Source organism: Kribbella voronezhensis (assembly GCF_004365175.1).
Taxonomy (GTDB): domain Bacteria; phylum Actinomycetota; class Actinomycetes; order Propionibacteriales; family Kribbellaceae; genus Kribbella; species Kribbella voronezhensis.
Window position 1 is genome coordinate 2230339 of record NZ_SOCE01000001.1, and the last position, 461373, is coordinate 2691711.

Consider the following 461373-nt stretch of genomic DNA (forward strand, 5'->3'; position numbering starts at 1 on the left):
GCGGGTCGCGACGTCCGTGGTACTGGCTTCCACCGGGTATGCCACGGCGGAGCAGATCGCCTGGTGTGCACCGCAACTCGCCGCCATCGAAGAGGATCCGGCGTGGCAGGGCGGTGACTACTACGGGACCGGAACAGCTCCCACCTCAGGACTCGGCATCGCCCGGCAGATCGCGCACATCACCTACCGGTCGGAGTACGAACTCGCCAGCCGCTTCGGGCGCAAACCCCAAGGAGACGGCCGCTTCGCCGTCGAGTCGTACCTCGACCACCACGCCACGAAGCTCGTCAATCGCTTCGACGCGGGCTCGTACGCCGTCCTGACGCGCGCGATGAATTCGCACGACATCGGCCGGGACCGCGGCGGTCTTCGCCAGGCGCTGGAGAATCTGACCGGCCGCCTGGTGATCGCGGCCGTCGACTCGGACCGGCTCTATCCGGCGCGCCTGTCCGCCGAACTCGTCGAGGCCCGTCCGGACGCCGGCCCGCTGCACCTGATCAAGTCCCCGTACGGCCACGACGGCTTCCTGATCGAACTCGAGCAGGTCGGCGCGCTGATCGCAGACACGCTCGGCTCGTGATCAGGGCTGGCTGGTGCGAGCCAGGCCCTGGATGGCGTAGCTGTGTTCGAGTTGGCTGCCGAACGCCTTCCAGTGGGCCGCGACCTTGGCGAAGCCGGCCGCTGCCGTCGTACGGTCGCCGCGGTGCTCTGCCAGCAGGCTCTCTGCTGTCTTCACCGAGTACTCCCACATCGGCAACAGCGGCACCAGCCGGGCGGTCAGCGCGGCGGCGATGTCGGGCTCGTCGACCGCCAGAGCAGCGCGGACATAAGCAGGCAGCCGCGCAGCGAACTCGTGGCTGCCGGTCAGCTCTTCCAGCTCCAGCAGCCGCTGGATCACTTCGCGGACACCCGCGCGGTCCCCGGCCGCGGCTCGCGCCGTGGCGACCGGTGCGCCCGAGATCGCCACGAGATCGGGCCAGCCGACCTTGATCGCCAGCTGGTACGCCTCTTCCGCGGCTTCCCGGGCGCCCTCCTGGCCGAGCTCCAACTGGGCCCGGGCCAGCGCCGCGAGCACCTCGATCCGGCGCAGCAGGATGAACGCCGGGCCCGGATGATCCAGTTGCTCCCGGCAACCACTGACGACCTCCGCCAGTTCACCGGTCTCGACCATCAACTCCAGCACCATGCACGTGATCTGCTGATCGAGTTCCACCAGCCTGCGCCGGTCGGTGTATTCGCGAGCCTCCCGCAGCGAGTCGAGCGCCGCTACCGGACCTTCGATCTGCCAGACGACGAAACCGTAGTTGAGCCAGGTGACGGCGGTGTCGCGCGCCTGACCCAGCTCCTGGAGGGCGGCCAGCGCGTGCTTGATGTCGACCAGTCCGCCGGTGTCTCCGTTGGCGATCCGGGACAGCCCGAGCGCCTCCAGCGCGCGGTACGGCACGGCGTACCCGTGCTCGGACGCCATCGCCAGGGAGCGGGTCGCCGCGGCGAAGGCGTCGTCGCGCCGGCCCGCGACCGACAGGATGCTCGCCTGCCCGGCCAGCGCACCGACCAGGTCCTCGCTCGGCCCGAGGGCTTCGAGCATCGCGACCACCCGGTTGATCGTGTCCAGCCGCTCGGCCATGTTGTTCATCGGATAGGTGGACATCCGCAACGCCCGGGCCATTCCGACCACGTTGCCTGCGGCATCGAATCCGGCGGCGGCCTCGCGGAACGCGGCCAGCGCGTCGTCGAGCCGCCCGGACAGGAAGGCGGCCCAGCCCCAGCGGGACAGCACCTCCGGCCGCTCCGGATCGTCCACCGGGGTCAGCGCGAGAGCCTGGTCGAGCAGCCTGAGCGCGTCGGCGGTGTCCACGTTCATCGCCAGCTCGGCGGCCAACTGGTCGTAGCGCCTGGCCCGCGGTGACAACTCCTCGATCACCCGGTCGTCGCCGACGGCCCGGGACAGCTCGAGCGCGGTCTCCAGATGATGGGCGATGGTGTTGGTCGCCTCGGCCTGCCGGGTCGCGCACTGTGCTTCCAGCCAGTCCGCCGCAGCGATGTGCCGCGCCGCCCGCTCCGCTCGCGGCACCTGGTTGTAGGCGACATCGCGGGTCAGCGCATGCCAGAAGGTGTACTCGTGCTGGCCACCCATCGACGACTGCCGGACCGGCCGCACCAACTCCTTCCGCGCCAGCTCCTGCAACGCCTGTACGACGTCCGCCGCGTCGCGGTGGCTGAGGACGGCGACGGCCTCGGCCCAGAAGACCCGGCCGATCACGGCCGCGTTCGCCAACAGTGCTTTGCGATCCGGCTCCAGCGTGTCCAGGCGGGCGGCGATGATCGAACTGATTCCCGACGGCAGGTCGACGGTGGCGTGGCCCGAGCCGGAGTCCTTCACCATCCGCGCGAGTTCCTCGGCGTACAAGGGGTTTCCGTCAGCGCGCTGGACCAGTTCGGCCTTGGTGTCCGGCGGCACGGCGCCGTCGGTGAGCAGGCGGGTCATCAGCTGGTCGGTCTCGCTGCCGGACAACGGGGAGAGACCGATCGTCAGGGCGTTCTGGAGTCCGCGGGTCCAGCGGGGGCCGCGTTCCAGCAACTCGGGCCGCGCGGTGATGACGACCAGCAGCGGGAGGCCGGTGACCCAGTCGACGAGGTGGTCGACGAAGTGCAGCAGGGCGTCCTTGGCCCAGTGCAGGTCTTCCAGCACGATCACCGTCGGGGCGTGCTCCGCGAATCCCTCGATCAGTTGACGCCAGGCGGCGAACGACTCCTCCTGCGTCACCGAGCCGGTCGGCACACTGCCGGTCTCGGCGCCGACCAGCGGCCGGACCCTGGCTCGCAACCAGGACCGGTCCGCGCCTTCGGGCAGGATCGCCTCCAGCTTCTCGGCGGCCGCCGTCGGCGGATCGGTGTCGAGGATGCCGGCCTGCGCCTTGAAGATCTCCGCGATCGGCCAGAACGGGCCCTCGCCGTACGGCAGGCAGCGGCCTTCGCGCCACGTCACCAGTTCGTCGCGCCGGTCCAGTTCGGCACCGAGCTCGGCGACCAGCCGGGACTTGCCGATCCCTGGTTCGCCCAGCAGGGTGACGAACTGGGGTGCGCGTTCCGCGACGGCCTTGTCGAACGAGGTCCGGAGCAGGGTGAGATCACGCTGCCGCCCGACCAGCGGCGTACTGAGGTCACGGATCACGTCCGCGCCGAAGCGGGCCCGCGGCTTGCCTGCCTGCCATCGGCTGAGGGGGTGGCTGAGTCCCTTGACTGCAACGGGTTCCAGCGGTTCGTAGGCGAAGACCCGGCTGGTCGCCGCGTAGGTACCCGCGCCGACCACGACCGTGCCGACGGGCGCCGAGGTCTGCAACCGGGCGGCCCCGTTGACGACCAGACCGGTCACGAACGGCTCGCCGAGCTCGGGTCTGGCGCCCAGCTCGACCAGCGCCTCGCCGGTGTCGATCCCGATCCGGACTTCGAGCGTTCCCGTCGCGGCCAGGGCGTCCAGAATCGCCAGAGCGGCCCGGACGGCCCGCTCGGCGTCGTCCTCGCGGGAGCGTGGAGCGCCGAAGACCGCCAGGATCGCGTCCCCGGCGAACTTCTCGACCGTGCCGCCGAAGCGCTCGACGGTGTCGCGCAGCAACTGGTGGTAGGGCAGCAGCCAGCGCCGGACGTCCTCGGGGTCCGCGGACTCCGAGGCGGCCGTGAAACCGACCAGGTCGCAGAACAGCACCGAGACGACCTTGCGCTCCGTGACGGAGGCCATTGGTTGCCCCGGGCTACTCTCGGGCCTGACGCTCAGGCCCTTTGGGCGGCCTCGAGCGAGCGGATCCGTCCGCACAGCGCCTTGAGCAACGTCTGCGCGACGTCCGGGTTCTCCTTCACCACCGGGGCGAACGCCAGCGACGACAGGGCGAACGTGGTCAGCCCGTCGGGACCGGCCACCACGGACGCCGAGCGCGGCTGCCCGTCCAGCAGGGAGATCTCGCCGAAGTAGTCCCCCACGCCCAGCGCGGGCCGCGCCTCGCCGTTGACGGTCACCTCGGCCGAGCCTTCCAGCACGACCTGCAGGCCGTTGTCGTCGCCGCCCTGCTGCACCACCGACGCACCGGCCGGCGTCGTCAGGGTCGTGCCGCGGCCGATCAGGTCGGTCAGCGTTTCGGCCGGCAGCCCCTCGAAGAGGTCGATCTTCGCCAGGAACCGCGGCAGGGACTCGTAACTCATGCGGATCGCACCCCTCGATCAGAGCCCGTCGGCGACGAGCTGTAGTGGCTGGGGCACAACATACAGCCGCCCGGGAGCGCCAGCCAGAATATTGCGCCCGATGCGAAATTCCCTGCCTGGCACCGGCCCGGAGCCGTATCGTCGCGGCCATGGGAGACCCGGTCGCGGACAACTACGACGAGCTGCCGTTGTGGTCGGCGCCCTTCGGGCAGCTGATCCTCGAGCACGTGCCGCTGCGCCGCGGCCAGACGATCGTGGACCTCGGCGCCGGCACCGGCTTCCTGACCGTCGAACTGGCCCAGCGCAGCGCGGCGGCCCGGGTGATCGCGGTCGATCCGTGGGCCGAGGCGATGGAGGTACTGCGGCGCAAGGTCGACTACCTCGGCTTGACCAACGTCGAGCTGGTGACCGCGGACGCCTCGGCGCTCGACCTCCCGGACTCCTCGGTCGACGTCGTCGTCTCCAACCTGGGCGTCAACAACTTCGACAACGCCGCCGCGGTCCTCACCGAGTGCCATCGCGTACTCCGGCCAGGTGGTCGCCTGCTGCTCAGTACCAACCTGGTCGGGCACATGGCCGAGTTCTACGACGCCTTCCGCTCGGTGTACGACGGGAAGGCCCTGGACGACCACATCGCGCATCGAGCCGACGTCGACGGCACGCTCGAGCTGTTGCAGCGGGCAGGCTTCACCGCGAGCGTCGTGGCCAGCACCGAGTTCCGGATGCGCTTCGCCGACGGTACGGCGTTGCTGAACCACTACTTCATCAAGCTGGGCTTCCTCGACGGCTGGCTCGCGATCGCCGGCCAGGAAGTCCTCGACGCCGTCGAACAGGAACTCAACCGGCGTGGTGAGGTCTCGCTCACCGTGCCGGCCGCGTGTTTCGACGCCGTCAAAGGCTGATCAGCCCTTCGGCCAGGCTTCCCAGGCGGAGGCGAACATCTCGTCGACGGTGTGGATGTTCTTCCACTCCAGGTCCCGGGCGGCCAGCTCGCCGGAGGCGACCACGCGCGACGGGTCGCCAGGACGGCGCGGGCCCTCGGTGGGGGTGAAGTCGATGCCGGTGACCCGGCGGGCCGCATCCATGATCTGGCGGACCGACGTACCGGTGCCGCTGCCCAGGTTGTAGACCGGCTCGAGGGTCTTGCCCGAGTCCAGCGCCCGCGCCGCGGCGACGTGGGCCCGGGCCAGGTCGGACACGTGCACGTAGTCCTTGATCGAGGTGCCGTCCGGGGTCGGGTGGCCGGCGTGGAGCTCCGGCGTCTTTCCCTGCGTCAGCATGTTGCAGACGATCGGGAAGAGGTTGTACGGGCTCGCGTCGTACACCTTCGGGTCGCCGGAGCCGACCACGTTGAAGTAGCGCAGCGAGGTGTGGTTCAGCGGCACCGCCTTGGCCTGGTCCGCGAGCAGCCATTCGCCGATCAGCTTCGTCTCGCCGTACGGGCTCTGCGGGTCCGGCGGCGTCTGCTCGGTGACGACCTCGTCCTTCGGGGTGCCGTAGACGCCCGCGCTGGAGGAGAAGACGATGTTGCGGACGTCGGTCTCGGCCATCGCGGTCAGCAGGGTGACCATCGCGGTGACGTTCTGGGTATAGGTGTGCATCGGCTTCTCGACCGACACCCCGGCGTACTTGTAGCCCGCCAGGTGCACGACTCCGCTGACCCCCTCGAGCGCCTTACGCGTCGCGTCGGCGTCGAGCAGGTTCGCCTCGACGAACGGGACGCCCTCCACCAGGAACTCGGCCTTCCCGCTGGACAGGTCGTCGATCACGACGACGTCGATCCCGTCCGCGCGGAACGCCCGCACCACATGCGATCCGATGTACCCGGCACCACCAGTCACGAGCCATGTCATGCCCGGCATCCTCTCATCCACGGTCCATCCGGCTGCCGGGCAGTAGCATCCGGGGATGATCGGACTCGTTCTCGCCGCCGGAGCCGGGCGCCGCCTGCGCCCCTACACCGACACGCTGCCCAAGGCCCTGGTGCCCATCGACGCGGAGACCAGCGTGCTCGACCTGACGCTGGCCAACTTCGCCGAGGTCGGGCTGACCGACGTCGCGATCGTCGTCGGGTACGCCGCGCAGGCGATCGCGGACCGCCGGAAGGACATGGAGAGCCGGTACGGCGTGACGCTCGAACTCGTCCACAACGACAAGGCGGAGGAGTGGAACAACGCCTACTCGCTGTGGTGTGCCCGTGACCTGTTCGGCCAGGGCATGGTGCTCGCGAACGGCGACACCGTGCACCCGGTCTCGGTCGAGCACACGCTGCTCGAGGCCCGCGGCGGCGACCAGCAGATCATCCTCGCCCTCGACACCGTGAAGTCGCTGGCGGACGAGGAGATGAAGGTGATCTGGTCCGAGGCCAACGGCGTCGAGCGGATCACCAAGCTGATGGAGCCGGCGGAGGCGACCGGCGAGTACATCGGGCTCACCCTGATCGAGCCGTCCGCGGCCGAGGACCTCGCGGATGCTTTGAAAACCACCTGGGAGCGCGACCCGAACCTGTATTACGAGGACGGCTACCAGGAACTGGCGAACCGCGGCCGCCGCATCGACGTGGCCCCGATCGGCAAGGTCGACTGGGTCGAGATCGACAACCACGAGGACCTGGCCCGGGCGCGGGAGATCGTATGCCCCTCCTAGCCCGGATGGTCACCGCGCCGCTGGTCGTCGACGTACGCCGCGGTGCTCTCGCCGAGCTGGGCACGATCCTGGCCGACCAGCGGATCTCCACCTCCGGGCGGGTCGCGATCGCGGTCGGCTCGACGTACGGACCGACCGTGCAGAAGACGTTCGCGGACGGCCTGGCCGGCGCCGACTGGTACTCCGTCGAGGGCGGCACCATCAACGCGGCGATCCGGCTGGTCGAGCAGGTCCGGACCAAGCGGTACGACGCGATCGTCGGCGTCGGCGGCGGGACCGTGCTGGACGTGACGAAGTTCGCGGCCGCACGGCTCGGGCTGCCGATGGTCGCGGTCGCCACCAACCTGGCGCACGACGGGATCGCCTCGCCGATCAGCACCCTGGACAACGACGCCGGCCGCGGCTCGTACGGCGTACCGGCGCCGCTGGCCGTCCTCGTCGACCTCGACCTGGTCGGCCAGGCGCCCGAGCGCTCGGTGCGGTCCGGGATCGGCGAGATCCTGTCGAACCTGTCCGCGATCGCCGACTGGGAAGCGGCCCATCGCCGGCACGGTGAGGAGATCGACGGCCTCGCGGTGTCGCTCGCCCGGACCTCGGCACAGGCAGTGCTGAACCATCCGGGCAACGTCGCGGACGACGACTTCCTGGCCACCCTGGCCGAAGGCCTGGTGCTGTCCGGCATCTCGATGGTGGTCGCCGGTACGTCGCGGCCGTCGTCGGGCGCGTGCCACGAGATCTCGCACTCGATCGACCTGCTGCATGCTTCGCGGCGCGGCTACCACGGGGAGCAGGTGGGCCTGGGGGCTGCGTTCGCCTGGTTCCTGCGGGGCGATCCGGATCGGTTCCATGCGACGGTGGATTGCCTTGCCAGGCACGCGTTGCCGGTGCGGCCGTCGGACCTCGGCTTCTCGCTGGCGGAGTTCACCGCGATCGTCGAGTACGCGCCGCAGACCCGGCCTGGGCGGATCACGATCCTCGAGGAGTCCGCGTTGACGACGGACGGCATCGCCGAACAGGTGGCCGCCTTCGACGACCAGGTCCTCGCCCGGATCAGCCCGGACGGATCGCTGACACCCGAGGGCGTCGCGCTCGACTGACTGGTGGTCCGTGTGGCGAGCGGTGAGGATAGGTAGTCGTGAGCCCTCATCTGGACTGGCCGGACTGCCGGAACGTGCGCGACCTCGGCGGCCTGCCGACGGACGACGGGGGTCGGATCCGCCCGGGCGTGCTGATTCGCGCCGACAGCCTGCAGTACTTGTCGCCCGCCGGCGTCGACGCCGTACGACGCGCCGGAGTGAGCCGGATCGTGGATCTGCGCTCCCCGGCGGAGGTCGGCGAGTCGCCGACGCCGTTCAGCCAGGACGAACTCGGATACGGAGTACCGGTTCAGGATCCGGCCGAACCCGGGGACGGCCTGGACACCATCGTGAAGGTCTGCATCGACATGCTCGACCGGCGCCCGGAGCGGTTCGCCGAAGCGGTCCTGGCGATCGCCGAGGCGCCGCCGGGTGCGGTCGTGGTGCATTGCCATGGCGGCAAGGACCGCACAGGGATGGTTGTCGCGCTCGCGCTGAGCGTCGCCGGCGTACCGGTGGAGGAGATCGTTGCCGACTACTTCCTCACGAAAGAACGGCTCGCGTCAGCGATGGCCGAGCAGCTCGCCGCCGAACCGGACGAGTCGCTGCACGCGGAGTTGCTCGAGTTCCGCGACACCCGGGCCGAGTCGATCGTGGCGATCCTGGATCACCTCGACTCGGCGTACGGAGGACCCGTCGGCTACCTGCTGCACGGCGGCCTCAGCAGCGCCCGACTCGACGTACTGCGCAGGCGGCTGACCGCCTGATCCGGGCCCCGGAACTACCCGCGTTTCCTTCGTCACCGTGTGAAACTGGTGACAGTGAGTGCCGGTTGCGACGCGCCTGAAACGGTTCAGGGGGCTCCGATGTCATATTCACGCCCCGAGCCCAGTAGATTGGCCCGCATGTCAACCGCCGCTGAGTCGGCCAAGACCGCAGAACTCGCGGCCATGGCTGAGCGTTATGGGTTGTCCAGGAGCTCGGCACGACCGTCGCTCCGGACCTACCTGATCGAACTGTGGGGCCGTCGTCAGTTCATCGTGAGTTACGCCCGCGCGCGGACCTATGCGGTCTACGCCGGCGCCCGGCTCGGATCGATCTGGCAGGTCCTCACCCCGCTGCTCAATGCCGGGGTGTACTACCTCGCGTTCGGCGTGCTGCTCGGGACCAAGAACGGGATCGAGAACTACGCGTCGTTCCTGATCTGCGGCATGTTCGTGTTCAGCTACACGCAGCGCTCGATGACCGAGGGTTCGCGGGCGATCTCGGCGAACATGTCGCTGATCCGCACGCTGCACTTCCCGCGCGCGACGCTGCCACTGGCGTACGTGGTGAACGAGCTGAACCAGATGTTCCTGTCGATGGGCATCCTGTTCCTGATGGTCGGCTTCTCCACCGGACCCAACTGGCACTGGCTGCTGCTGATCCCGGCGCTGTTCCTGCAGACGCTGTTCAACATCGGCGCCACCTTGGTCTTCGCCCGGCTCGGCGCGTTCCTGACCGACATCAGCCAGCTGCTGCCGTTCATCACCCGCACCTGGTTGTACGCGTCCGGTATCTTCTTCTCGATCCCGGCCAAGCTCGAGGGCCTGCACGCCCCCGGCTGGGTGATCCAGGTGCTGTCGCTGAACCCGATCTCGGCGTACATCGACATCGCCCGCCGCGCGGTGCTGGAAGAGCACGTGAAGAACCAGCTCCCGCACGCGTGGGAGATCTCGATCATCTGGGCCGGGATCTCGCTGGTCGGCGGATTCATCTACTTCTGGCGTGCGGAGGACAGGTATGGCCGTGGCTGAGACGGCAGCTCCGAAGGCGACGGCGTACGCCGCCGCGTCGGATGCTGTCCCGACGGTGATCGCCGACAACGTCAACATCATCTACAAGGTCACCGCGTCCGGTGGCAAGGGCACCGCCGCGAGCGCGTTCCGGCGGATCCTGAAGCGCCAGGACCGGCCCACCATCCGCGAGGTGCACGCGGTCAAGAACGTCAGCTTCACGGCGTACAAGGGCGACGCGATCGGCCTGATCGGCCGCAACGGCTCCGGCAAGTCCACCCTGCTGCGCGCCATCGCCGGCCTGCTGCCGCCCGCCTCGGGCGCCATCTACACCGGCGGCCAGCCGTCGCTGCTCGGCGTCAACGCCGCGATGATGAACGACCTCACCGGCGACCGCAACGTCGTCCTGGGCTGCCTGGCGATGGGCATGACGCTGGCCGAGATCGAGGAACGCTACGACGACATCGTCGAGTTCTCCGGCATCGGCGACTTCATCGACCTGCCGATGTCGACGTACTCCTCCGGCATGTCCGCCCGGCTCAAGTTCGCGATCGCCTCGGCCAAGACCCACGACATCCTGCTCGTCGACGAGGCCCTGGCCACCGGCGACGCCGAGTTCCGGGTGCGCTCCGAGAAGAAGATCAAGGAACTCCGCTCCTCGGCCGGCTGCGTCTTCCTGGTCAGCCACAGCCTCGACGTCGTCCTCGACACCTGCAACCGCGCCATCTGGCTCGACAAGGGCGTCCTGCGCATGGACGGCGACGTCAAGGAAGTAGTAGAGGCCTACAACCAAGAAGCCACCGGCAAGCGCTGAACCACCCCGCAAGCGCCGCCCAGCCCACTCGCGGCTGGGCGGTTTTTGCTTGTACTACGGGAAAAACGGCCGCACCATTCCCCTAGGCACCCTGGCTCGGCGCCACGAAGGCGCTGGTGCAGCGAGTCGGCAAGGTGGTCAGGAATCAAGAAGCGTCAGGTGACGGTGCGCGCCTAGCGTTGTCGGTATGAACCTCACCGAGATTTCCATCGCGTCCATCACCCTCGAATCCCCCGACCCGATGGCCGCAGAGGCCTTCTACGCCAAGGCGTTCGGGCTGGGCGACCGGATCCGCGTCCGTGCCACCGATGCGCCCACGAGCGGCTTCCGGGCGTACACGTTGTCGCTCGTGGTCTCCCAGCCGTCGACCGTCGACAGCCTGCTCGGGAGCGCCGTCGACGCGGGCGCGACCGTCGTCAAACCCGCCAAGAAGAACCTCTGGGGGTACGGCGGCGTCGTACAGGCCCCCGACGGCTCGCTCTGGAAGGTCGCTACGTCGGCCAAGAAGGACACCGGCCCGGCGACCCGCGAGGTCGACGACATCGTGCTGCTGATCGGCTCCGAGGATGTTGCCGCCAGCAAGCAGTTCTACCTCGAGCACGGGCTCAGCGTCGCGCGGAGCTTCGGCCGCAAGTACGTCGAGTTCGCCGCGCCCCCGAAGGGCATCAAGCTGGCCCTCTACGGTCGCAGCGCCCTCGCCAAGGACGCCGGCGTCCCCGCGGACGGCACCGGCTCCCACCGCCTCGCGATCACCAGCGACGCAGCCTTCACCGACCCGGACGGCTTCACCTGGGAAGCGGCCTCGAACTGAGCACCTACTGTGGGCTCAGCGGTGCCGGTCGAGGAAGGCCGTGAGTTCCGCGACGTACTGCGCGCGGTTGTCGCGGTGCACCGAATGGCCGGCACCAGCAATCTGTACCGCGCGGAACTCGCCGGCCGCCGCTCGAGCGCAGCGCTCGGCGTACTCGGTGGAGATCAGCGAGCCGCGCTCGGTGTCCCCGTGGATCAGCAGTACCGGGCACGTGATCGCGGCCAGCAGGTCGGTCAGCGGGGACGGCGGCTGAAACGGTAGCTCGAACAGGTGCGCGTTGACCTGAGGCTTCGACACGGCCCACGGTTCGAGCTCGTCCTCGGGCCAGCCGGGGTCCTCGGCTCGGCCCCGCGCGATCCGAGCCGGCAGATCGAGCGCCCGGAGGTCAGCAAGCCACCTCGGCACGGTTCCCGGTTCCTCGTCGTGATGTTCGTTCTTCTGGCCGGCAGGCCGCTCTCCGGTCGGCGGGTCCTCCAACACAACGGCACGAACCAGGTCCGGCCTCGACGCGGCCAGGTAGGCGGCCGACATCGCGCCCATCGAATGGCCGACCACGACCACCCCGCCGTCGCGCGGCTGCCCCGACAACACGAGCGCGGCATCGCCACTCTGCCCGTCATAGCCGACCGGCTCCTCGGGAAGCCCGGACTCCCCGTGCCCCCGCGCATCGATCGCAAGCGCCCGAACCCCAGGCATCGCCGTCAGTAACGGCACCCAGCACTGCGCCGAATCGGAAAACCCATGCAGAAAGGCAACGTCAGCCACCGCCTCATCCGTCCGGTACCACGCCAACTGTCCCGTCCGACCGCGCACACCAAACATGCTTGCGGACACTAGCGCACCCACCCGACCTCCCGCGGACCTGCTCAGCACTCGGCCATGTACGACAGGCCGGTCCGGCTGAGCGGCTCAGGTTTTGACACCTTGGCGGCGTCTCCCGGGCATGAGATCGGATGCTGCTGAGAGTCCGGTCTGCCGGGGTTTGTCACCGCGCGCCGGCTGGCTCGATACGGACACGCCGCGAAGCGACCTGAGTCCCACCGCTCTGGTGCCCAGCACGTCAGTTCGAGCCGCGACGAAGGAGCGGCGATCCGGAGCGGGTGGGTCAAGCGGCCGACGCAGGAGCGGCGCGGAGCGGGTTCCTGCGTCGGCGTAGTACTAAGCAGTGCCGGGGTTGGTGAGAGCTGGTCCGGCGGGGCGTTCTTGGAGGCCGATGATGAAGCCGAGTCCCCAGGAGACGTGCATGGTGGCGCAGACCAGGGGCAGCCAGAAGAGGGCCTTCCAGGGCAGGTAGCGGCCTTCCATGGCCGATCCCGCCAGTAGCAGCAACGCGTAGCCGAGCGGCGCGAGGAAGCCGAGGTCGAGCCAGCTCACACCGGTTGCCAGGCCGATGATGCCCAGGATGGTCCCGACCGCCAGCAGACCGACGGCGACCGGTGGCGCCAGGTAGCGCTTGTTGGCGGTCTCCGGGTGCCGGCGGATCACCTCGCGGCGCCACTGGCCGGTGTGGAAGAACTGTTTCGCCACCGCGGCCAGTGACGAGCGCGGCCGATAAGTCACCGACAGATCCGGGCTGAACCAGATCAGTCCGCCCGTCTTGCGGATCCGGTAGTTGAGCTCCCAGTCCTGGGCCCGGTGCATCGACTCGTCGAAGCCCCCGACCCGCTCCAGCGCCGTACGCCGGAAGACGCCGAGGTACACCGTGTCCGCGGGGCCCGCCTTGCCGCCCTGGTGGAAGGTGGAGGCTCCCAGACCTAGCCGCGAGCGGTACGCGCACGCCACCGCCATCTCGAACGACGTCCGCCCTTCGGCCGCCATCACGCCACCGACGTTGTCGGCCCCGCTCTCGGTGAGCACCTCGACCGCCCGGGTGATGTACCCCTGGGTCAGGACGCCGTGCCCGTCGACCCGTACGACGATGTCGTGGCGGGCGTGCGAGATCCCCGTGTTCAGCCCGGCCGGGGTCTTGCCGGTCGGGTTGGGCACGATCGTGATGCGTTTGTCGGCGTCGGCCAGCCGGTCGGCGATCTCCTGGGTCCGGTCCTTGCTCGGACCGATCGCCAGTACCACCTCCAGCTCGCCGGGATACTCCTGGTCGAGGACGCGGCCGACCGCTTCCTCGAGGTGACGTTCCTCGTTCAGGACCGGCATCACGACGGACACCGGGGGCCAGTGGGACAAAGCCATGGTCAGGTCAGGCCTTACAGATCGATGCGACGTCGTCGACGTCGGTGCTGGGTTTGGACGGGCTGCCGGTGGGTTTGCCGGAGGTAGCGGGTTTGGTTGGTGCCTTACTCGGAGTGTTCGACTTCTTACCGTTGCCGTCCGAGGCCGCCTTGTCCAGCGCTTCGGACTTACTGATCGCTTCGGCGACCTTCGTACGGACCAGCGCGAAGTCCGGATCGCCGGTGTGGATCAGCGGCGGGACCGGCGAGAAGCTTGACACCGGCAGCTTCTTGGAGTCCAGCGCGAGGTCGGTGAACGTCCCGAGCTCGCCGGCCGGGATGTTCGTCTGGACCACCTCTTTGCTGGCCGAGGCGATGGCCTGGAACTTCGTCAGCACCTTCTGCGGCGACAACTGGTTCAGCATCGCGGTCATCACGCATTTCTGCCGGGTCATCCGTTCGTAGTCACTGGCCCCCGCCCGGGACCGCGCGAACCACATGGCATGGTACCCGTCCAGGTGCTGGTTGCGCCCCGGCTGGATGTAGCCCTTGATCGGCCCGCCGATGCCGCCGATCGGGACCTTCTTGCCGACGTCGACGGTGATCCCGCCGACCGCGTCGAGCAGGTGCTGGAATCCGGCGATGTCGATCAGCACGTAGTAGTTGACCTTCATCCCGGTGATTCCCTCGACCGCCTGCGAGGTGGCCAGCAGGCCGGGCTCCTTGACGCCCGGGAAGAACTGCTTGTGGCCCATCGCCCAGGTGTAGACACCGTTGAGGTAGCAGTCGTGGCCGCAGTTCTTCCACTCGAACCCGTGCGGGAACTGCTTGGCCATCTCGGTGCCGGCCGGGAACGGGATCTTCGCCATGTTCCGCGGCAGGCCGATCAGGACGGTCCGGCCGGTCTCGGCGTCCACCGAGGCCATCGTGATGCTGTCCGGCCTGGTGCCGATCCGGTCCGCGCCCGAGTCGCCGCCGAGCAGCAGCACGTTGTAGCGGCCCTTGTCGGCCTTCGACTTCTGGCCGTTGCCGAACACGCTCGCGACGAAATCACGCTGCGCCGACACGATCGTGCTGCCGTAGATCAGCACACTCATCACCAGCACGACCAGTACGCCGTCGACGATGCTCGCGGTCAGCCGGTGGTTGCGTTCCAGCGTGAGCGGCCGGCCGAGCCGATAGGCGTCCACGAACAACGCGGCCCAGCCGATCGCCAGCAGGATCAGCAGGATCTGCACGAGCCGAAGCGTCTTCGGGGAGACCAGCAGGTTGATCGTGCCGGACCGCCAGACCAGCGACAGCAGCACCAGGAAGACGATGATCGCGACGATGCCGAAGATCACCCGCCAGGCCCAGCGCCCGGCCCGCTTGCTGCCGGCCGCGATCTGAGCGGAGCCGGGCAGCACCAGGGTCATCAGCAGCAACGTCAACGCGCGTTTGAACCGCACCGGTTCGGCGAGGTTGCGCAGGTCAGGCTTCTCCTGCGGCATGTCGTCCTTCCGTTCTCCGTACGGCGCGGCTGCCGATCCTCGACCGGGACGGCCCCCGTAGCCGCACGTCGCGCGCCGTTCAGTATGGCCATGGCCGGACGGTCGCCGAAATCAGGCGCGCCGCCCTGCCTCTCGTACCCACCGGACATCAGTACGACGTACCGGCGGCCGGCATGGTTCGAGGCGGGCGGATCCAGGAACGAAGGGTAACAGTCTCACCACGCACCGCAGGCGCCACCCTGGGGCCAGGCCTTCGCGCAGGTAAACCCCTGCATGCGCCCTACCAACGGCGAATTTCATCAGTCTGTGATGGTTCGGAGTACCGGAAGTCCGATACGAAGAGTCCTAAGGCGACTACGCCCTGCTTGCATCGCCCAAGTGCGAGCTCCGTCGTGAGGACAGGAAACCGCCCATGAGACTGTTCCGTTCCGTTGCCGCGACCACCGTCGCGGTCAGCGCCTTGCTGCTCGGCGGCAGCCAGGCCTACGCCCTCGAGGCCGGGGCTGCCACCGCAGCCCCTGCAGCGTCCCAGGTCGCCGCACCAGGTACCGACTTCACCGGTATCGCGGCCCTCAGCAACTGCTCTGCCTCCCTCGTCCGGTACGCCGAGTCGCTGTCCACCGACAAGGCGCTCGTGCTCACCAACGGCCACTGCTACGAGAACGGCTTCCTGAGCCCCGGCCAGGTGCTGCTGAACCGGTCCTCCAGCCGCCAGATCACCTTGCTGCGGCCGAGTTCCAGCAACGCCGGCACTGTCCGCGCGAGCCGGATCCTCTACGGCACGATGACCAAGACCGACGTCATCCTGTACGAGGTGAACGAGAGCTACGCCTCGATCAAGTCCCGGCTGAACGTCACCCCGCTCACCCTGGCCAAGCAGGCCCCGGCCGACGGCGCCGGCATGGCCGTCGTCTCCGGCTACTGGAAGCGGATCTACACCTGCTCGGTGCAGGCCACCATCCCGACCCTGCGCGAGGGCAACTGGACCTGGAAAAACTCGATCAAGTACCAGCAGCCGGGCTGCGAGACCATCGGCGGCACCTCGGGATCGCCGATCGTCAGCACCAGCACCGGTGAGGTGATCGGGATCAACAACACCGGCAACGAGGACGGCGAGCGCTGCACGGTGAACAACCCCTGCGAGGTCGATGCAGGAGGCAACGTCACGGTCGACCAGGGCGCGGCGTACGGCCAGCAGACCTGGTGGTTCTACACCTGCCTGACCTCGTCCCGCACGATCGACCTGAACAAGACCGGTTGCCAACTGGTGAAGCCGGCCACCCGCACCACCCGTAACTGACCGACGATCCACGGACGGCGACCACCACCTCGGTCGCCGTCCGTGGCGTCGACACCACGGTAAGTACTGAGCTTGTCCACAGAAAACCCTGCTGGGGTGATGCCCGACACACCCGATCGGGTAACGTCCCCGCCCATGGCAGTCGACTCCTCCACGCCCCGCCAAGTAGCCCCTGACAGCTGGCAGCATCCGCTGGGGGTGAAGCCTCGCCTGGTCGCGGCCAGCGCGCTGATGCTCTTCCTCGAGCTCGCGCTGATCCGCTGGACCGGCTCCAACGTCGTGCACCTGAGCTACTTCTCGAACTTCGTGCTGCTCGGCTCGTTCCTCGGCATCGGGATCGGCATCCTGCGCTCCGGCCGGGCGAAGCGGCTGCCGTACTACTCCCCCGTCATGCTCGGCCTGCTGGTGGCCGTGATCGCGTGGAAGCCGGTGACGGTCAACCGCGGCACCTCCTCCAGCGTCATCTACTTCACCAGCCTGAACACCACCGGCCCGCCCACCTGGGTGATCCTGCCGATCATCTTCGTCGCGGCGGCCGTCGTGCTGGCCGGACCGGCCGAGCTGGTCGGCCGGTGCTTCGCCGACCTGCCGCGCCTCACGGCGTACCGGTTCGACCTGATCGGCAGCCTGGTCGGCATCGTCGCCTTCACCGCGCTGTCGTTCCTGGGCGCGCCGCCGATCTGGTGGGGCCTGATCGTCACGGCGATGTTCGTGGCGCTGATGGTGCCGAGGCCTCGTGGTCAGCAGAAGCTGACCGCGATCGCGCTCAGTGGTGCGCTGGTGCTCGCGCCGCTGCTGGTGATGGTGGGCGTGCTCTTCCACGAGTCGACGCGCCCGGAGAACAGCTGGTCGCCGTACTACAAGGTGCAGACCGCGGGCTACGAGTGGAAGGGTGTCCCGCTGCTCACGATCACGGTGAACGGCGTACCGCACCAGCAGGCGATCCCGGCCGACGCGCGGCTGCAGTGGGAACCGCAGTACGGCCTGCCGTACGAGCGGGCGAACGTCGGCAAGACGCCGGGGAACGTGCTCATCATCGGCGCGGGCTCCGGCTCGGACGTGGCGATCGCGCTGAAGAAGGGCGCGAAGCACGTGGACGCGGTCGAGATCGACCCGCGGATCCGCGACATCGGCAAGGCGAAGAACCCCGATCACCCGTACCAGGACCCGCGGGTGTCCTCGCACATCGACGACGGCCGGGCCTTCCTGTCCCGGACCGACAAGAAGTACGACCTGATCCTGCTGGCGCTGCCGGACTCGCTGACGCTGGTGAACGGCGCGAGCTCGCTGCGGCTGGAGAGCTACCTGTTCACCCAGCAGGCCTTCGAGTCCGCCAAGGACCACCTGAACCCGGGTGGCGCCTTCGCGATGTACAACTACTACCGCGAGACCTGGCTGATCGACCGGCTGGCTTCGACGGCCGAGAAGGCCTTCGGGCACAAGCCGTGTGTGGACAAGGTCGGCGACGGCCTGCAGCAGGCGGTCGTGACCGTGGGGCTGACCGATGCTGACCAGACCTGCGCGGCCGCGTGGCCCGGGCCGAGCGCGATCACGCCGCCGCCGGCCACCGACAACCGGCCGTTCCTGTACCTGTTCACCGACCGCATCCCGTCGCTGTACCTCGTCACGCTCGGGCTGGTGCTGCTGGCCGGCCTGATCGGCGTCGGCATCGCGGGCGGCGGTTCGTCGTACCGGCGGATGCGGCCGTACACCGACCTGTTCCTGCTCGGCGCCGGCTTCATGTTGCTGGAGACCAAGAGCATCACCGGGTTCGCGCTGCTGTTCGGTACGACGTGGGTGGTCAACGCGATCGTGTTCGCCGGCGTGCTGCTCGCCGTACTGGCCGCCGTCGAGGTCACCAGACGGTTCAAGACCCCACCGATCAAGGTGATGTTCGTCGTGCTGTTCGCGGGTCTGCTGCTGAGCTGGATCTTCCCGGACAGCTGGCTGCTCTCGATGCCGGTCGGGTTGCGGGCGCTGGTCGCGGTGGTGATCGCGTTCACCCCGATCTTCGCCGCGAACGTGATCTTCGCGAAGCGGTTCACCGACACCGCGGACGGTACGGCGAGCTTCGGCGCCAACCTGCTCGGCGCGATGCTGGGCGGCTGCCTGGAGTACGCCGGCCTGCTGATCGGCTTCCACGGCCTGCTGATCATCGCCGCGGCCCTCTATCTCGGCGCGTTCCTGTTGCGCCCGAAGAACGGCAAGGTCCTGGGCGCGGCGACCTGACCCAGCGATGACCTGGAAAACCGGACCGGCTCGAGCCGGTCCGGTTTTCCTGTCACGGTACGCCGATGAGCCGCAGGCCGGCCGCTGTCGCAGCCGCGGCGACGATCACCAGCACGAACGGAACGTTGCGCCAGGCAAGCACTCCGCCGACGAGAACCCCGGCCGGCCGGGCGATCCCCGCCGCACCGTGCCCGGCCGTCAACGCGGCCGTCGCCACCAACGCGGCCAGCAGCACCACGGCCGCGGCCGACATCACCTTCTCCGCGCGCTCCGGCAACTCGAATCGCGTCCGCAGCAACGGCCCCGCGATCCGCAACGAAAAGGTGCCCACGGCAAGTATCAGTACCGCGACCAGCAGCAGACCTGGATTCGTCATCGGACGACCTCCTGCTCAACCGGCTGCTGAACGCGATAGAAAACCAACCCCACAAGGGCAAACAGGACCGGCAGACCGGCCGGAAGAAGCGGAGTCGCAGCAAGCGCGACCACAACGCCGGCCAAGGCCGCAGTACGCGTCGCTTTGTCTCGTAGCGACGGCAGCACCAGAGCGAGCAGTACCGCGGGGAAGGCCGCGTCCAGCCCGAACACGTCCGTGTCGGTGATCACCGAGCCGAGCCGCGCGCCGGCGAAGACACCGAGATTCCAGCAGACGAAGATGCCGATGCCACACACCCAGTACGCCGCCCGCTTGCGCCTCAGGTCGTCCTGCCCGAGGGCGAAGGCAACGTTCTCGTCGGTCATCAGGTGACTGCCCGGGAGCTTCTTCCAGCCCCCGCCGATCACGTCACTGACCGCCAGCCCGAAAGCGACGTGGCGGCTGTTCACCAGCAGACCCGCAATGGTGGCAGCGATCGGGCTACCGCCCGCGGCGACGATGCCGACGAACAGGAACTGCGACGCGCCGGCGAACACGACCAGCGAAAGCAGCACGGGCACCCACACCTGGAGTCCGCCACCGACGCTGATCGCGCCGTACGAAAGGCCGACGACGCCGTCGGCCAGGCAGACCAGCGCGATGTCGCGGGCCAGCGGTTTGCCGAGATCCTCCCGGAGGGTTCGCCATATCGAACGCATGGGTTTTATGATGAACAGTCAGCGACTTGTTCGTCAAGTCGAACGGTTGGACCGATGGAGCGAACACTGATGGACGGCAAAGCACCACTGGAGGTGATCGCGTCCTCGCTACGCCGCGAGCGGGCGCGGACCGGCCTCTCGCTCACCGAGGTGGCGAAGCGGGCGGGGGTCGCCAAGTCGACGCTGTCCCAGCTGGAGTCCGGCACCGGCAACCCGAGCGTGGAGACGCTGTGGGCGCTCTGCGTCGCGCTCGACATCCAGTTCGGCCAACTGGTCGACCCGCCGAAGCCGCGCGTGCAGGTGATCCGGGCCGACGAAGGGCCGGCCGTCTACACCGAACACGGCGACTACAGCGCGACCCTGGTCGCCTCCTGCCCGCCCAACACGCGGCGCGACGTCTACCGGATCGTGGTCGCCCCGGGACCGGGCCGGAACTCCGACCCGCACATGCCCGGCGTAGTGGAGCACGTCGTACTCAGCACCGGCCGGGCCCTCGTTGGCCCGACCGACGAGCCGGTGGAACTCCACCCGGGTGACTACATCGCCTACCCGGGCGACCTTCCGCACACCTTCCAGGCGTTGGAGCCCGGCACTACCGCGGTACTGCTGTCGGAATACTCCTGATCGTCAGGGCTTGCGGCCGATGCCGCCCGCGATGCACTCCTCGATCTGGCTGAGCGGCGTGACGCGAGGGCCGTCCGGCCACCATTCGTCGCAGAGCACCAGGCCGGGAGGGACCATTTCCAGGTCGTTGAACATCGCCTGGATCTGGTCGTAGGGACGGAACAGGCCCGAGCCCATCGGGCTGTGGGTGAACCTCTCCTCCAGCGCCCGAGCGGTCTTGGCGTGCTCGGGGGTCTGCGGGTCGAGGAAGTGCGAGATCACGACGTACGAGCCGGGGGCCAGGGCGTCGATGTACTTCTGCATCAGCTCCGGGCCGTCGTCGCCCAGGTAGTGGTGCATGGTGCCGTTCTGGATCAGCGCGATCGGCTGGGAGAAGTCCAGGAACTCCCGCACCTCCGGCAGCCCGAGGACGGCCTCGGGGTCGAAGATGTCGGCGCTGACGAACAGTGTGTTCTCGTTCTCCTCCAGCAGTGCGCGGCCGTGCGCGAGGACCACCGGGTCGTTGTCGATGTACAGCACCTTCGCGTCGGCCTGCAGCCGCTGGACCACCTGGTGGGTGTTCTCCGCGGTGGGCAGGCCGGAGCCACAGTCGAGGTACTGCTTGATCCCGGCCTGGCCGGCCAGGAACCGGCACGCGCGGATCAGGAAGTTGCGGTTCGACCAGGCGAGGTCGGTCACCTGCGGGGCCACGGTGGCCACCTGACGCAGTACCTCGCGGTCGATTTCGAAGTTGTCCTTGCCACCCAGAAACGCGTCGTACACGCGGGCGATGCTGGCCCTGGTGGTGTCGACGCCGACAGGCGCGGAGCTGGGGGCCTTGGAAACGTCGGGCATCGGCGACCTTCGTTCTTGATGGGGTGGTCTGTAGGTGCCTGACCTTACTAGCAGTCGCGGCGGGTTTCACGCGCTGTGCGCGCGCCTGTCCGAGCCGGATCCGGCAATCTCGTGAAATGATCCTCCGGCGGGCACACGAACAGCTGGAGAGACTCCGTGACAGAGCAAGATGCGTACGGCGGGCCCACCGCCCTGCGGATCATGCTGGGCGCACATCTGCGCCGGCTGCGCGAGGACGCCGGGATCAGCCGGGCCGATGCCGGCTGGGCGATCCGCGGCTCCGAATCCAAGATCAGCCGGCTCGAGCTCGGCCGGGTCGGCTTCAAGGTCCGCGACGTCGACGACCTGCTGACGCTGTACAAACTCGACGACGCCGACGAGCGCGAGCGGCTGCTGGAACTGGCCCAGCAGGCGAACAACCCGGGCTGGTGGCAACGCTGGGACGACCTGACGCCGACCTGGTTCCACTCCTATCTCGGGCTCGAGATGGCAGCCGAGCTGATCCGTACCTTCGAGCTCCAGTTCGTGCCCGGACTGCTGCAGACACCTGACTACGCACGGGCCGTGGTGCAACTCGGCCGCGACCGCCCGCTGCCCGAGGTCGAGGTCGAGCGCCTGGTCGCGCTACGCACCGGTCGCCAGCAGGTGCTGACGCGGAAGCGGTCCGTGCGCCTGTGGGCAGTGATCGACGAAGCCGTACTCCGGCGCCCGATCGGCGGCCGGGAGGTGTTCCGCGCGCAACTGGAGTATCTGATCGAGGTGTCCCAGTGGCACAACGTGACGCTGCAGATCATCCCGTTCGACCGCGGCGGCTACACGGCCACCGGCGGCGCGTTCAGCATCCTGCGGTTCGGCGAGATGGACCTGCCCGACGTCGTCTACATCGAGCACCTCACCAGCGCCGTCTACCTGGACAAGCGCGAGGACCTCGACGAGTACGCCGTCACGATGGACTCCCTGGCGATCACGGCCCTCCGCCCCCGCCACACCGAAGAACTCCTCCGCACGGCCATCAAGGCTCTCACCTGACCCTCACTGCGCCGGATTGGTCGCCTTGCCGTCCAGCCAGAGGGTGTCGGAGGGATCGCTGTGGGTCCCGCCGGAGTTCACGTGCTTGGCGCTGATCTTCGGGCCGTTCTTCAGCACGTGGAACAAGGCCATCGCGTGTCCGCGGCCGAGGTCGTAGTCCGCCTTCAGCCAGTCGGCCACCGCACCGGCCTTGGTCTGCGGCGTCGCCAGCCCTTTCGCCTCGGCGATCTCCAGCAACTGCCGCGGCGTCAGCCCGGTCTTCTCCTCGATCTTGTCCAGGTAGGCCTGAAAAGACATCTCGCACCCCTTCTCGTCAGCGACGGCCTCCCCGCCACTACCCCAGCGTCGAACCACCCGCGCGCGAATCGACACCGGGGAAGATTTGTGGGGCGCTTGGTGTTGATTGGGCAGACAGAGAGGATGCGCGATGAAGGTACGACGTTCGTTGAAGGCGCTGAAGTCGAAGCGGGGCGCGCAGGTGGTCCGCCGCGGCCGGCGCGTGTACGTGATCAACCGGCTGGACCCCCGCCAGAAGGCTCGCCAGGGCTGATGACATCACTCGCCTTCGTTACCTGCAAGGGCGCGAGGGCGAGTCAGATGCCTCAGGCAAGTTTTTCGGCAGTTCGCAGTTGCGCACCCGGGCCGGGGCGGAGGGCGACCTCGCGCGGGGACGGCTCGTGGCCGGCGGCACATCGCAGTACGACGCTGATCTTCGCACCGCAGTCGCCGCGGTGCTCGGGGACGATCGGCGGGCCGTCGTCCTGTTGCAGGTACTGGTCGCCCCACTGGACCAGGGCGACGAGCACGGGGTAGAGATCGAGGCCGGCCTGGGTGAGGCGGTATTCGTACCGCTCGCGCTGGCCGGCCACCCGGTACGGCTCGCGCCGCAGCAGACCGCGGTCGATCAGTGCGGCCAGCCGGTCGGTCAGCACCTGGCGCGGGATCTCCGCCCGCGCCCTGATGTCCTCGAACCGGCGCACTCCGACGAAGACCTCGCGCAGCACGTGGAACATCCACTTCTCACCCAGGATCTCCATCGTCCGGGAGATCGTGCAGTTCTCCGTGGACCACCGCATCGCCTCGGGCACGACCTGTTCCTGGATCATGCTCCGAGGATAAGTCTCCTTGACAGACTCAGCCAAGTCGGGCGACCCTGAATCCGTGAATCAGACTCAGATACCGCGGATCCGCACCGCCGGCGAGGCGGACCTGGACGACCTGGCGGCCATGCTGACCGGACTGACGGACTTCAGCCTCTACATGCGCTTCCAGACCGCGGTCGGCCGCCCGCCCCGCGATTCACTCGTACTACGGCTGCTCCGGCCGGCCGGCTGCGCCTGGGTGGCGACCCGCGACGACGCCGTCGTCGGCCATGCGATGTGGGCCTGGGCCGCCAACGACACAGAGCCGACCGCCGAACTCGCCGTCGTGATCAGCGAACCGGAGCAGAACCGTGGTCTGGGGCTTCGGATGCTCACCATCGCGGCCGGTCATGCCTTCGACACCGGAGCGACCCGGTTCCTGTTCGTGGTCAGCGCCGCCAACGACCGGGTGGCCCGGATGATCCGGCGTCGCTGGCCGGCCGCAGCGGTCGAGCGCGACGGTGCCCTGCTGAACTTCGTCGTACCGGCGGTCGCTCAGTTCCCGCCGGCCAGGGCCTCGCAGATGGACCAGGCTTCTCCACGAAGCAGGGCGGCGGTGTCTGCGGGCAAGCCCTTCACCGGGGCCTCGATACCGACAGGATCCTCGGCCAGCAAGGAGATCAGGAAGACGCAGGCGGCGAGGTAGCTGCCGGCGAGGGCCGGGTGACTGCCGTCCTTGTCGTGCAGGAGCGGCTCGTCGTTGGTCCGGAGAAAGCGTTCCCAGACCATTCCGACGGGCACGAGGGTGGCGCCGACCTCCGCGGCGATACCGGCATACGCCGTCGTGATCGGTTGTTGCGCACCGTGCAGGCGAGCCCAGGTCATGTACAGCGCGGTCCGGGCCCCCGCTTCCTCGACAGCTGCGTGGAAGTCCCGGACACTGTCGTGCATTCGGGCGGGATTCTTGCCCGGCAAGGTGCTCTGCTCCTGCAGTACGACCGTGTCGAACCCGCCCTCCGCGATCGCGGTCAGTGCCTTCCCCGCGTTCAGATGCTGGCGCAGCGACGCTCCCCCGGCCGAGATCAGCCGGTGCTCCACCACCACGCCGCGCTCCTTCGCCAGAGCGGCGAGGAGCCCGGGCAGGTTGTTCCTGCTGGTGAAACTGTTCCCGACAAAGAGAATCCGCACCCGCCCGACGGTACTACCGGCTCGGCCCGTCACCCTTCGGACCAGCGCGGCACCCGGAAGTTCGCCGGTGGATCAGAAGACCTCGATGCTGACGGGGTGGACCGGCCAGGAGAAAGCGATGGTGGCGGAGTTGAGGGCGCCCGGGGTGTGCTCGACGACACGACCGGTGAGCGCGAATTCGGCGAGTTGACGGCCCCCGAGATACGTGGCGCCGAGCTCTCCCACCGGGATCGTCAGGTCGGCCGGGTCGTCCGTCCGGGCGCACCGGGCCGTCGTGCCGTCGGCGGTGAGCCGGTACCGGCCGGCGTTGGCCGGGATCAGTTCGTCGGTCACCTCGATCACCAGGTCCACCGCCGCGGCGTACCGGCGCTGTTCGAGGGCGCGCGGCACATCGGTCACCCGCAGCCAGAGCGACTCGCCCAGCCGTCGGCCCATGGCGGTCGGGGTGGTGACGAGTTGCAGGAGTGGCTCGTCGAGGGCGGCGTACCCGTAGGCGAGGGTCGCGGCCAGATCCATGGTCAGCAAGTAGCTCCACAACGCCTTGTACGCCGTGGGTTCGAGCGCGACCAGCTCCTCCAGCCGCACCTCATTGGTGGGGCCGGCTGCCTGCCAGTTCATCTTGCCGCGCCACAGGGCGTAACCGTCGATCGCACCGGTCTCGTCCCGGTGCACGAGGATCTGGCGCGCGGTCCGGCCGCCTCGATCCTCCTTCTTGTCCTCCAGGTGCCTCTGCCACTTCAGCTCGGAGCGGCCGGACACGCCCGGTCGCCGCTCCTGCAGCGCGCGCAGGAGCGGCGGCAGTTCCTTGTACGCCTCGTCCACGGTCAGCTCGCCGAGCTCCCCGGGACGCGTTGGTACGACGGGCGGTCCGACCCGGTGCAGGTCGATCTCGTACGAGACTCCCCGCGTGGCGGCGCCGTACCCGAACCGCCCGTAGATGCCCGGCTCGCTGGCCCACAGGACCGCGATCGCCTCCGGCACCTCGCGCAACTGGCGGCCGATCAACGCCGACATCACGCCGCGCCTGCGGTGCGTCGCCCGCACACCGACGCCGGTGACATGCGCGGCCGGCACCACTGCTCCGGGCACGGACAGATCCCGCGTCAGCGCCTTGGTCGTTCCGACGATCTCCTCGCCGTCGGTCGCCACCAGCGCCCGCTCGGGCTCGAACAGCCGCTTGCCAAGCTCGTCGTCGCCGGACGGATCGAACATCATCGCGGTACCGAACACCGCCGACATTGCCTCGTAGTCCTCGGCCACACCCACCCGAACAGCGATCTCTGTCATGGCCGCATCCTCACACGCGCCTCCGACCCGCGGCCAACCACTTGACCAGCCCGGTGGGCGACATCCCGCAACGCCCGATCACCGCCGGTCAACTGGTCGAGGTGACCCGCAGTTGCTCGACCGCGGCGGCGATGCGCGCCCTGTCGTAGCTGTTCATCGGATTGGTGGCGCCGTGAGCGTGCCGGATCACGTTGTCCGCATCGACGAGGATGCTGCCCGACTGCTGCATCGAGCCGAACAGCTTCCTGACCAGACCGATCGCCTCGTGCGGGCTGCCGCGCCGACCGGTCACGACCCGGAACGGGATCTTGCCCTTGGCCTTCCACCGAGCGGCCTCCTCGCGGTCCTCGGGCACCGCGACCATGATCTGTACGCCGGCGCCGGCGTACTCGTCGGCCTTCTTGATCAGCTTCCGGACGTGCAGGTTGCACACCGGACAAGACGCGGACCGCAGGAAGTACACGAGCACCCCCCGACGGCCGGGCTCAGCGACGAGGTCAGCGAGCGTCACTCGCTGTCCCTCGGTGTCTTCAAGCTCCAGCAATGGCGCGGCAGAACCGATTTCGAGCATGAGATCTCCCCTCACAGGTCGTCAGAACACGTCTGGTTCGCGCAGAGCGGCGTGTACCGCGCGGCGCGCCCGGTGCAGCTGGGATTTCATCGCCGCCAGGCTGAGCCCCAGCGCGTCGGCGACCGATCGGCCGGGGTAGCCCTGGACATCGCGCATGATCAGCACGCGGCGTTGCACGTCGGGGAGGGCGCCGATCGCGGCGGCCACGCGGTCGGCGTCGAGCCGGCGAAGTACGTCGTCCTCCACGGAGTCGGCGCCCGACGGGTCGATCGCCTCGGGTCGCCGGTTGCGCAGCAGCCGCAGACACTCGTTGCGGACGATCCGGAACATCCAGGACGCCAGCGCGGCGGAAGCCCGCAGCGAGCCGACCTTGCGGAACAGGATGATCAGCGCTTCCTGAGCGGCATCCTCGGCGTCCTGGGGTGACGCGCACAGCGAGCGGGCGAAGCGCATCACATGCGGATGCGCGCTGTAGACCACAGCGCTGATCGACTCGACGTCGCCCTGCTGCGCCGCAGCGATCAGCTGGTCGGTGACCCAGGAGTCGTCGGCGCGTGGTTGGTGATCCCTCATTTTGATCTGCACCTACACAAGAGGCTCGACCAGGCCGAAAGGATTCACCGGCCGCCGGAAAAGCAGCGGTGGATCAGCGAACGGCGGGGAGGTCGCCGGTGTTGTCGGCGTCGTCCGTGGCGTGCTCGTGCTCGGCTTCGTCGAGCGCGAGCTCTTCCTTGAAGACGAACTTCCGGTAGGACCAGAAGCGGAACAGGGTGCCGAGGCCGAGGCCGATCACGTTGGCGGAGATGTTGTCGGCCAGCGCGTTGTGCAGGTCGAGCACGTAGCGGGAGAAGCCGAGGCAGCCGGCGGCGATCAGCAGGCCGATGCCGTTCAGTACGAAGAAGAGCACGTACTCGCGGTGCAGGCCGGTGCGCTCGCGGTGCCGCCAGGTCCAGTGCCGGTTGCCCAGGTAGGTGGCGATGGTGGCCGCGGTGACCGAGATGACCTTCGCGGTCAGCGGCTTGTGGTGCAGCATGCCGTCGCCCGGCGTACCGAAGATGAGCGGGTTGTCGAAGACCAGCCAGTTGTAGATCGGCAGGTCCACGAGCATGCCCAGCAGTCCGACCAAGCCGAACTTGGCCACTTCGTGCACCAGATGCTCGACCTGGCGATACAGCGTGGTGACGATTTTCAACGGACCGGAATGCTCTCTGTGAACGCGGGGCGCGGCTGAACAGCTTCTCACGGTACCTGCCGATCGGGCCCCCGCCGAAATCCGGGCAGCCCGGCGCCGCCCAGCGTCACAGTCGCCAGGTCAGCACATTAGGCTCCGGCGTGTGAAGTTCGAGCGTAAAGACCTGCCGGCTGGTACCCCCGTCGTCGGCATGATCGGTGGCGGACAGCTGGCCCGGATGACGCAGGAGACGGCCGTCGCGCTGGGCATCCAACTGCGCGTGCTCGCGGAGGGCCCGACGGTCTCGGCCGCCCAGGCCGTCGCCGACGCGCCCGTCGGCGACTACCGCGACCCTGAGACCGTACGCCGGTTCGCCGCCGAGGCCGACGTGGTCACCTTCGACCACGAGCACGTCCCGACCGAGCTCCTGCACGAGCTGGAAGCCGCCGGGATCGCAGTGCGCCCCGGTCCGGACGCCCTCGTGCACGCCCAGGACAAAGCGGTGATGCGGCAGCGGTTGGACGCCTTCGACGCGCCCGCGCCGGCGCACCAGGTGGTCGCGAGCCGGGACGACATCGCCGACTTCGCCAAACGGATCGGTGGCTTCCCGATCATCCTGAAGACGACCCGCGGCGGGTACGACGGCAAGGGTGTCTGGGTCGCCGAGAGCGCCGAGGACCCGGTCGTCGACGAGGCGTTCGCGGCGAACGTGCCGATCCTGGCCGAGGAGAAGGTCGACTTCGTCCGCGAGCTGTCCGCGATCGTCGCCCGCTCCCCCCACGGGCAGGCGGTCGCCTACCCGATCGTCGAATCCGTGCAGGAGAACGGGATCTGTGTCGAGGTGACCGCCCCGGCTCCCGGCCTCGCCCCGGACAAGGCGGCGCAGGCCCAGCAGACCGCGCTGCGGATCGCCAAGGAGCTCGGCGTGGTCGGGATCCTCGCGGTCGAGATGTTCGAGGCCCGCGACGGCCGCCTGCTGGTCAACGAACTGGCGATGCGCCCGCACAACACCGGGCACTGGTCGATCGACGGCGCGGTGACCTCGCAGTTCGAGAACCACCTGCGCGCAGTACTGGATCTGCCGCTCGGATCGCCGGCTGCGCGAGCGCCGTACACGGTGATGGTGAACGTGCTGGGCGGTGACGACGAGAGCACAGCGGACATGCATTACGGGCTCCTCCACTGCCTGGCGAGGGATCCGGGGCTGAAAGTGCACCTCTACGGCAAGTCCGTGAAGCCGGGGCGCAAGGTCGGCCATGTCACGGCGTACGGCGACGACCTGGACGACGTCCGCGAGCGCGCCCGGCACGCGGCGGCGTACCTGACCGGCACCATCGACGAATAGGGGCCAGCAATGAGCGTGGGAATCGTGATGGGGTCGGACTCGGACTGGCCGACGATGAAGGCCGCCGCCGAGGTGTGCGTCGAGTTCGACGTGCCGTTCGAGGCGGACGTGATCTCAGCGCACCGGATGCCGGTGGAGATGATCGACTACGGCCGTTCGGCGCACGAGCGGGGCCTGAAGGTGCTGATCGCGGGAGCCGGTGGCGCCGCGCATCTGCCCGGCATGCTCGCCTCGGTCACCCCGCTGCCGGTGATCGGCGTACCGGTGCCGTTGAAGTACCTCGACGGGATGGATTCGCTGCTGTCGATCGTGCAGATGCCGGCCGGCGTACCGGTCGCGACCGTCTCGATCGGGAACGCGCGCAACGCGGGGCTGCTCGCGGTCCGGATCCTGGCGGCGTACGACGAGAAGCTGCGGGAGCGGATGAGCGCTTTCCAGGCTGATCTCGCGGATATGGCAAAGGCGAAGGGGCACACTGTCCGTGAAGGCGCGGCAGAGCTGCGTAAATCCTGAACCCGGGCGGTTTCCACAGGCTGCGAGCGGGTAGCCGTGTGATCCACCCGAATGTCGTCTAAGGTCGTCGATCGTGACTCCGCCCGCAGAACCGGACACACAGCGCATCCCGGTCCGCTACTGGATCTGGCTCTTCGGCGCCGCTGTGTCCCTCCTCGGCGATCTGACGATCACTTTCGCGATCGGATGGTCCGCCAGCCAGCACGGCGGCCGCGTCGCCGGGCTCGTGCTTCTCCTGGCCGCGGCGCCGCGCGCAGCCCTGCTGCTGGTCGGCGGGGCGATCGGCGACCGGTTCGGCGCGGGGCGAGTGTTGCTGGTCAGCTGTACGGCGATGTTCGCGATCACCACCGCGCTGGTGCCGATCACGATCGCCATCGGGGAGCCGGTCGCGCTGCTGTTCACCGCGGCGCTGGTGATCGGTGTGATCGACGCGTTCTTCCTGCCGTCGTCGCGCTCGATGCCGAGGCTGCTGGTCCCGCCGGAGCAGGTGCCGCGCGCGCTGGCCAGCTTTCAGGTGACCGGCGTGATCTTCGCGGTTACCGGTACGGCGGTCGGCGGCCTGCTGGTGAACTGGGCCGGACTGACCTCGGCGGCCGGATTCGACGCGCTGACGTTCATCGTGATGATCGTCGTGCTGCTGTCCCTGCGGGATGCCATCACGGTGCCGAGGCGGGTCACGACCGGGATGCTGCGCTCGATCTCGGACGGCGTGAGGACGGCCTTCGGGCGGCCGCTGACCAGGGCCCTGCTGATCATGATGACGATGGCGGCCGGGCTGTTGATGCCGTTGGACGTCCTGCTGCTGCCGCTGCTGGCCCGCGACCATCACTGGAACGCCGCGACGGCCGGCCTGCTGGTCGCCAGCCGGAGTCTCGGGGTCGGCATGATCGCGCTGCGGATCCTGGCCAAGGGCGCCTTCCCGCGGCCGGGCATGGTGGCCGCGTTCGGGCTGCTGATCGCCGGCGCCGGACTGCTCGGGTTGTCGTCCCTGCACCCGCTGCCGCTGGTGATCGCCGCCGGCGTGGTCAGCGGCGTCGGGGTGGGCACCTTCACCGGTCACGTCCTGCCGCTGCTGATGAACTCGGTGGAGCGCGAGTACCAGTCGCGCCTGCAATCCGTCGTACTGCTGTGTCAGAGCATCGCGCTCGTCGTGATGAACCCGGTCCTCGGCTCGTTCGCCGACCTGAACGGAGTCGGTATCACCGGCGTCTGCCTCGGCATCTCCGTCGCCTCGGCCCTGATCGGCCTCGGTGCACTCACCCGGCCGGTACTACGGAACGCGACCGTCGCCTGACGCGAGACAGCCGCAAGCCCTTTCGTTCCAGGGCTTGCGGCTGTCTTCGGATTTGCGTCGTTACGGGCGGCCGGGTGCGCGGTAGGTCCAGCCCGCGTCCCGCCACTTCTGGGCGTCCAACGACAGCCTGGCGTCCACGATCACCGGGTGCGCCACCGCACCGCGCAGGGCGGCCGGGTCGAGTTCGCGGAACTCCGGCCACTCGGTCAGGTGCAGGACCAGGTGCGCGCCCTCGCAGGCTTCCGCCGCGGACGAGGCGTACCGCAGGGTGGGCCGCACCCGGCGCGCGTTCTCCATCGCTTCGGGGTCGAAGACGGTGACGGTCGCGCCGTGCAACTGGATCCGCCCGGCCACGTCGAGTGCAGGCGAGTCCCGTACGTCGTCGGTGCCCGCCTTGAACGCCGCCCCCAGCACAGTGACGTTGCGTCCGACCCACTCGGCGCCGAGGAGCTCGTGGGTGACGTCCACGACCCGGGCCCGCCGGTGCTGGTTGATGTCGTCGACCTCGCGGAGCAGCGTGATGACTTCCTCCACGCCGAGCTCACCGGCGCGCGCCATGAACGCGCGCAGGTCCTTCGGCAGGCAGCCGCCGCCGTACCCGGGCCCGGCGTTGAGCATGCCGCGGCCGATCCGCTTGTCGTGGCCGAGGGCGTCGGCGAGCTGAGTGACGTCGGCGCCGGTCGCGTCGCACATCTCGGCGAGCGCGTTGATGAACGAGATCTTCGTGGCCAGGAAGGCGTTCGCGCCGCCCTTGACCAGCTCGGCGGTCGGCAGGTTGCAGACGACGACCGGCGTACCCTCGTCGATCGGCGCCGCGAACACCTGCCGCAGCGTCGCTTCCGCGGCCGGCGACTGTACGCCGAACACGAGGCGATCCGGGTGCAGCGTGTCGTCGACACCGTGCGCCTCGCGCAGGAACTCCGGCTGCCAGGCGATCTCGACGCCCTCACCGGCCGGCGACTCACTGTGGAACCGCTTCTCGACCAGCTTCGACGTGCCGACCGGCACGGTGGACCGGCCGACCACCAGGCAGGGCCGGGTGAGCAGCGGCGCCAGCATGTCGACCACGGAGTTCACCTGGGCCAGATCGGCGGCGTCGCTGCCCTCCTGCTGCGGCGTACCCACGCAGATGAAGTGCACGTCGGCCCAGTCGGCCACCTGGCGGTAGTCGTTGGTGAACCGCAGCCTGCCGGAGTCCGTGTGCTGCTTCAGCAGCGGATCCAGACCCGGCTCGTAGAGCGGGGCCTTGCCGTCGTTCAGCAGCTTCAGCCGGTGCTCGTCGATCTCGACCCCGATCACGTCGAAACCGAACTCGGCCATCCCCGCGGCCGTGTTGGCGCCGAGGTAGTTGGTCCCGATCACCGAGATCCGCAGCGGTCGCTCGCTGGTGGTGGGCGTGCCTTCAGTCATGCGGGCGACTCTACCGACCACAATTGCCGGTCCATGACCGGCTCATGGCCAAGCGTTTGCATCTGGTGCGCTTTTGATCACTTTCCGGGTCCGGTGGATCGCCCGGGCGGAGGTTTCGTCGTAGATTGTGACTCGTGAGTAACTCATTCGAGCTGTACGCGCTGTCCGAGGAGCACCAGGCGATCCGGGCCGCCGTTCGCGATGTCTGCGACGCCAAGGTGGCCCCGCACGCCGGTGACGTGGACGAACTCGCCGAGTTCCCGAAGGCGTCGTACGACGCACTCAAGGCGTCCGACTTCCACGCTCCGCACATCCCCGAGCAGTACGGCGGGGCCGGGGCGGACGCGCTCGCCACCGTCATCGTGATCGAGGAGGTGGCCCGCGCCTGCGCCTCCACCTCGCTGATCCCGGCGGTGAACAAGCTCGGCTCGCTGCCGCTGCTGCTGTCCGCCTCGGACGAGGTGAAGGACCGGTACCTGCCGCCGGTAGCCGCCGGCGACGCGATGTTCTCGTACTGCCTGTCGGAGCCCGAAGCCGGTTCCGACGCGGTGTCGATGAAGACGCGCGCGGTCGCCGATGGCTCGGACTTCGTGCTCAACGGCGTGAAGCGCTGGATCACCAACGCCGGGGTGAGCGACTACTACACGGTCTTCGCGGTGACCGACCCGGACGCGCGGTCGAAGGGCATCAGTGCCTTCGTCGTGGAGAAGTCCGACGACGGAGTGTCCTTCGGCGCCCCGGAGAAGAAGCTCGGGATCAAGGGCTCACCGACCCGCGAGGTGTACTTCGACAACGTCCGCATCCCGGCGTCCCGGATGATCGGCGCCCCGGGCACCGGCTTCGCTACTGCGATGGCGACGCTCGACCACACCCGCGTGACGATCGCCGCCCAGGCGCTCGGTATCGCCCAGGGCGCGCTCGACTACGCGCTCGGTTACGTCAAGGAGCGCAAGCAGTTCGGCAAGGCACTGGCCGAGTTCCAGGGCCTGCAGTTCATGCTCGCCGACATGGGCATGAAGATCGAGGCCGCCCGCCAACTCACGTACGCCGCCGCGGCCCGCTCCGAGCGCAACGACAGCGACCTCACGTACTTCGGCGCCGCCGCCAAGTGCTTCGCCTCCGACGTCGCCATGGCCGTAACCACCGACGCCGTCCAACTCCTCGGCGGCTACGGCTACACCCACGACTACCCGGTCGAACGCATGATGCGCGACGCCAAGATCACCCAGATCTACGAAGGCACCAACCAGGTCCAACGCATCGTCATGGCCCGCCAACTCCTCAAGGGCCTCAGCTAAAACCCCTTGTACTAAGGGGCAAACTCTCCACGCAGCTCCTCCGTCGCCGCTCCCACCCACCCTGAACCGCGGCTCCTCCGTCGCAGCTCCCGGTGGGGAGCGTCGCCTGTGCGCTGCGGGCTCCTGGGCCCGCCTGACACGCACGATCTACCGACTGCCGTCTTGGTGCTGTCGGCAACGATGCCGTTCCGGTGCCGCGGGATGTCGTAAATCGGCGCTGCCGATCTCCGCCAGCGACAACTCTTCCGCCGGCCAGGGGGCGTGCTCAAACTCAGAGCACCCGAACGCCGACGCGGCCGCTACGTCCCGGACGCAACCGGCGTACACAGGTCGGCCGATCGTCGACCCCGCCCCCAAGGAGCAGTTGTGAAACGACCCAGAACCAGTTTGATCGCCACCGGCGGTCTTCTCGCCGCTGGGCTGGTGATGACGCCTTTCTTCGCCGCCCACGCCGACCAGACATCTCCCGGCGCCGTCGCCCACGACCCGAGCTCCTTGGCGGCCGACGAGCAGGCGCACGCGCCGGCGAGTGCCTCCGCGCTTGGCCTGACATCGGGCGAGAAGCTGACCGTCAAAGCGGTCATCGAGGACGCGGACGGCGGCACGCACGTGCGGTACCAGCGCACGCTCGACGGGCTGCGCGTCATCGGTGGTGATCTGGTCACCCACAAGGACGCGAAGGGCGCTGTCACCGGCGTCACCTACAACCTCGGCCGCAAGACCGTCACCCCCGCGTCGCGGACTCCGAAGATCTCCAAGGCCGCGGCCCAGGCCAAGGGTCTCGCCGCGGCACAGGCGACCAAGAACGAGACGTCCGCCGGGAACGAGTTGGTCGTCCTCGTCACCGACCAGGGTCCCAAGCTGGCGTACGACGTCCTGACCACCGGCATCCGTGCCAACCAGGTTCCGACCCGGCTGCACACCTACGTCGACGCCGGCACGGGCGCCGTGCTCCTGACCGACGACGAGATCAAGACCGGCACCGGCGACGGCATCTTCGTCGGCAACGTCACCATCAACACCAGCGCCAAGTCGGGCGGCGGTTTCGAGATGAGGGACGCGCTCGGCCATACGGCCACCGACGTGCACAACCAGGGCGATCCCAACACGGGTGAAGGCCCGGACGGTGACCTCTTCACCGACGCCGACGACAAGTGGGGGACCGGGGCTCAGTCCGACCGTGCGTCCGCCGCCGTCGACGCGCTCTACGGCGCGCAGAAGACGTTCGACTACTACAAGACCCAGCTCGGCCGGAACGGGATCTGGAACGACGGCCGCGGGGCCCGCTCACGCGTTCACTTCGCCAACGCGATGGTGAACGCGTTCTGGGACGGCACGCAGATGTCGTACGGCGACGGCGCGAACAACGCTGCTCCGCTCACCGAGCTGGACGTCGCCGGGCACGAGATGAGCCACGGTGTCACCGAGAACACCGCTGGACTGGTCTACAGCGGTGAAGCCGGCGGACTCAACGAGGCGACCTCCGACATCTTCGGTACGGCGATCGAGTTCTACGTGAACAACCCCAACGACGTACCGGACTACTTCATCGGTGAAGAGATCGACATCCACGGCAACGGCTCGCCGCTGCGGTACATGGACAAGCCGAGCAAGGACGGCGCGTCGAAGGACTGCTGGTCCTCGACGCTCGGCTCCCTCGACCCGCACTACTCCTCGGGTCCGCTCAACCACTGGTTCTTCCTGCTCTCCGAGGGTTCGGGTGCCAAGACGGTCAACGGGGTCAGCTACAACTCGCCCACCTGTTCCGGCGCCGCGGCCGTGACCGGCATCGGTCACGCCAAGGCCGAGAAGATCTGGTACCGCACGCTGGCGACCTACCTCACGTCGTCGAGCAAGTACTCCAACGCCCGGACCGGCGCGATCAAGTCCGCCAAGGACCTCTACGGCCAGGGCTCGGCAGAGTGCCTGGCGGTCGAAAAGGCGTTCACGGCCATCGCCGTCGCGGCCACGACCGAGACGTGTGGCACGACCAACCCGGACCCCGGCTCCCCGACGGTCACCAACCCCGGCGCGCAGACGAGCACCGTAGGGACCGCTGACACGCTGCAACTCGCAGCGACGGGCGGCACCACGCCGTACTCATGGTCGGCGACCGGTCTCCCCGCGGGCCTCACGGTCAACGCCTCGACGGGGCTGATCTCCGGTACCCCGACCGCCGCGGCCACCTCCACGGTGACGGCGAAGGTCACTGACGCCGCGGGCAAGACGGCCGCCGTCTCCTTCTCGTGGGTCGTCTCCGGCGGCGGAGGCGGTGGCGCCTGCAACGGCGCGCTCAACTACAGCGGCACCCTCACCGCGGGCGGCACCAAGACATTCGCCGCTTTCAGCGACAGCGACGCGGGCCAGCTCAAGGTCTGCCTCGACGGGCCGACCGGCAGCGACTTCGATGTCTACCTGCAGAAGCAGTCCGGCTTGTCCTGGGTGACGGTTGCCCAAGGCATCAGCCCGAACCCGGACGAGTCGTTCACCTACAACAACACGGCGGGCACCTACCGCCTCGTGGTGAAGGCCGACTCCGGATCGGGTGCGTTCACGGCTTCCGTGTCGGAGTGATCGCAAACCTGGAAGGACCAGCCTGAGCAATGGCACCTCCTCGAGCGCTTCGGGCTCGAGGAGGTGCTGCTGTACCGACTCAGATCCAGCCCCGCCGGCTCGCCTGAATGGCCAGCTGGAATCGGCTGTGAGCGCCGAGCACCTCTTCGAGCCGAGCGATCCGCCGGCCCACCGTGCGGGCGCTCACGCCCAGGTCGCGGGCGATCGCCTCATCGGTGAGGCCGGCTGCCAGGTAGGACAGCAGCTGCTGCTCGTCGGAAGCCGGACCACCCAACGCGTCGACCACCTGAGACTCCGGTGACAGCGGCACACCCATCTGCCAGAAGACGTCGAAGAGGGCGACCAGGGAGTCGAGCAGACCGGACTCGTGGACGATGACGAGTGACCGCCGGGCCCCTTTCTGGCCCGGAACCGACAACAGCGCACGCTTGTCGTCGAACAGCATGAGGTTGAGCGGGACCTGGGCGAAGACGCGTGCCTGCTCGCCCACCGCGATGCACTGATGAACTGCGGCAAGCCCTTCGAAGTCCTCCAGCACCGAGACGCCATAGAGCCCGCGTGCCCGGACGCCGCGTTCCATGGCCGCGAAGAATCCGACCGCCACGCCGGGCCGCGGGATCTCCATCCCGGTCCGGGCCTTCCGCGGCGAGACGGGGCCGATGCACAAACCGTCGACGGTCGAGGCCGTGTCATCCATCAGCTTGGCCTCGACCACCGCGCACCGCGCCTCGTCCGTGATGACCTCCACAAAACTCGAGCGGTCGCCGGCTTCGCTCCAGATGTCGGCAAAAACCGAGGCGAGCTGGCGAGTTGCGTCAGCAGCCTTCGCATGCTCGGCCGCCACCTGCTCCAACGGAATCCGCGGCGGGACCGCCTCGATCTCCCCGCAACTCACTTCGAGTAGTCCGATGGCAGCCAGCGCCTGCACCTCGTCCGCAGCGGCGGCGTAGTCGATACCGGCACGCTCGGCCAGGACCTCCAGGCTCGCCCTCCCGCCCTCGACGGCCGCACGATAAAGCGGCTCCGCGACAGCCGAGAGAATGGGTGCTGAGGGCAATTTCATCTCGTCGTCTTACCACTTCCTGCGCCCACTACGCGAGCACCGGAACACCTGACCCCCAGGGAGCTCACCTTGCAGTCACCACTCCCACACGTGCCGTAGCCCTAGGTTCCACGGAGCTATCCATCGGCGGTCTTGGCCGGTGGGGCCTGGGTGACGCGCTGGCCGGTGTCTGATTGCCAGTAGAGGACTGAGCGGCCGGAGCGGCGGCGTTCGAGTAGGCCGGCGGCGGTCAGGACGTGGAGGTGCTCGGAGACGGTGGACAGGGACAGACCGGTTGCCGCGACGAGTGCCGTCGTACTGATCGGGTCGGTGGCGGCGGTGAGGATGCGGGCGCGGTTGCGGCCGAGCAGTTCGACCAGTGGTTCGGCCAGGACGGTGGTTCCGGCGAAGATGCCGGTGACGGGATAGGTCAGCGCGAACCGGTCCGGCAGCCGCCAGCTGACGCTGACTCGCTGGGTGTGGGTGGCGATGAACATCAGCGAACGCCCACGGACATCGGTGACCGGATAGTCCCAGCGGTTCACCTGGATGCGTCCGTCACCGAGCCACTGCACATCGGGACCAAGCCCTCGCAGTACGCCGGACCACCCCTGCTCGCTGAGTCGCGACGTCCGGGACACGATGTCGGCTTGGAGCATCCGCTTGCGGCGCGGCCAGTCCGGCTCGACCGTGTGCGTCCAGACCCAGGTCAGGAGCTCTGCCGCCCTCGCGGCCAGAGCGCTCTCCGACTCCAGAATCGCGGGCAACTGCGAGCGGACCACGCGCAGATCTGCCCGGATCTCTTCGTCGTCGAGCGCCAGTAGAGCGTCGAGTTCATCGGCCAGCCGAGCGTCCGGATCGAGCGGCAGGCTGGTCAGGAAGTCAGCGGTCCAGCTTCGGCCGAAAGCGCTGTCCAGTAAGGCCGCCCAGACCGGCTCGGCGGCGAGCCGCTCTTCGAACGCCGGCCGGTGGATGTCCTTCCAGGCGCGGAACCAGGGCTCGACGGGTCGCAGCAGCAGCTTCAGCGCGGACACGGTCTCGGTGAGCTCGGACGTGGCGAAGCGCGCGGTCGCCAGGGTGTCGGCGTCGACAAGGAACTCGGACAATGGTTTCGCCTCCACCCGAAACTGTAGGAGGTCGCCGGACCACGACCGAAGCTCCTGATATGAGTTCCTGTACCGCGCCGGCCGCTTCCGTCCCGACCTACCGGCAGCTCTTCGCGAACGCCGAGTTCCGTGGTCTGTGGGCCGGAAGCGCACTCGGCAACGCCTCCTCGACCATGACCAGTCTGACGCTCGCCTTGATGGTGAACGCGGCGACCGGGTCGGCACTGCTCGCCGCGCTCGTTATGTTCGGGCCGTCGCTCGCGCAGGTGCTCGGCGTCTCGACCCTGATGTCGGCCGCCGACACCGCCCAGCCGCGCCGGATCCTCGTCGTCCTCGCACTGCTGTCGACGACCGCGGTCGCCGCGCAGGCCGCCTTCCAGCTCCCCGCCGCCGCGCGCCTCGGGCTCGCTCTCCTCGTCGCCTACGGGCTGTCGATCGGCTCCGGCGTCCGCTGGGGGCTGCTGAACGACGTCGTCACCCACGACCAGTTCGTGCTCGGCCGTTCGGCGATGAACCTCTCGGTCGGCGCCATGCAGATCGCCGGCTTCGGCGTCGCCGGACTGTTGCTCCAGGCAATGAGTCCCGCTATGGTGCTCTGGCTGGCCGCCGGCTTCTCGGCGCTCGCGATCCCGGTGCTCCGATTCGGTCTCAGCGACCGCGCGCCGCGGCGCGCAGCTCGCACCAGCCTCGCCGAGACCTGGCTCGGCAATCGCCGGCTGCTGGGCGAGCGCCGGACCAGGCCCCTGCTGCTCGCGCTCACCATCCCGAACGGTCTCGTCGTCGGATGTGAAGCACTCTTCGTGCCGTACGCCGGTGCCGGTGCCGGCTGGCTTCTGGCTGCCGGAGCGGCAGGCATGATGTCCGGCGACCTGGTCATCGGCCGCTTCCTCAACCGCGCCCAGCGCCGGGTGGCAGCGCGCTGGCTCCGCTTCGTACTGGCGGTTCCCTTTCTCGCCTTCGTCACCGACCTACCGCTCGGCGTACTGGCCGCGCTGGTCGCCCTCGGCAGCTGCGGGTACGCCGCCTCGCTCGCTCAGCAGGAGGTGCTCGTCGAGCTCACTCCCCCGGAGCTGCGCGGGCAGGTCCTCGGCATCGAGTCCGCCCTGCGCATGACGACCTTCGGCCTCTGCGCGATCGCCGCCGGCACCCTCGCCGACCTCACCTCACCCGCGCCCGCCATCACCACCTTCGCCGCCGCATCCCTGCTGGCGTCGGTAGCACTCACAATTCCACTGACCCGCATCATGACGTGAGCGAGGACGGTCAGCGGCGGTCGTTGTCTTCGGAGTTGAAGAGGGTCTGGGCGTCCGGCTCGGGCGCCGGGGCGGGGTCGCGGCGGCGCTGCAGGTGCTCGGGCGGGGCTTCGTCGTCGAGGATGCCGTCGCCGGGTTTGCCTTCGGGGCCGCCGAAGAGAAGGTCGGACATCTGCAGGTGCATGTGCTCGACGTGCGGAACGTCGGGGAGGATCACCTGGCCGCGCTCGCCGGCCGACTCGATCTGCAGGGTGCCGCAACCGAGGATCCGGTCGATCAGGCCGTGCTCGTAGGAGACGTCGTTGATCCGCATCAGCGGGATGTCCCGGCCGGTCCGGGTGAGGATGCCGTGCCGGGTGATGAGGCGCCGGTTGGTCAGCGTGTAGGTCGAGAACAACCAGTTCAGGAACGGTTTCGCCGCGAACCCGAGCAGGATCAGCAGGCCGGCCACCCCGATCGCGATCCGGGCCGCGGTCTGCATGCTGCCGTCCGGCACGATCGCGGCCAGGAAGCCACCGCCGGCCGCCACCACCAGGAGCAGGAACACCGGGAAGATCAGCGCCTTCCAGTGCGTCCGGGTGCTGACGACGATGTACTCGTCCTCACCCAACAACTTCGCCGAGATCGCCATACCCCCAGTCTCACAGTTCTCGGGCTCGCTGTCGCCGGTCGACACGAGGCGCGGCCGGCCGCGGTACCGGCCCAGCCGCGGGCGGAACCGGTCCGACACGGTGATTGAAGACTTCACAAAATGCATACAGTCCGCCAAGATGCGCGAGGGGGATGCGTCACCGATCTGGGGGGCTCGACGACTTAGGAGCCGTGATGGGCATCTTGTCGGTACTCGACCGGGAGCACACGGTCGCGCCACCGGGGTACAGCCGCTGGCTGATCCCCCCGGCCGCGCTGGCGGTGCACCTGTGCATCGGCCAGGCATACGCGACGAGCGTCTACAAGACCTCGCTGGTCAAACACTTCGACGCCAGCCAGACCGCGATCGGGGTGATCTTCAGTATCGCGATCGTGATGCTCGGCCTGTCCGCCGCCGTCGGCGGCACCTGGGTCGAGCGCAACGGCCCCCGCAAGGCGATGTTCACCTCGGCCTGCTTCTGGGCCGCCGGCTTCGGAGTCGGCGCCCTCGGCATCGGGACCGGTCAGCTCTGGCTGGTCTACCTCGGGTACGGCGTGATCGGCGGCATCGGCCTCGGGATCGGCTACATCTCGCCGGTGTCGACGCTGATCAAGTGGTTCCCGGACCGCCCGGGTCTGGCGACCGGCCTGGCGATCATGGGCTTCGGCGGCGGCGCGCTCGTCGCCAGCCCGCTGTCGCGCCAACTGCTCGGCCTGTACGACGACAACTACGACCCCGGCAACTCCGCGTCGGTCGCGGGCGGACATGCCCTCGTCGCGTTGTTCCTCACCCTCGGGATCGGCTACTTCCTGGTGATGATGTTCGGCGTGGTGAACATCCGGGTCCCCGCCGACGGCTGGAAGCCGGACGGCTTCGACCCGTCGACGGTGCAGGCGAAAACCCTGGTCACCACCGCGAACGTGTCAGCGGCGAACGCGATCAGGACCCCGCAGTTCTGGCTGCTCTGGATCGTGCTGGCCTGCAATGTGACGGCAGGGATCGGCATCCTCGAGCAGGCCAGTCCGATGATCCAGGACTTCTTCCGCGGTGCCGACGGCAGGTCCACCGTCGCGGTCGCGGCCGCGTCCGGCTTCGTCGGCCTGCTGTCGATCTTCAACATGGGTGGACGATTCGCCTGGTCGACGACCTCGGACCTCATCGGCCGCAAGCCGATCTACGCGATGTACCTCGGCGTCGGCATCGTGCTCTACGCGCTGCTCGCGACCGTCGGCCACAACAACACGGCGATCTTCGTCCTGCTCGCGGCGGTCATCATCTCCTTCTACGGCGGCGGCTTCGCGACCGTCCCGGCGTACCTGCGCGACCTGTTCGGTGGCTATCAGGTCGGCGCGATCCACGGCCGGCTGCTGACGGCCTGGTCGGTCGCCGGTGTCGCCGGGCCCCTGATCGTGAACGGGTTCCTCGATCGCGAAGGCAAACCGGGCACCCTGACCGCTTCGGCGTACCGGCCTGCCTTGTTCACGATGGTCGGGGTGCTGGCGGTCGGGTTCGTCGCCAACCTGCTGATCCGGCCGGTCGCGGACCGGTACCACGAGAAGACCGCCGGCGTGGAAGCCAAGGAGGCAGCGCAATGAATCAGACCCCTCGCCTGGTCGTCTCCTGGCTGCTGGTCGCCGTCCTGCTCGGTTACGGCATCATCGAAACCTTGATCACCGCGGCCAAGATCTTCACCGAGTAAGCCTCAGGTGGGTCACATCGCCGGCGGCCAGTTGATGCGGGCCGTCGGCGGTGAGGACCACCAGCCGGCCGTCGGAGTCCAGATCCGAGGCCACACCCTCCAGGAACGTGCCGTCGGGCAACTCCACCCGGACCGATTGCCCGAAGGTGGCCGACAGCTCGCGGTAGTCCGGCAGGATCGTCTCCGGATCCCCCGCTGCGTCGACCCAGGTCTCGTAGCGACCAGCCAGCTCCCGCAGGACCGCGGCCATCACAGTGGCCCGGTCTGTCGTCGCCGCACCTTCCAAGGCCAGCGAGGTCGCGACGTCCGTCGGCCGCTCGTCCGCTCTGAGCGTCACGTTCAGCCCCATGCCCACCACCGCGGCAGGCCCGTCGGGCGTGTCCACCCGCTCGAGGAGAATCCCAGCGAGCTTCCGGTCATCGACCTGTACGTCGTTGGGCCACTTCACCTTCGCCGGGATCTCCCCGACCCGCCGTACGGCGGCCGCGACGGCCAGGGGAACCAGGAGACCCAGCCAAGGCCAGCGACCGGCCGGGACAGCCGCAGGACGCAGCAAAGCCGACATCAGCAGCGCAGAGCGCGGCGGAGTCGTCCACGTCCGACCCAGTCGCCCTCTACCGGACGACTGGTACTCCGCTGCCACTACCAGCCCCTCAGCCGCCCCGGAGCGGGCTGCTTGAGCCACGACGGCATTGGTGGACTCCGTTTCGGCCAGTACGTCGATACGCGTCCACAGTGAGCCAGGCCGCACCAGGCGCCCCTGCAGGAACCGTGCGTCCAGCGGCGGCCTCTCCAGATCGCCGAACATCAGCCGGTGTTCTGCAGGCCGGCGGCAACGCCCGACACGGTCAGCAGCAGCAACCGCCTGGTCCTGACGATCTGCTGCTCGTCCAGCGAGTCGTCGGTCCGCAGCGTTCGGAGTGCCCGCAACTGCAGGTAGCTCAGCGCATCGACGTACGGGTTGCGTAGCTCGACAGCACGGCCGAGGACCCGGCGTCCAGCGAGCAGCCGGTCGCCGCCGAGCACCTTGAGCACCCACTCGGTGGTCAGTTCGTGCTCGTCCAGCATCAGCTTGCTCAGGTCCGCCCGGTCACCGAGCTCCAGGTAGCGCCCGAGGATGCGCCGGTCTGTCTTCGCCAGCGACATCTCCGCGTTCTCCAGCATCACCTGGAACAGCGGCCAGTTCTTGTTCGCGTCCTGCAGTACTGCGACGTCACCGACCGCGGACAGGGCCGAACCCAACCCGTACCAGCCCGGTGCGTTCACCCGGGCCTGCGACCAGGCGAACACCCACGGGATCGCCCGCAGGTCCTCCAGCGAGGACACCGCCACGCCACGTCGCGCCGGACGCGAACCCAGCGGCAGCTGCCCGAGCTCCTCCAGCGGAGTCACCCGCCCGAACCACTCCGCAAAGCCAGGCGCCTTCACCAGCCGGTGGTACGCCGTACGCGCAGCCTCGTCGAGCGTCTTCTCCACCACGGCGAACCGGTCCGCAGCCGCCAGAGCGCGCTCCTCGATGGCAGGAGTCGACGCCAGCAGCGTCGCGGCGGTCACCTGCTCTATGTGGCGCTGGGCGATCGCGGCGTTGCCGTAGCGAGCCGGGATCGCTTCGCCCTGCTCGGTGAGCTTGAACCGGCCGGCGACCGACCCCGGCGCCTGCGCGAGCACAGCGCGGTTCGCGGGGCCGCCGCCACGTCCCAGGGCCCCACCGCGGCCGTGGAAGAGGGTGAGCCGGATCGCGTTGCGCTGGGCCCAGGCGGTGATCCGCGCCTGCGCGTCGTACAGGGCGAGGGTGGCCGAGACCGGGCCGACGTCCTTGGCGGAGTCGGAGTAGCCGAGCATCACCTCGAAGCGGCGGTCGTTCGCGGTGAGGCGGTGCCGGACCCGGGTGAGCTGGATCGCGTTGTCCAGCACCTCCACGGAGTTCTGCAGGTCCTCACCGGTCTCGAACAGCGGTACGACGTCCAGCTCGATCGGCCGGCCGTCCATCGCGGCGTCGGCCAGCTCGTAGACAGCGGCGAGATCGCCCGCGTTGCGGGTGAAGGACACGACGTACCGACGGCAGGCCTCTGGGCCGAAGCGCTGCTGGATCTGGCCGATCACCCGCAGCGTGGCCAGCACCTCTTCGGTCTGATCGGACAGCTCGCCACCGCTCAGCACCTCTTCCAACGCCTTGGCGTGGACGGAGGAGTGCTGCCGTACCTCCAGCTCGGCCAGGTGGAACCCGAACGAGCTCACCTGCCAGATCAGCTGCTGCAGCTGCCCGTACGCCTGACGCGGCGCCCCTGCTGACACGAGGGAGTCCTGCAGCACCTTCAGCTCGTGCAGGAAGTCGCCAGCGCGCGGGTAGCCGAAGTCGGCGTCCCTCGCCCGGGTCGCTGCCAGCCGACGTGCAGCGAGCAGCAGCAGCTGGCGGTGCGGCTCCGAAGGCGATCTGGTCTCGATGTCCGCGATCAGTGCGGGGTTGACCGCGCGGGCATCCTCCAGGATCCGCCGCACTGGCGCCGACGGCGGCGTGGTCGACGAGTCGAGGGTGAGCGCACGGCCGAGCTCGTCGGTGGCCCGCTCGAGCGCCCGGAGTACGTGATCGGCCTGGATCTGCATGGCTTCGCGGGTGATCGCGGCGGTGACGTTCGGATTGCCGTCGCGGTCGCCGCCGATCCAGGAGCCGAGCCGGACGAACGGCGCGACCACGGGTTGCCGGATGCCGGCCTCGTCACCGGCCAGCGCGTCGTCCAGCCGCCGGTAGACGTTGCCCACGACATCGAACAGCGTCTCCTCGAAGACGGCCATCGCCGACCGGACCTCGTCGAGCGGAGTGGGCCGGCTGGTCCGCAGCTGCGAAGTACGCCAGAGGATGTCGACCTGCTCGACCAGGCGCCGCTGGTTCTCGGACAGCTCGCTGTCGCCGGCCCGCGGGTCGCTCCGCTCCTCCAGCAACGAGGAGATGCGCCGGATGGTGGCCAGTACGGCGCGACGCCGGGCCTCCGTCGGGTGAGCGGTCAGTACCGGGCGGAACTCCAGCCCGTTGAGCAGGGCACGAGCCTGCTGCTCGCCGCTGTCCCGGGAGATCTGCTCGACCGCCTGGGCCAGCTCCGACACGGCCGGCGCGTCCGAGGAGCGGTCGCGCTCACGTAGTACGCGAGCGCGGTGCAGTTCCTCGCTGAGGTTCGTCAGGTGGAAGTAGCAGGTGAACGCGCGAGCCACGTCCTCGGCACGCTCGTGCGGCCAGGAGGCGACCAGGTTCTCGGCCGCCTCGCCGTCGCCGGCGATGGTGAGCTCCCGGAGCTTCTCCACGTCGTCGAGCAGCGGCTGGCCGGCGTACTCGACCAGGACGCGGCCGAGGATCTCGCCGAGCAGGCGCACGTCGGCGCGCAGCTCCTCGGGGACTTCGAAACGTGCGCGGGTACGGGTGCGGGCGTTCGCCTGACTGCCGGTCTCGGTCACGTTCGCCCACGATATCTGGGCGGGCGGTCTCTTGCCGCCTGGTCCGCACAGTGGGCGCGGATCGTCACACCGCGTTCACATGACGCGACAGTAATCACCCTAGACCCGGCCGAAGCCGCCGGCGACGATCCGGGACACCGTCCTGGCCAGCTCCTCGGGGGTGCGGTCGGTGCCGTCGACGACCAGCATCCGGGCGCAGCTCTCGGTCATCGACGCCAGCATCTCGGCCAGCACCGGCAGGTTCGCGTCCGGATCGGTGACCCCGGGCAACGACTTCAGCAAGGTGAGGCGAAGGCCCTCGACCAGGAACGCCCGGGCCGCCCGGACCCGGTTGGACACCACCGGGGCCGCACCGTACTGCGCGCCGAAGACGATCCGCCACGACTGGGGCGACTTCGCCACCGACCGCAGGAACGCGGTCAGGCCTTCGAGCACGTGCTCCTCCGGCGTACCGACGGCCGGATCGGCCGGGAGCGCGGCGACGATCGAGGTCACCAGGTGCTGCTCCTCGCGAGCCAGCAGAGCGAGCAGTAGTTCGTCGCGGTTGGCGAAGGAGTCGTAGACCACCGGCTTCGTCACTCCGGCGGCGTCCGCCACCGACTGCATCGTCGTACCGGCGTAGCCGCGCTCGGAGAAGACCTCCAGGGCGGCGTCCAGGATCATCGGCCGGCGGCGCTCCGGGCCGAGGTGCGCGGCCCGGCGGCGCGGGGAGTCCGCGACCGGTTCTTCGGGGCTGACCACTTGACAAAGCTACCAGGTCGTAGGAAATTCCTACGGTCTGGTAGGAACTCGCCCGGCCGGTCCGGAACGGGTTTCCCGATCACCGCCGGGGAGGTTCGGGTGGCCGAAGGTGGCACTGCTCGGTGGCTGGAGGCGAGTGATCTCGCCGCCCTCGAGCCGGGTGAGCTGGCCCGGCTGGTCGACCGGACCTCGGAGCGGGAGCTCCGGCATCGACTCATCGGGGGTGTGCGAGAGGTCGCGTTGCGCGAGATCTTCCGCCGGATGCCGGAGTACCTCCGGCCGGCCCGGGCGACCGGGTGCGAGGCCGTCATCGCCTGGCAGATCACCGGGGCCGGCGACGGCGGCGTCGACGAGTACCTGATCCGCGTGCACGACGGGCGCTGCGACGTACTCGACGGGCGCGCCGCCCAGCCCGAGATCTCGGTGCGGACCGATCCGGCGACGCTGCTGAAGATCGTCACCGGCAACGAGGACCCGGTCACCGCCGTCCTCAAACAACGCCTCTCGGTCCGCGGCGACCTGGCCCTGGCCGCCCGGCTGACCAAACTCTTCGCCGCGGGCCCGCACTGAGACCTGCGTCCCGCCGGGCCGGCGTACTGCGCAGTAACGTTGCGGTAGACGTCACAGCACACGAACCGGCTCCAGGAAGTTAGGCTGCCCGCTTATGGGAGAGACCGTGAACATCCACACCACCGCCGGGAAGCTCGCGGACCTGGAGCACCGGCTGGACGAGGCCGTGCACGCCGGTTCGGAGCGCGCGGTGGAGAAACAGCACGCCCGGGGCAAGAAGACCGCCCGGGAGCGGATCGCGCTGCTGCTGGACGAGGGCTCCTTCTCCGAACTGGACGAGTTCGCCCGCCACCGGTCCACCGCCTTCGGCCTGGACGCCAACCGCCCGTACGGCGACGGCGTGGTGACCGGCTTCGGCACCATCGACGGCCGCCAGGTGTGCGTGTTCGCGCAGGATTTCACCGTCTTCGGCGGCAGCCTCGGTGAGGTGTTCGGCGAGAAGATCGTCAAGGTGATGGACCTGGCGATGAAGATCGGCTGCCCGCTGATCGGCATCAACGACTCCGGCGGCGCGCGGATCCAGGAAGGCGTGGTGAGCCTCGGCCTGTACGGCGAGATCTTCCGCCGCAACGTCCGTGCTTCCGGAGTGATCCCACAGATCTCCTTGATCATGGGGCCGTGCGCGGGCGGCGCTGTCTACTCCCCGGCCGTGACCGACTTCACCGTGATGGTCGACGAGTCGTCGTACATGTTCATCACCGGCCCGGACGTGATCAAGACCGTCACCGGTGAGGACGTCAGCCAGGAAGACCTCGGCGGCGCCCGGACGCACAACACCAAGTCGGGCAACGCGCACTACCTCGGCAGCGACGAGGAGGACGCGATCGACTGGGTGAAGGCCCTGGTCGCGCACCTGCCGCAGAACAACCTGGAGGACCCGCCGGCGTACGACTTCGCGGCGGACCTCGAGGTGAGCGAGAGCGACGCCGCGCTGGACACGCTGATCCCGGACTCGCCGAACCAGCCGTACGACATGCACACGGTGATCGAGGCCGTGGTGGACGACGGCGACTTCCTCGAAGTCCAAGCGCTGTTCGCCCCGAACATGCTGGTCGGCTTCGGCCGGGTCGAGGGCCGCCCGGTCGGCGTGGTCGCGAACCAGCCGATGCAGTTCGCCGGCACCCTGGACATCGACGCGTCGGAGAAGGCGGCCCGGTTCGTCCGCACCTGCGACGCGTTCAACGTGCCGATCCTGACCTTCGTCGACGTACCGGGCTTCCTGCCCGGCACCGACCAGGAGTGGAACGGCATCATCCGCCGCGGCGCCAAGCTGATCTACGCCTACGCCGAGGCGACCGTCCCGATGATCACCGTGATCACCCGCAAGGCGTACGGCGGCGCGTACGACGTGATGGGCTCCAAGCACCTCGGCGCGGACATCAACCTGGCCTGGCCGACCGCCCAGATCGCGGTGATGGGCGCCCAGGGCGCGGTCAACATCCTGCACCGGCGCGAACTCGCGGCGACGGAGGACGTGGAGACCCGGCGGCAGCAGTTGATCACGGAGTACGAGGACCATCTCGCCAACCCCTACATCGCGGCCGAGCGCGGCTACATCGACGCCGTCGTGAAGCCCAGCGAGACCCGCTCCGAGATCATCCGCGCCCTCCGGCTCCTCCGCACCAAGCGCGACACCCTCCCGCCGAAGAAGCACGGCAACATCCCGCTGTGATCGGAGCCTTGGAAATGACTGATCCCGTACTCCGTGTCGTCAAGGGCGACCCGAGTCCCGAGGAACTGGCCGCCCTCATCGCCGTCGTCACCGCTCGCGCCACCGCACCGGCGGCCGCGCCCGACACCACCCGCGCGAGCAACTGGGCCACCTACTGGCGCAACGCCCGCTCCCCCTTCCGCCCTGGCCCCGGCAGGTGGCGCGCAAGCGCTCATCCGTAAACACTGGTCCCATGGCCAAATACGAGGTCAACGACGCGGCGGTCGAGCATGCCCGGAAGTTGATCGAAGCCCGGCAGTACGTGCTCGACAGCGACTGGGGCGAGGTGCAGCCGCACGCCGACGACCAGAACGCCTTTCTGGACAAGCATTCCTGGGCCGAGTACGCCGCCTGGCACCTCGGCCTCACCGACGGCGCCAACGACGAGACGAAGGCCCGCTACGCCTTCGTCTTCGGCGACTTCCGCCGCATCCACCGCACGGCGCTGATCGCCTCCGTCTACCGAGCCTCAGAATGGCGCCACAAAAAGGTGGAACTGGCCGCCCACGACCTACTCCAACTCCTGGACGCCAAAGCCGGCATCACCTGAGCGAGCGACGGAAGCGGACCAGCGGGTAGGTGGCCGGGGGCACCGTTCCCTTGGTGGGACCGGGGAAGGTGGTGGCGCCGTCGAGGGTCAGGCCGTACTGCGTGGCGCGGGCGATCAGGTGGGGCAGCGCGTCCTGGATTCGGCGGTCGGCCGGGGTTCGGCCGGAGGCGTAGCGGCTGGACTCCGTCTTCTCCGTGGTGGTGACGAAGACGCCGCCAGGCCGGAGTACGCGGGCCACCTCGGCCAGCACCGGGTCGCTGTCCTCCAGCAGGTGGAGGAGCCAGACGGCGACGATCGCGTCGCAGCGGCGGTCGCCGAAAGGCAGGCGGCCGGCGTCGGCTACGGCGACGTGGCCGGGCAGGCGCACCTTCGCGTGCCGCAACATGGCGGTCGACAGGTCGACGCCGTGCACGAGGTTGCCGAGAGCAACCAGTTCGGCAGCGACGATTCCGGTGCCGACGGCAAGTTCCACGACGCGGCCACCGCCCGGGAGCAGCGAGTGGACGGCAGCGGCGGCCGCCTGAGCTCGCTCGGTACCGCCGCGCGTCTCGTCGTACCGGGCTGCCTCGGCCTCGTCGTACTCGAACGGTGGGGGCGTCTGCCACAGGGCCGGCCAGGGGATGCCGACCTCGGCCAACATCCTTCGCAGCAAGGGCAAAGAGACACCGACGACGTTGTGGTAGTCGCCCTCGATACCGGTGACGAACGGTCCGCCGAGCCCGTCGACGGTGAACGAGCCGGCCACCACCAGCGGCTCGCCCGTCGCCACGTACGCGTCGATCTCGTCGTCGGTGAGGTCGGCGAAATGCACCGTGGTGGAGGCGAGCTCGCGCAGTTCGTGCCGCGTGGTGGTGTCGAACAGACAGTGCCCGGTGTGCAGGATCCCGGATCGTCCGCGCATCGCGCGAAGCCGCTCGCGCGCGACCTCCGCCGTACCGGGTTTGCCGTAGCCGACGCCGTCGATCTCGAGCACCGAGTCGCAACCGAGCACGGTCGCGTGGTCGTCCAGGTTGGCGACGACAGCGCGCGCCTTCAACGTCGCCAGGGTCCGCGCCAGCTCACCCGGCGATTCGGCCGTGACGTTGTCCTCGTCGACCCCGGAGACGATCACCTCGGGCTCGACGCCGGCGTCGCGCAGGGTCTGCAACCGCGCCGGCGACGCCGACGCGAGGATGAACCGCGGCCTTTGCTTGCCCGCGGCAACAGCACTCTCAGCAGCTTCCACAGTCGAGTCCACCGCCGTGCTCACAGCCGGGCGAGTGCGCGGCGCAGCGGGTCCAGGCCGATCGAGCCCAGATTCAGCGCCTCCGAGTGGAAGGTTCGCAGGTCGAACGACGACCCCGCCCGCGCCTTGGCCTCCTCGCGAGCCTGCAGCCAGATCCGCTCGCCGACCTTGTACGACGGCGCCTGGCCGGGCCAGCCGAGGTACCGGTTGAGCTCCGCCCGCAGGAACTCCGTCTCCATCCGCGAGTACGCCCGGAGGAACTCGAACCCGAGCTCGGCGTTCCAGGTCTCCCCCGGCCGGAACCCGAGCGGGTTGTCGCGCGGGATCTGGAGTTCCAGGTGCATGCCGATGTCGACGATGACCCGGGCGGCCCGGAAGCCCTGCGCGTCGAGCATGCCGAGCCGGGCGCCGGGCTCTTCGAGATACCCGAGCTCCTCCATCAGCCGTTCGGCGTACAGGGCCCAGCCCTCGCCGTGACCGGAGACCCAGCAGCCGATGCGCTGCCAGCGGTTCAGCTGGTCGCTGCGGAGCATGGTCTGCGCGACCTGGAGGTGATGCCCGGGGACGCCTTCGTGGTACACGGTGGTGACCTCGCGCCAGGTGGCGAAGTCCTCCACACCGGCCGGCACGGCCCACCACATCCGGCCCGGCCGGGTGGTCAGGTCCTCGCTCGGCGCGGTGTAGTAGATCGACCCGTCCGAGGTCGGCGCGATCATGCACTCGATCCGCTGGATCGAGTCGGGGATGTCGAAGTGGGTCCCGGCGAGCTCCCGGACGGCGGTGTCGGCGAGCTGCTGCATCCAGTCGCGGAACGCTTCCTTGCCGTGGATCTTGCGGGCCGGGTCGTTGTCGAGCAGCGCGGCGACGGCCTCGATGCTGCGGTCGCCGTTGTTCAGCGAGGCGGCGATCGTCTGCATCTCGCCCTCGATCCGGGCCAGCTCCTGCCAGCCCCAGGCGTAGGTCTCCTCCAGATCGACGGCAGCACCGAGGTGGTTGCGGGAGGCAAGCTCGTACCGCTCGCGGCCGGCCGCGTCCCGGGCCGGGGCCTGCGGAGCGAGGTCGGTCCGCAGCCATTCACCGAATCCCTCGTACGCCTTGCGCGCGGCCGCCGCGGCAGCCTCGACGGTCGCCTTGATCGCGCCGTCCGGTGCCTTCGCCGCGAACCCGGCGAAGAAGTCCTCACCGTCCGCACCCGCCCAGCTGGCGATCCGGTTGGCCAGGTCGTTCACCTGGCGAACGGCCGACACCCGGCCGGCGGCAGCCTGCTGACTCACGGAGTCGCGGAACCCGTCCAGCGCCGTACCGACCTGGTTGAGCCGGATCGCGATGATCTCCCAGTCGTGCTCGGTCGCCGTCGGCATCAGGTCGAACACCTGCCGCACCTCGGCCGGGATCGACGCGATCGCGTTCAGCTCGTACTGCGGTACGCCCGCCTCGTACGTCTCCAGCTCGAGCCGGAGCCGCTCCAGGAACGCGTCCTTGGCGACCTCCTCGCGCGGCGTACCGGGCTGGACCGCCTCGGCCGCGGCGATGGACCGCCGATTGAGCTCGATCAGCGCCTCGAACCCGGCCGGCGAGTAGTCCGGCAGCCGGTGGTCGTGGCCCTCGATCCCCATGAACGTGGCCGAGGTCGGCGAGAGCTCGACGTAGTCCTCCAGATACCGCTCGGAGATCTGGTCGATCGGACTGGTCGATGTGGTTGCATCCGTCACCCGGCCGACCCTACCCGCGCATCCGGGCAACCTCGAACCTATTCGTACTCCAGCCCGTCCGGCGCGGCCTGGCGCCAGGAGTCGAACAGGATGTCCCGCAGTTCGCTCTCGTCCTCCAGCGCGCCCAGCCGGGCCCGCACCCAGCTCGACCCCGCCTCGTGCGGCGGCACCCAGAACTTCTCCGGCTCCGCCGCGATCAACTCCGCCCGCTCCAGCCGCGGACACTTCACCGCGAACGAGGTCTGGTCGTCCGGCACCGTCACGAACATCCGCCCCGCGACATCGAACGTCGGATGCCCCCACCGCTGCTTCTCCACCGTCCGCGGAAACGACAAGGCGATCCGCCGCACATCCTCCGCATCAAGCACCCCCCAACCTTAGTCAGCCCCCTCCCCCAAAAAGCTGACCGAAGGCGAGGCTGTCCTGCTCGGCCTCGACTTCGGTCAGCTGCTCGGACTGTGTCAGCGCCGGCGGCCGGGCAGAGCTACCGCGGCTACCACCGCACCGACGGCGACGATGGCGGCTCCTACCCAGACGGCGGGGACGAGGCCGTGGACGTACTGGGTGGGTGATTCGTAGGAGCCGGCGGAGGCGAAGACCGAGGCGAGTACGGCGACGCCCATCGCGACGCCGACCTCGCGGATGGTGTTGTTGGTGCCTGAGGCAACACCGCGGTCCGCCTCGGCGGCGCTGTGCATCACCACGCTCGAAGCCGGTGCGAAGGTGAGGCCCATCCCGACACCGGCGAGCACGAACGGTACGACGAACGAGCTGAAGCCGACCTCGGTGCTGGTGATCAAGGCGATCCAGCCCAGCGCGGTGGCAAGGAACACCTGACCGGTCGCGATCAGCACCCGAGCACCCACCCGGTCGACGATCAGGCCGGCCAGCGGTGCGACGACCATCGGCGCCATCGTCCACGGCAGCGTGCGGATGCCCGACTGCAGCGGCGTGTAGCCCTGCACCACCTGGAAGAACTGGGCCAGCAGGAACACCGAACCGAACACACCGGCAGAGAAGGTGAACAGCGTCAGGTTGATGACGCTGAAGGACCGCGACCTGAACAACCGCAGCGGCAGCATCGGCGTGGCAGTCCGGCTCTCCCAGACCAGGAAGGCGACCAGTAGCGCGACCCCACCGATCAGCGCGGTCAGGATCCGGCCGGAGGTCCAGTCGTCGTCAGCACCGTGCACAACGCCCCAGACGATGCTCAGCACGCTCGCCGCGGACAGCACCAGACCAACCAGGTCGAGCCGGCGACTTCCACCGAACGACTCCTGCAGCACCTTCGCCGCGAACGGCAGGACCAGGACACCGATCGGCACGTTCAGCCAGAAGATCCACTGCCAGTTGAGTCCGTCCACCACGGCTCCGCCGACCACCGGCCCGACAGCGACACCGAGCCCCGAGATCCCGCCCCAGATCCCGATCGCCGCGCTCCGCTGCCGAGCCGGTACGGCGGCCGCCAGCAACGTGAGCGACAGCGGCATCACCGCGGCTGCCCCGACCCCCTGGATCGCCCGCGCCCCGATCAGCATCCACGGCTCGGTAGCGATCGCGCAGGCCGCCGAGGCGAGCGTGAACAGCCCGATCCCGAAGATGAACATCCGCCGCCGGCCGATCCGGTCGCCGATCGCCGAAGCGGTCAGCAGCAGCGCGGCGAACGACAGCGTGTAGGCGTTGATGAACCACTGCAGGTCCGCCAGCGACGCGCCCAGCTCGGTCTTGATCACCGGCAGCGCGTTCGTCACCACCAGGTTGTCCAGCGTGACCATGAACATCGGAATCCCCACCACGGCCAGCACGGTGGCCAGGGAACGCCGTACCACCGGCGCCTCCAGCCCGGGATCGAGGGCGGTCGAAGTCATCGGAGTCTCCCTTGTTGTTATTCACTGATAACTACGTTTCTCACAAGGTATGCATTGACTGATAACATGTCAAGGAGAATCCGAGGAGGGCTCATGACGAAGAACCGCCTGACCGCCGCCGAGCGTGGCGAGGAGGTCCTGCAGGCGGCCGTGACCGCGTTCGGCGCGGCCGGCTACCAGGGCACGAAGACCGACGAGATCGCCCGGCTGGCCGGCGTCTCCCAGCCGTACGTGATCCGCTTGTTCGGCACCAAGCAGCAGCTCTTCCTGGATTCGTGCAACCGGGTCTGCGACCGGATCGAACAGACCTTCCGGGAGGCGGCAGCGCAACGGCCGGACCTGGAGAGCCTCGGTGGCGCCTACGAGAAGCTGATGGCCGAGCGCGAACTGCTCGTCCTGCTGCTGCACGGGTTCGCGGCCAGCGTCGAGCCGGAGATCGGCGCGGTCGTCCGGCAGCGTTTCGGCGGCATCCACCAACTGGTCCGCGACCTGACCGGCGCCTCGGCCGAGGACACCCGGCAGTTCCTCGCCACCGGCATGTTGCTCACCGTGCTGACCGCGATGCAGGTCGCCGGGCCGGATCGCATCCCGCTCCCCTGGGCCGAGGAGCTACTGATGACGATGAAGATCCATCAACCGCCGGAGACCGACTGACCGGCGGCGAACCAGACCGCCGCGGTCGCGGCCGCCAGCGCCGCGACCGTCACCAGCAGCGACCCCGGCACCTCGGCGCCCCGCACCACGGCCGCCGCGATCGCGACGACGGGACCCAGCAGTCCCGCGATCATTGCCGGCAGCAACCATCGCCGGAGTGCGCGCCGGCTCACCTTCCCGTACGACGGGATCTGCGCGGCGAACGCCGACGCCAGATGCACCGCCAGTAAGGCGATCCCGGTGACCACTACACCGAATCCCACTTCGCTGGGAGCACGCATCATCCAGCCACCGGCCACGACGACCAGGAACAGGGCCGCTGCCGTCGAGTCCGGCAACCAGATGCAGACCAGCAACAACGGCACGCCGAGCAGCGGAACCAGATCCAGCTGATCCCACGACTGCACGGTCGGTACGACGAGCGCCACCGTCCCGGCGATCGCGATCACCAGTCGGGACAGCACGGACGCCAGGCCGGATGCCCGGAGCTGCGCCAGCCAGTTGGTGATCCTGTCCGCAAGAGTCATGAGCGCATCCTCGGCGCCGAGGCCAGCCGGCTGGCATCCCGCAGTACTTCGTCCAGGGTTCCTGCGCCGCGCCAGCCCACGGTCGGTACGCCGAGGTCGCCGAGCCGGTCGAGTTCGGAACGGCGCTCCAGCAGGCGCAGCCGCCAAGCCAGCGGCCAGTTCTTCGTGTCGTGGCGCTCCGGGTCGAGCACGTCGGCGACGTCAGGCGGCAGCGTGTCGACGGCGATCACCGTGCAGCCCGAGTGGACCAGCGTCACGATGTAGCCGAGCATCGACTGCCGGAGCAGCGGACTCAGCACCAGCACGAGGCTGTCGGACCGAACGCGGTGCCTGCGCGCCAACTGCTCCTCGTCCTGCTGCCTACCCTTGCGGTCGGCATGCACCAGCACGTCGAGGATCCGTCGCAAGTGAGCGCGCCCGCTGCCGGCCCGCACGCCGCGCACCGCGGTACCGGTGTCGATCAGCCGGACCCGGTCGCCATGGCGCAGGTAGTGCTCGGCGATCGAAGCCGCTGCCCGTACGCCGGTGTCCAGGCTGCTCGACCGGCCGTCGATCCCCTCGCTGATGCCGACCTCACCACCGGTGTCCAGCAGGATGACCACCTCGGTGTCCCGGTCCGACCAGGTCGAGGTGACGTGCAGTTCGCGGGTTCGCGCGGAGACGGACCAGTTGATGCGACGCAGCCGGTCGCCGGTGCGGAACGGGCGGACTCCGGCGAGCTCGGTGCCTTCGCCTGGGCGCCGCGAGCGATGGAGGCCGACGAGCCCGGCAGGGCGTGGTACGGAATCGACTGCCTCGAACCCCTCGCGCAGCGGCAACGTACTGATGTTCAGCGGCTCGGCGGACGGCACGCGGAACCGGTAGCCGCCGAGAACCGAGGTGGCGATCACCTGCGGACGTTCGAGCGACCGGAGCCCCCAGCGTTCGGACCGTACGCCGACCTCCAGCGTCACCGCCCCGTCCGCGACCGGCTCCGCGACCGCCGCGTACACCGGGTCGTAGCGGAACCAGCGACTCCGGGGAAGCGCCGCGACGATCAAGTCGATGTCCGGGTCGAGCGGGCTGTCGACCCGCAGGCGGTACGTCGTGGCTTGCCCCTCGAACAACACGTCCGCGTCGACCTCGGTGTGGAGATCTGGCTGCGCACTGGGCCGGAAGAAGCGTCCCCAGACAGCCACTAAGGCCAGCGGGAGGCCGAGCACGGCCGCATCCGGACGGCGAGCAAGCACGGCCACCACGAGCAACCCGGCCGACACTCCGACCGCCCGGACCTGCGCATGCGTCGGTCGCCAAGTCATAGCGCCGCCTCACTCACCCTGATCACTGCCGCGTGCTGGCGACAGTCGGTGGCGCCGCGACTGAGCCGAGCACTGTACGAACCACAGTTGCGCCGGTCACCTCATGCAGCCACAGCTCGGGCCGGACCGTGACCCGGTGTGCCAGCGCAGGAATGGCGACTGCCTTGACGTCCTCGGGTACTACGTAGTCCCGGCCCTGGATGACCGCGTAGGCGCGGGCCGTGAGAAGGAGCGCCAGGGAGCCACGCGGCGAAGCACCGACCAGCACCTGCGAGTCACGACGAGTCGCGGCAGCCAGCTCTACGCAGTACCGGCCTACTGTGTCGTCGACAGTCACGGTCTCGACTGCCTGCTGGGCGGCGCGCAGTCCGGCTGCGTCGGTGACTGCCTCGACCGTCTGGTCCTCGGTGCGGCGGCTCATCCGGCGCTGCAGTACCTCCCACTCCTCGGCGGCGCTGGGGTAGCCGAAGCCGATCCGGAGCATGAAGCGGTCGAGCTGGGCTTCCGGTAGCGGGTAGGTGCCCTCGTACTCGACCGGGTTCGCGGTGGCCAGCACGTGGAACGGCACCGGCAAGGGGAAGGTCCGGCCCTCCACCGTGACCTGGTGCTCCTGCATGGACTCCAGCAGCGCTGCCTGGGTCTTCGGTGGCGTCCGGTTGATCTCGTCGGCCAGCAGGAGTCCGGTGAAGATCGGACCCGGTCGGAACACGAACTCGGAGTCGCGCTGGTCGTAGACGAACCCACCGGTGACGTCGGACGGCAACAGGTCGGGAGTGAACTGCACCCGGCGGAACTCCAGCCCGAGCGCCTGCGCGAACGACCTGGCCGCCAGCGTCTTCGCCAGCCCCGGATAGTCCTCCAGCAGCACGTGGCCGCCGGCCAGGATGCCGGCGAGTACCAGCTCCAATGCCTCGCCCTTGCCGACCACCGCCTCGCCGACGCGGTCCAGCACCTTCCGGCTCAGTGCCGAGACCTCCGCCAGGCCGAGCCCCAGTTCGTGATCAGTCACGGTTCCTCACAGCTTCTCGATGGTCTGTACGGCCTGTTCGATCTCCACGAACGACGCGGTCCGTGGCTCGGTCCCGGTGATCAGCGTCCACACCTGGTCGCCGAGGAGCGCCCGGGCCTGGTCCGGTTCCAGCTCCGGATCGATCCCGTGCCGGTGCACGAGCCGGCTCGTGGTCAGCTCCAGCAGCATCGGCCTGATCCGCCGGACGAAGATCTGCGATCCCTCGCCGGCCCGTCGCTCCCGATCGGACTCCTGCACCCAGGTGGCCAGGAACTGCGTCCGGTTGTCGCTGTTGCGCGAAGCCCTGGACTCGGCGAACTTCTCGTCCTGCCGCGACGGCCACGAGGTTTCCAGCACCTGCGGCGCGACGAGTCGCACTGCCAGCGACAAGAAGCCGACCGACAGCCCTGCGCCGACGAACCACAGCGCCCTCGGCTGCGTTCCGGCCAGGCCGAAGCCGGCGATCGCCAGCAGACTGGCGATGACCGCGATGCCGACGTGCTGCACCAGGATCTTCCTCATCGCGCGGCCTCTTCTTCGAGAGCTCTTGCCCTGGCAGCAGCCCGCGCAGCCCGGGCCGCCATCGCGGCCGACAGCTCGTCGCGGAGGCGGATCAGCGCAGCGCGCGCCTGATTCCTGGCGTCCTCGCTCGAGCCGTGCGTGGAGTACCTCGCCTCGCGGTACAGCTGAGCCAGCCGCAGCAACTCCGGCTCCGAGATCCCACCGACACCGAGCACCCGGACGGTGAACTCGGCCGGCGTCTCCGAGGCGGCCCGTGCGACTCCGGCCGAGGCGGCCGCGTCCTCCAGTGCTACCCAACACGCGATCACTGCGTCAGTCGCAGTACCGGAGTCGACCGCGGCGAGACCCGAGTCGACCGCCTCGGCCAAGCGGTCGACCTTCATCCGCTCCCAGTCGGCGTCTTCCCGCTCGCCCTCTGGCAGCTCGACCTTGCGCAGCATGCGGTAGAGCAACCTGGCGAGGAACAGCACGACCAAGGTGACGAAGGTGTAGAACAGCGCCTGCCAGAGCGCCTTCACCCAGTCCGGGATCTTCACCGGCTTGACCGGCTTCTGCGAGGGCGGCGGAACGGCAGGCGTCGGCGCCGTCACCTCCGAAGTCGACGTGATCGTCGGCAGCGGCCGCGGCGACGAGCTGAGCGTGCTCTCACTCACCGGCCGCACACTGCCGCCCGCCGAAGCCAGTACGACGAGCGCAACCGCCGCCACGCCGAGCAGCACCACGGCAACCACTGCCGCGGTGCCACGACGTCTCGGCTGCATCCGGGAAGAGTAGCCGCTGCTCGGGGGCGCTCTCAGAAGCCCGTGTCGAGCCAGGGAAGGCGGTTGCCCAGGAAGGCGGCCGAGCTGGCCCGAAGCGCTCCCGCCGTACGCTCCTCGACCAAGCCTGCAGCTCCGAGCAGCGCCAGCGACGGCCTACCGAGGTACACCGAGCCCAGCTCCCGTACGCCGAGGCGCAAGTCTGCTGCGCGGTCCGTCTTCTCGCAGCTCGCACCGCCCGGACCACCCGTGAGGTGCCAGGCTCCCGCGTTCCAGGGCAGGAAGTCGTCCTCGACTTCCAGTACTACGTCGATGTCGCTCGCATACGTCCGTCCCGCGAGGGCACGGCCGACATCGGCGAGCCGGACCCAGTGCCCGTCTCTTGTGGTCGCACTGGGAGCCCGCGGGTCCACCAGCAGCGACAGCAGCGGGTCGTCGCTCGGCAGCAGTTCGCAGTACGTCTGGCTGAGCAGGTCCTGGTCGAGCAGGAACCGCCACAGCGCCACGTGGGAGGCCAGGTCCTTCGCGTGCACCCGGATCACGTCGACGAAATTCTTGTCGGCCCGCTTGGTCCGGTAGTGCGCGTACCCCGTGGTCTCACCGTCGCGCGAGGCCAGCACGCAGCGGATCGGCGACGCGTTGCGGCTGTCGGTGACGACGGTCTCGCCGATCACGTGCGTCTTCCACCGGTCGTCGAACTGGAACATGCCCGGCCGCTCGAGCGCCTGGGCGTTGTGGATCTCCGTGCAGATGTCGAGCGACTCGACCGGATCGGCGTACGAGACGCGGACGTCGTCGGCGCCTTCGACAGGACGCAGCGCGCGAGCCACCTTCGGCACCGTCACCTCTTGGTGGTCCGATCCCAGCCCGTACCCGAACCGCCCGTAGATGACCGGCTCACTCGCGGTCAACGCCGCGACAGGCTCGGCCCCGTTCTCGTACAACTCGGTCAGCTGCCGGCGCATCAGATCCCGCAGGACGCCCCGGCGGCGATGGGTCGGCAGCACCCCGACCATGCTCACTCCCGCGACCGGTAGCCGCGCACCCGGAACGGTCATGTCGAACGAGAACGCGCAGGTATGCCCGACGACCTCCTTCTCCTCCGTCGCGACGATGCTCCGCGCCGGCTCCCAGATCTTCCGCTCGGCCTCCAGTTGCGCCTCGTTCCACGGCGCCGCGAACGCCAGATTCACCAGCGGCAGAAGCTCCGCCCAGCCACCCTCGAACCGCCCGATCTCAATACCCATACCTCTTGCCTACCAGACCGACAGTCCCCTCGCGCGGGAGTTTCGCCGGGATGCGGGCGAATCGGCAGGCACCGGGCGACGGCGCCCGCGACGCCCCGGTGCCTGCCTTCGCCTACCCGCGGTAGGCGCCTCGACGGGTGTTCAGAGGGTGATCGACCAGTTGGTCAGCGTTCCGGTGTCGCCGGGGCCGTTGTCGCCGATCCGGAGGGTCCAGGTGCCGACTGCGTTCTCGGTGCCGGTCGGGGTGACGTCGTAGGTCTTGCTGGCAGGCAGCGGGTGGCACGTCGTACCGCCGTACCGTTGCAGGTAGTACCAGCGGCCGCTGGGTGAGACCAGACTGATGTTGAGGTCTTCCAGGCAGCTGTGGTTGCCCTCGACCGTCACCTTCATCGGGCTGGCGGCGCGACCAGTGGCGGTGGAGCGGACCGTGCTGACCGTCGTCTGGAAGTCGCGGATCGGGTAGTCCGTTCCGTTGCTGAAGGTCCGTCCACCGGGATCGCCACCACCCGGCTGGGTCCGCGCAGTCACCGCCGCGCCGGCTGGAGATTTGTTGCCTGCAGCATCCTTCGCCTGAATGGTGAAGGAATAGCTCGTGTCAGCGGCAAGCCCGCCGATCGTCGCAGCCGTGCCGGCCACCGAGGCGGCAAGCGTGGTTCCGTTGTAGACGTCGTACCCCGTGACGCCGACGTTGTCGGTCGAGGCGTCCCAAGCCAGCGAGACACTGTTGGCCGTCGTACCGGTCGAGCGCGGGTTCGCCGGAACGGTGGGCGCTTCGGTGTCACCGGGAGTGCCGCCGCCGGTCAGCAGCGTCAGGTTCCACTTGGCCAGCGCCTCGTTGACCGGCTGGAAGATCGAGTTGCCCGGGTCGTTGGCGGCACAACTGCTGTTGCCACCCGAGTGGACGCCGACAGCCTTGTCGCCGCGGAGCCACGCACCGCCCGAGTCACCGCCCTCCGAGCAGGCGTTGGTCGTCGACAGCCCGTCGATCACCACACTGCCGTAGTCGATCGTCTGATTCACCGCCGTGACCGTGCCGCACTCCCAGTTGGGCGCGGTGTTGCCCGAGTGGCACACCGCGTCCCCGACGATCGCGTCAGCCGAACCGGTTACCGTGACGGCCGGCTGCCCCCAGGTGTTCACCGCGGGCGAGATCGTCCAGCCGGCCTCGGTCACGTCGACAACACCCATGTCACCCTCGCGGGTATTGATGCTGTGCGTGCCACCGACGTTCGACGTACCGAGCTTGTTGGTCTGACCGCTCGCCCCGTACGCCGCCTGGTTCGCGTCGTTCGTACAGTGCCCCGCGGTCACGAAGTGCTTGCCACCTTGCGCATCCGTCGCGGGGAAGGCGACCGAACAGTTGCTCTCACTCCCCGGCCACCACGGATCCCCCGGGTTCACTTCGCCGGACTGTTGCTGGAGCTGCGTGGTCACCGTGACCACCTGTACGCCCTCGCCGAGTCCGCGGATGGCTCCGTACGCGCCGCGCTGCTGGAACGAAGCCCTGGCCCGCACCACGACCTTGTTGCTGACCGGGTCGATCCCCCAACTCTGCAAACCGGTACGGCGTTCCGCCCGGGCGAGCTTGTCGACCTTCGCCAGCAACAGCTGCAGGTCGGTCAGGCTGCGCTTCACCAGCTTCGGAGTGGCGCCGGACTGCCGGACCTGGGCTGCCTCCTGCTCGTTGACCACGGCAACCATCAGCTTGCCGTTCTCGATCCAGCGGCCGGCCTGGGCCGAATCCGGCGCCAACCTTTCCGAGATGCGATGCAGCGCGTCCTGCTGGGAAAGGGCTGGAGGCGACGGCTGCGCCGCGAGCGCCGCACCACCGAGGGGGGTTAGGCAGGCGATGGTCGCAACGACCGCGGCTCCACCGATCGTCGCGACGGGCCTTCTGCGCCAGAACATCATGGTTCTCCTTGTATTCCTAGAGAAAGCAGGGGGTGAAGCGACCCTAGGAACGAATGCGGGAGACCGAAATCAGTTGCTCGCCTTTCACAGTTAAGTTGCCGCGGTCAACAGTTCACTTCTGCCAGTCCCAGCGGAATCCGTACCGGCCGGGGCCGAAATTCAGCGCGACCCCGTGCACCGACTCGGCCGGCTCCACCGCCACGGCGATCTCGTCGGCCTCGTCCAACTGGGAATACCGCTCACAACCGCCCGGCAGCCGGGCCGGATCGAAGCAGATCTCCAGCACGAACTCGCGCACCGGCAACCGGAACTTCCGCTCGTAGTTGCCCGCCGGCGGACAGGGCTCGGAATTCACCAGTTCGTGCTCGGTGATCACGGTTTCGCCCTTGCGCAGCGGCCGGTCGAACAGCAACTCGGCGACCAGGAGCCCGTCGGCGGGCCGCAGTACGGTCCGGCCCAGGTGACAGTGCCGGAGCGGATTGATGGTCGGCAGCGGGCGATCGTGCTCGTCCAGGTGCATGATCACGACCCAGCGATCCGGACCGTCCGCCTCGGCCCGCAGGACCTGCCGGGAGTGGTACGACTGCTCGCCCCCGTCAGCGCCGACCGACACCCGGTCGTGCTGGCTGATCCTGGTCAGCCGCTCGTCCCACTTGATGTCGACCTCACTGACCGCCGCCTCCACCGCGTCGGGCTGCGGCCAGAAGGCAGCCACGTCGGGCGAGACGGGCACGGTGCTCAACCATCGACCGCGGCGCCGCGGCGGTCCCAGCGAGGCGAGCAAGGTTCCGGCCGGCAACTCCAGCACGCCTTCCAGCAGTTCGACCGCCGCCATCGATTCGCGCCGCTCCGGCCGTGAGCGCCCCGACTGCCAATAGCTGAGCGTCGCGAGGCTGACCGAGACTCCCTGTGCCCGCAGCCGATCGCGGATCCGTTCCAGGCCCAGGCCGCGCGCCCGGATCGCCGCGCGCAGAACTGCCGCGAACTCGCTGTCGGCCTGTTCCAAGGGCTCCGGCATAGTCCGCACAGTAGTGAGCACGCTGAGCGCGGGGAAGGCATCAGCGCCTTAACTGTTAACTGATGCGCCACTGCGCCCCGACTGGACTGATGAAAATGATTTTCATATACTCGGAGCATGGCCGCCCAGCGCAAGACCCCGTTGACCCTGCTCGTCGGGCTTTCGACAACCCTTCGCGACCCCGTCCTGGCCTCGATGATCGACGCCGGCACGGTCGCCATCGTGGTGGGTCAGGACGAGCTGACCACGCGCGGAGTCCTGTCGTGGCAGGTGAGTGACGCCTCCGGACCGATCGACGCCGGGGAGTTCACGGTCGACGACGACTGTGGCTCGTGCCAGTTGATCGAATCGCTGCTCCCCCTGCTGGAGACCCTGATCGCACGCGAGCACTGGCAACACGTAGTACTGGCTGCTCCGCCTGCGATGGAAGCGCGGTCGTTGGCGACTGCGCTGGTGGCGACGCTGCCGGAGGTGGCTGTCGACACAGTCACCTGCGTGGTCGACGCGGTGCTCCTGGTGGCGCAGTTGTCGGGCGACGAGTTGCTGGCCGAGCGCGGTCTCGCCCTTGGCCTGCCCGACCGGCGGAACGTGGCCGAGGTGACCGCGCGGCAGATCGAGTACGCCGATGTCTGCGTGCTCGCGAACGCTCACCGCGCGGCGACTCCCGAACGCCTGCACAACCTCCTGCTGCACCTCAATCCACGTACGACCGTGGTCGACGCGGATCCAGCCGGGGTGCCGACGCAGGCGGTCGCCAGGACGGAACGGTTCGACTTCGCGGCGGCCGAGGCCTGGGCGGGTGACCTCGCGGCTCAGGATCGCCTGCAGCCGAGCGGCGACGGAGTCACGACCGTGCTCTGGCGCTCGACCCGGCCGCTGCACCCGGCTCGCTTGAACGACGCGCTCGAGAACATCGTCGACGGCGTCGTCCGCAGCCGCGGCGTGATGTGGCTGGCGAACCGTCCGACCCAGCGCGTCCGCTGGGAATCAGCCGGCTACAGCGCTTCCCTCGGCACGCTCGGCGAATGGGCCGACACCGAGCACCTCGCCGAGTGCACCGTCGTCGCCACCGGCGTCGGCCTCGATCCTGCCCGACTCCAGTCCGTCCTCGACGCCTGTCTCCTCACCGAGTTGGAGCTCGCTTCACTCGACTGGCAAACCCTCGACGACCCTTTCGCCGGTGTGCTACCCGATCAGCGGTAGCCGGGAAGCGTGGTCGCCGAGCATCTCCAGGTCCTGGTCGTCGAGCGGTAGGCGACCCGTTGCCTTGAGCACATAGGTCGTGGTGTCCCAGGCGATCACGTCCCAGGCCTCCGGTCCGAACAAGCCGTCGAGGGTTCGCGCCGTCACCTGCAAAGCCTCGGGGTCCGGCTCGGGAGCGTCCGGCAGTTCGAGGGTCAGGTCGAGATGGTGGATGGTCGCCTCCGTCACCAGCGTCGCCACGAAGTCGCCGATCCGCAGTACGTGCCCCTGCGTCTGGACCAGGTGATGCTTGTCGGCCGAGGCCACCGCGGCAGCCCGTACGGCGGCTTCGGACACCTCGCGCCAATGTCCGACGAGGCTCCGGGAGGGATTCTTGTACGCCGATGCGACCACCTGGACGAAGCTCGGATCCGACCCGGAGCCGGCCGGGAAGTCCTTCCAGTAGCTGACGAAATCGCGATCGGGCTCGCTCGTCGAGGGCGACGCGAACGCGGTCAGTGCCCGCTCGGCGTCGTACAGGAGATGGACGAGCAACGGCCCGACCGCCATCTGCTCGCAGCGCGTCGGCCGGGCGAAGTCCTCATCCGCCAACCCCTGCACGGTTTCCGTCAGTCGTCCGTACGTCCGGCCCAAAGTCGCAGCCAGCCGCAACGGCAGTGCCCCTCGCTCCGGCGCCCTCATACGACGAACGTAGACCCCTGGCCACGCCAAAGCCAAGTGAGCTCAGACCGGGGGTACGCCGTGGCGGCGGGTGGAGAAGTGGCGGTCCTTGGTCTGGGCGGCGGCCAGCCGGGCGATCAGCTCGTTGCGGAGGTTCTCCGGTTCGACGATCGCGTCGATCACCAGGTCGGCCGCGAGCCGGAGGATGTCGATGTCGGTCTCGTACTCCTCGCGCAGCTTGGAGACGTACTCGACCCGCTCGCCGGAGTCCGCGATCTCCTGGATCTTGTTGTAGTACACGGCATTGATCGCCGCCTCCGGGCCCATCACCGCGATCTTTGCCGTCGGCAACGCGATACAGGCGTCCGGCGAGAAGCCCGGCCCGCACATCGCGTAAAGCCCCGCACCATAAGCCTTCCGGACGATCACCGACACCGTCGGCACGGTCGCCTCGGACACCGCGGTGATCATCTTCGCGCCGTGCCGGATGATCCCGGCCCGCTCGACCTCGGAGCCGATCATGAAGCCCGGTACGTCGCAGAGGTAGACGAGCGGCACGTTGAACGCGTCGCACAGCCAGATGAACCGGGCCGCCTTGTCCGCGGAGTCGACGAACAGCACACCGCCCTTGACGGCCGGCTGGTTCGCCACGATGCCGACGACCTGCCCCGCGAGCAGCCCGAACCCGGTCACCAGCTCCGGCGCGTACGCCGGTTTGAGCTCGAAGAACGTGTCCGAGTCGAGCAGCGCGTCGATCACGTCGTGGATGTCGAAGCCGACGCTCTCCTCGACCGGCACCAGGTCCCGGGTGAAGGGACGGCCCGCCTCCGACGCGTCGTACGACGGCGGCCGGTGCTGCCACGATCCGGGCAGGTAGGAGAAGTACTGCTTGGCCAGCTCGATCGCCTCGGTGTCGTCGGCCGCGAGCAGGTCGCCGCAGCCGGACACCGTGGTGTGCATCCGGGCGCCGCCCATCTCCTCCAGCGTCACCTTCTCGCCGACCACCATCTCGGCCATCCGCGGCGAACCGAGGTACATGGACGCGTTGCCGTCGACCATGATGACCAGGTCGCAGAAGGCCGGGATGTACGCGCCACCCGCGGCCGACGGGCCGAACAGGCAGCAGATCTGCGGCACCTTGCCGGACAGCGCGACCTGGTTGTGGAAGATCCGGCCCGCACCACGTCGACCAGGGAAGAGGTCGACCTGGTCGGTGATCCGGGCGCCGGCGGAGTCGATCAGCCAGAAGATCGGCAGCTCGTCGCGCAGCGCGACCTCGGTGATCCGGACGATCTTCTCGACCGTCCGGGCACCCCAGGAACCAGCCTTGACGGTCGGGTCGTTGGCCACCAGCAACGCCGGCCGGCCGTCGACCAGCGCCCGGCCGGTGACCACGCCGTCCGCGGGCAGGCCCGGGTTCAGCGCGTTCGCCAACTGGGCGTCCTCGACGAAGCTGCCCTCGTCGACGAGCGCGGCGATCCGGTCCCGCACGTACAGCTTGTTCTGCGAGGCCAGCTTGGCCGCCGCCTTCTCCGGCGGAGCCAGCGTCGCCTCGCGAGCGACCTTGACCTCGGTCCAGTGATCCCTCATGCGGCCTCCCTAGTCAGACAGAGTCTGTCACTCGACCGGGAGGCCGAGGCCCCGGGCGATCAGCATCCGCTGGACTTCGGACGTGCCTTCGCCGATCTCCAGGATCTTCGCGTCCCGGTAGAACCGGGTCACCGGGTACTCCTCCATGAAGCCGTAGCCGCCGAACACCTGCGTGGCGATCCGGGTCGCGGTCACCGCGGACTCGGTCGCGTAAAGCTTCGCGACGGCCGCCGCCTGCTTGAACTCCTTCATCGGCGCGCCCGCGTCCTTCAGCGCCGCCGCCCGGTAGACGAGCAACTCGGCCGCGTCGGCCATCACCTTGAGATCGGAGATCTGGAAGGCGACGCCCTGCTTCTGGCCGATCGGTACGCCGAACGTCTTCCGCTCGCCGGCGTACTGGACCGACATCTCCAGGCAGGCCTTGATACAGCCGAGCGCCACCGCGCCGATCGCGACCCGGCCGTCGTCGAGCGTCGCGAGGAACTGCCCGAACCCCTTGCCGCGTTCGCCGAGCAGATTCGCGGCCGGCACCCGGCAGCCGCTGAACGACAGCGGATGGGTGTCCGACGCATGCCAGCCGAGCTTGTCGTACGCCGCCTCCGCCACGAACCCTGGCGTACCGGTCGGGACGATGATCGTGGAGATCTCGGGCCTGCCGTCGGCCTTCTCACCGGTCCGCGCGGTGACCGTGACGAGCGACGTGATCGAGGAGCCGGAGTTGGTGATGAACTGCTTCGACCCGTCGATGACCCACTCGTCACCGTCCAGTACTGCGCGGGTCTTGGTCGCTCCCGCGTCGGAACCCGACTCCGGCTCGGTCAGCCCGAACCCGGCCAGCCGCCGGCCGGCGACCAGGTCCGGCAGCCACTCGTCCTTCTGCGCGTCGGTGCCGAAGGTGAGGATCGGGTTGATGCCGAGCCCGACCGCCGCCTCGAGCGTGATCCCCATCGACTGGTCGACCTTGGAGATCTCCTCGATCGCCACGCAGAGGCTGGTGAAGTCGCCGCCCGAGCCGCCGTACTGCTCCGGGGCGGTCAGCCCGAACAGGCCGAGCGCACCCATCTTCTGGACCACCTCGGTCGGGAAGTAGTGCTTGCGGTCCCACTCCGCGGCGTGCGGGGCGATCTCGGCCTGGGCGAAGTCGCGCACGCTGTGGCGGAACTCGCGGTGCTCTTCGGACAGCTCGTACGACATGCCTCTCCCCTTTTGGATCACCCGGTGATTGACGCTTACGTAAACGTAAAGCATGATCGGGTGTGTGCACAATGAGCCGGTGACTCTCGAAGCTCAGACGTGGTCGATCGCCGAACTGGCCGCCGAGTACGACGTCACCCTGCGCACGATCCGCTTCTACGAGGACCGCGGCCTGCTCAACCCCGAGCGCCGCGGCACGGTCCGCGTCTACCACCCCCGCGACCGGGTCCGGCTCGGCCTGATCCTGCGCGGCAAGCGGCTCGGCTTCAGCCTCGACGAGATCGCCACCATCGTCGACATGTACGACGCCGAGCCGGGTGAGGAAGGCCAGTTGGTCTACCTGCTCAACCAGATCGGCACCCGGCGCGCCGAGCTCGAGCAACGCCGGCGCGACATCGACGAAACCCTGCGCGAACTCGCCGAGGTCGAAAGGCGCTGCCAGACCGACCTGCAGGCTCTGCGCGGCCGGTGAGGGCGACACGCCGTACGGAGGTCGAAGGCACGCCCGATCACGAGTACTGCGTGGGCTGGTGACGCGCTAGTATTGGCGCAGCACCAAGCGTTGGCAACATCCCCCTGGCGACGTCGGCCGTCCAGTGGTGGCTTGTTCGTGGTTGGCCGGCGCTGACGGCCGGTAGCGTGTGGCCGTCGGTTCGAGACGACGACCGCCTCGGTTTCCGGCTCGTTGATTGCTCGCAGAAGCGGTGGGGCTCAGCTGCGTTGCCGAGAGGCCAGTACTGCGGCCCTTCCAGCGGCGGGGTCGTCGCGTGTGGTGCTGCCGTTCCGCCATGGCGAACGTGTCATGGCCCTGCAGAGGAGATTCTTTGGCCCGTCAAGGCCAGCGCCAGTCCGGCGCTACCGGTACTGCATCCCGACGTCGGCGTCGCGGCCGTAGTACCGACTCCGACGGCCTCATCCCGGTGCTGGCCAAAGCCGTCCGGGAGGTCGAGGCCGCCGTCGAGCGCGGCAACGTGCGCCCCTCGGTCCGCACGAAGTTCCAGGTGGTCGCCCTGCTGGTGCGCGAGGAGCGCGCCCGGGTGAACGCCGACACGACCTCCGGCGACGCCTACCGCGACGAGCAGCTCCGGCGCCTGGACGGCGTCGCGACGATCCTCGCGAAGTCGGCCGCCCGCGACACCTCGCTGCTCGTGCTGCTCGCCGAGGACGCGGTGATGTCCCCCGCGGCCGTGACGCTCAAGCGCGAGATGCAGATCGCCGCCGGTGAGGAGCCGCCCGCCGAAGAGCCCGCGCCCGCCGAGCCGACGGAAACCGCCGCACCCGTACGCCGGGTCGTCCCGCAGTCGGTCGTCCAGCGGCAGCTCGCCAACCCCTTCCTCGCTCCCGACTTCTCGGCCGCCCCGCCGCCGAAGCCGAAGGCGCGCCGGCTGGCCGGGTGGGAGTTGATCACCCCACTGCTCAAGTCCTTCGAGTACGCCGCCGCCTCGGCGAGCAAGGCGCTGCCCGAGCCCGGCTTCGTGCGGCTCAGTCCCGGTCTCGAATTGATGCGGCACCAGGGGCAACTGGTCGCCGCGGCCGCTGCAGGTCATCGGACGTTCCTGCTGGCCGACGAGCCCGGTCTGGGCAAGACGGCTCAGGCACTGCTGGCTGCCCATGCCGCTGACGCTTACCCGCTGCTGGTCGTCGTACCGAACGTCGTCAAGACCAACTGGGCCCGCGAAGCAGCCATCTGGACGCCGCAGAAGAAGGCCACCGTGATCCACGGCGACGGCGACACGATCGACGGCTTCGCCGACATCGTCGTCGTCAACTACGAGGTGCTCGACCGGCACGTCGGCTGGCTCGGCGACCTCGGCTTCCGCGGCATGGTCGTCGACGAGGCGCACTTCATCAAGAACAAGAAGTCCCAGCGCTCGCGGAACGTGCTCCAGCTGTCCGAGCGGATCCGCAGCAGGACCGCGCGGCCGCTGCTGATGGCGCTCACCGGGACGCCGCTGATCAACGACATCGAGGACTTCACCGCGATCTGGCAGTTCCTCGGCTGGATCGACGAGAAAGGTCCGGGCGGCATCCTGATGGAGGCGCTCGAAGAGACCGGCCTGACGCCGGCCGATCCCGGTTTCTACGCCGCGGCCCGGGCCTGCGTGATCAACCAGGGGATCGTCCGGCGACGCAAGGTCGACGTGGCTGCTGACATCCCCGCTCGTCGTATCGCCGACCTGCCCGTCGAACTCGACGGCGCTGTCGGCCACTCGATCCGGCAGGCCGAGCGCGAACTCGCCGACCGCCTCGTCGCGCGGTACGAGACCGCTCTCGCGACCCGCAACTCCGGCGCCGTCGTCGACGGCATCGACCACGACCTCGTCCGCCAGGTCGCGGGCTGGGAACGGGCCGACAAGGACGCGGCGAAGACCGGCGAGAACGTGTTCAGCCTGCTCAACCGGATCGGCAACGCCAAGGCCGGCCTGGCCGCCGACTACGCCGCCCAACTCGCGCACAACGTCGGCAAGGTCGTCTTCTTCGCCCGGCACATCGAGGTGATGGACGTCGCCGAGCGGATCTTCACCGAACGCGGCATCCGCTACGCCTCCATCCGCGGCGACCAGACGTCGCGCAAACGGCAACAGAACATCGATGCCTTCGTCAACGACCCCGAGGTCTCGATCGTCGTCTGCTCACTGCTCACCGCCGGCGTCGGCCTGAACCTCCAGGTCGCCTCCAACGTCGTCCTCGCCGAACTCTCCTGGACCAACGCCGAGCAGACCCAGGCGATCGACCGCGTCCACCGCATCGGCCAGGAAGAGCCGGTCACCGCCTGGCGCATCATCGCCGCCCAAACCATCGACACCAGAATCGCCGACCTCATCGACGCCAAGGCCGGCCTGGCCGCCCGAGCCCTCGACGGCTCGGACGAAGAAGTGGCGTCGTCAGCCGACTTCCAACTAGAAGCCCTAGCAGCCCTCCTCACCAACGCCCTCACCAACAAGTAGTACGCCCGCATCGCCCCTCCTACGACGGCGCTCGACCCACCCACCCCGAGACGCGACTCCTCCGTCGCCGCTGAAGCTCGCGGGCATCCGCCTCGTTGCGGTGCTAGGTGCCCGACGCGTGTCGGCCCTTCTCACGTGGAGCGCGTCGCGTGTCCGATGGGGTGTCGGCCGTTTCGCCGGAAAGAAGTTTGCATATAGAGATGAGAAGTTTCCACCTACCGAACTCGACCGAGCCGGGCTCCGGGTAAGACGCCGTTCCTTCTCCGGTCCTCCTCTTCCTACTCACCGGCCGGCTGGAGAAATTCAACGTGACCTAGGGCTGTGAGTCGTCCTTAGTTGGTGGGAGGAATAGGAAGCCCAGCGCGATCCCGAGTAGGCAAGGTAATCCGTGGTTGTCGTGGAGGGCGGAGCCACAGGTAGCTCATCAACTGACCGAACAACCCGCACCCGAAGTACAGGAGCAGCCACCGGCGGAAATCCCTCACTTCTTAGGAGGAAGAACTATGTAGTTAGCGTCGCCTACTGTGAAGAAGTGCGTATTTAGCAACTCACTGCCACGAACTATCGCCGAGAGTCGTCGCGTTGGGACTGCGTCACCGGCCGACGGTACCGACGCCAGTGCGCGCGTGAGCGAGTGCGGCGTCGTAGCGGGTTAGGGCTAGGGCGGCTAGGCGGGGGTCGGGGCCGAGGGGGGTGCTGACGGGGTGGTTTCCGCTGAGGCGGCGGATGTGGTCGGCGAAGGCGCCGGGGGCGAGGAGGTAGGTGGCTACGGCGGTGCGGGTGGGGGTGCGGGCGAGGACCGCGGGGAGGCGTTCGCCGGCGCCGGAGACGTAGCCGACCTCGACCGGGCGGTCGATGCGCTCGGCGAGGAGGGCGGCGGTGGCCGAGCAGTCGAGGAGCGCGCGGCGGTTCGAGGAACCGGCCGCCGCGAGTACGACGTGGTCGATGGCGCTGAGATCGCCGAGGCGGTCGGCGAGGATGTCGGCCAGGACGGGGTCGGGGCCGAGGGCGGCCGCGGCGGTCACCTGGTCTGCATGGCGCGACGCCTGGCCGAGAATGTCGACGGCAACGTGGTAGCCGCTGCTGAGCAGGAGCGGTACGACGACCGCCTGGTTGCTATCGGCAACAACTCGGTCGACCAGTGAAGGAAGAGCCGGCGTGTCGACGTCCACAAAGCCCAACGAGATCGGCACCTCAGGCCGAATCCGCCCCATCTCCCGGACCAACGCGTGCACTGTACGGATACCACGAGGATCGGCCGTCCCATGCGCGGCGGCGATCAGATCAGGAGTGCTGGTCATGTCGTCATCCCCACTGGTTCGACGGCCAAGCGATAGCCGCGGCGTACTACGGTTCGCACCAACTCAGGCCGGCCAACCGCAGTACGGAGTCTGTTGACCGTCACCTCGACGGCGTGGACGTCCTCCGCACCAGGCAGCACCGCCAGCAGGTCCGGGCGCGACACCACATCGCCACCAGCCGCAACCAGAGCAGCCAGTACTGCGCGGGGCCCGGGTCCCAGCGGCAGCACTTCGCCGTCCAGCACCGCTGCGCCGCCGCGGATCACCAATTGCCCAAAGGCCGTCTCGATCGATCGAGCGTTGTCGTCGGTCAGCCGATCGGTCACGATCCGGATCAGCGCACCGAGCCGGTACCGGTCCGGCACCAGCGGTTCCAGCCCCAACGCCTGGAACGGCGCAGCTGTCACCGGCCCGACACAGGCATTGAGCACCCGCCCGGTCCGAAGCGCTGTCACCAACGCGTCGTACTGCCCGGCTAGGACAGCAGCATCCAGCAACGCCTGCGCACCAGGCGCCGACGTGTGGACGACGGCATCGACCGCGCCGGCGCAGATCTGCCCGATCACCCGCTCCACCGCGGCCGGATCAGGCGCCGGCCCCCATCGATAGACCTCGAGCCCGCGCACCGACGCGCCCGCCGACCGCAACGCATCCATCAGCGCCGGGTCCGACAACCCGTGCAACTGCACGACAATCTTGCGCCCGGAAACCCCCTGGTCCCGCAGCCATTCGACGACCTCGGCCGTCGTCTCCGATCGAGCGGACCAGTGCTCCACCAACCCAGCCGCGCGGATCGCCCCGCGCGCCTTGGGCCCACGCGCAAGCAGGCGCGACTGCTCCAGCGTGCTCAGCAGATCCGCTGCCAACCCTGCGGTGTCTGCCGCCTCGACCCAGCCGCGAAACCCGACCGCGGTCGTGACCACCACATCGTCCGGCGGGTTCGCGATCACCCGCCGGGTCGCCTCGATCAGCGTCTGGTCGTCCGGCGCCGGCACGATCTGCAGGGTCGGCGCGTGCAGCACCTTCGCACCGCGCCGTTCGAACGAGGCGATCAGGTCGTCGGCCCGGCGATGAGCGGTCACCGCGAGGGTGCAACCGCTCAGCGGGCCCGGCCTATTCTTCACCGGCACTCACCAGCACCTGTCCGTCGACGACCTGTACCTCGTACGCCGGGATGGTGACGTCCGGATCGTCCAGGCACTGGCCGGTGCGCAGGTCGTACACCTGCTTGAACATCGGCGACGCTACGGTCGGTACGTCGCCGCGGCTGCCCACGATGCCGCGGGACATCACGTTGGCGCCGCTGACCGGATCGTGGTTGTCCAGGGCGTACACCGCGCCGTCGTGGGTCCGGAACAGCGCGATCTGCCGCTCCCCGATCAGCGCGGCGACCCCGCGTTCGGGCAGCAACACGTCATAGGAGCAGACCGCCACGGCGGTGAGGGTGTTCATCGGCGTACCTCCAGTCGGGGGCCGGCCAGCAGGACCGGCTCCATCTGTCCGCGTTCTGCCGGCGTGGCCGGCCGCGGCTGGTTGCGTTCGACCACGTAGCGCAGGTCGGCGTCGGGTTGGTCGGGGGCGTTCACGAACGAGACGAACCGGGCCAGCTTCTCCGGGTCCTGCAAGGTCGCCTGCCATTCGTCGACGTAGGAGTCGATGTGGCTGGCCATCGCCGCGTCGAGGTCGGCCGCGATGCCGAGGCTGTCGTTCAGCACGACGTCGCGGACGTGGTCCAGCCCGCCCTCGATCTCGTTCACCCAGACAGCGGTCCGCTGCAGCCGGTCGCCGGTGCGGATGTAGTACATCAGGAACCGGTCGATTGCCTGTAGCAACTGGTCGTCGGACAGGTCGGACGCGAGCAGTTGCGCGTGCCGCGGCGTCATGCCGCCGTTGCCGCCGACGTACAGGTTCCAGCCGTTCTCGGTGGCGATCACGCCGACGTCCTTGCCGCGCGCCTCGGCACACTCCCGGGCACACCCGGAGACGCCCAGCTTGAGCTTGTGCGGCGACCGCAACCCGCGGTACCGCAACTCCAGTGCGATCGCCATCCCGACGGAGTCCTGGACGCCGTACCGGCACCAGGTGGAGCCGACACAGGACTTCACGGTTCGCAACGATTTGCCGTAGGCGTGCCCCGATTCGAAGCCGGCGTCGACCAAACGCTTCCAGATCGCAGGCAACTGCTCGATCCGGGCTCCGAACAGGTCGACCCGCTGGCCGCCGGTGATCTTCGTGTACAGCCCGAAGTCCCGGGCCACCTCGCCGATCGCGATCAAGCCCTCCGGCGTCACCTCGCCGCCGGGGATCCGCGGCACGACGGAGTACGTGCCGTCCTTCTGGATGTTGGCCATCACGTGGTCGTTGGTGTCCTGCAGGGTGGCGCGTTCGCCGTCCAGCACGTGCCCGGCGGGGTCGAGGCTGGCCAGGATGGAGGCCACCACCGGCTTGCAGATGTCGCAGCCGCGACCGGTGCCGTGCCGCTCGACGATCTCGCTGAACGTCCGCAGCCCGGTCACCCGGACGACGTCGAACAGCTCCGCGCGGGACAACGCGAAGTGCTCGCAGAGCGCCTTGCTGACCTCGACACCGGCCGCGGCCAGTTCGGAGTTCAGCAGGTTCTTCACGATCGGCAGGCAGGAGCCACAGCTGGTGCCGGCTTTGGTCTTGCCACACAGCGATTTGAGGTCCCCGCAGCCCTCCTCGCGAACCGCGCACCGGATCGTGCCGGCCGAGACGTTGTTGCAGGAGCAGACCGGCGCATCGTCCGGAAGCTCCATCTGCACCGGCTGCGAACCCTCCGGCAGCAGGTACGACGCGGGGTCGGCACCCAGTTGCCGCCCGACCATCGGGCGCAGCCCGGAGTACGCCGATGCGTCGCCCACCAGGATCCCGCCGAGCAGCGTCCGCGCGTCGTCGGAGAGGACGAGCTTCTTGTAGACGCCCGCGACCGGGTCGGCGTACACGATGTCGAGCGCACCCTCGGTCGCGCCGAACGCGTCGCCGAAGCTGGCGACGTCGACGCCGAGCAGCTTCAGCTTGGTCGACGAGTCGGCACCTGGGAAGGTCGCCGCGCCGCCGAGCAACTGGTCCGCGACGATCTCGGCCATCGCGTAGCCCGGGGCGACCAGACCCCACACCCGGCCCTCGATGCAGGCCACTTCGCCGATCGCCCAGACGCCCGGTACCGAGGTCCGGCAGGTGTCGTCGACCACGACGCCGCCGCGTTCGCCGATCTCCAGGCCGCTCGCGCGTCCGAGTTCGTCGCGCGGCCGGACACCGGTCGCGAAGACCACCACGTCGGCCGGCAGATCGGGGCCGTCGGCAACGGCCATCGCCTTGGCAGCGCCTTGCGACGTCGTCTTCACCCGGGTCGTCTGGGTCGAGGTCAGCACCTCGATATCGAGATCGCGGATCAGCCGCGCGAGCGCGCTGCCGCCGCCTTCGTCGACCTGCAACGCCATCAGCCTGGGCGCGAACTCGACCACCTTCGTCTTCGCACCCAGCGCCCGCAGCGCACCTGCCGCCTCGAGGCCGAGCAGACCACCACCGACCACGACCCCGTTGACATCCTTGCCCTCGGCCCGCAGCCGTTCGACGTACACGCGCAGAGCGGCGACGTCGTCGACGGTGCGGTAGACGAAGCAGCCGTTCACGTCGCTGTTCTTGATCGGCGGCACGAACGCGTAGGAGCCGGTGGCAAGTACCAGTTCGTCGTACGCGATCACCTCGTCGCGCGAGGTCCGGACCGTCTTGGCCTCGACGTCCATCGCGGTCACGGTGACGCCCTTGCGCAACGTGACGGCCGGGTCGTCCCAGAGCTCGGGGTCGCCCAGGGAGAGGTCCTGCGGGTCACGGCCGGAGAAATACGAGGTCAGAGCCACCCGGTCGTACGGCATCCGCGGCTCTTCGGCGAGCACGGTGATCCGCCAGTCCACGGCGGTGTCCCGGGAGCGCAACGCCTCCACCAGCCGGTGCGCGACCATGCCGCCACCAACGATCACCAAGTGCCGGGCCTTGTTCAGCTCTGTCATGGTTGCCCTCCTGGTCGGGACGGGTTCGCTCTCGCCGCGCCGGAGCCGGTCGAGAAGGTTGCCGACAGCCCCCGTACAGCTGCCGCACCCGGTGGTCGCTCTGGTCTTCGCCGCGATGCCGGCCACGCTGTCGGCACCCGCCTGCCAGGCCGCCTCGATGGCAGCCCGCGTCACGCCGTTGCACCGGCAGACGGTCAGTTGTCGCTTCTTCGGGGTTTCGGGGGCCGCGAACAACAGATCGGCGGCGACCTGCGTACGCCGGTCCGCCAGCAGCACCAACTCGGCCGCCACCTCCGGCGCCCCGACCACCACAGCGGACCGCACCACGCCTTCGTGGATCACCGCCCGCACGAATCGCTTGTCGTCGTCCAGCTGGACGACCTCTCCACCAGGGGCTTCGCTCCCGAGCACGAGCACGTCCAGCCCACCGGCGGTCAGCCGGATGACCTCATCGCCCGGACCCGGCTCCACTTCTTCGGCTGCCAGGTGGCGCGCAAGGATCTCCGCCTGGTCCCAGGCGCCGGCGACCGTTCCGGTCGTTCGCCCTTCGCACTCCGCGCAGTCGCCGATCGCATGCACGTCAGGATCAACCGGAGTAGTGAACGTGTGGTCGACGACGATCCCGCCGGTCGACCCGATCGGAAGCCCGGCGGCCGCAGCGACCGCCGCTCGCGGTTCGACCCCGCAGGCCGCGATCAGCAACTCACCGAAGACAACCCCGCCGCCGGCCAGCTGGGCGGACCGGAAGCTGCCGTCCCGTACCTCGGTGCTCGCGATCGTCGTGTTCAGCAGCACCTCGACACCGAGGTGGCGAACGGCCCTGGTGATCCGTCGGCCGGCTGTCGCCCGGATCGTCTTGTCCAGCAGGGATTCACCGTCGTGGATCAGGGTGACCGCAACCCCACGTTCGCGCAGGGCGCAGGCCGTCTCCACGCCGAGTATCCCGCCGCCGAGGATCACCGCCCGGCGTACGTGCTCAGCAGCCCGCACGATCGCGATCGCGTCGTCGGCGGTCCGCAGCGTCCGGAAACCGTTGAGCGCCGGCGGCTCGACCGGCTCGGCACCCGTCGCGAACACGAGCCGGTCGTAAGGAATCCGCTGGCCATCTTCGGCGATCACGACCTTCGCTGCGCGATCGACCGCCACAGCCGTGACCGGATTCGCTTTGTCCACCACGGGTTCCGCCGCGCGACCCGCGACGTACTCGGTGAGCCGGCCGCGGTTGTAGAAGCCCTCGTCGCCGAGCAGCTGTACGTCGTACCGGCCGTCGAGGAGCTGGGCGAGCCGGGTGCCCGCCATCCCCGCGCCGATGATCACCACTCGTTCGGTCATGCCGGAATCCCCTTTGCGGACAGGGACGCGGCGGCCAGCTCGACCGCGCAAGCCTTGAACTCGGGCATCTTCGAGACCGGGTCCAGCGCATCGTTGGTCAGCTCGTTCACGCTGCCCTCGCCACCGAAGTGGAACGGCACGAACACCGTGTCCGGCCGTACGTCGGTCGTCACGCGCGCCGGGAGCACCATCGAGCCCCGCGCCGTCGTCAAACGCACCGGCCGGCCGTCCGAGACCCCCAGTTGCGCGGCGACCCGCGGGTGGATCTCGGCGAACACCTCCGGCTCGGCCTCGGCGAGCTCGACCACGCGGCGGGTCTGCGCGCCACTCTGATAGTGCTGCAGAAGGCGGCCCGTCACCAGGTAGAGCGGCGCTTCACCACGGAGGTCGTCGGCTACCGGCCGATGGTCGACCGCGATCACCCGCGCCCGGCCGTCCGGCGTACCGAAGCGGTCGGCGAACAGCCGTGGTGTGCCCGGGTGGCTCTCCTCCGGGCAGGGCCAGAACAGCGCTTCGTCGGCGTCCAGCCTCGCCCAGCTGATCCCGGCGTAGTCCGCGATGCCGCCCGCGCTGGCGAGGCGAAGCTCCTCGAAGACCTCGGCCGGATCGGTGGAGAACGGAGTCGCCGGGCGCAGCCGCTCGGCCAGTCCTGCGAAGATCGCCAGGTCGCTGCGCACCTCACCAGGCGGCGTCACGGCCGCCCTGCGTCGCAGTACGCGTCCCTCCAGCGACGTCATCGTGCCGTCCTCCTCGGCCCACTGCGTGACCGGGAAGACCACATCGGCGATCAGGGCGGTTTCCGACGGGACCACGTCCGCGACGACGAGCAGGTCCAGCGCGGCGAGGTGCTCCCGCACTGAGGCGAGCCGTGGCGCAGACACCAGCAGGTTGCTGCCGTGGACCAGGAGCGCCCGCGGGCCTTCCGGCGTACCGAGGGCGTTGATCAGCTCGACAGCACTCCGGCCCGGGCCCGGCAGGTCGTCCGGGTCCACTCCCCACACACCGGCCACGTGGGCGCGTGCGGCCGGGTCCGCGATGCTGCGGTAGCCCGGTAGTTGGTCCGCCTTCTGACCGTGCTCGCGGCCGCCTTGGCCGTTCCCCTGGCCGGTGATGCAGCCGTAGCCGCTGCCTAGCCGCCCAGGCAGGCCTAGCGCGAGAGCCAGGTTGATGCAGGCGGTGACGGTGTCAGTGCCCTTGCTGTGCTGCTCTGCGCCACGCCCGGTGAGGATGAATGCCCCAGCACCACCATGTACGGGCGCAGCTGCCGCCAGGAGGCGCGCCGCCTGCCGGATGGTGACAGCCGGTACGCCGGTCACGCGCTCGGCGCGCTCCGGCCACCAGCCGGCCGTGGACCGGAACAAGCCGTCAGGGTCGTCAGTCCGTTCCTGCAGGTACGCGGTGTCTGCCAGTCCCTCCTGCAGCACCACGTGCGTCAGCGAGAGCACCAGGGCCAGGTCAGTGCCCGGCGTGGGCTGCAGGTGTACGCCGGCGCCTTCGTCCACCAGCCCGGCCGTCGCAGTACGGCGTGGGTCGACAACGAGCAGGCCACCAGCGGCCCGAGCCGCGTCCAAGTGCGCGACGGCGGGCGGCATTGTTTCGGCAATGTTGCTGCCGACCAGCAAAATCGCGCCGGCGCCGCCGAGATCGGTCAGCGGGAAGGGCAGACCACGGTCGATGCCGAAGGCACGGTTCGTCGCAGCTGCCGCGGACGACATACAGAAGCGGCCGTTGTAGTCCACGTTCGACGTCCGCAGCGTGACCCGGGCGAACTTGCCGAGCGCGTAGGCCTTCTCATTGGTGAGGCCGCCACCGCCGAACACGGCCACCGCGTCATCGCCGTACGCCGTCTGCAGCGAGCGGATGCGGTCGGCAACGAAGTCGAGCGCCTCGTCCCAGCTCGTCTCCACCAGGTCGCCGGCGGCGTTGCGGACCAGCGGCTTCGTCAGGCGGTCCGGCACCGTGAGCACCTCGGGTGCCGTCCAGCCCTTGCGGCACAGTCCGCCCCGGTTGGTCGGGAACTCGCGAGGTTGCACGGCCACTGCACCCGGCCTCTCGACCGGGTGCAGAGTCGTCGCGCACTGCAGGGCGCAGTACGGGCAGTGAGTGTCTACAGCGGTCACACGCGCTCCTGGCTGAGCGGGCCACCCCGACGCAGGTAGCAGAAGTACGTGAGGGCCAGGCAGACCACGTAGAAGCCGCAGAAGCTGTACAGAGCCGGTACCAGCGAGCCGTAGTGCCCGGTGGACATCGCGAAGCCGCGCGGTACGAAGAAGCCGCCGTACGCGCCGATGGCCGAGGCGATCCCGATACAGGCCGCCGCCTCGCGCCGGGCCCGGACCGGCTCCGGCTTGCCGTCCAGATCCAGCGTCGTCTGCCGGAAGACCGCCGGAATCATCCGGTACGTCGAGCCGTTGCCGGCGCCGCTGGCGACGAACAGCACCAGGAAGCTGAGCAGGAACCAGGTGAAGCTGCCGGAGTGCAGTGCGGCGATCGCTGACAGGATGCCGACGCCCATCACCACGAACGCCGTCACCGTCACCTTGGCGCCGCCGATCCGGTCGGCCAGCTTGCCGCCGAAGGGCCGCGAGACCGAGCCGACCAGCGCACCGAGGAAGGCGATGTGCGCCACCGTGATGTGCGGGAAGGTCGTCTTGATCAGCAGCGGGAAGGCCGCCGAGAACCCGATGAACGAGCCGAAGGTGCCGATGTAGAGGAAGGAGATCACCCAGGTGTGCGGCCGCTTCGCCGCCGCGATCGAGGCGCGGAACGACGAGGTCGCGGCGGACAGGTTGTCCATCACCCGCCAGGCCAGCACAGCGGCGAGCACGATCAGCGGCAGCCACATCAGCCCCGCGCGGTTCAGCGTCAGGCCCGCGCCGGCGACGATCATGATCGGCACCAGCAGCTGGACCACGGCCACCCCGAGGTTGCCGCCGGCCGCGTTCAGCCCGAGCGCGAAGCCCTTGTCCCGCTCGGGGAAGAAGAAGGAGATGTTCGTCATACTGCTGGCGAAGTTGCCGCCGCCGACGCCCGCGGTGGCCGCGACCAGGGCCATCAGCCAGAACGGGGTGTCCGGCCGGCTGACGAAGAACGCCAGCCCGGAGGTCGGGACCAGCAGCAGCAACGCGGACACGATCGTCCAGTTGCGGCCGCCGAACTTCGGTACGGCGAACGTGTAGGGCAGCCGCAGCGTGGCGCCGACCAGGCTCGGCAGCGCGACCAGCCAGAACATCTGGTCGGTGCTGTAACCGAAGCCGGCGGCCGGCAGCGACACCACCACGATGCTCCACAGCTGCCAGACCGAGAAGCCCAGGAACTCGGCGAAGATCGACGGCCACAGGTTGCGGCGAGCCACCCGGCGGCCCTTCGCCGCCCAGAACTCGGCGTCCTCCGGGTCCCAGACGTCGATCCAGCGGCCCCGGCGGGGCGCTTCGACCGTGCCCACCGCCCCGGTCACCTCGCGCGGGGTTGCGACCCCAGGTCGAGCCTCGAGCGTCATCGTTCGTCTCCGATCATCCGACCTGTCTGATTAGCTCAAGAAGCTATGACCGGGGTGTTTCCGAGCGGTCATCTCGTTGTTACGCCGTCGAAACGGCTCCCGCACACCGCCCACGGGCCGGTGAGAGAAGTGGCGGCGGCCCGGGTCGGCGGCGACCGGGTGACCGCTGCACGATGCTGTCGGAGCGAGTGGGTACTGTGCCGTCAACCGAGGGATAGGGGACGAGGGTGCGGAACAACCGGCGCTGGGCGTGGCGGGCGGGGATCGCGGCGGTGCTGATCGGCTGGCTGCTGCTGGGCGCGATCGGCGGGCCGACGGTCGGACGGCTGAGCGAGGTGCAGGAGAACGACAACGCGAACTTCCTGCCGAAACAGGCCGAGTCCACGCTGGTCAACAACGAGTCGGCCAAGTTCATCGACTCCAAGGCCCTGCCGTACTTCGTCCTGATCGAGCGCGACAGCGGCATCACCCCCGCCGACCTGGCGAAGGCGAACGCTTTCCTCGCCAAGGTGCCGTCGCTCGACCTCGGTGACGGCAAGACGATCGGTGAGTACCTGTCCGCGCCGGCCAGGACGATCATCCCGTCGGCCGACAAGAAGGCGCTGCTGATCACCCTCGAGCTGAACAGCGACCGCCTCACCGAGGTGGTCAAGTCGGGCGAGACCGCGCTGTTCGCGGTGGCCGACGAGATGCGCGGCGAGATCAAGCAGTCGCTCACGCCGACCGGGCTGAAGGTCTACGTGACCGGTCCGGGTGGGGTGTTCGCCGACTTCGTCACCGCCTTCGGCGGGATCGACGGGATCCTGCTCGGCGTCGCGCTCGCCGTCGTGTTCGTGATCCTGCTGATCGTCTACCGCAGCCCCGTGCTGCCGATCGCCGTCCTGCTGACCGCGGTGTTCGGACTAGCCCTGGCGGCGTCGGTGGTCTATCCGCTGGCCAAGAACAACGTGATCGAGCTGAACGGCCAGAGTCAGGGCATCCTGTTCATCCTCGTCGTGGGCGCCGCGACCGACTACTCGCTGCTGCTCGTCTCGCGGTACAAGGAAGAGCTGCACGACTACGAGAGCAAGTACGAGGCGATGCGGGTCGCCTGGCGGGCTTCGATCGAGCCGATCGCCGCCAGCGCGGCGACGGTGATCCTCGGCCTGCTCTGCCTGCTGCTGTCCCAGCTCGGCAGCACCAAGGGCCTCGGCCCGGTCGGCGCCATCGGCATCGCCGGCGCCCTGGTCTCCGCGATGACCTTCCTGCCCGCGATCCTGCTCGCCTTCGGCCGCCGGATCTTCTGGCCGGCCATCCCCCGGGTCGACCACGTGCACGCCAAGGACCAGGTCGGCGGCCGCAAGCTATGGGGTCGCGTCTCCGGCCTGGTCGGCCGCAGCCCGCGCAAGGTCTGGGCGGTCTCCGCACTCGCCCTGATCGCCTGCGGCGCCTTCCTGCCGACCTTCAAGGCGCAGGGCATCTCGCAGGAGGACCTGTTCCTGAACAAGGTCGAGTCCGTCACCGGCCAGGAAGAGCTGGCCAAGCACTTCGACGCCGGCGCCGGTACGCCGGTCCAGATCCTCACCAGCGAGGACCAGGCCGCCAGGGTCGTCGAAACGGCGATGAAGGTCGACGGGGTCGCGTCCGCGTCCGCCTCGACCGCACCGGGCGTGCCGCCGAAGATCGTGGCGGGCAAGGTGCTGGTGCAGGCGACGCTCAAGGTCCCGGCCGACTCCCCCGACGCGACCAAGGTGGTCAAGCACCTGCGCACCGAGCTGGACCAGGTCAGCCCGGACGTCCTGGTCGGCGGCAACACCGCGATCAACCTCGACGTGATGGACGCGAGCAACCGCGACCTCAAGGTGATCATCCCGGCCATCCTCGCGGTGATCTTCGTGGTCCTGATGCTGCTGCTGCGCTCCGTCGTCGCGGCGATCCTGCTGGTGGTCTGCAACGTGCTCTCGTTCGGCGCGACCGTCGGGATCAGCGCGCTGGTGTTCAACCACGTCTTCGACTTCCCCGGCGCCGACGCGTCGATCCCGCTCTACGCGTTCGTCTTCCTGGTTGCCCTGGGCATCGACTACTCGATCTTCCTGATGACCCGGGTCCGGGAGGAGTCGATCGAGCAGGGCACCCGGCCGGGCATCCTGACCGGACTGGCCGTCACCGGCGGCGTGATCACCTCCGCCGGTGTCGTCCTGGCAGCCACCTTCTCCGCGCTCGGCGTCGTACCGATCCTGTTCCTGGCGCAGATCGCGTTCATGGTCGGCTTCGGCGTCCTGCTCGACACCACCATCGTCCGCTCCTTGCTCGTCCCCGCCCTCTCCTACGACATCGGCCGGACGATCTGGTGGCCGAGCAAACTGGCCAAGGCCGACCAGCCCGACTAGCCGGGGCGTGCGGCCGCGAGCGCGGCCAGTTCGGTGCGGTTGGCTACGTTGAGTTTGGCGTAGACGTGCGCGAGGTGGGTTTTGACGGTGCCGCGGCTCATGTAGAGCCGGGCGCCGATCTCGGGGTTGCTGAGGCCTTCGACGGCCAGGGCGACCACCTCGCGTTCGGTGGGGGTGAGGCTGGGCCAGCCGGTGGACGGGCGGCCACGGGAGCCGCGCGTACGGCGTACGTAGGCGACCGCTTCGTCGAGGCTCAGTTCGGCCAGCCGGGTGGTGTCGAGGGGGCGGTTGGTGTGCTCGGCCAACGCGGTCAGCGCTGTCAGGCTGTCCGGCCAGTAGAGGCGTAGGCCGTGGTCGACGCGGAGGGTCAGCGCCTCGTGGAACAGCTCGGCCGCCTTGTCCGGATCGGTCTCCATCGCCAGGTAGCCCTGCTGCTCCAGCGCGTCCGCCAACGGCCGCGGCAGGATGAAACGCCGGCTGAGCCGCACCGCCCGGTCGAGCACGGCCGCCGATTCGTCGGCGCGGCCGGCACCGCGCAGCGCCGCCCCGAGCGCGGGAAGCATCATCGCCGGGATGTAGGTCTCGGCGATCGGGCCGTCGGTCGGGGTGTCCTGCCGTAGCCAGTCGATCGCCGACTCGAACTCACCGGCGCGCAACCGCAGTTCCCCCATCGCATACCCCAGGCCGGGCACCACTGCTTCGGCCTCCGCGACGAGCCGGACGAACGGCTCCAGCAACTCCAGCCCGGCGTCGATCCGTCCGCTCCTCGCGAGCAGCATCGCCAGCTGAGCTCGCGCCATCCCGACCCGATGGAAGTCTCCCAGCGGTTCGGCGACCGCCAGGGTCTGCTCGGCGGTGGCGATCGCGGGCAGCAGTTCGCCGGTCGCCGCCTGGCTGCCCGAGAGCAGCGTGAGCACGCTCGCTGCGATGCCGCGCTCGCCTCGCGCCAGCAGGCCGGCCGCGGCGAGTTCCAGCAGCGGACGTGCCTCTTCGTGGCGATCCCACATCACCAGCAGCTGGCACCGCAGCGCGAGGTTGGCGTCCCGTGCGCTGTCGTCGCCGATCGACTCGGCCAGACCGACACCTTCACCGGCGAGATCCCAGGCCGGCTGGAGGTCGCTGAAGATCTTGCCGACAGCAACCATCGCGAGACAGCGTGCGCGGAGCCGGTCGTCGCCGAGCTCGGTAGCGAGCTCGAGGCCGCGCTCGGCAGCGTCGAACTCGAACGGACTGGCGGTGTCAGCCACCGTCGCATACCCGTACAACAATCTTGCCTGCAGCAACGACCTGTCGTTCGGCGCACAGCCGATCGCCTGCCGCAGGTATCCGATCCCTTCCGGTCCGGTGGCCCCGAGATTCCACAACCACGGCAGAGCCGCGGCCAACCGTCTCCCTCGTTCCGTACGCCGGTCGTCGGTGAGCCCGTGTTCCAGGGCGGCCCGGTAGTTGTCGCGGTCCGGTTCGATCACGGCACGCCAAGCGTCCCGGTTCTCATCGAGCAGCGGCTCGGCCTCCTCGGCCACGCCCAGGAAGTGGCTCAGGTGGAGATCCCGCACCTGCTCCAGCTCACCGCTCTCGGCGAGCCGCGTACCGGCGTACTCGCGGATCGTCTCCAGCAGCCGGTACCGCTCCTCCTCCGCGACCACGAGCGACTTGTCCACCAACCGTCCGAGCGTCTCCAGGACGGCGGGGTCCTCGCAGACGGCCTGGGTCGCAGCGAGCGTGAACCCACCTGCGAACACCGCGAGCCGCCGGAACACCTTCCGCTCGCCTTCGTCCAGCAGGTCGTAGCTCCAGTCGATCGACGCCGCCAACGTCTGCTGCCGAGCCGCGACTCCCCGCGTGTTCCGCACCAGCAGTCCGAAGCGGTCGTCCAACCCCGCCTCGATCTGCCGCGGCGTCAGCGTCCGGAGCCAGGAAGCCGCCAACTCGATCGCCAGCGGGATCCCGTCCAGCCGTCGGCAGATCGACCGGATCGCCTCCGCGTCGGCCTCGTCAGCCACGAACGCATCGCCGGCCCGCTCGACGAACAACTCCGGCCCTTCGCTGACCGTCAGCGGCGGCACCCGGCGGACGACCTCGCCCGGAATGTCCAGTGGCTCCCGGCTGGTCGTCAGCACGGTGATCTCCGGACACGAGCTCTGCAGCGCGATCACGAGTTCGGCGACCGGATCGAGCAGATGCTCGCAGTTGTCCAAGCAGAGCAGCAGTTTCCGGTCCCGCAACTGCCCGGCCAGCAAGCGCACGTCACCGACCGGTACGCCGATGGTCGAGGCCACCAGCTCGGCCAACAACCCGCCGTCGGTCACCGCCGCGAGGTCGATCCACCAGACCCCGTCCGGCCACCGTTGCGCCGACCCGGCTGCCACCTGGGCCGCCAGCCGGGTCTTACCGGTCCCACCCGGACCGCTCAAGGTCATCAGCCGGCTCGACGCCAGTTGCGTCGCGATCGCCCCCAGCTCGGCCCGCCGCCCGACGAACGAGGTGAACATCACCGGCAGATTGTTGGCCGTTCCCGCCAGCGAGCGAGGGGCATCCAGCACACCGTCCGGCAGGGCGAACAACCGCTCGCCGGCGCCCAGATCCCGAAGCCGGTGGACACCGAGATCTACCGGATCGTGAACGGCCTCGGCGGCCAGCGAGGTCAGCAGGGTCTGGCCGGGATTGGCGACCTCGTTCACCTGCTCGGCATGGCGGACCGCTGCAGGCTGCGCTCCGCCGGTGTGGATGGCGATCCGCAGCAGTCGCCCGGCCGGAATCGCGGCTGCCTGCTCACGCAATACGTGAGCTGCAGCGATCGCGGTCGAGGGGGCGTCGAACAACACGACCGGCCACGCGGCGTTCCGTAGTACGAGCCTTTTGTCCGGGAGGGCGTCGGCCAGTTCCGCCAGCCGCACGTACGCCGGTGCGGTGACCGCGCCCGCGTCCGGCGCGTACGACACCACCAGCGCCGTCACAGTCCCGTCCACACCGAGGAGTGTGCCAGCCGGCAGGTCAGCCCTCGCCCAAACCGGCCGTCCGGGCGCGGATGATGGCTTCGGCGCGGCCCGCCACCTGGAGCTTGGCGAAGATGTTGGTGATGTGGTTGCCGACCGTCGCGGGCGCGAGCCCGAGCCGGCCGGCGATCGCGGCATTGCCGAGCCCGGAGGCGATCAGGTCGAGGACCTCCCGCTCGCGCGGCGTGAGTTCCGGGAACGCGGGCTGATCCGGCCTCGGCCCGGACAGGTACGACAGTGCCCGCCGCGCGACGCCGGGTCCGAAGATCGCCTCCCCCGCGCTGACCGCGGCGATCGCGCGGATCACGTTGTCCGGCGCGGCTCCCTTCAGCACGTAGCCGCGCGCCCCGGCCCGCATCGCCGCGAACACCGACTCGTCGTCGTCGAACATGGTCAGCATCAGCACCGCCACCTCCGGCGCGGCCTTCGCGATCTCCCGGGTCGCCTCGATGCCGGTCAGATCCGGCATCTGGATGTCCATCACGAGGACATCGGGGCGCAGTGTCACCGCCGCCCGGACGGCCTCGGCGCCGGTCGCCGCCGTACCGACCAACTCGTAGCCGTGGTGCGCCGAGAGCAGTGCGCCCAGCCCCTCCCGGACGATGCCGTGATCGTCCGCGACCACGATCCGCACGTTCATCGACGAGCCCCCTCCGCCAGCGGTAGTACGACGTCCACCGTGCACCCGGCCGGGCCGTACCAGATCTCGCACTGCCCACCGAGCTCGGCCGCCCGCTCCTTCATCGAGGTGAGCCCGATGCCCGGCTGCCACCCGGACTCCGCACTCACGCCGTTGTCGCAGACGCCCAGCCGCAGTACGTCCGTCTCGACAGTAAGCCGTACGGCGGCGGCCGTCGCGCTGGAGTGCCGGATCACGTTGGTGAGCGCCTCGGTGGCGATCCGGTAGGTGGCCACCTCGACCGCGGCGGGTAACTCGGCCAGGGTCAGCGGGGCATCGACCGTCACGCTCAACGCGGTCCCGTCGGCGCGGTGGGTCGCCATCGCGGCGTACTCGCGCAGCGCCCCGAGCAGACCGAGCCCGTCGAGCGCCGGCGGCCGCAGTGCGTAGACGAGCCGGCGGATCTCCTCGATCGCGCCGATCGTCTGGTCGCGCAGGTCCGCGAGCAGCACCGCACTCCGCTCCGGCTCGGTCTCGATCAGCCGGCGGGCCGCGTCCGCGTTCAGCACCACGGCCGTCAGTACCGGACCCAGCCCGTCGTGCAGATCGCGCCGCATCCGTCGCCGCTCCTCCTCCCGGCCGGTGATGATCCGTTCCCTGGAGTCCCGCAACTCGTCGGCCAGCCCGCGAGCCTGTACGGCGACCGCCAACGGGGCCGCGAGCAACGTCAGCACCTGCTCGTCGGCCTGGTCCAGACTCGACTCGCCGTACCGCAAACCGATCACGAGTTCACCGAGCCGGTCCTGCCCCGACCGCAGCTCGATGGCGTGCCGGGCCGCCGGCAGTTCGCCGTACGTCGCCAATTCGTTGCCATCGACAATGATCACGGCTGCCGGGAACCGCATCACCCGGCACAGCGCCGCCAGTACGCCGGTCAGCCCGCCGGCTGCGCCGATCTGCGCCCCGACCTCGGCGATCGCGCGGACCGGGTCCTTGCGGGCACCGTAGAAGGCCCGGTGGATCAGACGCTGGAGCCAGACCCTGGCGGGGTTGAAGGCCAGCGCGATCACCAGCGTGGCGACCACCGAGGAGTTGAGCGACACCTCCCGGCGTACGGTCCGGTCGAGCAGCGCGATCAAGCCGATGTAGCCCGCCACGACACCGCTGGTCAGCAACAGATAGAGGACGGATCGCGAGACCGCCAGGCGGATGTCGAGCAATTGGTACCGCAGGACGGCGATCGCGATCGCCAGCGGGATCAGCAGGATCGGCAGTACGCCGAACAGCAGCGACTCCGAGCCGGAGAGGTTCTCCAGTCCGAAGCAGGCAACGATGATGAGGAGAGCGAGCAACAACCAGAGGATCTGCCGGCGGATCTGCTCCGCGCCACGGCGGTAGCGCAGTACGAGCGCCACCAGAGCGGCGAGAAAGCTGATCACCAGGCCGACGCCACCAATGGCGCCGAGGGCCTCGAGTCGGTCGAGGTCCGACCGGGCCGGGTACCCCGGGATGCCGATCTCCGCGGTGAGGCCGCCCAGCGGATCCAGCACCGCGGCGGCAGTCCAGATCAGGGCGTTGACCACCAGGCCGACCACCAGCCATCGCCAGCGGCGGCTCGGCAACCTTCCGTCCGGGAACAGCACCAGCGACAACGGGATGAAGAACGCTAGCGCCGGACTCCAGCCGGCGTTGGTGATCGTCGCGAACACCCGCCAAGCAACGGTTGGTTCCCCCAGCCAGGCCAGGATGCTCAGACCGGTCGCTGTCGAGCCGTAGAAGCAACCCCCGAGCAACAACGACCAGCCGACCAAGTTCCGCGGGCGGTAGTAGGCGATCGGCCACCCGGCCAACGCGAGCGCCAAGCCGATGGCAGCGTTCGAGACCACGAACAGGTCGGCGAGGCGGGCCCAGCTCAAATCGGAGGCCGCCGAAGCCACCACAGTGCCGGCGACCTCGACCAGCGCGACCGCCAACAGCACCGACGCCGCAGTACGGAGATCCCCCGTACGGCGCCTGCCGGTGCTGATCGCCTCCCTCATCTGCTCATCATCAGCCCGGCGACCCACGATCGCGTAGGGGCGCACCCCTGGATCACCCAGGAAGGTTTCTCCCGTCAGCCATGGGCCGCGCACCTGCCGGTCGGGGGCGACCGCGGCCGACGCTGATCCGGACACCATCGCTTTCCTGCTCGAGGAGCCGGCCATGTCCGATACCACAGTGAAGACCAAGACCAAGGCAGTGCGCGACGTCCGGGGATTCTGGCGAGTGCTTCTCGCCGTGGCCGCACCGTTGCCGATGCTGTTCATGGGCCTGTACTACCTGCTCAGCCCCGTCGACGGGGACGCGCCTTTTGCGACCACGCTCGCCGCCGTCACCGCGGATCCGGGGCGCTTCCAGCTGATGCAGTGGCTGCAGGTGCCGTTCTTCCTGCTGATTCCGGCGATGTTCGCGGCAGCCTGGGCAGCACGGCGTACGGCGCCCCGGCTGGCCACCGCCGGCGGACTGCTCGCGGTGGGCGGGATCAGCGCCGGGTTCTTCCTGCTGCCAGGGGTGGTCGGACCGGAGTACCTGGTCGTCCACGACGGACTGGATGCCGCGACGATGGCGAAGTTCGCGGACGCGGCGGAGAAGCAACCGACCGAGATGATCGGCGGACTGCTGTTCATCCTCGCCATCACCTTCGGCCTGCTGCTGCTCGGGATCGCGTTGTGGCGCAGCCGGGTCGCGCCGGCCTGGATGGGGATCGCGCTGGCCGTCGGTGGTTTCACCCACCCCTTCATGCCCGGTCACATCGCCGCCGGCGCCGGTCTGATCGTCGCCGCGATCGGTTTCGCCGGAGCGTCGATCGCCTTGCTGCGCAGCTCGAACGACGCCTTCGACCTACCACCACTCGGCTACTGAGCCGGACCCGCTCGGCGGTCCGAGCTGGAGAGTCACTCCAGCTCGGCCGCCTTGTGCAGCAGCACCGAGCGTTCGCGCTGGTTCGGGCACAACCGGGCGGCCAACTCCAGCTCGGCCCGCGCCTCGGATCGCCGTCCGAGCCGGACCAGGAGCTCCCCGCGGACCGTCGGAAGCAGATGCGAACCGGGCAGTCGGTCCAGGGCAACCAGCTCGTCGACGATCGCCAGCGCCTGCGCCGGACCTGAGGCCATCGCGACGGCGACGGCCCGGTTGAGCTCGACCACGGGCGAGGGCGCGACCCGGCCGAGCGCCTCGTAGAGCACCACGATCCGGTCCCAGTCGGTGGCCTCGACCGAAGGCGCCGTCGCGTGGGCTGCGGCGATCGCGGCTTGCAGTCCGTAGGGTCCGAGGCCGCGACTCGAGGCTTTGACCAGCGACGCCAGTCCACGGCGGATCGCCGAGTGGTCCCATCGTCGCCGGTCCTGGTCCTCGAGCAGGACCGCCGAACCGTCCGGTGCGGTCCGGGCCGGGAAGCGCGCGGCCGTCAGCTCGCACAACGCCAACAGGCCGTGCACCTCCGGTTCGTCCGGCTGCAGCGCGGCCAGGGTGCGGGCCAGCCGGATCGCCTCGTAGGCAACATCGGGACGCAGCAGCCGGTCACCCGAGGTCGCCGTCGAGCCCTCGGTGAAGATCACGTAGAGGACGCTGAGTACGCCGCCCAGCCGGTCCCGGCGCTCACCGGCCGCCGGCAGCTCGAACGGCACCCCGGCCGCCGCGATCGTCTTCTTCGCGCGGGTGATGCGGGCCTGCACGGTCGGCACCGAAACCAGGAACGCGCGGGCGATCTCCTCGGTGGACAGACCGCCCACCACGCGCAGCGTCAGCGCCACCCGCGCCTCGGGCGAGAGCACCGGGTGGCAGCTGATGAACATCAGCGCCAGGATGTCGTCGTCGATCCGGTCGGGGTCGACGTCCTCGTTGACCACCGGATCGACCGCCAGCAAGGCGTGCCGGTCCTTCAGCGCGGCTCGCCGGCGGATCGCGTCGATGGCGCGTCGCCGGGCCGTGGCCATCAGCCAGCCGGCCGGACTGTCCGGAGCCGCGAGCGGCCACGCCACCAGCGCCTCGGCCACCGCCTCCTGGGCCGCCTCCTCGGCCAGCCCGAAGTCACCGGTGAAGCGGGTCAGCGCGGCAACGATCCGCGCCGACTCGATCCGCCAGACGGCTTCGACCTCGGCCGGTCCCATCAGCCCCGGCCGCTGCTCTCGCTCGCGGTCCCGGCCGGCTCCGCGGTCTCCGGCGGGCGCTCGTCGTCGCCGGCCACCCGCCGGATCTCGACCTTGGACCCGGTCACCGCGGGCATCCGCTGGGCCCACTCGACCGCCTCCTGCTTCGAGGCGACGTCCAGCAGGAAGTAGCCGCCGAACAGTTCCTTGGTCTCGCCGTACGGCCCGTCGGTGACCACCGGGGTCTGGCCGCTGAAGTCGACCACCACGCTCTGATCCGGCTCGTCCAGCCCGGCGGCCTCGACGAAGACACCGGCCTTCACCAGGTCCTCGATGTACTTGTACGTCGAGGCCGCCAGCTCCTCGAATCCGCTCCGGACGGCAGCGTTCGACTCGTCGGTCCCCCGCATGATCAGCATGTACTTCGGCATCGTGGTCTCCTCATCCGGCGGGGCCGGCTCTCGGCCTCGCACCCCCTGGTCGAACGAGCGGCCCGCGGATCGACACGGCGGCGGAGAATCTTCGGCCGTTCGCGGACGCCCTGCCGATCATCGTCGCAGCTCCGCCCGCGGCGGCATCGTCGCACTCCTGCCCGCGGCGGCCACGCGGACACGGGCGTCGGGTCGCCTGCGTGGCGGCGGTTCGCTAGGGTCCGAAGCGGGGGTCGACCGGGAGCGAGGAGCCCATGGCAGACACCAGATCAACGGATCACAGCAGTTCAGCTCGCGAAAGCTTCAACCTGCCGACCAAGAACCTGCCCGCACCGCAGGTCCGGGACCTGCCCGAACCGCCGAGCCAGACCTGGCGGATCGTCGGACCGGGCATGGTCGGCGCCGGCGTCGGGCTGGCGTCCGGCGAGTTCATCCTCTGGCCCTACATCTCGTCCCAGGTGGGCCTGGTCTTTCTCTGGGGCGCCGTCGTCGGCGTCGTCGTCCAGTGGTTCCTGAACATGGAGATCGAGCGGTACACGCTGGCCACCGGCGAGACGGCGCTGACCGGCTTCAACCGGTTCGGCAAGCACTGGGGCCTGTTCTTCGCGATCATGACGTACTTCGCGAACCTCTGGCCGGGCTGGGCGACCAGTTCCGCCTCGATGCTCACCTACCTGTTCGGCGCGGGCGACCCGCGCTGGATCGCGATCGGCATCCTGCTGGTGATCGGCGCGATCCTGACACTGGCGCCGGTGGTCTACGTGATGCTCGAGCGGCTGATCTTCGTCAAGATCGCGGCCGTCGCGCTGCTGGTCGTCCTGGCGCTGATCTTCGCGATCCGCGGCAAGACCTACAGCGCCCTCGGCGATGCCGTCACCCAGCCGCAGTTCCCGGTCGACCAGCTCGGCTTCGCCTTGATGATGGGCGCGATCGCGTACGCCGGAGCCGGCGGCGGGCAGAACCTGTGCCAGAGCAACTGGATCCGGGACAAGGGCTTCGGGATGGGCGTCCACGTCCCGCGACTGACCTCACCGGTGACCGGCGAGGAGGAGGCGGACCCGACGGCGAACGGCTACACCTTCCCGCCCGACCAGGCGAACCTGGCCCGCTGGCGGCGCTGGTGGAAGTTCGCGAACCTCGAACAGGCGATGACGTTCGTCGGGATCACCGTGGTGACGATCATCTTCACCTCGATGCTGGCGCACGCCACCTTGTTCGGGAATCCCGCGGTGCAGAACAAGATCAGCTTCCTCAAGATCGAGGGCGTCACCCTGCAGTCCCTGGTGGGCGGCTGGTTCGGCTACCTGTTCTGGGCGATCGGCGCGTTCTCGCTGTTCGCGGCGGCGGCCGGGATCGTCGACTACACCTCCCGACTGGCCTCGGACATGATCAAGTCGCGCTACCTGCGCACCTCGAAGGTGACCGAGTCCAAGCTCTACTTCTGGCTGGTCTGGGGACTCGTTGCCTTCGGCATCCTGGTGCTGCTGGCCGGGCTGACCCAGCCGCTGGTACTGCTGGTGATCTCGGCGTGCACCGCGGGCACGATGATGTTCGTGTACTCCGGCCTGCTCTGGTGGATGAACTCGCGCGCGCTGCCGCGATCGATCCGGATCACCCCGCTGCGCACCGCCGTGATGCTGTTCGGCTTCCTCGCCTTCGGCGCCCTGGCCGTCTTCACGATCATCGACCAGGTCAAGAGCAACTTCTGATCGAGAGGAGCGGAGCGGTGGTGGGCCCGTCCGCCCGCCACCGCTCTGCCGTCCTTCACCAGGTCACGGTGCTCTGAACGCCACCTGGTTGTTGACCGCGTCGAAGGCGTCCTTGGCCACTACCTGGGTCGCCTTGACCTGTCCGTACCAAACCGTGCCGCCGACGTTCGACTGACTCGCGGCGAAGGTCAGCATCTGCTGAACCGTCAGGGCAGCGGATCCGCCGAAGGCGGCACTCGTGTTCTCGTAGCTGCCCGCGCAACTGGCGGCCCCGCCCGATCCGTCGATCATCTTGCAGATCTTCGTCAGGTCGATCTTCACGGCACCGATCGGAGCGGGCGCCTTGATCTGGTTGCCCCCCAGCGCCGGATTGCTGAAGTAGACGTCGAGCGCGGTGGCCAGCATCTGCGGCTTCAGCATCGCGTTACAGGTGCTGCCCGAGCAGTTGGCGGCCTTGATCACGTTCGTGACGTAGGTGCCGACCGCGGCGCAGGTGGCCGTCGAGCTGAGATCCTGGAACGGCGCGTACTGGCGCAACCAGGTGCCGGAGTTGCAGACCGTCCCGGTCTTCGCCCCGCCGGTGATGATGCCCTGGCCGTTCTTGTTCTGCCAGAAGCCGATCGTGAGCGCACCGGTCTTGGCCGGCCCGCACACCGTGACCCGGGCACTGGCCGATCCGGTCGTCCCGGTCGTGTTGGTGGTGAAGGTCGCGGTGTTGTCGTAGGCAACGCAGTCGTACGCCGGTACGGCGATGACCCGGCTGTAGTTGAAGCTCGTCGGGTTGGCATCGCCGGCACAAACCGCGCCGAGGGCCCCTGCGTAGGTATCGGTGACGTTGACGCAGTTGTCGATCAAGGTCTGCGCGAAGGCGATGTCACTGAAGACGAAGTCGGCGTTGCCGGCCGCCAGCGCGCCGTCGGGATCCACCGCCTGCTCCGGCCAGGTGGCCGTCGCGGTGTTGTCCAGCCGGCCTTGCGGAGTCGCCGAGAGGTCGCAGCTGTAGGCGTAGAAATTGTCGCCTGAGGCAACGGTCAGGTTGGTGGCCGAGCCGGCATTGACGGTGCAGACCGTTCCGTCAGACAGGACGTCGGTCACACCGACCCCGCTGACCGATCCGGCGTTGGGGTTGAAGACGTCGATCGCGCCAGTCACGTGCACGTTGCTGTTGACCCCGGCGTCATGGCCCACAGTCACCGTGTAGTTGAAGGTCGCGGACCCGCCGATCTGCTCGACCCTGGTCTTGTCGACGCTCTTGCCGATCGTCCAGCCGTACGTCGTGTCGTAGGAACCGGCGGCGTCCTTCGTGACGATGAGATCGCCGGCGCTGGTCGCACCCGCCTGCACCTTGAACGCGTCGTACTTGCAGTCGCTCGGCAGCACCGGGCTCGCGGAGACCTTGCAGACGGCAAGGATGTAGACGCCACCAGGGTTGGTGGTGTCGTCGTACGGGAACAGCTGGACCTCGTTGCCGGAGAAACCGTGGCTGCCGGCGTACGCGATGGTGCCGTTGGTGATGCTGAAGGTCCGGTTGGTGGCGGCGTCGCCACCCGGCTCGTCGGAGAGATTCGCCGTACCGCCGTCGTTGGGATCGAGTTGTCCGCCCGGTACCAGGACCGCGAAGAAGTACGTTCCGTCGCCGAGTGCGGCCGCGTTCGGTAGGCCGCTCAGCCAGACGTCTTCCTTGCTGCTGTACAGATTGCAGTTGACGGCGTCGGGCGGTCCGTTGAGACAGCCGCCGTTGCCGGACGGCGCGGTCACGTTGGTCGTGCTGGAGATCGCGTGCGTGACGGCGGCCGGAGCGGCGGTCGACGCGTTCGCGCCGACCAGGAACGGCACCGCCACCAAGGCGCCGATCACGGTGACCCGGCCGATCGCCCGCAGGAACGCAGGCAGAACTGGATGAGACATGACGGAATTTCCCCCCGTGGAAAATGAAAACATCCGCCGCTGACCACTCTGCGTAGCTCAGTCGACGGTCAGCTCGACTGTGCGCTGCGTAACCGGCGCTGTCAAGAGCCTTGAGATCCCTTGCCCACAAGGGATCTCAGCGAACCCCCGGAGAGACCGAACCAGCGACCGAGCGGACACACGCAGTGACCGATTACGTCACGTAGCGGCGGCGTCGTACGGCTCGGGGCCGCCGTTGACCGTGGTGAAGAGGGAGTAGAGGGAGGTGGTGGCGGTGAGGAAGAGGCGGTTGCGCTTGGCGCCGCCGAAGCAGAGGTTGGCGACGGTCTCGGGGACCAGGAGTTTGCCGAGCAGGCTGCCGTCGGGGTGGTAGACGTGCACCCCGTCCGCCGCCGCGCCCCAGATCCGGCCCTGGTTGTCGAGCCGGATGCCGTCGAACGCGCCGTTCCCGCACTCGGCGAACAACTCGCCGCCGGACAGCGAGTCGCCGGAGACCGTGAAGACGCGGATGGTCGCCTCCTCGGTGTCGGTGACGTAGAGCAGGCTGCCGTCGTTGGAGAAGGCCAGCCCGTTCGGCCGGTTGAAGTCGTCGGCGACGACCGTCAGCACACCGTCCGGTGAGATTCGGTAGACATGGCAACCACCTGTCTCGATCTCACCGGAGAAACCCTCGTAGTCGCTGTCGATCCCGTACGCCGGGTCGGTGAACCAGATCGATCCGTCCGCCCGGGCAACCACGTCGTTCGGGCTGTTCAGCCGGTGGCCGTCGTGCCGGTCGGCCAGGACCCGGATCGATCCGTCGTGCTCGGTTCGGGTCACCCGGCGGTTCCCGTGCTCGCAACTGACCAGCCGGCCCTCGGCATCGAGCGTGTGCCCGTTGGTGTTGCCGGCCGGATGCCGGTACTCCGAAACCTGGTACGACGTCTCGTCCCAGCGCAGGATCCGGTCGCTCGGGATGTCACTGAACAGCACGTACCGCCCCGCCGGTGAGTACACCGGTCCTTCCAGCCAGCGCCCGCCGGTCCACAACCGCTCGAGCCGGCTGTCACCGCGGATCCCGGCGAACCGGTCGTCCAGCTTCTCCCAGACCGCGGGAACACTTCCGGCCAACGGCTCGAGCAAGGTCATCCGCTACTCCTCCGACGATCAGGACCGACGTTGTCACCGGTGATCGTACGGCTGCGGCGCCCCGTCCGTCGTGAGCAGCCACGAGTAGACCGACGTGGTCGCGGTGACGAACAACCGGTTCCGCTTCGGTCCGCCGAAGCACAGGTTCGACACCACGTCCGGGAACAGCACCTTGCCGAGCAGCGTGCCGTCCGGATCGAAGCAGTGCACACCGTCGTGGGCCGCCGCCCAGATCCGGCCCACCGCGTCCAGCCGGATCCCGTCGAACATCCCGGCCTCGCAGGGCGCGAACACCTCGCCACCACTCAGCCGCCCGTCGTCCTTCACGTCGAACCGGCGGATGTGCCGCTCCGGAGTGTCGACGACATACAACTGGGACTCGTCGAGCGAGAAGGCCAGCCCGTTCGGCCGGACGAAGTCGTCGGCGACCACGGTCAGCTCACCGTCCGGCGAGATCCGGTAGACGTGGCAACCATCGATCTCCTGCTCCGCCGCACGACCCTCGTAGTTGGAGGTGATCCCGTACGGCGGGTCGGTGAACCAGATCGAGCCGTCCCGCTTCACCACCACGTCGTTCGGGCTGTTCAGCTGTTGGCCGTCCAGGTGCGAGGCGAGCACGGTGATCGAACCGTCGAACTCGGTCCGGGTGACCCGGCGATGGCCTTGCTCACAACTGATCAGCCGGCCCTGACCGTCCAGCGTGTGGCCGTTGCTGTTGCCGGCCGGCTGACGGAAGACCGTCACGTCGCCGGAGACTTCGTCCCAGCGCAGCACCCGGTCGTTCGGGATGTCGCTGAACAACAAGCACCGCCAGGCCGGTGAGTAGACGGGCCCTTCGAGCCACCGGCCCCCGTCGTACAGGCACTCCAGGTACTCGTCGCCGCGCGCCACCTCGCCGAACCGCTTGTCGAGTTGTTCGAACTGAACCTTCATTCGTTCTGCTAGAGTCGTCATTCACCAGATGATATTCAGTCAAAGGCCAAGATGACCATAGATGAGATAGATCGCCGTCTTCTCGCCGAACTGCAGAAAGACGCGACCCAGTCGTACGCCGCGCTCGGGCAGGCCGTCGGACTCTCCGCCGGAGCCGCTCACGAGCGGGTCCGCAAGCTCAAGGCGGCCGGCGTGATCCGCCGGACCACGATCGAGGTCGATCCGGCCGCACTCGGCACGGGCGTACTGGCTTACGTGTTGCTCGACACCGACGCCTGGATGGGTGACGACTCGACCCGGCAGGCGCTGCGCGACATCACCGCCGTCGAGGAGGCGCACATCATCGCCGGGCCTGCCTCGGTGCTCGTCAAGGTGCGAACCACCAGCACCGAAGCGCTGCAGGCCACCCTGCGCGCGCTCCATCAGGTGGACGGTGTGACCAGCACTCAGACAGTCGTCGTGCTGGAGTCGTTCTTCGAGCGGCCGCCGACGGTGATGTGATCAACAACCTGTCACTGGAGAAGCTGACTTCACCCTAGACTCGGGCTCGCCGAAGGGAGTTCAGCTGTGTCTGACAGCAAGCGCATCACCAAGGTACTGGTCGCGAACCGGGGCGAGATCGCCGTCCGGGTGGTCCGTGCCGCCGCCGACGCCGGCCTGGGCAGTGTCGCCGTGTACGCCGACCCCGACCGGGACGCGCTGTTCGTCCGGCTCGCCGACGAGGCCTACTCGCTGGACGGTGCGACCCCGGCGGACTCCTACCTGAACATCGCCAAGATCCTCGACGTCGCGGCCCGCTCCGGCGCGGACGCGGTGCACCCCGGCTACGGCTTCCTGGCCGAGAACGCCGAGTTCGCCCAGGCCGTCATCGACGCCGGGCTGATCTGGATCGGCCCGCCGCCGGCCGCGATCGACTCGCTCGGCGACAAGGTGAAGGCCCGGCACATCGCCGAGAAGGTCGGCGCCCCGCAGGTCCCCGGTACGCCGAACCCGGTCGCCGACGCGGACGAGGTGGTCGCCTTCGCCACGGAGTACGGACTGCCGATCGCGATCAAGGCGGCGTACGGCGGTGGTGGGCGCGGGATGAAGGTCGCGCGCACCATGGAAGAGGTGCCCGAGCTGTTCGAGTCCGCGACCCGCGAGGCGATCAGCGCCTTCGGTCGCGGCGAGTGCTTCGTGGAGCGGTACCTGGACAAGCCGCGGCACGTCGAGACCCAGTGCCTGGCCGATGCCCATGGCAACGTCGTGGTGATCTCCACCCGCGACTGCTCGCTGCAGCGCCGGTACCAGAAGCTCGTCGAGGAAGCGCCCGCGCCGTTCATCACGCCGGAGCAGCGGGAGATCCTCTACACGTCGTCCAAGGCGATCCTGCGCGAGGCCGGCTACGTCGGCGCCGGGACCTGCGAGTTCCTGATCGGCCAGGACGGCCTGATCTCGTTCCTCGAGGTGAACACCCGGCTTCAGGTCGAGCACCCGGTCAGCGAAGAGGTCACCGGCATCGACCTGGTCCGCGAGATGTTCCGGATCGCCGACGGCGAGGAGCTCGGGTACGACGACCCGGAGATCTCCGGGCACTCGATCGAGTTCCGGATCAACGCCGAGGACCCGGGCCGCGGCTTCCTGCCCGCCCCGGGCACCCTGACCCGGTGGCACGCGCCGTCCGGCCCGGGCATCCGGCTCGACGGCGGCTACGACCAGGGTGAGACCGTGCCCGGCGCGTTCGACTCGCTGGTGGCGAAGCTGATCGTGTCCGGCCGGGACCGGACCCAGGCGCTGGAGCGGTCCCGCCGCGCACTGAAGGAGTTCGTCGTCGGTGGGATGCCGAGCGCGATTCCGTTCCACGCGGCCGTGGTCAGCGACCCGGCGTTCACCGGTGCCGACGGCTTCAAGGTGCACACCCGCTGGATCGAGACCGAGTTCGACAACCAGATCCCGCCGTACGACGGGGTCGCCGAGGGCGCCGAGCCGGACGAGCGGGAGAAGGTCACCGTCGAGGTCGGCGGCAAGCGGCTCGAGGTGGTCCTGCCGGCCGGTCTCGGCGCATCCGCCGCGGCCTCCGGTACGGCGAAGAAGAAGCCGGCCAAGCGCTCCGGTGGCAGCAGCAAGGGCGGCGCCACGTCGGGCGACTCGCTGACCTCGCCGATGCAGGGCACCATCGTCAAGATCGCCGTCGAGGAGGGCGCGACCGTCGCCGCGGGCGACCTGATCGTCGTCCTCGAGGCGATGAAGATGGAGCAGCCGCTGAACGCGCACAAGGCGGGCACCGTGACCGGCCTGTCCGCCGAGGTCGGCGCGACGGTGGCCGCCGGCGCCGCGATCTGCGAGATCAAGGACTGACAACTTCTCGGCGCCCACACAGCGAGTTCTCAGGGAAACGCTGTAAGTTCCCCCCAGGATTGCCGCGCTCGGTTCGGTGAGGGAGAACTCTGCATGTCCAAGAAGACCCATCAGCAGCAGCTCGCACAGCGCAAGGCGCAGCGTCAGGCCGAGCGTGATGCCGAACGCCGTCGCCAGCGGCGGATGCTGACTGTGACGATCACGGCCATCGTCGCCGTGGTCGTCGTGATCGTCGGTCTCTTCGTGGCCCTGGGCACCAACGACAAGGACACTCCGGCCGCCGGCGACACGCCGTCGCCGTCGTCGACCGCCCCCTCGGCACCGGGGGCGGAGAACAAGCCGAAGTCGATCCCGACCGCGCTGGCCGCCGCTCCCCAGCGGACCACGCCGCTCGCCTCCGAGGTCGACTGCAGCTACAAGAAGTCGACCGAACCGGCCAGCAAGCCGGTGAACGCGCCCGCCAACGGCAAGGTCAAGGCCAGCGGTACGTCGAAGGTCACGCTCGGCACCTCGATCGGCGACCTGCACCTCAAGCTGGACAGCGCGCTGGCTCCTTGCACGGTGAAGAGCTTCCTCAACCTGGTCGGCCAGAAGTACTTCGACAACACCAAGTGCCACCGGCTCACCGTCGGCGCCGGCCTTCAGGTGCTGCAGTGCGGCGACCCGTCCGGCAGCGGCTCCGGCGGCCCGGGCTACAGCTTCAACGACGAGGTCTACCCGCAACTGAAGTACGGCCGCGGCATCCTGGCGATGGCGAACGCCGGCCCGAACACCAACGGCAGTCAGTTCTTCATCGTGTACGGCGATGCGTCGGCGCTCACCCCGGCGTACACGGCGTTCGGCACCGTCGACGAGGCCGGGCTCAAGGCGATCGACAAGGTCGCGAACGCCGGTGTCGTTCCTTCTCCGCAGGGCGGCCCGACCGACGGCGCGCCGTACACCCCGGTGGAGATCAAGAGCGCTACCGCGGCAGCCTGAGCTGCCTGACGGCAAGCGGCCCGCCCCCTTCCGGGAGCGGGCCGCTTGTGCGTTGCGGGGTCAGGCGAGTTCGTCGTACCGCGAACGGGGCCAGGCCAGCAGTGCGTCGATCTGGACCATGGCCGACTGCTCGAGCAGCAGGACCGGTCCGTCGGCGAAGTGGAACAGGCCGGTGGCCGGGTCGCGGACCTCCTTCCAGGCGCGCTCGGTGTACGCCTGCATGGTGGCCTTGTAGCTCGGGTCGTGCGAGATCGAGTCGAGGATCAGCAGGTTCTTGAAGTAGATCGAGTTGAACCTCGTCGGCTGCTTCCAGAGCCGGTCCTCGGCGCCGTAGAACGCGAGCGACGCCTTCGCGAGCGACTTGGCGTCATCGAGGTACTTGCGGTCGTGGGTCGCCTTGTAGAGCAGGGCTCCGGCGCCGAGCATGACGCCCTGGTTGTAGCTCCACTGGGTCTTCTCGACGTTACCGGCGAGGTCGATGTGGTCGTAGTACAGGCCGTTCGGTGCCAGCATGCACTGCTGGGCCCACGCGTACATCCGCTTCGCCTCGGTCAGGTAGGACTTGTCCCTGGTGAGCAGGTAGAGGTGAGCGCCGAGTTCGGCACCGGGGCCGTTGGAGATGGTGTTGCGGTCCTGGCTCCAGGGCGCCTGGGTCCAGTAGACGCCGCCCGCGCACGGGTGCGTCGGGTCGGTGTCCCAGCCGTGCACGACGAGCGCGAAGATCTCCTTCGCCCGGTTCAGCGACGAGCGGTCACCAGTCCGCTGGTAGTGCTGGATCAGGTTGAGGCCGATCCACTCGTTGTCGTCGTAGAACTTGTCGCCACCACCGCCCAGCGGCGGGCGGACGTAGGAGTCGTAGCCCTTGGGCGTGGTGGTGTCGTTCCAGTACGGCTGATACCCGGCCAGCCTGCGCTCGGCCTCCGCCGACGCCTTGCGGCCCGCGCCCGGGATACCGGCCAGGTCCTCGGCGGCGACCGCGGCCTGCGAGTACGGCCAGACGTAGGAGTAGGCGTTCTGCTGGGTGTTCGGGTACTCCTCCAGCAACAGGTTGTGGCCGGCCTCGAAGTACTTGGTCAGGGCCTGGTACGACGCCGCGGCCCGGGCGGCCGGGTTAGGCAAGTGACCGGCCGTCTCGGTCGCGGCCGGGCCGTTGGTGACGGCCGCACCGGCTGCAGGGGCGTGCAGCGCAGCGAGCATCGAGACCGCCAGTACCCCACCGGCGATCCTCATGGTTGATATACCAAATTTCCTGCGCATCGACTTGCTCCTCCTGGGCGGCTGCGGTTGACATCGATGTCACGTTCTAACCGGCGCAGGGATTCGGCGTCAATGCTTCAGCGTCAGCGGGTTTCCTGATCGCTTGATATATCAAGAGCGCTCGCCGGCGCCGGCACGAAGCTGAACCAGGCCGACCGGAGCCGCAGTCTCGACCGGAGCTGATCGCCGGTCATCGCCTTCTTCTGGCCGTTGACGCCGACGGCCTCGACCCGCAGCACCCGGCCGCCGCCGGGACCGACGCCGGTCCGCGCCGTCACCTTGAGACTGCGCAGGACGCCGACGCCGAAGGCCGCCTGGACCTGCGAGGTCGGCCTGGTGACCGTCCAGCTCGCGTTCGGGTTCCGGTTGCCCGGGTAGGCGTCCCAGGTGTCCACCTTCTGCACCTGGTACGCCAGGTCGCCGGGAGTGGTCGCGCCGCCGTTCGACGAGGAGAACTCCGCGATGATCGGCACACTCTTGTAGAGCCGGATCTGACCGGCGGTCGCCGCGATCGCGGCGTTGGTCGAGGACTCCTCCGAGTTGTAGCCGCCGTACACCTGGCAGAGGATCGTGTCGCACAGGTCGTAGGCACGCTCCGTCGAGCGCCTCCGGTGGTAGACCGCATAGGTGCGCGCGGCAACCGCTTGGGCTTGCAGAGCCGCCGGACGCCAGGTGTACAAGGCTTCCCGCGGTACGACGCCGCGCAGGTAGGTCTCCAGCGACAGCACGTTGACCGTGTCGAGATGGGGCCCGCTGGTGTCGATCGCACGGAGGATGCCGCGATAGCGGGCCTGGCTGCCGCTCGGCAGGATGAGCGCGGTGACCGCCGGCCCCTCGAACTGCGCCATCCCCTTCATCGTCCGCCACAGCGTCCAGACCCGCTTCTTCGAGTCGAACGAGCTCACCTTGGTGCCGCTGTCACCGGACGGATCGATCGACCACTGGTTCCTGGTCGATGCCTTGGGCAACGTGTAGAGCTTGCCGGCTTTCAGATCGCGCACCTTGAGATTGTCGGTGGCAACTACCCGGACCCCGTCGGTGGTGTCGGCCGTGAGCCGGATCCGGACGTTCCCGGTGGCCTTGCCGACCGCCGTACCGGGGTAGTAGAAGTCCAGGATCTGCTTGACCGACTTGCCCGCGATGGCAGCGCCCTGGGCACCGTACTGCGACATGCCGCGGCCGTGCCCGAAGCCCCGGCCACTGATCGTCGTGGTCGCCTGGGTCTCAGCTGGATCGGCTTCGCGGGCGACGGCAAGACCGGTGGGCAGAGTCGCGGCGACAAGAACAATCAGAACAGCGCGCTTCATGTGACGTAGACCTTCTGGGTGCGGAAGCTGAGGGTGAGCCGGCCGTGCTGGAACTTCTGCTGTACGCCGCCGGCGACCCGGAACGGTTCGGAGATCGGCAGGCCGAGGCGCGACCGGTCCGCGCCGAGAGCCCCGTACTTGCGGGAGATCAGGCCGTTCACGGCATGCATGCCGGTGCGCGGGGACCAGTAGATCGCGCCGTACTGGAAGTTCTGCGCCCGGCTGCCGGCGGGCTTGCCGTTGCGCTGTTCCGCTGTCGGCATGCCGAGCAGGCCGTCCGGTCCATAGGCGCGGAAGCGGCCGCGGAACCCTCCCTGGACGCTGTGCGCGCCGGTCGCGGGCGACCAGTAGAGATCCCGTGCGCCGAAGTACGTGGCGCGGCCGGTGCGGGTCGGGTGTTCACCCCAGAACGGCTGACCGATCCTGCGGTAGCCGCCCAGTTGCTGGGCGAACCGGTAGATCTCCGTCGACACACTACGGCCCATCAACACGTCGGCTCGTTGCTTCAGCCAACCGAGTTGCGAGTAGAGGTTGTTGCCCGGGCACGCGGTCGCCTTGGTGTCGCGGTGGCCGGAGACCGTGTGCAGTCTGCTGCCGCCCAGCACAACGGTGGCCTGCGGCGAGCGGTAGTTCGCATCGAGTTTCCAGGCGATCACCCGGGCCGTTGCCTCCAGCATCGATGCGGTCGGCTTCGCGTTCTCGAAGTTGCCGATCAGCGAGACACCGAAGGAGTTGGCGTTGAACGCGCCGGTGTGCGCGCCGAGGACGGGCAGCTGCGTACCGCCGTACCGGCCTTCGAAGATGCGGCCGAAGCGGTCGACGAGGAAGTTGTAGCCGAGGTCGCACCAGCCGCGGCTGCGCACGTGGTAGGCGTACATCGCGCGGATCATCGCCGGGACCTGTGCCCGCGTGTAGTTGTTGCGATCGGCCGTGTGGTGAACGAACGCCGCCTGCACGGTGCTGGTGTACTTCGGTCGCACGCAGGCCGCTCCGTTGTGGCTGCGCAACCGCTCGTCGGCTCCCCAGCCACGCCGGCCGATGACTGCGGGCGCCGGGTACGGCGCGGTCGCGTCGGTCCGGGTGGCAGCCAGGCTGCTCGGCAGATTCGCGTCGGCAGTGAGGGTGCCGGGCCGGATGAGCACGATCTTCGCGTCGTCGATCGTCGTCCCGTCCTTTGTGGTCAGGGACGCGTCGATGCCGTTCGCGTCGCCGACCCAGATCGGATCGGTGCCGGAGCGTTCCTGTCCTTCGGGGACGGCGGGATCGGGCCCGTGCTCGTCCTCGACCGGGAGCTGTTCCCAGTCCGACCACACGCCGTTGCGCTGGACCCGGATCTTGGCAACGACCTGGCTCGAATCCGGCCGGCTCGGCCAGGTGACCCCGACCATGCCGAAGGGCTTCGTCGCGCCGGCGGACGTAGTACCGAAGCCCTGCCGCAGTGGCAGTTCCTGGTACGACGGGTCGGTGGCTTCGGGTGCCGGGCCGGTTCTGGGTAAGGCCTGCGAATGGTTGGGCACGAACAGCGCCAGACCTGTCACCACGGTCACCGCGAGTCGGGTTGTTCTCATCTGTCACCCCTGTGCTCGGGCAGCGTGATCGATTATGTGCACACGGTGACGGGAATCCCTGGCATTGTGCTCACTCTGCGTGGCGGCACCTTTCGGGGCGATTGGGCCGTCCCGGTAGGCTCGACGCAACACCTGTCGAGGAAGGCTGTCATGGAATTCATCCTGCTGATCGCGGTGATCGTGATCGCCGCGCTGGCCTATCGCTCCTACCGCCGCACGCAACTGGAGACGAAGAAGCGCGACGAGATCTCGTCGGCCGAGCTCGAGTCGGTCAAGCGCACCGCCGACGAGGACATCACCAAGTTCGGCGAGGAGTTGCAGGACCTCGACCTGGACATGGTCGGCAAGGATCTCGGCGACGGCGCCCGGCAGGACTACCAGCGCGCGCTGGACTCCTACGAGTCGGCCAAGCAGGCGGTCGGCCAGGTCACCCAGGCCGAGCAGATCAAGCACGTGATCGAGATCCTCGAGGACGGCCGGTACGCGATGGCGTGCGTCCGCGCCCGGGTGAACGGCGAACCGCTGCCGCAGCGGCGCCCCTCCTGCTTCTTCAACCCGCAGCACGGCCCCTCCGTCGCGGATGTCACCTGGGCCCCGCCCGGCGGTGCACCGCGTGAGGTCCCGGCCTGCGCGGCCGACGTCGAGCGGGTCCGCGCCGGTGCCGAGCCGGACGTCCGCAAGGTCATGGTCGGCCCGCAACGGGTGCCGTACTGGGAGGCCGGACCGGCGTACTCGCCTTACGCCCAAGGCATGTTCGGCGGTCTGGGTGGCGTGATGACCGGAATGTTCATCGGCACCATGCTCGGCGGGATGTTCGCCGGCGGTGGCTACGGCGACTACGCCGGCGGCGGGTTCGACGGCGGCGGCTTCGACGGTGGCGGAGACGGCGGTGGGTACGACGGCGGCGACGGCGGTGGTGACGGTGGGGACTTCGACTTCAGCCAGGACTCCGGCGGCGACTTCGGCGGCGGCGACTCCGGTGGCTGGGACTTCGGTGGCGGCGACGGCGGCGGCTTCGACGGCGGCGGCTTCGACTTCTGATCCCCACCCTTTGGACCTCCGAGCGCTCAGCGCCCGGGGGTCCTTCGCTGTCGGGACGCAGCGGAAGGTGGTTGGGACGGCGCGGGCGGCGTAGCGTCGGCAGGGTGCATGAGCTCGCCATTGCGGAGAGCGTGGTGGACGCCGTCCTCGACAAGGTCGGGGACGGGCCGGTGGCGGCCGTGCGGCTGGAGATCGGGCGGTTGTCCGGGGTGGTGACGGATTCGATCAGGTTCTGTTTCGAGGTGGTGGCGAACGGGACCGGGTTGCAGGACGCACGGCTGGACATCGACGAGCCGACCGGCCGGGCGTACTGTCGCAACTGCGGTGACGAGTTCGAACTCGACGACCCGATCATGCTGTGCCCGTGTGGCAGTGCCGATCTCGAAGTGCTCAGTGGCCAGCAGCTGAGAATCATCTCGGTGGAGGTGGCCTGACATGTGCACCACCTGCGGCTGCGGCCGGCCCGACGGAACCGGCACCCGGCTGACCGTCGTACCCGATCATCACCATGAGGACCACGACCACGACGCCGGACATGGGCACGGCCACGACGGCGAGCACGAGGCCGGGCACGGGCACGGGCATGGGCACGGCGCCGAGCAGGTGATCGCCGGGCCGGAGACGCGGACCGTCCTGCTGGAGCAGGAGATTCTGGCCAAGAACGACGGGCTGGCGGCGGCCAACCGGCACCGCCTCACCGAGCGCGGGATCAGCGCGGTGAACCTGATGAGTTCACCGGGCTCCGGGAAGACCACCGTGCTCGAACACACCATCTCCGCGATCGGCGATCGGCGGAAGACGTTCGTGATCGAAGGCGATCAGGAGACCCTGTACGACGCCGAGCGGATCCGCGCGACCGGAACCGAGGTGGTGCAGATCAACACCGGCGCCGGCTGTCACCTGGACGCGCAGATGATGAGCTCGGGCCTGGCCGAACTCGCTCCCCCGGACGGCTCGCTGGTGTTCGTGGAGAACGTCGGCAACCTGGTCTGCCCCGCGTTGTTCGACCTCGGCGAAGCGGCCCGGGTGGTGATCATCTCGGTGACCGAGGGCGCCGACAAGCCGGCCAAGTACCCGTACATGTTCCGCACCGCCGATCTCGTCCTGCTGAACAAGATCGACCTGCTCCCGTACGTCGATTTCGACGTGGAGCTGTGCCTGAACCTGATCGCCCGGATCAAACCCGACGCGAAGATTCTCCAACTCTCCGCGACCAAGGGCGACGGCATGGAAGCCTGGTACGACTGGCTCGCCGAACTCTAGCGCGTCGGCGAAGGCTCAGTTCGTCAGCGCGTCGTGCAACTTCGTGATGACCGGCGCCTTCGGACGAGTACCGAGCGCCAGGAGGACGGCCGCCGCCAGCGCGAGCCACAGGTAGGCGTTGCCGGCGAGCTGTTCGAGCAGGTTCCAGGACAGTTCCTGGTTGTCGCCACGCGGCGGCCACCAGATCGGCCCGAGCAGGAACAGGCCGAACCAGGTCGCCGACACCACTATCGGATGGCGCCGTCCCACGGTCGTTGCCGTCAGCAAGGAGATGCCGAGCGGCAGGCACCAGACCCAGTGGTGGCTCCAGGAAACCGGCGAGCACAGCAGGCCGATCAACGCGCAGACCGACACCGAGGCGAGCTGTTCGCCACGCAACCACAGCACGCGGGTCAGCCAGAGTCCGCCGACGACGGTCAGCAGTACGACGACCTGCCAGAGCCGGCCGCCACCCGCCAGGTCACCGGTGACGCGAATCAGAAACCCGTTCCACGACTGGTTCCCGGAGTACGCCAGGCCGCCGATCCGCCCGGTGTCCGACACCATGTGCGTCCAGTAGTTCAAAGCTGTCCGCGGCGCGAGCAGAAAGCCGATCAGCACCGTCGCGAGGAACGCGGCCGACGCGTGCGCGAGCGCTCGCCACTGCTTCGTGACGAGGAGCAGTCCGAAGAACACCAACGGCGTCAGCTTGATCCCGGCGGCCAGCCCGATCCAGAGGCCGCGGCGCTTCGCCACGAGGACGTCGTACAGGACGATCGCGCAGAGGATCAGGTTGATCTGGCCGTAGGAGAGCGTCTCGCGCACCGGTTCGAGCAGCATGGAGGCGGCCACCAGGGCGACCAGAGCCGCCGGGTGAGGGCGGCCGAAGTACTTGCGGAGGACGTCGAGGTGGTTCCGCAGGCTCATCCGCCAGATGGCGAACAGGGCGATCAAGGAGACCGCGATCGATCCGCCGTACGCGAGTGGCCAGGGCAGCAGCGACACGGGCACCATCACGAGGCCGCCGAACAGCGGGTAGGTGAAGGGCATCGAGATGTAGCGCAGCCGCGCCTCGTACAAGGTGGACGGGTCGGCCAGGATCGCCGCGCCGCCGAGGCGGTACACCTTGAGGTCGGCGCCGGTGTGCCTCCATACGAACGGCAGCAGCAGGCCGACCAGCACACAGACACCGGCCGCGAACCACCAAGGTCGCTTTGCCGGAGTCCCCAGGAACCCGGTTGTCACCGACCAAGCCTGGCAGCCGAAGGGGCCGCAACCGGTCTATGCCGCTGGCAGCTTCCGGCCATTGGCCGCATGTACCGTCTGTGACGGTATTTCACGGTGCGCAACAGCCAGCAGTACTACGGCCGCCAGCGCTCCGATGAGGTAGGCGTTGCCGAGGAGCTGCTGACCAAAAGTCCAGGTCAGCTCGCGATTGTCGTGATTCGGCGGCCACCAGATGGGTGCCACGGTGAACAGACCGAACCACAGGACGCCGACGACTACTCGCCAGCGACCGTGGACGACTCGCACCAGCGACACGCCGAGCGGCAGGGCCCAGACCCAGTGGTGGCTCCAGGAGACGGGTGAGCAGAGCAGGCCGACCAGCGCGCAGATCGAGACCGCGGCCAGCCGGTCGCCGCGCAACCACAGCAGCCGGGAGAACCACAGCCCGCCGAGCACAGTCAGCACGACCAGCGCCAGCCAGACCAGGCCGCCACCGTCGAGATCGCCCGTCAACCTGACCAGGAAGGCATTCCAGGACTGGTTACTGCTGAACGCGAGCCCGCCGATCCGGGTGGTGTCGGAGACGAGCGAAGTCCAGTACTCCGTGGCCGAGTGCGGCGAGATCAGGAAGCCGAGGAGAACCGTGGCCGCGAACGACCCCGCGGCGTACAGCAGGGCCTTCCACTGCCGGGTGAACACGAGCAAGCCGAGGAAGACCAGTGGCGTCAGCTTGACCCCGGCCGCGATGCCGATCCAGACCCCGCGACGGGAGTGCTCGAGATCGAGTACGTCGTACAGGATCAGTGCGCAGAGCATCAGGTTGACCTGGCCGAAGCCGAGCGTCTCGCGGACCGGCTCGAGCAGCAGGGATCCCGCGACGACGGCCAACAGGAGCGCCGACGGGATACCGCGTCCCAGCGACAGGCGCCAGACGAAGACGAGGCTGACCACCGTTCCAACCGTCCACACGGTGGTCGCGACGGGCCAGGGCAGCAACGCGAACGGGACCATCACGACAGCGGCGAACGGCGGATACGTGAACGGCAAGCCGGCCAGCCGTACGTCGTACAGGCTCGACGGATCGTCCAAGAGAGCCCGGCCGCCGAGCCGGTACACCTTCAGATCGACCAGCGAGTGCTGCCACAACAGCGGCAGAACGATGCCTGCGGCAACACAGACCGCAAGGGCCACCGCCCACATCACTTTGCTCCGCACACCAGGAATCCTGGCACGGCGTGGAGGGCACCGCGCCAGGAGCCTTGCTCAGCTGGGGTTCAGCAGATGCGTGGCAGTTGTTCTCCGATCGGGGTGTCGACGACGCGGGTGGCGCCGAAAGCGGTCTTGGTGACGACCATGCCGGGGTGGTCGGGGACGCATTCGCCGATGACGGCGGCGTCGGCGCCCAGCGGGTGGGCGCGCATGGTGGCGAGCAGTTCGTCGGCCTGGTCCCGGGCGACGATCGCGAGGAGTTTGCCCTCGTTCGCGACGTACAGCGGGTCGAGGCCGAGGAACGAGCAGGCGTTGGCGACCGTTTCGGGGATCGGGAGATTGCGTTCGGTCAGTTCGATACCGACGCCGGCCGCCTTGGCGATCTCGTTGAGCGAGGTGGCGACGCCGCCGCGGGTCGGGTCGCGCAGGACGTGCAGGTCGGGAGTGGTGTCGAGCATCGCGGCGACCAGGCCGTTCAGCGGCGCACAGTCGGAGACGACCTCGGTGCCGAACGAGATGCCTTCACGGACGCTCATGATCGCGATGCCGTGCACCCCGATCATGCCGCTGATGATCACCACGTCTCCTGCCGCGGCGCGCTGCGGACGGATGTCGACGCCGTCCCGGACCAGTCCGATCCCGGCGGTGTTGATGTAGACGCCGTCGCCGTGACCGGTGTCGACGACCTTGGTGTCACCGGTCGCGACGATCACACCGGCCAGCTCGGCCGCCGTACCGAGGTCCTTCGCGATCCTGCCGACGACGGAGAGCTCGACGCCTTCCTCGAGGATGAAGCCGCAGGACAGGTACGCCGGCTGGGCGCCGGACATCGCCAGGTCGTTGACCGTGCCGTTGACCGCGAGATCGCCGATGCTGCCGCCGGGGAAGAACAACGGCTGGACGACGAACGAGTCGGTGGAGAACGCCAGGTGGGCACCGCCGAGGGTGACCACGGCCGAATCCGTCAACCCCGCCAGCAACGGATTCGAGAACGCGGGCACGAACAGGTGCTCGATCAGTTCCGCCGACATCTGTCCGCCGCCCCCGTGCCCCATCACCACGGTCGGGTGGTCACGAAGCGGCAGCGGACAGGTCCACCCGTCGAAGCTCGGCGGGTCGGGCATCGCTGGATCCGGAAGCATCACCTGCTCAGCCAACAGAACTCACCTCCTTGTTCTCAGCCGAGGTTGCCGACGACGCGGCCGGGGTCTGCAGGCGGCGGTAGAGGTAGTAGGCGGCGCAGGCGCCTTCGGAGGAGACCATGGTGGCGCCCAGCGGGTTGCGCGGAGTGCAGAGCGTGCCGAAGGCCTCGCACTCGTGGGGTTTGATGTGCCCCTGGAGGACTTCGCCGCTGCGGCAGACGGTGGATTCGAGCGTCTTGATGTCGCGGACCTGGAACCTGTACTCCGCGTCGTACTCCCGGTAGCGCTCGGACAGCCGCCAGCCGCTCTGCGGGATCATCCCGATTCCCCGCCAGGCCCGGTCGGTGCTCTCGAACACGTCGGCCAGCATCGCCTTCGCCGCCGGGTTGCCCTCGTCGCGGACCGCCCGCCGATACGCGTTCTCCAGCGTGTGTTCGCCGTTCTCCAACTGGATCACCGTGCGCAGGATCCCGGCCAGGATGTCCAGTGGCTCGAACCCGGTCACCACGATCGGCACTTTGTACTTCTCGGTCAGCTCCGGGTACTCCTCGACGCCCATCACGCTGCACACGTGCCCGGCGGCCAGGAACGCCTGTACCCGGCAGTTCGGCGACTGCATGATCGCCTCGATCGCCGGCGGCACCCGGACGTGCGAGACCAGCAGGCTGAAGTTCTCGATGCCCAGCTTCTTGGCCTGGTACACGGTCATCGCGTTCGGCGGCGCGGTCGTCTCGAACCCGATCCCGAAGAACACCACCTGCTTGTCCGGGTTCTCCCGGGCCAGGTTGAGCGCGTCCAGCGGCGAGTACACCACCCGCACGTCCCCGCCCTCGCTCTTGATCCGGAACAGGTCACGCCCACTTCCCGGAACGCGCAGCATGTCACCGAAGGAGCAGAAGATGACACCGGGCTGGGAGGCGATCTCCAGCGCCTTGTCGATGATCTCCAGCGGCGTCACGCAGACCGGGCAGCCCGGCCCGTGGATCATCTCGACACCGTCGGGGAGCAACTGGTCGATCCCGTGCCGCACGATCGTGTGGGTCTGACCACCGCAGACCTCCATCATCGCCCACGGCCTGGTGACGGTCGCGTGGATCTGGTCGACCAGCCGCTTGGCCAGCTCCGGATCACTGAACTCCGCGAGATATTTCATGCCAACTCCTCCTTCGGCAGCTCGGTGCCCGGCGGCCGGCGTTCCCCGGCCTGCTGTGCGGCGATCCCCCAGTGGTCGCCGAACTCCTCCTCGAGCGCGCCCAGCGACCGATACAGCGCCAGTGACTGCATCGCCGACTCCTCGTCCAGCCGCTGCAGCGCGAAACCGACGTGCACGATCGTGTACTCACCGACCTGCAGGTCGGGCAGATACGCCAGGCAGACGTCCTTGATCACCCCGCCGAAATCGACCTTGCCCATCCGGGTGTCGTCCTCGTCGCGGATCTCCACCACTCGTCCCGGGACCGCTAGACACATGCTGTTTGCTCCTTCCGTGCCGGGACGCGGGCCGCGACGGCCAGCTGCCCGAGTGCGAGTCCTGCATCGGTAGGCGGCACCCGGCGCGGCCGCAACACCTCGAAACCGGCCGCCGACAACGCCCTGGTGCTTGCCGAGAGCAACAACCGGTTGGCGAACACCCCGCCGGACAGCGCGACCGTGTCCGGCCCGGACGCGGCCCTGACCTGCTCGGCGGTCGTCACCATCACGTCCGCGACCGCCTGATGGAACCGGGCCCCGATCACACCGGCCGCGACACCGTCGAGAACATCCCGTACCACGGCCGCGAGGACCGGCTCCGGATCGATCATCCCGGCCCCGACCGCGAACTCGTACCCGTGCTCGCCGGGATGGTCGACGGCCAGCCCTTCCAGCTCGATCGCCGCCTGCGCCTCGTAGCCGACCCGATGACACACCCCGGCCAGCGACGACACCGCGTCGAACAACCGCCCCATACTCGAGGTCGGCGCACAGGCGACATCCCGCTCCAACTGCACCCGCAGCAACTCCTGCTCGGTACACGCCTTCACGGCCGGCAGTCGCGCATCCCAGGGCAGCCCAGCCGCCACCAGATGCGACAACGCCATCCGGCAGGGATTCAGTACGCCGGCATCCCCACCCGGCAACTGCACATAGCTCAGATGCGTATACCGCTCGAAACCCTCGTAGTCCGCAAGCAGCACCTCGCCGCCCCAGACCGCCCCGTCATCGCCGTACCCGGTGCCGTCGAAAGCGAAGCCGATCACCCGCCCACCGTCGTACGCGTGCTCGGCCAGCACCGAGGCGATGTGCGCATGGTGATGCTGTACGCCGACCACCGGCCGCCCCTCAGCATGCGATTCCGCCCACTGCCGAGACCGGTACGACGGATGCTTGTCGGTCACCAGCACCTCGGGCCGTACGCCGGTCAACTCCTCCAAGTGCTGCTCAGCGCGCTCGAAGGCCCGCAGTGTCGACAAGTCGTCCATGTCACCGACATGCGCCGAAAGCCAGGCGTACCGGTCGTCGCCCAGGCAGAAGGTGTTCTTCAGGTCTCCACCGACCGCCAGCGCGGGCCGGACCGGCAGCGGCAAGGCGATCGGGAACGGTGCATAACCCCGGGACCGGCGGATCGGCAGCTCGATCCCGTCGACCATCCGCACCACCGAGTCGTCGCAGGGCACGTGGATCGGCCGGTCGTGCCCGAGCCAGGCATCCGCCAACGGTGCAAGGCGATCACGAGCCTCCTCGTCCGAGGTCACGATCGGCTCGCCGGACAGGTTGCCGCTGGTCAGCACCAGCACACAGGCACCCGGCTGGTCGAACAGCAACCGGTGCAACGGCGTGTACGGCAGCATGATGCCGACATCCGGGTTGCCCGGGGCAACTTGTTCGGCCAGGCAGGTTCCCGGCCGACGGCGAGCCAGTACGATCGGCCGGCGATGATCGGTGAGCAGCCGGACCTCGTCCTCGTCGAGGTAAGCGAGCCGCCGCGCGGTATCGAGATCCGCGGCCATCACCGCGAAGGGTTTGTCGCCACGGTCCTTGCGCTTGCGCAGAGTCTCGACCGCGGCCGGGTCGGACGCGTCGCAGGCGAGGTGGAAACCGCCGAGCCCTTTCACCGCGAGGATCGAGCCGGCCTCGAGCAATTCGTGCGCACCGGCCAACGCATCCTCGTCGTACCGCGGTTCCTCGCCGGGCGCGGTCAGTTCGAGTCGCGGGCCGCAGTTCGGGCAGGCGATCGGCTGGGCGTGGAAACGGCGGTCGGCCGGATCGGCGTACTCGTGGGCGCACTCCGGGCACAGGTCGAACGAAGCCATCGTGGTGGCCGGCCGGTCGTAGGGCAGGCCGGTGATGATCGTGAACCGCGGTCCGCAGTTGGTACAGGTGATGAACGGATGGCGGTACCGGCGGTCGCCGGGGTCGGCGAACTCGGCCAGGCAGTCGTTGCAGGTGGCAACATCCGGCGACACCAGGGTCCGGCCGGGGCCGGTCGCGGAGTCCCGGATCACGAACGCCGTGCCGCCGATCACCGGCAGCGCGGTCGACAGCACTCGGTCGACCACGGCCAGCGGCGGCGCGTCCGCGTCCAACCGCGCCGTGAAGGAGGCGACAGCAGGTCCCGCACCCTCGACTTCGACGACGACGCCGGAGGAGGTGTTCGCCACTTGACCGGAGAGCCCGAGTTCGCGGGCGAGGGCATAGACGAACGGACGGAAACCGACGCCTTGAACAGCCCCGGACACGGTGATGCGGGCGCGGATGCGGGAAACCTGGTCGGTCGTGACACCCACCGCCTGTAGTGAAATTGTCAGGTTGACGTTTCTACCAGGCCGCTCGCAATGGCGAATTCGGTCATCAACGGATTCTTTTCGCAGCCTAGACCTCACCCGTCGACCACACCAGTGCGGTCGCCGGGCAATTACTGGTGACAAATTCAACCAGCAGGCGGCCGGCCGAAGACGGCGTGCACGCGGCGCAGGTCGCGCAACCGCGGCTCGGTGTCGCCGCGCAGCCAGCGACTGATGGTCCGGACCGAGACCCCGATCCGGCGGGCGGCCGCCTCCTGGGAGAGCCCCTGCCGGCTGAGCACCGCGGTCAGCCACGCGGCGAACGGCTCGTCACCGACCCGGGGCGGGATCGTCCTGCGCCCGGCACCGTGCAGCACCTCGACTTCCAGCCCGGCAGGGAAGATCCGCACGGTGACGTCGAAGACGCCGTCGTCCGGTCCGGCCGCCGCCAGGATCGCGGCGGTGATGGCGTCGTACAGCGCGCCGCCCTCGGCGGGCTCTAGGCCCATCGGCTCCAGCGCCTCGCGGACGAACAGCTCGGCGTCCGGCAGCGAGCCCGGTCGCGCCGGGAAGGTGTGCGAGACGACGACCACCGGCGACACGAACAGACCGGCGTCGTCGCCCGGCAGGGGAATGTCGGACGGCGGCACATTTCCAGCTTAGGCTTACCTAATCGCAGAAGATATCCGTCCTGAATTCGGGGAATCCCGGATTTCCGGAACCGGACATTAATACCCGACACAAGTGTCTGTCCCGGTGCGGGATCGGGACGTACTGTCCGAGAAGAACTCCCTTAGGAGGTTCGGACACCCATGTCGATGACCCTGGAACCGGAACAGGCGCAGGACGCGGCCGACGAGGGTGTCGTGCACATCCTCTGGATGAACGGTGGACTCAGCTGCGACGGGGACTCGGTCGCGCTCACCGCCGCGACCCAGCCCAGTATCGAGGAGATCGTCCTCGGCGCGTTGCCGGGACTGCCGAAGATCGCGGTGCACTGGCCGCTGATCGATTTCGAGTGCGGCCCGGAGACCGGCGCCGACAACTTCATCGAGTGGTGGCACAAGGCCGACCGCGGTGAGCTCGAACCGTTCGTGCTGGTGGTGGAGGGCTCGATCCCGAACGAGGCGATCAAGTCCGAGGGCTACTGGGCGGGTTTCGGCAACAACCCGGCGACCGGGCAGCCGATGAAGACGTCGGAGTGGCTGGACCGGCTGGCCCCCAAGGCGACCGCGGTCGTTGCCGTCGGCACCTGCGCGGCGTACGGCGGGATTCACGCGATGGCCGGGAACCCGACCGGCGCGATGGGTGTTCCGGACTACCTCGGCTGGAGCTGGAAGTCGAAGGCGGGCCTGCCGATCGTCTGTGTGCCGGGCTGCCCGATCCATCCGGACAACCTGTCGGAGACGCTGGTGTACCTGCTGTACCAGGTGGCCGGCCAGGCGCCGATGATCCCGCTCGACGCCGAACTGCGACCGCAATGGCTGTTCGGTGCCACCGTGCACGAAGGCTGCGACCGGGCCGGGTACTACGAACAGGGCGACTTCGCCAAGGAGTACGGCTCGCCGAAGTGCCTGGTGAAGCTGGGTTGCTGGGGACCGGTGGTGAACTGCAACGTGCCCAAGCGGGGCTGGATCAACGGGGTCGGCGGCTGTCCCAACGTGGGCGGCATCTGCATCGCCTGCACGATGCCGGGCTTCCCGGACAAGTTCATGCCGTTCATGGACGAACCACCGGGCAGCAGGGTCTCGGTGGCCGCGAGCACCGTCTACGGCACGGTCATCCGGCGGCTGCGCAGAATCACCCAGAACACCGCGAACAAAGAACCCAAATGGCGGCACAAAGGATCCACCCTGACGACCGGCTACGAAAAGGTGATCCAGCCATGACCACGACTGATCCGAAGGTAGAACAGCACCTGACCCCCGAGGCCGGCGCGGACTCCGACGTCGTCGAGATGGCCTGGGACCCGATCACCCGGATCGTCGGCAGCCTCGGCATCTACGCCAAGGTGAACTTCAAGAACAAGACGGTCGAGGAATGCCACAGCACCTCGTCGATCTTCCGCGGCTACAGCATCTTCATGAAGGGCAAGGACCCGCGCGACGCGCACTTCATCACCAGCCGGATCTGCGGCATCTGCGGCGACAACCACGCGACCTGCTCGGTCTACGCGCAGAACATGGCGTACGGCGTGGCGCCGCCGCACCTCGGGGAGTGGATCGTCAATCTCGGCGAGGCCGCGGAGTACATGTTCGACCACAACATCTTCCAGGAGAACCTGGTCGGGGTGGACTACTGCGAGCGGATGGTCAAGGAGACCAACCCCGGCGTGCTGGAACTGGCGAACCGGACCGAGGCGCCGCACGCCGGCGACCACGGCTACCGGACCATCGGCGACATCATGCGCTCGCTGAACCCGCTCGAAGGCGACTTCTACCGCGAGGCGCTGCACGTCAGCCGGTACACCCGGGAGATGTTCTGCCTGATGGAGGGCCGCCACGTCCACCCGTCGACGCTCTACCCGGGCGGCGTCGGCACGGTCGCGACGATCCAGTTGTTCACCGACTACCTGACCCGGCTGATGCGCTACATCGAGTTCATGAAGAAGGTCGTGCCCTTGCACGACGACCTGTTCGACTTCTTCTACGAGGCGCTGCCCGGCTACGAGCACGTCGGCGAGCGGCGCATCCTGCTCGGCTGCTGGGGCAGTCTGCAGGACCCGGCGATCTGCGACTTCGACTACAAGACGATGAATGCCTGGGGCAAGCGGATGTTCGTCACCCCCGGCGTGGTGGTCGACGGCAAGCTGGTCACCAACAACCTGGTCGACATCAACCTCGGCCTGCGGATCCTGCTCGGCAGCTCGTTCTACGACGACTGGGCCGACGGCAGCCACGAGAAGTTCGTCGACAAGGACCCGCTGGGCAACCCGATCGACGTGCGGCACCCCTGGAACCAGCACACGATCCCGAAGCCGCAGAAGCGCGACTTCGCGAACGCGTACAGCTGGACGATGTCGCCACGCTGGTTCGACGGCAAGGATCACCTGGCACTCGACACCGGCGGCGGCCCGATCGCGCGGCTCTGGTCGACGGCGCTGTCCGGACTCGTCAACACCGACTACGTCCAGGCCACCGGCCACAGCGTGAAGATCCAGCTCCCCCGGACCGCGCTCAAGCCGGCCACGGAGTACGAGTGGAAGATCCCGCGGTGGAGCAACGCACTCGAGCGGAACCGGGCCCGGACCTACTTCCAGGCGTACGCCGCGGCGCTGGCGCTGCACTTCTGCGAGAAGGCGATGGCCGAGGTCAGGGCCGGCCGGACCGAGACCTGGACCCCGTTCAAGGTGCCCGACAATGCGATCTCGTGCGGCTTCACCGAGGCGGTCCGGGGCGTCCTGTCGCACCACATGGTGATCCGCGACGGCAAGATCGCGAACTATCACCCGTATCCGCCGACCCCGTGGAACGGCAGCGTCCGGGACTCCTACGGAACACCGGGCCCCTACGAGGACGCCGTACAGAACACGCCGATCTTCGAGGAGAACCCGCCGGACCGGTTCAAGGGCATCGACATCATGCGGGCCGTGCGCAGCTTCGACCCGTGTCTGCCCTGCGGGGTGCACATGTACGTCGGCAACGGGCGGGAGAAAACGCATCTCCATTCGCCCACGCTCGCGGTGAAGCCCTACTGAGATGGAGCGTCGCGACGCGCAGGCGCTGAGCGAACGGATCGACGTGCTGCTGGACGAGGTTCAGCGGCGCGCCGAGCCCGAGGTCAGCGAGAAGGTCGAGGAGCTGGTCCGCGCCGTGCTGTCCCTGCACGGCGCGGGTCTCGAACAGCTGCTGGCGCGGCTGGACGAGAACCAGGTCCGCGACCTGCTGACCGATGACCTGGTCACCGGGATGCTGCTCCTGCACGACCTGCATCCCGACGACGTGGCCACCAGGATTCAAGGGGCGCTGGACAGCGTCCGGCCCTATCTGGGCTCGCACGCAGGCGGCATCGACTATCTCGGGATCGATGACGACGGGATCGTGCATCTGCGGTTGCAGGGCAGCTGCGAAGGCTGCCCGGGATCGACCGCGACCGTCCGGCTGACCGTCGAGAACGCCGTCCTCGATGCCGCTCCCGAAGCCGTCGCGGTCGACGTCGAAGGGATGGTCGCCGCCGAGAAGCAGACGTTGCTGACGATCGAGCCGTACCGCGGCAGCCAGGACAGCGAGGGCTGGCACCGGGTCGAGCTGGTGACCGCCTCCGGGCAACTGCAGAAGCTGGTGGTTGCCGACCTGGAGCTGCTGATCGCGAACCTCGACGGCACCTTCGTTGCCTATCGCAACAACTGCCCCGTCTGCTCGTCCCCTTTGCAGCACGGCACGCTGACCGGCGACGAGCTCAGCTGTCCCCGCTGCACCGCCCGGTACGACGTACGCCTGGCCGGCCGGGCGCTCGCACCGGGCGGAGCGCCTGGCCTCGAAGCGCTGCCGCTGTTGCGCGACGGCACCGGCTGGAAGGTCGCGATCCCGGGAAGGCAACCGGCGTGAGACCTTCGTCGACGCTCCGCGCACTGGCGCGAGACAAGCCGCTCCCGCGTCGGGTGACCACCCCCGGCGCGGGTGCCTCGCTGGACGCGGGTTCGGTGGATCCGGTTGCGGTCCTGCGCGGCTTCACCGGCGGGGTTCGCCGGCAACTCTCACCAGGCGAGCAATGCGAGATGTGCGCGGTTCCGATCGGGCCGCAGCACCCGCACATCGCCGACGTACCGGATCACCGTCTGCTGTGCACCTGCCGGCCGTGCTACCTGCTCTTCAACGTGGAGGCGGCCTCACGCGGCCACTATCGCGCGGTACCGGAGAACTACCGCTACAACCGGGACTTCTCGATGACCTCGGCGCAGTGGGAGGCGCTGGGGATCCCGGTCAACCTGGCGTTCATGTTCCACCAGACGGATCAGGACCGGCACGTCGCGTTCTATCCGAGTCCCGGTGGTGCCACCGAGTCACTTCTCGACCTGGCCAGCTGGGACGAGGTGGTCGCCGCGGATCCGGTCCTGGGCGCGCTGATCCCGGACGTCGAGGCCGTGCTGTTGCGCCGGCTGGACGACGGGTTCGAGTGCTACCTGGTCCCGATCGACTCCTGCTACGAGTTGGTCGGGCTCGTCCGCCAGTACTGGGAGGGGTTCGCCGGCGGCGAGGAGGTCTGGGGACGGATCGACGAGTTCTTCGCCACGGTGAGGGAGCGGTGCCGTGGTTGACCTCGACTTCACCTGCACGGGCGCGGACGCCGACCGGTACGCCGCGACGCCGACCGTGCTGCTGCACCTGCGCGTCACCGAAACCACCGGTACGCCGGTGCACGCGCTCGCGTTGCGCTGCCAGATCCGGATCGAACCGATCCGGCGGCGCTACGACGACGCCGAAGGCGACGCGCTCGCGGACCTCTTCGGCGACCGGGCCCGCTGGGGCGAGACGCTGAAGCCGCTGCAACTCGCCTTCGTCACCCAGATGGTGCCCGGTTTCACCGGCTCGACCGAAGTGGATCTGCACCTGCCGTGCAGCTACGACTTCGACGTCGCCGCGCACAAGTACCTCTACGCGCTCCGCGACGGCGGGGCGCCGCTGCTGCTGTTGTTCAACGGCACGATCTTCACCGGCAAGCCCGGAACGCTCTCGGTCACTCCGGTGGCGTGGCAGAAGGAGACGTCGTACGCGTTGCCCGTGCCGGTCTGGCGCCAGGCGATGGACCAGCACTTCCCGGGCGCCGCGTGGTTGCGGTTGCGGCGCGACACCTTCGACAAGCTCTACGACTACCGCGCGAAAGAGGCCTTGCCGGGCTGGGACGACGCGATCGAACGACTGCTGAAGGAGAAGCTCGAATGACGTCCTCCTTCGACGACGTCCAGCAGATCGCGGATGCGCTGCTGTTCGAGGGCTACGTGCTCTACCCCTACCGGGCGTCGGACGGGAAGAACCGGGTGCGCTGGCAGTTCGGCGTGCTGATGCCGCCTGCCTACGGACTCGTCGACCCGTCCGAACGGACCTGGTCACAGACCGATTGCCTGCTCGACGGCGGCGAGGCCGTCCTCACGGTGCGAATCCGCTTCCTGCAGGCGCAACGGCGGACCGTGCTGGATGCCCTCGGCAACGAGGTGGATTCGTTGCGGACGGACGAGGCGTCGTATGTGTCGTGGGACGAGGCGGTCGAGCGGCAGGTCGACGTCTCGGTGGATCTGCAAGAACTGCCGTGTGAGAAGGCGTTCGAGGTCCCCGGCGGCGTCGTCGAGGAAACCGTCGGTGAGCTCGGGACCCTGCGGCGGACCCGGCAGCCGCTCACCGGAGTACTTGCCCTGAGCAAAGAGGAGCTACCCGGCCCGTACGGCGTGAACCGGCTGCGGTTGCGGCTGGAGAATCGAAGCCCCGGCGAGGACACCGACCGCGTGGACGCGTTGCGGCAGGCGTTGATCGCGCATCACCTGCTGGTCGCTGCCGACGGCGCCCGGTTCATCTCGCTGCTCGAACCGCCCGAGTGGGCCACCGGCTACGCGGCCGGCTGCGAGAACCTGGGGATCTTCCCGGTCCTGGCCGGTGACGTGGTGCTGTCGTCGCCGATCATCCTCTACGACCACCCGCGGATCGCGCCGGAGTCGCAGGGCGAGATGTTCGACGCGACGGAGATCGACGAGATCCTCAGCCTGCGGACGATGACGCTGACCGAGGAGGAGAAACGTGAGGTCCGTGGTACCGATCCACGCGCCGCGGCGATGCTGGACCGGGTCGACGCGATGCCGCAGGAGATCCTGGACCGGCTGCACGGCACAGTTCGCTATCTTCGCGCCGTCACCGCCGCTCCCGAACCGCCCCCGGCCGACGCGCCCTGGTGGGATCCCGGCAACGACGCCTCGGTATCCCCCGAGACCGACACGGTGATGGTCGGCGAGGTTGCCGTCGGCAACGGAGTTCGGGTGCGGCTGCGGCCCGGCGTACGGCGGGCCGACGCGCAGGACATGTTCCTGGCCGACCGGCTCGGGACCGTGGTCGCGGTGTTGTCGGACGTGGACGGCGAGACCCATGTCGCGGTCGCTCTCGACGGTGAGGAGGGCGAGGTGCAACGGTCGCACGGCCGGTACCTCTACTTCAGCCCGGACGAGCTCGAGCCACTGGTGGTTGCGCGATGAGGATCCTGGTGGCGGGGCTGGGCAACGTGTTCTGCAGCGACGACGCCTTCGGGGTCTCCGTGGTGGAGCAACTCGCCGGCCAGGAGTGGCCCGAAGGTGTCGAAGTACGGGACTTCGGCATCCGCGGCATCCATCTGGCCTACCAACTGCTCGAACCGTACGACCTGGTCGTGCTGATCGACGCCGTGCACCGCGACGGTCCCCCGGGCACGCTGTACGTCGTCGAGGCCGAGCCGGCGGCCGAACCCGGTCCCGAGGTGAGCATGGACGCCCACGATCTGGCTCCCGACGCCGTGCTCTCGCTTGTTCCGCGACTTGGTGGGACCTTGGGAACGGTGGTCGTGGTCGGCTGCGAACCAGCCGAGACGGGGACCGGGCTCGGACTCACCCCGGCCGTCGAGGCAGCGGTCGGAACCGCCGCCCAACTGGTGACCGACCTGGTCACCGGTCACGCCACCGCACCGGCCGAGGCGCCGGTGGGGGCGACAGAAGGGAAGCCGTGATGCGCTGGATCGTCCTCGGAGTCGTCGTCGTAGTGGTCGTCGGACTGGGCTGGGGTGCCGTTCCGGATGCCGTCCGGTACGTCCGGCTGAGGAACATGTAGCGGCCTATGTGTCTTGGCATCCCGGGACGCATCGTCGCCACCACCCCAGGCCTCGACCTCGGTCAGGTCGAGGTGGCCGGTGTGGTGCGCGAGATCAACCTCGCGCTGCTCGACGGGCCGTTCGTACCGGGCGAGTACATCTTGATCCACAGCGGCTTCGCGCTCGAACGGATGAGCCCTGAGCGCGCCGCCGACGCGCTGGCGTTCTTCGGCGGCGAGTGATGACGGCCGGCCCGGTCCTGTTCGCCCGGTACGCCCTCGCCCCGAACCGACTCGGCTACTGCGGCCCCACGGACAGCGCGGCCCTGCTGGCCAACGGTGCGCGGGCCGGCGCTGGAGCGCGCCACCTGGGACCGACCGCGGCCGACGGCGAGGCGATGGCCGTACTCCGGGAGCTGGCCCGCCAATTCGAGGGGGCCTGGCCTTACCTGGAGTTGATCGCCCGTGCGACCGGCATTCGTGACCCGCTCGACACGCGAGTTGTTGAGGCGTACTGGGTGGGGAATCCCCTGCTGGAGGACGTGGGTACGCCGTTCACGGCAGGTGGCAGGCCACACCACAGCTACCAGGTGTTCTCCGTCTACCCCTGGGCCGGGCTGCTCGGCGACGAACGCAGTACCGGCCAGGCGTTGCACGTACTCGATCAGTGCCGGATCCGGTGGGGGCGAGTCGTCGCCGACACCGGTGACCAGGTCGTCGTGCAGTCCCGGCCGCTCACCTGGAACGGCCGCGTCCTTGCGTTGGGCGCGGCTCGCGAGGAGACAGTGATCAGGTCGGCCGACGGCATCGACCTGCTCGGTCGCCTGCGGGCCGGCGACTGGGTTTCTCTGCACTGGCAATGGATCTGCGACCGGCTCGACCTCGCCCGGCTGACCGCGTTGCGCGACTACTCGGCGTACCACCTCGGCATTGCCAACGACCGTCTCACCTTGGTCTAGCCGAGCGGGCCGGTACGTCGGGGCCGAGGATCCAGTTGCCGGTCCGGATCGGGGGCAGCTGAGGATGGGCGACGTCCGGGTGATCCGGCTCCCAGTGGCTCGCCTGGTCGGTGAGGCCGAGCAGGTAGGTGACGGTGCAGTCCAGCGCCGCGGCGAGCTCCGGCAGCCGGACGACGTCGACGCCGGCACCGTGCTCGAAGCTGCTCAGGGTCTTGTTGGTGGTGCGGATCCCCTGGCGGCCCAGCCTGGTCACGACCTGCTTCTGGGTCAGCCCCAGCTGCAGCCGGCGGGCCCGCAACCGGTGCGAGACGATCAGGTGCCGATCGACCGACAGGTCGTCGGTGTCACTGAACATCCGGACTCCTCCCGTCCCTGCCACCATCCTCCGCGGGGCGTTGGTCCGTCAATCGTCAGCGGTCCATCTCGGCCAGCGCGTGCACGGTGTAGCGGGCGAAGTTGAACACCGGCGCCCGGCCGAGCAGCCGCTCGAACTCCTCGTGGGAGTCGACGTCGTAGATCCAGGCGCCGCCGTGCGAGCCGACGACGTGGTACCGCGAGAGCACCTTGCCCTCGCGCTGCAGGCGTTCGCCGTACTCCGGCATGGAGCCCACCGCGCGCGCCATCTCCGGCGAGAGCAAACTGAGCTCCATCTGCCAGATCACCAGGAACTTCATCTGGTCAGGATCGCAGATGAAGCCTTCGGGCGGCTTCGGCGATCGAGCCGGAGACCGAGGGGTAGACGGTGAAGGACTGGGCCATCTGGTCGACGGTGAGGCGGGCGCCGACGGCCAGGGAGATCGGGTGGATGAGTTCGCTGGCGCGGGGCGCGACCACCACGCCGCCGACGACGATGCCGGTGTTGGGCAGGCAGAAGAGCTTGACGAAGCCGTCCCGGACGCCCTGCATCTTGGCCCGGGCGTTGTCGGCGAGCGGCACCTTGACGACCATCGCCGTACTGCCACCGGCGTCCAGTGCGGCCTGGGTCAGGCCCACGGTGGCGATCTCGGGCGCGGTGAAGACGTTCGACGAGACGGTCGACTGGTTCAGCGGGGCCACCGCGTCGCCGAGCGCGTGCGACATCGCGATCCGGCCCTGCATCGCGGCGACCGAGGCGAGCATCAGTACGCCGGTGCAGTCGCCCGCCGCGTACACCCCGCGGGCCGACGTCCGGGAGACCCGGTCGACGGTGATGAAGCCGCCGTCGCCGAGCGACACGCCCGACTCGACGAGCCCCATGTCCTCGGTGTTCGGCAGCGAACCGACCGCGAGCAGCGCGTGCGAGCCCTCGACCGTCCGGCCGTCGGTGAGCGTGACGACGACGCCGTCGCCCTGCCGGCGGACCGACTCGGCCCGGGACTTGCCGAGCACCGTCATCCCGCGCCGCTTGAAGACGTCCTCGAGCACGGCGGCCGCGTCCTGGTCCTCCCCGGGCAGCACCCGGTCCCGCGAGGAAACCAGCACCACGTCGCTGCCGAGCGCGTCGTACGCGCTGGCGAACTCGGCGCCGGTGACACCTGACCCGACAACGATCAGCCGCTCGGGCAGTTCCTCGAGCTCGTAGACCTGCTCCCAGGTCAGGATCCGCTCGCCGTCGGGCTCGGAACCCTTGAGAATGCGCGGCCTTGCCCCGGTGGCGATCAGCACGACATCGGCGTCCAGCCGCTCGTCACCGACGACGACCGTCTCCGGGCCGTCGAGCCGGCCGCGGCCGTGGATCACCCGGACCTTGTCGTCGGCCAGCCGGCGGCTGATCCCCTCGGACTGAGCCGTCGCCAGCGCCTTGACCCGCTTGTTGACGACGGAGAGATCGACACGCACGGAGTTGGCCGGGTCGTCGTCGCCGTCCTCGAGCCGTACGCCGAGCTGGCCCGCTTCCTCGACCTCGGTCATCACCTCCGCGGTGGCGATCAAGGTCTTGCTCGGAACGCAGTCCGTGAGCACGCACGACCCGCCGATCCCGTCGGAGTCGACGACTGTCACCTCCGCCCCTAATTGGGCGGCCGCACTCGCCGCTTCGTACCCGCCAGGACCGCCACCGATGATCACAACTCGCGCCACGAGACGCCATTGTTCCGTATCCTGTGATCTCGTGACCCTGTACGCCGCGTTTGCGTCGAATCTGGACCCGAATCTGATGGCCGAGCGGTGCCCGTTCTCGCCCCTGCGCGGGACCGGGTGGATCGTCGGCTGGCGCCTCACCTTCGGTGGCGAGGAGCTCGGCTGGGAGGGCTCGATGGCGACCGTCGTCGAGGACCCGGCCGATCCGACGAACCAGGTGTTCGTCGCGCTCTACGACATCCACCCCAAGGACGTCGAGCGGCTGGACGAGTGGGAATGGATCGACCAGGGCGTCTACCGCAAGATCCAGGTCCGGGTGCAGACCCTGGACGGCGAGCAACTGGCCTGGATGTACGTCCTCAACGCCTACGAGGGCGGCCTGCCGTCCGCCCGCTACCTCGGCATCCTCGCCGAGGCCGCCGAAGCCGCCGGGGCCCCCGACGACTACGTCGCAGACCTCCGCGCCCGGCCTTGCCAGTCCTCGGGACACTAGCTCTCCGCGCTGTATCTTGCGGTGGTGACCGTCAATGATGATGTTCGTGCCGCCGCCGAAGCCTGGTTGAGCGAAGACCCCGACCCTGACACCCGCGCTGAGCTGCAGGAGTTGCTCGACGCAGGTGCCGACGAGGAGCTGGCCGACAGGTTCAGCGGGACGCTGGAGTTCGGTACCGCGGGGCTGCGCGGCGCCGTGGGTGCGGGGCCCAACCGGATGAACAGAGTCGTCGTGATTCGCGCCGCTGCCGGGCTGTGCGCCTACTTGAAGGCGAACGGGCTCACCGACGGTCCGGTGCTGATCGGGTACGACGCGCGGCACAAGTCGGACATCTTCGCGCAGGACACCGCCGCGGTGGTCCGCGGCGCCGGGCTGGACGCAGTACTGCTGGACCGCCCGACTCCGACGCCGGTCGTCGCGTTCGGGATCAGGCATCTCAAGGCCGTCGCCGGTGTCGTCGTGACGGCGTCGCACAATCCGCCGCAGGACAACGGCTACAAGGTGTACCTCGGCGACGGCTCCCAGATCGTGCCACCGGCCGACAGCGAGATCGCCGCCGCCATCGACGCGGTCGGCCCGCTGGCTTCCGTACCGCGGGGTGACGACTGGCAGACGGCCGGGGACGACCTGCTCGGCGCTTACCTGGATCGCATCGCGACCTTGGTTCCCGCGGACGCCCCGCGCGATCTGGACGTCGCCTACACCCCGCTGCACGGGGTCGGCCGGGCTCTGGTCGAGCAGGCGGTGGCGCGCGCAGGGTTCGCAGTACCGGCGATTGTTGCTTCACAGGCTGATCCGGATCCGGACTTCCCGACCGTCTCCTTCCCCAACCCCGAGGAGCCGGGCGCGATCGACGCCGCGCTGGACCTGGCCCGCGCCGAAGGATCCGACATCGCTGTCGCGAACGACCCCGACGCGGATCGCTGCGCGGTCGCCGTACCGGATCCTGCCGCGGCTGGTGGGTGGCGGATGCTGCGGGGGGACGAACTCGGTGGACTGCTCGGCGAGTTCCTGCTGTCGTCCTCGCCGGACGGCGTGGCCGCGTGCTCGATCGTCTCGTCGTCTCTGCTGAGCAAGATCGCGGCGGCGTACGGCGTGCGGTACGCCGACACGCTCACCGGGTTCAAGTGGATCGGGCGCGTTCCCGACCTGGTCTTCGGCTACGAAGAGGCCCTCGGGTACTGCGTGGATCCGTCGGCCGTGAAGGACAAGGACGGCATTTCGACGCTGATCCGGGTGCTGCAACTCGCGGCGCGGGCGAAGGCCGACGGGCGAACCCTGCTCGATCTGCTGGACGACCTGGCGAAGAAGTACGGGCTGCACGCGACGGACCAACTGTCCGCGCGGGTGGAGGACCTGAGCCTGATCTCGGCCGCGATGGACCGGTTGCGGGCGACTCCCCCGACCTCGCTCGGCGGGCACGCGGTCGAGCAGGTCGACGATCTGAACACCGCCTCCGAGACACTGCCGGCCACGGACGGCCTGCGGTACCACCTGTCCGAGGGCGCGCGCGTCGTCGTCCGCCCGTCCGGCACCGAGCCGAAACTCAAGTGCTACCTGGAAGTCGTCATCCCGGTCGAAGGCGACAACGTCGCAGCAGCTCGCGCACAGGCCGCAGCGGAGCTGTCGGCGATCAAGCGGGACCTCGCGGGGGCTGCCGGCATTTAGCCGCCTCAACCACAACTGCGAGCTTGCTCGCGTGCCCGGCCCGGCTCCTCGCCCGCGTCTGCGCGGTGGGCGAGTGGCAGGTCTGTCTCTGGCTGGGAACGCGAGCAAGCTCGCAGTTGTGGATCAGCTGGTCAGCGAACTGCTGCTGCGGCTTCGGCCTGCTCGGCGCGCAGCGAGCTCTGCAGCGAGGAGTGCAGGATCCGCAGGGTGCTGGTCGACTGCATCAGCGCCTCGCGCTCGTCCGGGTTCCGGTTCGCCAGGTGAGTGATCTCGTTGATGCTCGCCTCGATCCGGCCGATCCGGTCGGCGACCGTGCCCTCACCGCTGCTGGCCCGCCGCACCGCCTCGGACGTGATCGTCCAGACGTCCTCGCGGTCGTTGGTCCGCCGGGACAGGTCGACCATCTGGCCGAGCGCGGCCAGATCGCTGTCCACCTGGTTCCGCTCGACCGGTTTGGTCAGTCCCGCGGTGGCCTTGCGCAGCCGGGTGACATGCGCGGACAGCTCGGACCAGCTGCAGGTACCACTCTTGATCTTGTCCAGCACCCGGGTGTACTCGGTGTTGAACTCGTCGTAGTTCACGATCCCTTGACTCCTGCCGTTCGTCGTTCGACACAAGACTGTAAGGCGTGCGGACCCGAAACACGGTAACCACACGATCGCAGATCGTGTACGTGTCGGCAAAACGCGAAGGCGCCCGGAATGCAGAACGCATTCCGGGCGCCTCGGGTTACACAGCTGGTCGGGGAACCTGTGCAGTGTTACCGAACTGCATCAGACTCCTTGCCGCCCAGGTCAGGCGATGCGGGTGCCGGGTGCCGACCAGGTCCGGCAACTGCCGGCGTGCTGGCCCTTGCCGTCGCCACTCCAGCCGGCCAGCGACCAGAAGTTGTGGTTGGTCCACGAGCCGTGGTCGCGCGGGTAGCCCGGCATGTCACCGGAGTGCGAGATCACGTAGCGCCACTGGGTGTACAGGCCGCCCGACATCGGGTACGCCTTCCGGTTCGCGCCGATGTAGGCCGAGCCGAGGCAGGAGGCCTGCAGCTCACGGCGACGGCTCTCGGCCAGGGCCGCGTCGCCGGTCATGTGCTGCTGGCGCCACCACGACGCGGTCAGGATGCTGGTCATCGACTGCACGTGGTGCCCGTACTCGTGCGCGATCGTGTTGGTCGCGTACGCGACGGCGAACGTCGGGTTCTGCGCGTAGTAGTTGACGATCTGGCGCCACGGGATGTAGATCGTGCCGCCACCCGCGGAGCAGTAGAACGAAGTCGGTCCGGTGACCGAGCCGCAGGCGGTGTTGATCGTGTTGTAGCCGTGCACGACCAGGCCGGGCTTGACGTCGTACCGACCGCCGGCCCGCCAGATCACCGGACGCCAGGCGGCGTACAGGCAGCGCACGAGTTCCTGCTCGAAGTACCGGACCCGGTACTCGGTGTTCAGCGTGACGTTCGGGCGCTTGCAGCCCGAGGCCGGGATGTACGGCGTGCTGTAGAGGCGGTTGTTGACGACCGCGTTGCGCGAACTGGTGGCGTTCCAGCCCGAGGTCGTTTCGATGCCCCGGGTCCCGGAGGTCGTCGGCGGCTTGACCGCGGCGCCCGGGATCGGGATCGGCTGCTCGGTCACGCCGGCCGGGGCGGCCTGCGCGCTCGGGACGGCGAGGGCCGCGCAACCGGCCATGGCGATCACGCCGACCAGTCCGCGCAGTTTCTTGCTGGAGAGGTTGTACATGCGCTCCACTCTCGAGTACTTGGGGGACTTACGGCCCCAATCTTGGATCACCGAAAGGTTCACCGGGGACGGACACGGGCTCGGACGCAGCTGTTCGGGCCGAAGTTCCCGTCACATCGAGAGTTTCCGCCCCAGAAACTCCAGGTGGTCAGGAAGCATGCGGCGCCAGTAACCAGCCGTGTGCAGCCCGGCCTCCATCCCGCCCTCGGCCGGCACCTCGGCCCGGAACTGCTCCGTCGCGGCCGCGAACGGATCATCACGCCCACAGTCGACCCGTACGGCGACCCCCGCGAGATCCGCCGCACGGCCGAAGAGCTGGTGTGCCTCGAAGTCGGCAGGACCGTCGTACGAGCCCGGTGCGGTGTCCTTCGCGTGACGCCAGAGGGCCGGGCTCATCGCGGCCGCCGCGACCACCCTGGGAGCTTTGACATCGGCGGCCAGCAGCAGAGCCCCGAAGCCACCCATCGACCAGCCGAGTACGCCGTACCGGCTGGTCAGCAGTCCGTGTTTCGCCAACAGGGGAAGGAATTCCTGGGTCAGCATCCGCTGCGGATCGTCACCGCTCGCGCGGGGATGCCAGTAGTTGTCGGCGCCCCCGTCGACGGTCGCGAGCGCGAACGGCGGAAGCCCGGCGGACACTGCGGCAGCGAGCTGGCGGTCGATGCCGAGGTCGTTGATCGCTGAGGTGTGATCGCCGCCGCGACCGTGCAGGACGAGCGCGACCGGCAGTCTCGCCGGCCGCTGATCGGGGTAGATGATCGACCAGCCGACCGTCGTACGGCGTGCTGCCGACTCGAAGCTGCCGGACACTACCCGACCCGGCGCCACGTCGGGGATCGTCCCGTCCTTGCCGGTCAGGCCCAGTACTTCGTGCGCCCGGGCCCGGCCTGGGATCACGCCGGCTTCGACCAGTCCCGTCGTACCGGCGAGTGCGCCGACTCCGGCGATCGCCGTGACCAGGAAGGTACGGCGGTTCAGCGGAAAAACTCCCCGAGCAGGGCGACCAGCGCGAGGACGGCGATGATCGACAGTTCGGGCCGGGCCCAGGTGGTGACGACCTCACCCTCGGCCGTCGGTCCGTACTGCTGCATGTGGCTCTCGATCCGGTCGACCACGAAGTCCGCGCGCGAGATCGAGCTGTCCGCCTTGAGCTTGCGGCCCCCGACCCGCTGCTTGCGCATGTCCCGCATCACCAACTGGACGCCGGGGCAGCGGATCTTGCCGAGCTCGGTGTGCACCCGGAGGATGTCGGTCACGTCGACGTCGGTGATCTTGTTCCACGGGACCTGGTGGTCGCGGAAATGGTTGCGGATCGTCAAGGCCTCGGGCGACAGGTTGATCGACGGCCGCACCAGCCCGGTGTATGCCAGCACCATCAGGATCCCGATCAGCCCGGCGACCATCAGCCCACCCGCGGTCCGCCACTCCAACACGATGTCGAGGAGCCCGAGCACGCCGATCCCCATCACCACCACACCGGTGATCCGGTTGGAGGTCGACAGGTACTGCTCGTTCACACTGGTCTTGGACTTCACCGGGACAAGGTAACCGCCCACCCCGACCCGAACCAGAATTCACCGGACACCTCACATACCAGTTAGGCCACGACGACCACGCACAGCAACCACCCGCACACGCCGGTCGGTCACGCGCCGAGGTCGAGGTTGAAGAGGTGCTTGGCGTTCCGGAGTGACTCGTCGACCGCCGCGAGGGCGTGCGGACGAACGTCGCGTTCGTACTCCGGCAGCGAGCCGTCGGCCAAAGCCTCGGTCAAGCGGGCCGCATCCCACAGCGCAGTGTTCGCACCGGCGCCGGCTGACGGCAGCATCGGGTGGACGGCGTCGCCCAGCAGGGTGATCCTTCCCGTCGGCCAGGAAGCGATCTCCGTACAGGTGCGCAAGGTGATCGGGAAGGCCGCGCTCGGATCGGCCGCCGCAACGAGCTCGCCGATCGCCGGGTGCCAATCGGCCACGTGCTTGGCCACCACACCCCACAGGTCACCGGGTGCCATGCCGAACAGTTCCTCGTCGGAGTGGCCGAGTTGCGCCTGCGTCCCGGTCATCACCGCCATCAGGTAGTCGCCGTACTCCTCCGGGGGCGTCCGGAACAGCACCGGCGCGAAGGCCGCACCCGGTCCCTGTCCGTCCGTGACGAAGCAGAATCCGCGCAGGAACGCATCTGGCGCGACACCCCGTACTGCGGGGGTCACCGGGATCTTGCCGTAGATACAGCGGATCCCGCTGTCGATCACCTCGAAGTCGGGCACGAGCTGTGCCCGGACCCGCGAGCCGACTCCATCAGCACCCACGAGGACATCGGCGGTCTCTGTGCTCCCGTCCGCGAAAGTCAGCTGGACGCGCCCGGCGGCCGTCTCGGCGTACGACGTGAACTGTTTGCCGAAGACGAGCACGTCGTCGAGCCCGGTCATCAGCGCCCGGCGGAACGCGTACCGGTCGATCGCACTGACCGTGTCCGGCCCGGCGCCCGGGTAGACCTGCTCGAAGGTCGGCGTCAGCGAGGTGTCGAACCCGGCCACCAGATCGCCCGGATGCGTCGCGGTCTCGATCACCCGGCGACGGACAACCTCCGGCAGTACGGCAGCCAGTGCCTGCTCGCCCACCTCACTGATGTGGATCCGGTAACCCTGCTTGCGAAAGCGCGCCGACGCGTCGCGCTCGTAGACCCGCACGTCGATGCCCGCCTGCTTCAACCCCTGGGCCAGCGCCAGCCCACCGACACCGGCTCCGATGATCGCCACCTGCATCTCTTCGCTCCTTATCATCCGTTTGGATAATTAAGTTAGCACGATGGTTGACGCCATCACTAGAGTTGACCGCATGCACAGATCGCCAGCTCCCGGCGAACGCCAGCGCGACGCCGAGCGGACCAGACAGCAACTGATGGACGCGGCAGTGATCGAGTTCGCCGCGCACGGTTTCGGCGGCGCCCGAGTGAGCGAGATCGCCACCCGAGCCGGCGTCAACAAACAGCTGATCTCGTACTACTTCGGCGGCAAACTCGGCCTCTACCAGGCCATCAGCGCCCGCTGGCGCGCCGGGGAGCAAACCGTCACCGAAAGCGCGTCCACCCTGCCGGAAATCGTCGCCGCCTACGCCCGTGCCAGCCTCGCCCAACCCGACCTGGCCCGCCTCCTCATCCGCCAGGGCGTGGACCAGGAGGCGGTAGAAGCGGACCGGGAGGCCCAGACCGCCCGCTTCCAGGCGATGCTCACCGACTTCCGATCCCGCCAGAAACAAGGCGAACTCGCCGCTGATCTCGACCCGGCGTACGTCGGCCTGGCGCTGTTCGCTCTGTCGGCCGCGCCGGTGACTTTCCCGCAGATAGCCCAGGCGCTCGGACTTGATCCTTCCGCACCAGACTTCGCAGACGAGTACGCGGAACAGCTCTCGCGAATCGTCGGCCGCTTGTCCGACCGCTGACTCGGCCGACTTCCATGGTCGGCGGGAAATTCCGGTGCATTGCTGAACTGCGAGCCCTAGATTGCGTGGGGTGACCGACGCGCCCTCCGACCTCGCGCAACTCGGCGCACCGATCGGGCCGATGATCCGCGTCCACGGCGGGTTCGCCAACCGGCTGTACCGGCTCGACACCGACCGGGGCTCGTTCGCGGTAAAGGAGTTGAACCTCGCCGATCGCCGGTCGACCTACCACGTCGAGGACGTGTTCAGGTTCGAGCGGGCGGCCTTCGCTGCCGGAATCCCGATGCCGGAACCGGTCTGGGCTGGTCAGCACCTGCTCGTCCACCGTTGGGTCGAGGGCGAAAAGCTGCCCGAAGCGCCGGTGCCGGCGGCGTACGGGTTCGAGATCGGTGAGATCCTCGCGCGCCTCCACGCGCTCGACGTCGACCGGCCGCGCGGGTCGAGCGAGGACCCGGTGGCGCGGGACTGGCCCGAGCTCGCCGAGCGAGCCGTGGCGACCGGACAGCCGTGGGCCGACGAACTCGCCTCCCAGGTCGAGACCTTCCTCGCGATCGCCCACTTCGTCGACACCTGCGAACGGCCGGGCCCCGTCGTGCTGACCCACCGGGATATCCAGCCGTGGAACCTGCTGGTTCGACACGGTCGGCCCGTGGTACTCGACTGGGAGCTCTCGGGGATGCTCGACCTGTCCGGCGAACTGGGCTCAACCGCACTGAGCCTGGCGAAGGGACCTGGTTTCGACGACATCGAGCCGACGATCTTCCGCTCGGTCCTCGACGGATATGTCGCCGGAGGCGGAACGCTGCCGCCGCCGGGCCCGAGCTGGTTCGTCTACCTGATCGGCGGCTGGCTCGGCTTCACAAGATGGAACATCCTCCGCTGCCTCGCAGGCGTCGAAGCGCCCACCGGCCCGGACCTCGCCCTGTCTCACGAGTCGGCACAGGGCGGCTTGCGCGGGCTTCCCGACCTGTTCAACCGCCTCCCGCAACTCGAGGCGCTGCTTTCCTGACAACACCCCGCTTCGGCAGCCCACGGAGGAGGCGCGGGAGGGGTCGGCGTACGGGGTGTTCTCGGTGCGGGAGAGGCGAAAAATCGCAGTAGAGTGGGGTGGGTGACCACTACCGACACTGGCGTCGACAGTCTTGCCGACGTGACCTCGTCCGAGGATCGGCTGCGCCGGTTCCTGCTGGGCCTGCCGGGCGTCGACCAGGTCGGCGCCGAGGCGCGGGCCGCCACGTTGGGAACCAGGTCGATCAAGACCACCGCCAAGGCGTACGCGCTGGATCTGGCGATCCAGATGATCGATCTGACCACGCTGGAAGGTCAGGACACTCCCGGCAAGGTGCGAGCCCTGTGCGCGAAGGCGAAACGGCCCGATCCGGCCGACCCGACCGCGCCGCAGGTGGCCGCGGTCTGTGTGTATCCGGACCTGGTGGCGACCGCGAAGTTCGAGCTCAAGGGCACCGGCATCAACGTGGCCAGTGTCGCAACCGCCTTCCCCAGCGGCCGTTCCAGCCTGGCGATCAAGATCCAGGACACCAAGGACGCGGTCGCGGCCGGCGCCGACGAGGTCGACATGGTGATCGACCGGGGTGCGTTCCTGTCCGGCCGGTACGGGCTGGTCTTCGACGAGATCGCCGCGATCCGCGAGGCGGCCGGCGACGCGCACCTGAAGGTGATCCTGGAGACCGGCGAGCTGGTCACCTACGACAACGTACGGCGTGCCTCGTGGCTGGCGATGCTCGCGGGTGCGGACTTCATCAAGACTTCGACGGGCAAGGTCTCCCCCGCCGCGACGCTTCCGGTGACCCTGGTGATGCTGGAAGCCGTGCGCGACTACCACGAGGCGACCGGTCTGCACATCGGTGTGAAGCCGGCCGGCGGGATCCGGACGGCGAAGGACGCGATCAAGTACCTGGTCACCGTCAACGAGACGGCCGGCCCCGACTGGCTGGACCCGGAGCTGTTCCGCTTCGGCGCCTCCAGTCTGCTGAACGACCTGCTGATGCAACGCACCAAGCTGGCCACCGGGAACTACCCCGGCCCCGACTATTTCACGCTGGACTGAGGGCATGAGCAGATTCGAGTACGCACCCGCGCCGGAGTCGCGCGCGATCGTCGACATCAAGTCGTCGTACGGATTGTTCATCAACGGCGCCTTCACCGAGGCGACCGACGGCAAGCCGTTCAAGACGGTCAGCCCCGCCTCGGAGGAGGTGCTGGCGGAGGTCAGCGAGGCCGGTCCGGCCGACGTCGACAAGGCGGTGCGGGCGGCCCGCAAGGCCTACGACAAGGTGTGGGGCCCGATGCCGGGTCGCGACCGCGCGAAGTACCTGTACCGCATCGCCCGGCTGATCCAGGAGCGGTCGCGGGAGCTGGCCGTGCTGGAGTCGCTCGACAACGGCAAGCCGATCCGCGAGTCGCGTGACGTCGACCTGCCGTTGGTGGCGGCGCACTTCTTCTACTACGCGGGCTGGGCGGACAAGCTCGAGTACGCCGGCGCCGGCGAGAACCCGCGGCCGCTCGGGGTCGCCGCGCAGGTGATCCCGTGGAACTTCCCGCTGATGATGCTGGCCTGGAAGATCGCCCCGGCGCTCGCGGCCGGCAACACCGTCGTCCTGAAGCCGGCCGAGACGACGCCGCTGACCGCGCTCGCGTTCGCGGAGATCTGCCAGCAGGCCGACCTCCCGCCGGGCGTGGTGAACATCATCACCGGTGCCGGCCGCACCGGTCAGGCGCTGGTCGAGCACGAGGGCGTCGACAAGGTCGCGTTCACCGGGTCGACCGCGGTCGGCCGCGCGATCGCGAAGGCGGTCGCGGGCACGGACAAGAAGGTGACCCTGGAGCTCGGCGGCAAGGCGGCGAACATCGTCTTCGAGGACGCGCCGATCGACCAGACCGTCGAGGGCATCGTCAACGGCATCTTCTTCAACCAGGGCCACGTCTGCTGCGCCGGGTCGCGGCTGCTGGTCCAGGAGAGCGTGTACGACGAGGTGCTGGCGCGGCTCAAGCGCCGGATGGGCACCCTGCGCGTCGGCGACCCGCTGGACAAGAACACCGACATCGGCGCGATCAACTCCGCCGAGCAGCTGGCCCGGATCCGCGAGCTGTCCCAGGTCGGTGAGGACGAGGGCTCGGAGCGCTGGTCGCCCGAGTGCGAGCTGCCCACCCAGGGTTTCTGGTTCCCGCCTACCGTCTTCACCGGCGTCTCCCAGGCGCACCGGATCGCCCGCGAGGAGATCTTCGGCCCGGTGCTGTCGGTGCTCACCTTCCGCACCCCGCAAGAGGCGGTCGAGAAGGCGAACAACACCCCGTTCGGCCTGTCCGCCGGGGTGTGGACCGACAAGGGTTCCCGGATCCTGTGGATGGCGAACCAGTTGCGCGCCGGCGTCGTCTGGGCGAACACGTTCAACCGCTTCGACCCGACCTCGCCGTTCGGCGGCTACAAGGAGTCGGGCTACGGTCGCGAGGGCGGCCGTCATGGTCTGGAGGCCTACCTTGCCCACTAAAGACGGCGCCCGGCTGGATGTGCGCAAGACCTACAAGCTGTACGTCGGCGGCGCCTTCCCGCGCAGCGAATCGGGCCGTTCGTACGTCGTGAACGATGCCAAGGGCAAGTTTCTCGCGAACGCCTCGCAGGCTTCCCGCAAGGACGCCCGGGACGCGGTCGTCGCGGCCCGCAAGGCGTTCGGTGGCTGGTCGGCGAAGACCGCCTACAACCGCGGCCAGGTGCTGTACCGGATCGCCGAGGTGATGGAGGGCCGGCACGAGCAGTTCAGCGCCGAGGTCGCCGCCTCCGAGGGCCTGTCGATCGGCAAGGCCCGCGCGCTCGTCGACGCCTCGATCGACCGCTGGGTCTGGTACGCCGGGTGGGCCGACAAGCTGGCCCAGGTGGTCGGCTCGAGCAACCCGGTCGCCGGGCCGTACTTCGACTTCTCGTTGCCCGAGGCAACTGGTGTCGTCGCGCTGCTCGCGCCGCAGGACTCCAGTCTGCTCGGCCTGACCAGCGTGATCGCCCCCGCGATCGTGTCCGGCAACACCGCTGTCGTGGTGACCTCGTTCGAGCGCCCGTTGCCGGCGGTGACGCTGGGCGAGGTGATGGCGACGTCCGACGTACCGGGTGGGGTGGTCAACATCCTCACCGGGTCCGCGTCGGAGATCGGGCCGTGGCTGGCGGCGCACCTCGATGTCAACGCGATCGATCTCGCCGGCGTGCAGGATCACGACGAGGCGACCACGCTCGAGGCCGCTGCCGCGGAGAACCTCAAGCGGGTACGCCGTCCCGCCGACGAGGACTGGACCGAGTCGCCAGGGTTGTCCCGGCTGACGCAGTACCTCGAACTGAAGACGGTCTGGCACCCGATCGGGATCTGAACCGCACCGCGGGGGCGCCGAAACCGGATGGCCGGTGACGGCGCCCTTCGCATACCGTGACGCCATGCTGTTCGCTGCGAAACCCAAGCCTGGCGACAAGGTCGCGATCGTGTCCGCGTCCGGCGGGCTGCCGGAGATCTTCCCGGCGCCGTACGAGCTCGGCCTCGAGCGGCTGCGCGGTTTCGGGCTGGAGCCGGTGGAGTATCCGACGACGCGGAAGCTCCGCTCGACGCCGCAGGAGCGGGCCGCGGATCTGCACGCGGCCTGGTCGGATCCGTCGATCCGCGCCGTGATCGCGTCGATCGGCGGCGACGACCAGCTGACGGTGCTGAAGCACCTCGATCCGGCCGTCCTCCGCGCCGACCCGAAGCCGTTCTTCGGCTACAGCGACAACACGAACCTGCTCAATTTCCTTTACACGCAAGGGATTCCGGCCTTCCACGGCGGCAGCGTGATGGTCGAGTTCGGCCGCAGCGGCAGCATGCATCCCGACAGCGAGCGCTCGCTGCGGGCCGCGCTCTTCAGCTCCGGCGACTTCGAGCTCGCCCCCGGCGCGGGCTGGACCGACCGCAACCTCGACTGGGGCAGTCCTGAGTTCGGCACGCCCGAGCCCGAGCTGTTCCCGGCCACCGACTGGACCTGGTACGGCGAATCGCCAGTGACCGGAAAGCTCTGGGGAGGCTGCCTGGAGATCCTCGACTGGCAGCTCGCCGCGAACCGCTGGATGCTCCCGGTCGAGCAGTACTCGGGCATCCTTTTCCTCGAGACCAGCGAGGAGATGCCGGCCGCCGAAACGGTCTACCGGATCCTGCGGAACTTCGGCGAACGCGGCCTGCTCGAACGTTTCCAGGCCGTTCTCTGGGGCCGCCCCAAAGCATGGGCCTTGGGCAACGAACTCCCACGTCCCGACAGCGACACCTATGTCGAGAACCAGTACGCCGCCGCCCGCCGCGCGCTCTCGGAGTACAACCCGGACGCTTTGCTCGTCACCGGCCTCGACATCGGCCACACCGACCCGCAGTTCGTCCTCCCGTACGGCGGCCACGCCCAGCTCGACCCGGCGAACCGCCGCATCACCGTCACGTACTGACTACGCCTCCGGTCGCGTCAGGTAGCGCGGATGTCGGTGTGGGTGAGCGGCGTGTTGGGATCGGGATAGCAGGCGACCGCGGACTTGATCGTGACGAACTTCCACTTGATGGTCGCCTGCAGGTTGAGCCCGGGGTTGTCGAAACTGCTGCCCTGCAACCTGGTCTCGATCGCGCCGGACCGGCCCGCCCGCAGCTTCACGATCAACCTCGGCAACTGGTAACCGGCCCCACCGGGGATCGGCCCGGACACCTTGATCGTGACGACGCCGTTGGCCGCCTCCACGGTCGGCGTCGACCCGAGTCCTGACCCTCCGGTCAGAGTCGCACCGACATAGCTGGAGTTGGCCGGCACCGGCACCCGCAGCGACAGGTCGCGGACCTCCTTCACCTTGAAGCCCTTGACCTCCCCAGGCAACGAGCCGGCATTCGCCTCGACGACGATGTCGAACACCGCACCGGGCTGCACCACCGCCGGCGCCGACGCGCCGACTCCTTGCCGCAGCGAGAAGTGCTGATGCCCGAACTTGGTGTCCGCCTGGCAGGTATAGCTGAGCGCGGCCGGCCCAGCGACGGCCGAACCAGCAAGGAGAGAAAGCGCCGAACCGAGCACCACTGACTTCCACAGCTGATTGCTTAGCGTGGTCATATGACTACATTAAGCGATCAATGACCTCATCGGACAGTGAGGTGTTGGGCGACTTCTTTGCGGGCCTGGTGGATGCGGGCTTTGACGGTGCCGAGGGGGACGGACAGTTCGGCGGCGATCTCGGCATAGCTGAGGGCGCCGAGGTCCCGCAGTACGAGGGGCTGGACGAGCTGGGGATGGTTGGACTCGAGCGCTTCGAGAGCCTCCAGCAGGTCCAGCCGGGAGCCTGCGATCACCGAGGTGGTTCGCGGGTCGACCGACTCGGGCAGCACCTCGGCCGACTGCTCGACCGAGCGCCGCTTCAGCGACCGGTAGGTCTGGCGGGCACAGTTGGTCGCCACCACGGTCAGCCAGCCGGCGAAGCTGCCGGTCCCGCGGAACGTGTGGATCTTGGTCGCCACCGTCATCAGGGTGTCCTGGACGGCTTCCTCGGCGTCTTCACGATGCGGCAGGAACTTGGCCACCCGGCGCTGCACCTGCGGCCGGACCTCCTGCAGGATCTGGGCCAGCGCGGCCTCGTCACCGCCCGCCGCCCGAACGGCAAGACCTTCCAGTTCCTCGTTCATACTCCCCCAGCGGCCCCGTGCTCGTGGTCATCCTGCCCGGTGTTCGCCTTGATCCTCTCCGTCACCGACAATAGCCGGAATGGATGTCATCGGACGTTACCGGCTGCAGTCGAAGATCGGCGCGGGTGCTTTCGCCACGGTCTGGCGCGGGTACGACGACGATCTCGACATCGACGTGGCGGTCAAGGTGCTGGCCGAGAACTGGGCCTCGCGCAGCGACGTCCGCGAGCGGTTCCTGGCCGAAGCGCGGCTGATGCGCCGGATCGCCAGCGACCGGGTGGTCCGGGTGTTCGACCTCGGCCAACTGCCCGACGGCCGGCCGTACTTCGTGATGGACCACATCGGCGGCGGCAGCCTGGCCGACATCATCAAGCAGGGTCCGATCGCAGCCGCGGACGCCCTCTGGTGGGGTGCCGATCTGGCCAGGGCCGTGGCAGCGCTGCACGAAGAGGGTGTCGTCCATCGCGACATCACCCCGGCGAACCTGCTGCTCCGCCCGACCCGCGCGGACCAGACCGGCGGCGGAACCCACCGGATCGTGCTGGCCGACCTCGGCCTGGCGAAACGCATCGCGGAGGCGTCCGGGCTCACCCAGGCCGTCGGCACCCCGTCGTACATGGCGCCGGAGCAGGGCCGGGAGTCAGGTGGCTTCGACGAGCGCGCCGATGTGTACGCGATCGGAGCGGTGACGTATGCGCTGCTGACCGGGCGACCGCCGTACGTCGTGTCGTCGATCACCGACGTACTGAATCGCGACCCCGACGCCGACCCGCCGAGCCTGCGACCGTGGCTGGGCGACTCCGTCGGCGAGATCGACGCCATTCTCGCCCGGACCCTGGCCTACCGGGTCGGCGAGCGGTGGCAGCGGGCCGACTCGCTGGCCGAGCGGCTGGAAGCAGAGGCATACCGGGTGGAGCAGGAGACCCCGGCGCCTGCGGTCCTCGCGACCGGGGAAGGGACGACGACGGCCCCTGTGGGCAGACCTCGCCGGCGCCGGTTGCCGATCCTGGTGATGCTGCCCGTCCTGCTCGTACTCGCGGGTGCCGGCGGCTGGTTCCTCTCCGGCCGGTGAGCTACCGGCGTTCTAGAGGTACGGACGCTTCGCGCGGTCGCGTTCGTGACGCAGGTACAGACCTGCCGCGGTGGAGACACTGCTGAACAGCCAGACCGCGACTCCGGCGTCGTCGGCGACCCCGATGATCGGCAGCAGGTCCGGCAGGACGTCGATCGGCGACACCAGGTAGAGCAGGGCGAACAGCCACAACGCCAGCCTGCTCTTCGGCAGCCCGGGATAGGCGCCACTTCGGGCCGCCCGGACCAACCGCGGCAACGCCTGAGCGCGCTCGATGACGTTCCCGACCGGCTCCGGCTCACCCCGGGCAGCCCGCCGACGCCGGCCGACCACCCGGCGTACGACGCCGAGCCCGGCGACCGCCGCACCCAGGACCAGCAGCACGACACCGATACCGACGGGCGATGCGCCGACGACATCGCCGTGCCGGAAGATGAGCGTCGCCAGTCCCATCACCGCCAGGAACCCACCGAAAACCACCATCCATCGACTGTAATGCCGCGCGGCAGTACGCGCCGGGTTACTCCGGTTGCGCGGCGAGGTGGAGATGGTGGGCCAGTGCCTTCACGGCATGGCCGGGTCGGCGGGTGGCGTAGCAGAGCAGGTGCTGCCGAGTGGCCCACGGATCGCGGAGCGGCCGGACCGCCAGCGGCGCGGTCCCTGGGTCCCCGGTGCGGCTTGGCGAATCGACGGTGCGACGGGGAACGATCGCCAGGCCGGCGCCGGCGGTCGCGAGGGCGATGACCGTGTGAAGATTCGGCGCGAGTGTCCGGTAGCGCGGGACCGGGGCGTGCGGACCGAGTGCCTTGTCGATCCAGCGCCGCAGCGCCGTCGACGGGTGCAGGCCGACCATCGGATGCTCGGCGGCCTCGGCGTACGTCATCGCCGTACGGTCCGCGAGGATCCCGTCAGCCGGCCCGATCACCACGAGCGAGTCGTCGGCCAGGAACTCGGTGCGCAGCTCGGTCGGTTGCTCGTCGACGACGACACCGAGGTCAGCGTTGCCTTCGGCAAGCATTCGGAGACTCTGCGGCGTGCGTTGCTCGGACACCGTCACGTCGTACTCCGGATACTCACGCAGGAACGACGCAAGAGCCTGCGGTACTACGCGGTGCAGGCCGGATGTTCCCGCCACGATCACCAGAGGCTTCGTTCGAGGCGCGGTGTAGCTCGCGACGGCGCTGTCGAGTTGCGCTGTCTGTGCCAGTACTTCGCGTGCATGGCGAGCCAGCGTCGCGCCGGCGGGTGTCGGCCGGACTCCGCGCCGCTCGCGGATCAGCAGCGGTACACCCGCGTGACCTTCGAGCGCTCTGACCCGCGCACTCGCCGAAGGCAGACTCAGATGCGCGAGAGCGGCACCGGCCGTGATCGAGCCCTCTGCAACGATATGCACGAACAGCCGCAGATCATCCAGGTCGTAACGCATATCTTCAGCCTACGTCTGCGCCTAAGGCTGACTACGCCAATCGCGCATTGTGAAGGCCGATCTACATCCGCGATCCTCGAAGGCGTGGCTCCTTTGCTGATCGTGCTGCTCGCCGGTCTCGTGTCCGGCGCGCTGAATTCGGTCGGCGGCGGCGGTAGCTTCGTCGCGTTCCCGGTGCTGGTAGCGGCCGGGCTCGCACCGGTCACGGCCAACGCCGCCACCACGGTCGCACTGCTGCCCGGTGCAGTCGCCAGCCTTTGGGTCTACCGCCGCGAACTCCAACCACTCGCCGGGATCTCCACCCACACCCTGACCGTGACCAGCATCGTCGGCGGCGGGCTCGGCGCAGTACTCCTGCTCGCTCTTCCTTCCAGCTCCTTCGACGCTGTTGTCCCGTGGTTGCTGGCGTTCGCCACGCTCATGCTCGCCTTCGGCCGCCGGATCGCCACCCTCCTGAAGTCCGGAACACTCAGCCTGCCCGCGATCCTCGGCGGGCAGTTCGTTCTCGCCTTGTACGGCGGGTACTTCGGCGGCGCGGTCGGCCTGATGATGGTCGCCTTCTGGAGCATCGGCCTCGGGCTGGACCCGGCAGCCGGCAACCCGCCCCGGGTGGCCCAACTCGCGGCCGTCTACTGCACCGCCGCGGTCATCTTCCTGTTCGCCTCCGATGTCGCGGATCGCCCGAGCACCCTCGCAGCCCTGATCACCGGCGCGGTGGCCGGCGGCTTCAGCGGCGCCACGATCGCGCGGCGGCTGCCTCCTCCCGCACTCCGTGCGCTGGTGCTCACGTCGGCGGTCACGATGACCGCCGTCTACTTCGCCAAGGCCTCGCGATGAAGCCGGCCGTCGCCCGGATCGCCTTGTCCTACGAGGCTTGCGAGCTGTCCGAACTCGCCCGGCGCGCCGTGCCGACAAACCGCAGTACGACGGAAGCCGTCGCCGACGCGGGCCGGATCCTTCAAGCAGCGCAACGCTTCCTCGCCGTCACCGTCCTCGCCGCCGAAGCCGACGGCCTCGACTGGCCGACAATCGCCCACCTCCTCGCATCCACCGACCCCGATCGCTCCACCTGGCGAACAACTCTCCTCAGCAACCCCCACGAAGCCGCCGAGGACCTCGACGACTGGGTCCTCCGCCACGCCGAGGAAGACCCCGGCCCAACCCCAGTCTCCGGCGCACTGCACACCTCGAAGTAGACAGCTAAGGTCGCCTGGCCCACGCCGCCGCAGCACGGGGTGCTCCGCTGCGGACAAGCGCACTTGAGGAAGCAGCACACGGTCGCGATCGGCCCAGCTTGCAGGAAGCAGAGCAGGTTCACCGCCATGCCGTTTGCCGTGAACTTGGTCCCCCCATGCCCCAGCTCATCCAGCCTCCACCGGAGTTCAACGCCGAACGCCTGCTACGCCGAGCCCAACGTTGATTGACTGTTGTCGCGGCTACTGTTTATTGTTGTTGTGACAACAGACGCGAGTGTGGGAGGCGAGATGTACGAGGTTCGGGAGGAAGCGGTGATTGTGGGGGAACTGGCGGCGGTGTGGGCGGTGGTGACGGAGGTGGGGCGGTGGCCGGAGTGGGATCCGCATGAGGATCAGGCTCGGTTGGACGGGGAGTTCGTGGTGGGGACGACGGGGTGGGTCAAGCAGAAGGGGAATCCGGCGGCGGTGTTCACGTTGACCGAGGTGGTGCCGGAGCGGCGGTGGGCCAGTGAGTGCAAGCTGCCGGGCGGGAAGTTGTGGGGGTCGAATGACTACGAAGCCCTGCCGGGTGGGCGGATCCGGTGCACGCGGACCGTGCGGGTGACCGGGCCGCTGGTGCCGTTGTTCCGCTTTCATTTCGGTCGCAAGATGCGACGCGACTTCTTCCGTACTTGGTCGGCCCTCGAACAGCGTGCTAAGCAGGGCGCGTGATCGAAGAGTCGGGACCGATGCTGTCGCCAGGGTTCTGGCTGCACCACGCGGCCCTTGCCTGGCGCGCGGAGCTCGACCAGCGGCTGCGGACGATCGGTCTGACGCCCACGCAGTTCATGCTGCTCGCTTCGGCCGGTTGGCTCGAGCACACGCAGGGGGCGCCGACACAGCAGCAGGTCGCGGCACAAGCCGGCGCCGACCGAATGATGACGTCGAAGGTGGTCAAAACCCTGCTGGAAGCCGAACTGCTCAGCCGCGAGGTCGATCCGGACGACTCCCGCGCCTACCGGCTACGCCTCACCACCAAGGGCCGCAAACTCACCCGCCAGGCCACGGAGATCGCCCGCACCCTGGACACGGAGTACTTCGGCGACGCCCCCGAAGCACTCCGCAAAACCTTCCGCCAAATCGCCAACCGCCGCAGCACCTGACGTTCGGCGTACCGACGGACAGGATGTCCGGCAGCGGTCGCGCCCAACTGCGGCGGCGTTGCCTTCCCTTTGGGCGACAAGTCCTGTCCGTCGGTACGGCGATCGGGCTGTCAGCGTTTGGCGGGCCAGTCTCTGGGGGTGGCGAGGAGGGGGCGGGTGCCGGCGAGGACGGCGGCGTAGAGGGTGCGGATCTGGGTTGCCTCGTTGTCGGTGAGGATGGAGGGCTCGGGCTTGCTGACCGCGGTCTCCCAAGTGGGTGGGGTGTCGGCGCCGGAGAGCGCCCAGGCGGCCTGGCGGGCTGCGCCGAGGGCGACGTACTCGGCGGGCTCGGGCAGCACGACGGGTGCACCGAGCAGAGCAGGAGCGAGAGCCTGTACTGCGCGGGAGCGGGCCGCTCCGCCGAGCAGCAGCACCCGCTCGACCGGGAGACCCTGGGCACGCAAGGCATCGACCGCGTCGGCCAGGCCGCAGAGCATGCCTTCGACGGCGGCGCGGGCCATCGTCGACGGTTGCGCGGTCGCACGGGTCAGGCCGTAGATCAGCCCGGTCGAGTGCGGCAGGTCCGGGGTCCGCTCGCCATCCAGATAGGGCAGCATCACGAGCCCGCCGCTCCCCGAAGATCCCAGCGCCGCCTCGTCCAGAGCGGCCAGGTCCATCCCGAGCAAGGTAGCGGTCGCGGACATCACGCGGGCAGCGTTCAAGGTGCAGACGAGCGGCAAATAGCCCCCGGTTGCATCGGCGAACCCGGCGACGAATCCACTCGGGTCGGCCGTCGACGAGGCACTGGTCGCGAACGCAGTACCGGAGGTTCCCAGTGAGACCGCCACGTCGCCGGGCTGCAGCTCCAGCCCCAGCGCGGCGGCCATGTTGTCACCCGTGCCGGCAGCCAGCGCCGCACCCGAGGCGGTGTGACCGACGATCTCCGCAGGACCCGCGACGCGCGGCAGCGAGAGTGAACGGCCGAAGGCGAGCTCGACCAGATCCGGCCGGTACGAGTTGGTGATCGGCGACCACCACCCGGTCCCGGACGCGTCACCGCGGTCGGTCGTCAGGTCCTCGATCCCACCACGGTCAGCGGCCAGCCGGTGGGTCAGCCAGTCGTGCGGCAGCGCCACCGCCGCAGCCCGCGCGGCCGCCTCGGGAGCAGCACCCCGAACCCACCGCAGCTTGGTGACAGTGAACGAAGACACCGGCACAGATCCCACCGCCGCGGCCCACGCCTCCGGCCCGCCCAGCTCCGAGACGAGCTCCAGCGTCGCGTCCGCCGAGCTCGTGTCGTTCCACAAGACCGCCGGGTGAACGACCTCACCGGCCGGGTCGAGCAGCACCATGCCGTGCTGCTGCCCACCGACCGAGATCGCGGAGACCCCGTCGAGCAGCCCGTCGGATGCCGACTGCCAGGCGGCCCACCACTCCGCAGGGTCGACCTGGGTGGCGTCGGGATGCGGTGCCCGCCCTTCGCGCAGCACCTCCCCGGTCGCCGCGTCGCACACCACGACCTTGGTCGCCTGGGTGGAACAGTCCACACCGGCAACCAACCTGGGTTCGGTCATCAACTAAGTCCTCTCGAGGGCGGCGAGTTGCCGTAGTACATCGCGGGCCAGATCGGTCGTGGTCACCAGGGTGCTGACCAGGCCGGCCCGCACCGCGGAGATCACCGCGGGAGCACGGTGGACGCCGGCGGCCAGCGCCACCCGTTCGGCCGGGCGGCGCAACTGGTCGGCCGAGACGGCGATGATCATCTGCTCCAACGGTGACTCGACCAGTTTGCCGTCCGCGGTGAAAAGATGCCCACTGACCTCGGCCACCGCGCCGCCGGCCACCCCTTCGTCGCGGATCTCCTCCGAGACCGCGTCCCAGACGGTGGAACAGCCCGTCCGCCAGGCGCCGATCGCGACCACCGAGATGTCCAGCCGGTCGGCCAGCGCCAACGTGTCCGCGATCCCGGGCTGCCGGCGCAACGCGGCCACGGCGGCAATGTCGTCGACGACGAGCGGAGCGTGTACCGCGTGCGCCGTGCCGCCGGCCAGGGCGGCCGCGCGACGAGCCAGATCCATCGTGCTGCCGCCACCGGCCGGCGAGTGCAGCGAACCCGCCATCTGCACGACCGTGCAGGCGGGCAACGCGTCGAAGTGGTCGACCATCGCGTCGACGGCCCGGCTCCAGGTCAGGCCGAGCAGATCACCGTCATGGACCAGCGGCGCAACCGTCCGGGCGGCCGCCTCCGCCACCTGGTCGCGAATCTGCTCCGGCGATCCCGACGTGTGGGTGACCACGCACCGCGGTACGCCGAGTTTCTCGGCGAGCTGATCGGCCAGGGCCCGGTCGATCGGGCTGGGGCTCTTGATCTGGATCTGCACGATCCCGCGGGCCCGGGCGTCCTCGAGCAGCCGGGCGACCTTGAACCGGCTCAGGTCCAGGTCCTTGGCGATATCCACCTTGGACGTGTTGTCCAGGTAGTAGCGACGGGCGACGTCCGCGAGCAGTTCGTCGTCTTCGTCGCCTTCGCCGAGCACCTGTCCCCGGTTGTTCACCGTCACCCCTGCCCCCAATCCGTGTCCGTCCGGCACCGTAGCCGTTTCAGGGATCTGCCGCGACCAGTCTTGCGCAGTGGTCACCCGAGACCCAGGCAGCGGTCATCCGGTCAGCGCTTCGAGTGTCGCTCGCGCTCCTCGTTCGTGCAGCGAGGCGAGGGCCGCCGTGTACGCCTGGACGAACCGCTCGTCGTCGACCAGGTCACCGAACAGGTCCCGGTCGGAGACGAAGAGCAACGGATCGTCGCGGTTGTGCTGCGCCCGCTCGACCAGCTTGTCGCGCAGCCGGTCCACCACCTCGATCGGTTCGCCCTGCTCGTCGGTGCCCTCGGCGTACCGGGCCCAGGACGCCACCACCAGCGCGGATCGCGTGATCTCGCGCCCGGCAGCCAACTGCTCGCGGATCACCGGCACCAGCCACTTCGGGATTCGGTCCGAGCTCTCAGCGCAGAGCCGCGCGAGCGTGTCGCGGACCTCCGGGTTGGCGAACCGCTCGATCAGCTCCCGCTTGTACCCGTCGAGGTGGACACCGGGCACAGGCGGCAGCGTCGGCGCACCCTCGAAGTCCATGTAGCCGAGCAGGAAGTCGACGAACAGCTTGTCCTGGCAGACCTCGTGCGCGTACCGGTAGCCGGCCAGATAGCCGAGGTAGCAGAGCGCCTGGTGGCTGGCGTTCAGCAGCCGCAGCTTCATCAGCTCGTACGGCTCGACGTCGGCCACCAACTGCACACCGACCTCCTCGTACGGCGGCCGCTCGCCTCCGAAGTCGTCCTCGAGCACCCACTGCGTGAACGGCTCGCAGACCACCGGCCAGCCGTCCTCGACCCCGAACTTCTCCGCGAGCGCCGCCTTGTCCTCGTCGGTGGTGACCGGCGTGATCCTGTCCACCATCGAGTTCGGGAAGCGCACCTCGCGCTCGATCCAGTCCGCCAGCTCCGGGTCCTTCAACCGGGCGAAGCTGGTGAGCATCTTGCGGGCGACGTGCCCGTTGCCCGGGATGTTGTCGCACGACATCACCGTGAAGGGCGGCACACCCGCCGTACGCCGGCGGGCCAGCGCCTCGATCACGAAACCGAACACGCTCACCGGCGTCGCGCCCGCCGCCAGGTCCGCGGTGAGGCCGGGATCGGAGGCGTCGAGCTCCCCGGTCACCTGGTTCACGTGGTACCCGCCCTCGGTGATGGTCAGCGAGACGATCCGGGTGGCCGGGTCCGTCATCCGCGCGAGCACCGCCTCGGGGTCGTCCGGTGCGAACAGGTAGTCCACGATCGACCCGATCACCCGCGGTTCCAGGGCACCGTCGGGGTACTTGACCACCAGCGTGTAGAGGCCGTCCTGCGCCTCCAGCACGTCGGCCATCCGGCGGTCCTGCGGCAGTACGCCGATGCCGCAGATCCCCCAGTCGAGCGCCTTGCCGTCGTTCATCAGCCGATCGAGGTACATCGCCTGATGGGCCCGGTGGAACCCGCCGACCCCGAAGTGCACGATGCCGGGGCGGACCGCCGTACGGTCGTACTGCGGTACGCCGACCTCGTTGCCGAGGGCACCTATCGTTGCCGTTCCCAACTGGGTCACTTGACCGCCCCGAGCGACAGGCCCTGGACCAGCTTGTCCTGGGCAGCGAATCCCGCGATCAGCACCGGCAGCGACACCACCAGCGAGGCGGCGCAGACCTTCGCCAGGAACAGGCCCTGGCTGGTGACGAACCCGGTCAGGAAGACCGGCGCGGTCTGTGCCACGGTACCCGTCAGCACGCGGGCGAAAAGCAGTTCGTTCCAGCTGAAGATGAAGCAGATCAGCGCCGCGGACGCGATCCCCGGCGTCACCACCGGCGCGACCACCGAACGCAGCGTCCTGGTCAGCCCGGCGCCGTCGACCGAGGCCGCCTCGAGGATCTCCACCGGCACCTCGGCCAGGAAGCTGCGCAGCATCCAGACCGCGATCGGCAGGTTCATCGAGGTGTACAGCACGATCAGCAGCCAGATGTTGTCCAGCAGCCCGGCGAACTGGGCGAACAGGTAGATCGGCAGCAGCCCCGCCACCACCGGCAGCATCTTGGTGGACAGGAAGAAGAACATCACGTCCGTCCACTTCTTCACCGGCTTGATGGACAGCGCGTACGCCGCCGGGAAGGCGAGCAGGATGACCAGCACCGTCGACAGGATGCTCGCGGTCAGCGAGTTCGCGATCGACGGCCACGGGCCGGAGTCGAAGAACGACCGGAAGCCGTCCAGCGTCAGCGGCGCGGCCAGGTCCGGCGGGTTCTTCGCCGCGTCGGTCTCGGCGTGGAAAGAAGTCAGCACCATCCACAGCACCGGCAGCACGAACAGCAGCCCGACCACCCAGGCCAGTCCGCTCAAAGCCCAGCCGCCACCGCGATTCCTCTTCCCGGTGACCATCATTACCTGGCCAGTCATCGTCCCTCCTCCTTGAACAGCGTGGACACCGAGCGCAGGGCGAAGGTCGCGATGACGATCGTGCCGATCACCACGATGACGCCGGCGGCCGAGGCCCGGCCGTAGTCGTGAGCGGTGTAGAAGGTCTGGTAGATCGTGTATGGCAGGTTCGCCGTACCGAGGCCGCCCGAGGTGATCGTGAAGACGGCGTCGAAGTTCTGCACCACGTAGATCGAGCCGAGCAGCGCGCTCAGTTCGAGGTACTGCCGAAGGTGCGGCAGCGTCATGTAGCGGAAGATGTCCCACTTGCTCGCGCCGTCGATCCCGGCCGCCTCGATCACGTCGAGCGGGCGGCTCTGCAACCCGGCCAGCAGGATCAGCATCATGAACGGCGTCCACTGCCAGACCAGTGCGAAGATCACCGACCACAACGGCTGGTTGCTGATCCAGTCCGGCTGCGGCGCGTTGTCGCCGAAGATCCACTTGAGTACGCCGTTGAACAGCCCGTACTCCGGGTTGTACAACGCGTGCTTCCAGAGCAGCGCGGCGGCCACCGGTACCACCAGGAACGGCGTGATCATCATCGTCCGGACCGCACCGCGGCCACGGAACCGCCGGTCCAGCAGCAGCGCGATCGCCAGCCCGAGCAGCAGGCTGATCAGCACCACTCCCGCGGTCAGCAGGATCGTCACCCAGATCGCGTGCCGGGTGTTCACGTCGGTGAGGACGCGGCGGAAGTTGTCGATCCCGGCGAACCCGCGCTCGTCGGGGTAGTAGGCGTTCCAGTTCATGAACGAGGCGATGATCGTGACCACGAACGGCAACTGGGTGACGATGATCATGAAGACCAGCGCGGGCATCAGCGGCGCCCGCCTGGCCCAGTCGCCGGTACGGCGCATCAGCGTGCCGCTCGAGCCGGGCGGGACCGCGGCGTGCCGGCCCGGGCGGACCTCGGTGTCTACAGACATGACGGTTCCCTCACTTCGCTTCTCGGGACCGGTACCGGTCGGCCACGTCGTCGGCGAGCGTCTGCCCGCGTTTCAGCGCCTTCTCGACGCTCATCCGGCCCGCGATCGCCGAACTGACGTCCTGGCTGACCTGGGTGCCGAGATCCGGGAACTCCGGGATGTCGACGAACTGGATCCCGATCGCCGGCCGCTTCTGCACACCGGGGTTGGTCGGGTCGGCGGTCTCGATCGCCTGCTTGGTCGGCTGCGCGAACGCCGCCGCCTCCTTCAGGTACTCCGGGTTCGCGTACGTCGAGGCGCGCTTGCCGGCCGGGACGCGGGACCAGCCGAGCTTCTGGCCGACGAGTTCCTCGTACTGCTTGCTCGAGGCCCAGGAGATGAACTTCCAGGCGTTGTCCTTCTTCTTGCTGGCTTCCTGGATGCTCCACGACCAGGTGTACAACCAGCCCGAGCTGTCGGTCTTCACCACGGGCGCGAGGGCGTAGCCGATCTTGCCCTTGACCGGCGAGTTCGGCGCTTCGAGCGAACCGGCCGCGGACGTCGCGTCGTACCACATCGCGACATTGCCCTGGACGAGATTGTTGAGGCATTCGGTGAAGCCGGCCTGCGGGGCGCCGAGCTCGCCGTGCGCGCGGACCAGGTCGACGTAGAACTTGGTCGCCTCGGTGAACTCCGGCGCGTTCACCTGTGCTTTCCAGTCATCGGTGAACCAGGTGCCGCCGAAGGTGTTCACCACCGTGGTCAGCGGCGCGAAGAGCTGGCCCCAGCCGGGCTGGCCACGCAGGCAGATGCCGCGCATGCCGGGCTGGGCGTTGTCGACCTTGGCCGCGATGTCGGCGACCTGCTGCCACGTCGGCTTGGCCGGCATCTCGATGCCCTTCGCCGCGAGGACATCCTTGCGGTACATCAGGAACGACGACTCGCCGTAGAACGGTTCGCCGTAGATCTTGCCGTCGGCGCCGGTGAGCGACTGCGTCATCGGCTTCAGCACGTCGTCCTGGTTGAACGACGAGTCCTTGGCGATGTAGTCCGACAACGGCGCGATCCACTTGCTGGTCGCGTAGATCGGGATCTCGAAGTTGCTCAGCGAGGCGACGTCGTACTGGCCGGCCTGGCTGGAGAACTCCTGGCTGATCTTGTCCCGGACGTCGTTCTCCGGGAGCACGGTGTAGTTGACCTTGATCCCGGTCTGTTTGGTGAAGTTGTCCGCGGTCAGCTTCTGCAGATCCACCATCTGCGGGTTGTTCACCATCAGCACGTTGACGGCGTCGGCCCCGCCCGCACCGCCGCCCCCACCACCCCAGCCCGCGCAGCCGCCCACCGCACTCACCAGGAGCACCGCGACGACCACACCCCCGATCCGCTTCCGCTGTGCCACCACGAGTTGCTCCTTCGCCGTCGACATCGCTATCCGGCCCTGCCTCACTCGCTCACATGAGCATCCCGCCGCTCATTAGGTGAGTGAACCGGTCGCGGAAGCAAGGTGTCAAGAGCTCACAACACATCCGAGCATGACGATGCACAATTGAGCGCACGCTCGAGCAGGTGTTAACGAGTGGGCGGTACGGCGTGCGGGTGCGGCGGCATCAGTGGTCGCGTTGGGCTTCCTCGACGCCCTCGCGGTAGGACTCCTCCAGCTTTCGTACCCAGAACGGGACGAAGACCGCGGGGCCTGTCACCCAGACCGCTTCTTCGGAAGTCAGGGACGACGACAGTGAGATCACGAAGGAGAGTGCGGTCAGGGCGATCAGCAGGAGCCAGCCCATCGTGATGAACCAGGGTCCGTCGCCTTCGACCAACGGTTGCCGGGTCACCACGGCAGTCAGGAACAGCAGCGCCGCCGCGGCAGCAACCACCACGAGGCCGGCCGGCGCGACGGAGACACCGTCCACCCAGAGCCGGTCCATCGTGACGAGGCGCACCGTCTGGACGACCAGCAGCAGCGCCATCCCGGCGTACACGAGAACGCCGCCCACCGTCAGCCGCACCGCCCACCCCCGCCGCTCGGTCCCGCCCGCATATCGCACCGGACAGACGCAGCGTTACGCCGATCGGCTCCCGCTGCTGCTTTATGCATCCGGGCGCCGATGGCGGAGAATGACGCGGGTGAGTGCGCGTGTGGTGTTGCTGGCGGGACCTTCGGGGACCGGCAAGTCCCATCTGGCGGAGTTGACCGGGTTGCCCGTGGTGCGGCTGGACGACTTCTACCGCGACGGTGACGACGAGGCGATGCCGCGTTCGCCGCTCGGGATCGTCGACTGGGACCACCCTGGTTCGTGGGACGGCGAGCGAGCGGTCGCTGCCCTGGAGACACTCTGTACGACGGGTAGCGCGGACATGCCGATCTACGACATCTCCGCCGACGGCACGGTCGGGCACCGGCCGGTCTCGACCGAGGGCTCGCCGCTGGTGATTGCCGAGGGCATCTTCGCGGACCAGATCGTCGGCCCGCTGCAGGATCGCGGGCTACTGGCGGCAGCGATCTGCGTCCGGCACCACCGCCTGGTCACCTTCGCTCGTCGCTTCCAGCGAGACCTCCGCGAACACCGCAAGCCCCCGTTCACCCTGCTCCGCCGGGGACTCCTGCTGCTCCGCGACGACCCCCGCGTCGTACGCCGCTGCCTCGACGCCGGCTGCGAACCCCTGAGCCCCAAAGCCGCCCGCCGCCGCATCACCGAATTGCTCGCCACCGCCAACCGCTGACGGCCCACGCCTCGGTCCACGCGGATCCTTGATCGGCTGGATTATGACGGCGGCGCTGAGGACCAGCGCGCCCCCGGCCAGTTGGACGGCGCCGAGGGAATCGTGGAAGACGAGGGCCGCCAGGGCGACCGTGACCACCGGTTCCAGCGTCGACAGGATCGAGGCCGTCGACGGACCGACGCGGGCGACTCCGGCGAAGAACAAGACGATTGCCGCCACCGTGCTGACCACAGCGATGGCCGAGACCCATCCCCAACCAGCGGCATCGAAGTCAAGGTTGGGCCCGCCCCGAACCGCACTGACCACTGCGAAGGTTCCGGCCGCTCCGGTGCAAACGAGTGCGGCCAGCGCCAGCGGCGGGATCGCGGGACCGAGCCGGTCTCCCACCAGGATGTAGACCGTGTACGCGATGGCCGCACCGAAGCCCATCGCCGTACCCAGAGCATCAAGCCCGCCCGCCGCGGCCGCGCCGAGGACCAGGACCGTGCCGGCCGAGGCGACCAGCAGCGCGACGACCCGGCGTACCGATGCTCGCTCGCGGCCGAGGGCGATCGCTCCGAGCATCACCAGGGTCGGGTAGGCGTACAGGATCAACGCGAGCAAGGACGCGTCCATCCGCTCGAGCGCGCCGAAGAACAGGCCGGCCTGGGTCGCGTAGCCGATCCCGCCCATCGCGAGCGCGCCGGCGATCGAGCGTCGCGGCAGGTTCCGCAGCGCGCCGGTCGCGCGGGCGACGACGAGCAGCAGCACGGCCGCGATCACGAAGCGCAGCAGGAGGAGATCGGCGACGTCGACCCGGGCGTCGTACGCGTACTTCCCGAAGATCGCCATCGCGCCGAAACAGGCGGCGGACAAGAGGCAGAGGAGGGCACCCACGCACCGATGCTGACACCGCCGACTGTTCACGTCCATCTGCTCTTCATGCATGGAATTGGGTAGCATCTGTGAACGATGCTCGATCTCCGGCGCTTGCGCCTCCTGCGCGAACTCGACGCCCGCGGTACCGTCCACGGCGCCGCCCGCGCGCTCGGCTACACCCCGAGCGCGATCTCGCAGCAGCTCGCGGTCCTCGAGCGCGAGGCGGGCGCCAAACTGCTCGAACGCAGCGGCCGGAACGTCCGACTCACCGATGCGGGTCAGGTCCTGGTCCGGCACGCGGCCGTGCTGCTCGACGGGATGGAGGCGGCCGAGGCCGAGGTGGCCGCCATCGCCGCGGGGCACCCGGCGGGCGTTGTCCGGGTGTCGGCTTTCCAGTCCGCCTTCCTGCGGATCGTGGCGCCCGCGGTCGCCGCACTGGCCGAGAGCCATCCCGGCATCCGGATCGAGGTGACCGAGGCCGAGGTCGAGGAGGCTGTGCCCGCGCTTCGCCTACGGCAGCTCGACGCGCTGGTCGGCGACGAGTACTCCGGCCGGCCGCGACCCGTGCACGACGACCTGACCCGCGAGCCGCTGGTCCGTGAGCAGGTGCGCCTGGTCCTGCCCGAAACGCATCCGTTGGCGGCGGGTGAGCGAGTACGGATGGCAGAACTGTCCGGCGCTCGCTGGGCCGCCTGCCAACCGGGCACCGGCCACCGCGAGATGCAGATCCGCGCCTGCCGCGAACTCGGCGGCTTCGAACCCGACCTGCGCTACGCCTCCGACGACTTCCTGATCCTCGTCGAAATGGTCCGTACTACGGGCGCCTGCGCGCTCCTGCCCGATCTGGTCCTCGGCTACGGCGTACCAGGTGTCGCCGTCCGTTCCCTGGCCGAGGGCGATCTCACCCGCGAGGTCTTCCTGCTGACCCGGGCAACCCGGACACCTGCTGTGGAAGCCGTCGCCGCGGCCCTGCATACCGCCGCGTAGCACCTGCTGCAGTCGTTGTATTCGTCTGGCGTTCACCTTCGTCTGGTCCGATCGAGACTCGGGATCCCTGACAGGCGGAGGAATTGTGAGGCGTGCTGCTCCCGGCGTCGCCGTAGTACTGAGTGCACTGGTCGTGGCCGGATGCGGGAACACCGCCGGTGCCGCGACGACCGATGGACCCGAGGCGGCCGCGATTGCCGCGGCACCATCCGCTGCTCCGGCGCCCCAACGTGCGACGAACGGGCTCGCCGGGTTGATCGTCGTACCGGCCGGTTCTCTGGCCGGCGACCCGGCGGATCCGAGCGAGCGGAGTGGGCCGTTCAGCCGGGAGTCCTATCTGGACACGTTGTCGGCGGCACCGGCCAAGGACCGCGCGTTGCTGCTGAACGCCCACTTCACCGAGGGCTACCGGACGTACCGGACCAGTGCGGATCGCAAGAAGCACATCACGGTGCAGATCTTCCGCGTCGGCTCCAGAGCTCAGGCCGACATCCTGCAACGTGGGTTCTGGGCACAGGAGCCGCACGATCGCCCGTTCGCCGTGCCAGGAGTTCCGGACGCGTTGGCCGACGGGAGGATCGTCGTCTCCACCGCGGTCGGCCGCTCCGAGGCGATCGCCGAGACCAGCTTCGTCGTCGGCACCCTCGTCACCGAGATCACGATCACTCAGACCGGCGAGCTGACCGCCGGCCTCACCCCCGACACCGCCCTCGCCGCCACCATCACGAAGCAGCAGAAGCAATCCCAGACCCGCAAAGCCGGCTAACGCGCCACCACAGGAGGGGCGCCGAGGCCCATCCCGCCCGGCGATCAGGCAGTGATGCGGTCGATCACCAGCGGCGTCGGCTCGTAGCGTCCGTCCGCTGAGATCTGTACTGCGTCGGCGAGCGACTCGAGTGCGCGGTCGAAGCGGCTCGTGTCGTCCGCATGCAGGGTGAGCAGCGGTTGTCCCTCGGTCACCGAATCACCTGGTTTCGCGTGCAACTCGACTCCGGCGACCGCGGAGACCGGGTCTTCCTTGCGAGCGCGGCCCGCGCCGAGCCGCCAGGCGGCGACTCCGACCGCCAGCGCGTCCATCGCCGTCAGTACGCCGGTGGAGGACGCCTTCACGACGTGCTGCTCCGGCGCCACCGGGAGCTCGGCCGAGGGGTCGCCGCCTTGGGCCGAGATCATCCGGTTCCAGGCGTCCATCGCCGTACCGTCGCGAAGTTTCTCCGCGGGATCGACGTCGGTCACGCCGGCGGCAGCCAGCATCTCGGTCGCCAGGGCGATGGTCAGTTCGACCACGTCGGCCGGTCCGCCACCGGTCAGCACCTCGACGGATTCCCTGACCTCCAAGGCGTTTCCGGCCGTCAGCCCGAGCGGCGTCGACATGTCGGTCAGCAGCGCGACCGTCTTCACCCCGGCATCGGTGCCCAGCGCAACCATCGTCTCGGCCAGCTCGCGGGCGTTCGCGACGTCCTTCATGAACGCGCCCGAGCCGACCTTCACGTCGAGCACCAGCGCACCGGTGCCCTCGGCAATCTTCTTGCTCATGATCGAGCTGGCGATCAACGGGATCGCCTCGACCGTACCGGTCACGTCGCGGAGCGCGTACAGCTTCTTGTCCGCCGGGGCCAGCCCGTCGCCGGCCGCGCAGATCACCGCGCCGACGTCCTCGAGCTGGCTCATCATTTCCTCGTTCGACAGCGCCGCACGCCAACCCGGGATCGACTCCAGCTTGTCCAGAGTGCCGCCGGTGTGACCGAGGCCGCGCCCGGAGAGCTGCGGTACGGCGACTCCGCACGCTGCGACCAGGGGCGCGAGTGGCAGCGTGATCTTGTCGCCGACGCCGCCGGTGGAGTGCTTGTCCGCGGTCGGCCGGGACAGCTTGGCGAAGTCCATCCGCTCGCCGGAGGCGATCATCGCGTTGGTCCAGCGGGCGATCTCGCGCCGGTTCATGCCGTTCAGAAGAATGGCCATCGCCAGCGACGACATCTGCTCGTCGGCGACGTCACCCTTGGTGTAGGCGTCGATCACCCAGTCGATCTGCCCGTCGCTGAGCTCACCTTTGTCCCGCTTGGTCCGGATCACGTCGACGGCGTCGAAGCCTGCCACTTACTCCCCCATTCGTTCCGGCCCGAACGCGTCGGGCAGTAGTTCGCTCATCGGCCGGCTTCCGCCGTCGGTCTCGATCCGCAGCGTCGGGCCGCCGTGCTCGTACAGCAACTGGCGGCAACGCCCGCACGGCGTCAGCAGTTCGCCGTTGTGGTCCACACAGGTGAACGCCACCAGCCGCCCACCACCGGTCCGGTGCAACTCGGACACCAGCCCACACTCGGCACACAACGTCAGCCCGTACGACGCGTTCTCAACGTTGCACCCAGCAACAATCCGCCCGTCGTCGACCACCGCCGCGGCCCCCACCGGGAACCCGGAGTACGGCGCGTACGCCCGCCCCATCGCCTCGACAGCAACAGCTCGCAGGGCCGGCCAGTCGATCTCTGGACCGGCGCTCTCGGCCGCGGCTGAGTTATTCGGTGACGTAGGGCTCACCGTCCGCCTTGGGGGCTCTCACCCTGCCGACCAGGCCCGCGACGGCGATCACGGTGGCCAGGTAAGGGGCCATCAGCAACAGTTGACCGGGGATCGGGGTCTGGATGATCTGCAACTGCGACTGCAACTGGGTCGCGAAGCCGAAGAACAACGCCGCCACCATCGCGCCGATCGGGTGCCAGCGGCCCATGATCAGCGCGGCCAGGGCGATGAACCCGTTGCCCGCGGTCATCTCCTTGGCGAAGGACCCGGCGTACCCGACGGTGAAGAAAGAACCACCGAGACCGGCGAGCACACCGGCCCACAGCACCGCGGAGTACCGGACGCGCTTCACTCTGATGCCGACGGTGTCCGCCGCCTTCGGGTGCTCACCGACGGCCCGGACCCGAAGACCCCAGCGCGTCTGGAAGAGCACGAAGGTGACCACCGCGACCGCGAGGTAGGTGAGGTAGACAAGCACCGTCTGGTTGAACAGGATCGGCCCGAAGAACGGGATGTCGCCGAGCAGCGGGATCTTCACCGCCGACAGCACGGTCGGCGTGTTCAGCTTCGCCGCGTCCTCCTGCAGGAACTGGTCGAAGAGATACCCGGTGATGCCGGAGGCGAACACCACCAGCACGACGCCGAGGACGACCTGGTTGACCAGGTACTTGATCGAGAACACCGCCAGCAGCGCGGCCAGCAGCACACCGGTCACCGCCGCCGCGATCAGCGCCGCGGCCGCGTTGTGTGTAGTACTGGAGACGACCGCGGCAGTGAAGGCCCCGACCAGGAACTGGCCCTCGATCGCGATGTTGATGACACCGGCGCGCTCACACATCACGCCCGCCAGCGCACCCAGGATCAGCGGCGTGGCGAAGTTCAGCGTGCCCTGGAACTGGTTCGCCAGCGGGAACGTCTTGCCCGCCGCGGCCCAGCACAGGAACGCCCCGATGAAGCAGATGCCCAGTACGGCGGCCAGCCAGGCGGCGTACTTCTGCGGGATCCTGCGCAGCACATACGCCACCGCGGCGGCCAGCCCGAGGATGCCGAGGAAGATGCCCACCGGCTGTGCGGGGAGGTGCAGCAGGTTGTTCTCCAGGTCGCCCGAGGTGAGCTGGAAGGTCGCCTTGCCGCCCTTGGTGCCGATCGCCAGACCGAGCCCGATCAGGGCGAAGACCACCATCAGGCCGCCGACCCGCAACCGGCGGGTCCGCTCGGCCGGCGCCTCGATGGCCGCCGGGGCCGGGACCTTGACGGTGTCGGCCGTCGTCGTCGACTCGCTCATCCGTTCCAGCCTTTCGCGAGGACCGTGCCGGCGCCGCGTTCCTTGGGCAGGAACCGGAAGACCGAGCGAACCAGGGCCGGCGCGGCCACGAACAGCACGATCACGGCCTGCAGGACAGTGGTCAGTGTCAGCGGGGTCTGGGTCTCCAGCTGCATCTGCAGGCCACCGGCGTTCAGCGCGCCGAAGAGCAGACCCGCCAGCACCGTACCGAGCGGCGTACCGCGACCGAGCAGCGCCACCGTGATGGCGTCGAACCCGACCGAGGCGGCCACACCGTCGGTGAGCGGCAGGTCGGTGCCGAGCACCTGCTGGGTTCCGGCCAGGCCCGCCAGGGCTCCGGCGACCAGCATGGCGATGAAGTAGGCCTTGCCGACGCTCATCCCCGCAGTACGGGAGGCGTCCGCGTTCGCGCCGACCGCGCGCAGTTCGAAGCCGATCGTCGAACGGTTCAGCAGCCACCAGACGAAGGCGGCGGCCAGCAGGGCGAGCAGGAAGCCGACGTGCAACCGGGTGCTGCCGAACTGCGGGTACTGCGCGTTCGCGTCCACGATCGGGCTGATCGGGTCCGTCCGGCCCGGACGCCGGAAGGTCGTTGTCGTGAGCAACCACTGGAGCAGGTAGATCGCGACGTAGTTGAGCATGATCGTGACGATCACCTCGTGGGCACCGGTGCGGGCCTTCAGCAGGCCGACCACGCCGCCCCAGATCGCCCCGCCGATCAAGCCGGCGATCACCGCGATGATCAGGTGCAGGCCCGGCGGCAGGTGCCAGGCGAACCCGACCCAGGCGGCCAGGATGGCGCCGATGATCAACTGGCCCTGGGCGCCGATGTTGAACAGCCCGGTGCGGAACGCGAGGGACACCGCGAGGCCACCGCAGATCAGCGGCGTCGCCTGGGTGAGCGACTCGGTGATCGGGGTGACTCCGCCGATCGCGCCGAGCGCGAGCGCCTTGTACGCCTCGCCGACCGCGCTGAAGGCGGCCGAGAAGGTGTCCATCGGCGCGGCGCCGAAGTACGCGACCGCGGCCTTCACCTGTTCGTCGCCGATGATGATCAGGATCGCGCCGACGACCAGCGCCAGCACGATCGCGCTCAGCGAGACCAGGCCCTGGATCGCCCAGCCGGGCAATCCGGACCGTTGCGGCTCCTTGGCCGGTACCGGCGCGGCCTTCTCCGGCTCGGTGGTTGTGTCAGTGCTCATCTAGATGGTTCCCAACGTGGTGGGGTTCTCGATCGCGGCTTCGTGGGCCTCGGTCCGGGAGGCTCCGGCCATCATCAGGCCGAGCTCGTCGCGGGGCGTGTCGGACGGTACGACGCCGACCACCTTGCCGCGGTACATCACCGCGACCCGGTCGGACAGCGCGGCGATCTCGTCCAGTTCGGTGGACACGATCAGGACCGCGGTGCCGTTGTCGCGCTCCTGCACGATCCGCTCGTGCAGGAACTCGATGGAGCCGACGTCCACACCGCGGGTCGGCTGCGAGGCGACCAGCAGCTTCAGCGGCCGGGACAGCTCGCGGGCCAGCACCACCTTCTGCTGGTTGCCGCCGGACAGCGACGAGACCGGCAGATCGATGCTCTGGGTGCGGATGTCGAACTCCTCGACCCGCTGCTCGCCGTTCTTGGCGATCTCGTCGGTGTGCAGCATCAGGCCGTCGCCGAACGGCGCCCGGCGGAACAGGTCGAGTACCAGGTTCTCGGCGACCGTGAACGGTCCGACGAACCCGTCCCGGCCGCGGTCCTCGGGCACGTACCCGATGCCGGCGTCGAGCCGGTGCCTGGTGGACACCCCGGTCAGGTCCTTGCCGTCCAGCGAAACGCTGCCGGCCGCGATCGGGGTGAGGCCGAGCAGCGCCTCGGCGAGCTCGGTCTGGCCGTTGCCCTGGACCCCGGCCACGGCGAGGATCTCGCCCGCCCGGACCTCCAGGTCGACACCGTCGACGGCGGTGAACCCGCGCTCGTCGATCACCGTCAGGCCCTTGATCTGCAGCACCGGCTCGCCCGGCTGGGCCGGTTGCTTGTCCACCACCAGGTCGACCGCGCGGCCGACCATCATCTGCGCCAGGCCTTCCTCGGTCTCGCTCGGGTCGGCCTGGCCGACCACCTTGCCGCGGCGGATCACGGTGATCTTGTCCGCGATCGCCTTGACCTCTTTGAGCTTGTGGGTGATGAAGACGATCGAGGTGCCGTTCTCCTTCAGCCGCCGCATCACCGTGATCAGCTCGTCGATCTCGGCCGGGGTGAGCACCGCGGTCGGCTCGTCCAGGATCAGCACCTTGGCGTCGTTGGTCAGCGCCTTGATGATCTCCACCCGCTGCTGGACGCCGACCGGGATGTCCTCGACCAGCGCCTCGGGGTTCACCTCGAACCCGTACCGCTCGGACAGCTCGGTGACCAGCGCGTGCGCCTTCTTGCGGTCCAGGATGCCGCCGGGGAAGGTGTTCTCCCGGCCGAGCATGATGTTCTCCGCGACGGTGAACACCGGCACCAGCATGAAGTGCTGGTGCACCATCCCGATGCCGTGCTCGATCGCGTCGCTCGGCGAGCCGATCACGACCTTCTCGCCGTCGATCACGATCTCACCGGAGTCGGGCTGCAGCAGCCCGTAGAGCATGTTCATCAGGGTGCTCTTGCCGGCCCCGTTCTCGCCGAGCAGGCAGTGGATCTCACCGGGCTCGATGACGAGATCGATGTGGTCGTTGGCGACCAGCGAGCCGAAGCTCTTGGTCAGCCCCGAGAGCTCGAGATGCATGCCGCGGCCTTCCTCTCAGACGGCGAGCCAGGAAGCCGCCCCGGTCGGGGCTACTTCCTGGCTCGCACCGTACTACGTGCTGACGCTGTCGATCAGGACGCGGCCGGCTGCGCCTTGGACGCGATGGTGATCTTGCCGGAGATGATGTCGGCCTTGATCTGGTCCAGCTCGGTCTTCACCTCGGCCGGAACCTTGCCGTCGAACTCGTGGAAGGGAGCCAGCGAGGTGCCGCCGTTCTCCAGCGTGCCGACGAACTGCTTGCTGTCGTACTTGTTGTCGACCACGGAGGTGACGGCGTCCTGGACGGCGACGTCCATGCCCTTGTTCACCGAGCTGATCAACACCGAGCAGTACTCCGCGGCGCTCACGCAGCCGTCGGTGTCGACCCAGATCGCGTTGACCTTGCCGTTGCTGGCCTTGGCCGCCTGCAGGCCGCCCAGACCCGACGGGCCGGCCACCGGGAAGATGATGTCCGCGCCCTGGGTGATCAGGTTCTGGCCGGTGTTCTGGCCCTTCGCCTTGTCCTCGAAGTCACCGGTGAACAGACCGGTCTGCTTCGCGTCGTCCCAGCCCAGCACCTGGACGTTCTTGCTCTTCTGCTTGTTGTAGTACCGCACGCCCTCGGCGAAGCCGTCCATGTAGATCGTCACCGGCGGGATCTTGATGCCGCCGAAGGTGCCGACCTTGCCGGTCTTGGTCATCGCCGCGGCCAGGTAACCGCCCTGGAAGGCGGCCTGCGCGGTGTTGAACAGCAGCGGCTTGACGTTCGCGATCGGCTTGGCCGGGGCCGAGTCGACGATGGCGAACTTGATGTCCGGGTTCGCGTTCGCGGCCTTGTCGGTGGCGTCCTCGAGCTTGAAGCCGACGGCAACGATCACCTTGCACTTGGCGTTGACCATCGCGGTCATGTTGGTCGGGTAGTCGTTGTCCGACTTCGACTCCGCCTTGACCTCGGTCAGGCCCTTGGCCTTGATGGCAGCCTGGAAACCCTCGTACGAGGTCTGGTTGAACGACTTGTCGTCGAAGCCACCCGAGTCCGAGACCATGCAGGCCTTGAAGTCCTTGTTGGCGCTGCCGCCGGACGCGTTGTCAGTCGGCTTGCTGCCACAAGCGGCGACGGCGAGCGTCAATGCGCTCACGATCGCCAGTCCCCGCACGTACTTCTTCACCGGAGGTCTCCTTCGTCGACCAGAAATATCTGCCCCGGCACGCCTTCCCCAGCGTGCCGCATCCGCAGACTATAGGGGCCAGCGGAGCCTTCTTTGAACGGCGCGAGGGCCTCGATACCGGAAAGTGACCGGCGCGCGAAGCATTGTGACGTAACTCCTGCGGTATGGCTACCGTCTGCTCGATCCAGGTCACGCACCGATGAATTCCCGCCTCCGGGCCCGCGGTTTGCTCACTGTCAGTTCCGGTCACGATCCGTGACAACGGCCGGGTCCGGCCCGGTCGGGTGCCGATCGGATGACAGAATCGCCGGATGACGACTGCGGGACAGCTGCTGGTGGCGGACTCGAAAGCGCGGGTGGACGAGGTTCGCGACGAGGCACTCGCCCTCCGCCGCGACCTGCACGCGCACCCCGAGCTCGGCTGGAACGAGGTCCGCACGACCGAAGTACTGCGTCAGCGGCTGACCGAGGCGGGTCTGTCCCCGCAGGTACTGCCGACCGGGACGGGGCTGATCTGCGACATCGGCTCCGGCGACTCCTGTATCGCGCTCCGGGCCGATATCGACGCACTGCCCGTGCCGGACGCCGTGGTGGCCCCGCACCGGTCGACCGTCGACGGTGTCGCGCACGCGTGCGGGCACGACGTACACACCGCTGCCCTGGTCGGAGCCGGTCTGGTTCTCGCGGGGATGGCTCGGGACGGTCTGCTCGATCGGCGGGTGCGGCTGATCTTTCAGCCGGCCGAGGAGGTGATGCCGGGCGGCGCGCTCGGGGTGATCGCGGCGGGCGGACTGGACGGCGTACGGCGTATTTACGGGTTGCACTGTGACCCGCGGCTGGACGTCGGGCAGGTCGGGTTGCGGGTTGGTGCGCTCACTGCTGCGGCTGACCGGATTCTGGTTCGGCTCACTGGGCCTGGTGGGCATACCTCGCGGCCGCATCTGACGGCCGATCTCGTCTACGCCCTGGCCACGCTGGTGACCGAACTCCCGGCCGCGTTGTCGCGGCGGGTCGATCCGCGGGCCGGGATGTCGCTGGTCTGGGGTCGAATCACGTCTGGCTCCGCGGCGAATGCGATCCCCGCGCGCGGTGAGGCGGAGGGCACCTTGCGCTGCCTCGATGTGAACGCGTGGCGGCTCGCCGAGGAGCTGATCCCGACGCTGGCGGCGCAACTGGCCGCGCCATTCGGCGTGGAGGTGGACACCGAGGTCACCCACGGAGTGCCGCCGGTGATGAACGACCCGGCTGCCATCGAGGTGTTCCGTACTGCGGTAGGCCACACGCTCGGCCCCGCCGCCGTCGCCCCGACCGACCAGAGCCTCGGCGGCGAAGACTTCGCCTGGTACCTGGAACACGTTCCCGGCGCCATGGCCCGCCTCGGCGTCCGCCCACCCGGCTCGGACACAGCAGCCGACCTCCACACCCCCGGCTTCAACCCATCAGAGGACGCCATCACCCTGGGCACCTCAGTCCTGGTCGCCGCCGCCCTCCTGGACTGAAACTCGTTCAGAAGGTGTCGGCGGCTCACGTAGTACGGGTCAGAAGGTGTCGGCCGGGACGTAGACGCCCCAGACATCGCGGAGGGCGTTGCTGACCTCGCCGACGGTGGCGCGGGCCTTGAGGGCTTCCTTCATCGGGTAGAGGCAGTTGTCGGTGCCGCGCGCGGCCGCCTGTAGATCCGCGAGGGCCTTGTCGACAGCAGCCTGATCGCGCTCGGCACGAAGCTTGGCGAGTCGCGCCACCTGCTGCGCCTCGATCGCCGGGTCGACCCGCAGCGGCTCGTACGGTTCCTCCTCGGCGACCTTGTACTTGTTCAACCCGACGACGACCCGCTCCGCCGAGTCGATCTGCTGCGCGATCCGGTACGCCGACCGCTCGATCTCCTGCTTCTGGAACCCCTTCTCGATCGCCGCGACGGCCCCGCCGTATTCCTCCACCTGGTCCATCAGCTCCCGCGCGGCCGCCTCGACCTCGTCGGTGAGCGACTCCACGACGTACGAGCCGGCGAACGGATCGACGGTCGCGGTGATGTCGGTCTCGTACGCGAGCACCTGCTGGGTCCGCAGCGCGAGCCGGGCCGCCTTCTCGGTCGGCAGCGCGATCGCCTCGTCGTAGGAGTTGGTGTGCAGCGACTGGGTGCCGCCGAGCACCGCGGCGAGACCCTGGATCGCGACGCGGACCAGGTTCACCTCGGGCTGCTGCGCGGTCAGCTGAACGCCGGCCGTCTGGGTGTGGAAGCGGAGCATCAGCGACTTCGGGTTCTTCGCGCCGAACTCGTCGCGCATCACCTGCGCCCAGATCCGCCGGGCCGCGCGGAACTTCGCGACCTCCTCCAGCAGCGTCGTCCGGGAGACGAAGAAGAAGCTCAGCCGTGGTGCGAAGTCGTCGACGTCGAGACCGGCCGCGATCGCGGCGCGAACGTATTCGATGCCGTCGGCAAGGGTGAACGCGATCTCCTGCGCGGGCGTCGCGCCGGCCTCGGCCATGTGGTAGCCGGAGATCGAGATCGTGTTCCAGCGCGGCAACTCGGTCCGGCAGTACGCGAAGATGTCGCTGATCAGCCGGAGCGACTCCTTCGGCGGATAGATGTAGGTGCCGCGGGCGATGTACTCCTTGAGTACGTCGTTCTGGATCGTGCCGGTCAGCTTGTCGCCGCTGACGCCCTGCTCCTCGGCCACGAGTTGGTAGAGCAGCAACAGCACCGAGCCCGGCGCGTTGATCGTCATCGAGGTGGAGACCTGGTCCAGCGGGATCCGGTCGAACAGGATCCGCATGTCGTCGATCGAGTCGATCGCGACCCCGACCTTGCCGACCTCACCGTGCGCGATCTCGGCGTCGGAGTCGTACCCCATCTGGGTCGGCAGGTCGAACGCGACGGACAGTCCCATCGTCCCCGCGTCGATCAACTGGTGGTACCGCTGGTTCGACTCGGCGGCCGTCCCGAACCCGGCGTACTGCCGCATCGTCCAGGGCCGCTCGGTGTACATGGTCGGGTAGACCCCGCGCGTGAACGGGTACTGCCCCGGCGTACCCAACTTCTCCGCCGGGTCGAATCCCGCAAGCTTGTCGGGACCGTAAACAGGCTCGAAGTCCCACCCCGACTCGGTCTGGTGGCTCATCCACCCACCGTAGGCCCGACCACCCACCCACTGGTATCCATCCCCCAGGTGACATCCAGCACCCTCTGTGACCCGAGTCTCTCCCTGCGCTCCATCAGCCGGCGTACCGACGGACCGGAGGTGTGCCGTCGGCGGGGTTTCAGTTGCGCTTGGGACGGCGGCGCCTCCAGCTGAGCTGGCTGATACCTCCTGTCCGTCGGTACATCCGCCGACTGGGTGTTGCCAGGGGATCTGCGGGGTGTTGCTGGAGTGTCGCTGAGGGTTCATGTGGGGGCGGGAACCTTCGGGGGTGCGCATAGTGATGGTTGCCGAGTGCTTCCTGCCGCAGATCAATGGCGTGGCGAACACAGCTCGCCACGTCGCCGACCGGCTGCTTGCCCGTGGGCATCAGTTGCTGATCATTACCGCCGGTCCTGGTCCTGAGACCTACAACGGCGTCCGGGTACTGCGGGCCCGTAGCTTCGGGATTCCTGGATACAAGGAGATTCCGGTCGGGCTGCCCGATCCCGCGATCGAGCGGGCGATGGCCGAGTTCAGGCCCGACCTGGTTCATCTGGCGGCTCCGTTCGCGCTTGGGGCGTACGGGCTGCGGAGTGCGCGGCGGCTCGGGTTGCCGACGGTCGCGGTGTTCCAGACCGACCTGGCCGGCTTCGCCCGGCAGTACCCGTGGTTCGCCAAGGCCGATCGTGGCTGCTGGGCCTGGATCCGCAGGATCCACTCGCGCTGCGATCGCACCCTCGCACCGTCGTCGTCCGCGGTCGCCCAGCTCGTCCAGGAAGGCGTACCGCGCGTCCATCACTGGGGTCGCGGTGTCAATCTCGACCTGTTCGATCCGGCCCACCGAAACGATGCCTGGCGCAAGGAGATCGCCCCGGACGGCAAACCGATCGTCGGGTACGTCGGCCGGCTGGCCGCGGAGAAGAAGGTGAAGCGCCTCGCGGAGCTGAGCGAACTCGACTGCCACGTGGTGATCGCCGGCGACGGCCCGGATCGCGCCTCCCTGGAAGCCACGTTGCCCAAAGCAACCTTCCTCGGGATGCGCCGCGGCAGTGACCTCGCCTCGATCTTCGCGAGCCTGGACCTGTTCGTGCACACCGGCGAGCACGAGACCTTCTGCCAGACGATCCAGGAGGCGCAGGCCTCCGGCGTCGCCACCGTCGGTCCGGCCGCGGGCGGCCCCCTGGATCTGATCCGCCCAGGCGAGACCGGTCTGCTCTTCGAACCAGGCAAACCCGGCTCGCTCCGCCACGCAGTCGCACACCTACTGGACAACCCGGACGCCCGTACGACGATGGCAGCGGCCGGCCGTCGCCGGGTCCAGACACGCACTTGGCCCGCCGTCGTCGACGACCTGGTCGACCGGCACTACGCCGAAGTACTGGCCGAGGTCGCGGCCGTCCGGCGGGCCGCATGACGTTGCGGATCGCACAGCTGGCGAACTTCGTCGGCCCGACCTCCGGCGGGATGCGGACCGCGATCGAGCACCTGGGCCGCGGGTACTGCGAGGCCGGTGCCGACCGCATCCTGATCACGCCCGGTGAGCGCGACAGCGAGACGGACACCGAGGTCGGCACGATCGTCCGGATCAAGGCACCGAAAGTCGGCGGCGGCTACCGCTTGATCACCGAGCCGTGGAAGGTGATCGAGGCGCTGGAGCGGTTCGGGCCGACCACCGTCGAGATCTCGGACAAGTCCACTTTGTTGCCGGTGGCAAGGTGGGCCCGCCGTCAGGGCATCGGCTCGGTCCTGTTCAGCCACGAGCGGCTGGACGCGATGCTGTCGCTCAGGACCGCGAGACCGGGATGGAAAGGCGGGGAACGAACCCACTACCGCCAGCTCGGGATCGCGTCCGGCGTGGGTGCGCTCTACAAGCTGCTGAGCCGCACGTACGACGCTGTGGTGGTCACCTCTCGCTATGCGGCGGCCGAGTTCGACGAGGTGACCACACCGCTGATTCGCATCCCGCTCGGCGTGGACCTCGACACGTTCCACCCCTCGCGTGGTGCGCCCAAAGACGACGGGATCCTCAAGCTCGTCCACGCCGGCAGGTTGTCGCGCGAGAAGAGCCCGCACCTGGCCGTCGCCACGGCGGTCGAGTTGCACCGACGCGGCGTACCGCTGCGGATGGACGTCTACGGCTCAGGACCGCACCTCGACGAGTTGCTCGCGATCGCGGGAACCGCCCCGATCTTCTTCCACGGGTACGTCGACGGCCGGGTCACCCTGGCGCGCCACCTCGCCGAGGCCGACGTGGCCTTGTCGGTCTGCCCGGGAGAAACGTTCGGGCTCGCCGTACTGGAGGCGCTGGCCGCCGGTACGCCGGTGGTCACGGCGAGCACCGGTGGAGCAAGGGAGTTGGTCGACTCGACTTGCGGTCGATGGGCCCCCGCCAACGCCGGGGCGCTGGCGGACGCGGTACTGGATCTCGTTCAGCAGCCAGGTCGTCGAGCTGCGGCCCGGAGGCGGGCCGAGCTCTACGACTGGGACAGCTGCGTGCGGCACATGCTCAACCTGCACACGCGATTGAGGATGCGCGCCGCGGCTTAGGTCAGGTGGTCGAAGTCGCCGCGGGCCCAGGCGGCGTGGCGGTCGGCGGAGCGGCGTACGACGGTGCGTGCGTCGGCAGGGATCGACGCGCCGAAGTTGCCGTAGAGGCGGTCGTAGGAGAACACGTCGAGCGCCTTCGCGACCCGGTCGACGACCGCGCCGGACAGCGGGATCCGGTTCGGGTAGCTGCGCATGAAGCTGACCGACGTACGGTCCGGGTTCGCGAAGATGGTGTCCCCGGCAAGGATCACTCCCTTGCCCTCGGCACCTTCTGCCCAGTGCACCACCGCGCTGCCCGGGAAGTGCCCGCCCGGCTGGATCAGCGTGACGCCGGGCAGCAGGTCGAGCGTGCCCGACCAGGTCTTGATCACCGGGTCCTGCCGGGCGACCCACTCGGCATCGGCCTCGGACACATAGACCGGTACGCCGCCGAGCCGGCGACTCCACTCGACCTGTACGCCGTACATGTGCGGGTGGCTCGCGATGATCGCCTTCACCTCACCGAGCGCGCGGACCTGCTCGACCGCGTCGTCGTCCAGGTAGCCGATCGGGTCCCAGAGCAAATTGCCCTCGGCGGTCTGGACGAGCATCGACTGCTGGCCGATCCCGGCGCTCGGGGTCGACGTCACGCCGTACAGGCCGGGCTCGACGGCCTTCACCTCGACCTTGTAGCCGGCCGCGGACAGCTCCTCGAGCGTCGTCCAGTGCTGGCCGTCGGCGGGCACCCACTGTCGTTCGTCGGCGCAGATCGCGCACACCTCGACCTGCTCGGAGTGCTCGACCGCGCAGGTCTCACAGATCCAGAAACTCACTTTCGTCCCCTCTTCTCCCGGCGCTCGCCGGGCCATGTCGTCGCCGGTTCCACCCTAGGTCCGGCAGGGTCCCCCGATCTGGTCCACCGCGGACCGGTCCCGGCGGGCCACTTCATCCTCCGAGTTCAAGCGCGGTTGAGATCAACAGCCGCGTCGTACCGGTCCCATCACTCCTGGTCACCAGCGCGTCGGCAGGTCTCAGAGAGCGATGTCACACGTGAGCGTGCCTGAACCGGCGCAGCGCAGCGATAGCATCAAGAACGGCCTGGTTTCCTGCCGGGCCGAGCCGACCGCGGCCCCTTTGCCACCCCGGCCTCCTCGCCCCGGCGTCGAGGCTGCTCTGGACGCCCCGGAGTCGCCGTGGTCCCCGGCTCTGGTCTGTCGTCCGATCGGAGGATCGGTTTGCCCAGCAAACCGCGCATCATTCCCCCCGGCACGCTGTATCGCGGCCACGAAGGCATGTGGTCGTGGGTGGCGCACCGGATTACCGGGGTCGGGATCTTCTTCTTCCTCCTGGTCCACGTGCTCGACACCGCGCTGGTCCGGGTCTCCCCGGAGGCCTACAACGAGGTGATCGGGACGTACAAGAACCCGGTCGTCGGCCTGATGGAGGTCGGCCTGGTCGGGGCCATCCTGTTCCACGCCTTCAACGGCATCCGGCTGATCCTGGTGGACTTCTGGGCCAAGGGCCCGCGGCACCAGCGCAAGCTGATGATCGGTGTCGGGATCATCTGGGTCGTGTTGTTCGTGCCGTTCGTGATCCGGCACCTGAGCCACGTCTTCGGAGGCTGAGATGTCCGACATCGCCGCACCGCGTTCGTCCACCCGCTCCCGCTCGCTCAAGGGCGGCGGCCGCAACCGCTCCGGCCAGACCAACTTCGAGCTCTACAGCTGGCTGTTCATGCGGCTGTCCGGGCTCGCCCTGGTCGTGCTGGTGCTCGGCCACCTGTTCACCAACCTGATGCTCGGCGGCGGGATCACCGCGCTGGACTTCGGGTTCGTGGCCGGCAAGTGGGCCAACCCGCTCTGGCAGGTCTGGGACCTGCTGATGCTCTGGCTGGCCATGCTGCACGGCAGCAACGGGATGCGCACGATCATCAACGACTACGCCGAGAAGGACCAGACCAGGTTCTGGCTGAAGGCCCTGCTGATCACCGCGGCGATCGTGATCGTCGTCCTCGGCACCCTGGTCATCTTCACCTTCGATCCCTGCCTGGACCCCAGCTCCACGCTGTCGGTCTGCAAGTAAGGAACCTCTGAATATGCAGCGGCATCAGTACGACGTGGTCATCGTCGGCGCGGGTGGAGCGGGTATGCGCGCCGCCTTGGAGTCCAGCAAGCGCACGCGGACCGCGGTACTCACCAAGCTCTACCCGACCAGGTCGCACACCGGCGCGGCCCAGGGCGGCATGTGCGCCGCGCTGGCCAACGTCGAGGAGGACAACTGGGAGTGGCACACCTTCGACACGGTCAAGGGTGGTGACTTCCTGGTCGACCAGGACGCGGCCGAGGTGATGTGCCGCGAGGCGGTCGACGCCGTGCTGGACCTGGAGAAGATGGGCCTGCCGTTCAACCGGACGGCCGAGGGCAAGATCGACCAGCGCTTCTTCGGTGGGCACACCCGCAACCACGGCGAGGCCGTCGTACGCCGGTCCTGCTTCGCCGCGGACCGGACCGGCCACATGATCCTGCAGACGCTGTACCAGCAGTGCATCAAGCAGAACGTGGAGTTCTTCAACGAGTTCTACGTACTCGATCTGCTGATGGTCGGCGGTCGCGCCACCGGTGTCGTCGCCTACGAACTGGCCACCGGCGAATTGCACATCTTCTCGGCCAAGTCGATCGTGTTCGCCTCCGGCGGCTTCGGGAAGGTCTTCCGGACCACCTCGAACGCGCACACGCTGACCGGCGACGGGATGGGCATCGTCTGGCGCAAGGGCCTGCCGCTGGAGGACATGGAGTTCTTCCAGTTCCACCCGACCGGGCTGGCCGGCCTCGGCGTACTGCTGTCGGAGGCCGCCCGCGGTGAGGGCGGAATCCTGCGCAACAAGGACAACGAGCGGTTCATGGAGCGGTACGCGCCGACCGTCAAGGACCTCGCGCCGCGAGACATGGTCGCCCGGGCGATGGCGAACGAGGTCCGCGAGGGCCGTGGCTGTGGTCCCGACGGCGCGTACGTGATGCTCGACCTGACCCACCTGGAGCCCGCGCACATCGACGCGAAGCTGCCGGACATCACCGAGTTCGCGCGAACGTATCTGGGCGTGGAGCCTTACACGGAACAGATTCCGGTGTTCCCGACCGCCCACTACGCGATGGGCGGCATCCCGACCAACATCCAGGGCGAGGCACTGGCCAACAACGAGGACGTCATCCCCGGCCTGTACGCCGCGGGCGAGGTCGCGTGCGTCTCCGTGCACGGAGCGAACCGGCTCGGCACGAACTCGCTGCTCGACATCAACGTGTTCGGGCGGCGCGCGGGGATCGCGGCCGCGGAGTACGCGGCCGGGGTCGACTTCGAAGAGCTGCCGGCCGAGCCCGAAGCGTTCGTGGTCGAGCTGATCGAGGGCATGCGCAACGCCACCGGTGACGAGCGGGTGGCGGCGATCCGGACCGACCTGCAGGCGACGATGGACATCAACGCGCAGGTCTACCGGACCGAGGGCTCGCTGAAGCAGGCGCTCACCGATATCGAGGGCCTGAAGCAACGATTCGCCCGGGTTTCGGTGCAGGACAAGGGCAAGCGGTTCAACACCGACCTGCTGGAGGCCGTCGAGCTGGGCTTCCTGCTCGACCTGGCCGAAGTACTGGTGGTCTCCGCCCTTGCCCGCAAGGAGTCCCGTGGTGGGCACTTCCGCGAGGACTACGACAAGCGGGACGACGTGAACTTCATGCGGCACACGATGGCCTACCGGTCGGTCGATGCCGAGGGCAACATCAATATCCGGCTGGACTACAAGCCGGTTGTCCAGACTCGCTACAAGCCGATGGAGCGGAAGTACTGATGGATGTCAAGGTCAAGATCCTTCGGTACAACCCCGAGGTCGCTCCGGACGCCGAGTGGAAGACGTACTCCGTCACCCTGCTGCCCGGCGACCGGGTGCTGGACGCTCTGCACAAGATCAAGTGGGAGCAGGACGGCACGCTGACGTTCCGGCGGTCCTGCGCGCACGGTGTCTGCGGCTCGGACGCGATGCGGATCAACGGCCGCAACCGGCTGGCCTGCAAGACGCTGATCAAGGACCTGAACCCGGAGAAGGAGATCACCGTCGAGCCCATCAAGGGCCTGCCGGTGCTCAAGGACCTGGTCGTCGACATGGAGCCGTTCTTCGACGCGTACCGCTCGATCATGCCGTTCCTGGTCACCAGCGGCCACGAGCCGACCCGCGAGCGGATCCAGTCGCAGGCCGACCGGGAGCGCTTCGACGACACCACCAAGTGCATCCTCTGCGCCGCCTGCACGACGTCCTGCCCGGTGTTCTGGTCCGACGGCCAGTACTTCGGCCCGCAGGCCATCGTCGGCGCGCACCGGTTCATCTTCGACAGCCGCGACGAGGGCACCGAACAGCGCCTGGAGATCCTGAACGACAAAGAAGGCGTCTGGCGCTGCCGCACCACCTTCAACTGCACCGAGGCCTGCCCCCGAGGCATCGAGGTCACCAAGGCCATCCAGGAAGTTAAACGAGCCCTGATCTTCCGCCGGGTCTGAGCTCAGGTCTACGGCTTCGCTCAGGGGTGCATCTTCGCGCCCTTGAGCACCTTGTCGACGGCGTTCTTCGGGCCGTAGAGGGCTAGTCCTACCAGGTCGAGCTCGGCCTGTGGGACGGCCCGTACGGCGGCCCGGTTGTCCCGGTCGTTGCCGGTGGCAAAGAGATCCTGGGTGAACACGGAGTGCGGGATCTCCCGGCTCAGCGCTCGCCCGTGAGCGGTCGCCATGAACTCCTTGGACCCCTCGAAGACGAGCACAGGTTGCCGGAACATCGGCAGGTACGCCGTACCGTCCGCGTCCTCGTTGGGCTCCCCGATCGTCTCCGGTTTCCTCGCCGCGATCCCACTCACCAGAAACGCCGTCACATTCAACCGCTGCCAGGACGCCAGATCGTCCCTCAGCAACACCACAATCTTCGTATCGAACCGAATCGGCTCTGTCTCGTTCTCCACACCCCCGACTCTCCCGCGACCCCGCGGCGTGGGTCTTGTACGTTCCTGACGTCTTCAGAGGGTTCGCGTGGCGCATACTGACGGCCATGGACTGGACGAAGGAGGCCCGCGGCCGACTGCTGGCCACGGCGTACGTGGTGGGTTTCGTGACTTGGCTGATCGGCGTCCTCTGGATCTTGTACAACCAGTTCACGGACGGTTCGACCGCGCGAATGACGGTCGGCTTCGTCTTGTTCGCGATCGGCCAAGCACTGATCGTGGCCGTCGCTTTCGTCTTCCGGCGACAGTTCCCGGTGAAATCCCCCTTCAAGCTGGCCTGGAATCACCTGGCCCTCGGCCTGGAACTCCCGGCGGCGGTACGCCTGCTGCTCGCCCGCTAGGTCTGCCTCAGCAGTAGGGCGGGTTGGTGGTGACGGCCGTGGCTACGCGGAGGAAGAGGTTGAAGAGGCGGTAGAGGTCAGGCATCGAGCCAGTCACCTCGACGGTCCGGTCGTCTCGCTTACCGACACCGGGAATCGCCGGCAGGTGGGACGCAACCGATGCGGACTGCCAGCGCACCGCGAGCTGGTGCGATTCGCCGACGCTGCTGCCCCGGTGTGGCTCGGCAGAGATGCCGGCTGATCGCAGTCTGGCGAGAGCTTGCTGGGTGGCGGACTCGATCGCGGCGCGGGCCTCGGCGACCGGGACCAACTGGGCAGCGAAGCGGTCCTTGGCGTATTTGACCGGGACTGTGGCGACCGACGGGTCCCAAGCGGTCAGCTCGGCACAGGCAGCGTCGTCGCCAGTCAGGAGTACCACCGGTACGCCGTACGCGGCCGCCGTCGCGTGGAGCAACGCGATCTCGCCGACCGGGCGGTCGTCGAGCCAGATGTCCTCGATCTCGTGCCCCATGAAGCTGTGGCTCAGGACGCCGAGCATGCCGGCCCGCGCGTGGAATCCGATGCAGAGCGCAGCGTCGTACTCCGCGGTCAGGCCCTCCATCATTCCCATCGGCTTCGGCCGGCCTTTGATCAGTACGGCGCGTTGGTCGAGCAGGTCGGGCAGCAGGTTCCGCATCGGGCCGTGGGCGTCGTTGACGAGCACCTCTGACGCCCCGGCCGCGAAGGCACCGCGGACGGCCGCGTTCACGTCCTCGGTCATCATCACCCGGCCGCGTTCGTAGTCCCGCCCGGGTGGCTGGACGTCCTCCGCGTCGACCAGCCCGGTGATGCCTTCCATGTCCGCGCTGATGTAGACCTTCACCGGAGCAGCGTATGTTCTGAAGGGTGAGCGGAAGTGCACAGGTACATGCCTGGCGGCCGGAACTGGACGGCGTCGTCGAAGTACTGCACGCCTACTTCCCCTCGCACGCGTACCCGAGCCACACGCACGACGCCTGGACCGTACTGATCGTCGACGAAGGCGTCGTACGGTACGACCTGGACCACCGCGAGCACGGCCTGGCCCAGGCCCAGGTTTCGCTGCTACCGCCGAACGTGCCCCACGACGGCCGCTCAGTACGCCCCGAAGGCTTCCGCAAGCGGGTGCTCTACCTGGAGCCCTCACGACTCGGCACCGACCTCATCGGCGCGGCCGTCGACCGACCGGAGTACGTGGATCCCGTACTACGTCAGCGCATCCACCAACTGCACGAAGTACTGACCAACGGCCAGGAAGCGCTCGAATCCGAAAGCCGCCTGGCCCTGATCGAGGAGCGCCTCCAGCAACACCTCCGCCGCCAGGTGACCGCCCCGCCGGACCGCCGCGACCCAGGAGTCGCCAGCCGCCTACGAGAACTCCTGGACGGCCACCTCCCCACCGGCATCACCCTCGACGAGGCAGCGCTCTTGGTGCACGCGCACCCGACCCACCTGGTTCGCGCTTTCACCCGCGAGTACGGCATGCCCCCACACCGCTACCTCACCGGCCGACGCGTCGACCTGGCCCGCCGCTACCTGCTGGAAGGCCGGCCGCCCTCCGAAGTCGCAACCCTGGCAGGCTTCTACGACCAGTCCCACCTGACCCGCCACTTCCGCAAGATGCTCGGCGTCTCACCAGGCCAGTTCGTCAGACCTTGACGCGCGTACTACGGGTCGCCTTGTACGCCCGGTAACCCCACGTCCCCAGCACAGCAGCGATCACCAGATTCACGATGATCAACACGGTGTGCGCCACGTAGTACCCGGTAGGCCGCCCTTCGGTGCCCGCCAGATTCTTGATGAACGTCACGTACGTGACCACATTCCAAACCGCGATCCCGATCAACACCAGGGCATGCTTCCGCTCAAGTTTCACCCCGCCAGGCTACGCAGTACCACGCAACGGGGCGGCCGCACCTCACTCGGCCGCCCCGACGAGGGCCGAACCCTCCACGTGCCCACGAGACTCCTGCCTCCGCCCCACCCCAGCAACCCTTCCCCACCTACTCGCGGGTCACCACAAGGGTTTCCCCGCATTCCCCCCACGCCGCCGCCTCAAAGCCACAGGTTCAGGTAACCCATCGAGCCACTCCTCGGCCGGCTGATCCGAGGGGCTCAGTACTGGACGAGGGGTGGTGGCCGGAGGAATGTGGGCTGGAGACCAAAGGAGGTTGTCATGAGGAGGTTCGTGACTGGGGGAATCGTTGTCGCAGGATTGCTGGGGGTGATGCCTGGGACGGCGTCGGCCGGGGTCGCCGGAGGGCATTGCCCGCCACCGGTGAGCGGGTACATCCGCTGGGATGTGACGACAGAGCCCTATCAGGCCGACAACAACGTCGATGAGCAGGGCAACAACAACGGCGTCGCCTGCGCCCTGCCGACGAAGAAGACGTTCGAACTGGACGGCGTCGTCTACACCATCTACAACTTCATCGACGACGCAGGCGCAGTCCCCCACTGACCAAACAGGAGCCCACGGAAGGTCTGGCTGCTCGCGTCTCCGCAGCACACGGGGAGACCTTCCGGCTTTGCCGGGCTGAGTTCGGTCACGTACTTCGGACCTGCTGGCCCGCGGCGCCGCCGGGCGAACGCCGGTGTCGCGATCACCGATGCGGGAATGAGCCGCGAGCGCCTGTCAGATGCTGACCAGCCGGGCGCCTGCATCGGATTCGATGACTGTGCCGGTGAGGTTCGGGTTGGTTGCGGCCAGGACGACCGCTTCGGCGATGTGGGATGCCTTCGCAACCTGCCGGGCAGGCAGGTTGCTGGCGGCGTGGTCGAAGTAGGCGACCCGATCCGCTTCGGGCATGCCTTCCCACCAAGGGGTATCGACAAGGCCCGGTGACACCGCGTTGACTCGCCGTGGCGCAAGCTCCACCGCCAGGGGTTTCACGAGGGCTTCGACCGCTGCGTTGAGGGCGCCGATCCCCGCAGTACCGGCCATCCCTGCTCGGGCCGTGATGGCGCCGACGAGGGTGATCGATGCCTGGGGCGCCAAGAAGGGCAGGACGGCCTGCAGGGTCGTCACGTGTGCCCAGAACTTAGCCTCGAAGGCTCGCCGCAGCATCGTCAGGTCCAGGTCGGCGAATGCGCCTACCCCTTCCGAGCCACTGACTGTCACCACGAGAACGTCGACGCGACCGAGCGTCGAAGCCAGTGCGGTGATCGCAGCTTTGTCGCCGGCATCTGCTTGGTGAGTCATCAGCCCTGGCACCTCGCCGGCCGCCTTGGACAGTCTCTCGGCGCCCCTGCCCACAATGTGCACCGTGTAGTTCCGGACGGCCAACTGCCGCGCCGTCTCCAACCCGATTCCGGAGGACCCGCCGACGACCAGCGCCGTCCTGCCATCAACTGCATGCATCACGATCTTCAATTCAATACGAGACGGTTCGTAATGTTTACCGTATGCTGCTGCCCATGGAAAGGCAAAGGGCTTCTCGAGGCCGGACCCGTAGCGAGGTCAGTCGGCAGGCGGTCCTGGCGGCCGCGATTCAGATCATCGGAATCGATGGGTACGCCGCGTTGTCGATCGAGCGGATCGCCCGCGAATCCGGGGTCGGCAAGCAGACGGTCTACCGCTGGTGGCCGACCAAGGCCGATGTCGTCATGGAGGCGCTGCTGCACAAGGTCGAGGTGCACATCCCGATCCCCGACACGGGTGCCCTGGAGTCGGACCTGCGACAGTTTCTGACGACATCCCTTCAGTTGGGGCGGATGCCGCAAGTGGCGGAACTGCTCCGTGCGCTGGCCGCCGAGGCCCAGCTGAATCCGGCCTTCGCCGAGCGGTTTCGCGCCACCTTCGTCGACCATCGGCGTGCGGCTCTCACGACGATCCTGACCCGCGACGACGGCCGCAGGCCCGCACCCGTTCGGACCAGCACCTTGGTGGACGTCGTCTTCGGCGTCATCTGGTACCGATTGCTGATCCTGCCCACCGAGTTCGACGACGACCTCGTCACCGAGCTGATCACCCTCCTCACTCAAGCAGGCGCCCGATGACCAAACCGCTCGTGGATCGAACGATCCTGATCACCGGCGCCACGGACGGTCTCGGTCGCGGCCTGGCGCACGATCTCGCCCGGCGCGGCGCGCAGCTGATCCTGCACGGCCGCCGACCGGATGCCCTGGCCCAACTCGCCGACGAGCTCCGAAGTTCTGGTGCCACCGTCCACCCCGTGCTGGCGGACTTCGCCGAGCTCGACGACGTACGGGCAGCGGCCGACGACCTCATCGGAAGGCAGCTCGGCATCGAAGTTCTCATCAACAACGCCGGCATCGGCGCCGGTGCGCCCGCGCCCGTCACGCGGGCCACGACCACGGCAGGGCATGAGCTGCGATTCGCGGTGAACTACCTCGCTCCGGCGCTGCTGACTGCCCGGCTGCTCCCTGTACTTCGTACCCGGCCAGGCGCACGCATCATCAACGTGGCGTCGGCCGGCCAACAGGCGCTGGACTTCACCGATCTGATGCTGACCCGCCAGTACTCCGGGATGCGCGCCTATTGCCAGAGCAAGTTGGCGCTGATCATGTTCGGCTTCGATCTCGCCGACCGCTTCCCGGCCGACCAGCTCACCGTCAACAGCCTGCACCCGGGGAGCTACATGCCCACCAAGATGGTGCTGAACTTCGTGGGACACAGCATCGACACCCTCGAAACCGGCATCAACGCCACCAGCAGACTCGCCCATGATCCAGCGCTCGCCACGGTCACCGGCGCCTACTTCGACATCAAGCGCCTGGCCAAAGCCGATCCACAGGCCTACGACCCCACCGCCCGCACCCACCTCCGTCACCTCACCGAACAACTCCTCGGCGAACCCATCTGCGCATAACTCCCAGCTCGACCTGAGCGGCGTCCCTGCAGAATTCTCCAACACAACTCGGTCCCTTACGCCGAAAGTGACAGTGAGAAAGATCCGAGTCTCGAAGAGAGCCCTAACCTACGCGAATCGACTTCGTCCGACCTCGTACGAATGAGGGAAAGTCAGGAGTTGGCCAGCGCAGAATTGCAGTTGACTATTTGGCGCGGTCCGCCGCACTGTCGAGCGTTTGAGTCAATGTCACGGATTGTGCTCGACCCCTGGACGCCGTCGGGATAACCGCCGTACCGTCTGACCGGTTGGGGGGAACACCATGAGGAATTGTCATTCCTGTGGCGCGGCCAACCGGGCAAGCGCCACCTATTGCGGCACGTGCGGAGTAGTACTGCCGACCGCAGAACTAAATCTGGCAACGATGCCACCATCGGATGCCACCCGTTATCTGTGTGCGGCGGTCCAGCTGGACAGCAGACTGGCAAAGCAGGTCGTTCGCGATGTTCTGGACGAGAAATACAAGGCTCCGCCGTCGTCGCCTGACGTCGACCTGGTGCCGGTAGTTTTGCACGCCATCGAGGCTCAGAAACGGCAATTCGTCCGCGATCTCCTGCTGACGCTCCTGCTTTTCGTCGGGGCATGGGCCCTTTACACGGCGCGGCCACTCGTCTTCGTAGTGGCAACCGCGCTCTGCTGGGTGGCCGTCTTCGGCGAGACGCTGGTAGCGACGTACGGCGTGGTCGCGCACGAGTTGCATCCGGCGCGGTTCAAGCCTGACGCGATGTCGCGGCCATACGATGCCGAGCAACGCGCGCGACTCGTCAAGATCGCCGAGGCTCGACAAGGAAACGTCAGCGTCTACAGCGCTTATAGGCCCTTCGTCGGCAGTGGGAAGCTCGTCGACGCCTGGTCCGTCGTTCTCGACACCGACCAGGCAGCAGAGGAGGATCAAGAGGTCGAGAGCTTCACGGCGCTGGAGGTCCACGACTTCGTCCGTGACCAGTTGCGCGACCTGCGGACCGGCACAGTCACGATGACCGACCGCGTCTTCGTCGACGGTCGAGACATCCGCGACGACATCCGGTTCCTGCCGGAGCAGGTTGGGGCGCCGGTGACGGCCGTCGATACCGCGCTGCTGCGCAGCCTGACTATCGAGTCCGAGGACAGGGCGCGTCCGTACCTGTGCATCGAGGTCAGCGGTTGGCAGGGGCAACTGGTTCATTCGACCTTCTTGCGCTTCGTCGTGACGCCTCATGAACTGTTCATCGAGGTCAGCCACTTTGTGCTCACCCCGGTACGAGACGAGTTCCAGGAGGTCGACAGGCTGCTGCCGGAACCGACCGCCGGTCAGGCACTACGGATCGGCGGGCGAGCGCTGCGGCGGACGCCAGGCCACTTGTTCCGGGCACCCATCGCGACGGTCGTCCGCCTGTTCGGCTCGGCGACTCAGGAGCACCAACGGACCAGGCAGAAGCGCGAGATCCTCAACGCGCTCCGGTTCGACCACGGCGCTCCGGCCAGCCCGCGCGAGACCGTCAGCGATCGGTGGTACCAGCGGTACTTCCAGCAGCTCGACCACGACTGGTACACGAAGGTGATCGACAAGCGGCTGTTCCAGTCGCTCACCGAGTTCCTCGAGTCCAAGGGGATCGACATCGGCGAGCTGACCCAACGCCAGACGGTGATCCAGAACTCCGGCGTATGGGTCGCGGGCGGCGGCTCCGTCACCGCGGGCAGCATCGCCGCTGGTACCGGGGCCCGTGCGACTTCCATGATCTCCAAGGTCGCCAACGCGGCCAGGCAAGGCGTCAACGAAGTAGTGGGAAGGAACTGATGAAGAACTACGGGATCAGCGTCACGGGCGGGAAGGTCGAGGCCGGGGCGATGGCGGCCGGCGACAACGCGACCGCAACGAACATCTCGGCGGCGTCGGACTCACTCACCGACGCCCGCGCCGAGATGGCGGACCTCCTCGAGCTGCTGCGCGCCGTCCCGGAGCTGCCTGAGCAGACCGTTGCGATGGCCGAGCTGGCTGATCGTGAACTAGGAAAGGAAGAACCTGACAAGAGCTCGGTACTACGTCTGCTGGAACTGATCGCTTCCGGAGCCACGTCGATCGCCTCGATCGGCGGCGCGGTAACCGCAGTCCAGCACGCGGTCAGCGCGATCCTGTAACTGTCCGGGGGGACTGATGTCTGTCTACTGCACCGCCTGCGGCACCCGCCGCACGGAGTCGGCCAAATACTGCACCCACTGCGAAGCCGGCTTCGAAGAAGCCCACCCCACCCGTGCTACCGAAGCCCCGACCAGCTACGGACAGGGCTGGTACGTCAGCGCCACCGTGGTGCTCGCCGTCGTCGTAACACTCGCAATCATCGGCCTGAACGCCCTGATCGTGCACTCCGTGAACGGCAAGCTTGAAGACTCCGCCGCCCACTCTCGCATCTTCGGGTCCAAGCTCGACTCCAATGGCTACATCGTTCCCGCCGAGAGCAACCCCACTTCCGAGGAAGGCCCGACGTGGACGCCCTCGCCAACGGAGGAGGAGACGACCGAGCCGACCTTTGAGCCCACCTTGGACCCCACGCCGACTCAAGAGCCGACGCTGGGCAACGACCTGGTGTCCATCACCCCTGAAGCCGCACGAGACCCCGCCGCGTCCGCCGTCGTCGAACTGCTCACCACCTACTACAGAGCCATCAACGAACACGACTATCCGACGTACGAGGCCCAGCAAACCCGCGCAGCACAAGCCCTACTGACCCGCAGCGATTTCGCCACGGGCTTCCGCTCCACTGTCAACTCCGAAGTGGTCGTCCAAGCCCTCACGCCGACAGCCGACGGCCGCCTCCTGGCCAGCGTCACATTCACCAGCAGTCAAGACGCAGCAGACGGACCCAAGGGTCAAACCTGCACCCACTGGGCAGTAGGCAAGTTCCTCAAGGGTCGATCCCCGACCTTGCTGATAGACAAGGCTCCTAAGGGCTACAAGGCCACATTCGACCCCTGCTGACCCCAGTAGATCGCCGACCGTGCCGTGAACATGCAAGGCCCGCCCCGGTCATGTGGTCATTTCGGGCGCCGGGCAACTGGCACCCGGAACACGACTCCGCCACATCGCGCTGACGAGCGAGGCGCCCGTGCCATCCAGCCTCAAACGGTCCCCCTGGCCTGAAGCCCCCACCTCCCGTGAATGTTCGATGGTGCGCGAGTCGTCGACCATCAGCCGGTAAGCCGACCTCAGCCACCGCGGGGTTTCAGCGCGCGACGGAGGAGCGCGCGTTTGGGGTGGGTGGGAGCCAGACGCCGTAGGACGCGACGTAGGAGCGACCGTAGGCGGCGGCGTGGGGTAGACGGCCTCAGCGTGGGGCGAGGTCCGGGCCGTTGCGGTCTACGGTGCGGAGGAGTTGGGTGCGGTTGGCTACGCCGAAGCGGCGGTACAGCCGCGTGAGTTGGGATTCGACCGCTTTGACGCTCAGGTAGAGAGCGGCGGCGATCTCGCGGTTGGTGGAGCCGTCTCGGACCATGGCGACGATTTGTTGTTCGTTGTCGGTGAGTTCCGATGGTTGGCGGCTGCGGCTGGGGACGTCGAGGCGGGCGAGTTCGGTTTCGGCGACCTCGCGCCATGCGGGCGCGCCGTACGCCTCGAATTGCTCGATCGCGTCCAGGAAGGCGGTGCGGGCCACCGAGCGGCGGCGGGCCTGGCGGGCGACGCGGCCTCGGGTGAGTTCGCAGCGGGCGATGTCGAGGGGGTAGACGCGGTCGCCGGCTGTGGCGACGGTCTTCTCCAGCAGGTCGAGGGCTGCGGCTGGGTCGCCCTGCTTGGCGATCAGCAAGGCTTCGGAGCGGGCCAGGCCGATCAGGATCACGCCGCGATCGAGGGTCTCCGCGCGCCGGCGGATCTCGGAGATCAGCCGGGCCGCATCGTCGAGGCGTCCGGCAGCGACCAGCGCCTCGGCGTAGTCGGCGTGCCACGGGATCACCGCCGGGTCGTACGGCATCGCTCCTTCGCCGCAGTCGGCGATCGCGTCGAAGGCCTCGACCGCTCGTTGCGGGTCACCAGCCAGTACGGCGACCTGCCCCATCCCCGCGAGCGCCGGGCCGATCCATTCGTCGTTGCCGACCACCCGGACGCCTTCGAGCGATGCCTCGGCCAGCTCGCGCGCCATCGTCGCTGTGCCGCCGGCCCATTCGGCGCGGCCGGCGATGACCAGGCCGACCTCCGGCTCGTCGCCGATGTCCTGCATCAACTGGTAGCACTCGTGGCCCGCGGCCAGCGCCTGCGCGCCGTGCCCGCTGCGTTCGTAGATCGCGGTGGCGGAGATCAGCGCCGAGGCGAGCCAGCGGACAGCACCACCCGCTCGTACCTCGTCCACCAGCGCGGTGATCGCTGTGATCGCCTCTTGGTTGTGACCGCGGAACAGCTCCCGCATGGCCGCCATCTGCCGAGCGCCCAGCACTGTCTTCGTCAACGGCAGGCCGACCGACAGCTCGGCCGCCTGCTCCAGCAGCTCGTCCGAGGTCTGCTCACCTCCGGCAGCGATCTGCACGGAGCTCAAGGCGCTCAGAGCGTCCACGACCGCCTCGGTGTCACCACAAGCGCGAGCAAGCTGCTCAGCTACTTGGGCGTCCTCCCGCGCCTCGTCGAAGCGCCGGTCGAAGTACGCACTCGTACTACGAGCAATCCGCACCCGCGCCTCAAGTCGATCGTTACCGGCCGCAGCCTCGAACGCCTGAGCGAGCAACTCGATCCGCTGCTCCCGCACCGGCCAAGCGGCGTCCACCAGGAGCAACAGCGCGGTCACCTTGGTCTCCGGCCTGCTGGCAGCCTGTACTGCGAGTCGCGCCATCTCCGCCGATTCCACCAGGTGCCCGGCAGCGGCGGCATCGTCTGCAGCCCGCGTGAGTCGCCGGGCCCTCTCGTCCTGGAGGGTCGGCGGCGTACGTTCGGCAGCCAGTCGCCACAGCGTCGCAGCCGCTCCAAGGGCACCACGAGCGCCGGCGACCGCTGCCGCCGCTTCTATGGTGCTCGCGAGGTCCGCGTTGGCCTCCTGCGTCGCCAGAGCCCGGTGGGTCGCGTTCTCCACCGGCTCGTCGACCACAGCGGCCAGTCGCGCGTGGGCCTGGCGTCGCGCGGCGGACGTCGCCTCGGCGTATACGAACTCGCGCAGCAGTGGGTGAGCAAAGCGCAGGCGCTGCTCCGAGACGTCGATCAGCCCGAGGTCCTCCGCTTCGGCGAGCTCGACGTCGACAGAGCGGCACAGTGACTGGCTCAGCTGAGTCGTGGTCGGTCGCGGCGAGGACGCGGCGTGCAGCAGTACTTCGTGGGTCGCGGGGCTGAGGTCGGCGAGCCGGTCACCGAGGAGGGTCTTGAGGCGGCTCGACACCGGCAGCGGGTCGTTCGGCGAGACGCCCTGCGGGTGGCGCAGTACGGCGCGGCCAAGCTCCAGAGCCATGAACGGGTTGCCGGCGCTGGCGGTGAAGATCCGGCGAGCCGTACGGACCGGCAGCGGGCTGGACAGACGCTGGCGAAGGAGGGACAGTACGTCGGCCTCGACCAGCGGCGGGACCTCCAGCTGCAGCACGGGCTCCGGGCACGCCTCGGCCATCGTCGGCAGATCGCCGTCGGCCACCTGCTCCGTAGCGAGCATGTGCACGCCTTCGGTCAGCCGGCGCGCGCAGAAGGTCAGCACCTCGAGGCTGGACGGGTCGACCCACTGGATGTCGTCCACGACGAGCAGGACCGGCCCTGAGGCCGCCAGGCGCCGCAGTACGTGCAGGACGGCCAGCCGGACGGCCAGCTCGTCCCGGACCGTGTCCGGAGCACTGGCCTTGAGCAGTGCCACCTCCAGCGGCTGCCGCAGGTGATCGGGCAGCACCTGCCAGGCGAGCTCGAGCTGGTTGGACAGGAGATCGAGGAGGGTGACATACGGCAGGGCGGCTTCGCTCTGCGACGGGGCGGCGCTGAGGATGCGGCAGCCGGCTCTGGTGCGCTCGGCGACCAGTGCGCGGCCTACTGCGGACTTCCCGATCCCGGTAGGTCCGTAGAGCAGCACGGAGCCACTGGTCTCGAGCTGCTTCTTCGCACGCTCGACCAGTCCGGCGCGCCCGACCAGCTCGTCGTCAGTCATCGATCAACATTCTCCCCGAAGGATTACATTCGCCGACATCACAGTCGAGTGCCAGTGGACACGGCGAGTGTCACATATAGAGACGCACCAGCCATCCTCCCGTTACCTATCTGTTCCTGCGTGCTGAAGCTCACAGGTGCGCGGCGTACCGGCGTGTCGCCCGGCATCGCGCCGAAAACCGCAGCCGCACCGCTGGGAGACCCGCTCACACGACCGCCCGGGCCGGCACCGAGAACGGCAGCGGCCCGGGCGGGTTGCGAAGGGCTCAGATCGACTCGAGGTCGCGTTCGATCGCGGCCAGTTCCTCCTCGGAGCCCTGGACCTTGGGACCGGTGAACCATTTCCGGGCCGAGGCGAGCCACCAGATGCCGGCGAAGCCGAGCACGACCAGGACGGCGATCGGGGTGTAGTTGAAAGTGCTCGCACTGACCGGGCTGACCTGCGGCAGCATGAACAGGATCGTGATGAAGACGACCCAGACGATCGCGATCACGCCGATCGGCTTGCTCCACCGGCCGAGGTGCCACGGCCCCCGCACGAAGCGATCACCCTGGAGCAGCCGCAGCAGGGTCGGGATCACGTAGGCGATGTAGAGCCCGATCACCGCGATCGACGTGACCGCGGCGTACGCCGTCGCGTTCCACAGGTACGGCAGGCCGAGCAGGAACGCGCCGACCGCGGCGAGCCAGATCGCATTGGTTGGCGTCCGGGTCTTCGGGTTGATCTTGTGCCAAAAGGACGACGCCGGCAGCGCGCCGTCGCGGGAGAACGCGTAGATCATCCGCGAGTTCGCCGTCACCGACGACATGCCGCAGAACAACTGCGCGCCGACCACGACCAGCAGCAGGATCTTGCCCAGCGACGAGCCGACCGCGTCGATGAAGATCTGCGCGGGCGGTACGGCGGTGTCGCTGTTGAGCGCGCCGTCGTAGCTCTGGATCGCGAAGGTCAGGCCGATCAGCAGCACCCAGCCGGCCACCAGCGAGACGATGATCGACATCACGATCCCGCGCGGGCCGGAGCGGGCCGCGTCGTGCGTCTCCTCGGTCATGTGCGCGGACGCGTCGTACCCGGTGAAGGTGTACTGCGCGAGCAGCAGCCCGAGCATCGCGACGTAGAAGGTGGAACCCCAGCCGGTGTTGTTCACGAAGTGCCCGAACACGAACCCGGCCGACTGGTGATGGTCGGGCACGAAGGCCAGTACGACGACGATGAACGCCACCCCGACGATGTGCCACCACACGCTGACATCGTTGAGCTTGGCAACGAGTTTCACGCCGACCGAGTTCAGCAGCGCGTGCACCAGCAGGATCAGGCCGAACAGCAGGATCGTGTGTCCCGGCGTCGCGGAGAAGCCGAACTGCAGGTCCAGCAGGGCGTTCAGGAAGAACGCCGCGCCGAAGTCGATCCCGGCGGTCACCGCCACCTGGCCGAGGAAGTTGAACCAGCCGGTGAACCACGACCAGGCCGCACCGTTCGACGGCGCCAGCTTGGCGGACCAGTAGTACAGGCCGCCCGCGGTCGGGAAGCTGGAGCAGACCTCGGCCATCGCGAGGCCAACCAGCAAGGTCATGATGCCGACGACCGGCCAGCCCCAGACGATCATCACCGGACCGCCGGTGTTCAGGCCGAAGCCGTACAGGGTCAGGCAGCCGGACAGGATCGAGATGATGGTGAAGGAGACGGCGAAGTTCGAGAACCCGGACATCGTCCGGGACAACTCCTGCGCATACCCCAGCTGATGCAGGCGTTTCTCGTCCTCACTCAGCGCGGTACTGCCCGTGCTCACTTCGGTCTTGTCGTTGCTCACGAGGGCCTCCTCGGTACTACTACTGGCGGAGTGGCGGCGCAATCGAACCAATGGTCTTCAGGCAGACCTTTAGGCCCCATTGAGACACCTGGCCCAGACCGTGTCAAGCAATCAGGTCAAGAATCCGCGCAGCAGAGCGGCCGTGCCGGAGAGGTGTTCCTGCATGGTTGAGCGCGCGGCCTCCGGGTCGCCGGCGAGGATGGCCTCGACGATGGCCTCGTGCTGGTGGTTGGAGTGCTCCAGGTTGACCGCCAGCAAGGGGATCGCGTCGAGGAGTTCGTTGAGGCGCATCCGTACGTCGGCCGTGGCGGAGGTCAGCGACGGTGAGCCGCTGACCTCCGCGATCGCCAGGTGGAGGCGCGAGTCCATCCGGCGGTAGTCGCCCAGCGATGCCGAGGAGGTTTCGGCGAGGCAGTGGCGAAGGTGGTCGGCCTCGGCTTCGGTGAGTTCACGCGCAGCGGCTGCTTCGGCGGCTCCGGTTTCGAGGGCGGCACGCAGTACGAGGGCGTCCTCCACTCCGGCACCCAGCTCGCGGCTGAGCTGCTTCGCGCTCACCCGGCGGGGTTTGGGAAGGTGCTCGTTGACGAAGGTTCCGCCGTACCGGCCGCGGCGGGATTCGACGTAGCCGGCTTCGGTGAGCGCGCGGATCGCTTCCCGCAGGGTGACCCGGCTGACGTTCAGCCGGGCGGCCAGGTCGCGTTCGGAGGGCAGCCGCTCGCCGGGCGCGACGACGCCCAGCTTGATTGCCTGCAGCAACCGTTCGACCGTCTCCTCGAACGGGTTGCCGGCGCGCACCGGGCGGAACAGTGCTTCGTCCGCCCGGCTACCGGGTTCCGCGACCGTCACAGCTCACCTTCTCCCCGTCGATAACGCCACTGCCCTTTCTTGCTTCAAAAACCCCTTAATTCTAAAGCGGAGTCACATAGGCGCCCGAGATGCCTCCGTCGACCAGGAAGGTGTTGGCGGTGATGAAGGACGAGTCGTCGCTGGCCAGGAACGCGACCGCGGCGGCGATCTCCTCCGGTTCGCCGAAGCGGCCCATCGGGACGTGCACCAGTCTGCGGTTGGCGCGCTCTTCGTCCTTGGCGAACAACTCCTTCAGCAGGGGGGTGTTCACCGGACCCGGGCAGAGCGCGTTGACGCGGATGCCCTGCCGCGCGAACTCGACACCGAGTTCGCGGCTCATCGCGAGGACGCCGCCCTTCGACGCGGAGTACGAGATCTGTGACGTCGCCGCGCCCATCACCGCGACGAACGAAGCCGTGTTGATGATGGAGCCCTTGTTCTGGCGCTGCATGTACGGGATGACGTGCTTGCAGCACAGGTACACCGAGGTGAGGTTGACCTCCTGTACCTTGCGCCAGGCGTCCAGACCGGTGTCCAGGATCGAGGCGTCCTCGGGCGGGGAGATGCCCGCGTTGTTGAAGGCGATGTCGACACTGCCGAACGTGTCGTAAGCCTGCTTGAAGAGGTTCTCCACCTCGGCGTCGCTGGTGACGTCCGTCGGCACGAACAGCCCGCCCACCTCGTCGGCGGCGGCCTTGCCCGCGGCCGGGTCGAGGTCGCCGACGACAACCTTGGCGCCCTCGGCCGCGAGCCGCCGTACGCTGGCCAGGCCGATCCCGCTGGCGCCGCCGGTCACCACCGCCACGCGACCTTCCAGGCGGCTCGCTTTCACGTCACTCATCGGTCAGTCCTCCCGTTTCAGGCTTCAGAGATGAAGATGTTCTTGGTCTCGGTGAACGCGTCGAGCGCGTCCGGTCCGAGCTCACGGCCGAGCCCGGACTGTTTGTAGCCGCCGAACGGCGTCGAGTACCGCACCGAGGAGTGCGAGTTGATCGACAGGTTGCCCGCCTCGACGCCACGGCCGACCCGGAGCGCCCGCCCGACGTCCCGGGTCCAGATCGACCCCGACAGCCCGTACTGCGAATCGTTGGCGATCCGGATCGCGTCGGCCTCGTCCTCGAACGGGATCACTGCCACCACCGGCCCGAAGATCTCTTCCTGGGCCACGCGATCACCCGGTGCCGCCGTCAGAACCGTGGGCGGGAACCAGTACCCGGGACCGCTCGGCGCGCTGCCCCGGAAGGCGACGGCAGCGTCGTCGGGCACGTAGCTCGAGACCCGCTCCAGTTGCTTGGCCGAGATCAGCGGGCCCATCTCGGTCGCCGGATCGCCGGGATCGCCGACCTTGACGCCCTGCACGGCCGGCTCGAACAGCTCCATGAACTTGCCGTACGCCGTGCGCTCGACCAGGATCCTCGAGCGCGCACAGCAGTCCTGGCCGGCGTTGTCGAAGACGCCGTACGGGGCCTGCGCGGCGGCCTTCGCCAAGTCCGAATCGGCGAAGACGATGTTCGCGGACTTGCCGCCGAGTTCCAGGGTCACGCGTTTCACCTGGTCCGCACAGCCGGCCATGATCTGCTTGCCGACCCCGGTCGACCCGGTGAAGACGACCTTCCGTACCGCGGGATGTGTGACGAACCGCTGTCCCACAACAGTTCCCGCGCCCGGCACGATCTCCAGCACACCCGGTGGAATCCCCGCCTCCAAGGCCAGTTCTCCCAGCCGGATGGCGGTCAACGGGGTCAGCTCGGCGGGCTTCAGGACGACGGTGTTGCCGGCCGCCAGCGCCGGGGCGAATCCCCAGCCCGCGATCGGCATCGGGAAGTTCCACGGCACGATGATGCCGACCACGCCGAGAGGTTCCGCGAAGGTGAGATCGATGCCGCCGGCAACGGGAATCTGCTTGCCGAACAGGCGTTCCGGTGCCGCCGAGTAGTAGGAAAGTACGTCGCGGACGTTGCCCGCTTCCCAGCGTGCGTTGGAGATCGTGTGACCGGCGTTCTCGACCTCCAGGGCCGCAAGGATCTCCAGGTCGGCGTCGACCGCGTCGGCGAACCGGCGCAACAGCCTGCCCCGGTCGGCCGGCGACACGGCCCGCCACCCGGCGTACGCCGCGGCGGCTCTCTCGATCGCCGCATCGGCCTGCTCCAGCGAGGCGAGCTCGATCGTCCGGACCACCTTCTCCGTGGCGGGGTTGATCACGTCGTACGTCACCGGGACGCTCTCCTTTTCTTGCCTTCAGCAACCAAAGCGGTGAACAGCCGGAGGTCTTCGGGATTCTCCTCGGGGTGCCATTGCACGCCGAGGGCGAACTCGCGGCCGTCGACCTCGGCGGCTTCGACCGTTCCGTCTCCTGCCCGGGCTGTGACCTTCAGCGCCGGGGCGACAACGCCAAGGGCTTGATGGTGGTAGCAGTGAACGGTGGTCTGCTCGCCGAACAGCCTGCCGGTCAGCGAGTCCGGCTCGACCTTCACCTGGGTCTGACCGAAGACGGCGGGCGACGGACGGTGCTCGTCATGCGCGACCACATCCGGCAGGTGCTGCTGGAGGGTCCCGCCGAGGGTGACGTTGAGCATCTGGAGGCCACGGCAGATCGCGAGCAGCGGCAGGTCGAGGTCGAGTGCCGCCTTGATCAGGACGGCCTCGTGCTCGTCGCGGCCCGGGCGGGTGTCGAGCGTCTCGGGGTGCGGCTGCGCGTCGTACGAGCCCGGATCCACGTCGCAGCCGCCGGCGATGACGAGGCCGTCGAGGAGTTCCAGGACGGTCGGATCGGTGCCGACGGGCGGGAGCAGGAGGGGTACGCCGCCTGCCGCGGTGACGGCGTCGAGGTAGACGCGGGGAAGCAGAGCCGCTTCGCGTTCCCAGACGCCCCAGACGGTCGGCTCGAGGTAGGTGGTGATACCGATCCGCGGCCGAACCGGCTCCTTCCTTCCCTTTCCGTCAGAGTCGTTCGAAGCCACGGGTCAGCTCCCAGTCGGTGACGGCCGCGTCGTACGCGTCGAGTTCGACCCGCGCGGCATTCGTGTAGTGGTCCACCATCTCGTCGCCGAACGCCTCCCGGGCGATCTTCGACCCGGCGAACAAGGCGGCCGCCTCGCGCAACGTGGTCGGCACGTGCGGCTTGTCGGAGTCGTAGGCGTTGCCCTCGAAGCTCGGTTCCAGTTCGAGCTCGTTCTCGATGCCGTGCAGGCCTGCCGCGATGAGGGCCGCCACCGCGAGGTACGGGTTCACGTCGCCACCGGGGAGACGGTTCTCCACGCGGAGGGACTCGCCGTGGCCGACCACCCTGAGGGCGCAGGTGCGGTTGTCAAGTCCCCAGGCGACCGCGGTCGGCGCGAAGCTGCCGGGGACGAACCGCTTGTACGAGTTGATGTTCGGGGCGAGCAGGTAGGTGAGCTCCGGCAGGCAGGCGAGCTGGCCGGCGATGAAGTGCTCCATCAGCTGAGAGAACCCGTGCTCGTGGTCGCCCGCCAGGACGGCCTTCCCGGCGGTGGAGCGGAAGCTCAGGTGGATGTGGCACGAGTTGCCCTCACGTTCGTCGTACTTCGCCATGAACGTGAGGCTCTTGCCGTGCTTGGCCGCGATCTCCTTCGACCCGGTCTTGTAGATCGAGTGGTTGTCGCAGGTGGCCAGCGCCTCGTCGTACCGGAACGCGATCTCCTGCTGGCCGAGATTGCACTCGCCCTTGGCGGACTCGACGTACAGGCCGGCGCCCTCCATCGAGTTGCGGATGTCTCGCAGCAGCGGTTCGATGCGGGAGGTGCCGAGCAGGGAGTAGTCGACGTTGTACTGGTTGGCCGGGTCGAGACCGCGGTACCGCTTGTTCCAGGCGGCTTCGAACGTGTCGTTGAAGACGATGAACTCGAGCTCGGTGCCGACGTACGCCTTCAGATCCAGCTCGGCGAGCCGATCGAGTTGCGCCTTGAGGATCTGGCGCGGGGAGGCGGGCATCGGCGTGCCGTCGAGCCACTGGACGTCGCAGAGCACGAGCGCCGTGCCTTCCAGCCAAGGGAGGAGGCGGAGCGTGGCGAGGTCGGGCGCCATCAGCAGGTCGCCGTACCCGCGCTCCCAAGAGGACATCTCGTAGCCGCCGACCGTGTTCATGTCGACGTCGACCGCGAGCAGGTAGTTGCAGCCCTCGGTGCCGTGCCGGAGTACTTCCTCCAGAAAGTACCGCGCTCCACACCGCTTGCCCTGCAACCGCCCCTGCATATCCGTGATCGCGACCAGCACCGTATCGACGCGCCCCTGCCCCACCAGGTCCCGAAGCGCCTGCAAACTCAACATCCCACGATCAGCAGCCACTATCGCTCCCGGTACATTCTATTGGTCTACGGCCAGTCCATTAACCCCCATCGTAGGCAGCGGGTGCACGGCGCTGTCAATCAGTGAGGGTTTGACGGGCCCGCCTCCGGTCATTTGCCTCGGCTTGTCGGCGCTTGGCTGGAAGCAAATTTGCAGATAGCGATGGAAAGTTTCCATCTAGCGACGGTGGGCCCGCTCGACAGAGCTTCCGAGCGGACTCGAAGCCTCGAGCGTTCGATTGCTGAGTTGGTGCGGCGGAGCGGGTGGGTCGAGCGGCCGACGGAGGCGGCGCGAAGCGGGTCGGCGTACGCGGGGCGGTGGGGCTGCGTGTGACTGGTGGACCGGGGGGCGTCTAGAGTGCGGCCGATGCGTGTCCTCCTGACGGCCTGCGTGACCACTGCACTGGTGGTCTCAGGTCCGCTGGCTGCGGGCGCCGTCGGGCGGGCTCGGGAGAGTCCGGTCGGGGGTGCGCAGCTGACTACGGAGCCGACGGTTGTCGCACAAGGAGCGACGCCGCCGGCGGTGCACGCGTCTGCCTTCTTGATTGCCGACCTGGACACCGGTGCGGTGCTGGCGGCCAAGGCGCCGCATGCGAAGCTGCGGCCGGCGAGCACGCTCAAGACGCTCACCGCGCTGGTCCTGCTCCCCCGGCTCACCAAGACCGATCAGGTGGTCGGCACGGACCAGGACGCGGGGATCGAGGGCAGCAAGGTCGGGGTGTACCCCGGCTGCCGGTACACGGTCGACCTGCTGTTCCAGGGCATGTTCCTGGCCTCCGGGAACGACGCGGTGCACGCCTTGGCGACGCACGACCAGGGCGGAGTCCCGGCGACGATCGACCGGATGAACAAGCTGGCCTCCCAGATCGGCGCGCTCGACACGCATGTGACGGACCCGACCGGCCTGGACGCGGACGGGCAGCTCTCGTCGGCGTACGACCTGGCTCTGTTCGCCCGGGCGGGCCTGGAGCGGGAGGACTTCGCCCGGTACGCGTCGACGAAGTACACGAACTTCCCGCTGGTCAAGAAGCCGGGCACCTACCAGGTCGCGAACCAGAATCATCTGCTGTTCACCTACGACGGTGCGCTCGGGGTGAAGACCGGCTACACGACGCTGGCCCGCAACACGTTCATCGGTGCGGCCCGGCGTGGCGGTCACCGGATCGTGGTGACGATGATGAACTCACCGCACGGCATCACCGAGGAGGCGTCGAACCTGCTCGACTGGGCCTTCAAGAACTACACCGTGCTCACTCCGGTCGGCACCCTGATCAAGCCGGTCACCACGGAGTCGAAGACGGGCGGCGGGCCGAACGTGTCGAAGAAGTCGTCGACCCGTACGCCGCTCCCCAAGCGCAGCCGGACAATCCTGGAGCACGGCCAGGCAGTCCAGTCTCTCGCGTTCCGCGTGCCCGTCTGGTTCTACGCGGCACCCCCGATGCTCCTGCTGCCGCTCTTCCTCCGCCGCCCCCGCGCCCTCAAAGCCCAGGCCCGCCGCCTCAAAGCCCGCCGCCACTAGTACGCCACCGCGCCACCCGTGCTCCGGTACGCCGCCGCTGCGCGACCCGCACGCCGCGGCGCCGCCGGTACGCCCCCAACGCCGCTCCACCGCCCCGTACGCCGACGGTAGGCGCGGCCAACCGCAGTCCGAGTCAGCGGCGCACTGAGCGTGCCGCTCTGGCCAACTGCACTGCCAAGGCCGTCGCAGTGGCTCCCAGCACCGCACCGGCCGCGACTGCGACCGTGTCGGCCTTCTTCTCCGGGATCGGGACCACCTTGAACTTCTTCCCGGGCGGCCCCGGCAGATACCCGTCGTCCTCAGGCTCGAAGCCATCCGTACGCCGCCACTCCGGCACCGACGATTCGCGCTCGAACGGCATCGCCGCCCTCGCCGCTTCCTCGGCCTCGCCCGTGTGCCACCGGTAGTCCAGCGTGGCTTCCTTGGTCCACGCAGCGATCAGCATGATCACCCGTGTCATCAGGTAGATCCACACCAGCAGCGCCAGCGGCAGAGCCAGCGTCCCGTACGCCGCGTTGTTGCCGATCACGTTCTTGACGTACCCGTTGCCCAGCTTCTGCGCCAGGTAGAACAGGATCCCACCGGCGACAGCGGCGATCATCGCGACCTTGCGCGGCAGGATGATCCGCGGCAGCGCGGTCTGCAGATACAGGAAGAGCAGCGCGCCCGCGCCGATCCCGACGACGATGCTGATCACGTCGAGACCCCAGTTCGCGAACCAGGTCCCTTCCAGGCCGGTCCAGTCGATGATCTTCTTCGACAGCCCGGTCAGCACCGACGAGGCACCGGTCGCGACCAGGCCGATCAGGCCGAGCCCGATCAGCGCCCCGAGATCCACGCCCTTGAGCTTGATCGCGTTCCCGGGCTGGTCGTCGAGTTCGTGCATCGAGCGGATCGAGGCCCGGAGCGAGTCGATCCAGCCCAGGCCGGTGAGCAACAGCGAGACACCCGAGATCAGGCCGATCGTGCCCGCGTTGTTGATCAGCGAGTCCAGGTCGATCTGGTCACCGATGCCGGGCAGGTTCGTCTTCAGCGCGTCCTTGAGATTGCTGACCGCGGACTTGTTCAGCAGCCGGCCGGTGACGGCCGCCGCCAGCACGATCAGCGGGAACATCGACAGGAAGGCGAAGAAGCTGGTCGCGCCCGCGAGCCGGTTGCCGCGCCGGTCGCCGTACCGCTTCCAGGCCCGCCACAGCTGCGTGCGGCTGAAGCGTGCCCAGACCGCCTTGGCTCGTTGCTTGATGCCCATGGTTCTCCCGTACCCCGTGACGAGGGATTCAGCCTGCCAGCGGGAACCCGCGTTGTGGCCGCCACACGCCGTCGGCCCCGTGTTCGTACCGGCCGAACTCGGTGACGTCGAAGGCACAGTCGTACGCCGACAGCGCGTCGTACGCGCGATCCAGGGCGTCCTTGTCCAGGTCGTGGGCCACCGTGACGTGCGGGTGGTACGGGAAGCGCAGGTCGACCGCGAGCGGCCCCGAGCGCACCTGCGACTGGAGCAGCTCGCAGGACGAGATCCCCTCGACCAGTGGGACGAACACCACCGGCGAGATCGGCCGGAAGGTCGCCGTACCGCGGAGCCGGATCCGGAAACTCGGGAACCGGGCCGCCACCTCGAGCAGGTGGTCGTCGATCTCGGCCAGGTCGGCGTCGGCCACCTCGGTCGGCGGCAGCAGCGTCACGTGGGTCGGGATCGACGAGGCCATCGGATCGCCGAACTCGGCCCGGTACTTCTGCAGTTCCGTGCCGTAGGGTTCCACGATCGGGATCGCGACCCCGATTGTCGCCATCCGGCGCCTACCGGCCCGGCCGGGAGGCGCCACCGGCGAACGGGACGAAGCCGAGCCGGTCGTAGACCCGCTCCAGGGTCGGCTCCGTCACCGCGCGGGCGCGCTCGGCCCCGGCGGTCAGGATCGCGTCGAGCTGCGCGGGGTCGTCGAGGTAGCCGAGCGTCTTCTCCCGGAACGGGGTGACGAACTCGACCACCACGTCGGCCAGGTCCTTCTTGAAGTCGCCGTAGCCGCGCCCGGCGTACTCGTCCTCGAGCTCGCTGATCTTGCGGCCACTGAGCGCGGAGTAGATGGTCAGCAGGTTCGCCACGCCGGCCTTGTTCTCCGGGTCGAACACGACGTCGCGGCCGGAGTCGGTGACCGCGCTGCGGATCTTCTTCGCGCTGACCTTCGGGTCGTCCAGCAGGTCGATGATGCCGGCCGGCGACGAGGACGACTTGCTCATCTTCGACGTCGGGTCCTGCAGGTCGGCGATCTTCGCCGTCTCCTTGACGATGTACGGCTCGGGGATCCGGAACGTCTTGCCGAAGCGGTGGTTGAACCGCTGGGCCAGGTCCCGGGTCAGCTCCAGGTGCTGGCGCTGGTCCTCACCGACCGGGACGCGGTCGGCCTGGTAGACGAGGATGTCCGCGGCCTGCAGGATCGGGTACGTGAACAGGCCGACCGTGGCCCGGTCGGCGCCGCCCTTGGCGGACTTGTCCTTGAACTGGGTCATCCGGCTGGCCTCACCGAACCCGGTGATGCAGCCCAGCACCCAGCTCAACTGCGAGTGCTCGGGCACCTGGGACTGGACGAACAGGGTGGAGCGCTCGGGATCGATCCCGGCGGCCAGCAGTTGCGCGACGGACCTGCGGGTGCGCTGCCGCAGAACCTTCGGGTCGTACTCGACGGTGATCGCGTGCAGGTCCACCACGCAGTAGAACGCGTCGTGGTCGTCCTGCAGCGCTACCCACTGGCGGACCGCGCCGAGGTAGTTGCCGAAATGGAAGGAATCGGCGGTCGGCTGGATTCCGGACAGAACGCGCGGGCGGCGGGCCGGCGCTTCCGTCGCAGGGGTGTCGTCGGGGACGGCTGCTGACATACCCCCGATTCTGCCAGCGCCCCGGGTCCGCTCCACACCGGGGCGGTTCGCAGCCGGTCATAGGGTGGAAACTATGAGTTCACCCGAGGCGATCGTCCTTCCCGGCGGCCAGTTCGGACCGCACAGTCCGCTGCCCATGTACGCCGCCTGTGCCGCCGAGCAGCGAGGCGCCACGATCCGGCCGATCTCGTGGAGCGACCCCGACCGCCCACTCACGCTGACACCGGACGAACGAGGGCCGTGGGTCCTCGACCAGCTCGCGCGAGCGGTTCCCGACGTACCGGCCGGCGCGTTGCTGATCGCGAAGTCGCTGGGGACGCATGCGGCGAGCGTCGCGGCTGAGCGGAGCCTGCCGGCTGTGTGGTTGACACCGGTGTTGACCAGTTCGTTCGTGGTCGACGCGCTGCGGCGAGCGAGCGCGCCGTTCCTGCTGGTCGGCGGTACTGCGGACCAGTTGTGGGACTCCACGCTCGCCCGGGAACTCACGCCGTACGTGCTGGAGGTCGAGGGGGCCGACCACGGGATGTTCGTCCCCGGCCGGCTCGCCGCGTCCGCCGCGGTACTCGGGCAGACGGCGACAGCCGTCGAGGACTTCCTGGACGAGGTGGTCTGGCCTTAGCTGGTGGCTGGGTTGCCGTCGAGCGCGGCGGTCAACTTCGGGACCAGGGTGTCGAGGACGATCGGGAGGCTGAGGACCGAGACGAAGCTGACGGCGCCGTACAGGGGGTCGTCGTAGTTCTCCTCGATGTAGATCTGGCGGCCCTGCTTGCTGACGGCCAGGTTCTTCAGCAGCGCGTCGTTCTTCAGCTTCGCCAGGCCGCCCTTCTCCGGGAACCAGATCAGCGCGCCGACATCGAGCAGCGACACCTTCTCGCCGCTGATGCTGGCGCCGAACTTGTCGCCGATCGCCTTGTCCACATCGGTCGGCCAACTGAAGCCGAGGTCGGTCAGCAGCCGCGATCGCGGATCCTGGCGACCGTAGATGAAGTAGCCCTGGTACGCCGAGGTCATCAGCGCCGTCTTCCCCTTGAACTCCGGGTGTTCGGCCCGCACCTTGGCGAAGCGGTCCTCGACCCCGTTGACCAGGTCGTCGGCCTGCTTCGGCTTCCCGACGGCCTTGCCGACCGTCCGGGTGAGGTCCTGCCAGCTGACCCCGTAGTCCGGCGCACCGGGGAGCTGCGCCACGGTCGGCGCGATCGCGGTGAGCTTCTGGTAATCGTCGGCCGTGATGCCGGCGTACAGGCCGATGATGAGGTCCGGCTGCAGTGCGGCGATCTTCTCGAACTGCAGACCGTCCTTGTCGCTCAGCACCTGCGGTACCGCGCCGTTGCCGAGCTTCGCCTTCGCCCACGGGAACAGGGCGCCGGGCTTGTCGCCGAACCACTCGGTGGTGGCGACCGGCGTGATCCCGAGCGCCAGCAGCGCGTCCTGCTCGACGAGGCCGACCAGCACGATCCGTTTCGGCGCCGCCTTGATGACGGTGTCGCCGTACTTGTTCTTGATCGTCACCGGGAAGGCGCCGGCTTCGGAGGTCGTCTGGGGCGTCGCGGCGACGTCTTTCTGGTCGGTCCCGCCACAGGCGGTCAGGACCAGCATCGGCAGGGCGACCAGCAGCGCGAGCGGCCGGAGGATGGAACGCATAGAGAGACCTCACAGTCGGAAGTTAGGTATACCTAACCTAACTCATGCCGATCAGTCCCGGTGGTACTTGGTCACCCCGTGGTCCTGTTTCACCTTGTCCGCCGCGGCCTGGATCCGCGCCGTCCACTCGTCCGCCCGGATGCCGCCGGCAAGGAATTGCCCGGTTGCCTCCCCGGCCGTCCTGCCGAGTTCGGGGTACCAGTCGGCGAAGTACCAGGTGATGACCTGATCCCCCGCGGCGGTGAGCAGATCCCGCGCGGAGCGGAGCGCCGTACCGATCTCCAGCCCGTCAGCAGCACCTCGTACTACGGTCAACTGGTTGCTCTCCGCGGTCACCTGCGCGGCGACCTCCTCGGACAGCATCGCCCGGAGGTAGTCGAAACCACCCTCGGGGTTCTTGGCCTTCACCGGTACGACGAACGGCGCGGTGGGTGCAACGTGCAGGCCGCGCGGCAGGGCCGCCGAGGTGTCCAGCGGCGGGATCCCGAACACGCTCAGCCCGAAGTTGGCCGGGATCACCGGCTTCATCTCGTTCTCCAGCCAGTTCCCGCACGGCAGCAGGCCGGCCTTCGACTTCATCAACAGCGTCTGGGAAGCGAGGTGATCCAGCTCGGTGGTGCCCTTCGCGAGCAGGCCGCGCCGGGCCAGCTCGCCGAACGCGGTGATCGCCCGGGTGACGCTCTCGTCCTTCCAGGCGCCGTCCTCGAGGTTGTCGATCCGCTTGACGACGTCGTGGCCGCCGGTCTTGGCCGCGAGGGTGAGGACCGCCTCGAACACGTAGTACGGATGGACGCCCGCGTAGGCGAACGGGCCGACGCCGGCCGCTTTCATCTCGGTGCCCAGGGCAAGCAGTTCGGGCCAGGTCGTGGGGACGTCCCAGTTCTTCTGCTGGAACAGCAGGGCCGAGTACCAGAAGCCGTAGACGGTCGCGATGTAGTTGAGGGCGCGCAACGTCCCGTCGTACCGGCCGGCGTCGAGCAGGCCTGGCAGGAAGGCGTCCTGAATCGTCGCGTTCTCGTCGCTCCAGGAAGGTGCCTTCAGCAACTCCTCGAGGTTCTCGAGCTGGTTCTCCGCGACCAGGTGACCGGTCGGCAGCGCCTTCGGGCCGACGTTCAACACAACATCTGGCGGACTCCCCGCGGCGAACCGGGATTCCAGCAGGTCCTTCAGTTGCTTGGTCGGCGTACTCGTCACCACCGCCTTCGCATACTTCTTCCGGTACGCCGCGGCGCCGTAGCCACCCCAGTCCTCCGCGACCACCAGTTCGAGCGGCTTCGTCTCGTCGACCCCGAACGGATTTCCGGCGGACCGCACCGGCCCCGCCACGGGCTTCTCCGAAGAACACCCGGCCGCCAGGGCAGCCACCAAGGCTGCTTGCAACACGGTTCGGCGTCTGAGCACGAACGCAGACTAGCCCCCGCCGTGGTGCATTTGGCGAGGGCTAGCGAGTTGCAGGTGAAGCTACTCGAGCGTCACGTCTTGGCTACTTCACGCCTCCGGCGGTGACGGAGACCTGGAGTTGACGCTGGAAGATGATGTAGACGACCAGCACCGGCGCGACCGTGATCACCACGGCAGCGAACAGAGCGCCGAAGTCCACCGCATAGCCCGCCTGCGAGGCGAACGACGCCATGCCCTGCGAGAGCACGTAGTTCCTCGAGTCGGTGTTCAGGGCGACGGGGAGCAGGAACTGGTTCCACAACCCGAGGAAGTTGAAGATGGCGACCGACGCCATCCCGGGCCGGGCCATCGGCAACATCACCGAGAAGAACGTGCGCCACTCGCCGGCGCCGTCGATCTGCGCCGCCTCGTAGATCTCGCCCGGCAGCGCCTTGAAGAAGCTGTGCAGGAAGAAGACGGTGAACGGCAGCGCGAACGCGACGTACGTGATGATCAACCCTGGCAGCGTGTTCAGCAGCGACAGGTTCTTCAGCACGAAGAACAGCGGCACGATCGCCAGGAAGACCGGGAACGTCAGACCGGCCAGCATGCTGTAGTAGATCAGCCGGTTGCCGCGGAACGTGAACCTGGCCAGTACGTACGCGCACATGGCGCCGAGGATCATCACCAGCACGAGAGCGCAGCCGACGACGATCACCGTGTTGGTGAAGTAGCGGCCGATACCGGCCGTCGTCCAAGCGTGGGCGTAGTTGCTGAACCGCAGCTTGCCCGGCAACGACAGCGGGTTGCCCAGCACCTCCTGCGTCGACTTGAACGAGGACAGCACTGTCCACACCAGCGGCAGGATCACCAGCAGCGACCACAGGATCAGCGCCACGTGGGCGGTGGTCGCGACGCCTCTGCCCTCCCGCGATCCCTTGCCGGGCACGCGCGAGTCGGCGACGAATTCGGCCCGGTCGGCGGTAGTTGTTGTCATCGGCGTACCTTCCGGTCACGTCCGCCGGTCAGCCAGTTCACGGAGAAGACCAGCAGCGCGAACAGCATGGTCACCGCGGCCAGGATCACGCCCATCGCCGTCGAGTAACCGAACTGGCCCTTGGCGAAGGCCGTGGTGAACAGTTGCTGGGGCATGACGAGGGTCGAGTTCTGCGGGCCACCGCCCGGGTTGAGCGCCTGCATGTAGACGAAGGCGTCGAGGGCGGCGATGCCCAGATAAACGTACGCCGTCTGCACGTTGTCGCGGATCAGCGGCAGCGTCAGTGACACCGCTGTCCGGAACCGGCCGGCGCCGTCGATCCGGGCCGCCTCGAACACCTCGGGGTCGATGCCCCGGATGGCGGCGATGAACAGCACCATGTAGAAGCCGACGAAGCCCCAGATCATCACGAACATCGAGGCCGGCATCGCGGTCCGGGCGTCACCGAGCCACGCGTAGTCCGCGAATCCCTTCAGCCCGACCTTCGAGAGCAACGCGTCCAGGATGCCCGTACTCGGGGTGAACACCTGCGCCCAGATCAGGCCGATCACGATCGCGGGGATCACGTACGGGAAGAACGAGACGATCCGGTAGAAGCCGGAGTTGCGCAGTCCGCGAACGGTCCCGGTGCCCGAGCCGCCGATCGTCACCAGCGTGGCCAGGGTCAGTGCCAGCACGATCGTCACGATCGGCACGACGACCGCCAGCTCGACGTTGTTGCGCACGGCCTTCAGGAAGATGTCGTCGTGGAACAGCCTGACGTAGTTGTCGAAGCCGACGAAGTTCATCTTCGAGCTGAACCCGGACCAGTCGGTCAGCGAGTACCACAGCGCCTGCACGAACGGCGAGACCACGAAGATCACGAAGACCGCCAGCGGCAGGCCGAGAAAGACGACCATGAAGCTGATCCGGTCGAAGGTCAGTGGCCGGCGCCGCCGGACGGCGGACCGCTGGGGTCCGCCGTCCGGCACTACCTCTGGCGTCATGGTCACTTGTTGACCGGGATCTTCTTGACGGAGCTGTCGTTGCGCACCTTGTCCGTGATCTGCTGCAGGCCCTTCGTCAGGCCGGCCGCATCGCTCTGGCCGGACAGGAACGAGTTCCAGACCACGAGCTGGTCGGTGTTCATGCCGTACAGGCCGAAGACCTGGTAGTCGAAGATGTTCGTCCCGGCCGCGTCCAGCATCGCGGTCTGCGACTGCAGCGCGGTCGAACCGAAGCCGTCGGCGGGCACCAGGCCCTTGACGATGGTCGGCGCGAGCCGCGTCTTGGCGAAGTTGGTCGCCGCCTCCTTGGACAGCATGGCCCGCAGCAGCTCCTTGCCGCCGGCAACGTTCTTGCCCTTGGCCGGGACGATGAACGGCTCACCGGCCGCGCTGCGCAGCGACTCGTACGGCAGCTTCGGGCTGTCGGTCAGGGTCGGCTCCGGGATGCCCTTCATGTTGAAGCCGGCCTTGGTGGCCTTCTTCATCTCGTTCTCGATCCACGAGCCCGACGGGTAGAGGATGGCCTGCTGGTCGTTGCTCCACTTCGCCTGGGCGGCGGTGAACTGCGTACCGGCACCACCGGGGACGAAGTAGCCGTTCTTGACCATGGTCTCCATGGCCTTGAAGACACCCTGGATCTGCGGCAGCGACCAGCACTTGTCCTTGAGGTTCTCCAGCGCCAGCCGGACCTCGTCGCCACCCTCCTTGATCGCGGAGTCGACGGCCAGGGTGTGGTAGTAGGTCGCGGCTTCCTTGCCCCAGACGAACAGGTACTTGCCCTTCGCCTTGGCCTTGGCGCCGAGCTCGAGCAGCGCGTCGTAGGTCTTCGGCGGCTCCCAGCCGTTCTCCTTGAACAGGCTGTCGGAGTACCACAGGCCGTAGAGCGTGAGCACGTAGTTCATCGCGACGAACTTGCCGTCGAACGTGCCCGGGTTCTTGGCGCCCGGGTACAGGGTGTCGGCGATCTTCGTGCCCTCGTAGTTGTTGGCCTCGAAGACGTCGTCCAGCGTCGCCAGCTGGTCCAGGATCGTGTTGAAGCCGATCTGGTTCGCGCCGGAGTTGTCGATCAGGTCCGGCGGGTTGCCGCCGACGAAGCGCGGCTGCAGCTGCTGGGCGATCTGGGTCGACGGGGCGACCTTGAACGTCGAACCCGCGAACTTCTTCTGGGCGATGTCAGCCGCGAACGACACGTAGTCGTAGCCGTAGCCGCCGTTGAAGATCACCGCGTCGACGGTCGCCTTGTCCGCCATGCCGAACGGGTTGTCCGCCGTCTTGTCGGCGCCGCCACCGGAGGAACCGTTGTCGTTGCTGCCGCTGCTGGCACAGGCAGCGAGCAGCGTGCTGCCGCCGGTCGCCATCAAGGTGCCGACCGCTGCGCGCTGCAGGAACAGGCGCCGCGACATGTTGGGAGTGGTCATTGGTCCCGCCTTCCAAGGAGTGTTTCAAGCAGTACGACGGATCCGGCCGGCGTACTGGGCTTCAAGGGCGTGGTTGTGGTCGTCGCCGCCCGGGATGTTCGCGGACAGGTAGACCGGTGGGGTCTCGCCGGCCTCGGTGAACCGTCGCAGTACCTCGGCCACCAGCATCTGCGCGATCAGCGCAGCAGTGATGGACGACACGGCGCAGACCTTGCCGCCGTCGGGTAGCTCCAGCACAGAATCGCCGTACGGCGCATGGTTGTCGAGCACCACGTCGGCGAAGTCGATCAGTTTCTTCCCCGAGGGATGCCGCGAGTCGACCCCGCTGGTGTGCTGCAGCGAGGTGATCGCGATCAGCGGGTGTCCTTTTTCCTTCACGACGGTGGCCAGCTCGACGATCGAGCCGTTCACGCCGGAGTTCGACGCGATCACGAACAGGTCGCCGGGGCGGGCGGCCGACAGTTCGTAGAGCTTGCGCGAGTACGACGGGTTGCGCTCGAGCTCGCCGTCGCGGAGCAGTTCGGGTGGCTCGCCGCCGAGCAGCACCAGATCGCGCAGCGCGATCCGGTTCGTCGCGATCAGCCCGCCGGCGCGGCCGGCGATCTCCATCGCGAGTGCTTCGGAGTGGCCCGAGCCGAAAGCCTGGATGACGCCGTTCGCGCGCAGTGAGGCAGTGACCAGATCCGCGGCGGCCTGGATCGGGCCGTCGGCCTGCTCGGTCACAGCCGCCAGGATCGGCGTCAGCGCATGAACATAGGACTGCGCACTCACGCCCGGGTTCGCCCCGTCGGCGCTGGTGCTGCCGTCTGTCGTGCTGGCCATCAGAGGCCCCACCCCTCGACTAATGTGTTCGCCGCGACACTCCTGGTGCCGACAAGTGCGCAAGTTTGCGGTTTGCTGGACAGAACTTTTCTCACCTGGCAGCTAAAGTCAAGGCTCATCTCACTCTTCCCTCCAGATCGGGACCGTTGCGTGACCTTGCTTGTTGTTGTTCACGACTAGCCTCTTATGAGCAGTTTGGAGCATTGCCTATGTCGCTCGAACGCCCGGTCCCCGAACCTGGGGATCCAGTGGTCTTGATGCCAGCCTCCGCACTGGTCCTGGGCGGCGACCTCGGCGGCACCTCCACCCGGATCGTGATCGCGGACCATGAAGGCAACGTAATCGGCCGCGGGGCCGCGGCCGGCGGAAATCCGACCAGCCACCCGGCGAGCGCCGCGGCCAACTTCGGTCAGGCGATTCACCAGGCTCTGGACGGCATCGACCCCCGGCTGGTCTCTACGGCCGTGATCGGTATGGCGGGCGGCCCGGCGCTGTCCAACCCCGACATCGGGGCCCGGTTCGAGGCCGCCTGGAGCGGGGCCGGACTGGTCTGCGAGCCGAAGTACATCGGTGACCTGGAGGTCGCGTTCGCCTCCGGGACGCCCGAGCCGGACGGCACCGTGCTGATCGCCGGGACCGGCAGCAATGTCGGCCTGGTCCACGACCACGCGCTGGTCCGGACCGTCGGCGGTCACGGCTGGCTGCTCGGCGACGACGGATCCGGCTTCTGGCTCGGCCGGGAAGCAATGCGCAGCGTGTTGCAATCCATCGATCTGCGTGAACCGCTCGGCGTCCTCGGCGAAGCCGTGGTGGCGGCCACTCTCACCGACCCCGGAATCCGGGTCGCTGCGGAGCGTGAGGGGTACGACAACCTGCGTGACGAGCTGGTTCGCACGGTCAACAACCGTCCACCGGTGATGCTGGCCGAACTGGCCCGCACGGTGGTGGCGGCCTACGACGCCGACGACAAGACCGCCCAGGCCTTGGTGAAACGCGCAGCCGAACTGCTCATAGAAACGGTTAGCCGGCTCAGGACAACGTCGGACAACGGCCCGCTGGTGCTGGCCGGCAGTGTGGCCGGGGAATCGTCTCCGGTAGGCCGGTTGCTTCGGCAAAACATTCACGAGCACTTCGACGGCGAGGTACTGACGGCCCGCGACGGCGTCGGCGGCGCGACCTGGCTGGCCCTCGGCGCCCTCGACCCGGCCTTGGCCACCCGCGCCAACCACGCCCGCCTGGTCAGCTAGCTCCACCTCTCTGTACTACGGGGCGGCCGGCCCGTAGTACAGAGTCGTCGTGGTGCTGTCAGCTGAGGTCGTCGATCGGGCGCAGCTCCACGGCGAAGAACTGCGCCTCGGGAATCCGGGCCGCGACCTCCTCGGCTCGCTCGGGCGAGTCGACGTCGATCAGGAAGAAGCCGGCCAGCTGCTCCTTCGCCTCGGAGTACGGGCCGTCGGTGATCGCCCGGACGCCTTCGCGGACGCGGACCACCTTCGTGGTCTTGGGCGCGGCGAGCGGTTCGAGGGCGACCAGCTCTCCTCTTTCCTTGAGTTCGGCGATCAGGCCGTCGAGCTGCGCGGTCAGCGCCGCACGGGCCGACTTCGGCAGTTTGATCCCCTCCTCGGCGTGCAGGAAGGAGGGATGTCCCCAGGTCACCGGGTTGCTGTGGATCAACAACAAGTACTTCACGGCAGGTCCTTTCGGTCGAGTGGATCCTTGCAGCCGAGGTCGGAGGCCCGCGGACCATCTCGACAAACGCGCGGTTTTCGCGGAAAGCGGCCGAATGTCGACCGGCCGGACGCGAGTACGACGTACGGGCTGACACACCCGGACCGACCCTAAGGTGAACGCCATGCAAGAGAACGACCTGCGGTTGAGCGACGGCCGCACCCTGCACGTCTACGACACCGGCAACGGCGACCTGCCCGTCTTCTGGAACCACGGCACGCCGAACCTCGGGGCGCCGCCCGCGCCACTGCTCGCGGAGAGCGAGCGGCTCGGCATCCGCTGGATCTCGTTCGACCGGCCCGGGTACGGCGGTTCCTCGCCGGCCCCCGGCCGGACGATGGCCTCGGTCGCGTACGACGCGGCCGCCGTCGCCGACGAGCTCGGGATCGACCGGTTCGCGGTCGCCGGCTACTCGGGCGGCGGCTCGTACGCGCTCGGCTGCGCCGCGACCTTGGGCGAGCGGGTCACCGCGGCCGTCACCCTCGCCGCGATCGCGCCGTACGGCGTGCAGGGGCTCGACTGGTTCGACGGGATGGTTCCGTCGGGCGTCGCCTCGCTGCGAGCGGCCCTGGGTGGACGTGACGTGAAGGCCGCGCACGAAGCATCCGGTGTCGAATACGACCCGGAGTTCACCAAGGACGACTTCGCGCTCTTCGACGGCGAATGGGGCTGGCTCGGTTCGGTGGCGAGCCATGGGCTCGACGCCGGTCCGTACGGTCTGATCGACGACGACATCTCCTATGTCACCCCGTGGGGCTGCGACCCGGTCACGATCCAGGCCCCGATCCTGCTACTGCACGGCGAACGGGACCGCATCATCCCGGCCTCCCACGGCGCCTGGCTGGCCGCACACTGCCCGACTGCCGAGCTGCGCTTGGCTCCTGAGGCCAGTCACTTCACCATCTTCGACGAGGTCGGCGTCCTCCTCCCGTGGCTGGCCGGCCACAGGTGAGCTAGGGCCCTGGAGCTGAACCGCATGGCCCCGGCAGGAGGTGGGTACCAGGGGCCGATGCTGGTTGCTGAGCGCTACAGGCTGGGCCCGCCCCTCGGCCGCGGCGGAATGGGTGCCGTCTATCGCGGTACGGACGAACTCCTCGGGCGCGAGGTCGCCGTCAAGTTCCTGCTGCCCAACCGTCAGGACGACCAGGCGGCGGCGCGCTTCCGCCGGGAGGCGCATGCCGCCGCCCTGCTGAGCGACGAACACGTCGTCGCCGCCCTCGACTTCGGCGAGCACGACGACGGCTACTTCCTGGTGATGGAACTGGTCGAGGGCCGGTCGGTCGCGGAAGAACTCCGGTCGAACGGCCCGCTGTCGGCGGATCAGGCGCTGGACATCGTCCGGCAGGCGGCGGCGGGACTGGCCGCCGCACATCGGGAGAACATCGTCCACCGGGACATCAAACCGGGGAACCTGCTGCTCGGCGCCAACGGCACCGTCAAGGTCGCCGACTTCGGCATCGCCCGCTTCCTCGCCGACACCACCACCACACTGACCGCCACCGGCCAGGTCGTCGGCACCAGCTTCTACCTGGCTCCCGAACGCGCCCTCGGCCGTCCGGCCGGACCGGCCTCGGACGTCTACGCGCTCGGCTGTGTGCTCTATCAGCTCCTCACCGGCCACCCGCCGTTCATGGCCGAGGACCCCGCTTCGATCATGTATCAGCACGTCGAGGTCGACCCGGCGCCGCCGAGCGGCCTGCGCCCCGAACTCGCCGGGCCCTGCGAGACCCTGCTGTTCCGGATGCTCGCCAAGAACCCGGACCAGCGGCCGAGCGCGGCCGACATCGCGTCGGGCGTGGAGATCGCCCCGCTCGAACCGCGGACCGAGGAGGCCCCGACCGTCGCGGCCACTGTGCTCGGTGGGTCCAGGCGGAGTGTGCTGGCCGGTGCCGCGGCAGTGACCGCCGCTGCCGCCGCGATCGCGCTCGCCGTACTCCTCGGGCCTGATCTCGGCAACCTTCCGGCGACCGATCTCCTGCCGTCGACCCCTCCGTCCACACCCCGTACTACGCCGGCGGCGGTGACCACTCATCCGCCCACGGTCCGTACTCCGCGGCCGACAGCCTCGGTGCTGGCCACTCACCGGACGGCCAAACCGCCGGCCACCAGCCGGTCGACCAAAGGACCGGCGGAACCGGGCAAGACCAAGGGAAACACGAAGGCGCCCAAGGAACCCAAGGAAAAGCCGACCAAGAAGCACTGACCCTCACGGCTCGAACAGCGGCCGGGACCCGACATTCCAAGCAACGGCTTGACATCGGGTGACCTGCGCGTCATATTCCAAGCATGTCTTTGGAATCTGCGGAGGACCCGCGACGGCGGCGGCTGCTGGACGATCCCCTGGCGATCCGGGCGATGGCGCACCCGGTCCGGCTGGATCTGCAGGCCTTGCTCGGCAAGGAAGGTCCGCTGACGGCGGCCGACGCGGCCCGCCGGCTCGGGATCAGCCAGGCGCTGGCCTCGCACCACCTGCGCCAGCTGGCGAAGTACGACTTCGTCGAACCGGCGCCGGGCAAGGACAACCGGGAGCGGCCCTGGCGGCTGGTCTCGACCTCGCAGTCGTGGCGCGAGGTGGGCCTGAGCCCGGAGGCGACCGCGGCAGCCGACGTACTGGAGCAGTTGATCGCCGAGCGGGCACTCGGCGCGCTGGCCGACTGGCAGCAGCGGCGCGCCGGAGAAGAACAGATCTGGTGGGAGAACGCCGGAATCGGCCACACCGGCATCTACCTCACCGGCGAGGAGCTGGCCGAGTTGGAGCAGCAGATCAGCGGACTGCTGCAGCGCTACGTCGACGAACGGCCGATCGACGACAAGTCCACCCGGCCGCCCGGCAGCCGGCTGGTCGACATCACCCGCATCGTCACGGTCGCTCCCGACGAGACCGGCTCATGAAGAACTTGTGGGAGGTGCTCGCCCGGCAACGCGACTACCGGCTCGTGCTGAGCGCCGGGCTGATCTCGCTCACCGGCGACTGGATCCTGCGGATCGGCCTGGCGTACTACGTGTACGACCTGACCGGATCGACCTTGGCCTCCGGTGGGTTGCTGCTCTCGTCGTTCCTGCCGCTGTTCCTGCTCGGCTCGCTGGCCGGCGTCTTCGTCGACCGGTGGGACCGGCGTCGCACGATGATCGTGACGAACCTGCTGCACGCGCTGGTGCTGCTGCCGTTGTTGCTGGTGCACGACGGCGGCACGATCTGGGTGGTCTACCTGGTCGTCCTCGCACAAAGTTGCCTCCAGCAATTTTTCCGGCCGGCCGAGCAGGCGCTCGTGCCGCTGCTGGTGGAGACCCGCCAGCTCGTCACCGCGAACGCTCTGAACAGCCAGGCCGGCGACATCGCCCGCTTGATCGGCGCGGCGCTGGGCGGCGTACTGGCGGCGACAGGCGGGATTCCCCTGCTGGCAATGGCGGACGCGGCCACCTATCTGGCCGCGATGGGGCTGCTGTTCGCGGTCCGCCATCGCGGCAACAAGATCGTGGTGGAGAAGACCACCGGCGCCGTACAGCGGATCAAGACGGAATGGATCGAGGGACTGCGGATCTGCGTGGGCGGTGCGGCACTGCGGCTGGTCTTCGTCTTCGGACTCGTCACCGGTGTGGGCGAGGGAGCCATGAGCACCCTGTTCGCCCCGTTCGTGAGCACCGAGCTGGGCGGCAGTGGGACGACGTACGGACTGATCTCGTCGTCGCAGGCGGTGGGTGGGATCGTCGGCGGACTGATCGCGGCGGCCGTGGGATCGCGGTTCTCGGCGGCGAAGATGTGGGGCGTCGGCGCGGTGCTGTTCGGGCTGATCGACCTGGTGATGTTCTGCTATCCGCTGGTCTGGCACAGCGTCGCACCCGCGTTCGTCTGCATGATCCTGGTCGGGGTGCCCGGCGCCTTCCTGATCGCCGGGATGATGACGGTGCTCCAGCGGCTCACCGGCGACGCCTCGCGCGGCCGGGTGTTCGGCGCGCTCTTCGCCGCCGAGGGGCTCGCGGTGCTGGTCGGCACCGTCGCGGCCGGCGTCCTCGGCGACCTCGTCGGGGTCATCCCGGTCCTGGTCTTCCAGGGCCTCGGCTTCTTCGTCGGCGGCCTGGCCGTCCTGGCCCGTCGCCGGCTCCTGATCGACGCGATGGCCGACCAGGAAGAACCCCTGACCGCCGCCGGACAGCCAGAGGTCCTACCCCTCGGTTCGTCGGACGCAAGGTGATTCACTCGGTGGGCGGTGCGGTCTCCTCGGCCGGCGCGACGCGATGGACGCGGACCCGGGCGACGCGGCGGCCGTCCATCTCGGTGACGGTGATCTTGTAGCCGTCGACCGCACCCTCCTCGCCGACCGCCGGGACCTTGCCGAGCTGGGCGGCCAGGAACCCGGCCACGGTCTCGTACGGGCCGTCGGGCAGTTCCACCCCGGTCTCGTCGGCGAAGTCGTCCAGGTTGAGCAGGCCGTCGACTTCGATGTCGCCGCTGCGCAACCGGGTCGTCTCGGTCGAGTCCTCGTCGTACTCGTCCTTGATGTCGCCGATCAGCTCCTCGACCAGGTCCTCCATCGTGACGATGCCCGCGGTACCGCCGTACTCGTCCAGCACGATCGCGAGATGAGTACTCCGGCGCCGCATCTCGGTCAGCGTCGGCAGCAGCTTCGCGGTGTCGGGCAGCATCAGCACGTCGCGCGCCAGGTCGCCGACCCGCACCGAGCGGGTCGCGACCGCGGGGTCGAACAGGTCGCGGACGTGCACGAACCCGACGATGTCGTCGGCCGACCCGTTCATCACCGGATACCGCGAGTGCGGCCGTTCCGCCGCGAACTTGACCGCCTTGTACGCCGGCATCTCGGCGTCGACGAAGTCGACCTCGGTCCGCGGCAGCATCAGCTCGCGCAACTGCCGGCCACCCGCCTCGAACACGTCGTCGACGATCCGGCGCTCCTCCTCACCGAGCGATTCGTGCGCGGAGACCAGGTCGCGGAGCTCCTCGTCGGACATCACCTCGCGGTTGGCGTTCGGGTCACCGCCGAGCGCGCGGACGACCAGGTCGGTCGACTTCGACAGCAGCCAGATCACCGGCCGGGCGGCCGAGGCGATCCGGTCCACCAGCGGAGCCAGCCCGAGGGCGAAGGTCTCCGCGCGTTGCAGCGCGAGTCGCTTGGCCGCCAGCTCGCCGAGCACGATCGACACGTACGAGATCGCGATCGTGATCAGGATCAGGGCGACCGTGTCGGCCACCGAATCGGGAAGCCCGAGGTCCTGCAGGTGCGGCGACAGCCCGTCGGCCAGGGTCGCGCCACCGAAGGCGGCGGACAGGAAGCCCATCAGGGTGACGCCGATCTGCACGGCGGACAGGAAGCGGTTGGGGTTGGCGGCCACCCGGGCCACCGTCTCGCCGCGCTTGCCGCGGTGCGCGATCGACTTGAGCTGGCTCTCGCGCAGCGAGACCAGGGCCATCTCGGCGGCCGCGAACACGCCGCCGATCAGCACGAAGACGAAGATCAGGACGATGTTGGTCAGGGTTTCTTTCATGGGCTGGGAGTTCCTAGCGTCCTCTCCGGCAGAACGGGAGAGGACGCGGGAGTAGGGCGACGTCCATCGATCAAGAGTAGCGGCGGGAGGTCCTTTGATGCATGTTTGAATCTGTTGGTTTATGATCGCTCCATGACGATTCGTGGTGCGCGGCGGACCGATACCAAGTTGTCCGACGGCCGGGACCTGATCTACTACGACCCCGCCGACGCCGCCGTCCGGGTGCCGCTCGAGGACACCCGTGGACTGCCGGCCCCGAAGCCGCAGGTCGACCTGCGGATCGACCCGCTGACCGGCGACACGATCACGTACGCGACGCACCGCAACACCCGGACCTACCTGCCGCCCGCGGACCAGTGCCCGCTGTGCGCGAGCAAGCCGGGGAACCCGACCGAGATCCCCGACCACGACTACAACGTCGCCGTCTTCGAGAACCGGTTCCCGTCCTTCGCCGGTCCGGGCCGGGCCGAGGTGGTCTGCTTCACCAGCGACCACGACCAGTCCTTCACCAACCTCTCCCAGGGCCAGGCCCGGCTCGTCGTCGAGACCTGGGCCGACCGGACCGCCGAACTGAGCGCGCGACCGGACGTGGAGCACGTGTTCCCGTTCGAGAACCGCGGCCGCGAGATCGGCGTGACGCTGAGCCACCCGCACGGCCAGATCTACGCCTACCCGTTCCTGCCGCCGCGGATGCGCACCCTGCTGGACCGCGCGCGCGAACACCAGACCGTTGCCGGAAGCAACCTCTTCGCCGACATCCTCGCCACCGAACGCCGACAGGGCACCCGCGTGATCGCGGAGAACAGCACCTGGACCGCCTTCGTCCCCGAGGCCGCCCGCTGGCCGGTCGAGGTGCACCTGTACCCGCACCGCCAGGTCGCCGACATCTCCGAGCTGTCCGGTCCGGAGCGCGACGACTTCACCCAGCTCTACCTCGACGTACTGCGCCGGCTGGACGGCCTGTACGGCGATCCGCTGCCCTACATCGCCGCCTGGCACCAGGCACCGGTCCGCGTCGACCGCGAACTCGGCTACCTGCACCTCGAGGTGTTGTCGATCCGGCGGGCCGCGGACAAGATCAAGTACCTTGCCGGTTCCGAGTCCGGGATGGGCGCGTTCATCAGCGACACCCGGCCCGAGGACGTCGCCGAGACTCTGCGGAAGGTGGGTTCGTGAGCACGTTCGAGGAGATCTTCCACACCGCCCCCGACGGCTCCTGGCGCGCACCCGGCCGGGTCAACCTGATCGGCGAGCACACCGACTACAACGACGGCCTGGTGATGCCGATCGCCCTGCCGAACCAGATCGTGGTGACCGCCTCCGCGCGCACCGACGGCCGGTTCGCGGTCGCGACGAAGGGGCAGCCGGGCGTCATCGAGTTCACGCTGGCCGACCTGGCCCCCGGGTCCGTCGAGGACTGGGCGGCGTACCCGGCGGGAGCGGCCTGGGTACTGCGTGAGGCCGGCTACCCGATCGGCGGCGCCAACCTGCTGGTCGATTCCGACCTCCCGTCGGGGGCCGGCCTGTCGTCGTCCGCCGCCCTGTTGTGCGCGACAGCCGTTGCCCTGCTGGGATTGAGCGGCGTCGAGGTCGATCCGGCCGAGGTCGCCCGGCTCGCGCAGAAGGCCGAGAATTCCTACGTCGGGGCGCCGGTCGGTCTGATGGACCAGATGGCGTCGATGTGCTGCACCGCCGGCCACGCCTTGTACTTCGACATCCGCGCGATGTCGACCGATCAGATCCCGTTCGACCCCGCGGCCGACGGACTCGCCTTGCTGGTGGTCGATGTGAAGGCACCGCACCGGCACGTCGACGGCGAGTACGCCGCCCGGCGGAAGAGCTGCGAGCAGGCCGCCGCCGAGCTCGGCGTACCGGCTCTGCGTTCCGTGGCGTTCGACGAGCTCGACGATGCGCTCACCCGGTTGACGGACGACGTCGTACGCCGCCGGGTGCGGCACGTGGTGACCGAGATCCGCCGGGTCGAGGAGGCGGTCGAGCTGATGCACGCCGGCCGGCTGCGCGATGTGGGTCCGCTGTTCACGGCATCGCATGTGTCGTTGCGCGACGACTTCGAGATCACCGTGCCGGAGCTCGATGTCGCTGTGGACACAGCGCTGGCCGCCGGTGCTCTTGGTGCCCGGATGACCGGCGGCGGTTTCGGCGGCTGCATCATCGCCCTGGTCGAGGCCGACTCCGCCGACGCCACTCTCGCCGCGATCGAGAAGGCCTTCGCCGACCACGGCTTCACCGCACCGACCTCGCTCGCTGCGACTCCCTCCCCGGGAGCCTCGCGGATCTCCTGACCCATCCGCCTGGCGACGCCGGTGGCGTCGTCAGGACGCGATGACCAGTTCGCAGTTGGTGTCGCGCATCGCCTTGCGGGCGGCGGTGGACAGACCGGAGTCGGTGACGACCAGGTCCAGGTCGCCCCAGCCGGCGAACGTGCTCAGGCCGACCGTGCCCCACTTGGTGTGGTCGGCGACGACGACCACCTCGCGGCTGGCGGCGATGAAGGACCGGTTGGTCTCGGCCTCCATCAGGTTCGGCGTACTCAGGCCGTGCTCGGCATCGACGCCGTGCGCGCCGAGGAAGAGCAGGTCGAGGTGCAGCGACTGCAGCGCGGCGGTCGCGATCGGGCCGACCAGCGCGTCCGACGGCGTCCGGATGCCGCCGATCAGGACGACGGTGCGATCCGACCGGCCGTTGCCGTGGAACACGTCGGCGATCCGGGCCGAATTCGTCACCACGGTGAGGTTCTCGACCCGGAGCAACTGGCGGGCCAGCGCGTAGGTCGTCGTACCGGCGCCGATGCCGATCGCGCTGTCCGGCTGCACCCGGCGGGCGGCCTCGGCGGCGATCGCGTGCTTGGCGGCGGATTCCTGCGTGAGCTTGGCGTCGAACCCGGGCTCGTGCGCGCTGCGCAGCCCGACCGAGGTGGCGCCACCGTGCACCTTGTGCAGCAGGCCGCTGGAGTCGAGCGCGTCCAGGTCGCGGCGGATCGTCATGTCCGAGACGCCGAACCGCTCGACCAGCTCGGCGACCGTGATCGCGCCCCGGCTGTTGACCTCGGCAACGATCGTGGCCTGCCGCTGGGCAGCGAGCTGACCGCCCCGGCCGCGGGACGGTTCGGCATTCACTCCAGCTGCGCTCACAGCGACAGCCTAAGCGGTTCTCCTCCCCTTTGCAGTGCGAAAACGTTGATTTATGTGCCGTGCGGGCCCGAAATCTGTTTGCTGGCCGAGCGGCGGCTTTGGGAGGCTGGGGTATGCGATTCCCTGAGGACGTTCCCGTACTGCGCGATGATCGTGACACCAGCACGGTGACGCTGCGGGCACACACCGCCGACGACATCGGACCGGCGTACGAGGCCTGCCAGGACCCCGAGATGCAGCGCTGGACCACGATCCCGGTGCCGTACGAGCGGGAGAACGCGGTCCACTACCTCACCGAGTTCGTCCCGGCCGGCTGGCGGGACGGCAATTCCTGGGCCTGGGCGATCGAGTACGACGGCCGGTACGCCGGCACGATCGACCTGCGGCCCGGCGACGGTGGCGTCGGTGAGGTCGGGTTCGCGGTGGCGCCGTGGGCTCGCGGCCACGGGGTGATGACCAGAGCCTTGAAGCTGGCGGTCGACCACGCCTTCGAACAGGGCTGGACCCGGGTGATCTGGCGCGCGTACGTCGGCAACTGGGGATCTCGCCGGGTCGCCTGGAAGGCCGGGTTCCGCGGTCTGGTGACGGTTCCCGACGGCGGGGTCGCGCGCGGCGTACGGAAGGACGAGTGGATCGCCACCCGGAGCCGGGACGATGCTGCCGAGCCGGCCGGGCACTGGTGGCAGGTGCCGACGCTGGAAGGCGACGGACTGCGGTTGCGGGCGCTTCGTAGTACTGATGCCAAACGCGTGATGGAGGCGTGCAACGACGAACGGACCCAGCACTGGCTGGCCGGCATGCCGTCGCCGTACCAGTTCGAGGACGCGGAGGCGTTCATCACGGGCCGGTTGGAGAACCTTGCCAGCGGCGAAGGAGTCTCCTGGGCGATCGCGGATCCGGAGACCGACGACCTGCTCGGCAACGTCAGCGTGTTCGACCTGAAGAACCGGATCGACGGAAGCGTCGGCGAAGTCGGCTACTGGCTGCACCCCGAGGCCCGCGGGCGCGGCGTGATGTCGGCCGCGGTCGGCCTCGCGATCAAGCACGCCTTCAAGCCGATCGACGAGGGCGGTCTGGGCCGCCGGCGGCTGATGCTGTTCGCTGCCGAAGGCAACACAGCCTCCGCGCACGTGGCCGTCGCCAACGGCTTCACCCTCACCGGTACGGCGCGCGCCGCGAGCCCCAGGCGCGACGGGAGCTACGACAACCTGCTCTGCTTCGACCTCCTCGCGACCGACCGGCCGCAGTCGGCCGCGGCGACGGAAAGTTAGGGAAAGGCAACGATCCGTGCGGGAAGTGGTCGCCCTATGCGACCGATTGGTGCCGCCCGACACATCTTCCCCTCGCCGTGCGGCGTTCTGACTGGTTGAATCGACGAGTGAGAGATCGTGAGGAACTCGTCCGCCGCTGGCAGGCCGGGTGGTCTGTGTCGCGGGGCTGGACCAAGGTCGACGACGACAACGACGGGATCCTGACCGTCCGCGCGGGGGAGGACAACCGCGCGATGGAGTACGTCGTCCTGGACGCGGACGACAAACCCGAGCGGGTGGAGCGGGCCGCCGAGCTGGCGCTGAACGCCGGCGGCGGCCGCGGCGCGGGCTGGATCACGCTGGCCACCGACGATCGCGAGGCCCGGGTCGAACAACTGGAGGACCTCGGGCTGGAGGTGCAGCGCGAGCAGGACTGGCTGATGACGATCCAGCTGTCCGAGCAGCCCGCCCTGACCGTGAACGAGCGCTACACGCTGCACTCCGAGGTCGAGTCCGACCTGATCATCACCCGGGCCACGCTGCACGGCGGGGTGGTCTCGAGCGGCCGGATGGCCGTGGTCGGCGAGGACGCGGTGGCGGACCGGATCGAGACCGATCCGGCGCACCGAAGGCGCGGGCTGGGCAGTGCGGTGATGGCGTCCCTGGTCGAGACCGCGGCGGGCCAGGGCGCCAAACGCGGCATCCTGATCGCCTCGATCGACGGGCTGCGGCTCTACCGCAGCCTCGGCTGGAAGGTCGTCGCCGACATCGTCATCGCCCGCTCGGCCTAGCCCGGAACCGTCGCCATCAGGTGGATGACGGTTTCGCGCAGGGCCTGGTCGGTGCCGACCGGTTCGATGCCGAACTTCTCCGTGGCGGCGGAGGAGTCGAGCACGAACGGTCGCCGGAACTGGTACTGCAGTTCGCGGATCTCCCTGGCCTGCTTGTTGACCAAGCCGCCGAGCCACAGCACGGCCGGCGGCATCGAGCGCACCTTGGGAGCCGGCAGACCGGCGATGGCCGCCGCCCGCGTCGCCAGCTCGCGGACCGAGAGCGGCGGCGCGGTTGGGACATGCCAGCTCCGGCCCCACGCGCTCTCGTCCGCCGCGACCGCGATCAAGGTGCGGGCCACGTCGCCGACGTACGTCCAGCTGTGCGGTGCGTCCAGGTCGGCCGGGATCGACGTCGCCTTGCCCCGGAGTACGCCGGGGAGGACGCCGACCGTGAAGAAGGAGGCTGCTCCCGCGCCGAGGTAGTCGGAGCCGCGGACCTCCGCAGTACGGATCCGGCCGTCGCGATGGGCGGCGAGTGCGTCGGCCCACAGCCTTGCACGGACCCGGCCCTTGACCGAGTTCGGCCGCCCTTCGTCTTGCTCTGTCATCGGATGTGTCGGTGCGCCGTACCCGTAGAGATTGCCGGTGGTGACCAGCAGTGCGCCGGTGGTGTGGGCCGTTTCGATGAGCGATGCACCGAGCGGCGGCCAGTCCGTGGCCCATTTGCCGTACGCCGGACCGCCGCAGCTGAAGAGAGTGCCGGCGCCTGCCGCGATGCGGCTCAACTCGGTCGCATCGGTGGCGTCGGCGGCGACCTTCTCGATCCGTGAGTGCTCGGGACCGGTGCCGTTCCGGGTGACCACCTTGACCTGTTCGCCCTGCTCTGCAAGGAGTTTTGCGACCGCCGTACCGACGGGACCTGCCCCTACGACAACCCGCACTGTGTCTCCTCCTTGCGTTGTGGGCTAGCGCGGTACACGCCGACGCCGTACGTCAAAGCTTCGTCAATGCGAGGGTCAGGTAGCTCACGAAGTCTCGTGGTCGGCGACGGGATCCGCTACGGTCCCTCGCGTGACGAACCCGCCCAACGGCCAGAACCCCTTCTTTCCTTCGGAGAACGGGCCCGACGACTACAGCAGTGAGGAACCCAGAGGTCACCGTCGACGCAAGCGTGGTGTCGCTGGGCCGATCGTCGGAGCTCTGGCGGTCCTGAGTCTGGTCGCCGCCGGTGGCTGGTACGTGACGCGTGACGGCAAGGACGCGGTCGCCACCGGACAGCACGATCCGCTGACGTCGGTGGTGACCGACGAGGTGAGTACTCCCCCGACGGACGACGTAACGCCGACGCCCACCCCTAAGCCCACGCCGACGCCGTCGAAGACGCCGAGCAAGACCCCCAGCGCGACACCGACGCCGACGCGGTCGACGACGGCTCCGAGCCGGCACGCCACCAGGACGCCCCGGCCGACGCCGACCGAGACCAGCCACACCACCAAGCCGACGACCAAGCCGACGACGAAGCCGCCGGTGCCGAGTGGTTCGAAGGAGGCGCAGGTCCTGGCGCTCACGAACAACGAGCGCGCGAAGGCCGGCTGCGGACCGCTGCGGACGAACAGCGCGCTGACCCGCGCGGCCGACCTGCACGCGACCGACATGGTCGTGCACCACTTCTTCGACCACAACAGCCAGGACGGCCGCAGCCCGTTCGACCGGATGAAGGCGGCCGGGTTCACCGGCGGCGCGATGGCGGAGAACATCGCCGTCGGGTACAGCAGCGCGGCGGCCGTGGTGGACGGCTGGATGCACAGCGAGGGACACCGTCGCAACATCCTCAACTGCTCGTACACGATGATCGGCATCGGCTACGACAGCGGGCAGGTCAAACCCGAATGGGGCAACGGAAGCTGGGTCCAGGACTTCGGCGGCTGACCGGTCGCGGCACGTTTCCGGGCCAACCTTCGGTGATCGTTAAGACGCCTTACCGAGGCGTAACGGTGACCTCGCGCATCGGTTAGGGTCACTGTTCGGTAACCAGGGGGGCCTGGCAACGAACGACGGGGAACGACGGACTTCCGGTACGACGAACTGAAGAGGATTCGCCCACCCATGACGGAATCGCCAACCCCTGGGCGACACCGCGGTCGACGAGCCGCGCCGAAGAAGCGACGAGGCCTGGTCGGCCCGATCGTCAGCGCGCTGTCGGTGCTGCTGGCCATCGGACCGGTGGTCTGGCTGGTCACGGCGCATGACGGCTCCGCCGTCGCCACGGACGACACCAAGGTCCTGAACATCTCCCAGGACGACTCCGGCCCGGCCGCTGTCGACGACACCAGCACGATCGCCGGCAAGAAGCCGGGCCGGCAGGTCACCGTCACCGCGACCCTGCCGAACGGTGTCACCACCACGATCACTCCGTCCGGTACACCGCAGCTCGGGTCGGCCGAGTCCACCGCGAGCACCACTCCCTCAGGCGGGCCGACCTCGACGCCGGGCGAGGTCACCACGGTGACCGTCACGCCGAAGGCGCCGCGGACGATCGAAGGCAAGCCGAAGCCGCCGAAACCGCCGAAGACGACCGGCACGCCGACGAAGACGGTCACGGCCACCCAAACCCCGGACGACCCGCCGCCTCCGCCGGCCGGTGGTGGCGGCACCAGCGCCGAGGAGCGTGAGGTCCTCGACCTGACCAACGCGGCCCGGCGCAACCAGGGCTGTGGCCCGTTGTCGCTGGACGACAGCCTGGTCGAGGCAGCCGGCAAGCACGCCTCCGACATGGTCCGCAGGCACTACATGGACCACACCAACCCGGACGGTCAGGACCCCGGCGACCGGATGGCCGCGGCCGGCTGGCATGGCTCCGGCTGGGGCGAGAACATCGCCGCCGGCTACAGCACCGCGCAGAAGGTGTTCAACGCCTGGATGAACAGCGACGGGCACCGCGCGAACATCCTGAACTGCAGGTTCAACCGGATCGGCATCGGGTACGACCCGGGCCAGGTGAAGTCCGAGTGGGGACCGGGCAGCTGGGTTCAGGACTTCGGCCGCAACTGACCTCTTCGCCTCGGGGGACGGCGACCGTGAAGGGAACACCAAGCAATGTCAGCACCCGGCGCCACACGAGCCCGGCGCGGCCGTCGAGCCGCTGAAACACCGTCCAGGGTGAAGCGGACGCTGGTCGCGATCGGCACCGTCATCCTGGTCATCACTCCGATCTCCTGGATCCTGTTGCACGAACCGCAGTCGGACCAGGCCGACGCCTCGATCCCGTACGTCACCAGGGACGACGACACCTACATCACCGCCTCCAACGAGCCGGTGGTGCACACCAGCGACACACCGTCGCCCAGTACGCCGACGCCACCCGCGACGCCGACCAAACCGACCCGTACGCCGTCCGCCACACCAACTCCCGGCGACGACCCGACGAGGACGCCCTCGACTCACCCGACGACCGTGCCGACGAACGGCCCGGGCGACCAGGCGAGCACACCGCCGGTCGAGCCGACCCGCGGCGGGGACTCGCACAGCACCACGCCGACGCCGGTCCCCAGCAAGACGACGACGCAGCCACCGGCCGACGACGGCAGCATGACCGCCGACGAGCAGCAGTTGTTCTCGCTGATCGACGACGCGCGGGTGCAGAACGGCTGCGCACCGCTGGCCCGCGACAGCAACCTGACCGGCAATGCCCGCAATGAGGCCGTCGATCGGGCGGACACCGGCGACGTCTCCTCCACCGAACAGTCCAAGGCGTCGGCCGGTGGCGAGGACATGTCCGCGCAGGCAGCGTTCGATCGGCTGAAGAGCCGGAGCTCGAGCACGCTGCTCAACTGCGGTCTGCGGGAACTCGGCGTCGGCCGCGACACAGCGAAGTACCAGACGTGCTTCCTGTTGTTCTGCAGCAACCACACCAGGGTCGCCTGGGTGGCTGACTTCCAGTAGCGGCTCGACTACCCAGCACGGCGGCTCGGCGACGTCGGGCCGCTGTGGTGGTGTTTGGTGCGACCATGGAGGAAGTTCCATCCACCTTGGCGGGAGGCCGGATGTACGGCGAGCGTGACGACCTCGATGCGGCCCGGCCTGCGCTCTACGGCATCCCACCCGATGCCCTCGCGGACGAGCGTCCCGACCGGCGACCGGAGGACGCCCGCCGGATCGGCCTCAGCCGCCATACCGAAGAGGGTGCGGTGGTGCACTTCGCCTCATCGCTGGACGGCGCCAAGCCCGGCCACAAGATGATGGCGTGGATCCTGCTGGTCACCTTCGCGGCCCCGGCGCTGTACACGCTCCTGCTGCTGCTCTGACCCCAACAGTCCACGGCCGTCCCTGGGCATCGCGAACTCCTGGCGATGCCGTTGCGGCGTCGTACCGAACACCAGGTGGAAGTGATGCCGGAGCGCGGCGCTGCTGCCGAAACCGCTCTCGGCCGCGACCCGCTCGACCGGGTGGTCCGTGGTCTCCAGCAGCAGCCTCGCTCGGTCCAGCCGCTGCCGCAGCAACCAGGCCTGTCCACTGCTGCCAGTCCTGGCCCGGAACTGCCGGGTGAACGTACGCCGCGACAACGCGACCGAGGCTGCCCACTCGTCCAGTGACACCGGCTGGTCGAGCCGCGACCGCGCCCACACCATCGCTCGTTCGATCACGTCGTCGGCCGGATCGGGCGGCATCGGGGCCGGGATGTACTGCGCCTGCGACCCGCTCCGGTACGGCGCCACCACGATCGTCCGCGCCACCCGCTCCGCCAACTCCAGGCCGTGGTGGGTGCGCAGCAGGTGCAGACAGCAGTCGAGCGAAGCGGCCGTACCGGCTGAGGTGAGTAGGTCACCGAGATCCGACCAGAGCACGTCGGCCCGTACGTCGATCCCGGGGTACCGCGCGGCCAACTGATCCGCCCATCGCCAATGCGTCACCACCTCGCGGCCGTCCGCGATCCCACTCGCCGCGACCAGGAACGCTCCCAGACACAGGCCGACCACTGTCGCGCCCCGTGCGTGCGCACTCCGGATCGCCTCGACGAGGGCATCGGACGGCTCCAGGTTCGGCTCCCAGCTGGGCAGGATCACCACGTCCGCGTTCTCCATCGCCGCAAGGCCCTGCTCGACGTGCAGGTCGAAGCCGGCATTGGTCCCGAGCCGCCCGGGTTGCTCGGCACAGACCCGTACGTCGTACTGGCGCTCGCCGCCGAGGCGGTCGCCGAGCACCAGGCAGGGCACGGACAGATGGAAGGGGCTCATCCCGTCGTACGCGAGGACCGCTACCGAACGCATGGCCCGATCTTAAGCAAGCATGTCCCTCGGGCCAATGGTGAGCGACGGTCCCAGCCGGAAGGATGAAGCCATGAAGCTCACTCACATCGGCGGACCGACCGCCCTGCTCAGCATCGGCGGCCTCTCCCTGCTGACCGACCCCGCGTTCGACCAGCCCCGCGAGTACCACCTGCCCGGCCGCGTGATGACCAAGCTGACCGGACCGGCCCTGGAGATCGCGGAACTCGGGCCGATCGACGCCGTTCTGCTTTCGCACGACCAGCACAAGGACAACCTGGACGAGTCCGGCCGGGAGCTGCTGGCGAGTGTTCCGAAGGTGTTGTCGACGACGGCCGCCGCAGAGCGGATCCCCGGCGTGCAGGGCCTGGAGAACTGGGCATCGGTCGAGCTCCCCCGCCCGGACGGCGGCGTCCTCACGGTGACCGGCCTCCCCGCTCGGCACGGCCCGGAAGGCTGCGAGCCGGTGACCGGGATCGTCACCGGCTTCCTGCTGACCGGCGACGACCTCCCGACCGTCTACGTTTCCGGCGACAACGCCTCGGTCGACCTGGTCGATGACCTCGTCGCCCGCCTCGCCGCCGGCACCATCCCGGGCGTCAAGGCCGGCTCGGTGGACGTCGCGGTCCTCTTCGCCGGCGCCGCCCGCACCCCTCTGCTGGACGGCGCGCCGCTCACCCTCACCTCCGAGGCCGCGGTCGAAGCAGCCCGCCTCCTGACCCCAGCCGTCATCGTCCCGGTCCACACCGAAGGCTGGGCCCACTTCAGCGAAGGCCCCGCCCACCTCGCCAAAACCTTCACCACCGCCAACCTCGCCACCCGCCTCCACCTCCCGGTCGCCGGCGTGGCGATGGAGCTCTAGCGCATCGATGCTTACCGGGTCAGTTCTTCGACACGAGCCAGCCGATGCGCAGTTCGTCCGCACCCGGGCGGAAGATCCGCAGGAACTCGGCACGCTCGGGGTCGTCTTCGGGCAGACTTTCGGCGAGGGCGGCTGCGCGGCGATGGTCTGCGGGCGGGCGCCGAGCGCGGCCCGCAAGTGGAGTGAGCGGCGCAGCATCGAGATCTCCTCGGCCGGCTCCTGCAGATGGGCGAGGTGCCGGATGATGTAGGACTCGAAGTAGCCGTCGCCGGACTTCGTCGCGATCTCGAGAGCCGTCCGGTACCGCGGCAGGGCGCCGGCGAAGTCCTCGTCGATGTTGTCGAGCAGGACGGCCCAGTGGTACTCGGCCCAGCCGCGCTGCTTCTCGTCGCCGGTCTCGACCGCCGCCCGGTAGTGCGCCTCCGCCGCGGCACCGCCTCGCGATCAGTCGGTCATTGGGTCGCGAACCTCATGCCGTGTTGCCGCCAGAAAGGCGTCAGGTCGATAGTCGTCGCGGATTGGGCGGCTTGTTTGAAGGTTGTGGGGGTGGCGATGCCGTACCAGTGGGTGCGGGCGTAGGTCTTCAGGAGAGTGGCCATGGCTTGGGGGCCGATCAGGCGGGTGAGGTCGTGGAGCATGCAGGCGCCGTAGGTGTAGACGTAGGTGCCGTAGCTGGTCGGGTGGGCTTTCCAGTAGGCCATCGAGTTGGTGATCGAGGTTGCCAAGGAGGCCGGCCAGCAGTCGGGCTTGGTGTCGCCGGCGAGGAGGTCGGCGGAGTAGACAGCGAACGACTCGTCCAGCCAGGGATCGGCGTACTCGTTGTTGCCGACGATGCCGTACCACCACTGGTGCGCCACCTCGTGGACCGCGGCGCTTTCGCCGTACGGCGGAGCGACGAGCAGCACGAAGCCCGGGTACTCCATCCCACTGAAGGCGGCCCACTTGTCGTTGAGCACCAGGTCGAGTTCGCCGTACGGGTAGGTGCCGAAGCGGCGGCCGAAGTCGTCGGCCGCGGCGACGGCTCCGGTTCGCGCGGTGGCGACAGCACCCGGCGTCACCACTGAGGTCCAAAAGGTGCGGACCTTCACGCCACCCGGCGAGGTCAGCTCCGAGTGCTCGAACGGCCCGGCGGCCCAGGCGAAGTCGCGCACCTGCTTGGCGGTGATCAAGCCGCCCGATTCGATCCCGGTCGCGGGAACCTGTAACGAGGCGGGATGATCCAGCCGTACGGCGAAGTCGGCGGCCGGCGCGTAGTAGCTCTCGCCGATCCCGACATCCGGTTCGAGATGCCAGCCGGCCTGGTCGCGGATCGCCAGCACCGGCAGGGCGTTGCCGAAGAAGCTGTAGGCGCCGGACCGGCCGAACTTCTCAGCCCGGTCCGGCGCGGTGATGCTGAGGTCGAAGGCGATGGAGACTTGCTTGCCGGAGGCAACTGGTTGCGCGAGAGTCACCGGCAAGGCGGTGCACACGACGCTCGCCGTACGAGGTGTGCCGCCCGAGAAGTGGCTCAATCGAACCGGTGACGAGCTGCAGCCGTCCCATGCGTTGCCCCACAACCGCAGATAGATCTCGGACAACGAGCTCGCCGAGGTGTTCGTGAAGGTCACCCGCTCGCGCCCGGTCCACGTCACGCCACTGGCGTCGGTGCTGAGCTGCACGTCGTACCGCGGTCTGTCGTTGCTGGCAGCAACAGCAAGAGACAAAGGGGCCGCGAGCAAGGAAATGACAACCAGCAGAACGATCCGGCGCATGGCGACTCCACAGGTCGGTGGAGTCGCAGGTTACCGAGTCAGCGGCGCCGGATCAGGTCCCGTCGGCAACCAATCGTGTACCAAGATCTCATCGCCGACGTGGATGGTGCCCGGCTTGAGCACGGCCGCCTTCATCCCGAAGCTGACCCCGCCGCCGTAGTCGGGTTGCCGCCGGTACGTCGCGAGCGTGCGCGTCGGCTCGGGTCCGCTCTTGCGGCCGGTCGCCTGGTCGACGGTCGGCACGGCGCACCGGATCGCCCGGGCGGCGTACCCGAAGTCGACCTCGCCGGCCGACGCACGTAGTACGCGGTCCTCGGTGTGCGGCTCGTGCCAGCCCGCGATGACGAGGTTCGGCCGGAAGCGGTTCATCGGGATCGGGGTGCCGCCGCGCTCCACGATTCGCTCGTTCAACCCGTCGAGCGACGACAGCGACGTGATCAGCAGAGCATGCGCGTCACCGAAGCCGGTCTGCCCCTTGTGCACGCCCCAGCCGGGGCGCTCGTGCTCGGGCGTCACCCGGACCAACCCTGTGCGCCGCCCGAGACGCTCGGAGAACCACTCGTCCGCGGCCGGGTCCTGAACGACACCGGCGCCGAACCACTTGTTGAACAGGCTCACGTCGCGCCGCTTACCGTCGTACCGGATCGGTACTTCGAGGTCGTCGGCGCCGTCGGCGGTCAGCCGCAGGGAGTCGCCGAGGACGTGCACCTTCAGCGGCGCCATCGCGGGAACGGTTCGCTGGCTGAGGAAGGTGCCTTCGGGGTCGACCAGCATGAAGCTGCGGTCGTGCAGGAGCCCGGTCGGCGTCACTTCGGCCTGCTCGACCGACACCCCGGCCAGACCCTTCACCGGGTAGTAGTTCAGCGCGGCAACCTTGGCTGTGGACACCCCGCAAAATTACCTTGGCGCGCCGGCCGGCCGGGGGTCGCACCCCGGAAAGCTGACACCGCTTTGTCCGGTTCAGCGCCCGAAGGTCCCCGCGGGCGCGGCCGGCGTGGTGAATCCGTCGGCGTCGGTGAGCGGCTCGGCCTTCCCCGCCAGCTCAGCCAGCGGCAGCACCTCGTACGGCGGTTGCGCGCGCCGCCCCGCGTCGGACAGCTCCGGCACCGGCTGTGCCGACCCCACCAGCACCACGTTCCCGAACCCTTTCCCCCGCAACACCTTCCGCTCGGCCAGCACCACCCCGAACCCCGCCCCGCCAGGCGGGCGAGACTCCGCCGCGCCGCTGAGGCGGGCCGGCGGGCCGGCACCCTCACTCCCCCCGGCGGGTGGAGTGAGGTGGGTGCGGAGGGTGGCGGCTACTCGGCGGACGAAAGTGAGGCCCGCGGAGCCGTCGATGAGGTTGAACACCAGCAGGCCGGCGGGGCGCAGTACGCGGGCGCACTCGGCGACGAACTCGGCGGTGACGAGGTTCGCCGGGACCGCCTCGTGGACGAAGGCGTCGACGATCACCACGTCGACCGAATCCGGGTAGACCGCCGCGATCCCGGCCCGCCCGGTGACCGGCCGGACCTTGATGCCCGCCCGCTTCGGCAGCGGCAGCGTCTCGCGGACGAACTCGGTCAGGTCCTCGTCCGGCTCCAGCACGATCTGCCGCGACCGCGGCCGGGTCGCGGCGACGTACCGGGCCAGCGTCAACCCAGCCCCACCGATGTGCAGCACCGAGATCGGCTGCCGGCGTTCGGCCACGGCGTCGAGCACGTCACCGATCCGGCGGACGTACTCGAAACAGAGATTCGCCGGGTCGGCGAGATCGACCTGCGACTGCAGCGACCCGTCGACCCGCAGGACGAAGGTCCCGTCGGCCTCGGCCTCGACGGTCGCGACCCCACTACCGACCTTGCGTTCCATCCCCCGAGTTTCGCAGTACGCCGGAACGCGGAGCGTGACCGGGTGGTGTGGATCACCGGACCCACCGTCGCCCACGGGCGGGCGACTTGCTAGCGTCCGAAGGCAAGTCCGTCGAAAACCTCTGAGGAGCGATGTCGTGAGCACTACACCCGTGAAGGTCGCCGTCACCGGCGCCGCCGGCCAGATCGGCTACAGCCTGCTGTTCCGCATCGCCAGCGGTGCCCTGCTCGGGCCGGACACCCCGGTCGAGCTGCGGCTGCTGGAGATCACGCCGGCACTGAAGGCACTCGAGGGTGTCGTGATGGAGCTCGACGACTGCGCGTTCCCGGCCCTGGCCGGGATCGAGATCGGCGACGACGCCAACACCATCTTCGACGGCGCGAACGTCGCCCTGCTGGTCGGCGCCCGCCCGCGCACCAAGGGCATGGAGCGCGGCGACCTGCTCGAGGCCAACGGCGCGATCTTCACCGTTCAGGGCAAGGCGCTGAACGACCACGCCGCGGACGACATCCGGATCACCGTGACCGGCAACCCGGCCAACACCAACGCGCTGATCGCCAAGAGCAACGCGCCGGACATCCCGGCCGAGCGGTTCTCCGCGCTGACCCGGCTGGACCACAACCGCGCGCTCGCGCAGCTCGCGAAGAAGACCGGCACCCACGTGACCGACCTCAAGAAGCTGACGATCTGGGGCAACCACAGCGCCACGCAGTACCCGGACATCTTCCACGCCGAGGTCGGCGGCAAGAACGCCGCCGAGGTCGTCAACGACCAGAACTGGATCGAGAACGACTTCCTGCCCACCGTGCAGAAGCGCGGCGCGGCGATCATCGAGGCCCGCGGCGCCTCCTCGGCCGCCTCGGCCGCGGCCGCCACGATCGACCACACCCGTGACTGGCTGCGCGGCTCGGCCGACGGCGACTGGCTGTCGATGGCAGTCGTCTCCGACGGCTCGTACGGCGTCCCGGAGGGCCTCATCTCGTCGTTCCCGGTGACCACCAAGGACGGCAACTGGGAGATCGTCCAGGGCCTGGAGATCAACGACTTCTCCCGCGGCAAGATCGACGCCAGCACCCAGGAGCTCGGCGAGGAGCGCGACGCGGTGCAGGCGCTCAACCTGCTCGGCTAGTCACACCTGACAACGCCCGGCCGGGAGATCCTCCCGGCCGGGCGTTTCGTCTTTCTCAGCGAATCCGGTACGCGTTGAGCACGGACTGGCTGACCGTGTTGCCGTCCCGGTCGGCCAGCGTCGACCGGAGCGAGATCAGCTTCGCCCCGGCCGGCGTACGGAAGAACGCCTTGTAGCCGGACTTCGGTGTCCGTACGACGGACGCCTTCGTCCAGGTCTTGCCGCCGTCGCCGGAGACCTGCAGCGTCACCTGCTTCACCGCGCCCACCTTCGCGCCCGGCTGGCTGACGACGTCGAGCGGCAGGATCGAGAGCGGCTGCCGGGCCACGGAGTTGTTCAGGTCCACCGCGGGCCGCGGCCGCACCGCCCAGAGCGGCAGGGCGACTTCCTTGCTCCCGGTGTCCTGCGAGCTGAACGTCCAGACCGTGCTCAGCTGGGTCGCCAGCTGCAGCAGCGACCGCACCTGCGACGACTCGAGCCGGAACGAACCCTTGCCTGCGGCAACATCTTCGACGGACAGCTGCCCCGGGCTGGTGTCCGAGCCGATCAGCTTCCCGTTGCGGAACAGCTTGATCGACGCCTTGTCCACCTCGAGGGAGTCACCGGAGTGACCGTCCGCGTCGGCGTTCGGCTGGACATAGACGTTGATCGTGTTACCGGTCCGGGTCGAGCCACCGTCGGCGACATCCGGTACGGCGACCGCGGCACCCCAGCGTTCGGAGTAGGTCCGGCCGGCCTGATAGGGCCGGTCGTACGCGACGTGGTTGATCAGCCATCGGCCGTCACCGCTGTCCGGCTTGACGGTGTCGACCATGGCGGACCAGGTCGTCCCCACCGCGGTGTCCAGATAATGCGTGGCCTGACCGGGCCTCGAGTACGCGAAGGTCTGCCCCGAGCTGCTGAGACCCGCCCCCGGCAGGGTCCCGAACCGCTGGTCCAGAGCCAGCAGTCCCGGTTGGTCCGCCGCGTACCGCGTGACCACCTTGGCCAGCTCCTTGTCCCGAACGATCCTGTTGTACCCCGAGAAGTAGCTGCCCTGCTTCCCCTGCAACAGGTTGTAGCTGTACGGCGAATCGAGGAACTGCCCGTCGGGCTTGGGCACGCCCCACCGGGTCGAGACGTACGAGAGCATCTCATCCTTGGCCGCGGCCTTCCCCAGCGAACCGACGCGCACCTGGTCCAGGTCCGGCGCCCAGATCGAGTTGCTCTCCGCACCTTCGGACAGGCCGCGCAGATAGCCGATCTCCAGCTGGCCGAGACGAGCGTCGGCCCGCGGCAAGGTCATCCGCACCGGCTTGGCCTGGCGGGCGTCGACCGGTGCACTCGTCGCGCGGTCGAGCGTCAGGACAGGCCGGACAAGCTGGTAAACGCGCCCTTGGGCGTCCCCGACGGTGCCGTCGAGGAAGTACTTGCCCTTGGGCAGCCGCAGCTTCACGACTCCGTCCGCGCCGGGCGTGAGCTCGGTGGCGAAGTCCCGGTCGAGCGAGTAGAGCAAGGTGTCACCCTGGTCCGTCCCCTTGCCGTCAGGCCCGATGTGGCGAATGACCAGGTCGTAGCTCTCGACCTCCTTGTCGACCGCCAGTGGCGTGCCGATGACCGAAGCGCCGGCCTTGGCGACCACCTGGCCGGAGTACAGGGCGTCGGGTCCGTTGTGCTTGGTGTTCGAGGTGACAGTCACGGACGCGCTTCCGCCGGCGGGGATCGTCACCGAGGATGCGCTCAGCTTGAAGGCCGATGCCGGCGCGGGCTTGCCGTCCGTGGAGGACGCCGTCAGCTTGAGAGTCAGCGTCACCGCGGCCTTGCCGAGGTTGCGGTAGGTGAGTTGCCTGGCGACCGGCTTGTCGTCGGTGTGCGGCCACAGCGCCGTGCCGAACGACAGGCTGCTCGGCGAGCCGAGGACCGATTCGGTGATCGCCTTGGCGACGTCGATCCGGCCCGCTCCTTGCGCGAACACACTCTGGTTCGGCAGCTTCTTGGCGGAACCCATCAGGACCGCCTTGAATTCGGGCGCCTTCCAGCCGGCGTGCTGCTGGGCGAGCAGCGCCGCGGCGCCGACCACGTGCGGCGTCGCCATCGAAGTACCGGACAGCTTCGTGTAGTACTGGTTGACCGGGTCACTCGACGTTCTTCGCGCGGGCGGCGACGATGTCGACGCCGGGCGCGGTGACGTCGGGCTTGATGGAGCCGTCGCCGAGGCGTGGTCCGCGGCCGGAGAACTCTGCCAACTGGTCGGACTTGTCCACCGCGCCCACAGTGAGTGCCGCGTCCGCGCTGGCGGGTGAGCCCAGCGTCTGCGCGTCGGGTCCACTGTTGCCGGCGGCAACGACAAACAGAGTGCCGGTCTGGGCGGTGAGCCGGTTGAGCGCCGCCTCCATCGGATTGACCTCGGCCGTGTCCGGCCAGCCCAGACTCATGTTGACGACCTTGGCCTTCTGCTCGACGGCCGCCCACTGCATCGCGGCGATCACGGCCGACTCTTCGCAGCCGCCCTCGCCGTCGCACACCTTGCCGTCCAGCAGTTGGGCGTCCGGCGCGACGCCCTTGTACTTCCCGCCCGAGGCGGCCGCCGTGCCCGCGATGATCGAGGCGACGTGGGTGCCGTGCCCGAACTTGTCACCGGCCGGGTCGCTGGTGAAGTTCTTCCCGCCGACCACCCTGGTGCTCAGATCGGGGTGGGTCTTGTCGATGCCGGTGTCGAGCACCGCCACCTTGACGCCCTTGCCCGTGTACCCGGCCTTCCAGGCGGCGGGTGCACCGATCTGCGGAACGCTCTGGTCCAGGAGCACCTTGCCCTTGCCGTCCAGCCAGATCTTGCTGATCCCGGCCGCCGACCGGGCGTTGGCGTCCAGTTGCCCAAGGAACTCCCCCGAGGCGCTCTTCGGCACCTGGACCGCTGCCCCGCCGACGGCCGGCAACTGCCGGGTGATCGTTGCCCCCGGCAACGCGCTGGCCGATCGCTGCCGGGCGGCGTACTCGACGATCAACGGAGTCGCCCGGAGGTGCGCGTCGTCGTACCCCATCCGGATCAGGCCGGTCACGTCGAACAGGCGCCGGTCGAGCCGGCCGGAGCCCACCATCGCGCTGACATCCATCGGCAGCACGGTGACGTGGCCGGCCTTGTTGTCCCGCAGAACCCGGAAGACGACCTTGTCCCGTCCCGGCCCTCTCTCCACGCGCAGCTTCGCCGGGTCCCCATCCGTCAGGATCACCTTGTCCCCCGTGATCAAAGTGACCACCTGATCCGCGTTACCCGGCGGCCATGTCGCCGGTTCCCCAGTGGCACCTTGCGCCGCCGATGCGTTGCCGGCGATCGTCACCACCAGCGCTGCCGCCAGCGCGAGCGCCAGCCCCCTCTTCCTGCTTCGCATCTCATTTCTCCCCAGGTCGTCGATCGAGCCGCTGATGGGACGCCGCCCGCAGTGAAAAAGATCGGGTGCCCGGAGAATCTTCGGACACCCGACAGGCGTGCTCTGCAAGAAGGGCGGACGTCGTCAGCTCGAAACCGCGAACGCCTTCACTACGGTCTGGTCGATCGTGTTGCCGGCCCGGTCTGCTGACTGGGCTCGCAGCGAGACATACGCAGTACCGGGCGGCGGGGTGACCTTGACCTGCCAGGCCGCACCATGGCGTCGTACTGGAGCCGGCTGCCAGCTCTTGCCTTCGTCGTATGACACCTGCACTGCAAGGGTCCTGGCCGGTTGCGCCGCCGAACCAGGTTGCCGCTGGACCGACACCGGAACCCAACCCGGCTTGGCCCGGTTGTGGTCGTCGAGCGCTGGGCTGAACCGAACCGCCGACAACGGCAGCGCGCTGTCCACAGCAGTGCGGCCGGAACGGAACGTCCAGACCGCACTGACTTCGCTGGTCGGGCCGTTCTGCGAATTCCGCTTGGCCTCGGCCTCCAGCCGGTACTGCGCGGCGCCTGCCGGCAGGTCGGCGGTCAGCACACCGGCCGTCTCGGTTGCTTCGGCGATCACCTTGCCGTCTTGCGTCAGCGTCGTTCGGGCCTCGTCGGTCGGCGAGAAGCCCGCATGCCCGAAACCGTCGGTGAACAAGGGTAGATCGGTGTGCAGGTGATCACCGTCGCGACCGGCCCAGGGCTTGCGGTCCGGATCGGACAGCCGCTGGTCGGTGGCCGGGAAACCGGGGCCGAAGACGCCCTTGTTCCAGTGTTCGACGCTGGTGCTGCCCGCCCGGTAGGTCCGCGGCGAAGCCCGGAACTCGGTGCCGTCGCCCCAGTTGCCGCTGTCCGGGTCGACGATGATCTCCCGGTACCGCGTGGACCAGCGGATGCCCTTCGCCTGGAGATACAGGGTGGACTCACTGGGCAGCTTCGGGAAGAGGGAGAAGCCGCCCACGGGCTGTTCGGGCAGCTCTGCGAGAGGGCTGGCGAACCGGCCCATCTCCATCCTGTCGTTCGCCGAGGAGGCCGCGTAGTCGGTCTTGACGACGGCCAGATCCTGCGGGCGCACTGCCTTGTCGAAGCCCGTGTACAGCTCGCCGGGCACGAACCACTGCAGGAGGTAGTGATACGGAGAGGCGTCGTCACAGCCCATCGGTTCGCCAGGTCTGCACCACTGGGTCAGCAGGGTGCTGGCGAAGTCCGTGCCCGCGACTGCGGGCCCGACCTGGGCAGTGGCCAGGCCGTCGAAGGACGTGCCGGTGAGATAGGCGAAGGAGAGCTGCGTGCCACGGGCGAACCCGAGCTCGATCGAGTACGGCGCGGCATCGGCTCGTGGTGGCGCGACCTTGACCGGTTTGGCCTGCGCCGCATCGAAGGTCACTGTGGTGTCCTTGCTCAGGTCGAGTTCCGGCATCGCCAGGAACGCCCGGTCCTTGCGGTCATCGCTCGTCGGCAGCCGGATATAGCTGTCCAGGACGTACTTCCCCTTCGGCAGCCGGACCACGCTGACCGGATCGTAGGCGAAGTCGAACGCCTCGGAATCGTCGTGCGACGCCACCACCGTCTCCACCGGCTGGATCGGGCCGCCCTGGCGGTCCAGGTGCCGGATCGTCAGGTTGTAGCTCTCGGCCTCGCGTTCGACGGAGAGCACCGTGGTCAGGTGAGTCGTGCCGGCGGTCGCGATCACCCGCCCGGCGTAGTAGCCGTTGGGACCGTCCAGCTTGGTGTTCGCGGTGACGGTGACCTTCGCGGTGCCGCCCGCGGGGACACGCACCGAGGACTGGCCGAGCGTGAAGGTCCCGGCCGGACGGCCGTCCGGATCATTGCTTTGAGCAACCAAGTGCAGGTCGACATCCGCCGTACCGGAGTTCTGGTAGGTGATCGTCCTGTTCACCAGCTCGTCGTCGGTGTGCGGCCAGGTCTGGACGGGGTAGGAGATGCTGCCTTCCAAGGGCGCGACGCTCTGCCTGGTGGCGGTGCCGACGTCGACGCGTCCGGCGCCTTGCTGGAAGAGGGTCTGGTCCGGATTGGTCTTCGCCGAGCCCATCAGCGCCGCCTTGAGTCCGGCCGGAGTCCAGTCCGGGTGCTGCTGGGCCAGGATCGCGGCCGAGCCGGTGACGTGCGGCGTGGCCATCGACGTACCGGACAGCTTCGTGTAGTTCTCGTCGACCGGCTCGCCGATCACGCCGTCCTTGGCGCGGGCGGCGACGATGTCGACGCCGGGCGCGGTGATGTCCGGCTTGATCGCATGATCACCGAGCCGTGGTCCGGTGCAGGAGAAGTCCGCGAACGCGTCGGCCTTGTCGACGGCGGCGACGGCGAGGGCCGCATCGGCGGTGGCGGGCGACGATACGCCGTACCGGGGGCTGGTGCAGTACGGCCAGTTGCCGGAGGCAACGACGAAGAGGGCCTGCGAGCTGAGCCGGTTGACCGCCTCCTCGAGCGGATCGATCTCCGGGGTATCGGTACCACCGAGGCTGAGGTTGACGACGTCGGCGCCCTGCGCGACGGCCCACTCCATCCCGGCCAGGATGTCGGAGTCGAAGCAGGTGGACGCGCAGACCTTGCCGTCCAGCAGTTCGGCATCCGGCGCGACACCCCGGTACCTGCCACCCGAGGCGGCGCCCGAGCCGGCGATGGTCGAGGCGACGTGCGTTCCGTGGCCGAACTGGTCCCCGGCGGGATCCTGGGTGAAGTTCTGGGTGGCGATCACCTTGCCGGCCAGGTCGGGGTGGGTGGCGTCGATCCCGCTGTCGAGGACGGCGACCTTGACGCCCTTGCCAGTCAGGCCGGCCTTCCACGCTTCCGGCGCGCCGATCTGCGGGACCGACTTGTCCAGGCTGAGCTCGCGCTTGCCGTCGAGCCAGATCTTGCGGACGGAACCGGCGAGGCGTTGCCCCTTGACCAGGTTCGCCCAGCCGGCCGCGGCATCGGTCTTGGCGAAGCGGGTCGGCGAGGCGTTGATCGAGCGGAGTCTGCCGGTCGGCTGCGAGTACTCGACCAGGAGCCGGACCTCCTTGCTCTGCTGATCGTCCAGTCCTGCTGTCAGCAAGGCGCTGACGTCGAAGAGGCGGTGGTCGAGTTTGCCCTGGCTCAGCAGGGCTGCGGCGTCCGACGGTACGACGTACAGGTGGTTCGCGACCTTCTGTACGGCGTACGAGATGCCGTTGCGGCGGGTCCTGATCTCGGGTTGACCCGTCGGGCCGAGTTGGACGGTGTCACCGGTGAGCAGGGTGACGCTGCGGGACGAATCCCTGTGACTGCTTGCCGGAGTGGGCCGGTGGGAGCTGGAATGCGCGACTTGGGGCTGGGCCAGCCCTGCGGCGGCGAGGGCGATCACGCTGGCGGCAGCGGCGGTTCTTCGACGCGGGAAGCGCATGAAGAGAGTCCTTTCATCGGGTGGACTCTCTTCCAACGCGGCGGGACCGGCGCCAGGGTGACCTCAGCTGGGGACGATCAGGCCCAGCAGCAGAATGGTGGCGCCCACTCCGAGCAGGAGGGCGGCGTCGAACATGCGGCTGCGGACGTGCAGCAGGCCGGCCGCGTCGTCGCCGAGGGCGGCCCGGAGCAGACCGGCCAGCAGGACTCCGCCGGCGAAGAGCAGGATGCCGTTGCGCCAGTCGTAGAAGGTGAGGATCACCAGGCCGGCCGCGGCGACGATCACCGACAACGCCAGCGGCCATTCGCTGCGGCGCTGCGCCTCGCCCGCCATCAGCCGGCGACGGCGGCTTCGGCCGCCTCCACCACGTTGGTGAGCAGCATCGCGCGGGTCATCGGGCCGATCCCGCCGGGCATCGGCGCGATCCAGCTCGCCACCTCGCGGGCGGCCGGCTCGATGTCGCCGACGATCTTGCCCTCGGCGCTGCGGCTGGTACCGACGTCGAGCAGGACGGCGCCCGGCTTGATCATGTCGGCGGTGATCAGGCCGGCCGAACCGGCCGCGGCGATCACGATGTCGCCGGTCCGGACGACCGAGGCGAGATCCTTGGTGCCGGTGTGGCACTGGGTGACGGTCGCGTTCTCCGACTTCCGGGTGAACAGCAGGCCCATCGGGCGTCCCGCGGTGACCCCGCGGCCGACGACGACCACGTGCGCCCCGGCGATCGGTACGTCGTAGCGGCGGAGGATCTCGACGCAGCCCTTCGGCGTACAGGGCAGTGGGCCGTCCTGGCCGAGGACGAGCTTGCCGAGGCTGACCGGGTGCAGACCGTCCGCGTCCTTGACCGGGTCGATCAGGCCGAGGATCTCGTTGGTGTCGACGTGCTTCGGCAGCGGGAGCTGGACGATGAAGCCGGTGCAGGCCGGGTTCTCGTTCAGCTCGATCACCTTGGCCGCGATCTCGTCCTGGGTCGCGGTAGCGGGCAGTTCGACCTCGATCGAGGCGATCCCGACCGCGGCGCAGTCCCGGTGCTTGCCCGCGACGTACGCCCGGCTGCCGGGGTCGTCGCCGACCAGGATCGTGCCGAGGCCGGGCACCACGCCCTGCTCGGCCAGCTTCGCCACCCGGACCGCCAGCTCGCTCTTGATCGCCGCCGCGGTCGCCTTGCCGTCCAGAATCTCCGCCGTCACGGTCCGATCCTCCCACGCACCCCGGCGGCCCTGTCGCCGGGTGAGCTGGGACACAAACCTGACCGATCGGTTGAAAACTGGCCGATCGGTCAGGATAGTGGTGACCATGGCAACCACCACCCCGGCGCGGGAGCGGACCCGGCGCGAGATCGAGCAGCAGGCGATGGCGCTGTTCGCGAGCCAGGGGTACGACGCGACCTCGTTGCAGGACATCGCGACTGCCGCCGGTTGCTCGAAGGCGACCGTGCTCTACCACTTCAACGGCAAGCCGGCGGTGCTCGCAGCCGTCCTCGAACCGTCACGGATCGCACTGAACGAGCTCAACGCGGAGGCGGCCGGGATGTCCGCCGCGGCGGCTCAGGAGTTCGCGCTGACCCGGTTCGTCGAGCTCGCCGTCGAGTTCCGCGGGCTGATCAATGTGCTGCAGGACCTGCTGAGCACGATCGAGCAGTATCCCGAGTTCGCCGACCTCATCGCGGCCGGGATGCGGATGACCGAGATCCTCGCCGGCGGCACCGACGACCAACTCGAGATCGACCTGGCGAAGTTCGCCATCAACGGCCTGCTCGGCGAGTGCCGGCACCGGGGCGAGCGCACCGACGCCGAACTGCACACCCTCTGTGACACCGCGCTGCGCCGGATCCTCCGGCTGAACCGCTGACCACGCCTACTTCCAGCGAACGGACGCACCAGCCATGGCAAACCTCCTGTACCGGCTCGGCCGGTTCTCCTACCAGCGGCGCCGGATCGTCACGGCGATCTGGGTGTTCGTCCTGGTCCTGCTCGGGGTCGGCGCACTGACGCTCGGCGGCAAGACGGCGAACACCTTCTCGATCCCCGGCACCGAGTCGCAGCGCGCGCTGGACGCCTTGAAGACGGAGCTTCCGGCCGCGAGCGGCGCCTCGGCGACCATCGTGGTGAAGGCACCCGCCGGGCAGACCCTCGCCACTCCCGCCGTGAAGGCGGCTGTCGGCGCAACCGTTGCCAGAGCCAACCAGTTGCCCGAGGTCGTCGGCGCGGTGGATCCCTTTACCAGCAAGGCGATCAGCCCGGACGGTACGACGGGTCTGATCAGCGTGCAATTCACCAAGCCCGCCGATGAGCTGGCGAAGAGCACAACCACGGCGTATGACGAACTGCATCGCTTGAGCTCTGGCGATCTGCAGGTGGTCCCGGGTGGCCAGATCGTCGGTGGGGCACCGCCGATGGGCGCGACCGAGGTGATCGGTGTGGCGATCGCCGCTCTCGTACTGGTGATCACGTTCGGATCGCTCGTCGCCGCCGGCATGACCCTGCTGACCGCGCTGGCCGGCGTGCTCGCGGGGATGGCTGGGTTGTTCCTGATCACGTCGGTGGTCGATGTCTCGTCGACGGCTCCGATCCTCGCGCTGATGCTCGGTCTCGCGGTCGGGATCGACTACTCGTTGTTCATCAGTTCGCGGCACCGGTCCCAGCTTGCGGCGGGGATGGACGAGGAGGAGTCGGTCGCACGAGCTACCGCGACCGCTGGGTCGGCCGTGTTGTTCGCCGGCGCGACTGTCGTGATCGCCCTTGCCGGGTTGAGTTTGGTGGGAGTTCCGTTCCTGACCGCGATGGGCCTGGCCGCGGCGGCCACGGTGCTTACCGCAGTACTGGTTGCGTTGACTCTGCTGCCTGCACTGCTGGGGTTTGTCGGGCAGCGGGTGTTGCCGCGGAAGGTGCGGAAGAGTGGGGCTGCCGCTCCTGCTGTTCACGGGTTCGGTTTTCGCTGGGCCCGGTTGGTGACGCGGTTCCGGGTACCGATCGTTGCTGTGGGCATCATTGGGCTCGGCGTGCTGTCGATTCCCACCCAGGACATGCGGCTGGCGCTGCCGGACGGCGCATCGGCGGCGGCCGGGACCAATCAGCGGGTCGCCTACGACCTGACGGCGGCCGCCTTCGGCCCGGGGGCGAACGGGCCGCTGGTGGTTGTGGTGAAGGCCGATGACGCTGCGACGACGGGTGCGCTGGTCGAGCAGGTGCTCGGGAAGGCCAAGGGGCTCAAGGACGTCGTCGCGGTTCAGCCCGGGCCGGCGAGTGCTGACGGGAAGACCCGGCTGGTCAGCGTCATCCCGGCGGGCGGTCCGGCCAGCGAGCAGACTGCCGACCTGGTGAAGAACCTGCGGACTTCGATCCATCCGCTGGGGGACGTCTCGGTCACCGGCAACACCGCCGTCGGTGTGGACGTGTCGAACAAGCTGACCGCAGCGTTGCCGCTTTATCTGCTGGTCGTGATCGGGTTGTCGTTCCTGCTGCTGATGCTGGCGTTCCGGTCGATCCTGGTGCCGTTGAAGGCGACGCTCGGGTTCCTGCTCACGATCGGCGCGACATTCGGGATCACCGTGGCGGTGTTCCAGAAGGGCTGGGGCGCCTCGCTGCTCGGCGTCGACTCACCGGGGCCGCTGGTCAGCTTCCTGCCGATCATCATGATGGGCATCCTGTTCGGGCTGGCGATGGACTACGAGGTGTTCATCGTGTCCCGGGTCCGGGAGGAGTTCGTGCACGGACGGCACGCGACCGAGGCGACCGTCGAAGGTGTCGGCCACGGCGCCCGGGTGGTGACGGCGGCGGCGCTCATCATGGCCGCGGTCTTCGCCGGGTTCATGTTCGCCGAGGACCCGATCATCAAGACGATCGGCTTCGGCCTCACCATCGGCGTCCTGATCGACGCCTTCGTCGTCCGGATGACCCTCGTCCCCGCCGTCCTCACCCTCCTCGGCGACCGCGCCTGGTTCTTCCCGAAGTGGCTCGACCGCATCACCCCCAAGGTCGACATCGAAGGCGAAACCCTCCACGTCCCCACCGAAGAGAAACAACTGGTCACCGTCGACTGATCCAGACCAAGAGCCCGGCAGACACCTTCTGCCGGGCTCTTTGTTTATCCGGACCTGTGCTGTGGGCGCCTGCCTCAGCCGGCGGTACGCAGTACGGGGAATGTGGTCGGGGTTGTCAGGGTTGGGTTGGATAGTTTATTCTTGAACTATCCAGGAGCGAGGAGTCCACCATGCCCGCCGTGACCGTTTCCGACATCACCGTGCTGCCGCGTGTCCACCAGCCGGATCCTGCCGTCGCCAAGGAGCGGTCGGTGCGGTCGGTGACGTCCGCGCCGAGCGGCTACGAAGGAGAAGGCTTCCCCGTACGCCGTGCCTTCGCCGGGGTCGACCTGCGTGATCTGGACCCGTTCATCCACATGGACCAGATGGGCGAGGTGGAGTACGCGCCGGGTGAGCCGAAGGGCACGCCGTGGCACCCGCACCGTGGCTTCGAGACCGTCACCTACATGCTCGACGGGATCATGGAGCACCAGGATTCCCAGGGCGGCGGTGGTGTCATCTCCAACGGCGACACCCAGTGGATGACGGCCGGCTCCGGCCTGCTGCACATCGAGACGCCGCCGGAGCACCTGGTGCTGAGCGGCGGTCTGTTCCACGGCATCCAGCTCTGGGTGAACCTGCCGAAGGCGCAGAAGTGGGCCGCCCCGCGCTACCAGGACATCCGCGGTGGCGACTCCGCGCTGCTCTCGACGGCGGACGGCGGCGCGCTGATCCGGGTGATCGCCGGGTCGGTCGACGGCCACGACGGCCCTGGTTCGACGCACACCCCGATCACGCTGGTGCACGCGACGGTCAGCCCTGGCGCCGAGATGGTCCTGCCCTGGCAGCCGGACTACAACGCGCTCGTCTACGTGCTGGCTGGCCAGGGCACGGTCGGCGCCGACCACCGCCCGATCCGCAAGGGCCAGCTCGCGCTGTTCGGCCCCGGCGACACGATCCGTACTGCGGCAGCCCTCTCGCAGTCGCAGGCCGAGCCGAACCTCGACGTCCTCATCCTCGGCGGCCGCCCGATCCGCGAGCCTGTCGCGATGGCCGGCCCGTTCGTGATGAACACCCGCGCCGAGGTCATCCAGGCCTTCGAAGACTTCCAGGCCGGCAAACTCGGCACCATCCCGGCCGTCCACGGCCTCGGCACGGACCTGCACGAGTCCAACTGACACCTCATCCGCGGTTCCGCCTCAGCGGCGGGACCGCGGATTTTCAGGGCGTGTAGTTGCCGGTGTCGTCGAGGTCTGTGTAGTGCTGGATGCGTGGATCGTCGGGGTCGCCGCCGGCCAGTACTACGAACTCGCGGGCGGCCGGCGGGCCGCCGTACTGGGGGTTGAGGCCGTTGCTGAGGCTCTTGTGCATCAGCGCGAAGTCGACGTACCGATCGCCGAGACCGAGCCGGCTGAGATCGAGGATGCCGCTGAAACGCAGGGTTTCCGGGTCGATGAAGACGTTCGGCGCACAGTAGTCGCCATGCGTCACGACCTCGCGCGGCCCGGGGAACGGCGAATCGAACGGACACTCGGTCAACCCGCGCAACCGGCGTACGCCGTCCGCAACAGCGGCCAGTACCGCGGGACGCTCGGCGGCCGGCCAGGTCTGCGAGGCGTCGCGACCGTGGAGCTGAGTGGTGAGCATCCAGTCGTCACCACGATCGAGCACGCGCGGGCACGGTATCTCGGTGCCGGCCAGCCAGCTCAGTCGTTCGGCTTCTTCGGCAACGCCCGCGCCCGCCTTGTAATAAAGGGTTTCTGCGGCGCGTTCCAGTCGCACCACGGTCGCCCCGGACCATCCGAGGTCGACCGGTTCGGCGCGGGTGGCGCCGAACCGGTCGGTCAGAGCTGCAAGATCCACTCAGTGAAGGTTACGGTGCAAAGCCGAAATCAGCTCGCCATTTCCGGTATCGCCATCGAGTGACCAGATCATCGCGCCGCCGAGGTGGCGCTTGGAGATGTACTGCGCCTTGCGCTTCATCTCGACCGGGTCGTCCCAGGTCCAGAACGTCGTACCGTCGAACAGCCAGGCGAAGCCGGCCTTGTTGTCACGGTGGACGGTGAAGTCGCCGGCCTTTGCCTTGAGCAACCGATAGTCCTCGTAGCCGGCTTCGTACGTCGCCGGCGCGGGACCCGTGGCGGGCTGGAACAACCCGTTGTTCTGGTTGGTCACGCCGGTCCAGCCGCGGCTGTAGAACGGCACGCCCATCACCAGCTGGTTGCGCGGCGCACCGCGGGAGAGGTAGGCGTCGATCGTCACCTGGGAGCTGAACTCCTCGGACGAGGGGTCGCCCTTCGGCGCGTCGATCGCGGACTGCTGGTTGGTGATCGGGTCCCACGAGCCGTGGTAGTCGTAGCCCTGCGTCGTACCGAAGGTCAGGTCGCGGAACAACTGCTTGACCTGGAACCCGTTGTCGATCTGCTCCGGCGCGGCGGGCAGGAAGGCGGTCAGGTTGTAGCGGCCGCGGAACGGCCAGGACGCGCGGTCCAGCTGCTTGCGGTACTCGTGCACCAGTGCGGTGAAGTTCTGCTTGTCTTCGGGGCGGATCACGTTGCCCGGGTTGCCTTCGCTGGCCGGCCACTCCCAGTCGAGGTCGACACCGTCGAAGATGCCCTTCGCGGCACCGGCCGGAGCGCCCGGCAGGTTGCCCTTGAGCCACATGTCGAGGCAGGACTTCACATGCGCGGCCCGGGAGGCCGGCGTGAGCGCGGCGTCGGAGAAGTACTTCGAACCGGTCCAGCCGCCGAGCGAGATGCTGATCCGCAGCTTCGGGAACTTCTGCTTCAGCTGCTTCAACTGGTTCAGGTTGCCGGCCAGTGGCTGGCCGGCCTCGTCGGCTTTGCCGCTGACGCTCTGCTCCGCGGTGAACGGCCGCTGATAATCGGCCCACGGGTCGCTCGAGACACAGTTGCCGGAGGCATCGAGAAAGCCGAACGCGTAGTTCAGCTGGGTGAGTTTGGCGGCCGTACCGTTCTTGACCAGGTCACTCACCAGGAAGTTGCGGTCGTAGCCGCTCCACTGGGTGTAGTACCCGACAACACGCTTCTGACTGTGAGCCTCGGCCGGCACCGCGGACACCCCGAGAGGGACTGTCACCGCAACTGCCACCAGCGCCGCAAAGCTCCGACGTTTCACCGACATGGTTCTCCCCACCGGGCGGTTCGAGGAACAACGAGCCCGCTCACCATAAGCACGCCTGAATAGTTAAGCAACCTCTCTATCGAAAGCATTTTCTGCCGCCCCCTGCGCCGTCGAGAGCGCTTTCTTACCCCAGGCGATGGACGAACTCGGCCCTAGACTCGGCGACATGCTGCAGATCAGGCCGGCGGTGACCGCGGATGTGGAGGTCGTGGACGAGATCGCCCAGTCCGCCTTCGAGCACTACACCGCCCGGATCGGCCGCCCGCCGACGCCGATGAGCATCGACTACCGGGCCGCCGTCGAGGCCGGCAAGATCTGGGTCGCCGACGATCGCAGTACGGTCGTCGGCTTCGTCTTGCTGGAGAACGAGGACGACGCATTGCTCCTGGACGTCATCGCCGTCTCACCCGCGGCCCAGGGCACGGGAGTCGGCTCGGCGCTCCTCACCTTCACCGAAACAGAAGCCGAGACCCGCGGCTACTCCCGCATCACGCTCTACACGAACGTCATGATGACCGAGAACCTGGCGTACTACCCACGGCATGGCTACGTCGAGACCGGACGCCAGTACAAGAACGGCTTCGGCCGAGCCCACTTCGAGAAGATGCTCGCTGGTGTTAGTGGCGATGAAGGATCGGCCGTTTCGGGGGTTGGGCCGACCGACGAGACAGGTGGTCTTCAACCCGGCTGAGCTGCTCGAGAGTAGGTCACGTGGTCAGCTGCGACGAAGGAGCCGGCAGCCGGCGGGCGGGAGCAGCCGACCGAGGAGGGCACGCGGGAGCTTGTCGAGCGGCGACGGAGGAGCCGCGACTGGGGTGGGCGGGAGCGACCGACGGAGGAGGGCGCGTGGGAAAGAAGCACCCCCGCCTGGGTGAGGCGGGGGTGCGTCGTACTAGTGGAAGAAGTGGCGGGTGTTGGTGAAGTACATGGTGATGCCGGCCTTGGTGGCGGCTTCGATGGCGGCGTCGTCCCGGATGGAGCCGCCGGGCTGGACGACGGCTTTGACGCCTGCGTCGATGAGGACCTCGAGGCCGTCGGGGAAGGGGAAGAAGGCGTCCGAGGCGGCGACGGAGCCGGCCGCGCGGTCGGCGGCGCGGGAGACGGCGAGGCGGCAGGAGTCGACGCGGTTGACCTGGCCCATGCCGACGCCGACCGAGGCGCCGTCCGCGGCCAGCAGGATCGCGTTGGACTTGACCGCCCGGCAGGCTTTCCAGGCGAAGGCGAGGTCGGCGAGCACCTCGTCGGAGGCGGCCGGACCGGCGGCCAGTTGCCAGCCGGACGGGTCGTCGCCGGGCGCCTGGAAGACGTCCTTCTGCTGCATCAGCAGCCCGCCGCTGATCGCGCGGAACTCGACCGGCTGAGCTGAGGTATCCGGTCCGCAGACCAGCAGGCGGATGTTCTTCTTCGCCTGCAGCACCTCGACCGCGCCGTCTTCGAAACCAGGCGCGACGAGCACCTCGGTGAAGATCTCCGCGACCTGCTTGGCCAGCTCGACCGAGACCGGGCGGTTGGTGGCGATCACGCCGCCGTACGCCGAGACCGGGTCGCACTCGTGGGCGCGCCGGTGCGCCTCGGCGATGTCCTTGCCGACCGCGATGCCGCACGGGTTCGCGTGCTTGATGATCGCGACGGCCGGCTCGGTGAAGTCGTACGCCGTACGCCGGGCCGCGTCCGCGTCGACGTAGTTGTTGTACGACATCTCCTTGCCGTGCAGCTGCTCGGCCGAGGCCAGCCCGGATCCGCCGTTGCTGTAGAGCGCAGCCGGCTGGTGCGGGTTCTCGCCGTACCGCAGGACCGCCTTCTTCTCCCACGAAGCGCCGACCCACGCCGGGAAGCCCGAGCCTTCGCTGCTGTCCGTGAGCACGTTGCCCATCCAGGACGCCACAGCCACGTCGTACTCCGCGGTGTGCACGAAGGCCGCAGCAGCCAGCCGCTGCCGCTGCTCCAGCGAGAACCCACCCTCCCCAAGCACGGCATAGACATCTGAGTACTGCGAAGGCGAGGTCACCACGGCAACGTTCGCGTGGTTCTTGGCCGCGCCGCGGACCATCGACGGACCACCGATGTCGATCTGCTCGACACACTCGTCCACCGACGCGCCCGAGGCGACCGTCTCGCTGAACGGGTACAGGTTGCTGACCAGCAGGTCGAACGGCTCGACGCGCATCTCGGCGAGCTGCTCCACGTGGTCGGGCTTGCGGACGTCGGCGAGCAGACCGGCGTGCACCTTCGGGTGCAGCGTCTTCACCCGCCCGTCCAGGCACTCGGGGAACCCGGTGAGGTCTTCCACCTTGGTCACCGGTACGCCGGCCGCGGCGATCCGGGCGGCGGTGGAGCCGGTCGACACCAGCTGGACCCCGGCGTCGGACAGCGCCTTCGCGAGCTCCTCCAGACCGGTCTTGTCGTAGACGCTGATCAGCGCCCGGCGGATCGGCCTGCGGTCGGTGCTCACTTCAGTCGAACCTTTCGTCCGGTGATGGTCCAGCCGTCGCGGACCAGCCGGCCGACCCACTCCACCAGCTGGCGGCGTTCGACCTCCTTGATCCGTTCGGTCAGGGTTTCTTCGGTGTCGTCGTCCTCGACGGGCACGACGACCTGGCTGATGATCGGCCCGGTGTCGACCCCGCCGTCGACGAAGAACAGGGTCGCGCCGGCCACCTTGACGCCGTACTCGAGCGCGTCGCGAGGCCCGTGGATACCGGGGAACGCGGGCAGCAGCGCGTTGTGGGTGTTGATGTAGCGATCGCCGAACGCCCCGAGGAAGTCGTCGCCGACCAGCTTCAGGAAGCCGGCCGAGATGACCAGATCGGGCTTGTACTCCGCCACGGAAGCCGTCAGTGCACGGTCCCACGCAGCGCGCTCGGCGTGGTCCTTCACCTTGTGCACGAAGGTCGGCACGCCCGCGGCGGCGGCCCGGTCGAGCCCGGCGATCCCCTCGCGATCCGCGCCGACGGCGACCACCTGCGCGCCGTACGCCGGGTCTTCGCAGGCGTCCAGCAGTGCTTGCAGGTTCGAACCGGAACCCGAGATCAGCACGACCAGACGCGCGGGGGCATTCGGGTCAGTCACCCGGCAAACCCTATCGCTCGATGCCTCCGGGTCCGGTGTCGGCCTCCGGTACCCCCGGGCGCCGGGCCGCGACGACACCGGCGGTGATCGCCGCGCCGATCGCCATCCCGGCCGTCAGTACCCCGGCCGCCGGAATCGCGCCGGGGATGCCCACCTCGGCCATCCGGCCCGGTCCGGCCGCACCGCCCGCGAGCACCATCAGGACGAGCAGGGCGAGTCCGCCGAGCAGGGCCGCGATCGCCCCTCGCAGCGCGAACGCGTCCCACCCGAGCGCCTCGGCCTCCACCGTCTTCAGCCCGCGCCGCGTGATCACCAGCCCAGCGACCACACCGGCGGCCAGTGGCACCACAGCAGTCAGCACGAGCAGGTACGTCGACGTAGCGCCGTCAGCCGGTACTGCGGCCAGCAGCGGCAGCGCGGGGAGATTCCCCACCACGACGCCGGTCGGTGCGACCGAGGTCCCCACGCCGAGCTGGAAGCCGGGACCGGCGACGAACGCCACGACGTACAGCAGCACGTTGGGCAGCAGCATCAGGCAGAGCGCGAACAGCACGACCGAACCGACCACGCCCGCGTCCAGGAGTTCCAGCATCGAGGTGACCCGCGAGAAGTGGATCGCCAGGATCACGGCGTACAGGAGTGAGGCTGTGGCGATCACTGTCAGTACTGCGGCAGCAGCAGCCGGTACTGCGTCACGCAGGCCGGTCGGGGTCGCATCGGCGATGTCCGCAGCGGCACCCGACTCCACCAGGACCCCAGCAGTGCCGGCCACGATTGCCAGGGTGGCAGCACCGAGGAAAGCCGACACCGGCGACACCTTGACGGTGTTGTCCGACGTCAGCAGGGCAATGATCAGCGCGCCGAGCCCGTACGTGACCGCAAGAGCTCCGGACGCCACGGCGAGTTCGCCGGTCTTGTCGGCTCCGCTGACCCGCGCGGTGAACCGGCCGGCGCGGTACAGGCACCAGGCCAGGAACAGGGTGAGGCCGAGCGGAGCGATCGTCACAGAGCCGCCACCGAACGTGGCACCGGCCTTGTGCGCGACCAGCCACACCGTGGCACCGGCGCGGACGGCCCCGGAGGCACCACCGAAGGAGGCCGCCAGCCAGCCGATCACCGCGACCGCGGCACACGCCAGCAGACCGGTCAGCAGGCAGGCGCCGGCGCCGATCACGGCCGACAGCAGCACCGGTTTCGTCGGTGCGGCGACGGACGGGTCGGGCGGCTGCGGGGATCCGCCGTCACGGCTGCCTGGGCGGCTCAGCATGTCGGTCATCTGAGCTCCATCGTCGCCCGCGGAGAGGGGACCGCTCGTGCGGACACGCCGAGGTATGGAAGACTTCGGCAGGCTGGCTCTCCGGGTGTATGCCGGGCCACCGGGTACCGTCGGGCGGAATCAGTCAGGAGGTCGAGAGCGAGTGTCGGGTTCCCACCGCGCGCCACGCGGCGGTAGTCGTGCCGCGGCTCGGCAGGCACGCCGGGCGCAGGCCCGCCGTCGTAACCAGCTGATCGGCGCCGGCGCGGCTGTCCTGATCCTGGTCGGTGGCGGTGGCATCGCCGCGGTCAACGCGTTCGGCGGCGGCGACTCCCCCGGCTCCAAGGCCGGCACCGGCGACGACAAGTCCGCCGGCTCGAGCCTGTTGTCCGATGCCAAGTCGCTGATCGACGTTCCGGCCGCCAAGTCGCTGAGCCCGGCCGGCACCTGGGCGATCGCCGCGACCGCCGACGGCAGCAGCGCGCCGGACAAGTCGTTCGTCTGCCAGCCGCAACGCTTCGCCGACCCGGCCGGCGTCCGGACCTGGGTCCGCACCTTCCGCAACGCGGCCACCAAGGAGTCCGCGGTCCAGTACGTCGAGGTCTCGAACGACTCGACCGCGGCGGACAAGACCTACGCGACGATCACCGGCTGGCTCAGCGGCTGCCTCACCCCGCAGGTGCGCCTGATCGCGAGCTACACCACCACCGGACTGGGCGAGCGCGGCGTCGTCGCCGTCTTCGGCCAGCCCACCGGTGAGAAGACCAGCAACTACAAGACCATCTCGGTGACCACGGCCGGCCAGGCCACGATGGTGCTCGAACACGACAGCGCCGGCACCGCGGTCCCCAAACCCGACGCCGTGCTCAGTACCGCGGGCGCCGGGCTGAAGCGGATCTGCGACCAGCCGGGCGCCAACTGCACCACCGGTACGCCGACGGCGTCCCCCGCGTTGCTCCCGAGCAACGAGTCGGCCGGCTTCATGGCACCGATCGACCTGCCCGTGCTGGCGTCGGTGAACAAACCCTGGGTGAGCGCGAGCACGACGACCCGGACCGGGACCGGCTGCGAGAAGATCGATCTCAAGAAGGCGAAGGCGACGGGGTACAAGTCGCTCACCTACGTGACGCCGGACGCCGACGTGCCGACCGAGTTCGGTCTGGACGCCACGGTGTCGAGCTATGCCAATGCGACGGCGGCGACCGCCTTCGTCACCGGGATCCGCAAGAACGTGGACAGCTGCGCCAAGGCCACCTCCGACGCCGTGAAGGTCAAGACGACCAGCACCATCTCGGTCGGCGCGATCAAGGGCGAGGCCTGGCGGGCGGCGTACGACACCGGCGGCGGCAAGGTCTTCACCTACCGGATCGGGATCGCCTCCAACGGGTCGAACGCCGTCTACATCCTGTTCCCGGTGCTGAAGAACCTGGACATCAGCGACAACGCCTTCGCCGACGTACTCGTGCGTGCCGCCGAGCGCTGCACGGCGTACAAGTAAGTCCTTCGCACAAACAACAGCGGCCCCGGGAAGTCCCGGGGCCGCTCTTGCGTACTGCGTACTACTTGCTCAGGTCCTGCATGATCGCGCGCATCAGGTTGGCGGTCTCGGACGGCGTCTTGCCGACCTTGACGCCGACGGCCTCGAGGGCCTCCTGCTTGGCGGCCGCCGTACCGGAGGAGCCGGACACGATGGCGCCGGCGTGGCCCATCGTCTTGCCCTCCGGGGCGGTGAAGCCCGCGACGTAGCCGACGACCGGCTTGGTCACGTTCTCCTTGATGAACGCGGCCGCCCGCTCCTCGGCGTCACCACCGATCTCACCGATCATCACGATCGCGTCGGTGTCCGGGTCGTCCTGGAACGCCCGCAGCGCGTCGATGTGGGTCGTCCCGATGATCGGGTCGCCACCGATCCCGATCGCCGTGGAGAAGCCGAAGTCGCTCAGCTCGTACATCATCTGGTAGGTCAGCGTGCCCGACTTCGACACCAGACCGATCCGGCCGGCACCGGCGATGTTCGCCGGGATGATGCCTGCGTTGGCCTCGCCGGGGGTGATGATGCCCGGGCAGTTCGGCCCGATGATCCGGGTCGTGCCGGAGGCCTGCGCGTGCGCGAAGAACTCCGCGGTGTCGTGCACCGGGACGCCTTCGGTGATCACGACGACCAGCGCGACGCCGGCGTCGATGGCCTCGAAGACCGCGCCCTTGGTGAACTTCGGCGGCACGAAGACGACCGACACGTCGGCACCGGTCTCCTTGACCGCCTCGGCGACCGAGCCGAAGACCGAGATGGCCTTACCGTCGAAATCGACCGACTGGCCGCCCTTGCCGGGCGTCACGCCGCCGACGATGTTGGTGCCGGAGGCAAGCATCCGGGTGGTGTGCTTGGTGCCCTCGGAGCCGGTCATGCCCTGGACGATGACCTTGCTGTCCTTGGTGAGGAAGATCGACATGTCCGTTGTCCCTTACTTCGCTGCCAGCTCGGCGGCCCGCTTGGCCGCGCCGTCCATCGTGTCCACGCGCTCGAGACCGGCCAGGCCGGCGTTGTCGAGGATCCGGCGACCCTCCTCGGCGTTGTTGCCGTCCAGCCGGACGACCAGCGGCTTGCTCACGTGCTCGTCGCGGCCCGCGAGCAGCTCGAAGGCCTGCACGATTCCGTTGGCGACCGCGTCACAGGCGGTGATGCCGCCGAAGACGTTGACGAAGACGCTCTCCACCTGCGGGTCGGAGATGATGATCTCCAGGCCGTTCGCCATCACCTCGGCCGAGGCGCCGCCACCGATGTCGAGGAAGTTGGCCGGCTTGACGCCGCCACTGTTGCCGTCTGAATAGGCCTCACCGGCGTAGGCCACGACGTCCAGCGTGCTCATCACGAGCCCGGCGCCGTTGCCGATGATGCCGACCGAACCGTCGAGCTTGACGTAGTTGAGACCCTTGGCCTTGGCCTTCGCCTCCAGCGGGTCCTCGGCCGAGGAGTCGGCGAAGGCGGCGTGCTCGGGGTGCCGGAAGTCCGCGTTCTCGTCCAGGGTGACCTTGCCGTCGAGGGCTTCCATCGAGCCGTCGGCCAGCTTGACCAGCGGGTTCACCTCGACCAGCGAGGCGTCCTCGGTGACGAAGACCTGGTACAGCTTGGCGATCTCGACCGCCGCGACGTCGAGCACGTCGGCCGGGTAGCCGGCCTGCTCGGCGATCTCGCGCGCCTTGGCCTCGTCGACACCGGTCGCCGGGTCGATCGAGATCTTGGCGACCGCGTCCGGGTTGGTGTGCGCGACCTCCTCGATCTCCATCCCGCCGGCGGCGGAGGCGATGCACAGGTAGTTGCGGTTGGCCCGGTCGATCAGGAAGGAGAAGTAGTACTCCTCGGCGATCGCGGCGGCCGGGACGATGTTCAGCGTCCGGACCACGTGGCCCTTGATGTCCAGGCCGAGGATCGCGCGGGCGTGCTCTTCGGCCTCGTCGGGCGAGGAGGCGAGCTTGACGCCGCCTGCCTTGCCCCGGCCACCGGTCAGCACCTGGGCCTTGACGACCACCTTGCCACCGATCTTCTCGGCCGCGGCGCGGGCTTCCTCGGGCGTGGTGACGACCTCACCGACCGTCGTCCGCACACCGTGCTTGGCGAAGACAGTCTTCGCCTGGTACTCCATCAGATCCACGACTGTGGTCCCTCTCTCGCCTGTTCGGGTTGGGCCGCGACGACAGGTGACTGTTGCGGTGCACGAAAAGGTGTGCTGGGGCACGGTCGCCGGCGCGTTCCGTTGCCTGAGACTAGCCACCTTCACCACCGCGGCGACAGCCGGGGTACGCGCTGAGACGACTGTCACAGCCCTCTTGCGGCTGCGTGAAAGGCTGGACCGCATGACAGAACAAGCGAGCAGACCAGTTGACGACTGGTGGCGCAGCGCCGTCGTGTACCAGGTGTACCCGCGGTCGTTCGCCGACGCGGACGGTGACGGGACGGGCGACGTGAACGGGATCCGGGCCCGGCTGCCGTACCTGGCCGACCTCGGCATCGACGCGATCTGGATCAGCCCGTGGTACCCGTCCCCGCTGCTGGATGGCGGCTACGACGTGTCCGACTACCGCGACATCAACCCCGAGTTCGGCACGCTGGCCGACGCGGACGCGCTGATCGCGGAGGCGCACGCGCTCGGGATCCGGATCCTGATCGACCTGGTGCCGAACCACTGCTCCTGGGAGCACCCGTGGTTCAAGGCCGCGCTGGCCGCCGGCAAGGGGTCGCCGGAGCGGGAGCGGTTCTGGTTCCGCGACAGCAAGGAGGGCGGCCTGCCGCCGACGAACTGGCCGGCCGCGTTCGGTGGGCCGGCCTGGCAGCAGATCGAGGACGGGCAGTGGTACCTGCACCTGTTCGACATCTCCCAGCCGGACTGGAACTGGGACCATCCCGACGTGATCGCCGAGTTCGACTCGATCCTGCGGTTCTGGTTCGACCGCGGCATCGACGGCTTCCGGATCGACGTGGCCGACTCGATGGCCAAGGACCCCACCCTGCCCGACGTCCCGCTGCACGAGGACGGCGAGCCGACCCGGGAGAAGTACGTCGGCAACCCGTTCTACGACCAGCCCGCGGTGCACACGATCCATCAGCGCTGGCGCGCGATCGCCGACGAGTACGCCGGTACGCCGCAAGGCCCGCGGGTGTTCGTCGCCGAAGCCTGGTTGTCGCCGGCCGAGCGACTGGCGCAGTACGTGCGACCCCACGAGCTGCACTCCGCGTTCAACTTCGACGTACTGCGGTGTGCCTGGGACGCCAAGGAACTCCGGGAGGTGATCGACCACACCACCGAGAACCTGTGGGCCGTCGGCGCACCGGCGACCTGGGTGCTGAGCAACCACGACACCGTCCGGCACCGCACTCGCTACGGCCGGGACCAGCGCGAGGCCCTGGAGGGCGCCGGTGTGGTCCCGACGGATCTCGAACTCGGCCGGCGCCGGGCCCGCGCGGCCGCGCTGCTCGAGCTCGCGCTTCCCGGTGGTGCGTACATCTACCAGGGCGACGAGCTCGGTCTGCCCGAGGTGGAGGACCTGCCGGAAGAGGTGCTGGACGATCCGACCTGGGAGCGGTCGGGGCACACCGTGCGCGGTCGCGACGGTTGCCGGGTGCCGATTCCGTGGAGCGGCAGCGAACCGCCGTACGGGTTCGGTAGTGGGGACGGACAGCCGTGGTTGCCGCAGCCGGCCGACTGGGCTCCGCTGACGGCCGAGGCCGAGGCGGCCGATCCGGACAGCCACCTTTCGCTCTACAAGGCGGCGCTGCGGATCCGCCGGGCCGAGGAGGCTCTCGGCGAAGGCCGGCTCAGCTGGGACTCCGACGCTCCGGCCGGTGTTCTCTCGTTCACCCGGGACCCGGGCTTCCGGTGTGTCGTCAACCTGGGCGCCGGCCCGATCGACCTGCCCGCCGACGCCGAAGTACTGCTGTCGAGTGAACCGCTGGCCGACGGCAAGCTGCCCAGCGATGCCACCGCCTGGCTGAAGGTCTGAGAAACCAAGGAGGCCGGGGCAGTGGATGCCCCGGCCTCTCTTGTCGCTCGTTCAGCGCCGGCGATCCCGGTCCTCGCGATCGCGACGGTCCCGCTCCTCGCGGTCCCGGCGGTCCTGCTCCTCACGGTCCCGGCGGTCCCGGTCTTCGCGATCGCGCCGGTTTCGCTCGTCTCCGTAGCTCATTTCACACCTCCGGCTGTCGTCTGCGACCTTACGCCTGCCGGGACGGCTACTTCACCCCGCCGGCGGTCAGACCGGCCACGATGCGCCGCTGGAACAGCAGCACCGCGATCACGAGCGGGATCGTGACCACCACGCCGGCGGCCATCTGGCTGCCGAACGGCTGGTCCCGGCCGGTCGTGCCGGTGAACTGCGAGATGATCACGTTCGCCGTCTGCACCGACTTCTTGTTGGTCATGCTCAGCGCGATCAGGAACTCGTTCCACGCGGCGATGAAGGTGATGATCGCCGTGGTGAACACACCGGGCGCCGCCAACGGGATGATCACCTTGCGGAACGCCTGCGCCGGCGTACAGCCGTCGACCATCGCCGCCTGCTCGAGTTCCCGCGGCATCTGCCGGAAGAACGCGGTCAGGTTCCACACCGCCAGCGGCAGTGCGAACGACAGGCTGGGCACGATCATCGCCTGGTAGGTGTTGATCCACTTGATGTTGATGAACAACTTCAGCAGCGGGATCACCAGCGAGATCCCGGGGAACATCGACGTGGTGATGATGATCGCCAGCACCGCGTTCTTGAACTTGAAGTCCAGCCGGGCCAGCGTGTACGCCGCGACCATGCCGATCAGCAGGGTCAGGATCGTCACCGTGCCGGCCACGATCAGGCTGTTCAGCAGGCCTTTGCCGAACCCGTTGCTGCCGCTGAAGACGTCCTTGAAGTTCTGGATCGAGAACGGTGCCGGGATCAGCTTGTTGGAGAACTGGTCGCTCGGCCGCCGGAACGCCGAGACGGCCATCCAGTAGAACGGCGCCAGACAGTAGATGACGATGACGCCCACGCCGACCAGCGGCGCCCACTTACGCCAGGGGCTGGCCTCGGCCGCGGCAACCTTCACGTTCGTGCTCATCACTGACCTCCCGCAAGGCTTGCCTCGGCCGCACCCGGCGCTGCGATCGCACGGCGGCGTTTCTTCTTGCCACCGGGCAGCTTCGCCCGGGCCTCGCCGATCACGTCGGCACCGAGCAGTTTCACGAACACGTAGGCGACCGCCGCGACGTACAGGAACAGGACAGTCGCGTACGCCGCCGCCGGCCCGTATCTGGTGTTGAACGCTTCGTCGTAGCCAAGCATCGACAACGTCTCCACCGACGGCTTGTGCGGACCGACCAGCACGTAGGGCAGGTCGAAGATCCGCAGCGTGTCGAGGATGCGGAACAGTACCGCGACCAGCAGCGCCGGTTTGACCAGCGGCAACGTGATCCGGCGGAACGTCTGCAGCACACTCGCGCCGTCCACCTTCGCCGCCTCGTACACCTCGGCCGGAATGGTCTGCAGACCGGCCAGCACCAGCAGACCGATGAACGGCGCGGTCTTCCAGGTGTCGGCGATGATGATCGACAACTTGGCCTGCCAGCCGTCGGTCGACCACAGGATCTGCGAGCCGATCAAGGTGTTCGCGATGCCGTCGGCCTGGAAGATCCACTTCCACAGCAGCGCCGACACCACGGTCGGGATGGCCCACGGCACCAGGATCGCGGCCCGGACGACGGACCGGCCCTTGAACGCCTTGTGCATGATGAGGGCCATCGCCACACCGAGCACGGTTTCCAGCACGACGCACACGACCGTGAAGAAGGTCGTGTTGTAGAAAGCGGTCCAGAAGCGGCTGCCGGTGTCGCCGCTGAAGATGGCCGCGTAGTTGTCGAGCCCGACGAAGGTGGAACCCTTGACGACGAACCCGTTGGCGTCAAGCTTCGTACCGCTCGTGTACAGCGACTCCCGCAACGCGGAGACGATCGGGTACAGCACGACCAGAGCGAGCACGATCAGCGTCGGCGAGAGCAGAATCGCCGCCAGCCGGCCGGTGCCCTCGTTGAAACTCGTGACGCGCTTACTGGCTTTGGACTCCGACCTGTTGTTGATCGGGGCGGACTCACTCATCTCTGCCTCCTTCTGATTCCGGGGCAACCCGGGTTAGGGACAGGACGGGGCCGGCGCGCGGCAGGATCGCCACACACCGGCCCCGGCCGCTATGTCACTGAGTGATGAGTGAGGTCAGCTTGGTCTGCAGGTCGGTGAGGGCCTGCTTGGGCTGCGTCTTACCGCTCAGAGCGTTGTACGCCGCATCCTGGATCGCTGCGGTGACATCGCCGTACTTGACCACGCGCGGCCGCGGCTGGGCGCCCAGGATCGAAGCCTTGAGCGGAGCCAGGTACGGGAACTGCTTGTTCAGCGCCGGGTCGTCGTAGAGCGACGCGTAGGTCGGTGCCTGCGAACTGCCCGACAGGTTCACCTTCTGCCGCGCCTCGCTGGCCATGAAGTTGATGAAGTCGACAGCCGTCGCCTTGTTCTTGGCGAACTTGCTGATCGCGTAGTCGTGACCACCGAGCGACGAGACGCCCGGGCCGGACTTGCCCGGCAGCGGAGCGACACCGAACTTGTTCACGATCTTCGACGAACCATCGGTCTTCTGGGCGAGCGCGTACACGTACGGCCAGTTGCGGTGGAAGAGCAGCTTGCCCTCCTGGAAGGCGCGCCGGCCTTCCTCTTCCTTGTAGGTGATCGCGGCCTTCGGGATGGCCCCGGTGCTGAAGCCCTTCGTGAGCTCCTCGAGACCGGCCAGCGCCTCCGGCGTGTCGACGTTCGGCTTGCCGTCCTTGTCGACGACAACACCGCCGGCGGAGTTGATGGCCTCGGAGAAGTTCACCGTGAGGCCTTCGTACTTCTCGAACTGGCCGGCGTAGCAGCTCATCCCCTTGGCCGAGGGAACCTTCGCCTGCACGGCCAGACAGGCCGCGAGCATCTCGTCCCACGTCTTCGGCACCTGCACGCCCGCCTGGTCCAGCAGGTCCTTGCGGTAGTAGAGCAGACCACCGTCGGAGGTGATCGGCACCGCGTACAGCTTGTCGCGGTACTTGGCCGTCTCGACCGTCGCAGGGATCAGCTTCGGCAGATCAGGGAACTTGTCCTCGGGCAACGGCTCGATCCATTGGTTCGCCGCGAACTCCGACGTCCAGACGACGTCCATGTTCAGCACGCTGAACGCGTCGGACTGGTTCTGCGCGTTCTGCACCATCTGCTGACGCTGGTCGTTGGCGTTCTCCGGAAGCTCCTTGATCTCGACCTTCTCGTCGGGGTGCTGGGAGTTCCACGCCGCGACCTGCTTCGGCAGGAAGCCGGAGGTGTCCTTGCCGGTGGCAAAGGTGATCGGGCCGTGCCCTTCGAGCGCGCCGCCGCCCCCGCTGGAGTTCTTGTCCCCGCTGTCACCGCCACACGCTGACGCGAGCAACACCAGGCTGCTCGCGACACCCAAGGCCACGGCCCGGCGTGTGTGTGATCGTTCAAACCTCATCGTGTACCTGCCCTCTCCCGATGGGACTCACTTGGTCCTGCGTCGATGGTTCGCAGTCCCCCACCGTCCTGCGAGCCGCCCTATCCGGACAGTAACCGAGATCGGGGGCGATGTGTCCTGAGCCACACACCTTGCCGAACTCAGCGTCATGAACGAACAAACGCATGGCTGTATGCGACCGCGATTCGACGGCCCGCACAACCAGGTGTTTCTTAACGATTCGGTATTACCGATCAGTAACCGAATCACTCGGCTGCGGAGAGTCGCCGCGGTACGCCACCCGGTAGGGGCTCAGGCGGTGGCGGAGGCGTCGCCGACGTTGCCGCGGACCCACTCGACGATCTCGGCGGTCGTCGCACCCGGGGTGAAAATCTTGTGCACGCCGAGCTCGGCCAGCGGCTGCAGGTCGGCGTCGGGGATGATCCCGCCGCCGAACACCACGATGTCGTCCGCCTCCCGCTCGGTGAGCAGCTCGCGGACCTTCTTGAACAGGGTCATGTGCGCGCCGGAGAGCACCGACAGGCCGATCGCGTCGGCGTCCTCGGCGATCGCGGTCTCCACGATCTGCTCCGGGGTCTGGTGCAGGCCGGTGTAGATGACCTCCATCCCGGCATCGCGCAGCGCCCGGGCGACCACCTTCGCGCCGCGGTCATGGCCGTCCAGTCCCGGCTTGGCGACGACAACTCTCAACGGGCTCGTGGCTGACATGCCCGCAGGCTATCCGAGCCGCACCTCACGGATAAGACACGGAGCCGTGTGTTCCCGGCCACGCGAACTGGGAACCGGTTACCGTGAAAAGAGATCGGACCAGTCAGCGGGGGGTCTGATTCAGTGAGGAGACGCCGATGAGCATCTTTGACGCCCTCGACGGACTCAGGTACGGCGCGCGCTCGGCGCTGTCACCTCGCGTCCTCCAAGGTGCTGCCGTCGAACTCGGCTGGATCACCACCCATCTGGCGATGTACCCGCTCGGCCTGGTCGGCGGCTCGCGGTACTCGGCGGACCGGCTCAACCTCGCCGGGCTCACCCCGGCCCAGCGCAGCCTGCTGGTCGGCGACGTGAGCGCCGCCGGTACGCCGATCCTGCTCGCGCACGGGATCATCGACAACCACACCATCTTCGCGCTGATGCGGCGCCATCTGCTCCGGCGCGGATTCACCCGGATCCACACGTTCTCGTACTCGCCGCTGACGCTCGACGTCCGCAGTACGGCCGAACGGCTGGGAGCCGAGATCGAGAAGATCTGCGAGGAGTCCGGGTCCGACCGACTGCACGTGATCGGGCACAGCCTGGGCGGACTGATCGCGCGGTACTACGTGCAGCGGCTCGGCGGCGACCAGCGGGTGCACACCTGCGTGACGCTCGGGACGCCGCATCAGGGGACCGTCGCCGCGCGCCTGCTGCCCTGGCCGCTCGTGAAGCAACTACGTCCGGACAGCGACTTGATGGCGGAGCTGGCCGAGCCGGCTCCGGGCTGCCGGACCAGGTTCGTCGCCTTCTACAGCGATGTCGACCAACTGATCGTGCCGCAGCGACGGGCCCGGATCAGGCACCCGGATCTGATCGCGCACAACGTCCGGGTCAACGGCGTCGGCCATTTGTCGCTGCCCTTCCACGGCGAGGTGGTCCACCAGATCACCGGCGTGCTGTCACATCTCGATGAACAGGACACAGTTGCCTAACGAGTTTCGCTGACCCCGCAGCTTGTTCCGCGCTCAGAGCGGATGCACGTGCAGCCGCGCATGCAAAGGTTTCGTGAAGGAGACCCGGAAAAGTGGGTGGCGGGGTTTGTCGGCTCGTGACCCATCCGTTATGGTGCTTGAACCTCCGGGGGGAATAAACCCCGGAGGTGGACAGTGCCCCTCCCCTGTGACCGAAAGGCCACGTTGTGTCCCAGCACCGTGCCGCGGCTAGCCGCGTCACGCCAGGCAACGCTGCGCGGAATGCCAACGCGGCGCGTCACAGTGCCAAGCATCGTGTAGCCCGGCGTAACACCCCCAGCAGTACCCAGATCGTCGGTTTGACCGCAGCGCTGGCAGCTGCGGCCGGAGCCGTGGGCTTCAGCTACAGCTCACTGGCCTCCCCGACACAGGCGAACTCGGCGATCAACCTCGCCGCCCTGAACCTGGGCGACAACCAGCTCTCCGAGGTGACCACCGCCCGGATCGAGCGGCGCCAGCTGGCCACCAGGGACTCCTCCCGCGTCGAACTCACCGGCGCGGATCTGAACAAGAAGCAGGCCGCGGCCGACCGGTTCGCCCGGGCCCGGGCCGCGAAGCTGGACGCCACCCGGGCACTGACCGCCAAGCGCGCGATCGCGCTGGCCGCCGCCAAGGCCGCCGCGGAGAACGCCCGCACCTCCCCGACCCGCTGCGAGATGATGATCTCCGGCTACCACATCACCGCCGGCTTCGGTCAGGCCGGCGGCCGCTGGGCCCGCAACCACACCGGCACCGACTTCGCCGCCCCGATCGGCACCCCGATCCGCTCGGTGATGAAGGGCGTCGTGCTGAGCGCCGAGTTCGCCGGGCCGTACGGACGGCAGGTCCGGATCCGGCACGAGGACGGCACCGAGACCTGGTACAACCACATGTCGAAGTTCAGCGTGACGGTCGGCGAGACCGTGTACGCCGGCGACCAGGTCGGCGCGGTCGGCGTCACCGGCAACACCACCGGCCCGCACCTGCACTTCGAGGTCCGCCCCGACGGTGGCGACCCGGTCGACCCGATGCCCTGGCTGCGCAACCACTGCGGCCTGAACCCCTGACCCACCCCATTCATCCCAAGCCACGCGACCGGTGCGTTGGCTAGGCTGCCGCGCATGCGTCCGGCGCCTGGTGAAGTCCTGCATTTCTCCGAAGATCCGACCATTCGTCGTTTCAGCCCGCATCTCGCCCCGACGTCGGTGAAGACCACCCCGTACGTCTGGGCCGTCGGCCACGATCGTGCGCCCGACTACTGGTTCCCCCGGCAGTGCCCGCGGGCGATGGCATGGGTGGGCCCAACGACCACCGAGGCGGATCGGCTGCGCATCATCGGCGACGGCTGCGGCACCCGGGTGCACGCGATCGAGTACGGCTGGCTCGACGCGATCCGGACGGTCGAGCTGTACGCCTACCGGTTGCCGGCCGATCCCTTCGAGGAGACCGACGCCGCGGTCGTCGCCACCACCGAGGTGGAGCCGCTGGGACCACCCGAGCGGGTCGGCGATCTTTTCGCGCTGCATGCCGAGGCCGGTATCCAGCTCCGGGTTCTCTCACACCTGCACGATTTCTGGGCCGCGGTGGTCGGCAGCACGCTCGAGTTCAGCGGGATCCGGCTGCGCAACGCCGTACCGCGTCCTGCCGGGCCGCGCGGTGACACGATGGGTCGATGACGTCTGCTGGGGCCCATCGTGAGGTCGCCGACGCCGCCTGGCGGTGGGTGCTGGACCAGGTTCGCTGGGACGACGGGCCGTGGATCCCCGAATCGAGCGCGGCCGAGATCCCCGAGCAGCGCGACGGGACGTACGCCGGAACCGGCGGGCTCGTCCAGGCGCTCGCCGAGATCCGGCTGACCCGGCCGTGGACGGCCGAGGAACAAGCCCTGGTCGACGCGATCGCCGAGCGGCTGCGCGGGCAGGTCCCGACCATGACCGACTACACGTACTTCGACGGCCTGGTCAGCGCGATCGGCGTCTTCACCACCCTCGGGATCCCCGGCGCGACAGCCGCGGTACGGCGTCTGTCGGAGCTCGCGGAGCCGGACGGGTGGCCGCAGACGATCCTCAAGCCACCGCGGGTCCTTCCGGGGTCGCGGTTCAACGACCTCACCCTCGGCACCGCCGGCGTACTGCTGGGGGCCTTGTGGGCGCTCCGGCACGGCGTGGAGGAGGCTCGCGAGCTGGCGGATCGGGCGGCGGACCTTCTCCTGCTGGAGAGTGAGCCGGTGCCGGGCGGGACCAACTGGCCGTTCGTGCCCGTCCGCTTCGCCTCCGGCAAGCCCTTCACCCAGATGCCGAACCTGTCCCACGGTCTGGCCGGTATCGCGACCGTCCTCGCGCTTGCCGGCGCCGAACTCGGCCGTCCGGAGCTGACCTCGGCGGCGGTCGACGGCGCGAAGTACCTGCTGTCCCTCGGCGTCACCGACGGCCGCGGGTTCGTCGTACCGCGCTACATCCCGGACGACGAGTCCGACGAGGACAAGTACACCTACAACTGGTGTCACGGTGCCTCGGGGACGTCCTTGCTGTTCCTCGCGCTGGACCAGGCAGAGGTCAAGGAGATCGCCGGCGAGACACCGCTGGCCTGGCATCGGCGGTGCCTGCACAGCGTCCGTACTTCGGGTCTGCCCGCACGTCTCCATCCTGGCTTCTGGGACAACGACGGACGCTGCTGCGGTACCGCGGGGGTAGGCGACGTCTTCCTCGACTCCTGGCTGCGATCCGGGGAGAGGGACGATCTCGGCTTCGCACTTCAACTCGCGGACACCCTCGTCGATCGGGCCGTGTGGGACGGGCCGTACGCCTACTGGCGATTCCTCGAGCACCGGGCGGACGAACCGCTCCTGCCGCCCGGCATCGGCTGGATGCAGGGCGCGGCCGGGATCGCCACGTTCCTGTTCCGGGTGAGCCGGCTGACCGTCGAGGGACCGAACGCCACGGTGATCCCGCGGATGGAGACCTGGTGGACCCTGCCGGCTCAGCGCCGCCAGACCTCGGCGGTGGTGAGGAACGCGGACGAGCCGGGCCGGTCGGCCGAACCGTCGACCTGGACGTAGCCGGGCACCGAGGCGCCGCCGATCGAGACCGTCGCGGCCCGGACCGGCGCGATCACCAGGCTGAGGCTGTGCGCGCCGTCAGCCAGCTGGAAGTTGTCGGTCGCGAACAACCGCCGGTCGAGGACGCCGCTCATCTCGATCTGGATGTCGGCGGCCTTCGCGCTGAGACCGTCGGCCAGGTTCATCGAGACCTGGACCAGGTCGCGCTCGACCGCGGGCTCGTGCCAGGCCAGTCCCTGCACCTCGAGGAACGAGCGGACGAAGTACCGCTCCAGCCAGGACGCCAGGTCGACGTCCTCGGAGACCACCCGGACGATCCCGTCGAACCAGAGCACGACCGCCGTCCCGGCACCGCAGATCGACCAGTCGACCATCCAGATCGAGGCGAACGCGGTGACCTTGCCGTCCTTGTCGAACAGCCGCAGCCCAGGATTGGCTCCCGCCAGGATGATCCGGCGGTTGCTCGCGTCTGCTGCCTTGGGCATGGGCTGGGACCTTCGTCCGGGGAGGGCCGAAGCTCTGATTGTCGCAGGACGAGGTCAAATCGGCACGCCGGGGAGCTAAATCTTTTCGACGGGGGCGTAGCGGAGAAGCAAGCGCTTGACTCCCTCGGAGCCGAAGTCGATGTCGGCCTGGGACTGCTGGCCCTCGCCGCGGACGACCACCACCGTGCCCATGCCGAAGCTGTCGTGGACGACGCGATCGCCCGGGTTCAGGCTGATCACGGCCTTGTCCGCGGCGGTCCGGCGAGCCGGCTCCCACCGGCTGCTGACCCCGCTCGACCCCGATGTCCCGGTCCCCGACCAGCGGGTGATCGCGGACTCGTCGCGACGCCAGTCGAGCAACTCGGCCGGGATCTCCTCGAGGAACCGCGACGGCGGGTTGTGCTGCGGAGCGCCGTACGCCGAACGCACGGCGGCCCGGGAGATCGCGAGTCGCTGTCGCGCCCGGGTGATCCCGACGTACGCGAGCCGGCGTTCCTCCTCGAGCTCCTTCAGGTCCGTGAGCGAGCGGGAGTGCGGGAAGACGCCGTCCTCCATACCGGTCAGGAAGACGACCGGGAACTCCAGGCCCTTGGCGGTGTGCAGTGTCATCAGCGTGACGACGCCACCGTCGTCGGCCGCGTCCGGGATCTGGTCCGCGTCGGCGACCAGCGCGACCCGCTCCAGAAACGCCTGCAGATCGGCGGGCTCACCGGCAGCGGTCCGCTCCTCGACGAACTCCCGGGCCACCGAGATGAACTCGTCGAGGTTCTCCAGCCGGGTCTCGTCCTGCGGATCCGGTGACTTCTGCAGCTCTTCGTAGTACCCGGAACGGTGCAGGGCGACGTCCAGGATGTCGTCCGGCGGCGCACCCGAGTCGACCATCGCGGTCAGCTCGTCGAGGATGTCGACGAAGCCCTGTACTGCGTTGGCGCTCCGGCTCGCCATCGCCGGTGCGTCCTGTGCCCTGCGCAGGGCGGCGGAGAAGGTGATCCGGTCCCGCAGCGCCAGCGCTTCGATCGCCGCCTCGGCGCGCTCGCCGATGCCGCGCTTGGGAACGTTGAGGATACGCCGCAGCGAGACGGTGTCCTCCGGGTTCGTCAGCACGCGCAGGTACGCGAGCGCGTCGCGGACTTCCTTGCGCTCGTAGAACCGGACGCCGCCGACGACCTTGTACGGATGGCCGGTGCGGATGAACACTTCCTCGAACACCCGCGACTGCGCGTTGGTCCGGTAGAACACGGCGACGTCCGACGGCTTCACCCCGTCGGCGTCGGTCAGCCGGTCGATCTCGTCGGCGACGAACTGCGCCTCGTCGTGCTCGTTGTCGGCGACGTACACCGCGATCTGCTCGCCCTGACCGGAGTCGGACCACAGGTTCTTCGCCGGCCGGCCCTCGTTGCGGCTGATCACCGCGTTCGCCGCCGAGAGGATCGTCTGGGTGGAGCGGTAGTTCTGCTCGAGCAGGATCGTCTCGGCGCCGACGAAGTCCTCCTCGAAGGCGAGGATGTTGCGGATGGTCGCCCCGCGGAACGCGTAGATGCTCTGGTCGGAGTCGCCGACCACCATCAACTCGGCCGGCGCGCTGACCGGGCCGTCGTTCGGGCCCGGGTCGAGGTCGGCGCAGAGCTCCCGGATCAGCGTGTATTGCGCGTGGTTGGTGTCCTGGTACTCGTCGACCAGGACGTGGCGGAACCTGCGCCGGTAGTACTCCCGGACCTCGGGGAAGGCCTGCAGCAGGTTGACCGTGGTCATCAGCAGGTCGTCGAAGTCCAGCGCGTTCGCCTGGGCCAGCCGCTCCTGGTAGATCCGGTAGCACTCGGCGTAGGTCTCCTCCAGGTGGTTGGAGGTCTTCGAGGCCGCGGACTCGTGGTCGATCAGCTCGTTCTTCTGGGTGCTGATCCAGTTCAGGATCGCGCGCGGGTTGTACCGCTTGACATCCAGGTCGAGCTCGCGGCAGACCAGCGTCATCAGCCGGCGCGAGTCGGTGTCGTCGTAGATCGAGAACGTCGAGGAGATCCCGAACCGCTTGATGTCGCGGCGCAGGATCCGCACACAGGAGGAGTGGAACGTCGAGACCCACATCAGCTTGGCCCGGTTGCCGACCAGCTCGACCACCCGCTCGCGCATCTCCGCGGCGGCCTTGTTGGTGAAGGTGATCGCCAGGATCGAACCCGGGTGGGCGTCCCGGGCCGCCAGCAGGTAGGCGATCCGCCGGGTCAGCACGCGCGTCTTGCCCGAGCCGGCACCGGCGACCACCAGCAACGGCTTGCCCGCGTGCACGACGGCGGCCCGCTGCTGCGGGTTCAGCCCTTCGAGCAGTTCTTCCGGGTCGGGCCGGTGCTTCCTGGGCTCCTCGAGCGGCATCGGGAGTTCATCTGGAGAGAAGAGCGTCGTCATCGCCCACCACCTTAGGCGCTGCCACAGACAGTCCGCGTACGGCGGCCGGTCGGAACGGCTCCAGCGGGGTCGCGGCGCGGTGACCCGTTGACCGCTAGCCTGGCAGACGCGTGAGAAACCTCCCGATCGGGGCGTCACCGACGCCCTCCGCCCATTCTCGAGGAGTCTTCATGGAACCGCTCAACCCGTCCCGCCTGAGCCGCCGGTCCGTTCTCCGCCTCGGCGGCGCAGCGGCCGGCGCCACCGTACTCGGCGCCGGCGTACTGACCCCCGGTACGGCGAACGCCACGCTGCCGCCTTCGCCGGAATTCGACCTCGGCGCGACGCCGGTGCATCTGTTCGGCCCGAAACTCCTGCACGAGTCGCATCACTCCATGCAGGGCTTCACCTTCGACGACGTGAACCGCCGGCTGTTCATCGTGCAGGCGCAGAACGGCGGCTCGGGTGCGGACCTCGTGATCAACCAGGTCTCCGGCAGCGGCGAAGTACTCGGCGCGATGACCATCAAGCGAGCCGGCCACGGCGTCTCGATCGCCGCCGAACCGGTGGGCGACATCACCTACATCTGGGTGGAGTGCGACGCCGACAGCAACGACGACAGCGGCCGCGGTACGGCGCTGGCCAGGGTCCAGTTCAAGAACATCGTCCGCGAGTCGATCGCCGACGACGCGAAGTTCTTCAAGGGCAGCGACACCATCACCGCCGCGGTCGACCCGGAGACCAAGCGGCTGATGGTGCGCCGCAAGGAGAACGGCAGCTTCTACCTCAGCGTCTGGCCGCTCAGCAAAGCCAGGGACGGCCTGAGCGCGGACCGCCTGGTGCACGTCAAGCAGCCGTCGGTCGCCGAGACCTTCCAGGGCTACACGTTCTACGGCCAGTACGCCTACCTCTGGTACGGCGACGGCCAGACCAACCCGGACAACATCAACTCCACCATCCGGTGCCTGGACCTGAACACCGGCGAGTTCACCCGGGGACCGGCCGTCACCCGGGCCGGCTCCTCACTGACCTACCGCGAACCCGAGGGCATGGCGATCCATCGGATGGACTCGGGCGACCTCGCCCTGTTCTTCGGCTTCGCGTCCCGCCCGAGCGGCGGTGGCGACAACCGCTACGCGAACCTGTACTACAAGCTGCTCTGAGCACGGTCGCCTGTGAGCAGACCTGCTGACAGCAGAAAAGCTGGGGTGAGCGGTCTGCGGTGGTCAGGGTGGAGGCATGTCCGATGAAGCCAAAGCCCCGCTGTTCAGTCATGAATCCAGACAACAACTGCTGCGGCAGCGGGTCGTCGTCCTCGACGGCCCGCTGACCGACGACAACGGCACCCTGCTGGCGACCCAGATCCTCACCCTGGCCGCGGAGGACCCGGGCACCGATGTGGCGTTGTGGATCCACTCGCCGGGCGGCTCGGTGCCCTCGATGCTGGCGATCCGCGACGTGATGCGGCTGGTCCCGTGCGACGTGTCCACCCTCGCGCTGGGCCTGGCCTGCAGCGCGGGTCAGTTCCTGCTGTCGGCCGGCACCAAGGGGAAGCGCTTCGCGCTGCGGCACGCCCGCATCCTGATGCACCAGGGCTCCTCCGGGATCGGCGGCTCGGCCGCCGAGATCGAGATCCAGGCCAACGACCTGCGGCACATCCGCGACACCGTCCTCGCTCTGATCGCCGAGGACACCGGCCAGCCGTTGGAGACCGTCCACGAGGACTCGCTGCACGACCACTGGTACACGGCACCGCAGGCCCTCGAGTACGGGTTCATCGACCACATCGTCGAATCGTTCGGCCAAGTCATGCCCCTGCAGCACCAGGAAGTCGGAGCGGCCCGATGAGCAGCTACACGATCCCCAACGTCATCACCCAGAGCCCGCGCGGCGAGCGGATCATGGACGTCTACTCGCACCTGCTGTCCGAGCGGATCATCTACCTCGGTACGGCGATCGACGCCGGCGTGGCCAACGCGTTGATCGCGCAACTGCTGCACCTCGCGGCGGACAAACCGGAGCAGGAGATCGAGCTCTACATCAACTGCGAGGGCGGCGACATGTCCGCGATGCTCGCGATCTACGACACCATGCAGTTCATCCGTACGCCGATCGCGACGGTCTGCGTCGGCCAGGCGATCGGCGTCGGCGCCGTCCTGCTGGCCGCGGGCGCCGCGGGGAAGCGTGCGATCCTGCCGCACGCGCGGGTCGTGCTGCACCAGCCCGCGGGTCGCGGTCAGGGCGCCATCCCGGATCTGATCCTGCAGGCCGACGAACTCGTCCGCGTTCGCAACCAGTTGGAGAGCATCCTTGCCACGCACACCGGACAGTCGCTCGAGCGGTTGCGGCACGACACCGATCGCGATCACGTCCTCACCGCCGCCGCGGCGCACGACTACGGCATCGTCGACCAGGTGATCCGGGAGCGTCCCGGGGTGGCGCTGTTCCAGAACGCGTGAGACCTGGCCGTAGGGTCGAGGATGTGAGCCTGCCTGCCGGAGATCCCCGCCCTGACGAAGAGATCGAGCGTGTCCTGGTCGTCGTCGCCCATCCCGACGACCTCGACTTCGGTTCGGCCGGCACGATCGCCGGCTGGACCGGGGCCGGTATCGAGGTGAGCTACTGCCTGCTGACCGACGGCCAGGCCGGCGGGTTCGAGCCCGACCGGGATCGCGCCGAGATGCCCGCCGTACGCCGGTCCGAGCAGACGACGGCGGCCGGCCACGTCGGCGTACGGGACCTGCATTTCCTGGGCTATGTCGATGGCGAGCTCGCGCCGACGCACGAGCTCGTCCGGGACATCGTGCGGGTGATCCGGAAGGTCCGGCCGCAGCGACTCGTCACCTCGTCGCCGGAGCGGAACTGGGCGCGGCTGCCCGCGTCGCACCCGGATCACCTGGCCGCGGGCGAGGCGACCACGCGCGCCTTCTTCCCTGCCGCGGGCAACCCGTTCGCGTTCCCCGAGCTGATCGCGGAAGGGCTCGAAGCGTGGACGGTGGGCGAGCTCTGGCTGGTCGCCCATCCCGAGAACAACCACTACGTCGACATCACCGAGCACTTCGACGCCAAGGTCAAGGCGATCCTGTCGCACGTCAGCCAGCACCCCGACCCGGACAACCTGCCAGACCGGGTCAGGGCCTGGAATGCGCAGAACGCCGGCGCTGCGGGCTTGCCGGAGGGTCACCTCGCGGAGGCTTTCGCCGTCGTCCGCCTTGGCTGAGGCCGGTACTCCGCGGCGCCAGCCGCAAGCTGATCAACCAGGCCGCGGCGACGAACACGATGAGCAGGGCGAGTCCCGTCCGCAATGAGGTCCTGTCGACGACAGCCCCGATCAGCGGTGCGAACAATCCGCCGGCCGAGACCGCCAGCCCGAGGGTGACCCCGCTGGCGGTACCGGGCCGGGTCGGCAACAGGTCCTGCCCGAGCGTGATGTGCAACGAGAACGGCAGGGACAACGCGGTGCCGACGAGCGCGATCGCGCCGTACAGCGATGGTCCCGGGACCAGGAGAAGCACCGGCAGCAGGAGGGTTGTCGCGAGATAGCCGGCCCGTACTACGGCGAGCCGGCCCCATCGCTCGGCGAAGCGGCCGCCCAGTACCGTGCCGACGGCGGCCCCGGCGTACAGGGCGAACACGGCAGCTGTTGCGGCGCCACCTCCACCACCGACGCGCTGGACGGCGTACAGGCCGACGAATCCCGCCAAGCCGAGGTACGCGATGGAACGCAGTACGACGATCAGTGTGAGCTGCCCGAACGCGGACCAGTCGTCGGATCCCTTTGCTGTCGAGCGATTGGTTGCTGTCGGCTTGTACTTCGACAGCACCGGCAGTGTCACCGCTATGCCGACCAGAGCCGGTACTGCGAGCCAGCCGGTCGCTTGCAGGCCTAGTCGCGAGAGGACCGGGCCGGCTGCGAGCGGTGCAAGCACGAAGCCCGCGTTGCCACCTAGGGAGAACCAGCTCATCGCCCGATGACCGCCGCCCGTCACCACGCGGGCAATGCGAGCTGCAGACGGGTGGTACGCCGCTACGCCGAGCCCCACCATCGCTGCAGCTACCAGTGTCGTGGTGAAGGAGGTGGATGAGCCAAGGAGGATTACACCGGCTGCGCAGGTCAGCATGCTCGCCGGGAGGATCCAGGGCAGCGTGCGGCGGTCGACCAGCCAGCCGAAAGCGGGCTGCGTCGCTGCCGATGCCACCGTGCCGGCAAGGACGACGACCGACACAGCCGAATAGCCGAGGCCTCGGTCGAGCACCAGGAACGGTACGAGGACGGGGATCAGGCCCTGGTAGAAGTCGACACCCGCGTGTCCCATGGCCATCACCGGTGTCGCGCTGCGCTTCGTCATACCTGCAAGGCTGCAAGCTGACCAGCCTGGCTGGCTTCCGGTAATCTGCCAACAGATGTCGAGAATCCGCCAGCAGCCCGAAGCGCCCACCGTCCTGCGCCAACTGGCCGGCGGCGAGCGGATCGACCTGCACCAGCACGACAACCACCAGATCGTCTACGCGGGCGCCGGGGTCGTCTCGATCACCACCGACCGGGGCACGTGGGTCGCACCCGCCACCCGCGCCATCTGGGTCCCTGCCGGCACACCACACGAGCACCGCGCGTACGGCGAGACCGCGCTGCACCTGGTCGGTCTCGCGGACAACCCACTGGGCCTGACGACACCCGCAGTACTCACGGTCCATCCACTGCTGCGTGAACTGATCATTGCCTACACAGACGACCCTGCTGACGACAGCGCGGCCCGGCGAAGGTTGCGCGCAGTACTGCTGGACCAGTTGCGCCTGTCGACCGAGCAGACCGCGCTGCGCCTCCCAGCAGCTCGCGACGGCCGCCTGGCCGCCGTCTGCGCGATCCTCGCCGCCGACCCAGCCGACAACCGACCACTGCCGGCCCTCGGCTCTGCGGTGGGCGCCAGCGAACGGACCCTCTCCCGCTTGTTCCGCTCGGAGTTCGCCATGACCTTCCCGCAGTGGCGCACGCAGCTCCGCCTCCACCACGCCGTCGTCCTCCTCGCCGAGGGCCACCCCGTCACCGCCGTTGCGCACCTCTGCGGCTGGTCCACCCCCAGCGCCTTCATCGACACCTACAAGGAGATCTTCACCACCACTCCCGGCCGGAGAGTGCGCTAATCACGTTGCGCGACCTCGCCGGAGCCACGAAGGTGCAGCCATGACTGTTTCTTGCTGGGTGGTTGGTAGTGGGCCGGCGGTGCTGCTTGTGCACGCGGGAGTAGCGGATGCGCGCATGTGGCGGCGGCAGGTGGAGGAGCTGGCGGCGGACCACCAGGTGATCACGATGGATCTGCGCGGGTACGGCGAGACGCCGTTGGAGGTGGGCGCCAAGTACTCCGATGCCGGCGACCTGCTGGCCGTGCTGGACGAGGTCGGCGCGACCGAGGTGACCGCGGTCGGAGCGTCGTTCGGCGGGTATGTGGTGCAGCAGGCGGCCAGTCGGCAGCCGGAGCGGTTCAGCCGGCTGGTGTTGATCTGCGCGCCGACCGACAACGTGGAGCCGACCGACGACCTGCGCGCGGTGTGGGCCGAAGAGAATCAGTTGCTGGAAGCCGGTGACGTCGCCGGAGCCACCGACCTGATGGTGCGGAGCTGGCTGGGACCGGAGGCGGACGACGAGGCGCGCGAACTGCTCCGGGCGATGCAGGGACGCGCCTACGAGCTGCAGCTGGCCGCGGGCGACGACGTGACCAACGAGGAGTACCCCGTCGAGCCGGAGAAGCTCAGCATGCCCGTGCGGCTGATCACGGGTGAGCACGACTTCGCGTTCTTCACCAACAGCGCGGACTACCTTGCCGAGCGGCTACCAGCCTCGGAGCGGATCCATCTGCCGTGGGCCGGTCACCTGCCGACCCTCGAGCGCCCCGAGGAAGGCACCGCGCTGATCCGCGCCGCGCTGTCCTGATCCTTGTTCTGAACAGCCACGCACGAGCGCCCACCTCCCCGGCGTACCGGAGGGTGGGCGCTCTCGTGGTGCCGGAGGTCAGTCGGCGAGGGCGCCCATCGGGTCCCAGGCCGGCAGCACGATCGGCTCGTCGTCGAGGCGGGCCTGCAGCTCGGCGGGCAGCGCGGACCGGCGTACGGCGATCTCGAAGACGTGCTCGGCGTACCACGAGTCGTTCATGGTCCAGTAGCCGTTGTCGCCCTTCTCGTCGCCCCAGCTGTTCTCGACCCGCCAGCGACGCGGCTTGCCGTCGAGCACGTCGACCCCGGTGAACAGCATCGCGTGCGTCATCAGCGTCTCGTGGTGCACGAGCCGCTCGGCCTTGTCCAGCGTGAACTCGGTGTCGTAGACCGAGCCGTAGTCGTACAGGTTCGCGTCCCAGTAGCCGAGGTCGGCGTTCATCTGCTTGCCGACGTCGCAGCCGAACCAGACCGGCTCGCCACCGACGATGGCGTCCTGGGTGAGCTGCTTCATCAGGTCGACCTCGACGTTCAGGTAGACCACCGGCGGCGCGTCGATCACGTTGCCGAGGTAGTCGACGGTGAAGGTCTTGCCGGACGGGCTGGTCTCACGCGGGTCGTGCACGATGCACACGTACTCGTCGATCGGCACCGTCACGTAGTTCTCGGCGAACTCGGCCGGCGTGGTCCAGCCGTCGCGGTGGAAGCCCTTGTCGCTGTCCTTCCACTGCCACAGGAACTTCTGCGGCGGCGTCCCCAGGTGGATGCTCAGCACCCGGTGGATGGTGGTCAGCAGCTCCTGCTTGTGCGCCCGCTTGGCCTCGACGCCGTCGATCTTGCGCAGGTCGCGCGCGCCCTGGCGGAGCAGCTTGCGCAGCGTGTCGTTCATCTGTGCGGTGGCCGACGAGCTCTCGGTCTCCGGCATCGCCGACTTCGGCACCAGGCCGTGCTTGCGGACCAGCGCGACGAACATGTTCCACTGGCCGCCGTCGCCGATCGGGTCGGACAGCAGGTGCGCCACCGTCCGGTCGTCGACGTCACGGTCGCCGGTCTCGATCATCGCCTCGAGGAAGAAGTTCGACCGCTCGAACTTGTCCCAGAACAGCAGGTAGTTCTGGGAGAACTCGAAGTCCTTGACGCCCAGTTTCTCGGCGGCGCCGACCCGGAGCAGGTTCAGCCCGGCAAAAAGCCAGCACCGGCCGCTCTTCTTCTGATTCGTCACCTTCCAGTCGTCGAGCAGGTTCGACACCGAATGGTCGATCCCGGTGACGATCTGGCGGTCGAGCGCGAGGTTGGCGATCGGTGTCTGGGTGACTGCGTTCTGCATCACCCGGTACGACGGGTGTGCCGCGAACTCCTTCTCGAAGAGCTCGAGCTGTTCGGCAGTGAGATTCCGCTCCATAGCACTCGACGGTATAACAGCGGCAAAGCGCCCGGCGCCCCTGACGGGGTGGCGAACATGTGCCCTGTCCGGTTCCCGCCACCGGTGAGACGGGTGGTGGCGGGATCCGGTCGTCAGACCAGGCGGCGGTCGGTGGCCCAGCGGGTCAGTTCGTGGCGGTTGGAGAGCTGGAGTTTGCGCAGTACGGAGGAGACGTGGGTCTCGACGGTCTTCACCGAGATGAAGAGCTCGCGGGCCACTTCCTTGTAGGCGTAGCCGCGGGCGATCAGCCGCAGTACTTCGCGTTCGCGCTGGGACAGCCGGTCCAGGTCCTCGTCCACCGAGGCGATGTCGATCGCGCCGGAGAACGCGTCCAGGACGAAGCCGGCCAGCCGCGGGGAGAACACCGCGTCGCCGTCGGCCACCCGGCCGATCGCGTCGACCAACTCGGTACCGCTGATGTTCTTGGTGACGTAGCCGCGCGCGCCGGCCCGGATCACGCCGATCACGTCCTCGGCCGCGTCGGACACCGACAGCGCGAGGAACTTGATGTCGGGGTGCCGCTGGTGCACCTGCTTCATCACCTCGGTGCCACCACCGCCCGGCAGGTGCACGTCGAGCAGGACGACGTCGGGTTCGGTCGCGACGATCGCCTTCACCGCGGAATCGACGTCGGCACCCTCGCCGACGATGTCGACCGCGGTGCCGATCTCGCTGCGAACGCCGGCCCGGAACATGTCGTGGTCGTCGATGACGACCACTCGCCGCTGTGTCATCTGTCCATCTCCAGTCGCACTTCGGTACCTGTTTCCGGGTTCGACCGCACTGTTGCGCGGCCGCCGTGCCGTTCCATCCTGCCCATCACGCTGTGCCGCAGACCGAGCCGGTCCTCGGGCACCCCGTCGGTGTCGAAGCCCTTGCCCCGGTCCCGGACGAAGATCTCCGCCCGGTCGCCGTCGACCTCGACGAACACGTCGATCTTGTCAGCTCCGGAGTGCTTCGCGGAGTTCACCATCGACTCCCGCGCCGCGCGCACCATCGCCGACAGTCCTTCGGTCAGCTCGCAGTCGCCGACCGTGACGACCTCGACCGGTACGCCGTGGGAGTCCTCCACCTCGGCAGCGGCCCGCTTGGCCGCCCCTGCGAGGGTCTGGTCGGTCTTGTCGTCCTCGTCGTACAACCAGGACCGCAGGTCGCGCTCCTGCGACCTCGCCAGCCGTACGACGGCTCGCGGGTCGTTCGCCTGCTTCTGGATCAGCGCCAGGGTCTGCAGCACCGAGTCGTGCAGGTGGGCGGCCATGTCGGCACGCTCCTGTGAGCGGATGCGCTCACTGCGCTCAGCGTTCAGGTCACGGGTCAGGCGGTGCACCCAGGGTCCGGCGATCACGCCGATGCCGACCACTGCGAGCAGCAGGGCGATCAGCACGTCGCCGACCATCGACAGCCGGCCGTTCTGCACGAGGAAGACGGTCACGGCGGTGCCGAGCAGGACCAGCCCGACCACGACCCGGATGATCGACTTCCAGCCGCCCTTGCCGAACAGCATGCCCAGCGTCGGCGCCTTGTTGGTCCAGGCGGCCTTCTGGCCTTCGTCGGCCTGCCGCCAGATCAGCGCAAGACCGGTGCCGGCGAACACCAGCGGCCAGAACATCTTTCCGGCGATGCCGAGGCCGGCCACGTTCAGCAGCAGCAGGATGCCGATGCCGACGACGACCAGGGCGGTCATCTGACCGCGGTTCTTCTCCCGCCGGCGCGCTTTGCTCTCGGTCATCGGCGGCGGCTGGTCCGAACGCAGGCCGCCGCGGGTATGCGCGGCCAGACCGGGTGCCGCCGGCACGGTCGGAGCCGCGAGCGGCATCAGGAACCAGAGCGCCGCATAGATCAGTACGCCGAAGCCGCCGAAGATCGTGGCGCCGATGAACACCAGCCGGACGACGGTGTCGGACACGTTGAGGTGATCGGCCACCCCACCGGCAACCCCACTAACCACCCGCCCCTCAGCCCGCCGATAAGCCCGCCGCACCGGCGGCACCTCCTGCGGCCCCCCACCCGGCACCCCACCACCCGGTACGCCGTACTGCCCGGTGCCCGGCGCGCCGCCGTACTGGCCGGTGCCCGGCGTCGGGCCGTACTGACCGGCTGATGCGTCCTGGGTGTTGCCTTGCGGTGTGCCGCCGTACTGACTGGTGCCGGGCCCCGGCGTACCGGGGGCGTGCGGAGCGGCGGGTGGGACCCCCTGTCCTGGGGGTCCGCCCGGAGGCGCGGCGGCGGCTGGTTGGCTCATCTCCACGATCGTCACATGCGCACGGGGCCGACACCAGCAGGCTTGTCCCCGGCCCGCACCTCAGCTGCCTCTCGCGCCGCTCAGGGTCGCGCCGGGGAGAACCCCTAGCTGACCGTGCCAGGAGGGCGACCAGGGGTCACCAGAGGGGGATCCCCGATGGTGGTCCGGGCGGCAGCGGGACACTATCGGTGTCATGGAGCAGAACTCGAGCGGCCAGGGCCCGGACGGTGGTTTCAACCCCGCCCCCCTGCGCGACGTGCAGAACTGGCGCCGGAGCCGGTCCGACCGGATGGTCGCCGGCGTCTGCGGCGGTATGGGCCGGGCCCTCAACATCGACCCGGTGCTGATCCGGGTGGTGATGGCGGTCCTGATCCTCACCGGTCCCGGCATCATCTTCTACGCCGCCGCCTGGGCGATGATGCCGGACGAAGGGTCCGACCGCTCACCTGCCCAGGGCCTGCTCGGCGACCGGATCCGCCCCGACCACCCGTGGCTCTGGCCGATCGTGATCGGTGTCTGCGTGTTCGTCGCGATCGCGATGATGTCGTCCTTCAACTTCGGCAAACTGGTGCCCGGTCCGCTCGTGGTGCTCGGTGTGCTCTGGCTGGTGTTCCGCCGCAAGCACGGCCACTCCTGGCCCGGCCGCGGCCGGCGCTCACAGTGGACCGGCGGCGGCAACCCCCGCGGCCAGTGGAGCGGCGGCGGCACGAACTGGGTGCCGCAGAACCCGGGCTGGACCAAGGTCGACCCCACCAGCACGACTCCGGCCGCGACCGCCCCGCGACCGCAGGACACCGTCCCCACCAGCCCGCCGCAGGACCGCGTCACCGCACCGGTCCAGCCGGTCTGGACCGAGGACGACCCGCTCGGCCTGTACGTCGACGAGCCGCCCGCGCCGGTCAGGTCCGCCGCCCCGGCGGCACCTCCCGTGCCAGGCATGCGCGGTGTGAAGCCGGTCGTCGTGCTGCTGACCGGGCTCGCCATCGCGATCGCCTGGCTGGCCGGCGCCGCCGTACCGCTCATGCTGGTGGTCGGACTGGGCACGCTCGGCCTCGGCATGCTGGTCGGTGGATTCCTCGGCCGCACGATGGCCCTGCTGCCGCTCGGCATCCTGCTCGCCCTCGGCGTCGCGGCCAGCACGATCTTCCCGACCATCCCGCACCAGTTCACCGACACGAACTTCGTCGCGACCACGGACACCACGGTCGACGCCACCAGTACGGCGTACCACTTCGACGCGGGCTCGGTGCATCTCGACCTGACCAAGGCGAATTTCGCCAAGACCGGCGCCAAGGTGGTCGTCGACGGCCGGGTCGGCGAGATCGTCGTCAAGGTCCCCGAGAACGTGGACGTGACCGGGACGGTGCGGACCCAGACCGGCGACCTGAACCTGCTGGGCCAGCACAAGGGCGGCCACAACCTCGACGCGACGGTGCTCAACGACCTCGGTGCCGATGGCAAAGCCGGGCCCGCGTCGGTCACACTGGACCTGAATCTTAAACTCGGCAGCATCAGGGTGGAGCGCGGATGAGGAAGACGAAGCCGGACGTCCCCGGCGTCATCGCCGGCACCGTCCTGACCGGTGCCGCCACGATCTGGGTCCTCAACGACAACGGCGTCATCCAGACCGACGACCTCGGCCTGACCGCCGCGCTGCTGCTGGTCGCCGCCGGCATCGTCGGCCTGGCCGCCTCGAACCGCGGCTGACCTCACCGAAACCGAAACCGTTGGACCGCTCCGCCGCTGAGTTCGTAAGGTAGCGGCCGTGACCAGCCCCGAGGCCGACAGAGCCTAGCCACCGACTGTCCGGTGGCTCCTTGTTCCGTGCCTCTCGGGCCGTCGTCGATGCGCGCTGCTCAGCAGCGCTGACCTCATGCGGCGGTGACGTACCCCGCCGCATCCATCGATGTGGTTGCGGAGTTCCTCGATGCCTCTCGTGCTGTACCTGCTCGGCCTGGCCGTCTTCGCCCAGGCAACCTCCGAATTCATGCTCTCCGGACTCGGCCCCGACATCGCCCGGGACCTGGAGATCTCGATCCCGACCGCCGGGTGGCTGACCACCGCCTTCGCCGTGGGCATGATCGTCGGGGCACCGGCAGTCGCCGTCCTCGGTGATCGCTGGTCGCGCCGGCCGGCCCTGCTCACGACCCTCATGCTTCTTCCTCGCGCATGTGGTCGGTGCGCTGACGAACGACTTCGCGCTGCTGCTGGTCACCAGGGTGCTGGCCGCTCTTGCCAATGCCGGCTTCCTGGCCATGGCGCTCGCCACGGCCACCGGCCTGGTCGCTCCCGACGCCAAGGGCCGTGCGACCTCGGTCCTCATCGGCGGCACCACCCTGGCCTGCATCGCCGGCGTACCGGGCGGCGCACTTCTCGGCCAGTACTACGGCTGGCGCGCCGCCTTCTGGGCGGTCGCCCTCAGCTGCCTTCCAGCTCTGGCTGCGATCCACCGGTCGGTCCCCGCACAGCCCGGCAGACGCTCGGCGCTCCGACGACCCCGTGTCCACCGGCAACTCGTAGTGCTGCTGTTGCTGGGTGCCCTGGTGAACGGCGCGACCTTCTGCTCGTTCACCTACCTTGCACCGGTCCTGACAGAGGTCGCTGGGTTCAGCCCGAGCCGAGTACCGCTACTGCTCGCCCTGTTCGGCGTCGGCTCGTTCGCCGGGGTCACCGCCGCCGGACGGTACGCCGACCGCCGCCCGACCCGGCTGCTGCTTGCTGCCGGTGTCGCCCTGCTCGGTGGCTGGTGCGCCTTCGCTCTGCTGGCCGCAGTACAGGGCGCCGCTGTCGTCTGCGTGCTGATCCAAGGCGCCCTGTCGTTCGCGGTGGGATCGACGTTGATCGCGTCCGCCCTGTACTCCGTACCGGAGGCGCCCGCGCTGGCCGGCGGTCTGGCCACCGCCGCTCTCAACGTCGGCGCTGCGCTCGGACCGGTGCTGGGCGGGATCGGAATCAGCGTGGCCGGCTACCGTGCCCCGCTCTGGGCGAGCGCGATCCTGGTCGGGCTCGCGCTCACCGCTGGGTTAGGCTTGTTGACCGCCCTGGTGGTTGGCAGGGCACCCGAGGGATCCGGGTGAAGCGGGTCCCGTTGAAGGTCTACAGGAGTTCTGATGGTGCGCGGCACCGTGAAGTGGTTCAACGCGGACAAGGGCTACGGCTTCCTCGCCGTCGATGGCCAGGACGACGTCTTCGTCCACTGGAGCAAGATCGTCTCGGACGGCTACAAGACCCTCGAGGACGGCCAGCCGGTCGAGTTCGAGGTCGTCGACGGCCCCAAGGGCCGCGAGGCCGACACCGTCAAGGCGCTCTGACGGCCGTTTTCCAGACTGCGCGGAGCGTGGGCAACCGGTAACCTGACGTCTCACCTTGGGAGGGGTAGGACGTGGCAGAGCCGGTACACGTGATCAGGAAGCTCGAGCATGCGCTGGCCGATGACGACTTCGCCTGGTCGCTGCTGCTGGTCGGCGAGGACCAGACCGACAAACTCGCCACGCTGACCGGTGACCTGCGCGGCCCGTTCTCCACCAGCGGCGACGGCAAGCAGATCACTTCCGGCTTCTCCTACTGGGGAATCGGCCCGACCATCGCCTGGGCGAACGCGACCAAAGACCCGTTCTACCTGGTGATGAAGACCGGCGCCGAGTCGTTCCTTCGGCACTGGCGCAAGGTCCGCCCGCACGTCGAGCGGCGCGGCTTCCACTTCGTCAGCCTCGGCGTCGGCACCGGCGTCAAGGACGCCACCATCCTGGACGATCTGTACCGGGCGAACCGGCAGATGTTCTACATCCCGGTCGACATGAGCTCGGAGATGCTCCGGATGGGCACCCTCGAACCGGTCCGGGGCGCCAGGTTCCCGATGGCACAGGTGCTGCCGGTCCAGCTCGACTTCTCGATCGCCGACAACATGGACGAGCTAGGCCAGATGCTGACCCGGCTGGTCGGCGACGAGCCGCTGTTGTACACGCTGACCGGCAACACGCTGGCGAACTTCGAGAGCGACGAGGACGCGCTGCGCATCATCACCCGGGTACTGCGGCCGCAGGACCGCCTGTTGCTCGAGGTGGCGACGACGACCCGGCTCGACCAGGAGGCGGCCGATGCCGCGGCCGACGAGTACCACCAGACGCGGGCATTCGCCGAGTTCGTCACCAGCGCGCTGCGCTACAACACCGATCTGCGGATCGACAACGACCAGATCGACTTCCGCGGCGAGGTCGAGACCGACGACGCGCTCCGGGTGAAGATCGTCTGGCGGAACAACACCAACGAGCCGATCAGGATGGGACTGCCGGACCACACGGAGGTCGTGCTGGACAAGGAAGACACGATCCTGCTCTACACCACCCGCAAGTTCTCCACCGAGCGGCTGAAGAAGCTCACCACCGCGTGCGAGCTGACGCCGATCGAGCACGCCCACTCCGGTTTCCGGCACACCCGCCGGCCGAGCCCGTTCGGTCTCGACCTGCTCCTGCTCGCCCCCGACAGCTCCGGCGTCGTAGCCCACACCCTCGCCGACGACATCTGGGCCCAATGACCCCACCCGCCGACCCCTCCTCCACCGGCGATCCACCGCGAGCGCGTAACACCGGCGCGGGGAGCGATGTGCCCGGACCGGGTGGATCCAGGTCTGCGGACGATCCGCCCGGAGCGCGTAGCGCCGGCGCGGGGAGCGATGTGCCCGGAGTGGGTGGATCCGGGTCTGCGGACGACCTGCCGGGAGCGCCGGAGGCCTCGCGGGGGGAGCCGGTGGAGGAGGTTCGGCGGATCAGGCGGGCGCGGATCCGGGCGCTGGCCCGGTTGCGGTTGCTGGCCGGTGCGCTGCGGATCGCCCGCGGCAAGGCAGAGTGGGCGGCGTACCGGCGTACGGTCGTGACGGCGGTCAGCTACGGGCTACTGGGGCTGGCGTTCGTGCTCGGCGTGATCTGGTTCTTCTTCCCGGGCAACAGCCGCTGGGAGCCGGCCGTCAACTCGCTCACCCTGGTCGCGGGGCTGACCGGCATCTTCGTCGAACGGCTCACCGCCGAAGCAGAACGGCGTACCGAGGTACTGCGAGCCGTCGCGGACGAGTTGCAGGAGAACACCCGGCTGCTGTCCGACGAGCGGTTCTCCCCGAATACGCCGACCCAGCGCCAGGTCTACCCGCGTCTGGTCGTCTCGGCGGTCGACCTCGCCCTCGTCTCCGGCGCACTCGGCCGGCACCGCGACGCCGAACTCGTCGGCCTGCTGCACCGCTGGCGCGACACCGTCCACCTGTTCAACCGCCGCCTCGACCTGACCGAGATCAGCACCTTCTCGAACACGATCTCGTCCGCCGAACTGGCCGCCTTCCACCGCGCCCTCCACCGCGAGAACAGTTACTTCGCCGCCACCCGAGAAATGCTCGAAACCCTCCTCAACCGACTCCCACCCACCTGAGTCAGGACGGCCGGGTGGCCAGGAAGTTGAGGACCACCAGCCGCAGTACGACCGTCCCCTCCTGGTTGCGGGTCGAACTGTTCAGCGAACTCGACGATCTGCGGACCGTCGACGCGGATCGTGCCCGGATGCTCCGCCACCTGCCCGACCACGTAGTGCTCGAAATACCTCTCCTCGGAAGCACTCTGCATGCGACCATCCTCCACTCGAAGTAGACACTGTCTATTTTGGCAGTAGACACTGTCTACTATCAAGGGAGACAGGAGCAGACAACGTGCCTCAAGCAAGTCCGACAACGACGAGACACCGGGATACGGCGGGCTGGGTCGTGCTGGTCGCCAGTGTCGCCGGGGCGATGGTTGTGGCGCTCGACGGGACGGTGTTGCTGCTCGCGCAGCCGGTGCTCGGCCGCGAACTGGGGGCCTCGGTCGCGCAGGTGCAGTGGACCAGTACGGCGTACTTGCTGATGGTCGCCAGTTTGCTGGTGCTGGCCGGGCGGCTCGGCGATCGGTACGGGCACGGGCGACTGCTCTGGGTCGGGAGTCTCGGCTTCGGAGTGGTGTCGGCCGGCCTGCTCGTCGCGCCGACCATCGGCTGGGTGATCGCTCTGCGAGCACTCCAGGGAATCTTCGCCGCGCTGCTCCAGCCCGCCACCTTGGCGTTGTTGCGGATCGCCTATCCGCCGGATCGGCTGCGCCGTGCGATCGGCATCCGCACCAGTGCGATCGGCCTCGCAGCGGCGGCCGGGCCTCTCCTCGGCGGCATCCTGGTCGCGCGCTTCGGCTGGCGAGCCGTCTTCGCCATCAATCTCCCGGTCGCCTTGCTGATCGTCGTACTGGCGTTGCTCCTGCGAGTTCCGGCACCCGCAGTGCCGCCTGACCTGCGGGTCAACTTGCTCGGCGCGACGCTGCTCGCGTGGCCGTTGGCAGCGCTGGTCTACACAGTTGCCGGCCTGCAGGAGCACGGCTCGGGAGAGACAACGATCGGCACGCTGCTGGTCATCGCCGGTGCTGCGAGTTTCGTAGTTCACGAGCACCGGACCGAGCAGCCCTTCATCCCAAGCTCGGTGGCGGGTTCGCGGCCGGTGATGGCCTCGATGAGCCTGCTGCTGATCGTCACCAGCGGGATGTTCGGGGCACTGTTCGTCGCCACTTTCCGGTTACAGCAAACGCTGACTCCGCTGGCAGCCGGGCTGCACGTCCTTCCCTTGACGATCGTGATGGTCGCCGGCGCACCCTTCGCCGGCAACGCCGTACTCCGGTACGGCGCGCGCTGGACCGCCGTCGCCGGGACGATCCTGGTCGCCGTCGGCATCGCCACGTCACCCCAGAGCAACGTCATCGGCAGCCTCGGCTTCGCCGTGCTCGGCGCAGGCTTCGCCGTGGTGATGGTGACGGCCACGGGAACCGTCGTCGGCGACGCACCGGCTGGTTGTGCCGGGGTAGTCGGCGGCATCAAGCAAACCGCGATGAACATCGGCCCGACCCTCGGCATCGCCGTCGCGAGCGGCCTCGCCGACGCAGCAGCAGGAGCGGGCGCAGCAACAGGAGGGGCCGCGGCAGCAGGAGCCACCGCGGCATCCGCAGTACTGGCCGCGATCAGTCTGGTCGCGTTGATCCCAGCGACGCTGTTGCCCCCGGCCGGATCACGGTGACGCCGGCCGGCGTACCGAGGTTCAATTCTTCAAGCGCAGCAGGGACTTCGGCCAGTGAGATCGTGCGGGTGACCAGCTCAGCCGGCTTGAGTTCGCCGGACGCGACCAGCGCCAGCATCTCGGGATAGTGATGCGCCGCCATGCCATGACTGCCGAGCCATTCGAGCTCCTGCCAGATCAGCCCAGACACGTCGACCTGTACGCCGTCCGGCAGCAACCCCACTTGCAGATGCCGTCCCCGCGGCCGCAGCGATCGCAGTGCGTCCTGAACGATCTCGTTCGAGCCGAGCGCATCCATCGTCACGTGCGCCCCGCCACCGGTGGACTCACGAATCCGCGCGACAGCCTCCGGACCAGCCGTCACAACCTCGACCGCCCCGTACTTCGCGGCCAGTGCGAGCGCGGCAGGATTGGTGTCAACGGCAACGACTTTCGCCCCGAGCGCCGCCGCGATCATCACCGCGGACAACCCGATCCCGCCACACCCGAAGATCACCACGCTCTCCCCCGCGACCACCCGGCCGACCTGCCGGACCGCCCGGTACGACGTGGCGAAGCGGCACCCGAGTCCCGCAGCCGTGTCGAAGTCCAGGTCGTCGGGAAGCCGGACCAGGTTCACCTGCGCGAACGGCAGCGCGACGTACTCCGCGAAGGACCCCCAATAGTTGAACCCCGGCTGCAGTTGGTTGGGGCACACCTGCTGATTCCCGGCAGCACACTGCTCACAGGTCCCGCACGCGCAGATGAACGGCGAGGTGACCCGGTCGCCGACCGCCCAGCCCTCGACACCCTCACCGACTGCCGCGATCGTCCCGGCCAGCTCATGACCCGGGACATGCGGCAGCACGATGTCGGAATCATGCCCTTGCCACCCGTGCCAGTCGCTGCGGCACAGCCCGGTCGCCTCGACCTTCACGACCACTCCACCGGGCTGCACCTCGGGCGACGGAACTTCCTGGACCGACGGCAGTACGCCGTACTGCTCGACCACTATCGCGCGCATCAGCCCATCCTCAGTGACAACGGCCGCCCAGGCCAGCCGACACCGCTCAGCCGGGCAGCTCGACCGAGAGGTGCGGAGCCAACGAGCGCAGGAAGTCGGCCGCGTCGAACATCGCGCCGGCCGACGCGATCCCGGTGGTCCGGAAGCGACCGTCCAAGATCCGCTGGACGGCCTCGACGACGAGCGGCGCGGTGACGGCGTAGATGTCCTGACCGGAGGCGCTCGCGCGACGCTCGACGCCGCCCGCGCGGACCAGGACATCGACGACGAAGGTCTGGTCCGAGCGGCCCGACGAGTCGACCGAAGGGGCCGGGGTGTCCGCGTCGGCCAGATCCCGCGCCGCCTCGACGCTCATGTAGGTACGAACCTCGGGCACGTCCAGGTGGCTGGGAACAGTCACCACATCAGCCATCGTGAACCCCGCGACGACAGCCCGCCGGCCGAGTGGCTCCGGGAAGCGCCAATCCTCCTCCGCCAGCTTCTCGTCGTGGTACTCGAGCGCGCCGCCCGTGAACCGGACGCGGCGGCCCCCACGACGATCGTGTGACACCTCGCCGGCGACTCGCGTGCCCGGCGTCGGATGCCAACTGCTCAACCCGTAGGCGACATGCACCTCGTCCGCGGCCGTCCACTCACCCATCGCCGCGGTCACCAGCAGATCGCCCAGTCCGCCGTAGAAGGCCATCGCCGGTACGACGGGAACACCTTCGGCGCCGGACGTGTAGGTCGTCACGTTCGCCTCGATCTCGGCCGCGACGTCCAGGTACGGAATCCCTGCCCGCAAAGCCGCTTCGAGCACCGGCCCGGCCGTCACCGCGAACGGCCCGGCCGCGTTGATCACCGCTGCTGCTCCGGCCAGGGCCTTGTCCAGCGAGCCCGGGTCGTCGACCGTCGCCGGCCGAACCTCCAGGCCGGCCCACAACGCTTCCAACCGAGCCCCGTCCCGCCCGGACACCACCGGGGTCAGGCCGCGCCGGACTAGCTCCTCGACGACGAACCGACCCGTGTGACCTGTAGCGCCGTAGACAACCACTGCTGATTCCTCGATATCGCTCATGCGGTCCACTCTGCCGGTCGGACCCCTCCGACTGTGAGAGTCCCGAACGACACCATGCGTACACTTTCGGACATGCACACCCTGGCGCTGGCCACCGCGGGCCGCATCCTGCACTTCGAGCTCGGCGTCGCGTACGAGATCTTCGGCAATCCCCCACGCGGGTCCGAAAGCAGTTGGTACGACGTGTCGCTCTGTGGGCCCGGTCCGATCCAGGTCGGCCCGTTCCAGCTCGAGCCGGACCACGGCCTGGAGCACCTGGTCACCGCCGACACCGTGGTCGTGCCCGCGTACGTCGATGTCGACGACCCGCTGCCGATGGAACTGGTGGAGGCCGTGCGAGCGGCGTACGAGGCAGGTGCCCGGATCGCCTCTCTGTGCACCGGGGCGTTCGTCCTCGGCGCCGCCGGGCTTCTCGATGGGCGCCGGGCGACGACCCACTGGGCCCACGCCGATGAGCTGAGCGCCCGGTATCCACTGGCGCTGGTCGACCCGGATGTGCTCTACACCGACAACGGCCAAGTCCTCACCGCCGCCGGCAAGGCGGCCGCGGTCGACCTGTGCCTGCACCTGGTCAACCTCGATCACGGCGCGGCCGTGGCGAACACGGTCGCCCGCCGCCTCGTCGTACCACCGCATCGTGATGGCGGTCAGGCCCAGTTCGTCACCACGCCGATCCAGGTCTCCGGCGACCATCAGCTGGCCAGGTTGCTCGCCTGGACCCAGGAGCGGCTGGACCAGCCGCTGACCGTCACCGACCTGGCCCGCAAGGCGAACACGAGCCCTCGCCACCTCGGCCGCCAGTTCCGGGCCGTCACCGGGCAGGCGCCGATCCAATGGCTCCTGACCCAGCGCGTACGCCGGGCGCAGGAACTCCTGGAATCCACCGACGAGAGCGTCGAAGCGGTCGCCGTCGCCACCGGCCTGGGCACCGCGACGACGCTACGTCGTCAGTTCAAGCGGATCGTCGGCGTCCCACCGGACACCTACCGCCGCTCGTTCCGCACTGCGAGGATCTAGCAGCCGCCGGCGACGGCCGGGATGATCGAGACCTGGCCGCCGTCCTTGATCGCGGTCTGCAGGCCCTCGGAGAACCGGACGTCGTCGTTGTCGACGTACACGTTGACGAACCGGCGCAGCTCACCGGACTCGTCCAGGACCCGGCCCTTGATGCCCGGGTACGACGTGTCCAGCGACTCCAGCACCTCGCTCAGCGTCGAACCTTCGACGGACACCTCGGAGGCACCCTGGGTGTAGGGCCGCAGGATGGTCGGGACGCGCACGCTCACACTCACTGCAGACCTGCCTTCACGAAGGCGTCGTAGGACGCGGGGATGGTCACCTTCGGGCCGACCCGGTCGGCCACGGCGTCGAGCGTCTTGAGCCCGTCGCCGGAGTTGATGATCACCGTCTCGGCCTCGGGGTCGAGCTGGCCGGTCGCGATCAGCTTCTTCAGCGTCGCGACGGTGACGCCACCCGCGGTCTCGGTGAAGATGCCCTCGGTCCGGGCCAGCAGCTGGATGCCTTCGATGACCTCTTCGTCGCTGACGTCCTCGATCACCCCGCCGGTACGCCGGGCGACGTCGAGCACGTACGGTCCGTCGGCCGGGTTGCCGATCGCCAGCGACTTCGCGATGGTGTCCGGCTTGACCGGCTTGACCACGTCGTACCCGTCGCGGAACGCCTGGGCGACGGGCGAGCAGCCGGTCGCCTGCGCGCCGTAGATCTTGTAGTCGGTGGCGTCGACCAGGCCCAGCTTGCCGAGCTCGGTGAAGCCCTTGTCGATCTTGGTCAGCTGCGAACCGGACGCGACCGGGATCACCACCTGCTGCGGGATCCGCCAGCCGAGCTGCTCGGCGATCTCGAAGGCGAGCGTCTTGGAGCCCTCGGAGTAGTACGGGCGGACGTTGACGTTCACGAACGCCCAGCCGTCCTCCTCACCGGCGATCTCGGAGGCGAGCTTGTTCACGTCGTCGTAGTTGCCCTCGACGGCGACCAGCGTGCCGCCGTACACGGCGGTGGTGATCACCTTCGGGCGCTCGAGGTCGTGCGGGATGAAGACGACCGAGCGGATCCCGGCCCGGGCGGCCGCGGCGGCGACGGCGTTGGCCAGGTTGCCGGTGGAGGGACAGGCGAACACCTTCATGCCGAGCTCGCGGGTGGCGCTGAGCGCACTGGCGACGACCCGGTCCTTGAAGGAGTGGGTCGGGTTGCCGGAGTCGTCCTTCACCCACAGCTTGCGCAGGCCGAGCTCGCGAGCCAGGTTGCCGGCGTCGATCAGCCGGGTGTAGCCGGGCTCGGTGTTCGGGTAGCTGGCCACGTCGACCGGGACGGGCAGCAGTGGCTGGTAGCGCCAGATGTTCTTGGGTCCGGCTTCGATCTGCTCACGCGTGATGGCCGGGAACTCGTACCCGACCTCCAGCGGACCGAAGCACTCCATACAGGCGTAGAACGGGCCGAGTTCGGATTTCGCGCCACAAGCCCGGCAGCTCAGGTGCGTTCCGTTGCCGAAGGCACCTTCACGGATGGTGTGCGGGGCGGTGGCGGTGCTCTGGCTCATGGAGGTTCCCTCCTCATCTTCCCCGGACCGGATCTCGGCGCGGGACGGATTTGGCACCGTTCCGCCGCGAGCGCCTCGGATCGAGGACGTCAACGGGGAGGGTTGCCGGGACTTCAACGGGCCGTTTCCCTCAGTCCCTCTGGATGAGCACTGCCGAGGTTACCCAATCGGGTCCACATTGTGTCCGGCATTCCCACTATCCGAGACAGCCGATCTCACTCCCGCGCGCGTTCGCGGCGCGACTCCAGCATCCGCATCAGCGGTGTGGCCGCCATTCCGTGGACCAGCACACTGAAGACCACCGTGAAGGCGACGGTCGCCCACAGCGACGGCAGCTCGGGCCCGAAATCCTCGGCCGCGTAGGCCAGGTAGAACACCGAACCGACCCCGCGCACACCGAACGCGGCGGTCACCCAGCGCTCGGACGGCCCGAGCGGCGTCCCCCGCAGCGAGAGCCACGCGGTCAGCGGGCGGATCACCAGTACCAGCCCGACCCCGATTGCCGCGCCGGCCACGGTCAGCGGTTTCAGGATCCCGCCGGTGATGGCGACCCCGAGCAGGAGCAGGATGCCCCAGGTCAGGATGTGTTCGAGCTCCTCGACGAAGCCGTGCAGTTCCTGGTGGAAGTCGTGACCGCGCTCGGCCGCCCGCAGCGTCAGGGCGGCCACGAACACGGCGATGAAGCCGTAGCCGTGCAGCACCTGGGCCAGACCGTAGACCCCCAACGTCACCGCGAGGGCGAAGACCGGCTCGCGGGAGTCGGCCAGCCGGAACGTGCGCGACGGCGCCGCGAAGGCCATCCGGCCGAGCAGCCAGCCGGCCGCGACCCCGACGGCGATGCCGATCACGGTCTTGCCGACCAGGTTCCAGGCGAACCACTCCAGTCCCCAGTCGCCGACCGCGCCCTTGGTCGCGGCGAACACCGCCGCATAGACGAACGGGAACGCCAGTCCGTCGTTCAGTCCGGCCTCCGAGGTCAGCGCGAAGCGCACCTCGTCGTCCTCCTCGGGCTCCGCGCCGTCGCCGGTCGTCGGTCCCTGGACCTGGACGTCGGAGGCGAGCACCGGGTCCGTCGGCGCGAGCACGGCGCCGAGCAGCAGAGCCGTCGCGGGCGCCAGACCGAGCAGCCAGCCGGCTCCCGCCACGGCGGCGATGCAGGCCGGCATGGCGATCAGCAGCAGTCGCCAGGTCACCTTCCAGCGCCGCCAGCCGATCGGACGATCGATCGCCAGCCCGACGCCCATCAGCGCGATCAGAATGGTCAGCTCGGCCAGATGCTTGGTCAGCCCTGGTTCCGCGATCGGGCTCAGGTGGCTCCGGTCCACCGCCAGGCCGAGCAGCAGCCCGGCGCCGACGAAGGCGATCGGAGCCGAGATCGCATACCGGCGCAGCAGCCGCGGCAGGATCGCGCCGACCAGCAACGCCACTCCGGCGACCAGGTAGAGCCCGTCCCCATCGATTCGCATTTGCCTCGACCCTAATGGCCCGTGGTCGAAACTTGTTCAAGTGATCGCGGTGGCCACTCAGCGCAGCCGGTGGGTAGCTCCGGGAGTGTGGGTGGGGAGGGACTTGCGGGGTCCGTACCGCGGGTGGCCGAGACCGGACAGCTGCAGCAGGGCCTGGACGCGGTAGCGATGACCGCGGTATGGCTCGATGAGTTCGGCGGTGCCTTCGTCGTCGAGTTCCTCACCGGTCAAGGCGTACGAGACGTTGCGGGAGACGTGATAGTCGGCGAACGAGAACGCGTCGGCGTCGCCGTGCGCCCGCTGCCGTACTTCGGCTGCCGTCCACACCCCGACGCCCGGCAGCGATCGCAGCCGCCGCTCGATCTCGGCGGAGTCGGTCAGCTCGAGCGTCCGCTCCAAGGCGACCGCGCGCGTCGCCGCCGTGATGACCACCCGCGAACGACGGCCCTCGACACCCGCGCGCAACCACTGCCACGACGGAATCAGCCGCCACTGCTCCGGCGACGGCGGGACCATCATCCGGCGGCCGTCCGGCGACCCTGGCCCCGGCGCCGGTTCGCCGTACTCGCGCAGCAGCATCCGCCAGCCGGCGAACGCTTCCTTCCCGGTCACGACCTGCTCGATCCCGGCAGCGGCCATCGCCTCGAACACCGCTCGCGTCCGCGGCACCCGGAAGTGGGAGAACCGTCTGGCTGCCTCCACCAGCGGCTTGTGCTCCGGCAGCGGCTCGAAACCTTCCCAGCTGTCCGCTTCCCCGAGCAGTTCCGGTACGCCGTCCAGCGCCCAGCTCGCTCCCGGCCCCCACGCCTCGGCCTCGACCTCAGCCACCCCGGGGTACGGGGTCAAGCGCAGCAGCACCGGTCCGTCGGGCGTCCTGGTGGCGCGCCAGACAGTGCGTCCGTCGTACACGTAGGCAGGATCGCCAGGCCCCTTCCGCAGTCCCCCGATCACCAGTTGGGGATCCACAGGCCGCCCGGGCCGCCACCGTCGTACCACCGAACTCACGGCGCAAGTCTTACCTACCCCGCCGACAGAACCACATACTGAGTCATGGCGATGTCGGGGTGGCAGGCTGTGAAGCTGGTGGTGAACACGCTCAACCTCTCCACGCTCACCGGCGTCCTGGTCGCACTGGCCGGGCGGGCGCGGATCAGCCGGGGGCCGCGGGGGTTGTTCTACGCGACGGGGTACCGGCCGAAGTTCCCGGTGGCCGGCGCCTTCACGATCGGGAACCTCATCCTGACCAAGCACGACCGCGCGTACTTCGAGGAGCAGCCGCGACTGGTCCGGCACGAGGAACGGCACTCCTGGCAGTACTTCTGCCTGATCGGCCTCCCGATGCTGCCGCTGTACGCCGTCGCGGCCGGCTGGTCCTTCCTCCGCACCGGCTGCCCGGCGTCCCGCAACATCTTCGAGCGGTTGGCCGACCTCGCCGACGGGAGCTACACCGAACACCCGGTGCAGCCGCTCGGCCGGACGCTGAGCCAGGCGTTCAGCGCGTTGCGATCGCGTCCGCGAGAGCGGTGAGCACCGTGACGACCCCCGCAGGGTCGTCCACGACGATGTCGGCCGACTCGATGAGCCCAGTTGCCCCTGAGGAACGAGCAGCGACCAGTACGGCGTACAGGCCGTCGCTGCGGAGGCTGTCGATCGCCTTGAAGGCTGCGAGGTCGCCCAGATCGTCCCCGGCGTACAGGACGGAGCGGGCGCCGCTGCTCTCGAGCAAACGACGCAGGGCAACGCCTTTGTCGATACCGGGTGGGCGCAACTCCAGGACGAGGTTGCCCGGCTCCAGGTGCAGGCCGACCGACTCCGCCAGCTCCGACAGCGGCGTACGCAACGCCTCCAGAGCACCCACGGGATCAGGCAGTCTGCGGGTGTGAACGGCCAGCGAGCTGTCCTTGTCCTCGACATAGGCGTCCGGCAGCCCCGCCTCTTGCAGTACGCCGGGTAGGCGCTCGCGGGCGACAGCGACACCCTCCGGCACCGGCTCGCTCGTGATGGCCCCTGTCGAGGCCTCCCAACGCTCCAACCCGTAGTGACCCAGTACTACGAGTCGCCCGAGTCCTGCGTGCCCGCTGACACCGGACAGCTCGGTGGCGACCAGCGCAGGTCGACCGGTGACGATCGCTACCTGCCCGACAGTCCCGGCCAGGCGGGCGAGTGCATCCAGTGCTCCGTCGGCCGCGCGGGACATCGCCGGGTCCTCGACCAAGGGCGACAGAGTGCCGTCGAAGTCCGAAGCGATCACCGCCCCGGCAGGATCCTTGACGATCGCCTCCCAGCCCTCCCGCCCGGCCGGTGTCGCCAGAACGGGGGTACTCATCCGGCGTAGTCCGTCGTCAGGATGACGGTCAGCCTGTCCTTCTTCATGTTGTCCAGCGCGTCCTTGGTCCGGCCCACGTGGATGTCCTTGGCGAGCTGGACGGCCGCGGCTTCCATGCCGGCCGGGAAGTAGACGGTGCTGGTGACGATCTTGCCGTGCCAGTTGTCGCGGCCGGCCACGGTCCAGCCGGCCTGCCGGGCACGGATCGAGACGTCCTCGGCGAGTCCCTTGCGCGGGGTGTTGTTGTACACCTCGACGGCGGGCCGCTCGGAGACCGGAACAGAGGGCTCGACAGGCGGCGCAGAGGTCGGCTGGGTGGTCGGTTCAGAAGAAGGTGCGGAGGTCGGCGCCGACGTCGGGGCCGAGGTGGGCGCGGTCGACGGCTCGGCGCTCGGCGTCGGCTTGGTGACCGCTGAAGCGGAAGGCGTGGGCGTCGAGGCTTTCGGGCCGGAGTCGGCCGCGGAACTGCTGCCCCTCGTCCCGAACAGCACCAGCAGCCCACCGACGATGGCCACGACGGCAAGCACAGCGACGAGAGACGAAAGGACCTGGCCCTTGTCGTCCCTGTAGCGGGGTGTCAATTCAGACCTCGATGCCCAAGCGACGGGCGGAGCGGGCGCGCTGCCTGGCGGCGCGGAGACGACGGAGCCGCTTGACCAGCAGCGGGTCGTGCGCGAGTGCCTCGGGGCGGTCGATCAGCGCGTTCAGCACCTGGTAGTAGCGGGTCGCCGACATCTGGAACTGGTCCCGGATCGCCTGCTCCTTGGCGCCGGCGTACTTCCACCAGTGCCGCTCGAAGCCCAGGATCGCTCCGTCGCGGTCCGACAACCCAGCGACGGCCGGCTGGGCTGCTTCGGCGGCGGAGCCGGAGGAGCTGGCGTTGGCGCTGTCCATCTGCTGGTGTCTCCCGTGCGGTCGGTGATCGTCCGTCCGCGTTCCACTGTACGGGTGAACAACAGTCATGTCATTCACCCTGCGCCTGGTGGCGGCGACATGTCGGGCGGACGGTCAGGCGGGCCCAACTCTGGCAGGATCGTCGGTGTGAGCTCAACTCGACAGGGCCCCGGCGACGTGTCGCCCGGCCCGCGACCCGCCATCGCGACGGTCGAAGAGCTGCAGGCCCGGCAGTCCGAGGTGGACCCGCTGATCAACAGTGTCTGCACGCCGAACCCAGCCGCGCTGACCGAAGCCGCCCGTCTGGACACGGAACGTGCGGACGGCCGGATCCGCGGCCCGCTGCACGGGATGCCGGTCCTGGTGAAGGACAACATCGACACCGCCGACCTGCCGACCACCGCAGGCTCCCTCGCCCTGGCCGACCAGCCTCCACCGCCGTACGACGCCCCGCTGGTCCGCCGCCTGCGCGAAGCGGGCTGCATCGTGCTCGGCAAGACCAACCTGAGCGAGTGGGCCAACTTCCGCGGCTCGTCCTCGTCGTCCGGCTGGAGCGGGTACGGCGGTCTCACCCGCAATCCGTATGCGTTGAACCGTTCCCCGGGCGGCTCGTCCAGCGGCTCCGGCGCCGCGGTCGCCGCCGGCCTCGCGGAGCTCGCCATCGGCACGGAGACGAACGGGTCGATCGTCTGCCCGGCTGCGCTGAACGGGATCGTCGGACTGAAGCCGACCGTCGGCCTGATCCCGCAGCAGGGGATCATCCCGCTGTCACACTCCCAGGACACCGCCGGCCCGATGACGAAGACGGTCCGGCAAGCAGCCGCGCTGCTGACCGTGATGACCGGCGGCGGCACGGACTACGAAGCGCACTGCCTCGACGACGACCTGACCGGCGTACGGATCGGCGTACCGCGTGGTCCGCTGTGGGGGTATTCGCTCGGCCTCGACCGGGTCACCGAGGAGGCCCTGTCGCTGTTGTCGGCGGCCGGCGCGACCGTCGTGGACGGCTTGTCGCTGCCGACGCCGGGCAGCGAGGAGGACCAGGTCGCGATCCTGTTCCACGAGATGAAGGTCGACCTCGCGGCGTACCTCGCGACCCGTCACCCCGGCGGTCCGCGCACTCTCGCCGACGTGATCGCGTTCAACAAGGCGCATGCGGACGAGGAGCTGCGGTACTTCGGCCAGGAGCTGTTCGAGCGGTCCGAGCAGACCGACGGACTGGACTCACCGGTCTACGTGGCCGCCCGGTTGTCGGCGCTCCGGGCCGGCCGCGACGGGATCGACGGCCTGCTCCGTGACCACCAGCTCGACGCGTTCGTCACCCCGTCGTACTCGCCGGCCTGGTCGATCGACCTGGTCAACGGCGATCACGTCCTCGGCAGCTCGTCGACCCATGCCGCCCTGGCCGGCTACCCGCTCATCTCGGTGCCGTCCGGATCGGTCGAAGGACTGCCGGTCGGCATCACGTTCCACGGCACCGGCCGGAGTGATGCCACCCTCATTCGCTTGGCTCACGCGTTCGAAACCGCGAGAATCAAGGCACACGGCCCGTTCCCGACCCCGGAGTTCAGACAGTGGGTATAGATCGCGTCCGCTGGGGAATTGTTGCTACCGGCAATATCTCCACCTCGTTCACCAAGGACCTCGCGGTACTGGACGACGCCGTGGTGACCGCGATCGCGTCCCGTTCCCAGGACAGTGCCGAGCGGTTCGGTGCGGAGTTCGGGATCGAGCACCGGTTCGACGACTACCAGCGGCTGATCGATTCCGGCGTGGTGGACGTGCTCTACATCGGCACCCCGCATCCGCAGCACTACTCGATCGCCCGGGCCGCCTTGCAGGCCGGTATCGCGGTGCTGTGCGAGAAGCCGGTCACGCTGACGGCCAAGCAGGCCCGCGACCTGATCGCGGTGGCCGTCGAGAACGACACCCTCTTCGCCGAGGCGATGTGGATGCGCACCAACCCCGTCGTCCAGGCGATGTTCGCGGACCTGGCCAAGGGTGTGGTCGGCGAGCCGATGCAGGCGCTGGCGGACTTCGGGTTCCATCGCCAGCAGCTCGCGCCGCGGCTGCTCGACCGCGACCTGGGCGGCGGCATCCTGATGGACGGCGGCATCTACCCGATGACGTTCGGCTACATGGCGCTCGGCCGCCCCGAGGAGGTCAAGGCCGTCGGATCTCTCAATGAGGACGGCGTCGACCTCAGCGTGGCGATGGCCTGGAAGTACGCCTCCGGCGCCGTGGCCGCGCTCACCTGCGGACTGCGCTCGCATCACCCGTTCACCGCGTCGGTCAGTGGTCCGGAGGGCTCGCTGCTGCTGCCGGGCGCGTTCCACCACCCGGAGTACTACGTACGCCAGACCGCCTCGGGTGACGAGCGGGTCGACGTACCGGTGCATGGCCTTGGGTACCACTATGAAGCAGCCGAGGTGATGCGCTCGATGCGCGCCGGCCTGGTCGAGTGCCCCGCACTCCCGCACGCCGCCACGGTCGAGATCCTCGAGCTGCTCGACGAAACCCGTAGACAGATCGGGGTCAGCTACCCCGGCGACGACGAATACCTGGGTGGATAACTACTGATGCCGAGCGGACGCAGTTCCTTCGTGGTGGTGGCCAACCGGCTGCCGGTCGACCGGATCGAGATGCCCGACGGCACAACAGCTTGGCGCCGCAGCCCAGGCGGGCTGGTCACCGCGCTGGCACCGGTGATGCAGCGCCACCACGGCGCCTGGATCGGCTGGACCGGCGGCGCGGACGAGAAGGTGGACCCGTTCGACGAGGGCGGTATGCACCTGGTCCCGGTGACGCTGTCGGCCGAGGACATCCAGCTGTACTACGAAGGCTTCTCCAACGCGACGCTCTGGCCGCTGTACCACGACGTGATCGTGCCGCCCGAGTTCCACCGCGAGTGGTGGGAGTCGTACGTCGCGGTGAACCGCCGGTTCGCCGAGGCCGCCGCCGACGCGGCCGACGACAACGCGGTGGTCTGGGTGCACGACTACCAGTTGCAGCTCGTCCCGGCGATGCTGCGCCGCCTGCGTCCCGACGTACGGATCGGTTTCTTCCTGCACATCCCGTTCCCGCCCACCGAGCTGTTCGCGCAGATGCCGTGGCGGCGGCAGATCCTGGACGGGTTGATGGGTGCCGACCTGGTCGGCTTCCAGCGGCCCGGTGCCGCGTCGAACTTCGCCCGGCTGGCCCGCAACCGGATGGGTCTGCGGACCCGCGGCGACCGCATCCACCTGCCCGACGACCGGATCGTCCGGGCCAAGGCGTTCCCGATCTCCATCGACGTCGGCGAGCTCGAGCAGCTCGCCCGCCAGCCGGAGACCGAGGAGCGGGCCAAGGAGATGCGCAAGGAGGTCGGCAACCCGGCGCACATCCTGCTCGGCGTCGACCGGCTCGACTACACCAAGGGCATCCGGCAACGGCTGCGCGCCTTTGGCGAGCTCCTCGACGAGGGTCGCGTCTCGGTCGACGACGCCGTCTTCATCCAGGTGGCGACGCCGTCACGCGAGCGCGTCGAGCAGTACCGCGTACTGCGGGACGAGATCGAACTCCTGGTCGGCCGGATCAACGGTGAGCACGGCCGCATCGGCACCCCGGCGATCAACTACCTGCACACGTCGTACTCGCGCACCGAGATGGCGGCCCTCTTCCGCGCCGCCGACGTCGCCGTGGTGACGCCGTTGCGCGACGGGATGAACCTGGTCGCCAAGGAGTACGTCGCCTGCCGGTACGACGACACGGGTGCGCTCGTGCTGAGCGAGTTCGCCGGTGCGGCCGACGAGTTCCGGCAGGCCTTCCTGGTGAACCCGCACGACATCAACGGGATGAAGGACACCATCGTCGACGCGATGAACACCGACGACCGGCAACTCGGCCGCCGGATGAAGGCGATGCGCAAGCACCTGGCCGCCCACGACGTGAACGTCTGGGCCGCCTCCTTCCTCAAGGCGCTGCATGCCGAAGACTGACGGGCGCGTGCTCGCCCTGGACCTGGGAACGTCGTCGGCGCGCGCACTGGTGCTCTCCCCCGACGCGTCGCCCGTGCCCGGCGCGCTGGCCCGGCACAAGATCGCCCCGACGTACGGCGGACGTGGCGAGGCGACCATCGATCTGCACGACTACATCGAGGGGCTGCTGGGCTGCCTCGACGAACTGCAGCAGAACGGGCATCTCACCGACATCAGCGACATCGTGCTGTCCTCGCAGTGGCACTCGATCGTCGCGCTCGCCGGCACGGGTCAGGCGTTGACGCCGGTGATCCCCTGGGTGGACACGCGTTCCGTGCCGCCCACTGTCGACTCCTCCTTCGACGAGCACGCTTTCCACGCCCGGACCGGTGCCTGGTTGCACCGCCTGTACTGGACCCGGCGGATCCCCTGGCTGCGATCAGTGGTCAGCCCTTCGTCGTACGCCGGCCTCCCGGATCTCGTCCTGGAGCGACTGACTTCCGAGCGCGTCACCTCGGTGTCGATCGCCTCCGGCACGGGCACGCTGGACCTGGCCACCGGCTCGTACGACGCCGAAGCCCTTGCTGTGGCAGGGGTTTCCGAGTCGCAGCTGCCCGCGATCGTGCCGACCGGCTGGACCGGAGTACTGTCGTCGGCCTTCGCGTTGCGCTGGCCCGCGCTCGCCGGCGTACCGATTCATCCGCCGACCGGCGACGGTGCCGCGTCGAACGTCGGGACCGGCGGGTACGACGAGACGACGGCCGCCGTGACGGTCGGTACGTCGGCTGCCGTGCGGGTCGTGCATCCGATCGACGGGGCGCCCGAACTGCCGTGGGAGTTGTGGCGGTATCGCGTCGACGACCGGCGCGCGGTGACCGGGATGGCCTTCTCCGCCGCCGGAAACCTGCACGCCTGGCTCACCGCCGTACTGCAGCTCGACGCCGAGCACCGCGAGCCGACCGGGGTCGAGATCGGTTCGTCCCGCGTGATCGGCATCCCGTTCCAGGCCGGCACGAGACCGCCGGAAACCGTGCCGGGCGGTTCCGGCGCGTACTTCGGGCTGTCGTTCGACGACACCGCTGCCGACCTCCTCGCCGCTTCCCTGCAAGGCGCTTCGCTCGAGATCGACCGGGGCCTGCGGATGCTCGACGGCTTGTTCGGGCGGGACCTGCAGGTCGTCCTGGGCGGCGGCGGGATCGACGCCTCGGCCTGGTGGCGCAAGTGCCTGACCGCGACCTTCGCCCGCCCCACCGAGGTCTGCGCCGAAGCCGAGGTCGGCGCCCGCGGCGCCGCAGCAGTAGCCCTCGGCCTCTCCCCGTCCCCCGGCGGCGAATCCCTGAAGCCGGTAGCCACAGACGTCGAGCGAGTCGCCGCCCTGCGCCCTCGCTACGAATCGCTGAGAGCATTGGCGGCCCAAGCCTCCGCCGTCCTGAACACCTGATCCAACGGCTTCCCCTAGCGCTGCGACTACATCGCAGGTAGGAAGGTTCCGGGGCCAGGGGGGTCTCGATCCTGATCAGCTGGGGGAACACCGTGAAAGTTCTTGCTGCCCTGACAGCCGCAACACTGCTCTTCGTCCTGGCGCCCGCGATCGCCACCGCGACACCACCGCCCCCATCGATCCAGGTCAGCCGGACGACCGGCCTGGCCGGGGGCGACCAGGTCCGGGTCACCGCCCACGGCTTCGCCCCCGGCTCAGAGGTCCAGGTCGTCCAGTGCGACGTGTTCGGCGACACTCCGGATCGTGTCTGCCTCAACACCTTGACCGTGACCGCCGGCGCGACCGGCCGGATCTCCACCCAGGTCACCTTGGGCGACCCGGTCTGGTGGCAACGCGACGTCGGCCAGCCGAGACCGACGTACTGCCGCGCGGACGTCTGTCACCTCTTCGCGGTCGGGTACGACGGCGCCGGTCAGCGGTTGATCCTGGAGTCCGTGGCACTGAGATTCAGGGGATCACCAGCCACCATCAGTGCGACGCCGAGCACGGACCTCGCGGCCGCGCAGTGGGTCAGGGTCCGCGGCACCGCACATGGCGCCGAAGGCCATCAGGTCCAGATCGTCGAACGCGCGTGCTTCGACATCATCCAGGAGACCGGCTGCTACCAGCCGGGCAAGGTCGTCACCACCCGCGTCCACAGCGACGGCACCTACTCCACGTACTACCTGGCGAAGCGGATCCTCGTCGACGGTGAGGACTGCGAGGCCGACTACAACCTCGGCGACTGCGTCCTGTCGGTCGCCGTACTCGACTCGGCCGGCCAACCCGACGACAGCTTCGGCGTCTTCTGGTTCGGCGACATGAGCACGCCGCTCGCCTTCCGCACGACCAACTGACCGCAACCTCACCCACCTCCCTTCTCTCGCCTTCTTTCGCTTTCCTTCCCTTGCTTTCCCTCTCCTGCGGCTGGAAGGTGACGGCTGCCACTGACAGGGGTGGGGGTGGGCTGGATGATGAGCGCCATGTTGCGCGAGATGATGAAGTCCAAGGTGCACCGGGCCACCGTCACCCAGGCGGACCTGGACTACGTCGGGTCCTGCACGCTGGACGCGACGCTGATGGAGGCGGCGAACCTGCTGCCCGGTGAGAAGGTCGACATCGTCGACATCACCAACGGCAACCGGCTGTCGACGTACCTGATCGAAGGTCCCCGCGACTCCGGGATCGTCGGCATCAACGGCGCCGCCGCGCACCTGATCCACCCCGGCGACCTGGTCATCCTGATCGCGTACGGGATGTTCGACACCGCCGAGGCGAAGATCTTCGAACCGAGCGTAGTCTTCGTGGACGAGCGCAATGCGATCACCCGCATCGGCTCGGACCCCGCCGAAGCCCTGCCCGACACCGGCACGCTCCGCGGCGATCAACTGCACACGCGCTGACGATCAGGCGCAGACGACGAGGACAGGTCGACGATGACGGAAAGCACGGAGAACGCTCCGAAGACGGCGACGCACGACAACGAGCCGCAGGAAAAACTGCGCCAGTTCATGAACTCCGGCTGGGGCGACATCGAGCGCGCCGACGTCCCGCTCAGCGAGGTCGGGCCGTGGGCCGCGAAGCGCCGGGACGCACTCTCGCGGGTCTTCCCCGGTGAGCGGCTGGTGATCCCGGCCGGCACCTACAAGGTGCGCTCCAACGACACGGACTACGTGTTCCGCCCGCACACCGACTACGTCTGGCTGGTCGGCGACCAGACCTCCGACGCGGTCCTCGTGCTCGAGCCGAACGGCACCAGCGGCCACGACTCGGTGCTGTACTTCCGGCCCCGCGCGGACCGCGCCGAGGGCGAGGAGTTCTGGCGCGACCGGATGTACGGCGAGCTGTGGGCCGGCCGCCGCCCGTCGCTGACCGAGACCGCCAAGGAGTTCGGGATCGAGACCCGGCACGTCGACCAGCTGGCCGGCGCGCTGAAGAGCGACGTCCCGACCCGCGTCCGCCGCGGCGAGGAGAGCTCGATCTCCTCGCTGCTGATCGGACTCGGCACCGAGGCCGAGCGCGACGCGGAACTCGCCTTCACCTTGTCCGAGCTGCGGCTGGTCAAGGACGCCTTCGAGCTCGAACAGCTCCGCGACGCCTGCGCGATCACGCACCGCGGCTTCTCCGACGTACTGAGCGAGATGGACAAGGTCCGCAAGTACGGCGAGCGCTGGATCGAGGGCACCTTCTGGCGGCGCGCCCGCGCGGAAGGCAACGACGTCGGGTACACCTCGATCGCCGCCGCCGGCCCGCACGCGACCACGCTGCACTGGATCGAGAACGACGGCCCGGTGAACAACGGCACCCTGATGCTGCTCGACATGGGCGTGGAGAACCGCAACCTGTACACCGCGGACATCACCCGCACCTTCCCGGTCAGCGGCGAGTTCACCCCACGCCAGCGTGACCTGTACCAGTTGGTGCTCGACGCCCAGAACGCCGGCATCGCCGCGTTGCGCCCCTGCGTACCGTTCCGCTCCGGCCACAACGCGGCCATCGAAGTACTGGTCCGCGGCCTCGAGCAGATGGAACTCCTCCCGGTCTCCGCCGACGAGGCGCTCGACCCGAGCAGCGGCATCTACCAGCGCTACACCCTGCACGGCGTCAGCCACATGCTCGGCCTCGACGTCCACGACTGCGCCGCGGCCCGCAACGAGAAGTACAACAAGGGCAATGTCGAAGCCGGCTACGTCCTCACCGTCGAACCCGGCCTCTACTTCCAGGCCGAGGATCTCACCGTCCCCGAAGACCTCCGCGGCATCGGCATCCGCATCGAGGACGACATCCTCATCACCCCCGAAGGCACCGAAAACCTCTCCGCCGCCATGCCCCGAGACGTAGAAGCCCTCCAAAACTGGATGGCCTCCTAACCCTCCGAGTACTGCGGGAGGTAGGCCCCACGCGACCTCCCGCAGTCCACTCCTCCGTCGTCCCTGCTCGCTGCGCCTCCGGCTCCGGTGGAGGCATGTCGAGATCGGTCGATCTGTTCCGACGTGAGTGGTGAGGCTGTTCGCTGGAAACAACCAATCGCTATGTGCAAATTTGTTTCCACCTCCAGCAGCTAGGCGGCCATCCGCCTGACTTTTTCACCGTTCGCGACAGATTGGCTTGTGATGACAGACAACCCGACCCCCGAGGTTCGCCCCGGGGCGTTCCTGCTGGAGCTCGTGCTGGTGCCGGTCAGTGACCTCGACCGGGCAAAGGCGTTCTACACCGAGAAAGCCGGCTTCAAGGTCGATGTCGACGTGAGCCCGGCGGAGGGTGTCCGCATCGTTCAGCTCACACCGCCGGGTTCGTACTGCTCGATCACCCTGAGCACCGGGCTGCAGCAGATGGACATGCCGGTGGGGTCGTTGCGTGGATTGCACCTCGTGGTCGCCGACATCGAGGCAGCGCGCGAGGAGTTGATCGGGCGAGGGGTCGATGTGGCACCCGTGGAGGACGCCGGTGGCGTGTTCTACGCGTGGTTCGCCGACCCGGACGGCAACACGTGGACCCTCCAACACATGCCTTGGCGCAAGTAGCCGCGAAGAAGACATCGCCGTACTGCGGGGAAGGCCGCGTGGGGGATTTCCCCGCAGTACAAGGGATTACCAGATGCGGACGCGGTCTTCTTCGGCCAGCCACATCTTGTCGGAAGGGGCTACCTCGAAGGCGGTGTGGAATTCTTCGAGATTGCGGACGACCGCGTTGCAGCGGAACTCCGGCGGGGAGTGGGGGTCGAGGGCGAGGCGGCGGATGACTTCGGCCTCGCGGGTCTTGGTGGACCAGGCGGCGGCCCAGGCGAGGAAGAAGCGGCGTTCGCCGGGGATGCCGTCGACGACCGGCGCCGGGGCGTCACCGAGCGAGATCCGGTACGCCGTGTAGGCGATCGACAGGCCGCCGAGGTCACCGATGTTCTCGCCCAGCGTGAGTGCGCCGTTCACCTTGTGGCCAGGCGCTTCCGACGGCTCCAGCGCGTTGTACTGCTCGGTGAGCTTGCCGGCGCGCTCCTCGAAGGCGGCCCGGTCCTCGTCGGTCCACCAGTCGTTCAGGTTGCCGTCGCCGTCGTACTTCGAGCCCTGGTCGTCGAACCCGTGCCCGATCTCGTGCCCGATCACCGCGCCGATCGCGCCGTAGTTGACCGCGTCGTCGGCGTCCAGGTGGAAGAACGGCGGCTGCAGGATGCCGGCCGGGAAGACGATCTCGTTCATCCGCGGGTTGTAGTACGCGTTCACGGTCTGCGGCGTCATCTGCCACTCGTCCCGATCGACCGGCTTACCCAGCTTGGCCAGGTCGCGCGCGGTCTCGACCGCCGTGGACCGGCGGAGGTTGCCGACCAGGTCGTCGACCCGGATCTCGAGGGCGCTGTAGTCCTTCCACTTGTCCGGGTAGCCGATCTTCGGCGTGAACCGGCCGAGCTTGTCGAGCGCACGCTGCCGGGTCTCCGGGCTCATCCACTCCACCGCGTTGATCCGCTGGCGATACGCCTCGACCAGGTTCGCGACCAGTTCGACCATCCGGGCCTTGGCGACCGGCGGGAAATGCTCCGCGACGTACAGCTGACCGAGCGCCTCACCGAGCGCGGACTCGACGACGCCGAGGCCCCGCTTCCAGCGCGCACGGAGCTCCGGCGCGCCCGTCAGCACCCGGCCGTAGAAGGCGAAGTTCTCGTCGACGAAGGCCTTGCTCAGCAGCGGGGCCGCGCTGTGCACGATCCGCCAGCTGAGCCAGACCTTCCAGTCCTCGAGGTCGAGCTCCTGCACCGCCGAAGCCGCGGCGGTGAGGTACGAAGGCTCACGCACGATCAGCGAAGCGAACGCGTCCTCCGGTACGCCGGCGCCCGCCAGCCAGACCGACCAGTCGAAGCCGGGAGTCAGCGCGTCCAGGGCAGCCCGGTCGAGCTTGTTGTAGGTGAGAGTGACGTCGCGGTCCTTCACCCGGTCCCAGTGCGCCGCCGCGAGCCGGGTCTCCAGCGCCATGATCCGCTCGGCGGCACCGGCGGGATCAGGCAGGCCGGCCAGTTCGAGCATCCGGGTCACATGCGCGACGTACGCCGTACGCTCGTCCGCGAATTTGTCATCGCGGTAGTACGACTCGTCGGGGAGGCTCAGGCCGCCCTGCATGACATGGACGATGTACTCGTCGGACTTCTTGGCATCGACGTCGACGCCGTAGTAGAAGAGCCCGGGGACGCCCTGGAGTTCGAGCTTGCCGAGCGCCTCGAGGAAACCGTTCAGGTCCTTGGCCGAACCGACCAGCTCGAGCTGATCCGTGATCGGGGTCGCGCCGAGGCTCTCGATCCGCTCCTCGTCGATGAACGACTGGTAGAGGTCACCGATCTTGCGCGCCTCGCTGCCCTCGGGATGGCCGGCCTCGGCGGCCTTCTCCACGAGCGCGCGGACATCGAGTTCGGCGGTGTCCCAGAGCGCCTGGAACGCGCCGTAGATCGCCTTGTCCGCAGGGATCTCGGTCCGGTCCAGCCACGGTCCGTTCGTATGCCGGTACAGATCGTCCTGCGGCCGGACGGTCGTGGACAGGTCGTTGAACTCGACCCCAGCAGTCATCGGTGCTCCCGTTTCGTTCGATCGTTCGACACACCCCACTGCCAGACAGTACCCGGCGCACGGAGCCACCCGGAGCCCGGAATCCGATGCCGCTGAACCGTTCGCCTCGCGCGGACGTTGGCCTAGATTGAAGGGAGCCGCTCCGTCGGCTGACTCAGCGCGTCCAGGCGGCTCCGGCATCAACCAGGAGGTCCCCGCCATGCCGTACTACGGAGCTCTCAAAGCCGGCCGCGCACTCATGGCGCTCCTCGGACTCTCGGTCCTGCTCCTCGGCGGCCTCACCGCCTCGGCCGTCCCGGCAGCACCACCCCCGGCAGGCCCAGCGATGACCGTCTCGGGCCACCACGACCACATGGACTGTGACCCGATCAGATTCGGCACCACAACGCTGCCGAGCCCATGACGGTCGCAGCGGCCGACTGCCGCGTCCCCTGCGTCAGTTGACGGTGCGGAGGTTGCCGCGGGCCGCTGCTTTGAGGCGGCTTCCGCAGGACAGCCGGACCGAGTAGGCAGCCGGGATGGACAGCGGTTCGCCGGTCTGCGGATTGCGGCCGGTGCGCGGCGCGCGCAGTACCCGCTCGATGCTCAGCAGACCGGTCAGCGACACCTTGTCGCCCTTCTGCACAGCCTCGGTGACGACGTCGCCGAGCGCGTCGAGGACCTTCTCGGCCTGGTTCCGCGGGATGCCCGCCTTCGATGCCACACCGGCGACCAACTCGTTGCGATTCACGGTTCTCCTCAGACTCGGATCCCCGGTGCGGCTGCCCATCCGCCGTCCGGCCGATCGCGAAAACCTTAACCGAAATGAAAGTCGTTAGCGAGAGGAGTCCGGATTCCGGTCGAAATCCCCGCCCGGCCCGCGGCGGATCCACGGTGGGTCAGAGGTTGTCCTGGTCGTGCCAGTCGGACTGCCAGCGCTCGTCCACGGCAGCGTCGGCGCGCTGGTAGCGGATGTCGGTCGAGAGTCTCGCCGTCTCGGACACGTTGTCGAGGGCCGCGTGGATCGTGTGCGCCGTGTGGACGACGACGTCGCCCGCCTCGTAGTCGGCGACCAGCCAGCGCGCGTCGTACTCCTCTGCCAGCCGCGGCAGATCGGCCGTGATGGACGCGGCCGGCCGCTTCAACTGCCCCAGAACCTCGTCACGCAGTACTCGGTGGTGGCTGCCTTCGAGGTAGGTGAGCCCGCCGAGCGTCACCGGGCAGTCGCCGAGCGGGATCCATGCGGACAGCACCTGATCGGTCCCTTCGCGCAGGTAGACCAGGTCGTAGTGCGCCTGCGTCGCCGTACCGATGCCGTTCTCCCCCGGCAGTGTCCGCCGGATGATCTTGCGTTTGTGCAGGAACGTCTCGCCACCCAGGAACCACTCGAACCATCCGCGCAACGCCGGCTGCGAGCAGAAAGCGGCGTACTCCGCCCCCGGCACGATCTCCCCGAACAACACCTTCCGGAACCCGGCCCGGTCTTCGCCCACGGCGTCGATCTTCGAGAAGTAGTACCGCCGAAACGCCTCCACGTCGGCCACAGGCAGCAACCCGCGCAGATACAGATACCCGTCCCGAGCCAGTCGCGCCCGCAACGCCTCCCGATCCCTCACCTCTGCCTCCGGTACTACGGCCAGCCGGCCGAAGCGGTGAGCGGATTCATCGAGGCGGTACCCGTTGGAAGTCGGCATACCCCCGATCTCACCAGCCCGCGCCCCCACCGTGAATGGACTCCGGCAAAGACTTCTTGGACTCTTGTCACCATGGCCGACTGGTCGATTTACCTCACCCCCAGCCCAATCCATCGCCAACTTGGACTCTTCTGCTTAGGTGCAGGCGAGCAGCGCACCGCCGCGGCGAACGAACGCGCACTCGGCTGCCACGCCGTCGTCCTGCTCCGCCACGGCACCGGCCACCTCCTCCACGGCCCCGACCGCACGCTCCACGAGGTCGCCGCCCCCGCGCTCCTCTGGCTCTTCCCCGGCGTCCTGCACGGCTACCGCCCCGCCACCCAGTGGGACCAGGCGTGGGCCCTCTTCGGCGGCCCCGCGACCGACGCGCTCACCGCCCTCGGCCAACTGGACCAAACTCGACCCGTACGCCGGTACGCCGACCCGCGGCCGGTCGAGCGCGCCTTCACCCGGCTGCTCCAAATCACTCGCGCACCTACCCCCGAAGTACAGGCTGTCGGTGCTCTCTTCGAGCTGATCGCCGCGGCCGCTGCTGACGAGGAGGACGGGATTGCTGGGCAGTTGAGCCGTCTCGCGCTCCAGCCCGCCGGCATGAACGCCTACGCCGCCGAACTCGGATTGTCCCTGGCCGAGTTGAGGGAAGCCGTGCGACGGACGAAGGGAACGACCCCACAGGAGGTGGTACTGACGGCCCGGCTGAACGAGGCGAAGACCTTGCTGGCCGAGTCGGACCTTCCCGTGGCGGCGGTCGCGCGGCAGGTCGGGTACGACGATCCGGCGTACTTCAGCAGGCTGTTCAAAGCTCGCGTCGGACAGTCACCACGCGAGTTCCGCCGGTTTGGTTCGGTCGGGGGCCGGAAATCGTCCTTTTGACCGAGGCCGGGGTAGCCGGCGGTCTGAAAGTATCGGGGCGGAACCCTCCGCCGGGGTGACGCGGCGGGTCGCCGGTTCCCGATACGGTCGGGGTATGAGCCAACCGCAGCCCATCGACCCGCGCTACGTCAGCAGGCAGCCCGTTCGCAAGAAGCGGCGCTTCGGGGTCGGCCGACTGATCGGTCTGATCGTCCTGCTGTTCGTGCTGATGCTGATCGCCGTCCCGTTGTACGCGTGGGGCCGGATCGACAAGGTGGACGCCTTCCCAGCCGGCAAGCGCCCGACCGAGACGCCTGGTACGACGTACCTGATGGTCGGATCCGACAGCCGCGAAGGGCTCAGCGCCGCCGACAAGAAGAAGCTCGGCACCGGTAGTGCCGCAGGTCAGCGGACCGACACGATCATGGTGCTGCACGTGCCTGAGTCGGGCCCGCCGGTGCTGATCAGCATCCCGCGCGACAGCTACGTCCCGATCCCCGGGCACGGGAAGAACAAGATCAACGCGGCCTTCTCCTACGGCGGGGCGAAGCTTCTGGTGCAGACGATCGAGAATGTGACCGGGCTGCACATCGACCACTACGTCGAGATCGGCTTCGGCGGCTTCGCCTCGATCATCGACAGCGTCGGCGGCGTGAAGATGTGCTTGCCTAAGGCAATGAAAGACCAGAAGGCGCACATCAACCTGCCCAAGGGATGCCAGCAACTCGACGGCACCAAGGCGCTCGGCTACGTCCGGGCCCGGTACTCCGACCCGCTCGGCGACCTCGGCCGGGTGGCGCGGCAGCGCGAGATGATCGGCGCCGTGGCGGACAAGGCGATCGGACCGGGCACGTTCCTGAACCCGATCCGCTACTTCAAGGTCGGTACTTCGAGCGCCGACGCGCTCACCATCGACAAGGAGATGGGTCCGCTCGACCTGTTCAAGTTCGCCCGCGCGATGAAGGCGGTCGCCGGCGGTGGGGACGGCATCACGTTGACCGTGCCGATCTCCGACACCAACCTCAGTACCCCGAACGGCTCCGCCGTGAAGTGGGACACAGCCAAGGCCAAGGCCCTCTTCCAGGCCCTCAAGGAAGACAAGACCACCGGCCTGAAGAGCAGCTGAAGCCGGCCGGACCGCGGTTGGGTTCCCGGCCCCGAAGCAGTGATGGGGTCGGGTTCCCGGCCTCGAAAGCAGCTGATGCCGGTTGGGGGTGGCTTCGGCGGGTTACTGGCCTGGGGATGGGTCAGGGCGTTGGAGGGAAGCGGATGAAGCTGGCGGATCTTGGTGGGCTCAGGTTCAACTACGACGTGGTCGGGTCGACCAGACAGGACGCGACGCCGGTCGGCTATCACCGGCTGGAGCACCGGGAGCCGATCGGGCGCGGCGAGGAGGTGTTCCGCCGGGCCGGCGAAGCGTTGATGAGCTGGAAGATGCACAGCGCCGCCGGCGTACGGGTGATGGCCACCGACAGTCCCGCGGTGATCGGCACGAACTCACTCGGCCGGGTCGGCGTCGGTTCGCTCGGACTGCCCGTGCCCTGCCGCGTGGTGTGGACCGTCGACGAACCGGATCGCGTCGGCTTCGCCTACGGCACCTTGACCGGTCATCCCGAGGCAGGTGAGGAGTCGTTCCTGGTCATCCGCGAGGGCGACGAGGTGTTCTTCAGGCTCCTCGCCTACAGTCGCCCGGCCACCTGGTACACCCGCCTCGGCGGGCCGGCGGGCCGCCGGGTCCAGGCGTTCGTCGCCCACCGCTACGCCACCACCCTCAAGCGTCTCGCCAAGGGCTGAATGGACTGCTGAAGTAGCCGGGAATTGGATCTGTGGGATCAGCAGCCCAGCCAGCAGACTGGCGGCCATGCCAACAGTCGAGGTCCGGACAGCGACGCCAGCAGACATTCCCCAACTCGTCGACGCCTATCAGTGGCTGTTCGCGCCGCCGGGAGCGACTCCGGACGACTGGGATCCGAAGACGGCCGCCGACCGCATCGCCCGCACCCTGACCGGTCCCGGCAGCAACATCCTGGTTTCGGTCGACACCGACGAGGTGGTCGGCTTCTGCACGATGTACCTCGATCTCGAATCGGTCCGCTTCGGGCAGCGCTGCTGGGTCGAGGATCTCGCCGTTCACCCCGAACGGCGGTCGGCGGGCTCCGGCGCCGCCCTGCTCAAAGCCGCCTGGCAGTGGGCGGCCGCGAACGGCGCCTCCCACCTGGAGCTCGACTCCGCCACCACCAGAGTCGACGCGCACCGGTTCTACGACCGTCACCAGCCGGCGACCCACTCGATCACCTTCGGCTGGCGCTCGGCCCCACGGGCATGACCACGGGATGATCCGGCTCGGCACGGATCCGGGCCGGACCATCCCCTGCTCAGGCCGCCGGTGGTGGGGCGAAGGCAGCGCGGAGTTGAACGTGCGCGGTCGGAGCCGCCTTCGTCCGGTCGAGCCCCAGGAGAGCAGCCCCGACAACAGGGGGTACGTCGACCACGTGCGGCACGGCCTTCGGTGCGGCGGCCGACAGCAGCCGCACGACGGTCTCCAGCAGCATCGGGTGCCCAGCGGTCAGTACGCCGCCGCCCAGCACCACATCGATCTGCTCGTCCAGTACGCCGAGTCGCCGCATCGCGACCGTGGCCATCGCGACGATCTCCTCCGCCTGGAACCGAACCACGTCCGCCGCGACCGCATCGCCGCCGGCCGCGACCTGGAAGAGCACCGGGGTCGCCTCCAGGCGGCGAGCGACCGGGATGTCCCCCAGGTGCAGCGCCTCGATCAACGCAGTCACCGACTCGACGCCGTAGTGCGCGGGAAGCGCTGTTGTCAGCGCCGTCGCGGGTCCCCGACCGTCTTCGGCTCGCGCCGCTGCCCAGAAGGCTTCATCGGCCAACTGCTGGCCGCCACCCCAGTCGCCGGAGATCTTCCCGACCGCCGCGAATCGCGCAGTACGGCCGTCCGGTAGCAGGCCGGCACAGTTGATGCCGGCGCCGCAGACGACGGCCACGCCACGCGGCTCGTCGACACCCGCGCGGAGCAACGCGAAGGTGTCGTTGGCGACGTACACGGACTCGGCCCAGCCGACGTACTCGAAGGCCGCGGCGAGGCGTTCCTCCTCGATCGGCAGGTCCGCGTTCGCCATACACGCCGAGATCTGCTGCACCAGCGGCCCTTCACCGAGAGTGAGCCCGGCTTCTCGTGCCGCCGCTGCAACGAGCGGGGCGAGCCCCTGGACCGCGGCCATCGCGCCGACGACGTGCGGCTCGAACCCACCACCGCGCGCAGTACCGAGCACGCGGCCCTCCGCGGACACCAGGGCCACGTCGGTCTTGCTGTTCCCGGCGTCGAAGGCGAGCACACCTCCTGGCACCAGAGCCTCGCCGGCCATCGTCACGCCCACGGAAGGTACTCGCGGTTGTGCGCGAGCAGCTTGTCGGTCAGGGCGTTCGCGTACTCGATCTGCCCGATCAGCGGATGCGCCAGCAGTGCGTTGAACACCCTCTCCGCACCACCCTTCAGAGCCGCCTCCAGAGCAAGATTCTCGTACGCCGTGACGTTGGCCACCAGCCCCGCGTACAGCGGTTCGAGCGGCGCGATCGGCAGCGGCGTCGTACCGGCGGCTCCGACCGTCGCCGGCACCTCGATCACCGCGTCGTCCGGGAGGAACGGCAACGCCCCGTTGTTCAAGGTGTTGACGACCTGAACGTCACCGGTGTCGTTCAGCAGCGACGACGCGAGCGCGACCGCGGCCTCCGAGTAGTAGGCGCCACCGCGCCGCTCGAGCAACGCGGGCTTCTCGTCGAGCGTCGGATCGGCGTACAGGTCCAGCAGTTCCTTCTCGATCTTCGCCACCTCGGCAGCACGCGACGGCTTCTCCAGCAGCTCGCGGACCACCTCGTCGTGCGCGTAGAAGTACCGCAGGTAGTACGACGGGACGACGCCGAGCTGCAGCAGCAACTCGGCCGGCAGGTGCAGGTCGTCGGCCAGTTCAGCGGCATGATTCGCGAGCAGCTTCGGCAGCACGTTCTCGCCGTTGACCGTGACCCCGCGCTCCCAGGTGAGGTGGTTCAGCCCGACGTGGTCGAGCGCCACCTCCTCCGGCGCGACGCCGAGGAACTTGGCGAACCGGCGCTGGAACCCGATCGCCACGTTGCACAGCCCGACCGCCTTGTGACCCTGCGACAACAGCGCGCGGGTGACGATCCCGACCGGGTTGGTGAAGTCGATGATCCACGCGTCGGGGTTGGTCTGCCGGACCCGCTCTGCGATGTCCAGCACGACAGGAACCGTGCGCAGCGCCTTCGCGAGGCCGCCCGCGCCGGTCGTCTCCTGGCCGACGCAACCGCATTCGAGCGGCCAGGTCTCGTCCTGGTTGCGGGCGGCCTGCCCGCCGACCCGCAGTTGCAGCAGGACCGCGTCCGCGCCCTCGATCCCCTCGTCCAGGTTCGAAGTGGTGACGACGCGACCCGGGTGGCCTTGTTTCGCGAAGATCCGCTGGGCCAGTCCGCCGACCAGTTCGAGCCGGTCGGCGGCCGGGTCGACCAGGACCAGCTCGGAGACCGGCAGCGAGTCGCGCAGCCGGGCGAAGCCGTCGATGAGTTCAGGTGTGTAGGTGGATCCGCCGCCTACGACTGTGAGTTTCAACCTTTGACCCCTGTGAGTGTGACGCCTTCGATGAAGGCCTTTTGGGCGAAGAAGAACAAGATGATCACCGGCGCCATCACCAGCAGGGTCGCTGCCATGGTGAGGTTCCAGTTCGTGTGGTGGGCGCCCTTGAAGCTTTCCAGGCCGTAGCTGAGTGTCCAGGCGGCCGGATTCTCACTGGCGTAGATCTGCGGTCCGAAGTAGTCGTTCCAACAATAGAAGAACTGGAACAACGCCACCGCGGCAATAGCGGGTTTCGCCATCGGCAGGATCACCCGCACCAGCGCCCGGAAGTCGCTGCAGCCGTCCACCTTGGCGGCGTCGACGTACTCCTTCGGGATGGTCAGCAGGAACTGGCGCAGCAGGAAGATCGAGAACGCGTCCGTGAAAGCCATCGGGATGATCAGCGGCCACAACGTCCCGGACAGGTGCAGTTGCTTGGCCCAGAACAGGTACATCGGCACGATGACGACCTGGGGCGGCAGCATCATCGTGGAGATCACCAGCAGCATCGCGAAGTTGCGGCCGCGGAACTTGAACCGGGCCAGCGCATAGGCGACCGGGATGCTGGACAGCAGCGTCAGCGCGGTACCCAACCCGGCGTACAGGAGGGTGTTCTTCCACCAGGTGAGGAAGCCCGGCGTCTCCCACACCGTGCGCAGGTTCTCCCAGTGCCAGCTGTCCGGCCACAGATTGCGGGTCAGCGCCTGCTGGTCGCTCATCAACGCGGTCAGGAAGACGAACACGAACGGCAGCACGAAGAACAACGCCGCCGCGAGCGCCAGCGCATGCACCGCGACCCAGTTCAAAAGCCTCGTACGCCGTACCGCGCGACCCGCCGCGGTCAGGCCGGGCGCCGTCGTGGGCGGCGCGTCCAGCTCGCGGTCGATCAACAAGTTGCTCATAGTTCGCAGTCCCCTAGTCGTCCGTGGCCAGGAAGCCACTGCCGCGGCGCATCAGGAACGCCGTGAACACCATCGCCAGTCCGAACAGCACCAGCGCGATCACACAGGCGCCACCGGTGTCGAACCGCTGGAAACCCAGGTGGTACACGAGTTGTGGCAGGGTCAGCGTCGACTTCTCCGGATACCCGGGTTCGAATTGTTGCCCTGAGCCACCGATCACCCCGCTCGCGACCTTCCCGGCCACGAGTGGCTGCGTGTAGTACTGCATGGTCTGGATCACGCCGGTGATGACCGCGAACAACACGATCGGCTGGATGTTCGGCAACGTGACGAACTTGAACCGCTGCCACCAGCCGGCGCCGTCGAGCGAGGCCGCCTCGTACTGCTCCTGCGGTACGTCGAGCAACGACGCCATGAAGATCACCATCAGGTCGCCGATCCCCCACAGAGCAAGGAGAGTCAACGCCGGCTTCGACCAGTGCGGGTCGCTGAACCAGCCCGGCTGCGGCAGCCCGAGCGAGCCGAGGATGTTGTTCACCGGCCCGGTCCCGGGGTTGAGCAGGAACGCGAACGCCATCGTCGCGGCCACCGGTGGCGCGAGGTACGGCAGGTAGAAGGCGGTCCGGAAGAACCCGGCGCCGGTCTTCACCTTGGTGATCAGCAGGCCGATTCCCAGCCCGAACAGCACTCGCAGCGTCACCATCACGATGACCAGCCACAAGGTGTTGCGCAACGCGGGCCAGAAGAACGGGTAGTCGGTGAAGACATAGGTCCAGTTCTTCAGCCCGACCCAGGTCGGCGCCGTGAACCCGTCGTACTTCATGAAGCTGAAGTAGACGGTCGAGACGAGCGGATAGAGGAAGAAGATGCTGACCCCGATCAGCCACGGGGACAGGAAGGCGAGGTTGCGCAGCCGTTCCTGGCGGCGCTTCCTCCGCAGGCCCTCGCTGAGCGCGGGCCTGCGGGCGGGTGCGATCGTGGTGGCAGTCATCACTTGGCCTGCGCGATGTCCTTGTCGACCTGCGCGTCGGTCCGGGCCAGCCCGGCCGCGAGGTCGGTCTGCTTACCGGCCTCGAAGGCGTAGCCGAAGTCCTGCAGGGTGAGCTGGTAGGCGCCGCCGTTCGGGCTGGCCGGGGTGGTGCTGCTCTTCGGGTGCTGGGCGATCTCGAGGAAGGTCTTGAAGTTCTCGTCCGCTTGGAGCTTCGGCGACTTCAGCGCGTCCAGGGTGGACGGCACGTTGTGGATCGCGTTGGCGAAGCTGACCACGGCGTCGGTGTCGGTGGTCATGAACTTCACCAGTTCCCAGGCCGCGTTCTGCTTCTGGCTGGTGTTGGCGATCCCGATGATGGTGCCGGACAGGTAGCCCTTGCCGTAGCTGTCGGCCTGGTCGTCCGGAACCGGGAACGGCGCGACGCCGATGTTGAACTTCACGCCGGCCTCCTTGGCCATCCCGAGCCGCCACTCGCCGTCGATCGCCATCGCCACCTGGCCGGTGTGGAACGGGTTCTTGGCACCGAACTCGTCGCCGAAGGTCGCGCGGTACTTCTCCAGCTTGGCGAAGCCGCCGAGCTCCTTGACCAGATTGCTCTGCCACTTCAGCATGTTCGCGAACGCCGGGTCGGCGGCCAGGTTCGACTTGCCCTCGGCGGTGAAGTACGTCGGGTTCCACTGCGCGGCGAAGTGCGTGGTGGTGGACTCGAAGCCGTGGAAGTTCGGCATGAACCCGAGCTGGGAGAAGCTGTCGCCCTTGGCCTTGGTCAGCTTCTTGGCAGCCGCGTCGAACTCGGACATCGTCTTCGGCGGACTCGTGATGCCGGCCGCCTTGAACGCATCCTTGTTGTAGTACAGGCCGTACGCGTCGTTCAGCAGCGGCAGCGTGCAGCGCGTGCCTTGGAACTGCGTGTAGTCCTGCAGTGGCTTCGGGAAAGTCTTGTCCAGGTCGACACCGGACTTGTCCAGGAAGGGCTTCAGGTCCGCGAAGACGTGCGACGCGCAGAACGTGCCGACGTTGTCGGTGGTGAACGACGACACGACGTCGGGTGAGTTCGGGCCGCCCGCGCGCAAGGCCTGCTTGATCTTGTCGTCGTTGATGTTGCCGACGACCTTCACCTTGATGTTGGGGAACTTGGCCTCGAAAGCCTTCACGTTGGCGTCGATGGCGGCCACCTCGCTCGGCGCGCTCCAGCCGTGCCAGAAGGTGATGGTGGTGTCCTTGGTCGCGTCGTCACTGGCCGTCGGCGCGGTCGACGTACCGGTGCAGGCGGTACCGAGCAACGCGATCGCCGCGGCGGCGAGGATTGCTCTGTGAACTCGGGGCATTTCCGTTTCTCCTGATCTGGCGTTCATGAGGGTGTGCGGATCCACCGGCGCAGGTCGACTTCCCTGTCCGTGCAGTGGTTTTGGCTACTGGTCCAGCTAGTCGCTACTGCCCCCGCTCGTGGTGCCGGCAGTGTCGAAGACTGCGTCGCGGGCGAAACTCAGGGCTGACTGCAACGCCCCGGCGAGGACAGGATCGGTCTGGATGGCGGTCATCAGCAGTCGCGGCCGCGGTACGGCGAGTTCGGCGAGCTCCTCCTCGACGAGCCCTCGCAACCGCTCGCCGCCGGCCGTGATGACGCCACCGGAGAGCACGATCAACTCCGGGTCGACCACGGCGACGATCGCGGCCAGACCGACCGCGAGGCGATGCGCGAACTCGTTCAGCAAGGCGTCACCGGCACCCGGAGTCTGCAGTGCGACGCCGATCGCGGCTTCCGGCGTACGGGCTCGGAGGCCGAGCGAGCGTGCCAGCTCGAGGACCGGTTCACCACCGGCGAGTTCCTGGAATCCGCCGGCATTGTTGCGACCGACGTTGCGGACCAGCGGCGTACCGGGCAAGGGCAGGAAGGCGACCTCGCCGGCGCCGCCGGTGGCGCCGCGGAGCAGGCGACCGCCGATCACGATCGCGGCGCCGATGCCTTCCTCGCCCCAGAGCAGGACGAAGTTGTCGCTGTCGCGGGCATGGCCGACCTGGCGCTCAGCCACCGCGGCGAGGTTGACGTCGTTCTCGACCTCGAGCGGTACTGCGATGGCCTCGGCGAGCTCGTCGAGCAGGTGCGGAGCGTGCCAGCCGGGCAGGTGGGTCGCGTACCTGAGGCGGCCGGTGGTCGGGTCGAATCCACCGGGCGTCCCGATCGACACGCGCCTCAGGCGATCCCGGCTCAGGCCCGCCTCGCCGAGGGCGCCGTCGATGGTCTTCATCACCCGCTCGACCGTGCCGCTCGCACTTCGCCCGGGCGTCGGCAACTCGAAGGTGCCGACCACCTTGCCGGTCAGATCAGCGATGGCTGCGCGGAACCTCGCCGGCGTGACATCCAGGCCGGCGACGTACGCGATGTCACCGTTGATCTCGTAGAGCTGCGCGTTCGGCCCGGGCCGGCCGGCGCTCGTACCGCGAGCGCGAACCAGCCCCGCACTCTCCAGCCGCGCAAGCAGCTGCGAGGCGGTCGGCTTCGACAGCCCACTCAGATTGCCCAGCGTCGTCCGCGACAACGGCCCTTGCGTGAGCAACAGCTCAAGCGCGGCCCGATCATTCATCGCCCGCAACAACCGAGGAGTCCCCGGGGTACCAGCCATCCCCCGACCTCCTCACCCTCGAACTGTTAGGAAACTTTCCTATTAACCCGAGACCGTACGGAGATATCCAGACCCTGTCAATCGATCAGCCCGTCACGATTGGGCGCGACGCGAACGGCGACGCCGCCCGAGGACACCGACCAGTACGCCGTATGCCAGTCCAGCCGGCACGGCGAGCTCGATACTCAGCCGATCGTCAAGCCGCGTCGACAGAAACAGATAGCCGCCCAAGCCCACCCACGCAGACATGTAGGCGCTCAGGAGAATCGGGTGACGGTTCTCCCAGTCCAGGGAACGACCATCGCGCAGATATCTCGGCGAAACGGCCATCAGAACCGCCAGGGGGCAGAACAGCAGACACCAGAGCGCATTGCGCAGGCTGGGCTCAGCGATGAAAGTGCCGATCCATCCCAAGCCGAGCACGGCGGCGGTGCCCCACCGCACCACTTTCGGCGGTTCGAAGGTCTTCTCGACCACCGGTTCGTCCACTAGGGCAGGCGCCAGTCGACCGGGGTGCCGCCTTGTTCGATCAGGAGGGCGTTGACTCGGCTGAACGGTCGCGAACCGAAGAACCCGCGATCGGCAGACATCGGACTCGGGTGCGCGCTCTCGACGTACGGCGTACTGCCGAGCATCGGCTTCAGCGTCTGCGCATCCCGCCCCCACAGGATCGCCACCAGCGGCCCGCCACGCTTCACCAACGCGTGAATCGCCTGCTCTGTAACGGCTTCCCAGCCTTTACCGCGATGCGAGCCGGACTTCCCCGGCTGCACTGTCAGCACTCTGTTCAGCATCAGCACGCCCTGCTCAGCCCACGGCGTCAGATCCCCGTTCGACGGCGCCGGTACGCCGACGTCGGCCATCAGCTCTTTGTAGATGTTCGCCAGACTCCGCGGAATCGGCCGCACATCAGGCGCCACCGAAAAACTCAACCCCACCGGATGCCCCGGCGTCGGATAGGGATCCTGCCCCACCACCAACACCTTCACCTCGTCCAACGGCTGCTTGAACGCCCGCAACACGTTCTCCCCCGCCGGCAGATACGGCCGCCCCGCGGCGATCTCCGCCCGCAGGAACTCCCCCATCCGCGCAACCACCCCCTCCACCGGCGCCAACGCCTCAGCCCAATCCGCCGCCACCAGCTCACCCAACGCCAAAGGACTCACCCGCCAACCTTCCCACCAGCCCACCCCCCAACGCCAACAGACTTCCCCCAACGCCCCGCCGCAGTCGTTCCTCCGTCACTCCCACTCCGGCGCTCCCACCCACCCCTCCCCCGCCACTCCTCCGTCCCAGCCCGTGCCCACGCGCGGGCACCCTCCTGCCGACCGTCCTGCAGAGGCGCCACGACCCCAGCCGCCACACCCCCCGACTCTGCGAGACCCGCCACGCTCGCGACACCCCGCCACACCCCGGCGCCCCCGGACACCCGCCATATCCCGCCACCCCGACACCCGCCACACTCCCGCGCGATCCCGCGCGATCCCCGCGCGATCCCCGCGCGATCCCGCGCGATCCGCGAGCGAACAGCACGGCATCTCGCCCTCCAAGCTCGGCCCGCAAGGTGTCCACATCGACCCGTTCGCCTGATTCACGGCAGCCGATGCTCGACGTCAATGACGAACTCCTCCGTCAACAGATACCTCCGGGGACCAGCCACCGACGCCGTCGAGCCGAGCCACCTACGCCATGGCGCCGGGCCGCCGGCTCACCGCCTCACCGGGCGCCAACTCAGATTGGCGAGACGGAGGCCGCCGAGCCGTCGAGCGGTCGAGCGGTCGAGCCGTCGAGGGCAACTACTCAGGTCGGCAGGACGGGCCGCCGAAGCACGTCGCCGCCAGAGGGCAAGCCGTGCTCGTCAAAGTTGGTACGGCCTTGGGGTACCGGCGGGCGACGTCGAGCGGACCAGCAGGGAACCGCTCATGCGCGGTGCTGGCGCCAGATGGAACGCCCGACCGGGAGCAGTGCTGGCGCCAGGTGCAACCCCCCGACCGGGAGCGGTACTGGCGCCGGGTGCACCCCCCCGACCGGGAGCGGTACTGGCGCCGGGTGCAACCCCCGACCGGGAGCGGTACTAGGGCCAGGTGCAACCCCCGACCGGGAGCCGTACCGGCGCCAGGTGGAATGTCCGGCTTCGCCGCCTGTCGATGGGCGGCGGGAGGTCCCGGCTCACGACGGCGCGCGAGCGGACGAAGTACTGGTGGTTCGTTTGTGGCTCCTGGTTGGAGCCGGAGTGGTTAGCCGGTGTCGAGGTGGGTGGGGCCCCAGGGGTCGAAGTCGGGGGTGGGGTTTGTGGGGAAGGGGGCTGGGTCTTCTACCAGCGGGAAGGCGCGGACCGGGCGCAAGGGGGTGTGACCGGCGGGGTTTGTGACCTCGTCGTCAACGGCAGCCTCGCGGATTAGGGCCGCGGGGAAGCTTCGGGGTGGGTCGGTCCAGCGGGGGCGGGTGACCTGGACTTTCCCGTTGGTGATGGTGACGGTGAAGTGACCCGCGTGGACTGCGAGGTGGTGGACGCCGCACAGCAATGCGAGGTTTTCCAAGCTGGTCGAGCCGCCGTCGGCCCAGTGCACGATGTGGTGGGCGTGGCAGTAGCGGGGCGCCGCGCCGCAGACGACGCATCCTTTGTCGCGGCGGTTGAGTGCTTCGCGCAGAGCCTTGGTGACGTACCGGTGTTCGCGGCCGACGTCGAGGGGCTCGGACTCCGAGCCGAGAACGACCGGGATGATCCCGGCATCGCAGGCCAGGCGCCGGACTGCCGAGGCAGACAAGCCGTCCCCGAATTGGAGCTCGCCGATCGCATTGCGGGTATCGCTGACGAGGTCGGCATAGTCGATGGTGACGGTGACGTGTGGCTTGACGCCACCACGGCCGGGAAGGTCACCGGTGTCGGCTGCTGCCGTCAGAATCTGAACGAGAGCATCGGCCTGGCGCTTCTCACGCGATCGTGGATCGAATTGCCCGTCGACCTTGTGCGGCTTGGCGGCTGCTTCGACGAGGGTGCGGAGAAGTTCGGCGTTGTCATTGGCGAGGAAACCGGCGAACTTGACGCCCTGATCGGCGTTAGTCAGGCGTAACGCCTCTCGCCGAGCGGCCGCTTCTTCAGCCGGCTCAGGCCCGTCGGTATCCAAGACATCGCGAATCCGCTGGCCGAGTCTCCTCAGCTCGCCAGGGCGCAGGTGCCGGGCAGCCTCGACCAGTTGCTGCTCAGCCACCAGCAGGTCCTCCACCTCAACGTTGGCCTTGGGTACTGCTTCGAGCGCAGACACGATCGCTTCGGCCTGCCCGACGTGCAGCAGCACCGGCAGCAGCTCCTGATCCGTTTCGTCAGCCGCTACACCTTCGCCAGGCGCGGAATCGGAGTACTGCACCATCGCGTCATCCCCCGGCGGCGCGAAGGGATCGGGCAGCGCGGCGGTCACGGCCGGGTACTTCGACAAGGCGGCAGCCAGATTCAGATCCCGTTGAACCTGAGGCTGATTGAGCCGGTACCGCGCGGACACGAACCGCACGGTGCTTTCACCACTGATCTCCTTGGTCCGACCGGTCTCCTCCAGACGACCAAGTACGCCGAGCCGATAGGTCTCCAGGCGCGCGAACTCGGCGTGCAACGCGTCGAGAGCAGCGACCGCTTCGTCGCCACTCATCGCCCACGAAGGCCGAAGAACCTGGAGTTCCATACCCCAAACCCTAACCCCACCCACCGACAGTTTCTGAGCCCACAACCCCTTACCTACAAGGGATTTCGACCGCGCGCCACAACGCGAGTTCTCCACAGCACCAGACAACCCTGTGGACGGAGGACCCGGCCAGGAGCCAACCCGCATCTGGTCGCGAGCCGCGATGGAGGAGCGGCGGGTTGGGGTGGGCGGGAGCAGGCGGGAGTGACGGAGGAACGAGCGCGATGGCTGCGCGGGGACGTAGTACGAGGCGTGTTGGTCAGACGGAAGCGTTGAAGCGCCTGGTAGGAATTGCACTGGCCTCGCAAGGTATGAGCTTGCGAGGCCTTTGTGTGGGTGGATCAGGCGGTGGCGCAGACGGCGTAGGCGGTGAGGGACCAAGTGGCTGTGGTGCCGTCCTGGTCTTCGAAGGCTTCGGCTCGGACCGAGGTGAGGTCTTCGGAGGGGACCACGTCGTCGAGGAGGACCTGGCCTTTGGCGTTGGTGAGTTCGTGGCCCGTGCCGACGACCTTCTTGCCCGCGGGACAGGTGGCGGTCACAGACTTGTTCGTCGCCGAGTCGGTGGGCGATGTCGCCGCCACCCGCTCGAGACCGGGCAGGGCTTCGCCGCAGCGGGCACTGGCGGTCGCGCTCCAGTTGTCGGCGCGGCCCGCCTGGGACTCGAAGACGTCGACGGTCACCTTGGTCAGATCGGCGCTCGGGATCGCATCGTCCAGAACCAGCCGGCCGCCATCCGACGTACTGGCTGCCGCGCCGGTCGTGAAGGTTCCGGCCGGGCAGCTGACCGTGACAGCCTTCTCGGCTGCGGAGTTGGACGCAGTGAAGGCGTTCACCGAGTCGCGTCGACCCATGTCAGAGCAGATCGCGTACGCCGTGACGGACCACGTGTTCGCAGTACCGTCGGCGTCTTCGTCGGCGGAGACGCTGCCCCACTCGCGCTCGATGTCCGTGTACGTCGACAGGCCGGCCTGGCCGCGGCCGCCGGACACCTCGCCGCCCGCTCCGGTGATCGACTCGCCTGGCGCGCATTCGGCGGTCGCCCGCGCAGTGGCAGGCGAGCCGACAGCGGAGGCCGCGGCAACCCGGTGCAGACCCGGTACTGCGGCCGTCGCCGCTTGGGCGCTGAGGACGGTGAACGGGGCGAGCGCGGCGGCGAGCAGGGCCGCGCCGAACGAGGTGGCTGCAAACGGAGTCATGCGGCCTACGGTCTCCGACGATTCCGGTCTGGACCACCCATTCCAGACCGATCGAAACTCCAGCCCTTGACCTCTATGTAATCATGATTACATGAATACACAGCATGAGGGTGAGCGAGTGAGGGGTTGGCTGACCGGCCGGCTCCCCTCGGCCTGGTTCGAGGGTGAACCAGAGGTGAGTATCGACCGCGACGAGATCCTCGTGGTCGGCACGATCCCGGCTCCGCAGCAGGACGGCGAGGTCAGCGCGGCCGCGCGGTCCGCCGCCGAGGAGGGCCGGATCAAGCAGTTCCGGGAGGACACCCGGGAGAAGCGGATCGAGATCGCCCGCGAACTCGAGCACGCGACCCGCAAGAAGGTCGCCTGGGGCGTCCAGGCCGGCGGCACGCGCACAGTCTTCACGTCGCTGTCCGCGCCGGTGATGACCCGGCTGCGGCAGCCGGAGCGGCAGGTGCTGGACACGCTCGTCGACGCCGGCGTCGCGCGCTCCCGCAGCGACGCGCTCGGCTGGTGCGTGAAGCTGGTCGCCCAGCACAGCGAAAGCTGGCTGGCCGAACTGCGCGACGCGATGGCCAAGGTCGAGGACGTCCGCCGCGCCGGCCCCGACGCCACTGCCGCGACCGAGAGCTGAAGTCCCGCGAAGGCATCACAGCGGCCGACGGTTCGTAGTACAGGGCCATGGTCTGTACTACGAACCGCTCGGTGAGGCGGGCTCGATCCGATCCGACCGAGCCCGCCGGTTTCCTCAGGCCGGCGAGTGGGAGGTGGCCCCTTCCGGCCCGAGGGGTCTACCGGTTGTCGCCGGTCCAGTTGCCGTTCGAACCGCTGGTGCCGTTCGACCAGCTACCGGACTGCTGCGAACCGTGCGCTGCCGGGTACGGCGCCTCCGCGGTCCCCTGACCGTTCGAGTAACTACCGTCGCCCTGGTCGTAGCCGCCCTGTCGCTGGTTCGGGTCGTAGCCACCGTGGTTCGGGACGTAGCTCTGGCCCGCAGTGCCGTTGGCAGGAGCAGCCGACTTCATCGCAGAACCACGCTCGAACAGCGTCTGCAGTGCCTGGCCGGCCAGCTCGCGGCCCCCGAGGCCGAAAGCGAGTCCGAGCGCCAGGGCCGCACCACCGAGCACGATCAGCAGCGTGTTGCCGGTCAGCTGGACCGCGATGCCGAGCTGGGTCAGCGCCGCGAACGCCGCGTACACGAGGATCGCGTACCGGCCGACCTTGGCCAGCGTCTCGTTGCCGGTCGCCCCACGGATGATCGCGGCCAGGAAGTTCGCGAACAGCGCCGCCAGGCAGACGATCACGATCGCGGCGAAGATGCGCGGGATGTAGCCGAGCATGTCGCTCATGAAGTTCGAGATCTCCGGTACGCCGAGCGCGGAGGCGAACATCGTGAAGCTGATCAGGAACACGAACCAGAACACGACCTTGCCCAGCATCGCCGACGCGGTCAGCCCGGTGCCCGACCGCTGCAGCACGCCGGACACACCGGCCCGTTCCATCCATTGGTCGAACCCGACCTTGCCGAGCAGTTTCCCGACCAGCTTGCCGAGCACCTTGGCGACGATGTAGCCGACGACCAGGATGACGAGGCCGCCGAGCAGGTTCGGGACGAACCCGAGAAGCTTGCTGAAGGCATCTTCGAACGGTTGCGTGAAGTCGATTGCCAGTGCGGACATCGGCCTTCCTCTCCGGATTGGCCCGCACCCGCCCCGCACGCATGCATCCGCGCGACTCCGGCTACGGGCGGATTGCAGTGGTGTCTGACTCACCCGTGCCCCCGCAAACCGCCCGCAAACCTCATTCAGTAACGCAATGTGATTGCTTAAGGCAAGAACAGTGATGACCGGCCGGTACTCCGGCGCAAAGCGCGGCCGGGTGCACCCGGCCGCACCGGGACTTCGAGGCGTCTTGAGATGATGACGGGATGACCGATGTCGTGATCCGCCGCGCCACCCTCGACGACGTTCCCGCGATCATCGCGATGCTCGCCGACGACCCCCTCGGAGCGACCAGGGAGACGCCCGACGACCTCACGCCGTACCGGCGGGCCTTCGAGGCCATCGACAGCGATCCGAACCAACTGCTGGTCGTTGCCGACCGCAACGACGAGGTGATCGGCACGCTCCAGTTGACGATCATCCCCGGACTGTCCCGTCAGGGCGCGACCCGGGCGCTGGTCGAAGCGGTCCGGGTCGCCGCGTCAGCCCGCGGTACCGGCCTCGGGACCACCTTGATGGAGTGGTCGATCGAGGAGGCCCGCGCCCGCGGCTGCTCGATGATCCAGCTCACCTCGGACAAGACCCGTACCGACGCGCACCGCTTCTACATCGACCGCCTCGGCTTCACCAACAGCCACGAGGGCTTCAAACTCGCGCTCTAGGAGACGTACTCCGCCGACGCCTTCCAGGTATTGCAGGACGCCGGGCTCGCGGAGTCGAAGGCGGAACTGGTCCAGTACTGGTTGTTCTCCTCGGATCCGTGGTCTCGCGCCCCGCCTGACTCGTCACCGCTGGACATGTCGTCCTGCAGTCCCTCGAGGCGCTCACCGACAAGGTGCAGAGATTGCTTGTCGGCCCCCAGGAAGGCGGCGCCGAAGCAACTCGCCTGCAGTTCTGTCCGCCTGCTCTCCTGCAGTTGCGCGTCGCCGGACGCCCGCTCGTACCGATCGTCGGCGAAGGCCCCGATCCCGACCAGCTCCTGGACATGGTGGCCGTACTCGTGCGCCATCACGTCCATCAGCGCTGTCTGCGCATAAGGCTGCTCGTCGCGACGCTTCGTGACGTACTCCGGCCAGTCGAGATAGATCTTGTGGTTCTCCGGGCAGTAGAAGGCGACCGCGCCGTCGTCCGCCGGCCCGCACGGGGACGACGTCTTGTCCTTGTAGGCGGCGAAATCCGGCGGGTAGAAGGAGAAGCCCGCGCGGGTCAGCAACTGGTTCCAGCTCCGGTTGAGGCAGCCCACCATCACCCGGGCATAGGCGATCACCACCGCACTCGAACGCAGCCGATCATTCGGCGGCCGGCAGCCACTCCTCGGCACCCTGCCCGCCTTGTAGAGCGCGTTGTCCATCAGAGCAGCCTCGTTGTCGACCCACTCGGCGGTGGCGACATCGGACGGCGCCGAAGGCTCCGTACTGCGGGGTGCCTGGCTCGCGCTGACCGGCACCGGATCCGCGACGGGAGCCGGATCGCCTTGGAGGGCGATTCCGGCTCCGGCGGCGAGCAGCACCAGTACGCCGAGCAAGTAGGCCGGTCGCAGCGTCATGACACCCGGGCAGCCGCGGCTGTGTAGGTGTTGCAGGACGCCGGGTTGGCGCTGCTGAAGGCGGGACCGGCCCAGGGCCACTGGTTCTTGCGGGCACCGTGGTCGCGGAGCTTCTTCGGGCTGTACTCGTCGCCGCTGTGCTGGATCGAGGACCGCCAGGAGTCCAGCTTCGCGCCGGAGAAGCCGAGGGACTCCTTGTTCGCGCCCAGGAACGCGGCACCGAGGCAGGTCGCCTGCAGTTCGAGGCGCCGGCTCTCCTCCAGCTTCGCGGCCTGTGTCTTGGCCCAGCCCTCGCGCGACTGCGAGGAGATGGAGATGTTGGTGAGGTACTGCACGTGGTGCCCGTACTCGTGAGCGAGCGTGTTCATCATCCAGGTCCGCGCGGCGAGCGGATTCCGCCGGTACGTCTTGAGGTCCTCCTGCCAGTCCATGTTGATCGACTCGTCGGCAGGGCAGTAATAGGCGCTGGTCGTCTCGCCCGTACAGGTGGACGAGGTCTGCTTGCTCAGCAGCGTCAGCCGCGGCGCGCGGAACGGGTACCCGGCCTTACGGACCAGCGGTGCCCACGCGTTGTTCAAGCAGGGCAGCAGTGCCTGGTAGTAGCGCAGCATCGCCGACTGGCCGGTCAGCTTGATGGCAGGCTCGGTGCACCTGACCGACGGCACCTTTCCGACCGTGTAGAGCTTGTTCTGCTTGACCCGTACGTCGTCCGGCACCGGCTTGACCGTGACAGTCACCGTCGCCTGGGGCGGGGCCGGCAACGGCTCCTGGGATTCGTGCACCGACGGCTTGGCCAGTGGGTTCTGCACCGAGCCGTCGTAGGAGTCGGCCAGCTTGAGGCTCGTGATCCCACCGCCGACCAACAGCGCCAGCAGCAGCACACCGAGCCCTGCGATCGCCGGCGTCGACATCCGGCGGGACGGCTTCACCTCGGTGTGCCCGGCCGCGAACTGCGAAGCGGCCCGCGTCGACGGCGAGTGCCAACCGGTCCGGCGTGCACCACCGGCCTGGCGGCTGCCCTGCAGCGGCACGACGGGTGCCCCCGGCAACGGGGCCGGCGGCGGGCCGCCGTACTCGGTGCCGCTGTACTCCGTCCGCAGCGGCACCGCCTTCTTCAGTGACGGGTCCACCTCGCTCTGTACGGGCCGGGGCTTCCCCAGGCTCAGCGGCCGGCCGATGGGCTGCGAGGGGCCGGTCCCGGCGTCGCCCGGAGCATCACCCGTGCCGCCCGGCAGGAAGTGCCCAGGCCCGGGCGCAGAGTCGTCCGCCATCTGTCTTCCCCAGTCCTCGGTCTTCAGCCGACCTTGTCCGCAGCCGCCACGAAAGTGTTGCAGGAGCCAGGATCCGCGGTGCTGAAGCCACGAGTCCGCCACAGTTCAGCGCTCTTGCGGGACCCATGGTCTCGCACCTTGTCCGTGCTCTGCTCATCGCCGTCGTTCCTGGACCGCCACTGCCATTGCTTCAGCAGTTCGCCCTGGATCGGGAAGGTCGCCTTCTCGGCCCCCAGGAACACCCCGGCGAGACAGGTCGCCTGCAGGGCCTGCCTGCGCAGATGCTCCAGCCGGGCGGCCTCGTTGGGTGCTGTGTCGCTCAGGTTGTCGGAGGCATCGAAGATCCCGGTCAGCTTCTGGACGTGCACGGCGTACACGTACCCGAGGGCGTCCGGCTCGTCGATCCGGGCCAGCGCCTTGTTCTTCTCGTACGACTCGACCAGGTCCTGCCACGGCATCGTGACGGCGCCGTCGTCGGCATCGCAGTACGAGGCCACCAGCTTCTGTACGCCGCAAGCCGTCTCCTCGCCCTCGTCGAAGACGATCAGCCGCGGCTCGTGGAAGGCGAAGCCCGCCTTCTCGACGACCGGCTTCCAGGACTGGTTCAGGCACTTGAGCAGCACTTCGTAGTACGACCGGACGTTCTCCTTGGAGGTCGGCCGGAACGCGGGCTCCTTGCAGCGCACGGAGGCGAGCCTGCCGTTCGCGTAGAGCTTGTTCTCCTTCTCCACCACGGGATCCGGCGTCGGCGTCCCGGTCGGCTCCGACTTGCTCGGCGTGCCACCGGGCAGCGACGGGGTGGTACCGATCGGGTTGGCGACGAAGTCGTCGTACTTCGACAGCAGCTTCGTCGCGCCGGCCACGCCAGCCCCCGCCACCAGCACCACGCCGGCCACGATCGCGGCGACCAGCGCCTTCGACCGCTTCTTCACCACGAACGGGATCGGCTCGGGCTGGTAGCGCACCTTGAACGCGGCGGCGGCCGGGTCGCCGGGCGGCGGCGGGCCGAGCCGGGATCCGCTGAGCTGTGGCGGTCCGGCCGGAGCCGATCCACCGAGCCGCGGCGTCGGCGCCGTCAGCGGCGCACTGTCACCCGGTAGTACGGGCTTGCGGGCGCCGGAGGTGTCCGCTCCCGCGCCTCCCGGCAGGAAATGGCCAGGCTTCGGCGCGTCGTTGTCCGGCATCTTCGGGCTCCCCAGGTGTCCTCGTACCGCTGCTGGGCGCAGCAGCGATGACAGGACGCGCCGTATCCCCCCAGCCGACCTGCCGGAAGATGATAGGGCGCAGGACCGTCGTCGATGAACTGGATTGCAGCTATTGACATCAGTTCGCGACCTCCCGTCAGCTGATCACCTGCGTTTCCGAAGCCACCCGGGGGTCCGATGAGTGTTCTGGACAAGTTCGACCTGACCGGGCGGCGTGTGCTCGTCACCGGCGGGAACCGCGGGCTCGGCCGTGCCTTCGCACTGGCCCTGGCCGAAGCCGGTGCCGACGTCGCGATCGCGGCTCGCGACGCCGAGCGCAACGCGGCGGTGGTGGCCGAGATCGAGGCCGGCGGCCGGCGCGGCCTCGCAGTACAGGCCGACATCACGGTCCGCGCGGACGTGACCGCGATGGTCGAGGAGGTCACTGCGGCCTTCGGCGGAATCGACGTCCTGGTGAACAACGCCGGCATCGCGATCCACCGGCCGGCGTTGGAGGTTGCCGACGAGGAGTGGCAGCAGGTCCTGGACCTCAACCTGACCGCCTTGTGGAACTGCAGTACCGCGGTCGCGCGCGGCATGATCGACAACGGCGGCGGGGTGATCGTCAACGTGGGCAGCATGTCCGCGCAGATCGTCAACCGCCCGCAGTGGCAGGCGTCGTACAACGCGTCCAAGGCGGGCGTCCACCACCTGACCAGAAGCCTCGCCGCCGAATGGGCCGCCCACAACATCCGCGTCAACGCGATCGCCCCCGGCTACGTGAAGACGGAGATGGCCCCGGTCGACCAGCCCGAATTCCGCCAGCACTGGATCCTCGACGCCCCACTCCAGCGCTACGCCACTCCCGAGGAGATCGCCCCGTCCGTCGTCTACCTGGCGAGCGACGCCTCGGCCTTCATGACCGGCTCCGTCCTCCTCATCGACGGCGGCTACAGCGTCTACTGACCCGAAACGATCACACGCGACCGAAGGCGAGGAAATGGAAGCCGGCGGAGATCACCCGCGGGTCCGACTCCAGCAGCCGCGCCAGCCGCACAGCGGAAGGTAGCAGCCTGGCGACATCTTCCGGAGCCGCATTGTGAAGGACTGGCGCAGCCGGACCCTCCACACCCAGTACTTCGACGTCGCGCAGCCCGGCGGCCTCGAATTCACCACGCAGCTCGTCCACCTGATGAAAATGCGCGTTCGTGAATCCCTCGGGGTCGTCGTGGTTACGGCCGGTCGCGAACGCAGCGGTGAACAACTGCAGGTTCTCCTCGGTGAGCCCGCCGTTACAGCCGTACTCGAGCAGCCCCGCATACCGACTGATGCCAGCGGCAACTACCAGACCGCCCGGACGGGTGACCCGGCTCGCCTCACGCAAAGCCTGCACCCGATCGTCCAACTCGACCAGGTGATACAGCGGACCCAACAGGAGCGTCACATCGACACTATCGGTGGCCTGGGACAACCTTCGCGCGTCACCGACGGAAGCGCCGAACCCTCCCACCGCAGCAGCCTTTTCGACGTGCTCCACCACCGGGTCCACCAGGTGTACCGAATACCCGTCAGCGGCGAGCCACTTCGCGTGCACACCTGTCGCCCCGCCGACATCCAGAACAGTTGCCGGCGGCACCGGAAGGAAACGGCGCAACAACTCCTGCGTCCGCACGAACTCCAACTGCCCGTGACCACTCCGGGCCAGCCGATCGTCCTCGCGGTACCGGTCCCGATAAAACCCACGAATCAACGGATCAAGTTCAACCATCCCCCGATGATCCCGCCCCGAAATTCCCTGCACACCCCATTTCCGATCCGTTACGTTTGAGCCCTCTCGCACCGAGCCGTCGGGATCGTCAATCAGAAAGTCACCTGAAGGGACGTCCGCGCGGTAGTTCCAAGCCCGGCTTCGGGTGACTCGCCTGGTTCGATGGCGCCGGGGGGAGGTTCCAGTTCTCCTCGTCCCAGCCTTCGTAGTGTTCGCGGACCACTGCGATCTGGTTGTCGCGCCAAGCGATCACGCCGGCGTAGTCAGGCATCGATTGTCAGTTCGAAGTCGGTTTCGCCGTACTCGTTGGGGCCGGATTCGGTGAAGGTGGCGGCGCGGAGGACGGCCAGGCAGGGGAGGTTGGTGGGGTCGACCGCGGCGTGGATGAAGCGGGCGCCGTGCTCGGAGGCGAGCTGGATGACGTGCTCGATCGTGGGGCGCCCCAGGCCCGTACCGCGGCGGGCCGGGCGGACGTAGTACGAGATCTCCGCCTCCGCGTCGAAGATCTCGAGGTCGATGAAACCGATCGGGCCGAGGTCGTCGAACGTGATCCAGCCCCACCGGCCCTCCGCGGACAGCAGCGGCGCCCAGCGCTCGACGGCCCGCCCGTAGAAGCCACCGAAGACGGCACTCCCCACGGGATCGTCGGCCAGCCATTCCTCGACCAGCCGCAGTCCCTCGTCGTCGATCGCCCGCACCCGCATCCCCAAACCCTGCCCGCCACCACCCGCCTTGTCGACCCCGACAACTCGGTCGCCCCGCACGACCAGCGCTTGGCTGGCTGCACGGATGGCCGACCTGAGACGCGACGAGTACCCGAGGGCTTCGCAGTACAACGCCGCCTGGTTACTGAAGTGCGACATAGGGCGCGCTTCACAGCCCGCAAGCCGGTCTGAGCGCGGCCGCGGACGGGTCTGATCGGGTCGCCCGGGGCGCCGCTGGGGTGATGGGGGATGCTGGGGGCATGAGTTGGGCTATCTATGCGATGCGAGGCCCGGGCGGCGTACGGCGGCTCGAGGACATTCCCGAAGGCTATGAACCGCCCTCACTCGGTACGGCGGACGAGGTCGTCGCTGTGGTCCGGGAGGTGGCCCCGGACGTCGATGCGAGCAAGCGATCCTGGTTGCGCCTGAAGAGCGACGAGTACGACGTCGAGCTCACGATCGGCAAGGGCGTAGACGTCCGCGACCTGACCTTCTACCTCAACGACGGCCCGCGCTCGATCCCGCTGGTGATGGAGATCAGCAGCCGCCTCGGCGTCACGGCATACGACACCGAGTCGGGCAACTTCCTCACCGAGGAGTCCAAACCGCCGGTCCCGCCGCCGCTCACCGAGGACGAGATCAAGGCGAACAAGCCGAAGTGGTGGAAGTTCGGCCGCAGCTGAGCGATCAGGCCGGAGCATGCTCCTTCAGCACAGCCATGAAGGCTCGCATCCAGCTCGGGTGATCCGGCCAGGCCCGGCCGGAGACGACGGTGCCGTCCACCACCGCGTCCCCGTCGACCCATTCGCCACCCGCTGCCCTCACGTCGGGCGCAAGCGCCGGGTACGCCGAGGTCTTCCGCCCGTCCAGCACGCCGGCAGCCGCCGGCAGCAACGGCCCGTGGCAGAGCTGCGCCACCGGCTTCGCCTCACCGTAGAAGTGCCGCACGATCCGCAGACAGTCTTCGTCGTTACGGATGTACTCCGGCGCGCGGCCACCAGGAATCACCAGTGCGGCGTACTGCGTGGGATCCACGTCGGCAAAGGCCAGATCGGCCTGCCACGTGTGCCCCAGCTTCTCGGTATAGGTGTCGAACCCGTCCACGAAGTCATGAACGACGAACTGCAGCTTCTTCGCCGACGGCGCCGCGATCTGCACCTCGTACCCCTCTTCCTGCAACCGCTGGTACGGGTAGAACACCTCCAGCGTCTCCGCGGCGTCCCCGGTCAGGATCAGCACCTTGGTCACGGCAGTACCTCCTCGTCGACAGACCTCCGAACCACGGTCCGTCGCCGGCGCCGGCCGGTCAACCCCGTGACCTCAGCGGTTGGCGACCTCGAAGGCGACCACCGCGGCGGCGACCGCGACGTTGAGGGACTCCACCCCGTTGTGCAGCGGGATCAGCAGATCCTCGTCGGTCCCGACCGTGATCCCGTTGGTCTCGCCACCCAGCACGAACACCGACCGCGGTTCCAGTGCAGCTTTGAAGAGCGACTGCGACGAATGCGACGACAGGCCGTAGATCCGGTAGCCGGCCGCGCGCAACTCGTCGACCGCAGCCCGAGCCGTCGGCGCGTTCACGATCGGCGCCTGGAACGCGACGCCCGCGGACGCCTTGATCACCAGCGGCCCCACGTGCGGAGTACCAGCGCGCGGCAGGATCACGCCGTCGAAGCCGGCCCCGGTCGCCGTCCGCAGGATCATCCCGACATTGCCCGGATTGGTGACCCCGTCGAGCAGGAACACCTTGGTCGGCCGGTTGCCGCGATCGCGGACGAAATGCTGCAGAGGCGTCATCCGGGGGGCGTTGATATCGGCGACGACGCCCTGGTCGTGCTTGCTGTTGCCGGCGAGCCACTGGACCCGACTCGGCGTCGCCCGCTGCACCGGCGTACCGGATCGGTCGGCTGCGCGGAGGATCTCGGTCAGCGACTGGCCGGTGGCGTTGTCCGCGACCACCACCTTCGCGACCGACAGACTCGGGTCGTTGAGCGCTTCCAGCACCGGTTTGCGCCCGAAGATCGTGATCCACTTGTCCCGCGGCGACAGCCCTGCCCGGTCGTCGCTTCCGCCCGGTTCCCGCCTAGAAGTCACCCCTGAACCCTACCGCCGCGCCTCGGGGGCGGGGCGCGGCGGCCGGACGGCTCAGTTCGCGGCTTCGAACGCTTCCCGGATCTCGCTGGGGATCCGGCCGCGATCGTTCACCTCGTAGCCGTTGGCACGGGCCCATTCCTTGATGGTGCGGGGATCGGCGCCGACGGCGGTGCGCTTGATCCGGGCGCCCTTGGCGGTCCGGACCTGCCGGCCGGCCTCGATGTACGGCGTCAACGTCTTGCGCAGCGCGTTGCTGTTCTTCGCGGTCAGGTCGATCTCGTAGGTCTTCCCGTCCAGCGCGAAGGTGAGCGTTCCACCCTTACCCGCGGGGATGTTGGTCCCGTCGAGATCATCGGTGAGAAATACCTCGGTTCGTTGCGCCATGGTGCCTTGGACCTTTCGGGGCAGGGGAGGGACGGATGTTGCCCCTAGCATGCATCACCGAAACGGCCCGGACCGCCCGCCACCCCGCCCGGTCGGCGGTGACGGGGCGCACTGGTGTTCGGTTGAGACCTCAACTACCCTGGGGCCGCAAGCTCGATCAGGGGAGTCCGGTCATGGCGATCTTTCGGTTGAACCACGCGGTGCTGTACGTGCGCGACGTCGCCGAGAGCGTCGCCTTCTACCGCGACGTGCTGGGCTTCGACTACATCGAGGGTGGCGACGCGCACCCGAAGGCCGCCTTCCTGCGCGCGCCCGGATCGACGAACGACCACGATCTCGGGCTGTTCGAGCTGGGCCCCGAGGCCGGGCCGTCCGGAGCCGGCCGCAGTACCGTCGGGATGTACCACCTGGCTTGGGAAGTGGACACGCTCGGCGACCTCGAGGACCTGGCCGCGAAGCTGTCCGCGGCCGGCGCGCTGGTCGGCTCGACGAACCACGGCACCACCAAGTCGCTGTACGCCAAGGACCCGAACGGCCTGGAGTTCGAGGTGGTCTGGATCATTCCGGCGGACCTGCTCACCGCTGAGGACCGCGACGGGCACGGCGCCCTCGATCTGGCGGCCGAACTGGCGAAGTACGGCCGCGACGCGCGCGGCGGCGTGGGCATCTCGCGCTGAATTCCCTGGAAATGCACTCAATCGTTACCGTGAGTTGTTGACCAGGGCAACGGATCTCGCATACTGCAGGGAGAGATCCCTTTTCCTGAATCGAGGAAGTCCGTGATGGCACAGTCCGGAAGTCGCTCCCGCGTGGGCGGCATCGTCGCCGCAGCCGGAGCCTTGTCGCTCCTGTCCGGCGCAGCCGCCTTGGTCGCGGCGCCGGCCGCCTCCGCCGATGAGTCAGTCGTTGCCACGCGCCCCCAAGCCGGTCCACCCGGCAACAACGGGACGATCAAGATCGAGGGCGTCGACATCCAGAGCGGTCCGCCGGACAACAACCCGCACCAGGGCTGCAGCTTCGTCGTCGAGTTCTACAACTACGACCAGGGCGATCTGCACGCGACGGTCACCTTCGCGGACCAGGCGCCGACCGCGGACGGCGGCCTGAAGGTCGAGTCCGGCAACCTGAACCCGTTCATCGGCGGCGACCCGAACGGCGGCGGCAACGATCTGGACGCCAAGGAGACCTACACCCTGTCGTTCAGCGGGCAGCCCCAGCCGCAGCAGGGCTACCACGTGAAGATCACCATCCACGCCGAGGGTTCGATCGGCGCGGACACCAAGCACAAGGTCTTCTGGGTCGAGGGCTGCACGACCGCGACCACCCCGCCGACCACACCCCCGACGACCCCGCCCACCACGCCGCCGACCACACCCCCGACGACGCCACCCACCACGCCACCCACCACTCCGCCGACGACACCTCCGACGACTCCCCCGAGCACTCCGGAGACCACGCCGCCGTCGACTCCGCCGACCGACGTTCCGAGCTCGCCGTCGACGTCGCCGACCAGTAGCACCAGTACGCCGGTCGTGACCGGCTCCACCGCGCCGACTACCGGTGTGCCGACAGCGGTCGACGCCGGCCTCGGCGGTACGCCGACCAGCGGCGCATCGAACAGTGGCCCGCTCAGCACCCTTGGCGCCGGCCTGCTGGTAGGCGGCGGACTGATGCTCGCAGCAGGCGCTGCTATCGCGCTCAAGCGCCGGGGCAGGCACAGTAGCTGACGTGACCAATGCCCGGCGTCGTGGCCGACCCGCCCCACTTCGGTGGGGCGGGTCGATCGCTCTTGCCGGGATCGGCCTGGCCCTGGTCGGCGGCTATCTCCAGTTCGACGACCGGGCCGGAGCCGCACCGGACGCGCCGGCCGTGTCCACACCGCTGCCCCGCCGAACGACCCCGAGCGCTCCAGCGAAATCCCGGCCCGCGACGAGTACTCCGGTCCGCAGGCTCGCCGCCCGCCCAGGCAAGCCTCTGCGCCTGTCCGTTCCCCAACTGCAGGTGTCCGTGCCCGTCGTGGGGATCACCATCGACCAGGGAGCGCTGACTCCCCCGTCGAACCCGCAGAAGCTGGGCTGGTGGTCCGGGGGTGCCCAGCCGGGAGCCAGACTCGGCTCGGCAGTGATCACCGGTCACACCGTGCACACGGGCGGCGGGGCGTTCGACAACCTGAACCAGTTGCAGCCTGGTGATTCCGTCGGTGTCACCACCACCCGGGGACAGCTCGGCTACCGGGTCACCAGCGTCACGACGTACCGCAAGCAGAGTCTTGCGAAGAACGCGCAGCGGGTCTTCGACCAGTCGGTTCCGGGACGCCTCGTACTGATCACCTGCGAGGACTGGAACGGCCGGGTCTATCTCAGCAACACGGTCGTCATCGCTCAGCGCGTCGCATGACCGCTACCGTCGGTGGCAATCGGCCGCCGCAAAAGCAATGACCGTTCGGAAAGCCGGGGCCCGAAGGATTTCCCTGGATTCCGCGAATTCGGCCGCCGATCGCTTCTGGAAATGCTCCTGACGCCGCAGTATTTCGGCAACCGGCCGCCCGCCCAGCGGCCCGAGGAGCAGGAGCGCAGCCATGCGATCTCTCATTACCCGTCCCCGGATGCTCGCCGTCATCGTGACCGGCGCCGCACTCACCCTCACCCCCTTGGGTGGTCAGGCCACCGCGAACCGTCCGGCCGGCCAGCCGAGCGACTGCTACGTCCCGTCGGCCGGCGCCGCCGCCAAGGGCGGCCACGGCGCCGACACCCGCGACATCACGGTCGCCGAGCAGAAGGCCATCGAAGCCAAGACCGCCGACCTGCTGAAGGCCAAGGCCGCCCGCGGCATCGCCGTACCGAAGGGCGCGCTGGCCGCCGCCAGTGTCCCCGTCTACATCAACGTGATGCGCGACTCGGCCGGCAACGGCGATGTCACCGACACCCAGATCTCCCAGCAGATCGCGGTGCTGAACAAGACCTTCGGCGGCCAGGAGTCGTCGTCGGCCGCCAACACCGGCTTCACCTTCTACCTGGCCGGTACGACGCGGTACAACAACACCCAGTGGCACCAGGACAAGCAGAGCAGCACGTACCGCAAGCAGACCCGCAAGGGCGGCAAGAACGCCCTGAACATCTGGCTGGTCGACTTCGGCTACCTCGGCATCGCGACCTTCCCCTGGGACTACGCGCGCAACCCGGGGATCGACGGCATCCGCGTGCAGTACACGTCACTGCCGGGCGGATCCGCGACGAACTACAACTACGGTGAGACCGCGACCCACGAGGCCGGCCACTGGTTCGGGCTCTACCACACCTTCCAGGGCGGTTGCACGAGCACGAACGACGAGGTGGCCGACACCCCGGCCCAGAGCAGCTCGACCAGCGGCTGCCCCGAGGGCCGCGACTCCTGCTCGCTGCCCGGCCTCGACCCGATCCACAACTACATGGACTACTCCTACGACACCTGCTACACCCAATTCACTCCGGGGCAGAGCACCCGGATGAGCAACATGTGGACGGCCTACCGCGCCTGACACAGCACGCTGACCGCGCCGGCATCCCTTGGGTGCCGGCGCGGTTTGCTTTTACTGACGCCACTCGCGGGACAACAGGCCGTAGAGCGCGACGTCCCGGCGTCCGGTCGGGAAGGCGGCGGCTTCGCGGAGAACGCCTTCCAGGGTGAAGCCGAGCCGTTCGGCGACGGCTCGGCTGCGCACGTTGTCGGCGGTGGCGGTGAGACCGATGCGTTCCAGACCGAGGGGTCCGAACGCGTGGTCGAGGATCGCGGAGACGGCACGAGTGACCAGCCCACGCCCGACGAACCCGGCATCGAGCCAGTAGCCGACCTCGCCGGATCGCTTTGCCTGGTTGATGATCAGCTGGGCCCACCCGACCAATTGCCACCCGTCATCGGCCTTCACCGCGATGGACAGCGGCAGCAACTCGCCGTCGACCCATCCCTTGGCGCCTTCGGCCAGGCCCGCCCGCGTCACCTCCAGCACAGGCGGCTCCTGGAACGCGTCCGGAAACCACCGACCGAGTTCACGGTAGTTGGCCTGCACCAAGGCGAAGTGGGCGTCCGCCAGCTCGGCTGTTCGCAGTACTAGGGCGGCGTCGTCGCCCAGCGGCCAGGTGAACAAAGCAGCGGTGACGGTGGACATCTACTCCCCGATCGGTAGCCGTTGCCGAGAGCGTAGTACGGCTCCGGATCACGATTTCGGACACGACGAGCTAGGGCCCCAGTCGAACTCTTGTGGCCCCAGACCGCCCATGTTAGCGTTCACAGCCGTGCAATGTTAGCGATCACATCGACCGTCGCCACCCAGGCATCGCCCGGGCTCCGGCCGACCGGGAAGTGTCCGCCGAGGAGGAGAAACATCGTGAGGAACAAGCTTGGCTTCATCGCAGTGAGTGCCGCTCTGGCACTCGGCCTGGCGGCCTGCGGAGGCAGTGGCGCCGGCGGCGGTGACGCGGCCCCGACCAAGCAGGCCGCGCCTGCGGACCTGACCATCGGCGTGGCGATGCCGACCCAGACGTCCGAGCGCTGGATCGCCGACGGCAAGGCGGTCAAGGAGAAGCTGGAGGCCAAGGGCTACAAGGTCGACCTGCAGTACGCCGGTGACGACATCCCGACCCAGTCCCAGCAGGTCGACCAGATGATCACCCGCGGCGCCGACGTGCTGATCATCGCCGCGATCGACGGCACCGCCCTGAGCAGCCAGTTGCAGGCGGCCGCGGACGCGAAGATCCCGGTGATCGCCTACGACCGGCTGATCCGCGGCAGCGCCAACGTCGACTTCTACGACACCTTCGACAACTACGCGGTGGGCGTCGCGCAGGGCAAGGCACTGCTGACCGGCCTCGGCCTGCTGAAGAAGGACGGCTCGAAGGGCACCGCCAAGGGCCCGTTCAACATCGAACTCTTCGCCGGATCGCTCGACGACAACAACGCGCGGTACTTCTTCAACGGCGCGATGGACACCCTCAAGCCGTACCTGGATTCCAAGCAGCTCGTGGTGAAGTCGAAGCAGACCGCGATCGAGCAGACCGCGACGCTGCGGTGGGCCCAGGAGACCGCGCAGAAGCGGATGGAAGACCTGCTGACCAAGGCCTACAGCGACGGCACCCACGTCGACGGCGTCCTCTCGCCGTACGACGGGATCTCGCGCGGCATCATCACCGCGGTACAGAACGCCGGCTACGGCACGAAGGGCATCGCCCGGCCGATCGTGACCGGACAGGACGCGGAGATCGCGTCGGTCAAGCTGATCAACACCGGCGTGCAGTCCTCGACGGTCTTCAAGGACACCCGGCTGCTGGCCGACCAGGCCGTCATCGCCGCCGAGGCCTTCTTGAAGAAGACCACGCCCGAGGCCAACGACACCAAGACCTACGACAACGGGGTGAAGGTCGTCCCGGCCTACCTGCTGCCGGTCAAGACGGTCTACAAGGAAGACATCAAGTCGGTCCTGATCGACTCCGGCTACTACACCGCCAAGGAGGTCGCGACCGGCCAGGCAGGCTGATCACGCGACCATCCGGCGCGGTACGACAGCGCAGTACGACGAGGAACAGGACCCCATGGACGACCACCTCCTGACGATGCGTTCCATCACCAAGACCTTTCCCGGGGTCAAGGCGCTGCAGGACGTCTCGCTCGCGGTGCGGCGTGGCGAGATCCATGCCATCTGCGGTGAGAACGGCGCGGGCAAGTCGACGCTGATGAAGGTGCTGTCGGGTGTGTACCCGGCCGGCAGCTACACCGGCGAGATCCTCTTCGACGGCAACCCGTGCCACTTCTCAGGGATCCGCGACAGCGAACAGGTCGGGATCGTGATCATCCATCAGGAGCTCGCGCTGGTCCCGTACCTGTCCGTTGCCGAGAACATCTTTCTCGGCAACGAACGAAGGGGTTCCAGCCGGCTGATCGACTGGAACCGGACGAACGCCGAGGCCGCCCAACTGCTGGATTCCGTCGGCCTGCGGGAAAATCCGGTCACGCCGGTCGGTCAGCTCGGGGTCGGCAAGCAGCAGTTGGTCGAGATCGCGAAGGCCCTGTCCAAGGACGTCCGGCTGCTGATCCTCGACGAACCGACCGCGGCCCTGAACGACACCGACTCCGAGCACCTGCTCGACCTGCTGCGCCGGCTCAAGGAACGCGGCATCACCTCGATCATCATCTCGCACAAGCTGAACGAGATCACCAGCATCGCCGACACGACGACCGTCATCCGGGACGGGCGCACGGTCGAGACGCTGGACATGCGGGCCGACGAGGTGACCCAGGAACGGATCATCCGCGGGATGGTCGGCCGTGATCTGGACAGCCGGTTTCCCGAACGCGACTCCTCGCCCGGCGAGGAGGTGCTGCGGGTGGAGGACTGGACCGTCTGGCACCCGACCCAGGACCGGAAGGCGGTCGACGGCGCCTCGCTGTCGGTTCGCGCCGGGGAGGTGGTCGGCATCGCCGGACTGATGGGGGCCGGCCGCACCGAACTGGCGATGAGCATCTTCGGCCGCTCCTACGGGCGCGACATCTCCGGCCGGCTTTACAAGCGGGGCAAGGAGATCCGGGCCCGGAGCGTGTCCGAGGCGATCGCCAACGGATTGGCGTACGCCACCGAGGACCGCAAGAAGTACGGCCTCAACCTGATCGAGGACATCCGCCGCAACGTCTCCGCGGCGGGCCTGTCGAAGCTGTCCCGCTACGGCTGGGTCAACTCCCACGAGGAGACCAAGGTCGCCGAGGAGAGCCGGCGCAGCCTGAACATCAAGGCACCGGCCGTCTCGTCGATCGTGGGCAAGCTGTCCGGCGGCAACCAGCAGAAGGTCGTGCTGTCGAAGTGGATCTTCGCCGACCCCGACATCCTCATCCTCGACGAACCGACCCGCGGGATCGACGTGGGCGCGAAGTACGAGATCTACACGATCATCAACCGGCTGGTGGCGGCGGGTAAGGCCGTCGTCGTGATCTCCTCGGAGCTGCCGGAACTGCTGGGCCTGTGCGACCGGATCTACGCGCTGTCGGCCGGCCGGATCACCGGCGAGCTGACCGCCCAGCAGGCCACTCAGGAGAACCTGATGGAACTCATGACCAAGGAAAGGGAGCTCGACCGATGACCAGCAGCGTCACCCGGCCGCCCGGGCAAGCCGCCGACAAGTCGGAGAGCGCACCTTCCGACGCGCTGCACACCGGCACCAGCGACGTCCGGCAGTTGCTCACCCGCAACCTCCGCCAGAGCGGTATCTACGTGGCGTTCGTCGCCATCATCGCGTTGTTCGCGGTGCTGACCGACGGTGTGTCGTTGAGCCCGGGCAACATCACCAACGTCCTGCTGCAGTACTCCTACATCCTGATCCTGGCGATCGGCATGGTGATCGTGATCGTCAGCGGTCACATCGACCTGTCGGTCGGATCGGTCGTCGCCCTCACCGGCGCGACCTCCGCCGTCCTGGTCATCCAGCACGGCATGCCCTGGACCGTCGGCGTACTGGCCGCGATCGGCGTCGGCCTGCTCGTCGGTCTGTGGCAAGGCTTCTGGGTCGCGTACGTCGGAATCCCGGCCTTCATCGTCACGCTCGCGGGCATGTTGCTCTTCCGCGGCCTGACGCTTCAGGTGCTCGACAACATCTCGCTGTCGCCCTTCCCGCCCGACTACCAGCGGATGGCGAACGGCTTCCTCAACGGCCTGCTCGGCGGCTACGGCTACGACACGTTCACCCTCGTCATCGGCGCTCTGGCGGTCGTCGGTTACGCGGTGAGCGGGTTCCGGACCCGGGTGGCCCGGATCCGTTACCAGCAGCCGGTCGAGTCCTTCCCGCTGTTCGTCGCGCGCGTCGTCGGCGTCGGTGCCGTGGTGATGGCGTTCGCCTGGCAGCTCGCCCACGCGCGCGGCCTGCCGATCGTGCTGATCGTGCTGGCCGTCCTTATCCTCGCGTACGGCATCACGATGAAGCAGAGCGTCTTCGGCCGCCAGGTGTACGCGATCGGCGGCAACCTCTCGGCCGCCCAGCTGTCCGGCGTCAACGTCAAGAAGGTCACCTTCTGGATCTTCGTCAACATGGGCGTGCTGTCCGGGGTGGCCGGCGTGATCTACTCGTCCCGCTCGAACGGCGCCCAGCCCGCGGCCGGCAACATGTTCGAACTCGACGCGATCGCCGCGGCGTTCATCGGCGGAGCAGCGGTGACCGGCGGTGTCGGTACCGTGGTCGGCGCGATGGTCGGTGGTCTGATCATGGCCGTGATGAGCAACGGCATGCAGTTGATGGGTGTCGACCAGTCCATCCAGGCCGTGGTCAAGGGCCTCGTCCTGCTGCTGGCCGTGGCCTTCGACGTCTACAACAAGCGCCGTGCCGGCGCGGCCCGCTGACCGCGCCGGCACGCTTTCACGAGCTGACCGGAACGAAAGCGGCCATCTGACGCTCGAGTGCCTTGGCCACGCCGTTGCGCCAGCCCTCCGCGACGGGCTCGGACAGGGGATCGGGGAAGATTTCCTCGTCCCCGTCCGACACCCCGTCGAAGATGGCCCGTGCGACAGACTCCGGCGACGCCTTCGGGATGTCCATTCTCGGCCCCATGTCGGTGTCCACCGGACCGGCCAGGACAGCATGGACGGTCACGCCCTGTCCCGCCAGCAGCATGCGCAGCGACTGGGTCAAGGAGAACGCGGCGGCCTTGGAGACGGCGTACGTCGGGTCGAGCGGTACGGCGGCCAGGGAGGCCAGCGACAGCACGTTGACGATGGTTCCGCGCGACTGGGTCAGCAGTGGCAGGAAGGCCTGGGTCATGTCGTAGGTGCCGAAGAGGTTGACGGCGAGGTGCTGTTCCAGCGCCGCGCGGTCGCCGAGTTCGGCGTACAGGCCGATTCCCGCATTGTTGACGAGGACGTCGAGCGAGGTGATCGTCTCCACGGCGGCCTGGATCTGGGCGGGGTCGGTGACGTCCAGGACGAGCGGCGTGACGCGCGGGTCCGGATGGTTCAACGGGCGCCGCGTACCGGCGTACACGCGCTGCGCGCCTCTGCGTAAGGCTTCCTCGACCAGTGCCTGCCCGATTCCGCGGTTGGCGCCGGTCACCAGTACTGAGCTGTCTGCGATTGTCATTTCTGTCCCTCGCTAGCGAAGTGCGACCTGTCGAAGATGCAGACAGTGCGCGATCGCGAAAGTGAGCGGTCGGCCACCGCCCAGTTCGCGGGCCGGCCGGTGTCGATACTGAAGAGACGACGCGACGTGAGGGTGGAATGGTGACGACCGAGCTGATGATCAGGGCGCGGGCCGGGGACGGCAGTGCGTTCCGGGAACTGACCGAGCCGTACCGCCGGGAGCTCCACGTGCACTGCTACCGGATGCTCGGATCGATCCAGGACGCCGAGGACGTACTGCAGGACACCTTGCTGGCCGCCTGGCAGGGCCTGCGGGGATTCGAGGGACGCGCCTCGCTCCGCACCTGGCTGTACCGGATCGCCACCAACCGGTGTCTCAACGCGCTTCGCTCGACGAAGCGACGCCAGGCCAAGGAGTGGGACGTGGCCGACCTCCAGCCGCCTGAGCCGACCCGACTCGGGGAGATCGTGTGGCTCGAGCCGTATCCCGACGCCCTGCTCGAGGGTGGACCGGAGGCGCGGTACGAACAGACCGAGGCGATCTCGCTGGCCTTCATCACCGCACTGCAGGTCCTCCCTGCCCGCCAGCGCGCCGTACTGATCCTGCGTGAGGTGCTCGGGTACCGCGCGAGCGAGGTGGCGGAGATGCTCGACTCGTCCGTCGAGTCGGTGAACAGCGCGCTCAAACGAGCCCGCGTCGGGCTGCAGGAGCAGCCCGGTGAGCCGTCGGCACCCGAGTCACCTGCTCAGCAGGCGCTGGTGGAGAAGTTCGTCCGGGCGTACCAGGCCAGCGACGTCGACGCGGTGGTCGCGCTCCTGGCGGAGGACGTACGGGTGTCGATGCCGCCGGTGCCGCTGGAGTACTTGGGCATTGACGCGGTGGCAGCGTTCTACGCCGAGGTCATCCGCCCGGATCGCCTGTACGACCTGGTGCCGACGCGGGCGAACGGGCAGCCGGCGTTCGGTACCTATCTGCGAGTGGACGGCATCCGCCGCGGTACGGGCTTGCTCGTCCTCACCATCAGCGGCGACCGGATCGGCGCGGTCACCCGCTTCGACAACAGCGTCCTGCCCTGGTTCGGCCTGCCCCGCTCACTCCCCGACTGAAGCTGCCCACATGGCTCGGGTGATCTCGTACTCGACCTCGCCCTGGTCGGCTCCTGGCAAAGGATCGTCCCAGGTGGGGAAGAACGTGCGGGTATGACGCATGCCGACGGCCTCCATCACGCCCCGGGAACCGGCGTTCACGGCCATCGTCTGGGCGATCACCCTTGTTTGTCCGACGGTCTCGAAGGCGTGCCGCAGCAGTACGCGTGATGCCTCGCTCGCCAGGCCCTGCCGCCACGTCTTCGCGAGCAGCCGGTAGCCCAGGTCGCAGACGGTCGGGTCGTCCGGCTGGTCGGGGCCGTGGGCGGGCGGAAGCATCAGCAGGCCGACGAATTCGCCGTCCTCCTCGGTCCCCGGCCGCGCCGAACCCCGTCGGCCGCCGTCGGTCCCGAAGGCGATCCAGTAACCGAGGCCGTCCACCTTCGCCGACAACTTCATCCGCCGCGCATGAGACTCGGCCACCTCGTCCCTCGACGAGGCCCGGCCCGAGAGATACCGCAGTACCTCGGGATCGGAGTCGAGCTCGACTTCCAGTTCGAAATGCGAGTCGGCCAGTGGAATCAGCAGCAATCGCTCGGTCCGCAGAATCGGTTGCGCCATGGGCCTACCGTCGCACGCCGACCGGCCAGGCTGCGACGCGATTTCCCTGGCGTGGCCCGCGTGCGTGAGATGGTGCGGCGGGCCGTAGTACGGAATGTCGGGAGGAACGGAGCTGAGGTAGGTGACGAGATTCGTCAAGGGTGCGATCGCCCTGGCAGTGACAGTCGCGGTGGCCGGCTGTGGCCCGAACTCCAGCACCAGCAGCGCATCCGAGGCGACGACCACCGCTCTGCCGACCACCGTGACGGCACTGCCCACAGTGACAGCTCTGCCCACCGTGACCGACGTCCCGACCAGTACGCCGTCCAGCACTCAGCCGACCGCGAGTACCTGGTCGCCGCGGGTGTCCGGTCCGGTGCGCGAAGATCCGCTGCTGGGCTCGAACCCGGTGCACCTCGAACCGGGGTACGGCATCGCCGCCGTGACCTGCCGGCTTCCCGCGTGGCGTCTTCAGCCGGCCGCGGCCCAGGCCTTCTACCAGGCGGCGATCAGATGCCACGACCAGGCTTGGCGAGGCACCCTCAGCCACTTCGGCCTCACGCTGACCTCGCCGCACCTGTGGGCCGGCGCCCAAGGACGCCAGTACGGCGGCGCCTGCGGGCGCAACGACACCGGGCGGGAAGCGTTCTACTGCGCCGCCGACCAGACGATCGTGATGCCGTTCGACTCGATGCGATCCATCGCCCGGTACGGCTCGGGCTACGCGCTTGCCGTGGTGTCGCACGAATACGGCCACCACATCCAGCAACAGGTGGGCGTGATGGCAGCGTTCCAGGCGCGTGCCCAGACGGTCGGCTATTCGAGCCAGGCCGGTCAGCTGCTGTCCCGGCAGCTCGAACTGCAGGCCTGGTGCTTCTCCGGCATGTTCTACGGCACCAGTACCGGCCGTGGCTCGATCACCAGATCCCTGTCCAGGCAGGCCTATGACAACAACAGTCATGGTGGCGACCGCCGCGGCGAACTACGGATGCACGGCACCAACCAGAACGCCGCGAACTGGTTCGGCTGGGGCCGCCACCCGTCTCTGGATCCGTCCGCCCGGGTCCATCCGTCCATCTACGAATGCAACCCCTGGGCCGCCCGCGACGCCGGCTGGCTCGAATAGTCCGCTCGCTCAGGCGCGGACGACCCGCCGCTGGAAGGTGATGCAGGACAGAGCTGCCCAACCGTGCTTGGTGCCGTCGATGTGTACCCAGCGACTGCCACCGCCGCAGTCGGTGTAGTGGCGGCCGTCGACCGGGCCGGTGCACCCGAGATCCGTGATCAGGACGCCCTTGCCGACGAAGTAGTCGGCGGTCGTCGAGGTCGGCGTACGGAACAGGTAGATCCCGTAGTCCGTCTTCCAGATGCAGTCGTAGATGACCGTCGCGCTGGTCGCCGACACGCTCACCGAGTCGCTCGCCGTGGTCGCGGCCTGCGCCGGTCCGACGCCGAGCATCGCCGCCGCCCCTACCGCCAGCACGGCCGTCGCGGTCCTCAGCATGGTGATCGCCTTCATGGCTCCTCCGGTTGCCTCTCGGGACGACCCCTTGCCGTCCGTCGGAGTCAGCATCACCGCGTCCCGCCGCCAGCACCCGATTCTCGACCAAACCCGACCACTCCCCACCTCGCTTCGAGTCAGTGTCGAAGCCGGTCCAGCAAATCGGTACGACGAACGCCGAACTCGAAGGAGTTCACCGCCTCGCGGATCACCTCGGCCAGTGCCGTGGCGGGGTCGGCGGGGTCGAGAAGCAGGGTGTCTCGCCGGCCCCGGAGTACCACCAAGGAATCGCGCATGCGCTGCACGGCCGCCACCGCATCCCAGCTACGTCCGCGCCGGAGCATCTTCCACGCACCGACGGCATCTCGAACGAAGGCGTCCAGCAGCCGTTCTCTATCGGGCTCCGCACGGTTGGCCTCACCGGCAGCAACAACCTCATCCGCAGCGAGCTCACCGTGAAACACTCGAACGCTCGAGGCGATGTTCGGACTGGTCGTACCCAGCGGATGCCACCGGATGGAGACTTCCTCCAGCGAATCGATCACGACGTCCGCAGAGTCGGCCCGGTACAACGCGATCGCAGTGCGGCCGCCGAACAACGCCGCCACCTCGTCGGCAGGATTCACCACGACGTCGTCGGCAATCACCACGTCGAGATCCACGTCCGACAACTCGTGCCAACGATCCGTACTCAGCGAGCCGAAGACCGCGACGGCCCGCACCCTGGCGTCGTCCCGGTAATGATCGACAACGCGCGAGACAAGAATTCGATGCCTGGCGCTACCAAGTCGCTCCACACCGCCACCGTAACCCTGCGGAGAACAAAGTCCGGCTTTGTCAGTCGGCTGCTGGACGGCAGGAAGGTGGTTGCCTGGTGGACACGCGGAACAGCAACCGTCGTTCATTTCGTCTGTCATTGTCGAGAGCGTTCATACCGCCCCCGCATCCGCCTCGTCTCGTCTCGTCTCGCCTCGTCTCGTCCGGATGCGTCTCTCGAAAGAGTGATGAATGAAAGTTCCCTCGGAATCCCCCAAGAAGCGGTACGGCCGCCGCGTGCTCGGAGTCGCGCTCGGCACCGCGGCGCTGATGGTCACCACCGCGGCGGCCGCGTTCGCCGTACCGCCGCCTGCTCTTCCGCAGAACGCGGGTGGCTGGGAGCAGTCCTTCTCGCCGGCGTACGACTACGACACCGACGGCTGCTACGCCACCCCCGCGATCGGCCCGGACGGCACGCTCAACGGCGGGCTGAACCCGAGCGGCGCCGTCAACGGTGGCTGCCACGACCAGTCGGACCTGGACAACTCCCAGACCTACGCCCGCTCCAAGTGCAACAACGGCTGGTGCGCGGTCGTCTACGCCAGCTACTTCGAGAAGGACCAGGCCGTCGCCGGCAGCAGTCTCGGCGGCCACCGGCACGACTTCGAACACGTCATCTCGTGGATCAACCAGTCGGCCAACGAGGTCCAGTACGTCACCACGACGCAGCACAGCAGCCAGGTGACCTACCCCCGCTCGCAGGTCCGCTTCGACGGCTCGCACCCGAAGGTCGTCTATCACAAGGACGGCCTGAGCACGCACTTCTTCCGGCTTGCCAACAGCAACGACGAGCCGCCGGAGAACTACTACCACAACTGGCGCTACCCGCCGCTGGTCGACTGGAACGGCTGGCCGAGCCTGTCACTGCGAGACACCTTGATGAACGCCGACTTCGGCTCCGCGACCATCAAGATCACCGACAAGGACGACCGGTTCCGCAACCTGCTGAACGCCTCCAAGCCCGCCGGCATCCCCTTCGACCCCTGGGCCTGATCTGCGGGGCTGGCGCGGGCTCTCACGGGCCCGCGCCGGCATTGTTGTCGATCCGCTGTTTCACGAAGACGTGCCCTGCCTCTAAGGTCCTCGCAAAGGGAGGGCCCGGATGAAGAGTCAGTTGGCGGTTCGCAACCGGTGGTCGGCGATCGTGGCTTATGCCCTGGTCGGCGCGGCCACTCAGCTGGTCTGGCTCAACTTCGCCGGAGTCACCACGGTCGCCTCCTCGCGGTACGGCGTCTCGGAGAGCGCGATCGGCTGGCTCGCCCAGGTCTTCCCGTTGCTGTACGTCGTAATGGCGATCCCGGCCGGTCTGGTTCTCGACAAGTGGTTCCGGAGCGGGTTGCTCGTCGGTGCCCTACTCACTGCTCTCGGAGCGGTCGTGCGGCTCATCGGCGACGACTACAACTGGCTCCTGGCCGGGCAACTGATTGCCTCTGTGGCACAACCTTTTGTGCTCAACGCAGTCACCGGCATCACCGGCCGCTACCTGGCTGAGAAGGACCGGCCTACGGGTATTGCCGTCGGCACAGCGAGCATCTTCGCCGGAATGGTTTTGGCCTTTGTGATGGCGGCCCTCCTGCCCGATGCGGGGCAACTGCCGACCATGTTGTGGCTCTCGGCCACTTTCAGCGTCGTCGCAGCCGTCGTCTTGGTCGTCGCCCTCCGACAGCCCGGCCATCACCGGGTCGAGCGACGCGGCCCGACGCGCGGTGCCCTCAAGATCGCCTGGAGTGATCCCTTGATCCGCCGGGTCGCGCTGCTGGCGATCTTTCCCTTCGGCGTTTTCGTTGCCATGACCACCTTCGCCCAGGCCCTGCTGGAACCGGCCGGAGTCAGCGCCGAAGTCGCCAGCACGATCCTTCTGGTCAACGTGATCGTCGGCGTCATCGGGAGCGCCGTCATCCCGGTCCTGGTGGTCCGCCACCGAGCAGAATCGTCCTTGCTCGTGGTGAGCCTCGCGGTGACCGCACTGGCCTGCTGTTTGCTCGCTGTGTTCCCGAGTGTGGTCATGGGGTTTGTGGCGATCACCGTGATCGGGTTCCTCCTGCTACCGGCTCTCCCGATCGTGCTGGAGTTGGTCGAACGTCGTACGGGCGAAGCCGAAGGCACCGGCGCCGGCCTGATCTGGATGGCCGGCAACCTGGGCGGTCTGGTCGTAGCGATCGTGGTCGGCCTGCTGGTGAAACACCCATTGGTGGCTTTCCTGGTGATGGCTTTTGTCGCGCTGATCGCCGTACCGGGTGCTCGTGCGCTGCGAAAGCCTATTGCCGAGCTAGTGCCACCGCTGTAGCCCCCGCAGCCAGCAACCCACCGGCACCCGCCGCGATAAAGGTGACCCGCGCATCGGTGTGCTGAAGCAGCAGCCCACCGAACACGTACGAAATGCCGGCCGCGAGCCCGATCGCGCCGTACAGATTCCCGAACACTCTGCCGAGCAGGTTGGCCGGCACCACCCGCTGCAGATGTGTATTGATCGCCACATCAAGCGCAGCGATCCCCAGCCCCCTGATCGTCTGCAGCGCCAACGCAGCCCACACGGCCCACGCCAATCCGGTCAGCAGATTGCCCGCACTCGTGACAGCGAACCCAACCACCAGCAACGGCAACATCTTCGCGCCGGCAGCAAACCTGGTCAGCAACGCATACCCAACAACCAGGCCGATCCCCACACCCGCATACAGCGCAGCCGCACTCGAATCCCCCGCATGCAACTCGTCCTTGGCCAAGAACACCATCGCGACGTCATCCACTCCACTGAACGCCACCACCGCAAAGAACCCCAACCCGATCACCCGAACGACCTTCGCCCTCCAGATGTAGCTCAACCCGGCCCTCGCGTCCTCAATGAACCCCGTCTTCTCCTCTTTCACCGCAGGCGGAAGCGAAGGCAACCGACTCAACAGCACCGCCGACGCAAAGAAACTGGCCGCGTCAATAAACAAAATCCCCCGCACATCCAGCACCAAGAACAACCCAGCCGCGATCAACGGCCCCACAGCCTCCAACCCATGCGTCCCCGCCCCCAACGCCGAATTGGCAGTCTCCAACTCCCGATCACTCACCAACGCCGGCACAGCACTCCGAGAACTAGCCTGAAAAACCTGCGCCACCAAACTCCTGACAGCAACGAGCACGAGGAGCACCGGCAACGGCGGCAAACTCACCGCCATCCCCACCACCAACGCCCCTTGCAGGACGTCACACCCCACCATCACCTTCCGCAAATCAACCCGATCCCCCACCACCCCCGCAAACGCCCCAAACAACCCCGGCGTAAAGTCCCCCGCCAACAACAAGAGCGCCACCGCCAACGCGGCCCCCGTCTCAGCCTCCACATAAAGCAGCAGGGCGACCAAGCTAAGCGAATCCCCCAGGAAACTCACCGACCTGGCAACCCACAACCGCCGAAACCCAACATTCCCCCGCAACACAGCAACCGCCCCCACGCGCGCCCCCGAAGCTTTCAGCGCGTCCGCTGCGCTCGCGGCGTCCGGCCCTTCCTCTTCCTCCAACACCCCCACCACCTCCCCAACCCACTCAACACCACCCCACGCCCGCCACCCCACCCATTTACACCTCCACGCCACCGCATCCTCTACGATGTTCCAGCACTCACTCGCCGGTGTGGCGCAACTGGCAGCGCACCGCTCTTGTAAAGCGGGGGTTAGGGGTTCGAGTCCCCTCACCGGCTCCCTCAGCACGTGACAGTCCCCCACGTGCACCACGCGGCAGCTCCTTCGTCGCCGCCGCTATGCGCACTCCCACCCACCCCGGCCTTTCCCGGGCTATCGCCCGCTCTCCGCGCTCCTCCGTCGCGCTAACCTCGTCCGTCTCCCGTCCGCTGAGCGACGCCCAGTCGAGCGAACCACCAGGCACAGTGTTGGGGCCGCCCCTCCAGCGGTCCCACCGAGCGCTTTCCCAAGGCCTTCCACGTCTGAATTGCACCCTCCCACCGCCCACCGTCTCGCTGCCGGTCATTCCCGCAGTGAGCCGGTGCAAGGCGCTGTCTGCCGGTGAAGCAGAACAGGTCGGGCGTTGAGTACTGTCGTGTCTACCTCTGCCTCTCAGGCCGCGTAGCGTGGCGCCATTGCCTCCATCTGTTCGATGACGAGTTTGATGGCGCCCGCCTGCTTGTCCGGCGGGTACTTGTACTTGACCAGCAGCCGCTTGATGGAGGACCGGAGCTTGGCCCGTACGTCGTCCCGCACCGTCCAGTCTGTCTTGATGTCGCGGCGCATGACCTCGACCAATTCCCGAGCGATCTGCGCGAGCACGTCTTCGCCCTGGACCTCGACAGCCGACTCGTTGGTGCTGACTGCGTCGTAGAACGCCAGCTCATCCTCGGACAGCGGCGGACTGAAGTGCTTGCCGCGGTTGGCTTCGGCGGCGACTTCCTTGGCCATCTCGATCAGTTCGGCGATGACCTCGGCCGACGTGAGTTGCTGGTTGGTGTACTTGTTCATCAGCTCGCGGATACGTTCGGAGAACGCTCGCTGGCGGACGAGGTTGTTGCGCGTCACCTTGCCGGACTCCTCGGTCAGCAGGTCCCGCAAGGCCTCGATCGCGAGATGTGCGTTCTCGGCGTGCTGGACCTTGGCCTGGAAGTCCGGCCCGAGGTCGGACAGCGACGGCTTGGGCAAGCCGGCGGCTTCGTAGATATCGACGATCTCACCGGTCGCTGTCGACGAGGCGACGAGGTTCGAGAGCAGTCGCTGAACCTCCTCGGGCACGGGTCGGCCGGACGCCTGCCGCTCTTGGGCGTCGAACTTCGCCATCCAGACGCGAACTTCCTCGTAGAACTTGGCCTCGGTCCGCACGTCCGCGAGGTTGTCTCCACCGCAGGCCAGCGCCCAAGCGCGGGCGAGCTGATTCGCGAGCTTTCGGAAGCGCTGGTTGAGGGCCTCCTCGCCCTCCACCGGCTGATTGCCCGGCGTAGCCGGCGAGCGAAGGTAGTTCGTGAGCCCGAGAGTCGCCTTGATCCAACTCGTGGTGTTCGCCTGGACCTTGCTGCGCCAGTCGTACCCAGCGCACAGTTGGTCCAGGGTGGCGATAAGGGTGCGAGCCAGGTCCGCCGCCTCGTCGACGTTCTTGCCGACCGGCTTCTTTGCCTGGTCGGTCTTCGTGTACTCGGCCAAGGCCTTGTTCAGGTTGTCGGCCAAGGGCGCGTAAGCGACGAGGAGACCATCTGGCTTGCCCCGGAAGGTGCGGTTCACGCGCGCGAGAGTCTGCATCAGCAGCGCACCCTTGAGCGGGCGGTCCAGGTAAAGGGTATGCAGCGGCGGCGCGTCGAAGCCCGTGAGCATCATGTCCTTGACGATGACGAGTTGCAGCGGATCCTCAGCGTCCTTCAGTCGCTTCTGGATGACCTTGTTCAGTGCTTCGCGTCGTACATGCTTGGCGATCAGGCCGGTGTCGGTCGCGTCTCCGGAGTACACGACCTTGATCACGCCCTTGTCGACAGCCTCGTCGTGCCAGTCGGGGCGGAGCTTGATGATCTCTTCGTACAGGGTCGCGCAGATCTCACGCGTGGCGCCGACGATGAAGGCCTTGCCTGGTGAGGTGATGAACGGAACCATCGCCTCGGACCGCTTCTGCCAGTGGTCAAGGATGTCGGCCGCCAGCGCCCGAAGGCGTGCCGGCGCGCCGTAGACCGCGTTGATGACGGCAACGGATTGCTCGATCCGCTCGCGTTCTACGTCGTCGAGGCCGACTGTGGCCTCGTCGGCAGCCTCGTCGAGGAGGTCTTCGCTCACCTCGCCCGCGAGCTTGACGCCGATGATGCGAGGCTCGAAGTACACCTGCACGGTGGCGCCGTCGTCGACGGCCCGGGTCAGGTCGTACGTGTCAATGACGGAGCCGAACACCTCTTGCGTGTTCCGGTCCGCGAACGAGATCGGCGTACCCGTGAACGCGATGAATGCGGCCTTCGGGAGAGCGTCGCGGATGTGCCGCGCAAAGCCGTCGAGGTCGTCGTAGTGACTGCGGTGCGCCTCGTCGACGATCACGATGATGTTGCGCCGGTCGGTCAGCAGGGGATGATCGAGACCCGCCTCCCGTTCCTTGTCCGTCAGGCCGAACTTCTGCAAGGTCGTGAAGTAGATACCGCCCGTGGTGCGGTTTGACAGTTCGGCTCTCAGCTGTGAACGGGTTGTCACCTTGACCGGAGTTTCGGCGAGGAGTCGCGACCTGTTGAAGGTCTCGAAGAGCTGGCTGTCGAGTTCGTTACGGTCCGTGACCACGACGAGCGTCGGGTTCTTCAGCTTGGGCTGAAGGCTGACCAGGTGCGCGTAGAGCTCCATCTCCATCGACTTGCCGGAGCCCTGCGTATGCCAGACGACGCCAGCCTTGCCGTTGCTCTCGACCGCCTCGACGGTGGTCCCGACCGCTTTGGTGACCGCGAAGTACTGGTGCGGCTTGGCGATCCGCTTCGCGTATCCCTCGGCGCCCGCATCGAAGGCCACGAAGTTCCGCAACAACTGCAGGAACCGCTCTTGATTGCAGACCCCGTTCAGCAGGTACTCCAGCTCGATTCCCAAGCCGTCGTCGGACTCAACTGCGCCGAGCTTCAGCGGCTCGCCGTCGTCGTTGACGTTCCACGGCGAATAGTGATTCAGGGGAGTGAACGGCGTGCCATACCGGGCGGTGATGCCGTCGCTGATGATCGACAGCACACAGAACCGGAAAGCTAGCGGGAACTCGCGCAGGTACGTCGCCAACTGGGCGTGAGCCGCCGCGATGTCCGCGTGCTCAGACCCAGCCTTCTTGAGCTCGACGATCACGACCGGCATGCCGTTCAGGTACAGAATGAGGTCGAATCGCCGCTCGTGCTCCGACGACCTAACGGTCACTTGGTTGACGGCGAGAAACTCGTTGTCCTCGACAACATGACTGACGAGCCTGATCGTCGGGTTCTGCTCGATCCCGTCGGAGTCGATGTAACTGATTCCGCGGTACCCGCGAACCAGAACGTCGTGCAGCCGATAGTTCTCCGCCAACGCATCCTGCGACTTCGGCGCCACGATCTCGGCCAGCGCCTGCTCGACGTACTCGCCAGGCACCTTCGGATTCAGCCGCCGCATAGCCTCCAGCAATCGCCCCCGCAAGACGATTTCGTCCCATGACGTCCGCCCACCCTCAGTCCCTGGCGCGACCTCCACCCCGTGCAGCGGCTCCCACCCGTGCTCGAAGAGCTGATCCAGCGCAACCTTCTCCCACTCCGCTTCACTAACCATTACAAGACCCCCTCCACAACCTTTTCAGCCTTCCGAACCCGAACCTTTCCAGACATCAGTAACGGCAGCAGCTCGTCACGGGCTTTTACGAGCACAGCCGACTCCCTGTCGGCGGTAGCAGACATATCTAGCAGCGGCCTAATAGAGTCTGCCCATCGACGAGTTTCGGCCGGTGACAGGATCGGGATCCGGAGCGCCTCGACCGCACCCTTGTTTACATGCTGCTGGGCCGCACCAGTGGCATGCTTCAGGAGTTGATCAATCTCGCGACGGATTGCGAAATACAGCCAGTCATTCATGGCTGCATCGTCATTCCACACCCCAATCAAGGACTGGTTTCCGCATGCCTCAATCTCAAGGCGAGCAATCTGCCCTAACGTAGCCCCCGTGATAGCCAAGATTGTTGAACCGCGTGGCATCAACTTTGCGGCGCTATTCTCCAGCGCCTCTTTGGTGATCAATTCGGAGGGCGTAAGCACGCGCTCTTCATTTGCCTTTCCCGACGCAAGCCAAGGTACTGTGCCTCCTTCCCAGAAATCTCGGCGCGAGCGACTTGGCGTTCCGCCTAGCACAATGGTTGCAATGTCGCCCAAAGTCGCAACATCTGTGACACCCGCGACTCCTTCAAGAAACATGCTCTCGGCGAGCGCGGCAGCCGATGATGCGATCCGTCTGTTGCAGAGGACCTTGTCATCGAGCGCCCCCAGCACCTCCGCGATCGACCGCTGCTCGTCGAGTGGCGGAATGCGGACAGTCCACTGTGGCATCGAAGCCAACCCGATGCGGGGGACGGTTGCGCCATGAATCGTGTGGGTTGAAATCGTTCGCTGAAAGGTCGGGCTCAGGTAGAAGTACAGCAAGAACCGGCAATCGACGACGTCGTCGTTAGGTCGGAGAAGCGCCATCCGTCGCCCGAGGCAGGCCTGCACTCCCGCTGGCATCAAAGCAGCCTCGCCAAGGCGCGTCTCATAGGAGAATAGCAAGTCACCTGCTCGCGGGGTGACGCGTCGTGTCCATTTCACGAAGTCTTCCGGCGAGACATGGTCTGACGCATCCAGGTCGAGCCGGCCAGACTTCAGGCTGGCAATGTTGAGGAAGTACGGACCTTCCGCTCTTCGAGTCGGCGTTGCGTGGGGCCCATCGAACAACTCACCCAATGCGCCAAAGGTCGTGTTGATCCAGTCAGTCATCGAGACGCTCCAACTGCTGACGCACTACCCTCTCAAGGCGTCCTGCCTCGTCGAAGGCTGCGAGGAGTTCCTTGGTGAGGCGCTCGATCTTTTCGTCGATGAGTTCGCCGTCGTCCTCGGCTTCCTGGGCGCCGACGTAGCGGCCGGGGGTCAGGGCATAGTCGGCTTCCTTGATGTCGGCCAAGGTGGCTGACTTGCAGAAGCCTGGAACGTCTTCGTACTTGAGGCCCTTCGCGGCTGCCGACTCTGAGCCGCGCCAGGCATGGTAAGTGTCGCCGATTTCGACTATTTCTTCGGTGGTGAGGTCTCGTTCGGCTCGGTCGATCATGTAGCCGAGGTTGCGGGCGTCGATGAAGAGGACCTGGCCGGTGCGGTCGATGGTGCCCTGGTTGCCGATGGTCTTGTCTTTGGCGAAGAACCACAGGCAGACCGGGATACCGGTGCTGCGGAACAACTGAGTTGGGAGGGCGATCATGCAGGAGAGCAGGTCGGCTTCGACGATCTGGGCTCGGATATCGCCTTCGCCATTCGAGTTGGACGACATGGAGCCGTTAGCCATGACTACGCCGGCCCGGCCGCCGGGCGCGAGCTTGGAGATGATGTGCTGGATCCAGGCGTAGTTGGCGTTGTTGGCCGGTGGCACGCCGTACTTCCAGCGCGGATCCTCGACGTTGCGGGCCCAGTCCTTGATATTGAAGGGCGGGTTCGCCATGACGAAGTCCATCTGGGCATCCGCGTGCTGGTCGCGGGCGAACGTGTCGCCCCAGCGTGCGCCCAGGCCCTTGTTGTCGATGCCGTGGATGGCGAGGTTCATCTTCGCCAGTCGCCAGGTTTCCTCGTTTGCTTCCTGACCGAAGATCGATACGTCCTTCGGATCGCCGTCGTGCGCGTAGATGAATTTCTCGGTCTGGACAAACATGCCGCCCGATCCACAGCACGGGTCGTACACACGGCCGCTGTGCGGCTCCAGGACCTCGACGATGACCTTCACCACGCTCGGCGGCGTGAAGTACTCACCACCTCGCTTACCCTCCGCACGGGCGAAGCTCCCGAGGAAATACTCGTAGACCTCGCCCATCAGGTCCCGCGCGCGGTGCTCGCCTTGCCGGCTGAACCGCGCGCTGTTGAAGAGGTCGATCAGTTCGCCGAGCCGGCGCTGGTCGATGTTGTCCCGATTGTAGAGGCGTGGAAGCGTCCCACGAAGGCTCTCGTTCTCCTTCATGATCGCTTCCATCGCGCCGTCGATCAGCGACCCGATCGACCGCTCCGGTTGGTCGCCCGCAGCCGGCTTTCCCTTGGCGTTCTCGGCGAGGTAGGACCACCGGGCCTCGGGCGGTACGACGAACACGCCGTACCCCTGGTACTCCTCCGGGTCGTCGATGAGGTCGGCGATCTGCTCCTCGTCGTACCCCTGTCCCGTCAGATCCGCCCGGATTGCCTCGCGACGCTCGTCGTACGCGTCCGAGACGTACTTAAGGAAGACCAGGCCGAGGATGACGTCCTTATATTGGTTGGCCGAGAGCGAGCCGCGGAGTTTGTCGGCCGCCTTCCAGAGCGTGTCTTTCAGTTCCTTCATGGTCGAAGGAGCCTCAGGTTGTTTCTTCCGTGGTGGCACGTCAGCCTGCTCTCTTGGTGTTGACGGGATCGATCGTGACCGCACCACTCGCAACGCCCCGGATGAGGCTGGTGGTGAGGTCATGGGTGGCTTGCACCTGACGCTGGAGATTCGCCAGGTACTGCGCGGCGCCTGCCAGCGCGGCGTCGAGCGCCTCGGCCTCACTCGCGTGAAGATCCGGCACGCTCCAGGTCTGCCAGTCGGTTCCGGGCCGGGCCAGCAGGTTGATGATCGCCGCGAGTGCCTGCGGACCGATGGATGCGCCCGGCCGAAGCCGGAGGATCCGGCTGGGCGACGCGACCAGGGCACCGCCCTCGAGGTCCACGCGGGCCAGCGGCCGGGGTCGCTGGAGGAAGATGACGTCGCCCGGATCGGTTCGGGTCGCGCGCGGGTACTGCCGTACCGCGTCGAACGGATCGAGCCGGGCGTCCTCGGCGCTCGCATCGGCGGTAAGCACCCGTACGGTGCCGTCGTGGTTCTGATCTGTGATTTCGATATGACTGCCACGCTTCATCGCTAGCTGGCCGGCTGTGACGAGCTCTCCAAGGGAAAGCTGCCTCAACAGGATCTGCCCGGGTGCGGGCGCGGCGGTGACGTCGTACCCGGGAACCGGTTCACTCGTCGTCAGAGTCGCGGTATGGATCTGGTCTAGGTGGCTGGTGGACCCTGCGGTTCCGAGGCGGACTGCCCGTACGCCGCGAGGCACGACGGGCCCGCCGGCCAGTACCGGAGCCAGCTCGCCACGGCGTGCATACCGATAGGCGCGGGCATCGGTGCGTACGAGGGCGGCGGATACGTCGGCCGCGAGATCCGTCAGGTCGATGGTCTCGGAGGTCAGGTCGGCCATCCGGAGCGACTGGTCGCGCCGCCCGCCCTGGACGATCCACACCGCAAGACTTTGCCGGTGCGCGGCCTTCCAAAGCCCGCGGGGCAGGCGGATCGCCATCGCGAGATTGCCCGCCCGGAGAGTCTGCGACCGCCGCTGTTCGGCGTCGCCGACCAACTCGTCGCACAGTACAGCGGCCGAGCCGAGGACGATCCCGATGTCTGTCGGCCCCAGCGAGACGACTAGCTCGTCCGTGCTCTCGAGCGCGGCCGTCTCGGACTCACCCACGACTGACACCACACGCACCGTACCGCGAGCGTCCGTGATCACGTCGAAACCGCCGATCACGGCACGGCGCCGCAACTCGCGCCCCGAGGCAGCTGCACCAGCCAGAATCCCGGTGAACCCTTTGGCCAGCCGGTACGCGAGTCGGTGGTTTGACGGTGGCACGAGAGCAACCGATTCGCCGCCGAGGCGCGCACGCGCGGCATCGCCGACCGTGCACAGCAGTTCGACCACCCCCTCGGAGAGTCCCCGTTCGCCCGCTTTCCGCTGCAGGCGACCCGATTCGAACCGCGCCAGCGCGTCGGATACGCCGTACGACGCCCCGACCAAGTCGTCCACATACCCGAACAGGTCCGCGTCGGCACGGAGCTCGTGGACCTCTCGCTGCAGGATTTCGTCGGCAGGATCAGCCTGCTCCGCGAGTGCATGCAGTTCTGCCGTGTCGAGTTCGACCAGCTCTGTCCCGGTCATCGAGTGCAGGCAGAGCAGCGTTACAACCTCTTCGGCATCCACGGTTTCGGGAATGGACAGAGCGGGCGCGTCCTGGCGCGCCTCCGGATTGTTGCCACGGCCGGTCTTTTCGAGCCAGGTGACGATCTCGTCGCGATCGAACCGCTCGACACCGTCGACGGTCCAGATCGCCCGTGGAAACGGGAGCTGCTGCCCATGAATCTGGGGGCGCCGGCGCCACATCGAGACCACCGGGCGGCTGACGCGGGCGAGAAGCGCCACGTCGGTCAGCGTCAGCGTCGGCCGTCGCTCCATCCCGCACCTCCCTCGGTCGTTGATGGGCCAATGCTACGGCCGTTCGCCGTGAGTCCGGCTCGATACGAGCTGATAAGCCCTCTTATCGGTCATTACGGTTGTCGCCATAGCTTCTCGATCCCATGCTCGTCTCACCGCCGTCACCGGGACGGCACCGAGCCGAGGAGCACACCCGTCCCATGACCAGAAGTGAGAACGCGGCGCACTTCGACGCCGCTCTGACAGGTCTCGTCATCGAGTCGCTGACCATCGCCGGACCTGACGTCGTACGCGAAGCACAGCACTGGACCACCGGCCGTCGCGGCCCGGTCGTCGAAGATCCGAACCAGCTGGCCGACGCCGACCTGTCGGCCTTCGCTACCCAGGCCGTCCTGCTCGGAGCGCGCGCCCTGGCGGCCACCGCGCAGACCTCCGAGGCGCGTCTACTGGAGCAGATGCTGAAGGAGGTCGGGGAGAAGACGGAAGCCGCGAGCTCGAAGGCGGCCGAGTTGACCGAGCTCGCCGTAAAGGAGGCCTCGACCGCCGTCGTCCAGGTCGCCAACGACGCGAAGAAGGCCATCACCGACGCCGATCAGCAGAGTCGCAAAGAGTTCACCGCGGCGGTTTTGGGCGCCAAGAACGATCTGACCGCCGAGATCAGGCGCCTCGTGGGCGGCGACAAGCCGGAACTGCTCGAACGTCTCCAGCCGGTGCTGGACAAGTTCAGTTCCGGGCTCGAGACACAGGTCCGGACGAGCACGCACGAGCTGCTCGAACGGGCGGCGAAGCAGTTCGATCCGACCGATCCGTCGTCGCCGATGGCCAAGCACGCCGCCGCGCTGACGGCTCAGCAGGAGAAGGTGACCCAGCAGCTCGATAAGAACCACGGTGAGCTCACGACGAAGGTGGACGAGCTGACGACCATGCTCAAGGTCCAGCAGGCGAAGACGAAGCTGGTCAACGTCACCCCGATCAAGGGCGCTTCCTTCGAGGAACAGATCCACGACCTCCTGCGCGGCATGGCCTCCGCACTTGGGGACGAGTACGTCGATACGACCGCGATGGTCGGCCGCATACCGCGGTGCAAGAAGGGCGACGGCGTCCTCACAGCAGCCGGCTGCGCTCACGTCGTACTCGAGATGACCGACTCGCAGCGCACCGGCTGGGGCGAGTACTTCGACGAGGCCGAGCGGAACCGCGATGCGGCCGCTGCCATCGGCATCGTCCGTACGCCCGAGCAGAACGACGGCCAGTCGATCCGCGTACTTGGGCCGCGACGCATCGTCCTGGCGTTCGATCCGAATGGCGACGACCCCGAGCTGCTGCGCACCGTCGTACTGCTCATCCGCACGGTCGCACTCGCCGCGACCTCGCGGACCGGCACGAGCGAGGTAGCCACGGCCGAGGAAAAGATCGGCGAGGCACTCGCACAGCTGGACAGGATCGCGAAGGTCAAGAAGCTCGCGAACGGGATCCAGAAGAACGCCGGAACCATCGACAGCGAGTGCACCGGTCTGAACGCGTCCATCCGTCGTCTGCTGGACGAGGCTCTCGTCGCGCTGGCCGGCTCTTCCGCCGCTCCGGCCATGTTGGCCGGCGTCGTATCGGGCGCTGCCTGAACAAACGCCCATAACCCACGACCAATTCATTCATTAATTTCGATCCGACCCGGTGGGGGAGTCACAATGTCGCAGCATCAGCAGAGCCCGCAGTACCAGCCCGGCTTGCCGCCGCAGCCGGTCAAGAAGCGGCATGCGCTTCGCAACACGTTGATCGTTCTGTCCGTCGGCCTCATCGTGTTCGCGGGCGGGTGCGTCGCCGGACTGGCGAACGGAGTGAACGAAGCCACGAAGGACAGCACGGCCGCCAAGGCCGATGCGCCAGCTGCCTCGTCGCCCGCAACCCAGCCGTCCCAGACGAGCGAGCCGCCAGCCAGTGCCGAACCGACAGCGACGCCGACCGACGAGGATCATGTCGCGAAGGTCGGGGCGACGCAGTGGTTCGAGTACAGCGACGGGATGAAGGTCCAGGTCACCAACCTGAAGCGGTTCCGGATCAGCCAGTACGCCGTCGGCGGCAAGCCAGGCGACGTGGGAGTCATCGTCACGGTCACGCTCCAGAACATGTCCTCGAACACGTTCGACACGAGTCTCGTCGACGTCAAGCTCGCCAGCGGACCGAACGGGGATCAGGCCGAATCGGTCTTCGACTCCGACCAGAACCTGGGCGGTGGGTTCGAGGGATCGATCCTGCCGGGCAAGAAGAAGACCGCCCGGTACGGCTTCGCGATTCCGAGGACTCACGTGAGTTCGCTGCTCCAGCTCGAGGTCGCGCCTGGCTGGGACTACGAGGGCAGCCACTTCGAGGGCAAGTTGTCGAACTGACGCCGATGGCCAGGAGACCGGCTTCGCGGAGGGAGGGAGCCGGTCTCCTGCGGGCTGCGACAATCCTGATCAAGTCTCGATGGATCTGGAGCGCAAGGATAAACCGATACGCCACGACGGCGCTGACCTACTATCGCGACCACCTACCGACTCGGTACGCCGAGTTGGACGACCCGGCCGAGTACTTCCGGGGCCTGGGGGAACAGATTCAAACCGGGGTAGCAGACTTGGCACCCGACCTGGCCGGACCGCATCGGCCGGGAGAAGGCTTTCTGGCCAAGACGGCCCGGCTGCACGCGGCCCGGGCCCAGGCAGAGGAGTTGGTCCTAAGCGAGCTTCTCTACTCCCAGAAACCAGACAACGAGGAGCAGGACATGGATCCGGAAACGGCGGCGCACTACGGAGACCTGAACCAGACGATCCAGGAACTGCAAACACGATGAAGCGCGTCCTCGACGAACCGGAACCAAGCAGCCGCTCGAGCGGCCGGGAGTAGGGGTCGGCTCATGTGCTCTGATGGCCACGACAGGAAGAACGTCGTCGCGTGGTTGCCCGCCCCACCGGCCACGGCCGGACAGCTAGATCTCAAGGCGACGACCCCTGGCCGGCACGCACTATCCATCTGGTATGGACGCGTTCGAGCTCGTCCCAGACTCGTCGTGGTCGCTTGGTGCATCGTGTCGTTGGCGCTTTTCGCTAGTGCCCAGGAGCCGTCGGCGGCGAGAAGCCACAGGCTGTCAGTACCGTCCTCGCAGGTAGCGGAGCGGTTCTCGATGTCTGGTAGCCGAGTTCATACAGACATCGGAGCTCCCAGGTCCGCAAGTCAGGCATCAGCCCAGCCAAGGCTCGCACCCCGTCGCCGACCGGGTCACGCGCAGCGGTATATATCTCTCCCCGCAGGGCTGGATAGTCGGCGACCTGTCGAGTGCGCATGAAGTTCGCCGGATCCGGTCTGATGTGGCCGTGAGCCGTAGCTCGCTGTAACAGTGCGGCCATTACAACGATGATCAGGGCATGGCGTGCGCACTGGGCAGCACGGTTGACGCCTCGTCAGGCCGCTGACGGCAGGTTGCGAGCAACCGTGCCGCACGTGGGGCGCCCGAAATGTGTGAGGGCCAGGGGATGTGATTCCCGCAGAGCGGGAGCAGTTGGGGGATGTTATGGGGGTAGAGACGCCGCGGACTGTGACCCGCACAGAGTTGCTGGAGATCCGAGAGGGTGAGTGGCGCCGACGTATCGAGGTCGTTTCCCTCGCTGCCGAGGTTCTCGACCAAATCGATCCTGCGCATCGCGAGCAAGCGCTGATTGCCCTCGGCCAGCTGTACAAACGCCAGTCTGGAGCAGCTGAGCGGGTGCGGCTGCTTCGACGCTGGCCGTCCGTGTTTGTGCTGGCGATGGCGGGGGTGGCAGCCGATCATTACGAGCGCGGGACTTTCTGGCCGAAATTGGTATCGCTTCTGGGAGTCCGCAATGAGCAGGTATTCCACACTGAGTGGGGAGAGGCCTTCCTCACCAATCTGCACCGTCTGCGGCTGCCAACTTTCGATGACGGCGACGGTGAGACCGGGTCCAAGTACGTTGGCCGCATCCTGATCCACGCTGGGATGCCCACGTATTGTCTCGGTGACTTCTTCAAGATCTTGACCTACAAACGAAGCGTTGTCCCGGGCCTGACGCCCGAGGGCTTCGTGTCCTGGGCAGCTACCAGAGCCGCAGGTATCGGGTTTCAGAACGTGGACGTGCCGGTTCAGCGGTTCCTGCGCTACGGCCGAGAGTTTGCCGTCGATGTAGTCGACCGCGCTTTCGATCTAGTCGACGCCGTTGCGGCTGGCGGTGCGGGCGAAGACGTTCCGTTGCCGCAGAGATACCGTGCCGCGGCGCGCAGATTCAACCGGGAGCGTGGGATCACGCCCCTTCGTGGAGAGGGCGCTACTTCGGTCAACGGTGATGTCCAGCCGCTGCTCATCTTGGACCCCTTCGACCAGGGCGTGCTGCTGCGGCTTCCGCCCGTTGGTGACGCTCCCGACGGGAAAGCAGCGTGGCTGGTCAGGCTTGATGACCAGACCAGGAGGGTTCCGACGCAGGCCCTGTGGCATGGTTCAAATGAGCCAGCCCCAGCGACGGATGTTGCTATCGATTCACCTGTGCGGTCTGCGGCGGTTGCGCTCGTCGGTCGCGAAGATCTCCAGGTCGTCCTCCCTGTGATTGATGCCAATGACCCGATGCTGGCGTTCGGGGAAGACGGTGTACTTCTCCCCCCAGGGCTTCCGGTGCCCGCTCGGCCGACCTGGCTGCTCTTCCCCGGGGAACCGAGTTCGCTTGAGATCGTCGGCGAAGCGGTTCAGATCTCGGAGAGCCCGCTGCCGCCTGGCTGGGCTGGTTGGTGTCTCCTCCAGCTTGATCTTCGGCGAGCGAGTGGGCTTTCCGTCGGAGGCACCAGTCGAGCTGTTCGCGACCGAGCATCGGCTCGAATCGGCTCCGAAGAGCCTTTGCGTGGCGTGCGAACCTCTGGCGGTCATGCGATTGTTTCCTCGCTTCCTCACATCCAGCTTCCTGAACAGCTCGAAGGCGCGGAATGGGACGTTGCGCTTCTCGACTCGACGGGTCATCCGCTTGCACAGTGGAAATCCTCGGACTGCGAGGCTGGACCCAACTCTGTCTGGGATGCCATTCCACGTCCTGTGGTCGGCACATTCACGGTCCGAGTCCGCGGACCATGGGGACGTGGAGCCACCCGGACCTTGACTGTCATGGAAGGCCTTGGCGTAGGTTTCAGCCCGCCTTGGCGCCGATTCACTTCAGGCGGTTTGCAGAACTGTGTCGCGCGGCTGAAACTTCCGGCCGGCGCTACCGCGGCCCGCAGTGTGATCGAGTTCGCCGAGCACGAGCGGGAGCACTACGTCCGCGTTGGTGCCAGCGACGAATTTCGCACGCTCGTCGTGAGTCCTCCGCATATGTCTGTGTCCTATCAGTCGTCGGAGACGATCACTAATCCGTCGATTCGTCCGCTGAGGCTTTTCCGAGAAGACATCATCGATCAGCCAGGCGTACTGGTCCTGAACCTGGATGCTGATGCCGAGCCGAAACTGCACGTCCTCACTTCGGCGGGTGATGTTCAGGTCGTTGAGCCCACCTTCGGCCGAGCAGGCATGTTTCACTTCAAGCTCGCTCGGATTGTCGATACCCTCACCGCGAACCCGCAGGCGAAACTAGCGCTGACCGATGACGGCAACATGGTCATAGCGACGATCCGCCCGCGGAAACTCTTCAGTCGCATAACACTGGGTGACGGTGTCCTTGAGCTCGAAGACTGCGTCAATGTCGAAGGTCTTACGGCACTGATCTACGCCACCCGCGCACCATGGCGGGCCCCCGCGGTGGTCCCGGTGACTGAGGGGCGGGTGCCCTTGCCGGAGTGGCTGGTTGATGCTGGTCCGCTCCGTGTGTTGGTCCGTGTCGACGACCCGTGGGCGCCACTTCCCGTGCCAGGGTGGCCGGAAGGATCACGGGTCACCTTTGTCGAAGCCGACGGCTATGTCATCGACGACGACCCTGAAGCAACCGCGCTGTCGGCGTTCCTCTCGGGCCTGCGGGAGTTCCCAGCATCCATCGAGGATTTCACCCGCCTGTGGTCGGTACGCGGACTGCTGGTCCAGCTCGGAGTGGGCTGTCGCATCGACGACATTGCTCATGCGATCGACACAGCGGTACACAACGACCCGCGTGCCGCACTTCTTGCACTGACCAGTTCTCAGGCGCCGAGCGACGCCGTCCCGAACCTGATAGTGCGGGCCCATCTCGCATGGGCCGACCTGAAGGATGCACACGATGAGCAGGCACCTGAGTGGTCTTTGCGCGGCGCTCTTCCGGCAGCCCTTCTGTCGGGGGCCGATGCCGAGTGGTCCGCGGACGAGGTGGAGGCCGCAATCGATGTCTGTGGCGACGTGGTGAGCGAGTTGCTCGTCGGGAAAGACAGATTCGCTACGGTGGGTCGCCTGGACGCGGCGGCAGACGTTTTCGATCGGGAGCCGGTGATGCGCGCAGAGTTTGTTCGTCAAGCGGGCTTGATTCCCCAGGGCTTGCTGTCTGGAGAATCCCGAGTGATCGCGGCAATGCAGCTGGTCAACGAGCGCCGGGACCAGCGCTTGGACTGGTTGATGAGACATGCACACAAGATTCTTGTCGAAACCGACCGGATGATCAGAATGCTCGGCAATCCAGTTGCCCAGGCTGCGTTTGACGCGCGACGCCATCCGACCGCGACAGGAGGTTGGCGGGTCGTTCCGTCGATCTCATTGGGGTTTGCGCTCGCCGCACGCAATGCCGCGCGCGGTAGCGAGCTGGCCGGAGGCTGGCTTGATCGCCAAGCGCGTGTGTGGACCGACCTGGCCAAAGTCGTTCCACAACTGGTCACAATCGATCTGATCGTCGCCGAGCTTCTCACGGCAAGCTCATTTACCAGCAAGAGCCAGGAGACAAAGCAGTGACCACGAGCATCGACGGTATCGCCACGGCCGACGAGATCAAAAGCACGTACCGGCGGTACTTACAGTCGCTTCTGGCAGTGCGCGATGCGAAGATCGGTGCCGCATTGAGAACGGCGATCGACCAGACGCCGATGCTCGACAAGGGGCCGTATCTCGAAGCGACTCCACCGTACGCTCCCGGCCTGTCCGTTCAGGAACTCATCAGGGCAGGTGTACTCACCCCTGGCCTTGCCGAACTGGCCAGCGAAGCGCTGCCTCTCGACCGTGCCCTGTACATTCACCAGGAGCAGGCCATCCGGAAGGCCGCTGACGGCCGCAATGTTGTCGTTGCGACCGGCACTGGTTCCGGCAAGACGGAGTCATTTCTCCTGCCCATCCTGGACAGTCTGGTCCGCGAGCAGGAACGGGGCGAACTGGGACCTGGCGTGCGGGCGCTTCTCCTCTACCCGATGAACGCACTGGCCAACGATCAGATGAAACGCCTTCGGCAGCTGCTGGCGGGATATCCCGCGATCACGTTCGGCCGGTACACCGGCGACACCGAGAATGATTCTCAGCGTGCCCGAGAGGCTTTCGGCGAACTCAACATCGGTGAGCCGATGCTTCCGAACGAGCTCCTGAGCCGGCAGGAGATGCGCGCGACGCCACCGCATCTGCTGCTCACCAACTTTGCGATGCTTGAATACTTGCTCCTGCGTCCCCTCGACATGGATCTCTTTGCGACCGGAGACGACTCCAAGTGGAGATTCATCGTCGTCGATGAAGCTCACGTGTACGACGGAAGCCAGGGAGCCGAGATCGCGATGCTCCTACGGCGTGTCCGTGACCGCGTCGCTCGCGATCGGCCGATTCAGTGCATCGCTACATCGGCGACCGTGGGCGGCGACGCTGACCCGCAAGAAGTCACCCGATTCGCATCGAACTTGTTCGGTCAGCCCTTCGAGCACATCGATGGTGCACCTGACCGGCAGGACCTTGTGACCGCCACGCGTGTCGATGCGCCGGCTGGGCCGTTCTGGGGCCCGCTGTCGGCGCGCGACTACATCGGACTGACTCAATCCGAGAACAGAGACGCAGCCGTCATGGCAGCAGCACGCCACGCCGGATGGCAACCAACTGGTTCTCGCCAGACGACGGCAGCAGACGCGCTGCTCCACGAGCACTCTCTGGCGATGCTCCGCAGCGCGCTGGCCGCTGGCCCGCAGACCTTCGACGAAGCTGCATCCACGATCTTCAGCGCAGGGCCTGAAGGTGCCGCTGGATTGGCGGCGATGGTCGAACTTGGCAGTGCTTTGCGCGCGAAGGACGGGACGACGCCGCTGTCGGCGCGGTATCACCTCTTCCTGCGAGCCACTGAGGGTGCTTTCGCTTGCCTGTCGTCTAAGGGACCGCACGTCCACCTCGCACGGCACGAGAAGTGTCCGGACTGCTCCGCCGCGGTCTTCGAGGTCGGGTCTTGCAAGCGGTGTGGCGCCGTCCATGTCGTCGGTACGCCGACGCCGGAGGATGGCGTTTTGCGTTTCCGTCCGCGGAAGGCGGGCAGCAAAGGCACCTGGATGGTGCTCGGTGAGCAACTGGCACTGACTGACGAGGACGAAGATGCCGTTGCCGACGATGGCGTAGATGTCACGGCTGATGACGCCAAGTTGTGTACCGCTTGTGGAAACATCGAAAAGCCGGGCGCAGGGATATGCAAGGCCTGCGCATCCGGTCAGCTCCGTGCAGTACGACGACTCAAGCAGAGTGGCGAGGATATCGCAGGCTGCCTGGTCTGTGGGGCACGTGGTTCGGGCACAGTACGCGTCTTCGAGACAGGTTCAGACGCTAGCGGCGCGGTCATCGCGACGTCGCTCTACCAGAAGCTTCCACCGAGCGCCGATCTGAGTGAGGGGCAACGGCCTGGCGAGGGACGGAAGCTGCTGGCATTCAGTGACAGTCGCCAGGCTGCGGCCTACTTCGCGCCGTACCTCGAGGACTCCTACGCGCGTCTGCAGCGCCGGCGTCTCATCACACAGGGTCTGGTAGCGGCACGCGCTGACGAGGAACCTGTGGCGCCCGACGACGTCGTGTTCACGGCGCGCGCTGCTGCGTCAGCCGTCAAGCACTTCCATGGAGGTATGACCGCTCAGCAGCAAGCTCGCGTCATCGCTCCGTGGGTGATGGCCGAGGTACTTGCTACGGATGATAGGCAGTCGCTCGAAGGCCTTGGGCTGATGCGTGTTGCCCTCTACTGCGATCCGAGTTGGCAAGCACCGCGCCCGTTGATCGATCTGGGACTGACCGAGGATGAGGCGTGGGCCTTCATCCAGGAACTCTTGAGATCGGTGCGGCAGCAGGGCGCAGTCACCATGCCAGACGAAGTACCCCCCAACCACGAAATCTTCGCGCCACGGTTAGGACCGATTCGGCTCCGACTTTCAGGTCCAGAAGCCGTCCGCAAGGTGCTTTCGTGGCTGCCAGGTAAGGGAACCAACCGTCGCGTCGACTACGCACAGCGCGTACTAGACTCCCTAGGCGTCGATGGCGATGCACGGAAGCTGCTGAACGGCATCTGGAGCTTCCTGACCGCGGCACATACGCCGATTCACTGGCTCAAGCCGGCCACCGAACGTGGCCTCGGTGTTGTCCATCAGATTGACCACGAGCGCCTGCGGCTGAGCTGGGTCACCGATGCCGACCCGGTCTATCAATGCGATGTATGCCGTCGCATGGCGCCGTTCTCGGTACGTGGCGTGTGCCCAGCGATCGGATGTGATGGAACGCTCGAGCAGTTCGTACCACCGGTGCAGGATGAAGACCATTACAGGTCGATCTATCGGTCAATGCATGCCGTCTCCCTCAAGGCGATGGAGCACACGGCGCAATGGTCGAATACCGAAGCTGCGGCTATCCAGCAGAAGTTCATTCGTGGCGATGTGAACACGTTGTCCTGCTCGACGACCTTCGAGCTGGGGGTTGATGTTGGTGATCTCCAGGCGGTGTTCTTGCGGAACATGCCCCCGAGCACTGCTAACTACCTCCAGCGCGCCGGCCGTGCAGGTCGCCGCTCCGGCACGGCCGCCTTGGTGGTGACCTACGCGCAACGTCGGTCCCATGATCTGACTCGGTTCGCCGAGCCTGAGGTCATGATCGCCGGGGCGGTCCGAGCGCCCTACGTTCCACTCGCCAATGAGCGTATCGATCGACGGCACGCGCACTCCGTTGCGATGGCCGGATTCTTCCGATGGCGCTTCGAGTCCACAGGGCGGATCGACAGGACTGCGGGGGAGTTCTTCCTCTCTGACAACGGCCATGACGCCTCGGTAACGTTGGTGAAGGGCTATCTGACCCCTGTACCTGGCGAGATCACAGAGGCACTCCGCCATATCCTCCCCGTCGACGTCGCGAGCGAGCTGGACGTAGATGGCGGGACATGGGCGGCCACGCTGATCGAGCTCCTCGATACGGTTCGCGCCGAGCTCGAGAACGAAGTAGTCACTCTCGAGCAGCTCCAAGACGAAGCCGCGCGGAGCCAGAAGTTCCAGTTGGCACAGCGTTACCAACAGGTTGGCAACACGCTTCGCAAGCGGGAGCTCCTTGGTTTCCTGGCCAACCGCAACGTTCTGCCGAAGTACGGCTTTCCGGTCGATTCCGTCGAGTTGCGTACCAATCTCGGCTACACCGGCCGCGCCGGCGCCAACCTCGACCTGACGCGGGACCTGTCGCAAGCGATCTATGAATACGCACCGGATGCAACTGTCGTAGCCGGCGGACAGCTGTGGACGTCCCGCGGGATATACCGGCTTCCTGGGCGTGATCTCGTGGAGTATCGGTACCACGTGTGCAAGCGCTGCGGCGGGTTCAGACACGGCGTCGAGCATGTCGAGCCCGCTTGCGAGCACTGTGGGGAGGTGATGCAGTCGGCCCCCCGGACTTTGACGATTCCGGAGTACGGGTTCGTCGCAGGGCGAGAACCGCAAAAGCCGGGACCGCGACCGCCTCGACGTTCTTGGAGCGGCGCGGTCCATGTCCTCGCCCAGCCTGCCGAGGCCAGGTCTCACAAAGCGCCGTTTCACGGCGGAGAGATCGCGGTCACTGTCGGACCGCGCGGCCGCCTTATCGCCGTAGCTGACGGGCCCTCCAGCAGGGGCTTCTGGGTGTGTGACTGGTGTGGTCACGGCGCAGCCAGGATCTTGCATCCGAACAAGCCACCAAAGCACAATCACTTGCTCAAGAATCTGCCTTGCTCCGGCCCGCAGCGACCGCTCGACCTCGGCCACGACTACGAGACAGATCTGCTGACACTTGACGTTGGCCTGCCGGGTTTCCGCGGTGAGCAACAGGCGTGGAAGTCAGTCCTTTACGCGATCATCGAGGCAGCGTGCGACGTGCTCGAAATTGCGCGCGGAGACATCGGGGGTTCGCTGTCACCATTCGGTGTCAACCAGTGGTCTGTGGTCCTCTTCGATGCTGTTCCCGGTGGCGCGGGCCATGTGCTGCAGATCGAGGCCAACCTCGATCGTGTGCTCGACGCTGCCCTGCTGCGTGTGAGTACATGCGAATGCGGTCCGGAGACCTCGTGCTACGGCTGCTTGCGCAGCTACGGCAATCAGCGCGATCACGACGAACTCTCTCGGGGCGCCGCCCAACAGATCCTGCACAGGCTCCTCGTCAACGCTGGCAATGAGCCAGAGCATCCGGAAACGACAAACAGCAACGGAGCGGCGGCCACGCTGTGACGTCCTCCGAGTCACTGCACGTCGTGTCTCATTCATGGCCAGAGCTGTAGGAGACTCTTGTGATCGATCCTAAGGACCTCGCGCGGCGAGGATTCGAGAAGGCGTTGATGTCGCAGCAGGCGTTGGCTGTGGCCAACGTCGGTCGTCTTCGCCGTATTCATCCTGAGATGAGTCCGCATGAACTGCTCAGGTACCTCGACCGCGCCTATTTGATCGCGGTCACTACGTCGGGAGGTGCGGCGGGGGCGACTGCCTTGGTTCCGGGTGCGGGTATGCCCGGAGCATTGGTCGACATGGCGGCGTTTACGGAGGTTTCCGTTCTCTACGTACTCTCGTGTGCTGAGGTGCATGGGCTCCACTCGGAAGACCTGGAGCGCCGACGGTTGTTGGTACTGACCGTCCTTATGGGCGACAGCGCTACCGGAGCCCTCAGGAAGGCGGTCGGTCGAACCGGACCCCACTGGGCGAGGCGCATCGTGACCGCGATTCCGATGACGACAACTAATCGTCTCAACACGCTGCTCGGACCTCGGTTCATCACGAAGTACGGGACGAAACAAGGGCTGCTGGTGTTGAGCAAACAGGTGCCGCTAGGAATTGGTGTATTACTAGGAGGCGCCGGCAACCATATGATCGGTCGCGGCGTCCTTGCCTCTGCACGCAAAGTCTTCGATGAGCCCCCGGACAGTTGGGATCCAGCGCCACCAGCTTCTGGAAGGACGACACGATGAGCCATCCTGCCCTAGGCGCGCCAATCTGGCGGAGTACTTTCGAGGGAGTTGGGTTCAGGTCGAGCGGCCAGTTAGGAGCGATGCGGGCTCGTGTTGAGGATGTCGACGCCACGGTGTTGGAGGACGGGCTCGGCCGCCTCAGCATGATGTTCACTCAGGTCGGGCGGCGCTCGGCGATGCAGTACGAGGTCGCCGTGCCGCTCGACGTAACCGCGCAACAGGTGGCTCAACTGCTGGCCAGCGCCTTCGAGCGAGCACACCCTGAAACCCGCGAGAAGTCCACGGCCCCAGACTCTCCCGCCGAACAGGGGCGTGTCCGGGTGGGCGGTGCACTCGTTGAGCGTGAGCAGGCGTTCGAATGGGCGCGTGAATACCTGACCGGATCATCGGCTTGGGCATATCCCGCGTATGACGCGTACGACGCCCGGTCCGCCCCGGACAGTATCGAGGACGCTGATCTGCTGGCCCCTGTGCTGCTCAATGTCCACCGCTTGACCCTGAAGGCCTACTACGGTTTGCAGCAGCAGCGCAACCGATTGCAGGAGTGCCTCGCGGCGATCCCTGAGGACGCCGAGCTGGCCAGCGCTGGAGACGACGACCTGGAACCGATCCGCCTGCTGTTCGCTGTGCTCGATGCTCCCGGGATCCCGGACGTGCAAGGAACGATCCTGGCCAAGATTCTGCACCGCAAGCGGCCAGGCTTCATCCCGCTCTACGACGAACGCGTCCGCCGCTGCTACCAAGTCGGTCCTCGAGCACCGCTGCCCGTCAGACGAGGTCGGCCATGGGGTGAGTTCTTCGTCGCCCTCGCGATGGCCATGCGCAAAGATCTGGTCGATCAGTACGACACCTGGGCCGAAATCGCCGACCTCGCTTCGGATCCGCCGATCAGCCTGCTGCGCGCGCTCGACATCGTCGCCTGGCGTGCCGGCGGCGATCGGTCGCCCACAGAGTTGCCGGATTTGCCGGGAACATGAATCAACAAAGGCAGCTCTGACCCCCACGTTCTGGGTTAGCCGGCCTCGACGCTCGGGACAGAGCCATGAGACGTGACTGGCCGATTTGCCTAGCGATCACAAAGCGTCCTGGGACTCCCCCGCCAGTCGCCGACTCAAACTTTGACAGCGCCGCGCTGTTATAACCGCTCATTACTACCTGGCCAGGTCCGTGTGGGTATGTCATATATCCCACGGCGACTGCAGACTGCTCAGGCGGTGTGGGCGACCTTTGAACGCGCCATGAGAGTCGACTCCAACTCGTCGAGCCTCATCGCCCAAGCCGGCCAGGGCGGATCGATCCATTCGAGTTCCTGCTCCTCGTCGCCGACCATGACGACCCCGACGCGCTCACCCTCGTCCCAGAACGCGACTGCTTTTCCGTTGCCGGCAAACCTGATTCGGAAGTAGGCACCCTCATGTCCTGCGTAATAGGCGGCCACCGCGACGCGGCCTAGCATCTCCCGCGCCCGACCGGCCGTCAGGTCGCTCACCGGCGCAGTGATGACGAAGGTGGTCGACGGATACGCGCCGTGCCCAACCCGTCGAACCTGCTCCTGTCGCCACTCGACGGACGACCGCGTAATGCCGTAGGGAGCGATTACGAGCTCTAAGATCTCGACGTCTGTAGTCGGAGCAGCAGCCTGTTCCAGCGCTCCCAGCAGTCTCGGAGCCATCTGAAGATCGCCAGCTGCCTCGGCGAGACCATCAACGTTGACCCCGAACTCGTCATCGGTGAGCAGGTAGCGCACCATATTCTGAAGCCCCGCAAATCCTTCTTGCTCAGTGATGTGGTCGGCGGACCCGGCCAGACCGCGCAAGGTAGTAGTCCGAGCGCCAGCATCAGCCAGTACGCTGCGCACCACCGAGGCCGTCTCGTCGTCGAACCTCGATGCAAGGCTCTGGCCTCCTGGTTTGCCCCAGAGGAACATCCAGGTTTTGGCCTGCGCGGGGATTGCCCAACGCGGCGATACCGCGTCTCGCTCCAAAAGTCGGACAAGTAGATGGTTGAACACAACCGCATTGATCGCGGCAGGGATCGGGCCTAGCTCATCGATGAAGTCTGCGTCGTCCAATGCCGCGGCATACCGGCGTACGAATCGATCGAAGGCCATCCTGGTCCGCGTTGTTACGGGCATATGCTTGCGAACCAGCTCGTCTTCTAGCTCTTCGTCGGCCTCCTGGCCGTCCGACGAGAGTCCGACGTCGCCCTCCTTCGCGAGGTCCTCCTCACGCTCAACATCCAGCTGTCTAGTGTCCAAGCCCAGGTCTCCTAGACGGCCGCCGATCGCCGCCAGGACGATCTGGATATCCGTGGGAGGCAGACCTGCGGTGTGTCCGCGGCTTAAGTAGCCGCCATATCGCGGGTCGCGCCGCACGCGGTCCCAGTCGAGATCCCCTAAAGCAATCGGCTCATCGCTGCCGGCTGGTCTGCTTTCGCGCCCGATGTTCGGTTTGGCGATGCGCCACACTGCTTCACGGTCGATGATGAGTGTTTGGTCAAGCTCGCGCAGCAGCTCAAAGAGTTCGGCATCCTGCTCCGGAAGATCGGCTAGCCGCGGCAGATGCTCGCGCTGACTGGCCTTATCGAGTCGACCTTTCAGGTGAGCGACTTGGTACGGCCAGGTGGAGCTGCTGTAGTCGTCGACTCCGTCGATACGAACAACCACTCGCCCTCCTTCGGAGATGAGAGCAGCCGCGTTGGCGGTTAGGGAGACTTGCACCGTCGGGCCAACTAACCGCTGGGACCCGATCTCCACAGTCCGCCCTGCGTGGTCGGTGATTTGGAGCGTTGCCCCCGCGGCCAGCGGCTCGCTGAAGATAATCGTCAAAGTGCGTCCGTCCAGCCTGCTCCAGAGGACTACTGGATTGCCCTGGTCATCTTCGTCGGCCTCTCCATCGGCGAAGGCCTGGTAGCTGATGGGAAGAGAGGCGATGTCTCTGACCGCGGTGCGGACCAGGTGGGAGTAGATGGAGTCGAAGGATCCGCGTGGTCCGGTGGTTATGACGCCGATCTCGATGTTGCCGCTACTCGCAGATTGCAAGAGAGCGCTTCGGGAGAGGTTGGCCGATCCGCTGAGTAAGGTCTCCTCCCTCGACTGGATTAGATGCACCCACTTGGCGTGGATGTACGCCGCCGGCTCGCCTTTGACCTGAACTCGTTCCACGATCGCACGCGTCGCGCCGTCCAGCGATCGCTCGATTGCGGCCGGATCTGCCGAGGTCGCGTCTGTCACCAGGAGCCGGACCTGCTTGGGGTTGAAGACCGCAACAAGTTCTTTCAAGGCAGCGCAGTCCGAATCATGGAAGGGAGCGTGGGCGATCAGCTCATTCACCGGCCCCTTGACCCTCGAGCGCAGCCGGTCGATCAGAGGGCCCGTGAAGTTCCCACCTATTGCCGTTGGCAGGCTCGGCGATTCGGGCAGCCAGTTCGACCCGCCCCACGCCATTTGCAGCAACTCCACCACTGGGGAGTCCACCAGCTGGCGCTCGGAGAGAGCGTCCACGAACATCCGGGCTGCGGCAAACTCGTCGAGGTGCTGTGGTTGCTCTTCGCTGTACGCGAAGACACGCCACAGCTCACCCGGCGACGCATAGCCGTCATAACTGAGGTTCCCGGAACCGACGACGAGCCGGCCGCTCGCAGGACCAAGCAAAAGTATCAACTTGCCGTGTGCGGCCCTCACATGACGGATTGGGGCAACAACATACGCCTTGTTGGCCGAACGGTGTCGCTGCCCCGTGCGAGCAGCCTCCCCGAGCCTGCTCGCCAGCTGTTGGCTGTCCGCGAGAATCATCCGGAGGGGGACTTGGGCCAGTTGGCTCATTAGCCGGGTCTCGAAGAACGTCAGGTTGGCGCCGTACGTACAGATCAGCGCTGTCGTCCACTGCCCTTGTAGGAGATCAGGGACAACGAAGCTCGGCTGGACCTCCGTGCTCATACAGGCTCGGATCCGGAGAACTCGTAAGCGGCGGCTGCCTCGTCCAATGCACCCGAGGGCAAGTCGCCGTTCGCCAGCAGCGCGCGACCTGTGGCGGTGAGTGAACGATCAGGTTCACGGAACGTGGAGACCCAGCCAAGCTCGTGAACAATGGTGCTGAGGGCAAGGAACCTGCTGTCATTGAAGACTGCCGGCACCTCCTGCGGAAAGAACCGGAGGTTGTCCCCGACCCTCCTGACCCTGTAGGTGTCGTCGGGAAGCTTGGCTGTCGCGACGCGCTCGTGTTGCACAATGACAAAATCCTGGATCAGCCATTCGGCGAGTTCCGCGAGTGTCGGCTGCCGGAGCAATCGTTGGTTGAGAAGGTGCATGAAGCGGGTCATGCCGATACGCAGAGCACCACCTTCGGACAGCAGGCCGCGCTCCTGCGCATACTCCGCGACCCGTGATGGAAGCCCGAACCTCTCCCGCAGCAGTAGGACCAGAGCGATGAGTGCCAGTAATGTCTTCCCGTCATCGAGGTCGTAGTCACGGCACGCGACGTACAGGGCGTGCTCGTCAAGAGCTTCGTTCCGCGGCCAGATCTCATCGGCTGACGCGTCGAGATTTACTTCGCCCTTGAGGTAGTCCAGGAAGTCCGACACGGCGGTCTCCGCCTCGACTTCGGGAAGGTCCAGTCCCAGGTCTTCATCGTTCACACTTTGGTCCAGAGACTCAGCCACAAGTTCTCGGAGCCTGATCCGCGACTGTAGGGTCAGGCCCGCATCGGTTTCGAGTAGCCCGCGTCGCGTGAGCCAGCGAAGTAGCCGGTTGAACGCGTATCCGAAGTACTCACGTCCCTGATAGACGCGCCAGCGCCGAGCCACGTCGACCAGTTCAGTACGCGAAGTGTAGACGTCGCCTTCTAGAGCGCGGAAGTAGACGAGCTGGCGGAAGTCCTGCTCCTTGATCGCCTCGGCTGGCGTGCACTGACTGAGGTCGAGCAGTAGGCGCAACGTCTCGCCGCGAGAAGCGATCTCAGCCGGAGCGCCCGAGTGCAGGAAGAGGTCCTGCAGGAGGGGTAAGTCGTAGTTGTTAGCAATACCGAGTTGGCACAGGCACCCCTTGCGAGCGAACTCGACAAGGACGTCTCGTGCGACCGGGGCAACGAGATCGCCATTTTCGAGTCTGGCAGCGAGTCGCGAGTCGCTCACCGCGGCGCGATATGCCGCTGCCAACCCTCGCCCATACGGAGTGGGTGCGTCGAAGGGGAACCCGTTAGTCGGCCTCGCAACTACAAGTACGCCGGTGAGTTCCATGGCCGATCGGTAGTAGAGAGAGTATCCACCGAGGGCTTCCTTGATGTAGTCGAACTGCGGATCGAACGCGGTGTCGTTTGCTCTTGAACCAACCCTTCTGCTGCCGACGACGTTGGCCACCATCGATTGATGCTCTGGCGCATCGCAGACGTGGCAGGCCATGGCGAAGAGCGCTTCTCGCGGTCGGTAGAAGTTCTGAAAGGCAGAACGCGTACGTAGCAGATCCGTTGCCCAGAAGTCGTCAAGAATCCATGAATAGAACGACCAATAGCGCGGGTGAATCGTCAGCACGTTGATGCCGGGTGACAAGGTCGGCAGGATGCGATCCGAGCTGACCGACCCAAGACCGAGGTGATCTTGACCTGACTTCGGAGTGAACGCGCGGGCTCCCCAGACTGGACCAGTGTCGGCCCAGCCCCAGGTAGTGCTCTGAGGCTTACGAGTCATCGCCCTCCTCCGACTGATCATCGACCATTACTTGTAGACCCCGTAGACCTCGTCGTCCTCGAGGTGGATCCTCAGCTTAATTTGACGCCTGCCGACAGGCTCGGCAGAACTCGGTCTGAGTTCTCCGCGTCAAAGCCTGCGTGACCCCGGCCAGAAAATCTCAAACAAGGGCAGATCAGCGGTTCGTGGTGAGGTGGGCCCGGCGAAGACGTTGACTCGGCTCGCTGGACGGTCCAGTGCCACCGTCAGGGATACTCCCTCGATTCGCGCTGTGTCTTCTACAGGAACAGGTGTGATGGTTGCGAGTATCGCAGCTGATTCCGCCGTGCGCTGTGCCGACGGCGAGCCGATCTGATGGAGGCCACTGGCCGTTTTACTGACCGGAATGGATGGCAAATGGTGCGTAACGACGCGCATTGACGACCACCTTAGCGGGAAGTCTTTGCAGGTCACGGGCATGTTCGGACAACCTTGGCAAACGTCGAGATGCCTGGGAGGACAAAGCGGTGGTTAGGGGTTGGAGTCCCCTCGTCGGCTCTCTGACCAGGGCATATGCTCCGGAGGCAATGAACTTCGAGGCATAACTCATCACTTACTCGTCGCTATCGAGCCGATGCCCAGACCGGTGCACATTCGCTATCTGGCGGCATTGCGAACAGCGCGGTACGCGAGGCTGTCGGCAGCCTTGATGAGTGGCTGGTAGTCGTCCACGAGACTGCGTGGTTCGGTGTCGAGGTCGGAGATGTGTGCCAGGTGCGCAGCTCGATCCGTACGTCCTCAGCTTCGGGCTGTTATCTAGCTGGCTGCTGATCTCCTCGATCAAGCCGACGACATCCTCCCGGCGCGCTTGCTGCTGATGCGTGCGAACGAAGTCACGCTTGGCTCGGTTGAGCACGTGCGCCGTGCCGCGGTCGACGTCGTACCGGCGGCATTGTCACCGCCGTTGACAGCATTTACGTAGTAGGTCGTAGCGTCATCGGTGCTGCTAGCAATGGCCAGGATCAGCAGAATACGGCGGACTGCCAAGGCCTGGGGATTGTACTGGACGACCGTCTGGCAACCATCGCGATCCGACCGCCCCGGTCCTCGATTGGTAGGCCTCGGCAGCAGTTTCATCAAGGAGAAGTGAGCGACGGGCGTCGCCGCTCCTTGCCGGACCGCCGGTGGGCGGACGGACGAGAGACTCGCCGGCGGTGACCTTCCGTGGCGCTTATCGTGCGGTCAGGTGTGGCTTCGCAGGGAAGCACGCGCAGCGAAGGGGGCTTCATGCTTACTCGGTACGGAATCGGCCGGCTGGCGCGTTCGGTGGTCGCGCTCGGCGCCGCCACCACGCTCACGATCGGCGGCACAGTGACCGCGAGTGCTGCCTTGCCGAGGGTCACCGGCCCGACCGTGGCAGGGACCGCCAAACCGACCTCCGCCAAGTACACGGCGCTCAACGGCGGCGTCACCGACGGCACTTACTGGTACGCCGTCGTGTCGGAGCACGCCAAGTCCGGCACGAAGCTCTACGACTCCACCCAGCTGATCAAGACAAAGCTGTACGCGACCAGCCCGACCAAGGTCGCGGCGTTCCGGATCCGCTCCGGTCACCACACGAACCTGCTCGGGCACGGCAACGACATGGCCTACAACGCTGACACCAAGCGGTTGCTGATCCCCGCCTGGACCAACGACGACTCGGTCCAGGGGGCCACCCAGGGGCGGGCGATCCGGATCATCAACCCCGGCACGCTCGCGATCGAGAAGACCGTGCTGTTGCCGCATACAACGACCGCGCTGTGCTACGACGCGGTCAACAACCGGTACGTCGGCGGCACGCTGAATCAGTACTACGCCTACAACAGCGCGTTCAAGCAGACTGGGAAGTCGGCGAAGCTGACGATGACCGGCACCGGGCAGGGCATCGATTGCGACCAGAGCTACGTCTACGTGATCACCAGCCCCAAGGGCACGCAGAAGACCAACCGCATCTTTGTCTACAACTGGTCCTTCAAGCTGGTGCGCACCTACGAGTACGCCTCTGGGTCCGAGAGCGAACACCTCACCCACCAGCACGGCACCTACTACCTGGGCTTCAACATCGGCGCCGGCCGGCTCTACCGCCTGGACGGCTTTCAGTTCACGGTGACGTACGCCGCCGCGGGTGGCAAGGGCTCAATGTCGCCCACCGTGGTCCTCTACGACCGCTCGACGGCCCTGCGGAAGAACACCTTCACCCGCTCCGGCTACACCTTCGCAGGCTGGACCGCGAAGCGGTCCTATGACAACAAGACCCGCTACCAGAACCCGAAGGACACCAGCAAGACCGGCTGGTACGCCGCCGGCCACCAGCCGAGTGGCTGGAAGCCATACCTCTACAAGAACGGCACGGCCGTGCTGCACACCACCCTGCGCGGAGCCGTCGCGCTCACCGCGGTCTGGCGCACGGCGTAACACCAGCTTGCCTTCCCCGGTCCGTCGGTTCCTGGTCAGAGCCGACGGATCAGGGTCGGAGCGGGAAGGCGAGGAGCGGAACCAGGCGGTCAGGTGGGGCGAAGGTTTCGTCGATCGGTCTCTCCGCGCGAGGCATCTGAGCTACCTCACGCGTCGGCTATCGCGATACCGGCAGTGTCTCGGCATCGGTCAAGATCGCCCTGGTGGTGTTGTTGGCCGCTCAGTGGTACGCCGCGGCTGGGACCGCGCGAGCCGGCGGCTGCCGGGTCGATCGTCAGGGAAGGGTGCGGGAGGGGAGGGAGCGGCGGATTTCTTCGGCGGCGCGGGAGGCTCGGGTTCCGGTCGGCGGGTGGGTGCTTCCGCGGGCTGAGGTGAGGCTGTCGCTGGAGAGGTTGTTGCCGTGCAGCCGGATGATCGACAGTTGCCAGCGGCTGTTTCGCGGGGCGGATCGGTAGATCATTTCGACGCCTGCGATCTCGGCGAGTGGGACCGCTAGGTGCGTGATGCCGCGACGGAGGTCGATGGTCGGGAGGTAGAGGTGCTCCGCGTCGATGCGGATCGGACGAGCGGCATTGATTCCGAGGCACAGCCAAGACAGCGCCATCGCGTATCCCAGCAGTGACAGCACCAGGGCGACGGTGGACCAGATTTGGTCGCTGGTGTTGGAGGCTGTGAGTCCGGCGGCGACGACCAGGACGTCGACTGCCAGCATCCCGGCGAGGAAGATTGTGCCGAGGATGATGTTCGACAGGGGGAAGAGCACGCCGGCGTGGAATCGCCTGGCTGTGCGGGGGACGGACATGGTTCAAAGCGTGACACAGCGGTCAGTGGGATGTCCTGCGTAGGCGGAGGGCCGAGAGCAGGAAGAAGATTCCGCCGAGGAGTGCATAGCCGGCTAGGGGTTTGACGGACGGGTTGTTGCCTGAGGCCATCAAGATGAAGCTGGCGCCTGCGAGGGTGGAGATTCCGCCGCTGAGGATCATCGGCCATTGGGCGCCGAGGCGGTAGCGGAGGATCGCGACGGTCAGCTGGACGAGGCCGGCGGTGATGGCCCAGGCGCCCCAGATGCGAAGGACGGCGGGGGTGCCGGAGGTTGCGGCGAAGGCTAGGGCGATCGCTGCGAGGAGACTTAAGGCCATGTTGAGATACAAGGGTTTTCGGCCGGCGGTTGAACTGCGGAAGTCCGTGACGGCTGCGGCCAGATCGACCAGTGGGTAGAGGACCAGGAGCGTGACGCTCGCCGGGTTGAGGCTCGAGGCGGTCACGGTGAGGAGGATCGCCCAGACGAGGGCGAATCCGAAGCGGGCGTAGTACAGCTTGCGCAGTGTGGGCAGCATCGAAGTCCGGCTTCCAGGAGAAAGAACGATCGGTCTACTTGAGACTCCACCGACAGGCTCGACGATGTCAAGACCGATCGTTCTGTCTGCTAGCCTGCGGGGTATGTCGGAAGCACGGGCGCGGCTGCTCGGTACGGCGAGTAGGCTGTTCTACTCCGAGGGGCTTCACTCCGTCGGGATCGATCGCATCCTGAGCACCGCGGGGGTGACCCGGGCGACGCTGTACCGGCATTTTCCGAGCAAGGACGACCTGCTGGTCGCCTATTTGGCGCAGGCCGACGACGCGATGCGCGAGCGGGTGGCTGCTGTTCGGGCTCGGCAGACAACGCCCGACGAAAAAGTACGGGCGGTCAGCCAGTTGATTGCCGATGACATCCAGAGCACCGGTTTCCGGGGGTGTGCGTTTCTCAACGCTGCCGCCGAGTATCCCGAACCGGCCCATCCGGTCCACCAGGCGGTCCAGAAGCATCGGGAATGGTTTCTGGCCACGATGACCGAGCTCTTCTCCGACACCGGGAAACCCGACGCGGACGCGGCGGCCCAGCACTTCGTCATGCTGCGCGACGGCGCCATGGCCGCGGGCTGTCTGTCCGATCCGAAGCCGATCTGCGAGACGTTCCTGCGCGGGGTCGAAGGGCTGCTGAAGTACCGCAGCCGTCAGGCCGGCTAGCTCGCTGCATACTCCGATCCAGGCTGGGTACCGGTACTTGCTTTCGACAACGGCCACCGCCGGGTCGGGGCCTCGGCCGGTGAGGTTGCGACATCAGCCATCAGCAGCGGTCGAGGTGGCAAGGAAAGAAGTTGCATCATGTCCGACCGGGTTCTGACCGCCGCCCCGATCTGTGGCCACGGCCATCTGACGGCCCATGTCGCGGTCCTGGATCAAGCACTTGCCGTCCTGATGGACTGGTACGAACTGCCTCCCCTGGAGGCCAAGATCCAACTCTGCGCCTGGGCTGTCCGCTGCGACGTCTCCGCGTGCGAACTGGCTGGGGCGCTGGTCAACGGCGTCTGTCTGGGCAGGGCAACCGCTGGCCACGGCGCTGTGGTCCGCGAGCTGGAGCAGTTGCTCCGCGAGCTGCCTGGGCTGCAGGCATCTCCATGAGGTGAACAGTGGTTACCGGGCGTGCGAAGCGGGTACCGGCCGTCTGCCTTTCGACTACGGGAGAGCAGATGAGCGATCGGACGGAGACTCCGGCGGAAGCGTCTGCCGGGGATGCGCTGCGCGAACGGGTGGTGATCTCGCTGCGGCCGATCGGGGCTCCGACCTCGATCGGGTTGTACGGTCTCGGCGCCGCCAGCTGGGTGCTGGCCGGCCTGCAGCTCGGCTGGATCCCGGCCGCGGAGGGTAAGAAGGTCGCCCTCGTTCTGGTCGGCTTCGCGTTCGTCGCTCAGTTGCTTGCCTCGATGTTCGGATTCCTCGGCCGGGACGGAACAGTCGGTACTGCGATGGGCGTGCTCGCGCTGACCTGGCTGGTCACCGGCCTGATCCTTCATGCGTCCTCGCCTGGTGCCACCAGCGACGCACTCGGGCTCTTCCTGCTGTTCAGCGGTACGACGATGTTGCTGCTCAGCATCACCGTTTCGTCGACCAAACTGGTCGTGACCGCTGTCTTCGCGGTAGCCGCGATCCGCTTCCTTGTTGCCGGGGGCTACGAGTTGAACGGCAGCACCGGGTGGGAGCACGTCAGCGGTGTTCTCGGCCTGCTGCTGGTGGTGATGGCCCTGTACGCCGCGTTCGGTGCCGGACTCGAGGATGCACTCGGACGAACCGTTCTCCCGCTCGGCCGCCGCGGTGAAGGCAAGGTGGCGGTCCAGGGCAGCTTACTGGAGCAGGTACGGAAGGTGACCAACGAACCGGGTGTGCGCACGAAGCTGTAGATGTCGGGAAGGAGACTTCGATGGGCGATCGGATCGCCGAGATCTGGGGTAGCCGGACGCCGTATCCGGCCGGCGGCGACTGGCCGGCGCGGGTGGACGAGTTCGTCGAGGACGGTGTCGGAGCGGACGGTATCGACTGGGTGCAGTCGGCCTGCGTGCTGTGCTCCAACGGGTGCGGGATAGACATCGGCGTACACGACGGCCGGATCGTCGGGGTTCGGGGACGGTCGGAAGATCGCGTCAACCATGGCCGGCTCGGGCCCAAAGGGCTGTTCGGCTGGCAGGCGAACAACTCCCCCGACCGGTTGACCACTCCCCTGGTGCGGCGTGACGGCGAGCTCGAGCCGGCCTCGTGGGACGAGGCCTTGGACCTGGTCGTCGACCGAAGCAGGCAAGTGCTGGACGAGCAGGGTCCACTCGGTATGGGCTTCTACACGAGCGGACAGCTGTTTCTCGAGGACTACTACACCCTCGCGCTCATGGTCCGCGGCGGCATCGGTACCCCGCATCTCGACGGCAACACCCGGCTGTGCACCGCCACCTCCGACTTCGCCCTGAAGGAGACGTTCGGCACCGACGGCGCGCCCGGATCGTTGACCGACTTCGACAACTGCGACACGTTGTTTGCCGTCGGCCACAACATGCCGGAAACCCATACTGTGCTGTGGTCGCGCATGCTCGATCGCCTGCAGGGCCCGGACCGCCCGAAGCTCGTGGTGGTCGATCCCCGGCGTACCCGGATCGCGCAGGAGGCCGACGTACATCTTGCCTTGCGCAACGGTACGAACCTTGCCCTGCTCAACGCAATCCAGCACGAGTTGATCGCGAATGGCTGGGTGGACAAGGAGTTCGTGGACGCACACACCGTGGGCCTCGAGAAGCTCGCGAGCACCGTGGCGGCGTACCCGCCCGAGCGGGTCGCCGAGATCTGTGGGGTCGAGGCGGACGACATCCGGGCCGCCGCCCGCATCATCGGCTCCTCCGAACGCCTCGTATCGACTTGTCTGCAAGGTGTTTACCAGTCGCATCAGGCGACGGCGTCGGCCTGCCAGGTCAACAACATCAACCTGTTGCGCGGCATGATCGGCAAACCCGGAGCATCGGTCTTCCAGCTCAACGGGCAGCCGACGGCGCAGAACACCCGCGAGACCGGCGCGAACGGCGATCTCACCGGCATGCGGAACTGGCAGAACCCTTCACACGTGGAAGAACTCGCGAAGCTGTGGAATCTCGAGCCGGCGCAGATCCCGAGTTGGGGACCGCCGACGCATATCATGCAGATCCTGCGGTACGCCGAGGAAGGCTCGGTCCGGTTCCTCTGGATCACCGGCACGAACCCGGCCGTCTCACTGCCCGAACTGCACCGGATCCGCTCGATCCTCGGCCAGGACAGGTTGTTCGTGGTGGTCAGCGACCCGTTCCTGACCGAGACCGCCGAGTTCGCGGACGTCGTCCTCCCGGCGGCCATCTGGGGTGAGAAGACCGGTACGTTCACCAACCACGATCGCACGGTCCACCTGTCCGAGAAGGCCGTCGAACCGCCCGGCCAGGCCCGCCCCGACATGGACATCTTCATCGACTACGCGAACCGGCTCGGTCTGAAAGACAAGGACGGCCGGCCGCTGATCAAGTGGCGTACTCCGGAAGAGTGCTTCGCCGCCTTCGGCGAAGCAACTCGCGGTCGGCCGTGCGACTACTCGGGGCTCTCCTACCAGAAGCTTCGCGGCGGAAGCGGCATCCAATGGCCGTGCACCGAGGACAGCCCAGAAGGCACCGAGCGGCTGTACTCCGATCACGTCTTCAACACCCAGCCCGACTACTGCGAAGACTACGGCCACGACCTGCTCACCGGCGCGGCCCACGAACGCAAGGACTTCACCGACCAGCAAGCCGACGGCCGTGCGATCCTCAAGGCCGCCGATTTCTCGCCGCCTCACGAGCCACCCGACGACGACTACCCGCTGCTCTTCACGACCGGCCGTACGGCGTACCACTTCCACACCCGCACCAAGACCCGCCGAGCACCTCAACTCCAGGCCGCAGCACCGGAAGCCTGGGTAGAGCTCGGTACTACGGACGCCGAGCGACTCGGCGTCGCCGAGGGCGACTTCGTCCGGGTCGAATCCCGGCGCGGCTATCTCGAGGCCAAGGCGCGGGTGACGGATGTCCGGGAGGGCGTCGTCTTCGCTCCCTTCCACTACGGCTACTGGGACAAGGCCCCGCGGAACGGGGACGCGCCGACCGCGGCGAACGAACTGACCAGCACCGAATGGGATCCGGTGTCCAAGCAACCACTGTTCAAGGTCGCGGCGGTCCGGGTGACCAAGGCCGGACGGCCCGTGGAGGAACGATCATGAAGATCGACCAGGCAATCCAGGACGTGCAACGGGCCGAAACGGAGTTGGCGAAGCGGCTCCGGCTGACCGGCGAACGCCATGCCGTCGAACACGATCTCTTCCACCTCGGCCACACGCTCGCTCGCAAGTGCGCGGAGCACCTCGATCGGCTGGCGACGGTGGCCGGCAAGTACGGCGTACAGGCGGAGTCGGCACCGGCCGCCGAGTCGCCAGGTCTGCTGGAAACCGCACGGCACAAGGCTTCCGAGCTCCTCGGCCGGTCCGAACTGACCGGCATACTCCTGCTGCGAGATCTCCGCGAGCTCTATCTGCGGGCCCAGGAGGCCGAGATCACCTGGGTCATCCTGATGCAGGCAGCCAAGGCCTGCCGCGACTCCGAGTTGCTCGACGTTGCCACGCAGTGCCATTCCGAGACGGAGATCTGCGGGAAGTGGCTCCGCACCCGGATCAAGGAAACCAGTCCCCAAGTCCTCGCCGTCGGCTGAGCCGGCGGCGCGGTCCCAGCTCACCCTCGGAGCACGCTCGGGAGAAACCATGAACGACTTCAACCAGGCCAAACAGCCCAAGAGCATCCTTGCCGGCCCGTACGGCCATCCGTTCCACCCGGTGATGGTGACCGTTCCGATCGGCGCCTGGGTCGCCAGCGTCGTCTTCGACATCATCGCCTTCGCCAGCTCCGGCGACGAGAGCGTGTTCAGTGAAGGCGCCTACTGGTTGATTCTCATCGGCATCGTCGGCGCGGTGGTGGCTGCGCTCTTCGGGTTGATGGACCTCCTCGTCATCCCGCGCGGCACGCCTGCCTTCCGGACCGGGCTCACCCACATGGCAGCCAACCTCACCGTCGTCGTGCTGTTCGTGGTGAACTTCGTGATTCGGGCCGGCCAAGGGTACGAGGAGGCGAGTGTGGTCGGCTTCGTGATCAGCCTGATTGCCCTTGCGTTGCTGGGTTTCTCGGGCTGGCTCGGCGGTAAGCTGGCCTACCACTACGGCGTACGCGTCGCCTCGGAGGAGACCCAGCGCGAAGGATTCCGGTAAACGTCAGAAGCCGACTTCGCCAGGAAGGTAGGTGGGAGTACGCCGCGCGTGGGTGTGCTGTTCGAACGCGTAGGCGAGCTTCAGCAGCACCGGTTCCGACCATGCCGTACCCATGAAGGTGATGCCGACCGGCAGCCCGAAGGTGAATCCCGCGGGCACGCTGATCGCCGGATACCCGGCCAACGCGGCGGGCAGCGAACTACTGCCGAGATAGCTGTCCCCGTTGACGAGGTCGATCTTGCCCGGCGGAGCGCCGGTCGGCATCACGAGCGCGTCGAGGCGATGCCGACGCAGTACGGCGTCAATGCCTTCGCCCCGCGACAACCGATGATTGGTCGCCAACGCTGCCCGGTACTCCGACTCCGAGAAATCGAGCTGCTGAACAGCTTCGAGCCCGTCCTGTTGCACATAACGAAGTTCGCGGTCGCGATGATCGCGGTTGAAAGCGATCAGCTCGGCAAGGTTCCGAGGATGCTCGCCAGGCGTTGACGACAGGTAGCTGTTGAAGGCTCGCTTGACCTCGAACGCCTGCACCACAATGGATGTCTGGATGTCCTCGAGCTGCCGCGCGGTCGGAATGTCGGCCGGGTCGACGATAGTCGCACCGGCCCGCCGCATCGTTTCGATCGCCCGCTCGGTGATCTCGTCGGCATGATTGCTGTAGCCGAAGTACACCTCCCGCGGTACGCCGATCCGCGCGCCCCGCAAGCCGTTCGGGTCCAGAAACCGGGTGTAGTCGGTGTGGAACCGGCTCCCCGCGGTCGCCGGATCGCGCCTGTCCACGCCGACGAGGGCGCCGAGCACGACAGCGGCGTCGCGCACGGTACGGGCGATGGGGCCGACGCTGTCCTGACTCGGCACGCCCTGGATCATTCCGCCGCGACCGACCAGGCCGACGGTCGGCTTCACCCCGACGACCGAGTTGGCCGCCGCCGGATCGACGATGGAGCCGTTGGTCTCCGTACCGATCGCCGCGACGCAGAGATCGGCAGCCGCGGCGACCGCGGATCCGGAGCTGGACTCGTTCGGCGACCTGTCCAACTTGTACGGATTGCGCGTCTGACCACCGCGAGCACTCCACCCCGCGTGATGTGTGAGCGACATGCCGCCGGCCCACTCACTGAGATTCGTCTTCCCCAGCAGTACTGCGCCTGCCGCACGAAGCCGCGCCGCCACGGTCGAATCAACTCGCGGGCGCGCCCCCTCCAACGCAGAGGAACCCGCAGTCGTGTGCATCCGATCCGCCGTGTCGAAGAGATCCTTGATCAACACCGGCAGCCCATGCAACGGACCGCGAACCCCACGACCGCGTCGCTCACCATCCAGCCGCCGCGCCTCCCGCACCGCGTCCGGATTGACCTCGATGACAGCCCGGAGCCCCGGCCCGCGCCGATCGACCTTCTCGATCCGATCCAGGTAGTACCGGGTCAAGCTCTCCGCCGAGATCCGCCCAGCCGCCATCCGCTCGGCCAACTCAGCGATGCCGACCTCGCCCAGCTGCGCCTGCGCTTCCGGCGCGAACCAAGGTGCCGCCGCGACGACCGCCGCACCCGCCAGTACACCGCGCCGCCCAGCCGTGATTCCGTCCAGTCTCATGGTCCACCTCTGTGTCGGGCTTCCAGCTCACCCGACGTCGGCGCACCGGCCCATCCCCCGCGCACCACGCGGCAGTAGCTCACAAGCTATTGACCAAATGCGGCATATTGACCAGGTCTGTCGGCGGGGTTAACGTCTGGCGGAGCGGATCTCGTGTCCGCGAGCGGCCGGACCCGACCGGCCGTCCGCACTGCCCGAGCGCGTACTGCGGTACTGCGCTTGTCCTCCTTGTGGTCCATCGACTCACTTCGGAGGATGGCAATGGCGTTACGCAGTTTCGGATCTCGCCTGGCGACCGCGGCGACTGCCGCAGTACTGGTGCTCACCGGTATGACCGTGTCGGCAGGGCCCGCGCTGGCCGCTGGTACGACGTACTATCTCGACGCCGACGCAGGCAACGACGCAGCGGCCGGTACCAGTCCCACGTCGGCCTGGCGAAGCCTGTCGAAGGTGAACGCCTCGTCGTTCCAGCCGGGCGACAGCATTCGCTTCCAGGGCGGTGATGTCTGGCACGGTGGACTGACGATCAAGTCGTCGGGCACCGCGGCGGCACCCCTCACGATAGGTGCCTATGGCACCGGTCGTCCGCTGATCGCCGGGGACACCACCGTGGACGCGACAGTCCTGCTGGACAACGTCCACGACGTCCAGATGACCGATCTGGAGGTGACCAACAGCACCGACCTGTCGGTGTCGAAGTCGACGACGTACCGCGGGATCTTCGCCATCGCCAAGGACCTCGGCGACGTGCCGGGCATCGTGATCAAGAACAACTACGTCCACCACGTCGACGGCAAGGGCGGACCGGTGATCGGCAAGGGTGGCATCGCGGTCGGGGTTCGCGGCAACAGCGTGCCGACCTGGTACTCCGGACTGCGGATCGAGAGCAACGAGGTCGCGCAGATCAACGCCTACGGCATCTCGACGTTCACCACCTGGTGCGCATCCTGCGAGATCTATCCCGCGGAAACCGGGATCCCGACGACCGAGGTCAGCTCGAGCCGGAAAGCGTTCACTGGATCGCTGTTTCTGAACAACTATGTGCACGACGTGACCGCGGGCGGCATCACCCCGCAGTACGTCGACGACGCGCTCGTCGAGGGCAACACGGTCGACAAGGCCGGGTCGCAACTGAAGGTCTTCGCCGGCAACAACGCCGGGATCTGGTGGCAGGGCACCAACCGGATCACCGTTCAGTACAACGTGGTCCGGCGCCAGGGATACGGCAGCTTCAACGCTCCGGATCCGGTCGACGGCATGGCGTTCGACGCGGACATGGGATCGACCAACTCCGTGGTCCAGTACAACTATGCCGACTCCAACTCCGGCGGCTTCTTCATGTGCCTGATCTCGGCCAACAACATCACGCTCCGCTACAACGTCAGCCGGCGCGACTTCTACCGGCCCTTCTCGATCTGGAGCGGCTGCTGGAACCTGCGCGGCTACAACAACACCGTCTGGGGCACCGCCGACACCGTCACCCGGCACCGCAGCGACGGAACGACCTTCCAGCAGGGCATCGAGGCGTTCGTCCGCGACGAAGCCGCCTCCGGCAACGCCTTGTACAACAACATCTTCTACAACCCCGGCCGCGGAACCTACCGCTTCGGTTCGGACCAGTCGATGAACTACAGCCACAACCTGTACTGGGACAACTCCGGTACGCCACTGAAGCCGACCAATGATCCTGCTGCGATCACGGCCGACCCGCAGCTCACCAATCCCGGTCAGGACCTCCCCGAAGGCAAGATCGACCGGACGACTCTGCTGCAGACACTCGCCAACTACGCCCCCACCACCGGCTCGCCCGCAGGAGCAGCAGGCGTCTCGGCCGCGACGGCCCCGAAGAGCGACGGCGTGGCCAACCGGGTACCGCACGGCCGGCCCGACCTCGGCGCGGTCCAGCATCCCGTCACCAACTCCGCGTCCACCACGCTCGGCACCAGCGCCGGGACAATCGCCAACCTCACCGACGGCGACCCCACAACTTCATGGGCCACAGGCAACAATCCGGCCCTGCCGGGATCCGCATCGGTGGAGTGGAGCGAAGCTCGTACGATCGACGCACTCCACCTCGGGGTGGCGTTCGGTCAAGGACAGGGGCCGACTCTGGTCGATGTGCAGACCAAATCGGGCGGCGTGTGGACAACGCGAGTGAGCGGCCGGTCGCTGGCCTGGAGTCAGAACAGCTCGAGTGTCGAGTGGCTCGAGATCGGCCTGCCTGACGCTGTCCCGGCCGACGGGATCCGGCTGGTCATCCGAGCGTCGAACCTCACCTGGGGCCACACCGCGATCAACGAACTGACCGCGGTCGGCGGGAAGGTCGCCGCCTCGGACGTCGGTGACTACACCGGCACGAGCGCACAGAACGCTGTCGACGGCGTACCAGGCACTTCCTGGGCCTCGTCAGGGGCGACCCTCGGCAAAGGTCTCCAGATCGACCCCGGCGCACCGCAGACGGTCTCGTCGATCACCTTGTCCGCCGCGTTCGGCCAAGGACAAGGACCGACGACCGTGCGCGTGATGGCCTTGAACAACGGGGTCTGGACACAGGTCGTGAACGCCACGAACCTGACCTGGTCGTCCAACACCGCGTCCGTCGAATCGCGCACGGTGAATCTTCCGACGCCCGCGACCGGGACCACGTTCTACCTGATCGTCGACCAGGCCAACCTGACCTGGGGGCACTACGCCCTCAACGAAGTAACACTCAACTGAGCTGAAGCCCTCCCGCCTGCCTCCAGCGGGCGGGAGGAGCCGGGTCAGCCTGGCAGCAACCCGTCGGCGGAGAACAGCCGCGCGTCGACGTCGTCCAAGGCGAGCCGGAGAGCTCCGAGGACGACAGCGTCACCACCCAACTCGGACAGCCGCATCGGCGGTGCGCCCAAGCTCAGACTTTCGACCTGTGCCCGCAACGGCGTGAGCAGCGAATCGCCGGCCAGCGAGACACCGCCGCCGATCACGACGATCTCGGGATCGACGGTGAGGACGATCGCAGCGATGCCCTGAGCGAGCAGCCGGGCGAACGCCTCGACCGCCTCGACCGCCGCTCGGTCACCGTCGGCCGCCGCGGCGAACAGCCGTTGGGCGGCGTGCTCGGCGTCGGCGGGATCACCGGCGGCCCGGATCAGGTTGCGGGGTGCCTCGTCCCAGCCGAGGATGTCGAGCGCCCCGATCTCGCCGGCCAGGCCGGCCCGTCCCCGATGCAGCGCGCCGTTGATGATCAGGCCGGCACCGGTTCGCATGCCGGCCAGCACGTACAAGACGTTGTCCGCCTCGCGCGCGGCTCCTCGCCAGTGCTCGGCGACCGCGGCCAGGTTCGCGTCGTTCTCGACCCTGACCTGGCACGACAACACACTGCCGAGCCGACGGCCCAGATCGATGCCCGACCACTGCGGCAGGACCGAGATCTCGACGCGTCCGGTCGGACTGACCACACCGGGTGTTCCCACCGTCGCCGCCACCACGTGGGTCCCGGCCACCTCCGCAGTGCCCAGTACTTCGGTCAGCGCCGCGCGGCCGACATCGAGTCGGTCCGCGGCACTGGCGGACTCGTCGACCGTCATCCGGGTGGAGGCGACCACCTCGCCAGCCAGGTCGGCCAGGGCGGCCCGCACGGTATGGGCGCCGATGTCGATCCCGGCCACGAATCCCGCCCGGGCCCTGAACCGGAACCTCTTGGCCGGCCGGCCGAGGCTTCCCGACGCCGCCGGCGGTTCTTCCTCCACCAGCCCCTGGCTCAGCAGTTCCTCCAGCTGAGAGACCACGGTCGGCCGCGAGAGGCCGGCCGCGCGCGCCAGTTGAGCCACCGTCACGGCGCCGGCCGAACGCAGCGTGCGCAGGGTGGACACATGGGTCAGCCGCCGCAAGGCAGCAACTGTGTGGCCACTCACTCCCAGCTCGGACATTGCACAACCCTCTCACCTGACAGCCGCGCAGCGCTCCGCGACCACCGAGGCACCCATTTATGAAGCGCCGATCTATATTGCGACATCAGACATTGACCCTATCAGCCAGGTGTCCTACTCTCGGCGAAGCGCGATATATGAATCGGCGCATCATAAATAGCCGCTGCCGTCTCGCCAGGGCATCCAAGGAGGACCCGCGAGCCGGCCGTAGCTGCCGACCGGTGGGAAGCCGGCCGTTTCGGGCCGGCCGGCTTCCCCCTCACGAAAGGCCACGACGTTGACAAGCCATCTCTCTCGCCGCCGGTTCCTGGGCGGCGCCACAGCCGGAGCGGCCGGGCTGGCCGTGCCGGCCCTGACCGGCTGCGCCCCGTCGGCCACCTCCGCGGGCAGCACCGGCGGCAAGCAGGTCACCCTGCAGGTGATGTACGAATCCAACGAGGTCACGCCGAAGATCATCAGCGACTTCGAGACAGCCAACCCGGACGTCAAGATCAGCCTGATCAAGAACGACAACGCCCGCTTGCTGTCGATGCTCGCCGCGGGCCAGGCCCCCGATCTGTTCGAGGCGGTCGGCGTCTGGGACGCGCCGTACTGGGCTGCGCGGCGCAAGATCGAGCCGCTGGACTCCTACCTGCAGAAGAGCAGCGTCCTCAAGGTCGACGACCTCAATCCGGTCAACGACATCTGGCGCTTCGACGGCACCAAGCAAGGCACCGGCCCGTACTACGGCCTGTGCAAGGACTACTCCCAGGACGGCACGATCTGGGTCAACAAGACCGTCCTCGCCAAGGCCGGGATCGCTCTGCCGTCGGTCGAGAAGCCGCTCAGCTACGACGAACTGCTGACGATCGGGCGCGCGGCCACCAAGAAGCGCGGTGCCCAGGTCGAGACGTTCGGACTCGGTTGGTTCGGCACGCCGCGGCTGCTGAACCTCCTACCGATGGTGGAGAGCATGGGCGGCAAGCTGTTCTCCGACGACTTCACCGAGCTCGACTTCACCAGCGACGCCTCGCTGCGCGCGCTGGAGTGGTACTGGGCCGTCGGCAAGGACGCACTCGCGCCAGGACCTCGCGCCAAGCAGGCCCAGTCCGACGACGCCCTGTACGCCGCGGGCCGCGTCGGCGCCATCCTCGCCGGCTACTGGTTCACCGGCCGGCTCGGCGAGGAGAAGGTGCGCGATACGTCGTACATGCTGCCCGCGCCTCAGCTCGGCCCCACCAGGGTCAGCCCGACCTACTACGGCGTCGGCATGGTGATGTCCGCGGAGTCGAAGAACAAGGACGCTGCCTGGCGGTTCATGGAGTACTTCCTCGGCGGTAAGCCTGCCGACGAACGGGCGACCGCCGGCTGGGGACTGCCCGGGCTGAAACACCTCAACGACAAGCTGCCCCAGAAGCAGCCGTACCAGCAGCGCTCGTACGTCGTCCAGCAGCACGAAGCGCCGTACATGAAGGTCCTTGCCTTCAGCCCCTTCGCGACGAACGGCGCGCTGCAGACTGTCATCGACGACAAGTTCGCCGCTGCGCTCGGTTCCGGTGACGTACGTGGATTCGCCCGGACCATCACGTCCGAATGCAACAAGTTGCTGGCCGAGGGCAAGGCGCAGGTGTCGTGACGCTGGGTATCGTGACCCGAGTCCGGCCGGTACCGCAGCGCCGGGCAGCGACGTCCGCCCGGCGACGGCGAGGCCGCCAGTTCTGGCTGTTCACCTCTCCGTGGACGATCGGGTTCGTGCTGCTCGGCATCGTCCCGCTGGGCTACGGCCTGTGGATGAGCTTCACCGACTACAGCGCCGTGTCACCGAACTGGCACTACGTCGGATTCGACAACTACGTGCGAGCGATCAGTGACCCCGGCGTCCTGAAAGCCTTGGCCCGTACTGCGGTGGTGCCGTTCGTCGTCGTCCCCTTGACCGTCGGACTCGGGCTCGTGCTGGCCGTGCTCGCCAACCAGAACATCCGCGGGCAGGCGATCTTCCGGATCATCTTCTACCTACCCGTCGTCGTTCCGCCGGCAGCAGCCGCCCTCGCGTTCCGGATGCTGTTCGAGCGCGATGCGGGTGCGGTCAACGGTGTTCTCGTCTCGCTCGGGCTCTCGCCGGTCGACTGGCTGAGCGGCGGCAACGCGCTCATTGTCCTGCTGTGTCTGCTGGTGTGGATCGTCGGCGGGAACATGGTGCTCTCACTCGCTGCTCTGCAGGACGTTCCCACCGAGGTTCTCGAAGCGGCGCGCCTCGACGGCGCGGGCGCATCCCGCCGGCTGGTCAGCGTCGTGATTCCGATCATCTCTCCGGTGCTCTACTACCAGGTGCTGATGGGATTCGTCGCCGCGGTGCAGATCGCCGTACCGGCCCTGTTGCTGGGTGGCCTGGGCAGCGGCTTCCCCGAGGGCCTCGACGTGATCATGGTCCACATCCTGCGGGAGTTCTGGTCGTTCGGCCGGATCGGCTACGCCTCGGCCCTGATGTGGTTGCTGTTCCTGCTGCTCCTGGTCGTCTCCTTCGTCCTGGTCCGCGTCAGCCGCCGGTTCGTCCACTACACCGTCGATCCTGAGGACCAGACATCATGACCTTGCGACTGACCGGCCGAGTGCTCACGTACGGCGTACTGGCCGGGTTCTCCTTGCTGTTCCTGCTCCCGATCGGGTGGCTGTTCGTCACGGCACTGAAGACCGGCGCCGACCTCGCGTCGTTCCCGGTCACCTGGTGGCCGGCGGATCCGCAATGGGGCAACTTCACCAAGGCGCTCGACTACGTGCCGTTCGCCGGATACCTGCGCAACTCGGTGACCGTTTCGGTCATCTTCGCGACGCTCGCGACACTGACGTCGGCTCTCGTCGGCTACGGGCTGGCCAGGATCAAGGGCGCCGGCCGGTCGGCCCTGTTCAAGTTCATGCTCGGCACCATCCTCATCAACAGCCTGGTGACGATGCTGCCGACGTTCATCATGTTCTCCCGCGCGGGTCTGGTGAACACCTACATCCCCTGGGTGGTCTGGGGCCTGGCCGCACCCACCTACCTGGCGTTCATGTTCCGCCAGTTCTTCGCCGCACTACCGGCCGAACTCGAGGAAGCAGCCGTCATCGACGGTTGCTCGCGGGTGGGCATCTTCTGGCGGATCGCCTTGCCGCTGGCCAAACCGGCCCTGGCCACCGCCTTCATCCTGTCCTTCGTCGGCACCTGGGGCGACTTCATCGCACCGCTGTTGTTCCTCGACAGCGACACCACCACCCTCGCGGTCGCCGTGGTCAACGGGTACGTCGATCCCCAGGGCGGCACCCTCAACAACCTCATGTCGGCGGGCGCCCTGCTGTACACCGCGCCGGTCATCCTCCTGTTCGCCGTCACTCAGAAACTGATCATGCAGGGCGTCGCCACCAGCGGACTCAAGTAGAGGAACCCTTATGACGAACACGAAACCCGTCACGCTCGCCCTGGTCGGCGCCGGGCTGCGGGGCACCCACTACGCGCGCCTGGCCGTTGCCACCGGCAACGTCCGGATCGCCGCCGTCGCCGAACCCGATCCGGTACGCCGAGAGCGCGCGGCCGCCGAGTTCGGCGTACCGGCGGATTCGAGCTACGACGGCTGGGAGTCGCTGGCCGGCGTACCGAAGGTCGCCGATGCCGTGATCATCGCCACCCAGGACAACGAGCACACCAAACCAGCCATCCGCTTCGCCGAACTCGGGTATCACCTGCTGCTGGAGAAGCCGATGGCGCCCACCGAGGACGAAGCACGCCAGATCGTCACCGCGGCCGAACGAGCCGGTGTCATGCTCGCCGTCTGCCACGTACTTCGGTACACCGAACAGACCCGGATCATCAAGCAGCTCATCGAAGGCGGCGCCGTCGGTCAGGTCATGAACGTGCAGCACCTCGAACCCATCGGCTGGTGGCACTTCGCCCACTCCTACGTCCGCGGGAACTGGCGCCGGGCAGCGGATTCGTCCTCGATGCTGCTCGCCAAGGCGTGCCACGATCTCGACTGGCTCGCCTATGTCCTCGGCCGGCCGGCGATCAAGGTCTCCTCCTTCGGTGGACTCACCCACTTCCGCCCGGAGAACAAACCGGCCGATGCCGCCGGCAACTGTCTGGACTGCCCGGTCGAGAACACCTGCCCGTACTCCGCGCCGCGGCTGTATCTGGGCTGCCTCGGCGATACCGCCCGGGAGCACTGGCCGCTAGGCGCTGTGACCAGCACTCCGACCCGGTCCGCCGTCCTCGATGCGTTGCGCAACGGACCCTATGGACGCTGCGCCTACGACTGCGACAACGACGTCGCCGATCAGCAGGTCGTCACCATCGAGTACGAAGGCGGGACCACCGCAACGGTGACCGTCGTCGCCTTCAGCGTCCTCGGTCACCGCAAGACCCGCATCTTCGGCACCCACGGCTCGATCGAGAGCGACGGCGACACCATCGTCACCCACGATTTCGTCACCGACGCCCGGCAGGTGCTACCGGTCAACCCCACCGGAGCCTCCGCCGCGGACGGCCACGGCGGCGGCGACGAGCGCCTCATCGAGGCCTTCGTCGCAGCCCTCGTGCACAACGATCCCGCCCTGATCCTCACCGACGCCCGCAGCTCGCTGGCCAGCCACCAACTCGCCTGGGCAGCCGAAACCTCCCGCCACCACAACCAAGTCACCAGCCTCAGGCAGTAGACCGTCTGAATCAGGCCAGGGCGAGGAAGAGCTTCTCCAGCTTGGCCAGGTCGACGTCGCTGTCCTCATCGGTGAGGCATTGCTGCAGGCCGGTGGCGACGATGGCGTAGCCGGCGCGGGAGAGCGCCTTGTTCACGGCGGCGAGCTGGGTGAGGACGGACTCGCAGTCGGCGCCCTCCTCCATCATGCGGATCACACTGCCCAGGTGTCCGTGAGCGCGCTTCATGCGGGTGATGATCGGCTTCAGTTCAGTGGGTTCGAGGTCCATCAGTGTCCTTCCTTCTCACCCAAAGCGGCCAGGGCCGCGGCCAGGCGTTCGCGCGCGTCTGCCGCGACCTTGGCGACCGGCTCGCCGACGTCGCCGGCGAGGGAGACCAGCGCGGCCGGGTCGAAGGCCTCGACGACGGTGGTCCGGTCGTCGACGGCTCGCACGACGACGTTGCAGGGCAGCAGAGCTGCGATCGAAGGGTCGGCCTGCAAGGCCTCGTGGGCCAACTGGGGCCGGCACGCGCCGAGGATCACCTGCGGGACGACGTCGACGCCGAGCTTCTGCTTCAGCGTTGCCCGTAGGTCGATCTCGGTGAGCACACCGAATCCGACCTCGCCGAGCTGAGCTCGGACGGCCTCGACCGTCTCTTCGTACGGTCGGTGCAGGGTGGTCGAGAGTGTGTACGCGGTCATCTTCGCTGTCCCTTTCCTGGCGTCTCCAGTCCAACCGTACATCCCCCCGGGGGGATGTGTTACGTTGGACATCGTATCCCCCCCGGGGGGATAAATTGCCGACCGCAGCCCAGGAAGGAACCACCGATGCCGGAGATCACCATCGACCAACTCGCCACCGCCCTGACCACCGGCGCCGCAGTGGTGGACGTCCGCGAGCCCCGCGAGTACGCCGACGGCCACGTCCCCGGCGCGGTCAACATCCCGATGGGCCGCCTGACCGGCCGGCTCGGCGAGCTCGACCGATCGGCGCCGGTGTACGTCGTCTGCGCGACCGGCAACCGGTCGTCGGCGATGACGGACCTGCTGATCGGAGCCGGTTTCGACGCCTACAACGTCACCGGCGGCACCGTCGCCTGGACGCGGTCCGGGCGACCGACCCAGAAGTGAGAGCACGATGAGTGACCACAGCACCCCCACCCCAGTGACTGAAGCGTCGCGCCCGCGGTCGGCCGGCCCGACCATCCGGATCGTCGACACCCCCTCGCTGGGCGACCGCAGTTATCTCGTGCACGACGGCGAGGTGGCGTTCGTCGTCGATCCGCAGCGCGACATCGACCGCCTGCTGGAGATTCTCCGGGCCGAGGATGTCCGGCTGACCCACGTCTTCGAGACGCACATCCACAACGACTATGTCACCGGTGGTCTCGCGCTGGCCCGAGCCACCGGAGCGCAGTACCTGATCAATGCCGACGACAAGGTCTCCTTCGACCGGACGCCGATCGAGGACGGCGAACTCATCGAGATCGGCGACCGGATGCGGGTGCGCGCGATCCACACCCCGGGCCACACCTTCACCCACTTGTCCTACGCCCTGACCGACGTCGACGAGCCGATCGCCGTCTTCACCGGCGGGTCACTGCTGTACGGCGCGACCGGACGGCCCGATCTGCTCGGCCCGGACCACACCGATGCCCTGGTGCGCCACCAGCACGCCTCCGCGCACAAACTCGCCGAAGTACTGCCCGACGAGACCGAGGTCTACCCCACTCACGGGTTCGGTTCCTTCTGCTCCGCCGGCCAGTCCGAGGCAACCGAATCGACCATCGGGCAGGAGAAGCGGGCGAATCCGGTTCTCACGCAGGACGAAGAGGACTATGTCCGTGATCTGCTCGCGGGGCTGGCCGCCTGGCCGGCGTACTACGTGCACATGGCACCCGCCAACTCGTCCGGACCGGCCGCTCCGGACCTGTCCCTGCCCGAGCAGGCGGACGCGACCGAACTGCGGCGCCGCATCGAGGCCGGCGAATGGGTCGTCGATCTGCGGATCCGCACCGCCTTCGCGGCCGGTCACGCCCCCGGCACCCTGAACTTCGGTCTCGACGGCGCGTTCGCCACCTACCTGGGCTGGCTGATCGCGTGGGGCACGCCGGTGACCTTGCTGGGAGAGACCGCGGCCGAGGTCGCCCAGGCCCAGCGCGAGCTGGTCCGGATCGGAATCGACCGGCCCGCTGCCCACGCCACCGGAGGGCCACAGAACTGGAGCACCGACGCACCGGCGTCCTTCCCGACCGCGACCTTCGCCGATCTCGAGCAGGTCCGCCATCACCGCGAGGTCGTCGTCCTGGACGTCCGCCGTGCGGACGAGTACGGGTCCGCCCGGATCGAGGGCGCGGTCAACCTCCCGATCCACGAACTTCCCCGGCGACTCGCAGAGGTCCCGGCCGGAGAGGTGTGGGTGCACTGCGCAGCCGGCTACCGCGCCTCGATCGCAGCGTCGTTCCTCGATGCCGCGGGACGCCGGCCCGTCGCGATCGACGACCAGTTCGAGAACGCCGCGAAGGTCGGTCTCCACCTCGTCGGCCCGCAGGCGTGACCGAGCAGTGACGATCGTCCTGGCTGCCGTCGCCGGAGCGCTCATCGGGCTCAGCCTGGGTGCCCTGGGCGGTGGCGGCTCCATCCTGGCAGTGCCGGTGCTCAGCTATCTGCTCGGCCAATCCGCCGTACAGGCGACCACCGGCTCGCTGGTTGTGGTCGGCGTGACCTCGGTGGTCGGCGCGATCACCGCCCACCGTGCAAGCAGTGTCCTGCTCGGCCGTGGCGTCGCCTTCGGAGTCGTCGCGATCGGCGGCGCCTTGCTCGGCGGGCACCTCTCGACACAAGTCCCACCGGCGGTGCTGATGGCCTCCTTCGCCGCGCTCATGCTCGTCATCGGCGGCGTGATGACGTGGCGTCAACTGCACCACTCCCGTCATCCCCGGATCGCGACCCGGCCGGCGCTCGACGACCCGATCATCACCTTCGCCCCCACCTTCGCCTGCGCCTGCCCGCGGGCGCTCAAGGTACTCCTCACCGCCACCGTGGTCGGCCTACTGACCGGCTTCCTCGGCGTCGGCGGCGGTTTCCTGGTCGTACCTGCCCTGGTCCTGTCTCTCGGTCTCCCGATCCGGTACGCGGCCGGGACCTCCTTGGTCGTCATCACCATCACCAGCGCCGCGGCCCTGGTCGCTCGCACCGGATCCGGCGCGAGCCCGGACTGGGCCGTCGTGATCCTCCTCACCGCCGTCTCAGCCGGCGCGGCGGTCCTCGGCGCCCGCTTCGCCGGCAAGGTCGGCAACGACCGCTTGTCGGCCGCCTTCACCGTGCTCGTTGTCGTCGTCGCGCTGTACACCGCGGCACGAGCGATCCCCGCCCTCCTCTGACCCACCCGGCATCATCGCCACCACCCCACCGAAGGAGAACCACAATGTGCCGACCCGTCACCTGCAAGACCTGCGCCAAGACCACCTGGGCAGGCTGCGGCCAACACGTCGCCCAGGTCAAGGCGATGGTCCCGGCCGAGCAGTGGTGCCCGGGCCACCCGAAGGCCGAGCGGCAGGGCGGCAGCTGGCTCAACCGGCTCCTGGGCCGCTGAGCGTTTGAAGCAATCGCTCGAACCGGCGCCGATAAATATTCGCCATTCGATCGATAAACGCCCGGTACGTACGAATACATTGCTCGATACTTACTTTCTGCCGGTGCCGTCGGCGGCGGAATCTGGGTAGTGATCACCCATGCCGGTCGAGCTGTTCCGGCTTATTCGGCAGGGCATTCAGGCGGCGGACAGGTGCCGACGGCATCGGAGTACGTAGTTATTCGTTTGTTTAAGAACCTCCCCGACAATACCCCGAAGAATGTCTTGGAATTCGTGGATCGTGGTGCTCTAATGACGGGGCGCGGACGGGCCCACCGCGCTTTCGATTCCATCGATTCGACGGAGGAAGTCATGGACAAGAAGGACGTCAAGCCCGAACCCCGCAAGGTGCTCGTGCGCAAGCTCGAGAAGCTGGAGACCACCGTGCTGATCATCACGGACCCCGGCTGCCGCAACGCGGCCTGCGGCTGATCGTCGCGATCGGGGCGTGGAGCACCCGCGCCCCGATCGTCCGGCCGCCCGGTCAGGGCCGGCCGTACTTCCTGGGGAGGGGACAGACATGCGACGGCCACGGATCAAGGGCATTCACAAGCCGGTGCGGCTCACGCCCACGCTGATCAGGATCGGCGGCGCACAGGTCGGGATCGGTGCGGAGATCGACGACGAGGACGGCATGATCTGGCGGCTCCTCGCGCTGATGGACGGCAGCCGTGAACGCCCGGCGATCACAGCGGCCCTCATGGCCGACTTTCCCGACCTGACCGATGCCGAAGCCGCGGACGCCCTGCAGGCGATCATCGACGCCGGGTACGTCGAGGACGCCGCCGCCGAGCCGCCGTCCAATCTCAGCCCGGCCGAAGTCGACCGCTACGACAGAGCCATCCGGTACTACGCGTGGGTGGACCTGACCCCCCGCAGCTCTCCCTACGAGGTCCAATCCCGGCTCAAGTCGTCCCGAGTCGTCGTCCTCGGCCTCGGTGGCACCGGATCAGCCGTCGCCTCTTCACTCGTGGCCGCAGGCGTCGGCCAGGTGCACTGCGTCGACTTCGACACCGTGGAAGCCGGGAACCTGACCCGCCAGCTCCTCTACACCGAGGACGACATCGACCAGCCGAAGGTCGCGGTCGCGGTCGATCGGCTCAGCCGGATCAACTCCCATACCGAGGTGACCGGCACCGAGCTCCGGATCGACTCCACCGACTCGGTCGCCGCCTTGATGCAGGACGCCGACCTGCTCATGCTGTGTGCCGACCAGCCGATGTTCGTCATCCGCGAGTGGACCAACGAGGCAGCCCTGCGCACCGGTACGCCGTGGATGATCGCCCAGTACGCCGGTCCGATGGCGGTCGTCGGCCTCTACGTTCCGGGGGAAACCTGTTGCCCTGCTTGCCTTCCGAGTGTGGAGGACCGCCTGAAGGACAAGCACGGCACCGACCCGGAAGACCTGTTCCCGTTCGAGGGGCATGCCGTGATCGCACCGACTGCCAACCTCACCGGACACCTCGCCGCGCTGGACGCCGTCTACCACCTCGGCGGTATCCCGACCAGCACGCGCGGCGGCATGTTCCACCTCAGCCTCACCGACCTGACCTACCACTACGTCGTCCGCCCGACCGCCGGCAAGAAGTGCGACACCTGCGGCTGGGTCGGATGATCACCCTCGACGCCGACAGCCGGCTCGCCGTCGGCCACCTCATCGTCCGGCAGGAGAACGAGGACGAGTACGTCGTGGGCGATCCCGCCACCGGCACCTTCGTCGTCGTCCCCGAGCTCGGCGCCCGCCTGGTCGAGCTGTTCGCGGCCGGCCGGACCGTCGCCGAGGCCGCCATGGCGCTCGAGCAGGAGACCGGCGAGCCGATCGACGCGCTCGACTTCGCCGAGGTGCTCGTCGAGGCCGGGATCATCAACGACCAGGCCGAAGCAGCCAGGGCGAAGGTCTGGTCGGTGTCGCGGATCCCTGCCTGGGTGGTGAGACCCCTGTTCGGCAAGGTCGCCTGGACGTTCTACGCCGGCTGTCTGCTCACCACGCTGTGGATGTTCGTCGCCGAGCCGTCACTGCGGCCGACGTACGAGGACACCTTCGTGTTTCCCGACATCGCGGCCAGCCTGCTGCTGACCAACGTCGTGGTGGTGTTGCTGACGATCCTGCACGAGATCTGGCACGCCTTCGCCGGCGCCGCTGTCGGCGTACCGTCGCAGCTCCGGCTCGAGCGGCGCGGGGTGTTCCCGGTCCTGGAGACGGATCTGTCCGGTCTGTGGGCGTTGCCGCCGGCCAAGCGGTACGGGCCTTTCCTTGCGGGGATGGGGATCGACAGTGTCATCCTGTTCGCCGCGGTCGCACCACGATACGCCTGGTCGCACGGCTGGATCGAGCTGCCACCGGGTCTCATCCGCATCCTCGCGATGGTCGTGCTCAGCCAGGTCGCCAAGCTGGCCTTCCAGACCTTGGCCTATCTGCGCACCGACATGTACCTGGTGATGGCGACCGCGACCGGCTGCAACAACCTGCACCAGGTCACCCGGCTCTCGCTCAAGCGGCTGGTCCGCAACTTGCGGCCCGACGAAGCGGTCATCCTGCGCGACGCGAATCCGCGCGACCTCCGGGTGGCGCGCTGGTATCGGCTGCTCTATCTGGCCGGCCTGATCTGGATGGTGTTCTTCGCCTTGCAGTTCGTGCTGCCGAGCGCGAAGGTGGCGCTCGGCTGGTCGCTGGGCATCCTGTTCGGCGCGCCGATCGCCAGTTTCTACTGGTGGGAAGGGCTGCTGCTGATCAGCTTCACGCTGCTGGACGTCACGCTGCCGCTGTTCGTGGTGGTCCGCAACCGGATCCGGGCCAGGAGGGCAGTCGCATGAGTCAACCGCTGGTGAACCGGCTGCGGCCCCACCGGATGGGTCTGGCGGTCGGCATTCTGGTCACCGTGCTCAGCGTCCTGACGATGTCGAGCCTGGCGTTCGGCGTACTGCTGAACCAGTTCGACGACAAGACCGCGCTGCCGTGCGATCAGGTGCCCGGTACGCCGGAACCGTTCGAGGGCAACAATCACATCGCGTACCAGGGCGCGTCGCACGCGCCGTACAAGACGAAGCCGCCCACCTCCGGGCCGCACTCGCCACGTGTGGTCATCCCTGGGATCTACCGCGAGCCGATCCCCGAGGAACTGCAGGTGCACATCCTCGAACACGGTCACGTGCTGATCCAGTACGCCGCCGACGTGGCGCCCGGCGAGGTCGAGAAGATCGAGCGGATCGGCCGTCAGTACCCGCGAGACGCCGTCGTCGCGCCGTACCCGACACTCGACCACGGCATCGCCGCCACCGGCTGGCAGCGACTCCAGCGGTTCGACACGTACGACGAGGCGGGCCTGCTCGACTTCGTCACCAAGGTTGCCAACCGCTACAACCACGGCTGGCGCAACAAGGCGACCGACTGTGTGAGCCCTTAGGGGTCGACCAGTTCCACCGAGGCGGCGTGGCGTTGGGCCAGGTGGTGGTAGACGGTGGCGTTGTGGTCGACGAAGAGCTTGGCCGTTCCTTCGAGCGGAATGACCTTCTTGGCCGGGCTCCCCAGGGCGACCGATTCCGGTGGAATCACCGACCCGGGCGTGACCGTTGCGCCTGCCGCGATCAGGGTTCGCTCGCCGATCACCGCGCCGTCGAGGACGATCGCGCCGTTGCCGATCAGCGCCTGCTCGCCAACTGTGCAGTCGTGTACCAGGCACTGGTGACCGACGGTGGCGTTCTTGCCGACCTCGCAGACGCCGTCGCCGACGTGGATCACCGAGTTGTCCTGGATGTTCGCGCCTTCGCGGATGACGATCCGGCCGAGGTCGGCGCGGATCACCACGCCGTACCAGATGGAGGCGCCCTTCTCGACGACCACGTCACCGACCAGGGTGGCGGTCGGCGCGATCCAGGCTTCCGGGTGCACGGTGGGGCTGACGCCCTCGAACGAATACAGCGGCATGATCAGGAGACTATCCGGATCTTGCGGACCAGTACCGCGCCCGCGACGGTGACCGCCGCGGCCAGGCCGTAGAGGACCGGGTAGCCACCGGCGTACTTGACCACCGGAGCGGCGATCGCCGGGGCGATCACCTGAGGCAACGAGTTGGCGATGTTGATGACCCCCAGGTCCTTCGCCCGGTCGCGCGCGTTCGGCAGCACCTCGGTGAGCAGCGCGAAGTCCACCGACAGATAGACCCCGAACCCGATCCCGAGGATCACCGCGCCGACCAGGGCAGCCGTCCACACCGGCCAGACGGCCAGCACAAGGGCTCCGCCCGCCATCACCACACCGGACCAGGTGACGAACACCTTCCGCCGGCCGAGCCGGTCGGACCACGTCCCCGATCCGACCGCGGTCAGCAGTACGCAGACCGAGTAGACCGCGGTGAGGATCAGTACGCCGGTGTCCGGATCGCCGTAGCCGACGGCGTCCTGGAGGTAGAAGAACAGGTAGAGCGTGCCGAGACCGTTGCCGAGGTTCAGCAGGAACCGGGTCAGCCAGGCCCAGGCGAAATCCGGATGCCGCGACGGGCTGATCCAGAAGCCGGCGAAGAACTCCCGCCAGACCAGCCTCGGCCGCTCGACCAGCCGCTCATCGCCACTGCCCAGCAGGTAGGGGATGACCGAGACCAACAGGAACGCCGCACATGCGAGATAGCCGGCCCCGATGCCGCCCACCACGGTCGCCAGCCCCACACCGACCAGCGCGCCGAGAGTCTGCGCCAGAGCGACCCAACCGCCGACCGCGCCGCGTTGCACCTTCGGCACCCGGTCCGGCACGGCTGCCGTGATGGCCGCGAGCAGCGCGTTGCAGAACAGTTGCACAAGGCACCAACCGAGCAGCATCCAGCCGATCGCACCCGCACCGGCCAGCACCAGCAACCCGGCCGCTCCCCCGAGCGCGCCGGCCAGAACCCAGGGAACCCGGCGGCCCCAGCGAGCCGTCGTACGGTCGGAAAACGCGCCGAACAAGGGGTTCGCGGCAACCGAGACCGCGGCGCCGACGCCAGTCACCAGGCCGAAGACGAATTCTTTGTTGCCAGGGGCAATCGCATCGGACTGCTTGGCCAGCAGTACCTGGATCGGTCCCAGCCAGGCCGCGAAGACACCGACATTCGCGAGCACCACAGCGGTGGTCCACCGGCCCCGGACCGCGACCACCGGCTCCGCGAGCGCCGGAGCCAGCCCGGGCGTCATCCCCGGCTCTTGGTGATCAGGTCGCGGTACCAGTGGTACGACGCTTTCGGCGTGCGGACCTGGCTCTCGAAGTCGACGTGCACCAGACCGAACCGCTGGGAGTACCCGGCGGCCCACTCGAAGTTGTCCAGCAGCGACCACTGGAAGTACCCGCGGACGTCGATGCCGTCGTCCATCGCCTTCCGGAGCTCCCGCACGTACCCGTCCAGGTAGTCGATCCGGCGCTGGTCCGCGATCTCGCCGTCGACCGGACCGTCGTTGATCGCGCAGCCGTTCTCGGTGATGTAGAGCGGCGGCAAGCGGTCGCCGTACCGGTTCTTCAAGGTGCGCAGGATCTCGCCGAACGCCTCGGGCACGATCGGCCAGCCGAAGTCCGTCTTCGGGTACTCGTCGATCGGCCGCGGTTCGAACGGCAGCCCCTCGGGCAGCGGGAGACCGTCGGTGGCGGCACTGTCCGGGTTGCCGGTCGGCGCGCCCACCCGCGTCGGCGAGTAGTGGTTGAGGCCGAAGAAGTCCAGCGGGGTCGAGATCACCTCGAGGTCCTCCGCGACCGGTCCGGGCATCGCCTCGCCCAGACCCTCGGGATAGCGCCCGAGCACGATCGGATCGGCGAACAGCCAGTTGATCAGGTTGTCGTAGAGAGCGGCCGCCTCGACGTCCTCAGGGCTGTCGCCGGCCGGCCAGGTCGGCGCATGGTTGGTGGCGATCCCGATCTCGGCAGCACCACCGGCCCGCAAGGCCTGTACTGCGCGGCCGTGCGCGAGCAACTGGTGATGCGCCACCGGCAGCGCCTCGAACCCGAGTGCCTTGCCGGGCGCGTGGCCACCGACGGCGTACCCGATCAGCGTCAGCACCATCGGCTCGTTGATCGTCATCCACAGCGGCACCCGGTCCGCGAACCGCTCGGCGAGGATCGAGGCGTAGTCCGCGAACCGCGAGGTGATGTCGCGGGACAGCCAGCCGCCCGCGTCCTCCAGCGGCTGCGGGGTGTCCCAGTGGTACAGGGTCGGCGCCGGCGTGATGCCGGCTCCGAGCAGTTCGTCGATCAGCCGGTCGTAGAAGTCGAGCCCGGCGGGATTCGCCGGGCCCTGACCGGTCGGCTGGATCCGTGGCCAGGCGAACGAGAACCGGTACACGTCGACGCCGAGATCCCGCATCAGCGCCACGTCCTCGGCGTACCGGTGGTAGTGGTCGCACGCCACCGCTCCGGTGTCGCCGTTGAGGATCCGGCCCGGTTCGGCGCAGAACGTGTCCCAGGTCGAGGTGCCGCGACCGCCCTCGGTCACGGCCCCCTCGATCTGGTACGCCGACGCCGAGACGCCCCACTTGAAGTCCGGGCCGAAAATGAGTGGCTCAGCTGTCATTCGCATCATCCTCATCGGGTTTGGCGGCAGGTGCGTCCTGCGGCCTCGGTGGCTCGACCTTCCGGACGATCACGGCGGTGCCGTAGGCGGCGACCTCGCTCATCGTCTGGGCGATCTCGTTGCAGTCGAAGCGCATCGCGAGGATGGCGTTCGCACCCATCTGCTGGGCCATCTGGCACATCCGCATCACGGCCACGTGCCGCGACTCGGCCAGCATCTGGGTGTACTCCGGCACCTCGCCGCCGCCGAGCGAGCGGAAGCTCGCGGCGAAGTTCGAGCCGAAGTCGCGGCTCCGCACGGTCAGCCCGAAGACCTCGCCGAACACCTTCTCGGCCGTGTACCCGGGCAGGTCGTTCATCGTCGAGACGAGCACCGGGTACGGCGAGCCCTGCGGCGCCACGTGCGGCACGTTCGACTGCTGGGTCGGCTGCTGTGTCGGCTGGAACGGGGCACCGGGCGCCTGGCCGTAGCCCGGTTGCCCGTAGCCCTGCGGCGGCGGGCCTTGCTGGTAACCGGGCTGCGGTGGCGGCGGCGCGTATCCGGGCGGCGGGCCCTGCTGGTAACCCTGCTGCGGCGGGTACGGCGGCTGGTTCGGGTGCGGGTTCGGGGGAAAGTTCTGGTTCATGCGGTCATCTTTCCAGCCCACAGGTCGTCACTGGCGGAAGACCTGCAACTCGTACAGGGAGTACCCGTACGACGTCGCCCGCTGTGTCCCGGTGACCCGGACGTAGCGGGCCGGGGTCGCGCCGAAGCGAGCCACGTCCTCACCACCGTCCCCGTTGCTGGTGGCAAACACCTGCTGCCAGTTCACGTTGTCCCGGGACACCTCGACCCTGTACGCCGTGGCGTAGGCGGCCTCCCAGTTCAGCACCACCCGGCGGATGGACTGCTCGCTGCCGAGGTCCACCTTCAGCCACTGCGGATCCGACCAGTTGCTCGCCCACCGAGTCGTCGGATTGCCGTCGACGGCGTTCGGTGGTGGCGAGTTGAACCAGCCGGTCTCCGCACTGCTCGCCGTCGCCGTCTTCCCCAGCGCCAGGTTGCTGACGTCATCGCCCCGACGGGCCGGGAACTCGACCACCTGCTGGTACGTCGGCCGGTTGACCCAGGCCATCCGGTCCTGGGTGATCCCGCCCATCGGCTGGTGCACGATCTGGTCGGCGCAGAACTGGTCGCCCGCGGCGCAGTCCGCCGTCGCCGGGTACGTCGTGGTCGCCGGCACCCTCGTTGCTGCCAGCAACGAGTCGGACAGCACGGAGCGACAGGCCGCCAGCGAACCGCCGCCGCAGAACGTCACCGGCTGAGCGGTCTTCACCGGATCGCCGAGAACCTTGCGCAGGTCCCGTTGGACGAAGCCCCACCAGCCGTTCTGGAAAGCGGACCCCTGTGCGCTCGGCCGCTCGTCGATCTTCTGAGTACGCACCAACGCGTTGTAGAGATCCGGACCAAGCCCTTGGAACTCGGCCGGCACCAACAGCGGCCACCACGCGTCCAGAATGCGAATCGCCTCGGCATGGTCATAGGTCTTCGACGCCTCGTTCGGCGTCTTCCGGTGACTGCCGGCCGCCTGCCACGCCTGCAGCTTGGCAACGGCGTCCGCGACGGCAGGGTCCGTGATCGGCGCGCTCTTCAGCACCCGGAGCAGGTACGGCAGTACTTCGTCGCCGCGCAGGTCGACCGTCGCCGCGCTCTCCATCGCCTCGACCAACTTGCCGCGGGTGAACTTCTGCCCCGACGAGATGACCGACTTGATCCGGTCGTCCAGCGGCTGGCTGCGATAGACCGAGTTGTAGCCGAAGTTGCCGTCGGCCGCGGAGAACCCGGGTGCCTGCTTGTTGTTCCAGCTGGTCAGGTAGTCCTGGTTCACCACCTGCGGATGCTGCGCGACCGGGGTGTAGGTCGCCCGGTTCGTGTCCGGGTTCCAGCCCTGCCACTCGTACTGCGGGTAGCCCCAGGTCGGCAGGTTCGGGTCGGCCCCGTCCGGGCGGACCGGGTTGTCGCCGGAGTTGAAGTACGCGATGTCGGTCTTGTCCGTGTAGAACCAGTTGAACGTGTAGCCGATGTTGCTCGCCGCGCTCTTGAAGTCGGCCGCGGAGTGGATTCGGTCCGGGTCGTTCAGCTGCATGAACCCGAGCGCCGAGCCGGCCTCGTTCCCGTACGTCGAGCGGTTGCTGGTGAACAGCACCGGTTTGCCACCGACCGTGCCGCGATGCGTGACGATGCCGAGTTTGGTGCGCTGGGCAACCAATGTGTACGAACCGGCCGGCTCCGACGAGCCGAGGCTGGAGTACCAGGCGTTGTGGCGTTCCAGCTTCTCGATCGGCAGACACTGGCCTCGGAACACGTAGTACGTCGAGGCCTTGGTCGGTGTCGAGCCATCCGGCTCACACAGCGGTACGGCGTACGTGTCGGTGATGTCCTGGCCGGCCGAGGTGGCGCTCCAGGAGTAGTCGGCGCCGTGGCCGATCAGCGTGTAGAAGTTCAGGCCGGCGAAGGCGATGCCGCGGGAGCTGACGCCTGGTCCCTGGAGTTCCTGGCGGAGCAGGAGTTGCGGCGCGAAGTACCCGGTCTGGGGTCCGTAGACGGCGACCGGGTTGCCGCTCTCGGTGTACCGGCCGGAGACCATCAGGGCGTTCGACATTCCCTTGGGACCGAAGCCTTCCGGGAAGACGCCGCCGTTGAAGATGCCGTGCAGCGATTCCTTGCTCTGCGTCTTGTTCGGCGGCTTGATCCCGGTGCTGCTCTTCGGTGCGACCGTCGCGGTGGTCGCCGAGCCGGTCTGGTCGACGACCTCCGGCTCGGGCGTCACCGAACCGCGGTCCGGCATCGCGCGACCGGCCGGGTTCGCACTGGTCGTGCCGTACGGGAAGGTGGTTCCGTTGTGCACGGTCGTCGGCGCCTCGGGATCGTTCTGCGAGCGGAACGACTCCCAGACCTTGGTGCCCTGCGCCACGCCGTACTTCGCCTGTGCCTCCAGCAACGCGAGTGCGGAGGCCATCTCGCCGCCACCACCGGTGCCGAAGATGCCGGCCACCACCGCGGCCGTGGCGACCACGTCGGTCACCTTCCACGGCTGCGGCGTCGGCAGACCCAGGGCGACGTACTCGCCGGGGTACGCGATGCCGACCGTGTTGATGTAGTAGTTGACGCCGTCGACCCAGGCCTGGATGTCCTTCTGCATCTTGAGACCGTCGGCACCGTAGAGCTCGTCGGCATTGTCGAACTGCCGCTGCAGATCCGCCTCGGTGTACGGCGCGGTCCGCCAGAACTCCTGCTCGAACGCGCGGTTGGCCGCCGCACCACCGGCGAACGGCGTCAGCTGGCCGCGACCGAGATGCCGGAAGACGTCCATCACGAACAACCGGTCCTGGGCGCCGGCGTAGCCCGCGCCGAACATGGTGCCCTCGCGGGTGGTCCCGGTGATGTGCGGGATGCCGCGCGACTTGTCCCGAACGATCGTCACGTCGGGCCGCGGGCTGTAGGTGCTCGCGACATCGCCCGGCTTCACCCCGAACGACGAGTCGTCGTAGTACGGGTCGAGGCCGTCGTCGGTCATGCCCTGGGAGTTCCACACCAGCCGCTCGTACGGCTTGACGGTGTCACTGAAGTGCGGCGGACGAGTCCCGAATCCCTTGAAAAGAAGGAGATCCGTGAAGGTGGCGTTGCCGTTCTGGCCCGGCGGCAGAATGTCCGCGCACTGTCCGACGCAGTAGTCGGTGGGTGCCGCGGCTTGGGTCGCCAACGGTTCGGCTTGGCTGGGCGTTGACAGTGCGAGGGCCAGCAGCGCGCCGACGGCCAGCGCGGCGGTCGTCGTACGGGCTCTCGTCCTGCGGGTGGTGTGACCACGGAATGCTGGGCGGCGCGGTCGCGTCACGGGGTCCTCCCTGGGGGATCGTCGAAAGGAGACGGCAGGGAACGTCTGGACCGACTGTGACTCACCAGTAGCATCAGGTCAAGAGTCTTGGACGCTTGACCTGGAAGACGTAGTGTGATGCCAGAGTCGGCACACCTGAGGTGTCAGCTGTCGAGGGGAGTCGGATGGCGCGGGTAGCGGCCGAGGTGCGGCGAGCGGAGCTGGTGCAGGCCGCCATCCGGGTCGCCACCCGGGAGGGCCTGGCCGCGACCACCACTCGGCGGATCGCGCAGGAGCTGGACATCTCGGTCGGCATCGTGCACTACTGCTTCCGGTCCAAGGAAGAACTGCTGCACGAGGTGATCCGGGTGATCACCGAAGCCCAGATCGTCGCCGCGCGGGAAGCGATCGTGCCTGGCGCCGATCTCGCGTCGAGTGTGCGGAACGCGTTCCTCGGCTTCTGGCAGCTGGTCGAGGCGACGCCGGAGGCGCAGTTGCTGACGTACGAGCTGACCAGCTGGGCCTTGCGGAACGCCGAGACCGAACCACTCGCCCGGGAGCAGCGAGCGAGTCAGCTGGCCGGGATCGTCGAGATCCTCGCCGAGGTGTCGAGCGCAACCGGTGTCCAGTGGTCCCTGCCGACCGAGCAGCTGGCCCGGATGACGCTGGCGATCACCGACGGCGTGACGCTGGGCTGGCTGGTCGACCGGGACACGAAGTCCGCAGTACAGGCGCTGGAGGCGTTCGCCGATCAATTGCTTGCTTCGGCACTCTGAACCGTCCTTGAACTGACCGGGCGACACGAGTTTGATCAGATCTCTCGCCAGCGTCCGCTATCCGGGTCTAGGGTGATTTCCACCATGGGCGCTCGCGAGAGATATGGGCTGACTGAGGTCGTCAACGCGCACGGTACGTTCACGCCTCTGGGCGTGTCGCGGAGTTCGGCGGGCGTGGCCGCCGCGGTCGCGGAGGCGCTGCCCGAGTTCTTCGTGATGAACGAGCTGGCCGACCGGGCGGGTGTCGCACTCGCTGCCGCGACCGGCGCCGAGGCCGGCGCGATAACGCATTGCACGGCCGCTTCGATCACGCTGGCCGTGGCCGCCGCGATGACCGGCACCGATCCGCGCCGGATCGCGTTGTTGCCCGACGCAACGGATATGCACAACCGGGTGGTTCTGCCGGCCGGGCACGTTGTGAGCTATGGGCAATCGATCCTGCAGGCAGTGCGACTCTCCGGTGCTTCGGTGATCCTCGCGGGATCGTCCGAAACCCGTTGTACGACAGCGGATCTGGACGACGCACTGTCGGTCGACGACGTGAGCTGCCTGTTGCTGGTGTCGTCCCGGCTGGTGCACGGCGAGCCGGTCGATCTGGTGGCGGCGGTCAAGGCCGCTCATCGACGCGGGGTTCCGGCAATCATCGACGGCGCGGCACAGTTCCCGCGAACGGCCGACCTGCTTGCCACCGGCGCCGATCTTGTCCTGGTGAGTGGTCAGAAGTATCTGGCGTCGCCGACGGCAGGACTGGTGGTCGGCAGCCGGCGACTGGTTCAAGCGGTCCGGGCTCAGGAGAACGGCATCGGTCGCGGGATGAAGGCGACGAAGGAGGCCATGGTCGGCGTCCTGACCGCCCTGGAGGAATGGCAGGCGATGGACCGCGCGAAATGGGAGGCCGACCAGGACGCGAAGGTGAGCACCTTCCTGGCCGCGGTCGACCAGCTTCCCGGGCTGTCCGCCGAGATCCTCCCCGATCCGACGGGTCTGCCGCTCTCCAGGGTCCTTCTGAAGGTTGCCGCTGGCATCGATTCCGCAAAGCTGGCCGCCGAGCTCCAGACCGGCTCACCGGCCGTCTTCGTTCTGCCCCAGCCCGATGCCTTGGTTCTCGAACTGGTGCCCTTGGACCCCCACGAAGTACAGACCGTCGTGAACCGGCTCGTTCAGGCGCTGCAGGCCTTGCAGAACTGACATGCAAAGAGGGCCCCCGGCTTGTTGCCGAGGGCCCTCTTCAGTGCAGGTGATGGATCAGCGGGGCTCGAAGGTCCTGCCGTTGCCGGTGCGCTCCGAACGGCCGCCGCGGTAGCCGCCGCCGCTGTTGCCACGGCCCTCGTAGCCACGGCCCGGACGGCTTCCGCCGCCACCGAACCGCTTGCCACCCTTGTTGAAGCCACCGCTGCCACGCTGCGGCTTCGGGGCCGGCAGCTTGACCGGGTAACCGGACGGCTTGGTGCCACCGGTCAGCTCGGCGACGTTCTCGTCGCCCGGGCGAACCCGGACCGGCTCGGTGACGACACCGGCCGACTCGGCCAGGCGCATCATGCCGCGCCGCTGGTGCGGCAGGACGAGCGTGACGACGGCACCCTTGCCGCCGGCGCGCGCCGTACGGCCCGCGCGGTGCAGGTAGTCCTTGTGGTCCGCCGCCGGGTCAGCCTGTACTACGAGGCCGACGTCGTCGACGTGGATGCCGCGAGCCGCAACGTCCGTGGCGACCAGGACCGGGACGGAACCGTCCTTGAACTGGTCCAGCGTGCGGTTGCGGGCGCCCTGGGTCAGGCCGCCGTGCAGCGCCGCCGCCATCACACCGCGGTCGCGCAACTGGGTGGCGACGCGGTCGGCGCCCAGCTTGGTGCGGACGAACACGATGGTCCGGCCGTCGCGGCTGGCCAGCTCGGCCGTCAGCGACTGCTTGTGAGCCGGCTCGATGACGAGCAGGTGGTGCTCCATCGTGCTGACCGACGCCTGACCGGACTCGGTCGAGTGCGTGACCGGGTCCTTCAGGTAGGTCTTCACGATCTTGTCGACGTCGTTGTCCAGCGTTGCCGAGAACAACAGCCGCTGACCGCTCGGCGGGGTCATGTCGAGCAGCGTGGTGACGGCCGGCATGAAGCCCATGTCGCACATGTGGTCGGCCTCGTCCAGTACCGCGATCTCGACGGCACCGAGGTCGGCAGCGCCCTGCTCACACAGGTCGATCAACCGGCCGGGCGTCGCGATCAGCAGGTCGACACCCCGACGGAGCGACTCGATCTGCTTCGGGTAGGGCAGGCCGCCCGCGATCAGCTTGATCGAGACGCCCATCACGTGCGCGAGCGGCTCGAGCGCGTCGTGCACCTGCATCGCCAGCTCGCGGGTCGGCACCAGCACCATGCCGCGCGGACGGCGCGACTCGGTGTGGCCACCGGCCAGCCGCATCAGCGCCGGCAGGCCGAACCCGAGGGTCTTGCCGGAACCGGTCTGACCACGACCGAGCACGTCCTTGCCGGCCAGCGCGTCCGGGATGGTCGCTTCCTGGATCGGGAACGGCGCGGTGATGCCGTCACGAGCCAGTCGCTGGACCAGGCGCGGCGCGAGTCCGAGGGCGGCGAAACCGTTGCCCTCGGCCACCTCACCGAGGTCGACCGGCATCTCGACCTGCTGCGGGCGAACGCGCTCGTAGTCACGGTCCGGGTCACGCTGGTAACCACGGTCGCTGCCGCGGTCGTTGCGCTGGTAGCTGCTCCGCTCGTTCCCGCTCCGCTCGTTGCTGCGCGGGTAGCTGGTGCGCTCGGAGAGATCGCTGCTGCGCGGGTAGCTCGTCCGCTCCGGGCGGTCGTTGCTCCGCGGGTAGCTCGTCCGCTCGGGACGGTCCGCACTGCGCGGGTAGCTGGTGCGCTCCGGGCGGTCGAAGCCGCGGCTGTCGCGGTCCGTCCGCTCGTTGCGGTAGGCACCCTTGTCGGTCTTCGCGAACGAAGGCTTGTCGTACGAGCTCTTCTGGTACGAGCTCTTCGGGTACGACGTGGTCTCGGCGCGGGCATTCCGGTTCTCGTACGCCGGACGCTCGCTGGTCCGGTTCTCGTACGCCGGACGCTCGCTGCGCGACTGCTCGGCGGCACGGTAGCCACGCACGGGGCGGTCGCTGCCCCGGCGGTCGTCGCGCCGGTCGTTGTCACGGCGATCGGGGCCGCGGCTGCCACGGTCGGAGTACTGGCTCGGTCCGCCCCGGCGCTCGACCTGGGCAGGCTTCTCCACCCGGGCGGAACTACGGTCCGTCCCGGGGGTGGTGGGTGCGTCCAACTCGGCGGCCATCCGCTCGCCGTACGACTGGGTCTGGAACTTCTTGTGCCGCGGCTTCTTCGCCCGGTCAGCGGCCTCGTTGCCGTCGGCGGGCACAAACTGGTCCTGGTGGTGCTGGGACACGCAATCTCTCTCTCAACGTCACGGCTCAATGCCGCATCGGAGCCGCACGCAAGTGCCGGCCACCAAAAATGGCCGGAGCTGACGTGCAAGGCAGGAGATAAGGCATCGACCTGCGGGTGCTATCGCGTTGCACCCATGTCGCCGGGGAATCATCAGCGGGTTGCTGAAACCGACGGGTCGGAGCGCCTGGGAAATGCTCTGGTGACGCGACTCGCGCACCGACGCGAAAAAGTATACCCGACCCCAGCCTCCCCCTTGACCACCCACCACAACCCCCACCTATCCAGCCGACCTCAGCCGGCGCACCGCAGTACGAACTCAACCGGCGCGGCGGCACCACCCGAGCCGGCGCACCGCAGTACCGGATCGTCCGCTACCGGTTCCGCTTCGCTCAAGTTCGGTTGAGCTCTTGTGTGCGGTTCTAGGGTGGCGACATGGCCGAGGACACCATTCTGAGCAAGGACCACTGGCTGTCGATCGGCGAGATCGCCGGCCGGTCCGGCGTCGCCGCGTCGGCCTTGCGCTTCTACGAGGAGCAGGGGCTGATCGCGTCCCGGCGTACCTCCGGCAACCAGCGGCAGTACCAGCGCAGTACGCTCCGGCGGATCGCCTTCATCCAGGCCGCGCAGCGCGTCGGTCTCGCGCTGGCCGAGATCAAGTCCGCCCTGGACTCACTCCCCGACGACCGTACGCCGACCCGCGCCGACTGGAGCAAGCTCTCCAAGTCCTGGCGCACCCGGCTCGACGAGCGGATCGCCGAACTCGAGCGCCTGCGCGACGACCTCGACGGCTGCATCGGCTGCGGCTGCCTCAGCCTGCAGCGCTGCAACCTGTACAACAAGGCCGACCGGCTGGCCGAACGCGGTCCGGGCGCCCGGATTCTGAACGTCGGCATACCCGGCGAGCTATGACCGGCATAGGCCCCGCATCGGCCGGCGAGGGTTAACCCCTGCCTTCTTCCCGACCTGGTGCGGAATTGTTCACCGCTTGGCAACATCCCGATCTGTAGCGATCAGTAATCCGCCGGTCGCTTTCCGCCACAGATCACGGAGTGAGGCCCTCCCATGTCGCATCGCCGTATCCTGACGTCCCTCGCCGGGCTCGCCGCCGCAGCCCTGGCAGTCCCCGGCATCGCCGCCGCCTCCCCGGCGCCGAGCATCCCGAGTTCAGCCCCGAGCCACGTGTCGACGTACACAGGTTCACCGCAGGACGAAGCCGCCACCAAGGCGTTCTACGACGCGGTCATGAAGTCCGCGCGCGCCAAGCAGGCCAAGGCCGGCAACAAGCTCGCCGCCGTCACCGTCACCTACGCGGTCGACGCCCCGAGCTTCGCGTCCCAGATCTCTTCCAGTACGTCGATCTGGAACTCCTCGGTCAGCAACGTCCGCCTCGTCGAAGGCAGCAACTACGACTTCTACTACACCGAGGGCAACGACTCCCGCGGTTCGTACGCCTCCACCGACGGCCACGGCAGCGGCTACATCTTCCTCGACTACGCCCAGGCCCAGCAGTACGACCCGGTCCGCATCACCGCCCACGAAACCGGCCACGTCCTCGGCCTCCCCGACCACTACTCCGGTCCCTGCAGCGAACTGATGTCCGGCGGCGGCCCCGGCCCGTCCTGCACCAACCCGTACCCCGACGCGACCGAGCGCTCCAAGGTCAACTCCCTCTGGGCCAACGGCTTCGCCGGCTTCACCACCAAGGCCGCCTTCCACACCTCGAGATAACCCCCGACCTTCGGCTCGGGATTGCCCGGCAGGGGACGATCCCGAGCCGAAGCACCTCGTACGCTCCCCCCGCCCCTGGGAACGTCCGAGGCCGCTGGGCGGATCGCCACGCCATCAGTGGGGGGATTTCCGACGCGACGAAGGTGGGTGCTGAGCGGCGAGCGGGCCCGCGGGTCGTAGTACTGATGGTGTGGGCGTCCGGGCGTCAGGCGTTGCGCGGGCCCGTAGTACCGCGGACGACCAGCTCCGGGCGGAAGAGGAACTCGGTGTGGGGAGTCGCGTGCCCGCGGACTTCCTCCAGGAGCGACTGGACGGCGGCCAGGCCCATCGCGTGAACGGGTTGGCGGACTGTTGTCATCGGGGGGTCGGTGAATTCCATCATCGGGGCGTCGTCGTAGCCGACGACCGAGATGTCGCCGGGGACGGAGAGGCCGCGTTGACGGGCTGCCCGGATGACGCCGAGCGCCATCATGTCCGAGCCGCAGACGACCGCGCTGACGCCGAGGTCGAGGAGGCGCTGGGCCGCGGCCGCGCCGCCTTCGACGCCGAACATGCTGAGTTCGACCATCGAGGAGACCTCGTCGTCCGACAGGCCGAGCTGGGCTTTCATCGCGGTGCGGTAGCCGGCCAGTTTGCGCTGGACGACGATGAAGCGTTCCGGTCCGGACGCGAACCCGATCCGGCGGTGGCCGAGTGAGACCAGGTGGGTGACGGCCAGTTCCATGGCGGCGTACTCGTCGGAGGAGATGAAGGGCGCCTCGACGCCGGGCAGCCAGCCGTTCACGAACACCACTGGCAGGCGGCGGTCCACCAAGGACTGGTACCGCGCGTGGTCGGCGCCGGTGTCGGCATGCAGACCCGAGACGAAGATGATCCCCGAGACGCCGCGCTCGAGCAGCAGCTCGACGTACTCCTCCTCGGTCGCGCCGGAGGGCGACTGGGTGCAGAGCACCGGCGTGAAGCCGCGCTGGGACAGGGCCGACTCGATCACCTGGGCGAAGGCCGGGAAGATCGGGTTGATCAGCTCCGGCATCACCAGGCCGATCAGGCCGGCCGAGCGGCGTCTGAGCCGGGTCGGACGCTCGAAGCCGAGCACGTCGAGCGCGGTCAGCACCGACTGTTTGGTTTCCTCCGCGACACCGGGCTTGCCGTTCAGTACCCGAGAGACCGTCGCCTCGCTGACCCCCGCCTTGGCCGCGATGTCCGCCAGCCGCGCTCTACTGCTCACGGCGGCACCTTACCCACCGGCCCCTGAAGTTGCAGCAAGATCATGCAAGAACTTGCAGACTCGGCGAGCCGTCAACCTGCACGAAGTTGTCCAGTCCGTGAACAGTACGGACATCTCACACGCCATACACCTTGTCAGGAGCTGGTCGCCGGGCGAGGATGGGCGGACCCCCGCCCGGGGGCCTTTACTCGGATCGTCCGGCACGTTCCTGCCGGTGAAGGAAGGAAGCGTCATGGCTACTGTCTCGTTCAAGTCCGCGACCCGGATCTACCCGGGTTCGGAGAAGCCCGCCGTCGACAAGCTCAACCTCGAGATCGAGGACGGCGAGTTCATGGTTCTGGTCGGCCCGTCGGGGTGTGGTAAGTCCACCTCGCTGCGGATGCTGGCCGGCCTCGAAGAGGTCAACGAGGGTTCGATCTACATCGGCGAGCGTGACGTCACGCACAAGCCGCCGAAAGACCGGGACATCGCCATGGTGTTCCAGAACTACGCGCTCTACCCGCACATGTCGGTCGCCGACAACATGGGCTTCGCGCTGAAGATGCAGGGTGTTTCCAAGGAGGACCGCGCCAAGCGGGTCCAGGAGGCCGCCAAGCTGCTCGGCCTCGAGGAGTACCTGGACCGCAAGCCGAAGGCACTGTCCGGTGGTCAGCGTCAGCGTGTCGCGATGGGCCGCGCGATCGTGCGTAACCCGCAGGTCTTCCTGATGGACGAGCCGCTGTCGAACCTCGACGCCAAGCTCCGCGTCCAGACCCGTACCCAGATCGCCGAGCTGCAGCAGCGCCTCGGCGTCACCACCGTCTACGTCACCCACGACCAGGTCGAGGCCATGACGATGGGCGACCGGGTCGCGGTGCTGAAGGACGGTCTGCTCCAGCAGGTCGACACCCCGCTGAACCTGTACGACAACCCGAAGAACCTGTTCGTGGCCGGCTTCATCGGCTCGCCCGCGATGAACCTGCTGACCGCGGACCTGGTCGAGGGTGGCGCCAAGCTCGGCGACTACACCGTCCCGGTCTCGCGCGACATCTTGGCCAAGGCCGGCAACGACAAGACCGTGTCGCTGGGTGTCCGTCCGGAGGCCTTCAAGGTCTCCGACAACGGCCTGCCGGTGAAGGTCGCCGTGATCGAGGAGCTCGGCGCTGACGCGTTCCTCTACGGCACCGCCGAGCACGACGGCAACCACCAGCAGATCGTCGCCAAGATCGGCGCCCGGATGGCCGTCGAGAAGGGCTCGATCATCCACCTGGAGGCGCAGCCGGACAAGCTGCACCTGTTCTCGACGTCGACCGAGGAGCGCCTCACGGCCTGATCGTCAGTACTACGTAGCGCCGGCCCCGGGTGGTTCGTCCACCCGGGGCCGGCGTTCGTCTGGACCCGAACCGCTCAGTTGATGTCGCGCCGGTGGAAGACGCCGGCCCCGAGCGCGATCAGCACCACGACGACGATGCCGAGGTACCAGGCGCCGTGCTCGAAGCTCAGCGTCTTCTCGATCGAGTCGCAGAGGTAACCGCCGTCGGCGGTCGATCTGCAGTTGTCAACGAGGTACGTCGTGTCGTGCTTGATCCAGGCGTCGAAGTTCAGCCGCACCAGCCACGGCTGCGCCTTGGTCAGGAAGCCGCCGAAGACGCCTTCGACCAGCACGAGATAGCCCATCGCGACTCCGACTGCCGCAGCGGTATGCCGCAGGAGCAGCGCCAAAATGCCACCGAGAGCACCGGCCACAGCTGCCATCAGGACCGCTCGCCCGGCGGTGCCGGTGAGATCACCCCAGACCTTGCCCGTCGTACCGGCGGTGGTGCCCAGTGCGCCGACGATCAGGTAGGTGCCGGCCAGCAGGATCGCGAGCAGCACCACCGCGACCGGAAGCATCCCGGTGGCGGCCGCCACCAACTTGCTCCCGTAGACCCGGAGCCGGCGCGGCTCGAAGGTGAGCCAGTTGCTGATCGACCCACTACTGAACTCGGCGCCGACGAAGCTCGCCCCGATCAGGAACGCCCCGAACGCCAGCAGGTACGACGATCCGAGCAGCAGGTCCGGCATCACCTCGGTGAACTTCGCCTTCGGCTTGCCGTACTGGTCGATCGTCGGCGGATTGACCTGGCAGAACTCCTCCAGCTTCGGCTTCGGATCGGGCTGCGACTGGTAGTCCTGCAGGCACTGCTTCTTGTACTCCTCGCCGTGCACCTGCCAGTCCTTCTGGGCCTGCTCGAAGTTGACCTGGGCGTTGCGCTGCTCCGCCGCGGACAGCGGTTTCGAGTTCTGCCAGGTGGCGATCAGCATCACCCCAGTGATCAGCAGCAGCGCGGCGACCCCGACCACGACCAGCCGGCGGGAGACCAGCCGGCGCAGTTCGACTCCGGTGAGCCGGATCATCGGGTGCCTCCCAGGCCTTCGTCGGCGGTGAGCTCGAGGAACACCGATTCCAGGTCGGCGCGGACCGGCATCAGCTCGGAGACGTACAACTCCTGCTGGGCCAGTCTTCTGGTGACGTCCGCGGAGTTCTCGGCGCCGTCCACCAGCAGATAGTTGCCATCGGCCCGGACTGTCAGGCCGGCCGCGGTCAGGATCCGGGTCGCCGACTCATGGTTGTCAACGGCAACCTTCACGGTGCCCGCCGTACTGCTGCCGATCACCTCGGCGACCGTGCCGGAAGCGAGCAACCGGCCGTGGCCGATGATCGAGACGGTGTCGGCGACCTGTTCGACCTCGGCGAGGATGTGGCTGCTGACCAGTACGGTCCGGCCCTGTTCGCCCAGCCCGCGCATGGTCTCGCGGATCTCCCGGATCCCGGCCGGGTCGAGGCCGTTCGTCGGCTCGTCGAAGATCAGCAGGTCCGGTTCCTTGAGCAGCGTCGCCGCGATCGCCAGCCGCTGCTTCATCCCGAGCGAATAGCTCTTGAACCGGTCCTTGCCGCGCTCCCCCAGCGAGGTCTCGTCCAGTACTTCGCCGACCCTCCGGCGCGGTACGCCGATCGCGTCGGCGAGTAGCTCAAGATTCTTGCGGCCGGTGAAGGCCGGGAAGAACTTGGGCGACTCGACGATCGCACCGACCCGGCCGACCACGTCCGGCAGGTGCCGGGGGACCTCCTGGTCGAACACCGCCATCGTGCCCGCGTCCGCCCGGATCAGCCCGAGCAGCATCCGGATCGAGGTCGTCTTCCCGGACCCGTTCGGCCCGAGAAAACCGTGCACTCCCCCGATCGGCACGTCGAGATCGAGCCCCTGAACGGCGACGACCTTCCGCCCCCGCCGAGTGCGGTACGTCTTCCGCAACCCCCTGGTACTGACCGCCAACTCCGGCATGCCGCCCCTCTCGTGATGCCCCCGGCCAAGTGGTCCTTGCCTCAGCAGACGCTCACCCTCCCACGATGGTTGGTTCAGGTTCCGTGAAATTACCCCCACCGGGTATCGGACAGGGCTTGCATTTGATACCCCTCGGGGGTAAGTTTTGGTGTGTCGAGATACCCCCATGGGGTAGCCAGAGAGAAAGAGTGCCGCCATGAGCACCGAACCGGACCAAGTCGAAACCACTGGACACGTGCACGGGTACACCTCGGAGAAGTCGAGCCATTTGAAGCGGCTGCGGCGGATCGAGGGACAGGTTCGCGGGCTGCAGCGGATGGTCGAGGAAGACAAGTACTGCATCGACATCCTCACCCAGGTCTCGGCGGCGACGAAGGCGCTCCAGTCGTTCTCGCTGGAGCTGCTCGACGAGCACCTCTCACACTGCGTGGTCGAGGCGGCCCAGAAGGGCGGCGCCGAGGCGGAGGAGAAGGTCCGCGAAGCCTCCGACGCCATCGCCCGTCTCGTCCGTAGCTGAACAACCCAGATTCCGAGCAAGGAGCATTGAGATGACCACCACGACGTACTCGGTGAACGGCATGACCTGCGGGCACTGCACCGCGGCGGTGACCGAGGAAATCAGCAAGCTGACCGGGGTCCAGGAGGTCAGCATCGACCTCAACGCCGGCGGCACCTCCGCCGTGCACGTCACGAGCGAGTCCGCCCTCGACGACGCCGCGGTCCGCGAGGCCGTCGACGAGGCCGGATACGAACTGGTCGCGTCATGACCCGGGCTGTCGCGCTCCGGCTCGGCGCGTACGCCGGTGCGCTGGCGCTGGCCTTCGCCGGCGCGTTCGCACTCGGTTCCGCGGTCGACCCGATCGCGGCAGCCGACCCGGCAGCGAAGACCGGCGACCAGCCGATGGCCGGCATGGGCGACGAGGGCGGAACGCACGGAGCCGGACACCAGGTGGACAGTCCCGGCGCGCAGCCGCCCGGGCTCGCGGTCTCCCAGGATGGGTACACGCTCGCCCCGGCGACCACGTTCTTCCAGCAGGGCAAGCAGGAAACGCTGAAGTTCACCATCGTGGGGCCGGACGGCAAACCGGTCACGCAGTACACGAAGACCCATGAGAAGGACCTGCACCTGATCGTCGTACGGCGGGATCTGTCCGGATTCCACCACGTGCACCCGAGCCGGGACGCCAGTGGGGTGTGGAGCATTCCGTTCACCTTCACCGCGGGTGGCACCTGGCGGATCTTCACCGACTTCCAGCCGGCCGGTCACGGCAAGACGCTGACGCTCGGCAGCGACGTCAACGTCTCCGGACTGTACGTCCCGGTTCCGTTGCCTGCGGCATCGAGTGTGACCAGCACCGACGGGTACGACGTGACGCTCGCGGGCACCCCGGCCGCCGGCAAGGAGTCCGAGTTGACCTTCAGTGTCAGCAAGAACGGCAAGCCGGTCAGCGACCTCGAGCCGTACCTGGGCGCCTTCGGGCACCTGGTGTCGTTGCGCAGCGGCGATCTCGCCTACCTGCACAACCACCCCGCCCAGGAGGCGGCGCCGGGCAGCAAGGGCGGTCCGCAGATCAAGTTCGCCACCACGTTCCCGACCGCCAGTACCTACAGCCTCTTCCTGGACTTCCAGCACGGGGGCAAGGTGCACACCGCGGAGTTCCGGGTCGACGTGACCGGGCAGGCGATCGTCCCCAGCCCGATGCCCAGCGGGATGCCCAATAACAGCGGGACGCCCGGCCACGAAGAGACGCCGCACGGCCACTGAGCCAGGAGAGGAGGACGCTATGACCAACCAAGAACCACCGAACGCCGTCGAACTCGTGATCGGTGGCATGACGTGCGCCTCCTGCGCCGCCCGGGTCGAGAAGAAGCTGAACCGGATGGAGGGCGTGACCGCGACCGTCAACTACGCCACCGAGAAGGCGAAGGTCACCTTCGCCGACGGCATCAGCACCGACGACCTGGTGGCAACGGTCGAGGCGACCGGCTACACCGCCGCGCTGCCGACGCCGCCGTCAACCGAAGCGGCGGCTGAGGCTCTCGATGAGCTGCGGCCGCTCCGCGAGCGGCTCTACACCAGCATCGCCCTCGCCGTACCGGTGATTGCCCTGGGCATGATTCCGGCTCTGCAGTTCGACTACTGGCAATGGGCGTCGCTGACGCTGGCCACTCCGGTGGTCACCTGGGCAGCGTGGCCGTTCCACAAGGCGACCTGGACGAATCTGCGCCACGGTGCCGCGACGATGGACACGCTCATCTCGCTCGGCGTCGTCAGCGCCTACCTCTGGTCGCTCTACGCCTTGTTCCTCGGCGAGGCCGGCGAACGCGGAATGACGATGCCGTTCACCCTCATCCCGTCGCGCGGCGGCGGTGCCGAGGAGATCTACCTCGAGGTCGCGGCCGGCGTCACCACCTTCATCCTGTCCGGCCGGTACTTCGAGGCTCGCGCCAAGCGCCGGTCCGGTGCCGCACTGAAGGCCCTGCTGGAGCTGGGCGCGAAGGACGTCGCCGTACTGCGGAACGGCGCCGAGGTCCGGATCCCTGCCGAGCAGCTTGCCGTCGGCGACGAATTCGTCGTCCGCCCGGGTGAGAAGATCGCCACCGACGGCGTGGTCGTCACCGGCAGCAGCGCCGTCGACGCGTCCATGCTGACCGGCGAATCCGTGCCGGTCGAGGTAGGCGAAGGCGATGCGGTCGTCGGCGCCACCGTGAACGCGGGCGGCCGGTTGATCGTCCGGGCGACCCGGGTCGGTTCCGACACCCAACTGGCGCAGATGGCCCGGCTGGTCGAGGACGCGCAGAACGGCAAGGCCGCGGTCCAGCGACTGGCCGACCGGATCTCCGGGGTGTTCGTGCCGATCGTGATCGCGCTTTCCCTTGCCACGTTGGCTTTCTGGCTCGGCAACGGCTCGCCGACCGAGGTGGCGTTCACCGCGGCTGTCGCGGTACTGATCATCGCCTGCCCGTGTGCTCTTGGGCTGGCGACACCGACCGCGTTGATGGTCGGTACCGGGCGAGGCGCACAGCTGGGCATCCTGATCAAGGGCCCCGAGGTGCTCGAATCGACCCGGCGCGTCGACACCGTAGTACTGGACAAGACCGGCACTGTGACGACCGGGCGGATGGCGCTGGTCGACGTACTGTTGGCTCCAGGTGAAGAACGAGCCGACGTACTGCGGTTGGCCGGTGCACTGGAGCACTCCAGTGAGCACCCGATCGCGCAGGCGGTGGCTCGTGGGGCTGCTGACGAGGTCGGCAAGCTGCCCGAGGTCGAGGACTTCGGCAACGTCGAAGGCCTTGGTGTGCAAGGGATTGTCGACGGGCACGCTGTCCTGGTCGGTCGCACGAAGCTGCTGGAGGAGTGGAGCCAGTACCTGCCGGAGGAGCTCGCGCACGCCAAGGAGCACGCCGAGGCCGAAGGCAGTACTGCCGTCGCTGTCGGGTGGGACGGCAAGGCGCGCGCAGTACTGGTTGTCGCCGACACCGTGAAGCCCAGTTCGGCCGAGGCGATCAAGCAGTTGCGGGCATTGGGACTGCGGCCGGTGCTGCTGACCGGGGACAACGAGGCGGTGGCGCAGAAGGTGGCGGCCGAGGTGGGGATCGACGAGGTCATCGCCGAGGTACTGCCGGCCGACAAGGTCGACGCGGTGAAGAAGTTGCAGGGCGAAGGCCGGGTGGTCGCGATGGTCGGCGACGGCGTGAACGACGCGGCGGCGCTGGCTCAGGCGGATCTCGGGCTGAGCATGGGCACCGGGACGGACGTGGCGATCGAGGCGAGTGACCTGACCTTGGTCCGGGGCGACCTGCGTTCGGCTGCCGACGCGATCCGGTTGTCCCGCAGTACGTTGCGAACCATCAAGGGGAATCTGTTCTGGGCGTTCGCGTACAACGTCGCTGCCCTTCCGCTGGCGGCCGCGGGGCTGCTGAACCCGATGCTGGCCGGCGCCGCGATGGCGTTCAGTTCGGTCTTCGTCGTCACCAACAGCCTGCGGCTCCGCCGCTTCCAGCCACTCACCAACGGGAACTGAGATGACCGACAAGCACACTGATCACCACCCTCACACCGAGGCCGGCGCGCACGCGGGGCACGCCGCGCCCGGCGAGGACACCGCGCACGCGGGGCACGGCGGGCATGAGGGGCCCGGCGGGCATGAGGGACACGGCGGGCATGAGGGGCACGGCGGGCCTGAGGGGCACGGCGCCGGGCAGAGCCTTACCCGGCAGGCGATCTCGGCCACGCTGCACTGCCTCACCGGCTGTGCGATCGGCGAGATCCTCGGCATGGTGATCGGCACCGCGGCCGGGTTCCACAACCTGGCGACCGTGATCCTCTCGATCGTCCTGGCGTTCTTCTTCGGCTACTCGCTGACGATCCGCCCGGTGCTGGCCGCCGGCATCCCGTTCCGGCAGGCCCTCAAGGTCGCCCTGGCCGCGGACACCCTGAGCATCCTCACCATGGAGATCGTCGACAACGCCTTCGTCCTCGCCGTCCCCGGCGCCATGGACGCGGGCCTGTCCTCCGTCCTCTTCTGGGCCAGCCTGCTCGCCTCCCTGGCCATCGCCTTCACCCTCACCGTCCCCGTCAACCGCTGGCTGATCGGCCGCGGCAAAGGCCACGCGGTCATGCACGCCTACCACTGACCCACCAATCGGGTACGGCCACCTTCACCGGTGGCCGTACCCGCTTGGTCAGCGCACCCAGGCTGCGGTGTCGGTGGGGAGTCTGCCGTTCTCCAGCGGGTTGCTGGCGAGCAGCAGGTCGGTGTGTGGCGGTAGGTCGACCGGGGCGGGGCTGAGGTTGGTGATGCACTTCAGGCCAGAGTCGCGGGCGAACAGCAGGACGCCCGGAGGCGCGTCGAGCCAGGTGAGGGTGCCGTCGCCGAGATCCGTCCGCCGGATGCGCAGGCCGTTGCGGTAGAGGGTGAGCATCGAGTTCTGGTCGTCGTGCTGGGACTCGACGGTGAGGTTCTTCCAGTCGGCGGGTTGCGGCAACCACGGCGTACCGGAGCCGAAGCCGAACGGGGGCTCCTGGCCCGACCACGGGATCGGGACCCGGCAGCCGTCACGACCACGGTCGGTGCCGCCGGAGCGGACCCAGAGCGGGTCCTGGAGCAGCTCGTCGGGCAGGTTCTCGACCTCGGGCAGGCCGAGTTCCTCACCCTGGTAGACATACAGCCCACCTGGCAATGCCATCGCGAGCAATGCGGCAGCGCGGGCTCGGCGCTCACCGAGCACCGGGTCGGTCACCATCCCGTGCTTGCGGTCCTGGTGCGAGAACGAGGTGTCCGGACGCCCGTACTTCGTGACAGGCCGGGTCACGTCATGGTTCGACAGGACCCAGGTCGGCGGCGCTCCGATCGGCACGTGGGTCGTCAGCGTGAGGTCGATCGAGGCGCGCAGTTCGCCGGCGTCCCACGGCCGGGACAGGAAGTCGAAGTTGAACGCGGTCTGCATCTCGTCCGGGCGCAGGTACAGCGCGAACCGCTCCTGGTCCGGCATCCACATCTCGCCGACCAGGAAGCGCCCCTCGTAGGAGTCGGTGATCTGCCGCCAGCCGCGGTACACGTCGTGCACCTCGTCGTGGTCGGTGTAGGACTCCTCGACCCTGTCGAGATCCTTGAACAGCACGGCCGCACTGTCGATCCGGATGCCGTCCACGCCGCGATCCAGCCAGAACCGCAGAATCGAGTGGAACTCTTCGATCACCTCAGGGTTACGCCAGTTGAAGTCCGGCTGCTCGGGCGCGAACAGGTGCAGGTACCACTCGCCGTCGTCGACCTGGGTCCAGGCCGGACCGTTGAAGATCGACTGCCAGTCGTTCGGCGGCAGCCCGCCGGCGCGGCCGGGCCGGAAGATGAACCGCTCCCGCTCGGGCGAACCAGGACCCGCCGCCAGCGCGGCGACGAACCAGTCCTGCTGGTCCGAGCCGTGGTTCGGGACGATGTCGATGATGGTCCGGATCCCCAGCGCGTGGGCCTCGGCGATGTAGTCCTCCGCCTCGGTGAGGGTGCCGAAGCTCGGCTCGATCGCGCGGTAGTCGGCCACGTCGTACCCGCCGTCAGCCATCGGCGACGGGTACCACGGGTTCAGCCAGATCGCGTCGACGCCGAGCTCGGCCAGGTAGGGCAGCTTCGCCCGCAGTCCGGCCAGGTCGCCGATCCCGTCACCGTTGCCGTCGGCAAAGCTGCGGAGGTACACCTGGTAGATCGCCGCTCCGCGCCACCACGTATCCGACATTGCTTCTCCTTTGGGGGTTGGGGGATCAGCCTTTGAGGCTTCCGGCGGTGAGACCCGCCATGATGCTGCGCTGGAACACGAAGAAAACAAGGATCGTCGGCAGGCTCGCGATCACCAGCGAGGCGATCAGGACGTTCTGCGGCATCTGCGCGGACAGCGACGCGATGCCGACACTGATCGACATCTTGTCGGTCTCCGGCAGCACCAGCAGCGGCCAGACGAAGTCCTTCCAGACCGTCACCACCGACAGGATGGAGACGACGCCCAGGATCGGCCGGGAGACCGGCAGGACGATCGACCACAGGATCCGCATCGGCGACGCGCCGTCGATCTCGGCCGCCTCCAGGAGTTCGCGCGGGATCGAGTCGAAGAACCGCTTGAGCAGGAAGATGAAGAAGCCGTTCGCTGCCGCCGGCAACCAGATCGCCCAGGGGGTGTTGAGCAGATCGAAGTGGAACAGCGGCACGTCCTTCGCGACCAGATAGGTCGGCAGCAGCAGCACCATCGGCGGGATCATCAGCGTGGCCAGCATCAGCCCGAGGATCAGCTTGCCGAAGAACGGCCGCAGCTTGGACAACGCGTACGCCGCGGTCACGTCGACCGCGAGCGTGAAGAGCCACGCGCCACCGGCGTACAGGGCGGTGTTCTTCAGGAAGACGCCGAGTTGCAACTGGTCCCAGGCGTCGGCGTAGACGCCGAAGTCGAAGTGCTTCGGGAAGAAGCTCGGCGGGATCTGCGCCAGCTCTTCCGGCGACTTCAGCGCACCGGTCACCATCCAGTACAGCGGGAACACGAAGGCCAGCGTGAACCCGATCACCACGACGACCAGGATCGTCCAGTAGACCAGCTTGCCGTGCCAGGTCTGCAGCGACATCGGCGAGACAAGGCTGCGGGTTTCGTAGCCGCGTCCCTTGTCCTTCTTCTTCCTGGTACCGCGACGTGCCGGTGTGGGCGTGGTTGCCTCGAGCAACGGTGGCGGGTTGAGGGTGGTGGTCATCGTCGCTCCTAGCTCTGGTTGTCCCGCGAGACCCGCAGGTAGATCGCCGAGAACACCATCAGCACCACCATCAGCATCAGACCGAGTGCGCCGCCGCCGCCGAAGTCGCCGAAGTTGAAGGCGTACTGGTACATCAGGTAGGCGACGGTGACGGTCGCGTTCTCCGGTCCACCGCCGGTCAGCAGGTACGGCTCGATGAACACCTGCATGGTGGCGACGACCTGCAGGAGCAGCATCACCAACAAGATCAGCTTGGTCTGCGGGACCGTGACGTGCCAGACGCGGCGGAACAGCCCGGCGCCATCCAGCTCGGCGGATTCGTACAGTTCACCCGGGATGCTCTGCAGGGCCGCGAGGTAGATCAGGGTTCCGGTGCCGAGGTTCATCCAGGTCGACACGATGACCAGCGAGATCAACGCAGTACTGGTCGAGTCCAGCCAGCTCAGTGGTGGGATCCCGAAGCCGTCCAGGATCTGGTTGAACAGACCGGCGCCGGGATCGTAGAACCACTTGAACAGCAGGACGCCGACGGCAGGTGGGAGCATCACCGGGAGATAGACGACGAAGCGCAGGTACGCCTTCGCGTGCCGGAGCTCGTTCAGCACGACGGCGAGCACGAACGGTACGGCGTACCCGACCACCAGGGCCAGGCCGCTGAACGCGGCGGTGTTGAGCCAGGCCGACCGGAACGCCGAGTCCGCGAAGACGGTCCGGAAGTTGTCGAAGCCGACCCACTGGGCCGGGTCGACGAAGTTGGTGCTCTGGAAGCTCAGGATGATCTCGCGGATCATCGGATACCAGGAGAAGAAGGCGAAGCAGATCAAGGCGCCGCAGAGGAACCCGTACGCCGTGAGGTTCCTGCCGACCGCGCGGCGCGCCGCTCCCTGGGGAAGGGAGCGGCGCACCGGCGGTTTCGCGGTCAGTACCGCCATCAGCTGTTCTTGGCGAGGATCTTGTCGGCCTTCGACGCGGCATCGGCGAGGAGCTTGTCGATATCGGCGTCCTTGCGGGTCAGTACCGCGGACATCGCCACGTCGAGGACGGCGTACAGCTCCTGCGCCTTCGGCGGCTCGAGCTTGTTGGTGATGCTCGCCTGCGCGGTCACGTACGGCGTGAAGTGCTCGACCGGCACCGTGGCGAACTGCTTGCGCAGCGCAACGATCTGCTTGCCGGGCGCCGAGTCGCCGTACAGGTCCGGGATCGGCAGGCCGACCGGGCGACCCTGCGCCTTGGCCCGCTCGTAGTTGAACTGGCCCTTGCCCGGCGTCAGCTCGTGGAACTCCAGCCACAGCAGGCCGGCCTTGATCTTCTCCGGCGTGGCCTTCGGGTTGAACATGTACCCGTCGCCGCCGCTCAGCGACGCCTTGCCCTCGGACTCCGGCACCGCGGCGACGCCGTAGTCGTCGAACTTGCCCTGGAAGTCGTTGTTCACCGACTGCACCACGTCGGGCGCGCCGATCATCATGCCCAGCTTGCCGGAGCCCATCATCCGCATCAGGTCTTCCCACTGCAGCAGTTGCTTGGTGCCCATGCTGTTGTCGTCCCAGCGCATCTGCTTGAGGTTCTCCAGCACGGCCTTGCCCTCGGGGCTGTTGAACGCCGCGCTCTTGCCGTCGTCGCTCACCATCGACCCACCCCGTGCATACAGAGAAGCGGCGAAGTGCCAGCCACCGGTGTTGCCCGCGCTGTACTCACCGAAGCCGGTGTAGCCGGCGCCGAGAGCGGAGATCTTCTTCGCCGCCTCGTGCACCTCGGCCCAGGTCTTCGGCGGCGCGTCCGGGTTGAGCCCGGCCTGGGTGAACAGCTTGCGGTTGTAGACCAGGCCCATGTTGTAGTTGTTGCGCGGGATGCCGTAGGTCTTGTCGCCGTCGGCGAAGACACCCTTGACGTCCGGCCGGACGTCGGCGAGGGCCTTGACGCTACCGACGTACGGTGTGATGTCGGCGGCCTGCTTCGCCTTGATGATCTTCTGGACGTCGGTGTAGTAGACGTAGAAGACGTCCTCCTGCGTCCCGCCCGCCAGCTTCGCCTGGAACGTGTCCGGGTTGATGCAGGGGAAGGCGTCCTTGCTCTCGATGGTGATGTTCGGGTGCAACTGCTGGAACGCGGTGACATCCTCCTCCCAGCCGGCCCGTTCCTTCGGGTTGCTCTTCGGCGGCTCGCAGCCGACCGTGATGGTCACCTTGGCGTCGGCTCCACCCGAGCTCTGCGCCGCCGGCTTGTCGTCCGATCCACAGGACGCGGCCGCCAGGCCCAGCCCTGCCACGAGCAGCAAGCTCAGCGCCCTGCGGTGGCTCGTAGTCCTCATCGATCTGCCCTTCTGCTGGCGAGGGCGACATCCGTCCCGCCCCTCTGATGTGGGCCACACCGTAGGCAACACGACCGGATCAGCGCAATACTTCAACCTCAAGTTGCAAAAACGTGACTCGTCAGCGGAACTTGCGGGTATAGCAAAGGGCCAGCGCCGCTCGATCGCGGCACTGGCCCTTCGTAGTCAGTCAGTAACAGCCCGTACTTCGTTGTCGCGCGAGGAGTCTGTCGTTGTCAGGTCGCGGCGACCGACGTCCTCACTCGAGCCGTCGAGGCGCGGACGACCAGCTCCGGCTCGAAGAGCAGCTCGTCGGCCGGCACCGCCGCACGCTCGATCAGGGCGACCAGCATGTCGACCGCCGCCCGGCCCATCGCGTCGATCGGCTGCCGGACCGTGGTGAGGGGCGGGTCGGTGCAGTTCATCATCGCGGAGTCGTCGTAGCCGATCACCGAGACATCGTCGGGCACCGAGAGACCGGCCCGGCGTACGGCGCGGATCGCACCGAGCGCGAGGATGTCGCTGGCGCAGACGATGCCGGTCACGCCGTGCTTGACCAGCCGGGTCGCGGCCGCATGGCCGCCCTCGAGCGAGAACATGGTGTGCTCGACCAGTTCGGGATCGGCCTCCGGCGAGGCGAGGAACGCGTCCAGCTTGCGGCGCGACGGGATGTGATCCCGCGGGCCGAGCACCATACCGATCTTCTGGTGCCCGAGCGCGCGGAGATGTCCGATCGCCATCTCGGCGGCCACCACGTCGTCCGACGACACCTGCGGGAACCCGAGATGGTCGACGGCCGCGTTGACCAGCACGGTCGGCAGCCGGCGCTCCTGGATCAGCTCGTAGTGCGCATGGGGTGCGTCGGCCTGGGCGTAGAAGCCACCGGCGAACACGACCCCCGAGACCTGCTGTTGCAGGAGCAGATCCACGTAGTCGGCTTCGGACACGCCACCGACGGTCCGGGTGCAGAGCAAGGAGGTGAAACCTTGCTGCGCGAGTGCGCCGCCGACCACCTCGGCGAAGGCCGGGAAGATCGGGTTCTGCAATTCCGGCAGAACCAGGCCGACCAGCCTCGCGCGGTCGCCGCGCAACTGGGTCGGGCGCTCATATCCCAGCACGTCGAGCGCGGTCAGCACGGCCTCGCGGGTCGCCTCGGACACTCCGGGCTTCCCGTTCAGCACGCGACTCACCGTCGCTTCGCTGACCCCGACCTTCTTCGCCACCTCAGCAAGTCGTCGCGTCATAGCGCAAACACTACGCCATAATCCGCAAGAACTTGCGTCCGCTTGCGCTTTCACTGCCCAACCGCTGAATCCTCAACATTCTGCCGGAGGAAGCTGACACACTGGTCGGGTGCCTCGTTTCGTCGCCACCCGCCCTGACACCGGCCTGCTCTCGCTCCCGTGGGACATCCCGCTGGAGGACTGGCCGGAGGACCAGTTGGTCGCCCTGCCGCGCGGTATCTCGCGACACGTCGTCCGCTTCGTCCGGGTCAACGGCACCGTCTACGCGATCAAAGAGGTGATGGAACACCTCGCGATGCACGAGTACCGGCTGCTGCGGGATCTCGAACGACTCGACTCCCCCTCGGTCGAGCCCGTCGGCGTCATCACCGACCGGGTCGACCGCAACGGTGAACCGCTCGACTCGATCCTGGTCACCAAGCACCTGCAGTTCTCCCTCCCGTACCGCGCGCTGTTCTCCAGCACGCTCCGGCCGGACACGGTCAACCGGCTGATCGACGCACTGGTCGCGCTGATCGTGCGGCTGCACCTGCTCGGGTTCTTCTGGGGCGACTGCTCGCTGTCGAACACGTTGTTCCGGCGCGACGCGGGCGCGTTCGCGGCGTACCTGGTGGATGCCGAGACCGGCGAGCTGCACCAGGACATCTCCGACGGTCAGCGTGCGCACGACCTCTACACGGCCGAGATCAACCTGTTCGGCGAGCTGTCCGATCTGGAGGAGGGCGGCCTGCTCGACTCCGACATCGATCCGCTGGAGACGATCCACTCGATCACCGCGCGGTACGAGGCGCTCTGGAAGGAACTGACCGCGCCGGAGGAGTTCCACACCGACGAGATGCACCGGCTGGACTCGCGGATCCGGCGGCTGAACGAGCTCGGCTTCGACGTCGCCGAGATCGACATCATCACCGACTGGGACGGCAGCCAGGTCCGGATCCAGCCGAAGGTCGTGGACGCCGGCCACCACAGCCGCCGGTTGCTGCGACTGACCGGACTGGATGTGGAGGAGAACCAGGCCCGCCGGCTGCTGAACGACCTCGACTCCTTCGCGGCCTCGACCGACCAGCAGAACGAGGACGAAGAGATCGTCGCGCACCAATGGCTGACCGACGTCTTCGAACCAGTGGTCCGCTCGGTCCCACGCGACCTGAACCGCAAACTGGAGCCCGCCGAGGTCTTCCACGAAGTCCTCGAACACCGCTGGTTCCTGTCCGAACAGGCCGGCCACGAGATCGACACGATGGAAGCGGCCCGCTCGTACGTCGACACCGTCCTCGCCGCCAAACCGGACGAGAAGCTCACCCTCCCGCCCCCGCCCCCACCCGGCAGCACAGTCGACCCCGATCTCGACTGACGCCGACCGACCCCGGCGGCTCCGTCCCCACCGCCTGGACCACCGCCCAACCGCCCACCACCACCGTCGGACCGGTCCGAGCTACGACCTGATCAGCTTCCCGGCGCTGTCAGTGGCAACCCGAGGTCCTTCGCGGCACTCGACAAACGACGGTCGTAGGTGACGAAGGCTGTGAGGTCGTCTCCCAGTACTGCGTCCGCGGTGGCGAGGTGGATCGCATCGACTGAGCGGAGATCGAGGTCGTCGAGGTCGTCGTAGGCGGCCGCCGTGGTTCGAACCACCTCGTCGATCTCGTAGACCGCGATCCGGGCGAGCACGCCTGGGACTGCGGACAGCAGGGCCGGTTCAGTACGCCGTACAGCGCGCGGAAGCTCTACCTCGGCGAGCGCCGAGCAAACCAGCAACTCCTCCGGGCGTTCCGCGATCCAGTCGACGAGCGCATCCGACTCCACCTCGCGACGGACCAGTTTCACCAGCGCCGCCGTATCGAGGTAGATCATCAGTACCGTTCCTCGTCCCGCGACTCTTCCAGCAACTCACCGGCTTGCCGGTCGGTGCGGATCTCACCTCGGGGATGCGGCATCGGGCCACTGGTCCGCGGCATCCGGAGCTTGCCGGTTTCCAGCAGGCGCACCACCGGGGACGGTTTGGCGGGCAGCAGCCGCGCGATCACCGCGCCTCGCTCGGTGATCTCGATCTCCTCACCCTGTTTCACCCGGGCCAGCACCTTGGCCGTCTCCTGGTTCAGCACCCTGACCGGAATCTCCGCCATGACAACACTGTAGTACATATTTGTCTGACACCTCCTGCGCAGCGAATCGCCTGGTCGATTCGGCAGAGAAGTTATCCGTCGAACAGAGCAGATGAGCCTTTGTCCACAGGGTTTTTCAGCTGTTCGAGGGCTCGTCGGTCAGCGGGGTGGCATGCGGAGGGCGCCGTCGAGGCGGATGACCTCGCCGTTGAGGAGTTGGTTGGAGACGATGTGGTCGACGAGTGAGGCGTACTCCGCGGGGCGGCCGAGGCGGGCTGGGTGGGGGACCTGCTGTTCGAGGACCTTGCGGGCGTCTTCGGGGAGGCCGGCCAGCATCGGGGTCTCCATGGTGCCGGGGGCGATGGTGACGACGCGGATGCCCTTGTCGGCCAGGTCCCGGGCCGCGGTCAGGGTGAGGCCGACGATCCCGCCCTTGCTGGACGCGTACGCCGCCTGGCCGATCTGGCCGTCGTACGCCGCGATGGAGGCGGTCATCACCACGACGCCGCGGTCACCGTCCTCGTCCGGCTCGAGGGCGATCATCCGCTCGGCGGCGAGCCGGAGCACGTTGAAGGTGCCGATCAGGTTGACCTCGATCACCTGCCGGAAAGTTGCCAGCGGCAACGGTCCCTTGCGGCCGACGACCCGGCCCGGCGTCGCGATCCCCGCGCAGGTGACGACCAGGCGCAGCGCACCCAGCTCGGCGGCCACGTCCAGCGCGGCGGCCACCGCGGCTTCGTCGGTCACATCGGTCGGCACGAAGCGCACCCGCGAGCCCAGCTCCTCGGCGATCGCCTTGCCCGCCGACGAGGGCAGGTCGCAGATCACCACGCCGGCGCCGGACGCGGCGAACCGGCGTACGGTCGCCTCTCCCAGGCCGGAGCCACCACCGGTGACGAGAGCGACATCGGACGGGCCAAGCTTCATCGAACGCTCCTGAGAAGGTCGCGGCTGATCACGAGCCGCTGGATCTGGTTGGTTCCTTCGAAGATCTGGGTCACCTTCGCCTCGCGCATGTACCGCTCGGCCGGGAACTCCCGGGTGTAACCGTAGCCGCCGAGCACCTGGACGGCGTCCGTGGTCACCTTCATCGCCGCGTCCGTGCAGACCAGCTTGGCGATCGCCGCCTGTTGGGTGAACGGCCGGCCGAGATCGCGGCGGCGAGCGGCCTGCAGGTACGTCGATCGTGCGGACTCGGTCGCCGCGGCCATGTCCGCGAGCAGGAACTGGAGGCCCTGGAAGTCGGAGATCGCGTGGCCGAACTGCTTGCGCTCCTGCGCGTACGACGCCGCGAGCTCGAGCGCTGCCTGGGCGAGACCGGTCGCGCAGGCCGCGATGCCGAGCCGGCCGGAGTCGAGGGCGGACAACGCGATCCGCATCCCGGCACCTTCTTCGCCGATCAGGTTCGCCACCGGCACCCGGACGTTGTCGAAGTTGACCGTCGTCGTGGTCGATCCGGTCAGGCCCATCTTGCGTTCGGGCGCACCGAAGCTGAGCCCTTCGGACGTGGCCGGCACGTGGAAGGCGGAGATGCCGTGCTTCTGGTCGGCCGACGTCCGGGCGAAGGTCGTGTAGAAGTCGGCCTGCGAGCCGTGCGTGATCCACGACTTGGTGCCGTTGAGCACGTAGTCGTTGCCGTCGCGGACAGCCTTCGTTGTCATCCCGCTGATGTCCGAACCCGCCTGCGGCTCCGACAGCGCGTAGGCGCCGAGCAGGTCACCTCCGACCATGTCCGGAAGCAACAGCTCGCGCTGATCCGGCGTACCGAAGGTTGCGACCGCGTAGCTCGTCATGGTGTGCACGGACAGACCGACGCCGACGGACATCCAGGCGGCCGCGATCTCCTCGAGCATCTGCAGATAGACCTCGTACGGCTGCTCGGCGCCGCCGTACTGCTCGGGATAGGGCAGGCCCAGCAGGCCGGCCCGGCCGATGGTCCGGAACGCGTCGCGCGGGAACGACTCGGTCTCCTCGGCCTTGGCGGCGTACGGCGCGAGCTCGTGCTCGCACAGGTCACGGACCAGGGCCAGCAGGTCGGTGGATTCCTCGGTCGGCAGCAAGCGATCGACAGCCATTGGACACCCCTCTCAAGGCTCGTCGAAATGATACTCGTATTGATACTGAAGACCAAAGCTCCGTATCGTTCTATGCTGTCTCGATATGACAACAGTCGTCCCCGGGCGCCGCACGCGCAGGCAGTCAGAGCTGCTCGACCGGCTCCTGTCCCTGTTCCTCACCCAGGGCTTCAGCCGGTTCACCCTGGACGACCTGGCGGCCGAGCTGCGCTGCAGCAAAACGACCCTGTACGCGCTCGCGCCGAGCAAGGAACAACTTGCCGTCGAGGTGGTCAAGCACTACTTCAAGAACGCCACCGCCGAGGTGGAGTCCGCGGTCGCCAAACAGACCCGGCCGGACCGCCGGATCGCGGCGTACCTCGGTGCGGTGGCGGACGCATTGCGGCCGGCCAGCCGGACCTTCCTGGACGACGTCTCCACCTTCGCGCCGGCCCGGTCCGTGTACGAGCGGAACACCCGGATCGCGGCCGACCGGGTCCGCTCGCTGATCGAGGACGGGATCGCCGGGAAGGCGTTCCGGCAGGTCGACATCGGATTCGCCGCGGAGATGGTCGCGCACACCATGCAGGCGATCCAGCGCGGTGACATCGCCCGCCGGACCGGCCTGAGCGACGCCGAGGCGTACCGCGAACTGGCCTCCTTCGTCCTGCACTCCCTCCGCCACGACTGACCGCGGCCCGGCCGCACTCCATCAACCCCGTCTCACGCAGGCGCTGTCGACCGCCGCCGAGTTGCCCCGGTCGATAGCGTGGGGCGGATGCAGCTGAAGTTGGGGCCGTTGCTCCGGTACGTCGACGAGACGCGGGCGACCGTGTGGGTCGAGACCGACGGACCGTGCGACGTCGAGATCCTCGGGCACCGTGCACCGACCTGGTCGGTACACGGGCATCACTACGCCCTCGTGCTGATCGAAGGCCTGGAGCCCGCGAGCGAAACGCCGTACGAGGTGCTGCTCGACGGCTCGAAGGTCTGGCCGCCGGCCGACAGTCCGTACGGGCCCAGTGTGATCCGGACGCCACGGTCGGACGGGAGCTTCCGGCTGGCCTTCGGGTCCTGCCGGCGATCGGCGCCGTTCGACGAGCAGGGTTTCCAGGACTTCGGCCCGGACGCGCTCGTCGCCTTGGCCGAGCGGATGGCCGGCGACGACGGTGAGCGGCCGGACGCGCTGTTGCTGCTGGGCGATCAGGTGTACGCCGACGACCCGTCGGACGCCGTACTGGCCAAGCTCCGCGCAGCGCACGGTGGACGGCAGGACTCCGAGGTGGCCGATGAGATCGGCAACTTCGAGGAGTACACCTGGTTGTACGACGACGCGTGGCTGACGCCGGCGGTGCGCTGGCTGTTCTCGACGGTCCCGGTGTGCATGCTGCTCGACGACCACGACCTGCGCGACGACTGGAACACCTCACTGAGCTGGCGCCGCTGGGTCACCTCGCAACCGTGGTGGCACGACCGAGTGGTGGGCGCCTACGCGTCGTACTGGGTCTATCAGCACCTCGGCAACCTCTCACCGGAGCAGCTCGAGAAGGACCCGACGTACGCCGCGATGCGGGCGCTGGAGGACGAGGACGAGCGCAGTTCGTACTTGGACGCGTTCGCGTGGGAGGCGGACGACGACCCCGCCTCTACCCGCTGGAGCTTCTACCGCGACTTCGGCGCTCGCTCGAACGGCGTCCGACTGCTCGCGGTCGACTCGCGGTGCTCCCGCGAGCTGCAGCCGTCCAGGCGGGCGATGGTCGATCCGCACGAGTGGGAATGGGTACGCCGGCACACGGTCGGCGCGACCCAGCCGATCAACCATCTGCTGTTCGCGTCGACGCTGCCCTTCCTGCTCACGCCGGGCCTCCATCATCTGGAGGGCTGGAACGAGGCGGTCGCCTCCGGAGCGTGGGGCTCGCGGGCCGCCGGGGTCGGCGAGCGGATCCGGCAAGACATGGATCTGGAGCACTGGGCGTCGTTCCGGCGGTCGTTCGACGATGTGACCGAGCTGCTGACCGACCTGGTTCGCGCCGAGAACCCGCCGGCCTCGATCCTGATGCTCTCAGGCGACGTGCACTGCAGCTACCTGTCCGAAGCCGAGCTGACCGCCGTGGACCACCCCGGTACGGCGATCCGCCAGCTCACCATGTCGCCGTTCCGCAACCCGATCGGCCGGCCCATCCAGCTGGCGAACAAGGTGCTGAACACTCGCTGGATGGCCGCCTTGCTGCATCGGCTGGCCCGGTCGGCGGGGGTGCGCGACGTCGCGGCGCGCTGGCGTACGGCGTACGGGCCGTGGTTCGGGAACGGGGTGATGACGATCGTGCTGACCGGCGACCGGTGGCTGGTCGAGGTCGACCATGCCGAGCTCCGCGGCGGCCGCCAGGTGCTGCGGCGGACCGTCGCGCACGGAGGATAACCCTTACCCTCCGGATTGAGGCGTTTACATTGTGACAACTTCCGGTAGGTTCGATCACGGTTAAGTCAAGGGCGCACCCGCCCCGAGCGCGCCCTCATCGTGAGGAGGCTGACCGTGAAGTTCATCCACATCCGCCGTACCGTTGCCGTCCTGGCCACCGCCGGCCTGGCAGCAACCACCGCCATGCTGGGCACCCAGGCGACGGCCGCCCCCGTCGACCTGTCGAAGGTGTCGGCCGGCAGCATCACCTCCACGCTGAGCAAAGAGGCCGCCATCCCGGGCACCGCCTGGGTGACGCTTCCCGACGGCCGGATCATCGTGTCGTACGACGACACCGTGACCGGCGCCAAACTCAACTCGCTGACCGGCGTCACCAAGCAGTTCGGCAGCCGGATCACGCTGGAGAAGATCTCCGGCAAGCTGAGCAAGCGGATCGCCGGTGGCGACGCCATCTACGGCGGCCAGTACCGCTGCTCGCTCGGCTTCAACGTCCGCAGCGGCAGCACCTACTACTTCCTGACCGCCGGCCACTGCGGCAACATCGCCTCCAGTTGGTACTCGAACTCCAGCCACACCACGCTGCTGGGCACCACCTCCGGTTCCAGCTTCCCCGGTAACGACTACGCGATCGTGAAGTACGCGAGCTCGTACACCAACCACCCCGGCACGGTCGACCTCTACAACGGGTCGTCCCAGGACATCACCACGGCGGCCAACGCCTTCGTCGGTGAGTCGGTCAAGCGCAGCGGCAGCACGACCCACGTGCACAGCGGCACGGTCACCGGCACCAACGCCACGGTGAACTACGCCGAGGGCACGGTCACCGGTCTGATCAAGACCAACGTCTGCGCCGAAGGCGGCGACTCCGGCGGCTCGCTGTTCGACGGAACCAAGGCCCTCGGCCTGACCTCCGGCGGCAGCGGCAACTGCTCCTCCGGCGGCACCACCTTCTTCCAGCCCGTCACCGAACCCCTCTCCGTCTACGGCGTCAGCGTCTACTGATCCCGCAGACAGCACAGAACCCCGGACGGTCACCGTCCGGGGTTCTGGTGCGTTGACGACTACTGGCCGCGACGGCGGGAGATTTCGTAGAGGGCTACGCCGGTGGCGATGCCGGCGTTGAGGGATTCGGTGCTGCTGGTCATCGGGATCGACACGATCAGGTCGCAGTTCTCCCGGACCAGGCGGGCCAGGCCTTTGCCCTCGCTGCCGACGACCAGGACGATCGCCTCGGTGGCGGCCTGCAGGTCGGGGAGTTCGACCTCGCCGCCCATGTCGAGGCCGACGATCAGCAGGCCGGCGTCCTTGTAGGACTTCAGCGCGCGGTTCAGGTTCGTACAGCGGGCCACCGGGATGCGGGCCGCCGCACCGGCCGAGGTCTTCCAGGCCGACGCGGTCATCGACGCCGTACGCCGTTCCGGCACCAGCACGCCGTGCGCACCGAAGGCCGCGGCCGACCGGGTGATGGCACCCAGGTTGCGCGGGTCCGTCACGCCGTCGAGCGCGACGATCAACGGCACCTGGTCGGCGTCGTACGCGAGCCGCAGCAGGTCGTCGGGGTGCGCGTACTCGTACGGCGGGATCTGCACGGCGAGACCCTGGTGGGCCCCGTGACTGGTCAGCCGGTCCAGCTCGATCCGGGGCACCTCGAGCAGGGAGATCCCGTGCTCAACGGCGATCAGCAGCGCCTCGCGCAACCGGGCGTCGCGTTCGGTGCCCTCGGCAACATAGAGCGCGCTGACCGGTACGCCGGCGCGGAGCGCCTCGACGACCGGGTTGCGGCCGTACACCCACTCGACCGTGGACTCGGAGTCCTTGCGGTCCGGGCGGCGGCCGGTGGTGCGCTTCTCGGCGCGCTCCTTGGCCTTCGCCCGCTTGTGCGCGGGGTGCTTGGTGCGGTCCACGGCCTTCGGGGTCGGGCCCTTGCCCTCGAGTCCCCGGCGGACCCGGCCACCGGAACCGGCGGTCGGGTTGCCGCGTGGCTTCTTGCGGATCGCACCCTTGCGTTGACTACTGCCTGGCACTTCAGTTTCCTTCGGTTGATGGGTGCGCGGCGATCGTCCACCGGGACCCCTGTGGGGTGTCCTCGACGACGACGCCGAGCGCCTTGAGCCGGTCGCGGATCTCGTCCGACGCGGCATAGTCCTTGCGCTCGCGGGCGGCCTGACGCTGGTCGAGCAGCGCCTTCACCAGCCCGTCGACCACTTCGGTCAGTTCTTCGTTGCCACCGGCCCGCGACGCCCACGGCTCGGCCAGCGGGTCCAGCCCGAGCACGCCGAGCATGGCTCGCACAGCGGCCAGATTCTCTTGCAGGGCAGGAGAATCGCCGTCGGCGACCAGTTTGTTGCCGTCCCGCACGGTGTTGTGCAGTACCGCGACGGCGGCCGGCGTGCCGAGGTCGTCGTCCATCGCGTCGGCGAACGCCTGCGGCACGTCGGCCGCCGGCTCCACCCCACCGGTCACCTCGGTCGCGCGGTCGACGAAGCCCTCGATGCGCTGGAAGCTCGTCGCGGACTCCTCGAGCGCGGCCATCGAGAACTCGACCACCGAGCGGTAGTGCGAGCTGACCAGGTAGTACCGCAGCTCGATCGGCCGCACCTGCTCGACCACGTTGCGCACGACCGCACCGTTGCCGAGCGACTTCGACATCTTCTCGCCGGCCGCCGTCACCAAAGCGCTGTGCATCCAGAACCGGGCGAACTTCTGCCCGACCGCGGTCGACTGGGCCAGTTCGTTCTCGTGGTGCGGGAAGCGCAGGTCGAGGCCGCCGCCGTGAATGTCGAACTCGTCGCCGAGGTACTTGCCGGCCATCGCCGAGCACTCCAGGTGCCAGCCCGGGCGGCCGGGACCCCACGGGGTCGGCCACGACGCCGTCCGCGGAGTGCCTTCCGTGTAGCCCTTCCAGAGCGCGAAGTCACGCGGGTCGCGCTTGCCGCGCGGGTCCGCGTCCTCGGCGGCCTCCATGTCGTCGATCCGCTGGTGCGACAGCTCGCCGTACTTCGGCCAGGACTTCACGTCGAAGTACACGTCGCCGGAGCCGTCGGTCGCGACGTACGCGTGCCCGCGCTCGATCAGCTCCCCGATCATCACCAGCATCTCGGGGATGTGACCGGTGGCGCGCGGCTCGTACGTCGGCGGACGGCAGCCCAGTACGTCGTACGCCCAGTGCAGTTCGCGCTCGAACTCGTAGGCGTGCGCCCACCACGGCACCTGCCGCTCGGCCGACTTCGCCAGGATCTTGTCGTCGATGTCGGTGACGTTCGCGATCACGGTGACCTCGTAGCCCGACCGCTCCAGCCAGCGCCGGAGGACGTCGAACACGATCTCCTTGTAGATGTGCCCGACGTGCGGGGCACCCTGCACCGTCAGCCCACAGTGGTAGATCCCGACCTTGCCCGGATGGACCGGTTCGAAATCCCTCACTGCTGCTGTCGCGGTGTCGTACAAGCGAACTGTCACTGATCAAGGGTAACGGTGATATAGGGGTGCTCTTGACAATTTCCCCACAGCGGTCATCGGACCGGGCCGTCACCACCGGACTGTACGGTGCTGCCCGAGGAGGTTGCCTTGTCGAACCAGCAACCGTACGGCGGCCGGCAGCCGCCTTACCAGGGGCCGCCCCAGCAGTGGGGCGCACCGCAGTACCAGGGACCGCCCCCGCAGCAGCCGCAATACGGCCCGCAGTACGGCGCACCGCAGTACAACGGCCCGGCTCAGTACTACGGACCGCCGCCGGGCGCCCCCGGCTTCGGCTGGGGACCGGGTGGTCCGCAGCAGCCCAAGAAGAAGAGCAAGGCCTGGCTGGCGATCATCCCGGTACTCGTCGTCGGAGTGGTCGGGCTCTGGATCTACGGCGTCATTCAGAAGCAGCACCGGCTGAACGACTACGCCCAGCCCCAGCCGACCGCGAGCTATACCCCCAGCGATGACCCCAGCACCGGTCCGTCCACCAAGCCCACCGAGGCACAGACGACTGGCACCGACCCGAAGCCGACCAAGGCGACACCGCCTCCGCCTCGCACGCCCACGCCGTACGAGGTGGTCAGCCGGACCAAGTTCTATCGGACCGGTGTCCAGGCGAGCGTCCGCTGCCGTGAGTCGGGCGCTCGGCCGACCTCCCTGTCCAACGCCATCAGGTACTACGCGAACGTGAAGTCGTGCGCCGACCGCGGCTGGCCGCGGCAGGTGAACGCGGCCGGGCTGCCGTTCAAGGCGCCGAACACGATCGTGATGAACGGCAAGGTGGGCTCGCCGTGCGGCTACAGCGCGCCCAGCTCGTACTACTGCGCGATCAACCACACGATGTACCTGGCCGGCGACTACGACATGGCCCAGTACCGCCGGGCCAACGGGAATCCCGCCGGTGTGGCCTTCGTCCGCGCGAACATGCTGTTCGTGGTGGCCCACGAGTACGGCCACCACATCCAGCAGATCACCGGCATCCTGCCGGCCTTCAACCGGCTCTGGTACGACGCGCCGAACAAGACGGCGCAACTGGAGGTGCAGCGGCGGATGGAGTTGCAGGCAAGCTGTTTCGGCGGGCTCTTCGTGGCGGCGAACCGGAACAGCTACCCGATCAGCGGCCAGCTCAAGACCCAGTTCAGCTGGATGGTCTACCACATGGGCGACAACTACGACCCGATTCCGGGCCACCGCATCCACGGCAACCGGATCAGCCACGGCAACTGGACCATGCGCGGCTACAACACCCGCAACCTGGCCGCCTGCAACACCTTCACCGCTACCAGCGCCGCAGTGCAGTGATCAGCTGAAGCGAACCCTCCGGCCGGTACGGTGCCGGTCGGAGGAGGAACCTTGTCGAACCAGCAGCCGTACGGTGGTCAGCCGCCCTACCAGGGCCCACCCCAGCAGTGGGGCGCGCCGCAGTACCCCGGTCCCCCACCGCAGCAGTTCGGCGTACCAGGCGGACCCGGAGCAGTCGGCGGGCCGGGCGGGCCGCAGTACGCCGGTACGCCGTACCCGGGGCCGCAGTACGGCGGACCGGTCGGCCCTGGTGGGCCAGGCGGACCCGGTGGACCGGGTGGGCCGGGGTTCGGCTGGGGGCCGGGTGGGCCGCAGCCGCCGAAGAAGAAGAGCCGGGGCTGGATCGCGATCATCCCGATCGTCCTGGTTGTCGGGGTCGTGGGTCTGTGGATCGCCGGGGTGATCAACAAGCAGCACCGGCTGAACGACTACACGTCGCCGCAGCCGACGTACACCTACAGCCCCACCAACGAGCCGACGTACGACCCCTCCGAAGAGCCGACGGACGAGCCGACCAGCGCGCCGACGACGACCGAACCCACGACCACGGCTCCTCAGCCGACCAAGACGACGGCCCGGCAGCCCCGGCAGCCGACCAACTACGAGATCGTCACCCGCGACCTGTTCTACCGGACCGGTACGCAGCCCGGCACGGGGTGCCGGCTGCCCGGGACCAACGCCTCGACCATCGCGAGCGAGACCTCCTTCGACCGCTCGATGAAGGCCTGCCTGGATCGCGCCTGGGCGCGGCAGGTCCGGATGGGCCGCGATGTCTTCCGGCCGGCGAACGTGGTCACCATGAACGGCGGTGGCCAGACACCGTGCGGGGGAAGCTCGGGCCGCTCGCACTACTGCGACTCCAACATGACCATCTACATCGACGGGCGCACCGACGTCCAGCACTTCCACGACAGCAGGATCTCGAAGATGTGGATTCGGGTCCGGATGGCCAACACGATGGCGCACGAGTACGGCCATCACCTGCAGAACCTGACCGGGATCAGCGACGCGTTCGACGAGCTCTGGTACGAGGCGCCGAACAAGGCCGCGCAGCTGGAGATCAACCGCCGGATGGAGATCCAGGCGACCTGTTTCGCGGCGGTCTTCCAGGGCGCGAACAAGGCGACCCTGCCGGTCAACCGGGCGTACAAGAACCAGTTCAACTTCATCTCGCACAACTCCGGCGACGAGTGGGACACCGAGCGCACGCACGGCAGCAAGGTCGTCCAGCCGTACTGGATGAACCGCGGTTTCAACAGCCGCAACGTCGCGCAGTGCAACACGTTCACGGCGACGTCGGACAAGGTTCGGTAGATACTCACATCAATTTTGGGATTTGTGGTTATTTCTTACCTCAGCAGGGTAAGAACTCCGCCGAGCGCTCTGTCCGCCCCTCACCGCTCTGTGGAGGTCCCTCGTGAAATCCTTCGTCACGGGTGCCGCCGTCACCCTGGGTCTGCTCCTGGCCCCGCTTGCCGGCTCCACCCTCGCCAGCGCCGCTCCCGCCCCCGACTCCACCACCAGTCCGGCCGCTCACCAGCCGACGGCCGAAGCTCGTCAGCACGGCATCACCAAGGCCGGTGAAGCCTTCATGGGCTGGCGCCAGCCCACCACCGCGGCCGGTCCGGCGGTGATGGCCCCGACCGCAACCGTCGAAGGCATCGACGTCTCCAGCCACCAGGGCAACGTCGACTGGGCCGCGCAATGGAACGCCGGCAAGCGGTTCGCCTACTCGAAGGCGACCGAGGGCAACTACTACTCCAACCCGTACTTCGCCCAGCAGTACAACGGGTCCTACAACGTCGGCATGATCCGCGGCGCCTACCACTTCGCCACGCCGAACGACTCCAGCGGCGCCAACCAGGCGAACTACTTCGTCGACCGCGGCGGCGCCTGGTCCCGCGACGGCAGGACGCTGCCCGGCGCGCTCGACATCGAGTACAACCCGTACGGCGCGACCTGCTACGGGCTGAGCGCGTCGGCGATGGTCAGCTGGATCCGGGACTTCCTCAACACCTACAAGTCCCGCACCGGCCGCGACGCCGTGATCTACACCAATCTCGACTGGTGGAGCCGCTGCACCGGCAACAGCACCGCCTTCAACGCCACCAACCCGCTCTGGGTCGCCCGCTACGCCTCGGCTCCGGGCACCCTGCCGGGCGGCTGGCCGTACCACACCATCTGGCAGTACAGCTCCACCCCGATCGACCAGGACCGCTTCAACGGCGACCAGACCCGCTTGGTTGCCCTAGCCAACGGTTAACCCCCGGGCACCCGAAGAGCCGGAGGCCCAACCCTCCGGCTCTCCGGCCACGCCTCGCGCCACCCCCGCCTTCCTCCTGCCCTGCTCCACCCCGCCTTCCTTCCCTTGCCTTTCCCGACCGCCCCGCCTTCCTTTCCTTGCCTTTCTTTCCTTTGTTTTATTCGGTTGCAGACACCTCTTAGGCTCGGTGCGTGACCTTTTCGCTGCCGATCGAGACCGATCGACTGACCCTTCGCCGCTACCTCGAATCCGACTACGACGACCTGCTCAAGCTGCAGTCGAACGACGACGTGACCAGGTTCCTGCTGTACGAATCGAAGACCCCCGAGCAGGTCCGCGAGTCACTGGCGAACCGGCTCGCCGACGTACCGATGGATGCCGAAGGCCAGGCGCTGACGCTCGCGGTGATCCTGCGGGAGACCGGGCAGCACATCGGCGAGGTGACGTTGTTCGTGTACAGCGCCGAGCACCGCGCGGGCGAGATCGGCTTCGTCTTCCATCCCGAGTTCCACGGCCGCGGGTTCGCCGCCGAGGCGTCGGTCGAACTGCTCCGGCTCGGCTTCGAGCAGTTGGGGATGCACCGGATCATCGGCCGGCTGGACGCCCGCAACACCGGCTCGGCGAACCTGCTCAAGCGCCTCGGCCTGCGCCAGGAGGCGCACTTCGTCCGCAACGAGTTCCTCAAGGGCGAATGGACCGACGAGGCCGTCTTCGCGATCCTCGCCGACGAGTGGCAGGACCGCTCACCCGCTGCCGAAAGTATTTGACGAAGAATTTCCTCATCGCGGCACGCGTTCACCGCGACAGGGCGCGGCGGCGGGTCTACCGTCGAAAGATGACCGCCGCCCGCTCTGTCACCACCCTGATCACCGGTCTCGTCGTCCTCGCGCTCAGCGCCACCCCGAGTACCGCCGCCAAGTCACAGGTCCGCGAGATCGGCTTCCACACCTGGACGTCGTCCGCTGACTTCCTGGCCGGCACCAGCGCCGGCACCACCGTCACCGACGGCGCGCTCACCATCGGGTCGGCCACCGGCAGTACGTCGTACGTCGACCCGTTCGGCGACGGCACGGCCAAGACCTACGAGCAGGCCAGCTGGACCTCGCCCGAAGTACGCCCCGGCTTCGCGCTCACCGAACTGGTCGCCTCCTGGAACGCCACCACCCCGCCCGGCACGTGGATCGAGGGGGCGATGTCCGGCCACTCCGACCAGGGCAAGACCACCAAGTGGTACGTGCTCGGCCGCTGGAACAAGGGCGACGACACAGCGGCCGGTGACATCCACCGCACGTCTCTGAGCGGCCAGCGCGACACCGTCGGCGACGTCTCCGTCGACACCTTCGTAGCCCGCTCCGGCCGCTCCCTGGACCGCTGGCGTCTCAAGGTAACCCTCTACCGCCTCGCCGGTACGACGAGCGCTCCGGTACTGCGCTCTGTCGGCGCCATGGCGTCGCGCCTGCCGTCCGACGCGACGGTGCCGGTCAGTCCCTCGGGTGGCGCGTGGGGCCAGGTGCTGGACGTACCGACGTACTCGCAGGAGACCCACATCGGCCAGTACCCGCAGTGGGACGGCGGTGGCGAGGCCTGGTGCTCCGCGACCTCCACAGCGATGGTGCTTGACTACTACGGCGCCGGACCGACTCCAGCAGAGACAGCCTGGGTCGACCCGACGTACGCCGATCCACAGGTCGACCACTCGGCCCGCTCGGTCTTCGACTACGACTACGACGGCGCCGGCAACTGGCCCTTCAACACCGCGTACGCCGGTACGCGCGGCCTCGATGCCTTCGTCACCCGGTTGCGGTCCCTCACGGAAGCCGAACAGTTCATCAAGGCAGGCATTCCCCTGGTCGCGTCCCTCTCCTTCACCAAGGACGAACTCCCCGGCGCGGGCTACGGCACCAACGGCCACCTGATGGTCATCGTCGGCTTCACCCCCACCGGCGACGTCGTCGTCAACGACCCGGCATCCCACCTGATCAAGAGCAACGACCAGGTCCGCACGACCTACAACCGCCAGGCCTTCGAAAACGCCTGGATCCCCCACTCGGGCGGCATCGTCTACGTCATCCACCCCACCAGCACGCCGCTACCGCCCCACCCCACCCAGGCGAACTGGTAACCCCCAAACGGAACCGCCCGTATGCCGGGGGCGGCGTACGGGCGGTTCCTCCTTCCTGTTGCACAGTTAGGGCTCTCTGGAACTACGACGCAGGAGAAGCTCGGGGACGTGGAGCACACGCGAGGTCGTTCCGGAGCTGCGACGCAGGAGCCGCGCAGACACGACCGCACCCCGCACCACCCACCCGCGCCACCTTCGCCACCGAGCCGCGACGCGGGAGGGGCGAACCTCGCGAGCAGGAGCACACGCGCAAGGTCGTTCCGGAGCTGCGACGCAGGAGCCGCGCAGACACGACCGCACCCCGCACCGCCCACCCGCGAAGCACCCGCGCCACCTCAGCCACCGAGCCGCGACGCAGGAGCGGCGAACCCCGCGACCAGGAGCACACGCGCAAGGTCGTTCCGGAGCTGCGACGCAGGAGCAGCGCAGACACGACCGGCCCCGCACCCTGCCCGCGAAGCACCCGCGCCACCTCCGCCACAGAGCCGCGACGTAGGAGCGGCGACCATGGGCGGGCGGGGGCAGCGACGCAGGAGCTGCGTGGGAAACACACCCCCCGAAGCACCCCGAGCACCACCATCACCGAGCCGCGACGTAGGAGCGGCGACCACGGGTGGGCGGGAGCTGCGACGCAGGAGCAGCGTGGGAACTGCTCCTGCGTAGTACAGACAGCTCAGCGGGTGAAGAGTGCGCCGGTGAGGTTGGTGGTGAGGTTGCGGAGGGAGTCCGGGAGGTACTGGAGATGCCAGCCCCGCGGACCGCGATACCAGTGGAAGCCTTCGTCTTCTTCGTCGTCGACATCCGTGGCGACCAGGGCGTCGATCCAGCGCTCGGAGCCGCCGAGTACGACGGCGTACGGGAGGGCGCGGGAGCAGAGTTCGGCGTGCTGGTCGGAGGGGAGTTCGCTGACGTCCATCTCGAGCAGTTCGCCGCGGATCGCCGCGACCTGGCCGAGGACTCGGCCGGCGGCGGGTGCTTTGGCCGGCATGTGGCGGCCGATGACGATCAGGCCGACGCCGACGGCGGTGATGGCGAGGCCGAGTAGGCCCCAGCTGCTGAAGAGTGCCAGCAGGAACGTGGCGATGACGCCGACCACGGTGACCACGATGCCGATCGTTGCCCACAGCGACCGAGTCCGGTCGGGCCGCTCGGTGAACCAGCCGCGCTTGACGACACCGTCGTACAGGGCGTCCTGGACCTGGCCGAGGCCGGCCCGGACCTGCTTGCCGAGCTCGGAGACGAGCACGGTGTCGGAGTCGCCGAAGATCGCGCGGATCAAGACGTTCTCGTACCGCTGGAGTTCCTCGGCCGGCGCGCCGGAGACCCGCTTGAGTTCCCAGTCGGGGCGCGAGTACTCCGACTCGTGCTCCAGCTCGGTGATGGTGATGTGGCCGCGCACAGCCAGGTCGATGATGGTCGCGGTGACGTCGACCGGGTCGATCCGCTCGTCGATCAGCGTGCCCACCTCGCCCGGCCGCAGATCCGCCGGCGGGGTGAAGTCGATGCGGGTGTCCTGCCCGAGGCTGAACAGCGAAGCCGGTACTACGCGGCGCGGGTCGACCTGGTCGCGACCGCGCAGCCGGTACAGGACGAGCAGGGCAGCGGCGCCGAGGAGGAGCACCAGCAGGGCGGTGATCAGCTGGGCGGCGTCGGTGGAGAAGGCACGCTTGAACGTCTTGCGGTGCTCGACGATCGTGTTCGCGGCGATCTCGCCCTCGGGGAACCCGACGGTCATCCGAACGGCGTTGCCGGGCGGCAGGCCCTGCTGGCGGAAGGTCGGGCCGGACGTCTCGCCGATCTGGGCGAGGGTGCACGGGGTGTTGCTGTCCAGCGCGCCCGCGGTGCAGGAGACGTGCGATACCTGCGGGGTGCTGTAGACGACGTTGGCGTCCTGGATGGTCAGGTTGACACCGGTCAACGGGGTGAACCGGACCTCGGTGCCGTTCAGCACCTTGGCGACCGCGCCGCGGACGGTGTAGGTGAAGTCGAGCTGGGTGTCGCCGGAGACGTCGGCCACCGCGATGGAGGTGACGTCGCCCTTGACGGACACTTCGCTCTTCTTGTCCTGGCCGCCGGACTTGACCTGCAGGTCCTCGATCTTCTGCACGTGGTCGACGGCGTCGGGCAGGTGATCGCGGGTGAGCACGAACCGGGTGAAGGTCCCGGTCACGTTGCTCAGCTTCCACGACTCGGACACCTTGAGCAGACCGTCGCGTTCGACCCTGATCTCACTGTCGAAGTTGGTCACCACCGGATCGGCGGAGCCGCCGGCACCGGTCGCACCGGCCTGGACGCCGGTCAGGGCCAGGAAACCGAGGGCACACAGGGATACCCCGAGCAGACGTAGACGCATCGCCCAATCACACCGTATCGAGAGGGTCAGGATGAAATCGGCCCGTCGCCACCGGGCCCCTGCCCGGCGGCCGGGTGGCCGCGACAGGTCGTACTGCGTCGCGCCGCGGCTGACCGCGGTCCCGACAGGGGGCACCCTACCGCGACCCATGCCGGACGCAACGAAGCAAGGCACCCGAAGGGAAGGAAGGAAAGAAGGGGAAGAGGAGGAGGCGGTGGTCGGCAGTGGGCGCCGAAGGCGGAGGTGGGTGAGCGGGAAGCCGGAGGCGGCACCGGTGGCAGGCGCCGAAGGGCGGAGGTGGTGGGCGGGGAAGCCGGAGGTGGTGGGCGGGGAAGGCGGAGGTGGTGGGCGGGGAAGGCGGAGGTGGCGCTAGTGGTGGGTGGGGGCGAGGAGGCGGGCTGGTGGTGGGGTCGCGGCGGGGGTGAGCTGGGGCTCGGATAGCGTCGGGCTTCGCGCGGTTGTGCCCCGGGCCGTGCTGACGTCCACTTGCGGGGCAGTGGAGCGTGTGTGTCCGACAACCAGTGGGGCCCTCCCGGCCAGTATCCGCAGCAGCCTCCGCCCGGTGGGCCGTACCAGCCGGGCCCGTACGCCGGCGGCTATCCGCCACCTCCCGCACAGACACCGCCACCCGGGCAGATGCCACCCGGGCAGATGCCGCCGGGGCAGATGCCGCCCGGGCAGGTGCCGCCGCCTGGGCCGTTGGGGGTGCAGCCGTGGCAGCCGCAGTACGGCGTGGCTCCGCCGACCACGCCGGGGCAGCAGCTTCCGCACGGACTCGGCTGGGGTGCGCCGGCTGGTGGGCCGCGCCCGCCGAAGAAGGGCGGCGCCGGGAAGGCGATCCTGTTCGTCGTCGGCGGCCTGGTCGGAGTGGTGATCCTGCTCTCGCTCGTCTCGGGCTACCTGAAGCACAACAGTTCCACCGCCGACAGCCCGTACTACGTGCCTACGGCCGACCCGAGTTACAGCCCGACCAACGACCCGACCTCGGACGAGTCCCCCACCGCGGCACCGTCGCAGCCGACCACGGCACCCACGACAACCGAGCCGACCACCACCAGGCCGACCGTGACGAAGCCGACAGCGCCACGAACGTCGAGCACGCCACCGGTGAAGCGTGGTCCGACCGCGTACGAGATGGTCAGCCGGAACAAGCTGTACTCCAGCGGCGTGATGGCCTCCGTCGGCTGCAAGGAGTCCCGCGCCCGTCAGTCGACCGTCGCGGGCGCCACCGCCAACTACCTCCAGCTGCGGTCCTGCCTCAGCCGCGCCTGGAGCCCGTACGTCAAACGAGCCGGCGGCAGTTTCCGCGTGCCGAACCTGCAGACCTTCACCGGCACAGTGCAGTCTCCGTGCGGCTCGATGAGCGACACCGGCCCACCGTTCTACTGCGGCGACAACGACACCATCTACATGAACCTGAGCCAGGACGTCGGCAACTACAACCGCTACCCCCAGAGCTACCAGAAGGTCTGGGCCCGGATGTGGATGCTGCACCAGTTCGCGCACGAGTTCGGTCACCACGTGCAGAACATGACCGGCATCCTCCAGGCCAACCACGACCTGCGCTACGACGCTCCGAGCCGGAGCGCGGAGCTGGAGATGACCAGGCGGCTGGAGCTCCAGGCCTCCTGCTTCAGCGATGTCTTCATCGGGGCGAACAAGCGGACCTATCCGATCACCGGGCAGTCCTTCGTCCAGTGGAAGTGGCTGATCGCCAACACCACCGACTACGGCAACGACCACGGTGACGCCGACATCCACAACTACTGGGCGCTGCGTGGCTTCAACAGCCGCAACCCGGGTGCGTGCAACACGTTCACGGCGCCCTCGGGCAAGGTGAGGTGACCCTGCCGCCGGCGTACGCCGTAGGGCGGGTGCAGACGAACAGCGGTCCGGGTGGTTAGCCTGGTCCCCCGGATCACGCCTTGTGTGTCCCGGGGGGATGAGGAATCACCGTGTCCAACCATGACTGGAGCGAGCCACCAGGGCCGCATCCGCCGCCGGGGCCGCTGCCCGACGGCTCGATACCGCTTTACGGCAGCCATCCGCTGCCGGGGATGCCGGGGGGCGAACCGGCGCTGCCGCGAGTGGGCTGGGGGCCTGAGATCGGCGGCGAGCACACCTTTCGGCACGGCGGCCCGCAACCGAAGCGCCGCAGGACTGGGCTGGGGATCAGCCTCCTGCTGCTCGGCGGTATCGCTGTGGCCGTCGTGATCGCCGCGCTGGCCCTGCGCGACGACACCTTCACGACGGTGGCACCGGTTCCAGGCGCCGGACTGACCGGGCCCTCGACCTCCCAGACGCCGTCGCCTGGAACCGCCGACGACGGTGCGGCGTCGCAGGACGGTATGAAGGTCGTCACCAGCGATGCGTTCTACGCCTCCGGAGCCCAGGGATCGGTCGGCTGCCGGGAGCCGCGGGCCGCCCTGAGCAGCCCCGCCGCAGTACGCGGGTACTACGCCAACCTGATCGGCTGCCTCAATCGCGCCTGGGCCGGCAAGGTCCAGGGCGCCAAGCACACCTACACGGCACCGCGGGTGCTGTTCTGGTCAGGGCAGGTCCAGTCGCCCTGTGCCGGCAGTTCGGCGGTCTCGTTCTACTGCGCCACGAGCCAGACGCTCTACCTGAAGTTCGAGGACGACATCAAGCTGTGGAATCGCGCCTCCGACCCCGGCAACCGGGCGTTCGCGCGGATGTGGGCGACCTACACGGCCGGGCACGAGTTCGCCCATCACCTGCAGCAGCTGACCGGCATCCTGGCTGCCGCGCATCAACTGGAGTACGACGCGCCTGACCGCGAGGCCCGGCTCGAGCTGAGCCGGCGGGTCGAGCTGCAGGCTTCCTGTCTCGGCACCGCCTTCATGGGGGCCAACAAGATCTCGTACGGCATCACCGGTCTCGACCTGACGATCTACCGCAGGTACGTCGAGGCGCAGACCGGCGACGAGAACAACCGCGGTGGACCGCGGGACCACGGCGCCCGGGCCAGTCACCAGTACTGGGCCGCGCGCGGTTTCAACACCAGCAACAGCGCCTACTGCAACACGTTCACGGCTTCGGCCAGCAAGGTCTCGTGAGGAGTATCGATGTCGGACAACTGGAAACCACCCCCGGGGCGGGACGAACCGGAGCCGGAGGGCGAACAGCCCACCGAGCCGCCGGCGCAACCGCCGTCCCGCCGGGATGGCCAGTCGCCCCTGTGGTGGACCGAGTCCGCCGAGAAGCCCCAGGAGTATCTGCAACCCGGTCCCCCTGCGAGCGCCTCGCAGCCGCCGGTCCCCCCGAGCACCCCACCCAGCGGCCAACCGACGCCGACTCGCCCCGCCCCACAGGGTCGACCGGGCACGTCTGAGCGCCCCGCCCCGCAGAGTGGACCAGCCACGCCTGACCGGCCCGCGCAGCAGAGCGGCTGGACGTCTCCGGATCGCGCCGCAGGGAACCAGCCGCCGTACTCCGGCCCGCCAGCAGCCCCCCGCGGCCAGCACGCCGGAGGCCCAGGAGCAGAGGGACCTGGTACGCCGGCCCGCCCTGCCGCGCCTCGCCACCAGGCCCCGGCCGGTGGCCAAGCGCCTGGCGGTTACACGCCGCCCGGAAGCTCAGTGCCTCCACAGAGCCCGTGGTCGAGCACACCACAAAGTGGCGCTGGGCAACCGAACCCGTGGTCCGCAGCCGCCAGTACGCCGTACCCGCCGGCCGGTACGCCGTACCCGCCCGCCGGATCGCAGAGCGGCCCCACCGGACCGCAGGGTGGCCCGCCCGGCTTCCAGGGCTTCCCGCCGGCCACCGGTCCGGCCCAGGGTGGTCAGCCGAGCTGGCAGTACCCGCCGATCCCGATCCCGAAGCCACCGGGCGCGGGCCGGCGGCGGAAGCCGCGCGGTACGCCGAAGGGCCTGCTGATCGGCCTGGTCGTGCTCGCGGTTCTGGTCGTCGGCACCGGCGTCACGTACGCGCTCCGCAACAACGGCGACGACAACAAGGCGACTGTGACGGACACCCCGTCGGCGACGCCGTCCGAGACTCCTTCGGAAACTCCTTCGGAGACACCCTCGGCAAGTCCGACGCCGACCCCGACGCCCACGGTCAAGCCGAAGCCGAAGCCGCGCCAACTCACGCCGTACGAGCTGGTCGCGAAGAACAAGCTCTACGCGGTCGGCGCCGTGCAGGCGTCGCGGTGCACCGAGCCGCCGTACCGGCCGACCACCTTCGCGGCGGTCAAGGCGTACTACAACCGCATGCTGCCGTGTCTGAACCGGACCTGGTGGCTGGCGATGCAGAAGGCCAAGCTGCCGTTCCGGGCGCCGCACGTGATCGTGTACGCCAACACGGTCAAGACACCGTGCGGAATCGAACGGGGCACGCGGGGCTTCTACTGCGGCGCCAACGAGGCGATCTACATGCCGTTCAACGTGGACTACAACAACTACAAGGTGAACCCGATCTACACCCGCGCGTGGATGCTGAACACGTTCGCGCACGAGTACGGGCACCACGTGCAGCAGCTGACCGGCATCTTCGGCGCCTCGTTCGCCCGGCAGGCGACGATGGCCGACCCGGCCATGCGGCTGCTGGAGAGCCGCAAGCGCGAACTGCAGGCCTCCTGCCTCGGTTCGGCGTACCTGGGCGCGGACGCGCAGTTCATCCCGCTCAAGGGCGAGCTGCTGGCCAGCTGGAAGTTCGCGGTCGCCAACGCCGGTGACGAGTTCTCCAAGCCGAAGGTGCGCGACCACGGCGCGAAGGTGAACCACAACTTCTGGTCCACCCGTGGAATCACCTACCGCGACCCGCGCTACTGCAACACCTTCCAGTCACCACCGCAGTACACCTACTGAACACGGACAAGGGCCCCTGGGAATCCCAGGGGCCCTTGTTCATAGAGCGTTTCAGAACAGGCGGCGCGCGTGCGTCAGCGTGCCACCGAAGGCCGTGACGAAGTTGGACAGCGACTCGCCGATGTCGGAGAGGTGCCAGTTCTCCGGGCCCGAGTACCAGCCGATCCCCGCATCCGGGTCATCGTCGTCGTCCGTGGCGGCGATCTCCTGCGCCCACTTCTCCGTCAGGCCCAGTACGGCGGCGTACGGCAGGCAGCGGGACGCGAACTCCAACCGGTGACTCTGCGGCAGATCGGCAGAGCTCTCGTTGCTCAGGTACGCCTGCAGCCCGGCCACACGACCCAGTACTGCGGCGCCGCGGGCCGTCCGCGCCGGGGCAACCTGCCCGGCCAGCGTCAACGCCGCACCGGCCAGCATCACCGCGAACCCGACCAGCCCGAACTTGCTGACAACTGCCAGCACGATCGTCAGGATCACCCCTGCACCGAGCAGGACGAGGCCCGCCGTCGACCAGCGGTTCCGTACTGCGTCCGGCCGGCTCGCGAACCACCCTTGCGTGACGACATCGGCGTACAGGTGCTCGCGGACCAGGCCGAGGCGCGGCCGCAGCGCCGGTCCGAGCGTGGACACTACGACGGTCTCCCCATCGGCGAAGACGGCGTCCAGCAAAGCCTTCTCGTACGGGAGCAACTCCGGACCGCCGGCGTTCAGTCGCCGCAGCTGCCAGTCCAGCTTGCCGAACTGGCTCTGCCGCGGCAGCTCTTCGATCGTCAGGTAATTGCGCACGGCAAGGTCCAGCAGGGTCGCGGTGATGTCCACGACGTCTGCGGTCTCGTCCACCACAGTGCCGACCTGGCCGGGCCGGATCCCATCGGGCGCGGCGAACTGCGGCCCGTCGGCTCCGTCCAGCACAGGACGCTCCGGTCCACCGGCGACGGTCTTGCCGGCGTCACGGCCGCGGAAGAACCACAGCGCCGCCGCACCGAGCAGTCCGAGGCCCAGCAGCAACGCGCTCAGGCCGAGCGTCGAGGAGTCGACAGTGAACGCGCGCCCGAGGGTCCAGCGTGTCTTGAACTGCGCGTTGGGCTTGACGGTCGCCTGGTCGCTCAGCCCGGTCAGGAAGGTCAACCGGCCACCGGCGGGCACGCCGTCCTGCTCGATCTGCAGGGCAGCGTTCTCCGCCAGCTGCGACGAAGTACACGGCATGCTCGAGCCGACCCGGCCGGAGAAGCAGGTGACCCACGTGGCGAACGGAACGTTGACGACCACGGTCGCCTTCGGGATGGCCGCACTGAAGCCCTGCACGATCGGCCAGCTGACCTCGCGGCCCTCTGTCGAGTCGGCCACCACGTTGCTCACCGTGTAGGTGTAGACGACCTTGGACCGGCCGGACACCTTCACGCTGATCTGCCGGCCGTTGTCGACGGCCGAGTTCTCCAGACCCTCCGCGGGCTTGCCGTTCACCGTGGCCGACACGTCGCCGAGCTCGTAGGTGCGGTCCTGCTCCGCGTCCGAGCGCACCCGGTTGGTCAGCGTACGGCGGAACGTGTCGCCGCCCGTTGTCAGGTCGACGGTCTCCTTGACCTGCAGGACACCGTCCCGCGTCAGGGTCGCCTCGGCGGCGTACCCGGTGATCTGGTCGTCCGCCGCCTGCGCGGGGACCGTGCCGAGGGCAACGAAAGCGGTCGCGAACGACACGAACAGGGCGGCCGGCAAGAGGCGGCGCTTCAGTGACATGGCACGAGGGTAGTCTCGTGCCGGTTCGCCCTGCGAACCTGCTCGATCAGTACCGGCCGTGATGAAGGGGAACGACACGTGAGCAACCCGTACGGGTACGGCGGCGGTCCCCAGAGCCGGCCGGCTCCCCCGCCCGGTGTACTCCCACCACCCCAGGCAGCTCCCTGGCAACAGCAGCCTGGTCCGTTCCCCCAGCAGCCGGGTCCCTTCCCGCAGCAGGGCGGCCAGCACCCGCAGTACCAGCAACCGGGCGCCCCGTACCAGCAACCGGGCGGCCCGTACCAGCAGCCAGGTGGTCAGTACCCGCAGCAGGGCCAGCAGTACCCCGGGCAATGGGCCCAGCCGTACTACGGCGGCCCGGGCCAGTTCAACGGCTTCCAGCCGCAGCGCCGCAAGTCGGGTGCGGCCAAGTTCGTCCTGATCGGCTTCGTCGTGGTCGCCTTCCTCGGCATCACGCTCGCCGTGCTCGGGGTGATGCTGGGCGGCAGCACCGATACCACTGCGGACCCGAGCGTCAGCGGCCCCTCCATCGTGCCGACCGCGACCACCAAGCCGGAGAAGGGCTCGGCCGAGGACTACCTGCTCAACAGCCCGCTCTACCAGGCCGGTGCGCTGCAGGAGATGAACTGCCCGGCCGAGAAGCTCGGCGACGGCAGCCTGGACGCCCAGAAGCGGTACTACACCAAGCTGTTCAGCTGCCTCAACGACGCCTGGCGTCCGGTGTTCAGCAAGCTCGGCGAGAGCCAGCCGGATCCTGGTCTGGTGGTGTTCGACAAGCCCGTCAGTACTCCGTGTGGCAGCTTCAAGCCGCTGTCCGGCCGTGTGCTGGCGTTCTACTGCTACGGCAACCACGTGATGTACACGGACGTGCTGCAGATGAACAAGGCGTTCGGCCCCAAGGAGGACCTCGCCTACCTGATGACGATCGCGCACGAGTACGGCCACCACGTGCAGGGCGTCAGCGGGCTGTTCTACGCGCGAGCCGTCTACCTGCAGGACCATCCCAGCGAGAAGCTGGAGAGCTCACGCCGCAACGAACTGCAGGCCTCCTGTCTGGGCGGCGTGTTCAGCCGGGCCGTGGCGAAGTCGTACCCGCTGACGAAGCGGATGAAGGAGTTCGAGTACCAGGCGAGCAACAGCTTCGGTGAGTCGGAGGACACTCCGGAGGACGAGCGGACGCACGGTCTGGCCACCAGCCAGGGCTTCTGGATCGAGAACGGCTTCAACATCGGCGAGACCAAGGCCTGCAACACCTTCGCGGCGCCGACCAAGCTGGTGAACTAGTTGGTGTCCACGTTGCGCGGAGTTTCAGAACAGGACAGTTGAGCGGCGTATTATCCGCCCGTGACACTGCGACGGGGGGACAGCGCTCCGCCCGAGCGAACCTTGGTGGACATCCTGCAGGCGACTGCGGCGAGCCACCCGGATGAACCGGCACTCGACGACGGCAGCGTCAGTCTCAGCTACACCGAACTGCTCAACCGGACAACGAAGTTCGCCCGCCGGCTGACCGAGCTCGGCATCGGCCCCGGTGACCGGGTCGGCGTCCGGATCTCGTCCGGCCACAACGACCTGTACGTCGCGATCCTCGGCACCCTGCAAGCCGGCGCCGCCTACGTGCCGGTCGACGCCGACGATCCCGAGGAGCGCGCCGAACTCGTCTTCGGCGAAGCCGCCGTCGCCGCGATCGTCACCGACGACCTGGAAGTCAGGAGCACCCGACCCGTCCCGGAGCCGGACGAGGACGGGTACTACGACTTCCCGTACTCCGCCCGGATGGACGCTCCCGACGAGGCCTCAGCCCCTGGCCGGCCGGACACCGACGGGCCGACCCCCGACGACGACGCCTGGATCATCTTCACCTCCGGCTCGACCGGCGTACCGAAGGGTGTCGCGGTCACGCATCGTTCGGCGGCCGCCTTCGTGGACGCCGAGGCGCGGCTCTTCCTGCAGTCCGAACCGATCGGCCCCGAGGACCGGGTCCTGGCCGGCCTGTCGGTCGCGTTCGACGCGTCCTGCGAGGAGATGTGGCTCGCCTGGCGGTACGGCGCCTGCCTGGTTCCCGCGCCGCGATCACTCGTCCGCAGTGGGATGGACCTCGGACCATGGCTGGTCGCACAGGGCATCACCGTCGTGTCGACGGTGCCGACACTGGCCGCCCTGTGGCCGGCGGACGCGCTCGACCAGGTCAGGCTGTTGATCTTCGGCGGCGAGGCGTGCCCACCCGAACTGGCTGAGCGGCTCGCCGTCGACGGACGCGAGGTCTGGAACACGTACGGCCCGACCGAGGCGACCGTGGTCGCCTGCGGCGCCCAGTTGACCGGGGCAGGCCAGGTCCGGATCGGGTTGCCGTTGGACGGCTGGGACCTGGCCGTGGTGGATGCCGCAGGCAACGAAGTACCGGAGGGCGGAACCGGTGAGCTGATCATCGGTGGGGTCGGGCTGGCCCGGTACCTCGATCCGGCCAAGGACGCGGAGAAGTTCGCGCCGATGCCGGCACTGGGCTGGGAGCGCGCCTACCGCAGTGGCGACCTGGTCCGCAACGAGTCGGAGGGCCTGGTGTTCATGGGCCGAGCCGACGAGCAGATCAAGCTCGGTGGCCGCCGGATCGAGCTGGGTGAAGTGGACGCCGCTCTGCAGGCTCTTCCTGGCGTCACGGGCGCTGCGGCCGCAGTACGGGCCAGTGCCGCGGGGAATCAGTTGCTGGTCGGCTACGTAGTACCGGAGGATCCAGAAGCGTTCGACAGCAAGGCTGCTACCGAACGACTGCGGGAGGAGTTGCCTGCGGCACTGGTCCCGCTCCTGGCCATCACCGACACGTTGCCGACCAGGACCTCGGGCAAAGTGGATCGCAACGCACTGCCCTGGCCACTGCCGGGCATGGAGACGGACGGGCCGCCTGCTGAGCTGGACGGCACTGCTGGCTGGCTGGCCGAGCGGTGGACGAAGGTCCTCGGCGCCACCGTCACCGGGGCGGACAACGACTTCTTCCTGCACGGTGGCGGCAGCCTCGCCGCCGCGCAACTCGTCTCACTCCTGAGAGAGCGGTACGCCGAGGCGACGGTCAGCGACATCTACGAGTACCCGCGGCTCGGTGCGCTCGCAGACCGGCTCGACTCGTTCACCACTTCTCAGGAGCCGGTCGAGATCCGTGAGGTCCGTCCGACTCCACCTGGGACGCAACTACTGCAGACCGCACTGACCTTGCTGCTCCAGACCGTCGTCGGTGTTCGCTGGCTCGTCTGGCTCTTCACACTGAACAACCTGCTCGCCTGGTCGGACGGTCCGCATCCCTGGATGCGCACGGTGTCCTGGTGGTGGATCCTGGCCGGCTGGCTGATCCTGATCACTCCTGCCGGGCGCATGGGGATCGCTGTCGTCGGTGCGCGGCTCTTGCTGCGTGGCGTGAAACCAGGCGTCTACCCGCGGGGCGGCAACGTCCACGTGCGACTCTGGGCCGCAGAGAACCTCGCTGACGCCGCAGGGGCGGCCAACCTTGCCGGAGCGCCCTGGATCGCTTACTACGCAAGGGCTCTCGGCGCGAAGGTCGGTCGCGGCGTAGACCTGCACACTCTCCCGCCCGTGACGGGGTTCTTCACGATGGGCCGTGGCGCGTCGATCGAGCCAGAGGTCGACCTGTCCGGCTACTGGATCGACGGCGACCGCCTGCACGTCGGCACTGTCACAGTAGGAGCAGAGGCCGTTGTCGGGTCGCGCAGCACCCTCCTGCCGGGCGCCGAGATCGGTCGCAACGCAGAGATCGCCGCCGGCTCCGCGGTGTCGGGCAAGGTACCGCCGGCCGAACGCTGGTCCGGATCACCGGCCAGCCGCGTCGGCAGAGCTCGTCACCCCTGGCCCGACGAACGCCCGGCGCGGGCTCCGTGGTGGGTCCTCGCGTACGGCGCTGCTTCGGCCCTCATGTCGCTCTTGCCGTTGGCTGCCGCTGCGCTTGCTGTCGTCATCCTCGGCCACGCGGTCCGAGGTACCGCCTCGCTCGGCGACGCCGCAGTACAGGCGTTGTGGGCCATCCCGCTGATGACACTGGTCGGTTTCGCAGCCTTGGCCGTCCTGACCCTGATCGGCGTACGGCTGCTCGGTATCGGGATCAAGCCCGGTCACTACCCGGTGCGTAGCCGGATCGGCTGGCAGGTGTGGGCTACCGAGCGCCTGCTGGACTCCGCCCGGACACTGCTGTTCCCGCTCTATGCGAGCCTGTTGACGCCGTGGTGGTTGCGCGCGCTCGGCGCGAAGATCGGCCGCGATGTCGAAGCGTCGACGGTGCTGCTGCTACCGAAGATGACCACCGTCGGCGACGGCGCGTTCCTGGCCGACGACACGATGATCGCGTCGTACGAACTGGGCGGCGGCTGGCTGCACGTGGCCGGCGCGAAGGTCGGCAAACGGGCCTTCCTCGGCAACTCGGGGATGACCGCGCCCGGCCGCTCGGTGCCGAAGAACGGGCTGGTCGCTGTACTGTCGGCCGCGCCCAAGAAGTCGAAGGCCGGTACGTCGTGGCTCGGCAGCCCACCGGTGAAGTTGCGCCGGCAGGCCGTCGACGGTGACCAGAGCCGCACGTTCAACCCGCCGCTGCGGCTGAAGTTCGCCCGGGCCGCGGTGGAGCTGTGCCGGTTCGTCCCGATGATGTGCACGGTGCTGATCGCTCTGGGTGTGCTGTTCTGTCTGCAGGCGCTCGACCTCTGGCTCGGACCGTGGGCGACCTTCGTCCTGTCCGGCGCCGTGATCCTCGCCGCCGGTGCGGTGGCGGGCGCGATGGCGACGATCTCGAAGTGGCTCATCGTCGGCCGGACCAAGGCGATCGAGTACCCGTTGTGGAGCTCGTTCGTCTGGCGGAACGAGGTCGTCGACACCTTCGTCGAGATGGTCGCCGCCCCCTGGTTCGCGAACGCCGCCGCCGGTACGCCGGTGCTGACGCTCTGGCTGCGCACCCTCGGCGCGAAGATCGGCAAGGGGGTCTGGTGCGAGACCTACTGGCTGCCCGAGGCCGACCTGATCACGCTCGGCGACGGCGTCGCGGTGAATCGCGGCTGCGTTCTCCAGACGCACCTGTTCCATGACAGGGTGATGTCCATGAGTACCGTCACCTTCGGCGCCGGATCGACTCTCGGGCCGCACGGCATCATCTTGCCGGCGGCCTCGATCGGAGCCGGCGCGACCGTCGGACCGGTGTCGCTGGTGATGCGCGGTGAGACAGTGCCGGCCGGCACCCGCTGGGCCGGCAACCCGATCGCGCCCTGGCAGGGTTGATGGTTTCCCGTGCCCCCAAAGCGGACGTCAAAGGCCGGCCGGGTGCTGACAGCGGCGATCCGTATGTCCCCGGTCACGGCAACGGCGGATACCGGGTCGAGTCGTACGAGCTGGATCTCGACTACCGGGTCAACAGCAACCGCCTGACCGGCAAGGCGACCATCACGGCCGTCGCCACGCACGCGCTGTCCCGGTTCAGCCTCGACCTGACCGGCCTGCGCGTCTCGAAGGTCGCCGTCAACGGCCGCCGCCCGGGCCGGTACGCGCATCGCAACGGCAAGCTCTACATCTGGCCCGCCACCGACATCGCCGACGGCGCGGAGTTCACGGTCGACGTCCAGTACGCCGGTAATCCCGCGCCGGTCGACAGCCCCTGGGGCGAGCTCGGCTGGGAGGAACTCACCGAGGGTGTGATCGTCGCCAGCCAGCCGTGCGGCGCGGCGACCTGGTTCCCCTGCAACGACCACCCGGGTGACAAGGCGCACTACCGCATCACGATCAGCACGGATTCGCCGTACCAGGTGGTCGCGAACGGGCGCCTCGTCTCACGGCGTACGAAGGCGAGCCGGACCAGCTGGGTCTTCGACCAGGCCGCGCCGATGGCGACATACCTGGCCACCGTGCAGATCGGCCGGTACGACGTACTCGAGCTGGCCTCGTCGCCGGTGACCATCCGCGCCGTCCTGCCGGCCTCGCAGGTGCGCGATTTCCGCTCGGACTTCGGCCGCCAGCAGGACATGATGAAGCTGTTCAACCGCCTGTTCGGACCGTACCCTTTCGGCGGGTACACCGTCGTGGTGACGGACGACGCACTCGAGATTCCCCTTGAGGCACAGGGGATTTCGGTGTTCGGCAGCAACCATGTGGACGGCCGGCGCGGGGCCGAACGCCTGGTCGCGCACGAGCTCGCCCACCAATGGTTCGGCAACAGCCTGACGCCGTCGACCTGGCAGGACATCTGGCTGAACGAGGGTTTCGCCTGCTACGCCGAGTGGTTGTGGTCGGAGGACTCGGGCGGCCTGACCGCTGCCCAGCAGGTCTCGAAGGCCCACAGCCGGCTGCGCGGCCTCGACCAGGATCTCGTCCTCTCGGATCCGGGTCCGGAGCTGATGTTCGACGACCGCCTCTACAAACGCGGCGCGATCACCTTGCACGTCCTACGCCGGCAACTCGGTGACGACGCGTTCTTCGACCTTCTGCGCGCCTGGACCAAGACGAACCGGCACGGCTCGGTGACCACAGCCGACTTCATCGCGCTGGCGCAGACGTTCTCCCCTGACCCGGATGCCACCCTGGCCCTGTTCGCCGTCTGGCTCGACGCCCCAGAGCTCCCCGACCTCCCCAGAACTTCTCGCCGTCGCAGGTGAGGCAGCGGACCGATTCTGTCCGCAGCAGGTTCTAGCGTGGTGGTCATGACGACGCTCACCCAGAATCTCCTGGATCTGTCCGACTTCGCCTGGCAACGCCTGCGGGCCCGGGTCGAGGGTCTGACCGACGACGAGTACTTCTGGGAGCCCTTCCCCGGTTGCTGGTCCGTCCGCCGTCTTGCGGACGGGTTCGCACCCGATCACAACCCGCTGGCCGATCCGCCGCCGTTCACCACGCTGGCCTGGCGGATCACGCACATCATCGACATCCTCCAGGAGGATCGGACCGCGACCTGGTTCGGTCAGCAACCGGCTGCCGAGGACGGCACCCCGCCGGTGCCCAGCAGCGCGGCCGAGGCCATCAAGGCCCTCGAACACTCGTACGCCGTCTGGCGTGGCCGACTCGCCGCGCTCAACCAGGACGACCTGGAGCGACCGATGGGCCCAGTAGCGGGGATGTACGCCGACCATGACGGCACCGCGTTCGCTCTGCACATCCTCGACGAACTCATCCACCACGGCGCCGAAGTCGGCACCGTCCGCGACTTCTACACCGGCCAGCGGGCCGAGGATCCCCTCGTCGTCGCGCTGCTGGACGGCGATCGCAGTACGGCGTCCGAGGAGGCTCTCGACCTCCTCCGCCGGCAGCGGCCCGGATTGATCGCGGAGGCCGCTGCCGCCCAGCGATGGGAAGCACTCCCGCTTCTCACCGAACTCGGCTTCGACGTGAGCGGGCGAACCGCTTCCGGCAAGACCGCGGCCCACTTCGCCGCCGGCGCCGGCAATCTCTCCGCACTCCGCCTCTTGGTTGCCAACGGCACCGACTTGTCCCTGAAAGACGGCGATTTCGAAGCCACGCCGCTTGGCTGGGCCGAGTGGTTCAAGCAGGCCGAAGCTGCAGATTTCCTGCGCGAGCAGGACAGCTAGACCCACTCAGGTGCGGGCGGCATCGGCCGCTGCGGTGAGGAAGCGATCCAGCACGAGTGACCGTTCGACCCAAGCTGCGCCAACCCACCAGGACGCCGATTTTCCTCGCAGCGGTGTCAGCCGTACCGCGTCGGAGGCGACGATCGTGGCCGCAGTCGCGGGGACGACGGCCGGACCGACGCCTGCGGCAACCAGCGCAAGCACTGTTTGAAGATCGTCCACCTCCTGCAGTACGAGCGGCGAGCACCCCAATTCGTCGTACAGGCGGCTGAGTTGCTCGGCCATACCTGGTCCGCGGGCCGGGCGCAGCCGCACCAGCGGCCGACCGTCCAGCCACCTGGAGATGTTCGCCGGTACTGCGGTTGCTGCCGGAACCGCCAACGCCAGACGGTCCTTGCGAAGGCGTAGCTGCTCAATCCCGGCCGGTGCGGGGAGACGGACGAAGCCGAGCTGCAGGGTGCCGCCCAGCAGCCGCTCGCACTGGACCGCCGAGGACATGTCGTCCAGCGAGACGGCGATCCCCGGGTAGCGGCTCCGGAACAACGCCACCGCCCGCGGCGCCAGCTCGATGCCGGACAGCCCGAAGCCGATCGCCAGCGAACCCTCCTCACCGGCCGCGACCGAAGCAGCGCGACGTTCGAAAGCTGCTGACCGGGCGAGGAGGTCGAGCGCGTCCGGCAGCAGCGCCTCCCCCGCCCCGGTCAGGCGGGCACCGTGGCGGCCGCGGACGAACAACGAAGCGCCGACCCGACGTTCGAGCAGCTGCAGCTGCTTGGTGACGGCCGGCTGACTGGTCGACAGCTCGACCGCCGCGGCACTGACGTTGCCCGTGCGAGCGACCGCGGCGAAGGTGCGCAGCAGCCGGAGGTCCATAACCACAGGATATGGATAACCCTGTGGATATCATTGGACGGCATCCATTCCGGGGCGGTTTGCTGGCTGCAGACCGCAGAGGAGATGCCGATGTTGCGAGCCGCCGTCGTCCAGTTCGAGGCCGTCCCGGACAACCCGGAAGCCAACCTGTCCACAGTCCGCCGACTGGCCGGCGAGGCCGTCGGGGACGGCGCCCAGCTGGTGGTGTTCCCGGAGATGTGCCTGCTCGGCTACTGGCACCTGCGCCGCCACCCAGAGGGCCGCCTGCGGGAACTCGCCGAAGCCCGGACCGGCCCGAGCATCACCGCCGTACGCGCCCTCGCTCGCGAGCTGGGCGCCGGCCTCGGCGTCGGCTGGCTCGAGTCCGACGGCGGGCGCCTCTTCAATTCCTACGCCGTGTGCCTGCCGGACGGCGCGGTCCACGTGCATCGCAAGCTGCACGCCTTCGAGCACGAGGCGATCTCCAGTGGCGACGCCTTCACCGTGTTCGACACGCCTTGGCAGGCGAAGGTCGGCGTACTGATCTGCTGGGACAACAACCTGGTCGAGAACGTCCGCGCCACGGCGTTGCTCGGGGCAACGGTGCTGCTGGCGCCGCACCAGACCGGCGGGACGAACTCCCGCAGTCCGCACGGGATGAAGCCGATCCCGCTCGAGGTCTGGGAGCGGCGAGCCGCCGATCCCGCCGCCGTACGGGCAGCCTTCGACGGGCCGAACGGCCGCGGGTGGCTGCTGCGCTGGCTGCCGTCCAGGGCCCACGACAACGGTCTGTTCGTGCTGTTCAGCAACGGTGTCGGCCGCGACGACGACGAGGTCCGCACCGGCAACTCGATGGTGATCGACCCGTACGGGCGGATCATCGCCGAAACCCCTGTTCCTGCGGAGGCGGTGGTCGTCACGGACCTCGACCTCGACCTGGTGCCGATGGCAACCGGCCGCCGCTGGATCCGCGGCCGCCGCCCAGAGCTCTACACGATTCTGTGCGAACCCGGCAACGAACTCCCCCCACGCGAGGCCCGCTTCTCTCCGGACCCCGTCACCCGCTGACCACTGTTTGCGAGGCTAGGTGGAGTGGGTGGTTCAACCGAACTCCCCCCGCGCCAACCGCTTCTCTCCCGACCCCGTCACCCGCTGACCAGTTTTTGCGAGGCGAGGTGGGGTGATTCAGAAGATGAGGGCGGTGGCGATGGCGGCGATGCCTTCGCCGCGGCCGGTGAGGCCCAGGCCGTCGGTGGTGGTGGCGGAGACGGAGACCTCGGCATCGCAGGCGGCGCTGAGTGCCTTCTCGGCTTCTTCTCGACGGGCGGCGAAGCGGGGGCGGTTGCAGATCACCTGGACGGAGATGTTGCCGATCTCGAAGCCGGCTGCGCGCACTCTGCGAGCCGCTTCCGCGAGCAAGGTGGCGCCGGAAGCACCGGCCCACTGAGGTTCCGACGTACCGAAGTTCGAGCCGAGGTCGCCAAGTCTTGCTGCACTCAACAATGCGTCACAAGCGGCATGTGCTGCCACATCGCCATCAGAATGCCCAGCGGGCCCGGCGGTCTCCTCCGGCCACAGCAGTCCGGCCAGCCACATCGGCCGGCCTTCCTCGACCGGATGTACGTCGATGCCCGTGCCCACGCGCGGATTCTTCACGACCTGGTCCTCTCCGCCAGCAACCATTCGGCCAGCAGGAGGTCTCGCGGACGAGTCACCTTGAAGGCGTCCTCGGACCCTTCGACCGTCTGCACAGTCACGCCGAGCCGCTCGCACAACATGGCGTCATCGGTCGCCCCGGCGACATCGCCGGCATGGGCACGACGCAGTACCGAAGGCTCAAAACCCTGCGGAGTCTGTACTGCGACCAGCGCCGACCGATCGGGCGTGTCGACAACCCTTCCGTCGCGATCCACCCGCTTGATCGTGTCGGTGACAGGAACAACCGGTACTACGGCAGGCGCGCCGGCGCGCACAGCGGCAACGACCCGCTCGATCACCTCGACAGGCACGAACGACCTGGCGGCGTCATGCACGAGCACGCAGTCGATCCCGTCGACCGGCACCAGCTCCAGCGCCACCCGGACCGAATCGGTGCGCTCGGAGCCACCGGCAACGACCTGCAGGTGCGCGCCCTCGCAGTACGGCTCGAGCTGTTTGAGGACAACGTCCTCGGCGCCGGCCGGTACTGCGACCACGAAACAGGCGAGGTCGGCGGCGGTCGCTGCCTTCAGTCCACGAACAGCGTGGACCAGCAGCGATTCGCCACCGACCTCTCGTAATGCCTTGGGGGCCTCGCCACCGAGCCGCAGCCCGAGACCGGCCGCCGGAATGATCGCCGCAGTACTCACGACGCCATCATGCCGGACGGATCGATCACGATCCGCGTCTCGTTCCCAACAGCTAGGAAGCGAGAACCTCGTCGAGGATGGCTTCCGCCTTGTCCTCATTGGTGTGTTCGGCCAGGGCCAGCTCGGAGACCAGAATCTGGCGAGCCTTCGCCAGCATCCGCTTCTCACCAGCGGAGAGACCGCGGTCACGCTCTCGGCGCCACAGGTCGCGAACGACCTCCGCCACCTTCATCACGTCACCGGAGTGCAGCTTCTCCAGGTTCGCCTTGTAACGTCGCGACCAGTTGGTCGGCTCCTCCGTGTGCGGCGCCCGCAGCACGTCGAAGACGCGCTCCAGACCAGCCTGATCCACGACGTCACGCACGCCGACGAGATCGAGGTTGCACGCGGGGACCCGGACGACCAGGTCGTTCTGAGCGACGATCCTCAAGACCAGATAGGTCTTGTCCTCACCTTTGATCTGACGGGTCTCGATGTCCTCGATAACAGCTGCCCCATGATTCGGGTAGACAACCGTCTCGCCGACTGAAAAAGTCATATGTCACGTGCCCCTTTCCGAGTCCTATCCTACCACGCGCCCGCTGGTCCGGTCCGGGCGTTTGCGCTGGTCAGAGGCCACATCCCTCCTTGACAAACGTTGTCCCGCGTGCCTCGTACGCGCGAAATGGTTGCCCGGGACATCGCCGAAAGGTGGAGTCGCCGTCAGGTCCGGGCAGCGCGCTCGCTACGCTTTGCTCCGCCGGAGGCCAAAGCCTGACGGCATCGACCGGGTTGTAGGAGAGGGAACACCAGTGCCCATCACGTTGTCCTCGCAGGCCTTCCGGCGTACCGCTCTGACAGCGGCCGCCGTCACGCTGAGCATCACGGTGACAGCCTGCAGCGCGGGCTTCTCCGCCCAGACCTACCAGCCGTACCAGGCAGCCGAGGGCACCAACGCGAGCTCCGGCGGGATCGACATCCGGAACATGCTCGTGCTCGCCTCCGAGGACGGCAAGGGCGAACTGCACTCCGCGATCGTCAACAACAGCCAGAGCGACGACACCCTCGTCTCGATCGAGAGCGCCCCCGCCGACGCCCCGGTCCAGAACGGCTCCGTCCCGCAGGACGCCGAGCAGAAGGTCACCTTCGGCAACGTCCGCCCCCTGACCCTCAAGATCGGCCAATTGACCACCCTCCCGCCTGCCACCGGCGCCCCCATCACCGTCACCGGCGGCAAGCCCGGCAACATGATCAAGGTGACCATCACCTTCGGCAAAGCCGCGCCGATCACGACGTCCGTCCCGGTCCTCACCGAAGACCACTACTCGCCCAGCCCGCGCCAGGACGCCGAACACGAGGGCTGAGTACTACGGGGGAGAATCCCCCACGCGACCTCCTTCACCGGCCGCTCCCACCCACCCGAGACGGCGCTCCTACGTCGCACCTGAATACGTAGGTGCGCCCAGTCGACAGGCGACCCTGTTGGTCACGCGCCGGGGCGCGCTCCTTGCGTCGCCTTGAACGGCGTAGGCGCGACGACGGTGTCACACGCCCTCGGGTCTCCGCATTGACCGCAATAACCGCGCCACCGACCGTCGTACGGATCAGGAAGCGGACTCGGCGGCCTTCGACAAGCCCGGCAGGATCTTGTCGAGGACCCAAGGGACGCTCAGGACGCTGACGGAACTCATGCCGGAGATGACCTGCTGGTCCTCCATCAAGTAGGCGCCACCACGCTTAAGCGCACCCAGAGACGCGTAGACCGGGTCCGTCTCGAACTTCTTCGCAGTCAAGCCGTCCACGTAGCCCACGACCACATCCGCATCGATGTCGCCGACCTTCTCCTTGCTGAGGCTGACCGCGAACTCCTTCTTCGTGTTCTTCGCCTGTAGCGCCTCGACGCCTGGGGAATTCACGAAGCCCATTTCGGTGAGGATCTGGACCCGTGGATCCGTCGGCATATAGACGTAGTTCTCCGGTCCGAAAGAGCCGATCGTCAGCGTCTTGCCCTTGAATTCGGGGTGATCCGCCGCGGCCTTCCTGGTCAGCTCGGTGATCCCCGCGATCAGCTTCGCCGCTTCGGCCGACTTGCCCAGCGCCTTGCCGATCAGCGTGGTCTGGTCCTGCCAACTGGTCTGCCACGCTGCACCCGGGTACGCCACGGTCGGCGCGATCCCCGAGAGCGTCTTGTAGACGGTCGCATCGAAGCCCTCGTACGGCGCCAGGATCACGTCGGGCTTCAGCGCCGCGATCTTCTCGAACGGATACCCGTCACCCGTGTCCAGCAACGTCGTCTTCGCCGGATCGAACCGGTCGGCGTCCCACGCCGTCACGCCGGCCGCCGTCGGCCCGTAGGTGACCTTCGGCATCCCTACCGGCGTCTCACCCAGCGCGTACACCACGTCCTGCGCGTTCCACCCGAGCGTGACGATTCGCTCCGGCTTCTTCGAGATCGTGGTCTCGCCGAACGTGTTCTTCAGCGTGACCGGGAATCCCCCGGCCGTGCCGGAAGCTGGCACAGCCTCCTTGTCATCCGCACTGCCACACGCAGTCACCGTGCCGCCCAGTACTGCGGCCAGCGCGATCACCGCGATGCGAGCCGGCTGACGGCTACGCCGGGTCCAGAACATGGTCGCTCTCCTCAGTCAGAATGCCTCAACTAAGGACAGCCTAAGCTAACTCACAACGCCGACCGATAGGTGGTCCGGCCAAGGGACCGAATAGCCACCGAAGCCACCATCCTTCAACCGCGCGTACCGCAAGAGCTCCCGGACGATGCCCGCATTCCCCATCGCCCACCCGGCAACTGGCGCCAGGTCGGGCGGCGACTCCCGGTACTCGTAGTTCGACCACCGCACCCCGGCCTCGTCGACGACGGCGTGCTTCGCGAGATCGTCAACGAGCACGTCAGCGAAATCGAAGTCGTCACCACGCTCCACGATCCGGTCACAAGCCAGCGCGAGAACGCCCGCCGTCCCGCAGCACCGGCCGTGGTTGTCCCAGAAGCCTGGCCGCACCCGCCGCGGCAATCCGGACTGCGTGACCGTGTGCCAGCAGCGGTCACCGAGTTCGGCCCAGGACACGTCGCCGGTGACCTGCTCCAGCAGCCGGAACACCTGCGCGTCCCCCGCCGGGCCGTTGCACCAGCCGAGGCTGTAGCGCTCGATCAACTCCGGCCGATGCGGCGGATCGGAATGAGGTACGAGGAACCCGTCCGGGCCGGCCTCATTGCGATGCACCACATCTGCGGCCCCGGCGAGAGCAAGGTCGATCAGGTCCTGCCGGTCAGCGGCCTGGCCGATCGCGGCCAGCGCGTAGACGATGCCGAGCGTTCCGTGCGCGATGTGGTGCGACCGCGGCGGCGAGGGCCGGACCGGCCAGTTCACGCCACCCGCCGTCCGATCCGCGGTCGAGAGGTACGGCGTCACCGCGGCAACCGCCAACTCCAGATCACCGGCAGCCAGCGCACCGAGCCCGATGCCCGCGTTGCCCACGAGGAGCTCGAACATCTCGTTCCACCGCTGACCGTCGAACCGGCTCCTGACTCGGTGGAGTGCCTCGCGTGCCGGGTCGGGGCGGCCGACTGCCCGCAGTACGGCGGCAACGCCCGCCAGACCGCCGTAGAGCGACGAGCCCTCTTCTTGATCGACGCCCGCGGCCAGCGCATCCGCGCCGGCTTCGACCGCACGGACATACCGCTCGTCGCCGAAGTGCTCGGCGGATTCCTGCAGCGCGAGCACGATGCCGGCCAGCCCGTGGTAGAGCGACAGGTCGTCGGCAGACGAGCCGTGCTCGATCATCCAGTCAGTCGCGCCCCGCGCGAGCTCGGTGGCCTTCCGAGCCCTGAGGTCGGTCGCCTTCCGAGTCCTGAGGTCGGTCGTCTGCTGAGCGGCGAGATCCGCCGCCTGCCGGGCCGCGAGGTCTGCCGTCTCCATGACGCCAGCGTAGTTACGCCGGCGGTCAGGCCTCGAATTTGTAGCCCAGACCGCGGACCGTGACCAGGTGGGACGGGTTCGACGGATCCTTCTCCAGCTTGGACCGGAGGCGCTTGACGTGGACGTCGAGAGTCTTGGTGTCGCCCACGTAGTCGGCGCCCCAGATGCGGTCGATCAGCTGGCCGCGGGTGAGCACCCGGCCGGTGTTGCGCAGCAGCATCTCGAGCAGCTCGAACTCCTTCAGCGGCAGCCGGATCTCGCTCCCGCCGACCGTGACGACGTGGCGTTCGACATCCATCCGGACCGGGCCGGCCTCCAAGGTGTCCGGCAGCAGCTCTCCCACGTCCTGGCCGCGCCGCAGTACCGCGCGGATGCGGGCGAGCAGTTCGCGCGGGCTGTAGGGCTTGGTGACGTAGTCGTCGGCGCCCAGTTCGAGGCCGACCACCTTGTCGACCTCGGTGTCCTTCGCGCTGACGATGATCACCGGGACGTTGCCCCGGCTGCGCAGCGCCCGGCACACCTCGGTCCCGGACAGGCCCGGCAACATCAGGTCCAGCAGCACGATGTCCGCGCCGGCCCGGTC

421 protein-coding genes, 1 tRNA gene, 1 pseudogene and 1 riboswitch (2 of these 424 cut by a window edge) are annotated in these 461373 nt (G+C 68.1%); of the genes and pseudogenes, 206 read left to right on the top strand and 217 right to left on the bottom strand.

Annotated features, from left to right (window positions below; translation table 11 throughout):
- Positions 1–580 carry the end of a homoserine O-acetyltransferase MetX gene (gene metX, locus EV138_RS10040; protein WP_238158049.1) on the top strand. 665 nt of this gene lie to the left of the window's left edge, so the window shows 580 of its 1245 coding nt (coding positions 666–1245); its start codon lies off the left edge, out of view; its stop codon occupies positions 578–580.
- On the opposite strand, the gene EV138_RS10045 is transcribed toward metX, so the two are convergent.
- Together EV138_RS10045 and EV138_RS10050 are read right to left on the bottom strand one after the other, a co-directional pair.
- The gene (locus EV138_RS10045) at positions 581–3739 is read right to left on the bottom strand and encodes an ATP-binding protein (RefSeq protein WP_133978106.1); all 3159 of its coding nucleotides are present in this window, start codon (positions 3737–3739) and stop codon (positions 581–583) included.
- 32 nt (positions 3740–3771) lie between these two features.
- Complete coding sequence (locus EV138_RS10050; RefSeq protein WP_133978107.1) at positions 3772–4197, bottom strand: cyclic nucleotide-binding domain-containing protein; 426 nt, start codon at positions 4195–4197, stop codon at positions 3772–3774.
- Between the two features lie 149 nt (positions 4198–4346).
- Between EV138_RS10050 and EV138_RS10055 the strand changes: the two genes are divergently transcribed.
- Complete coding sequence (locus EV138_RS10055; protein WP_133978108.1) at positions 4347–5099, top strand: class I SAM-dependent methyltransferase; 753 nt, start codon at positions 4347–4349, stop codon at positions 5097–5099.
- Here EV138_RS10055 and galE read toward each other — a convergent pair whose 3' ends face one another.
- Complete coding sequence (galE, locus tag EV138_RS10060; protein WP_133978109.1) at positions 5100–6050, bottom strand: UDP-glucose 4-epimerase GalE; 951 nt, start codon at positions 6048–6050, stop codon at positions 5100–5102. It abuts the gene before it with no gap.
- A 55-nt stretch (positions 6051–6105) separates the two neighbouring features.
- Between galE and EV138_RS10065 the strand changes: the two genes are divergently transcribed.
- The 6 genes from EV138_RS10065 (at position 6106) to EV138_RS10090 (ending at position 11319) form a co-directional block, all read left to right on the top strand.
- On the top strand, positions 6106–6843 hold the full coding sequence (locus EV138_RS10065; protein WP_133978110.1) for a phosphocholine cytidylyltransferase family protein: 738 nt from the start codon (positions 6106–6108) through the stop codon (positions 6841–6843).
- On the top strand, positions 6831–7940 hold the full coding sequence (locus EV138_RS10070) for an iron-containing alcohol dehydrogenase family protein (protein ID WP_133978111.1): 1110 nt from the start codon (positions 6831–6833) through the stop codon (positions 7938–7940). Before EV138_RS10065 ends, EV138_RS10070 begins: the two co-directional genes overlap by 13 nt.
- A gap of 38 nt (positions 7941–7978) precedes the next feature.
- Positions 7979–8686 carry a tyrosine-protein phosphatase gene (locus tag EV138_RS10075; protein WP_133978112.1) on the top strand — a complete coding sequence of 236 codons (708 nt, stop codon included), beginning with the start codon at positions 7979–7981 and terminating at the stop codon, positions 8684–8686.
- Positions 8687–8824: 138 nt separating this feature from the next.
- Positions 8825–9715, top strand: a complete 891-nt coding sequence (locus tag EV138_RS10080) for an ABC transporter permease (protein WP_133978113.1) — start codon at positions 8825–8827, stop codon at positions 9713–9715.
- Positions 9702–10508, top strand: a complete 807-nt coding sequence (locus tag EV138_RS10085) for an ABC transporter ATP-binding protein (protein WP_133978114.1) — start codon at positions 9702–9704, stop codon at positions 10506–10508. Before EV138_RS10080 ends, EV138_RS10085 begins: the two co-directional genes overlap by 14 nt.
- A gap of 187 nt (positions 10509–10695) precedes the next feature.
- Entirely contained in the window at positions 10696–11319 is a 624-nt protein-coding gene (locus EV138_RS10090) for a VOC family protein (RefSeq protein ID WP_133978115.1), read from the top strand.
- Positions 11320–11334: 15 nt separating this feature from the next.
- Here the strand turns inward: EV138_RS10090 and EV138_RS10095 are convergent, their stop codons facing one another.
- The 3 genes from EV138_RS10095 to EV138_RS10105 all read right to left on the bottom strand — a co-directional run bounded on the left by EV138_RS10095 (position 11335) and on the right by EV138_RS10105 (position 14974).
- Positions 11335–12141: an alpha/beta fold hydrolase gene (locus EV138_RS10095; RefSeq protein WP_133978116.1), complete on the bottom strand. Its 807-nt coding sequence runs from the start codon at positions 12139–12141 to the stop codon at positions 11335–11337.
- 336 nt (positions 12142–12477) lie between these two features.
- Entirely contained in the window at positions 12478–13506 is a 1029-nt protein-coding gene (locus EV138_RS10100) for a glycosyltransferase family 2 protein (RefSeq protein ID WP_133978117.1), read from the bottom strand.
- Between the two features lie 7 nt (positions 13507–13513).
- On the bottom strand, positions 13514–14974 hold the full coding sequence (locus EV138_RS10105; RefSeq protein WP_133978118.1) for an LCP family protein: 1461 nt from the start codon (positions 14972–14974) through the stop codon (positions 13514–13516).
- A gap of 412 nt (positions 14975–15386) precedes the next feature.
- Here EV138_RS10105 and EV138_RS10110 point away from each other — a divergent pair, with 412 nt between their 5' ends.
- Both EV138_RS10110 and EV138_RS10115 read left to right on the top strand, forming a co-directional pair.
- On the top strand, positions 15387–16274 hold the full coding sequence (locus EV138_RS10110; RefSeq protein WP_133978119.1) for a S1 family peptidase: 888 nt from the start codon (positions 15387–15389) through the stop codon (positions 16272–16274).
- Between the two features lie 135 nt (positions 16275–16409).
- On the top strand, positions 16410–18503 hold the full coding sequence (locus EV138_RS10115) for a spermine/spermidine synthase domain-containing protein (RefSeq protein WP_133978120.1): 2094 nt from the start codon (positions 16410–16412) through the stop codon (positions 18501–18503).
- A gap of 52 nt (positions 18504–18555) precedes the next feature.
- Here EV138_RS10115 and EV138_RS10120 read toward each other — a convergent pair whose 3' ends face one another.
- Complete coding sequence (locus tag EV138_RS10120) at positions 18556–18879, bottom strand: AzlD domain-containing protein (RefSeq protein ID WP_133978121.1); 324 nt, start codon at positions 18877–18879, stop codon at positions 18556–18558.
- Positions 18876–19577: an AzlC family ABC transporter permease gene (locus EV138_RS10125; RefSeq protein WP_133978122.1), complete on the bottom strand. Its 702-nt coding sequence runs from the start codon at positions 19575–19577 to the stop codon at positions 18876–18878. The genes EV138_RS10120 and EV138_RS10125 overlap by 4 nt, the downstream gene beginning before the upstream one ends.
- A 54-nt stretch (positions 19578–19631) precedes the next feature.
- Here EV138_RS10125 and EV138_RS10130 point away from each other — a divergent pair, with 54 nt between their 5' ends.
- Complete coding sequence (locus EV138_RS10130) at positions 19632–20201, top strand: helix-turn-helix domain-containing protein (protein WP_238158050.1); 570 nt, start codon at positions 19632–19634, stop codon at positions 20199–20201.
- Positions 20202–20204: 3 nt separating this feature from the next.
- On the opposite strand, the gene EV138_RS10135 is transcribed toward EV138_RS10130, so the two are convergent.
- The gene (locus tag EV138_RS10135) at positions 20205–21035 is read right to left on the bottom strand and encodes an SAM-dependent methyltransferase (protein ID WP_133978123.1); all 831 of its coding nucleotides are present in this window, start codon (positions 21033–21035) and stop codon (positions 20205–20207) included.
- Between the two features lie 156 nt (positions 21036–21191).
- Here EV138_RS10135 and EV138_RS10140 point away from each other — a divergent pair, with 156 nt between their 5' ends.
- The gene (locus tag EV138_RS10140; protein WP_238158051.1) at positions 21192–22064 is read left to right on the top strand and encodes a Sco1979 family transcriptional regulator; all 873 of its coding nucleotides are present in this window, start codon (positions 21192–21194) and stop codon (positions 22062–22064) included.
- 3 nt (positions 22065–22067) lie between these two features.
- On the opposite strand, the gene EV138_RS10145 is transcribed toward EV138_RS10140, so the two are convergent.
- A complete protein-coding gene (locus EV138_RS10145) occupies positions 22068–22361 on the bottom strand; it encodes a DUF4287 domain-containing protein (RefSeq protein ID WP_133978124.1) in 294 nt (97 codons plus the stop codon).
- Positions 22362–22491: 130 nt separating this feature from the next.
- Between EV138_RS10145 and EV138_RS10150 the strand changes: the two genes are divergently transcribed.
- Positions 22492–22614: a 50S ribosomal protein L36 gene (locus EV138_RS10150; RefSeq protein ID WP_133978125.1), complete on the top strand. Its 123-nt coding sequence runs from the start codon at positions 22492–22494 to the stop codon at positions 22612–22614.
- Between the two features lie 52 nt (positions 22615–22666).
- On the opposite strand, the gene EV138_RS10155 is transcribed toward EV138_RS10150, so the two are convergent.
- Positions 22667–23170 (bottom strand): winged helix-turn-helix transcriptional regulator, encoded by a 504-nt coding sequence (locus EV138_RS10155; RefSeq protein WP_133978126.1) that lies wholly within the window; start codon positions 23168–23170, stop codon positions 22667–22669.
- Between the two features lie 55 nt (positions 23171–23225).
- Between EV138_RS10155 and EV138_RS10160 the strand changes: the two genes are divergently transcribed.
- The gene (locus EV138_RS10160) at positions 23226–23852 is read left to right on the top strand and encodes a GNAT family N-acetyltransferase (RefSeq protein WP_238158052.1); all 627 of its coding nucleotides are present in this window, start codon (positions 23226–23228) and stop codon (positions 23850–23852) included.
- Between the two features lie 554 nt (positions 23853–24406).
- Here EV138_RS10160 and EV138_RS10165 read toward each other — a convergent pair.
- The 4 genes from EV138_RS10165 to EV138_RS10180 form a co-directional block, all read right to left on the bottom strand.
- Positions 24407–25621 carry a GNAT family N-acetyltransferase gene (locus tag EV138_RS10165; protein WP_133978127.1) on the bottom strand — a complete coding sequence of 405 codons (1215 nt, stop codon included), beginning with the start codon at positions 25619–25621 and terminating at the stop codon, positions 24407–24409.
- An 88-nt stretch (positions 25622–25709) separates the two neighbouring features.
- Positions 25710–26192, bottom strand: a complete 483-nt coding sequence (locus EV138_RS10170; RefSeq protein WP_133978128.1) for a peroxiredoxin family protein — start codon at positions 26190–26192, stop codon at positions 25710–25712.
- Positions 26193–26213: 21 nt separating this feature from the next.
- Entirely contained in the window at positions 26214–26765 is a 552-nt protein-coding gene (locus EV138_RS10175; protein WP_133978129.1) for an RNA polymerase sigma factor, read from the bottom strand.
- A gap of 73 nt (positions 26766–26838) precedes the next feature.
- Positions 26839–27384, bottom strand: coding sequence for a GtrA family protein (locus tag EV138_RS10180; RefSeq protein ID WP_133978130.1), 546 nt, complete (start codon positions 27382–27384; stop codon positions 26839–26841).
- Between the two features lie 142 nt (positions 27385–27526).
- Between EV138_RS10180 and EV138_RS10185 the strand changes: the two genes are divergently transcribed.
- From EV138_RS10185 to EV138_RS10195, 3 genes are all read left to right on the top strand, one after another.
- Entirely contained in the window at positions 27527–28708 is a 1182-nt protein-coding gene (locus EV138_RS10185; protein ID WP_202866682.1) for a 5-(carboxyamino)imidazole ribonucleotide synthase, read from the top strand.
- A 9-nt stretch (positions 28709–28717) separates the two neighbouring features.
- Complete coding sequence (gene purE / locus EV138_RS10190; protein ID WP_133978131.1) at positions 28718–29221, top strand: 5-(carboxyamino)imidazole ribonucleotide mutase; 504 nt, start codon at positions 28718–28720, stop codon at positions 29219–29221.
- 73 nt (positions 29222–29294) lie between these two features.
- Positions 29295–30515 (top strand): MFS transporter, encoded by a 1221-nt coding sequence (locus EV138_RS10195; protein WP_133978132.1) that lies wholly within the window; start codon positions 29295–29297, stop codon positions 30513–30515.
- A 60-nt stretch (positions 30516–30575) separates the two neighbouring features.
- Here the strand turns inward: EV138_RS10195 and EV138_RS10200 are convergent, their stop codons facing one another.
- Positions 30576–31925, bottom strand: coding sequence for a UDP-glucose dehydrogenase family protein (locus EV138_RS10200; RefSeq protein ID WP_133978133.1), 1350 nt, complete (start codon positions 31923–31925; stop codon positions 30576–30578).
- A 134-nt stretch (positions 31926–32059) separates the two neighbouring features.
- Here EV138_RS10200 and EV138_RS10205 point away from each other — a divergent pair, with 134 nt between their 5' ends.
- Together EV138_RS10205 and EV138_RS10210 are read left to right on the top strand one after the other, a co-directional pair.
- Positions 32060–33223, top strand: a complete 1164-nt coding sequence (locus tag EV138_RS10205) for an acyl-CoA dehydrogenase family protein (protein WP_133978134.1) — start codon at positions 32060–32062, stop codon at positions 33221–33223.
- Between the two features lie 366 nt (positions 33224–33589).
- Positions 33590–35797: a M4 family metallopeptidase gene (locus EV138_RS10210; protein WP_133978135.1), complete on the top strand. Its 2208-nt coding sequence runs from the start codon at positions 33590–33592 to the stop codon at positions 35795–35797.
- A 79-nt stretch (positions 35798–35876) separates the two neighbouring features.
- Here EV138_RS10210 and EV138_RS10215 read toward each other — a convergent pair whose 3' ends face one another.
- Both EV138_RS10215 and EV138_RS10220 read right to left on the bottom strand, forming a co-directional pair.
- Positions 35877–36860 (bottom strand): helix-turn-helix transcriptional regulator, encoded by a 984-nt coding sequence (locus tag EV138_RS10215; protein WP_133978136.1) that lies wholly within the window; start codon positions 36858–36860, stop codon positions 35877–35879.
- Positions 36861–36976: 116 nt separating this feature from the next.
- Positions 36977–37960 (bottom strand): ArsR/SmtB family transcription factor, encoded by a 984-nt coding sequence (locus EV138_RS10220; RefSeq protein ID WP_133978137.1) that lies wholly within the window; start codon positions 37958–37960, stop codon positions 36977–36979.
- Between the two features lie 44 nt (positions 37961–38004).
- Between EV138_RS10220 and EV138_RS10225 the strand changes: the two genes are divergently transcribed.
- Complete coding sequence (locus EV138_RS10225) at positions 38005–39198, top strand: MFS transporter (RefSeq protein WP_133978138.1); 1194 nt, start codon at positions 38005–38007, stop codon at positions 39196–39198.
- A gap of 10 nt (positions 39199–39208) precedes the next feature.
- Here the strand turns inward: EV138_RS10225 and EV138_RS10230 are convergent, their stop codons facing one another.
- Positions 39209–39829 (bottom strand): PH domain-containing protein, encoded by a 621-nt coding sequence (locus EV138_RS10230; RefSeq protein ID WP_133978139.1) that lies wholly within the window; start codon positions 39827–39829, stop codon positions 39209–39211.
- A 194-nt stretch (positions 39830–40023) separates the two neighbouring features.
- Here EV138_RS10230 and EV138_RS10235 point away from each other — a divergent pair, with 194 nt between their 5' ends.
- Positions 40024–41424, top strand: a complete 1401-nt coding sequence (locus EV138_RS10235) for an OFA family MFS transporter (RefSeq protein ID WP_202866683.1) — start codon at positions 40024–40026, stop codon at positions 41422–41424.
- Positions 41421–41528, top strand: coding sequence for an MFS transporter small subunit (locus EV138_RS38650; protein ID WP_439648969.1), 108 nt, complete (start codon positions 41421–41423; stop codon positions 41526–41528). The genes EV138_RS10235 and EV138_RS38650 overlap by 4 nt, the downstream gene beginning before the upstream one ends.
- Here EV138_RS38650 and EV138_RS10240 read toward each other — a convergent pair.
- From EV138_RS10240 to EV138_RS10250, 3 genes are all read right to left on the bottom strand, one after another.
- Positions 41518–42336, bottom strand: a complete 819-nt coding sequence (locus EV138_RS10240; protein ID WP_133978140.1) for a biotin--[acetyl-CoA-carboxylase] ligase — start codon at positions 42334–42336, stop codon at positions 41518–41520. The genes EV138_RS38650 and EV138_RS10240 overlap by 11 nt on opposite strands.
- Positions 42336–44975: a phosphoenolpyruvate carboxylase gene (locus EV138_RS10245; protein ID WP_133978141.1), complete on the bottom strand. Its 2640-nt coding sequence runs from the start codon at positions 44973–44975 to the stop codon at positions 42336–42338. Before EV138_RS10245 ends, EV138_RS10240 begins: the two co-directional genes overlap by 1 nt.
- Positions 44976–45074: 99 nt before the next feature.
- Positions 45075–45716: a TetR/AcrR family transcriptional regulator gene (locus EV138_RS10250; protein ID WP_133978142.1), complete on the bottom strand. Its 642-nt coding sequence runs from the start codon at positions 45714–45716 to the stop codon at positions 45075–45077.
- A gap of 99 nt (positions 45717–45815) precedes the next feature.
- On the opposite strand from EV138_RS10250, the gene EV138_RS10255 reads away from it, so the two are divergent.
- The 4 genes from EV138_RS10255 to EV138_RS10270 all read left to right on the top strand — a co-directional run bounded on the left by EV138_RS10255 (position 45816) and on the right by EV138_RS10270 (position 48547).
- Complete coding sequence (locus EV138_RS10255; protein ID WP_133978143.1) at positions 45816–46286, top strand: SCP2 sterol-binding domain-containing protein; 471 nt, start codon at positions 45816–45818, stop codon at positions 46284–46286.
- A gap of 94 nt (positions 46287–46380) precedes the next feature.
- A complete protein-coding gene (locus EV138_RS10260; RefSeq protein ID WP_133978144.1) occupies positions 46381–47958 on the top strand; it encodes an acyl-CoA carboxylase subunit beta in 1578 nt (525 codons plus the stop codon).
- 14 nt (positions 47959–47972) lie between these two features.
- Entirely contained in the window at positions 47973–48179 is a 207-nt protein-coding gene (locus tag EV138_RS10265; protein WP_133978145.1) for an acyl-CoA carboxylase subunit epsilon, read from the top strand.
- Positions 48180–48190: 11 nt separating this feature from the next.
- Entirely contained in the window at positions 48191–48547 is a 357-nt protein-coding gene (locus tag EV138_RS10270) for a hypothetical protein (protein WP_133978146.1), read from the top strand.
- On the opposite strand, the gene EV138_RS38580 is transcribed toward EV138_RS10270, so the two are convergent.
- The 4 genes from EV138_RS38580 to EV138_RS10290 all read right to left on the bottom strand — a co-directional run bounded on the left by EV138_RS38580 (position 48540) and on the right by EV138_RS10290 (position 53352).
- The gene (locus EV138_RS38580; protein WP_133978147.1) at positions 48540–49772 is read right to left on the bottom strand and encodes a Maf family nucleotide pyrophosphatase; all 1233 of its coding nucleotides are present in this window, start codon (positions 49770–49772) and stop codon (positions 48540–48542) included. The two genes, EV138_RS10270 and EV138_RS38580, sit on opposite strands and share 8 nt — an antisense overlap.
- Positions 49773–49792: 20 nt before the next feature.
- Positions 49793–51484: a DUF885 domain-containing protein gene (locus EV138_RS10280; protein ID WP_238158053.1), complete on the bottom strand. Its 1692-nt coding sequence runs from the start codon at positions 51482–51484 to the stop codon at positions 49793–49795.
- 38 nt (positions 51485–51522) lie between these two features.
- Positions 51523–51852 (bottom strand): MmcQ/YjbR family DNA-binding protein, encoded by a 330-nt coding sequence (locus EV138_RS10285; RefSeq protein WP_133978148.1) that lies wholly within the window; start codon positions 51850–51852, stop codon positions 51523–51525.
- A gap of 93 nt (positions 51853–51945) precedes the next feature.
- Complete coding sequence (locus EV138_RS10290; RefSeq protein WP_133978149.1) at positions 51946–53352, bottom strand: MFS transporter; 1407 nt, start codon at positions 53350–53352, stop codon at positions 51946–51948.
- Between the two features lie 93 nt (positions 53353–53445).
- On the opposite strand from EV138_RS10290, the gene EV138_RS10295 reads away from it, so the two are divergent.
- Entirely contained in the window at positions 53446–54006 is a 561-nt protein-coding gene (locus tag EV138_RS10295) for a TetR/AcrR family transcriptional regulator (protein ID WP_133978150.1), read from the top strand.
- Here the strand turns inward: EV138_RS10295 and EV138_RS10300 are convergent.
- From EV138_RS10300 to EV138_RS10335, 8 genes are all read right to left on the bottom strand, one after another.
- Positions 53985–54533, bottom strand: a complete 549-nt coding sequence (locus EV138_RS10300; protein WP_133978151.1) for a hypothetical protein — start codon at positions 54531–54533, stop codon at positions 53985–53987. The genes EV138_RS10295 and EV138_RS10300 overlap by 22 nt on opposite strands.
- Positions 54530–55831, bottom strand: coding sequence for a DUF58 domain-containing protein (locus tag EV138_RS10305; protein ID WP_133978152.1), 1302 nt, complete (start codon positions 55829–55831; stop codon positions 54530–54532). Before EV138_RS10305 ends, EV138_RS10300 begins: the two co-directional genes overlap by 4 nt.
- Positions 55832–55853: 22 nt before the next feature.
- Positions 55854–56840, bottom strand: a complete 987-nt coding sequence (locus tag EV138_RS10310) for an AAA family ATPase (protein ID WP_133978153.1) — start codon at positions 56838–56840, stop codon at positions 55854–55856.
- Between the two features lie 6 nt (positions 56841–56846).
- Positions 56847–57362 carry a hypothetical protein gene (locus tag EV138_RS10315; RefSeq protein WP_133978154.1) on the bottom strand — a complete coding sequence of 172 codons (516 nt, stop codon included), beginning with the start codon at positions 57360–57362 and terminating at the stop codon, positions 56847–56849.
- Positions 57359–58123, bottom strand: a complete 765-nt coding sequence (locus EV138_RS10320; protein ID WP_133978155.1) for a DUF4129 domain-containing protein — start codon at positions 58121–58123, stop codon at positions 57359–57361. The genes EV138_RS10315 and EV138_RS10320 overlap by 4 nt, the downstream gene beginning before the upstream one ends.
- Before the next feature lie 32 nt (positions 58124–58155).
- Entirely contained in the window at positions 58156–59367 is a 1212-nt protein-coding gene (locus EV138_RS10325) for a GNAT family N-acetyltransferase (RefSeq protein ID WP_133978156.1), read from the bottom strand.
- Between the two features lie 141 nt (positions 59368–59508).
- Positions 59509–61275 (bottom strand): proprotein convertase P-domain-containing protein, encoded by a 1767-nt coding sequence (locus tag EV138_RS10330; protein WP_133978157.1) that lies wholly within the window; start codon positions 61273–61275, stop codon positions 59509–59511.
- Between the two features lie 115 nt (positions 61276–61390).
- Complete coding sequence (locus EV138_RS10335) at positions 61391–62296, bottom strand: XRE family transcriptional regulator (protein WP_166678545.1); 906 nt, start codon at positions 62294–62296, stop codon at positions 61391–61393.
- 117 nt (positions 62297–62413) lie between these two features.
- Between EV138_RS10335 and EV138_RS10340 the strand changes: the two genes are divergently transcribed.
- On the top strand, positions 62414–63499 hold the full coding sequence (locus EV138_RS10340) for a CobW family GTP-binding protein (RefSeq protein ID WP_133978158.1): 1086 nt from the start codon (positions 62414–62416) through the stop codon (positions 63497–63499).
- On the opposite strand, the gene EV138_RS10345 is transcribed toward EV138_RS10340, so the two are convergent.
- From EV138_RS10345 to EV138_RS10355, 3 genes are read right to left on the bottom strand one after another with little or no spacing between them, the layout of a single operon-like run.
- The gene (locus tag EV138_RS10345; protein ID WP_133978159.1) at positions 63482–64180 is read right to left on the bottom strand and encodes a maleylpyruvate isomerase N-terminal domain-containing protein; all 699 of its coding nucleotides are present in this window, start codon (positions 64178–64180) and stop codon (positions 63482–63484) included. The genes EV138_RS10340 and EV138_RS10345 overlap by 18 nt on opposite strands.
- A gap of 42 nt (positions 64181–64222) precedes the next feature.
- Positions 64223–65749 (bottom strand): acyl-CoA carboxylase subunit beta, encoded by a 1527-nt coding sequence (locus EV138_RS10350; RefSeq protein ID WP_133978160.1) that lies wholly within the window; start codon positions 65747–65749, stop codon positions 64223–64225.
- Positions 65750–65776: 27 nt separating this feature from the next.
- The gene (locus tag EV138_RS10355; protein ID WP_133978161.1) at positions 65777–66943 is read right to left on the bottom strand and encodes an acyl-CoA dehydrogenase family protein; all 1167 of its coding nucleotides are present in this window, start codon (positions 66941–66943) and stop codon (positions 65777–65779) included.
- Positions 66944–67022: 79 nt separating this feature from the next.
- On the opposite strand from EV138_RS10355, the gene EV138_RS10360 reads away from it, so the two are divergent.
- Together EV138_RS10360 and EV138_RS10365 are read left to right on the top strand one after the other, a co-directional pair.
- The gene (locus EV138_RS10360) at positions 67023–67415 is read left to right on the top strand and encodes a MerR family transcriptional regulator (protein WP_238158054.1); all 393 of its coding nucleotides are present in this window, start codon (positions 67023–67025) and stop codon (positions 67413–67415) included.
- Positions 67416–67767: 352 nt separating this feature from the next.
- Positions 67768–69891, top strand: coding sequence for a DEAD/DEAH box helicase (locus EV138_RS10365; protein WP_133978163.1), 2124 nt, complete (start codon positions 67768–67770; stop codon positions 69889–69891).
- 593 nt (positions 69892–70484) lie between these two features.
- Here the strand turns inward: EV138_RS10365 and EV138_RS38465 are convergent.
- From EV138_RS38465 to EV138_RS10395, 6 genes are read right to left on the bottom strand one after another with little or no spacing between them, the layout of a single operon-like run.
- Positions 70485–71192 carry a sirohydrochlorin chelatase gene (locus tag EV138_RS38465; protein ID WP_133978164.1) on the bottom strand — a complete coding sequence of 236 codons (708 nt, stop codon included), beginning with the start codon at positions 71190–71192 and terminating at the stop codon, positions 70485–70487.
- Entirely contained in the window at positions 71189–72316 is a 1128-nt protein-coding gene (locus tag EV138_RS10375; protein WP_202866685.1) for a uroporphyrinogen-III synthase, read from the bottom strand. The genes EV138_RS38465 and EV138_RS10375 overlap by 4 nt, the downstream gene beginning before the upstream one ends.
- Positions 72306–72644, bottom strand: coding sequence for a nitrite reductase small subunit NirD (gene nirD / locus EV138_RS10380; protein ID WP_133978165.1), 339 nt, complete (start codon positions 72642–72644; stop codon positions 72306–72308). Before nirD ends, EV138_RS10375 begins: the two co-directional genes overlap by 11 nt.
- Positions 72641–76555 (bottom strand): nitrite reductase large subunit NirB, encoded by a 3915-nt coding sequence (gene nirB, locus EV138_RS10385; RefSeq protein ID WP_133978166.1) that lies wholly within the window; start codon positions 76553–76555, stop codon positions 72641–72643. Before nirB ends, nirD begins: the two co-directional genes overlap by 4 nt.
- A complete protein-coding gene (locus EV138_RS10390; RefSeq protein WP_133978167.1) occupies positions 76552–78675 on the bottom strand; it encodes a molybdopterin oxidoreductase family protein in 2124 nt (707 codons plus the stop codon). Before EV138_RS10390 ends, nirB begins: the two co-directional genes overlap by 4 nt.
- Positions 78672–80054, bottom strand: a complete 1383-nt coding sequence (locus EV138_RS10395; RefSeq protein WP_133978168.1) for an MFS transporter — start codon at positions 80052–80054, stop codon at positions 78672–78674. The genes EV138_RS10390 and EV138_RS10395 overlap by 4 nt, the downstream gene beginning before the upstream one ends.
- A gap of 227 nt (positions 80055–80281) precedes the next feature.
- Here EV138_RS10395 and EV138_RS10400 point away from each other — a divergent pair, with 227 nt between their 5' ends.
- Complete coding sequence (locus EV138_RS10400) at positions 80282–82423, top strand: MMPL family transporter (protein ID WP_133978169.1); 2142 nt, start codon at positions 80282–80284, stop codon at positions 82421–82423.
- Here the strand turns inward: EV138_RS10400 and EV138_RS37950 are convergent.
- Genes EV138_RS37950 through EV138_RS10415 form a run of 3 tightly spaced genes read right to left on the bottom strand, consistent with a single transcriptional unit; the run spans position 82420 to position 88077 of the window.
- Positions 82420–85392: a helix-turn-helix transcriptional regulator gene (locus EV138_RS37950; protein ID WP_133978170.1), complete on the bottom strand. Its 2973-nt coding sequence runs from the start codon at positions 85390–85392 to the stop codon at positions 82420–82422. The genes EV138_RS10400 and EV138_RS37950 overlap by 4 nt on opposite strands.
- A gap of 25 nt (positions 85393–85417) precedes the next feature.
- Positions 85418–86059 carry a response regulator transcription factor gene (locus tag EV138_RS10410; RefSeq protein WP_133978171.1) on the bottom strand — a complete coding sequence of 214 codons (642 nt, stop codon included), beginning with the start codon at positions 86057–86059 and terminating at the stop codon, positions 85418–85420.
- Positions 86056–88077 carry a sensor histidine kinase gene (locus EV138_RS10415; RefSeq protein ID WP_166678546.1) on the bottom strand — a complete coding sequence of 674 codons (2022 nt, stop codon included), beginning with the start codon at positions 88075–88077 and terminating at the stop codon, positions 86056–86058. Before EV138_RS10415 ends, EV138_RS10410 begins: the two co-directional genes overlap by 4 nt.
- 163 nt (positions 88078–88240) lie before the next feature.
- Here EV138_RS10415 and EV138_RS10420 point away from each other — a divergent pair, with 163 nt between their 5' ends.
- A complete protein-coding gene (locus EV138_RS10420; RefSeq protein WP_166678547.1) occupies positions 88241–88939 on the top strand; it encodes a hypothetical protein in 699 nt (232 codons plus the stop codon).
- 32 nt (positions 88940–88971) lie between these two features.
- Here EV138_RS10420 and EV138_RS10425 read toward each other — a convergent pair whose 3' ends face one another.
- Both EV138_RS10425 and EV138_RS10430 read right to left on the bottom strand, forming a co-directional pair.
- Positions 88972–90186 carry an RNA polymerase sigma factor gene (locus EV138_RS10425; RefSeq protein ID WP_133978174.1) on the bottom strand — a complete coding sequence of 405 codons (1215 nt, stop codon included), beginning with the start codon at positions 90184–90186 and terminating at the stop codon, positions 88972–88974.
- On the bottom strand, positions 90186–90596 hold the full coding sequence (locus tag EV138_RS10430) for a YciI family protein (RefSeq protein WP_133978175.1): 411 nt from the start codon (positions 90594–90596) through the stop codon (positions 90186–90188). Before EV138_RS10430 ends, EV138_RS10425 begins: the two co-directional genes overlap by 1 nt.
- A gap of 254 nt (positions 90597–90850) precedes the next feature.
- Here EV138_RS10430 and EV138_RS10435 point away from each other — a divergent pair, with 254 nt between their 5' ends.
- Positions 90851–92305: an Nramp family divalent metal transporter gene (locus EV138_RS10435; protein ID WP_133978176.1), complete on the top strand. Its 1455-nt coding sequence runs from the start codon at positions 90851–90853 to the stop codon at positions 92303–92305.
- Between the two features lie 63 nt (positions 92306–92368).
- Here EV138_RS10435 and EV138_RS10440 read toward each other — a convergent pair whose 3' ends face one another.
- The 3 genes from EV138_RS10440 to EV138_RS10450 all read right to left on the bottom strand — a co-directional run bounded on the left by EV138_RS10440 (position 92369) and on the right by EV138_RS10450 (position 96295).
- Positions 92369–94213: a hypothetical protein gene (locus EV138_RS10440; RefSeq protein ID WP_133978177.1), complete on the bottom strand. Its 1845-nt coding sequence runs from the start codon at positions 94211–94213 to the stop codon at positions 92369–92371.
- Between the two features lie 198 nt (positions 94214–94411).
- Positions 94412–95341: an SMP-30/gluconolactonase/LRE family protein gene (locus EV138_RS10445; protein WP_133978178.1), complete on the bottom strand. Its 930-nt coding sequence runs from the start codon at positions 95339–95341 to the stop codon at positions 94412–94414.
- 33 nt (positions 95342–95374) lie between these two features.
- Positions 95375–96295 (bottom strand): SMP-30/gluconolactonase/LRE family protein, encoded by a 921-nt coding sequence (locus EV138_RS10450; RefSeq protein WP_133978179.1) that lies wholly within the window; start codon positions 96293–96295, stop codon positions 95375–95377.
- A 30-nt stretch (positions 96296–96325) separates the two neighbouring features.
- Between EV138_RS10450 and EV138_RS10455 the strand changes: the two genes are divergently transcribed.
- The 3 genes from EV138_RS10455 (at position 96326) to EV138_RS10465 (ending at position 99589) form a co-directional block, all read left to right on the top strand.
- On the top strand, positions 96326–96775 hold the full coding sequence (locus tag EV138_RS10455) for an Lrp/AsnC family transcriptional regulator (protein ID WP_133978180.1): 450 nt from the start codon (positions 96326–96328) through the stop codon (positions 96773–96775).
- A gap of 66 nt (positions 96776–96841) precedes the next feature.
- Positions 96842–98611: an acetyl/propionyl/methylcrotonyl-CoA carboxylase subunit alpha gene (locus EV138_RS10460; protein WP_133978181.1), complete on the top strand. Its 1770-nt coding sequence runs from the start codon at positions 96842–96844 to the stop codon at positions 98609–98611.
- A gap of 93 nt (positions 98612–98704) precedes the next feature.
- Positions 98705–99589 (top strand): peptidylprolyl isomerase, encoded by an 885-nt coding sequence (locus tag EV138_RS10465; protein ID WP_133978182.1) that lies wholly within the window; start codon positions 98705–98707, stop codon positions 99587–99589.
- A 60-nt stretch (positions 99590–99649) separates the two neighbouring features.
- Here EV138_RS10465 and EV138_RS10470 read toward each other — a convergent pair whose 3' ends face one another.
- The 3 genes from EV138_RS10470 to EV138_RS10480 form a co-directional block, all read right to left on the bottom strand.
- Entirely contained in the window at positions 99650–100819 is a 1170-nt protein-coding gene (locus EV138_RS10470) for a glycoside hydrolase family 76 protein (RefSeq protein ID WP_238158055.1), read from the bottom strand.
- 110 nt (positions 100820–100929) lie between these two features.
- Positions 100930–102153, bottom strand: coding sequence for a SpoIID/LytB domain-containing protein (locus EV138_RS10475; RefSeq protein ID WP_133978184.1), 1224 nt, complete (start codon positions 102151–102153; stop codon positions 100930–100932).
- Positions 102150–103721, bottom strand: a complete 1572-nt coding sequence (locus tag EV138_RS10480; RefSeq protein ID WP_133978185.1) for an N-acetylmuramoyl-L-alanine amidase — start codon at positions 103719–103721, stop codon at positions 102150–102152. The genes EV138_RS10475 and EV138_RS10480 overlap by 4 nt, the downstream gene beginning before the upstream one ends.
- 150 nt (positions 103722–103871) lie before the next feature.
- Here EV138_RS10480 and EV138_RS10485 point away from each other — a divergent pair, with 150 nt between their 5' ends.
- The 3 genes from EV138_RS10485 (at position 103872) to hypB (ending at position 106025) form a co-directional block, all read left to right on the top strand.
- Positions 103872–104762, top strand: a complete 891-nt coding sequence (locus EV138_RS10485; protein ID WP_133978186.1) for a cell wall metabolism sensor histidine kinase WalK — start codon at positions 103872–103874, stop codon at positions 104760–104762.
- A gap of 104 nt (positions 104763–104866) precedes the next feature.
- Positions 104867–105196: a hydrogenase maturation nickel metallochaperone HypA/HybF gene (locus tag EV138_RS10490; protein WP_133978187.1), complete on the top strand. Its 330-nt coding sequence runs from the start codon at positions 104867–104869 to the stop codon at positions 105194–105196.
- A 1-nt stretch (position 105197) separates the two neighbouring features.
- Positions 105198–106025, top strand: coding sequence for a hydrogenase nickel incorporation protein HypB (gene hypB / locus EV138_RS10495; RefSeq protein ID WP_133978188.1), 828 nt, complete (start codon positions 105198–105200; stop codon positions 106023–106025).
- A gap of 15 nt (positions 106026–106040) precedes the next feature.
- Here the strand turns inward: hypB and EV138_RS10500 are convergent, their stop codons facing one another.
- From EV138_RS10500 to EV138_RS10530, 7 genes are all read right to left on the bottom strand, one after another.
- A complete protein-coding gene (locus EV138_RS10500) occupies positions 106041–107249 on the bottom strand; it encodes a glycosyltransferase 87 family protein (RefSeq protein WP_133978189.1) in 1209 nt (402 codons plus the stop codon).
- Positions 107250–107285: 36 nt separating this feature from the next.
- The gene (locus EV138_RS10505; RefSeq protein WP_238158056.1) at positions 107286–108446 is read right to left on the bottom strand and encodes a glycosyltransferase 87 family protein; all 1161 of its coding nucleotides are present in this window, start codon (positions 108444–108446) and stop codon (positions 107286–107288) included.
- A 59-nt stretch (positions 108447–108505) separates the two neighbouring features.
- Positions 108506–109597: a hydrogenase expression/formation protein HypE gene (gene hypE, locus EV138_RS10510; RefSeq protein ID WP_238158057.1), complete on the bottom strand. Its 1092-nt coding sequence runs from the start codon at positions 109595–109597 to the stop codon at positions 108506–108508.
- A complete protein-coding gene (gene hypD / locus EV138_RS10515) occupies positions 109590–110735 on the bottom strand; it encodes a hydrogenase formation protein HypD (RefSeq protein WP_133978190.1) in 1146 nt (381 codons plus the stop codon). The genes hypE and hypD overlap by 8 nt, the downstream gene beginning before the upstream one ends.
- Positions 110732–111052, bottom strand: coding sequence for a HypC/HybG/HupF family hydrogenase formation chaperone (locus EV138_RS10520; protein WP_133978191.1), 321 nt, complete (start codon positions 111050–111052; stop codon positions 110732–110734). Before EV138_RS10520 ends, hypD begins: the two co-directional genes overlap by 4 nt.
- Positions 111043–113346, bottom strand: coding sequence for a carbamoyltransferase HypF (gene hypF, locus EV138_RS10525; protein ID WP_202866686.1), 2304 nt, complete (start codon positions 113344–113346; stop codon positions 111043–111045). Before hypF ends, EV138_RS10520 begins: the two co-directional genes overlap by 10 nt.
- A 143-nt stretch (positions 113347–113489) precedes the next feature.
- Positions 113490–113993, bottom strand: a complete 504-nt coding sequence (locus EV138_RS10530) for a helix-turn-helix domain-containing protein (protein ID WP_133978192.1) — start codon at positions 113991–113993, stop codon at positions 113490–113492.
- 162 nt (positions 113994–114155) lie between these two features.
- On the opposite strand from EV138_RS10530, the gene EV138_RS10535 reads away from it, so the two are divergent.
- From EV138_RS10535 to EV138_RS10575, 10 genes are read left to right on the top strand one after another with little or no spacing between them, the layout of a single operon-like run.
- Entirely contained in the window at positions 114156–115232 is a 1077-nt protein-coding gene (locus tag EV138_RS10535; RefSeq protein ID WP_202866687.1) for an NADH-quinone oxidoreductase subunit B family protein, read from the top strand.
- The gene (locus tag EV138_RS10540) at positions 115229–117040 is read left to right on the top strand and encodes a nickel-dependent hydrogenase large subunit (protein WP_133978193.1); all 1812 of its coding nucleotides are present in this window, start codon (positions 115229–115231) and stop codon (positions 117038–117040) included. Before EV138_RS10535 ends, EV138_RS10540 begins: the two co-directional genes overlap by 4 nt.
- Before the next feature lies 1 nt (position 117041).
- Positions 117042–117890: a NifU family protein gene (locus tag EV138_RS10545; RefSeq protein ID WP_133978194.1), complete on the top strand. Its 849-nt coding sequence runs from the start codon at positions 117042–117044 to the stop codon at positions 117888–117890.
- Positions 117887–118600, top strand: coding sequence for a DUF5947 family protein (locus tag EV138_RS10550; protein WP_202866688.1), 714 nt, complete (start codon positions 117887–117889; stop codon positions 118598–118600). The genes EV138_RS10545 and EV138_RS10550 overlap by 4 nt, the downstream gene beginning before the upstream one ends.
- On the top strand, positions 118593–119225 hold the full coding sequence (locus EV138_RS10555; RefSeq protein ID WP_133978195.1) for a DUF6084 family protein: 633 nt from the start codon (positions 118593–118595) through the stop codon (positions 119223–119225). The genes EV138_RS10550 and EV138_RS10555 overlap by 8 nt, the downstream gene beginning before the upstream one ends.
- Positions 119222–120520 carry a hypothetical protein gene (locus EV138_RS10560; RefSeq protein WP_133978196.1) on the top strand — a complete coding sequence of 433 codons (1299 nt, stop codon included), beginning with the start codon at positions 119222–119224 and terminating at the stop codon, positions 120518–120520. The genes EV138_RS10555 and EV138_RS10560 overlap by 4 nt, the downstream gene beginning before the upstream one ends.
- Positions 120517–121023, top strand: a complete 507-nt coding sequence (locus EV138_RS10565) for a hydrogenase maturation protease (protein ID WP_133978197.1) — start codon at positions 120517–120519, stop codon at positions 121021–121023. The genes EV138_RS10560 and EV138_RS10565 overlap by 4 nt, the downstream gene beginning before the upstream one ends.
- Positions 121023–121124: a DUF6893 family small protein gene (locus EV138_RS38655; protein WP_439648973.1), complete on the top strand. Its 102-nt coding sequence runs from the start codon at positions 121023–121025 to the stop codon at positions 121122–121124. Before EV138_RS10565 ends, EV138_RS38655 begins: the two co-directional genes overlap by 1 nt.
- Before the next feature lie 6 nt (positions 121125–121130).
- Positions 121131–121346 (top strand): HypC/HybG/HupF family hydrogenase formation chaperone, encoded by a 216-nt coding sequence (locus tag EV138_RS10570; RefSeq protein WP_133978198.1) that lies wholly within the window; start codon positions 121131–121133, stop codon positions 121344–121346.
- Entirely contained in the window at positions 121346–122062 is a 717-nt protein-coding gene (locus EV138_RS10575) for a DUF6390 family protein (RefSeq protein ID WP_133978199.1), read from the top strand. Before EV138_RS10570 ends, EV138_RS10575 begins: the two co-directional genes overlap by 1 nt.
- On the opposite strand, the gene EV138_RS10580 is transcribed toward EV138_RS10575, so the two are convergent.
- The 3 genes from EV138_RS10580 to EV138_RS10590 are packed head-to-tail and all read right to left on the bottom strand — an operon-like array spanning position 122049 to position 124120.
- Positions 122049–122417: a helix-turn-helix domain-containing protein gene (locus tag EV138_RS10580; RefSeq protein WP_166678548.1), complete on the bottom strand. Its 369-nt coding sequence runs from the start codon at positions 122415–122417 to the stop codon at positions 122049–122051. The genes EV138_RS10575 and EV138_RS10580 overlap by 14 nt on opposite strands.
- A gap of 55 nt (positions 122418–122472) precedes the next feature.
- Entirely contained in the window at positions 122473–122736 is a 264-nt protein-coding gene (locus tag EV138_RS10585; protein ID WP_133978201.1) for a muconolactone Delta-isomerase family protein, read from the bottom strand.
- A gap of 4 nt (positions 122737–122740) precedes the next feature.
- Entirely contained in the window at positions 122741–124120 is a 1380-nt protein-coding gene (locus EV138_RS10590) for an NAD(P)H-quinone dehydrogenase (protein ID WP_133978202.1), read from the bottom strand.
- Positions 124121–124151: 31 nt separating this feature from the next.
- Between EV138_RS10590 and EV138_RS10595 the strand changes: the two genes are divergently transcribed.
- Positions 124152–124613, top strand: coding sequence for a gamma-glutamylcyclotransferase family protein (locus tag EV138_RS10595; protein WP_112246482.1), 462 nt, complete (start codon positions 124152–124154; stop codon positions 124611–124613).
- 21 nt (positions 124614–124634) lie between these two features.
- Positions 124635–126281, top strand: a complete 1647-nt coding sequence (locus tag EV138_RS10600; protein ID WP_133978203.1) for a phospho-sugar mutase — start codon at positions 124635–124637, stop codon at positions 126279–126281.
- Positions 126282–126412: 131 nt separating this feature from the next.
- Here the strand turns inward: EV138_RS10600 and EV138_RS10605 are convergent, their stop codons facing one another.
- From EV138_RS10605 to EV138_RS10625, 5 genes are all read right to left on the bottom strand, one after another.
- Positions 126413–126862, bottom strand: coding sequence for a hypothetical protein (locus EV138_RS10605; protein WP_133978204.1), 450 nt, complete (start codon positions 126860–126862; stop codon positions 126413–126415).
- Positions 126863–127075: 213 nt separating this feature from the next.
- Positions 127076–128011, bottom strand: coding sequence for a neutral zinc metallopeptidase (locus EV138_RS10610; RefSeq protein ID WP_133978205.1), 936 nt, complete (start codon positions 128009–128011; stop codon positions 127076–127078).
- Between the two features lie 111 nt (positions 128012–128122).
- Positions 128123–128908, bottom strand: a complete 786-nt coding sequence (locus EV138_RS10615; protein ID WP_238158058.1) for an alpha/beta hydrolase — start codon at positions 128906–128908, stop codon at positions 128123–128125.
- A gap of 77 nt (positions 128909–128985) precedes the next feature.
- The gene (locus tag EV138_RS10620) at positions 128986–129546 is read right to left on the bottom strand and encodes a PH domain-containing protein (protein ID WP_133978207.1); all 561 of its coding nucleotides are present in this window, start codon (positions 129544–129546) and stop codon (positions 128986–128988) included.
- A 110-nt stretch (positions 129547–129656) separates the two neighbouring features.
- Positions 129657–130775, bottom strand: a complete 1119-nt coding sequence (locus EV138_RS10625) for an FAD-dependent oxidoreductase (RefSeq protein ID WP_166678549.1) — start codon at positions 130773–130775, stop codon at positions 129657–129659.
- Between the two features lie 43 nt (positions 130776–130818).
- Between EV138_RS10625 and EV138_RS10630 the strand changes: the two genes are divergently transcribed.
- The 6 genes from EV138_RS10630 to EV138_RS10655 all read left to right on the top strand — a co-directional run bounded on the left by EV138_RS10630 (position 130819) and on the right by EV138_RS10655 (position 136915).
- Positions 130819–131451, top strand: coding sequence for a TetR/AcrR family transcriptional regulator (locus EV138_RS10630; RefSeq protein ID WP_133978209.1), 633 nt, complete (start codon positions 130819–130821; stop codon positions 131449–131451).
- 70 nt (positions 131452–131521) lie between these two features.
- Entirely contained in the window at positions 131522–132460 is a 939-nt protein-coding gene (locus EV138_RS10635; protein WP_238158059.1) for a phosphotransferase family protein, read from the top strand.
- 102 nt (positions 132461–132562) lie between these two features.
- Positions 132563–133519 carry a deoxyribose-phosphate aldolase gene (gene deoC, locus EV138_RS10640; protein ID WP_112246468.1) on the top strand — a complete coding sequence of 319 codons (957 nt, stop codon included), beginning with the start codon at positions 132563–132565 and terminating at the stop codon, positions 133517–133519.
- Between the two features lie 4 nt (positions 133520–133523).
- Entirely contained in the window at positions 133524–134960 is a 1437-nt protein-coding gene (locus tag EV138_RS10645; RefSeq protein WP_133978210.1) for an aldehyde dehydrogenase family protein, read from the top strand.
- A complete protein-coding gene (locus EV138_RS10650) occupies positions 134950–135825 on the top strand; it encodes an aldehyde dehydrogenase family protein (RefSeq protein ID WP_133978211.1) in 876 nt (291 codons plus the stop codon). Before EV138_RS10645 ends, EV138_RS10650 begins: the two co-directional genes overlap by 11 nt.
- A 64-nt stretch (positions 135826–135889) precedes the next feature.
- Positions 135890–136915 carry a S66 family peptidase gene (locus EV138_RS10655; protein WP_133978212.1) on the top strand — a complete coding sequence of 342 codons (1026 nt, stop codon included), beginning with the start codon at positions 135890–135892 and terminating at the stop codon, positions 136913–136915.
- A 17-nt stretch (positions 136916–136932) separates the two neighbouring features.
- Here the strand turns inward: EV138_RS10655 and EV138_RS10660 are convergent, their stop codons facing one another.
- Positions 136933–137562: a hypothetical protein gene (locus EV138_RS10660; RefSeq protein ID WP_133978213.1), complete on the bottom strand. Its 630-nt coding sequence runs from the start codon at positions 137560–137562 to the stop codon at positions 136933–136935.
- Positions 137563–137588: 26 nt separating this feature from the next.
- Positions 137589–138128 carry an RNA polymerase sigma factor gene (locus EV138_RS10665; protein ID WP_133978214.1) on the bottom strand — a complete coding sequence of 180 codons (540 nt, stop codon included), beginning with the start codon at positions 138126–138128 and terminating at the stop codon, positions 137589–137591.
- A gap of 79 nt (positions 138129–138207) precedes the next feature.
- Between EV138_RS10665 and EV138_RS10670 the strand changes: the two genes are divergently transcribed.
- Positions 138208–139200, top strand: a complete 993-nt coding sequence (locus tag EV138_RS10670; RefSeq protein WP_133978215.1) for a serine/threonine-protein kinase — start codon at positions 138208–138210, stop codon at positions 139198–139200.
- 12 nt (positions 139201–139212) lie between these two features.
- Here EV138_RS10670 and EV138_RS10675 read toward each other — a convergent pair whose 3' ends face one another.
- Both EV138_RS10675 and EV138_RS10680 read right to left on the bottom strand, forming a co-directional pair.
- Positions 139213–139683: a YkvA family protein gene (locus tag EV138_RS10675; protein WP_133978216.1), complete on the bottom strand. Its 471-nt coding sequence runs from the start codon at positions 139681–139683 to the stop codon at positions 139213–139215.
- A gap of 37 nt (positions 139684–139720) precedes the next feature.
- The gene (locus tag EV138_RS10680) at positions 139721–140626 is read right to left on the bottom strand and encodes a LysR family transcriptional regulator (RefSeq protein WP_133978217.1); all 906 of its coding nucleotides are present in this window, start codon (positions 140624–140626) and stop codon (positions 139721–139723) included.
- A gap of 84 nt (positions 140627–140710) precedes the next feature.
- Between EV138_RS10680 and EV138_RS10685 the strand changes: the two genes are divergently transcribed.
- The 4 genes from EV138_RS10685 to EV138_RS10700 all read left to right on the top strand — a co-directional run bounded on the left by EV138_RS10685 (position 140711) and on the right by EV138_RS10700 (position 142964).
- Complete coding sequence (locus EV138_RS10685; RefSeq protein WP_133978219.1) at positions 140711–141463, top strand: sulfite exporter TauE/SafE family protein; 753 nt, start codon at positions 140711–140713, stop codon at positions 141461–141463.
- The gene (locus EV138_RS10690) at positions 141460–141822 is read left to right on the top strand and encodes a hypothetical protein (RefSeq protein ID WP_133978221.1); all 363 of its coding nucleotides are present in this window, start codon (positions 141460–141462) and stop codon (positions 141820–141822) included. The genes EV138_RS10685 and EV138_RS10690 overlap by 4 nt, the downstream gene beginning before the upstream one ends.
- A 288-nt stretch (positions 141823–142110) precedes the next feature.
- Positions 142111–142533 (top strand): SRPBCC family protein, encoded by a 423-nt coding sequence (locus tag EV138_RS10695; protein WP_133978223.1) that lies wholly within the window; start codon positions 142111–142113, stop codon positions 142531–142533.
- A complete protein-coding gene (locus EV138_RS10700; RefSeq protein WP_133978225.1) occupies positions 142530–142964 on the top strand; it encodes a MarR family winged helix-turn-helix transcriptional regulator in 435 nt (144 codons plus the stop codon). The genes EV138_RS10695 and EV138_RS10700 overlap by 4 nt, the downstream gene beginning before the upstream one ends.
- A gap of 110 nt (positions 142965–143074) precedes the next feature.
- On the opposite strand, the gene xylB is transcribed toward EV138_RS10700, so the two are convergent.
- The 8 genes from xylB to EV138_RS10745 all read right to left on the bottom strand — a co-directional run bounded on the left by xylB (position 143075) and on the right by EV138_RS10745 (position 152441).
- Positions 143075–144517: a xylulokinase gene (gene xylB / locus EV138_RS10705; RefSeq protein ID WP_133978227.1), complete on the bottom strand. Its 1443-nt coding sequence runs from the start codon at positions 144515–144517 to the stop codon at positions 143075–143077.
- 3 nt (positions 144518–144520) lie between these two features.
- Entirely contained in the window at positions 144521–145498 is a 978-nt protein-coding gene (locus EV138_RS10710) for a sugar-binding transcriptional regulator (RefSeq protein ID WP_133978229.1), read from the bottom strand.
- Positions 145499–145600: 102 nt separating this feature from the next.
- On the bottom strand, positions 145601–147073 hold the full coding sequence (locus tag EV138_RS10715) for a mannitol dehydrogenase family protein (protein WP_133978231.1): 1473 nt from the start codon (positions 147071–147073) through the stop codon (positions 145601–145603).
- On the bottom strand, positions 147070–147915 hold the full coding sequence (locus tag EV138_RS10720) for a carbohydrate ABC transporter permease (RefSeq protein WP_133978232.1): 846 nt from the start codon (positions 147913–147915) through the stop codon (positions 147070–147072). Before EV138_RS10720 ends, EV138_RS10715 begins: the two co-directional genes overlap by 4 nt.
- Positions 147912–148862, bottom strand: a complete 951-nt coding sequence (locus EV138_RS10725) for a carbohydrate ABC transporter permease (RefSeq protein ID WP_133978234.1) — start codon at positions 148860–148862, stop codon at positions 147912–147914. The genes EV138_RS10720 and EV138_RS10725 overlap by 4 nt, the downstream gene beginning before the upstream one ends.
- A gap of 10 nt (positions 148863–148872) precedes the next feature.
- Positions 148873–150243 (bottom strand): ABC transporter substrate-binding protein, encoded by a 1371-nt coding sequence (locus tag EV138_RS10730; protein WP_202866689.1) that lies wholly within the window; start codon positions 150241–150243, stop codon positions 148873–148875.
- Between the two features lie 205 nt (positions 150244–150448).
- Positions 150449–150850 carry a hypothetical protein gene (locus EV138_RS10735; protein ID WP_133978238.1) on the bottom strand — a complete coding sequence of 134 codons (402 nt, stop codon included), beginning with the start codon at positions 150848–150850 and terminating at the stop codon, positions 150449–150451.
- A 478-nt stretch (positions 150851–151328) separates the two neighbouring features.
- The gene (locus EV138_RS10745; RefSeq protein WP_238158060.1) at positions 151329–152441 is read right to left on the bottom strand and encodes a DMT family transporter; all 1113 of its coding nucleotides are present in this window, start codon (positions 152439–152441) and stop codon (positions 151329–151331) included.
- A gap of 75 nt (positions 152442–152516) precedes the next feature.
- Between EV138_RS10745 and EV138_RS10750 the strand changes: the two genes are divergently transcribed.
- Entirely contained in the window at positions 152517–153410 is an 894-nt protein-coding gene (locus tag EV138_RS10750; protein WP_133978243.1) for a LysR family transcriptional regulator, read from the top strand.
- A gap of 85 nt (positions 153411–153495) precedes the next feature.
- Positions 153496–154176, top strand: coding sequence for a hypothetical protein (locus EV138_RS10755; RefSeq protein WP_133978245.1), 681 nt, complete (start codon positions 153496–153498; stop codon positions 154174–154176).
- Between the two features lie 44 nt (positions 154177–154220).
- On the opposite strand, the gene EV138_RS10760 is transcribed toward EV138_RS10755, so the two are convergent.
- The 6 genes from EV138_RS10760 to EV138_RS10785 all read right to left on the bottom strand — a co-directional run bounded on the left by EV138_RS10760 (position 154221) and on the right by EV138_RS10785 (position 161134).
- Positions 154221–155507 carry a thymidine phosphorylase gene (locus tag EV138_RS10760; protein ID WP_133978247.1) on the bottom strand — a complete coding sequence of 429 codons (1287 nt, stop codon included), beginning with the start codon at positions 155505–155507 and terminating at the stop codon, positions 154221–154223.
- Positions 155508–155945, bottom strand: coding sequence for a cytidine deaminase (locus EV138_RS10765; RefSeq protein ID WP_255513664.1), 438 nt, complete (start codon positions 155943–155945; stop codon positions 155508–155510). It lies immediately after the preceding gene.
- Complete coding sequence (locus EV138_RS10770; RefSeq protein WP_133978249.1) at positions 155923–157212, bottom strand: ABC transporter permease; 1290 nt, start codon at positions 157210–157212, stop codon at positions 155923–155925. Before EV138_RS10770 ends, EV138_RS10765 begins: the two co-directional genes overlap by 23 nt.
- Positions 157209–158414, bottom strand: a complete 1206-nt coding sequence (locus EV138_RS10775; RefSeq protein WP_133978251.1) for an ABC transporter permease — start codon at positions 158412–158414, stop codon at positions 157209–157211. Before EV138_RS10775 ends, EV138_RS10770 begins: the two co-directional genes overlap by 4 nt.
- Positions 158415–159965 carry an ABC transporter ATP-binding protein gene (locus EV138_RS10780; protein WP_133978253.1) on the bottom strand — a complete coding sequence of 517 codons (1551 nt, stop codon included), beginning with the start codon at positions 159963–159965 and terminating at the stop codon, positions 158415–158417.
- A 92-nt stretch (positions 159966–160057) separates the two neighbouring features.
- Positions 160058–161134: a BMP family lipoprotein gene (locus EV138_RS10785; RefSeq protein WP_133978255.1), complete on the bottom strand. Its 1077-nt coding sequence runs from the start codon at positions 161132–161134 to the stop codon at positions 160058–160060.
- A 311-nt stretch (positions 161135–161445) separates the two neighbouring features.
- Here EV138_RS10785 and EV138_RS10790 point away from each other — a divergent pair, with 311 nt between their 5' ends.
- The gene (locus EV138_RS10790) at positions 161446–162633 is read left to right on the top strand and encodes an amidohydrolase (RefSeq protein WP_133978257.1); all 1188 of its coding nucleotides are present in this window, start codon (positions 161446–161448) and stop codon (positions 162631–162633) included.
- Between the two features lie 39 nt (positions 162634–162672).
- Here EV138_RS10790 and EV138_RS10795 read toward each other — a convergent pair whose 3' ends face one another.
- Complete coding sequence (locus tag EV138_RS10795) at positions 162673–164253, bottom strand: acyl-CoA mutase large subunit family protein (RefSeq protein WP_133978259.1); 1581 nt, start codon at positions 164251–164253, stop codon at positions 162673–162675.
- A gap of 289 nt (positions 164254–164542) precedes the next feature.
- On the opposite strand from EV138_RS10795, the gene EV138_RS10800 reads away from it, so the two are divergent.
- Positions 164543–165667: a glycosyltransferase family 4 protein gene (locus EV138_RS10800; protein ID WP_202866690.1), complete on the top strand. Its 1125-nt coding sequence runs from the start codon at positions 164543–164545 to the stop codon at positions 165665–165667.
- Positions 165664–166800 carry a glycosyltransferase gene (locus EV138_RS10805; protein WP_133978262.1) on the top strand — a complete coding sequence of 379 codons (1137 nt, stop codon included), beginning with the start codon at positions 165664–165666 and terminating at the stop codon, positions 166798–166800. The genes EV138_RS10800 and EV138_RS10805 overlap by 4 nt, the downstream gene beginning before the upstream one ends.
- Here EV138_RS10805 and EV138_RS10810 read toward each other — a convergent pair.
- Positions 166797–167612, bottom strand: coding sequence for an MBL fold metallo-hydrolase (locus EV138_RS10810; protein WP_133978264.1), 816 nt, complete (start codon positions 167610–167612; stop codon positions 166797–166799). The genes EV138_RS10805 and EV138_RS10810 overlap by 4 nt on opposite strands.
- Positions 167613–168014: 402 nt before the next feature.
- Between EV138_RS10810 and sdhC the strand changes: the two genes are divergently transcribed.
- From sdhC to EV138_RS10830, 4 genes are read left to right on the top strand one after another with little or no spacing between them, the layout of a single operon-like run.
- The gene (gene sdhC / locus EV138_RS10815) at positions 168015–168404 is read left to right on the top strand and encodes a succinate dehydrogenase, cytochrome b556 subunit (RefSeq protein WP_133978266.1); all 390 of its coding nucleotides are present in this window, start codon (positions 168015–168017) and stop codon (positions 168402–168404) included.
- A 1-nt stretch (position 168405) separates the two neighbouring features.
- Complete coding sequence (locus EV138_RS10820; protein ID WP_112246407.1) at positions 168406–168861, top strand: succinate dehydrogenase hydrophobic membrane anchor subunit; 456 nt, start codon at positions 168406–168408, stop codon at positions 168859–168861.
- Between the two features lie 13 nt (positions 168862–168874).
- Complete coding sequence (gene sdhA, locus EV138_RS10825) at positions 168875–170617, top strand: succinate dehydrogenase flavoprotein subunit (protein WP_133978268.1); 1743 nt, start codon at positions 168875–168877, stop codon at positions 170615–170617.
- The gene (locus tag EV138_RS10830; RefSeq protein ID WP_133978270.1) at positions 170617–171321 is read left to right on the top strand and encodes a succinate dehydrogenase iron-sulfur subunit; all 705 of its coding nucleotides are present in this window, start codon (positions 170617–170619) and stop codon (positions 171319–171321) included. The genes sdhA and EV138_RS10830 overlap by 1 nt, the downstream gene beginning before the upstream one ends.
- Positions 171322–171341: 20 nt before the next feature.
- On the opposite strand, the gene EV138_RS10835 is transcribed toward EV138_RS10830, so the two are convergent.
- Complete coding sequence (locus EV138_RS10835; RefSeq protein ID WP_133978272.1) at positions 171342–171773, bottom strand: DUF2000 domain-containing protein; 432 nt, start codon at positions 171771–171773, stop codon at positions 171342–171344.
- A gap of 86 nt (positions 171774–171859) precedes the next feature.
- Between EV138_RS10835 and EV138_RS10840 the strand changes: the two genes are divergently transcribed.
- Positions 171860–172153 carry a hypothetical protein gene (locus tag EV138_RS10840; RefSeq protein ID WP_133978274.1) on the top strand — a complete coding sequence of 98 codons (294 nt, stop codon included), beginning with the start codon at positions 171860–171862 and terminating at the stop codon, positions 172151–172153.
- A gap of 7 nt (positions 172154–172160) precedes the next feature.
- Here the strand turns inward: EV138_RS10840 and EV138_RS10845 are convergent, their stop codons facing one another.
- Entirely contained in the window at positions 172161–173015 is an 855-nt protein-coding gene (locus EV138_RS10845) for a M55 family metallopeptidase (RefSeq protein ID WP_133978276.1), read from the bottom strand.
- A 23-nt stretch (positions 173016–173038) separates the two neighbouring features.
- Here EV138_RS10845 and EV138_RS10850 point away from each other — a divergent pair, with 23 nt between their 5' ends.
- A complete protein-coding gene (locus EV138_RS10850; protein WP_133978278.1) occupies positions 173039–173830 on the top strand; it encodes a helix-turn-helix transcriptional regulator in 792 nt (263 codons plus the stop codon).
- Here EV138_RS10850 and EV138_RS10855 read toward each other — a convergent pair.
- Positions 173820–174047 carry an SCO4848 family membrane protein gene (locus EV138_RS10855; RefSeq protein ID WP_133978280.1) on the bottom strand — a complete coding sequence of 76 codons (228 nt, stop codon included), beginning with the start codon at positions 174045–174047 and terminating at the stop codon, positions 173820–173822. The genes EV138_RS10850 and EV138_RS10855 overlap by 11 nt on opposite strands.
- Before the next feature lie 300 nt (positions 174048–174347).
- Between EV138_RS10855 and EV138_RS10860 the strand changes: the two genes are divergently transcribed.
- Complete coding sequence (locus tag EV138_RS10860) at positions 174348–174632, top strand: hypothetical protein (RefSeq protein WP_133978282.1); 285 nt, start codon at positions 174348–174350, stop codon at positions 174630–174632.
- Positions 174633–174806: 174 nt separating this feature from the next.
- Here the strand turns inward: EV138_RS10860 and EV138_RS10865 are convergent, their stop codons facing one another.
- Complete coding sequence (locus EV138_RS10865; RefSeq protein WP_133978284.1) at positions 174807–175532, bottom strand: SDR family oxidoreductase; 726 nt, start codon at positions 175530–175532, stop codon at positions 174807–174809.
- 56 nt (positions 175533–175588) lie between these two features.
- Here EV138_RS10865 and EV138_RS10870 point away from each other — a divergent pair, with 56 nt between their 5' ends.
- The 5 genes from EV138_RS10870 (at position 175589) to EV138_RS10890 (ending at position 179998) form a co-directional block, all read left to right on the top strand.
- Positions 175589–176170 (top strand): TetR/AcrR family transcriptional regulator, encoded by a 582-nt coding sequence (locus tag EV138_RS10870; RefSeq protein WP_133978286.1) that lies wholly within the window; start codon positions 175589–175591, stop codon positions 176168–176170.
- The gene (locus tag EV138_RS10875) at positions 176167–177003 is read left to right on the top strand and encodes an SDR family NAD(P)-dependent oxidoreductase (RefSeq protein ID WP_133978288.1); all 837 of its coding nucleotides are present in this window, start codon (positions 176167–176169) and stop codon (positions 177001–177003) included. The genes EV138_RS10870 and EV138_RS10875 overlap by 4 nt, the downstream gene beginning before the upstream one ends.
- Positions 177004–177406: 403 nt before the next feature.
- A complete protein-coding gene (locus tag EV138_RS10880; protein ID WP_133978290.1) occupies positions 177407–178819 on the top strand; it encodes an AbeC-like domain-containing protein in 1413 nt (470 codons plus the stop codon).
- Entirely contained in the window at positions 178819–179160 is a 342-nt protein-coding gene (locus EV138_RS10885; protein WP_133978292.1) for a hypothetical protein, read from the top strand. Before EV138_RS10880 ends, EV138_RS10885 begins: the two co-directional genes overlap by 1 nt.
- Before the next feature lie 16 nt (positions 179161–179176).
- The gene (locus EV138_RS10890; protein ID WP_133978294.1) at positions 179177–179998 is read left to right on the top strand and encodes a hypothetical protein; all 822 of its coding nucleotides are present in this window, start codon (positions 179177–179179) and stop codon (positions 179996–179998) included.
- 346 nt (positions 179999–180344) lie between these two features.
- On the opposite strand, the gene EV138_RS10895 is transcribed toward EV138_RS10890, so the two are convergent.
- From EV138_RS10895 to EV138_RS10925, 7 genes are all read right to left on the bottom strand, one after another.
- Positions 180345–183116, bottom strand: coding sequence for a helix-turn-helix transcriptional regulator (locus EV138_RS10895; RefSeq protein WP_133978296.1), 2772 nt, complete (start codon positions 183114–183116; stop codon positions 180345–180347).
- A 265-nt stretch (positions 183117–183381) separates the two neighbouring features.
- Positions 183382–184926 (bottom strand): amino acid permease, encoded by a 1545-nt coding sequence (locus tag EV138_RS10900; protein ID WP_238158061.1) that lies wholly within the window; start codon positions 184924–184926, stop codon positions 183382–183384.
- A 111-nt stretch (positions 184927–185037) separates the two neighbouring features.
- Positions 185038–185772, bottom strand: a complete 735-nt coding sequence (locus EV138_RS10905) for a FadR/GntR family transcriptional regulator (RefSeq protein ID WP_133978299.1) — start codon at positions 185770–185772, stop codon at positions 185038–185040.
- A 61-nt stretch (positions 185773–185833) separates the two neighbouring features.
- A complete protein-coding gene (locus tag EV138_RS10910; protein ID WP_133978301.1) occupies positions 185834–186613 on the bottom strand; it encodes a 3-oxoacyl-ACP reductase in 780 nt (259 codons plus the stop codon).
- A gap of 17 nt (positions 186614–186630) precedes the next feature.
- The gene (locus EV138_RS10915) at positions 186631–187986 is read right to left on the bottom strand and encodes an aldehyde dehydrogenase family protein (RefSeq protein WP_133978303.1); all 1356 of its coding nucleotides are present in this window, start codon (positions 187984–187986) and stop codon (positions 186631–186633) included.
- Positions 187983–188732, bottom strand: a complete 750-nt coding sequence (locus EV138_RS10920) for a gamma-glutamyl-gamma-aminobutyrate hydrolase family protein (RefSeq protein ID WP_133978305.1) — start codon at positions 188730–188732, stop codon at positions 187983–187985. The genes EV138_RS10915 and EV138_RS10920 overlap by 4 nt, the downstream gene beginning before the upstream one ends.
- Positions 188713–190077 carry a glutamine synthetase family protein gene (locus EV138_RS10925; protein ID WP_305000170.1) on the bottom strand — a complete coding sequence of 455 codons (1365 nt, stop codon included), beginning with the start codon at positions 190075–190077 and terminating at the stop codon, positions 188713–188715. Before EV138_RS10925 ends, EV138_RS10920 begins: the two co-directional genes overlap by 20 nt.
- Positions 190078–190443: 366 nt before the next feature.
- Between EV138_RS10925 and EV138_RS10930 the strand changes: the two genes are divergently transcribed.
- Positions 190444–191595 (top strand): D-alanyl-D-alanine carboxypeptidase family protein, encoded by a 1152-nt coding sequence (locus EV138_RS10930; protein WP_133978307.1) that lies wholly within the window; start codon positions 190444–190446, stop codon positions 191593–191595.
- A 133-nt stretch (positions 191596–191728) separates the two neighbouring features.
- Here EV138_RS10930 and EV138_RS10935 read toward each other — a convergent pair whose 3' ends face one another.
- From EV138_RS10935 to trpS, 3 genes are read right to left on the bottom strand one after another with little or no spacing between them, the layout of a single operon-like run.
- A complete protein-coding gene (locus EV138_RS10935) occupies positions 191729–192844 on the bottom strand; it encodes a YihY/virulence factor BrkB family protein (protein WP_133978309.1) in 1116 nt (371 codons plus the stop codon).
- A 28-nt stretch (positions 192845–192872) separates the two neighbouring features.
- A complete protein-coding gene (locus tag EV138_RS10940) occupies positions 192873–193385 on the bottom strand; it encodes a 2'-5' RNA ligase family protein (protein WP_133978311.1) in 513 nt (170 codons plus the stop codon).
- A 7-nt stretch (positions 193386–193392) separates the two neighbouring features.
- Entirely contained in the window at positions 193393–194466 is a 1074-nt protein-coding gene (gene trpS, locus EV138_RS10945) for a tryptophan--tRNA ligase (RefSeq protein ID WP_133978313.1), read from the bottom strand.
- A gap of 73 nt (positions 194467–194539) precedes the next feature.
- Between trpS and EV138_RS10950 the strand changes: the two genes are divergently transcribed.
- Positions 194540–195085, top strand: coding sequence for an alpha/beta hydrolase (locus EV138_RS10950; protein WP_166678551.1), 546 nt, complete (start codon positions 194540–194542; stop codon positions 195083–195085).
- On the opposite strand, the gene EV138_RS10955 is transcribed toward EV138_RS10950, so the two are convergent.
- From EV138_RS10955 to EV138_RS10980, 6 genes are all read right to left on the bottom strand, one after another.
- Positions 195082–196107 (bottom strand): iron-siderophore ABC transporter substrate-binding protein, encoded by a 1026-nt coding sequence (locus EV138_RS10955; protein WP_133978315.1) that lies wholly within the window; start codon positions 196105–196107, stop codon positions 195082–195084. The genes EV138_RS10950 and EV138_RS10955 overlap by 4 nt on opposite strands.
- Positions 196108–196158: 51 nt before the next feature.
- Entirely contained in the window at positions 196159–197508 is a 1350-nt protein-coding gene (gene ngcE, locus EV138_RS10960; RefSeq protein ID WP_133978317.1) for an N-acetylglucosamine/diacetylchitobiose ABC transporter substrate-binding protein, read from the bottom strand.
- A gap of 82 nt (positions 197509–197590) precedes the next feature.
- The gene (locus EV138_RS10965) at positions 197591–198484 is read right to left on the bottom strand and encodes a carbohydrate ABC transporter permease (protein WP_133978319.1); all 894 of its coding nucleotides are present in this window, start codon (positions 198482–198484) and stop codon (positions 197591–197593) included.
- Positions 198481–199470 (bottom strand): carbohydrate ABC transporter permease, encoded by a 990-nt coding sequence (locus EV138_RS10970; protein WP_133978321.1) that lies wholly within the window; start codon positions 199468–199470, stop codon positions 198481–198483. The genes EV138_RS10965 and EV138_RS10970 overlap by 4 nt, the downstream gene beginning before the upstream one ends.
- Before the next feature lie 2 nt (positions 199471–199472).
- Complete coding sequence (gene ngcE / locus EV138_RS10975) at positions 199473–200888, bottom strand: N-acetylglucosamine/diacetylchitobiose ABC transporter substrate-binding protein (RefSeq protein WP_133978323.1); 1416 nt, start codon at positions 200886–200888, stop codon at positions 199473–199475.
- A gap of 24 nt (positions 200889–200912) precedes the next feature.
- Positions 200913–201710 (bottom strand): sugar isomerase domain-containing protein, encoded by a 798-nt coding sequence (locus tag EV138_RS10980; RefSeq protein WP_133978325.1) that lies wholly within the window; start codon positions 201708–201710, stop codon positions 200913–200915.
- 257 nt (positions 201711–201967) lie between these two features.
- Here EV138_RS10980 and EV138_RS10985 point away from each other — a divergent pair, with 257 nt between their 5' ends.
- Positions 201968–202957 carry an N-acetylglucosamine kinase gene (locus tag EV138_RS10985; RefSeq protein WP_238158062.1) on the top strand — a complete coding sequence of 330 codons (990 nt, stop codon included), beginning with the start codon at positions 201968–201970 and terminating at the stop codon, positions 202955–202957.
- A gap of 58 nt (positions 202958–203015) precedes the next feature.
- Here EV138_RS10985 and EV138_RS10990 read toward each other — a convergent pair whose 3' ends face one another.
- Entirely contained in the window at positions 203016–203399 is a 384-nt protein-coding gene (locus EV138_RS10990) for a YciI family protein (RefSeq protein WP_133978329.1), read from the bottom strand.
- A gap of 163 nt (positions 203400–203562) precedes the next feature.
- Here EV138_RS10990 and EV138_RS10995 point away from each other — a divergent pair, with 163 nt between their 5' ends.
- From EV138_RS10995 to EV138_RS11010, 4 genes are all read left to right on the top strand, one after another.
- The gene (locus EV138_RS10995; RefSeq protein WP_133978331.1) at positions 203563–204390 is read left to right on the top strand and encodes an alpha/beta fold hydrolase; all 828 of its coding nucleotides are present in this window, start codon (positions 203563–203565) and stop codon (positions 204388–204390) included.
- A 24-nt stretch (positions 204391–204414) separates the two neighbouring features.
- Positions 204415–205641, top strand: a complete 1227-nt coding sequence (locus tag EV138_RS11000; RefSeq protein WP_238158063.1) for a serine/threonine-protein kinase — start codon at positions 204415–204417, stop codon at positions 205639–205641.
- 83 nt (positions 205642–205724) lie between these two features.
- Complete coding sequence (locus EV138_RS11005; protein WP_133978333.1) at positions 205725–206330, top strand: ArsR/SmtB family transcription factor; 606 nt, start codon at positions 205725–205727, stop codon at positions 206328–206330.
- Positions 206327–207631 carry an MFS transporter gene (locus EV138_RS11010; protein ID WP_133978335.1) on the top strand — a complete coding sequence of 435 codons (1305 nt, stop codon included), beginning with the start codon at positions 206327–206329 and terminating at the stop codon, positions 207629–207631. Before EV138_RS11005 ends, EV138_RS11010 begins: the two co-directional genes overlap by 4 nt.
- Position 207632: 1 nt before the next feature.
- Here EV138_RS11010 and EV138_RS11015 read toward each other — a convergent pair whose 3' ends face one another.
- Positions 207633–208940 carry a hemolysin family protein gene (locus tag EV138_RS11015; protein WP_133978337.1) on the bottom strand — a complete coding sequence of 436 codons (1308 nt, stop codon included), beginning with the start codon at positions 208938–208940 and terminating at the stop codon, positions 207633–207635.
- Positions 208941–209072: 132 nt separating this feature from the next.
- Here EV138_RS11015 and galT point away from each other — a divergent pair, with 132 nt between their 5' ends.
- Both galT and galK read left to right on the top strand, forming a co-directional pair.
- Entirely contained in the window at positions 209073–210116 is a 1044-nt protein-coding gene (gene galT, locus EV138_RS11020; RefSeq protein WP_133978339.1) for a galactose-1-phosphate uridylyltransferase, read from the top strand.
- A complete protein-coding gene (gene galK, locus EV138_RS11025) occupies positions 210113–211243 on the top strand; it encodes a galactokinase (RefSeq protein WP_133978341.1) in 1131 nt (376 codons plus the stop codon). The genes galT and galK overlap by 4 nt, the downstream gene beginning before the upstream one ends.
- Positions 211244–211273: 30 nt before the next feature.
- On the opposite strand, the gene EV138_RS11030 is transcribed toward galK, so the two are convergent.
- A complete protein-coding gene (locus EV138_RS11030) occupies positions 211274–212092 on the bottom strand; it encodes a DeoR/GlpR family DNA-binding transcription regulator (protein WP_133978343.1) in 819 nt (272 codons plus the stop codon).
- 113 nt (positions 212093–212205) lie between these two features.
- On the opposite strand from EV138_RS11030, the gene EV138_RS11035 reads away from it, so the two are divergent.
- Both EV138_RS11035 and EV138_RS11040 read left to right on the top strand, forming a co-directional pair.
- Complete coding sequence (locus EV138_RS11035) at positions 212206–213363, top strand: GNAT family N-acetyltransferase (RefSeq protein ID WP_133978345.1); 1158 nt, start codon at positions 212206–212208, stop codon at positions 213361–213363.
- A gap of 107 nt (positions 213364–213470) precedes the next feature.
- The gene (locus tag EV138_RS11040; RefSeq protein WP_133978347.1) at positions 213471–214133 is read left to right on the top strand and encodes a GNAT family N-acetyltransferase; all 663 of its coding nucleotides are present in this window, start codon (positions 213471–213473) and stop codon (positions 214131–214133) included.
- On the opposite strand, the gene EV138_RS11045 is transcribed toward EV138_RS11040, so the two are convergent.
- Positions 214130–215056, bottom strand: coding sequence for an NAD-dependent epimerase/dehydratase family protein (locus EV138_RS11045; RefSeq protein WP_133978349.1), 927 nt, complete (start codon positions 215054–215056; stop codon positions 214130–214132). The two genes, EV138_RS11040 and EV138_RS11045, sit on opposite strands and share 4 nt — an antisense overlap.
- Before the next feature lie 130 nt (positions 215057–215186).
- Here EV138_RS11045 and EV138_RS11050 point away from each other — a divergent pair, with 130 nt between their 5' ends.
- The 4 genes from EV138_RS11050 to EV138_RS11065 all read left to right on the top strand — a co-directional run bounded on the left by EV138_RS11050 (position 215187) and on the right by EV138_RS11065 (position 218419).
- Complete coding sequence (locus tag EV138_RS11050; protein ID WP_133978351.1) at positions 215187–216044, top strand: CAP domain-containing protein; 858 nt, start codon at positions 215187–215189, stop codon at positions 216042–216044.
- 177 nt (positions 216045–216221) lie between these two features.
- Positions 216222–217166: a CAP domain-containing protein gene (locus tag EV138_RS11055; protein WP_133978353.1), complete on the top strand. Its 945-nt coding sequence runs from the start codon at positions 216222–216224 to the stop codon at positions 217164–217166.
- Between the two features lie 108 nt (positions 217167–217274).
- Positions 217275–218057 carry a CAP domain-containing protein gene (locus tag EV138_RS11060; protein WP_238158064.1) on the top strand — a complete coding sequence of 261 codons (783 nt, stop codon included), beginning with the start codon at positions 217275–217277 and terminating at the stop codon, positions 218055–218057.
- A 65-nt stretch (positions 218058–218122) separates the two neighbouring features.
- On the top strand, positions 218123–218419 hold the full coding sequence (locus EV138_RS11065; RefSeq protein ID WP_232828613.1) for a hypothetical protein: 297 nt from the start codon (positions 218123–218125) through the stop codon (positions 218417–218419).
- On the opposite strand, the gene EV138_RS11070 is transcribed toward EV138_RS11065, so the two are convergent.
- The gene (locus EV138_RS11070; RefSeq protein WP_133978355.1) at positions 218318–219382 is read right to left on the bottom strand and encodes a GlxA family transcriptional regulator; all 1065 of its coding nucleotides are present in this window, start codon (positions 219380–219382) and stop codon (positions 218318–218320) included. The genes EV138_RS11065 and EV138_RS11070 overlap by 102 nt on opposite strands.
- A 70-nt stretch (positions 219383–219452) precedes the next feature.
- On the opposite strand from EV138_RS11070, the gene EV138_RS11075 reads away from it, so the two are divergent.
- Positions 219453–220241 carry an MBL fold metallo-hydrolase gene (locus tag EV138_RS11075; RefSeq protein WP_133978357.1) on the top strand — a complete coding sequence of 263 codons (789 nt, stop codon included), beginning with the start codon at positions 219453–219455 and terminating at the stop codon, positions 220239–220241.
- Between the two features lie 7 nt (positions 220242–220248).
- Positions 220249–220491, top strand: coding sequence for a hypothetical protein (locus EV138_RS11080; RefSeq protein ID WP_133978359.1), 243 nt, complete (start codon positions 220249–220251; stop codon positions 220489–220491).
- 202 nt (positions 220492–220693) lie between these two features.
- Here the strand turns inward: EV138_RS11080 and EV138_RS11085 are convergent, their stop codons facing one another.
- The 3 genes from EV138_RS11085 to EV138_RS11095 all read right to left on the bottom strand — a co-directional run bounded on the left by EV138_RS11085 (position 220694) and on the right by EV138_RS11095 (position 223843).
- Positions 220694–221992: a M1 family metallopeptidase gene (locus EV138_RS11085; protein WP_133978361.1), complete on the bottom strand. Its 1299-nt coding sequence runs from the start codon at positions 221990–221992 to the stop codon at positions 220694–220696.
- 30 nt (positions 221993–222022) lie between these two features.
- On the bottom strand, positions 222023–222880 hold the full coding sequence (locus EV138_RS11090) for an MOSC domain-containing protein (protein WP_133978363.1): 858 nt from the start codon (positions 222878–222880) through the stop codon (positions 222023–222025).
- A 72-nt stretch (positions 222881–222952) separates the two neighbouring features.
- Positions 222953–223843, bottom strand: a complete 891-nt coding sequence (locus EV138_RS11095) for a spermidine synthase (RefSeq protein WP_133978365.1) — start codon at positions 223841–223843, stop codon at positions 222953–222955.
- A 136-nt stretch (positions 223844–223979) separates the two neighbouring features.
- Here EV138_RS11095 and EV138_RS11100 point away from each other — a divergent pair, with 136 nt between their 5' ends.
- A complete protein-coding gene (locus EV138_RS11100) occupies positions 223980–224972 on the top strand; it encodes a malate dehydrogenase (RefSeq protein ID WP_133978367.1) in 993 nt (330 codons plus the stop codon).
- Between the two features lie 55 nt (positions 224973–225027).
- Here EV138_RS11100 and EV138_RS11105 read toward each other — a convergent pair whose 3' ends face one another.
- From EV138_RS11105 to EV138_RS11120, 5 genes are all read right to left on the bottom strand, one after another.
- Positions 225028–227061: a S8 family serine peptidase gene (locus EV138_RS11105; RefSeq protein WP_500778646.1), complete on the bottom strand. Its 2034-nt coding sequence runs from the start codon at positions 227059–227061 to the stop codon at positions 225028–225030.
- 25 nt (positions 227062–227086) lie between these two features.
- Positions 227087–228340, bottom strand: a complete 1254-nt coding sequence (locus tag EV138_RS38375) for a S8 family serine peptidase (protein ID WP_255513671.1) — start codon at positions 228338–228340, stop codon at positions 227087–227089.
- Positions 228341–228463: 123 nt separating this feature from the next.
- Positions 228464–231754 carry a S8 family serine peptidase gene (locus EV138_RS11110; protein WP_133978371.1) on the bottom strand — a complete coding sequence of 1097 codons (3291 nt, stop codon included), beginning with the start codon at positions 231752–231754 and terminating at the stop codon, positions 228464–228466.
- A gap of 63 nt (positions 231755–231817) precedes the next feature.
- Positions 231818–232087, bottom strand: coding sequence for a DUF3017 domain-containing protein (locus tag EV138_RS11115; RefSeq protein ID WP_133978373.1), 270 nt, complete (start codon positions 232085–232087; stop codon positions 231818–231820).
- Positions 232087–232944 (bottom strand): bifunctional methylenetetrahydrofolate dehydrogenase/methenyltetrahydrofolate cyclohydrolase, encoded by an 858-nt coding sequence (locus tag EV138_RS11120; RefSeq protein ID WP_133978375.1) that lies wholly within the window; start codon positions 232942–232944, stop codon positions 232087–232089. Before EV138_RS11120 ends, EV138_RS11115 begins: the two co-directional genes overlap by 1 nt.
- 106 nt (positions 232945–233050) lie before the next feature.
- Between EV138_RS11120 and EV138_RS11125 the strand changes: the two genes are divergently transcribed.
- The 3 genes from EV138_RS11125 to EV138_RS11135 all read left to right on the top strand — a co-directional run bounded on the left by EV138_RS11125 (position 233051) and on the right by EV138_RS11135 (position 236953).
- The gene (locus EV138_RS11125) at positions 233051–233605 is read left to right on the top strand and encodes a TetR/AcrR family transcriptional regulator (protein WP_133978377.1); all 555 of its coding nucleotides are present in this window, start codon (positions 233051–233053) and stop codon (positions 233603–233605) included.
- Between the two features lie 34 nt (positions 233606–233639).
- A complete protein-coding gene (locus tag EV138_RS11130) occupies positions 233640–235796 on the top strand; it encodes an MMPL family transporter (RefSeq protein WP_133978379.1) in 2157 nt (718 codons plus the stop codon).
- A 170-nt stretch (positions 235797–235966) separates the two neighbouring features.
- A complete protein-coding gene (locus tag EV138_RS11135) occupies positions 235967–236953 on the top strand; it encodes a pirin family protein (protein WP_133978381.1) in 987 nt (328 codons plus the stop codon).
- Between the two features lie 43 nt (positions 236954–236996).
- Here the strand turns inward: EV138_RS11135 and EV138_RS11140 are convergent, their stop codons facing one another.
- Both EV138_RS11140 and EV138_RS11145 read right to left on the bottom strand, forming a co-directional pair.
- Entirely contained in the window at positions 236997–237638 is a 642-nt protein-coding gene (locus tag EV138_RS11140) for a phosphotransferase (protein ID WP_133978383.1), read from the bottom strand.
- Positions 237639–238874, bottom strand: coding sequence for a glycoside hydrolase family 18 protein (locus EV138_RS11145; RefSeq protein ID WP_238158065.1), 1236 nt, complete (start codon positions 238872–238874; stop codon positions 237639–237641).
- A 211-nt stretch (positions 238875–239085) separates the two neighbouring features.
- On the opposite strand from EV138_RS11145, the gene EV138_RS11150 reads away from it, so the two are divergent.
- Positions 239086–239610 carry a GNAT family N-acetyltransferase gene (locus EV138_RS11150; protein WP_133978387.1) on the top strand — a complete coding sequence of 175 codons (525 nt, stop codon included), beginning with the start codon at positions 239086–239088 and terminating at the stop codon, positions 239608–239610.
- Positions 239611–239811: 201 nt separating this feature from the next.
- Here the strand turns inward: EV138_RS11150 and purH are convergent, their stop codons facing one another.
- The 3 genes from purH to EV138_RS11165 are packed head-to-tail and all read right to left on the bottom strand — an operon-like array spanning position 239812 to position 243264.
- The gene (gene purH, locus EV138_RS11155) at positions 239812–241371 is read right to left on the bottom strand and encodes a bifunctional phosphoribosylaminoimidazolecarboxamide formyltransferase/IMP cyclohydrolase (RefSeq protein WP_133978389.1); all 1560 of its coding nucleotides are present in this window, start codon (positions 241369–241371) and stop codon (positions 239812–239814) included.
- Positions 241368–241988 (bottom strand): phosphoribosylglycinamide formyltransferase, encoded by a 621-nt coding sequence (purN, locus tag EV138_RS11160; RefSeq protein ID WP_133978391.1) that lies wholly within the window; start codon positions 241986–241988, stop codon positions 241368–241370. Before purN ends, purH begins: the two co-directional genes overlap by 4 nt.
- 10 nt (positions 241989–241998) lie before the next feature.
- Positions 241999–243264 carry a cell division protein PerM gene (locus EV138_RS11165; protein ID WP_133978393.1) on the bottom strand — a complete coding sequence of 422 codons (1266 nt, stop codon included), beginning with the start codon at positions 243262–243264 and terminating at the stop codon, positions 241999–242001.
- A 142-nt stretch (positions 243265–243406) separates the two neighbouring features.
- Between EV138_RS11165 and EV138_RS11170 the strand changes: the two genes are divergently transcribed.
- Positions 243407–244741, top strand: a complete 1335-nt coding sequence (locus tag EV138_RS11170; RefSeq protein ID WP_238158066.1) for a hypothetical protein — start codon at positions 243407–243409, stop codon at positions 244739–244741.
- A 61-nt stretch (positions 244742–244802) separates the two neighbouring features.
- On the opposite strand, the gene sucD is transcribed toward EV138_RS11170, so the two are convergent.
- Positions 244803–245693: a succinate--CoA ligase subunit alpha gene (sucD, locus tag EV138_RS11175; protein WP_133978395.1), complete on the bottom strand. Its 891-nt coding sequence runs from the start codon at positions 245691–245693 to the stop codon at positions 244803–244805.
- Positions 245694–245705: 12 nt separating this feature from the next.
- The gene (gene sucC, locus EV138_RS11180) at positions 245706–246893 is read right to left on the bottom strand and encodes an ADP-forming succinate--CoA ligase subunit beta (protein WP_133978397.1); all 1188 of its coding nucleotides are present in this window, start codon (positions 246891–246893) and stop codon (positions 245706–245708) included.
- A 202-nt stretch (positions 246894–247095) separates the two neighbouring features.
- Here sucC and EV138_RS11185 point away from each other — a divergent pair, with 202 nt between their 5' ends.
- Positions 247096–248739, top strand: coding sequence for a glycoside hydrolase family 13 protein (locus EV138_RS11185; RefSeq protein WP_133978399.1), 1644 nt, complete (start codon positions 247096–247098; stop codon positions 248737–248739).
- A gap of 229 nt (positions 248740–248968) precedes the next feature.
- On the opposite strand, the gene EV138_RS11190 is transcribed toward EV138_RS11185, so the two are convergent.
- From EV138_RS11190 to icmB, 4 genes are all read right to left on the bottom strand, one after another.
- The gene (locus EV138_RS11190; RefSeq protein WP_133978401.1) at positions 248969–249826 is read right to left on the bottom strand and encodes a carbohydrate ABC transporter permease; all 858 of its coding nucleotides are present in this window, start codon (positions 249824–249826) and stop codon (positions 248969–248971) included.
- On the bottom strand, positions 249826–250860 hold the full coding sequence (locus tag EV138_RS11195; protein ID WP_133978403.1) for a carbohydrate ABC transporter permease: 1035 nt from the start codon (positions 250858–250860) through the stop codon (positions 249826–249828). The genes EV138_RS11190 and EV138_RS11195 overlap by 1 nt, the downstream gene beginning before the upstream one ends.
- Before the next feature lie 94 nt (positions 250861–250954).
- Positions 250955–252271, bottom strand: coding sequence for an ABC transporter substrate-binding protein (locus EV138_RS11200; protein ID WP_133978405.1), 1317 nt, complete (start codon positions 252269–252271; stop codon positions 250955–250957).
- Positions 252272–252562: 291 nt separating this feature from the next.
- Entirely contained in the window at positions 252563–252979 is a 417-nt protein-coding gene (gene icmB / locus EV138_RS11205) for a coenzyme B12-dependent isobutyryl CoA mutase small subunit (RefSeq protein WP_112246280.1), read from the bottom strand.
- A gap of 137 nt (positions 252980–253116) precedes the next feature.
- Here icmB and EV138_RS11210 point away from each other — a divergent pair, with 137 nt between their 5' ends.
- The 4 genes from EV138_RS11210 (at position 253117) to EV138_RS11225 (ending at position 257029) form a co-directional block, all read left to right on the top strand.
- Entirely contained in the window at positions 253117–253953 is an 837-nt protein-coding gene (locus EV138_RS11210; protein ID WP_133978407.1) for an esterase/lipase family protein, read from the top strand.
- A 338-nt stretch (positions 253954–254291) separates the two neighbouring features.
- On the top strand, positions 254292–255038 hold the full coding sequence (locus EV138_RS11215; RefSeq protein ID WP_133978409.1) for a M23 family metallopeptidase: 747 nt from the start codon (positions 254292–254294) through the stop codon (positions 255036–255038).
- Positions 255039–255092: 54 nt separating this feature from the next.
- A complete protein-coding gene (locus EV138_RS11220; protein ID WP_133978411.1) occupies positions 255093–255647 on the top strand; it encodes a DUF6886 family protein in 555 nt (184 codons plus the stop codon).
- Positions 255644–257029 carry a lanthionine synthetase LanC family protein gene (locus EV138_RS11225; protein WP_133978413.1) on the top strand — a complete coding sequence of 462 codons (1386 nt, stop codon included), beginning with the start codon at positions 255644–255646 and terminating at the stop codon, positions 257027–257029. The genes EV138_RS11220 and EV138_RS11225 overlap by 4 nt, the downstream gene beginning before the upstream one ends.
- Here EV138_RS11225 and EV138_RS11230 read toward each other — a convergent pair.
- Together EV138_RS11230 and pcrA are read right to left on the bottom strand one after the other, a co-directional pair.
- Positions 256951–257514, bottom strand: a complete 564-nt coding sequence (locus tag EV138_RS11230) for a hypothetical protein (protein WP_112246272.1) — start codon at positions 257512–257514, stop codon at positions 256951–256953. The genes EV138_RS11225 and EV138_RS11230 overlap by 79 nt on opposite strands.
- A 75-nt stretch (positions 257515–257589) precedes the next feature.
- Positions 257590–259911, bottom strand: coding sequence for a DNA helicase PcrA (pcrA, locus tag EV138_RS11235; protein ID WP_133978415.1), 2322 nt, complete (start codon positions 259909–259911; stop codon positions 257590–257592).
- Positions 259912–260081: 170 nt separating this feature from the next.
- On the opposite strand from pcrA, the gene EV138_RS11240 reads away from it, so the two are divergent.
- The 4 genes from EV138_RS11240 (at position 260082) to EV138_RS11255 (ending at position 263110) form a co-directional block, all read left to right on the top strand.
- The gene (locus tag EV138_RS11240) at positions 260082–261053 is read left to right on the top strand and encodes a phage baseplate protein (RefSeq protein ID WP_133978417.1); all 972 of its coding nucleotides are present in this window, start codon (positions 260082–260084) and stop codon (positions 261051–261053) included.
- Between the two features lie 76 nt (positions 261054–261129).
- Complete coding sequence (locus tag EV138_RS11245) at positions 261130–261738, top strand: ClpP family protease (protein WP_133978419.1); 609 nt, start codon at positions 261130–261132, stop codon at positions 261736–261738.
- Positions 261735–262349: a ClpP family protease gene (locus tag EV138_RS11250; RefSeq protein WP_133978421.1), complete on the top strand. Its 615-nt coding sequence runs from the start codon at positions 261735–261737 to the stop codon at positions 262347–262349. Before EV138_RS11245 ends, EV138_RS11250 begins: the two co-directional genes overlap by 4 nt.
- 23 nt (positions 262350–262372) lie before the next feature.
- Positions 262373–263110, top strand: a complete 738-nt coding sequence (locus tag EV138_RS11255) for a PIG-L deacetylase family protein (RefSeq protein ID WP_238158067.1) — start codon at positions 262373–262375, stop codon at positions 263108–263110.
- Here the strand turns inward: EV138_RS11255 and EV138_RS11260 are convergent.
- On the bottom strand, positions 263022–264239 hold the full coding sequence (locus EV138_RS11260) for an MFS transporter (RefSeq protein ID WP_133978423.1): 1218 nt from the start codon (positions 264237–264239) through the stop codon (positions 263022–263024). The genes EV138_RS11255 and EV138_RS11260 overlap by 89 nt on opposite strands.
- Positions 264240–264294: 55 nt before the next feature.
- On the opposite strand from EV138_RS11260, the gene EV138_RS11265 reads away from it, so the two are divergent.
- Both EV138_RS11265 and EV138_RS11270 read left to right on the top strand, forming a co-directional pair.
- Positions 264295–265032, top strand: a complete 738-nt coding sequence (locus EV138_RS11265; protein ID WP_133978426.1) for an AraC family transcriptional regulator — start codon at positions 264295–264297, stop codon at positions 265030–265032.
- A 40-nt stretch (positions 265033–265072) separates the two neighbouring features.
- Positions 265073–265819 (top strand): alpha/beta fold hydrolase, encoded by a 747-nt coding sequence (locus tag EV138_RS11270; RefSeq protein WP_133978428.1) that lies wholly within the window; start codon positions 265073–265075, stop codon positions 265817–265819.
- Between the two features lie 78 nt (positions 265820–265897).
- On the opposite strand, the gene EV138_RS11275 is transcribed toward EV138_RS11270, so the two are convergent.
- The 3 genes from EV138_RS11275 to EV138_RS11285 form a co-directional block, all read right to left on the bottom strand.
- The gene (locus tag EV138_RS11275) at positions 265898–267220 is read right to left on the bottom strand and encodes a C1 family peptidase (RefSeq protein ID WP_133978430.1); all 1323 of its coding nucleotides are present in this window, start codon (positions 267218–267220) and stop codon (positions 265898–265900) included.
- A 113-nt stretch (positions 267221–267333) separates the two neighbouring features.
- Positions 267334–267975 carry a response regulator gene (locus EV138_RS11280; protein WP_112246241.1) on the bottom strand — a complete coding sequence of 214 codons (642 nt, stop codon included), beginning with the start codon at positions 267973–267975 and terminating at the stop codon, positions 267334–267336.
- On the bottom strand, positions 267972–269483 hold the full coding sequence (locus tag EV138_RS11285; RefSeq protein ID WP_133978432.1) for an ATP-binding protein: 1512 nt from the start codon (positions 269481–269483) through the stop codon (positions 267972–267974). The genes EV138_RS11280 and EV138_RS11285 overlap by 4 nt, the downstream gene beginning before the upstream one ends.
- 193 nt (positions 269484–269676) lie before the next feature.
- Here EV138_RS11285 and EV138_RS11290 point away from each other — a divergent pair, with 193 nt between their 5' ends.
- The 8 genes and pseudogenes from EV138_RS11290 (at position 269677) to EV138_RS11325 (ending at position 276552) form a co-directional block, all read left to right on the top strand.
- The gene (locus EV138_RS11290; RefSeq protein WP_133978434.1) at positions 269677–271014 is read left to right on the top strand and encodes a PspC domain-containing protein; all 1338 of its coding nucleotides are present in this window, start codon (positions 269677–269679) and stop codon (positions 271012–271014) included.
- A complete protein-coding gene (locus tag EV138_RS11295; RefSeq protein WP_133978436.1) occupies positions 271011–271190 on the top strand; it encodes a hypothetical protein in 180 nt (59 codons plus the stop codon). The genes EV138_RS11290 and EV138_RS11295 overlap by 4 nt, the downstream gene beginning before the upstream one ends.
- Positions 271191–271410: 220 nt before the next feature.
- Positions 271411–272560: pseudogene (locus tag EV138_RS11300) on the top strand (Cmx/CmrA family chloramphenicol efflux MFS transporter).
- 33 nt (positions 272561–272593) lie between these two features.
- Positions 272594–272794, top strand: a complete 201-nt coding sequence (locus EV138_RS11305; protein WP_133978437.1) for a cold-shock protein — start codon at positions 272594–272596, stop codon at positions 272792–272794.
- A 71-nt stretch (positions 272795–272865) separates the two neighbouring features.
- Complete coding sequence (locus tag EV138_RS11310; protein ID WP_133978439.1) at positions 272866–274017, top strand: L-histidine N(alpha)-methyltransferase; 1152 nt, start codon at positions 272866–272868, stop codon at positions 274015–274017.
- Positions 274018–274229: 212 nt separating this feature from the next.
- Positions 274230–274898 carry a hypothetical protein gene (locus EV138_RS11315; RefSeq protein ID WP_133978442.1) on the top strand — a complete coding sequence of 223 codons (669 nt, stop codon included), beginning with the start codon at positions 274230–274232 and terminating at the stop codon, positions 274896–274898.
- A 14-nt stretch (positions 274899–274912) separates the two neighbouring features.
- Positions 274913–275113: a hypothetical protein gene (locus tag EV138_RS11320; protein ID WP_133978444.1), complete on the top strand. Its 201-nt coding sequence runs from the start codon at positions 274913–274915 to the stop codon at positions 275111–275113.
- A gap of 59 nt (positions 275114–275172) precedes the next feature.
- Positions 275173–276552, top strand: coding sequence for an MFS transporter (locus EV138_RS11325; RefSeq protein WP_202866691.1), 1380 nt, complete (start codon positions 275173–275175; stop codon positions 276550–276552).
- On the opposite strand, the gene EV138_RS11330 is transcribed toward EV138_RS11325, so the two are convergent.
- Both EV138_RS11330 and EV138_RS11335 read right to left on the bottom strand, forming a co-directional pair.
- Positions 276497–277555, bottom strand: coding sequence for a zinc-dependent alcohol dehydrogenase family protein (locus EV138_RS11330; RefSeq protein ID WP_133978446.1), 1059 nt, complete (start codon positions 277553–277555; stop codon positions 276497–276499). The two genes, EV138_RS11325 and EV138_RS11330, sit on opposite strands and share 56 nt — an antisense overlap.
- A gap of 46 nt (positions 277556–277601) precedes the next feature.
- Positions 277602–278612, bottom strand: coding sequence for a saccharopine dehydrogenase NADP-binding domain-containing protein (locus EV138_RS11335; protein WP_133978448.1), 1011 nt, complete (start codon positions 278610–278612; stop codon positions 277602–277604).
- A 72-nt stretch (positions 278613–278684) separates the two neighbouring features.
- Between EV138_RS11335 and EV138_RS11340 the strand changes: the two genes are divergently transcribed.
- A complete protein-coding gene (locus EV138_RS11340) occupies positions 278685–279629 on the top strand; it encodes a helix-turn-helix domain-containing protein (protein WP_133978450.1) in 945 nt (314 codons plus the stop codon).
- Here the strand turns inward: EV138_RS11340 and EV138_RS11345 are convergent.
- The 4 genes from EV138_RS11345 to EV138_RS11360 form a co-directional block, all read right to left on the bottom strand.
- Complete coding sequence (locus EV138_RS11345) at positions 279626–279904, bottom strand: ubiquitin-like small modifier protein 1 (protein WP_133978452.1); 279 nt, start codon at positions 279902–279904, stop codon at positions 279626–279628. The two genes, EV138_RS11340 and EV138_RS11345, sit on opposite strands and share 4 nt — an antisense overlap.
- Positions 279901–281169 (bottom strand): threonine synthase, encoded by a 1269-nt coding sequence (thrC, locus tag EV138_RS11350; protein ID WP_133978454.1) that lies wholly within the window; start codon positions 281167–281169, stop codon positions 279901–279903. The genes EV138_RS11345 and thrC overlap by 4 nt, the downstream gene beginning before the upstream one ends.
- Positions 281170–281179: 10 nt before the next feature.
- A riboswitch (SAM riboswitch) is annotated at positions 281180–281319 on the bottom strand.
- Between the two features lie 65 nt (positions 281320–281384).
- A complete protein-coding gene (locus EV138_RS11355; RefSeq protein WP_133978456.1) occupies positions 281385–282635 on the bottom strand; it encodes a cation:proton antiporter in 1251 nt (416 codons plus the stop codon).
- A gap of 57 nt (positions 282636–282692) precedes the next feature.
- Positions 282693–283640 (bottom strand): DNA-3-methyladenine glycosylase family protein, encoded by a 948-nt coding sequence (locus EV138_RS11360; protein WP_133978458.1) that lies wholly within the window; start codon positions 283638–283640, stop codon positions 282693–282695.
- A 45-nt stretch (positions 283641–283685) separates the two neighbouring features.
- On the opposite strand from EV138_RS11360, the gene EV138_RS11365 reads away from it, so the two are divergent.
- Positions 283686–284162: a hypothetical protein gene (locus EV138_RS11365; protein ID WP_238158068.1), complete on the top strand. Its 477-nt coding sequence runs from the start codon at positions 283686–283688 to the stop codon at positions 284160–284162.
- On the opposite strand, the gene otsB is transcribed toward EV138_RS11365, so the two are convergent.
- The 3 genes from otsB to EV138_RS11380 all read right to left on the bottom strand — a co-directional run bounded on the left by otsB (position 284128) and on the right by EV138_RS11380 (position 285855).
- The gene (gene otsB / locus EV138_RS11370; RefSeq protein ID WP_133978459.1) at positions 284128–284961 is read right to left on the bottom strand and encodes a trehalose-phosphatase; all 834 of its coding nucleotides are present in this window, start codon (positions 284959–284961) and stop codon (positions 284128–284130) included. The genes EV138_RS11365 and otsB overlap by 35 nt on opposite strands.
- On the bottom strand, positions 284958–285476 hold the full coding sequence (locus EV138_RS11375; RefSeq protein ID WP_238158069.1) for a LytR C-terminal domain-containing protein: 519 nt from the start codon (positions 285474–285476) through the stop codon (positions 284958–284960). Before EV138_RS11375 ends, otsB begins: the two co-directional genes overlap by 4 nt.
- 67 nt (positions 285477–285543) lie before the next feature.
- Positions 285544–285855: a DUF3263 domain-containing protein gene (locus EV138_RS11380; protein ID WP_133978463.1), complete on the bottom strand. Its 312-nt coding sequence runs from the start codon at positions 285853–285855 to the stop codon at positions 285544–285546.
- A gap of 147 nt (positions 285856–286002) precedes the next feature.
- Between EV138_RS11380 and EV138_RS11385 the strand changes: the two genes are divergently transcribed.
- The 8 genes from EV138_RS11385 (at position 286003) to EV138_RS11420 (ending at position 294815) form a co-directional block, all read left to right on the top strand.
- Positions 286003–287439 (top strand): amidase, encoded by a 1437-nt coding sequence (locus EV138_RS11385; protein ID WP_238158070.1) that lies wholly within the window; start codon positions 286003–286005, stop codon positions 287437–287439.
- Positions 287430–288428 (top strand): Gfo/Idh/MocA family protein, encoded by a 999-nt coding sequence (locus tag EV138_RS11390; RefSeq protein ID WP_133978465.1) that lies wholly within the window; start codon positions 287430–287432, stop codon positions 288426–288428. Before EV138_RS11385 ends, EV138_RS11390 begins: the two co-directional genes overlap by 10 nt.
- A 6-nt stretch (positions 288429–288434) precedes the next feature.
- Positions 288435–289832 (top strand): alpha,alpha-trehalose-phosphate synthase (UDP-forming), encoded by a 1398-nt coding sequence (locus EV138_RS11395; RefSeq protein ID WP_112246207.1) that lies wholly within the window; start codon positions 288435–288437, stop codon positions 289830–289832.
- Complete coding sequence (locus EV138_RS11400) at positions 289819–291252, top strand: FGGY family carbohydrate kinase (RefSeq protein ID WP_133978468.1); 1434 nt, start codon at positions 289819–289821, stop codon at positions 291250–291252. The genes EV138_RS11395 and EV138_RS11400 overlap by 14 nt, the downstream gene beginning before the upstream one ends.
- Positions 291253–291344: 92 nt before the next feature.
- Positions 291345–292148, top strand: coding sequence for a neocarzinostatin apoprotein domain-containing protein (locus EV138_RS11405; protein WP_166678553.1), 804 nt, complete (start codon positions 291345–291347; stop codon positions 292146–292148).
- Between the two features lie 126 nt (positions 292149–292274).
- Positions 292275–292694 (top strand): aspartate 1-decarboxylase, encoded by a 420-nt coding sequence (gene panD / locus EV138_RS11410; RefSeq protein WP_133981847.1) that lies wholly within the window; start codon positions 292275–292277, stop codon positions 292692–292694.
- 33 nt (positions 292695–292727) lie between these two features.
- Positions 292728–294161: an aminopeptidase P family protein gene (locus EV138_RS11415; RefSeq protein ID WP_133978472.1), complete on the top strand. Its 1434-nt coding sequence runs from the start codon at positions 292728–292730 to the stop codon at positions 294159–294161.
- Positions 294162–294404: 243 nt separating this feature from the next.
- Complete coding sequence (locus EV138_RS11420) at positions 294405–294815, top strand: VOC family protein (RefSeq protein WP_133978475.1); 411 nt, start codon at positions 294405–294407, stop codon at positions 294813–294815.
- 66 nt (positions 294816–294881) lie between these two features.
- Here EV138_RS11420 and EV138_RS11425 read toward each other — a convergent pair whose 3' ends face one another.
- Positions 294882–296837, bottom strand: a complete 1956-nt coding sequence (locus EV138_RS11425; RefSeq protein WP_133978477.1) for a M13 family metallopeptidase — start codon at positions 296835–296837, stop codon at positions 294882–294884.
- A 199-nt stretch (positions 296838–297036) separates the two neighbouring features.
- On the opposite strand from EV138_RS11425, the gene EV138_RS11430 reads away from it, so the two are divergent.
- Positions 297037–297240, top strand: a complete 204-nt coding sequence (locus EV138_RS11430) for a hypothetical protein (RefSeq protein ID WP_133978479.1) — start codon at positions 297037–297039, stop codon at positions 297238–297240.
- Positions 297241–297273: 33 nt separating this feature from the next.
- On the opposite strand, the gene EV138_RS11435 is transcribed toward EV138_RS11430, so the two are convergent.
- Together EV138_RS11435 and EV138_RS11440 are read right to left on the bottom strand one after the other, a co-directional pair.
- Positions 297274–297567 carry an HU family DNA-binding protein gene (locus tag EV138_RS11435; RefSeq protein ID WP_112246185.1) on the bottom strand — a complete coding sequence of 98 codons (294 nt, stop codon included), beginning with the start codon at positions 297565–297567 and terminating at the stop codon, positions 297274–297276.
- 148 nt (positions 297568–297715) lie between these two features.
- A complete protein-coding gene (locus EV138_RS11440) occupies positions 297716–298510 on the bottom strand; it encodes a phytanoyl-CoA dioxygenase family protein (RefSeq protein ID WP_133978481.1) in 795 nt (264 codons plus the stop codon).
- Positions 298511–298582: 72 nt separating this feature from the next.
- Between EV138_RS11440 and EV138_RS11445 the strand changes: the two genes are divergently transcribed.
- The 4 genes from EV138_RS11445 to EV138_RS11460 all read left to right on the top strand — a co-directional run bounded on the left by EV138_RS11445 (position 298583) and on the right by EV138_RS11460 (position 301688).
- Positions 298583–299383, top strand: coding sequence for a helix-turn-helix domain-containing protein (locus EV138_RS11445; RefSeq protein ID WP_133978483.1), 801 nt, complete (start codon positions 298583–298585; stop codon positions 299381–299383).
- A gap of 94 nt (positions 299384–299477) precedes the next feature.
- Positions 299478–300488, top strand: a complete 1011-nt coding sequence (locus tag EV138_RS11450; protein ID WP_133978485.1) for an LCP family protein — start codon at positions 299478–299480, stop codon at positions 300486–300488.
- Positions 300489–300631: 143 nt separating this feature from the next.
- Entirely contained in the window at positions 300632–301156 is a 525-nt protein-coding gene (locus EV138_RS11455) for a DUF1990 domain-containing protein (RefSeq protein WP_133978487.1), read from the top strand.
- 67 nt (positions 301157–301223) lie between these two features.
- Positions 301224–301688, top strand: coding sequence for a GNAT family N-acetyltransferase (locus EV138_RS11460; protein ID WP_133978489.1), 465 nt, complete (start codon positions 301224–301226; stop codon positions 301686–301688).
- A 49-nt stretch (positions 301689–301737) separates the two neighbouring features.
- On the opposite strand, the gene EV138_RS11465 is transcribed toward EV138_RS11460, so the two are convergent.
- From EV138_RS11465 to EV138_RS11510, 10 genes are all read right to left on the bottom strand, one after another.
- The gene (locus EV138_RS11465) at positions 301738–302748 is read right to left on the bottom strand and encodes an N-acetylglucosamine kinase (protein WP_133981848.1); all 1011 of its coding nucleotides are present in this window, start codon (positions 302746–302748) and stop codon (positions 301738–301740) included.
- A 2-nt stretch (positions 302749–302750) separates the two neighbouring features.
- Positions 302751–304004, bottom strand: a complete 1254-nt coding sequence (locus EV138_RS11470; protein WP_133978491.1) for a 6-phospho-beta-glucosidase — start codon at positions 304002–304004, stop codon at positions 302751–302753.
- Positions 304001–304909, bottom strand: coding sequence for a carbohydrate ABC transporter permease (locus EV138_RS11475; protein ID WP_133978493.1), 909 nt, complete (start codon positions 304907–304909; stop codon positions 304001–304003). Before EV138_RS11475 ends, EV138_RS11470 begins: the two co-directional genes overlap by 4 nt.
- A 13-nt stretch (positions 304910–304922) precedes the next feature.
- Positions 304923–305900, bottom strand: coding sequence for a carbohydrate ABC transporter permease (locus EV138_RS11480; protein ID WP_133978495.1), 978 nt, complete (start codon positions 305898–305900; stop codon positions 304923–304925).
- Entirely contained in the window at positions 305900–307228 is a 1329-nt protein-coding gene (locus EV138_RS11485) for an ABC transporter substrate-binding protein (protein WP_133978497.1), read from the bottom strand. The genes EV138_RS11480 and EV138_RS11485 overlap by 1 nt, the downstream gene beginning before the upstream one ends.
- 96 nt (positions 307229–307324) lie before the next feature.
- Entirely contained in the window at positions 307325–308524 is a 1200-nt protein-coding gene (locus EV138_RS11490; RefSeq protein WP_133978500.1) for an ROK family transcriptional regulator, read from the bottom strand.
- A 93-nt stretch (positions 308525–308617) separates the two neighbouring features.
- Positions 308618–309001, bottom strand: coding sequence for a hypothetical protein (locus EV138_RS11495; protein ID WP_133978502.1), 384 nt, complete (start codon positions 308999–309001; stop codon positions 308618–308620).
- 11 nt (positions 309002–309012) lie between these two features.
- Positions 309013–309690, bottom strand: a complete 678-nt coding sequence (locus EV138_RS11500; protein WP_112246166.1) for a uracil-DNA glycosylase — start codon at positions 309688–309690, stop codon at positions 309013–309015.
- A 1071-nt stretch (positions 309691–310761) separates the two neighbouring features.
- Positions 310762–312132 carry an HNH endonuclease gene (locus EV138_RS11505; protein ID WP_166678555.1) on the bottom strand — a complete coding sequence of 457 codons (1371 nt, stop codon included), beginning with the start codon at positions 312130–312132 and terminating at the stop codon, positions 310762–310764.
- Between the two features lie 410 nt (positions 312133–312542).
- Positions 312543–313397, bottom strand: coding sequence for a hypothetical protein (locus EV138_RS11510; protein WP_133978506.1), 855 nt, complete (start codon positions 313395–313397; stop codon positions 312543–312545).
- A gap of 91 nt (positions 313398–313488) precedes the next feature.
- On the opposite strand from EV138_RS11510, the gene abmR reads away from it, so the two are divergent.
- A complete protein-coding gene (gene abmR / locus EV138_RS11515; protein ID WP_133978508.1) occupies positions 313489–314028 on the top strand; it encodes an ATP-binding transcription factor AbmR in 540 nt (179 codons plus the stop codon).
- Between the two features lie 157 nt (positions 314029–314185).
- On the opposite strand, the gene EV138_RS11520 is transcribed toward abmR, so the two are convergent.
- A complete protein-coding gene (locus EV138_RS11520; RefSeq protein WP_133978510.1) occupies positions 314186–315073 on the bottom strand; it encodes a mechanosensitive ion channel family protein in 888 nt (295 codons plus the stop codon).
- Between the two features lie 248 nt (positions 315074–315321).
- On the opposite strand from EV138_RS11520, the gene EV138_RS11525 reads away from it, so the two are divergent.
- Positions 315322–315777, top strand: coding sequence for a GNAT family N-acetyltransferase (locus EV138_RS11525; RefSeq protein WP_133978512.1), 456 nt, complete (start codon positions 315322–315324; stop codon positions 315775–315777).
- Here EV138_RS11525 and EV138_RS11530 read toward each other — a convergent pair.
- The 3 genes from EV138_RS11530 to EV138_RS11540 are packed head-to-tail and all read right to left on the bottom strand — an operon-like array spanning position 315774 to position 319116.
- Positions 315774–316661, bottom strand: coding sequence for a neutral zinc metallopeptidase (locus tag EV138_RS11530; RefSeq protein WP_133978514.1), 888 nt, complete (start codon positions 316659–316661; stop codon positions 315774–315776). The genes EV138_RS11525 and EV138_RS11530 overlap by 4 nt on opposite strands.
- On the bottom strand, positions 316658–317932 hold the full coding sequence (locus EV138_RS11535) for a neutral zinc metallopeptidase (protein ID WP_133978516.1): 1275 nt from the start codon (positions 317930–317932) through the stop codon (positions 316658–316660). The genes EV138_RS11530 and EV138_RS11535 overlap by 4 nt, the downstream gene beginning before the upstream one ends.
- A 23-nt stretch (positions 317933–317955) precedes the next feature.
- The gene (locus EV138_RS11540; protein WP_133978517.1) at positions 317956–319116 is read right to left on the bottom strand and encodes a neutral zinc metallopeptidase; all 1161 of its coding nucleotides are present in this window, start codon (positions 319114–319116) and stop codon (positions 317956–317958) included.
- 198 nt (positions 319117–319314) lie between these two features.
- Here EV138_RS11540 and EV138_RS11545 point away from each other — a divergent pair, with 198 nt between their 5' ends.
- Positions 319315–320082, top strand: a complete 768-nt coding sequence (locus tag EV138_RS11545) for an SDR family NAD(P)-dependent oxidoreductase (protein WP_133978519.1) — start codon at positions 319315–319317, stop codon at positions 320080–320082.
- A 10-nt stretch (positions 320083–320092) separates the two neighbouring features.
- On the opposite strand, the gene EV138_RS11550 is transcribed toward EV138_RS11545, so the two are convergent.
- Together EV138_RS11550 and EV138_RS11555 are read right to left on the bottom strand one after the other, a co-directional pair.
- Positions 320093–320884, bottom strand: coding sequence for a class I SAM-dependent methyltransferase (locus EV138_RS11550; protein ID WP_133978520.1), 792 nt, complete (start codon positions 320882–320884; stop codon positions 320093–320095).
- Positions 320885–321147: 263 nt separating this feature from the next.
- Positions 321148–321747, bottom strand: a complete 600-nt coding sequence (locus EV138_RS11555) for a GNAT family N-acetyltransferase (RefSeq protein WP_238158072.1) — start codon at positions 321745–321747, stop codon at positions 321148–321150.
- Positions 321748–321848: 101 nt separating this feature from the next.
- Between EV138_RS11555 and EV138_RS11560 the strand changes: the two genes are divergently transcribed.
- Positions 321849–322271 carry a hypothetical protein gene (locus tag EV138_RS11560; RefSeq protein ID WP_133978522.1) on the top strand — a complete coding sequence of 141 codons (423 nt, stop codon included), beginning with the start codon at positions 321849–321851 and terminating at the stop codon, positions 322269–322271.
- Positions 322272–322275: 4 nt separating this feature from the next.
- On the opposite strand, the gene EV138_RS11565 is transcribed toward EV138_RS11560, so the two are convergent.
- The 3 genes from EV138_RS11565 to EV138_RS11575 form a co-directional block, all read right to left on the bottom strand.
- The gene (locus EV138_RS11565) at positions 322276–322836 is read right to left on the bottom strand and encodes a DJ-1/PfpI family protein (RefSeq protein ID WP_133978524.1); all 561 of its coding nucleotides are present in this window, start codon (positions 322834–322836) and stop codon (positions 322276–322278) included.
- A 72-nt stretch (positions 322837–322908) separates the two neighbouring features.
- Positions 322909–323682, bottom strand: a complete 774-nt coding sequence (locus tag EV138_RS11570) for a TrmH family RNA methyltransferase (RefSeq protein WP_133978526.1) — start codon at positions 323680–323682, stop codon at positions 322909–322911.
- 51 nt (positions 323683–323733) lie between these two features.
- On the bottom strand, positions 323734–324066 hold the full coding sequence (locus tag EV138_RS11575; RefSeq protein WP_133978528.1) for a histone-like nucleoid-structuring protein Lsr2: 333 nt from the start codon (positions 324064–324066) through the stop codon (positions 323734–323736).
- 173 nt (positions 324067–324239) lie between these two features.
- Between EV138_RS11575 and EV138_RS11580 the strand changes: the two genes are divergently transcribed.
- The 4 genes from EV138_RS11580 to EV138_RS11595 all read left to right on the top strand — a co-directional run bounded on the left by EV138_RS11580 (position 324240) and on the right by EV138_RS11595 (position 327583).
- Complete coding sequence (locus EV138_RS11580; RefSeq protein WP_133978531.1) at positions 324240–324743, top strand: VOC family protein; 504 nt, start codon at positions 324240–324242, stop codon at positions 324741–324743.
- Positions 324744–324848: 105 nt separating this feature from the next.
- Positions 324849–325793 (top strand): hypothetical protein, encoded by a 945-nt coding sequence (locus EV138_RS11585; RefSeq protein WP_133978533.1) that lies wholly within the window; start codon positions 324849–324851, stop codon positions 325791–325793.
- A 1-nt stretch (position 325794) separates the two neighbouring features.
- The gene (locus EV138_RS11590; protein WP_238158073.1) at positions 325795–326463 is read left to right on the top strand and encodes a class F sortase; all 669 of its coding nucleotides are present in this window, start codon (positions 325795–325797) and stop codon (positions 326461–326463) included.
- Between the two features lie 181 nt (positions 326464–326644).
- Positions 326645–327583: a zinc metalloprotease gene (locus EV138_RS11595; RefSeq protein WP_133978535.1), complete on the top strand. Its 939-nt coding sequence runs from the start codon at positions 326645–326647 to the stop codon at positions 327581–327583.
- A 51-nt stretch (positions 327584–327634) separates the two neighbouring features.
- Here the strand turns inward: EV138_RS11595 and EV138_RS11600 are convergent, their stop codons facing one another.
- Complete coding sequence (locus tag EV138_RS11600) at positions 327635–328210, bottom strand: GNAT family N-acetyltransferase (protein ID WP_133978537.1); 576 nt, start codon at positions 328208–328210, stop codon at positions 327635–327637.
- Between the two features lie 219 nt (positions 328211–328429).
- On the opposite strand from EV138_RS11600, the gene chvE reads away from it, so the two are divergent.
- The 3 genes from chvE to mmsB are packed head-to-tail and all read left to right on the top strand — an operon-like array spanning position 328430 to position 332419.
- Positions 328430–329575 (top strand): multiple monosaccharide ABC transporter substrate-binding protein, encoded by a 1146-nt coding sequence (chvE, locus tag EV138_RS11605; RefSeq protein WP_202866692.1) that lies wholly within the window; start codon positions 328430–328432, stop codon positions 329573–329575.
- A 55-nt stretch (positions 329576–329630) separates the two neighbouring features.
- Positions 329631–331169 carry a multiple monosaccharide ABC transporter ATP-binding protein gene (gene mmsA / locus EV138_RS11610; protein ID WP_133978541.1) on the top strand — a complete coding sequence of 513 codons (1539 nt, stop codon included), beginning with the start codon at positions 329631–329633 and terminating at the stop codon, positions 331167–331169.
- On the top strand, positions 331166–332419 hold the full coding sequence (gene mmsB, locus EV138_RS11615; RefSeq protein WP_133978543.1) for a multiple monosaccharide ABC transporter permease: 1254 nt from the start codon (positions 331166–331168) through the stop codon (positions 332417–332419). Before mmsA ends, mmsB begins: the two co-directional genes overlap by 4 nt.
- A gap of 16 nt (positions 332420–332435) precedes the next feature.
- Here the strand turns inward: mmsB and EV138_RS11620 are convergent, their stop codons facing one another.
- The gene (locus EV138_RS11620) at positions 332436–333152 is read right to left on the bottom strand and encodes an SDR family NAD(P)-dependent oxidoreductase (RefSeq protein WP_133978546.1); all 717 of its coding nucleotides are present in this window, start codon (positions 333150–333152) and stop codon (positions 332436–332438) included.
- Between the two features lie 137 nt (positions 333153–333289).
- On the opposite strand from EV138_RS11620, the gene EV138_RS11625 reads away from it, so the two are divergent.
- Complete coding sequence (locus EV138_RS11625) at positions 333290–334258, top strand: sigma-70 family RNA polymerase sigma factor (RefSeq protein ID WP_133978548.1); 969 nt, start codon at positions 333290–333292, stop codon at positions 334256–334258.
- On the opposite strand, the gene EV138_RS11630 is transcribed toward EV138_RS11625, so the two are convergent.
- Complete coding sequence (locus tag EV138_RS11630) at positions 334244–334858, bottom strand: GNAT family N-acetyltransferase (protein ID WP_133978550.1); 615 nt, start codon at positions 334856–334858, stop codon at positions 334244–334246. The genes EV138_RS11625 and EV138_RS11630 overlap by 15 nt on opposite strands.
- Positions 334859–334979: 121 nt before the next feature.
- Here EV138_RS11630 and EV138_RS11635 point away from each other — a divergent pair, with 121 nt between their 5' ends.
- Positions 334980–335963, top strand: coding sequence for a neutral zinc metallopeptidase (locus EV138_RS11635; RefSeq protein ID WP_238158074.1), 984 nt, complete (start codon positions 334980–334982; stop codon positions 335961–335963).
- Between the two features lie 9 nt (positions 335964–335972).
- Here the strand turns inward: EV138_RS11635 and EV138_RS11640 are convergent, their stop codons facing one another.
- Complete coding sequence (locus EV138_RS11640) at positions 335973–336356, bottom strand: hypothetical protein (RefSeq protein ID WP_133978552.1); 384 nt, start codon at positions 336354–336356, stop codon at positions 335973–335975.
- 119 nt (positions 336357–336475) lie between these two features.
- Complete coding sequence (locus tag EV138_RS11645; RefSeq protein WP_133978554.1) at positions 336476–337135, bottom strand: nucleotidyltransferase domain-containing protein; 660 nt, start codon at positions 337133–337135, stop codon at positions 336476–336478.
- Between the two features lie 211 nt (positions 337136–337346).
- Between EV138_RS11645 and EV138_RS11650 the strand changes: the two genes are divergently transcribed.
- The gene (locus tag EV138_RS11650; RefSeq protein WP_133978556.1) at positions 337347–338147 is read left to right on the top strand and encodes an NPP1 family protein; all 801 of its coding nucleotides are present in this window, start codon (positions 337347–337349) and stop codon (positions 338145–338147) included.
- Positions 338148–338256: 109 nt separating this feature from the next.
- On the top strand, positions 338257–339441 hold the full coding sequence (locus tag EV138_RS11655; protein ID WP_133978558.1) for an MFS transporter: 1185 nt from the start codon (positions 338257–338259) through the stop codon (positions 339439–339441).
- Here EV138_RS11655 and EV138_RS11660 read toward each other — a convergent pair.
- Positions 339413–340666 carry an MFS transporter gene (locus EV138_RS11660; protein WP_238158075.1) on the bottom strand — a complete coding sequence of 418 codons (1254 nt, stop codon included), beginning with the start codon at positions 340664–340666 and terminating at the stop codon, positions 339413–339415. The genes EV138_RS11655 and EV138_RS11660 overlap by 29 nt on opposite strands.
- A gap of 103 nt (positions 340667–340769) precedes the next feature.
- Between EV138_RS11660 and EV138_RS11665 the strand changes: the two genes are divergently transcribed.
- Positions 340770–340842 (top strand) — tRNA-Thr (locus EV138_RS11665).
- A 373-nt stretch (positions 340843–341215) separates the two neighbouring features.
- Here the strand turns inward: EV138_RS11665 and EV138_RS11670 are convergent.
- From EV138_RS11670 to EV138_RS11685, 4 genes are read right to left on the bottom strand one after another with little or no spacing between them, the layout of a single operon-like run.
- Positions 341216–344383 (bottom strand): type I restriction endonuclease subunit R, encoded by a 3168-nt coding sequence (locus EV138_RS11670; RefSeq protein ID WP_133978560.1) that lies wholly within the window; start codon positions 344381–344383, stop codon positions 341216–341218.
- Complete coding sequence (locus EV138_RS11675) at positions 344383–345573, bottom strand: restriction endonuclease subunit S (RefSeq protein ID WP_133978562.1); 1191 nt, start codon at positions 345571–345573, stop codon at positions 344383–344385. Before EV138_RS11675 ends, EV138_RS11670 begins: the two co-directional genes overlap by 1 nt.
- Positions 345566–347149, bottom strand: coding sequence for a class I SAM-dependent DNA methyltransferase (locus tag EV138_RS11680; protein ID WP_238158076.1), 1584 nt, complete (start codon positions 347147–347149; stop codon positions 345566–345568). The genes EV138_RS11675 and EV138_RS11680 overlap by 8 nt, the downstream gene beginning before the upstream one ends.
- A gap of 40 nt (positions 347150–347189) precedes the next feature.
- Complete coding sequence (locus EV138_RS11685) at positions 347190–349064, bottom strand: hypothetical protein (protein ID WP_133978565.1); 1875 nt, start codon at positions 349062–349064, stop codon at positions 347190–347192.
- A gap of 179 nt (positions 349065–349243) precedes the next feature.
- Between EV138_RS11685 and EV138_RS11690 the strand changes: the two genes are divergently transcribed.
- The 7 genes from EV138_RS11690 (at position 349244) to EV138_RS11720 (ending at position 362340) form a co-directional block, all read left to right on the top strand.
- Positions 349244–350662, top strand: a complete 1419-nt coding sequence (locus EV138_RS11690; protein ID WP_133978567.1) for a Fis family transcriptional regulator — start codon at positions 349244–349246, stop codon at positions 350660–350662.
- A gap of 66 nt (positions 350663–350728) precedes the next feature.
- Complete coding sequence (locus EV138_RS11695) at positions 350729–351427, top strand: DUF4352 domain-containing protein (RefSeq protein WP_133978569.1); 699 nt, start codon at positions 350729–350731, stop codon at positions 351425–351427.
- Positions 351428–351591: 164 nt separating this feature from the next.
- Entirely contained in the window at positions 351592–351870 is a 279-nt protein-coding gene (locus EV138_RS11700) for a hypothetical protein (RefSeq protein WP_133978571.1), read from the top strand.
- A 741-nt stretch (positions 351871–352611) separates the two neighbouring features.
- Positions 352612–355914 carry a hypothetical protein gene (locus EV138_RS11705; protein WP_133978573.1) on the top strand — a complete coding sequence of 1101 codons (3303 nt, stop codon included), beginning with the start codon at positions 352612–352614 and terminating at the stop codon, positions 355912–355914.
- Positions 355911–360632 (top strand): DEAD/DEAH box helicase, encoded by a 4722-nt coding sequence (locus tag EV138_RS11710; RefSeq protein WP_133978575.1) that lies wholly within the window; start codon positions 355911–355913, stop codon positions 360630–360632. The genes EV138_RS11705 and EV138_RS11710 overlap by 4 nt, the downstream gene beginning before the upstream one ends.
- Positions 360633–360691: 59 nt before the next feature.
- Positions 360692–361363 carry a hypothetical protein gene (locus tag EV138_RS11715; protein ID WP_133978577.1) on the top strand — a complete coding sequence of 224 codons (672 nt, stop codon included), beginning with the start codon at positions 360692–360694 and terminating at the stop codon, positions 361361–361363.
- An 80-nt stretch (positions 361364–361443) separates the two neighbouring features.
- Positions 361444–362340: a DUF6308 family protein gene (locus tag EV138_RS11720; protein WP_133978579.1), complete on the top strand. Its 897-nt coding sequence runs from the start codon at positions 361444–361446 to the stop codon at positions 362338–362340.
- Between the two features lie 230 nt (positions 362341–362570).
- Here the strand turns inward: EV138_RS11720 and EV138_RS11725 are convergent, their stop codons facing one another.
- Together EV138_RS11725 and EV138_RS11730 are read right to left on the bottom strand one after the other, a co-directional pair.
- Positions 362571–365300 (bottom strand): phospholipase D-like domain-containing protein, encoded by a 2730-nt coding sequence (locus EV138_RS11725; RefSeq protein WP_133978581.1) that lies wholly within the window; start codon positions 365298–365300, stop codon positions 362571–362573.
- Complete coding sequence (locus EV138_RS11730) at positions 365297–366907, bottom strand: hypothetical protein (protein ID WP_202866693.1); 1611 nt, start codon at positions 366905–366907, stop codon at positions 365297–365299. Before EV138_RS11730 ends, EV138_RS11725 begins: the two co-directional genes overlap by 4 nt.
- A gap of 1404 nt (positions 366908–368311) precedes the next feature.
- Here EV138_RS11730 and EV138_RS11735 point away from each other — a divergent pair.
- Positions 368312–369481, top strand: coding sequence for an InlB B-repeat-containing protein (locus EV138_RS11735; RefSeq protein ID WP_133978582.1), 1170 nt, complete (start codon positions 368312–368314; stop codon positions 369479–369481).
- Positions 369482–369755: 274 nt separating this feature from the next.
- Here EV138_RS11735 and EV138_RS11740 read toward each other — a convergent pair whose 3' ends face one another.
- Both EV138_RS11740 and EV138_RS11745 read right to left on the bottom strand, forming a co-directional pair.
- Entirely contained in the window at positions 369756–370283 is a 528-nt protein-coding gene (locus tag EV138_RS11740; protein ID WP_133978584.1) for a hypothetical protein, read from the bottom strand.
- A gap of 22 nt (positions 370284–370305) precedes the next feature.
- Positions 370306–370818 carry a hypothetical protein gene (locus tag EV138_RS11745; RefSeq protein ID WP_133978586.1) on the bottom strand — a complete coding sequence of 171 codons (513 nt, stop codon included), beginning with the start codon at positions 370816–370818 and terminating at the stop codon, positions 370306–370308.
- Positions 370819–370921: 103 nt separating this feature from the next.
- Between EV138_RS11745 and EV138_RS11750 the strand changes: the two genes are divergently transcribed.
- The 6 genes from EV138_RS11750 (at position 370922) to EV138_RS11775 (ending at position 376091) form a co-directional block, all read left to right on the top strand.
- Positions 370922–371488, top strand: a complete 567-nt coding sequence (locus EV138_RS11750; protein ID WP_133978588.1) for a TetR/AcrR family transcriptional regulator — start codon at positions 370922–370924, stop codon at positions 371486–371488.
- 138 nt (positions 371489–371626) lie between these two features.
- Positions 371627–371923 carry a hypothetical protein gene (locus tag EV138_RS11755; RefSeq protein ID WP_133978590.1) on the top strand — a complete coding sequence of 99 codons (297 nt, stop codon included), beginning with the start codon at positions 371627–371629 and terminating at the stop codon, positions 371921–371923.
- Positions 371924–371991: 68 nt separating this feature from the next.
- Positions 371992–372699: an acetate uptake transporter family protein gene (locus tag EV138_RS11760; RefSeq protein WP_133978592.1), complete on the top strand. Its 708-nt coding sequence runs from the start codon at positions 371992–371994 to the stop codon at positions 372697–372699.
- Positions 372700–372719: 20 nt separating this feature from the next.
- Positions 372720–375056 (top strand): molybdopterin oxidoreductase family protein, encoded by a 2337-nt coding sequence (locus EV138_RS11765; protein ID WP_133978594.1) that lies wholly within the window; start codon positions 372720–372722, stop codon positions 375054–375056.
- Positions 375053–375541, top strand: coding sequence for a hypothetical protein (locus EV138_RS11770; RefSeq protein ID WP_133978596.1), 489 nt, complete (start codon positions 375053–375055; stop codon positions 375539–375541). Before EV138_RS11765 ends, EV138_RS11770 begins: the two co-directional genes overlap by 4 nt.
- A 49-nt stretch (positions 375542–375590) precedes the next feature.
- The gene (locus EV138_RS11775) at positions 375591–376091 is read left to right on the top strand and encodes a DUF2231 domain-containing protein (RefSeq protein WP_133978598.1); all 501 of its coding nucleotides are present in this window, start codon (positions 375591–375593) and stop codon (positions 376089–376091) included.
- 3 nt (positions 376092–376094) lie between these two features.
- Here EV138_RS11775 and EV138_RS11780 read toward each other — a convergent pair whose 3' ends face one another.
- Entirely contained in the window at positions 376095–377687 is a 1593-nt protein-coding gene (locus EV138_RS11780; RefSeq protein ID WP_133978600.1) for an amidase, read from the bottom strand.
- 261 nt (positions 377688–377948) lie between these two features.
- On the opposite strand from EV138_RS11780, the gene EV138_RS11785 reads away from it, so the two are divergent.
- Positions 377949–380405, top strand: coding sequence for a discoidin domain-containing protein (locus tag EV138_RS11785; RefSeq protein ID WP_166678556.1), 2457 nt, complete (start codon positions 377949–377951; stop codon positions 380403–380405).
- A gap of 44 nt (positions 380406–380449) precedes the next feature.
- On the opposite strand, the gene EV138_RS11790 is transcribed toward EV138_RS11785, so the two are convergent.
- Positions 380450–381595: an ROK family transcriptional regulator gene (locus EV138_RS11790; RefSeq protein ID WP_133978604.1), complete on the bottom strand. Its 1146-nt coding sequence runs from the start codon at positions 381593–381595 to the stop codon at positions 380450–380452.
- A 277-nt stretch (positions 381596–381872) separates the two neighbouring features.
- Between EV138_RS11790 and EV138_RS11795 the strand changes: the two genes are divergently transcribed.
- Genes EV138_RS11795 through EV138_RS11810 form a run of 4 tightly spaced genes read left to right on the top strand, consistent with a single transcriptional unit; the run spans position 381873 to position 386257 of the window.
- The gene (locus EV138_RS11795) at positions 381873–383210 is read left to right on the top strand and encodes an extracellular solute-binding protein (protein WP_133978606.1); all 1338 of its coding nucleotides are present in this window, start codon (positions 381873–381875) and stop codon (positions 383208–383210) included.
- Positions 383211–383221: 11 nt separating this feature from the next.
- Positions 383222–384163: a carbohydrate ABC transporter permease gene (locus tag EV138_RS11800; protein WP_166678557.1), complete on the top strand. Its 942-nt coding sequence runs from the start codon at positions 383222–383224 to the stop codon at positions 384161–384163.
- Positions 384160–384987 carry a carbohydrate ABC transporter permease gene (locus tag EV138_RS11805; RefSeq protein ID WP_133978611.1) on the top strand — a complete coding sequence of 276 codons (828 nt, stop codon included), beginning with the start codon at positions 384160–384162 and terminating at the stop codon, positions 384985–384987. Before EV138_RS11800 ends, EV138_RS11805 begins: the two co-directional genes overlap by 4 nt.
- 10 nt (positions 384988–384997) lie before the next feature.
- The gene (locus tag EV138_RS11810; RefSeq protein ID WP_133978613.1) at positions 384998–386257 is read left to right on the top strand and encodes a Gfo/Idh/MocA family protein; all 1260 of its coding nucleotides are present in this window, start codon (positions 384998–385000) and stop codon (positions 386255–386257) included.
- A gap of 10 nt (positions 386258–386267) precedes the next feature.
- On the opposite strand, the gene EV138_RS11815 is transcribed toward EV138_RS11810, so the two are convergent.
- Both EV138_RS11815 and EV138_RS11820 read right to left on the bottom strand, forming a co-directional pair.
- Positions 386268–386525, bottom strand: coding sequence for a metal-sensitive transcriptional regulator (locus EV138_RS11815; protein WP_133978615.1), 258 nt, complete (start codon positions 386523–386525; stop codon positions 386268–386270).
- Complete coding sequence (locus tag EV138_RS11820) at positions 386525–386938, bottom strand: DUF302 domain-containing protein (RefSeq protein ID WP_133978617.1); 414 nt, start codon at positions 386936–386938, stop codon at positions 386525–386527. Before EV138_RS11820 ends, EV138_RS11815 begins: the two co-directional genes overlap by 1 nt.
- 126 nt (positions 386939–387064) lie before the next feature.
- Between EV138_RS11820 and EV138_RS11825 the strand changes: the two genes are divergently transcribed.
- The 7 genes from EV138_RS11825 (at position 387065) to EV138_RS11850 (ending at position 393274) form a co-directional block, all read left to right on the top strand.
- The gene (locus EV138_RS11825; protein ID WP_133978620.1) at positions 387065–387367 is read left to right on the top strand and encodes a rhodanese-like domain-containing protein; all 303 of its coding nucleotides are present in this window, start codon (positions 387065–387067) and stop codon (positions 387365–387367) included.
- Between the two features lie 7 nt (positions 387368–387374).
- Entirely contained in the window at positions 387375–388793 is a 1419-nt protein-coding gene (locus EV138_RS11830) for an MBL fold metallo-hydrolase (protein ID WP_133978622.1), read from the top strand.
- A 7-nt stretch (positions 388794–388800) separates the two neighbouring features.
- Positions 388801–389619: a sulfite exporter TauE/SafE family protein gene (locus tag EV138_RS11835; RefSeq protein ID WP_133978624.1), complete on the top strand. Its 819-nt coding sequence runs from the start codon at positions 388801–388803 to the stop codon at positions 389617–389619.
- 44 nt (positions 389620–389663) lie between these two features.
- Positions 389664–389831 carry a DUF8730 family Cys-rich protein gene (locus EV138_RS37240; RefSeq protein WP_166678558.1) on the top strand — a complete coding sequence of 56 codons (168 nt, stop codon included), beginning with the start codon at positions 389664–389666 and terminating at the stop codon, positions 389829–389831.
- Between the two features lie 559 nt (positions 389832–390390).
- The gene (locus EV138_RS11840; protein WP_133978626.1) at positions 390391–391485 is read left to right on the top strand and encodes a HesA/MoeB/ThiF family protein; all 1095 of its coding nucleotides are present in this window, start codon (positions 390391–390393) and stop codon (positions 391483–391485) included.
- Positions 391482–392684 (top strand): hypothetical protein, encoded by a 1203-nt coding sequence (locus EV138_RS11845; protein WP_133978628.1) that lies wholly within the window; start codon positions 391482–391484, stop codon positions 392682–392684. The genes EV138_RS11840 and EV138_RS11845 overlap by 4 nt, the downstream gene beginning before the upstream one ends.
- On the top strand, positions 392681–393274 hold the full coding sequence (locus EV138_RS11850) for a DUF3105 domain-containing protein (protein WP_133978630.1): 594 nt from the start codon (positions 392681–392683) through the stop codon (positions 393272–393274). Before EV138_RS11845 ends, EV138_RS11850 begins: the two co-directional genes overlap by 4 nt.
- Here EV138_RS11850 and EV138_RS11855 read toward each other — a convergent pair.
- The 5 genes from EV138_RS11855 to EV138_RS11875 are packed head-to-tail and all read right to left on the bottom strand — an operon-like array spanning position 393271 to position 400271.
- Positions 393271–393795 carry a gamma carbonic anhydrase family protein gene (locus EV138_RS11855; protein WP_133978632.1) on the bottom strand — a complete coding sequence of 175 codons (525 nt, stop codon included), beginning with the start codon at positions 393793–393795 and terminating at the stop codon, positions 393271–393273. The genes EV138_RS11850 and EV138_RS11855 overlap by 4 nt on opposite strands.
- Positions 393796–393797: 2 nt before the next feature.
- Positions 393798–395033, bottom strand: coding sequence for an MFS transporter (locus tag EV138_RS11860; RefSeq protein ID WP_133978634.1), 1236 nt, complete (start codon positions 395031–395033; stop codon positions 393798–393800).
- Complete coding sequence (locus EV138_RS11865) at positions 395030–396397, bottom strand: GH1 family beta-glucosidase (RefSeq protein WP_133978636.1); 1368 nt, start codon at positions 396395–396397, stop codon at positions 395030–395032. The genes EV138_RS11860 and EV138_RS11865 overlap by 4 nt, the downstream gene beginning before the upstream one ends.
- Positions 396387–397022 carry a YbjQ family protein gene (locus EV138_RS11870; protein WP_133978638.1) on the bottom strand — a complete coding sequence of 212 codons (636 nt, stop codon included), beginning with the start codon at positions 397020–397022 and terminating at the stop codon, positions 396387–396389. The genes EV138_RS11865 and EV138_RS11870 overlap by 11 nt, the downstream gene beginning before the upstream one ends.
- Positions 397023–397049: 27 nt before the next feature.
- Positions 397050–400271: a penicillin acylase family protein gene (locus EV138_RS11875; protein ID WP_133978641.1), complete on the bottom strand. Its 3222-nt coding sequence runs from the start codon at positions 400269–400271 to the stop codon at positions 397050–397052.
- Between the two features lie 164 nt (positions 400272–400435).
- Here EV138_RS11875 and EV138_RS11880 point away from each other — a divergent pair, with 164 nt between their 5' ends.
- Together EV138_RS11880 and EV138_RS11885 are read left to right on the top strand one after the other, a co-directional pair.
- Positions 400436–401026, top strand: a complete 591-nt coding sequence (locus EV138_RS11880; protein ID WP_133978643.1) for a TetR/AcrR family transcriptional regulator — start codon at positions 400436–400438, stop codon at positions 401024–401026.
- Between the two features lie 84 nt (positions 401027–401110).
- Entirely contained in the window at positions 401111–402214 is a 1104-nt protein-coding gene (locus EV138_RS11885; protein WP_133978645.1) for an aminotransferase class V-fold PLP-dependent enzyme, read from the top strand.
- A 57-nt stretch (positions 402215–402271) separates the two neighbouring features.
- Here the strand turns inward: EV138_RS11885 and EV138_RS11890 are convergent, their stop codons facing one another.
- On the bottom strand, positions 402272–404422 hold the full coding sequence (locus EV138_RS11890) for a DEAD/DEAH box helicase (protein WP_133978647.1): 2151 nt from the start codon (positions 404420–404422) through the stop codon (positions 402272–402274).
- A gap of 434 nt (positions 404423–404856) precedes the next feature.
- Between EV138_RS11890 and soxR the strand changes: the two genes are divergently transcribed.
- Together soxR and snpA are read left to right on the top strand one after the other, a co-directional pair.
- The gene (soxR, locus tag EV138_RS11895) at positions 404857–405333 is read left to right on the top strand and encodes a redox-sensitive transcriptional activator SoxR (protein WP_133978649.1); all 477 of its coding nucleotides are present in this window, start codon (positions 404857–404859) and stop codon (positions 405331–405333) included.
- Positions 405334–405486: 153 nt separating this feature from the next.
- Positions 405487–406152 carry a snapalysin gene (snpA, locus tag EV138_RS11900; protein WP_202866694.1) on the top strand — a complete coding sequence of 222 codons (666 nt, stop codon included), beginning with the start codon at positions 405487–405489 and terminating at the stop codon, positions 406150–406152.
- 205 nt (positions 406153–406357) lie between these two features.
- Here the strand turns inward: snpA and EV138_RS11905 are convergent, their stop codons facing one another.
- Positions 406358–407380: a LacI family DNA-binding transcriptional regulator gene (locus EV138_RS11905; RefSeq protein WP_133978651.1), complete on the bottom strand. Its 1023-nt coding sequence runs from the start codon at positions 407378–407380 to the stop codon at positions 406358–406360.
- Between the two features lie 232 nt (positions 407381–407612).
- Between EV138_RS11905 and EV138_RS11910 the strand changes: the two genes are divergently transcribed.
- Entirely contained in the window at positions 407613–408692 is a 1080-nt protein-coding gene (locus EV138_RS11910; RefSeq protein ID WP_133978653.1) for an ABC transporter ATP-binding protein, read from the top strand.
- Between the two features lie 74 nt (positions 408693–408766).
- Here EV138_RS11910 and EV138_RS11915 read toward each other — a convergent pair whose 3' ends face one another.
- Both EV138_RS11915 and EV138_RS11920 read right to left on the bottom strand, forming a co-directional pair.
- Positions 408767–409756: an ABC transporter permease subunit gene (locus tag EV138_RS11915; protein ID WP_133978655.1), complete on the bottom strand. Its 990-nt coding sequence runs from the start codon at positions 409754–409756 to the stop codon at positions 408767–408769.
- The gene (locus EV138_RS11920) at positions 409753–410685 is read right to left on the bottom strand and encodes an ATP-binding cassette domain-containing protein (RefSeq protein ID WP_133978657.1); all 933 of its coding nucleotides are present in this window, start codon (positions 410683–410685) and stop codon (positions 409753–409755) included. Before EV138_RS11920 ends, EV138_RS11915 begins: the two co-directional genes overlap by 4 nt.
- 196 nt (positions 410686–410881) lie before the next feature.
- Between EV138_RS11920 and EV138_RS11925 the strand changes: the two genes are divergently transcribed.
- From EV138_RS11925 to EV138_RS11945, 5 genes are read left to right on the top strand one after another with little or no spacing between them, the layout of a single operon-like run.
- Positions 410882–411202 (top strand): metal-sensitive transcriptional regulator, encoded by a 321-nt coding sequence (locus EV138_RS11925; RefSeq protein ID WP_238158077.1) that lies wholly within the window; start codon positions 410882–410884, stop codon positions 411200–411202.
- Between the two features lie 31 nt (positions 411203–411233).
- The gene (locus EV138_RS11930) at positions 411234–411452 is read left to right on the top strand and encodes a heavy-metal-associated domain-containing protein (protein ID WP_133978659.1); all 219 of its coding nucleotides are present in this window, start codon (positions 411234–411236) and stop codon (positions 411450–411452) included.
- On the top strand, positions 411449–412450 hold the full coding sequence (locus EV138_RS11935; protein ID WP_133978661.1) for a DUF8832 domain-containing protein: 1002 nt from the start codon (positions 411449–411451) through the stop codon (positions 412448–412450). Before EV138_RS11930 ends, EV138_RS11935 begins: the two co-directional genes overlap by 4 nt.
- A 19-nt stretch (positions 412451–412469) precedes the next feature.
- A complete protein-coding gene (locus EV138_RS11940; protein WP_133978663.1) occupies positions 412470–414713 on the top strand; it encodes a heavy metal translocating P-type ATPase in 2244 nt (747 codons plus the stop codon).
- A 1-nt stretch (position 414714) separates the two neighbouring features.
- The gene (locus EV138_RS11945) at positions 414715–415326 is read left to right on the top strand and encodes a DUF4396 domain-containing protein (protein WP_133978665.1); all 612 of its coding nucleotides are present in this window, start codon (positions 414715–414717) and stop codon (positions 415324–415326) included.
- A 48-nt stretch (positions 415327–415374) separates the two neighbouring features.
- Here EV138_RS11945 and EV138_RS11950 read toward each other — a convergent pair whose 3' ends face one another.
- The 5 genes from EV138_RS11950 to EV138_RS11970 form a co-directional block, all read right to left on the bottom strand.
- Positions 415375–416922: a glycoside hydrolase family 13 protein gene (locus tag EV138_RS11950; protein ID WP_133978667.1), complete on the bottom strand. Its 1548-nt coding sequence runs from the start codon at positions 416920–416922 to the stop codon at positions 415375–415377.
- A gap of 25 nt (positions 416923–416947) precedes the next feature.
- Positions 416948–417919 carry a carbohydrate ABC transporter permease gene (locus EV138_RS11955; protein WP_133978669.1) on the bottom strand — a complete coding sequence of 324 codons (972 nt, stop codon included), beginning with the start codon at positions 417917–417919 and terminating at the stop codon, positions 416948–416950.
- An 8-nt stretch (positions 417920–417927) separates the two neighbouring features.
- Positions 417928–418851 carry a carbohydrate ABC transporter permease gene (locus EV138_RS11960; protein ID WP_133978671.1) on the bottom strand — a complete coding sequence of 308 codons (924 nt, stop codon included), beginning with the start codon at positions 418849–418851 and terminating at the stop codon, positions 417928–417930.
- Positions 418851–420227 carry an ABC transporter substrate-binding protein gene (locus EV138_RS11965; RefSeq protein WP_133978673.1) on the bottom strand — a complete coding sequence of 459 codons (1377 nt, stop codon included), beginning with the start codon at positions 420225–420227 and terminating at the stop codon, positions 418851–418853. Before EV138_RS11965 ends, EV138_RS11960 begins: the two co-directional genes overlap by 1 nt.
- Before the next feature lie 236 nt (positions 420228–420463).
- Positions 420464–421471 carry a LacI family DNA-binding transcriptional regulator gene (locus EV138_RS11970; protein ID WP_112244609.1) on the bottom strand — a complete coding sequence of 336 codons (1008 nt, stop codon included), beginning with the start codon at positions 421469–421471 and terminating at the stop codon, positions 420464–420466.
- A gap of 109 nt (positions 421472–421580) precedes the next feature.
- Here EV138_RS11970 and EV138_RS11975 point away from each other — a divergent pair, with 109 nt between their 5' ends.
- Complete coding sequence (locus tag EV138_RS11975; protein WP_133978675.1) at positions 421581–422825, top strand: DUF4032 domain-containing protein; 1245 nt, start codon at positions 421581–421583, stop codon at positions 422823–422825.
- A 92-nt stretch (positions 422826–422917) separates the two neighbouring features.
- On the opposite strand, the gene EV138_RS11980 is transcribed toward EV138_RS11975, so the two are convergent.
- The 4 genes from EV138_RS11980 to EV138_RS11995 all read right to left on the bottom strand — a co-directional run bounded on the left by EV138_RS11980 (position 422918) and on the right by EV138_RS11995 (position 425651).
- Positions 422918–423325, bottom strand: a complete 408-nt coding sequence (locus EV138_RS11980; RefSeq protein ID WP_133978677.1) for a type II toxin-antitoxin system VapC family toxin — start codon at positions 423323–423325, stop codon at positions 422918–422920.
- Entirely contained in the window at positions 423325–423597 is a 273-nt protein-coding gene (locus EV138_RS11985) for a type II toxin-antitoxin system Phd/YefM family antitoxin (RefSeq protein ID WP_166678559.1), read from the bottom strand. Before EV138_RS11985 ends, EV138_RS11980 begins: the two co-directional genes overlap by 1 nt.
- A 138-nt stretch (positions 423598–423735) precedes the next feature.
- A complete protein-coding gene (locus EV138_RS11990) occupies positions 423736–424503 on the bottom strand; it encodes an SDR family NAD(P)-dependent oxidoreductase (protein ID WP_133978682.1) in 768 nt (255 codons plus the stop codon).
- Positions 424500–425651 carry an acyl-CoA dehydrogenase family protein gene (locus EV138_RS11995; protein WP_133978684.1) on the bottom strand — a complete coding sequence of 384 codons (1152 nt, stop codon included), beginning with the start codon at positions 425649–425651 and terminating at the stop codon, positions 424500–424502. Before EV138_RS11995 ends, EV138_RS11990 begins: the two co-directional genes overlap by 4 nt.
- Before the next feature lie 85 nt (positions 425652–425736).
- On the opposite strand from EV138_RS11995, the gene EV138_RS12000 reads away from it, so the two are divergent.
- The 3 genes from EV138_RS12000 to EV138_RS12010 all read left to right on the top strand — a co-directional run bounded on the left by EV138_RS12000 (position 425737) and on the right by EV138_RS12010 (position 429051).
- A complete protein-coding gene (locus EV138_RS12000) occupies positions 425737–426321 on the top strand; it encodes a TetR/AcrR family transcriptional regulator (RefSeq protein WP_133978685.1) in 585 nt (194 codons plus the stop codon).
- Between the two features lie 87 nt (positions 426322–426408).
- Positions 426409–428049 carry a DUF7800 domain-containing protein gene (locus EV138_RS12005; protein ID WP_133978687.1) on the top strand — a complete coding sequence of 547 codons (1641 nt, stop codon included), beginning with the start codon at positions 426409–426411 and terminating at the stop codon, positions 428047–428049.
- Positions 428050–428163: 114 nt separating this feature from the next.
- A complete protein-coding gene (locus tag EV138_RS12010) occupies positions 428164–429051 on the top strand; it encodes a S1 family peptidase (RefSeq protein WP_238158078.1) in 888 nt (295 codons plus the stop codon).
- Positions 429052–429110: 59 nt separating this feature from the next.
- Here EV138_RS12010 and rlmB read toward each other — a convergent pair whose 3' ends face one another.
- The gene (gene rlmB, locus EV138_RS12015; protein ID WP_133978689.1) at positions 429111–430073 is read right to left on the bottom strand and encodes a 23S rRNA (guanosine(2251)-2'-O)-methyltransferase RlmB; all 963 of its coding nucleotides are present in this window, start codon (positions 430071–430073) and stop codon (positions 429111–429113) included.
- Position 430074: 1 nt separating this feature from the next.
- Positions 430075–431508 (bottom strand): cysteine--tRNA ligase, encoded by a 1434-nt coding sequence (cysS, locus tag EV138_RS12020; RefSeq protein ID WP_133978691.1) that lies wholly within the window; start codon positions 431506–431508, stop codon positions 430075–430077.
- 108 nt (positions 431509–431616) lie between these two features.
- Between cysS and EV138_RS12025 the strand changes: the two genes are divergently transcribed.
- The 5 genes from EV138_RS12025 to EV138_RS12050 all read left to right on the top strand — a co-directional run bounded on the left by EV138_RS12025 (position 431617) and on the right by EV138_RS12050 (position 437198).
- Positions 431617–432813, top strand: a complete 1197-nt coding sequence (locus tag EV138_RS12025; RefSeq protein WP_166678560.1) for a neutral zinc metallopeptidase — start codon at positions 431617–431619, stop codon at positions 432811–432813.
- A 51-nt stretch (positions 432814–432864) separates the two neighbouring features.
- The gene (locus EV138_RS12035) at positions 432865–434127 is read left to right on the top strand and encodes a neutral zinc metallopeptidase (protein ID WP_166678561.1); all 1263 of its coding nucleotides are present in this window, start codon (positions 432865–432867) and stop codon (positions 434125–434127) included.
- Between the two features lie 103 nt (positions 434128–434230).
- Complete coding sequence (locus EV138_RS12040; RefSeq protein ID WP_133978699.1) at positions 434231–435076, top strand: lysozyme; 846 nt, start codon at positions 434231–434233, stop codon at positions 435074–435076.
- Between the two features lie 191 nt (positions 435077–435267).
- A complete protein-coding gene (locus EV138_RS12045; RefSeq protein ID WP_133978701.1) occupies positions 435268–435843 on the top strand; it encodes a GNAT family N-acetyltransferase in 576 nt (191 codons plus the stop codon).
- Between the two features lie 68 nt (positions 435844–435911).
- Positions 435912–437198, top strand: a complete 1287-nt coding sequence (locus EV138_RS12050) for a C39 family peptidase (protein WP_133978703.1) — start codon at positions 435912–435914, stop codon at positions 437196–437198.
- A 673-nt stretch (positions 437199–437871) separates the two neighbouring features.
- Here EV138_RS12050 and EV138_RS12055 read toward each other — a convergent pair.
- Positions 437872–439551 carry a DUF2207 family protein gene (locus tag EV138_RS12055; RefSeq protein ID WP_133978707.1) on the bottom strand — a complete coding sequence of 560 codons (1680 nt, stop codon included), beginning with the start codon at positions 439549–439551 and terminating at the stop codon, positions 437872–437874.
- 507 nt (positions 439552–440058) lie between these two features.
- Between EV138_RS12055 and EV138_RS12060 the strand changes: the two genes are divergently transcribed.
- From EV138_RS12060 to EV138_RS12070, 3 genes are all read left to right on the top strand, one after another.
- Positions 440059–441396, top strand: coding sequence for a neutral zinc metallopeptidase (locus EV138_RS12060; RefSeq protein ID WP_238158079.1), 1338 nt, complete (start codon positions 440059–440061; stop codon positions 441394–441396).
- Positions 441397–441506: 110 nt separating this feature from the next.
- A complete protein-coding gene (locus tag EV138_RS12065; protein ID WP_133978711.1) occupies positions 441507–442628 on the top strand; it encodes a neutral zinc metallopeptidase in 1122 nt (373 codons plus the stop codon).
- Between the two features lie 522 nt (positions 442629–443150).
- Positions 443151–444380, top strand: coding sequence for a neutral zinc metallopeptidase (locus EV138_RS12070; RefSeq protein ID WP_166678562.1), 1230 nt, complete (start codon positions 443151–443153; stop codon positions 444378–444380).
- A 51-nt stretch (positions 444381–444431) separates the two neighbouring features.
- Here the strand turns inward: EV138_RS12070 and EV138_RS12075 are convergent, their stop codons facing one another.
- Positions 444432–446117, bottom strand: coding sequence for a DUF2207 domain-containing protein (locus EV138_RS12075; RefSeq protein ID WP_133978715.1), 1686 nt, complete (start codon positions 446115–446117; stop codon positions 444432–444434).
- Positions 446118–446195: 78 nt separating this feature from the next.
- On the opposite strand from EV138_RS12075, the gene EV138_RS12080 reads away from it, so the two are divergent.
- Genes EV138_RS12080 through EV138_RS12095 form a run of 4 tightly spaced genes read left to right on the top strand, consistent with a single transcriptional unit; the run spans position 446196 to position 453676 of the window.
- Entirely contained in the window at positions 446196–447401 is a 1206-nt protein-coding gene (locus EV138_RS12080; RefSeq protein ID WP_238158080.1) for a neutral zinc metallopeptidase, read from the top strand.
- 60 nt (positions 447402–447461) lie between these two features.
- Positions 447462–451382 (top strand): Pls/PosA family non-ribosomal peptide synthetase, encoded by a 3921-nt coding sequence (locus EV138_RS12085; RefSeq protein WP_133978719.1) that lies wholly within the window; start codon positions 447462–447464, stop codon positions 451380–451382.
- On the top strand, positions 451382–452749 hold the full coding sequence (locus EV138_RS12090; RefSeq protein ID WP_133978721.1) for a M1 family metallopeptidase: 1368 nt from the start codon (positions 451382–451384) through the stop codon (positions 452747–452749). The genes EV138_RS12085 and EV138_RS12090 overlap by 1 nt, the downstream gene beginning before the upstream one ends.
- 45 nt (positions 452750–452794) lie before the next feature.
- Entirely contained in the window at positions 452795–453676 is an 882-nt protein-coding gene (locus tag EV138_RS12095) for a DinB family protein (protein WP_133978723.1), read from the top strand.
- Between the two features lie 6 nt (positions 453677–453682).
- Here the strand turns inward: EV138_RS12095 and EV138_RS12100 are convergent, their stop codons facing one another.
- A complete protein-coding gene (locus EV138_RS12100) occupies positions 453683–454549 on the bottom strand; it encodes a LysR family transcriptional regulator (RefSeq protein WP_133978725.1) in 867 nt (288 codons plus the stop codon).
- A gap of 90 nt (positions 454550–454639) precedes the next feature.
- Here EV138_RS12100 and EV138_RS12105 point away from each other — a divergent pair, with 90 nt between their 5' ends.
- Positions 454640–455596: a nitrilase family protein gene (locus tag EV138_RS12105; RefSeq protein ID WP_202866695.1), complete on the top strand. Its 957-nt coding sequence runs from the start codon at positions 454640–454642 to the stop codon at positions 455594–455596.
- Between the two features lie 117 nt (positions 455597–455713).
- Here the strand turns inward: EV138_RS12105 and ispF are convergent, their stop codons facing one another.
- From ispF to EV138_RS12120, 3 genes are read right to left on the bottom strand one after another with little or no spacing between them, the layout of a single operon-like run.
- Positions 455714–456211 (bottom strand): 2-C-methyl-D-erythritol 2,4-cyclodiphosphate synthase, encoded by a 498-nt coding sequence (gene ispF / locus EV138_RS12110; RefSeq protein WP_133978729.1) that lies wholly within the window; start codon positions 456209–456211, stop codon positions 455714–455716.
- Positions 456181–456876, bottom strand: coding sequence for a 2-C-methyl-D-erythritol 4-phosphate cytidylyltransferase (gene ispD / locus EV138_RS12115; protein WP_202866696.1), 696 nt, complete (start codon positions 456874–456876; stop codon positions 456181–456183). The genes ispF and ispD overlap by 31 nt, the downstream gene beginning before the upstream one ends.
- A 52-nt stretch (positions 456877–456928) precedes the next feature.
- Entirely contained in the window at positions 456929–457414 is a 486-nt protein-coding gene (locus tag EV138_RS12120; RefSeq protein ID WP_112244668.1) for a CarD family transcriptional regulator, read from the bottom strand.
- 253 nt (positions 457415–457667) lie between these two features.
- Between EV138_RS12120 and EV138_RS12125 the strand changes: the two genes are divergently transcribed.
- A complete protein-coding gene (locus EV138_RS12125; RefSeq protein ID WP_133978734.1) occupies positions 457668–458219 on the top strand; it encodes a copper chaperone PCu(A)C domain-containing protein in 552 nt (183 codons plus the stop codon).
- Between the two features lie 240 nt (positions 458220–458459).
- Here EV138_RS12125 and EV138_RS12130 read toward each other — a convergent pair whose 3' ends face one another.
- The 3 genes in view from EV138_RS12130 to EV138_RS12140 are tightly spaced (at most 45 nt apart) and all read right to left on the bottom strand, a layout consistent with a single transcriptional unit that may run on beyond the window.
- Positions 458460–459485, bottom strand: coding sequence for an iron-siderophore ABC transporter substrate-binding protein (locus EV138_RS12130; protein ID WP_133978736.1), 1026 nt, complete (start codon positions 459483–459485; stop codon positions 458460–458462).
- Between the two features lie 45 nt (positions 459486–459530).
- Complete coding sequence (locus EV138_RS12135; protein ID WP_202866697.1) at positions 459531–460790, bottom strand: lanthionine synthetase LanC family protein; 1260 nt, start codon at positions 460788–460790, stop codon at positions 459531–459533.
- A gap of 25 nt (positions 460791–460815) precedes the next feature.
- Positions 460816–461373: the 3' portion of a response regulator gene (locus tag EV138_RS12140; RefSeq protein ID WP_112244672.1), read on the bottom strand. Its footprint extends 123 nt past the window's final position; 558 of the gene's 681 nt are visible here — the last part of the coding sequence; its start codon lies off the right edge, out of view; it ends in the stop codon at positions 460816–460818.

Coding starts and splice junctions, on each gene's coding strand:
- EV138_RS10045 (WP_133978106.1), bottom strand. CDS start 3,739: ATGGCCTCCGTCACGGAGCGCAAGGTCGTCTCGGTGCTGTTCTGCGAC.
- EV138_RS10050 (WP_133978107.1), bottom strand. CDS start 4,197: ATGAGTTACGAGTCCCTGCCGCGGTTCCTGGCGAAGATCGACCTCTTC.
- EV138_RS10055 (WP_133978108.1), top strand. CDS start 4,347: ATGGGAGACCCGGTCGCGGACAACTACGACGAGCTGCCGTTGTGGTCG.
- galE (WP_133978109.1), bottom strand. CDS start 6,050: ATGACATGGCTCGTGACTGGTGGTGCCGGGTACATCGGATCGCATGTG.
- EV138_RS10065 (WP_133978110.1), top strand. CDS start 6,106: ATGATCGGACTCGTTCTCGCCGCCGGAGCCGGGCGCCGCCTGCGCCCC.
- EV138_RS10070 (WP_133978111.1), top strand. CDS start 6,831: ATGCCCCTCCTAGCCCGGATGGTCACCGCGCCGCTGGTCGTCGACGTA.
- EV138_RS10080 (WP_133978113.1), top strand. CDS start 8,825: ATGTCAACCGCCGCTGAGTCGGCCAAGACCGCAGAACTCGCGGCCATG.
- EV138_RS10085 (WP_133978114.1), top strand. CDS start 9,702: ATGGCCGTGGCTGAGACGGCAGCTCCGAAGGCGACGGCGTACGCCGCC.
- EV138_RS10090 (WP_133978115.1), top strand. CDS start 10,696: ATGAACCTCACCGAGATTTCCATCGCGTCCATCACCCTCGAATCCCCC.
- EV138_RS10095 (WP_133978116.1), bottom strand. CDS start 12,141: ATGTTTGGTGTGCGCGGTCGGACGGGACAGTTGGCGTGGTACCGGACG.
- EV138_RS10100 (WP_133978117.1), bottom strand. CDS start 13,506: ATGGCTTTGTCCCACTGGCCCCCGGTGTCCGTCGTGATGCCGGTCCTG.
- EV138_RS10105 (WP_133978118.1), bottom strand. CDS start 14,974: ATGCCGCAGGAGAAGCCTGACCTGCGCAACCTCGCCGAACCGGTGCGG.
- EV138_RS10110 (WP_133978119.1), top strand. CDS start 15,387: ATGAGACTGTTCCGTTCCGTTGCCGCGACCACCGTCGCGGTCAGCGCC.
- EV138_RS10115 (WP_133978120.1), top strand. CDS start 16,410: ATGGCAGTCGACTCCTCCACGCCCCGCCAAGTAGCCCCTGACAGCTGG.
- EV138_RS10120 (WP_133978121.1), bottom strand. CDS start 18,879: ATGACGAATCCAGGTCTGCTGCTGGTCGCGGTACTGATACTTGCCGTG.
- EV138_RS10125 (WP_133978122.1), bottom strand. CDS start 19,577: ATGCGTTCGATATGGCGAACCCTCCGGGAGGATCTCGGCAAACCGCTG.
- EV138_RS10130 (WP_238158050.1), top strand. CDS start 19,632: ATGGAGCGAACACTGATGGACGGCAAAGCACCACTGGAGGTGATCGCG.
- EV138_RS10135 (WP_133978123.1), bottom strand. CDS start 21,035: ATGCCCGACGTTTCCAAGGCCCCCAGCTCCGCGCCTGTCGGCGTCGAC.
- EV138_RS10145 (WP_133978124.1), bottom strand. CDS start 22,361: ATGTCTTTTCAGGCCTACCTGGACAAGATCGAGGAGAAGACCGGGCTG.
- EV138_RS10150 (WP_133978125.1), top strand. CDS start 22,492: ATGAAGGTACGACGTTCGTTGAAGGCGCTGAAGTCGAAGCGGGGCGCG.
- EV138_RS10155 (WP_133978126.1), bottom strand. CDS start 23,170: ATGATCCAGGAACAGGTCGTGCCCGAGGCGATGCGGTGGTCCACGGAG.
- EV138_RS10165 (WP_133978127.1), bottom strand. CDS start 25,621: ATGACAGAGATCGCTGTTCGGGTGGGTGTGGCCGAGGACTACGAGGCA.
- EV138_RS10170 (WP_133978128.1), bottom strand. CDS start 26,192: ATGCTCGAAATCGGTTCTGCCGCGCCATTGCTGGAGCTTGAAGACACC.
- EV138_RS10175 (WP_133978129.1), bottom strand. CDS start 26,765: ATGAGGGATCACCAACCACGCGCCGACGACTCCTGGGTCACCGACCAG.
- purE (WP_133978131.1), top strand. CDS start 28,718: ATGAGCGTGGGAATCGTGATGGGGTCGGACTCGGACTGGCCGACGATG.
- EV138_RS10200 (WP_133978133.1), bottom strand. CDS start 31,925: ATGACTGAAGGCACGCCCACCACCAGCGAGCGACCGCTGCGGATCTCG.
- EV138_RS10215 (WP_133978136.1), bottom strand. CDS start 36,860: ATGAAATTGCCCTCAGCACCCATTCTCTCGGCTGTCGCGGAGCCGCTT.
- EV138_RS10225 (WP_133978138.1), top strand. CDS start 38,005: ATGAGTTCCTGTACCGCGCCGGCCGCTTCCGTCCCGACCTACCGGCAG.
- EV138_RS10230 (WP_133978139.1), bottom strand. CDS start 39,829: ATGGCGATCTCGGCGAAGTTGTTGGGTGAGGACGAGTACATCGTCGTC.
- EV138_RS10235 (WP_202866683.1), top strand. CDS start 40,024: ATGGGCATCTTGTCGGTACTCGACCGGGAGCACACGGTCGCGCCACCG.
- EV138_RS38650 (WP_439648969.1), top strand. CDS start 41,421: ATGAATCAGACCCCTCGCCTGGTCGTCTCCTGGCTGCTGGTCGCCGTC.
- EV138_RS10240 (WP_133978140.1), bottom strand. CDS start 42,336: ATGTTCGGCGATCTGGAGAGGCCGCCGCTGGACGCACGGTTCCTGCAG.
- EV138_RS10260 (WP_133978144.1), top strand. CDS start 46,381: ATGGGAGAGACCGTGAACATCCACACCACCGCCGGGAAGCTCGCGGAC.
- EV138_RS10265 (WP_133978145.1), top strand. CDS start 47,973: ATGACTGATCCCGTACTCCGTGTCGTCAAGGGCGACCCGAGTCCCGAG.
- EV138_RS10270 (WP_133978146.1), top strand. CDS start 48,191: ATGGCCAAATACGAGGTCAACGACGCGGCGGTCGAGCATGCCCGGAAG.
- EV138_RS10290 (WP_133978149.1), bottom strand. CDS start 53,352: ATGACTTCGACCGCCCTCGATCCCGGGCTGGAGGCGCCGGTGGTACGG.
- EV138_RS10295 (WP_133978150.1), top strand. CDS start 53,446: ATGACGAAGAACCGCCTGACCGCCGCCGAGCGTGGCGAGGAGGTCCTG.
- EV138_RS10300 (WP_133978151.1), bottom strand. CDS start 54,533: ATGACTCTTGCGGACAGGATCACCAACTGGCTGGCGCAGCTCCGGGCA.
- EV138_RS10305 (WP_133978152.1), bottom strand. CDS start 55,831: ATGACTTGGCGACCGACGCATGCGCAGGTCCGGGCGGTCGGAGTGTCG.
- EV138_RS10315 (WP_133978154.1), bottom strand. CDS start 57,362: ATGAGGAAGATCCTGGTGCAGCACGTCGGCATCGCGGTCATCGCCAGT.
- EV138_RS10320 (WP_133978155.1), bottom strand. CDS start 58,123: ATGCAGCCGAGACGTCGTGGCACCGCGGCAGTGGTTGCCGTGGTGCTG.
- EV138_RS10325 (WP_133978156.1), bottom strand. CDS start 59,367: ATGGGTATTGAGATCGGGCGGTTCGAGGGTGGCTGGGCGGAGCTTCTG.
- EV138_RS10330 (WP_133978157.1), bottom strand. CDS start 61,275: ATGTTCTGGCGCAGAAGGCCCGTCGCGACGATCGGTGGAGCCGCGGTC.
- EV138_RS10335 (WP_166678545.1), bottom strand. CDS start 62,296: ATGCCGGAGCCCTTGGAACAGGCCGACAGCGAGTTCGCGGCAGTTCTG.
- EV138_RS10340 (WP_133978158.1), top strand. CDS start 62,414: ATGGCCGCCCAGCGCAAGACCCCGTTGACCCTGCTCGTCGGGCTTTCG.
- EV138_RS10345 (WP_133978159.1), bottom strand. CDS start 64,180: ATGAGGGCGCCGGAGCGAGGGGCACTGCCGTTGCGGCTGGCTGCGACT.
- EV138_RS10350 (WP_133978160.1), bottom strand. CDS start 65,749: ATGAGGGATCACTGGACCGAGGTCAAGGTCGCTCGCGAGGCGACGCTG.
- EV138_RS10355 (WP_133978161.1), bottom strand. CDS start 66,943: ATGTCGTACGAGCTGTCCGAAGAGCACCGCGAGTTCCGCCACAGCGTG.
- EV138_RS38465 (WP_133978164.1), bottom strand. CDS start 71,192: ATGACCAGCACTCCTGATCTGATCGCCGCCGCGCATGGGACGGCCGAT.
- nirD (WP_133978165.1), bottom strand. CDS start 72,644: ATGAACACCCTCACCGCCGTGGCGGTCTGCTCCTATGACGTGTTGCTG.
- nirB (WP_133978166.1), bottom strand. CDS start 76,555: ATGACCGAACGAGTGGTGATCATCGGCGCGGGGATGGCGGGCACCCGG.
- EV138_RS10395 (WP_133978168.1), bottom strand. CDS start 80,054: ATGACGCTCGAGGCTCGACCTGGGGTCGCAACCCCGCGCGAGGTGACC.
- EV138_RS10410 (WP_133978171.1), bottom strand. CDS start 86,059: ATGAACGTGCGGATCGTGGTCGCGGACGATCACGGCATCGTCCGGGAG.
- EV138_RS10415 (WP_166678546.1), bottom strand. CDS start 88,077: ATGAGGGAGGCGATCAGCACCGGCAGGCGCCGTACGGGGGATCTCCGT.
- EV138_RS10420 (WP_166678547.1), top strand. CDS start 88,241: ATGTCCGATACCACAGTGAAGACCAAGACCAAGGCAGTGCGCGACGTC.
- EV138_RS10425 (WP_133978174.1), bottom strand. CDS start 90,186: ATGGGACCGGCCGAGGTCGAAGCCGTCTGGCGGATCGAGTCGGCGCGG.
- EV138_RS10430 (WP_133978175.1), bottom strand. CDS start 90,596: ATGCCGAAGTACATGCTGATCATGCGGGGGACCGACGAGTCGAACGCT.
- EV138_RS10435 (WP_133978176.1), top strand. CDS start 90,851: ATGGCAGACACCAGATCAACGGATCACAGCAGTTCAGCTCGCGAAAGC.
- EV138_RS10440 (WP_133978177.1), bottom strand. CDS start 94,213: ATGTCTCATCCAGTTCTGCCTGCGTTCCTGCGGGCGATCGGCCGGGTC.
- EV138_RS10445 (WP_133978178.1), bottom strand. CDS start 95,341: ATGACCTTGCTCGAGCCGTTGGCCGGAAGTGTTCCCGCGGTCTGGGAG.
- EV138_RS10450 (WP_133978179.1), bottom strand. CDS start 96,295: ATGACGACTCTAGCAGAACGAATGAAGGTTCAGTTCGAACAACTCGAC.
- EV138_RS10455 (WP_133978180.1), top strand. CDS start 96,326: ATGACCATAGATGAGATAGATCGCCGTCTTCTCGCCGAACTGCAGAAA.
- EV138_RS10465 (WP_133978182.1), top strand. CDS start 98,705: ATGTCCAAGAAGACCCATCAGCAGCAGCTCGCACAGCGCAAGGCGCAG.
- EV138_RS10470 (WP_238158055.1), bottom strand. CDS start 100,819: ATGAGGATCGCCGGTGGGGTACTGGCGGTCTCGATGCTCGCTGCGCTG.
- EV138_RS10475 (WP_133978184.1), bottom strand. CDS start 102,153: ATGAAGCGCGCTGTTCTGATTGTTCTTGTCGCCGCGACTCTGCCCACC.
- EV138_RS10480 (WP_133978185.1), bottom strand. CDS start 103,721: ATGAGAACAACCCGACTCGCGGTGACCGTGGTGACAGGTCTGGCGCTG.
- EV138_RS10485 (WP_133978186.1), top strand. CDS start 103,872: ATGGAATTCATCCTGCTGATCGCGGTGATCGTGATCGCCGCGCTGGCC.
- hypB (WP_133978188.1), top strand. CDS start 105,198: ATGTGCACCACCTGCGGCTGCGGCCGGCCCGACGGAACCGGCACCCGG.
- hypD (WP_133978190.1), bottom strand. CDS start 110,735: ATGAAATATCTCGCGGAGTTCAGTGATCCGGAGCTGGCCAAGCGGCTG.
- EV138_RS10520 (WP_133978191.1), bottom strand. CDS start 111,052: ATGTGTCTAGCGGTCCCGGGACGAGTGGTGGAGATCCGCGACGAGGAC.
- EV138_RS10535 (WP_202866687.1), top strand. CDS start 114,156: ATGTCGATGACCCTGGAACCGGAACAGGCGCAGGACGCGGCCGACGAG.
- EV138_RS10540 (WP_133978193.1), top strand. CDS start 115,229: ATGACCACGACTGATCCGAAGGTAGAACAGCACCTGACCCCCGAGGCC.
- EV138_RS10545 (WP_133978194.1), top strand. CDS start 117,042: ATGGAGCGTCGCGACGCGCAGGCGCTGAGCGAACGGATCGACGTGCTG.
- EV138_RS10560 (WP_133978196.1), top strand. CDS start 119,222: ATGACGTCCTCCTTCGACGACGTCCAGCAGATCGCGGATGCGCTGCTG.
- EV138_RS10565 (WP_133978197.1), top strand. CDS start 120,517: ATGAGGATCCTGGTGGCGGGGCTGGGCAACGTGTTCTGCAGCGACGAC.
- EV138_RS38655 (WP_439648973.1), top strand. CDS start 121,023: ATGCGCTGGATCGTCCTCGGAGTCGTCGTCGTAGTGGTCGTCGGACTG.
- EV138_RS10570 (WP_133978198.1), top strand. CDS start 121,131: ATGTGTCTTGGCATCCCGGGACGCATCGTCGCCACCACCCCAGGCCTC.
- EV138_RS10575 (WP_133978199.1), top strand. CDS start 121,346: ATGACGGCCGGCCCGGTCCTGTTCGCCCGGTACGCCCTCGCCCCGAAC.
- EV138_RS10580 (WP_166678548.1), bottom strand. CDS start 122,417: ATGTTCAGTGACACCGACGACCTGTCGGTCGATCGGCACCTGATCGTC.
- EV138_RS10585 (WP_133978201.1), bottom strand. CDS start 122,736: ATGAAGTTCCTGGTGATCTGGCAGATGGAGCTCAGTTTGCTCTCGCCG.
- EV138_RS10610 (WP_133978205.1), bottom strand. CDS start 128,011: ATGTACAACCTCTCCAGCAAGAAACTGCGCGGACTGGTCGGCGTGATC.
- EV138_RS10625 (WP_166678549.1), bottom strand. CDS start 130,775: ATGCAGGTGGCGATCATCGGAGCCGGTGTCGGTGGGCTGGCGCTGGCC.
- EV138_RS10630 (WP_133978209.1), top strand. CDS start 130,819: ATGGTTGACGCCATCACTAGAGTTGACCGCATGCACAGATCGCCAGCT.
- EV138_RS10645 (WP_133978210.1), top strand. CDS start 133,524: ATGAGCAGATTCGAGTACGCACCCGCGCCGGAGTCGCGCGCGATCGTC.
- EV138_RS10655 (WP_133978212.1), top strand. CDS start 135,890: ATGCTGTTCGCTGCGAAACCCAAGCCTGGCGACAAGGTCGCGATCGTG.
- EV138_RS10660 (WP_133978213.1), bottom strand. CDS start 137,562: ATGACCACGCTAAGCAATCAGCTGTGGAAGTCAGTGGTGCTCGGTTCG.
- EV138_RS10665 (WP_133978214.1), bottom strand. CDS start 138,128: ATGAACGAGGAACTGGAAGGTCTTGCCGTTCGGGCGGCGGGCGGTGAC.
- EV138_RS10670 (WP_133978215.1), top strand. CDS start 138,208: ATGGATGTCATCGGACGTTACCGGCTGCAGTCGAAGATCGGCGCGGGT.
- EV138_RS10675 (WP_133978216.1), bottom strand. CDS start 139,683: ATGGTGGTTTTCGGTGGGTTCCTGGCGGTGATGGGACTGGCGACGCTC.
- EV138_RS10680 (WP_133978217.1), bottom strand. CDS start 140,626: ATGCGTTACGACCTGGATGATCTGCGGCTGTTCGTGCATATCGTTGCA.
- EV138_RS10690 (WP_133978221.1), top strand. CDS start 141,460: ATGAAGCCGGCCGTCGCCCGGATCGCCTTGTCCTACGAGGCTTGCGAG.
- EV138_RS10695 (WP_133978223.1), top strand. CDS start 142,111: ATGTACGAGGTTCGGGAGGAAGCGGTGATTGTGGGGGAACTGGCGGCG.
- xylB (WP_133978227.1), bottom strand. CDS start 144,517: ATGACCGAACCCAGGTTGGTTGCCGGTGTGGACTGTTCCACCCAGGCG.
- EV138_RS10720 (WP_133978232.1), bottom strand. CDS start 147,915: ATGACTGGCCAGGTAATGATGGTCACCGGGAAGAGGAATCGCGGTGGC.
- EV138_RS10725 (WP_133978234.1), bottom strand. CDS start 148,862: ATGTCTGTAGACACCGAGGTCCGCCCGGGCCGGCACGCCGCGGTCCCG.
- EV138_RS10750 (WP_133978243.1), top strand. CDS start 152,517: ATGCTCGATCTCCGGCGCTTGCGCCTCCTGCGCGAACTCGACGCCCGC.
- EV138_RS10770 (WP_133978249.1), bottom strand. CDS start 157,212: ATGAGCGAGTCGACGACGACGGCCGACACCGTCAAGGTCCCGGCCCCG.
- EV138_RS10775 (WP_133978251.1), bottom strand. CDS start 158,414: ATGAGCACTGACACAACCACCGAGCCGGAGAAGGCCGCGCCGGTACCG.
- EV138_RS10780 (WP_133978253.1), bottom strand. CDS start 159,965: ATGCATCTCGAGCTCTCGGGGCTGACCAAGAGCTTCGGCTCGCTGGTC.
- EV138_RS10790 (WP_133978257.1), top strand. CDS start 161,446: ATGACGACTGCGGGACAGCTGCTGGTGGCGGACTCGAAAGCGCGGGTG.
- EV138_RS10795 (WP_133978259.1), bottom strand. CDS start 164,253: ATGAGCCACCAGACCGAGTCGGGGTGGGACTTCGAGCCTGTTTACGGT.
- EV138_RS10805 (WP_133978262.1), top strand. CDS start 165,664: ATGACGTTGCGGATCGCACAGCTGGCGAACTTCGTCGGCCCGACCTCC.
- EV138_RS10820 (WP_112246407.1), top strand. CDS start 168,406: ATGTCCGACATCGCCGCACCGCGTTCGTCCACCCGCTCCCGCTCGCTC.
- sdhA (WP_133978268.1), top strand. CDS start 168,875: ATGCAGCGGCATCAGTACGACGTGGTCATCGTCGGCGCGGGTGGAGCG.
- EV138_RS10830 (WP_133978270.1), top strand. CDS start 170,617: ATGGATGTCAAGGTCAAGATCCTTCGGTACAACCCCGAGGTCGCTCCG.
- EV138_RS10840 (WP_133978274.1), top strand. CDS start 171,860: ATGGACTGGACGAAGGAGGCCCGCGGCCGACTGCTGGCCACGGCGTAC.
- EV138_RS10860 (WP_133978282.1), top strand. CDS start 174,348: ATGAGGAGGTTCGTGACTGGGGGAATCGTTGTCGCAGGATTGCTGGGG.
- EV138_RS10865 (WP_133978284.1), bottom strand. CDS start 175,532: ATGCATGCAGTTGATGGCAGGACGGCGCTGGTCGTCGGCGGGTCCTCC.
- EV138_RS10870 (WP_133978286.1), top strand. CDS start 175,589: ATGGAAAGGCAAAGGGCTTCTCGAGGCCGGACCCGTAGCGAGGTCAGT.
- EV138_RS10875 (WP_133978288.1), top strand. CDS start 176,167: ATGACCAAACCGCTCGTGGATCGAACGATCCTGATCACCGGCGCCACG.
- EV138_RS10880 (WP_133978290.1), top strand. CDS start 177,407: ATGCCACCATCGGATGCCACCCGTTATCTGTGTGCGGCGGTCCAGCTG.
- EV138_RS10885 (WP_133978292.1), top strand. CDS start 178,819: ATGAAGAACTACGGGATCAGCGTCACGGGCGGGAAGGTCGAGGCCGGG.
- EV138_RS10890 (WP_133978294.1), top strand. CDS start 179,177: ATGTCTGTCTACTGCACCGCCTGCGGCACCCGCCGCACGGAGTCGGCC.
- EV138_RS10895 (WP_133978296.1), bottom strand. CDS start 183,116: ATGACTGACGACGAGCTGGTCGGGCGCGCCGGACTGGTCGAGCGTGCG.
- EV138_RS10910 (WP_133978301.1), bottom strand. CDS start 186,613: ATGAGTGACGTGAAAGCGAGCCGCCTGGAAGGTCGCGTGGCGGTGGTG.
- EV138_RS10930 (WP_133978307.1), top strand. CDS start 190,444: ATGCGTGTCCTCCTGACGGCCTGCGTGACCACTGCACTGGTGGTCTCA.
- EV138_RS10935 (WP_133978309.1), bottom strand. CDS start 192,844: ATGGGCATCAAGCAACGAGCCAAGGCGGTCTGGGCACGCTTCAGCCGC.
- EV138_RS10940 (WP_133978311.1), bottom strand. CDS start 193,385: ATGGCGACAATCGGGGTCGCGATCCCGATCGTGGAACCCTACGGCACG.
- trpS (WP_133978313.1), bottom strand. CDS start 194,466: ATGTCAGCAGCCGTCCCCGACGACACCCCTGCGACGGAAGCGCCGGCC.
- EV138_RS10950 (WP_166678551.1), top strand. CDS start 194,540: ATGAGTTCACCCGAGGCGATCGTCCTTCCCGGCGGCCAGTTCGGACCG.
- EV138_RS10955 (WP_133978315.1), bottom strand. CDS start 196,107: ATGCGTTCCATCCTCCGGCCGCTCGCGCTGCTGGTCGCCCTGCCGATG.
- EV138_RS10965 (WP_133978319.1), bottom strand. CDS start 198,484: ATGACAACAACTACCGCCGACCGGGCCGAATTCGTCGCCGACTCGCGC.
- EV138_RS10970 (WP_133978321.1), bottom strand. CDS start 199,470: ATGACGCCAGAGGTAGTGCCGGACGGCGGACCCCAGCGGTCCGCCGTC.
- ngcE (WP_133978323.1), bottom strand. CDS start 200,888: ATGACCACTCCCAACATGTCGCGGCGCCTGTTCCTGCAGCGCGCAGCG.
- EV138_RS10980 (WP_133978325.1), bottom strand. CDS start 201,710: ATGGCCAGCACGACAGACGGCAGCACCAGCGCCGACGGGGCGAACCCG.
- EV138_RS10985 (WP_238158062.1), top strand. CDS start 201,968: ATGCCAGCCTCCGCACTGGTCCTGGGCGGCGACCTCGGCGGCACCTCC.
- EV138_RS10995 (WP_133978331.1), top strand. CDS start 203,563: ATGCAAGAGAACGACCTGCGGTTGAGCGACGGCCGCACCCTGCACGTC.
- EV138_RS11000 (WP_238158063.1), top strand. CDS start 204,415: ATGGCCCCGGCAGGAGGTGGGTACCAGGGGCCGATGCTGGTTGCTGAG.
- EV138_RS11005 (WP_133978333.1), top strand. CDS start 205,725: ATGTCTTTGGAATCTGCGGAGGACCCGCGACGGCGGCGGCTGCTGGAC.
- EV138_RS11010 (WP_133978335.1), top strand. CDS start 206,327: ATGAAGAACTTGTGGGAGGTGCTCGCCCGGCAACGCGACTACCGGCTC.
- EV138_RS11015 (WP_133978337.1), bottom strand. CDS start 208,940: ATGAAAGAAACCCTGACCAACATCGTCCTGATCTTCGTCTTCGTGCTG.
- galT (WP_133978339.1), top strand. CDS start 209,073: ATGACGATTCGTGGTGCGCGGCGGACCGATACCAAGTTGTCCGACGGC.
- EV138_RS11035 (WP_133978345.1), top strand. CDS start 212,206: ATGCGATTCCCTGAGGACGTTCCCGTACTGCGCGATGATCGTGACACC.
- EV138_RS11055 (WP_133978353.1), top strand. CDS start 216,222: ATGACGGAATCGCCAACCCCTGGGCGACACCGCGGTCGACGAGCCGCG.
- EV138_RS11065 (WP_232828613.1), top strand. CDS start 218,123: ATGGAGGAAGTTCCATCCACCTTGGCGGGAGGCCGGATGTACGGCGAG.
- EV138_RS11070 (WP_133978355.1), bottom strand. CDS start 219,382: ATGCGTTCGGTAGCGGTCCTCGCGTACGACGGGATGAGCCCCTTCCAT.
- EV138_RS11075 (WP_133978357.1), top strand. CDS start 219,453: ATGAAGCTCACTCACATCGGCGGACCGACCGCCCTGCTCAGCATCGGC.
- EV138_RS11080 (WP_133978359.1), top strand. CDS start 220,249: ATGCTTACCGGGTCAGTTCTTCGACACGAGCCAGCCGATGCGCAGTTC.
- EV138_RS11085 (WP_133978361.1), bottom strand. CDS start 221,992: ATGCGCCGGATCGTTCTGCTGGTTGTCATTTCCTTGCTCGCGGCCCCT.
- EV138_RS11095 (WP_133978365.1), bottom strand. CDS start 223,843: ATGGAACGCAAGGTCGGTAGTGGGGTCGCGACCGTCGAGGCCGAGGCC.
- EV138_RS38375 (WP_255513671.1), bottom strand. CDS start 228,340: ATGCGAAGCAGGAAGAGGGGGCTGGCGCTCGCGCTGGCGGCAGCGCTG.
- EV138_RS11110 (WP_133978371.1), bottom strand. CDS start 231,754: ATGCGCTTCCCGCGTCGAAGAACCGCCGCTGCCGCCAGCGTGATCGCC.
- EV138_RS11115 (WP_133978373.1), bottom strand. CDS start 232,087: ATGGCGGGCGAGGCGCAGCGCCGCAGCGAATGGCCGCTGGCGTTGTCG.
- EV138_RS11125 (WP_133978377.1), top strand. CDS start 233,051: ATGGCAACCACCACCCCGGCGCGGGAGCGGACCCGGCGCGAGATCGAG.
- EV138_RS11130 (WP_133978379.1), top strand. CDS start 233,640: ATGGCAAACCTCCTGTACCGGCTCGGCCGGTTCTCCTACCAGCGGCGC.
- EV138_RS11135 (WP_133978381.1), top strand. CDS start 235,967: ATGCCCGCCGTGACCGTTTCCGACATCACCGTGCTGCCGCGTGTCCAC.
- EV138_RS11150 (WP_133978387.1), top strand. CDS start 239,086: ATGCTGCAGATCAGGCCGGCGGTGACCGCGGATGTGGAGGTCGTGGAC.
- EV138_RS11165 (WP_133978393.1), bottom strand. CDS start 243,264: ATGACCGACATGCTGAGCCGCCCAGGCAGCCGTGACGGCGGATCCCCG.
- sucD (WP_133978395.1), bottom strand. CDS start 245,693: ATGTCGATCTTCCTCACCAAGGACAGCAAGGTCATCGTCCAGGGCATG.
- EV138_RS11185 (WP_133978399.1), top strand. CDS start 247,096: ATGACAGAACAAGCGAGCAGACCAGTTGACGACTGGTGGCGCAGCGCC.
- EV138_RS11190 (WP_133978401.1), bottom strand. CDS start 249,826: ATGAGCACGAACGTGAAGGTTGCCGCGGCCGAGGCCAGCCCCTGGCGT.
- EV138_RS11195 (WP_133978403.1), bottom strand. CDS start 250,860: ATGAGTGAGTCCGCCCCGATCAACAACAGGTCGGAGTCCAAAGCCAGT.
- EV138_RS11200 (WP_133978405.1), bottom strand. CDS start 252,271: ATGAGGTTTGAACGATCACACACACGCCGGGCCGTGGCCTTGGGTGTC.
- icmB (WP_112246280.1), bottom strand. CDS start 252,979: ATGTCAGCCACGAGCCCGTTGAGAGTTGTCGTCGCCAAGCCGGGACTG.
- EV138_RS11210 (WP_133978407.1), top strand. CDS start 253,117: ATGAGCATCTTTGACGCCCTCGACGGACTCAGGTACGGCGCGCGCTCG.
- EV138_RS11220 (WP_133978411.1), top strand. CDS start 255,093: ATGCGTCCGGCGCCTGGTGAAGTCCTGCATTTCTCCGAAGATCCGACC.
- EV138_RS11225 (WP_133978413.1), top strand. CDS start 255,644: ATGACGTCTGCTGGGGCCCATCGTGAGGTCGCCGACGCCGCCTGGCGG.
- EV138_RS11230 (WP_112246272.1), bottom strand. CDS start 257,514: ATGCCCAAGGCAGCAGACGCGAGCAACCGCCGGATCATCCTGGCGGGA.
- pcrA (WP_133978415.1), bottom strand. CDS start 259,911: ATGACGACGCTCTTCTCTCCAGATGAACTCCCGATGCCGCTCGAGGAG.
- EV138_RS11240 (WP_133978417.1), top strand. CDS start 260,082: ATGGAACCGCTCAACCCGTCCCGCCTGAGCCGCCGGTCCGTTCTCCGC.
- EV138_RS11245 (WP_133978419.1), top strand. CDS start 261,130: ATGTCCGATGAAGCCAAAGCCCCGCTGTTCAGTCATGAATCCAGACAA.
- EV138_RS11250 (WP_133978421.1), top strand. CDS start 261,735: ATGAGCAGCTACACGATCCCCAACGTCATCACCCAGAGCCCGCGCGGC.
- EV138_RS11260 (WP_133978423.1), bottom strand. CDS start 264,239: ATGACGAAGCGCAGCGCGACACCGGTGATGGCCATGGGACACGCGGGT.
- EV138_RS11265 (WP_133978426.1), top strand. CDS start 264,295: ATGTCGAGAATCCGCCAGCAGCCCGAAGCGCCCACCGTCCTGCGCCAA.
- EV138_RS11270 (WP_133978428.1), top strand. CDS start 265,073: ATGACTGTTTCTTGCTGGGTGGTTGGTAGTGGGCCGGCGGTGCTGCTT.
- EV138_RS11275 (WP_133978430.1), bottom strand. CDS start 267,220: ATGGAGCGGAATCTCACTGCCGAACAGCTCGAGCTCTTCGAGAAGGAG.
- EV138_RS11280 (WP_112246241.1), bottom strand. CDS start 267,975: ATGACACAGCGGCGAGTGGTCGTCATCGACGACCACGACATGTTCCGG.
- EV138_RS11285 (WP_133978432.1), bottom strand. CDS start 269,483: ATGAGCCAACCAGCCGCCGCCGCGCCTCCGGGCGGACCCCCAGGACAG.
- EV138_RS11290 (WP_133978434.1), top strand. CDS start 269,677: ATGGAGCAGAACTCGAGCGGCCAGGGCCCGGACGGTGGTTTCAACCCC.
- EV138_RS11295 (WP_133978436.1), top strand. CDS start 271,011: ATGAGGAAGACGAAGCCGGACGTCCCCGGCGTCATCGCCGGCACCGTC.
- EV138_RS11305 (WP_133978437.1), top strand. CDS start 272,594: ATGGTGCGCGGCACCGTGAAGTGGTTCAACGCGGACAAGGGCTACGGC.
- EV138_RS11330 (WP_133978446.1), bottom strand. CDS start 277,555: ATGCGCGCGATAGTGGTCGAGCAGTACGGCGTACTGCCGTCGGTCCAG.
- EV138_RS11335 (WP_133978448.1), bottom strand. CDS start 278,612: ATGAGCGATATCGAGGAATCAGCAGTGGTTGTCTACGGCGCTACAGGT.
- EV138_RS11340 (WP_133978450.1), top strand. CDS start 278,685: ATGCACACCCTGGCGCTGGCCACCGCGGGCCGCATCCTGCACTTCGAG.
- thrC (WP_133978454.1), bottom strand. CDS start 281,169: ATGAGCCAGAGCACCGCCACCGCCCCGCACACCATCCGTGAAGGTGCC.
- EV138_RS11355 (WP_133978456.1), bottom strand. CDS start 282,635: ATGCGAATCGATGGGGACGGGCTCTACCTGGTCGCCGGAGTGGCGTTG.
- EV138_RS11365 (WP_238158068.1), top strand. CDS start 283,686: ATGGCGATGTCGGGGTGGCAGGCTGTGAAGCTGGTGGTGAACACGCTC.
- otsB (WP_133978459.1), bottom strand. CDS start 284,961: ATGAGTACCCCCGTTCTGGCGACACCGGCCGGGCGGGAGGGCTGGGAG.
- EV138_RS11380 (WP_133978463.1), bottom strand. CDS start 285,855: ATGGACAGCGCCAACGCCAGCTCCTCCGGCTCCGCCGCCGAAGCAGCC.
- EV138_RS11395 (WP_112246207.1), top strand. CDS start 288,435: ATGCCGAGCGGACGCAGTTCCTTCGTGGTGGTGGCCAACCGGCTGCCG.
- EV138_RS11400 (WP_133978468.1), top strand. CDS start 289,819: ATGCCGAAGACTGACGGGCGCGTGCTCGCCCTGGACCTGGGAACGTCG.
- panD (WP_133981847.1), top strand. CDS start 292,275: ATGTTGCGCGAGATGATGAAGTCCAAGGTGCACCGGGCCACCGTCACC.
- EV138_RS11415 (WP_133978472.1), top strand. CDS start 292,728: ATGACGGAAAGCACGGAGAACGCTCCGAAGACGGCGACGCACGACAAC.
- EV138_RS11420 (WP_133978475.1), top strand. CDS start 294,405: ATGACAGACAACCCGACCCCCGAGGTTCGCCCCGGGGCGTTCCTGCTG.
- EV138_RS11425 (WP_133978477.1), bottom strand. CDS start 296,837: ATGACTGCTGGGGTCGAGTTCAACGACCTGTCCACGACCGTCCGGCCG.
- EV138_RS11430 (WP_133978479.1), top strand. CDS start 297,037: ATGCCGTACTACGGAGCTCTCAAAGCCGGCCGCGCACTCATGGCGCTC.
- EV138_RS11440 (WP_133978481.1), bottom strand. CDS start 298,510: ATGCCGACTTCCAACGGGTACCGCCTCGATGAATCCGCTCACCGCTTC.
- EV138_RS11445 (WP_133978483.1), top strand. CDS start 298,583: ATGGCCGACTGGTCGATTTACCTCACCCCCAGCCCAATCCATCGCCAA.
- EV138_RS11450 (WP_133978485.1), top strand. CDS start 299,478: ATGAGCCAACCGCAGCCCATCGACCCGCGCTACGTCAGCAGGCAGCCC.
- EV138_RS11455 (WP_133978487.1), top strand. CDS start 300,632: ATGAAGCTGGCGGATCTTGGTGGGCTCAGGTTCAACTACGACGTGGTC.
- EV138_RS11460 (WP_133978489.1), top strand. CDS start 301,224: ATGCCAACAGTCGAGGTCCGGACAGCGACGCCAGCAGACATTCCCCAA.
- EV138_RS11465 (WP_133981848.1), bottom strand. CDS start 302,748: ATGGCCGGCGAGGCTCTGGTGCCAGGAGGTGTGCTCGCCTTCGACGCC.
- EV138_RS11475 (WP_133978493.1), bottom strand. CDS start 304,909: ATGAGCAACTTGTTGATCGACCGCGAGCTGGACGCGCCGCCCACGACG.
- EV138_RS11480 (WP_133978495.1), bottom strand. CDS start 305,900: ATGACTGCCACCACGATCGCACCCGCCCGCAGGCCCGCGCTCAGCGAG.
- EV138_RS11485 (WP_133978497.1), bottom strand. CDS start 307,228: ATGCCCCGAGTTCACAGAGCAATCCTCGCCGCCGCGGCGATCGCGTTG.
- EV138_RS11490 (WP_133978500.1), bottom strand. CDS start 308,524: ATGGCTGGTACCCCGGGGACTCCTCGGTTGTTGCGGGCGATGAATGAT.
- EV138_RS11510 (WP_133978506.1), bottom strand. CDS start 313,397: ATGACTCCGTTTGCAGCCACCTCGTTCGGCGCGGCCCTGCTCGCCGCC.
- abmR (WP_133978508.1), top strand. CDS start 313,489: ATGAATACACAGCATGAGGGTGAGCGAGTGAGGGGTTGGCTGACCGGC.
- EV138_RS11520 (WP_133978510.1), bottom strand. CDS start 315,073: ATGTCCGCACTGGCAATCGACTTCACGCAACCGTTCGAAGATGCCTTC.
- EV138_RS11525 (WP_133978512.1), top strand. CDS start 315,322: ATGACCGATGTCGTGATCCGCCGCGCCACCCTCGACGACGTTCCCGCG.
- EV138_RS11530 (WP_133978514.1), bottom strand. CDS start 316,661: ATGACGCTGCGACCGGCCTACTTGCTCGGCGTACTGGTGCTGCTCGCC.
- EV138_RS11535 (WP_133978516.1), bottom strand. CDS start 317,932: ATGGCGGACGACTCTGCGCCCGGGCCTGGGCACTTCCTGCCGGGCGGC.
- EV138_RS11540 (WP_133978517.1), bottom strand. CDS start 319,116: ATGCCGGACAACGACGCGCCGAAGCCTGGCCATTTCCTGCCGGGAGGC.
- EV138_RS11545 (WP_133978519.1), top strand. CDS start 319,315: ATGAGTGTTCTGGACAAGTTCGACCTGACCGGGCGGCGTGTGCTCGTC.
- EV138_RS11550 (WP_133978520.1), bottom strand. CDS start 320,884: ATGGTTGAACTTGATCCGTTGATTCGTGGGTTTTATCGGGACCGGTAC.
- EV138_RS11555 (WP_238158072.1), bottom strand. CDS start 321,747: ATGTCGCACTTCAGTAACCAGGCGGCGTTGTACTGCGAAGCCCTCGGG.
- EV138_RS11560 (WP_133978522.1), top strand. CDS start 321,849: ATGAGTTGGGCTATCTATGCGATGCGAGGCCCGGGCGGCGTACGGCGG.
- EV138_RS11575 (WP_133978528.1), bottom strand. CDS start 324,066: ATGGCGCAACGAACCGAGGTATTTCTCACCGATGATCTCGACGGGACC.
- EV138_RS11580 (WP_133978531.1), top strand. CDS start 324,240: ATGGCGATCTTTCGGTTGAACCACGCGGTGCTGTACGTGCGCGACGTC.
- EV138_RS11585 (WP_133978533.1), top strand. CDS start 324,849: ATGGCACAGTCCGGAAGTCGCTCCCGCGTGGGCGGCATCGTCGCCGCA.
- EV138_RS11595 (WP_133978535.1), top strand. CDS start 326,645: ATGCGATCTCTCATTACCCGTCCCCGGATGCTCGCCGTCATCGTGACC.
- EV138_RS11600 (WP_133978537.1), bottom strand. CDS start 328,210: ATGTCCACCGTCACCGCTGCTTTGTTCACCTGGCCGCTGGGCGACGAC.
- mmsA (WP_133978541.1), top strand. CDS start 329,631: ATGGACGACCACCTCCTGACGATGCGTTCCATCACCAAGACCTTTCCC.
- mmsB (WP_133978543.1), top strand. CDS start 331,166: ATGACCAGCAGCGTCACCCGGCCGCCCGGGCAAGCCGCCGACAAGTCG.
- EV138_RS11620 (WP_133978546.1), bottom strand. CDS start 333,152: ATGACAATCGCAGACAGCTCAGTACTGGTGACCGGCGCCAACCGCGGA.
- EV138_RS11625 (WP_133978548.1), top strand. CDS start 333,290: ATGGTGACGACCGAGCTGATGATCAGGGCGCGGGCCGGGGACGGCAGT.
- EV138_RS11630 (WP_133978550.1), bottom strand. CDS start 334,858: ATGGCGCAACCGATTCTGCGGACCGAGCGATTGCTGCTGATTCCACTG.
- EV138_RS11640 (WP_133978552.1), bottom strand. CDS start 336,356: ATGAAGGCGATCACCATGCTGAGGACCGCGACGGCCGTGCTGGCGGTA.
- EV138_RS11650 (WP_133978556.1), top strand. CDS start 337,347: ATGAAAGTTCCCTCGGAATCCCCCAAGAAGCGGTACGGCCGCCGCGTG.
- EV138_RS11655 (WP_133978558.1), top strand. CDS start 338,257: ATGAAGAGTCAGTTGGCGGTTCGCAACCGGTGGTCGGCGATCGTGGCT.
- EV138_RS11670 (WP_133978560.1), bottom strand. CDS start 344,383: ATGGTTAGTGAAGCGGAGTGGGAGAAGGTTGCGCTGGATCAGCTCTTC.
- EV138_RS11675 (WP_133978562.1), bottom strand. CDS start 345,573: ATGACTGACTGGATCAACACGACCTTTGGCGCATTGGGTGAGTTGTTC.
- EV138_RS11680 (WP_238158076.1), bottom strand. CDS start 347,149: ATGAAGGAACTGAAAGACACGCTCTGGAAGGCGGCCGACAAACTCCGC.
- EV138_RS11685 (WP_133978565.1), bottom strand. CDS start 349,064: ATGGAGCGACGGCCGACGCTGACGCTGACCGACGTGGCGCTTCTCGCC.
- EV138_RS11690 (WP_133978567.1), top strand. CDS start 349,244: ATGACCAGAAGTGAGAACGCGGCGCACTTCGACGCCGCTCTGACAGGT.
- EV138_RS11695 (WP_133978569.1), top strand. CDS start 350,729: ATGTCGCAGCATCAGCAGAGCCCGCAGTACCAGCCCGGCTTGCCGCCG.
- EV138_RS11720 (WP_133978579.1), top strand. CDS start 361,444: ATGCGGGCTCGTGTTGAGGATGTCGACGCCACGGTGTTGGAGGACGGG.
- EV138_RS11725 (WP_133978581.1), bottom strand. CDS start 365,300: ATGAGCACGGAGGTCCAGCCGAGCTTCGTTGTCCCTGATCTCCTACAA.
- EV138_RS11735 (WP_133978582.1), top strand. CDS start 368,312: ATGCTTACTCGGTACGGAATCGGCCGGCTGGCGCGTTCGGTGGTCGCG.
- EV138_RS11740 (WP_133978584.1), bottom strand. CDS start 370,283: ATGTCCGTCCCCCGCACAGCCAGGCGATTCCACGCCGGCGTGCTCTTC.
- EV138_RS11745 (WP_133978586.1), bottom strand. CDS start 370,818: ATGCTGCCCACACTGCGCAAGCTGTACTACGCCCGCTTCGGATTCGCC.
- EV138_RS11750 (WP_133978588.1), top strand. CDS start 370,922: ATGTCGGAAGCACGGGCGCGGCTGCTCGGTACGGCGAGTAGGCTGTTC.
- EV138_RS11755 (WP_133978590.1), top strand. CDS start 371,627: ATGTCCGACCGGGTTCTGACCGCCGCCCCGATCTGTGGCCACGGCCAT.
- EV138_RS11760 (WP_133978592.1), top strand. CDS start 371,992: ATGAGCGATCGGACGGAGACTCCGGCGGAAGCGTCTGCCGGGGATGCG.
- EV138_RS11765 (WP_133978594.1), top strand. CDS start 372,720: ATGGGCGATCGGATCGCCGAGATCTGGGGTAGCCGGACGCCGTATCCG.
- EV138_RS11770 (WP_133978596.1), top strand. CDS start 375,053: ATGAAGATCGACCAGGCAATCCAGGACGTGCAACGGGCCGAAACGGAG.
- EV138_RS11775 (WP_133978598.1), top strand. CDS start 375,591: ATGAACGACTTCAACCAGGCCAAACAGCCCAAGAGCATCCTTGCCGGC.
- EV138_RS11780 (WP_133978600.1), bottom strand. CDS start 377,687: ATGAGACTGGACGGAATCACGGCTGGGCGGCGCGGTGTACTGGCGGGT.
- EV138_RS11785 (WP_166678556.1), top strand. CDS start 377,949: ATGGCGTTACGCAGTTTCGGATCTCGCCTGGCGACCGCGGCGACTGCC.
- EV138_RS11790 (WP_133978604.1), bottom strand. CDS start 381,595: ATGTCCGAGCTGGGAGTGAGTGGCCACACAGTTGCTGCCTTGCGGCGG.
- EV138_RS11805 (WP_133978611.1), top strand. CDS start 384,160: ATGACCTTGCGACTGACCGGCCGAGTGCTCACGTACGGCGTACTGGCC.
- EV138_RS11810 (WP_133978613.1), top strand. CDS start 384,998: ATGACGAACACGAAACCCGTCACGCTCGCCCTGGTCGGCGCCGGGCTG.
- EV138_RS11815 (WP_133978615.1), bottom strand. CDS start 386,525: ATGGACCTCGAACCCACTGAACTGAAGCCGATCATCACCCGCATGAAG.
- EV138_RS11820 (WP_133978617.1), bottom strand. CDS start 386,938: ATGACCGCGTACACACTCTCGACCACCCTGCACCGACCGTACGAAGAG.
- EV138_RS11825 (WP_133978620.1), top strand. CDS start 387,065: ATGCCGGAGATCACCATCGACCAACTCGCCACCGCCCTGACCACCGGC.
- EV138_RS11830 (WP_133978622.1), top strand. CDS start 387,375: ATGAGTGACCACAGCACCCCCACCCCAGTGACTGAAGCGTCGCGCCCG.
- EV138_RS37240 (WP_166678558.1), top strand. CDS start 389,664: ATGTGCCGACCCGTCACCTGCAAGACCTGCGCCAAGACCACCTGGGCA.
- EV138_RS11840 (WP_133978626.1), top strand. CDS start 390,391: ATGCGACGGCCACGGATCAAGGGCATTCACAAGCCGGTGCGGCTCACG.
- EV138_RS11845 (WP_133978628.1), top strand. CDS start 391,482: ATGATCACCCTCGACGCCGACAGCCGGCTCGCCGTCGGCCACCTCATC.
- EV138_RS11850 (WP_133978630.1), top strand. CDS start 392,681: ATGAGTCAACCGCTGGTGAACCGGCTGCGGCCCCACCGGATGGGTCTG.
- EV138_RS11855 (WP_133978632.1), bottom strand. CDS start 393,795: ATGCCGCTGTATTCGTTCGAGGGCGTCAGCCCCACCGTGCACCCGGAA.
- EV138_RS11860 (WP_133978634.1), bottom strand. CDS start 395,033: ATGACGCCCGGGCTGGCTCCGGCGCTCGCGGAGCCGGTGGTCGCGGTC.
- EV138_RS11865 (WP_133978636.1), bottom strand. CDS start 396,397: ATGACAGCTGAGCCACTCATTTTCGGCCCGGACTTCAAGTGGGGCGTC.
- EV138_RS11870 (WP_133978638.1), bottom strand. CDS start 397,022: ATGAACCAGAACTTTCCCCCGAACCCGCACCCGAACCAGCCGCCGTAC.
- EV138_RS11880 (WP_133978643.1), top strand. CDS start 400,436: ATGGCGCGGGTAGCGGCCGAGGTGCGGCGAGCGGAGCTGGTGCAGGCC.
- EV138_RS11885 (WP_133978645.1), top strand. CDS start 401,111: ATGGGCGCTCGCGAGAGATATGGGCTGACTGAGGTCGTCAACGCGCAC.
- soxR (WP_133978649.1), top strand. CDS start 404,857: ATGGCCGAGGACACCATTCTGAGCAAGGACCACTGGCTGTCGATCGGC.
- snpA (WP_202866694.1), top strand. CDS start 405,487: ATGTCGCATCGCCGTATCCTGACGTCCCTCGCCGGGCTCGCCGCCGCA.
- EV138_RS11910 (WP_133978653.1), top strand. CDS start 407,613: ATGGCTACTGTCTCGTTCAAGTCCGCGACCCGGATCTACCCGGGTTCG.
- EV138_RS11915 (WP_133978655.1), bottom strand. CDS start 409,756: ATGATCCGGCTCACCGGAGTCGAACTGCGCCGGCTGGTCTCCCGCCGG.
- EV138_RS11920 (WP_133978657.1), bottom strand. CDS start 410,685: ATGCCGGAGTTGGCGGTCAGTACCAGGGGGTTGCGGAAGACGTACCGC.
- EV138_RS11925 (WP_238158077.1), top strand. CDS start 410,882: ATGAGCACCGAACCGGACCAAGTCGAAACCACTGGACACGTGCACGGG.
- EV138_RS11930 (WP_133978659.1), top strand. CDS start 411,234: ATGACCACCACGACGTACTCGGTGAACGGCATGACCTGCGGGCACTGC.
- EV138_RS11935 (WP_133978661.1), top strand. CDS start 411,449: ATGACCCGGGCTGTCGCGCTCCGGCTCGGCGCGTACGCCGGTGCGCTG.
- EV138_RS11940 (WP_133978663.1), top strand. CDS start 412,470: ATGACCAACCAAGAACCACCGAACGCCGTCGAACTCGTGATCGGTGGC.
- EV138_RS11945 (WP_133978665.1), top strand. CDS start 414,715: ATGACCGACAAGCACACTGATCACCACCCTCACACCGAGGCCGGCGCG.
- EV138_RS11950 (WP_133978667.1), bottom strand. CDS start 416,922: ATGTCGGATACGTGGTGGCGCGGAGCGGCGATCTACCAGGTGTACCTC.
- EV138_RS11955 (WP_133978669.1), bottom strand. CDS start 417,919: ATGACCACCACCCTCAACCCGCCACCGTTGCTCGAGGCAACCACGCCC.
- EV138_RS11960 (WP_133978671.1), bottom strand. CDS start 418,851: ATGGCGGTACTGACCGCGAAACCGCCGGTGCGCCGCTCCCTTCCCCAG.
- EV138_RS11965 (WP_133978673.1), bottom strand. CDS start 420,227: ATGAGGACTACGAGCCACCGCAGGGCGCTGAGCTTGCTGCTCGTGGCA.
- EV138_RS11970 (WP_112244609.1), bottom strand. CDS start 421,471: ATGACGCGACGACTTGCTGAGGTGGCGAAGAAGGTCGGGGTCAGCGAA.
- EV138_RS11980 (WP_133978677.1), bottom strand. CDS start 423,325: ATGATCTACCTCGATACGGCGGCGCTGGTGAAACTGGTCCGTCGCGAG.
- EV138_RS11985 (WP_166678559.1), bottom strand. CDS start 423,597: ATGGCGGAGATTCCGGTCAGGGTGCTGAACCAGGAGACGGCCAAGGTG.
- EV138_RS11990 (WP_133978682.1), bottom strand. CDS start 424,503: ATGAAGCTTGGCCCGTCCGATGTCGCTCTCGTCACCGGTGGTGGCTCC.
- EV138_RS11995 (WP_133978684.1), bottom strand. CDS start 425,651: ATGGCTGTCGATCGCTTGCTGCCGACCGAGGAATCCACCGACCTGCTG.
- EV138_RS12000 (WP_133978685.1), top strand. CDS start 425,737: ATGACAACAGTCGTCCCCGGGCGCCGCACGCGCAGGCAGTCAGAGCTG.
- EV138_RS12005 (WP_133978687.1), top strand. CDS start 426,409: ATGCAGCTGAAGTTGGGGCCGTTGCTCCGGTACGTCGACGAGACGCGG.
- EV138_RS12050 (WP_133978703.1), top strand. CDS start 435,912: ATGACCGCCGCCCGCTCTGTCACCACCCTGATCACCGGTCTCGTCGTC.
- EV138_RS12055 (WP_133978707.1), bottom strand. CDS start 439,551: ATGCGTCTACGTCTGCTCGGGGTATCCCTGTGTGCCCTCGGTTTCCTG.
- EV138_RS12075 (WP_133978715.1), bottom strand. CDS start 446,117: ATGTCACTGAAGCGCCGCCTCTTGCCGGCCGCCCTGTTCGTGTCGTTC.
- EV138_RS12090 (WP_133978721.1), top strand. CDS start 451,382: ATGGTTTCCCGTGCCCCCAAAGCGGACGTCAAAGGCCGGCCGGGTGCT.
- EV138_RS12095 (WP_133978723.1), top strand. CDS start 452,795: ATGACGACGCTCACCCAGAATCTCCTGGATCTGTCCGACTTCGCCTGG.
- EV138_RS12100 (WP_133978725.1), bottom strand. CDS start 454,549: ATGGACCTCCGGCTGCTGCGCACCTTCGCCGCGGTCGCTCGCACGGGC.
- EV138_RS12105 (WP_202866695.1), top strand. CDS start 454,640: ATGTTGCGAGCCGCCGTCGTCCAGTTCGAGGCCGTCCCGGACAACCCG.
- ispF (WP_133978729.1), bottom strand. CDS start 456,211: ATGGTTGCTGGCGGAGAGGACCAGGTCGTGAAGAATCCGCGCGTGGGC.
- EV138_RS12120 (WP_112244668.1), bottom strand. CDS start 457,414: ATGACTTTTTCAGTCGGCGAGACGGTTGTCTACCCGAATCATGGGGCA.
- EV138_RS12130 (WP_133978736.1), bottom strand. CDS start 459,485: ATGTTCTGGACCCGGCGTAGCCGTCAGCCGGCTCGCATCGCGGTGATC.
- EV138_RS12135 (WP_202866697.1), bottom strand. CDS start 460,790: ATGGAGACGGCAGACCTCGCGGCCCGGCAGGCGGCGGATCTCGCCGCT.